This window comes from Pseudomonas sp. E315 (assembly GCF_055406205.1).
This window is the reverse complement of record NZ_JBUZPJ010000001.1, coordinates 112,916-574,288: the sequence shown is the minus strand read 5'-3', so window position 1 is coordinate 574,288 and position 461,373 is coordinate 112,916. Positions and strand designations below refer to the sequence as shown.

Sequence of the window (461,373 nt, the reverse complement as noted above, 5' to 3'; positions counted from 1 at the left end):
TCATCACGCCTGCGCCCGAAATAACGATGACAGGGGTTTGCGCAGAGCGCTGTGTAACCTGACGAATCAATTCCAGGCCACCCATTTGCGGCATGCGCAAATCGCAGATCACCAAATCTGGCCGTTCTTGCTCGAACACCTGAAGACCTTCCACGCCATTACTGGCCTGAAGGATGCTGAAGCCGCTGTCTTCTAAATAGGCCGCCAAGCTGGCGCGCACTACTTCGTCGTCATCAATGATCAGCAGCGTTGCACTGGTTTTTGGCATGTGGACAAACGGCGCCAGAATTAGGTTGGCGTAGGAGCACGAATTTAAAGCGCTCAACTACTGAATTTGCTTTTGAACATCCTTGATTCAAATCGACGTTCTTGCTCGATCCTACAAAGCTGCTCGTGTAAGGCGCAGACGGTACTCCCATCCGAGGGGGGTTTCAAGCTCAGGCCGATAGCGGCCTTGGGTGTTCGGTACGATAAATTCCTGCGGGTTATAAGAACCCGGCAAACCGCTACCAAAACCAAGGTTAAACAGCCTAAAAACCACCATAAAGCCTCACTCATGAATGCAAAAAACGGCCACAAGGGCCGTTTAGTAGTGACAAATCAAGCGACTTAAAAGTCGTCTTCAACCTGTCCATCCTTGACTTTGAATTCACGGTTTTGCAGGTACGCATTACGGATAAATACGTATTTGTCGCCAGTGATCATTTTCTCGGCAGAGAGCAAGCTCGCACGGGTGTCAATCACATCCAGGCCGATTGCCATGTTACGTGCCGGAATGTCGTTCATGTAACGGTACGGTTCGGCATAGGTGTCCGGATAAATAGCGACTGCATCACGCACAGTGCTAGGGCCCAGCAGTGGCAACACAACGTAAGGACCGCTCGGCAGCCCCCAACGGCCCAGTGTTTGACCGAAATCTTCATCATTGCGTTGCAGGCCCATTTTGGTACCCACATCAAAGAAACCGCCTACGCCAATAATGGTGTTCATCAGAACACGGGCCGTATCCACACCGGCTGCGTGAGGCTTGGCTTGCAACACATCGTTGGCCAAGTTACGCACATCACCGATATTGCGGTACATGTTGTGGATGCCATCTTCCAAAAACTGCGGGGTGATGAACTGATAACCCTGAGCAATTGGTTTAAGGGCATAGGTATCAATCGTGTCGTTGAATTTAAAAATGACACGGTTGACGCCTTCCCATGGGTCATCTTCAGTGGCCGCATTGGCAGCCAATGGCAGCATGGCCACACCCGCACAGACAAACAACTGAGCTAGACGATCGTTCCAGCGCATAGCAAAAACTCCTAGATAGCACTTACACTCGGGCGCTATGCCCTGGTTATGGCCGTTAGTATAACGAGAAATGTCAGCCAGACAGCCCCCAGAAATAAACATCCTGCGGACAAAGCATTGAAATCCATTCAGACACCGCCTATCCCTGTGATAGAGGTCATGCGCATTACGCTCGACTGGATTACTCTAAAGACCCACTTGATAGACCTTTTGTTCACTTCAAGGGTCTATTTCAGAGCCTATCAATAAAGGATGAATGCTATGCCTGCCCGCGACCTGCAACAACAACTCGACTCCCTGCGCGAGCAACTCGACAAAAACCCGCCACTTTCACTTGAGGAGCGAAATGACCTCAATAAGCTTGCGGAGCAAATTGATGCTCAAATCAAAGTAGAAAACGCCACTCAGGACACCAGCCTTGTCGACAACGTTAACTTGGCCGTAGAGCGCTTTGAAGTGGAACACCCTACTCTGGCTGGCACCCTGCGTAATATTGTCCAGACCTTGGGCAACATCGGAATCTAAACTTCCTGCATCGCCCCAGAAAAACAAAGCCCCGACTCACACTGAGCCGGGGCTTTGTTTTGCGGCCAGGCTATTACAGCCCTGACTGACCACTCAAGGCCAGATCCAACAGCTCACGGTTGGCAACCGCATACATCGCATAATCGTTACCCGTGGCGGCACGTAGATCCACCAGCATGGCGCGCCAGCGCTCGACCATCACTTGATTTTGCTCCAACCACAACGCCAGACGCGCTTCGATCTCGTCCGGCGCGTCGGCCATTTTCAGCACCGACACAGTGATTGCACGTTGCTGCCAGTCGATATCATCGCGGAAAGCTTCGCGAGCCAATGCTTGCCAGTTGTTCTCTACCGGCAAGTTGCTGATTTGCTGCAAGTACCACGTCAGGTCAAGCGCACTGCCCACGGCGAAGTAGGCCTTGGCCACGTCAGCAGCATTTTCACCGGTCACATCCGACGCTTCGATGATTGGCAGCAACGTGTACAGATGTGTAGTGCCCGCCACCATACGCGCCAACAACTCAGGCACCCCAGCTTCGACATAGGCCTGATAGCGTGTCTGCCATCCTTCGCGAGTCGGCCCTTCGAGCAACTCGTCCAGTTTGAGCCCCAGCGCTGCCAGGTGCGGGCCGAAATGCGCCACATCACGCGCGGCATCCAACTCATTACGACGGCTACGCAGGAACCAGCGCGTTGCACGGCGCCCCAGACGCATCAGTTCATCCATCAGCGCCAGTTGAATCTCAGCCGGGACTTGATAGTCCAGCGCTTCGATCTGACGGAACCAGTGCGGGAGATGGAAAATGTCACGCACGATCACATAAGCCCCTGCCACATTGGCGGCGCTCATGCCAGTGGACTCTTTAAGGCGCTCAACAAATGTGATGCCCATGTGGTTGACCAGATCGTTGGCAATCTGGGTGCTGACAATCTCACGCTTCAAACGGTGACGGCGCATGGCAGCGGCAAACTTACTAACCAGCATCGGGGGGAACGCTGTTTCCATATCGCGGGTCAGGTACTCGTCATCCGGCACCTGCGAGTTGAGCAACGCCTCCTTGAGGTCGATCTTGCTATACGAGATCAATACCGAGAGTTCGGCGCGGGTCAGACCGTGGCCTGCAGCGATACGCTCGTTCAATTGATCTTCAGTTGGCAGGAACTCAATGGCTCGATCCAGCTTGCCACGGGCTTCCAGATCGCTCATCAGGCGCTTGTATTCAGCAATCCGCTCGTAAGCACGACGCGCCGCCAACGAAATGGCCTGGGTCTGCTTGTAGTTATTGCCCAACACCAAGCTGCCGACTTCATCGGTCATGCTGCCCAGCAACTGATTGCGCTGTTTCTCTGTCATATCGCCAGCCTGCACCACTTCATTGAGCAGGATTTTGATATTCACTTCATGGTCAGAGCAGTCCACGCCGCCAGCGTTATCAATGAAGTCGGTGTTAGTGGCGCCACCATTGAGGCCGAACTCGACACGCCCCAACTGAGTCATGCCCAGGTTACCGCCCTCGCCCACTACCTTGCAGCGCAGCTCGTTACCGTTCACACGCAACGCATCGTTGGCCTTATCGCCCACATCGGCATGGCTCTCGCTGCTGGCCTTGACGTAAGTGCCGATGCCGCCATTCCACAACAGATCAACCGGCGCCTTGAGCAAGGCGTTAAGCAGTTCGGTTGGAGTCAGCTTGTCGGCGCTAATCGCAAACCGCTCTTTCATCTCAGGGGAGATGGCAATGCTTTTTGCACTACGGGAGAAAATTCCGCCACCTGCCGACATGATGCTGGTGTCGTAATCTGACCAAGCCGAACGCGGCAGGTCGAACAAACGCTGACGCTCAACAAAGCTATTAGCTGGCTCCGGGTTAGGGTCAATAAAGATGTGCAGGTGGTTAAACGCAGCAACTAATTGCAACTTGTCAGACATCAATAAACCGTTGCCGAACACGTCGCCAGCCATGTCGCCAACGCCCACGACGCTGATGCTGTCTTTCTGAACGTTAATCCCGCGCTCTTTGAAGTGACGCTGCACGCCCACCCACGCACCTTTGGCGGTGATGCCCATTTTTTTATGGTCATAACCGGCCGAACCACCCGAAGCGAACGCGTCACCCAGCCAGAAGCCGTAATCAATGGCGATACCGTTGGCAATATCGGAGAACGTGGCCGTGCCTTTATCGGCTGCTACCACCAAGTACGGGTCATCGTCGTCGTGACGCACCACGTTCAATGGCGGCACCAGCGCACCGTCTTTCAGGTTGTCCGTGATGTCCAGCAGGCCGGAAATAAAGATCCGGTAGCAGGCAATTGCCTCTGCCTGAACCTCATCGCGCCCGCCACCCAACGGCAAACGGCGCGGCACAAAACCGCCCTTGGCGCCCACCGGCACAATGACCGAGTTCTTCACTTGTTGCGCTTTTACCAAGCCCAACACTTCGGTACGGAAGTCTTCTTCACGGTCCGACCAACGCAAACCGCCTCGCGCCACGTTACCAAAGCGCAGGTGCACGCCTTCAACTCGCGGCGAATAGACGAAAATTTCAAACTTCGGTACGGGTTTTGGCAGCTCAGGAATCAAGTGCGGGTTGAACTTGAAGCTGAAGTACGAGCGGTTCTGCCCATTGGCATCGGGCTGGTAGAAGTTGGTGCGCAAAGTTGCTTTGATCAGGTCGAGATATCGACGCAAGATGCGGTCTTCGTTGAGCACTTGAACATCGTCCAGCGCCGACAAAATGGCTTGTTCCAAACGCTGCTGCTTGTCTTCCAAGTCTTCAGCCGTCAGTTTTCGCGCCAGATAAAAGCGTGTTTTGAACAGCCGGGTCAGCTCGCGAGCAATGTCTGTGTGGTTGTTCAACGTGCTGGCGATATAACCCAGATCGAAGCCCAGACGTATTTGCTTCAAGTAACGCGCATAAGCACGCAACAGCGCTACGTCACGCCACGGCACCCCTGCGGTCAGCACCAAGCGGTTGAAGGCATCGTTCTCGGCGTCGCCGCTGACGATATGCACGAAGGCATCTTGCAGCGTGTCGTTGAGCTGCTGAATATCCAGATTCAAGCCTTCGCCAGCGGTAAAGGCAAAATCATGGATCCAGAACTCACGGCCATTGGCGTGACGCAAGCGATACGGGAACTCACCCAACACGCGTAAGCCTAAGTTTTCCAAAATCGGCAAGACGTCTGACAACGCCAAAGGTGTATCAGCGTGATACAACTTGCAGTGCAGCTCCTGCCCTGCCGTCTGACCCAGCGGCTGGTAAAAACTCATCACTAACGGGTTTTTATCGCTCAAGCTCATCAAGTGCTGCATGTCGACCACAGCCGAATGCGCAGCAAAACGCTCGCGATAACCTGCCGGGAACCCTTTCGGGAAGTCGCTCAGCACTTTGGTGCCGTTGGCTTCACCAAAACTCTCGACCACAAGGCTGGCGTAATCGTCCTGCCAACTGCGGCAGGCTTGAATGACTTCTTTTTCCAGCAACAGCGGGTCGATATCAATGCGGTTTTTAGGGTCCACTCGCAGAATCAACTGCACGCGGGCCAGCACCGACTCAGAGAAGAACGTCCAGAACTCGCAGTCCGATGCTTGCAGGCGGTCCATCAGCACTTGCTGGATTTTCTGCCGCACCTCGGTTGAGTACACATCACGCGGTACATACGCCAGGCAGTAGCAAAAACGGCCATACGGGTCTTTGCGCAGGAACACGCGAATCTTGTTGCGCTCCTGAATCTGCACAATCGACATCACGGTGCTGAACAGCTCATCCACTGGCGTCTGGAACAAATCATCACGTGGCAGCACTTCCACCACTTGCGCCAGTTCTTTGCCCAAGTGTGCTTTAGGCTGGAAGCCCGAACGACGTTCAATTTCGGCAACCTTGCGCCGAATATACGGAATAACCCGCACGCTCTCGCCATACACCGAAGAGGTGTAAAGCCCCATAAAGCGGCATTCTTTGATGACGTTGCCGTCAGCATCGATTTGACGAATCGACACATAATCCGGGTAAGCCGGGCGATGTACGCGGCTAGGGTGGGCCGCCTTGGCAAACGACAACAACGTCGGTTCGCGCAAGTAACTGACAGCGTAATCCTCGATGCGCAGGTCTTCGGCTGTCAGGCCAGCGCGCAGCAATTTGGTCAGGCCAAGGAATGATTGCGGGTCATATTCAATATGGCCACCATCCGCCTCGTCACGTACCACAAATTCTTCATACCCCAAGAACGTGAAATGGTTGCCTACCAGCCATTCCAAGAAGCTCTTGATCTCGGCTTTCTCGTCAGCCGCCACGGCGTATTGACAGCTGTCAACGCTCGCCAACAGCTCCTGCACCTTGGCCTTCATTGGCTCAAAGTCAGCGACAGCTATGCGCACTTCACCCAGAACCTGTTCCAGCTCTTTGCTCAGCACATTCAATTCAGCAGCATTGGAGCAGCGATCAATCTCCAGATACATCAACGACTCTTGCGAAACACCCTCGCCCTGCGTGCCTTTTGGCAAAACTTCCAGTAATTCGCCTTTGCTGCCACGTCGAACGCTCAACACCGTGGTTTGCAAGGTGTGAATGCTGTAACCGCGGCGATTGAGTTCTGTACGTACCGAGTCCACCAAAAACGGCAGGTCGTGATGCAGCACTTCAACGGCCGTATGCGTGGACTGCCAGCCGTGGCGCTCGTAGTCAGGGTTATAAACCCGCACTTGCGGCTGAGCCGGATCAAAGCGTTCAAGCAAGCGCCATGCAGACAAGGTGCAGCCTGCAAGGTCGGACATTCGACGTTGCGTGAGTTCATCCAGAGAAATGATGCCGAAAAATTGCTCAGCAAACAGCGCTACTTGTGGCAATGCCTGTTCACTGATGTGCTGGGCCAGAGCGGCTTGCAGTTGATGCTGAAAGTCGGCCTTGCTGGCTGCGGTGAAGAACGCCATCTGTGGTACTCCGCTTGGGCTTGTTATTGAGAGAAGCGTCGCGTGTTATTCCCGCATGGGGAGCTGCCATGCCGTGCTGAATCAATGTAGAAATCAGCGCATGGCAGGTGGATGTAGCTGACCGCGACCCAGGGGTCACACTCACGTTCCAGGATGGGCATCTACAAAAACGACTGCCAAATACACAGGCTGTGTCTTTAGAGATAACAATCCGCGATGCAGCTTAACGACTCAATTGCTCGGCCTGCTTGCGATGCGGCGACATATTCAGTCATCAGGACGTAACCTTTGGGGCTGCTCGTGAATAACCCTAGCACTCACAAACGATAAAAATTCACAAAAAAGCCTATTTTTCCGTGTCACGTATCAAAAACGCTCACCAGATCATTTCCAAACATTCATCCCCAGTGCAGACACAAACCTGCATAAAAACTCACAGACTGGCAAAATCAGCGCCTTGATAGCTAAAACGCGCCTAAGCGCCAGGAATTCTCCATGCAAATGACGACCGCCTTACTGATGGCCAACCCGTGCGACGACGAAGAAGACAACATGGCCATGCTGTGCTGCCACAGCGAACAGGGTGAGATGTTTCTGATGAGCCGTTACCCAGACGAAGACGAGCTGGAAATCACCTTTGGCGACGTCGATGAACCGTCGGTACTTGAAGGCGTAAAAGCGACCTTAAGCCCGACCCGCCTATTGATTGAAGTCAGCCCAAATGATGCCGACGCGCTCAAGGGCGCCGATCATTTGGAGATATTCCACACTGCCGATGCAGACGAACTGGCTGAAATCGAACAAACCCTGCAAAACATCCTCAAAGGCACCGGCACCTACGTCAGCGAACTGGGCTAAGCGCCACGTAATACGGAGCAGGCGCTGGCTGCGATTTTTGGATGCGCCCACCATCAATCGATTGCAGCCTTTGACGGGCACCCGCCAGAGGCCTCACTCCAAAGGGTCTACCGCATGCACACAATTTTCGACGCGCACTGCCATATCATCGACAGCCGTTTCCCGCTGATTCCTAACAGCGGTTATGTGCCCGATTTTTTCAGTGTGGATCAATATCAAGCGCGTACCAGGGCGCTGGGTATCATTGGTGGCGCCGTGGTATCAGGCTCCTTTCAAGGGTTTGACCAACACTATTTGATCGCAGCATTAAAACGCCTTGGTCCCAGCTTTGTGGGCGTCACTCAATTGCCCGCCAGCGTAACGGACGATGAACTTCAAACACTGCATGGTCACGGCGTACGCGCTCTGCGCTTTAACCTCAAACGCGGGGGGTCAGAGCAACTTGACCAACTGGAATCACTGGCCAAGCGGGTGCATGACTGCGTGGGCTGGCATAGCGAGTTGTATATCGACTCCCGAGAACTGGCGCCCTTGCAAACCCGGCTGCTGCGCCTGCCAGCACTCAGCATTGATCATCTGGGGTTGAGCCTTGAAGGCCTGCCCAGTCTCTTGCGGTTGGCCGAACATGGCGTGCGCATCAAAGCCTGCGGCTTTGGCCGAGTCGACTTTGCTGTACCTGAGGCCTTGCAGCAGATTTACCGGGCCAACCCGCACGCACTGATGTTTGGCACCGATTTGCCATCCACCCGCGCACCCCGGGCATTTGAAGACAATGAGATCACCCTGCTCATGGATGCACTAGGAGAGGATGGCGCACATAAGGCCCTGTGGCGCAATGCACAAGACTTCTACGGCTTGAGTTAGAGACCTCCCCCAAACCCATACGCAGCTGCAGCCAAAAAACCACCTGCTTTGAGTGGTTTAACCTAGCCCACAGGCCGTGTTCAGCCCCCCTAGATACGCACCATTCTCAACAACCTGGCAGTTTTCAGCTTTTTACACAAAAAGCCCCACTGGCATTAGTCCCAACACCCTGCAATGGATTAAAGTAACGCCCCCAGCCCCGGCGTAATTCTTGCGCCGTCGGTGTCCTTTTCAGGAACAGTAATCGATGGAACATCGTGAAGCGCTGCTAGCGCTGCGAACCTTTCTTTCAACGCAGATTCTCGGTCAAGAAAAGCTCATTGACCGCCTGCTGATCGCGCTACTGGCTGACGGCCACATGCTGGTTGAGGGCGCGCCCGGTCTGGCCAAGACCAAAGCCATCAAAGAGCTGGCCGAAGGCATCGAAGCGCAATTCCATCGAATTCAGTTTACTCCCGACCTGCTCCCGGCCGACATCACCGGCACTGAGATTTATCGCCCCGAAACGGGCAGCTTCGTGTTCCAGCAAGGGCCAATTTTTCACAATTTGGTACTGGCCGACGAAATCAACCGCGCACCCGCCAAGGTTCAATCAGCGCTGCTTGAAGCAATGGCCGAGCGTCAGGTCAGTGTTGGGCGCAGCACTTACGAGCTGTCACCGTTGTTTTTGGTGATGGCCACGCAAAACCCGATTGAGCAGGAGGGCACCTATCCGCTGCCTGAGGCCCAACTTGACCGCTTTTTGATGCACGTCAAAATCGGCTTTCCGGATGCCGCAGTAGAACGGCGTATTCTGCAACAAGCCCGTGGCGAAGCCCTCAATGGCGAAACCAAGCCCGAGCGCCGGGTCAGCCAACAAGCCATTTTTGCTGCACGCAAAGAAATCCTCGGGCTGTACATGGCCGATGCAGTGGAGGAATACCTGGTGCAACTGATCATGGCGACCCGCACACCGGGCAAGTTCGACCCTGAAATGGCTGACTGGATCGCTTATGGCGCCAGCCCACGGGGCTCCATTGCACTGGATCGCTGCGCACGAGCCCATGCGTGGCTGGCCGGGCGCGACTTTGTGAGCCCCGAAGACATTCAAGCGGTGTTGTTTGACGTGTTGCGCCATCGCATCATTTTGTCATTTGAAGCCGAGGCGGCGGGTATCGACCAAGACCGCGTGGTGCAGCGCATCCTCGACGTCGTTGCTGTTGCCTAACCGATGAATAACCCCCTGCCCGCCGAACCCGGCATTCGCATCACCCTTGCGGAACTGATCGAGATGCGGCATCGGGTGCGCGAAGTTCAACTGTTCTCCTCCCCCAGCCAGCGCAGCCCGCTGGTGGGGTTGCATCACTCAAAACTGCGCGGGCGCGGGGTCGACTTCGATCAGGTGCGGGTGTATCAAGCTGGCGACGATGTGCGCACCATCGACTGGCGCGTCACAGCCCGCACCCAAGAGCCCCACACCAAAATGTTTCACGAGGAGCGCGAACGGCCAATTTTCATCTTGGCCGAGCAAAGCCGTCGACTGTTTTTTGGGTCGGGGCTGATGTTCAAGTCTGTGCTTGCCGCCCAAGCCGCGAGCTTGATTGGCTGGGCCGCGCTGGGCCATAACGACCGTGTGGGCGGGCTGGTTTTTGGTGACCATGAGCATTACGAAATCAAACCCCGACGCAGCAAGCAAAGCCTGCTGCAATTGCTGAACAGACTGGTGCGGGTCAATCAGTCACTGCACACCGAAGTGCAGTCTGACCGTGATGCGCTGGGCATGGCGCTGATTCGGGCTCGGGAGGTGTTGCGCCCCGGCAGCCTGGTGATTGTGATCTGTGATGAGCGCGCACTCACCGATGCCGCGGAGCAACAACTCAGCCTGCTGGCACGCCATTGCGACCTGATGTTGCTGCCGCTGTCCGACCCACTGGACCACGCCCTGCCTGCTGCCGGTTTGTTGCGTTTTGCCGAGCGTGGCGCCCAACTGGAACTCGACACCCTCAACTACGACTTGCGTCAGGCGTATCGCGCGCAAGCCGAAGCCCGCATTGCACGCTGGGAATTGCTCGCGCAAAAGCTACGCGTTGTGCTAATGCCGCTCAGCACTCAGAGCGAAATGATCGAACAACTGCGTGAGTACCTGAACGCCAAGCGTCCGGGTAAATCGATATGAAAGGCCTCGAACAACTGCACCCCTTGATGACCCCACCCGCAATGGGCTTCTGGCCACCTGCTGTGGGCTGGTGGCTGTTGTTAATTGCCATTCCAGCCCTGTGCTGGGGGCTGTGGTGGTTGAGGCGTTATCTGCCAGCCAAGCGCCAGTCCAGTCGAGCCGAGCAACCTCTTGACCCTGTACGACAAGCAGCCCTTGAGGAGCTTGCCAAGTTTCCCAAGCCCTACGACGGCGCACCCGCAGGTGCATGGCTGCAACAGCTCAATGGCCTGCTCAAGCGCCTGTGTCGAAACCATTACCCGTACAGCCAAAGCCATACGCTCAATGGTCGCAAATGGCTGGCCTTTCTCGACAACCGTTGCCCAGCTGCTGGGTTAACTCGCTGGATGGTCTTGGTTGAAGGGGCTTACAAACCAGAATGCAAGCTCGATGACAAAGCCATCGCCGGGCTCAATCAAGCGGTTGAAACCTGGATTCGCAAACATGTTTGAGTTCGCCTGGCCATGGATACTCCTGCTGCTGCCGCTACCTTGGCTCATGCGCAGCCTGCTGCCTGCTGCCGACAGCGGAGAAGCGGCGCTCAAGGTCAGTTTTCTGGGCGATCTAGAAGAGCTGGCCCGGCGTAAAGCTCGCGTCACAATGCCTTCATGGCGTCAGCAAACCCCTTACTTGCTGCTGTGGCTACTGCTTTTGACAGCGGCGGCCCGGCCACAATGGTTAGGCGAACCCCTGCCGATTGCGGCCAGCGGGCGAGACTTGCTGGTGGCCGTTGATGTCTCGGGCTCAATGGATTACCCCGACATGCAGTGGCAGAACGAAGACGTTACCCGACTGGATTTGGTAAAAAACTTGCTCGGCGATTTTCTGGAAAATCGTGAAGGCGACCGGGTAGGTCTGATCCTTTTCGGTAGTCAGGCTTATCTGCAAGCGCCGCTGACCTTCGACCGCCATACCGTGCGTACCTGGCTAGATGAAGCCCGTATCGGCATTGCTGGCAAAAACACGGCCATTGGCGATGCTATCGGCCTGGCGCTCAAGCGCCTGCGTCAGCGTCCGGCGCAAAGCCGCGTGCTGGTTCTGGTCACCGATGGGGCGAACAACGGCGGGCAAATCGACCCACTCACCGCCGCCCGACTGGCCGCTGAAGAGGGGGTAAAAATCTACCCGATCGGCATCGGAGCCGACCCCGAAAAAAGCAGCCTGCAAGGCCTGTTCGGCACCAACCCCGGTATCGATCTGGATGAGCCCGCACTTCAAGAAATCGCACAAATCACCGGCGGCCAGTACTTCCGCGCCCACGATGGCAAAGAGCTGTCCGACATCAAAGACAGCCTCGACCAACTCGAACCCGTGGCCCAACAACCCACTCAAGCGCGCCCTGCACAATCGCTTTATAAATGGCCCTTAGCAGGCGCTTTACTGCTGAGCGTATTGTTGGTGATTCGTGAACTGTGGCCCAACAACCCCGTGCAACGTTTACTGAGCAAGAAAATCTTTCTGCAACAGCACCCTGATTGGCGTCAAAGACTCAAGCGTCTGCGCCTGCGGAGGCGTCGATGAGCGCCCTTTGGCCCCACTGGTTTCGCCCTGAATGGCTGTTGGCGCTGCCCCTACTGGCGTGGCTGTTATGGAAACTCTGGCATCGACAAAAACGTGCCGGTCGCTGGCAGATGATCTTGCCCAAGGCGTTCCATCGTGTACTGCTCAGCGGCGGCAATGGTCGCGACAGCAAGTCGCCCTGGATCGTGCTCGGACTCGCGTGGTTGCTGGCCATGCTCGCCTTGCTGGGGCCCAGTTGGCAGCGAGTCGAGCAGTCCACTCAAAAACCTGCCGACCCGCTGGTCGTGATGCTCGAGCTCACTCCCAACATGCTCGCCACTGACAGCTCACCCAACCGACTGGAGCAAGCCAAGCGCAAGCTGTACGACCTGCTGCAAAGCCGCAGCGATGCGCAAACAGCCATCATTGTGTATGCCGGCAGCGCCCACACGCTGGTGCCCCTGTCCGACGATCTGGCCACCAGTCGCAACCTGCTCGAAGCGCTCAAACCGTCAATCATGCCGCAGCCGGGCAATCGCGCCGATCTGGCCGTCAGCAAAGCCTTGAAATTATTGGATCAGGGAGCCCTGGGCCAAGGCCGCTTACTGCTCATTACTTCTTCACTCAATGAGCAAGAACGTGCTGGCATCCGTCAGGCATTGGACGGTCACACCCCACAGTTGCTGATGCTCGGCATCGGCAGCCGTGACGGCTCGCCTGTGGTGCAGGAAAACGGCGAGCTGCTCAAAGATGCGCAAGGCGCCATCCTGATGCCACAGCTCGATAGCCCAAGCCTACGGGCCTTTGCACTGGACGTAGGGGGACGCTACCGACAAGCGCGGCTTGATGACAACGACCTGCGCGGGTTAGGCCTGCTTGATGGCCCCAAGCACTTGCGTGACGACGGCCAAACTCAGCGCCTCGATACGTGGGCCGACCAAGGGTACTGGCTGTTATTGCCACTGCTGCTGCTCGCCGCTTGCGCGGGCCGCCGTGGCTGGCTGTTCTGCTTGCCGCTGCTGTTTATGCTGCCGCAACCCAGCTATGCCTTCAGCTTCACCGACCTCTGGTTGCGGCCTGACCAACAAGGTCAACGCTTACTGGAGCAAAAAAAACCGCTGCAAGCGGTAGAGCACTTCCAAGACCCTATGTGGCAAGGCGTAGCCCTCTATCAGGCCGGTGACTATGCCGGTGCAGCCTTGCGTTTTGCTGAGGTTAACAGTGCCAGCGCCCACTATAATCGCGGCAATGCACTGGCCATGAGTGGCGAACTGGAGGCTGCCATCGACGCCTATGAGCAAGCCCTTGAGCTGCAACCTGAGCTGCAGGTAGCCGCCCAGAACAAAACCTTGATCGAACAACTGCTCGAACAAAAGAACCTCGACAGCAGCACGCCACCCAACACAACGCCTCAGAGCACGGCGCTTGACGAACCCCAACCTCCCGTCAGCGCCAGCCCTCCCAATGCGAGCGGGGACACAGCCCCCCATCAAGAAAACAGTGCAGCCACCGACCCGGACGCAGAGGCCAACAACGATGATTCACTGGAGCCGCCACCTGAACCCAGCTCGACACCGGAAAGTGAACCAAACGATGAAACAACCACACGCCCAGTGGCTGCGACGTCCAATCAGCTAGACGACGAACACCGCCAAGCGCTGGAACAGTGGCTCAGACAGATCCCCGACAACCCGAGCGAGCTCTTGCGACGCAAATTTTGGTATGAACAGCAGCAACATCAGGACACGCCTCAATGAACCGCTTCTGCGCTTTGCTTCTCATGTTGTGCTGCTGGGCCTTGCCAGCCTATGCAGTGGGTTTAGTCGCCAGCGTTGACCGCGATCAGCTCAACTCCGGCGAAACGGTCGAGCTGACCCTGCAAACCAATGACGCCACACTTTTCGGCAAACCTGACCTCGCCCCACTCGAAAACCTGTTCGAGGTGCGCGGCACACGTCAGGTCAACCACCTCACCACGCTGAATGACGGGAATGAACCCAGCACACGCTGGATCATCACGTTGCAGCCCAAACACACCGGCACAGTGGTTATTCCGTCGTTGCAAGTGGGCGACTACCACAGCCAGCCAATCCGCCTCAACGTGACACAAAGTATCGCCAGCGAAGCGCAACTGGCCCCGGTGTTCATTGAGGCCAGCCTTGACCAGCCCAGTGTTTATGTTCAGGCCCAAGCCATTCTGACCCTGCGTATTTACCACTCAGTGGCACTCTACGACGACAGCAGCCTCACGCCGCTGCACTTGAACGACGCCATCGTTGAGCAGTTGGGTGAGTCACGCACCTACGAAAAACTCATCAACGGCGTTCGCCACGGCGTCATCGAACTGCGTTATGGCATTTACCCGCAACACAGCGGCGAGTTGATCATCCCGGCGCAAACATTCAGCGCCACGCTGGTCGACAGTCAGCAAGCCCAAACACCAACACCACTAGACCCAAAACCTGGCAAGTTAACGCACGTCACTTCCACCGATATACCTCTGCAGGTCAAGCCCAAGCCTGAGGATTACCCCGCCAATGCGGCCTGGCTGCCCGCCCGTAGCCTGAGCATGAGTGAAACCTGGAGCCCCGAGCCCGATCACTGTCAGGTGGGCGACTCACTGACCCGCACCCTGACGCTGAAGGCCGAAGGCTTGTCCAGCGCCCAACTGCCCGCCTTGCCCGCCACCGATGTGAATGGTCTGCGCCGCTACCCCGACCTGGCGCAGTTGAGCAACCAAATCACTGAGAACGGCCTGATTGGCAGCCGCGAGGAACGTGAAGCACTGGTGCCAACCCGGGTGGGCCAAGTGGAACTGCCCGCTGTTGAAGTGGTGTGGTGGAACACCCACGAAGACCGTTTGGAGCGCAGTTATCTGCCTGCGCGCACCTTACAGGTGGCGGCTAACCCCAATCTGGCTGTCGACCCGGCGGGCAGCCCTCCCCCGACTAAATTGGCTGACGACTCAACGCTATGGTTGTGGCAACTCAGCACACTGATACTGGCCTGCACCACTGTGCTCGGTTTCGGCCTGTGGTGGCGTGCGCGTTGGCAGCCCGCCATTTTGCGCGCTGCGCAAACCGGGCCAAGCCCACGCACCTTGCTCGATGACCTCAAACGCGCAAGCCTGGCCAACGACCCGCACGCTACCCGCCAAGCGCTAGACGCATGGGCCAGGCAGCAGCCAGAAACACTGGCCGACATGGCCGCGCGTTTTGTACTGCTGTCTGACGCACTCGATGGCCTGAACGGCGCGCTTTACAGCGAAACTGGCCAACACTGGCAAGGCGAAGAGCTGTGGAAGGCCATTCGCAGTATTCCGGCCAATGAGCGCGTGCAAGACCTCGCCAGCGAGCCGAGCAGCTTACCGCCTCTGTACCCCAAATAATTTCAAGGCAACCCGGGGCCGCATGAGCGCCGGGGTTGCTGTTTCGCCCCTAGAGCGGGCGAAACCCATTTTTGACGGATGTTGTTATGCGCCTGTTTCACACTTCTGACTGGCACTTGGGGCAAAACCTCCACGGCCAGGATCGCGACTTCGAACACGCCTGTTTTCTAACCTGGCTACTGGCTCAGTTGGCCAGTGAGCAACCTGATGCCCTGCTGATTGCTGGTGACATTTTTGACACCGTCAACCCGCCGGTAAAAGCCCAAGAACGGCTCTACGACTTCATCGTCAGCGCCCATGAGCAACAGCCCACACTGACCATCGTGATGATTGCCGGCAACCACGACTCCGGCTCGCGCATCGAATTGCCTGCGCCGCTGATGCGCCGTTTGCGGGCTCATGCTCTGGGTCGGGTGCTTTGGCTCGATGATGGCCAACTGGATGCCGAGCGCCTGCTGATCCCACTGCCAGACGCCTCAGGCGAGATTGGCGCATGGTGCTTGGCGCTACCCTTTCTGCGCCCTGCCGAAGTCACAGGTGCGCACTTGGGTGATGACTACCTGCGCGGCATCGGTCAAGTTCACGAATGGCTGATTGAAGCCGCCAACGCCAAGCGCCAGCCGGGGCAAGCGCTGATCGCCATCAGCCACGCACACATGGCGGGCGGCTCGATCTCCGAAGACTCCGAGCGCAGCCTGATTATCGGCAACGCCGAAGCACTGCCCGCCAGCCTGTTCGGCCCCAGCATCAGCTACGTCGCACTGGGTCATTTGCACAAGCCGCAACGGGTGAACAGCGAAGACCGAATCCGCTACTGCGGCTCCCCTATTCCACTGTCATTCTCAGAAATCGGTTACCAACACCAAATCCTCGACGTGCAACTGCAAGGCGAAACATTAGTCAGCGTTGAGTCGCGGATCATCCCCCGTGCGGTGAACCTGCAACGCATTGGCCCAGCCCCCTTGGCCGACATTCTTAAACAGCTGGTTGAACTCCCCGATATCGACCTGCTGGCCGATACCCAGCGCCAGCCGTGGCTCGAAATTCGAGTCACGCTGGATGAGCCGCAACCCGACCTGCGACAGCAAATCGAAACCGCCTTGCAGGCCAAGTCTGTACGTTTAGTGCGTATCGCCGCCGAATATGCCGGCAACGGGGGGAGCACCGGGGAGCAAGACGCTTCGCGGCTGATTGAGCTTGACCAATTGACACCACAGGAGCTGTTCAGCCAAGCGTGGCAAGACAGCTATGGCAGCCAAGCGGATGAACAAACCCTCAAGGACTTTGCTGTGCTGCTGCAAGAAGTACAACTGGAGGGCGAGCAGCCATGAAAATTCTGGCCATTCGCTTAAAAAACCTCGCTTCACTGGCGGGGCCGTTCGAACTGGACTTCACTGCCGAACCATTGGCCAGCGCGGGTCTGTTTGCCATTACCGGCCCTACAGGCGCGGGCAAAAGCACCTTGCTTGACGCCTTGTGTCTGGCGTTGTTTGGCGCCGTACCGCGCCTGAACAACACCGGCCGCGACGCCAAAGTCCCGGATCTGGACGGTGAAATCGCCACCGGCGACCCGCGCACCCTCTTACGCCGCGGCACCGGTGAAGGTTATGCCGAAGTCGATTTTCTGGGCATTGATGGCCGTCGTTATCGCGCCCGCTGGGAAGCCAATCGCGCCCGAGAAAAGGCCACTGGCAAACTGCAAGCCAGTCGCCAAAGCCTGCGTGATTTGGACAGCGACCAACTGCTGGCCAGTCAGAAAGGTGATTACAAACTCCAGCTCGAAGCCCGGCTGGGGCTCAACTTTGAGCAGTTCACCCGCGCCGTTCTGCTCGCGCAAAGTGAGTTCAGCGCCTTCCTCAAGGCTGACGACAACGAACGCAGCGAACTGCTTGAAAAACTCACCGACACGGCGCTCTACACCCGCTTGGGCAAACGTGCGTTCGACAAAGCCAAAGAAGCTCGCGACGTTCACAAGCAGTTGCAGGATCAAGCCATCGGCGTCACCCCTCTTGAGCCCGAAGCGCGAACGCAGTTGGATCAGCGTTTCAATGAAGCGCAACAACAGCTCAAAACCCAGCAAAGCCAACTCAAACAGTTGGAGCAGCAACACTCTTGGCTCAAGGTGCTGCGCGAACTGCAAGAGCAACACAGCAACGCAACCGAACAGTTGCAACAGGCCCAAGCGCAATGGAGCGCGCAGGCACCACAGCGCCACACCCTTGAGCTGCTGGAGCAACTGGCCCCGCAACGCCATCAATTTGCACGAGTGGCTGAGCTGCAAGCGCAACTGAGCCCACTGGCCGCGCAGATCGACGCTCATCTTCAGCAGCAAACCGAACTCAGCCAGTGCCAAGTCCAGCTCAAGCAAACCCTGGACGCGGCACAACTGGCAGCCAGCCAAGCACAAACCGAGCAGCGTGAAAGTGCGCCGCGCATGCAACAAGCGCATTTGGAGCACGCTAACCTCAGCCGCTTGACTGACACACTCAACGCACAACATACCCTCAAGCAGCAAGCCGAGCAGGCCTGCGCCCAGGGTCAACAGGCGCTCAATGGCTTGCTGGAACGCCAACAACAAGGCACTGAGCGTCTTGCCCAAATTGCGACGCAGTTGGAGCTCAGCCGTGAGCTTGCGCCGCTGGCCAGTGCTTGGGACGCTTATCGTCCGCACTTACAGCAGTTGGTGCGCCTAAGTAACAACCTGAGCACGGGCAGCAAAGAGTTGGTCGCGCTTGAGCAGCGCGCCAACGACGCAGCACAGCAGTTGAACGAGCTGCGCAGCAGTCTGGAAATTCTATTTCAAGAAGCCGGGGCCGAACCCCATGCGGTCAATGAGCAAGTCCAGACGCTCAGCAGCTTGCTCAACGAAAGCCGCAAACAACAACGTGACTTCGAAGCCTTACAACGCCTGTGCAGCAGTCAGCTCGCGCTTGATGAGCGTTTACAGGCCGTGCAACTCAAGCTGCAAACCCTTCAGGGCGAACGCGAACACCTGATCGAGCAAGGCACCCACACAAAAAAACAGTTCGAGGCAGCCGAGCAAATCCTGCAGATCACTCAGCAGTTGCTTGAGCGCCAGCGCCTGGCGCGCAGTGCCAGCGTCGAAGAGCTGCGGGCGCACTTGCAGGACGACCAACCCTGCCCGGTGTGCGGCAGCCATGAGCACCCGTATCACCAGCCCGAAGCGCTGCTACAGAGTTTGTCTCGCCATGATGAGCAAGAAGAAACCAATGCCCGCAAAACCGTTGACGGGCTCAAAGAAACGCTGATTCAGTTGCGAGAAAAGGTCGGTGGCATCAATGCCCAGCACCGCGAATTTCTTGGTCAGCACCAGCACATCATCGAAGAGCAACAAACTCTGGCCCCCAGCCTTGAGGCCCATCCGCTGTACCCGCAATGGCAGGCACAACCCCCCGCCAAGCGTGAGCATTGGCTGACTCAACGCTTGGGCCAGTTACAGCACAGCATCCAGCAGGATGAACAACGGCAAAACACCTTGCTTGCCCTGCAAAAAGAAGCCGCCTTGTTGCAACAACAACTGCAGCGCAGCAGTGAGTTGAGCCAGACTGCCGCGCAGCAATTGACCGAACAACAGCTGGGGCTCAAGTCCGACACACAACGCCTTGAAGAAGAACTCGCAGACTTTGCCAACATATTGCCTGATGCGACCCTCACAGCCCTGCGCGATAACGCACCAGCCTGCTTTATGGCTCTTGATCAGCAAGTGGCTCAGCGGTTGGCCCATCTGGAGCAGCAGCGTGACGAACAGTCAGAACTGACTGAACGAGCGCAAAAAATCCTGCGCGAACACGATCAGCAAGCCAACAACACCAAAGCGCTGGACGCGTTGCAACATAGCGTTGCCGACCTCACCACGCAGCAACACTCAAGCCAGCAAGCACTCAAGAACTTACTGGGGGAACACGCCAGCGCCGAACATTGGCAGCACCAGCTAGAACACGCCGTTGAGCAAGCCCGTTTGGCCCACACTCAAGCCGATCAGGCGCTGCAAGCCACTGCCAGTCAGTTGATTCAATTGGCCGGCGAGCTCAAGGCGCAACAAGACCGACTGCTTGCCCTGCAACAGGAGCATCACACCTTAAGCACCCAAGTGGCCCAGTGGCGGGCGCAACACAGCGAGGTCGATGACCGTCATCTACAGCAATTGCTGGCGTATGACGAACCGCAAATACGCGAGTTACGCCAACAATTGCACACCCGCGAGAAGGCGGTCGAACAGGCCCATGTCTTGCTGCAAGAACGCGAGCAACGGCTGACCCAGCATCACGCTCATGCCAATGGCGCGCTCAGTGTTGAAGCGCTTGATGCAGCCTTGAATGAGCTACACACGCACATCACCCTCAGCGAGCAACAGGCGGCCGAGCTGCGCGCGCAACAAGCTGAAGACCAGCGGCGCCAAGAGGCTAATCAGGCGCTGGCACACCGTATCAGCCAAGCCTATGACGAGTGGCAACGCTGGGCCCGGCTCAGTGACTTGATCGGTTCTGGTACGGGTGACAAGTTCCGCAAAATCGCCCAAGCCTACAACCTCGACCTGTTGGTGCATCACGCCAATGCGCAACTGCGCCAACTGGTTCGCCGTTATCGCTTGAAACGCGGTGGCAGCATGTTGGGGTTGTTGGTGATGGACACCGAAATGGGCGATGAACTACGGTCTGTTCATTCGCTGTCAGGCGGCGAAACCTTTTTGGTGTCACTGGCATTGGCCCTGGGCCTTGCGTCGATGGCGTCCAGTACGTTGAAGATCGAATCATTGTTTATTGACGAAGGGTTCGGCAGCCTCGACCCCGAGTCGTTGCAATTGGCAATGGATGCGCTCGACGGTTTGCAAGCACAAGGCCGTAAGGTCGCGGTTATTTCCCACGTACAAGAGATGCACGAGCGTATTCCGGTACAGATTCAAGTACGTCGTCAGGGCAATGGCTTGAGCACGGTGGAGGTCAAATGACGCAGCACCTGTTGTATTCGTTCCGTCGCTGCCCTTACGCCATGCGAGCGCGCATGGCGCTGCGTTACTGCGGCGTGCCGCTGTCGATTGTGGAGGTCAGTCTCAAAGCCAAACCTGCTCCGATGCTGGCGATTTCACCCAAAGGCACAGTGCCCGTATTGGCCTGCGCCGATGGTCAAGTGATCGAGCAAAGCCTGGACATCATGCAGTGGGCGCTGGCCCAACATGACCCGCACAACTGGCTAAAACAGGGCAATCCTACGGCGCAGCACTTGATTGCTGAGCTGATCGAAGAAAACGACCTTCGATTCAAGGTGCAACTGGATCGTTACAAGTACGCCATCCGTTATCCCGAGCACTCAATGGAGCATTACCGGGCACAAGGCGAAGTGTTTTTAACGCGTCTGGAGGGGTTACTTGAGCAGTCCGATTGCTTGACTGGCCCTGACTTGAGCTTAGCCGATGTGGCGCTGGCGCCATTTGTGCGCCAGTTTGCTCATGTCGACCGTTTGTGGTTTGAGCAAGCGCCCTACCCACAGCTTAAAGACTGGCTAGAACGCTTTTTGACCTCAGCGTTGTTCACCTCGGTCATGCGCAAGGCCTGACACCCTGCCACTGCAGGAACGCGCTTGCTCGCGATGCGCCCACTAAACGAAGTGAAGCATTCGCGAGCAAGCTCGCTCCAGCATTGATTACGGCCGGCTGATGAACTTCACGTCAGACGGTGCGTCCATCGGCAGTTTTTGCAGGGTTTTACCCAGCTTGCCAGTAATGGGGTCGCGCTCAATGACCACGATGTCATTGCTCATCTGGTTGGCAATCAGCAAGAACTTGCCATTGGGGCTTAGGGTGAACTCTCGCGGGTGATCGCCCTCAACCGAGCGACGCTGAATTTCTGTCAGCTCACCATTGGCCGGGTTGATTGCAAATACCAGCATCTGGTTGGCTTTGCCGCGATTGCTCACGTACAAGAACTTACCGTCTGCTGAGGCGTGCAAACCACCTGCCGCACGATTTGCTGCAGGCATGCCGTGGGCCAGTTCCAACGCTTGACGCTGCTTGAGTTGACCGTTGTCGTAGTCAAATACAAATACCTGCGCACTCATTTCAGTGGTCAGGTAAGCGTGCTTGCCGTCCTTGGAGAACAACAAGTGCCGTGGCCCGCTGCCCGCCGGTAACTCAATGGCGGGAGGGGTGGCGGGCACCAATGGATGCTCGGGGTTGGCGGCCGGTGCGTAGTGGTAAACAAATACCTTGTCGGCACCCAAATCGCTGGCATACACGAAGTTGCCATCCGGGGACGACACCACCGAGTGCACGTGAGCCGAGGCCTGACGTTCAGGGTTAACACCGCTGGCCGGGTGACTGCTCATCTGAGTCACAGCCTGCAATTGGCCTTCGGCATTAAGCGGCACCACTGCCAAGCTGCCACCTGGGTCCGCATGCACCCCGTAGTTGGCTACAAACAGGTAGCGCTCATCCGCGCTGAGGCTGGAGTGCGTTGGCTCTTCACCAAGGGTTTTGACCTGATTGATCAAACGCAGCTCATTGGTTTTAGGGTCAATGGCGACGCTGCTGACGCGTCCGAACACATCCGCCTGACCCTGCCCGTTCTCATTGACCACAAACAAGCGGCGTTGATCTTTGGACAGGGTCAGCCAGGACGGGTTTACCGCCTTGAACACTTGCAACGGTTCGGGTGTGATACGTCCGTTTTCACTATCAAACTGCAAACGATAAATGCCTTGGCTCTTGCCTTGGGTGTAAGACCCAACCAACAGCTCAACATCAGTATCAGAAGCCGCTTGTGCAGACATCGCACCCACACTTGAGGCCATCAACAAGGGCAACCATTTAAGCTTCATCAGCCACCTCGGTGTCATCGTCGTCATTGCTTGCGCTCAACGCGCTGAGACAAACCAGACGGTGCTCACCCGAGTCACCCGTCAAGGTCCAGCTTTGCAAGGCAGGGTCAAAAACAGCCGCCTCCAATTGCGCGGCGCTCAAGTTCCAGCGCTTTTCGGCGCGTCCGTCCATGCACTTGATGAGCAACTGCACATCATCCAGAGAAAAATCCCAAGCATGAAGCCCATCGATTTCCAGCATATCGCTGGTTTCAAGGGCAACGCGCAAGGTCTGGTTTGAATCGCTCATTCATTTATCACCTGTAGGAAAGGCGTAATGATAGGTCAAACCCACGCCATAACCCATGTGACAGCCATAAAAAAAGCGCTAGTCGATCACTCGACTAGCGCCTTGTCACACCTGACCGTTACGCCAGGCTTTTACTGACCACTTCAAACACGTCACTGGACAGCTCACCCGAGCTGCGGATGCGCTCAAGTTCGGCTTTCATCAACGCTTGACGAGCGCTGTCATATTTACGCCAGCGAGTCAGTGGCGCCAGTTGGCGCGAAGCAATCTGCGGGTTAAAACCATTGAGCTCGATCACCAGATCCGCCAGAAAACGATAGCCAGAACCATCGGCGGCGTGGAAGTTGATCAGGTTTTGTCCGGCAAACGCGCCAACCAGTGCGCGCACTTTGTTCGGATTTTTGAGCGTAAACGCTGGGTGCGTCATCAACTGCTGAACACGCTGCAACCCACCCGGCAAGCTGCTGCCAGCCTGCACGCTGAACCACTGATCCATGACCAATGGATTGTCTTTGAAGTGCTCGGCAAAACTGGCCAGAGCAGCGGCCTTTTCAGCTTCGAACGGCGAGTTAACCAGTACCGCCAGTGCTGTCAGGCGCTCGGTCATGTTGTCGCTGTGCTCGAATTGCTCAAGCGCAGCCGCTAGCACTTCAGGCTTGGCGCTGAGCATTAAGTAAGACAGCGCGATGTTTTGCAGGCTGCGACGGGCAAAGTGCTCTGCTTCAGCCACATAAGGCGTGGCCTTCGAAACCTCGCGGTTTGCTTTATAGCGCGCCCACAACGCATCAAACAGGCTATCGGCCAATTGCTTGCGAGCGAACTCGCGGGCGATGTGAATCGCCTCGACATCAGCTATTTCGCTGATTTCCGTGAGGTAGGCCTCGCCGGGCAGCGAGAGCATTTCAGCCACCATCGCCTGATCCAACTGCTGATCGCTCATCACGCTGCGCAGGGCTTGAACCAAACGCTGATCCATGACCAGCGTTTCGCCCCGCTGGTGCTGTGCAATCAGCTCTTGCAGCACTTGAACCGACAATTGCTGGCCTGCATCCCAGCGATTAAAGCCATCAGTGTCGTGCTGCATCAGGAACATCAGTTGGTCGCGGCTGTAAGGGAAGCTCAGTTTGACCGGGGCCGAGAACCCGCGCAGCAGCGAAGGCAACGGCTTTTCAGTGATGCCCGTGAAAGTGAAGGTTTGTTGCGCCTCAGTCACTTCCAACACTCGACAGGTGCCCGCTGCGTCGGGCTCACCTGCCAACTGCAACGCACATTCAACCCCTTGTGCGTTCAACAGGCCCAGCTCAACCGGGATCACAAACGGAAGCTTTTCAACCTTGTCCGGGGTTGCTGGGCAACTTTGAGCGAAGGTCAGGCTGTAGGTTTTTTGCTCAACATCGTACTGCTCGCTGACCACAAGGCGCGGTGTGCCTGCCTGGCTGTACCAGCGCTTGAACTGAGTCAGATCAACGCCGTTGGCGTCTTCCATTGCCTTGATAAAGTCATCGCAGGTTACGGCCTGCCCGTCATGACGATCAAAGTACAGGTCGCTGCCCTTACGGAAGCCTTCAGCACCAAGCAAGGTGTGAATCATGCGTACTACTTCCGAACCCTTTTCATACACGGTCAGGGTGTAGAAGTTGGAAATTTCAATGAAGCTGTCCGGGCGAACGGCATGTGCCATTGGGCCTGCATCTTCAGCGAATTGGTGCGTGCGCAGGTAAGCCACGTCCTGAATACGCTTGACCGTGGGCGAGTTCATGTCTGCCGAGAATTGAGAATCACGGAATACCGTGAAGCCTTCCTTGAGCGACAACTGGAACCAGTCACGGCAGGTCACGCGGTTACCTGACCAGTTATGGAAATACTCGTGGGCAACAATGGCTTCAACCCGCTGGTGTGCAGCATCCGTCGCCGTTTCGGCGCGGGCCAGCACAGCGCTGGAGTTAAAAATATTGAGGCCCTTGTTTTCCATTGCGCCCATGTTGAAGTCGTTGACGGCCACGATCATGAAGATATCCAGATCGTATTCACGGCCGTAGGTTTCTTCGTCCCAGCGCATGGACTTCTTCAAGCTGTTCATGGCGTGCTGGCACTTGTCGATGTTTTCAGGCTCGACATAAATGCGCAGCGCCACGGTGCGGTCCGTCATGGTGGTGAAGGTGTCTTCAACACACCACAGGTCGCCGGCCACCAAAGCGAACAGGTACGCCGGCTTCATGAACGGGTCTTCCCAGGTTGCCCAGTGCCGACCATCTTCGTCGGGGCCGCTGGCAATCGGGTTGCCATTGGACAGCAGGATCGGATACCGGTGCTGCTCGGCCACCACAGTGGTGGTGAATGTGCTCATCACATCCGGGCGGTCGAGGTAATAGGTGATTTTGCGAAAGCCTTCAGCTTCGCATTGGGTGCAGAACATCGCGCCAGATTTGTACAGCCCCTCCAGCGCGGTATTGGATTCGGGGTGAATCTTGACGCTGGTATCGACCACAAAGTGCTCAGTGGTCGGGTGCAACGTCAGGTGGCTGTCTGTCAGTTGGTAGTCAGCCGGGGTGAGGTCGACATCATCGAGCTTGACCGATAGCAGCTCAAGTTGCTGCCCGTCGAGCATCAGTGCCGGGAAACCTGCGCCACGAGCCGGGTTGCGGCGCATGACCAGTTGCGCATGAACCAGCGTGTGGTCCTCGAACAACTCAAAGGTCAGGTGCGTTTCGTCGATCAGGTACTCGGGCGCCTGGTAGTCCTTCAGGTAGATCATTTGCGGTTGTTCGATGCGCATGCTGGAGTCCTTTTACTGATGCACGGCCAATTGATAGGCCGTGTACTTGCGAATATTGATAACGCCGGTGTCGAAGATCAGGTACTGCCCCTTGATCCCCATCAGCGTCCCTTCAACCACAGGGTCTTTATCCAGATTAAAGCTGACGATCTTGCTGGGGTAATGCTCGACCGGGTAATGAATCTCGATCGGCTCAACGTCATGCACCGGTTGGACCGCTTGCAGACCAAAACGCTCCTGCAAACTGTTCATGCCCTCGGCGCAGCTTTCAAACAGCTGATCGCGCACCGCCGCCAGATCAACTGGTTCGGCATCGCCCTTGAGCAACGCCCGCCAATTGGTGCGGTCGGCCACTTGCGAACGGAATAAGTCTTCAACAAACCCCGATTGCTGGCGCGTCGCCACGCGCACGATCGGTAACGCCTGACTGGCGCCTTGGTCAAGCCAGCGCGTGGGCAATTGCGTGGCACGGGTAATACCGACTTTGACCCCTGAGGAGTTGGCCAGATAAACCACGTGATCGGTCATGCAAAACTGCTCGCCCCAAGAGGGTTCACGGCACGTGCCGGCCTCGTAGTGGCAGCGTTCCGGGCTCATGATGCACACATCACATTGCGCAAGCTTGGTCATGCACGGGTAGCAATAACCCTGACTGAAACTTTTTTTGGTTTTGCGCCCACAGTGGGTGCAATGGATTGCCCCCAAGTATTCCAGACGCAGTTTAGTCCCGATCAAAGGGTTGACCGGCACCTCGGTATCGCCCAAACGAAACGCATACTGAACAGTCGGCGCGCCTAACGCTGCCGACATTTTGCTGATTGCACCGCGACCAATCTCAATCAATGGATAGCATCCGACTTGAACAGGATGTTAGGCACGGGCTCAGACTTGGAGCTGCACTCTTGCGGGCCCATGTAACCGGTACGCTCTTCTTCGGGCAGGTTTTGGATTTCCCAGGCGATCATGGCTTGCAGCGACAGCTCACGCTGTTCAGCGGTGAGCTTGTTGCCGTCGGCCCATTTACCGATTTCAACGGCCAGTTTCAAGCTCTGGTAGATATCGGGGGTGATGTTTTGAATCATTTCGTTGAAAGAGGACATGGTTCTTTTCCACTCTTTAAAATTTATGGGACCTGTAGCAGCCTTCGGTAACTGCAATCAATAGCTCATCAAACTGCGTGTTTACGTCGAGTCCAAAGCCCACCGAGCAAACCGGTCAGACAACCCATCAACAAACCGCCCACATGAGCGGCGTTGGCAATTTGGCCAAAACCAATCATCGATACCAAACCGGACATGCACAGCGCCAACCACACCAACATCATGACCAATACGCCGCGAGGCAGGCGATACATGGGATTGGGTGCCATCAGTTGGTAAATCCAGATGTGCCCCAACAAGCCATACAGTACGCCGGACAACCCGCCAAACAGGCTTGGGCCGCCAAACAGGTATTGCGCGCAGTTGGACACCAGACTAAACAGCAAACTCAGGCCTATCAGATTGATGCTGCCTTGCCGCATTTCAATGCGCCGCCCCAGCTCCCAGTACCACATGCCGTTCATGGCGATATGCAGGAAGCCGAAGTGGATCAACATGGGGGTGAACAATCTCCACCACTGGCCCGATGCCAGGGTATCGGACAACGGTATGAACTGGATGTACTGGCCGGTAATGCTGAAGTCCAAAAAGGTCAGCGCACGCAACATCGACAGGTTGTCACCCAGTTGAGTCACCGCCGCCACGATAATGCACAGCAACAAAATGACAGCCGTGGCCGGGCTGTCACGCAGTTGCTGAGCGACGCTTGGGCGAGCCATAGCAGGTGGGCGCTCGACAATCGGCAGCTCATGCTGCGGGTCGCCCTGCGGGAAGCGCTGATACAAGCTGCGCACATCCTCGGCAATGCTTTCAGGCGCCCACAACACTTGCTCACCCGCCTCCTCACTGACCCGATGCGGAACCTGCATGCGCTTGAGCAAGGTCACAAAACCACTGAGGTCAACCGATAGCGGAAAACGTAAAACAGCAACAGCACTCATTGAATAGCCTCCGGGCGCTCAACATCCACCCATACAAATTTGCGCGGATCAAGGCGAGGCTCTTGATCCAGACGGTAGGCCACCAACTTTCCATACAACACAGCACTGTAATCGAGGCAGGCTAGGTTAGGCCGTATCGGCGCGGGCTTGCCGCTGCGCCAGTAATGGCCGACAAACAACATGGGTTCTTCGATGCCGTAGCGCAGCAAAGCGCTCTTTTCAGTGGGCGACAGCGGCTTTTGTGCCACTCGCTCAGGCAGCGCATCGGGTTGAAACACGATGTCGCCGTAAGTTTTTGGGTCGTCTTCCCAGAATTTGGTACGGAAAAAAGCCCGGGTCAAACCATCGCCACCGGTCAAGGTCATGCCGTCTGGCAAGCGCATATCCGTGCCGCGCAACAACCGGTTAAAGCTCATGTTGGCGAAGCTTTCAGGCTCGGCGGCGGCCTGTAAAAAATGCTCATCAATGCAGCCATTCGGGAATTGCGCCCGCAGTGTTGCAATCACATCGGCATCCCAACAGGCGTGTACCACCCGGAAACGCCCGGCATCGACAAACAGCGGCATGTCATAAAACCATTGCACGAAGTCATGCCATTCGCCGGGATAGTGGGCAAATTGCTCAAGGGTTTCGTGAATCAAGCGGGTATGGCGCGGGTTGTGTTCACGCACATACTGTTTGCCGCTGCCCGCCGGAGCCGGCGTACACCAGCCCAGCGCGTTGAATTCATGGTTGCCCATCAGGCACAGCGCCTGACCTGCTTGCACCATGTCGTAAACAATATGCAGCGATTCGCGAATACGCGGGCCGCGATCAATGATGTCACCGAGAAACACCGCCATCCGTTGCGGGTGTCGCCAGATACCGGCGAGTTTGCGATAGCCCAGACGCTCCAGCAGGTGCTCAAGAGTATGAGCACAGCCATGCACGTCACCGATCAAATCGTAACTGCGCGCTGGATCGAGCATCAGTCGCTCCTACCGCCCAGTCGGCTACCCCAGCCGAGCTTGGTCCGACACACCTCGTAGTAGTTGTGGTCCAACGGGTGAATCAGGCGCAGCTTTTGCGCTTTTTTGCTCACGGTGATGGTGTCACCGGGCGCACAGGTAAAGTGATTTTGACCGTCACAGGACACTTGCGGGTAAATCTGCATGTCTTTGGCAACAACGATTTTCAGCTCGCTGTTGCCATCGACCACAATCGGACGGCTGCTCAGCGTGTGCGGGTACATGGGCACGATAACAATGGCATCCAGTTTAGGGTGCATGATCGGGCCACCTGCGGACATCGCATACGCCGTAGAGCCGGTGGGTGTTGCCACGATCAGGCCATCGGCCTTTTGGCTGCACACGAACTGACCATCAATGTGCAATTCAAACTCAATCATGCGGGTCGATTTGCCAGGGTGCAGCACCACGTCGTTCAGTGCATCGCCCTGACCAATAGCCTCGCCATGACGGCGAACCTCGGCTTGCAACAAAAAGCGGTTTTCAACCAGATAGTGACCGTCCAGCACCTCAGCAACTTTGACTTCCAGCTCATCCGGGCGGATGTCCGTCAAAAAGCCCAGGCTGCCACGGTTGATGCCTAGTACCGGCACATTGTGCCGAGCCAGCGCACGAGCCGCGCCCAGCAAGCTGCCATCACCGCCGACCACAATCACCATGTCGCAGACTTCGCCGAGCATTTTGCGCGATGAGGTTTGCAGGCCGTGACCGGGCAGCACTTCAGCAATGGTGTCTTCGAGGATCACGTGCATGTGCCGATCAAGCAGGAATTTTTTCAGTCGGCGAACCGTGTCGAGCACCTGAGAACTGCCCAGACGACCAATGATGCCGATATTACGAAATTGCTCCATGAGGCTCCTGCGGGGTTCAAGGCGTGCGAAAACAGCGATTATGGGCGAAAGACGACGATAGACAAAACCCTTTCAGCCCATGAGCAAACAGCTATGCTCGCAGGATGACCCTCTTCCCTGACTTGCTCAACCTGCCGCGCCTGTTACGTCACCCAGAGGTGCGTGATTTGGCGTGGGTGATTCTCGCCCCGCCCATGCTCAGCCAAACCCCGTGGTCACAACGCCACCCGTTGGCCGGAAGCGATTGGGTGCAAGCCCCCCATTTGCTTGAGCGGTGGTTGCGCCAACTGGATCAACACAGCGCTCCCCTGCAACAGTGGCTCGCCTTGGCCACCACCCGCCGACTGGGGCGTTATTACGAGCGGCTGTGGCAATTTGCAATTGAGCATGCTCCGGGCGTGGAGCTGGTGGCTGCCAACCTGCCGATTCGCGTGGGCGGGCACACGCTGGGTGAGCTGGACATGCTGTTGCGCGATAGGGACGGGACTCACCATCTTGAGTTGGCGATCAAGCTGTATCTGGGGCCGCAGCACGGTGACGCCTGCCTGCCGACCAACTGGCTGGGGCCAGGCAGTAACGACCGGCTTGATCGCAAGCTCAAGCATTTCAGTGAGCACCAGTTGCCTATTTCATCGCGCCCGGAAAGTCGCCAGGTGCTTGCTGAGCTTGATATTCAGACGTTTAGCGCACACATGTGGCTGGGTGGCTATTTGCTCTATCCGTGGCCCGGGCACGCTCAGCCCCCGGTTGGCGCCCACCCCCAGCACCTGCGCGGGCGCTGGCTGCACCAGCGTGACTGGCACGCGTTTATTCAGCAGAGTGATGCAGGTTGCTGGCAACCATTACCGCGACATGCCTGGCTCGCCCCTGCGCACTATGGCCGTGAAGGTTTGTGGACGGCACAACAACTGAGGGTTTGGCTTGAAGAACTGCACCCACAAGCCCCCGCCCAGTTATTAGTGCGGCTAACGGAAAACAGCGAGGGTGATTGGGAAGAAGCCGAGCGTCTTTTTTTAGTGTCCGACCTGTGGCCCAACGTGCCTGGCACGTTGTCTGAGTAAAAGTTGACGCATCACAGGCGCAGGATGATTAACACGTTTAAAGTAAACGCACTCCGCCACACAAGAACGGAGATTCAAGACCTAAACCGTGAGGAAAAAACATGTCCTGGAAAAGCTCAGTCGACAAATACAGTCGAATGTCCATTGCGCTGCATTGGCTAATGGTGCTGCTGTTTATCCTGATTTATGCCTCGATTGAGTTTCGTGGAATTTTCCCGAAAGACAGCGACGGCCGCACCCTGATGAAAGACGCGCACTTTATGCTTGGCCTGACCGTGTTTGCACTGGTCTGGTTGCGGTTACTGGCACGAAGCCTTGGCGTGACACCCAAAATCACACCGACGCCACCCGCTTGGCAAACTGCGCTGGCCACCCTCATGCACTGGGCGCTCTACGTGTTCATGATCGCGATGCCGGTGCTGGGCTATTTGATACTCAGCTACAACGACAAATCGGTGTTCTTTTACGGTTTCGACCTGCCAGCGCTGACGCTCAAGGACCCGGATTTCGCCAAACAAATCAAAAGCTGGCACGAACTGGGCGGCAGCATTGGCTATTGGCTGATTGGGTTGCACGCACTGGCGGGGCTGTTCCATCACTACCTGATCAAAGACAACACGCTGCTGCGCATGCTGCCTAAGCGCGGCTAAATCGGTGAAGCAAACCCCCGGCGGCCCTGCAGGCCGCCGGTATGCACAAACACTACGCGCATCCCGCGCTTGAAACGCCCTTGCTCAACCGCCTGTTTGAGCGACAGTAACGCCTTACCGGTGTACAGCGGCTCCAGCGGCAAATCACTGCTCGCTTCGCTTTGTTGAATAAACCCCAAGAGCGCCTCATCTACTTTGGCAAAACCACCACGACTGGCGTCAATCAACTCGAAACGGCGGCTAACACAGGCTGCGTGTTGCAAGATTGCCTCCACTTGCGGCGCCACCCCATGATCATTCGGCACGGCCAGCGCGCCATAAACAGGTCGTTCACCCTGCTCAGCCATGACCAAACCCGCTAACGTTGTGCCAGTGCCTGCAGCCAACCACCAACAGTCGTAATCGCGCCACCCCACATTCCCCAGCTGCTCACGCACCTGAGCCATCAACGTCATGCAGCCCAAAGCACCTGCCAGCCCTCCGCCCCCCTCAGGCACATTGTGCAACTGCGGATACTGCGCCTGCCAAGGCAGCCAAAAGCCTGGCTCATGACGCGCGCGATAACCGGCATAGCCCAACCAATGCAATTGCATGCCGTAGCGCTCAAGATCACTAACCGTGGGAGTGTGTTGCGCATGCCCGCGTAACAGACCCACTGTGGTAAAGCCGAAGCGTTTACCCGCAGCTGCCAGCGCGTGCAGATGGTTTGAATGAGCGCCCCCCAGACTGATCAGCCCGCGAGCACTTGCGGTGTGAGCCGCATGCAGATGGTGATTGAGTTTGAACCACTTGTTGCCGCTGATCAGCGGGTCAATCAAGTCCAGGCGCAATACCGACACCTCAACGCCGGCCTGCAACAGCCAGTCAAAGTGCAAGCGCTGCAAAGGAGCGCGGGGCTGCCAGTCGATCAGGGGAAACATCAAGAAGGGCTCCGCTCAAAATGAACGGAGTTTAAATCACTTACCCAGCCAGCGCGCTGAAGAGCGCGCATGTCTGTGAGGCCCTTACAGTTGGGCAGCTAAACGCGAACCTTGATTGATCGCTCGTTTTGCGTCCAATTCAGCCGCCACATCAGCGCCACCGATCAAGTGCACGCTCTGCCCTGCGGCCACCAAGCCATCGTGCAATTCGCGTAGCGGGTCTTGCCCGGCGCAAATCACAATATTGTCGACCGGCAATAACTGGGGCTCGCCCTCACCCACACGAATATGCAGACCATCATTGTCGATGCGCAGGTATTCCACGCTGTTGAGCATGTGTACCTGCTTGTTTTTCAACCCCGTGCGATGAATCCACCCCGTCGTTTTACCCAAGCCATCGCCAACCTTGGTTTTCTTACGTTGCAGCAAAAACACCTCACGCGCAGGCGCATGGCGTAAAGGTTTGATTCCGCTGACACCCCCTCGGGCCTCAAGCGTCGTGTCGATGCCCCACTCCTTCCAGAAAGCTTCTCGATCCAGGCTGGTGGACACACCCTGATGAACCAAAAATTCAGACACATCAAAACCGATCCCGCCCGCACCAATCACCGCCACCTTGGCGCCCACCGGCTTGCGTTCAAGAATCACGTCCAGATAACTCAACACCTTAGGGTTATCAATACCTTCAATCGCCGGGGTTCGCGGAGCGATACCGGTGGCCAAAATGATCTCGTCATACGTGCCAGCCAGCAATTGCTCAACACTCACTCGCGTGTTCAAGCACAGTTCAACACCAGTGCTTTTGAGCTTGCGATCGAAATAACGCAGGGTTTCAGAGAACTCCTCTTTGCCCGGTACACGCTTGGCAATATTGAACTGACCACCGATCTGGCTGGCCGAATCATAAAGCGTTACTTCATGGCCGCGCTCAGCTGCCACCGTGGCAGCTGAAAGCCCGGCCGGGCCTGCTCCGACCACCGCGATTTTTTTAACTTGAATCGTTGGCAGGTAATTAAGTTCCGTTTCGTGGCAGGCACGCGGGTTGACCAGGCAACTGGTCAGCTTGCCGCCAAAGGTGTGGTCCAGGCAGGCCTGATTGCAGCCAATACACGTATTGATCTCATCACTGCGCCCGGCAGCTGCTTTGTTGACGAACTCCGGGTCCGCCAGAAACGGACGCGCCATCGACACCATGTCGGCATCGCCGTCAGCCAAAATCTGCTCGGCCACCTCAGGCGTATTGATACGGTTAGTTGTGATCAGTGGCACGTTGACCGAGCCACGCAACTTGGCCGTGACCTTGCTGAACGCACCGCGAGGTACTTTGGTCGCAATGGTCGGGATGCGTGCCTCATGCCAGCCAATGCCGGTGTTAATCAAGGTGGCGCCGGCGCGTTCAACGGCCTGAGCCAACTGCACGATTTCAGGCCAAACGCTGCCACCCTCGACCAGATCAAGCATCGACAAACGATAAATAATGATGAAATTGGGGCCAACGGCTTCACGCACACGGCGTACGATTTCGACCGGCAGGCGCATACGATTTTCGTAGCTACCTCCCCAACGGTCAGTGCGCTGGTTGGTATGGGAAGCCAGAAACTGGTTAATGAAGTAGCCTTCAGAGCCCATGATTTCGACGCCGTCATAACCGGCGCTGTGGGCCAATTTAGCGCAGGTAACAAAGTCGCAAATCTGCTTCTCGATGCCCTCTTCATCCAGCTCTTTAGGCTTGAACGGGTTAATCGGCGCTTGAATGGCGCTTGGCGCTACTTGCTTGGGGCTGTAGGCATAACGCCCAGCGTGCAAGATCTGCAAACAGATTTTGCCACCCGCATCGTGAACAGCCTGCGTCACGACCAGATGCTTTTCAGCCTCCTCAGCCGTTGTCAACTTGGCTGCGCCGCTGTACACCCCGCCTTCTTCATTGGGAGCAATCCCCCCGGTCACAATCAGCCCAACCCCGCCTTTGGCGCGCTCAGAAAAATAGGCGGCCATACGCTCAAAGCCACCTGGCTTTTCTTCAAGGCCGGTGTGCATCGAGCCCATCAGGCTGCGGTTGCGCAACGTGGTAAAACCCAAATCCAGCGGGGCCATTAAGTGCGGGCAGTGAACGGCAGTCATCATCAAACTCCACAACAGGCTAAATCACGGAACGCGGGACGCTCTGTGGCTCCCGTCGTTGGATGCAGGCACATTAAAGACACAACTCTTAGCACTCAATGACCCAAAGTTACAAATTATTAACCCAAGTGCGCAGCCCCCCTTGGCAAGTCCCCACCAGCCACCTACCCTAGACACTGAATTCTCCCGATGGCCCCGTTGTATTTCTCATGCGCAAATTACTTGGCTGCACCACACTGATTGCACTTATCGCTGCTGCTGGCGGTTATGGGTATTGGACCGAGCAACGCGAAGTTGGCCATTACCTCTCAGACCTGCGCGTCGAACTGGTCGTCAACGATGGCGTGGCCAATGATCGTGGCAACCTGTTAGGCATCCAGCCGGAGCTTTCGCCACGCGACTATCAAAATCTGGGGTTGTTGCACCTCAAACTGGCGGCCTACCTGAATAAGGCCCGCGATGAGGGTTTGCTCAATCACAAAACTATTGTGGTATTGCCGGAACACATTGGTACTTGGCTGATGTTTCGCGGCGAAAAAAACGAGCTGTACCAAGCCGCCGACCTGAATGAGGCCATGCGTTGGCTGGCTATCAGCAATCCTCTTGCGTTCGCCAGCGCGTGGATTCGCGCTGACGGCGAAAGTCGCGTCAACGATGCTCATTTGCGCATGAAAGCTGACAGCATGGCCGCCGATTACCAGACACTGTTTGGCGGCTTGGCCAAAGAGTTTGACGTCACCCTGGTGGCGGGCAGCATTGCACTGCCAGACCCTCACATTGACAACGGCAAGCTGATACCCGGCTCAGGGCCGCTGTACAACAGCAGTGTCGTCTTTGGTCATGACGGCGTCCCGCTTGGCAAACCACAACGTCAACTGCTGCCAACCTACGAAGAACAAAGTTACATTCAGCCGAGCCCAGACGCTCAGTTGAACGTGATCAACACCCCGGCTGGCCGCTTGGGCATTCTGGTCGGCAGCGACAGCTGGTATCCCGAGAATTACAGAGCCCTCAACGAGCAACAGGCTCAATTTATTGCCGTGCCTGCGCTCATCCTTGGCAAGGACGCTTGGGACAAACCCTGGGGCGGCTATAAGAGCGTCTCCACCCCCAGCGAAATCAGCCTTAAACCCGGGGAAGTTACCGAAGGCGCTGCTTGGCATCGCCTGACGCTTATCAGCAGTGTGCCCAGCAGCACCGCCGAGGCCGGAATGACAGTGTTCTTGCGCGGCAAGTTCTGGGACAAGCACAGTGCAGGGCAAAGCTTTATCAGTCGCAACGGCCAGACCAGCCCAGATGTGCCGGGCACCGGCGCGCGATTGTTGAATCTCTGGCTGTAGCGCTATGAAACCGTTGCCGATGCGACTGGGAGACCTTTCTATCGGGTTTGTTCAGCAGCTTGCAGATGCTGTACGCAGTTGCGGCCACGACCCCGAGCCCCTGCTTGAACAATATGGGCTGGATGCTGCACGCCTCAGGCAACCTGCGGCTCGGCTGTCTATACCGCGTTATATGCGCCTTGGGCATGCCGCAATCACCTTGACCGGTGATGCGGCACTGGGATTGCGAATGGGCCAACTGAGCCGCCTCAGCCAGGCAGGACTGGCTGGCGTCACGGCCGCTCAAGCACCGAATGTGCGTGAAGCGGCCCGCACCTTGATCCGCTTTGAGCCGCTTTACGGCTCCAACTACCGCGGTCAATCGAGCCTGCACGAGGATGCCAAGGGGGCGTGGCTGAGGTTTTACTCCATCAGCCCGTACAACGCTTACAACCGCTTCGTGGTGGACTCCATCATCTGTGGCTGGCTGCAACAGCTGTCATCGGTGGCCGACCAACCTTTGCGCTGTGAGCAAATCGATATCGAATTCAGCGAACCCGATTACGCTGAGCGTTACAGTTTGCTAAGCCACAACCCGATCCATTTTCGCGCCGAAACCAACCAACTGCGCTTGAACCACGATGCGCTGGATCTGCGCAACCCGCAGCACTGCCCGAGCACATGGGCCTACCTGCTGCAATTGTGTGAACGCGAGCTTGAGCAATTGACTCGCACCCGAAGCCTACGTGAACGTATCACCCAACTGCTGGGGCCTTTACTCAATGGGGGCCGCGAGCCCGATCTGGAAGAAGTTGCGGCACGGCTGAAGCTGCCCACCTGGACTTTACGTCGCAAGCTGACTGAAGAAGGCACGCAGTTCCGGGCAATTCTCAACGATACCCGTCGTGACCTTGCCATGACCTACATCCGCGATACGGAGTTGGCCTTTGGTGAAATCGCGTATTTGCTGGGGTTCGCCTCAGCTGAGGCGTTTCAGCGGGCGTTCAAGCGCTGGAACGCAGAAACCCCCGGGGAATTCCGTCGCCGCCAACGTCAAACTGCTTGAGCCGGGCTAGATGCTCACAACTCAGTGGCATCGTCTGCGGGGTCTAGCGGGTCAAGCTCAGAAGCCTGATAGTCGAGCAGTTCTTCCTGATAGTCATCCATTGCGCAGTCCTTAAGCATCGGCAAGCCGTTTAATTGAGCCTGAGCATAAAGTGCCGTCATGACGGCTACATGACACTTTCGGAGACACTTTTTGCTCACACTATTAAACGTAGCAGAACGTTGCACATTTACTGCAACGCTTAAGGTGCCGGGGCTGGCTCAGGTGCGATAACTGGCGCCGTGGTTGGGGTTTCTGATGCTGGCACCGTCACTGGTGCTTGAGGCGATACATCAGACGCTGCGGGTTGAGCCGCGGGCTGAACGTCAACGGGCGTGATCGGCTGAGCCTCTGCCGGAGGCACGACAGGTTGCGACCCGACAGGCTCTATCATTTCTGGCTCACTGACAGGAGCCACAGCCGGTTCAGGCATGACGGGAACAGCCGTTGCAGGCGCTACAGGTGCCACGGGCGCAGCGTCGGTTGCAGCGTCGGTTGCAACAGCGGCCGCAGCGGGTACAACTTCAGGCACCCCCAAATCAGCCTTGGGCTTTTCCGGGATATGCGCCGCTTTTTTTACTTCTTTAGGCAGGAACACTTCAACCAAAGAGAAAAAGCGGTCGTAAAACTGCGCCGAAGACACCGTCTCGCTGGCAACTTTAACCATCGAATCATCAGTGGAACCAATCGGCATCGATACCGACCCGAGTACGCCCACACCAAGGCTGGCCGAGTTATTGACCTTTTTCAGTGCGTAGCGATCTTGAAGCGCGTTGGCAAACATGGTCGAGTGATGCGCCTCCCCACTATCATCAGCACACACCACGCTAAAGCTGATTTCCAGATGGCTCTCACCCGTCTGCTGGAAGCTCTTGTGACCACTGATCATTTTTGGGTCACTGCTGGTGATGATGTAGCCCTGACTGAGCAAAGCGCGGCGTGCGGCTTCGCAGGATGCTTTATCAGCCACGGGGTAATTGCGCGAGAACGTGCCCGAGTCATCAAAGTGTTCATGCTCGTAAATCGCTGTTTTTTGCGACGAGCAACCTGCGAGGCCGATCAGCACAAGGGCGATCGCTGCGGTACGCAAGGGGAATGGCATAAGCATTAAACATCCTGAAAAAACTAGGCGGGGCGTATTGTGCATCAGATCGCTATTTTCGGGCGCAGTTTGATCCGATGAAAAGCGGGTTACAAGGTTGAAAGCCAGTTTTTATAAACCCAGTCGAAGGCCAAATCAAAGGCATGCCTGCCAATTCCAGATATGGCTTTGGCGCGCGCGCGGGCTATTGGATACCGTGCGCTGTGCATGGGAAGAACGAAAAGTGGTAAGTGGAGTTACAGACTGACTCTCAGCCGGATAGCGCCGAATTCTCAATAGCCGGACTGAAGCCCTCTGCGGGAATTAACCAAGCCCACCATCCAAGTCAAACCGCTCTGGCGTTACCGCTCGCACCCCTCTAACTCCCGCCAACCTATTGAGAAACCGAGGGAGCTTTGACAACTGCAAATGGGGATTTTTACAAACTGGCGGCGCAGCTTCTTCTCGACCCCACTCAACCCCTCCAAGACAGGGAGAATATCGCGATCAAGAGAGTGCTTCGATTACCCAGAGCCGCCTTTTTGCCCAGCCGCCCGCCTCTTACTAAGAAACTCAGGCCAGCGGGCAGCACCACCTCGAACAAACCGCTCTCGCCAACGCCCTCTGATGCTGCTCCTGACGACACGGACGCGGCACTGCCACGACACTCACGCAACTGCTTTAGGCTGATCTAAGGGAGATGCGCATTTGCTTGCCATGCAAGCTGTGATTGGGACGAAAAGCGACAAACGAAGACCATCAACGAGCGAATAGTGCTTTCTGGAAGCCTTGTCATGACGAACGGGGGGGGATCGGCGAATGAATCTCCCATTGCTTGGCGCAACGAGATACCTCTTATGGAGAGGCACACCAACACACAATCCAGCATTTGCGATGTACTGCCCAGCGCACTAGAAATGCTTGACTGCTGAAGGAGACTGATAAAACGCTATAACGAAAAAAAGCGGCCAAAGGCCGCTTATTTCGTAGCTTTCACGCGCCCATCTGGACTTAGTGGAAGCAAATATGGCGCAGCGGACGGGACTCGAACCCGCGACCCCCGGCGTGACAGGCCGGTATTCTAACCGACTGAACTACCGCTGCGTATCGCTCGGACTTACGCCCGTTTGAAATCTTTAAATCTGTGACTGAAAGGCTTCGGTGCTTTTCAATCGCAAGCCAAGTGAACCTGACTTGTACAAATATGGCGCAGCGGACGGGACTCGAACCCGCGACCCCCGGCGTGACAGGCCGGTATTCTAACCGACTGAACTACCGCTGCGCGTCAGTTGGCTGCTCTTTTCAGAGCGACCTTCTCTTACGAGAACTCAAGAAGTGGTGGGTGATGACGGGATCGAACCGCCGACCCTCTGCTTGTAAGGCAGATGCTCTCCCAGCTGAGCTAATCACCCTTTGCTTCGTTGAGGCCGCGAAATTTACGCACCTATCGAAGCTAAGTCAAGGACAAGATTGAACTTTTTTAAAAAAAGGCTAAAACCGATAAACAAGCGCTATCGAACACAGGTTGCTGCAACACCGCCTATTCTCCGTACACCATTTTTTTGGTCATGCCGCCATCGACTACAAACTCTTGCCCCGTCACAAACCCGGCATTACGCGATAACAGCCAAGCAACCATTGAAGCAACGTCCTCCACAGCCCCTACCCGCCCCGCCGGGTGCTGAGCGTGATCCGCGTCGGTTAACGGCTGCGCACGCCTTATGGAAGGATCACGCGCGTCAATCCAGCCAGGGCTTACCGCATTGACTCTAACTTCCGGACCAAGGCTGTTGGCCAGCGCATGGGTCAGTGCCACCAAGCCTCCCTTGCTCGCCACATAAGCCTCGGTATCGGGCTCTGATTGACGGGCACGGGTGGAAGCCAGGTTAACAATCGATCCACAGTGCGCACGCAAGTAAGGTGCGCAGTGTTTGGCCAGCAACATTGGCCCAGTGAGATTGACTGCCAGCACGCGATTCCAGTGATCCAGATCGAGGCTTTCAAGGGTCATGTTGTGCGGATCAGCAACAGCTGCGTTGCATACCAAGGCATCCAACCGCCCAAACTGCCCCAGCACCTGCGCCACACACTGAATAACATCAGCTTCAACCGACACGTCCATAGCCACAAACCAGGCGCTTTCACCCAGCACCTTGACCACTTTGGAACCGCGCGCTCGATCAATGTCCGTCAGCACGACTTGCCAACCTTCACTGATCAACCAAGCAGCAATCCCAAGGCCAATGCCGCGCGCAGCGCCAGTAACTAACGCCACACGTCCATTGCCAGCCGTAGGCGTCTCAAGAACCAAGTCACTCACAATGCAGCCAAGCCCCGTGCAAGATCAGCTTGCAGGTCAGCAACGTCTTCCAGGCCAACCGCAATACGGATCAGGCTGTCACGAATACCCGCTGCCTCCCGCTCTTGAGGCGCCAAACGCCCGTGAGAGGTTGTGGCCGGGTGGGTAATCGTTGTTTTGCTGTCACCTAGGTTGGCCGTGATTGAGATCAATCGAGTGGCATCAATAAAGCGCCATGCACCCTCTTTACCGCCTTTGACTTCAAAACTCACCACAGCACCAAAGCCACGCTGTTGACGCTGCGCCAGTTCGTACTGCGGATGACTTTCAAGACCGGCATAGTGAACCTTCTCCACGCCCGCCTGCTGCTCCAGCCACTGCGCCAAGGCGAGCGCACTGGTGCAGTGAGCGCGCATCCGCAAGTTGAGGGTCTCCAGACCCTTGAGGAAAATCCACGCATTAAACGGGCTCAATGTTGGCCCGGCAGTGCGTAAGAAGCCCACAACCTCTTTCATCTGCTCACTGCGACCTGCAACCACCCCGCCCATGCAACGGCCTTGGCCGTCAATGAACTTGGTCGCCGAGTGCACAACAATGTCCGCCCCCAATTTCAACGGCTGCTGCAGCGCAGGCGTGCAGAAACAGTTATCGACCACCAGCATTGCACCTTTGGCGTGAGCGATCTCAGCCAAGGCAGCAATGTCGACCAGCTCAGCCAATGGGTTGGAAGGCGATTCAACGAACAACAACTTGGTGTTGGGCTTGATTGCAGCATCCCATCCAGACAATTGAGCCAAAGGCACGTAATCAACCTGCACACCAAAACGCTTGAAGTACTTTTCGAACAGGCTGATGGTTGAGCCAAATACGCTGCGCGACACCAGAATGTGGTCGCCCGCGCTGCACAGGCTCATCACCACAGACAAAATGGCCGCCATGCCCGTTGCCGTGGCCACGGCTTGTTCTGCGCCTTCCAGCGCGGCAATACGCTCTTCAAACGCACGCACGGTAGGGTTTGTATAACGCGAATAAACATTGCCTGCTGCCTCACCCGAGAACCGCGCTGCTGCATCGGCAGCTGTACGGAACACGTAGCTGGAGGTCAGGAACATGGCGTCACCGTGCTCGCCTTCTGGCGTACGGTGCTGACCAGCACGCACTGCCAAGGTGTCGAACGCTACGCCATCAAGGTCGCTATCCAAGCGACCGGCATCCCAATCCTGACTCATGCTGCCCACTCCTTGCCTTGTTTTGGTTGCTATGTATTGGATAAACGCAAACCGGCCCATTAGGGCCGGCTTGGTGAACACTTAATTGTTGTACAAGCCTATCGTCGCACCGACGCCTTGGGCAACGACCTTAGAAGCATCGTTGCGCGCGCGCTCGATGCGCTCAAGGTAGTTTTCATCCACATCACCCGTGACGTACTTGCCGTCAAACACTGCGCAGTCAAACTTGTCGATCTTGATCTTGCCACCACCGACCGCATCCAGCAGATCTGGCAGGTCCTGGTAGATCAACCAGTCAGCACCGATCAGCTCGGCCACTTCTTGAGTGGTGCGGTTGTGTGCGATCAACTCGTGAGCGCTTGGCATGTCGATGCCATACACATTCGGGTAGCGTACAGCCGGGGCCGCAGAGCAGAAGTAAACATTCTTGGCACCCGCTTCACGGGCCATCTGAATAATCTGCTTGCAGGTCGTACCACGCACGATCGAATCGTCGACCAGCATTACGTTCTTGCCACGGAACTCAAGCTCAATGGCGTTGAGCTTCTGGCGAACGGATTTTTTACGCGCTGCCTGACCCGGCATGATGAAGGTACGACCGATGTAACGGTTTTTAACGAAGCCTTCGCGAAATTTAACGCCCAAATGGTTCGCTAGCTCAAGAGCTGCGCAACGACTGGTGTCTGGAATCGGGATAACCACGTCGATGTCGTGCTCTGGGCGCTCACGCAGGATTTTCTCGGCGAGTTTTTCGCCCATCCGCAGGCGAGCCTTGTAGACCGAGATACCGTCAATGATCGAATCAGGACGGGCCAAGTAAACGTGTTCAAAGATGCACGGAGTCAGTTGCGGATTAACTGCACACTGACGGGTGTGCAGCTTGCCGTCATTGGTGATGTAAACCGCCTCACCCGGCGCCAAATCGCGAATTAGGGTAAAACCCAGTACGTCGAGCGACACGCTTTCGGAAGCGATCATGTACTCGACGCCCTCGTCAGTATGACGCTGGCCAAAAACGATAGGGCGAATGGCGTTCGGGTCGCGGAAACCGACGATACCGTAGCCCGTAATCATCGCCACCACTGCGTAACCACCACGGCAGCGGTTGTGCACGTCCGTGACTGCAGCGAACACATCTTCTTCGGTTGGCTGCAACTTGCCTCGCTGAGCCAGCTCGTGGGCGAAAACGTTGAGCAGCACTTCAGAATCAGAATTGGTGTTGACGTGACGCAGGTCAGATTCGTAAATCTCCTTGGCCAACTGCTCGACGTTCGTCAAGTTACCGTTATGCGCCAGAGTGATGCCGTACGGCGAGTTAACATAAAACGGTTGTGCTTCAGCTGAAGTCGAGCTGCCTGCCGTTGGATAGCGCACATGACCAATGCCCATATGCCCGACCAGACGCTGCATGTGGCGCTGATGAAATACATCACGCACCAGCCCGTTGTCCTTGCGCAAAAATAACCGGCCGTTATGACTGGTCACAATACCGGCAGCATCCTGGCCGCGGTGCTGGAGGACGGTTAGCGCGTCATACAGCGCCTGATTGACGTTCGACTTACCGACGATACCGACGATGCCACACATGCGACGCAACCCCTACTTTATAGATCGGAACTGAACACCACTCACTTGGGCTGGGTAGCCGGCAAGAGATGCTCCTTGAACGGAATATCAGCAGGTACGCTGATACCGCTGGCCAGCCACTGACTGCTCAACCCCAAAATGAGGTTTTTAGACCAGTCGGCAACCAATAGAAATTGTGGCAGGAGCCTTGACTCTTGCCACCATATGTCTTGCTGTACCGGCCCAAGGCTCAAGAGCCCGACGGCCACAACCACCAGCAATGCGCCACGCGCAGCACCGAAGGCCATGCCGAGAAAACGATCGGTCCCGGACAACCCGGTGACGCGAATCAGTTCGCCGATAAGAAAATTGATCATTGCGCCCACCAGCAAGGTGGCGACAAACATGATGGTGCACCCGACGATGACGCGGGCGGAAGGTGTTTCGATGTACCCGGCCAAGTATTGCGACAACGAACCGCCGAACATCCAGGCGACAACGCCAGCTATGATCCAGGTGCACAGCGACAGCGCTTCTTTAACGAAGCCGCGCTTCAAGCTGATCAAAGCGGATATGGCGATAGTTGCAACGATCGCCCAGTCAACCCAAGTAAATGGCACAGTACAGCCTACAGACAGTTAAGGCGGCGCATTTTAGCAGAGCGCCGCTTCACAGGTAAGGCGATTTATCGGCGCTTTGGCAATCATGTGTATCCTTTTTTGCAGCCTCAACCGCGCTCAGGCTGAAAGCGCACCACAAAACCCTTGAGATTCTGCTGCTTACCGAGCAAATCACGCAGACGGTCTGCCTCGGCACGCTCAAGCAACGGGCCGACAAAAACCCGATTCATACCGCCGGACGAACGCACGTAGGCGTTATAGCCTTGATTACGAAGAGTTTTTTGCAGATTGTCGGCGCTCGCACGATTAGACAAGCTGACCAACTGAACCGACCAACTGATGGGCAGCCCATTGGGGTCAACACGCTTTTGTGTCGTATCCAGTTTGGCAGGGGCCTGAGCAACGGTTTGCGCAGGCGTGACCACAGGCGGCTTAGGCGCCGGAACTGGCTTAGCCGCTACGGGCGCAACAGGCTCTGGAGTAGAAACCGGCACAGGAGCCTCGGAAACAGCCGGTTCAATGGGTGCATTCAGCTCTTCAGCAATGACCTGCGGCTGCGGGACAGCCACCGGCTCAACCTTCACCTCAGGCAACACTGGCATCTGCGGTGCTGCGGGCGCATCGACCTCGATTTGGCGCTGCTCATCCTGCCGCGAAAACAACATCGGCAGAAAAATAACGGCCAACGCCACCAACACAAGGGCGCCAACCATTCGCTGTTTGAATACCTTATCCAGCAAAGCCATTTTCCGCCTCCTGCGTGACGTGCCGCTCTAACCAATCGAGCGCTTCAGCGACACAATAAAAAGATCCGAACAATACAATTTCATCGCCCGACACTGCCTGCCCACTCTGCGCCTGCAAAGCTGCAGCAATACTGTCATAAACCGAAACCGATGCGCCGTGCTGCTCAAGCGTAGCTTGTAGTTGCGACGCTGGGCGAGTGCGAGCTGTGTTGAGTGGCGCCACCGCCCAATGCTCAATGTAGCCATCGAGTGCTGACACAACACCCTCGAGATCCTTATCTGCCAGCAAGCCGAACACAGCCAGACGCTTGCCTGATACCGGTCGCTGGCGCAGCCGTTGAACCAGATATTCAGCCGCATGAGGGTTGTGCCCCACATCCAGCAGCACATTCAAGGCTTTGCCCTGCCAACTGAATTGACGCCGATCCAACCGACCCGTTACGTGCGTACTCAATAACGCATCGGTAATGCGCTCTGGCTGCCAAGTCAATTGAGTCAATGCGTAGGCTTGCAAAGCAAGCGCTGCGTTTTCCATCGGCAGATCAAGTAACGGTAAATCACGCAACTCAAGCGCCTGCCCCTTCGCATCCAGGCCGCGCCAATGCCACGCGTGCTCAGTACAGGCCAAGTCAAAGTCGCGACCGCGAACCAATAGCGGACAACCCAAAGCATTAGCCTTATCAAGCAACGGCTGCGGCGGGTTCAAGTCCCCGCAAATGGCAGGCTTGCCAGACCGGAAAATGCCAGCCTTTTCATACGCCACAGACTCGCGGCTATTACCCAGATACTCAACGTGATCAACCCCAATACTGGTGACCAATGCCAGATCGGCATCTACCAGATTGACCGCATCCAATCGTCCACCCAGGCCCACTTCAAGCACTACGGCATCGAGTTGAGCGCGCTCGAACAACCAAAAAGCGGCCAGCGTGCCCATTTCAAAGTAAGTAAGCGATATATCGCCCCGCCCTGCTTCCAGCGCAGTAAACGCCTCACAAAGCTGCTCATCCGACACCTCAGCGCCGTCAATTTGCACACGCTCGTTGTAGCGCAACAAATGCGGAGAGCTGTAAACCCCAACCTTAAGCCCCTGCGCTCGCAACAATGACGCTATAAACGCACAGGTCGAGCCTTTGCCATTTGTGCCGGTGACTGTTATCACCCGAGGCGCGGGCTTTTGCAGCCCCATGCGGTTCGTTACCTCTCGCGAGCGATCCAACCCCATGTCAATGGCAGCAGGATGCAGCTGTTCAAGATAGGCGAGCCACTCGCCAAGGGTGCGCTGGGTCATAGGTTTGCAGGTGCCGGTGGGACAACAATGGTTTCAACAGGCGCAGGCACGAACACGGGGGTCGGCAGGCCCATCATTTGCGCCAGCAGGTTACCAAGGCGCGGACGCAGTTCTTGACGGGCAATGATCAAGTCGATTGCGCCGTGCTCCAGCAGGAACTCGCTACGCTGGAAGCCTTCAGGCAGTTTTTCACGTACGGTTTGCTCAATCACACGCGGGCCAGCAAAACCGATCAACGCCTTGGGCTCGGCCACAATTACATCACCCAGCATCGCCAGGCTGGCCGAAACACCGCCATAAACCGGATCGGTCAGCACCGAGATGAACGGAATACCTTCTTCGCGCAGGCGCGCCAACACCGCCGAGGTTTTGGCCATTTGCATCAGGGAGATCAGGGCTTCTTGCATCCGCGCACCACCAGAAGCGGCGAAACAGATCATTGGGCAACGATTTTCTAGCGCGTAGTTGGCGGCACGAACAAAGCGCTCACCCACAATGGCGCCCATCGAGCCACCCATGAAGGAGAACTCAAACGCGCAAACCACAACCGGCATGCCCAACAAGGTACCGCCCATGGAAATCAGCGCATCTTTTTCGCCCGTTTGTTTCTGTGCGCCCACCAAGCGGTCTTTGTACTTTTTGCTGTCGCGAAACTTCAGGCGATCTACCGGCTCCAGGTCTGCACCCAGTTCGGCGCGGCCTTCGGCGTCCAGAAAGATATCAATGCGTGCACGTGCGCCAATGCGCATGTGGTGATTGCACTTAGGGCAAACGTCCAGGGTCTTTTCCAGCTCTGGGCGATAAAGCACTGCGTCGCAGGACGGGCATTTGTGCCATAGGCCTTCAGGTACCGAGCTTTTTTTGACCTCGGAACGCATGATCGAAGGAATCAGCTTGTCTACCAACCAGTTGCTCATGCTTTCTTTCTCCAGTACCGGTGGCCAGAACGCTTGGGTTCAGGCCCCGTGTATGCCCTTGAGCTAAATTCATTAGGTGTGTGGCGATGGTGACAAGGTGCAGCGGTCAGCACATGGCAAACCAGCATAAACCCTGAACCCTCAGCCTTCCCGACAACACGCTCCAGAGCGGCCGCCACTTTAATTTCTGCCCGTCCAACTACCAGGCCCACTGCTTTTGGCAGCGGTAATGATGGACGGTGGCAGACTGCCAACCGTCACATCGAGCATCAATTTGTTGCGCGTACGGCCCGCATAAAGGCCCGAATCTTATCGTGATCCTTGATGCCTTTGCTCTTTTCTACGCCTCCACTGACATCTACAGCGTAAGGTCGCACCTGAGCGATGGCTTGAGCCACGTTATTGGCAGACAAACCTCCCGCCAAAATAATCGGTTTGCTGAGCCCCTGAGGAATCAAAGTCCAGTCAAAGACCTCACCCGTCCCCCCCGGCACACCTTCTACATAAGCATCGAGCAAAATACCACTGGCACTTTTATAAGCGGCACACGCGGCTTCGATGTCGTCACCCGCCTTGACTCTTAGCGCTTTGATGTAGGGGCGGTGAAAACCTTCGCATTGAGCGGGTGTTTCATCACCATGAAACTGCAGCAAGTCCAGTGCAACCGCGTCCAGGGTTTCGTTCAGCTCGCAGGAAGAAGCGTTAACAAACAGGCCTACCGTGGTCACAAATGGCGGTAACGCCGCGATGATTGCACGCGCCTGCACGACGCTTACCGCGCGCGGGCTTTTTGCGTAAAACACAAAGCCAATGGCATCAGCCCCGGCCGCAACAGCTGCCAAGGCGTCGTCTATGCAGGTAATACCGCAGATCTTGCTGCGAACGGCTGACATGTTGAAAACGCCCCAAGTCATATGCGTGAAAGTGCCGAATGGTAACAAATGCTCACACTAGCGTCAGCCGTCCAGCTCCGAAAAGCCAGTCAGAAAATGCGGGCCAATGTACCGCTGCGGCAGCTCAAACTCATCCTTGTATTCCACCTGCACCAGATACAAGCCATAAGGATGCGCCGTGACACCACCAGAGCGACGCTCTCGACTTTCCAGCACCTCTTTAATCCACTCAACAGGTCGCTCGCCTGCGCCGATGGTCATCAGCACGCCAGCAATGTTACGAACCATGTGGTGCAAAAACGCACTGGCTCGAATATCCAGCACGATCATTTGCCCATGGCGAGTGACGCGCAAGTGGTGCATTTCCTTGATCGGCGACTTGGCCTGACACTGCCCAGCACGAAAGGCGCTGAAGTCATGCACGCCCAGCAAATAACTAGCGGCTTCTGCCATGCGCTCAACATCCAGCGGACGATGGTTCCAGGTAACTTCTTGATTCAAATGTGCAGGCCGAATCTGATCGTTATAAATCACATAGCGATAGCGGCGAGCAATGGCTTTGAAGCGCGCATGAAAGTGCGAAGGCATAACCTTGGCCCAACTTACGCTGATGTCATGGGGCAAATTGATATTAGCCCCCATCACCCACGCTTTCAGCGAGCGCTCTGCCTGAGTATCAAAGTGGACGACTTGCCCGCAGGCATGTACGCCAGCGTCGGTGCGACCTGCACACAACAACGAAACAGGCGAGGCAGCCACTTTGGACAGCGCATTTTCCAGTGTTTCTTGAACCGTCAGCACGCCATTAGCCTGACGTTGCCAGCCGCAGTAACGCGAGCCTTTGTACTCCACACCCAAAGCGATTCGGGAAAAGCCTTCGGCGGCCATTTCGGCTGCCGGGTTATCTATATTTGCCAAGGACTTACAGCCTGCTCATAAACGCAAAGGCAGCCATTATAAGGCTCGACGCGCAACACGCCATGAAACAAATGCCAACAGCGAAGAAAGGCAGAGGCCTACAGCACCTGAAAACGACAACGGCAGCCATAAAGGCTGCCGCTGGGCGTACGCGTCAATCAGGTCAAGCCAAACGCGAGAGCATCTCTTGAGCTTCGGTTTTTTGCTCGGCATTACCCTCGCTCAAGACCTCACCCAAAATGTCACGAGCGCCCTCGTCGTCTCCCATATCGATATACGCCTGCGCCAGATCCAGCTTGGTGGCGGTTTCATCCGTACCCGAGAGGAAGTCAAACTCAGGCTCATCACCCTGCTCAACAGCGTCATCGGCATCGAACTTAGCGATATCGGCAAATGGCTCGGCAATCGGTGGCTGCTCAAAGCTTTGCGACAAACGCTCGAGCTCAGCATTGACCTCATCCAACTCAGCCGAAAAGCTGTCAGTCGCGGCCACGGGTGCCACATCTTCGTCAGCAAGAGACAAGTCAAAGTCTTCCGGCAAGTCCAAATCGTCAATGCCATTGATGTCAGACAGCGCAGACTCAGATACCGAGAAGTCCCTGAGTTGCTCTTCAAGCCCCAACAGGTCTTCGTCAGCCAAAGACGGTGCCGCCAACTCTTCGGCTGTCAGATCGAGATCAAAATCGGAGAGATCTTCGCTTGATGCCTGCGCCTCTGCCTGCTGTGCGAGCACCGACTCAAAGCTCAATGCTTCATCTACGGGCTCTGAGGATGCTTTATCCGCATCCAGTTCCGGCGACAATACCGAAGGCGAGGCAGCCTCCAGTTCATCCAGACTCAGGTCGAAGTCTTGATCAAATTCGTCGACAATCGGCTCAGCCACAGGCACCGACTCAACCTCTGGCTCGGCGTCAGCAACCGGCTCATCAAGTAACAGCTCTTTAACGAACTGCGCTTCGAGTTCTGCTGCAACCGCTGCCGTGGCAATACCCGCTGCCGTAGCAGCAACCATTGTCGGATAACGATTTTTCAGCTGTTCAACCTCTGCGTGATTTTTGCCGTTGGCAATCAGTTGACGCTCTTGAACCACAAACGCATCACGATCACCCAACTCGCCGTATACCTGCATCAGCTTCAGGCGCAGATCGCTACGCTGCGGCTCGCGGTCAATAGCCCCCGCCAACAGTTCAGCGGCTGGCTGCCACTGACGCTGAGCGATCAACTGTTCAGCCTGACCCAATACATCAGCAACAGGTTCAATTACCGGTTGCGGCACAACAATCGGAGCCACTACGGGTGCAGGTGCAGGTGCAGGTGCAGGTGCAGGTGCAGGTGCAGGTGCAGGTGCAGGTGCAGGTGCAGGGTCAAGCTTCACGTTTGGCGGCGGGATTTCAAGGCCTTCAAAGCTGCTTTCAGGCATTTCCAGATCAGCGGTGAAGTCCGACTCTTCCTCTAACGCCTTGGCCATACGCAGATGTTTTTCTGCCGCTTGCTGAGCCTTACGACGGCGAGCCAGCAGCAACATCAAAAGCAACAGTACTAGCACTGCCGCCCCACCTACCACGCCAAGTAACAGCGGATTGGCCAGCAGGTCTTGAATTTTTCGCTCTTCGCTTTTTGGTTCACCCGTCTCAGGCGCAGGAGGTACAGCCGTGGCGGGAACGCCCTCTGTCGCAGGCGCAATATCGGCCTCAGGCGCGTCGCCAGCTTGAGCCGCTAACTGAGCAGGTATCGCAGCTGACGCTTCGCCAGCGGCGTTATCGGCCTGCAGCTTGGCCAACTGGTCATTTTTCAGTTCGATCAAGCGCTGTAGCTTGTCTAACTGACTTTGCAGATCTTTCATTCGGCTCTGCAATTCGGCATTCTCGCGACGACTGGAGTCCAGCCCCTCCTGAGCCATCGCCAATTTGTCGTTCAACTGTTTTGCATCGCCCGCAGCCCCGTTGCGCGGGCCTTTGGCCGACTGCCCCGAAACCAGACTCAGCGTGTCAGAGGCCGATGCCTTGGCAGGCGCCGCTACAGCAGGCTTACGACCTGTTGCATCCAGTTGCCGAGTCAGCGGCACGGTACGACGCCCGCTGCGCCAATCGGCATTTTGTCTGGCGACTTCTGCAATGGCTTCGCCACGCGCCAGCGCTGAAGTTTGCGTGGCATCAGGCAGGCGCAATACTTGACCGGTTTTAAGGCGGTTGATGTTGCCGTAGATGAAGGCGTCCGGGTTGAGTGCCTGAATGGCCAGCATGGTTTGCTGAACAGATGCGCCGTTGCGCGCCTTCGCGGCAATCTCCCACAATGTGTCACGAGACGAAGTGGTGTATTGCGCAGGCGTGCTCCCCGACGCTGCCGCTGCGGCGGCAGCGGTTTGCGGCGAAAACTTGGCTGGATCAAGCAATACGCTGTAATCACGCAACAGTCGGCCACTCGGCCACATGACCTGCACCAAAAACTTCACAAACGGCTCTGACAGCGGCTGACTGGAGGTCACCCGCAGCACACTTTTACCCTCGGGATTGATCACTGGTGTAAAACGCAGATCATCAAGGAATGCGGGGCGCGGCACACCTTCTTTGGCAAAATCTTGTGCCGAGGCCAGGCTTGGCACTACCTCAGCAGCGTTTAAATCCTTGACGTCCAACAACTCGATTTCGGCCAGCAGCGGCTGGTTCTGAGTCGACTTCAGGGTCAGCTCTCCGAGCCCAAGCGCCTGTGCCATACCGGATGACAGCGCCGAAGCGGCGGCTATTGCTAACACTAATTTGCGAACTTGAACCATAGCCTCTTCCTTATTGGTACATGTCTCGTCCCGCGAGACCTGTATAGCTGCTGCCTGTAGGCATGGCCTGCAACTTTCGCGTGCAAACACATTGCCCCATCACCACCTGCAAGCCCTGACAGCAGCTTAAACTGCGACAACCCGCCGTCTGGATAGACCCATTGTGCAAATTGGCGCCAAGTATCTTTTACAGCAGGTCTTTAATCAACAACTCCGCCAGCTGTACGGCATTCAACGCAGCGCCTTTTCGTACGTTATCTGACGTCATCCACAGATTAAGTTCAGAAGTATCATCTACGCCGTGGCGGACACGCCCGACATACACCACATCCTGACCCACTGCATCACCTACCGCCGTTGGGTAATCGCCCGCATCAACCAGCTCGATACCGTCTGCGGCTTCAAGTGCCGCATTCACTGCATCGAGGTCAACCGGCTTTGCCAATTGCAATGACACACTAAAGCTATCGCCAAAAAACACCGGAGCTTGAACACAAGTGATCGAAACCTTTAACTCCGGCATATCCAGCACTTGGCGCAACTCTGTAACCAGACGCCTTTCTAGAGGCACATGGCCCTTGGTGTCTGGCTTTCCAACCTGAGCCAACACATTGAATGCCATTTGACGATCAAAAACAGAGGACTCCAACGGGTGCAAGTTCAGTAAAGCAGTGGTTTGTTTGGCTAGCTCAGCAATAGCCTCTCGCCCTTGGGTCGAGACCGCCAAACACGCAGTTACGTTAACCCGCTCAAGGTTCAGCAAATCACGCAACGGCGCAAGCAGCACCGCCAGGGCAATCGTTGAGGGGCTGGGGCTGCTGATTTGCACGGGCTTTGCCAATCCAGCCAGCACTGACGCATTGGCTTCGGGCACAATGTTCGGCGTCTGAGTGCCAGGCAAAGCGCCCGACAAATCAATAACCGCACAGCCTGCCGCTGTGGCTTTGGCGGCAAAACTCAAGGTGACTGCGGGGCCGGCAGCAAAAAACACCAACTGTACTTGGCTGAAATCAAACGCATCGACTTCACGCACGCGTACGTTTTTGCCTCGATACGGCACCGAACTGCCAGCCGACTCACTGCTGGCCAGTAAATGCAGGTTCGCAATAGAAAAATCGCGCTCCTCAAGGATTTGCACGATGGTTTCGCCGACAGTGCCGGTGGCGCCGACGACGGCGATATCAAAGGACTGGTTCATGTGTCTACCTCAGGCGAAACGTGGGGAGCGGCACTGTACCGGGAGCTATCCGCGTAGGCAACGCACAGCGCGCCATCCAGAGCCTTGATGCCAAACAAGAAAAAGGCCCGCGTCTCTTGCGAGAGGCGGGCCCGAGTACAGCCAGCGCGAATTAACGCTCCAGCAAAATCCGCAGCATACGACGCAATGGCTCAGCCGCGCCCCACAACAACTGGTCGCCTACCGTGAAGGCGCCAAGGAACTGCGAGCCCATGTTCAGCTTGCGCAGACGGCCAACTGGGACATTCAGAGTGCCCGTGACTTTGGTCGGACTCAGCTCCTGCATGCTGATATCACGCTGGTTCGGCACGAGCTTGACCCAAGGGTTGTGCTGACTGATCAGCCCCTCAATATCAGCAATCGGCACGTCTTTGTTCAGCTTGATAGTCAATGCCTGGCTGTGGCAGCGCATGGCGCCGATACGAACGCAAATGCCATCAACCGGGATCGGGTTTTTGAATCGACCCAGAATCTTGTTGGTTTCAGCCTGAGCTTTCCACTCTTCACGGCTTTGACCGTTGGGCAGTTCTTTGTCGATCCACGGGATCAAGCTGCCTGCCAACGGCACACCGAAATTCTCAGTCGGGTACGCATCACTGCGCATGGCCTCGGCAACACGACGGTCGATATCAAGAATGGCGCTGGCCGGATCAGCCAGTTGATCCGCCACTGCTGCGTGGGTCGCGCCCATTTGCTTGATCAGCTCGCGCATGTTTTGCGCGCCAGCACCGGAAGCCGCCTGATACGTCATGGCGCTCATCCACTCCACCAGCCCGGCTTCAAACAGACCACCCAAGCCCATCAGCATCAAGCTAACGGTGCAGTTACCGCCAATGTAATTCTTGGTGCCTGCATCCAACTGCTGGTCGATCACCTTGCGGTTGACCGGGTCCAGAATGATAACGGCGTCATCCTGCATACGCAGGCTGGATGCCGCATCGATCCAATAACCTTGCCAGCCTGCCTCACGCAGCTTTGGAAACACCTCAGTGGTGTAGTCGCCGCCCTGGCAGGTCAGGATCACATCGAGGGTTTTCAACTCTTCAATGTTGTAAGCATCCTTCAGCGGGGCAATATCTTTGCCCACAGACGGACCTTGTCCACCGACATTGGAGGTGGTGAAAAACACCGGCTCAATAAGATCGAAATCCTGCTCTTCCAGCATCCGCTGCATGAGCACGGAACCGACCATACCGCGCCAACCGACCAGACCTACACGTTTCATCGCAACTACACCTTTAACAAAAAGTGGGGTCGTTACTTCCACCAACAGGAAGTAACGGGCCCGAGAGATTACAGATTCTGTAGCGCCGCGACTACTGCGTCGCCCATTTCCTGTGTACCGACTTTGGTACAACCTGACGACCAGATGTCGCCTGTGCGCAACCCTTGATCCAGAACCAGGCTCACAGCCTGTTCAATCGCATCAGCCGCAGCCTGCTGATTGAAGCTGTAACGCAGCATCATCGAGACCGACAAAATAGTCGCCAACGGGTTGGCAATGCCCTGCCCTGCAATGTCCGGTGCCGAACCGTGGCAAGGCTCGTACATGCCTTTGTTGTTGGCATCCAGCGATGCCGACGGCAGCATGCCAATGGAACCCGTCAACATGGAGGCTTCGTCAGACAAAATGTCGCCAAACAGGTTATCAGTGACGATCACGTCGAATTGTTTCGGTGCACGCACCAGTTGCATGGCGGCGTTGTCCACGTACATGTGGCTCAGTTCAACGTCCGGGTAATCCTTGGCCACTTGCTCGACCACTTCACGCCACAGCTGGCTGGACGCCAATACGTTGGCCTTGTCAACTGAGCACAGTTTTTTGCCACGTACACGCGCCATATCGAAACCAACGCGCGCAATGCGGCGGATTTCACTTTCGCTGTACGGCAGGGTGTCGTAGGCCTGACGCTCGCCATTTTCCAGCTCGCGAGTGCCACGGGGTGCGCCAAAGTAGATGCCCCCGGTCAGCTCACGCACGATCAGAATATCCAGGCCGGCGACAATTTCAGGCTTGAGGCTCGACGCATCAGCCAACTGCGGGTAAAGAATCGCAGGGCGCAAGTTACCGAACAAACCCAGTTGCGCACGGATTTTAAGCAGACCGCGCTCAGGACGGATATCACGCTCGATGGTGTCCCACTTCGGGCCACCTACGGCGCCAAGCAACACCGCGTCGGCGGCGCGAGCGCGATCCAGTGTTTCGTCTGCCAAGGGTACGCCATGCTTGTCGATCGCTGCGCCGCCGATCACATCGTGGGTCAGTTCAAAGTCCAATTGGAACTTGTCGTTGGCCAACTCCAGCACTTTAACCGCTTGAGCCATGATTTCAGGGCCAATACCATCGCCAGGGAGAATCAGAATCTGCTTGCTCATGGGTTCCTCTTTCTTGTTTGTTGATGCCCCCCGTGGGCGCATCTGAAATTTTTTTTAGCGTTGCACGCTGCTATTTTTCACACCACAGCACCAGAACGTCAGTACTGAAGGAGCCGTCGGCTTCAATTTCAAAATACTCGCGAACCTCAACGCCCATCGATTGCTGCAACTCACGAATGGCCGCACTCATGGCCGGTGGCGTGCGCATACGCTCGATCCAGGAGCGGAACTCTAAACGCAAACGCTGCCGCTGTGTGCTGCGAGTGTGTAAACCCGCCTCACTGACCAAACGCAGCCACTCACCTGCCGAGTAATCACGCACGTGGCTGGTGTCACGCAAAACCTCAACCGTCTGCAAGTAAGTGTCGAGCAGCGGGCTACCCGGCGACAGCACATCAATAAACGCCGCCACGCCACCCGGCTTGAGCACCCGACGCACTTCACGCAGGGCCAATCCAACGTCACTCCAGTGGTGAGCCGAATAACGACTAAGTACGTAGTCAAACTCTGCATCGGCAAACGGTAAGCGCTCGGCAGCCCCGCACACCGTGCTGATATTGTTCAGCCCGCGCTCAATCGACGCGGCACTCACCACATCCAGCATTTGCTGGGACAGGTCGTAGGCCACCACGTCGTTGACCAGTGCTGCCACATTAAAACTGACATGACCCGCGCCACACCCCAAATCCAACACTCGCGCATCCGACTTGCCTGCCAGTTGTGCCTGCAGCAAACCGAACTCCGCGCCTTGCGCATGCACCGCACTGTTCAAATAAGCCGAAGCCTGTTCACCGAATTGTTTTTGTACAACCTGACTGTGCTGGGCGGTGCTGGTCATGCGGATGTCCTTTCTAAACCATCGATTACCCGTGGACGCTGCTGCAGGCTGCGATCTTTATCGATCAAAAGCTCGCAGCCCGCGCCAGCGACTACAAACGGGTTACGCGTCGCGAAACAACCAAGGTTGGCTCGCACGGTGCTTGCTTTCAAAGGCTGCAATTGCATCGCCGTCCTGCAACGTCAAGCCGATGTCATCCAAACCATTGAGCAGGCAATGCTTGCGAAACGCATCGATTTCAAAGCTCAACACCTTGCCATCCGGGCGAGTCACTGTTTGGGCCTCAAGGTCGATGCTGAGCTGGTAACCCGGCTCGGCTTCAACCTGAGCAAACAGCTCATCAACATCGGCATCGCTCAAAATGATCGGCAACAGGCCATTTTTGAAGCTGTTATTGAAGAAAATGTCGGCGTAACTCGGCGCAATGATGCTGCGAAAACCGTACTCTTCCAGCGCCCACGGCGCGTGTTCGCGGCTGGAACCGCAACCGAAGTTCTCACGGGCCAACAACACGCTCGCCCCTTGGTAGCGCTCAGCGTTGAGCACAAAGTCTTTGTTCAACGGGCGTTTGGAGTTGTCCTGGTACGGTTGCCCCACGTCCAGATAACGCCATTCATCAAACAAGTTAGGGCCGAAGCCTGTGCGTTTGATTGACTTCAAAAATTGTTTGGGAATGATCTGATCGGTATCAACGTTGGCGCGATCCAAAGGGGCAACAAGGCCAGTGTGCTGGGTAAAAGCTTTCATGCTGCGCTCCTTAAATCAATTCACGGACGTCGATAAAGCGGCCGTTCACAGCAGCGGCGGCGGCCATCGCCGGGCTCACCAAGTGAGTGCGACCACCTGCGCCCTGACGGCCTTCGAAATTGCGGTTGGAAGTCGATGCGCAATGCTCGCCCGACTCCAGACGGTCTGGGTTCATCGCCAAACACATTGAGCACCCCGGTTCGCGCCATTCAAAACCGGCTTCAAGAAAGATTTTGTCCAAACCTTCACGCTCAGCCTGTGCTTTAACCAAGCCCGAGCCCGGCACCACAATCGCCTGCTTAATGGTGGAGGCCACTTTACGACCCTTGGCAATCACGGCGGCAGCGCGCAAATCTTCAATTCGCGAGTTGGTGCAAGAGCCGATAAACACCCGATCCAACTGAATATCAGTGATCGCCTGATTGGCATTGAGGCCCATGTACTTCAAGGCACGCTCAATGGAGCCACGTTTAACCAAGTCCGCTTCCTGCGCAGGGTCTGGCACGTTCTGATCAACGGCCAAGACCATTTCTGGCGAGGTGCCCCAGCTCACTTGCGGCTTGATCTGTGCGGCATCCAGCTCGATCACTGTGTCAAATTGAGCATCGGCATCCGACACCAAGTCCTTCCAGGCTTGGACGGCCAAATCCCATTCGGCGCCCTTGGGTGCGAATGGGCGCCCTTTAACGTATTCAACCGTTTTTTGGTCCGCTGCGACCAAGCCTACTCGGGCGCCGGCTTCGATGGACATGTTGCAGATAGTCATCCGGCCTTCGACAGACAGGTCACGAATGGCGCTGCCCGCAAACTCAATGGCGTGGCCATTGCCGCCTGCAGTGCCGATTTTGCCGATCACTGCCAATACGATGTCTTTGGCGGTCACGCCGAACGGCAATTGACCTTCAACCGACACCAACATGTTCTTCATTTTTTTCGCCACCAGGCATTGCGTGGCGAGCACATGCTCAACCTCGGAAGTACCGATGCCGTGGGCCAATGCGCCAAAGGCGCCGTGGGTCGAGGTGTGCGAATCGCCACACACCACAGTCATGCCCGGCAACGTTGCGCCCTGCTCCGGGCCGATGACGTGAACGATGCCTTGACGCACGTCATTCATCTTGAATTCGGTGATGCCGTATTCGTCGCAGTTGTCATCCAGGGTTTGCACTTGCAAACGCGAAACCTGATCAGCAATCGCCTCAATCCCGCCTTTACGCTCTGGCGTGGTCGGTACGTTGTGGTCCGGGGTTGCGATGTTGGCATCAATACGCCAAGGCTTGCGCCCAGCCAGACGCAGGCCTTCGAAGGCTTGCGGCGAGGTCACTTCGTGGATGATGTGACGATCGATATAAATCAGCGCCGAGCCATCGTCGCGCTGCTTGACCAAATGCGAATCCCAGAGCTTGTCGTACAGCGTTTTGCCGGCCATCAGACGGTTCCTCATCAGCTACTTTCTGTGCCAATAACCACTTGGCTTGTGAGGTCGATCCTATGGCGTTACAGTCAATAACTCAAATTCATATTTTTCATGCTTTGGATAACTGCAAGGAATTCGAAAGATGGATCTCGCTAACCTCAATGCGTTCATCGCCATTGCTGAAACCGGCAGCTTCTCGGGCGCTGCTGAACGCTTATTTCTGACCCAGCCTGCGATCAGCAAACGCATTGCCAGCATTGAGCAGCAACTCAAGCTGCGCCTGTTTGATCGGCTGGGCCGCGAGGTGAGCCTGACTGAAGCTGGCCGCGCTTTGCTGCCACGGGCGTATCACATTCTCAACGTGCTGGACGACACCCGCCGAGCCCTTAATAACCTCAACGGAGAGGTCAGTGGCCGACTCACACTCGCCACCAGCCACCACATTGGCCTACACCGATTACCACCCTTACTGCGTGAGTTCACACGCACTTACCCCAAGGTAGCGCTCGATATTCAGTTCCTTGATTCGGAAGTTGCCTACGAAGAAATCCTCCATGGCCGCGCTGAACTGGCGGTTATTACGTTGGCTCCCGAACCTCACTCACTGATTCGAGCCGTGCCGGTATGGAACGACCCACTGGATTTTGTGGTTGCTCCGGAGCACTCCTTGACCCATCAGGGCCCCGTCAGCCTTGCTGACATTGCGCACCACCCGGCGGTGTTCCCCGGCGGCAACACCTTCACCCACCATATTGTTCAGCGACTGTTCGAAGCCCAAGGCCTGACACCTAATATCGCCATGAGCACCAACTACCTGGAAACCATCAAAATGATGGTTTCCATTGGTCTGGCCTGGAGCGTGTTGCCTCGCACTATGCTAGATGAACAAGTGGCGTCGATCGCCTTGCCGGGTATTCAACTGACACGCCAGCTAGGCTATATCCTGCATACCGAACGAACATTGTCGAACGCCGCACACGCTTTCATGACGCTACTGGATAGTCAGGTCGACACGCTACACACTGCTCAACGCTAGAAGCACCCAGCGTGTTCAGACATAGATTTCACAGCTCAAGGATCGCAGTCAATGCCAAACCCCGCTGACTTTGTGCCCCCCAAAGCCTACGTATCAGGCCTTGAACAGCAACCTCAGGAGCACCACTGGCACAACACTGCGCAATTGCTGGCTGCCTTGAATGCTGCACATTTGGGCGCATGGTGTTGGGACATCGAGAGTGGCGACATTAACTGGTCCCAAGGCACCCAAGCCTTGTTTGGTATTGATCCGCAACAGCCACTGCCGGCCAATGTGAAAACCTTAAATGCGTTGCCCTTCGAGGACTGGCCCAGAGCACAACGTGCCTTTCAGGCAGTGGTAGATGGCGTCTCTCTGGAGCCTGCGATCCATCACCGAGTTCGCTGGCCCGACGCCAGCCTGCACTGGCTGGAAATCCGTGGCAGCCTGGTTTCTGAACCGGGAGCAGCTCCCCGGATGATGGGTACAGTTCGTGACGTCACCCATCAACGCCAGCGCCAACAGGCGCTTAACAGTTCAGAGAAACGCTTCGCAACACTCTTCCACCTGTCCCCCAACTTGGTGCTCTTGGTACGCCTTGAAGATGGGCTCATCAGCGAAGCCAATCACTGCTTTGAGAGCCTGCTGGGCTGGCCGCTGAAGCACGCCATTGGTCGCACCACCCTGGAGCTGGGGCTTTGGCCCGATCCGCAACAACGCGCTCAATTTATTCAGGCCATTGGCAGCCGGAATGCTCCGGTCAATATGCAGATCCAACTGCAAGGCCGCGATGGTCAGCTGCACGATGGCATTCTCAGCGCACAACGCGTTGAGCTGGAAGGTGAGGCGTATCTGGTCAGCACCTTTCTGGACACCAGTGAACGCCAAGAAGCCGAGCAAGCCCTCAAAGACAGCCAAGAACGCCTTGACCTGGCACTTGATTCGGCCCAACTGGGCACTTGGGATTGGCACATCCCCAGCGGCAGGCTTTACGGCTCGGCTCGCGCAGCGCAACTGCATGGCCTTGAACCCGTGCCGTTCAACGAATCATTCGATGCTTTTTTTGAAGGGGTGCCCGAGCAAGAACGCCACAACATGCGTAACGCCTATCGCTCCTTGCGCGAAGGACCAGCCGGCAACTACCAACTGACCTACCGCGTGGCGTTAGAAAACGGCGAGTCTCGCTACCTTGAAAGCCGTGCCCGCCTTTATCGCGACGATAGCGGCCTGCCGCTGCGAATGGCCGGAACTCTGCTGGATATCACCGAGCAGGTGGAGCGCGAGCAACGCTTGAGCGCCTCTGAAGAGAAGTTTGCCAGTGTGTTCCAGACAAGCCCTGACCCCATTTGCGTGATGCAGGAAGACAGTGCGCAATTTATTGAAATCAACGCCAGCTTTACCCAAACCTTTGGCTGGAGCGTGAGCGACCTTCAAGACTGCCCTCTTGCCTCAACCACGCACACAGAGGCAGGAGCGCTTCATTTACGCCAGTTACAAAGCATCATTCGGGCACCTGCGAAAAACAACGCAACCATCGCCCTGCACCATAAAGATGGCGACCCGCTGACGTGCGTGATTTCCAGCCGCCACATAGAAGTGGACGGCCAACCTTGCACGGTCACGACCTTGCGTGACATTACCCAGCAACAACGTGCGCAAGCGGCACTGAAAACTAGCGAAGAAAAATTTGCCAAGGCATTTCACTCAAGCCCGGACGCCATCACCATCAGCGATTACGCCACTGGTCATTACGTAGAAGTAAACGACGGTTTCACCCGCCTGACCGGTTACAGCAGTGCCGAAGCAATTGGCCACAGCGCTTATGAACTGGGCATCTGGGGCGACAGCAACCAGCGTCAGGCCTTGCTCGATGAGTTGCAGGAAAAGGGCCGTATCAGCCACAGAGAAATGCAGGGGCGCTCCAAGCGCGGCAAGCTGCTGAACGTCGAAATCTCCATCGAACCTATTACCCTCAATGACAGAACCTGCCTGTTGTTCACCGCTCGCGACATCAGCCAGCTCAAAACCGCTCAGGCGCAGGTCAGGCATTTGGCTTATCACGACCCGTTGACTAACCTGCCCAATCGGGCGCTGTTAATGGATCGTTTAAGCCAACAAACCGCCCTGCTCCGACGTCATGACCTGCGCGGCGCATTGTTGTTTCTGGACCTTGACCACTTCAAACATATCAACGACTCGCTGGGGCATCCGGTAGGCGATTCGGTGCTAAAAGTCATCACGGCACGCCTTGAGGCCAGTGTGCGAACCGAGGACACCGTCGCGCGGCTAGGCGGCGATGAATTCGTCATTTTGCTCACCGGCCTTGAAGGTTCACTCGAAGAGGTCACCCACTCGGTGTGCGAACTGGCCAACACCTTACGCCAGCTGTTAGCCGAGCCGATGTTTCTGGACGGCCAGCGCCTGCAAGTCACTCCCAGTATTGGTATCGCACTGATCCCCGATCATGGCCGCACGCCCGCAGACCTTCTCAAACGTGCCGACATCGCGCTGTACCGGGCCAAAGACTGCGGGCGCAACACCACGCAGTTGTTTCACAGCGACATGCAAACGGCAGCCAGTGAGCGTCTGCGCATGGAAAGTGACTTGCGCACGGCACTGGCGCGCAACGAGTTCACTTTGCACTTCCAGCCTCAGGTCGATGCCCGAAACAACCGAGTGGTGGGGGCAGAAGCGCTGTTGCGCTGGCAGCACCCAGAGTTAGGCCCGCAATCGCCAGCTGACTTCATCAAAGTGCTGGAAGACAGCGGCCTGATTGTTGAGGTAGGCGCCTGGATTCTCAATCAGGCCTGCCAATCGTTTGCGCAGTTGTTGGCGCAAGGGTTGATTGATAGCGAACAGTTCAGTTTGTGCGTCAACATCAGCCCGAGACAGTTTCGCCAAAGCGATTTCGTCGAGCGGGTGCATCACTGCCTACACATCAACAATTTGCCTTGCTCAATGCTCAAGCTGGAAATTACCGAGGGCATCGTGATTCAAAATCTGGACGACACCATTGCCAAGATGCAAGAACTCAAAGCCTTAGGCGTCAGCTTTGCGATGGACGATTTTGGTACGGGCTACTCCTCACTCACGCACCTCAAGCGCTTGCCCATCGACACGATCAAAATTGATCAATCGTTTGTGCGCGACGCCATTCAGGACCCCAATGATGCTGAAATCATCCGAGCCATCATTGCAATGGCCCGCAGTTTGAAGCTTAAGGTTGTGGCCGAAGGTGTTGAACTCATTCAACAACTCAACTTTTTACAAAGCCTGGATTGCCATGTTTACCAAGGTTATTTACACAGTCGCCCGGTACCACTGGCTCAATTCAAAACGTTATTGACCTAGGGTTTTGTCATAACCTTGGCAACGCTGTCCAGAGGTTGCCACTGCTCGACTGATGACCTGCAAACGGACTACTCAGGTTGCCCTTTGCGCATGAAATAATTCGGCTCATTTCTGACTCACCAAAATAATAAGGACTCCCCATGCAAACCCCCGACATCTTTGTTCTGAGCGCTAACCGAACAGCCATCGGCACCTTCGGCGGCGCACTCAAAGACGTGCCGATGTGCGATCTAGCCACCACGGCAGTCAAGGCAGCCCTGCTCAACAGTCAGGTCGAGCCTGAACGCATTGGCCATGTTGTGATGGGTAACGTGATTCCCACCGAGCCGCAGGACGCTTATGTCTCGCGAGTGGCAGCCATTAACGCGGGCATCCCTAAAGAGACGCCGGCTTATAACGTCAACCGACTCTGCGGCTCGGGCCTGCAGGCCATTATTTCGGCAGCACACACCCTGATGCTCGGTGATGCGCAGTTCGCGATCGGTGCCGGAGTCGAGTCCATGAGTCGCGGCCCGTACTTGCTGCCTGCCGCTCGCTGGGGCGCACGCATGGGCCATGCACAGATTCAGGACTACATGCTGGGCATCCTGCACGATCCCTTTCACGGCATTCACATGGGCATTACTGCCGAAAACATTGCCGAGCAATACGCCATCAGCCGTGAGACCCAGGACGCGCTGGCATTAGCCGATCAACAGCGAGCAGCCCACGCCATTGCTCAAGGCTACTTCGACACCCAAATCGCACCCGTTGAGATTCAGAGCCGCAAAGGCAATAGCCTGTTCACTGTCGATGAACACCCACGTGCCACCACCCTTGAACAGCTTGCCCAGATGAGGCCCGCCTTCAAAAAAGATGGCAGCGTCACCGCAGGCAATGCTTCAGGCCTCAATGACGGCGCAGCGGCACTGGTACTCGCCAGTGGCGCTTCTGTCCTCAGCAGTAATCTCAAACCAATGGCCCGACTAGTGGCCTACGCCCATGCCGGAGTTGAGCCCGAACTGATGGGTCTGGGGCCTATTCCGGCCACGCGGCTGGCACTTAAGCGTGCAGGCTTGACCATCAACGATATGGATGTGATTGAAGCCAACATCGCCTTTGCCGCTCAGGCCTGCGCGGTGATGCAAGCGCTTGATATGGACCCGGCCAAGGTCAACCCCAACGGCTCAGGGATTGCGCTGGGGCACCCGGTTGGCGCCACGGGCGCGATCATCGCAACCAAAGCCATTCACCATTTGCAGCGCATTCAAGGCCGTTATGCCTTGGTGACCATGTGCATCGGTGGCGGCCAAGGCATTGCGGTCATTTTCGAGCGCGTGTAAGGCTTGCACCTCCCACAGCAGCCGCAGACCAATGCCTACGGCTGCAGCGACACAAATGCGTCCATGCCCATTTGACGAAAGCCTTGAAGTGCCCGAACCTGCCCGCCTGCTCAAACTCCGGAGTTTTTGATCACAATGCTTGCCTCGACCCACTATTGGCTCAAGCGTGCAGCGCTGATCGTCAGTGTCAGCGCCGTCACTTTGCTTGTCTGGCGTGTCTACGACACCGAACAAGGCCCGCCGCTGGCACTTTGGCACACGGTCGTTACCCACGAACTCAGTGAGCGGCAAATTGACAAAGCCGACTGGGCGCAATGGCTCGCAGCGGAGCAGCACGTGTTTGACGAAGTGCGTCGCGAGGTCAGCGACCAACTGCCGGCAAGTCAACCGCTGGGCATCAATCGCTACCAAATCAACAGCCGCGTTTACCCCGAACATTTCGCTCAGGACTGGAACCGTTCCTACGTACTGGAACCAGACGGCCCTGCCAAAGGGGCTGTGGTCTTGCTTCATGGCCTGACGGACTCACCCTACAGCCTCAGGCATATCGCTCAGCGTTACCGTGCCCTCGGATTTGTGGCCATCGGCATGCGCCTACCCGCCCACGGCACGGTGCCGGGCGCATTGACCCGCGTTGACTGGCAACAGTGGGCGGCCGCAACCCGCCTGGCGGTGCGCACGGCTCGACAAAAAGTGCCTGCACCTGCCCCGTTGCACATCGTCGGGTTCTCCAACGGAGGCGCATTGGCGGTTAAGTACGCATTGGACAGCCTCAGCGACCCGAAACAATCCAAGGCGGACCGACTGGTTCTGATTTCACCCATGATTGGCGTGACACGCTTTGCCCGCTACGCAGGGTTAGCGGGCGTGCCTGCGGTGCTTCCCGCGTTCAGCAAAGCGGCATGGCTTAGCCGACTGCCAGAATTCAATCCGTTTAAATACAATTCGTTCCCGGTAAACGCCGCCCGCCAATCATGGCTACTGACCGACGTGCTACAAACCCAACTGGCAGCCTTGGTCAAACAACCCGCATTGAGCGGCTTGCCCCCCATTCTCAGTTTCCAGTCACTGGTTGACTACACCGTCAGCACGCCCGCGGTGGTGAATAACTTGTACCGTTTACTACCTGCCAACGGCAGCGAACTGGTGCTGTTTGACCTCAATCGCGCCAGTGATTTCAGTGGGTTGCTCACCCCAAGCGCCAGCGCTCCAATTGAACAACTGCTGCCCGCCCCGCCGCGTAACTACCAAACCCGGTTGGTCACCAACCGCTCGCCACACAGCAGTGCAATGGTGGTGCGCAGCGTTGCCGCATTGTCGAGTGAGGTCACTGACACCGAGTTAGGGCTCGACTACCCACGGGACTTGTTTTCGCTATCTCATGTTGCGCTGCCCTTCCCCCAAAGCGATGCTCTGTATGGCCAGCAACCCACTGCGGATGAAGATTTTGGCGTGCATTTGGGCACCCTCGCCGCGCGCGGGGAACGCGGGGTGTTGCTGGTGCCGCTGGATACGCTGATGCGCGTCTCATCAAATCCGTTCTACCCGTATTTGATGCAACGCATTGAACAGGATATTGCGCAGGACACTGGCCCCTGAGCCCGACATGAAGCTGGCGCACAAGGCGCCAGCTTCATGCAGGTTACTTGCCTGCCGTTAAGGTGTTGTAACTGGTGATCAAGTTGCGATAGTCCGGAATGTGGTTGGAGAACAATGCGCCAAGGCCTTCAACGTCATTGCGCCAGTCACGATGCAGCTCGCAGGCCAGACCGAACCAAGTCATCAGTTGCGCGCCTGAGGCGGACATTCTGTCCCACGCTGAGTGGCGAGTGATTTCGTTGAATGTGCCCGAAGCATCAGTGACCACAAACACTTCGTAGCCCTCGGCCAGTGCCGACAGCGCCGGGAAGGCCACGCACACTTCTGTGACCACTCCCGCAATGATTAGCTGCTTTTTGCCAGTGGCTTTAATCGCCTGGACGAAGTCTTCGTTGTCCCAGGCATTGATCTGGCCCGGACGGGCAATGTAAGGCGCATCGGGGAACAGCGCCTTGAGTTCTGGCACCAGCGGGCCATTGGGGCCTGTCTCGAAACTGGTGGTCAGGATGGTCGGCAACTTGAAGTACTTGGCCAGATCAGCCAGTGCCAACACGTTATTTTTGAACTTGTCGGGGTCAATGTCGCGCACTAAAGACAGTAAACCGGCTTGATGATCCACCAACAAAACGGCGGCATTGTCCTTGTCCAAACGTTTGTAAGAAGTTGTCACGGGGTTTACCTCTCTAAGGTTGAAACATAGTGCTGCGGGCCATGACCCTTCATGGCCCGCAGGTGCTTACTCACGCCACATCAGCCAACCTTAGCCGGGCATCTGGCCAAAACGACCTGACTGAAAGTCCACAAACGCTTGATGAATCTCGGCCTCTGTGTTCATCACAAACGGGCCGTGACCCACAATCGGCTCGTCGATCGGCTCACCACTCAAAATCAGCAATACTGCGTCGTTGCTGGCTTCAAGTTGCATCTGTGTGCCTTGCCGATCGAACAACGCGAGCTGACCTTCACTGACCGTTTCTTTGCCATTGACCTCAACGACACCGTGCAGCACCACCAATGCGGTGTTACGGCCTTCGTGCAGATCGAGCGTAGTCGACTTACCTGCATTCAAGCGGATATCCCACACGTCTATTGGCGTAAACGTACGGGCTGGGCCGCGCTTGCCGTCGAACTCACCGGCAATTAGCCGCAAGCTACCGGCGTTGTTTTTAAGCGCCAGATTCGGGATATCCCGATCCAAAATGCCTTGGTAACCGGGCTCGGACATTTTGTCCTTGGCGGGCAAGTTGACCCACAACTGAACCATCTCAAGCGTGCCGCCACTACGGGCAAAGGCTTCAGAATGGAACTCTTCATGCAAGATCCCAGAAGCTGCGGTCATCCATTGCACATCGCCTGGCCCAATCACGCCGCCGTTGCCCGTTGAGTCGCGATGCTCGACTTCACCTTTGTAAACGATGGTTACGGTTTCAAAACCTCGATGCGGATGCTGGCCCACGCCACGGCGCTGAGTGGTAGGTGTGAACTCAGCCGGGCCTGCGTAATCGAGCAATAAAAATGGGCTGACGTGTTTACCCATGCTGTCGTAGGAAAACAACGTACGAACCGGAAAACCATCACCGACCCAATGCCCGCGAGGGGCGGTGTAGATACCAAGCATGTTTTTCATGTTGCACCTCCTGTCATTCATGGCAACAGCTTAGATTCGTCTCAGTTTGTCGACTAGACTGCGATTTCAGACCTTAACGTTCTATTTGGAGAACGATGGTGGAAGACCTCAACACGCTTTATTACTTCACCCAAGTGGTCGAACATCGTGGTTTTGCTGCGGCTGGCCGAGCGCTGGACATGCCAAAGTCCAAACTCAGCAGGCGCATTGCACAACTCGAAGAACGCCTTGGCGTGCGGCTGATTCAGCGTAGTAGCCGCCACTGTTCGCTGACGGAAATTGGTCAGGAGTATTACCAACGCTGTCGAGCCATGTGCATTGAAGCCCAGGCCGCAGCTGAGGTGATCGAACGCAATCGTTCGGAGCCACAAGGCGTCGTGCGCCTGAGTTGCCCTACGTCGCTGCTTAATTCGTGGGTCAGCGCCATGCTGGCGCGTTACATGCTCAAGTACCCGCTGGTGGAGCTGCATGTGGAAAGCACCAATCGGCGGGTGGATGTGATTGAAGAAGGGTTTGATATCGCCATTCGCGTACGATTCCCGCCGCTGGACAACAGCGAGCTGGTGATGAAAGTGCTGGGTAACAGCATGCAGTGTCTGGTGGCCAGCCCCTCGTACCTCAAGAACTTTTCAACCCCCCCGACACCCGCAGACCTGAGCGGCCTGCCCAGCCTGTATTGGGGCTCAGCTCATCGCGAATACCTGTGGGAGTTGTTCGGCCCCAATGGCGCCAGCGCCCTGATTCGCCATACCCCAAAACTGATCACCGACGACCTGCCCGCGCTGCGTCAGGCCGCTATTGCCGGGCTCGGCGTGGTGCATGTGCCGCGCGTGGTGGTACGTGACGAACTCGCTGCTGGCCTGTTGGTGAATGTGCTACCGGACTGGACGCCAAAAAGTGGCATCGTGCATGCGGTGTTCCCTTCGCGCCGCGGCCTGTTGCCATCGGTGCGCACGTTGATTGACTTTCTGGCACAGGAGTTCAGCCACAGCGATGTGACTTGATGTGCCTGACTGAGCCTGCACGCTAAATTTATCCCGTTGCCCCTCGTTCTCTCCTGATAGCAAAGGCCGTGCGCCGGCCCCTTGACGGCGGATTTCTACTGAGATGGCAATGACTAAACCACGTTCAAAAAAAGCCCTGCTTGTTGGGCTGCCTCTGGCTCTGGCCGCCGCCATCGGTGGTGGCTTTCTGGTCTGGGACACGTTTTACAAGGGCACCGCGGGCTATCCGCTGGCAATCATTAAACAGGCCGATGAGTTGCAAGAGCGCCTGTTGTCATTCGACAGCCATATCACGGTGCCACTTGAATTGGGGACTGCAGGCAATGAAGCCGACAAGGACGGCCCCGGTCAGTTTGACCTGGCCAAGGTGGCCAAGGGCCGTTTGTCTGGCGCAGCGTTGACGATTTTCGGCTGGCCCGAAATCTGGAACGGCCCCAATGCCCCGCACCGCCCAAGCGCGGGGTTTGTCGACGCGGCTCGCAACGAGCAGCAAGCGCGCTACCAAATCATTACCAGCATGGTGCGTGACTTCCCCAACCAAGTGGCAATTGCCTACACCCCTGATGACTTCCGGCGCCTGCACGGCGAAGGCAAGTTTGCGATTTTTATCAGCATGCTCAACGCCTACCCATTGGGCAACGACATCAATCAACTCGACCTATGGGCGGCACGCGGCATGCGCATGTTTGGTTTCAGCTATGTCGGCAACAACGACTGGGCGGACTCTTCACGCCCTCTGCCCTTTTTCAATGACACCCCCAACGCCCTCAATGGCCTGTCCGAAACAGGCAAACAAGCGGTGCATCGGCTGAATGATCTGGGAGTGATCATCGACGTGTCACAAATGTCGACCCAAGCACTGGAGCAAGTCAGCCAGCTCAGCCGCGCCCCGATGGTGGCTTCGCACTCCGCGCCCCGCGCCTTGGTGGACATCCCGCGTAACCTCAGCGACAAAGAAATGCAGCTGATTAAAGACAGCGACGGCGTGGTGCAAATTGTAGGGTTTCCAACCTATCTACGGCCCCTGAGCCAAGCCACTCAGGACAAACTCAACAGCCTACGCAAACAATTCGACTTGCCTGCCTTGCACTCACTGGAAATGGCCTTAATGCCCGGTGACGCAATCATCACTGTGTGGCCCGAGCAACGTTTCGGGGAGTACGCGGGTGGCCTGTACGGCATTGTCGAAGAAGAACCCAAAGCCACGCTAAAAGACTTTGGCGACGCGATTGACTATGCCGTTAAGAAAATAGGCATCGATCATGTGGGTATCAGTTCTGACTTCAACGATGGCGGCGGGCTGGATGGCTGGAAGGACGTCAGCGAAACCCGCAACGTCACCGCCGAGCTGTTGCAACGCGGCTACTCAGAAGCCGACATCGCCAAACTCTGGGGCGGCAATTTTTTGCGGGTTTGGGACGCCGTGCAAAAAGCCGCCCAGCCCACGACTTCTCATTAAGTGAATGTACTGACTATGCCTACCTTGAAACCGCTGTATTGCTTGTCTATCGCGGCCCTGTTTAGCGGCCTGGCATCAGCGTTGGCGCAGGCTGCCCCACCTGTGAGCGCAATGGCCAAACCGGGCACTGTGTTCAAAGACTGCAAAGACTGCCCGCAGATGGTGGTGTTGCCCACCGGCAGTTTCATGATGGGCACGCCCGACGATGAAGTCGGGCGTGAACCCGACGAAAGCCCACTGCATAAAGTGACCTTCAGCAAGCCCTTGGCTATCAGCCGCTTTCAGGTAACGGCGGGCGAGTTCGACGCTTACATCAAGCAAACCGGGGTCAAGATTGCCGATGGTGACGACCGCCCAGGCCGTGAGTGCATCGCCAGCAAACCGCGCTACCCCCAAGGCCCGCGCCAGCCAGCGGTGTGCATGGACTTTAACGACGTCAAAAACTACGTCAGCTGGATCGCCCACAAAACCGGCAAACCCTATCGCATGGTCAGCGAGGCCACCCGCGAATATGCTGCACGCGCGGGTTCCACGGGGCCTTTTCCGTTCCCGATGGATGAAGGCAAGGAATACAGCATCGCCAAACATGCCAACACCTATGGCCCTACCGACGGCTACAGCTTCACCTCGCCTGTAGGCAGCTACCCGCCCAATGCCTTTGGCGTGTATGACATGCACGGCAACGTGTACGAATGGCTGGCCGACTGCAAACACACTGATTACGTAGGCGCCCCGAGCGATGGCAGCGCATGGGTGGCCGACAGCAGCTGTGAACTGCGCCAGATTCGCGGCAACGATTGGGGTGAAGCCCCTGTGTTTTCGCGCTCTGGTAACCGTAACGACATCTACCCGCAAACCCGCGGCGACTGGGTTGGGTTCCGAGTTGAACGCGACCTGTAAAGCTTCAACACCCTCGTTATTCAAGCCAGAGCTTGCTGGCGCAAGGTTCACAGCCGTGTGCTTAAAACACATTGCGACCTGTGCGCGCGCAAGCTCGCAGCTACACCTGTGTCAGGGATCCACGCCTCGCGCTAAATCTCAAGCCCAATCACTCGTTCACAAGAGACTGTCCTTCCCTTGATCCAAGGAACTCTTGTTTATGAGCCAGCCCGCCACGCCCCGGACCTCGCCCGGGGTTCTTCGAGAACTGTTCAATCTGCTCAAACCGTTCCGGCTGATTGTCAGTCTGTCTGTCCTGCTGGGGATGATCGGCGGTTTAAGCGTCACGGTGCTGCTGGCAACCATTAACAGCGCTCTGCACGCCGAAAACGGTCTGACCAACCACGTCGTCGCGCTGTTCGCGGGTCTCTGTGTGCTGGCACTGATCAGCACTATTTGCTCGGACATCGGCAGCAACTACGTGGGGCAACACATCATCGCCAAGTTGCGCAAAGAACTGGGCGAAAAAGTGCTGTCAGCGCCCATCTCACAAATTGAGCGTTACCGCAGCCACCGGCTTATCCCGGTGCTGACCCACGACGTCGACACTATCAGCGATTTCGCATTTGCATTCGCCCCGCTGGCCATTTCGCTGACGGTCACCTTGGGCTGCATGGGGTACTTGGCGATGCTGTCCTGGCCCATGTTTTTGATGATGCTGGTGGCCATTGTGATCGGCACGATCATTCAGTACATCGCTCGCGGCTATGGCCTTAATGGTTTTTCTGAGGCCCGTGAAGCCGAAGACGAGCTGCAAAAGCACTACAACGCTATTGCCGAAGGTGCCAAGGAACTGCGCATCCATCGCCCACGCCGCCAGCGCATGTTTGCCTCCGGCATTACCCGTACCGCGCAAAAAATCTGCGACATTCAGGTGCGCTCGATCAACACCTTCGTCATTGCCAAAAGCCTGGGCTCGATGTTGTTTTTCGTGGTCATTGGCCTGGCGCTGGCCATGCAGTCGTTCTGGCCCAGCGCCACCCCCGGCGTGATCAGCGGCTTCGTGTTGGTGTTGCTGTACATGAAAGGCCCGCTGGAGCACTTGATCAGCACGTTGCCGATTATCAGCCGTGCGCAAATAGCTTTTCGCCGCATTGCAGACCTGTCCGAGCAATTCAACTCGCCAGAACCCCACCTGCTGCTTAGTGAGCAAGGCGCACAAGACAAAACGGTCAACAGCCTTGAGTTAGTCGATGTTGATTACAGCTTTGCGTCAGTGGATGGCAACGCGCCCTTTCGTCTGGGCCCCGTGAATCTGAAAATCAATCAAGGCGACATTGTGTTCATCGTCGGCGAAAACGGCTGCGGCAAAACCACCTTGATCAAGTTACTGCTGGGGTTGTACGCGCCACAACAAGGGCAAATCCGCCTGAATGGCCAACCCGTCAACGCCGAAAATCGCGATGACTATCGCCAACTGTTCACCACGATCTTTGCTGATTACTACCTGTTCGATGATGTAGTGCAAGGCGACATGGCCATCCCTCAAGACGCCGAGCAGTACCTCAAGCGTCTGGAAATCTCACACAAAGTCAGTATCAACGACGGCCAATTCAGCACCACCGACCTCTCCACGGGCCAGCGCAAGCGGCTGGCGTTGGTCAACGCATGGCTCGAAGAGCGCCCTGTGCTGGTCTTCGACGAATGGGCGGCCGATCAGGACCCTACCTTCCGACGGATTTTCTACACCGAGCTGCTACCCGACCTTAAACGTCTGGGAAAAACCATCATCGTGATCTCCCACGACGATCGTTATTTCGACGTCGCCGACCAATTGGTGCGCATGGACAGCGGCAAGGTCAGCACAGCTGCGGCATTCGCCTGAGTCAACACACAAGGTCTGTAGGAACAAGCCGCGCGTGATCAGAAACCTGACCTTTGGTTAATCGCGAGCAAGATCGCTCCTTCATAGGGTGTAGGACTGTAAGAAATTTATTTCACCTTTTTCAGGAACTTGTATCTGGTTTTAAGATCGTGCTGCGTCTAATAACTATTCCCATTAACAAACAATAATTTCTCCTCCGGAGCTTAGGCACGTAATGCAACGACCAAACTTGAGCCGAACCCCTCTTTCGATCGCAACCCAGCGCCAGACTGTACGACGCACCCTGTTGTCGAGCGCCTTTGTTGCCTCGGTGCTATTGGGCTGCTCTATCGCGCAGGCTGCACCGGTGGCCCTGAACATCCCGGCACAGTCATTGGCCAGCGCATTGAATGAGTTTGGCAAGCAGGCCAATCTGCAGGTGCTGTACAGCCCGGATCAGGTTCAAGGGATCAAATCGCATTCGGTGTCCGGCTCATTGGAACCGGTCAAGGCGCTTGAAGCCTTGCTACAAGGCAGCGGCATTTCGTATCAACTCAGCGGCGACACGGTGATTTTGAACGCTCCCCAAGGCAAAGGCCTTGAGCTGGGTGCAACCACTGTTTCCGGCCAAGGCATGGGCCAGTCGCTGACGACTGAAGACACCGGTTCGTACACCACAGGTGCAAGCAACAGCTCGACCAAGCTGGCCCTGTCGCTGCGCGAAACCCCACAGACCGTGACCGTGATCACCCGTCAATTGATGGACGATCAGGCTGTGCAGAGCATCGGCGACGTGCTGCGTAACGCTCCAGGTATTTCCACACAGGCTTACGACAGCGACCGCATGGAGTACTCGACACGCGGCTACGCCATCACTAACTTCCAGTACGACGGCGTTAACACCCAATATGACGGGGTTTTCGATGAAGGTGCGACCAAGGTCGACATGGCCTTGTATGACCGCGTTGACATCATCAAAGGCGCTACCGGCTTGCTGTCAGGCTCTGGCGAGCCTTCAGCCACGGTCAACCTGATCCGTAAAAAACCCACCCGCGAATTCAAGGCTTCGGTGACGGGCAGTGTGGGCTCGTGGGACAACTACCGCACCGAAGGGGATATTTCCGGCCCTTTGAATGAAGATGGCAGCATCCGTGGCCGGATGGTGGGGGTCTATCAGGATGCCGATTCGTACATCGATCATTACTCGAAAAAGAATGAGGTGTTCTACGGCATCATCGAAGCCGATCTCACACCTGATACCTTGTTCACCTTTGGCATGGACTACCAAAACATCAAGCCGCGTGGCTCCTCTTGGACGGGCAACCCGTATTACTTCTCCAACTACAGCAAGACCGACTTCAGCCGCTCGTTCAACCCGGCAACCGACTGGAGCCGTCGCGATGTGGTCGCCAAAAGTACGTTCGCCTCTTTGGAGCATCGCTTTGCCAACGACTGGAAAGTGAAAGGCACGCTCAACCAACAAACCAATGATCACGATACCCAACTGGGCTCGGCCAGCGGCGGTATGCCTGATCCGGTCACCGGCGAGGGCATGTTCTTCTACTGGGGCAAATGGGAAGGCCATCGCGTACAAAACACCTTCGACCTCAATGCCACCGGCCCCTTCAGCCTGTTTGGCCGCGAGCATGAGATGGTGGTGGGTGTGACGTCTCAGTCCTCCCGACAAACCGGCGCGACCTTTGACGCCACAGAGTTCGGCTTAGTGCCAGGCAGCATCTTTGACTGGAACGGCCATTATCCGCAGCCGAACTTCCCGAAAAACGGCAAGTACGAAACCAATAAAAACGAAAACAGTGCTTACCTCGCGGCGCGCTTTAAACCAACCGACGACCTGTCTGTGATTCTCGGTAGCCGTGTAAGCGACTACCAGTACAACGATACTCGCAAGTACTACACCCAAACTCCGACCTTCTCAGACAACAAAACCACGTCCAAACAACACGGCAAAGTCACACCGTACGCAGGCGCGGTGTATGACTTGAACGAGACCTACTCTGTGTATGCCAGCTACACCTCGATTTACAAACCGGTCACCGAAAAGAGCAAATCCGGGACGACCTTGGCGCCAACCGAAGGCAACAGCTACGAAATCGGCTTGAAGGGTGAATACTTCGACGGACGCTTAAATGCCAGCGCAGCACTCTTTCGCACCGAGCAAAAAAACTTGGCGGTCAATGCCGGTGTCAACGCCGCCAACGAAACTTACTATGAGTCGGTTGATGGCGCGGTCACCAAGGGTATCGAGCTTGAGCTGGCCGGTGAGCTGATGCCGGACTGGAACGTCATGGCGGGTTACACCTACGCCCAAACCAAAACCGACGATGGCGGCCGTCTGTATGGCTACCCACTGGAAACCACCAAGCCTGAAAACGTGGCGCGAGTATTCACCACCTATCGCCTGCCGGGCGTGCTGAACAAGGTCACCGTGGGCGGTGGTGTGAACTGGCAGAGCCCGTTCTACGGCAAGATCTGGAATGATGCCAAAGCCGATTACGACATCATCGAGCAAGGCAGCTACGCGCTGGTTAACCTGATGACCCGTTACGAGTACAACGAACACTTGGCCTTCAACCTCAACGCCAACAACGTATTCGACAAAAAGTACCTGTCGGGTCTGGGTAACTTCAGCACCACTTACTACGGCGAGCCACGCAGCCTGATGCTGACTACCAAGTACACCTTCTAAGCAATAACCTGCTCCAGCAAAGCCCCGGCCCTCATTAGTCGGGGCTTTTGCGTTTGGGGGTTAACACCCTTTTGCGCACAACTGCTGTTCCTCTTCAGGCTTTAAGCTTGTGCACAACGCTTCGTATAGTGGCCTCACCGTGCACCTGTAACGCCACCTATAAGAAGAGGTCTCAATGAATAGCCTGAATGCGCAGCTGCAAAACGTCGACGTGATGGATGCCGAGTTGGATGCTGAGTACTTTGAGTACAGCAAAGCGGCAAATCCGATCAGTGCCGGGTTGATTTCCCGCATCCCCTATCAAAACTTCCCTGCCTCTCTGTATGACTCTGGCCCCAGCCGCGTAGTACCGCTGGACTTGAGCGAAGCATTGAACTGCGAGGGGCCAGCGACCGGGCCGGGATTATTGGCCAGCTTTATTCGGCTTAATGCAGGTGACAGCCTGAAACTTGCACCAACGGCCACCTCGCAAGTGTTGTACGTGATCGCAGGCCGAGGGCAACTGACCCAAGGTAGCACCGAATTCGAATGGGAAAAGGGCTGCTTTATCGCCCTCCCGGGAATGGAAGCGGCGCAATTGACGGCTAGCGAAGATGCCCGCTTCTACTATGTGCACGACCAACCCCTACTGCGTTACTTGGGCGTAGCCCCGACTCAACAGCAGTTCAGCGCCACGCTATACCCTGCCCATAAAGCTAACGCCAAGTTGCGCGAAGCCGCTGATGACCCACGGGCGCAAGACCGCAGCCGTATCAGCATTTTGCTGGGTAACCGTCACTTCCCGCAGACTCGTACCGTGACCCATGTGCTGTGGGCCATGTACGGCATTTTGCCAGCAGGCTCGGTACAAAAGCCCCATCGCCATCAATCCATTGCGCTGGACTTCATCATTGATTGCCCGCCCGGCTGCTACACGCTGGTCGGCAGTGACATTGACGAAAACGGCCAGATCCGCAATCCGACGCGAGTGGACTGGACGCCCGGTCTCGCCTTCGTAACCCCGCCGGGCTATTGGCATGCCCACTTCAATGAGTCGAACAGTGAGGCGTTTTTAATCCCGATTCAGGATGCCGGGCTGCAAACCTATCTGCGTGCGCTGGATATTCGTTTCAGTTAAACCCACGGCTAATGCTGCCAATAAGCCGGGCTGCCCACATGCTCGACCATAAAGTCGATAAAACAGCGCACTTTCGATGAGACTGTGCGCTTGGGCGGGTACACCAGCCACAGCGACGCAGGCACCTGCGTCGCTTGTACGTGCCAGTCTGGCAACCAGTGCACCAGCTCCTGACGTTTGATTTTTTGTGCGACGAGCCAATCCGGTAACAACGCCACGCCCAGCCCCTGCTCAACCGCCAACAGCTGCGCGTCCAGATCGTTAATGCGCAGCGGCCCGGCCACTGTGACGCGCTTTATGGCTTGATCGATGCCCTCTTGTGGCATGAAAAACACCTCATCTGGCAAATTGCCATTGAGTAATACAGTACCTAAAGCTTGGGGCGTTTCAGGCGCAGCATGCTGCTGTGCATACGCCGAGCTTACGCACACAAGCGTGTGCTCTGACGCTAATTTGCGAGCTTTAAGTGTTGAGTCAGGCAACACGCCGATACGCAATGCCAGATCCACCCCGGCACTGATCAGGTTCACATGCTGCTCATCCAACGTCAGTTCCAGACGAACTTCTGGATGGCGGCGAGCGAAATCACCGAGTAAAGGGAGGATGTGATGGCGGGCAAACGCCGGCGGCACATTGAGTTTGAGCACACCCCGCGGATGCTGATTGAGTGAGGACGTTGCCTGTTTTGCCTGGTCGAGCTCATCCAGAACGCGCAAGGCATGCTGCAAAAAGGTCTCGCCCCCCTCGGTCAGCCGCAATGTGCGTGTCGAGCGATTAAACAAGGCGATGCCCAAGTCCTGCTCAAGGTCTTTGATGTAGCGCGAGACCGTCGAGGCTTTAATAGACAGTTTTTCCGCTGCGCGGGAGAAGTTATTGGCTTGGGCCGCTTCGACAAAGGCGTTCAGGGCCGCGAAATAGTCCATGACGAGTCCACTCAATAAGCAATCGCCAAAGGCTATCAGAAAAACTCGTACTAACCGGCCCGCATCCCCGTTGGAGCTGGCGAAGGCGACAATCCTTTAAGACCAAAAGATCGCTACCTCAGGCAACGCCAACGTTGAAAGCAGTGGTCAAGGGTTAATGAAGATAGGGAGCAGATCAGCCGCTCTGCCCCCTACTGCCCACGGTTTTAGTCGCCGCCGATGACTTTTGGCAGCGCTACCGGCTGCAAATCAAAGCGGTCTGCAAGAAACGGCGTAACGTCCAATGGCAACGGCTCGTTGCGCACCAACGCATCAAGCATCACCCCGGTTATCGCAGACGTCAGGATGCCGGTGCGGAAATGACCGCACGCGTTCAAATACCCCTCAATGCCTGCCATTGGCCCCAAAATCGGCAACTCGTCAGGTGAACCTGGGCGCAACCCGGCCCAAGTGCGTTTGAGGTTCACGTCCTTGAGGGCTGGGATACAACGCATCGCGCCCTGCACCAAACCACTGATTTCAGGGAAGGTGGTGGTGACGTCAAACCCTTTGTCTTCAGTGGTGCTGCCAATCAGGATCTCGCCGTTGTCTTTCTGCGCCAAATAGCAATCGCTGGTGGTCAAGCAGCCGTTGAGCATCTTGGGCATGCGCTCAGTCAGCACAATCTGGCCTTTGACTGGTGCAACGGGAATGCTCATGTCAGTGGCCATCATGCTCAGCTCTGCCGCCCAGGCTCCTGCCGCGTTAATCAGTGTGTCGCAGTGGAAAACACCTTGGTTATCCGTGCGAACCCCGTGCACTTTGGCGCCTTGGCGCAGCACACCCGTGACATTGGTGTTAAAGAACAGATCAACACCATTTTGTCGCGCACCTTCGGTGTAGGCATCGGTCAGCCGAAATGGACTGACCTGGTGATCGCACAGAAATTCCAGCGCACCCAAGGCATCATGGCTGACGCCCGGCTCGGACTCGCGCAAGGCGGCCTGATCGAGCCAACGCACCTCATCGGCCAAGTGCGGGATATGGGCCACGATGTGCTCGGCATACAAACGGTCTTCGTCGTCATAAATGACGTACTTGAGCCCCGTGCGTTCGAACTTGAAGTCCATGCCGTGTTTTTCCATCAACTCTTGATGTAAACCCGGGTACAGCGCGTTGGATTGCAGAGCAAAGTCGAAGAAACATTCAGGCAGGATATGCGGCGTGCTGGAATCGACGATCACTGCCGAGCCTTGAGCTTCACGCTTGCGCTCGGCCGACATCATGCGGAAAAAGATCACCCCGCAGCCCAAGCCCACAGATTCGCCGATGGCCCATAGCCCGCCGGCCGAAGCACGGCTGGCATTGCCAGGACGCTTGCAGTCAATCAGGGCGATTTTCAGGTCTTTACGGCGAGACAAATGGTAGGCACACGAAGCACCGATCACACCACCACCCGCGATTACAACGTCATAGTTTTTGATCATGTCAGGCATCCTTGCTGGCATTGATAAACGCCGAAAATGGCACGGGTTCAAGTGGGAAGCGCGGGCGCAACCAACCGACATCTTGACGCCCGGTGGCTTCACGCAAGCGATCGCTGCAATAACCGACACACATCCGGCCCTGGCAATCGCCCATGCTGACGCGGGTGCGCATTTTCAGACTGGCCATGTCTTGCACGCCCTGACTCAAGGCAAGGTCAATATCGGCGCGAGTCACGTGCTCACAGCGACACACCACGGTGTCTGCCTGCGGCAAGTCGATTTGGCGTGTACCGCGTTGTGTGTAGCGGTCGATCCCGCCTCGAAAACGCACGATGCTGTTAAGTTTCGACAAATAAGCGCGACGCAGCTCAAGCGCTTGTTGCTCGGTGAGTACACCGCGTTGCATCAACACCGACAGGGCTGCAATACGGCCTGTCAGCATGGCCGCCTCACCCCCGCGCATGCCAGTCACATCGCCAGCCAAATGTACATTGGGCACATTGCTTTGCTGCCAGCTATTGGCTTTTACCGCCAGATAACCATCCACGTTGTAAGCGTGCTCCAGCCCCATCTGCTGGCTGAGTTGGGTGCGTGGAATAAACCCATAACCCACCGCCAACGTACGGGCCATGACCATCTGCGCTTTGCTCAGGTCGGCCTGCCAACTGCTGGAATACGGCGCGACGACAACTTCAGTCAGCTCGCCTTCGCCACTGGCCTGCACCACGCCCCAGCCATAGCGCACCGTAATGCCGTGACGCTTGAGGTAAACCAGCATGCTCAGGCCATCGAGAAACAACTGCGGCTGGTTAAGCAGTGCCAGGCTTTCTTTGGCGATACGCCCCAGTTCGCAGGCTTCATACACCCCGGCAACCTCAACACCTGCGGCATGTAGCTGGCAGGCCACCAGCATCAACAACGGCCCAGTGCCTGCAATCAGAACCGGGCCTTTAGGTTTAACCACGCCACTTTTGATCTGCAATTGCAGGCCACCGAGCATGATCACCCCAGGAATCGTCCACCCTGCAAACGGCACGCTGCGCTCATGGCAGCCCGCTGACAGTACCAACTGCGGAAATTCTATTTCTTGTAATTGCTCGCTATCGTTCAGCACTTGCAGGCGATTTTCGCCCTGCCCTCCGACCACTCGGTGGTTTAGCCGTACATCCACCCGGTCAGAAATGGCAGCAAACTCACCGTGAAGCTTGTGCAATGCTTCTTTATAACGATCACCCAAATAGTCCAGCTCGACGCCTTCGCGTAGCGGGCCGCGATATACAACGCCGCCCAAACGCGATGCTTCTTCAAGCAAGGTGCTTGGTACCCCATGCCGAGCCAGTTCAATGGCAGCAGACATTCCGGCCGGGCCGCCACCAACGATCACAGGATCAAGGCTCATAGGGCTTTCTCCTGTTCGATAACACGGTTCAACCCTGTTTCTACTTGCATGCCTGGGCGTACCACGGTTTGACAGGCGCGGCGCTTGTGTCGCCCATCAATGTTCACCAAGCAGCAATAGCAAACCCCCATGCCACAGTAGGCCCCGCTAACTTGCCCATGATCGTTAGGTGACAGTTGCCGTACGCCTACTGAGTTCAACACGCTGAGGACGGTCTCTCCTTGTGCGGCATTCACAACCTGGCCATTGAGCACAATGGTCATGTCAGGCTGTATCAAGGGTTGAATGTCGTACTTGCGATTCAAATCGTCCATGTTCTAGCTGTCCTTTTTATGAGCCGTCGCGTAACCAACCTCGGGGTAGCACACTGTTTCATACGGGCTTCAGATACGTTGGAGCACCCAAAGGCCTGGCATCTGTTTGCCAAGGCTTGAGACGTTAGTTGATTACAGGAAATAAACATTGATTCACGCCAATGAAAGACCGGTCTTGTAAGTTTTTGACGCAATGCCATTACACTGACCACCCTTTGCACATTGGCGCGCCCATGGACCTTGATCTGGCTCGAACCTTCCTCGAAATCGTTCGCTACGGCAGCCTTGCAGGGGCCGCCGAAAAGCTACATGTCACCCAAACAGCCATTACCGCCCGGGTTCAAAAACTAGAGAGTCTGCTGAATGTGACGCTGTTTATCCGTAATCGTGCCGGGGCCAGACTCACACCGGACGGCGAGGCGTTCGTGGTGTATGCAAACCAGCTCGTACAAACATGGGAGGCCGCTCGTAGGGACTTGCCGCGCCCCGAAGGTTTACATGAGGTGCTGCATATCGCGGGTGAAGTCAGCCTGTGCAACCCCCTGATTTTGAGCTGGGCCACTCGACTGCGACGCAAGATACCTTCTCACGCGTTACGCGTTCAAATCGAAGAGGGTGAGCAATTATTACGAAAAATTGAGATGGGCCTGTTAGACGCTGCGCTGGTCTATCAGCCCGCTTACTGGCCCGGTGTTCAGGTTGAACAGCTATTGGAAGAAAAACTGATTTTGATCCGTCGCCCCACGCAGCCTGACCCTTATGTGTATGTCGATTGGGGCGAAGATTTTCGCCGTCAACATGACGCCGCCCTGCCTGATAAGGCGCGCGCAGCGATCAGTTTTAATCTGGGCCCGGTCGCGCTGCACTACATTTTGGACAATGGTGGTAGCGGTTACTTCCGCACCCGCGTGGTTCAAAGTTATCTGGACAGTGGCGCTCTGGAACGCGTACCCAAAGCCCCTGAGTTCAGCTATCCGACGTTTTTGGTGTATTCGCGTGAGCGTGACAGCGCGGCCTTGCAACACGCTATTGAGCTTCTGCGCGAAATCGTCAAGCAAGACAGCGATTGGTCGCAGCGTTGGGGCCCGGAGGTTTAGCCCTCAATTGCGCGAAGTAAGTATTTTCAGACAAATAATTTTCACTGAAAGCTTTCAGCCTCAAGAGCAAAGGGTTAGCGTGCAGAAGTCCGAAAAACCACGATGTCTTTTCAATCGCAAAGGTGGCCAATGACTGATCTCCCTCTGCCCAACGAGAGTTGGTTGCTATCCCCTACCCACTTGCTGTGGCTACACGAGCAAGGGCAGTCTTTAGTCAGCTTTGCCAAGGCATCTCATGTGGCTGATGGCTTTGCCGGTCTTGATCGATTGGGCACACTTGCAGCCAATGCACAGGCCCAGACCATCCATACCGCGCGCATGGTGCACAGCTTTTCCCTCGCCCATCTGCAGGGCATTGCGGGTTGCGCATCGCTGATTGATCACGGGTTGGCGGCATTGGCCGGGCCTTTGCGCGATGCCCAATACGGGGGCTGGTTTGCCAGCACTCCGCCTCACGATACCCAAGGCCGCAAAGAGGCCTATTTGCATGCTTTTGTGGCCTTGGCGGCCAGTTCTGCTGTGGTTGCCGGGCGCGTCGGGGCGGCCGAGTTACTGGCAGAGGCGGTGGGCGCAATTGAAGAGCATTTTTGGTCTGAAGACGAAGGCGCTTTGCTGGAATCTTTTGCTCAGGATTGGTCTGACTGCGAGGCGTATCGCGGGGCAAACAGCAATATGCACGGGGTTGAAGTGTTTTTGGCCTTGGCCGATGTGCTTGACGAAGACCTGTGGCTCGACCGCGCTTTGCGCATCGCCGAGCGGGTTATCCATCAGCATGCTGCTCAGTCTGGTTACTTGCCCATTGAACACTTTGATACGCATTGGCAGCCGTTGCCCGATTACAACCGCAGCAACCCCGCTGACGGATTTCGCCCATACGGTAAAACACCGGGGCATGCCTTTGAATGGGCTCGACTGCTGCTGCACCTTGAGGCTGCTCGCAAACAACGCGGTATGCCAACCCCGAACTGGTTGTTGGACGATGCCAGGCAACTGTTCAACAGTGCCTGCCAGAGTGGCTGGAATGTGGATGGCAATATCGGCATCGTCTACACCTTAGACTGGCAGCACCAGCCTGTGGTGCGCGAACGCTTGCATTGGACAGCCGCAGAAGCTTGCGCGGCAGCAGCGGCGTTACTGCAACGCACTGAAGACTATGCCTATGAGCAGTGGTATCAGACATTTTGGGACTACATAGACACCTGTCTGATTGACCCTATAAATGGCAGCTGGCACCACGAATTGGGGCCCGACAATCAGCCATCTGAACGTATTTGGCCTGGTAAGCCGGATCTTTACCATGCCTACCAAGCCACCTTGCTACCGCGTTTGCCGTTGGCCATCAGTTTGGCCAGTGCACTCAGGCTGCGACGTTAAACCTGTCGCCGCAGGCCATCACCAGTCGTACTTAACCTCCAGCGCCGCCGTGCGCTGTTGGCCGTAGTAGCAGCCAAAACTGTAGTTACACGACGACACGTACTCACGATCAAACAGGTTTTGTACGTTAAGGCTGGTCGCCACGCCTTTTAAACGAGGTTCTAGAGCGGCTAGGTCATAGCTGAGGGTGGCGTCGTAAACCACAAAGGACGGGGTTTTAAAGGTGTTGGCCGAGTCCCCGTAATTCTTGCCGGTATACCGCGCACCGCCGCCAAGGGTCACACCCTGCAAAGCTTGCCCAGTGAAGTGGTAATCGGCCCACACACTGGCGGCCCACGGTGATTGAGCCTCGCTGCGGTTGCCTTCGTTGCCGTAGTTGGACTTGCTGTAAAACACGTCCAGATACGACATCGACGCGATCAGATCGATAGTGCTGAAACTGCTTTTGCCTTCCAGTTCGATCCCCCGAGAACGTACCTCGCCTTCCTGAATCTGATACTCCAAATACTGCAAGTCGCCAGTCAGCACGTTTTTTTGCTTGATCTGAAAAGCCGATGCCGTGAGCAAGGTAGTGTCGTTAGGCTGGTACTTGACCCCCACTTCGTATTGCTGGCCCAACTCCGGGACAAATGCTTTGCCCCCACGCTTGGGCGCGGAGGTACCCACAGAGGGCAAAAACGACTCGGTATAGCTGATGTAGGGCGCCAGGCCAAAAGAGGTAACGTACGTGAGCCCGACACGGCCAGTGAACTTTTGGTCCCTTTGAGTGACCCGCGAATCGGCGAGCAGGTCATTGTTTTGCACTTCGGACCAATCCTGACGCCCACCGATGGTCAAAATGAAGTTGTCCAACTTGATCTGATCTTGCACATACAAACCGATTTGCTTGAGGCGGTTATCCCATTTGGTGGTCAAGGTGGGTACGCCCTTGGTGCTGTAATTGCTGGGGTTGTAGAGGTCAATGACTTCACTGCCTGACAAGTTGTAACCCTGATACTTGCGGGTGAAGGCGCGGTAATCGACGCCCACCAATAAAGTGTGTTGTATTGGCCCGGTGCTGAAGTCGCTCTGCAAGTGGTTATCGAAGGTGTACGAACTGTTTTGCTGACGCCAGTCAAGCTTAGTGCGCGTGGCGTGAGTGTCGTCAATGCCCGTAGGCGTCGACACAAAGCGGTTGAGGTAAAAACCTTTGTAGCGGTCATTTACGTCGATGTAATTCAGGCTTTGGCGAAAGGTCATGACCTCGTTGAACGCGTGGGAAAACTGGTAGCCGAGCACGTATTGTTCGCGCTTGTAGTCGTTCCACCGGGAGTCACCCAAGGACGCATCTCGGTCAATCTTGTTGCCCTGCGAGTTGCGATACAGGCTGCCCACTGCTGGCAAGGCCTGATAGTCAGCCAAGGCATCGTCACGCTGTAACTGAGCGGACAGCGTCAATTCGGTATTGTCATCCGGCGTCCAACTGAAACTGGGCGCCAGTAACTGGCGCGAATCTTCAGTGTGATCCACCTGCTCGCTACCGGTATTACCCACCCCTACCAGCCGGTAGCTAAGGGTTTTGGCGTCATCGAGCGGGCCAGTGAAGTCGAACGCCATGTTGTAACGATCAAAGCTGCCGGTGCCCACTTTTACCTGTTGCTTGGCCACTGTACTTGGGCGTTTTGACACCAAGTTGATCATGCCCCCCGGTTGGTTTTGCCCGTACAGCACCGATGACGGGCCTTTGAGCACTTCGATGCGCTCCAAGGTGTAGGGGTCAATTTGCGGAGTCCCGCCCAAGCTGCCTGCCGACGGCAAATAAGCGCCATCGAGGTAGAGCAAGGTCGGCGCGAACCCTCGGCTGGTGATTTCATCTGCGATGGTGTTGCGGTCGGTGTAGCCGTTGGTGCTCAAACCCGGCGTATAACGCAGTGCCTGAGTTAAATCGCGCGCGCCTTGCACCTCGACTTGATCAGCCGTCACCACGTTGATGGTCTGCGGAATTTCCAGAATCGGCGTGTCGGTTTTGGTTGCCGTCGCCGTGCGCGTCGCAACATAGCCATCGACCGCGCCACGGCCATCTTCCGCGAGCTGCGCAGACACCGTCGTCGCGCCCAGATTCAAGGTGCCTGCCTCGGCTAACGGGTAAACGCTCAACGCGCCGCTTCCGGTCACACTCAACCCCAGCCCACTCCCCACTAACGCACGCTCGGCTGCTTGTTGCGGGGTGTAGGTGCCCTTCACGGGCGCCGACGTTTTGCCCTGCAACAAGGCGGGCGATACAGACAGGGTTAATTGGCTGTCCCGCGCAATTCGGCTCAGGGTCTGCCCTAACGGCGCTGAGGGTAAATCGAAACTACGTGCGGCACTTTGTTGACTGGGCAAGGGCTCGGCCAACGCATTTAGCGGATGGCCGGCGATGCTCAGAGCAATGGTCAATGCCAACAGACAAGGTCTTAGCGGGGCGTACGACATGGGGCGTCCTTTCTCGTTGCAAGGTGGGCAGTTGTAACCTTGACCAACGAGGCGCGTTATCCCCTCACACTATTTGTAAATAATTCGCATTCGGTGAATATTTTTAACGGCGCACATCAATGACCGTCAATAAAGGGCCATAACGGGTGACTTTAATGGGCAACGTTTGCGCCAAAGCACTGAGCGTTTGCGGCGTGTCATCCAGCGCAAAAACCCCATACACCCGAACCTTTGCCGCCTCACGGCTAATGCGCAATAGGCCCGTCTGGTAAGGCCGCAACGCATCCACCAATGCCGACAACGGTTCATCGTGCAATTCAACTCGCCCGTCAATCCAATCAGCCTGGCTGCGTGCAGTCAGGGTTTGCGGGTCGATCTGGCTGGCAGTAAATGAAGCCGCGTGGCCGTTTTCTATTCGCAATTGCTGCCCGCCAAAGGTGTCGAGTTGCACGCTGTGTTGCTGCACGCTGGTCACACTTTCGTCAGCGCCCTGACGCACCATAAAACGCGTGCCCAATGCCCGTACTTGACCTTGTGCAGTGCTGACCACAAACGGACGTTTGGCATCGGCGACAACATCCACCTGCAACGCGCCTTCACGCAGATGAACCCGACGCTGCCCGGCGCTGAACTCAATATCCACTGCGCTACGGGCGTTGAGCGTCAGGCGACTGCCATCGGCCAGTTCAATGGTTTTTCGCTCACCGGTCGCGGTGTGCTGATCGGCCATTAACCCCATTAATGGCGTGGCCCTGTTGGCGAGACCCGCGGCCCCCAATCCCAGCAGCACGACCAATAGGCCACTTTTTATAACGCCTTTTCCCGTCACAGGCGGGCTGGCCAACAGCACCTCACGGGCCGCACGCAATTGCCCGGGGCTTCGACGCTCTACCGACTTCAAGTCAGCAACGGGCGTCTTTAATACACCCGCTACCCGTTGCCAAGCGGCCAAGTGCTCTGGGTTTTCGGCCAGCCAGGCTTTGAACACCTGACGCTGCGAAGGGCACGCATGGCCGGACTCAAGCCTTAACATCCAGTCAATGGCCATACGAGTAATGGGGTCAACACGGGCTCTGCTCATAAGGACTCCGCCGTTTGAGACAAGCAATGAATAAAGGCACGGCGCAAGTCACGCTCAACGGTGGCCAGCGACACGCCCAATTGAGTGGCGATGGTTTGTTGGGCCATGCCTTCCAGACGGTTCAGCAAAAAGGCACGACGCACCCGCCGCGGCAATCCTTCAAGCAATTGGTCAATGGCTTCGATGGCTTCGCGCACCAAGGCGATGTCTTCAGCTGAAGGTGCATAGCCCTGAGGCAGGTCAGCCAGTTGCTCCAGATACGATTGTTCAAGCTTGCGCCGCCGCCAAAGCGAACACAGTAAACGCCGAGCGACAGTGCTCAGATAAGCGCGGGGTTGCTGAATGTGGGCCAACTGCTGTGCATCAAATGCACGCAAGAACGTGTCTTGGGTCAGATCGGCCGCATCCTGAGGGCAGCGCACCTGCCGATACAGCCAGCCGCGCAACCACACATGATTGTCGTGGTAAAGACTCGCCAGCAGGGCTTTGGGATCCAGAGGAGTGGACACGATAGATAACCAGACTCAAATAGTAATAAGTCGCATTATCTGTTTATCGCCTGAAATTGCAATCAGGTTATGTGCAAGCCCCCCCTACCAGGTTTGCAGCAGATCGCTCAGAAGTTTAACTGCCGGCAGTCTAGGGCATCAGCGTCACGCCAAAAGGACTATTGCCCACCGGCTTTTTACCCGGCGTGGGCGAGGTGACGGTGATGATCGTTGCCTGATCCTGACGGCGCATGGGCATGACCACGCTGGTATCGGCATTCAAGTAACTGGCCATGGTCGCCAAGGCGATACCCACAAAGGGAGACGCCGAACCGGTGTCGCCCAAACGCTGTGTAAGGTTGTAACTTTCGCGGGAGTCGAGCAAGTCGAGAGAACTCTGGGCTGCGCGAAGCGCCGGGGACAGTTCGGTGATGGGCGCGCGGTTCAAGCCGCCGTCGTAAAACAGCCGGGAGGGTTGAGGCGTGAGAGTGTCCGTGGCCTTCTTCCAGCCCGCAGCCAATTGCGCTGTCAGGGCATCGTGTTTCAAGCGCTCGCCGTTGTCTGGGCGTTTAAGCGAGACGGTCACTGGGCGGTGAATTTTAGCCAAGACCTTCATCGCGTCCCATTGCTCAAACGCACGCTGCGTCCAGGGCTGCGGGATGAACTCGGATGGCTGGAACTCCACCGGCGGCTTGCGCCATCCCCAGCCTCTGAACTCGGGGTCGATTTTATTCTCGTTGACCTTGGCGTATTGAGCGTAATAGCGCAACCATTCAACACGTTCGGGGCGGCCAACGACTAGGGCGACCATTGCATCGGTTAATTTGTCAGGTTGACGCGGGCCTGCGACAGCACCGAGTGACGTCAAGGAGACATCCTTGCTCGATAGTGCTCCCGACATGTTGATGCCTTCAACACTATAAATCAGTACAGCTGGAAGATCTGGACTGCTTTCAAATAGTTGAAATATGCTTTCAACTAATATCTCAGGCGCGTCATTACAAATAATGCCGTCTTGCACGTTACGAATACGATGCCAGTGAAGACCAGCGTCTGTACGGAAGCTATCGACCATACCATTCAGCATTTTTCTAGTTCTATCAGGTGAAAAACGCAAATTCGGTGTTGCGGCACTCCAACTACGCACTACGGTAATAGTAGGAATCGGCCATTTTTCTACAAAATATCGAAGTCCCAACTCCAGTGCGTCTGCTTTTCGCTTGGAATAAGCAAAGTTTTTATCGTCAGCTGTAGTTGGGTATTTTTTTGGGTCAAAAGGAAGAATACTACCTACATGCAGAGAATCCTTCTGCCTAGCATTCTGCACTTGCAAGTTATCCCATATATCCCCCTGACGAAAAACATCCAAACTCACTCCGATGCCAAGCACATCCAAAGTTTCTAGGCGAGAGGAAGTAGTTGGAGCACGGTAACGTGCATCAGCAGGCATAGCAGGCCCATTATTGATGGATGTGTAGGCAGTTACCGCCGTAGCGGGACTAACAAAACAACGGCTTTCAACCGCCTGTACCCAAGAACTGGTGAACAGCAGACCGCTTATGGATAAACAGGCAACCCGTGCACGCATCAGGCATTACCTCCAAAGTTCACCTACAAGCCATCCAGTAAGTCGTCGCTGTCCTTCAAACTCAGCAAAAACTCTTCCAGCGCATAGTCGTCAGTTGGTTTGGAGAATGGCGGCATCGCTTGGGCGCGAGGTGTTAAGGCCGCTGCAACAGGTCGCTCAGGCGTGTCACTGCTGGCAGTCTGTGGCATTAGCGTGACGCCGAAGGGGCTGTTGCCTACCGGCTTTTTACCCGGCGTGGTCGAAGTCACGGCAATGATCGTTGCCTGATCCTGACGGCGCATGGGCATGACCACGCTGGTATCGGCATTCAAGTAACTGGCCATAGTCGCCAAGGCGATACCCACAAAGGGAGACGCCGAACCGGTGTCGCCCAAACGCTGGGTAAGGTTGTAACTCTCGCGGGAGTCGAGCAGATCGAGCGAACTCTGGGCGACACGCAGCGCCGGGGACAACTCGGTAATTGGCGCGCTGTTCAAACCGCCGTCGTAAAACAGCCGGGAGGGTTGAGGCGTGAGAGTGTCCGTGGCCTTCTTCCAGCCCGCAGCTAATTGCGCTGTCAGGGCATCGCGCTTCAAACGCTCGCCGTTGTCTGGTCGCTGGAGCGAGACGGTCACTGGGCGGTGAATTTTGGCCAAGACCGTCATCGCATCCCACTGCTCAAACGCACGCTTCGTCCAGGGCTGCGGGATGAACTCGGATGGCTGAAACTCAACAGGTGGTTTGCGCCATCCCCAGCCTCTGAACTCGGGGTCGATTTTATTATCGTTGACCTTGGCGTATTGGGCGTAATAACGCAGCCATTCAACGCGTTCGGGGCGGCCTACAACTAGGGCGACCATTGAGTCGGTGAGTTCACCGGGTTGTCGAGGGCCCGTTCCTAGACCTATGGGCTTATTACCCTTAGTGGTCAACGACAACGCCATATTAAACCCTTCATTCACATAAACTAGTAATGCAGGTAAATCCGGATTTCTTTCAAAAAGTTGGAATATATTTTCCACGACACCTTCAGGTGTATCGTTACAAACGACACCATTTTGAAAGTTACGTATACGGTGCCAGTGCAATCCTGCTGGGCTGCGCATATTGTTTACCATCACAGAAAGACTTTTTTTAGTTCTTTCAGGCGCAAATCGTAAGTTTGGTGTCTGAGGATTCCAGCCACGAACCACAGTAATAGTTGGAATAGGCCATTTTTCAAGAAAATTCTTTAGTCCCATTTCCAACGCATCCGTTTCACGCTTTTCGGATGCCATGTCCTTATCATCAGCAGTAATTGGATACTTCGTCGGGTCCATAGGCAAAATACTGCCCACATGCAAGGATTCAGGGTTTTTTATATTTTGCTCTTGCAGGGCCTGCCACGCCTGCCCTTGACGAAACACATCCAAACTCATACCAATACTAAGTACATCCAGCGTTTCTAAAGGAGGTGAAATCGTGGGTGCCTTGTAACGAAGATCAGAGGACATTTTAGAAGCCTTCTTAGAGGTGACATACGCCGCTAGCGGCGTAGCTGGGCTAGCGAAACAACGACTGATATTTAATGTATTTTCACCAGCACTGACCAATGGACTTAAAATTAAGAAACCAGCCATAAGCGGATATAAATAATTACGCATCATATACTCCCACCAAATGACATAGGCTTACCTAGTTGATGCCCTCCCCACGTTTGTGTGGCTACCAGAGTAGGCATTTGGGAGTTAGAAACGCTGTTAGGCATTACGCCGCTGAGACGATAGGTCGACGTAGAATCGATCAAATTACGATTTTTCGCGTCCTCTAACAGATAGATACTTTGTACGTCCGCATCAGGATACTCATCATCTGAATCGAGGCTGACTAGAGCCCTCCCCTTCGTTCGCGTGTCTTCCCAATCCAACCGCCAATCCGCCACCCGACACAAATACGCGTAGAACGTCACATCATCTACGCTCTGCCCGGCACCAATCGCCACGTCATACGCCAACACCCTACGACTGTGCTCCGGGTTATTCGGAATACTTGAGTGAAAAGAGTCAGCGGCCTGATGCGATGCCTGTAATCGCAACCGCGCTTCATAAGGTGTTTCGCCCCGTGTAATCAGTACCTGACCATTGCCCATGTCCCGAAATGTGAATACATGAGCCCGTTGAGCCGTGTCTTTATTTTCGTTCAGGGCTTGTTCCACGCTGCTGTTATCGCGCCCGAATTTGAACGCTTGGCTCGCGTCCAAAACTTCCTGCCGAGCACGATTCACGTCCTCAGGCTTCCATGCCGCCTTGATCCACAGAGACTTATCGTTACTGAGGCCAATGGCTGCATCAATGGGGTCAAGGTTGTCCTTAACTTGATAAAGACCACTGTCCGAATCTTCCCCAGGTGCAGTAACGGTGCCACCTACAAAAAAGTCTGCCGCCGTTGGAACCGGCAAAAGAGGCGCAGTCAGCATCACACTTTTACCGGGTTCCAGTTCGGCACGCCCACCAAGATCAACCCATCCGGTCAACCCGGTGTCCTCCCAATTCTTTTCCCCAGCAACCAGTAAGGGGTAAACATAAGGAGGTGTGTGAAAGCCAATTTTCTCTTTCTCACCGGCGCGTTTGCGCAAGGTAAAGACCCGTTGATGAAAACCTGGCATCAACACCTTGCGTGCGGCTTGCCCATTAATCTCCTCCCCCACGCCTTGCCAGCCAATGCCCTGGACGTTGGCCAGACCTACGGTCTGATCCTCAGGCGTGAAGTACAGGTAGGTGCTGCCCCGGTTATCCCGCTCGTTGAACGTGATTTTTTTGCCATCAATCGTCGCTTCACTCGGCCCGACGCCTGCCCACCCCACGCCACCAATGGCGCCATAGCTTTGGCAGTTTTTGAGCGCAACGCTTGATAACGCAGGCGTTGCACTAGGGCTGCTTGAGATGAATTTCAAAATGCCTTCGAGCGTGGCAATACGGGCGGCAGTGGTCTGTTGTTTCAGCCAACCCTGAACTTTTTCATTGCGGGGCTGATACAAGCTGTAGGGGGAATTGAGCATCACGAACCCATCTGCAGGGCGCTGACCTTCATCCTTGAGAAACGCGTGAGCCAGCAAAGCGATCAAGGTCCCCTGACTGTGACCGACCACATTGACCGTGTCATTGGGGTAACGCTTTCTGATGATTTTCATCAGCATCGCCAGACGCATGGCAGCCAATACCATGTAGCGCCGCCCTGATGCCGAAAACAATGGGTGAGTCAGGGTGCCAGCAATGGCATTGAGTGGAATGATGCCAAACGGGAATCCATTGAACCCCTCCCCCCACATATCCGGCAAGTTGGTGGTGGCGTTGGCGAACTGCCCGCCCTCCTTGGTTCCGGCTTTATCCAGGCGGTTGTTGTTGCGATCCAGCCACTCACCGTGGGGCGCGGTTTTGTTGATGTACGCCTCTTCTTCTCGAAAACCCCAATAGAACGGGATGACCACGCTGCGAGTAGAACTGCCATCGCTGGAGTCACTGAACTTGCGCCGGTAGTACATCGCATCGGGGTCAGTGGCCTTGCCAGAGTCATCCGAAGGCAAGCTGTAACCCGCCCCCTTCAAATAACCCGGATTACTCATCCCGCCGGGCAGGGTTTCAGGCATATCAAGGCGCTCGTTCAAGCCTTGGCACAGTCCACGCTCAATTCGCTCATAACAACCTGCAAGGTCGTTAACCCCATGCACCACGATGGTCACGCAGGGCTTTGGTGGTGGCGGGATCAAATGCACATCACCGCCGCCGGGCATGGTGATCGACTTGGCTGAAACGATGGTCCTCATCTGAGCAGCTTCACTCATGGGTGTCCTCCTTGTTTGTGATATTCCAAACGTCCGTTGTTTTTTTTCAGCACTCATGATGTCTCCTTGGGCTGCATCATCCCGCGTGTTGCCCAAACTACTGATCAATAACCCTCACGAATCACAACACGTACTGATGCCTGCGACACCTACAAACCATCCAGCAAGTCGTCGCTGTCCTTCAAACTCAGCAAAAACTCTTCCAGCGCATAGTCGTCAGTTGGTTTGGAGAATGGCGGCATCGCTTGGGCGCGAGGTGTTACGGCCGCTGCAACAGGTGGCTCAGGGGTGTCACTGCTAGCAGTCTGTGGCATTAGCGTGACGCCGAAGGGGCTGTTGCCTACCGGCTTTTTACCCGGCATGGTCGAAGTCACGGTAATGATCGTTGCCTGATCCTTACGGCGCATGGGCATGACCACGCTGGTATCGGCATTCAAGTAACTGGCCATGGTCGCCAAGGCAATACCCACAAAGGGAGACGCCGAACCGGTGTCGCCCAAACGCTGGGTAAGGTTGTAACTTTCGCGGGAGTCGAGCAGATCGAGCGAACTCTGGGCTGCGTGCAGCGCCGGGGACAACTCGGTAATCGGCGCGCTGTTCAAACCGCCGTCGTAAAACAACCGGGAGGGTTGAGGAGTGAGTGTGTCAGTGGCCTTCTTCCAGCCCGCGGCTAATTGCGCTGTCAGGGCATCGCGCTTCAAACGCTCGCCGTTGTCTGGTCGCTTAAGCGAGACGGTCACTGGGCGGTGAATTTTGGCCAAGACCGTCATCGCATCCCATTGCTCAAACGCACGCTTCGTCCAGGGCTGCGGGATGAACTCGGATGGCTGAAACTCAACAGGTGGTTTGCGCCATCCCCAGCCTCTGAACTCAGGATCGATTTTATTCTCGTTGACCTTGGCGTATTGGGCGTAATAACGCAGCCATTCAACACGTTCGGGGCGGCCAACGACTAGGGCGACCATTGAGTCGGTAAGTTCACCGGGTTTACGCGGCCCACCTCCCCCAATTAATGGATCACCTTTGGCGGAAAGGGAGAACGACACACTAAATCCTTCATTGCTGTACACCAGTACAGCAGGCAAATCAGGGTTATGTTCAAAAAGCTGAAACAACTTCTCAACCAAACCTTCCGGTGTGTCATTACAAACAATACCGTTTTCTAGATTACGAATGCGGTGCCAGTGCAATCCTGCCGGTGTTCGCATGTTGTTGACCATAACCGCCAAACTGCGTTCAGTTCTTGCAGGTGTAAAACGTAAACCCAACGCTGAAGAATCCCAACTACTAACAACCGTAATTGTCGGAATAGGCCATTTTTCAAGAAAATCCTTCAACCCCAACTCCAGTGCATCAGCTTCCCGCTTACTGTAGGCCATATCTTTGTCATCAGCAGTCACTGGATACTTCTTCGGATCCATCGGAAGAATACTGCCAACATGCAAAGCCTCCGGATGCTTTGCACTTTGATCTATCAAGGTTTGCCAAGCTTGTCCCTGACGAAAAACATCAAGACTCAGCCCAATACTAAGCACGTCCAGAGTTTGCAAACGAGGTGAAGTAGTTGGAGCACGGTAACGTGCATCAGCAGGCATAGCAGGCCCATTATTGATGGATGTGTAGGCAGTTACCGCCGTAGAGGGACTCACAAAACAACGGCTTTCAACCGCCTGTACCCAAGAACTGGTGAACAGCAGACCGCTTATGGATAAACAGGCAACCCATGCACGCATCAGGCATTACCTCCAAAGTTCACCTACAAGCCATCCAGCAAGTCGTCGCTGTCCTTCAAACTCAGCAAAAACTCTTCCAGCGCATAGTCGTCAGTTGGTTTGGAGAATGGCGGCATCGCTTGGGCGCGAGGTGTTACGGCCGCTGCAACAGCTGGCTCAGGGGTGTCACTGCTGGCAGTCTGCGGCATCAGCGTCACGCCAAAAGGACTATTGCCCACCGGCTTTTTACCCGGTGTGGGCGAGGTGACGGTGATGATCGTTGCCTGATCCTGACGGCGCATGGGCATGACCACGCTGGTATCGGCATTCAAGTAACTGGCCATGGTCGCCAAGGCGATACCCACAAAAGGAGACGCCGAACCGGTGTCGCCCAAACGCTGGGTAAGGTTGTAACTCTCACGGGAGTCGAGCAGATCAAGCGAACTCTGGGCTGCGTGCAGCGCCGGGGACAACTCGGTAATCGGCGCGCTGTTCAAACCGCCGTCGTAAAACAACCGGGAGGGTTGAAGAGTGAGAGTGTCCGTGGCCTTCTTCCAGCCCGCGGCTAATTGCGCTGTCAGGGCATCGCGCTTCAAACGCTCGCCGTTGTCTGGTCGCTGGAGCGAGACGGTCACTGGGCGGTGAATTTTGGCCAAGACTGTCATCGCATCCCACTGCTCAAACGCACGCTTCGTCCAGGGCTGCGGTATGAACTCGGATGGCTGAAACTCAACAGGTGGTTTGCGCCATCCCCAGCCTCTGAACTCGGGGTCGATTTTATTATCGTTGACCTTGGCGTATTGGGCGTAATAACGCAGCCATTCAACGCGTTCTGGGCGGCCTACGACAAGAGCGACCATTGCATCGGTTAATTTGTCAGGTTGACGCGGGCCTTCGATAGCCCCTAATGACTTTAAAGAAACATCTTTACTTGATAGTGCCCCCTGCATACTAATACCTTCGACGTTATAAACTAGGACTGCAGGAAGATCGGGATTCCTTTCGAACAGTTGAAATAGGTTTTCTATCAAACCCTCTGGTGTGTCATTGCAAACAACCCCATTTTGTAGGTTACGGATACGATGCCAATGCAAGCCTGCATCAGTACGATAACTATTAACCATGCTAGAAAGCATTTCACGGGTTCTTTCAGGCCTGAAACGCAAGTTCGGCTTTTCAGAGTTCCAGCCACGAATCACGGTAATAGTGGGTATTGGCCATTTTTCCAGAAAATACCGCAACCCCAGCTCCAAAGCGTCAGCTTTTCGCTTGTCATAAGCCATGTCCTTATCATCTGCGGTCTGTGGATACTTAGTCGGGTCTATAGGAAGAATACTGCCAACATGTAAGGCCTCAGGTTGTTTTCTACTCTGCTCATGCATAGCCTGCCAAGTTTGACCCTGACGAAAAACATCAAGACTCAGCCCAACACTAAGAACGTCCAGAGTTTCCAAACGAGGTGACGTAGTTGGAGCACGGTAACGAGGATCAGCAGACATATTAGAGGCCTTGATAGAGGACGGGTATGCAGTCACAGCTGTAGCTGGGCTCGCAAAGCAACGGGGCACAAGTGATCTTTCTATTGCATGAGCCAGCGGTGTACTCAGGAGTAGGCTAGTAATAGATAGACAAGCAACAAATGTACGCATTAAGTAGGGCCTCCAATAACGATCGACTTACCGGCATAACTCTCCGCCAAACTTTGCGACACAACCAAGGAAGGCATATTGGTTTTGCCCACGATAGTCGGCAGCACTCCGCTCTTGCGATACACCACTGAGGCGTCTATTAGCTTACGATTTTCACCATCCTCGAGAAGATAGAGTTCCTCCACATCCTCGTTTGGCAGGTCAGATTCGGCCAAACTCTGAGAAAACATACCTCCATCCGTCTTTTTCCAATCCAACCGCCAATCAGCCACCCGGCACAAATACGCGTAGAACGTCACATCATCCACGCTCTGCCCTGCCCCGATGGCCACGTCATACGCCAAAACTCTGCGGCTGTGTTCCGGGTTGTTCGGAATACTTGAGTGAAAAGAATCCGCTTCTTGGTGCGATTCCTGTAATCGCAACCGCGCTTCGTAAGGTGTTTCACCCCGTGTAATCAGTACCTGACCATTGCCCATGTCCCGGAATGTGAATACATGAGCCCGTTGAGCCGTGTCTTTATTTTCGTTCAGGGCTTGTTCCACGCTGCTGTTATCGCGCCCGAATTTGAACGCTTGGCTCGCGTCCAAAACTTCCTGCCGAGCACGATTCACGTCCTCAGGCTTCCATGCCGCCTTGATCCACAGAGACTTATCGTTACTGAGGCCAATGGCTGCATCAATGGGGTCAAGGTTGTCCTTAACTTGATAAAGACCACTGTCCGAATCTTCCCCAGGTGCAGTAACGGTGCCACCTACAAAAAAGTCTGCCACCGTTGGAACCGGCAAAAGAGGCGCAGTCAGCATCACACTTTTACCGGGTTCCAGTTCGGCACGCCCACCAAGATCAACCCATCCGGTCAACCCGGTGTCCTCCCAATTCTTTTCCCCGGCAACCAGTAAGGGGTAAACATAAGGAGGTGTGTGAAAGCCAATTTTCTCTTTCTCACCGGCGCGCTTGCGCAAGGTAAAGACCCGTTGATGAAAACCTGGCATCAACACCTTGCGTGCGGCTTGCCCATTAATCTCCTCCCCCACACCTTGCCAGCCAATGCCCTGGACGTTGGCCAGACCTACGGTCTGATCCTCAGGCGTGAAGTACAGGTAGGTGCTGCCCCGGTTATCCCGCTCGTTGAACGTGATTTTTTTGCCATCAATTGTCGCTTCACTCGGCCCGACGCCTGCCCACCCCACGCCACCAATGGCCCCATACCCTTTGCAGTTTTTGAGCGCAACGCTCGATAACGCAGGCGTTGCACTAGGGCTGCTTGAGATGAATTTCAAAATGCCTTCGAGCGTGGCAATACGGGCAGCTGTCGTCTGTTGTTTCAGCCAACCCTGAACTTTTTCATTGCGGGGCTGGTACAAGCTGTAGGGGGAATTGAGCATCACGAACCCATCTGCAGGGCGCTGACCTTCATCCTTGAGAAACGCGTGAGCCAGCAAAGCAATCAAGGTCCCCTGACTGTGACCGACCACATTGACCGTGTCATTGGGATAGCGCTTTCTGATGATTTTCATCAGCATTGCCAGACGCATGGCAGCCAATACCATGTAGCGACGCCCTGATGCCGAAAACAATGGGTGAGTCAGGGTGCCAGCAATCGCATTGAGCGGCAGGATGCCAAACGGGAATCCATTAAACCCATCCCCCCACATATCCGGCAAGTTGGTGGTGGCATTGGCGAACTGCCCACCTTCCTTGGTGCCGGCCTTGTCCAATCGGTTGTTGTTGCGATCTAGCCACTCACCGTGAGGCGCGGTCTTGTTGATGTGTTCCTCTTCCTCACGAAAACCCCAATAGAACGGAATGACCACACTGCGCGTCGCCCCGCCATCGCTGGAACCACTGAACTTGCGCCGGTAGTACATCGCATCGGGGTTGGTGGCTTTGCCAGAATCATCCGAAGGCAAGCTGTAACCCGCCGACTTCAAATAGCCCGGATTGCTCATGCCGCCGGGTAGGGTTTCTGGCAGATCAAGTCGCTCGTTCAGCCCCTTGCACAAACCGTTCTCGATCCGTGCATAGCATCCGGCAAGGTCGTTAACCCCATGCACCACGATGGTGACACAGGGTTTTGGTGGTGGCGGGATCAAATGCACATCGCCGCCACCGGGCATGGTGATCGACTTGGCTGAAACGATGGTCCTCATCTGAGCAGCTTCACTCATGGGTGTCCTCCTTGTGGGTGATGCTCCAAACGTCCGTTGTTTTTGTCTGCACTCATGATGCCTCCTTGGGCTGCATCATCCCGCGTGTTGCCCAAACTACTGATCAATAACCCTCACGAATCACAACACTTACTGATGCCTGCGACACCTACAAGCCATCCAGTAAGTCGTCGCCGTCCTTCAAACTCAGCAAAAACTCTTCCAGCGCATAGTCGTCAGTTGGTTTGGAGAATGGCGGCATCGCTTGGGCGCGAGGTGTTACGGCCGCTGCAACAGGTGGCTCAGGGGTGTCACTGCTAGCAGTCTGTGGCATTAGCGTGACGCCGAAGGGGCTGTTGCCTACCGGCTTTTTACCCGGCATGGTCGAAGTCACGGTAATGATCGTTGCCTGATCCTTACGGCGCATGGGCATGACCACGCTGGTATCGGCATTCAAATAACTGGCCATGGTCGCCAAGGCGATACCCACAAAGGGAGACGCCGAACCAGTGTCGCCCAAGCGCTGTGTAAGGTTGTAACTCTCGCGGGAGTCGAGCAGATCGAGCGAACTCTGGGCTGCGTGCAGCGCCGGGGACAACTCGGTAATTGGCGCGCTGTTCAAACCGCCGTCGTAAAACAGCCGGGAGGGTTGAGGCGTGAGAGTGTCCGTGGCCTTCTTCCAGCCTGCGGCTAATTGCGCTGTCAGGGCATCGCGCTTCAAACGCTCGCCGTTGTCTGGTCGCTGGAGCGAGACGGTCACTGGGCGATGGATTTTGGCCAAGACCTTCATCGCGTCCCATTGCTCAAACGCACGCTGCGTCCAGGGCTGCGGGATGAACTCGGATGGCTGAAACTCAACAGGTGGTTTGCGCCATCCCCAGCCTCTGAACTCAGGATCGATTTTATTCTCGTTGACCTTGGCGTATTGGGCGTAATAACGCAGCCATTCAACACGTTCTGGACGACCTACGACTAGGGCGACCATTGAGTCAGTGAGTTCGCCTTCTAGTCTGGGCCCTGTACCCACACCGACTGGTTTACTACCTTTAGTCGTCAAGGCTAGAGCCATGTTGAACCCTTCAACGTTGTAAACTAAAACTGCAGGTAGATCTGGATTGTGTTCGAATAACTGGAATATGTTTTCGATTAGCTCCTCAGGTGTGTCATTACAGACAAATCCGTTCTGCAAATTTGTAACCCTATGCCAATGTAAACCTGCCTTCGTCCGAAGACTGTTAACCATAGATGTCAACATCTCCATTGTTTCCGATGGAGTTAACCTAAGATTTGGGGTATTAGGACCCCAACCACGAACCACATTGATCGTAGGAATAGGCCATTTTTCCAAGAAATCTTTAAGACCTAACTCTATAGCATCCGATTTACGCTTTTCCCACGCCATATCTTTGTCATTTGCTGTTACCGGATATTTTTTCGGATCCATAGGCAAAATACTACCAACATGCAAAGCCTCTAGTTGTTTTCCACTTTGTTCTTGCAGAGCCTGCCAAGCCTCTCCCTGACGAAACACATCAAGGCTCAAGCCAATACTGAGCACATCTAAAGTTTCCAAGCGCATCGAGGAAGTAGGAGCACGGTAACGTGCGTCAGCAGTCATAGCAGAGGTCTTATTGGAGGATGTGTTGGCAGTCACGGCCGTAGCGGGACTAACAAAACAACGGCTTTCAACCGCCTGTACCCAAGAACTGGTGAACAGCAGACCACTTATGGATAAACAGGCAATCCGTGCACGCATCAGGCATTACCTCCAAAGTTCACCTACAAGCCATCCAGCAGGTCGTCGCTGTCCTTCAAACTCAGCAAAAACTCTTCCAGCGCATAGTCGTCAGTTGGTTTGGAGAATGGCGGCATCGCTTGAGCGCGAGGTGTTACGGCCGCTGCAACAGGTGGCTCAGGCGTGTCACTGCTGGCAGTCTGTGGCATTAGCGTGACGCCGAAGGGGCTGTTGCCTACCGGCTTTTTACCCGGCATGGTCGAAGTCACGGTAATGATCGTTGCCTGATCCTTACGGCGCATGGGCATGACCACGCTGGTATCGGCATTCAAATAACTGGCCATGGTCGCCAAGGCGATACCCACAAAGGGAGACGCCGAACCAGTGTCGCCCAAGCGCTGTGTAAGGTTGTAACTCTCGCGGGAGTCGAGCAGATCGAGCGAACTCTGGGCTGCGTGCAGCGCCGGGGACAACTCGGTAATTGGCGCGCTGTTCAAACCGCCGTCGTAAAACAGCCGGGAGGGTTGAGGCGTGAGAGTGTCCGTGGCCTTCTTCCAGCCCGCAGCTAATTGCACTGTCAGGGCATCGCGCTTCAAACGCTCGCCGTTGTCTGGTCGCTGGAGCGAGACGGTCACTGGCCGGTGAATTTTGGCCAAGACCGTCATCGCATCCCACTGCTCAAACGCACGCTTCGTCCAGGGCTGCGGGATGAACTCGGATGGCTGAAACTCAACCGGCGGCTTGCGCCATCCCCAGCCTCTGAACTCAGGATCGATTTTATTCTCGTTGACCTTGGCGTATTGAGCGTAATAGCGCAGCCATTCAACACGTTCTGGGCGACCTACGACTAGGGCGACCATTGCATCGGTTAATTTGTCAGGTTGACGCGGGCCTGCGACAGCACCCAATGATTTTAAGGAAATACTCTTGCTGGAGAGAGCACCTGCCATATTGATTCCTTCCACACTGTAAACCAGCACAGCAGGCAGATCAGGATTCAACTCGAATAGTTGAAATAAAGTTTCAACTAAACCTTCAGGGGTGTCGCTGCAGATAATTCCGTTTTTTATATTCCGAATACGGTGCCAATGTAATCCCGCATCTGTACGAAAACTATTTACCATACCGGAGAGCATTACGTTAATTTCTTCGGGGGTGAAGCGTAAGTTTGGTGCTTTGGAATTCCAGCCCCGGACTACAGTGATTGTAGGTATATGCCATTTTTCCAAAAAGTCTCGCAGGCCTAGCTCTAAAGCATCAGTTTTCCGCTTCTCATAAGCCATATTTTTATCATCGGCAGTAACTGGATACTTCTTCGGATCCATAGGCAGAATACTGCCAACATGCAGAGCTGCTAGCTGCTTTTCACTCTGCTCTTGCAGAGTCTGCCAAGTTTGTCCCTGACGAAAAACATCAAGGCTCAGTCCAATACTAAGGACATCCAGAGTGCCCAAGCGAGGCGAAGTAATAGGAGCACGATAACGAGCATCAGCAGGCATAGCAGGCCCATTATTGATGGATGTGTAGGCAGTTACCGCCGTAGCGGGACTAACAAAACAACGGCTTTCAACCGCCTGTACCCAAGAACTGGTGAACAGCAGACCGCTTATGGATAAACAGACAACCCGTGCATGCATCAGGCATTACCTCCAAGGTTCACCTACAAGCCATCCAGTAAGTCGTCGCTGTCCTTCAAACTCAGCAAAAACTCTTCCAGCGCATAGTCGTCAGTTGGTTTGGAGAATGGCGGCATCGCTTGGGCGCGAGGTGTTACGGCCGCTGCAACAGGTGGCTCAGGCGTGTCACTGCTGGCAGTCTGTGGCATTAGCGTGACACCGAAGGGGCTGTTGCCTACCGGCTTTTTACCCGGCGTGGTCGAAGTCACGGTAATGATGGTTGCCTGATCCTGACGGCGCATGGGCATGATCACGCTGGTGTCGGCATTCAAGTAACTGGCCATAGTTGCCAAGGCAATGCCGACAAAAGGTGACGCCGAGCCTGTGTCACCCAGCCGCTGGGTAAGGTTGTAACTCTCACGGGAGTCGAGCAAGTCGAGAGAACTCTGGGCTGCGCGAAGCGCCGGGGACAGTTCGGTGATGGGCGCGCGGTTCAAGCCGCCGTCGTAAAACAGCCGGGAGGGTTGAGGCGTGAGAGTGTCCGTGGCCTTCTTCCAGCCCGCAGCCAATTGCGCTGTCAGGGCATCGTGTTTCAAGCGCTCGCCGTTGTCTGGCCGCTTAAGCGAGACGGTCACTGGGCGGTGAATTTTAGCCAAGACCGTCATCGCATCCCATTGCTCAAACGCACGCTGCGTCCAGGGCTGCGGGATGAACTCGGATGGCTGAAACTCAACAGGTGGTTTGCGCCATCCCCAGCCTCTGAACTCAGGATCGATTTTATTATCGTTGACCTTGGCGTATTGGGCGTAATAACGCAGCCATTCAACGCGTTCGGGGCGGCCTACGACTAGGGCGACCATTGAGTCGGTGAGTTCGCCTGCTAATCGGGGCCCATTCCCCTGCCCTACTGGCCAAGTATTCTTATCCTTAGTTGCAAGGGCGAAGGCCATGTTATGACCTTCAACGCTGTAAACCAAGACAGCAGGCAAATCCGGATTTTTTTCAAACAGTTGAAAAATACTTTCAAGCACAATCTCTGGAGTATCATTACAAACAACCCCATTGGATAACTCTCGAATACGGTGCCAGTGCAAACCTGCATTAGGTCGAACATTGTTAACCATATTGGTCAACATCGTCTCTGTTCTTTCTGCAGAAAATCGTAAATTTGAGGTGCTTGGCTTCCAACCTCGGACAACCGTAATTGTGGGGATTGGCCATTTTTCTAAAAAGTCACGCAACCCCAACTCTAACGAATCAGACTTGCGCTTTGTATACGCCATATCTTTATCCGCTCCTGTTACGGGGTAAGTTTTCGTATCCGTAGGTAAGGAGCTACCCACATGTAAGGCTTCAGCTTGTTTGGCGTTTTGTTCTTGCAGAGCCTGCCATACTTGACCCTGACGGAAAATATCAAGGCTCACTCCGACACTAAGGACATCCAGTGTCTCCAATGCAGGGGAACTAGAGGGTGCGCGATAGCGAGCATTCGTAGGCATAGAGGCGATTTCCTTTGCTATATTTTCAGTAGTCACAACGTGGGGCAAGCTAGCAAAACAGCCGGCAGACATTAACTTCGACTCGCCCGCAAAAATAAATTTGCTCGTCAGAAGTAAAGCTGTTGCTAAAATTGATATCGACAGCATGTTAGACATCAGATCACCCCTCCAAACTTAATAATCTTGCCAAGTTTTTTCTCTCCCCAAGTCTGCGTCGCGACCAAACTTGGCATATACGTTTTAGTTACACTCTCAGGCAAGCAACCATTCTTTCGATACTCCACTGTAGCGTTTATAAGAGCGTAATTACTGGATTCTTCTGCCCTGTAGAATCTATCGACTGCCTCGTCTGAAAGAGCTAACTCCACACTTTTACTCTCATAACTACTATCGTCAGTGCCTTCCCAATCCAACCGCCAATCCGCCACCCGGCACAAGTACGCATAAAACGTCACATCATCTACGCTCTGCCCGGCACCAATCGCCACGTCATACGCCAACACCCTACGACTGTGCTCCGGGTTATTCGGAATACTTGAGTGAAAAGAGTCAGCGGCCTGATGCGATGCCTGTAATCGCAACCGCGCTTCGTAAGGTGTTTCGCCCCGTGTAATCAGTACCTGACCATTGCCCATGTCCCGGAATGTGAATACATGAGCCCGTTGAGCCGTGTCCTTATTTTCGTTCAGGGCTTGTTCGACGCTGCTGTTATCGCGTCCGAATTTGAATGCTTGGCTCGCGTCCATAATTTCCGGCCGGGCCCGGCTCGGGTCTTTAGGCTGCCATGCGGCCTTGATCCAAAAAGATTTATCGTTGCTAAGACCGATAGCGGCATCAACGGGGTCCAGGGTGTCCTTGACCTGATAAAGGCCGCTGTTTGAATCTTCCCCAGGCGCCGTAATAGTCCCGCTAATAAAAAAGTCTGCCTCCGCAGGAACCGGTAAAACCGGCGCAGTGAGCATCACGCTTTTACCAGGCTCTAGTTTGGCACGCCCCTCAAGATCAATCATTCCAGACAGGCCGGTGTCCTCCCAGCTGACCTCCCCGGCAACCAACAATGGATAAACATAAGGCGGTACGTGAGCACCGATTTTTTCTTTCTCACCGGCGCGTTTGCGCAAGGTAAAGACCCGTTGATGAAAACCTGGCATCAACACCTTGCGTGCGGCTTGCCCATTAATCTCCTCCCCCACGCCTTGCCAGCCAATGCCCTGGACGTTGGCCAGACCTACGGTCTGATCCTCAGGCGTGAAGTACAGGTAGGTGCTGCCCCGGTTATCCCGCTCGTTGAACGTGATTTTTTTACCATCAATCGTCGCTTCACTCGGCCCGACGCCTGCCCACCCCACGCCACCAATGGCGCCATAGCTTTGGCAGTTTTTGAGCGCAACGCTCGATAACGCAGGCGTTGCACTAGGGCTGCTTGAGATGAATTTCAAAATGCCTTCGAGCGTGGCAATACGGGCGGCAGTGGTCTGCTGTTTCAGCCAACCCTGAACTTTTTCATTGCGGGGCTGGTACAAGCTGTAGGGGGAATTGAGCATCACGAACCCATCTGCAGGGCGCTGACCTTCATCCTTGAGAAACGCGTGAGCCAGCAAAGCAATCAAGGTCCCCTGACTGTGACCGACCACATTGACCGTGTCATTGGGGTAACGCTTTCTGATGATTTTCATCAGCATCGCCAGACGCATGGCAGCCAATACCATGTAGCGCCGCCCGGTAGCTGAGAACAGTGGATGGGTCAACGTGCCTGCAATCGCATTGAGTGGAATGATGCCAAACGGGAATCCATTAAACCCATCCCCCCACATATCCGGCAAGTTGGTGGTGGCATTGGCGAACTGCCCGCCTTCCTTGGTGCCGGCCTTGTCCAATCGGTTGTTGTTGCGATCTAGCCACTCACCGTGAGGCGCGGTCTTGTTGATGTGTTCCTCTTCCTCACGAAAACCCCAATAAAACGGAATGACCACACTGCGCGTCGCCCCGCCATCGCTGGAACCACTGAACTTGCGCCGGTAGTACATCGCATCGGGGTTGGTGGCTTTGCCAGAATCATCCGAAGGCAAGCTGTAACCCGCCGACTTCAAATAGCCCGGATTGCTCATGCCGCCGGGTGGGGTTTCTGGCAGATCAAGTCGCTCGTTCAGCCCCTTGCACAAACCGTTCTCGATCCGTGCATAGCATCCGGCAAGGTCGTTAACCCCATGCACGACGATGGTGACACAGGGTTTGGGTGGTGGCGGGATCAGATGCACATCGCCGCCACCGGGCATGGTGATCGACTTGGCTGAGACGATGGTCCTCATCTGAGCAGCTTCACTCATGGTTTTGCTCCTTGTTGTTTCTCTGCGTTCCTTCGGGCGAGGCAGGCTTTTTTATCCTGAACCTCCCAAGCGCCAGCGTCCTCTATCAGGCAAAACTCCAAGAAAAGGCTCGACACAGTTTGCTTGTGCCAGCGGCTGCGCTCCTTGAACTCAATGAGCAAGTTATAACTGCCGCCTGGCTGCAAGGCCTCAGGGCTTAGCGTTTTTACGTTAGCGCCCGGATAGTCACCAAGCAGCTTCAATTGTGGCTGCTGCCAGCCCGATGGAAGATCGGCCTCCCAAACAGTTTCATAACAACGGCTGGCAGTACGGCGGCACAAAAAAACACGCGTGATCTCAGGGTCGTTAGCGTCCGTCAGCAACGGCTGCAAGTCAGCAACAAGTTGCCCGGCCTCGACCCGTATGGGGATGTCAGGCGGCATCTTGGACATGGCGACAGCAGGTGCCTGCATGAGCCACACAGCCAGTAACAGGATCAATCCTTGAATTTTCATGACTCAGTATCCCTCTGGAAAACTCCCCAAAACGAGCTTGAACGTGTGTATTTTTTGCGTATCCCCTAAGTCCAAAGCCCAGTAGTAGTCACGAACGATGTCACCCTGCTGTTCAATATTGAAATCCTTGAACACCTTTCCCGCAGCCAAGTGGTAATCATATTGATCACCTACCAAGAACTGCTTTGCCTGTTGATAGGCGCCCACGAGTAGCACATTGACACCGTGCTGGTGTTGCCAAACATGCGTCATTTCATGAATGAAAAGCCCCTGCATGTTTGAGTCTTCCAGGCTCCAGTCTGAAATACCGCGCAAGTTCTTGCCAAAATAGATATGCCCATTAGGCGCCATCACATAGTCCGCACCCTGCCAAGGCACATAGTCTTCATCACGCAGGCGTACCGCGTCGTAATCGATGGTGTCTGCGAAGACGGTTTTTGCAATAGCTATCTCGCCAACCGTAAGCGCCCGCCCCTTGTCAGCCGCTGGCTCTGCGAATGCCTTGGCCAGAATCGCAGCGCCTGTCGCGACGGCCGCTGCCGCCACAATCGGTGCTTTTGAATGTTTCATCTGCACATTGGCAATGTTCATCGCATCTTTTTGCAGCAGCCCTGTTGCCCCTGTTGCGTCGGTGATGCCTTCAACGATCTCGCCATTGCCCATGGTGATCTTGTACGGCACGTTGGCCATCGCCGTGGCGCCATCAATCTGTTTGAGCATGAACCGACGCTGGGTGTCACCAACCTTGAATGCTGGCAGTTCGGCTTCAAGGTTGGCGCCACCGATGTGGCTGTGCTGGGCCGCCTTGACCGTAAAGTTGCCCGGCATGCCCAGTTCGATATTCCCGCCTTTGAGGGTGATGTAGGCGCCCCCGCACATGAGCGTGATGTGTTCCTTGGCCGAGATCAGGACATGCTGATTGCTCGCCGTCACTTCAACGCTCTGGTCGGCCTCTAGCCGAATGTTGTTTTTCTGCGCCTGCAACAGTAGCAGCCCTTGGTGGGTGATGTGGCGCATCTCACCGCTTTGAGCAAATAACCCCAAGTCGGTTCCGGCATTGACGACGACCTTCTGGCCAGCGGTGAGTTGCTGGTTTTCCATGGCCACGCTGTCAATGTGCTCACCTGCAGCCAGCGTAAGGCTGTTGGGGGACGCAACGGCCACCCCGGCCTGTCCGCTCACGGCGATGGCAGGCTTACCGCCGTTGGTTTTGTCAGGCTCGTTGTTCGCCCCGTGGCCCAAATCACGTACGGCCTCACTGAGTGTTTTTTGCGGGTCTGTGTCGTGGTCAATGCCTTGGTTGTCGACCGCATAATCGCCCAAGCCCTTGGCCAGTTGCAGCGCCGCTTCCAGCACTTGCACCACGGAGCCACGGTCCAGGTGCCCTCCTCCAGCATCGAGTTGCGCCTCGGTGCTCAGTAACAACCCACGCGCTGCTCTCAACGCTCCTTTTTCATCGGTGCGCAGCTCAAACCCTTCACCGCGTGGCGCGCCGCCATCCGGTCGAGGATGGGTCAAATAACCCAAGTGCAAGGCGGTGCTGCCGTGGTCGCTCATCAACGCCGCACTGATTTCTTTTGTGGTGTCGTCAATGCGTAATTCGTTGGCACGGGAGCCTTTGTATTCCTTGCTTTTGATGGTGCTCAGAATCTTGTGGTTGGGCAGTTGGTACGGCGGCATGTGGGTTGCACGGTACGTACGGCCGGTGATGATGGGCTGGTCACAGTCGCCGTCTAGGTAGTCCACGATGACTTCCTGACCAATACGCGGAATCGCCATATGGCCCCATTCAGCACCCGCCCAGTTCTGCGCCACGCGAACCCAGCAGGAGCTGAATTCGTTTTTCTTGCCTTCGCGGTCCCAAGGAAACTGCACCTTCACCCGACCAAATTCATCGGTGTAGATTTCTTCGTCTTTCGGCCCCACGACGCTCGCTATTTGCGGGCCATCAATGCGGGGCTTGGGCAGCGGGGCTGCACGCCATTCGACTTGTTCGGGAATAATTTCAGCCGTGTAGTCGTAACTCACACCCATCTCGGCGCCAGCAGACTCTTCTTGCTGGCTGGCGTGCTGAATCCCTTTGTGGGTGATGCGCACGGAGCGCCACCAGCCGTTGAAGTCTTTTCGCGGATGCCCGCTGAGCTGAAACGAGAACCCCGGAATCAAACGCGGATCATCCCCTTCAACAATTGCAACCTGAGCGTCTCTGCGATGACCTCGCAGGCGATCGATGGTGAACGGTTTGCCAGGGGTGCTGGCCTTGTAACGTCCCGGATAGTCGTAGCGCTCATAGGGCAAGGACTTGCGCTGCATGTCTTCGCCAACGGTGTGCTGTTGCTGGTCAAACGAGGGACGCTTGAAGGTGTAGTCGCGCTGGGTTTGCTCAACGGTGCGCACGTTCTCCGTGTAGGTGAACGCATACATGACCGGCTGGTGCGCATCGGCTGCCGGTTGGCTGGTGTAGAGCACCGGCCCGCCTGAAATACGCTCTTGCACATACAGCTTGTCGCTTTGGATCAGGGTGTGGGTGTTTTCGTTGTGTTTGAAGAAGTAGAACAAACCCTCTTCAGCAGAAAGACGGTCAAACAAATAGAGATCGGTATCGCCCGCCTGAACGCAGTATTCACGGGGCACATGTTCGGTGTTGATGCGGGCTTCGTAATCCATAATGCCGTGTTCGGCCAATACGGACTTGAGGATGGCGGGTACGTTTTTCTGCTGAAAAATACGCCAGCCTGAACTCAGGCATAGCCGAGCCAGCTGAGGTTCGACCACAACACTGTAGCGTGTGCGGCGAAACCCGGTTGTGCCTTGGGTAAAACTGGACACCAGCCCGTGAACATGGCGCACTGCCGTGGAACCTTGCCAGATCGTGAGCAGCGCCGGCTTGTCCAGCACCTGAGCAAAATCAATCGTGGCGTTATCGCTGGCCAGTTCAAGGCTCAGCCGAAAAGGCTCGCAAATGGCTTCTTCCAGTGTGAACTCTACGACCTCAAACGCCAGCCGACTGTCCAGTACAGAGAAGGTGAACCTCAAATCCCTTTGACGCATTTAACTATTCCTTAGTCAAAAAGGTGAGTGTTGCGTGAGATATAAGACCGCACGTAACTGGCGTGGCGTAAACGCATCGACCCAATGCAGGGTCGATGCGCTAAACGACTAACTCGCGTTAGCCAGCCACCGGCACACGCCAGTCATCGGAACCCGAAGTACCGGACACTTCATGCGTCCAGGTGATTTTGCGGTAGGTGAATTCGACGTCTTCCAGGTGGGTGAAGTGGGCGTTGGAAGGGTCTTGGCAGTTGTGCATGTAATCCTTGATATCGACGATGATCGCGTCTTCAAGTTTGGTGGTGAAGTAGTGCTCTTGGGTGCCCGCCGCCGAAGTGCGGTACCACTCGATGGTGATTTCGGTCAGACGTTCGCCTGACGTCAGTGCTGCCAACAGCAGCGGCGACGACTTGTCGAACACCTTGGTGATTTTGACTGGTTTGTGAACGCGTTGACCGGTCGGCTGGCCCGACTGCGGGTCGCGAGGGATGATCACTTCGTGGCTAAAGCCCTGAACCATGACCTGGTCTTCATGACCTTCTTGATAGGTATTACCGACCGAATCGGCGGTGAAAGCACCGGCAGTAATCAGGCCCTGTTTAGTGCCCGTAATCGACATGTACGCTGGAGTAGCCATTGATGCGTTCCTTGCTTAAAAAGTGAAGCCCGACAGGCAAAATCGCCTGCCGGGTAGCAAGTTGGTAATCAATGTTTGTGCCAACTATTTCAGAACCCATGTATATCAATTAGTTAGCCCAATAACCTCACAATTAAGGCGAGGCAGAGGGTCGGAAACAGCAAAAAAGTGCGCAACTTCTTGCGCAGTGGTGTGCAAGAAGTTGCGCACTCGTCTGTACAGAACGTAAACCGTGACGTATAGCCATGTATCCACACGGTTATCCACATTTGAGTGCGCAAGAAGTTGCGCAGTTGCAAAAAACAGAGAACTTCAAAGTCGTGCTTTTTAAAAGTCAAGAAAATTTAAAAAGCACTTATTTTCAAATAAAAAAAGACTATAAAAACAGTCATAAAAACCATGCCGTTTATCGTAGCGTTTACCCATTTAAGCCAGGACAGACTCTTGACATAGAAGCGCAATAAATCTTCATCAAACACCCCCTCGCTGAAAGTCGAATTCAGGAACTTCGACCTAGAAGACAGTGGCGGCTTAACGCCCGCCACCCATGTCGACAAAGGTGCCAGTGGCATAGGACGCTTTGTCAGAAAGCAGCCACACAATGGCTTCGGCCACCTCTTCAGGGCGACCGCCGCGGCCCATCGGGATGATTGACTCAAGCTTGCTCACGCGCCCCGGATCGCCGCTCAAGGCATGAAAGTCGGTGAAGATATAACCCGGCCGTACCGCATTGACCCGAATCCCCTCGCCCGCCAGCTCCTTGGACAAGCCCAAAGTGAAGGTGTCCAGCGCGCCTTTGGAAGCGGCGTAATCCACATATTCGGCAGGCGACCCCAAGCGTGCTGCCACCGAAGAAACGTTAACAATGTTGCCGCCCTGACCACCGTAGCGCGGCGACATGCGCAGCACCGCATGCTTGGCACACAAGATTGGCCCCAGCACATTGGTTTTGAGGGTATGCATGATGCGAAACTCGGACATCTCGTCAACGCGGGATTTATGGCCCACGGTGCCGGCGTTATTGACCAACGCGGTCACTGGTCCCAACTCCATATCAACCCTGGCAAACAGGCTGATAACCTCGTCTTCGTCACTCACGTCCGCACGCACAGCAATGGCTTGAGCCCCCAGCGCACGAACCTGCTCCAGCACCGCATGGGCCGCAGCGTCATCGGCCAGATAATTGATGCAAATACGATAACCCTGCTGGGCAGCCAGCACGGCCGTCGCAGCGCCAATGCCGCGACTGCCACCGGTGATCACGATGACTTTATCCATAAATACGCGCTCCCCTTCAACGGTGTACACCTGCGCGCAAGAATAACCGCGTTGGGCAGGTCTTGTCAGTTGTCAGGCGGGCCGGGATGTATCGCTCAGCGCGTGCTGACCTTGATGAATCTTGTCCATAAATGGGCCCGCAGGTTGCGGGTGGCCCAGCAAATAACCTTGCAATGCGTCGCAGCCCAAGGTTGTTAAGAATCGTTGCTGGGTGTCGGTTTCAACGCCTTCCGCCACGATTCTCAACCCCAGCGCCTGCCCCAGCGCAACGATGGCCGACACAATCGCTGCATCGTCGCTGTCGTGCTCCAGATCACGCACAAAGCCACGGTCAATTTTCAGCTCATTGGCAGGCAAACGCTTGAGGTACATCAAACTGGAGTAACCGGTGCCAAAGTCATCAATGGACAAGTCCACGCCCATGTTTGACAGCCGTTGCAGCACGGTCATGCTTGCGTCGGCGTCACTCATGGCAGTGGTTTCCGTGATTTCCAGCGTCAAGCTATTGGCTGGCAATTGATGGCGGGCAAGCGCCGCTGCCACGTTGTCGACCAACCCCGCATGACAAAACTGCAACGCCGACAGGTTCACCGCCATGCGCCAGTGGTTGTAGCCCTGATCGAACCAGTCGCGCATCTGGCGACAGGCCTCGTTCAGCACCCAATTGCCAATCGGGATAATCAAGCCGGTTTTCTCTGCCAACTCGATAAAGGTGTCCGGTTGTAACAGCCCAAGGGTTGGATGTTCCCAGCGTAACAACGCCTCAGCCCCCATCGGTTGGCCGCTGCTGGCGTCGAATTTGGGCTGGTAATACAAGCAAAACTGTTGCTGCTCCAACGCCTGACGCAAGTCTTGCAGCAGTTGCAATTGCTTGCGCGCGTTGGTGTTCATCGAAGCATCAAAAAAGCTGTAGCCGTTTTTACCAGCACCCTTGGCGTGGTACATCGCGGCGTCTGCGTTCATTAGCAGCTCTTCGGCGGTCTGACCATTGCCCGGATACAACGTAATGCCAATGCTCGCGGAGATGTGAAGTTCGTGATCATCGATCCGAAACGATCTGGACAACAAACTCACCTGACGCGCAGCCACCTGCGGCGCGTCGTCTGGCTCGGCCAATCGCACCAACAACACAAACTCATCACCACCAATGCGCGCCAGCGTGTCCTGACTGCGCAGCTGCTCGCGCAAGCGCAGCGCGACGTCACGCAACAAACGGTCGCCTAAGTGATGGCCGAACGCATCGTTCACCGGTTTAAAACCATCCAGATCAATAAACATCAACGAGAAACACCCGCCTTGCTCTTGAACTTTGGCCATAGCCTGGCTAATACGATCAGCCAGCAAAATTCGATTGGGCAGCCCGGTCAAAGTGTCATGCAGTGCCAAGTGGGTGAGTTCTTCATTAGCCAACGTCAGTGACGCTGCCAGCGCTGCTGTTCGCGCCTCCAGTCGAGCATCAAAAATCGACGTCAGCAACGCGATGGTCAACACCGCAAGGCTGGACACCAACACGAGGTTGTCCAATCCTTTGCCACTCAAACCTTCCAGTGCGGCGCCACAAAAACTGCCCTCTGGAAAGTTGGCAGCCGCCATGCCGGTGTAGTGCATGCCAACAATGGCCAGCCCCATGATGATTGAAGCGGCGCCCCTTGCCAGACGCACATAGGGGGTTTGTTTACGCAGCCTGAACGCGATCGACAGCGCAGCAGCCGACGCCCCCACGGCAATAAACAAAGACAGGCCAAACAGCACGGGGTCGTACTCAATGCCCGGCTGCATGCGCAAGGCGGCCATGCCGCTGTAATGCATGGCGCTGATCCCGGCGCCCATGACTAATGCGCCAAAGAGCAACTGCAGCGCCGGTAGACGCGGCTGACTGACCAGCCACAGGGCAAACCCTGAAGATAAAACAGCCACCAGCAATGACCACGCAGTGAGCGCGACGTCATAACCCAGTTCAATTGGCAATGACAGGGCGAGCATCCCGATAAAGTGCATCGACCACACGCCAAAGCCCATTGCCAGTGCCCCGCCGCCCATCCATAGATAAACCGCCCGGCCACGCGCCGTAGCGATGCGGCCAGTCAGATCAAGGGCGGTATACGACGCCAAAATAGCGATGCAAAGAGACACTAAAACCAGCGTGAGGGAGTAACTGCCTGAAACCATGAGCCTTCTCTTGAGCGTTAGCCGAACGGCATCCATGCCCGGTGAAAAGTGCGCAATTGTACTGCTTCTTTGATCAAGCGCGCTGAACATCGGAGGTGATCATTGCCCCGTGTTAAGGCGCCAATCACGTTTGACTTGCTCAATGTAACGCGCCACCGCCGGTGATTTTTCAAATCGGCGATGAATCAGCGACAACCAGGACAGTGACTCACAGCCTTCAATCGGTCGATAGATCACATTGGGCAAGCTGATGTGCCCAACCACCGAAGCAGGCACCACTGCCACACCCTGACGCAGCGAAACCAGAGCGATAACCGCCACCAACCCACCGGGTTGCGCACCCAGTTTGGGTGCATATCCCCCTTGAGCGGCCACCTGCAAAGTGCCACTGATTTGCTCGGGCAGAATGAATGTCTCGTTTTGCAAATGCTCCGCAGTGATGTGTTTGAGCCGCGCTAGCCAAGCGTCATCCGCCAGCGCCAGGACAAAGCCCTCGCTATTGAGCCGAATCGCATCCAGACCTTCGGGCAAGGTCATGGGCGAGCGCACGTAACCCAGATCAAACCGACCTTCTGCCACCATCGTCGGCAAATTCGCCATAGGCGCTTCTCGCAGGTTCAAACTGACGTCGGCACATTCGCGTGCAAATGCTTGCACCTGACGTTGCAGCACACCCGAATACACCGCAGAAGCCACGTAGCCCAACTCGATATGACCCATCTCACCACGTCCGGCGCGCTGCGCATTACGCTGTGCAAACTCAAACTGGCGCACCGTGGCCTGCGCTTCGGGCAGTAAAGCCTGGCCCGCCTCAGTCAAACTGACTTGACGCTGCTGACGCACAAACAACCGCACACCCAGCGCGCTCTCAAGGTCCTGGATTTGCCGACTCAACGTGGGTGGCGCAATACCCAGCGTTTCTGCGGCACGGGTGAAGTTGCGCTGCTGGGCAACGGCCAGAAAATAGCGGAAATGACGTATATCCATAGCAGTATTAGCTCAAAGGTAATGAAGTGCAGGTATCCAGCTAACACACCTCGTGCAGCTCGGCGATACCCTGCGGCATACGCCACACTAGAGAGCCCTGCACATGCACGTCAAATCCCCTGTTTTATTGCCCATCGCCAATCCCAACCAATTACACATAACGGCAGGCGCATTCACCTGGCGAATTGCCTGTAAGGCAATCATCGACCTAAATACAGCGTTGGCGGTGCAGCCATGAAAACCATCAGCCCGCGCTTGACCTTGCTGACTGCCTCAGGGGTGTGCTCGCTCATCGTTCTGGACACCAACATCGTCGCGGTTACCTTGCCCAGTATTGCCCGCGATCTGGGGGCCAATTTCGTCGATATTGAATGGGTCGTCAGCGCCTACATGCTGGCTTTTGCCGCACTGTTGCTGCCAGCCGGCAGCATCGCCGATCGCTTCGGACGCAAAAAAACCCTGCTCTGGGGCCTAAGCATTTTCATCCTTGCCTCTATCGGCTGCGGGGCCGCGCCTAACAGCTTGATGCTGGAAATCGCTCGCGCCATCAAAGGCGTCGGGGCCGCGCTGTTGCTAACCTGCGCGCTGGCCTCCATTGGCCACGCGTTTCACGACGAAGTGGAACGTGCCAAGGCGTGGGCTTTTTGGGGTGCCTGCATGGGCGTAGCCATGACCGCAGCGCCCACCCTGGGCGGTTTGATTAGCCAGTACCTGGGTTGGCGCTGGATTTTCTACCTCAACTTACCCGTCGGCCTGTTGCTGATGGGATTGGTCAGCCATGCCATTGCCGAATCGCGTGACCCGCAGTCAGCCCGGCTTGACCCTTGGGGCAGCCTGGCCTTCAGCGCGAGTTTGTTGTGCTTGATGTGGGGGTTGATTGAGACCAACCGGATTGGCTGGGACAACCCGCTGACCTATTCCCGAATCTTCGCCGGGTTCCTGTTACTTGGGCTGTTTGTATTGATCGAATCAGTGCAACGCCGCCCGATGATTGATCTGCAACTGTTTCGCCATCCACGCTTTATCGGTGCCCTGCTCGGCATGTTTGCCTACGCGGGTTGCGCCCAAGTGATGATGACCTTGTTGCCTTTTTACCTGCAAAACGGTCTGGGGTTTAGCGCCATCGCATCAGGGCTGGGCATGTTGCCGTTTGCCCTGACCATGTTGATCTGCCCGCGCGTGGGTGCTCGTCTGGCTACGCGTTTTAGCCCTGCGAGCATGATGGCAGCCGGTTTGACCTTGGTGGGGTGTGGCAACCTGCTCAGTGCTTGGGCTGTGGAGCACGGGGGCTATTTGAGCTTCGCCCTGACCACCGCCGTGACAGGCGCCGGGGCCGGGTTGCTCAATGGTGACACCCAGAAGAACATCATGGCCTGCGTGCCCCGTGATCGCGTGGGCATGGCGTCGGGCATGAGCACCACCATGCGTTTCAGCGCCATCGTGTTGGCCATTGGCGTGTTTGGTGCTTTGCTCAACAGCCATACCGAACAAAACCTGCAACACAGCCTCGCTCAGGACGACGCTCAATGGTTGGCCCACAGCCACTTCATAGCTTCGCGCGTGGTTGCAGGCGACATGTCTGGCGCATTAAGTCAGTTACCCCAGGACGCACACACGCAGATCCAGCCCTTAGCTACTCAGGCATTTGTTGGCGGGTTCAGTGTTGTGTTGTGGGTCGCAGGGGTGCTTGCACTCTTGGGAGCCGTACTTGTAGGCACATTAATGCGCAAACCGATTCCGCAACTGGCCGTTGCCACGCCTCTTTCCTGACGCGGGGCTGAACATGAAATATTTTTAAGAAACGTTTCAGCTTTTTGCGGGCAAACTGTGTCTACTGCTCAGAAGGCTAATCAGGTGACGGTATGACCCGCATTTTGACCATTGAAGACGATGCCGTAACGGCGAAAGAAATCGTGGCTGAGTTAAGCAGCCACGGACTGGACGTAGATTGGGTCGACAATGGTCGCGAAGGCTTAGTACGTGCCGTGAGCGGCGATTACGACCTGATTACCCTTGACCGTATGCTGCCCGAGCTGGATGGCTTGGCCATTGTCACCACCCTGCGCACAATCGGCGTCAGCACCCCGATATTGATGATCAGTGCCCTGTCAGACGTCGACGAGCGCGTGCGCGGCCTTCGCGCCGGTGGTGATGATTACCTGACCAAACCCTTTGCCAGCGACGAAATGGCCGCTCGGGTCGAAGTGTTGCTGCGCCGTAAAAGCACTGTGCGCGAGTACGAAACGTCGTTACGAGTGGCCGACCTCGAACTGAACCTCATCCGTCGCGAAGCCAGCCGCGCCGAGCAACAGCTAAGCCTGCTGCCCACTGAGTACAAGTTGTTGGAATTTTTGATGCGCAACACCGGGCAAATTCTGTCGCGCATGATGATTTTCGAAGAAGTCTGGGGCTATCACTTCGACCCCGGCACCAACCTGATCGATGTCCACATTGGGCGCTTGCGCAAAAAAATTGACCCGCCGGGCCAGGTGCCCTTGATTCGCACGGTTCGAGGCTCGGGTTATGTCATTGCCGAACCCCTCTAAGGGCTGGCGTTCTTCCAGCAGCCGACTGTTGGCGTTGTACAGTTTTTTGTTCGTGGCCTGGAGCTGCATCCTGATGGGGGTGCTGTATTACGAGGTCTCGGACTATTTAGGCTCATTGGCCAAGCACTCGCTCATGCAGCGCCAGCACTTGTTTTCGCGCTTTCAGGGCGAACAACTGGATGAGGCGCTGGCCACCAGCATGAGCTTCGATAGACGGGCGGTGGATGCCTATGGCCTGTTCGACGCTCAGCACAATCCCTTACGCGGGCCGATCCAAAGTATCCCTGCGGGCTTGCCTCTGGATGGTCAGATCCATGAGCTGAGCACCTGCATCGCTTCTGATGACCCCAACCTGCCGCAAGACAGCTGCGACGCAGTGGCGACCCAAACCCTTGATGGCCGCTGGCTGGTGCTGGTGCGCGATAACGGTTCGCTATTTGCGGTAACGCGCATCATCCTGCATGCCCTGTTTTGGGGATTATCGTTGACCATCATCCCCGGCATTGCGGGTTGGCACTTGCTGCGCCGACGTCCACTGCGCCGCATTCGAGCCATTCAGGCCAGTGCCGAGGCCATTGTTGACGGGGATCTGACCCGCCGCTTGCCACTGTCCAACCGGCGAGACGAACTGGACATGCTCGCGGCGATCGTCAACGCCATGCTAGATCGCCTTGAACGCTTGATGAATGAAGTCAAAGGTGTGTGCGACAACATCGCCCACGACCTGCGCACCCCGCTAACCCGTTTGCGGGCCCAGTTGTATCGAATTCAGCAGCAGGCGGTTGAAGGCTCACCTCAAGCGTTGCAAATGGATCAAGTGATCAGTGAAACCGACACGTTGATGGCGCGCTTTCGTGGGCTGTTGCGTATTTCTGAACTGGAAGACCATCAACGACGCTCTGGCTTTTTACAACTTGATCCGCTGCCTTTGCTGCAAGAGCTGTACGACTTTTACCTGCCATTGGCCGAAGAAGGCCAGGTCATGCTGGTACTCGACGTCCCGCATGCTCTGCCCAGCCTCAATGGTGATCGGGCCTTGTTGTTTGAGGCACTGGCCAACTTGCTGAGCAACTCGATCAAGTTCACACCTCCTGAAGGTCAGGTGACCTTGCGGGCATTTGATGACGCGGGCAGTGCGTGTATTGAAGTGCTCGACACAGGGCCGGGCATCCCGATAGCTGAGCGCAAGGTGGTGTTTCAGCGCTTCTATCGCAGCGACGATAAACAGGGCGGTTTTGGCTTGGGCCTGTCGATTGTGGCGGCCATCGTTAACCTGCACGGCTTCTCCCTCGACGTGGGCAGCCATGAAGGCGGTGGCGCACGATTGACCCTGCTCTGTCGACAGCGAGTGATCGGTGCGCTCTAAACCTGTTATGCACTAAAGGAATATACAAATCGTTTTATATTCTTTTTTAAAGCCTAAATTTCCTGCAAAACTCTCGTCATAAGTCTTCCAACTCATGATGAGAACGAAATGAAGAAAATCACTGCCCTCACCGCTCTGACCTTGGCCGTACTGTCTGGCTTAGCCCATGCTGATCGTCTGGATGACATCAAAAAATCGGGTGTACTGCGTGTGGCGTCGTTCGACAGCAACCCGCCGTTCGGTTTTGTGGATGCCAAGAGCAAGCAAATTGAAGGTTTGGATGTGGATTACGCCAAGGCTATTGCTGAAAAGTTGGGCGTGAAGTTGCAATTACAGCCCACCAACCCGGCCAACCGTGTGCCGCTGCTGGTGGCTAACAAGGTGGATCTGGTACTGGCTAACTTCACCATCACCCCGGAGCGGGCCGAGCAGGTGAATTTCAGCATTCCGTACTTCGCGTCGGGCCAGCAATTTATTGTGAAAAAAGGCACCCTCACCTCGCCTGAAGAATTGAACAAATGGCGGGTCGGTGTAGATAAGGGCACGGTCAACGAAGGGGTACTGCGCGCCAAATACCCGGGGGCCAAAGTAGTGGCCTACGATGACACCCCATTCGCCTTTACCGCACTGCGCAACGGCAACGTGCAGGCCATCACTCAAGACGGCCCTAAGCTGATCGGCTTGCTGGCCAACGTGCCCGACAAAGACAAGTACGAAGTGCCGCCCTTCACCATTTCCAATGACCTGATTGGGGTGGGTATTCCCAAAGGCGAAACCGCACTGACTAACGTGGTCAACCAAACCCTCAGCGAGCTGGAAGCCAAAGGTCAGGCACAAACCATCTATGACACTTGGTTCGGCCCGAACACCAAGACGCCACTGACCCGCCTGTACAAGATCGGCGACAAAAGCTAACACCCCTTAGCAAGCCTCTATAACCCGTCACGGCCAACCGGACGGGTTTGTGTGTTTCTGGATGGACGCTGTTTTATGTTCGGTGAACTGCTTGCCCCGCACTACTTGCACTGGCTGCTCGATGGTTTTGTCCTCACGCTAATCCTCTCACTTCTAACCTGCGTAATCGCCACCGGGCTTGGGTTCTTCCTGTGTTTGGCGCGCATATCGCCTTCGCGGCTCTGGTCGTGGCCGGCCCGCGCTTATCTGGCTGTGTTTCGCAATACGCCGCTGCTGGTGCAGCTGTTTTTCTGGTACTTCGGCGTGACAGCAATGCTGCCCGAAGGCTGGGTGATGTGGCTCAATCAGCCGCGCAGCCTGTCGCTCGGGTTGTTTGATGTTGAATGGCCGTCCTTTGAGTTTATTGCCGGGTTCTGGGGCTTGATGCTCTACACCGCCGCATTTATCTGTGAAGAATTCAGGGCCGGCGTCAGCTCAGTTCGCCTTGAACAGCGAGCCGCCGGCTTGGCACTGGGGTTCACGCCCGCTCAGGTGTGGCGTTACATCGTGTTTCCACAAGCGGTGCGAACCGCGCTAGGGCCGCTATTGGGCCAATACATGAACGCCCTGAAAAACTCCTCACTGACAATGGCCATCGGTTTAGCCGAACTGTCATACGCCTCACGTCAGGTCGAAACCGAAACCTTCAAAACGTTTCAGGCCTTTGGTTTTGCAACGCTGTTGTATGTGGCGAGTATTGCGCTGATTGAAGTGATCGGCCAAATGGTTGCACGCAGCAAGTGGTATCGACAGGGAGTGATTTGATTCATGGACTTTTCAGTGATTAGCGACAACCTGTCGTATTTTTTGCTTGGGGCTTACCCCGACGGCCCACTGGGCGGCGCAGCGCTGACGCTATGGCTGAGCTTGCTGTCTGGTGTGACTTCGGCGCTTCTGGGGCTGATTCTTGGCATTGCTCTGGTGATGATTCGCGGCAAAATGCGTTGGCTTTTGCTGGGTGTATTAGGTTTTTTGCGGGCGATCCCCGTGGTGATGCTGATCTTCTGGAGCTACTTCTTACTGCCCATCGTGTTCAAGGTGGACGTGCCCGCACTGGCCACCGTGGTGTGCGCCCTGTCGTTAATCGGGGGCGCGTATCTGGCGCACTCGGTGTATGCCGGCATCAGCAGCTTGCCGCCGGGCCAGTGGGCGGCTGGCAAAGCGCTGGGGTTGAGCCGTTGGCAAGTGCTGCGCTTGATCATCTTGCCGCAAGCCCTGCCGATGATGCTGCCCTCCTTTCTCAACCAATGGATCTCGTTGATTAAAGACACTTCGCTGGCGTATGTCATCGGCGTGGGCGAGCTGTCATTTGTCGCCACTCAAGTCAGCAATCGGGTGATGGTGCACCCGACCGAGATCTTCCTGTTTGTGGCGTTGGTGTATTTCGTGTTTTGCACCAGCCTGGATCTGATCGCCAATCGCTGGGTCAAGCCCAAGGTTTCAGGCGCAGCAAGAATCCCGTAGTTTCTGCCGCAGGTTGGCGGCTAAATCACGGTTTCTATCACCGCCCACACAGGTGCAAAAAACAGGGCCAGCCACACCGCCAACCGTGGCCGGTAAGGCAGTAACATCAGCAGGGTAAAACCACTGAGCGACATCAGACCAAACCAGCCGACGGGCCCCATCGCCCAACCCCAGGCCTGACCACAGAAGTAAAAGCTCAGCCCAAGACTAAGCCAGCCCACGCCGCGCAATGTGCGGCGCAGGGCCAGTGACGGGGCTTTGTGCCAAACCTGTTTGTAATGCCGTTCGAGCCCCTGACACAGGGCGAGCATGCCGATGTAGGCGAACGCCAACGCTGCAAAAAAATGAGCCAGCATCTTAGTTCACCTCTGCCACAGCGACGGTCTTTTTGCGGGAAACTCGCTCAGCCACTGGCTGCGACACCTTCCAGCAAGCCCACAACAACAAGCCTCCCAGAGCAATCGCTGTCAGCTCCAGCCCCATACGCGATGGCAATGCCCAAGGGTGATCAAGGGTCAAGACGCTCAACAATGGCAGCGTCAGGCACATCACCCCGGCCAGTCCCAATTGCTCGCGCCAGGCCTGCATTCTTGGTCTGATCAAGGCATGCACCAGGCTCAAGGCCCACACGCAAAAGAACACGTTCAATTCAGCATCTGCACGTTCGCTCAAACGGGTAGGCAACAACCGATTGCCCCACAGCAAGCTGATGCAGGCCAGACTCAACCCCGCCATCACCGTCACGTTAATCGCCTCAACTAAGCGGTACAGCACTTGCCCAACTCGGCCTTCGCTGGCGTATTTGCGTCGGCGTTTGACGGTGAACAGCACCAGCCCGCTGCCGATCATGGCAGTGCTGATCAAGCCACACACAAAGTACAACCAACGCATCGGGTAGCCGCCAAATTGTGCGAAATGCAAGCCAGTAACCACCCGCTGGGTCAGCACGCTGGGGCGCATTTCGGTTGGCCCGGACAGTTGCTCACCCGTTACGCCGTTAAACCGCATGCCTTGACCTTTGGTCAGGGCAATTCGATTACCCAAAATCGGACGAACCATAATCTCAGCGGTGCTCAACCCGGGGTTAGTGATATTGACCCCACTCAGCGGCCCCATGACGTCACGGGCCTTGGCCAAAAGCGGCCCCAAGGCCACCAATTGCGCGGGTTCTGGCGCCTCACGCGGCTTAACTTCCATCGCTTGCGGCGCGTTGTCTTGAGCGTTGAAAAACGCTTCTCGGTTGCCGTCAAATAACGCATCCATTGCGGCTGGCATATAGATCACCATAAAAATCGCCAACCCGCTGTAGGTGATCATAAAGTGAAATGGCAACAACAGCACGGCGCTGGCGTTGTGGGCATCCAGCCAGGAGCGCTGGCCTTTGGCGGGCCGGAAGGTGAAGAATTCCTTGAAGAACTTTTTGTGAATCACGATGCCGCTGACCAGCGCCGCGAGCATGCCCATCGCCATCGCACCGACCAGATAAATCCCAATCATGCGCGGCATGTGCAAGGTGAAGTGAAAGAAGAAAAAGAACATCCCGCCTGCGGTTTCTCGTACCTGCAGTTCATCGCCAGTGTCGGGATCAAGTGTGACCGAAACACCGCCCCGGCGCCCACCCGTGGAGGCCTGCAAACCCGGTGACCGTTCACTGGGCAAGCTGATGCCCCACTGTTTTTCACTTGCTTTGTGTTCTGTCAGGTAGTCCAGCGCACGCTGCGCAGCCTGTTCGTCCGTGAGGTGATGCGCAGGCAGTTCAGGCTGCATCCAGTTGTCGATTTCTTGATCGAACACCGCCAGGCTGCCGGTCAAAAAAATCACGAACAGTAACCAGCCCACAATCAGGCCGCCCCACGTGTGCAACCACGCCATGGATTGAGTCAGGGTCTGTTTCATCCGAGACGCTCCCACAGCTGTGGCCAAAATCCGATCGCAGCTAACGGCACCGCCAGCCATGCGCCCATCCAGGCAGACCACTGATGCCGCGCAGCAAACGCCCATAAAATGGCGAAGGTGTAGATCACAAACGACAGCAAACTGGCGACGATCAGCGAGTCCACTTTATCCAGTGGCAATAGCCGGGCCAGCGCCGCAGTAAAAGCGTAGGTGAACAAGTAGCCGCCCACCCAGGCCGCCAATGTGCGAGACACAATCGGCACCCAGGCCGAGGTTACGAGTTTCATTGTTTAATCCTTCATCGACTGCTCTGCCCCAGTGCCAGCCACGGTTTTGCCAGCACCCGATGCGACAACGGCGCGACACCCTTTGCTCAAGGATGTCGCGCCTGTGTAAGCCTTAGCTGCCCAGCACGCTCAGTCATAAGGCCGATGGGCCATCAGAACGAAGTGGTCACCGATGCAAAGTAGGCTCGGCCTGCTTCGTTGTAAGTTTGAGCGCCCGCCTCGTCCGAGTTGCCCTTGCGGTACAAGCGTTTGTCGAACAGGTTGTTGACGCCTAAACGCACGCTGAAGTTTTTGTTGAACTCATACCCTCCGCTCAGGCCCACCAAGCCATAAGGGTCAACCGGTTGCTGAACGCTTTTATCCAGCGCTTCGTTGGCCCGCATGTTGCGCTTAGGCGCTTCTTGCTTGCCGTAATAGGTGCCGCTGACCTGAAGCGAGAGCTTCTCGGTGGCGTACCAGTCCAGCGTGGTGTTAAGCGTGTACTTGGGGATGATGCTCAACGGTTCGCCCGTTTCTTTGTCTTTACTCTCGATCATGTAGGTCAGGTTAGTGTTCCAGTCCAAATCCTTGTGCAGGTTAACAAACAGGTTGCCCTCGACCCCTTGCACAATGGCCTTGCCGGAGTTTTCCCATTGCAGCACGCGACGACCGTTTGGCAGGCGGAAGGAGGACTCGTTACTGGCATTGATCTTGTTCTGGTAATCGTTGCGAAAGTACGTACCGCTGGTGCGCCAAGTGCCTTTATCAAATGCCAGACCAATCTCTTTGTTGACGCTGATTTCGGGTTTCAAATCCGGGTTACCCATCAGGTAACAACCACCGATATTGACCTCTACCGAGCTGCAGCCCGCCCCACGGCTGTACAGCAAATAGTTGGGGTTGGACTGGTAGATGTTGGGCGTTTTGTACGCCCGTGCAATACCGCCTTTGATGCTCAGTTCATCAGTGATCTGGTGCGAGGCGTTCAGGCTCGGGCTCCAGTTGCCACCAAACTCGTTGTGATGATCAAAACGCACACCTGGCGTGACGATGGTTTTAGCGCCCGCTTCAATGTTGTCTTCAACGTAGAAGGCGTAGCTATTGGCCGTGCTTTTGGTCTGGGTGCGATCCTGACCGGGAATAGCCGGTGTGCCATCGGTGCCTGGGTCCCAGCTTTGTGGGCGCAACGAGCCCGGATCATTCAGCGACTCATACAAGTATTCACCGCCCAGCGTCAGCACCTGCTCGGCCCCCCAACTCAACGGCAGGTTGACCTCGCCCGTCGCGCGGGTATTGCGCAAACGCGATTCAAACGAACCGGCCGTTTCAGAAGGAGCCCCTTCGCCATAACCGGCCAGCCCTTCATTCAAACGCGCATTACGCGTCAGATCATGGGTCAGCGAAGCTTTGGTCGAGCCCCAGTCGAACGAACCATTGTGGGTCGCCGAGAAAGTACTGCGCTGCAGTACGCTGGTTTCTTTGCCGGTCAAGCTATTTACATAATCACCACCGCTGTTGAGCATGGTGTCGCCTGCAAAAATGTTGCCTTGGCGGCTGTAGCTGGCTTCCAGATCCAAGGACTGTTCTGGGGTGAACTGCCAGCTCAACAGGCCATTGATGTCTTTGTTGCGCACGCCTTCACGGCCAGCCACCACGCTGTCCGGGGAGGCTTGCTCAGCGGTGTTGATACCTGCATCGTCAGCGTCGGTTTTGTTCAGGCCGCCATACACGCGAAACACCAGATCGTCTGTGATCGGGCCACTGAGATTGAAGTTGGTGCGCTTGCTGACGCCTTCAGAATCATCTTCGGGCGTCATGTAGTACGCGGTCATCGAACCGCTCAGCTTGTCGCTCGGCCGCTTGGTGATGATGTTGACCACACCCCCCATCGCGCCTGAGCCGTAACGGGCCGCCGCCGGGCCACGCAAAATTTCGATGCGCTCGACTTCTTCGGCAGGCACCCAGTTGGTTTCACCACGGGTGTCCCGGTCGCCACTCCAACCATAACGTACTGCGTTACGTGAAGCCGATGGCTTGCCGTCGATAAGGATCAAGGTGTTTTCCGGGCCCATGCCCCGCAAGTCAATTTGGCGGTTATTGCCGCGACTGCCGCTCGAACTGTTGCCGGTGAGGTTAACCCCCGGCTCGCGACGAATAATGTCGGAGAGGTCATTGACCGGCGGACGTTTTTTGATGTCTTGCGCGGTAATGATCGAGACGCCGGGCGCCTGCTTGAGCTCTTGAGCGGCGGTGCCTAGCACGCGGGTTTCTTCGAGCTGTAACGCTTGCGGGGTGCCATCGACCGGCAAGTCCGTCGCCTCAACGGGGACTTCATCACGCTCACGCTCCAGCGCGTCGGCAAGTAAGGTAGGCGACGCTAGCGCAGCAACAAAAGCCAGCGAAAATTGACTGCGTTTAAATCGAGACGACATGTCCAGTTGATCCCTTAACAATGGAAAGTGCTCAGCAGGCGTAAGACTGGAATCGCTTGCGCACAGACCCAAAAAGGACCCGATGGTTTAGCTTTCCCCGGCACTGCCAGGGCGACAATAGTAACCATTCGCAAATGAGAGTAAAGCGCAAATGACAATATTGCGCATCTTTAAGTTCCACAACCTCCGCGTTTTAGAGCCTTTTCGTACATAAAAAAGATCAAATTCATTGCTAAATACTCGCCAACTTGAGAAAAACACCGCCCCAATTCATTGTTCCAACTTTCCCCTTTTAGAGCCCTCACCATGACAAACGAACTCCACATCACTGACCTTGTGCTGGGCGAAGGCAAAGCCGCCGTCAAAGGGGCTTTGATCACCACCCAGTACACTGGCTGGCTCGAAGACGGCACGGTATTCGACTCCTCCTTTGAGCGCGGCAAACCCTTCCAGTGCGTGATTGGCACAGGTCGTGTGATCAAGGGTTGGGACATGGGCTTGATGGGGATGAAGGTCGGTGGCAAACGCAAGCTGCAGGTTCCCGCACACTTGGCCTATGGTGAAAGAAGCATGGGGGCGCACATCACACCGAACTCAGACCTGACATTTGAGATCGAACTGCTGCAAGTGCTGACACGCGATGATTGATCGCGATACGCGTTGAGCTGTTTTTCTGGGAGTTAGGTGCACGTGAATCGATTCTTCATGCAGGTATTAACGCTCTGCCCGTTTGTGGTCATAGCGGGTTGTAGCAGTCAGAACACCCAGACGTTGCCCAACCTCACCCCCGAGCAGGCTCGAAGCCGGATCGTGCAGTTGATGCCCGCCAAAACACCGGATCGCCAAGGCTGGGCCACAGATATCTATGTCGCCTTTGCGGCCCAAGGGCTTGCTCCCAACGACGAGAACCTGTGTTCGGTGCTGGCCGTGACCGAGCAGGAATCCACCTTCCAGGCCGACCCGCCGGTTCCTGGGTTGGCTAAAATTGCCCGCACTGAAATCAACCAGCGCGCCAGCAAACTGCATATCCCTGAGTTTTTAGTGCGCAGCGCGTTGAATATCACTTCGCCTAACGGCAAAACCTACAACCAGCGCCTGGATGCTGCGCGCACAGAGGGCCAATTGAGCGCCATCTTTGATGACTTTATTGGCATGGTGCCGTTGGGCAAAAACCTGTTTGGCAGCTTGAACCCGGTGCATACCGGCGGCCCGATGCAGGTCAGCATCGCATTTGCTGAGCAACACGCTCACGACTATCCCTACCTGTAAGTGCTTGCAATCGGAAACGGCCATGCTTGCAATCAACGCACTTTCAGGCTCGGATTAATTGCGACTGAGGCCGCTGCCGTGCTCGCATTACCTGCGACTGTGCTTGCATTCAGCGCGGCGTGCTTGCAATCGATCTTCGCGTGCTCACTTTATATGCGACTGACGGAACGTCCATCAAACGTTGGTTTGGTGGACGTTAGCTTGGATGAACCCCATTCACCCGGAAAGCCGCATTGTTCACGTCCAATAACTCAGGTGCTACGAACGGTCTGGATTACTTTGGAAATCGGTGATGATGTGATGGCCCCATTTCGAGTAATAGTCCGATAAGGTTTTATTGTTATGTCTGAATACGTTGACGGATAAAAAACAACCATCCCCTCGTCGACACCGCTGCCAATGTAATAGTCCTGATCCGGCACTTTTTTCTGAATGTTTTTTATATGAACCTCGACAACAGAAGCCTCAGATGTAGCTTTAAATCGGTTGGTTAAATGACTTTTGGCATACACTTCGGCATCTTCGTACCGTTGAGAAATGTAGAACCCTTCTCCATGTTTCAACCTGACAAGGCTACTATTTTGACCTGCATAACCTTCTTTAGGCCCGAGTGCAATAAGTTGGCGTTCACCCGCAGATGTAGTGCCATGATAACCCACTTTAGACACTGCTCCTTCAGGTAATCTTGGCTTCGCTTTTTTCATCAAGCCTACCATGCGTAAAAGCGATTTTAATGGAGCCCATGTGTGCCCAGTAGAATCCTTTCGATTCAGAGGGTCGCCTCCGCAATATGCGTACGAATTTATCCCGCCCTTGTCAAAAGGACTTAACTTATCCGGGCTGTTAAAGCGCATTAGAACAGGATTAAATGCCCGATAACCCTGACCCAATAAATAATGCCCTGTTGCTGAGTCAGGCCGTTCGCCGTTAAATCCCAGTAAATTAAGTAACCCGTTCGTCGTTGGACGATACCCATAAGGGCCGTAGCTCTGTGGTTGGCTAAGTACAGGGCTAACGCCGTACAACACCGATCTTTGCTGATCCGTGGCCAGTAATGTGACAGCTTCTGCTGGGTGTAACTCAGCCAGAGGCATGCCCTCGTGTTCAAAAAAACAGGTTTTTCTATTGTTCTGAATCTCGGTCGCGATACGGGTGCCGTTATAAAAACGTTGGGCCGAATGAGCGCCTGTCAAACGGTCCAACGGGTCGTACAGATAGAGGTCAGTGATGGATTTACGTGGCGCGTTCATGTGCCTTGCTCAAAGGAAATAGTTATCGACACTTAAGAATCTGTTCATTAGCCAGATCTGTATAGCTAGCAGATCTATTAGGTGCTTGCATGGGCTGACGTCCACCAAACCAACGTTTGATGGACGTTCCGTCAGTCGCATATAAAGTGAGCACGCGAAGATCGATTGCAAGCACGCCGCGCTGAATGCAAGCACAGTCGCAGGTAATGCGAGCACGGCAGCGGCCACAGTCGCAATTAATTCGAGCCAGAAAGTGCGTTGATTGCAAGCATGGTCGTTTTCGATTGCAAGCACTTACAATTACCCTGCAAAGCCCAAAAATCACTCGCCCCCTGACGACCGCCTGGTTTGCTAAACGGGTCGATGAGCGTCGGCAGCGGTGCATGACCCGCGCCAAAACATTACCGACCACCTGATCGGCTGTACCTGCAACGCGGCGGGACTCACCCCATGAGCCCGCCCTAGGCTTACAAACCATCGTTGGGTTTGAGCGCATGCTCAGCAATTGCTTGTGCGCTTTTCCCTGCCAGACAGGCCAGTACTCCGCGCGTTTTTTTTCAACACTGCTTTAACGCGCTCGTACCAAGCCAATGATTTTGGCGAGTGGGTCACAAGGTCTGTGTCTTCGCCCATTCATTGAAGTCTTTGGGCTGCAAGGGGTGGCCGCGCCGGGCTCGTTGTTGATAGGCCAGAGCAAGAGGCGCGCCTTCCAAAGCGCTCCCCTTACAGGGTGTACTGCTTAAACAGCTCCTCTTTGATGATCAGCAACGCATCTTCGTAGTAGCGCTCACCCCGGGCTTCGCTCAGTAACACTGAACGCACACTGCCCTCGCCTTCGCAGGGTTTGTGCTCGCACGTCAGGTAGAACTCGGCACTGTCGGGTTTGAATTCCAGGTAGTAAAACAACTCTCGGCCTTCACGGTGCCAGTAGCCAATTTCTCTGCGCATGAATGGTTTGCCTTAAGTCAGGGAGTGGTTGCGTGGTCGAAATGACCCAGCGTATCAGCGATGCGCTGCAGTGCCACGCTCAAGGTTTGAGCGCTGTCGGCGGCCGTCAGGCTGATCCGCACGGCGTTGATGGTCGTGTTTTTGGTAGCAAAGACGTCAGCGGGAACCACATCAACACCGGCTGCTCGGCACTGCTGCACGAGCGTTATATTGCTGTGTGCAGCCGTCAGCCAGATATGCGGCGAAGGTATTTGAGTTTGATACATCCACGGGCCCAGCACTTTTTTGGCCAGCCGCCAGCGTTGCGTGACTTCACGTATTTGCCAGTCAGCACGGCGCCGCGCAGTGCCGTCACTGAGCCACCGACACCCAATCGCTGAGCACAAGGGCGAAACGGCCCAGTGCGCTGACTGTGCGTGAGGATCAATGCGCGACAGCAGCTCTGGACTGGCCGCAATCCAGCCCAAACGCAGGCCTGCGGCAACGGTTTTGGAAAGACTGGTGATCAGCACGCCGCAATCAGGCAGCAAATGGCACAGCGGCGCGCTGTCGGTGAGTGCGCCGTACACATCATCTTCAATCACCCGAACCCCATGACGCCGTGCGATCTGCGCAATTGCGTGCTTGCGCTCAAGGCTCATGACCGCCGAAGTCGGGTTTTGCAGGGTGGGCGTCAATACCGCAATCCGTGCGCCGGTGGCCCGGATCATTCGATCAAAAGCCTCTGGCACGATGCCTTGGCGATCTAGCGCGACACCGTGCATGGGTAAACGTAACTGGGCGCAAGCGGCTTTTATTCCCGGCGCAGTGAACGCCTCGACCAGCACCGGATCACCCGCCTGACACAGCGACAACAACACGGTAAACAACCCTTGTTGCGCCCCCGCACACAGCATGATGTGTTCCACCGGCAGCTCCAGCCCACGGCCCTTGAACCACGCAGCACCCTGCACTCTGGCGCGCAAAACGTCCGCTGCGCTCAGGTAGCCTTGCAAACGTGTCGCCTGCCGGGTTTCGACTAACCAGCTCAGTGCTTGCGCATCATCGTCTTGGGCGTGATCAACCGCAGGCACGTTGGTGCGCAGATCAATCACAAACGTGTGCTCATCGCGGTGTTTTAGCTGAAACAACGTGGCCTCTTTACTGCCCGCCAGCACATAAGTGCCGCGTCCCACTTCACCCGACACCAAATGCCTGCGGGCAGCTTCGCGATAGGCCTGCATGGCTGTGCTGGGGTTCCAGCCCAACGCCCAAGCCAAGCGTCGTTGCGGTGGCAATCGCTCGCCGGGTTGCAACTCGCCGCAAGCAATCGCGTGGGCAATCGCCTCGACCAGCGCCAGATAGCGGGGCTGGGAGGTATCACTGAGGGTGGGCATCCACATTTATTGTTGGCCATGCAATATAAGAGTCGGCCCATACAATGCGTCGCGCCTAGAATCGAGTCAAACCCCTTGACGACGGTGTGCCATGTTTGACCTGACTGCTCTTCGCCTCGCCGCTAAAACCGTTCACGCAACGATGGCACCCACACCACAACTGGCTTGGCCATTACTGGCCGAGCGGTTGGATTGCAGCGTGTGGGTCAAACATGAAAATCACACACCGACAGGGGCATTCAAGGTGCGCGGAGGGCTGACTTACGTGCAAAGTTTGCTGGCCCGCGCCCCTCAAACCACAGGTTTAATCACCGCCACCCGCGGTAATCACGGGCAAAGCTTGGCGCTAGCCGCTAAGCGCACGGGGCTGGCGCTGAGCATTGTCGTGCCCGAAGGCAATTCCCGGGAAAAGAACGCGGCTATGCGCGCACTGGGCGCTACGGTCATTGAATACGGCAAGGACTTCGACGAAGCTCGCGCCAAGGCAGCAGCGATGGCCCAAGCCCAGCAACTTCATCTGGTGCCCGCCTTCCATCCCGATTTGATTCGCGGGGTTGCCACATACGCGCTAGAGCTGTTTGAAGCGGTGAGTGATTTGGACACTGTGTATGTGCCCATCGGCATGGGTTCGGGGATTTGCGGCCTGATTCAGACCCGCGACCTGCTGGGCCTGAAAACCGAGATCGTGGGCGTGGTGTCCAGTCATGCCGATGCCTTTGCGCAAAGCATCGAGCAAGGCCAGGTGGTGTGCACTGAGAGCGCCAATACCTTCGCCGACGGCCTTGCATGTCGCCAACCCTTGCCCGAAGCGCTGGCAATGATCGCCCAAGGCGCTGCACGGGTCATTCGCGTGACTGACCGCCAAATCGCTCAAGCCATTGGCGTTTACCATGAAACCACTCATAACACGGCCGAAGGTGCTGGCGCTGCGGCATTGGCCGGGCTGATTAAAGAGCAGCCTGAGCAGCAAGGTCGGCGTGTGGCGGTCATTTTGAGCGGAGCTAATATTGATCGTCAGTTGTACGCTGAGATCTTGGCCCAAGGTGCAGCCCCTGATTCACACGCTCTAGCTCACTAATAAGGAGACCTCATGCTGTGTCAGATCCAACTAGCCATTCCAGCCGACGCCCACGCCATCAGTGAGGTCGTGATCGGCGCTTTGCGCGAATCCAATGCCCGCGACTACTCGCCTGAGGTTATCGCGCGGGTTGAGCAGAGTTTTTGCCCAACCTCAGTGCTCAAGTTAATGGGCCAGCGACGGATGTATGTGGCATTGATTGAGGGTCAGGTGGTGGGAACGGCCAGCCTGGATCAAGCGGTGGTGCGCACTGTGTTTGTCAGCCCGCACTATCAAGGTCAGGGCATTGGCCAGCAATTGATGGCGCATGTAAAAACAGTTGCGATACTAAATCAGGTCGACGCGCTGCTCGTACCCTCTTCGGTCACTGCACAATCGTTTTACGCCAAATTAGGGTTTTGCAAGGTGCGTGATGAGTGCCACGGCGACGAGCGCACCATCATCATGGCGCTGCGTTTGTAAGGGGTTAACAGCAAAAGCCGTTGGATGTGGCTATGCTCAGTCCAATGACTCCTTCCATGACCCTGCGCTCACCCTGCCCACCCGGCGCCTGCATTTGCGAGCGAGATCAGCTGTTGGCTTTGCCCAACCCTGATACGCGAATTCTCAGCCTCAATCGCAAGGCCGAAACGGTGCTGGTTGAGCGCTTGGAGAACATCCAAAGCCTCAGTGATCTTGAACATATGCAGCGCAAAATGTACGAACAACTGGGTATTCGGGTGCAGATTGTGCCCAGCTTCAATGAGGTCAGGAGTATGCGCGGGATCAATATTCGCATCGATGATCAACGTGGGTTATGCCGCAAAACGCGACAGGCAATCCCCGCAGCCATCCGTCGCGCGCTGGAAAAACGTCCCGAAATTGCTTACCGACTGCTGGATGGCCATGACTTGTTACGCGATACATAACCCAACCCGACACGTCTTACACGGCACCCAGAAAAGCCTTATTTTGCGACAGCTCAATGAATTCACTTGCCTAAGCCTTCTCCCTGACTTATAAGCGCGTTTTTAAATGACGTAGAGCATAAACATGAGCACCGGATTCACCGAGGACGAAATGCGCAAAGCGCTCGGCCTTGATACACCCGCACCAACGACACCGACTGCACCTGCCATCGCGCCCGAACAACCAGCCCCAGTCAAAACCATTGCGCCGCCTCCCAAGGCGGCTCCTCGTGCACCTGCAAAACGTAGAGGCCCAGTGCTGCGCGTGACGCTGCACGTGAGCAAAGTGTATGACGGCGAAGAAACCCTATTTGTGCATGACGCCAAAACCCTGAGCCGGTTCGATGCTGAACAAGAGGCGAAAAAAGCGTTGGCCAAAGCCGGATTTAAGTACTTTGTGGTCGACTCAATCGTTCAGGTGGACTGACTCGACAGGGGCAGACCGGTAATTGGCGCTGGATAAAAGTGGCCGTAAAAGGCATTCTCCGCAGCTTTTTAAAGCTCAGCTCTGCGTCTGTGCCGCGCGCGCCTCGCCAAGGAACCTGCCCATGCAAAATCAACCCCTGAACGCCGCCGACTTCGAGTTCATCGAAGACGCTCTGCTCAAATTCGGCGATGACCATAGCGTCCTCAACACCTGCGAGTTAGACGGTTACTTCACAGCCCTGGTGTCCAGCTCGGCACAAGTGGATATTGCTGAGTGGTTCCCAGCCATCTGGGGCGGCGAAAACCCTGCATGGGAAGCTCCTGAGCAAGCCAAGCGGTTCATCGAGCTGTGTGTGCGCCATATCAACACGCTGGCTCGTCAGTTGGCCGAAGACTCAAAAGCCTTTGCCCCCCGTTTTGAACAAACCGAACATTTGGGGCAACCCGTCACACTGGCTGAAGAGTGGTGCTTTGGCTACTTGCGTGGCGTGGCGATTGCCCAGTGGTCGCCACTGCCGGCCATTCAAGCTGACCTGCTCAACGCCATTGCTGAATGTGCCGAGCAGGACAACTTCGAATTGCCGCAAGATCTGAACGTGGCCGCTCACCAACAGCGGGTCGCTGAGCTACAACCCGCGGCCCTGGCGCTGCATAACTTCTGGTCAAGCCAGCGCTAATCGCCCCTCGGAGACACTTGATGACCATCCTCACGCATTTTGATACCCCGTGCTCCGAGCCGATCAACAGCCAGATCCTGCAAATTGTTGTCGACCATCTCACCGACATCAGCGCTATGGAGATTGCGCCCAGCAATTTGCTGTACAGCATTTATCAGTATGCGATTGGCTATGAAGTGCATTTGTACCTGCAAGCCTTAGACGGCAGTAAAGGCATTGCGGTTGAGCTGATTGTCGCCACCGCCCCTCAAGCCCCGGACACCGTGACCGGGTTTGTCGTCTACCTGCCGGTCAAGGATGATCCGCAGGCGTGTGGCATCGCTTACATGGCCGAACTCGCCAGCCACCGCCATGCGGGCGTGACCCGCGCAATGGTCGAGGAAGTCGTGCGCCGCTACCCTCACACAGAACTGACGTGCAGCGTGTCCAAGGTTGCGGCATTTGAAAGCTTGGGTTTTCAAGTCATCGGCAACCGTGGCCCGCAAATCCTGATGAACACCCGCGACCACAGCACAGACGGGTTGATGGGCGTACTTGATCTGGCACCGATCTATAGCTCTACCGAAGTACGGCAAATTCACACCTACCTGCTGCAACGCAATGGCAAAAAAGCCATGCTCGATGCCGAAAAAAAGCGCGATCGGCAAATTGATCAACTGACGGCCAAAGCCAAGGCGTTTGTGGCACACCTGAACAACTAAAAAGGCATGCCACTGCCCACCTGAATAACGCATCATGTGCGCATTCCGTTCAGAGGAAACGTTATGCGTACGCCATTCACCCTTACCCGTCTTCTCGCTTTAGCCGTGGGGCTGATGAGCGGCACCGCTGCTCTGGCCAGCGAAGAGTCGCAACTGATCAGCTCGATCAACGCCTATCGCAGCCAAATTCAGCTGTGCGCAGGCCAAGCCTCGCAAGAACTCCCGCCGCTGTCAGCGGACACACGCTTGATACTGCCCTCCAATGGTTTTGGTGATTTGCAGCAAGCGCTGGCGCGTGCCGCCTACCCAATGGTCAACGTGCAAGCCATCACACTGTCCGGCCCCCGCGATGCGCATGCGGCAATGAAAGCCGTGCAAGAAAGCTTTTGCCGCGTCGTGCTCGACCCGCAGTTTGTCGATATTGGCGTAAGCCGCGACCAACGCGAATGGCGCATCGTTTTAGCCCGCCCTCTGCTAACGGGTGGTTTGGGTGACTGGCAAGCCGAAGGGCAAAAACTGCTCGATTTGATCAACAGCGCTCGCACTCAGCCCCGCCAATGTGGCGCACAAGCCTTTAACCCCACCACTGCACTGACATGGAACGCCACGCTGGGGGATGCCGCCCACACGCACACTCGGGACATGGCCAACAACAATTACTTCGACCATAAAGACCGTACTGGCGGTACGCCGGGGGATCGCGCGGAGTTATCGGGGTATATCGCCCAGCAAATCGGCGAAAACATCGCAGCCGGCCTGGACACGCCACGCAAGGTGGTGGACGGTTGGCTCGCAAGCCCTGGGCACTGCGCCAATATCATGAACCCGGCGTTTCGCGAACTCGGCGCAGCCTATGCCGTAGACCCAAAAAGTGACGCGGGTATTTACTGGACAGCACTGTTCGGCACGCAGTAAGGCGCGAATGCAGGTTAGAGGAAAGTAGCGGGAGTCATACTCAAGCGCATTGCACGCACGTGTAGTGTGGCCATAAAGAAGCCTCACCCAACAACGTTGAGTGAGGCTTCTTTTTTACAGCTTTACAGCGCCATGTCGGCCGCTGGGTTGCTTGGCTGTGGCTTGGCCGCAGCGTCAGCAGGTGCTGCTGGCTGAGCCACAACGGCAGGGATAGACGGTGGCGCAGTCAGTTGCAGAACCTCGGCGGTGTACGCCCATTCCTGCGCAACACGCTCAGGCGAACCATTGAGCTTGGTGCCATAGCTCGGCACGATCTGGTGCAGTTTGGCTTGCCACTCAGGGGTCGCAACCTTGTCCTTGAACACGGTTTCAAGCACGGTCAGCATGATAGGTGCTGCGGTCGATGCACCTGGCGAAGCACCCAACAGACCGGCAATGCTGCCGTCTTTGGCGCTAACGATCTCAGTGCCCAACTTCAGCACGCCGCCCTTCTCTTCGTCACGTTTGATGATCTGAACGCGCTGGCCAGCTTGCCACAGACGCCAGTCTTGCGATTTGGCGTTCGGGAAGTACTCTTTCAAAGCGTTGAAACGGTCTTCGTCCGACAGCATCAACTGACCGGCCAAGTACTCAACCAGCGGGTATTGTTCGATACCGACTTTGGTCATTGGCCAGAAGTTATGGGTGGTGGTGCTGGTCAGCAGGTCGAAGTACGAGCCTTCTTTCAGGAACTTGGTCGAGAAGGTCGCGAACGGGCCAAACAGAATCACGCGCTTGCCATCCAGCACGCGGGTGTCCAGGTGAGGAACCGACATGGGCGGAGCGCCAACCGATGCCTTGCCGTAGGCCTTGGCCAAGTGCAGTTGAGCAACAGTCGGGTTTTCAGTCACCAGGAACGAGCCGCCAACCGGGAAGCCTGCGTATTCCTGAGCTTCAGGAATGCCGGACTTCTGCAGCAGGTGCAATGCACCGCCACCGGCGCCGATGAACACAAACTTGGCGTCGGTCTGGGTTTCAGTACCGTCTTTCAAGTTTTTGTAAACCACACGCCACGAACCGTCTTCGTTACGCGTGATGTCTTTAACTTCACTCGACAACTTGAGCGAGAAGTTAGGCAGGGTTTGCAGGTGAGCCGCAAACTGACGAGTGATCTCACCGAAGTTTACGTCAGTACCCAGCGGGGACCAGGTGGCCGCGATTTTCTGGTTCGGGTCACGCCCTTCCATCATCAGCGGTACCCACTTCTTGATCTGAGCGGGGTCTTCGGAGTACTGCATGCCGGCGAACAAAGGGCTCGCTTGCAGGGCTTCATAGCGCTTTTTCAAGAACTTGATGTTGTCATCGCCCCACACAAAGCTCATGTGCGGTGTGGAGTTGATGAACGAACGCGGATCTTTCAGAACGCCGTTTTTAACCTGCCACGACCAGAACTGACGAGAAACCTGAAAGGCTTCATTGATTTCAACGGCCTTGGGGATTTCAACGTTGCCGTTTTTGTCTTCAGGCGTGTAGTTCAATTCAGCCAGGGCCGAGTGACCTGTACCTGCGTTGTTCCAGCCGTTGGAGCTTTCAAGCGCCACACCATCGAGACGTTCAACCATCTCCATAGACATGCCAGGTTCGAGCTCATTAAGCCAGACGCCCAGTGTTGCACTCATGATCCCGCCGCCGATCAGTAGCACATCGACCTGCTTGGTTTCAGCAGCTTGCACGGACGTCAGGCCCATGGTCAGCGCAAGGCCCATTAGCCCCTTGTTCATTTTTTTAAACATGTTGTCGTACCTAAGATAAAACGCCATCTACCCGACACGTCGTTCAAAAGAAGCTTCAATTGGTCACAAACAGGTCGCTTGCAATCAATTCAGTTCTTTGGCCTCGAACGGGTAGATATATAAGGCCTATGCACACTATAGACCTCACTTTTATGTACCTTGGGCGCTGATCTCTTATTAGTTATTGGCTTCAGCTACTTGGGTGACATTTATGTTGTGTGTGTCAGCTAACGGCCGTGGCCTAAACAGATTAAATCCGCTCAGCTCCTTCACGCCCCTTAACCTGTTTGCGGCTTCTTGAACATCTGCCTCACTCGCAGTGCCCTACTGAGCACTTGCGCGAACAAAAATCCAAGGCGGTCAGCCGCAAAACCGCGACATTCTACCTCAGGTAGCCCTTTGGGCGAAAACGCATCTGCTTGGCGCACGTTTTGTTGGCTGAATCGATTTATTTCTACCCATAGCCAGACGTTAAACAGGCCAAAAGTTGTTAGGCAAAGCGCTCATAAAACCCCGTAAAATTCTGCCCGATCTCCTCTCGCTCAAAGGATTGAACAATGCGTTTAAAGCTCGCTATGGCTGCAATACCCCTATTAATCGCAGCCAGCGGTGCGTTCGCCGCGGAAAAGGACAGGATCTTCGTAGAGTCGCGCTGGTATGAGTTGGGCGACATCAAAGGGCTTATGAAGCATTACGACCCTAAAGAATTTAACTGGGTGTTCCCGTCTAACCGCCTCTATATCTTGGGCAATCAAAGCGCCCACACTTCAAAATTGCCGCCCGTCACATTAGATGAGCGCAACAAACGGATTGGCGTAATCAAAACGTATAGTCAAAAACCGGGCGATGGGAAAAACCTCAGTGCCGAACTTGATAAAAGCTGCCTTATGGCTTTCAAGGTCGCACTAGTGAACATCGGCGGCAGGAGTGCAGGCTTAGGCCCAGCAAAAAGTCAGCCTTATGAAGTCGTCGGCATTCAGAGCCAGGTGATGGCAAAAGCGCCCAGTGATATTTATCACAGCCAAAAACGAGAGATCATCACCCAGAAGCCGCCGACGTCTGATGCCCTGCTGTGTTCGGTTTATCGAACACCTAAAAAGGATGGCCGCATCGTTTACAACACCATGGTGGTGCTCACAGCAAAAGCCGCCTATGGCGCGGGCAAGTGGTAAAACCAAAGACCCGCCCACGGCAATAATGCTGCTTACTTAAACCCAGAAAATTATTGTAGGAGCGAGATTGCTCGCGCCTACAGTTGGCCCAAAGTGAACCCATTACACTCCTCGCAACGGCTTACATCAGGTTTCGGGTAAACCAATCAAGGGTTCGACTCCAAGCCAATTGTGCTGCGCCTTCATCGTAGCGAGGTGTGGAGTCGTTATGAAAACCATGATTTGCACCAGGGTAGATGTACGCCTGGTAATTTTTGCCTGCGGCTTGCAAAGCCTCCTCATAAGCGGGCCAACCTTCATTGATACCGGTGTCCAACTCGGCGTAATGGAGCAAAACGGGGGCCTGAATTTTGCTGACATCTCTGGTTGGCTGACGACCATAAAATGACACCGCAGCGCCCAATTGCGGGTTAGCAACAGCGGCAGCATTGGCCACACCACCGCCATAACAAAAACCGACGATGCCTACCTTCCCCGTGGTTTCATCGTGGTCTTGCAACCATTCAATCGCCGCAAAAAAATCGTTCATGAGCTTTTCAGGATCTACGGTGCTCTGTAACTCTCGCCCCTTATCATCATTGCCCGGGTAACCACCCACAGAGGTCAGGCCATCAGGGGCCAGCGCAATAAATCCGGCCTTGGCCAAACGTCTGGCAACGTCTTCGATGTAAGGGTTAAGCCCGCGATTTTCATGGACCACCACCACAGCAGGCACTTTGCCTGCAGGCTCCGCAGGGCGAACCATATACCCACGCACCTCCCCATTACCGTCCGGTGAGGGGTACACAACGTACTCGGCAATGATGTCCGGGTCGGTAAACACAACTTGCTCAGCAAGAGCGTAATCAGGGCTGAGCGCGGTCAACACCGACAGCGCCGACACCCCTAACGTGAATGCTGTCGCACGCTCCAGAAACTCGCGTCTGTTGATCTTGCCATGAGCGTAATAGTCATAAAGTTCGAGTAACTCAGGGGCAAAGTCTTTTGCAGTAAGACGCGGCATCTGTGCATTTCCTCTAGGGCAATTGAAGGCGTGTCCTTAACCATAGAGCAATATGCAGATCAATGAGTCGAGCGTGCTCAACGCTTCATAATCGTTTTGGCCAACAATCGAGAAACTTGCTCGGCTGAATAGGGCTTAGGCAAAAACTCAAACCCCTCATAGCCACTGCACGCAAGCTCTTCGCTGTAACCCGAGACCAGAATCACAGGCAAATCACTGCGCAGGCAACGCAGCGCCTTGGCCAAGGCAACGCCGCTCATGCCAGGCATCACAACATCGGAAAAAATGGCATCAAACGCCATTGCATCTGGCCCAACCATTTGCAGCGCCTGCTGCGCATTAGTCGCCCAAGCGCTTTCATAACCTAGATCGTTCAAAATTTGACTGGCAAAACGACCAATTTCAAGGTTGTCCTCAACCACCAACACTCGGTATTTAGATATCTCGGCTTGCAAACCGGGCATTTGCTCAGGCACAACGTGGCTCTCGCTAAACTCATGGGGCTCAACCTGCGGCAGGTATAACGTGAACACCGCGCCGCGCCCCTTATCACTCGCCACATCAACGTTGCCACCGGACTGTTTGGCAAAACCAAACACCTGAGACAACCCTAAACCTGTGCCCCTGCCCACCTCTTTGGTGGTGTAGAACGGCTCAAAGATGTGTTCCAGAACGTGCGCAGCAATGCCCGCGCCACTGTCCTCCAGCGAAACAGCAATAAATGATTGCGTTGACCCCGCATGCCCCCGGATTGGAGGCATGGGGCTACCACTGTGCAGCCTGAGCAACAACGTGCCCTGACCCTCCATCGCATCGCGCGCATTTAACGCCATGTTGATCAGAGCCGTTTCAAATTGGCTCGCGTCCGCCCGGATATAGCACGCCAGCTCTGGCAACTCGACGTGCACTTGAATACGCGCCCCGGTCAACGGATCAAGCATGTCAGCGATATTCAGGATGTGCTGCCCAACATTGAAGACTTGCGGATTGAGCGGCTGGCGTCGAGCAAAAGCAAGTAACTGGCTGGTCAGTTTGCTTGCGCGCTCTACCGTATCGGACACCGCACTCATGTAGCGGTCACGTCGCTCAGCCGACAGGTTGGGTGTACGTAAAAAGTCCACCGAAGCACGGATAATCGTCAGCAAGTTGTTGAAGTCATGAGCCACGCCACCTGTGAGCTGGCCAATGGCTTCAAGTTTTTGTGACTGCCGTAACGCCGCCTCAATTTGAAGCAGGCGCGCAGTTCGCTCTTCAACCCGCTCTTCCAGTGTGGTGTTCAACATCGCCAGGGCCGCCAGCCCTTCTCGCACAGCTGTATCAGCACGCACACGCTGGATGTGAGCCCAAGAGCGCTCCGTCACCTCTGCGAGCAATGCCTGTTCATGAGACGACCACACTCGGGGGGATTTGTCATGAATGGCCATTAATGCCGTTAGGCGCCCCGCCTTAACCAGTGGCAAACACATAGTGGCGGCAATGCCTAATTCACTGAAATGAGCAGCTTCAAGCGGCGCCAGATCAGCCAACGCGTCGTGGATCACCAGCGCTCGCCCCGAGCGAAGTCGCGTGACAGCCTGCTCACCGAAATCTTGAAGTCGGTACTGGCCAACAAGGCTCGACACGCCCGCTTCGACCCAACTGTCACGAATGAAAAAAGTGTCTTGATCAGCTTCCATGTCGGCATAAGCACAATGGCTGACCTTCATGTGTGCTGCCAACATGCGCATCGTTGTTGCCATGATTTCTTGCGGGTCAGTGGCATTGGCCACCGCACTGCCAATTACATCCAACACGGCCAGCCGCTGAGTCATGTACACCGTCGCCGTGGTTTCGGTAACGGTGTCGAGCATTCCCACCACATTGCCGTGCTGGTCGCGGATCGGGCTGTAACAAAACGTGAAATAGGCCAGTTCGGGCAACTGGCTGCGTTTGACCACCAACGCAAAGTTTTCGATATAGGTGGCTTTGCCCGCAAACGCAGCCTCAGCGATCTGACTAATCTCGCTCCAGGCTTCTTGCCAGATTTCACTGAAGGGACGCCCAAGCGCGTGAGGCTTATCCCCGAGAATCGGCAGGAATGCATCGTTATACAGGGTGATCAAATCCTCACCCCAAACGATCGATTGCGGAAAATGCGACGCAAGGCTGAGCGCTACTGTGGTTTTGAGCACATCCGGCCAGTGCGCGAGCGGCCCGAGCTTGGTACTGGCCCAGTCATGGCTTCTAATGCGTTCAGCCATTACACCGTCGTGCTGGAGCCAGTCTGTCATTACGCGGTTACCTTGATTACTGCCATTGATCGACCAATGAAACGTTGCTGATGATAAGTCAGGTAAAAATATTGTGCCCGCAGAAGCGCCCTACAAGGCTCTAACCCTTTGTCACACATTAAAGACAGTACCGGCGCTTCATTGGTTCTGTTGAAAAGGGTTGAGGGATAACATGCCGCGCAGTGCGCTGATGGCAATCAGTCGCGAGGGATCTGACCTAACACTCATTAACGAGAGGGATTGAACGGTGAAAATTGTAATTGCGCTGCTCCTGAGCACGCTTTCCATGCTGGCCCAAGCGGCCAACGTCGGTGACAGCCTGAAACCTTGGACCTTGTCCGACCAATACGATCAGCCCTACACCCTGAACGACAAAACCCAAATTCTGCTGGTAGCCCGCAACATGGACGGTGCCAAAGTAGTCAAGGAAGCGTTAAAAGACCAAGCAAAAGGCTACTTGGAAGCACGCAATGCTGTATTTGTCGCGGATATTCAAGGGATGCCGTCACTGATCGGCAAACTTTTCGCCATTCCAGCCATGCGTGACTACAGCTACAGCGTACTGCTTGATCGTGACGGCAGCGTCGCCGCGAATTACCCCGGCGCGCAAGACAAAGTGCTGTGGCTGCAACTGGACAATGGCAAGTTAGTGTCGCAGCAAGAATTTGCCAACGCTGACGCGTTGCGCCAAGCACTGGAAAAGGTCACTTCCCCGTAACCACCCAGGCGTAATCTGCTGTGGGAGCATGCTTGCTCAAATACGCGTGTATTGCGGTTCAAGGCGCTGGCTTTTAACGCTTCGCGAGCAAGCTCGCTCCCACCGATGCCTGCCAAAAACAGTATTTGCTTTGACCTGCAGGGCATCGCGGCGTTGTCTGACCTGCCAAACCGCAGGCAAAAAAAAGCCGCTATTGCTAGCGGCTTTTTCTTTATCTGGCTCCACGACCTGGACTCGAACCAGGGACCCAATGATTAACAGTCATTTGCTCTACCAACTGAGCTATCGCGGAATGGCGTCTATCTTACTGATCTAAAAAGAGAAGTCAACACTTTCGATGACTTCTCTTTGCATTTTTCAGATGACCTGAACAATGGCGTCAGTAACCACCTCAATGTTGTTCTGATTCAAAGAGGCAACGCAGATGCGGCCTGTGTCCAGCGCGTAAATACCGAACTCGCTGCGCAGGCGCGCAACCTGTTCAACGGTCAGCCCCGAGTACGAAAACATGCCGCGCTGACGCGCTACAAAGCTGAAATCGCGCGCAGGCGCTTTTTTCGCCAGCAGCTCGACCATTTGCAGACGCATGCCGCGAATACGCAGACGCATTTCTGCCAGTTCGGCTTCCCACATGGCGCGCAATTCAGGGTTGTTGAGCACAGCCGCCACGATGCTTGCACCGTGGGTAGGCGGGTTCGAGTAGTTGGTGCGGATCACGCGCTTGACCTGCGACAGCACGCGCGCGCTCTCTTCCTTGGACTCAGTGATGATCGACAGCGCGCCCACACGCTCGCCATACAACGAGAACGACTTGGAGAACGAGCTGGAAACAAAGAAGTTCAACCCTGATTCGGCAAACAGGCGTACAGCTGCCGCGTCTTCTTCGATGCCATCGCCAAAGCCTTGGTAGGCCATGTCGAGGAACGGAATCAGACCTTTGGCCTTGACCACGTCCAGCACGTTTTGCCAGTCGGCCGGGGTCAAGTCGACGCCGGTCGGGTTGTGGCAGCACGCGTGCAACACAACGATGGAGCCTGCTGGCAAGGCGTTAAGGTCTTCAAGCATGCCTGCACGGTTTACGTCATGGCTGGCTGCGTCGTAGTAACGGTAGTTCTGAACCGGAAAACCGGCAGCTTCAAACAGCGCACGGTGGTTTTCCCAGCTCGGATCGCTGATTGCGACTACAGCGTTAGGTTGCAGTTGCTTAAGGAAGTCAGCACCCGTCTTCAGCGCCCCAGTGCCACCTACTGCTTGAGTGGTAATGACACGGCCGGTGGCCAGCAGCGGCGACTCAGCGCCAAACAGCAGCTTTTGAACGGCTTGGTCGTAGGCGGCAATGCCATCAATTGGCAAGTAGCCACGGGAGGCATGCTGAGCAACCCGGATCGTTTCGGCTTCGACAACGGCACGCAAGAGTGGAATTCGTCCCTCCTCGTTGCAGTAAACACCGACCCCCAGATTCACTTTGTGGGTACGAGTATCGGCGTTAAATGCTTCGTTGAGGCCCAGGATAGGATCGCGTGGTGCCATTTCGACAGCGGAGAACAGGCTCATTATTACGGCAGCTCTGAATGGGGAATGGAGGGGGTACAACGCTCCAGCCGATTGCACTAGAGCGGTGCACAAACGGGGAGCTAGTATAGAGGCGATCACTGCTGCGGGCGACAGGCTATTCTCGGTTTTGAGCAACTATTTCAGTTTATTTTCAAGCCGGTGGTCTAATTGCAATCTTCGTTCAAACACCCTTGTCAGACCTGCGCCTTGAAACAGTCAGTAACGGCCACCATATTTAGCCGTATCCTGTTTTCCCCTGCGGCATGCGTCGCATGCAGTTTTTCTCGTTTCTGAAAGGTTTATGCCTTTTATAGAGGCGATTTCAGAGGTCAGTTATGTCCGATTTCCAACTCGTTACCCGCTTTAAGCCCGCAGGCGACCAACCCGAAGCCATTCGCCAAATGATCGAAGGTATCGAGGCAGGCCTGTCTCACCAGACCCTGCTCGGGGTAACAGGCTCGGGCAAGACGTTCAGCATTGCTAACGTCATTGCCCACGTAAACCGTCCAACCTTGGTGCTTGCGCCCAACAAAACCCTGGCTGCGCAGTTGTACGGCGAGTTCAAATCGTTTTTCCCGAATAACGCCGTGGAATACTTTGTCTCGTACTACGACTACTACCAGCCCGAAGCTTACGTCCCCTCCTCCGATACCTTTATCGAGAAAGACGCCTCGATCAACGACCATATCGAGCAGATGCGGCTGTCGGCAACCAAAGCGTTGCTGGAGCGCAAGGACGCGATCATCGTTACCACGGTGTCGTGCATTTATGGGTTGGGCAGCCCCGAAACCTACTTGAAAATGGTGCTGCACATTGATCGCGGCGACAAACTCGATCAGCGAGAGCTGCTGCGCCGTCTGGCAGACCTGCAATACACCCGCAACGACATGGACTTTGCCCGTTCAACCTTCCGTGTGCGTGGCGACGTCATTGACGTCTACCCGGCCGAATCTGACCTGGAAGCCATTCGCATCGAACTGTTCGACGATGAAGTCGAGAGCATCAGTGCCTTTGACCCTTTGACGGGCGAAGTCATTCGCAAAATGCCGCGGTTTACCTTCTACCCCAAGAGCCACTACGTAACGCCACGCGAAACCTTGCTCGACGCTGTCGAAGGCATCAAGGAGGAGCTCAAGGAGCGCCTTGATTACCTGCGTGCCAGCAACAAACTGGTAGAAGCCCAGCGATTGGAACAACGCACCCGCTTCGATCTGGAAATGATCATGGAGCTGGGGTACTGCAACGGCATCGAAAACTATTCGCGCTACCTCTCCGGGCGCGAATCCGGGGCGCCGCCGCCAACGTTGTTTGATTACCTGCCCGCTGACGCGTTGCTGGTGATCGACGAGTCCCACGTCAGCGTGCCGCAAGTCGGCGCTATGTATAAAGGCGACCGTTCACGCAAAGAAACACTGGTTGAATATGGCTTTCGTCTGCCTTCGGCACTCGACAACCGGCCCATGCGTTTCGATGAATGGGAGCGTATCAGCCCGCAAACCATCTTCGTTTCGGCCACCCCGGGCAATTACGAAGCCGAGCATGCGGGCCGCGTGGTCGAGCAGGTGGTGCGCCCTACCGGGCTGGTCGACCCACAAATCGAAATCCGCCCGGCGCTCACTCAGGTCGACGACTTGCTGTCTGAGATTGCCAAACGCGTGGCGCTAGAAGAACGGGTGCTGGTCACCACGCTCACCAAACGCATGTCTGAAGACCTCACCGACTACTTGGCCGATCACGGGGTACGCGTGCGTTATTTGCACTCGGACATCGACACCGTGGAGCGCGTCGAGATCATCCGCGACTTGCGCCTTGGGGTGTTTGACGTGCTGGTGGGCATCAACTTGCTGCGCGAGGGGCTGGACATGCCCGAGGTGTCGCTGGTGGCGATTCTGGATGCTGACAAGGAAGGCTTCCTACGCTCTGAGCGCTCATTGATCCAGACCATCGGCCGCGCCGCCCGAAACCTCAACGGGCGAGCCATTCTTTACGCTGACCGCATTACTGGCTCAATGGAACGGGCAATTGGCGAAACCGAACGTCGCCGTGAAAAACAGATCGCCTTCAACCTGGCCAACGGCATCACCCCCAAAGGCGTATTCAAAGACGTTGCTGACATTATGGAAGGCGCTGTCGTACCGGGCTCGCGCAGCAAAAAACGTAAAGGGATGGCCAAAGCCGCAGAAGAAAACGCCAAGTACGAGAACGAACTGCGTTCGCCGAGCGAAATCAGCAAGCGTATTCGTCAACTCGAAGAAAAAATGTACGCCTTGGCCCGGGATCTGGAGTTCGAAGCCGCCGCCCAAATGCGCGACGAAATTGGCAAACTCAGGGAGCGCTTGTTGCAGGTGTGAGCAACACTCGATCACGGCACAAGCACGCTTGCTCGCGATGCGCTTAACACTTGCGTCGTAAGGATGCTGCGCTGCATCGCGTCAACGCCCCCGCTTTTCAAGGAAGACCATGACTGCCATCAACACCCAAAAGCCCTGTGTTCCAGGGCGTCTTGAACAAATGTCGACGCGTATTGCCTTCTTTATTGCCGGTTTCGGTGTTGCTGCCTGGGCGCCCTTGGTGCCTTACGCCAAAGCCCGCGCCGGGCTGGACGAGGCCACGCTGGGCCTTTTGCTGTTGTGTCTGGGGGTTGGCTCGATTCTGGCGATGCCGATTGCAGGCATTCTGGCCTCTCGTTTCGGCTGTCGCCGGGTCTTGAGCGTTGGCACCCTTTTGATTTGCTTGGCTTTGCCGCTGTTGGCCACTGCCAGCTCAGTGCCTTTGCTGATCGCCGCTTTATTCATATTTGGTGCAGGCCTTGGGGCCGTTGACTCCACGGTTAACTTGCAAGCTGTCATCGTAGAGCGCGCCAGCGGGCGCAACATGATGTCCGGGTTTCACGGCTTATTCAGTGTCGGCGCACTGGTGGGGGCAGCAGGCGTCAGCGCCCTGCTAGCCTTGGGCATGTCACCGTTGTGGGCGATGTGTGTGGTGGTGGCTTTGATTCTGTTGGCTTTGGTAAAAGCGGCCCCGCACCTGCTGCCCTACGCCAGCGAAAGCGCTGGCCCCGCGTTTGCAATACCTCATGGCGTGGTGCTGTTTATCGGAGCGCTGTGCTTTATCGTGTTTCTCGCTGAAGGCGCGATGCTCGACTGGAGCGCTGTGTTTTTGACCACCGAAAAGCAGATAGGCGAGGCTTATGCCGGTCTGGGTTATGCCGCATTCGCGCTAACCATGACCGCTGGCAGACTGATGGGCGATACGGTCGTCAGCCGTTTGGGGGCACGCCGGGTAATTGTTTTAGGTGGATTGTTCGCCGCAGCCGGTTTGGCCCTGGCCACCTTCGGCCCCAACTGGGAAGTAGCACTCATTGGCTACGCGCTGGTGGGGGTTGGCTGCTCCAACATCGTGCCAGTGCTGTACACCGCAGTCGGCAAGCAAACCGTGATGCCAGAAAGCATTGCCGTGCCGGCCATCACCACGCTGGGTTACGCCGGAATTCTGGCTGGCCCCGCTGCCATAGGTTTTGTGGCCCACGCCAGCAGTTTGAGCCTGGCCTTCTTGTTGATCAGCGTGTTGTTGGTGAGCGTGGCCGTCAGCGGGCGAATTTTACGGGTTTAGATCACGCCCTGTAGGTGCGAGCTTGCTCGCGCCTACAGGTGGTTGATGGTAGCCGTGGTATTAAAACCCTACGCTGGCCTGCACAAAAAACGTACGCGGTTCACCCAGATAAATCCCTGAGTTGTTATCGCTGGAGCGGGTGAAGTATTGCTGGTTAAACAGGTTTTTGATTCCGCCACCCAACTTGAGGTTTGAGGCCTGCGGGCCAAAATCGTAGCCCACGCGTGTGCTCCAGCTCGCGTAACCCGGTATGTCACCATAACGGCCATCCGCTGTCGGATCGGTGATGTAAGTTCCGCCCGAGCCGGGTGCCCGTTGTTTGGACTGGGCAAACATGTCCACGTTGTAGGTCCAACGGTTGACGGCATAACGCACGCCAAGGTTGGCCACTTGGCGTGAGTACAGCGGCAGATCTCGACCCTTGAAGTTCTCGATGTCGCCCTCGGACGTAGCCTTGGTATAGGTGAGCCCCGCATTGACTGTCAGGCCTTCCAGGCGTGAGTCCAGCGCTGCCATGTCGTAATGCACTGATGTTTCCAACCCTTGGTGCTTGGTTGCTCCCAGATTAGTCCAGCCCACATCCTTACTGATGTATTGCAGCTCATCGGCAAAGTCGATGTAAAACAGCGTCACTTCCCCGCCCCATGAACCGTTGTCATAACGGGTACCCACTTCATAGGTTTTGGCTTTTTCAGGCTTCAACCCGGCTGCTGGCTCATTGCCGATGCCCCCTTGACCCAACTGGAAATACTGCAAGCTGCCAAATGAGGTTTCGTAGTTGGCGAACAGCTTCCACGCGTCCGATAGGTGGTACATCACGCTCAATGCCGGCAACGCTTCGTTGCTGTCAATGCTGCGACGTTTTTCTTCAACGGGCTTGCCGTTGAGCCCCACTACCGGGCGCTCATGCCAGTTGGTGCTAATGCGCTCAAAACGAATACCCGGTGTGACCGTCCAGTTGCCCACATCAATCTTGTCGTCGATGTAAAACGCGCTGGCTTCTGTCCCGCCGGTGCGGTCCTGATACACATGCCCGTCGCCTTTTGGGGTGCTCACCGGTCTGTTATCAACCAGCTCAAGCTGACTGGCCTGTTCGTGCATTGCCTCTTTTAAATAGCGATAACCCACCCCGACTTCCTGCGTGACAGGCCCAAGCGTGAACACATGGGACAACCGTGGTTCGATGCCGTACGTGTGGTAATTGCGCGGGTACGAAACCAGCACGTCCTGAGTGCGCGAGGCGATGTTGCTGCCACGAAAGCTGTCGGTGTAATAGGTCAAAACTTCAAATTGAGTCTGATCGTCGATCTGGCGTAGGTACTTGAACGACACATCCTTGCGCCGGCCACTGAAGTTGTCCCAGTCGCGGACGGATTGATAAGGGTCTGCGTCATATTGCGCTTGGGTCAGGCCGCCGGGCATGTCAGCCGTGGCGTCGTAATAATGGAAGTTAAGGCTGAAATCGTCCTGATCGGTGGGTGCCCAGTGGGTTTTGAGCAACACGTCATCAATGTCGTTGCCATTGTTGTTTGCACGATAGCCATTGCCATTAACGCCGGAATACAACAGCGCGGCGCCGATGCCATTCTCGGCCGTGCCGCCCAAAAAGGCCGATTCAATGTGCTTCCAGCCACCGCGCTCCGAGGTTTCTAATGTCGTACCAACTTCACCCTCAAAGGTTTCGGGAATGGCGCGAGTTACAAAGTTGATCACGCCCCCTACGTTTTGTGGCCCATAACGTACCGAGCCCGCCCCTCGCACCACGTCGATGCTGTCCAGGTTGCCGGACGAAATGGGCGCCATCGCCAATTGCGGCTGACCATAGGGCGCAAAGGCTGCCGGAATGCCGTCAATCAGTACCGTCGAACGGGGCGACAAACGCGAAGTGAGCCCCCGCACCCCAACGTTCAGCGAAATATCACTGCCGCCAGTGCCGTTTGGGGCTTGTACCTGTACACCCGGAATACGCTTGAGCACGTCACTGACGTTCATTGCGCCCTGTTCAACCATCGCTTCGCGACGCACCACCGTGCGCGCCCCGGGATGGTTTTGCACCACAGCTTCGTTAGCATCACCCAGCCAGTCGCCCACCACTTTGACATCCACCGGGCCAAGCTCCAGCGCGCCTGACGGTGCCGCCGCACTCAGCGGTGTTGCCTCAACCAAAGTCACAGCGTCGCCATTCATTTCGTAGTTCAAACCACTGCCTTGCAGCAACGCGCCCAATGCCTGTTCGGCAGTGAGGTTGCCTTCAACCGCAGGCGCTTGTTTACCGGCCACCATTTGCGGGCTGAAAAACATCTGCAATGACGCTTGCTGAGCCAATTGACTCAAGGCTGATCCTAAAGGTTGGGCCTGGATATGAATCGCGCTTGAGGCAAGGTCGCTAGCCAATGCGCATGGCATCGCGGCGCTAACCGCCAAGGCCAGCGCCAAAGGCAACCAACGTGCCCCACGAGGGTGGTTGTGAGTCGTTTTTATGGAGGTCTTGAGCCCAAAAGCCCGTGCGCCAGCCGTCTTGTTTTTCACGTCGAGTCTTGCCCTGTTGATCGCATGAGAGTGCGACTGTTAATGCAAACCAGTTGCAGTTGATCAAGAAGACGAAGAACTCAAAAAAAACCTGAATTTATCGTGAAATTATTTCTTGGCTACCATCGGCTCGGGTTTTGATCGCTACCGGCAAAATCTTCGGCAAAGCATTGAGCAAGGCGTCGGTGTCATTGGTTTTAAACACACTGGACAAACGCAACTGCGCCAGCGCAGGCGTGCTTACGTGCAGTGGCCGAGCGCGATAGCGCGACACTTCTTCAGCCACCTCACCCAAGGTTGCGTCGTTAAACACCAATTGCCCCTTACGCCACGCTGTGAGGGCTTGAGTGTTGACCGCATAGGCCGGCGCTACTTGCCCTTGCGCGCTCACCTGGGTGCCCAAGCCTGCTGTCAGCCTAACCAAGTCACGGGGATCTCGGCCTTCCACCTGCACATGGCCAGACTCCACGGCCACCCGCGCTTGCCCGCCATCACGGCGCACATCAAAGCGGGTGCCTGTCACCGTTACTTGCGCAGCCCCGGCTTGCACAACAAAGGGTCGGTTATTGTCGTGGGCCACACTGAACATGGCCTCGCCCTGCTCCAGCTCAACCTTGCGCAACTGACGCTCAAAGTGAACGCGCAAGTGAGTGCGGCCATTGAGTTCCAGGGTTGAACCATCGGGCAATTGAATGTCGCGCCGCTCACCTAATGCCGTCGTAAACTCGGCCTCGTAAACGGCGGGCTGCTGCAACCACAGTCCCGCGCCAGCGGCAACGATCAGCACACTCGCCGCGAGCCCATAACGCAGCAATGAACGTCGTTTTACAGGCGCCGCGGGTGATTGGCAGAGCGCTTGCCAGCGTGAGTCCGGCAGCGTATCGGCAGCTGACCACAGGCTGGCCAGCCACTGATATTCGGCTGCGTGAGAAGTGTGCTGGGTGCGCCACGCCTCAAATTCAGCCTGCTGCTGCGCATCCAGCGTTTGCGCTTGCACCCTCGCGAACCAAGTCGCCGCTGTGTCACGAACGCTTGCGCGATCACAGGTACAGTCTTGCGTTTCCATCATGGAATCCTTATGCCTGCCAACGCATCAATGGCCTGCAACGTCGTCAACATTACCTCTGGGGCTGTGCTCATCACGGGGCCTCCACACGTTCACGCAAGTGACGCAGGGTGCGGATCATATACTTTTCCACCATGTTCTTGGACAACCCCAACCGCTCGGCAATCTCGGCTTGGGTCAAGCCTTCGATCTTCTGCCAGACAAATACTTTGCGGCAGTTGAGAGGGAGTTCAAGCAAGGCTTTTTCGACTGCCTCGGCCAATTGAACAGCGCGCATGTACTGCTCCGGGTCGCCCGTCTCGGATGAACTTGGCGGCACGGCAGCCAGCTCCTTAGCGTCACGCCGCTCTTCACGGCGAAACCCGTCCACCGCGATATTGCGCGCAGTCTGATGCAAGTACGCACGCGGTTGCTCCACGGCATCCGAGTCGGATTCGAGCACGCGCACAAAGGTGTCGTGGGCCAGGTCCTGCGCCTGCTGACGATTGCGCAAGCGGCGGGTCCAAGTCCCGATCAACTCTTCGTAATGTTCAAAAAAGCCCGTTCTGCGAGGCGGTTTATGAGTCATTGCAATGGGCTATGAAGGCGGGGGCGCGAATAGTAATGCTTCCTATTAATGACGGCAATCAAGGCTTGACTGGCCGCCCCCGCAGATCAATGAATCAGATCCCAAAACAGGCCTTCTATATCGCTTTTAATCATGCTGATGGCTTCCGTCAGTGCGGGCGTCTCAAAACTGTATTGGTGCCCCTGAAACAACTGATCAGGTGCCGGAAAAGCCCCTCCGCCACCTGACTGATACATCGCACTGACTGATCGCTGCAACCTGATCAATTCAGACGCCACATGGCTTCGCTTGGCGGCGTTGTTAAACATCCCATCTGCGACCTCATGCTCAAACCAACAAACCGTGGTGGTTTGCGTCGCATGCTCTACCGGCACCCAGTACCAGTTAATGCTGCGTTCATGAGGCTCGCCGAAAACAATCGCCTCTCTGCGAAACGGCATCAGGTTGAAATACGAAAACTCCTTGGCTATACCGCCAAAGCTGGTGTTTACGATGTCCAGGTACAGAGCGGCCGCCCGGGCAAAATGGGCATCAAGATAAGTCTTCACGCGTTCTGGCTGCTCGAACATTGCCTCTTCGTCGCCCCACAAAGGCAGCCACCACCAATCCAGTTGCTGCCAGCCCGAGCGTTGCAGCAGTTCCAAATCGTCAATTAATGACCTGATGCTAAAGGCTGCTTGAGAGTGCCCGCGGGCAGGGACTGCTCTATCGAAAAACGGCCGCAGACACGCGAGGTTTTCAGACAGCGAGTGATCCGGCGTCACCCTCACAGCCTTGATCGAATCCAAGTACCTCAACCTCGACAGTGAGCGCTCATTCGCCAAAAGCGCACCGCCTCGTAAAGCTTGTTTGCGAACCAGGTCGTTAACTGCGCTTTTTACTGCTTGTGCGGCGGCATATTGGCCGCCATTGAGATTCAATCGTGTGCTTTTAAGGTCTAGGTGACGCACCCATGATTTATCAGCGGGCGGCTGTTGCACCACACGCGGCGCTTGAATACTTGAGGGGTTTAAACGGTACAAAAAACTCAAGGGCTGTGCAGGATTAATACCGCCTTGTATTGCCAGGTTTTCAACCGGCAACTCTGAGTAAACCAAGGCCTGCTTAAGTAACGCTTTAACACCCGGAAAATACCGGTTCAGCATGGCCTCAATGGTGTTTAACGTCCCACTCAAAAAAACGTGGCCGTTATCGTGTGCCGGGGCACCTGCGCCCTTGCACATACGCGCTATTTCTACATAGCGCCGTAACGGTAAGGCCTCAAGCTTTTGCCAAACCAACGCACACGCTTCAGGTGTCTGCGCCAGCAAAATCATCATCACGGGCAAGAGGGAGTCGGGCTGGATACTGACGGCACCAATAGCGCGCTGAACGTCTGAATCCGGTAAATCCATCAACGCTCGCGCATGCAGGTAGTCGGCCAAGGCATCGTGCACAAACCCTACGCTGGTGCCGCTGTACAACAGCGCTCCAGCGCTAACGAGTTTGTCAAAGATGCCTGCGTTTAAACCCGACGCCTCAATGGCGTTGAGTACTTGGTGAGCAGGCATTCGACGTTGCAAGCCCATGCTCGCAATCAAGCGCAACGCACTGTCGAAGTGAACGCTGTCCGTCGGGGTACTCACCACGGCGTCACGCAGTTGTAACAGCCAATGTTCAAACAATTCGTTCAGGCGGCTTGGGAACGTATTGTTCTCAACAAAAAAATCAATAATGAGCCGCAACAACAGCGGCACTTCACTGAGTTCAGTCAGAACGTACGGCATGCCCGTAAATGGGAACGCCTTGCCCATCACACTGATCGTCATCTCCCGCTGCTCAGTGTTGTTGAGCTTATCCAGCTTCAGGCATGGCAACCCCGAACGCAGCACAACCGATGAGCGTGAAAAGATAAATGCCTGGGCCTTTGGGTAATCGCGTCTAAACACACCTATCTGGGACTCAACGTTTTTACGAGCGTGTTCCGGCACATATTCAAAGCCGTCACACACCAAGGTAATGCCGTGCGCCTGTATGGACTGTTTTACCCCCGCCAGCGTTATCTCATGCTGATGAGCCTTGATGCGCTGATAAATGAAATCCAGTAAATCGCACCCCAGCGAAGAGAAATCAAACAACGGCACTTCAACGGCATTAATCGCCTGCGGGTTAGAACACCCGGTATTGAGGGCGTCCATGACCAGTTGTTTGGATAGCACTGTTTTGCCATATCCGGACGGCGCAACAATCAACGCACCTTGGTCATAAACCTCCAGTAGCGCGGTTGATAACACCTCACCGCCAAGCTCTGCCAACAACCGACGAGGCACAGCACGCTGCTGAAGCCGGGTTAATTCTGCGGACTTGTACTCGGTAAAATCAGCCGCCCCTGTTAGGGTCGTTTGCTTTAAACCTTGTACAAATTTCACTAACGCCTGCTTGCAAAGCAGGCGTTCAAGCGCTGGCCTGTGTTTAAGCAAGTCGGTTATTTTCGATTCAAAAATCAGCTCACTATCAGCCGCTTGCCAGGTTTGCCACACCTGTAACGAACACCCATTGGTGATCAGCAACACAGGCGCACGCAGACCAAACGCGTAGAACTCCGCTTGCTCTTTGGCGCCCTCAAGAGACGCCTTAAACGCTTTAACCTCCACGACCATCAGCGAGGTCGTGCGGTTATGTTCTGCCCCGGCGTAAGCCACAAAATCGGCCTGGTAGGGCCTGCCCGGCTTGGCACCCTGGTAGAACTTCACAGACACCTGCGATGCGATGTCGTGGGGTTCATAGCCCAATGCTTGCAACAAAGGGCAGACGAATAGGCGCTCGACTTCGGCCTCATTGTTAAAGGCCAACTGAGTTGCCAGAGCACTCCAGCGTTGGTCGCCGCTATTGGCTGTTGTTTCACCAAACATGAAAAAACCCGAAAAATAGCCGCTACACGTGCGCCTTGGCCAACAAGCGCTGCTCAACCTCATTGGCACGGCCAAAGCCGAACCAACGCGCAGTCAGCAAACCGACCACGCCCATCACCACGCAAAACACCACGCACACCCACGGGCTCCACGGCATCAATGCAATCAGCAACAACGGCGTAGTACTGGCCCACAAGGCATAGGCGATGTTGTAGGTGAACGAGATACCCGAAACCCGGATTGGCGCAGGGAATAATCCCACCATCACCGATGGCACCACCCCGACAATTCCGCAGGTCAAACCGGCAAACGCATAAGCCAGGCCGGGCAACGCCCACTGCCCGACCAGGCTTGCGTAAAGCAGGCCAATGCCCAGCGGCAACAGCACGCTGTACAGCACAATGCTGCGCCACACGCCAATACGATCGACAATCAGGCCAGCCAGCACGCAGCCAATATTCAAGAACACAATCCCAAGACTGCTGAGGGCAAAAGTGTGGCTGGCAGTCATGCCGAAGCGCTGTTGCATCACTGTCGGGGTGATGACCACAAACACCACCACCGCACTGGTCAGCACACACGTGAGCAGTGCCGCTGGCAGCAATGATGGACGATGATCACGCAGCACCGTGCGCAACGGAAACTCAGCCCGGCCTTCACGCTGGTCACGCAAGGCCAGAAACACGGGGGTTTCGCTCAACCAGCGACGCAACCACACACCAATCACACCAAATACGCCGCCCAATAAAAACGGGAAGCGCCACGCGTAATCGAGGATTTCGGCAGCCGTGAACAACTGCGCCAGCAAGGTGGCGGTGAGTGCGCCCAATAGATAGCCAAAGGTCAGCCCGGCCTGCAAAAAGCCCAACGCGTAACCTCTGCGCCCAGCCGGAGCATGCTCGGCAACAAACACCCACGCGCTGGGCACCTCGCCCCCGACAGCGGCGCCTTGCAGGATGCGCAATGCCAACAGGATCAGAGGAGCGAAATAACCGATGTCTTCGTAGGTTGGCATAACCCCGATCAGCAGACACGGGAGCGCCATCATCAAAATGCTGAGACTGAACACCCGTTTACGCCCCAGATGGTCAGCAAAGTGCGCCATCAGAATCCCGCCCAACGGCCGTGCCAGATAGCCGGTCACGAAAATCCCGAAACTTTGCAACAAGCGCAACCACTCGGGCATGTCCGGCGGGAAAAACAGCTGACTGAGGGTCAGGGCAAAGAACACGAAAATGATGAAATCGTAAATTTCCAGCGCCCCGCCCAAGGCTGCCAGCCCAAGGGTTCTGTAGTCGGAACGCGAAAAACGTACCGTTGTGTCACGGGTTTCAGCAGACATAAATACGCTCAATGTGAACTGGACACGCCTATCCTGGCGTTTACGGTCAAGGCGGCGAGCATAGCAAATCTGCTGTGAAGCTCACCCCTTTGTCACGTTGACGGGCAATGCTTGCCACCCACCTCCCAGCGCCGCATACAAATCAACCAGCGACAACGAGACCGCCGCCGTGCTGTCTACCAATGCCGCTTCGTTGGCCAGCAACGCATTTTGCACAGTCAGTACGTTGAGAAAATCCACTGTGCCTTGGGCATATTGCTGATGAACGCTGTCCAGCGCCCGCTGATTGTGCGCAACAGCCTGCGCAAGGCTGTCCCGCCGACGCTGGCTGGCCTGATACGCCACCATTGCATCGTCCACTTCATGCCAAGCCCGCAAGACGGTTTTTTGGTACCCGATAGCGGCTTCTTGCTGACGTCCTTCTTGCAGCTGCAATGCCCCCTGCAAGCGCCCACCCTCAAACAACGGCACGCTCAAACCTGGCCCAAACGCAAAATTGCGCGAGCCCCAACTGCCCAAGTCCGATAACTGCATGGCCTGAAACCCGAGATTGCCGGACAGCGTGATACGCGGATAAAAGTCCGCCTTGGCCACTCCAATTGAAGCGGTAGCCCCGTGCAGTTGTGCTTCGGCACGACGAATATCAGGGCGACGCTGGGCCAACTCACTGGGCAATCCAACCGGTACATTCGACGCGTAAGCGGGTACTGATGCTGGCAGGCTTAATTGCTGTTGCAACGCTCTGGGCTCTCGGGCCAGTAACAAGCTCAATGAGTTGATCAACTGCGCACTGCGCTGCTGCAAAGGCGCCATGCGCGCTTCAATTTCTGCGACTTGAGCACCGGCTTCTGATACTTCCAGATCCGTCGCCACCCCTTCCTGTAATTGCAACTGCGTGAGCTGCAGGCTGCGCTGGGCGATTTTCAGGTTTTGTTGCACCACCAACAGTGCTTGCTGAGTACCCCGCAGTTGAATGTAGTGCTGGGCCGTTTGCACAATCACCCACAGTTGTATGGCATGACGATCTTCTTGCGCCATTTGCACCGAAGCATCTGCGACCTCCACTGAGCGCTTCACCCGCCCCCAAAGATCAGCCTCCCAACTGATGCCAATCCCGCCATTCCACACATTGAACGCCTGCTTGCCATTGTGCCCCGACGGATCATTAAGACCTCGTTGGCTATTACGACTGCGGCTGTAATCTGCCGCTGCCCCCACTGAGGGCAGCGTATCGGCGGCAATTTGTCGGCGCAGGGCGAGGCTTTGCTCAAGCCGGCTGGCCGCCAATTGAAGGTCAAAGTTGCTCTGTTGGGCCTCAAGCACCAGCGCCGACAACTGTTTATCGCCAAAACTGTCCCACCATCGCGGGTCAACTGCCGACTCGACGGCACGGCTATGCCCCGCTTCGCTCTCGGTTTCAGCCCAACGGCCGGCCAATTGCGGCGTAGGGGGATGAAAATCCGGGCCCATGACGCAACCACTCAAGCTCAACGCGCTGTAACAGACCACAGCGCAGGTCAAAAAGGGGGACTTCATCGTGCGCTGACCTGCTGCTCTGATGTTGCGCTGGTATCGACCGAAGTTTGAACCGACATACCCAAGCGCAGTTGATTGGCCAAAACCTGGCCCTGATCGAGGACGATTTTGACGGGAATGCGTTGAACAACTTTGGTGAAGTTACCCGTCGCGTTGTCCGGGGCAATCGGTGAAAAGGTAACGCCGGTTGCCGGGGCAATGCTGTCGAGCGTGCCATGCAGGGTTTCGCCGGGGAAGGTATCCACCTCAATACTTACCCGCTGGCCCGGGGCCATATGCGTCAGTTGATGCTCCAGAAAGTTAGCCACCACATAAGCCTGAGCCAAAGGCACGACCGCCAGCACAGGGTCGCCGGGTTTCACATAAGCACCCAAACGAACACTGCGTCGCCCTACAACTCCGTCAAACGGAGCCAGCAATTGGGTGTGCGACAAATCCAGCTCGGCCCTCGCCAACAATGCCTGAGCATGTTGCACCGAAGCCTGGGCTGCACTGCTTTGTGCGGTCAGCACCTGAGTTTGCTGACGGGCCGCTTCAAGCGCTGCCTTGTGCTGCGCCAACTCGGCACGTGCGGTCTGTGAACGGTTCTTGGCTTGCTGTGAGTTTTGCAAAGTGCCCGCACCCTGCCCGGCCAAATGCTGATAGCGCTGCAACTCATGCTCAGCAAATTCGACCTGCGCATAATCCGCATCGACAGTGGCCTTGGCTTGTTCGATCAGCGAGCGCTGGCGCTCCAGCATCGCCCACGCATTGGCCTGTTGCGCCTGGGCCGTGGCCACGCCCGCCTTGGCGGCTTGCACATCGGCCTGATAGTCCTTTGGGTCTATGCGTGCCAGCAATTGACCCGCCTTGACCGACTGGTTGTCTTGCACCAACACCTCGTCGATAAAACCCGCCACTTTGGGCGCAATCAAGGTGTAGTCGGCGCTGACAAACGCATCATTGGTGCTCTGCACCGGCCCGGCACTGAAAACCACATGCCACAACCCGTACACCACAGCTGCCGCCAGCAAACCCGCACCCGCCATTACCAAAGGCTTGCGCCCGCTCGTCGTACTCATTTCACTGCTCCAACAGTGCCCGGCGGATAGATACGCGTCGGGCCAAAAGGAATAAACACCACCAACAACAGCGCCAACGCCGCCACAAACAGGTAAAGGTCGGACGAAGTCAGCACCATCGCCTGCTGGTGAACCCGGCGCGCCAAATCGGCTCCCGCGCTCACCAACGGCGAGTTACCCAAACGATCCACCAGCATCATTGAGTGAAAGTGCTCACGATTGACGGTTAGCACTTGCAGCAGGCTACTCGCCGCCACCGCTGAAAAGCCCTTCACGGTGTTGAACCATGCCGAAGCAAACGGCCCATCTGCCGGGTTCAATCCCCCCGTGGCGAGCATCAACAACGGGATCACCGCCATCGGCTGGGCGATGATCTGTATGCCTTGCAGCACGTAGAAATTTTCTCGGCTCCAGGTCGAGGTCACTTGTGAACCCAAGCCACAGGCCAAGGCCAACAGCCCTAACCCGATAGCCAGCACCCAGCGACAATCGACCCAACGCAGGTTGCACAACGCAACCACCAAGGGCAGTGCGATCAGTTGAGGCAGCGCCACCATCAGCATGACGGGCGCCGTTTCGAGCGGGCGATAACCTTGAATCTGTGCCAAATAGCTGGACGGAATCTTGATCACCGCCAGCAACACAAACAGCACCCCAGCAAGCGTGATAAGGGCATGGCTCAGGTTGCGGATTTTGAGTAACTGCAATTTGAAAAACGGCAGTGGGTGTGACCACTCATTGATGAAGAACAGCACCAGCAGGCCCAGTCCGCCGACGATGAAAATCCGGATCATTTGTGATTCAAACCAGTTTTGCCACTGGCCCAACTCCAACCCCAACACCAGCATGATCAAGCCCGGCAAACCCAACAGCAGGCCACGCCAGTCAAATTGCTTGAAGCGCTCCAGCCGCAACGGGTCTTGCGGCAAGCCCCAAGCCACACACACCATTGCCAGCAAACCCAGCGGGATGATTTGCCAAAACGCCCACTGCCAACCGGCGTACTCCACCCACCAAGCAGACAATGGCGTACCAAAGCTGGGGCCAAAGGTGGCGGTTAGCGCATAACCGCCCAAGCCATATAAACGAATGCTCGGCGGCAAAAAACGCAACGCTGCCGACATCAACATGGGCGGCAATGCCCCCCCTGCAAACCCTTGCAAGGTTCTGAGCAGCATCAGCACATGGGTATTGGGTGCAAGCGGGCAAAGGATGCCCAGCAGCAAAAAAGCGCCAATGGCAGACAGTGTGAAACGACGCAGCGATAAGGTCCCCGCAAACCAGGGGGCAAACGCCATCGCACTGATGGACGTGGCTGAATACACCGCCAGCAACCAAGCACTTTCGTCATAGCTGATGCCCATAGCGCCGCGAATATCTGGCATTGCCACTTTGGTGACGTTCTCGTTAAACCCCGACACCAGCACGGCCAGCAGCACCCCCACCAAACCGGTAAATATCCGCAGCCCTAACGCGGCGCTGTTCGCAGGGGCTGGCGCGGGCGTCGCCACCGACCCGGCAACCAATGACGTCATCGCCGGGCTCCCGTCGGTGATTGGTGCGCGCGTTTAAAACGCCAATACATGGCTAACTCCGTCGTCTAATCGATGACAGAAAGTTTAATCAGCCTTGATAGCTATAAAAATTGATAAATAGCTAACTGTGAAGTGCGTTTAACGCAATCCACAACGCATCAATATCTCGTTTGAGCTGTCGAGGGCAGTGACCTTTTGCTGTTTAAAAAGATCGCAGCCTTCGCCAGCGCAGAGGGGCAAGCCAATTGGACGTTAGAACACCGAGTGTTCACAGAAGGTCTTGAGGGTACGGCGCAGCCAGCGATGGGCGTGGTCATTATCCAGACGCGGGTGCCATGCTTGAACGATGTCTACGGGTTGCAGCGTGATAGGCAACTCAAATGCCCGTAACTTCAATCCCATAGGTTCCAGCGTGTTGAGTAACACCTGAGGCATAAGCGGCAAGATCAAATTGGCGCCTGCCAAAGCAAAAATGGCCGAGTAAAAGGTGGGCGTGGTGAAGGACACTCGACGCTCAAGGCCCTGCTGCGCCAACACCGTATCAATGGGCCCTCGGGCGTGCCCCCGGCGAGACACACTGATGTGGTCATATTCGACAAACCGCTGGGCGGTAATCGGCTGCTCAAATATTGGATGGTCTTCACGCGCCAGCCCCACAAAGGGACAACTGAACAACCTTTGCACTTTGATATCAGCGCTGAACTTGTTCGTGGCGCAGATCGCGAGGTCAATGCGCCCTTCGCTCAGCGCCTCATCATCAGTGAACCCTTCGGGCACGACTCGCAGAGTAGCTTTGGGCATTTCCAACGCCATTTTTTGGCGTAACGCCCCGCCATACACGCCAAAGAACACGTCATTGGCGCGAATACTGAAGGTTCGCTCCAACTGGCTTAAATCGCTGACCTGACTTTGTGTGAACACCCCGTGAGCCAGCTCAACCACGCCACGCACTTGCTCACGCAACTCAAGCGCTCTGGGCGTGGGCACCAACCCACGCCCTGAACGCACCAAAATGGGGTCATTGAGGGTTTCACGGATGCGGGTCAAGGTTCGGCTCATGGCGGGAGCACTGAGGTTCATACGCCGCGCCGCGCCCACCACTGAGCCTTCTTCAAGCAAGATGTTCAGGGCAACCAATAAGTTCAAGTCAGGTAATTGCATGGCGCAAAGGGTAGCGCCTCTGTCAGTGCGTGCCTAGGCTTAAGACATGTTAATGAGGCTGGGTGACGTGAATAACATCACCCCAGCAGCCAATAAATATAATCATGATGCCCAAGGAGAATATCGCCATTTTTATGCAATGTCATAGTCGAAGCACCTGACCACCTTGAATACTGTGTTTCAATGGTCTGGAGGCCGTTACTGGCGAACGAATCATCAAACTTCCCCGTCTGTAAGATCCGACCAGAGTACATCAGTAACTCACCCATGTTTATGGCACAGGTTATGAGCTGATATTTTTCATCTCGCCCCCGTGATGCACCATCCACCCATATTCCCCAACCAGGAGCCAAATCACGCTCAAGCGGTACGCCCTCATTAAAATCAATATCTATAGACCCATCTTGGTCATAGGCTTGAATAACCGATGTTGAATTGGGTGCTGTTTCACCCATGCCATGTCCCAGCACTTTTAACTGACCCGTCTCATCAACAACCAGTTTCCAAGGGAACTCAAAGTCATCGTACTTTATCCGTATCCCATTGTTTTTAGAGCTTAAACCTCCAAACGCATAATCCTGAGTACCATCATGGTTGAACCGCAAAACTAAATGATCACCTTGAGGTTGCGGCTCATGCAAGTTAGAGATTGGTTTTACCAGTACCAATATAGCTTTATGGCCACTGTTAACTTGGAGAGCCGCATCTTTCAACACACTGTAACCTTTATCTCCATCGGAGTGTTTAACCACAACATAGCCACTGCCGTTGAACGTAAGATCCAGTGCGCCTCGAACATCAAATCGGATTACCACCGGAGTGACATCATTGTCGCCACCCCACAAAAGGGATAACACGATATATATATGCTCATCATCCATAACGCTTAATACTTTACCCACCGGCTCAGGCAGCGCGTCATCACTTAAAGTCGAAGGCAATATTTTCGAGGTGTTTTCAAGTGTGCCCACCCCAATATATTTCCCGACCTGCCCCGACAGGGTAATGTTTAAATTTTCAACTGGAAACCTGACACGCCCTCCTTCACCATAGCTTGTATCCAACTCACCATCCGCCAGATACTTCGTAAAGACCAAAGTTGTGTCTACACCATCAACCACCAAAAACTCGCCATCATTTAGAACATGAAGATTACGACCGATTGAATCGTTGGAATGAAAAAACCCTTGATTTCCAAAGCGCTTATCAAGCTCACCTCTAAGAGTAAATTTTGTTAGCCAATAACCAAAAACACCAGGACTCGCCGAAAGTACCAACACCCCATCATCAGTGCTAGCAATCGCTCTTAACAAGGATTCCTGACCGGTGTGTTTTAAATTAACGCCCCCCTGATCGCCAAACCCAGGGTTCAAACCACCTGCGCGGATTAAATGGGTCATAGCTGCAACTCCCAATTCGTTATCTAGAAATCTCGCCCAAAATAAGTCACACCCACACCTATCGCAAAAAGCCCATAGCCATTCACTACAAACCGACAGTCAGGCATCACTTTTCAGAGACACCAGACTAATCCAGCAAAAGAGCACATGACACTATCAAATCTAACAGTATGACTAAGCGCACCCCATGACTAAATTTATAAAATACTCGAGCAAAATCAAAAGACTTACTTCATTAGCTGTTGCACTTTCATCAAAAAATCTAAATAGACCTGTTCGAAATAACCGATCCTGCTGTCATTAAAATAACAAAACGGCCTCCCCAGCCCCGGTTTTTCTGAGGATTTCCTACAGCTACAAGCCAAAAATGCACCATTATTGCGCATGAGGTAAAACTGTTTCGCACGTACTTAGCTAGCTAACTAAATGCCCTGTTGGTACATTCTCGTCCGTCAGGTTTGCCCTGACGCTCTCTTTGGTTGAGAACTTTGGCCATTACTGGATCCCCATGAAGGTAATGGCCTTTTTTACAGCTCAGGCTCCCCTCCCTCAACCCAGCTACCCAAGCCGCTCAAAAGCCACCTCAGATACCTACTTGTCGGCCAGTCCATCTTTGGTTTACACAAGTAATTATCGCCGCTGAAGGACTTACCTGCGCAGAATCAGACATTCAGGTCGCACAGTGGTGGACGCTCTCAGCCTGAACTAAGCTGGCAGCCCAATCCATTACAGCGGTTGGGACAGACATGCAGCTGGGAAAGAAAATCTCGTACCTGGAGCAGTTGGCCTGTCGGTACTACCGCTGGATTCATGCGATCCGGATCAGCTTGGCCTTTCTCATCACTTTCAGTGCCATTCGCTTTGTAAACAGCGCCGATGCGTCTTGGGCACTGATTACCATGTTGATTGTGATGGGGCCTCAGCCTTATTGGGGCAATGTGTTTTCACGGGCTGTGCAGCGAACGGGCGGCACCGTCATTGGCGCCCTGTCTGGGCTGGTTGCGCTGTATCTGGAGATTTATTCGTTCCCGCTTATGTTGTTGTGGTGTGCAGTTGTGATGTTGGTGTGTGGCTACCTGACACTCGGCAAACACCCCTATATGGCGCTGTTGATTGGCTCAACGCTCGCAGTGGTCAGTTGTTCCTCTCCACACGATATGGAAACCGCCGTATGGCGCAGTGTGTATGTGTTGGCAGGCTCCATTTTGGCAATGATCTATACCAGCATTTACCCTCAAAGAGCCTATACCGACCTGCGCATCAAGTTCAGCAATAGCTTGGGCACATTGAGCACTCTGTATGCCGCCTACTTTGCCAGCAACACCCGTGAGCGCCCGGTATTAGAAGAGCAGTTAAAAGACGAGCTGGACGCGATCGTCAAACTTCGCAACTACATAGCCCCTGCCAGTAACGAAAGCCATATCAAGCCTGAAGTATTTAATTCACTGCAAAATTTACACCGCAATGTGTTGGCCACTTTGAGTTTGATGATTGATGCTTACTGGTCGTCCCCCGAAAGCCACTTACTGATTGAAAACGAACCGGTTTTACGCCAGGCACATCGTTTAATTCCTCAAGCGATACAGTCACTGCAAGATAAGTTATGCAACGGCGACTCAAATAACGAAATCAGCAGCGCGCTGCGTGATGCAACTCATGATTTACATGATCTGGTTGTTAAAGGCATTGAAGGCAAACATGTTGAAACGCCCTTCTATGCTTATCTTTGGCTAAGCATGGACATGCTCAAGCAACTCACCAAATTAAATGACCAAGTGCATGATGCTCTCTACTCGCATCACGGCCACCAGCACCTGTTAAGAAAAACCTCAAAAAAAACCCATGAAGGCTGATGTAAAGGCCTGCTGCTTGAGCCCCCCCAAACAGAGGTTTGATCCAGAGAATTTTCAGAAATAAACCACTCATTTAGGTGATCTGAAGCACTTAAACGTAAGCATTTTCCGACTAAAAAAATGAATTTTTAGTCATTAACGAGCCATAAGTACTTAACGTCCTTACTCGAAAACAAACAACAAAACTGGCTATATCATTGATTAATCTAACAATTTTATAGCCACCACCCCACGCAACCTTTCGTCAACTCCCGTCTCTGGGTTGCACCCGGCACCAAGGCCGTCATTCGTAAGCTAAAAATTATGGTCTAGGCTCTGATCGCGCCCATCCAAGGGATATGAATGATCAACGCAATGAAATACCCAAACGCCTGCTCAATCACTCGCAAGGCGTCTGCACACCCACCGGGGAACTTGCCTTGCGCCTGTGAACCTGAGGCGCTATTGGGTGAGTGGGTAGTTCTTGGCAGCACTCTAAAACGTTAGTTTTTTACCGCATTGTTGATAGGAGGGCTTATGCAGCTCACCCCCAGAGAAGTCGAAAAACTGATGATTTACACGTTATCCGACGTGGCATTCAAACGTAAGGCTCGCGGCTTAAAGTTGAACTATCCAGAGGCCGTTTCAATCATCACAGTGACCGCTCTTGAAGGTGCCCGAGATGGCAAGTCGGTAGAAGACGTGATGACGGAGGCCAGCAAAGTGCTGACCAAAAATGATGTCATGGAAGGCGTCAGCGACCTTATTCCAAACGTACAAGTTGAAGCGATCTTCACCGATGGCAGCCGTCTGGTCACCGTACATGACCCGATCAAATAACGGCCTGCATTACATCCGGTTAACGCTAAACAGAACCGTTTTGAGGATCACGTCATGAGCACTAAAAAAACCACCAGCCCTCACCAAGATACTCACCCCGACCACCAAATCCCCCACGCCAAAAACCCTGGCGGCGTTCACAAGGGCGATGAAGCCAATGTGCCATTGGGCGGCTGCATCTATGCCAACACCCCGATCACCTTCAACGAAGACCGGCCCGTCACTAAAGTTAAAGTACGTAACACTGGCGACCGCCCCATTCAAATCGGCTCACATTTTCACTTTTTCGAAGTTAACCGTGCCCTGGAATTCGATCGAGCTGCCGCCTATGGCAAGCGCTTGAACATCTCGGCCACAACGGCTATCCGGTTCGAGCCGGGCGACGAAATTGAAGTGCCGCTGGTGCCTTTCGGGGGCAAGCAAACCCTGTACGGCTTCAACAATCTGGTCGATGGCTGGGCTCCAGACAAACTGACCAGCAACCATGAGCGCCCGGAAAAACTCCAGGCTATTCAGCGTGCAGTCGATCACGGCTTCAAGTTTTCCAAGCCCGCCCAGTAATCACCTCATTCTCATACTTTGCACTCGCGCCGCTGAGTCATTGACGCCCGCGCGATCTTAGAAAGGAGCCACCGATGCCAACTATTTCACGCAAAGAGTACGCAGGCCTGTTCGGCCCAACCACAGGTGACAAAATCCGTCTGGGCGACACCAACCTGTTTGTCGAAATTGAGAAGGACTTGCGCGGTTACGGCGACGAATCTGTGTATGGCGGCGGCAAGTCACTGCGCGACGGCATGGGGGCCGATAACACCCTGACCCGAGACAACGGCGTACTGGATCTGGTGATCACAAACGTCACCATCATCGACCCGATTCAAGGCGTGATCAAAGCCGACGTCGGTATCCGAGACGGCAAAATTGCCGGTATTGGCAAGAGCGGTAACCCAGGCACCATGAACGGTGTGACCCAAGGCTTGGTGGTGGGGGTAAGCACCGACGCCATCTCCGGTGAGCACTTGATCCTGACCGCTGCCGGGATCGACACTCACGTTCACTTGATCTCACCGCAACAGGCTTACCACGCACTGTCCAACGGTGTGACCACCTTTTTTGGTGGGGGTATCGGCCCAACTGATGGCACTAACGGTACAACCGTAACCCCCGGGCCGTGGAACATTCGCCAGATGCTGCGCTCACTGGAAGGGTTGCCGATTAACGTCGGCATGCTCGGCAAGGGCAACTCCTTTGGCCGCGACCCGCTGGTGGAGCAGGTCATTGCGGGTGTTGCCGGCTTTAAGGTTCACGAAGACTGGGGCGCAACCTCCAACGCACTGCGCCATGCGCTGCGTACTGCCGATGAATTTGACGTTCAGGTGTCGGTACACACCGACAGCTTGAACGAATGCGGCTATGTTGAAGACACCATCGATGCCTTCGAAGGCCGCACCATTCACACCTTCCACACTGAAGGCGCCGGTGGTGGTCACGCCCCTGACATCATCAAGGTGGCAAGCCAAAACAACGTACTGCCCAGCTCGACCAACCCGACCCTGCCCTACGGCATCAACAGCCAGGCCGAGTTGTTCGACATGATCATGGTGTGTCACAACCTCAACCCGAACGTGCCAGCCGACGTCTCGTTTGCTGAAAGCCGGGTTCGCCCCGAGACCATCGCCGCCGAAAACGTGTTGCAAGACATGGGCGTGATTTCGATGTTTTCCAGCGACTCTCAGGCAATGGGCCGTGTTGGCGAAAACTGGCTACGCGTGATGCAAACAGCCCACGCGATGAAAGCCTCGCGCGGAAAACTGCCTGAAGACAGCCCCGACAATGACAACTTCCGGGTACTTCGTTACGTGGCCAAAATCACCATCAACCCCGCCCTTGCCCAAGGCATCAGCCACGTACTGGGCTCGGTCGAAGTGGGCAAGATGGCCGACCTGGTGCTGTGGGACCCACGCTTCTTCGGAGCCAAGCCCAAAATGGTGATCAAGGGCGGCATGATCAATTGGGCCGCAATGGGTGACCCCAACGCCTCGCTGCCAACCCCGCAGCCGGTGTTCTACCGCCCAATGTTTGGAGCCTTCGGTAAAACCCTGCAAGACACCTGCGTGACCTTTGTGTCCCAAGCGGCCTTTGACGACGGGGTGAAAGAAAAAGCCGGGCTGGAACGTCAGGTCATGGCTGTTCGGGGCTGTCGCACCGTTTCCAAAAAGAACTTGGTGCGCAACGACCAAACACCGCACATCGAAGTCGATCCTGAGACGTTCGCCGTGAAAGTCGATGGCGTGCATGCCACCTGCAAACCCATTGATACCGCCGCCATGAACCAGCGCTATTTCTTTGGCTAAAGTCTGAACGGGCGCCTGCCGGGCAAGCATCTGCCTGAGCAGGCAGCCTTGGCAAATGAATCAAGGAAGGAGTTTGCGACGTGATTTTGATTGAACACATTCTGGGCAACGCCAAGAAAGACCCGGCATGGAAGCAAAAACTGGAAGGTGCAGCCATTGACCTGTTGATTCTGGATCAGCGTGAAGCGCAAAAAAGCCGCTGCCGCCGCACCAGTGTCGGCGGCCTTGACCTGGGGATTTCACTGGACCGCAACGTGGTGCTGGCAGACGGCGACGTGTTGTTGTGGGATGAAAAAAATCACAGTGCGGTGGTTGTGCAACTGAACCTGCGCGACGTGATGGTGATTGACCTCAAAGAGCTTAAAAAACAGCCCTTGGACGTGCTGATCAAAACCAGCTTTGAGTTGGGCCATGCCTTGGGCAACCAACACTGGAAGGCCGTGACAAAAAACAACGAGGTGTACATCCCGTTGACCGTCGAAACCAAAATGATGGACTCGGTAATGCGCACCCACGGCTTTCAGCACCTGCCGTATGCCTTTATTGGCGGCGCGCAAATCTTGCCTAACCTCACCAGTTCAGAAGCCCGATTGCTGTTTGGCGGCGCCGAAGAAACCGACACTCACGTTCATGTGGCCAGCCCCCAAGACAAACTCGATGCAGCCGCCTTGAAGATTCACGGCGTACACAGTCATGGAGACGGTATCAGCCATAGCCACAGTCATGACCACGGGCACACCCACCATGATCACGACCACAAGCATTAACCCGAGCTAGAAGGCGCAGTGATGAACGCATCAGATCTAATTCGCATCATGCAGTTTGGTGACTCGGTATTGCCGGTGGGTGCCTTCACGTTCTCCAACGGTGTGGAGTCGGCCGTTCACACCGGCATTGTTCATGATGTGGCGTCACTAAAGGGCTTTGTTCTGACTGCACTCAAACAGGCGGCCAGCTGCGACGGCATGGGCGTGGTCGCTGCCCATCGTGCGGCGATGGCCGACGACCGCGAAGGTATTCTGCGTGCTGACTGGGCGGTTCATAACCGCAAACTCAACGAAGAAAGCCGATTGATGGCTACCCGCATGGGCAAAAAGCTCGCTGAAATGTCGATTCATGTGGTTGAAACGCCACTGGTTCGCTGGTGGCTGGAGCAAATCAAATCTGGCAACGCTGCAGGCACCTACCCGGTCACACAAGCCGTAGTGATGGCCACCCAAGGCATTGGCGCGCGTGAAGTGGTGGTGATGCACCAATATGGTGTGGCGATGACCATTCTCAGTGCTGCCATGCGCCTGATGCGGGTCACTCACTTGGACACCCAACACATTCTGTTTGAGCTAAACCACGACATTGAAGCCTTTTGCGATATTGCTGAAATCGGTGACATCAACCAAATGTCTTCCTATGTCCCGATTGTCGATGTGCTCGCAGCAGTGCACGTAAAGGCGCACGTACGCTTGTTTATGAACTGATCACGATTTGCCGCATTGACCACTCTGCATGCTCAATTTGCTGCATGTTTGTTACGCACTTTTTAAGGAAGATCACGTGAAGAAAATTACCCGTATTGGCATTGGCGGCCCGGTCGGCTCAGGCAAAACGGCCATCATTGAAGTGATCACACCCATCCTGATCAATCGTGGTTACAAGCCGTTAATCATCACCAACGACATCGTGACTACCGAAGACGCCAAGCAGGTGAAACGGACGCTCAAGGGGATTTTGGACGAAGACAAGATCCTTGGCGTTGAGACCGGCGCTTGCCCGCACACCGCCGTGCGCGAAGACCCGAGCATGAATATTGCAGCCGTCGAGGAAATGGAAGAAAAATTCCCGGACAGCGACCTGATCATGATCGAAAGCGGCGGCGACAACTTGACCCTGACCTTCAGCCCGGCGCTGGCCGATTTTTACATCTATGTGATCGACGTGGCCGAAGGCGAGAAAATCCCGCGCAAAAATGGCCCGGGATTAGTGCAGGCAGACATTCTGGTGATCAACAAAATCGACTTGGCCCCTTACGTGGGCGCCAGCCTCGATGTGATGGAAAGCGACACCAAAGTGGTACGCGGCACTCGCCCTTATATCCTCACCAACTGCAAGACGGGTCAGGGTATTGAAGAGTTGGTGGACATGATTGAGCACATGTTCCTGTTCGCCCACAAAAAAACTGACGCTGAGGTTACTGCATGACCTCACAGAGCCTGAACATCGTGAACACCCCTTCACGGCTTCGCGCTCACGCATTAGGCAGTGATGCGCCGGAGCTGCTGGACTATCAGGATGAACCGCCGCAAATGCACAGCGGCGCCGTTGGCAAAAGTGGCTACCTCAGGCTTGGCTTTGAAAAGCGCGGCGATAAAAGTGTACTGGCCGACATGGAGCGGCGCGTGCCTTCGCTGGTGCAGCGGGCGTTGTATTGGGACGAAGAAATGCCCCAATTGCCTTGCGTCACCATGATCTCGACATCGGGGTGCGTGTTGCAGGGTGACCGACTGGCCACCGATGTGAGCGTTGGCGCGGGCGCATGCGGGCATGTCACGACTCAGTCAGCCACCAAAGTGCATTCGATGAATGCCAACTACGCCTCGCAGATTCAGACCTTGCGCATCGAAGAAGGTGGCTATCTGGAGTTTATGCCCGACCCGCTGATCCCTCATCGCAATGCGCGCTTTATCACTGAAACCAACATCAGCATCCACCCCACCGCCACGGCCATCTACTGCGAAATACTGATGTCGGGGCGCAAATACCATCACGCGGATGAGCGGTTTGGCTTTGACGTTTACTCATCAAAAGTCACCGCTCACAACCTTGAAGGGCGCGAGTTGTTTGTCGAGAAGTACATTCTGGAGCCGAAAAAGGAGAGCCTTGACGCCATTGGTGTCATGCAAACCTTCGACATCTTCGGCAACGTCGTGCTGCTCACGCCCAAAGCGCATCACGACCAGATTGTCGAACGCGTGCCTGCGCTGTTCGACATGAAGGCAGGACTGGCCAGTGGTGTGACTCGATTACCGAACAACTGTGGGCTGATTTTCAAAGTGCTGGGCAACGACAGTGGCGCAGTCAAAGCGCAAATCCGAGAGTTCTGGAAAGTCGCCCGAGAAGAAATTCTGGGCGTGACACTGCAACCGCAGTTTTTGTGGCGCTAAATCAATCCACCTCACCCATAGGCGCTGCCCAAGGCTGCGATCTTCTGATCCGTAAACGATCGCAGCCTTGGGTAACGCCTACGGGATTAAGGCTAGCGTTGGGGGAGTCAATATGGGTGCTGCATCCAAGTGGTCACAACTGACTGATGGCAACGTCTTCCTTGAGTTTATCGACGTCACCTTGCGCGGCTGCGCGCAGGTCATGTTTCAAAACAACCCGCTCACCGGCCTGCTATTTTTTGCCGCGATTTTTGTCGGCGCCTATGGCGAAGGCAACCCGGCTGTCGCCTATGGCGCGGTATTGGGCACTGGCGTAGCGACCTTTACCGGCTCGCACCTTAAAGACCGTACATCTTGGAAAGCCGGGTTATACGGCTATAACGGTTGCCTGGTCGGTGCTGCCCTGCCGACCTTTTTGGATGTCACGCCCATTGTGTGGCTGTGCATCATCCTGGGCAGCGTGGTTTCTGTGATCGTCATGATTTGCATCGCCGACATCCTTAAAACCTGGAAGGTAGCGGCCCTCACCGCGCCCTTCGTACTGGTGACCTGGACGATGCTTCTGGCCAGCTATGCCTTTGGCGGCCTGAGTACCAGCGCCCTGCCCGTGCCAAACCTGCCCCATGATCTGGTCGCGCTGAACAGTAATGTGTTCGACGGCATTGATTTTTTCAAAGGCACCTTTTACGGCATTTCTGAAGTGTTCCTGCTCAGCACAGTGATCGGTAGCGTGTTGCTGCTGGCGGGGCTGGCCGTGTCGTCGTTATGGGCGGCAGCCTTTGGTTTTTTGGGTTCTGTACTGGCGGTTCTAACCGCCACGGTGTTGCAAGCCGAGCACGCCAACATCAACAACGGGCTCTACGCGTTTAGCGCCGTATTGACGGCAATCGCCTTGGGTTCAACCTTCAACAAACCCAGTTGGCGTGTGCTGACCTATACCCTGATCGGCGTGGTCTTCACTGTATTTGTACAGGGCGCTTTAAATACGGTATTGGCGCCTGCGGGCATCCCGACCCTGACCATGCCTTTTGTGTTGGCTTCATGGCTATTTTTGGTACCCAACAAAGACGTGATGCCTGCTCATCGCCAATAGCCACTCAATACGTTTGCCGGAGCCTTAAATGACAGCAATTGCCCAACCCTTGGCAAAAGCCGAGCCGTCGAATACTGCACGTCGTGCTATCTACCTGTTGGCCGGGCTGATCGTGGCTAACCTGCTCGCTTGGGCATGGGCTTTTGCGGAATTTGGCAATAACCCGGTGTTAATGGGCACCGCCCTGCTGGCCTACAGTTTCGGCCTGCGGCACGCGGTAGATGCCGACCACATCGCGGCCATCGACAACGTGACCCGCAAGCTCATGCAGCAAGGCAAAAGGCCCATCGCGGTAGGCACCTACTTCTCACTGGGGCACTCCACCATTGTGGTGTTGGCATCGTTGGCAATTGCTGCCACAGCCATGGCGTTCAAAGACGATATGGAGTGGTTTCACGAAACCGGTGGCTTGATAGGGACCTTGGTCTCGTCCGTTTTTTTGCTGCTGTTCGGCTTGCTCAATCTGGCGATCCTGATCTCGGTGTACAAAAAATTCAAACAGGTCAAAGCAGGTAAAACCCTGCCCCCTGAAGAACTCGACCTGCTGGTCGCCAACAAGGGCGGTTTAATGGCCCGTCTGTTCGGCAGAATGTTCAACCTGGTCAACAAGAGCTGGCACATGTACCCGGTGGGTTTTCTGTTCGGGCTGGGCTTTGACACTGCGACCGAAATTGGCCTGTTGGGCATTAGCGCCAGCAGCGCCTCACATGGCATCAGCCTGTGGTCAATCATGGTGTTCCCAGTGCTGTTTGCGGTGGGCATGGCACTGATCGACTCTCTGGACAACTTTGTGATGATTGGCGCCTATGGCTGGGCCTTCTCAAAACCCATTCGCAAGCTGTACTACAACATCACTATCACTGCTGCCTCGGTGGTGGTTGCGCTGTTTATTGGCGGGATTGAAGCGCTCGGACTTATTGCCGATAAATTGCAACTAACCGGCGGCATTTGGACCCCCATCAATGCCATCAGCGAAAACTTCGGCGAAATTGGTTACTGGATCATCGGCATGTTTGTACTGTGCTGGCTGATCTCGGCGCTCAACTACTACCTTCGCGGTTACGACCAACTGGGAGCCAATGCGGCATGAAAAATGTTCTCACTTGCAGCCTGTTCAAGCAGCCTGAAAAACCCGACCTACACTCACTCAACCGCTCATCAGACATGTTGTGGGGACTATGAATCTATTACAGGACGTAAAAGCTCGATTATCGTTTGCCTATGGGGTCGCCTTCTTAGTGGCAGTCAATGGGTTCCTATTATCTATGCCGGTGCTGCAACGCGCAGTTGCACACGCCGATGCTGCTTCAGGCAGTTTTGACACTTGGAAAGAAGCCTTAAGCTTTTTAGCCTTGCTGGAAATTCCGGGCTTCGTGGTAGGCCTGGTGCTGGTGCTGATGTCGCTGGGGCTTTTAATAAAATCGCGCATCAGCTGGTTCTTCGCGCTGCTGCTACTGGTGGCGACAGTTTGCGTTGATTTCTTCATCCTGAAAAAAACCGGTTTCAGCACTTTTTTCTCACTCTTCACCGCGGCCGTGTTGGTGTTCTATTGGCGCCGGTTTGATCACTACAGCTTGGCCACTGGCAGTTTCTTTGCCGTGGTCAGCATCGCCTCGCTGATTGTTTACAGCATGTTGGGCACGCTCTACATGGGTGACCAGTTCGCGCCTGAGGTCACCGACCTGCCCACCGCGTTCTATTTCGCCATTGTGGTCATGTCCACTGTCGGCTTTGGCGACATTGTTCCGCACACCACCGACGCCCGGTTTTTTACCCTGACCGTCATCGTGCTGGGCATCACCATCTTCGCGATCTCGGTAGCCTCTATCGCTGGCCCGCTGATCAGCAACAACATCCAACGAATCGTTAAAGGCAGGATTACCCACATGTCCCGTAGAAATCATTACATCATTGTTGGCGTTGGCTCCTTGGCACAGAACGTCTACAAAGGCCTGAGCGAGCGCGGTGAGCATGTCACTGTGGTGTGCGCGCCCGGCAGCCAGCATGACCTGCCAGAAAAAGCCGACATCATCGAAGGCGACCCTTCCTCAGTTTCGACCCTTAAACTGGCGGGTGCCGAGTACGCCAGCAACATCGTGACACTGTGTGACAGCGATGCTGAAAACGTATTCACGATCCTGGCAGCCAAGGAAGTCGCTGGCGCTGAAACCAACATCATCGCGCTGGTCAACGAAACCCAGAACATGCCCAAGGTCAAACGCGTCAACCCGACCATGGTGCTGTCACTGCCATTGCTGGGCAGCGAACTGCTGGTACGCACGCTCAAGGGCGACCCGATCAACAACGACCTGATCACCGAGATGTTCTTCGGCAAACGGACATCGCTGGGCTAAGCGTCGTTGCTCACCAAAGCACAACTGTAGAAGCTGGCTTGCTCGTCCATCACTCTTCACGAGCAAGCCCGCTACAGTGGGTTGAGCGCAATCGGGTTTAATGGCTTGTGTTGGTAGACGGTTGCGCAGGCACTTTCGACCCGGCAAACAAGCCTAACTCCACGGCAGCAAACCCAACCACCAGGCTGGCAACCAGATAGCAGATCGAAACCAGTACACCCGATGGGTCCTTCATCATTTCAACCGCGCCAAAGACGAAACTGGAAAAGGTAGAAAGCCCCCCCATGATCCCGGTGCCGACCATGACATGAACGTATTGGTTGATTCGGTTGCTCTTAAACAACGATGTGGCCAGCCCTAACAAAAACGCGGCCACGATATTGGCGACAAAAATATCCATCGGAAAACCATCTGCCAGACGCGGCACTGACAGCATGACAAACTCTCGGCACATGGCGCCAAATGCACCACCGACAAACACCAGAACAATCAAATTCAGCATGGGTCTTGCTCCCTGTCAGCGCGCCAGCCAGGCGCCTAGTGCGGCGGCGGCCAAACCGATCAGCACCGAAATAATCAAATAACCGATGGCCAATGCTCGGTCCTTGGCGTTAGCCAACTTGGCCGCGTCAAGTTGCATGCTGCTAAACGTGGTGTAGCCGCCGAGAATACCGGTCAACACGGCGGCATTCATGACATCGCCATACCGATCGCGCCAGTCCACGCTAAACAAAATGCTCAGATAGCCGATGACAAAGGCCCCGCTGACGTTGATCAGAAATGTGCCTAGCGGGAACTTGCCTTTGTACCACTGCCCCACGCGAAGCCCGACCCACCAGCGCAGTAACGAACCTAGCCCGCCTCCTAGCCCTACCCAAAAAACATCCAGTGCAGTCATGAAAATCCCTCTCGTGTCTGTTGGTGAGTGGCGTGAACTTTAGTTCATAAAACAGAGAGGCACTGAGATGAGGAACGTGCTGGCAAATACACGGAATTTTGCTTTTGATCTACAGACCCTTGGCAAGGCCATGACCAATGGATATCTAAAGATCGCAGCCAGCGGCAGCTCCAACGCGGTTTAAATACGTCAAAGCTGCGGGCTGCGGTCTTCTGATCGGGTTTAAGCCTTACACCAACCGCTGGATCTGCTTGTGTCGCCACACCAGTCGGTAATACGCCGTTTGCAAGACGAGCATCGTCAGGTACGTCACCGGAAACGCCATCCAGACACCTTCCAAACCAAAGTGCGCATCCAGCGCATACGCCACTGGCAATTCAATACACAGCACACAAAAAACCGTAATTGCCATTGGCATCAGTACCACACCACTGGCGCGCATGATCCCGCCGACTACCGCCTGAAAACCAAACACCAAAATGCTCCACAACATGATGTGCAGCAGGTGCTCGGCCCTGACTCGCGCGTCTACGTCGGTAATAAACAACCCCAACAACCAATGCGACATGGCATAACCCAGCACAATCAAGGCCCCGGTCAAACACAGGTTAATCAGCAGCCCTGTGCGCAGGATCGGGCCAATGCGTTCGTTATGCCCGGCACCAATGGCTTGGGCGCCCAAGATTGAGGCCGTAATCGCAATCGACAACGCCGGGAACTGGACATAATTGACGATTTGCGTAACCGCGCCGTACGCCGCCGTGGCTTGCGAGCCGTGGCTGTTGACCAGCGCCAGAATCACCAGTTCCGATAAGGACAGCACCACCATCTGCAAACCAGTCGGTAAACCAATGCGCAGCACTTTGCCGAGGATCACCCGGTTCAGGCGCAACGCAGCCCACAGCTCTCGATCAGGTGCCATCACATGCTGTCGGTGGCGCAGGCGCAGCACTAAAAACAGCATCGCCAATGCGTTGCCCACAAGCCCCGCCAACGCAGCGCTTTGGATACCCATAGTTGGCAATCCAAACCAACCGAGAATCAGCGCTGGGGTTAGCAGCAGGCCCACTGCGGTCGATACCATCAGCGCCAGCAAAGGCGACACGGTATCGCTCACCCCGCGCAACAGCTGGGTAAACAAGATAAACACCAGCAACAACGGCATGATCAGCATCATGACTTGGGCATACGCGACCGCTTCCTCCAGCACATCAAGCGGCGTGCCTAACGCCAACATGGCGGGCCGGGCGAATACACTGCCGAGCACGGCCGCGATCAGGCCGATCACAGCACCCAAGGTCAGGGTTGAACCGGTAATGACCTTGACCAGCGCTGTTTCACCGGCCCCCCAGGCTTGGCCAATCAACACCGACGCCCCCGCCCCCAGCCCGATGACCAGTGCAATAAAAAAGAACACGATGGGAAACATCCCCGATACCGCTGCCAGTGCTTGGGTGCCCAATAACTGGCCAACATAAATACCGTTGAGGGTGCCGGAAAAGCTCTGAAGGAAGTTGGAAAGCACCATCGGCGCCAGAAAGATCAAGTAGATCTGCCACAGCGGCCGTTGTGAAGGGTTTGGCATTACGGGGTGTCCTCAAATCAAAACCGTGAGGCGTTATACCCCAAGTCTCGGTCACGAACACTCTGTAGGCACGAGCTTGCTCGCAATGGCTTCAGCTGAGTTCTTCAGAAAAAACCCAGTGCTACCTTCGCGAGCAAGCTCGGCCCAGCACAGATTGTTATGCCAGTTCGAACAACCCTGCGGCTCCCATGCCGCCGCCAATACACATGGCGACCACCACAAAACGTGCGCCGCGGCGGCGGCCTTCAAGCAAGCTGTGGCCCACCATTCGCGCACCCGACATACCGAACGGATGACCAATAGAAATAGCCCCGCCGTTAACGTTCAGCCGGTCGTTGGGGATCTCCAAAAAGTCACGGCAGTAGACCACTTGGCAGGCAAAGGCTTCGTTGATCTCCCACAGATCAATGTCTGACACCGTTAAACCAAAACGCTTGAGCAATTTTGGAATGGCAAACACCGGGCCAATGCCCATTTCTTCAGGCGCACAGCCGCTGACAGCGATGCCGCGATACACACCCAGCGCTTCAATGCCGCGTTGCTTGGCTTCGGCGCGACTCATCAACAACACCGCAGCGGCACCGTCGGAGAACTGCGAAGCGTTGCCCGCCGTAATGAACTCGCCTTGCTCCACCCATTTGCCGTCTTTCCACACCGGTTTAAGTGCTGCCAGGTCTTCGAGGGTGGTTGAAGGGCGATTGCACTCGTCGCGGTCAGCAATCACGTCTTGATGGCCGCTAGGTTTGCCTTCTTTGTCAAAGCACAACTTGCGTGCCGCCAATGGCACGATTTCATCGGCAAATAACCCGCTAGCCTGTGCCACTGCTGTACGTTGCTGGCTTTGCAGCGAATATTGATCCTGCACTTCACGGCTGATGCCGTAGCGACGCGAGACAATTTCTGCGGTTTCGAGCATTGGAATGTAGGCCGTCGGCATGCACGCCAACACAGCCTCGGACTGGGCGCGGTAGGTGTTTTTGTATTTGTTCTGGGTCAACGACAGCGACTCGACGCCACCCGCCACAGCAATCGACATTTCGCCAGTCATGATGCCCTTGGCTGCCACACCAATGCTCATCAAGCCCGAGGCGCACATGCGATCAATCGCCATGCCCGGCACGGTGTTGGGCAGTCCAGCGGTGTTGGCGCACAGGCGCCCAATGTTGTAGCCCTGCGTGCCCTGCTGCGCAGCGGCGCCCATGATCACGTCTTCCACCGAACCCGGTTCGATACCCGCACGTTCAACCACAGCGCGCACTACATGACCGCCAAGCACTGGGGCTTCGGTGTCGTTGAAGGAGCCACGAAAGGACTTGGTCAGCGCCGTTCGGGCGGTAGAGACAATCACAACGTCATTCAAATTCATGTTCAGGCTCACTCCGTCAGTGGGTTGAAGGTGTAACGGCTGATGGTGTCCACCACGCAACCCGGGCGTTCACTGCCCTCGATCTCGACACTTATTCGCACCACGGCCTCCACGGCCTGGCCCAATACCTGAACCCGTAAAATCTGGCCATGCCCACGCACCTTCGATCCGACTTTGACCGGCGCCGGGAAACGCAGGCGGTCGCTGCCGTAATTGACGCCCATGGCCAAATTGTCGAACTGCATCAACTGCGGCATGAATAAATTGGCCAGCGCCAGCGTCAGGTAGCCGTGGGCAATGCAGGCACCAAACGGGCCGTTTGCTGCCCGCTCAGGGTCAACATGAATCCACTGATGATCGCCCGTGGCTTCAGCAAACAGATTGATTCGCTCTTGGGTGAGAGGCAGCCAATCGGTGCGACCCAAGTCCATGTCTTGGGCTGCCAGCAACTGCTGGGCGCTGCTAAATAAGGTAGTCATGAGCTGTCCTCAGGCCTGCTGCGAGCTGACGGGCAGCACTTCGCCAACCATGTACGAGGCGTAATCGCTGGCCAAAAACACCATCACGTTGGCCACTTCCCACACTTCAGCGGCGCGGCCAAAGGCTTCACGGCTGGTCAACTGTTCCAGCAGTTCGCTGCTGGAGGCCTTTTTCAGAAAGTCGTGCAGGGCAATCGACGGCGCCACGGCATTGATCCGCACGCCGCTTTCGGCAGCCTCCAATGCACTGCATCGGGTCAGCGCCATCACACCCGCCTTGGCGGCGGCGTAGTGGGCTTGCTCTTTTTGCGCACGCCAGCCCAACACTGAGGCGTTGTTGACAATAGCCCCGGCACCGCGCCGTTCCATGTGCGGCAGCATGGCGCGGGTCATGCGCATGGTGCCGGTCAAGGTAATGTCGAGCACCGACGACCATTGCTGATCGGTCATGTCGGTGAGCCGTACTTGACCGCCCAAGCCTGCGTTGTTGATCAACACGTCCACACCGCCCAGTGCATCCTCGGCAGCCGCAACCAACGCCTGCACATCCGCTTCAACCGTGACGTTGCACAGCTGACCGTAGACCGCCTGCAACCCGGTTTCGGCCTTTAGCCGCTCCACGGCTTCTTCAAGGCGACGCGGGTGGATATCGGAAATCATCAGGGCACGGCAGCCCTCTTCAGCGCAGCGTTTAGCCGCTGCGTAACCGATACCGGCCCCGGCGGCAGCAGTGATCAAAATCGATTTACCCGCCAACAATTGGTGGCCCGGCACGTAAGGAGGAGCTTGTCTCATGATCGAATTCTCTATTCAAAACCAAACGCATGTCGGTAGCAGCTGACGCAGGCTGCGCCAGTTCCTACAGGGGTTTTATGCTGTTTTAAGTGCCCCACACCCGTTGCGGTTTCGGGGCTTCGGCGAGGATCTGGCTCATGGCGACGCCCACTTCTTCCGGCTGCCATTGCGCACCCTTGTCGCGTGTTACACCGGTACGCCAGCCATCGCCCAACGACAAGCGCCCACCTTGGCTCTCGATGATTTGCCCAGTGACATCCCGTGACAGGCTGCTGCCCAGCCATACCACCAATGGCGCAACGTTCTCCGGTGCCCATGCGTCAAAGCCACCGTCTTCAGGCTTTTTCACCACATCCGGCATTGCACTCTCGGTCATGGAGGTTCGAGCCGCCGGAGCCAAGGCGTTGACGGTCACGCCATAACGCGCAAGCTCAGCCGCTTGCACCAGCGTCAATGCGGCAATCCCGCCTTTGGCCGCGCTGTAGTTGGACTGCCCCACCGAACCCTGCAAGCCTGCGCCGGAGCTGGTGTTGATAATTCGCGCATCCACCGGCTGACCCGCTTTGGCCTGATCGCGCCAGCGCTTGCCGAGGAGGTTGGCCAAGCAAAAGTGGCCCTTGAGGTGGACTCGCATGACCGCGTCCCACTCTTCTTCGCTGAGGCTGATGAACATCCGGTCACGCAAAATGCCTGCGTTGTTGACCAGTACATGTACTTCACCAAATGCAGCCAACGCGGCATCAACAATGTGCTGCGCCGTGGCAACGGTGGTGATGTCATCGGCGTTGGCGATGGCTTGACCACCCGCCTCAAGAATTTCACCCACCACCTGTTCAGCCGCTTGGCGACGAATGTCGTTGACCACCACGTTGGCCCCTTGCTCGGCAAAGGCCAGCGCATACGCCCGGCCCAAACCGCCGCCTGCGCCGGTGATGATCACGGTGCGTCCTTCACAAATAGCCATGTGCTTGCTCCTGTTGGTTGGCGACTCAGAGGCGCTCAATAATGGTCACGTTGGCTTGCCCGCCGCCTTCGCACATGGTTTGCAAGCCATAACGGCCCCCCGTGTACTCAAGCTGATTGAGCAAGCTGGTCATCAAACGCGCGCCACTGGCACCCAGCGGGTGACCCAGTGCAATCGCACCGCCGTTGACGTTGGTTTTGGCAGGGTCGTAATCCAGCTCCTTGGCCCACGCCATGACCACCGAGGCAAAGGCTTCGTTGATCTCAACCAAATCAATGTCGTTGATCGTCATGCCGGCTTTTTTCAATGCCGCACGCGTCGCGGCAATGGGTGCCGTGAGGTGCCAGATGGGATCGTCGCCCAACACCGACAAGTGATGAATCCGCGCCCGTGGCGTGAGGCCGTAGCGTTTTAGAGCCGCCTCGGACACCACCAATAACGCAGCAGAGGCATCGCAGGTCTGGCTGGACACCGCAGCAGTGATCGAGGGGAATTCTGCCGACACTGGCTCCAACTCAGCCATTTTTGCGAGGCTGGTGTGACGCGGAGTTTCGTCGTCCCACACGCCTTCGCATGGCACGATTTCGTTTACAAAACGTCGTCCGGCAATCGCATCCAAGGCCCGGCGATGGCTTTCTAGCGCGTAGGCTTCCATCTGTTGGCGGCTGATGTGCCAATGATCGGCAATGCGCTGGGCGGCGTAGAACTGGTTGACCGGCTGATTACCAAATCGCGCTTGCCACCCTTTGCTGCCCGAAAACGGGTCACTAAAACCCAGCGGCTGCCCCGCCAGCATCGCGGATGAAATCGGGATTTGGGTCATGGTTTGCACCCCGCCCACCGCGATCACATCCTGGGTGCCACTCATCACCGCTTGTGCAGCAAAATGCAGCGCCTGCTGTGACGAACCACATTGGCGGTCAATGGTGGTGCCCGGCACGTTGAGCGGTAAACCGGCGGCCAGCCAACTGGTGCGAGCAATGTCCCCGGCTTGCGAACCAATGGTGTCCACGCAACCGAATATCACGTCGTCGTATTCATTGGCCGGGATCGGGTTGCGTTGCACCAACGCCTTGAGCACATGGGCGCCCAAATCAATGGCGTGAACATGGGCCAGCCCGCCCTTGCGCTTACCGGTCGGGCTGCGCAGTGCATCAACAATATAAGCTTGGGCCATCGATCAATCCTCGAACGTGTGGCCGGGGCCCAAGGGCACCGCGCCGCTCAATACATGTTCAGCCACACGGGTTTTGTGCAGCGCACGGTCGCCCCAAGCGTTGTCCAACGCCCAGGCGCGCTTCATAAACATTTGCAAGTCCACTTCCCAGGTGTAACCCATCGCCCCATGCACCTGAATGCCGTGCCGCGCAGCCAGCCAACTGGCGTCGCAACAGGCCAATCGCGCCTGGGACACCCACACTGAGGCATCTTTTTCGCTATGAGCCAGGGCGTAAGCGGCGCGATAGAGCACCGGTTTGGCGAACTCAAGTTGGGTGGCAACGTCTGCCAAGTGATGTTTGACGGCCTGAAAGCTGCCAATCGGCTTACCGAACTGTTTGCGCTGCGCCACGTAGTCCACGGACAAATCCAGCATGCGCTGGGCCAACCCGAGCAGTTGCCCGGCCACTGACAACGCACCACGGTTCAGCGCTTGTGCCCACAACTCGCGGCCCAACTCGCCTTCGGCCACACGAGTAGCAGCACTCGGCTGCCAACTGACGTGCCCCAGCCTGCGCGACGCATCAAGGCTGGTATGGGCTTGCACATCTACTTGAGCCCGGGGCACGGCGTGAACTTCATCGCCATGTGCCAACAGCAATAATTCGGCATGGGCGGCATCGGCCACCAGCGGGTTGGTGGGGTGCCCAATGGCCAATCGCAGGCTGCCATCGACGATGCGCGCCAACCACTCGGCGCGCTGGGCGGTGGCCGGTGGTAACCCCGTAATCAAAGCACTGGCCACATAAGCGGTGTCGGCGAGGGAGTCGGGGATGGCGTAATAACCCAGCTCTTGGGTCATCAGCGCCCACGCCACGTCATCCATGCCCAACCCGCCAAAATCCTCGGGCACTGACAGGGCCGTGAGCCCTTGTTCGGCAATTTTGTTGCGCAGGTCGGGTGAGCGGCCCACGTCGGTTTCCCAGATTTCACGGAGCATTTCCGGGGCGGCTTCGGTCATCAAAAAGCGGCTGATGGCCTCGCGGAACGTTTGCTGATCATCGCTAAAGGTAAAGTCCATACCCGCCCTCACTTCGGCAGGCCGAGCATGCGCTCGGCAATGATGTTGCGCTGAATCTCGTTGGTTCCGGCGTAGATCGGCCCCGCCTGAGCAAACAGGAAGCCTTCTAGCCAGTCGTGGCCGTCTGCGGCTGTGCCTGTCAGCTCACCACTGGCGCCGAGAATGCGCATGGCTGTGTCGTGCATGCGCAGATCCAGTTCAGACCAGATGATTTTATTGGTGCTCGACTCGGCCCCAATCTGTGCGCCCCGGCTTAAGCGGCCCACGGTGTGATAGGCAGACAAGGCATACGCTTGCGCGTCCATCCAGGCCTTGCACACGGCATCGCCCATGCTTGGGTCACGGTCTGCGCTGGCACGGTTGGCTTGGTACAACTCAACCAGCTTGCGGGCGGTGTACTGAAAGCGCGCGGGTGAGCGCAGCAGCAAACCTCGTTCAAAACCTGCGGTGGCCATCGCCACATGCCAGCCCTGCCCTTCATCGCCGATGCGGTTTTCAAGCGGGATGCGTACGTCATCAAAGAACACTTCGGCAAACGCATCCTTGCCGTTGAGCGCCTTGATCGGTCGCACAGTCACGCCCGGTGCGTTGAGCGGCACCATCACAAATGACAAACCGTGATGGCGGCTGGACGTCGGATCACTGCGGAACAAGCCAAACAACCAATCGGCATAAATTGCACGGGTCGACCAAGTCTTCTGGCCGTTGAGCACATAGCTGTCGCCATCGCGAGTGGCTTTGCTGGTGATGGCGGCCATATCAGAACCCGCATTGGGTTCAGACCAACCTTGAGCCCACATGTCAGCACTGGCGGCCATGCGCGGCAAAAAGCGTTCTTTCTGAGCTTGGGTGCCGAATTCCATCAACGTCGGCCCGAGCAACAACTGGCCATTTTGGTTGACCCGCATCGGCGCCCCAGCACCGTAATACTCTTCTTCAAAAATCAGCCACTCGATCAGGTCGCAGCCGCGCCCTCCCAGCTCGGTGGGCCACATGACCATCGACAAACGGCTTTCAAACAGCTTGGCTTCCCACTGCCGATGCTGCTCAAACCCTTCACGGGTGTCATAACTGGCCAGTGGTTTGGCCGGCAAGTTAGCCGCTAACCACTGTCGGACTTCCAAGCGAAAGGCCTTTTGTTTGGGGGAGTAAGTCAGATCCATCGTCAGCTCCTCAGAACGTAGCGTCGCGTTTTTCAACGAAGGCTCGACGGGTCTCGGCGGAGTCCGCGCTGTTGTAAGCCTGCAGCGTAAAACCCTGTTCCCAGCGGTACTTGTCTTCCAGATTGCCGTCTTCAATGCCGTTCAAGGCTTCTTTGGCGATGCGGATCATGGCCGGGCTTTTACGGGCAATTTTGTGAGCGATTTGCAGCGCGGTTTCGCGCAACTGTTCGCGCGGCACTACACGCTCGATAAAGCCGTATTGTTGGGCCTCGACAGCACCAATCTTGTCGCCGGTAAAAAATAGGTAACGCACCTTTTGCACCGGAAACAAACGCTGTAAATGCGCGCCACCCCCCATCGCGCCACGATCAACCTCAGGCAGAGCAAAAGTCGCGCAGTCGGATGCCACAACAATGTCGGCGGCCCCGGTGATGCCAATCCCGCCGCCAAGCACAAAACCATGCACAGCCACGATCACCGGCACCGGGTTGCGGTGCACCGCTTTAAAGGTGGCGTAGTTACCGGCGTTAACGGTCACGATGCGCTCGGGATGAGCGTCCAGTTCTTTGATATCTACCCCGGCACAAAAACCTCGGCCTTCGGCACGGATAACAATCACCCGCACCTCAGGGTTAAGGCCCAGCACTTCAATGGTGTGCGCCAGATCAAGCCATTCCTGACTGTCGAGGGCGTTGACGGGCGGGCGGTCGATCACCAGCTCCGCGACGCCTGCGTCGATGCTGGTGTGAAATGCGGTATGGGTTGCGCTGTTCACGTGTGCTCCTGGGTTGGCAATGGCTGGGGAGCAGTATGGGAAGCGCACGCAGGTTGATCATCGTCCGTTGAGACTAAACAAACAGCCCGCCAAGCGCCCGCATTCAGGGCTTCACGGGGTCGTGCAGCGCCCCGGCCGAGCACCCTGACGAGCACGCCCAAACGGACTAGTCCGGCTCAAGGTTTGCAGGCCGGTGACTGGATTTCATGCTCACGCCTTTATCCGTACGTTTACGACGAGGCGCTTTATGGAGCTTGCCCTGACTGAAGAGCAGCGAATGATTCAGCAGTCTGCCGAACGCTTTTTGGCGCAGACCGCCAGTTCCGGTGCCGTGCGCGCGGCGATGGCCAGTGAGCTGGGGCACAACCCCGATACGTGGGCGCGCATTGCCCGCGAACTGTATTGGCCCGCGCTGGCGATACCCGAGCAATACGGCGGGCTGGGCCTGGGCTTTGTCGAAGTGTGCTTGCTACAAGAGCAATTGGGCCGCTGCCTGCTACCTTCACCGTTCTACGCCACCTGTTGCGTCGCAACACCTGCACTGCTGCTGAGCCACAACCAAGCGCTCAAGGATCACTGGTTGCCATTGATTGCTGCGGGCGAAGTCAGCGCCAGTCTGGCCTACACCAGCGCCCAGCGCTGGGACGACAGTGGCGTTCAGGTTTACGCACAGAGCGACGCCAAGGGTTACCGGCTCAATGGTCAGTACCTGCATGTGATTGATGGTGCCGACTGCGACCTGCTGATCATCGCGGCACGCACGCCGGGCAGCGTGGGCGAAGCGGGTATTCGCTTGTTCGCCCTTCCCGCCGATACCCGCGGGGTCACGCGCCAACGCGTCCCGACACTGGACCAAACGCGACGACTGGCCACGATTGAGCTGACCAATGTTGAACTCAATGATGAGCACCTGCTCAGTGAGCCCGGTCTTGGCTGGCCAATGCTGCGTGACGTGCTCAACATCGCCTGCATTGGCCTCGCCGCCGAGCAAACCGGCGGCGCTCAACAAGCACTGGACATGACCCTTACCTACATCAGTGGTCGCGAGCAGTTTGGCCGCAGCATTGCTAGTTTTCAGGCCATCAAACACCGCTGTGCCGACCTGATGCTGGCGATCGAATGCGCCCGCTCCGCCAGTTATTACGCCGCCTGCATTGCCGATGAATGCCTGAATATCGACGGCGACCCAAGCGCTCAGCGGCAATTAATCGAGGCTGGGTCAACCGCAAAAATTCATGCCAGCGAAGGGTTCTTTCGCTGTGCAAGCGAGTCGATCCAGTTGCATGGCGGTGTCGGTTTTACGTGGGAGTACGACCCGCACCTGTATTTCAAACGGGCGCGGGCCAGCGAACAACTGCTCGGCAGCCCCACTTTTCACCGTGAGCAACTGGCTAAACAGATCTTCGGAGAGTGGTCATGAACATTGGCTTTAGCCCAGCAGATGAGCAGTTTCGCCAACACGTTGCGCAGTGGATGCAGCGCCACCTGTGCGGCGAATTCGCGGCCTTGCGTTTTCGTGGCGGCCCCGGCGATGAAGACTTTGCCCCTGCATTGCGTAAAGCGTGGGAGCAAGAGCTGGCCAAGGGCAATTGGATTGGTGCCGGTTGGGCCACTGAACATGGCGGCCGCGGGCTGAGCATCAACCAACAAGTGATTTTTTTTGAAGAGTACGCCCGCGCCGGAGGGCCGGGGCGAATGGGCCATATCGGCGAAGGTCTGGTGGGGCCCACACTGGCCGCCTTCGGTACACCGCAGCAACAGCAACGCTTCTTGCCCCCGATTTTGGCCGGACAGCATTTTTGGTGTCAGGGCTACTCCGAACCCAGCGCGGGCTCAGACCTGGCCAACATCAAAACGCGTGCACAACTGGACGCAGGCACTGGGCAATGGTTGATCAGCGGGCAAAAGATCTGGACATCCTTGGCCCACGAGTCGGACTGGTGCTTTGTACTCGCCCGCACGGAGCCAGGCAGTGTCGGTCATCGCGGCCTGTCATTTTTACTGGTGCCGATGGATCAGCCGGGTATTCGCGTGCAGCCCATTCAACAACTGACGGGCACCAGTGAATTCAACGAGGTGTTTTTCGACCAAGCACACACCTCGGCCGACAACCTGATTAGCCAACCTGGTGATGGCTGGAAGATTGCCATGGCCTTGCTGGGTTTTGAGCGTGGCGTTTCAACGCTGGGCCAGCAGATGCAGTTTCAAAACGAACTGGATGAAGTGGTGCGTATTGCCAAGGCCAATGGCGCGGCATATGACCCGCTCCTGCGCCAGCGCATTGCTCAGGCCTGGAGCGGGTTACGGGTGTTGCGCTACAACTCGTTGCGCATGTTGTCTGGTACCCAAGATGGCAGCCTGCGACCCGAGGCGACGATCTATAAGCTGGCGTGGTCGACCTGGCACCTTGAATTGGGCAAATTGGCGATGGATGTACTGGGGCCAGAGGCAGAGCTGTTGGCGGGAGCGCCCTATGAACTGACGCGCCTGCAAGCGTTGTTCTTGTTTACCCGCGCGGACACGCTTTACGGGGGGAGCAATGAGATTCAACGCAATATCATTGCCGAGCGAGCGTTGGGCATGCCGCGAGAACCTCGTTAAGTCTCTTTATGTTGTTGGATGTGCCGCCGCTCGGTCTCCACCTTTACGCCAGCCCATGTTTGATGAACGTATCGACCTGTGGGAGCTGCCGTAGGCTGCGATCTTTAGGTGGTTTTGGTTGGGTTTGGGGGCTTATCCAATGGGTGCACCACGGCGCTCTACGGGTTGCGCCCTTACGCCAGCCCATGTTTGATAAACGTATCGACCTGTGGGAGCTGCCGTAGGCTGCGATCTTTTGATGGTTTTGGTTTGGGTTTGGGTACATATCCATTGGGGGCGCCACGGCGCTCTACGGGTTGCGCCCTTACGCCAGCCCATGTTTGATAAACGTATCAACCCGTGGGAGCTGCCGTAGGCTGCGATCTTTCGATGGTTTGGGTTGGTTTGGGTGCATATCCAATCGGTGCGCCACGGCGCTCTACGGGTTGCGCCCTTACGGCGCGTCACTTTTGACAAACGCCTCAAAAGTAACCAAAAAGTCTTGCCCCTCCATTGGCCCTCGCTGCGCTCAGGTTCCCTCATTCCATCGCCGCTCCATGGGTCGCGCCGTACGGGCATCCATGCCCTATAGCGCTAACCCGGCTCCTGCCGGGTTACCCACTGCGCAACGATTCCATTCGGCCGGCTGGAAAGGGGCTTTTGAGTCGGCTGGAATATTGGGTGGCCGCAGTTAATTTTTTAAATCAAATGCACTTCTGCACTTCTGCACTTCTGCTCCTGCTTTTGCTTTTGCTTTTGCTTTTGTTTTTGATCTTCAGGCCCCTTCGGGAGGCCGAGCGTAGGTTCTGCGCAGTGGGTCTCCCGGCAGGAAGCCGGGAGAGCCGTGTTGGGCCAAGGATGGCCCGTCACGGCGTGCCCACGCAGCGGAACTGGAGCGAGGGAACCTGAGCGCAGCGAAGGCCGTACGCTGGGGCAAGGCCTTTTTGGTTCCTTTTGGGGCTGTTTGCCAAAAGGGACCCGCCGTAAGGGCGGAACCCGTAGAGCGCCGTGGCGCCCCCAATGGATATGTACCCAAACCAAAACCAAAACCATCTAAAGATCGCAGCCTACGGCAGCTCCCACGGGTTGATACGTTTATCAAACATAGGCTGCCGTGGCGCCCCTAATGGATAAGCCCCCAAACTCAACCCAAACCATCAAAAACTCGCAGCCCTCAGCAGCCCCCATGCTTTAACCGATCCCAACATCCAATCAAAACGTGTACTTGCCGTTAAACGACACATAATCGCGGTCAGCCATTGTCCGGCCCTCAGCAATGTTGGCCGAACTCAGGTAAGCAACGTAGGTAAGCCCCAACTGAAAGTTACCCAGATACTTGAAATCCCCGCCCAGCGTCAGGCGCTTCTCCGCACGGCCCAAGCCTGAATAAGCACTGCCATCGATGTTTTGTGTCCAGGTGGCTTTGGTGGTCAAGTCCCAGCCATCAAAGACGTTGGGATGGTCAAAGTAAGTGCCGATCCCCAACAGGCTAGAGCCTCGGGTCTGGCCGTCGTAGACAAATTTATTGAAGGTGCCATCCGTTCCGGCGCCCCCTCCGGTGATGGTCAGGTCATCCACCCCTTGAATCCGCTGATGAACCACTTCGGCCATCAGAGTGGTTTGTTGAGCCATGAATGTCGGCCCAATCATGTACACCGCATTCAGGTTGCCTTGCCACACTTGACCTCGGGCCGGAGCGCCATTGCTCAGGTATACGGCGGCACCATCGCGGTAGCTCAGGTCGCCAGCAAACTGCACCGAATCCCCCACTTTGGTGGTGAAACTCGCGCCCGTCAGTTTGATGTCATCGAAGTAACCCAGTTGGTAACTCGGGCCATTGCCGTGGCCGCCCACTTTGTTCAGCGAGGAGTAATGGGTTTGCCCGGTGAAGTCGAAGAACAACGCTGGCACCCGGTCGTGATAGCGATAGTGGAACAGACCAATTTCGGTGTTTTGGGTCAACCGATAACGGGTGCCAATGCCCCACTCTCCACTGTTGCCCGGCTTGACCGAACCACCATAGCCCACGGCGCGAAACTGGGGGTCGGGCAAGGTCTGGATGATGCCCGGCGCTAACCGGTAAAACTCAGCTCCGGGGCCAAAGGTGTCGCTGCCAAAGTAATCACCCACCGGGTTGAGCTGAGTTTCTTCCCATTTGTATTGGTAGAAGCCCAGTAAGGCCAAATCTTCGTTGATCGACCACGAGCCAGAAACCTGGCCCACGGGCAAGTAGGCGTCTTTGGCCTCTGTGCCGGGGACGTTGAATTTGGTCGAGTCAACCGGCGCCTGGCCTTGGCTGATGTTGGGCCAGAACAAGCTCTCGCCCCACGCCACCAAATGCCGTCCGGCTTTGAGCGACAGGTACTGGTCGTCGTTCACAGTGAAATCACCATAGACGTAGGCATCCAACAAGCGCGCCTTACTGCCGCTGAGTTTTCGCGTGTCTTGGCTGAAGTCGTTGTAACGCCCGGTTTTGTTGACGGTGTCGGGCGAGTCGTTGTCGTTGCGCTGGTGGTAGACCTCGTCGTAGAAGTGACTGCCGCGAAGGACAGCACCAAGGTTTTCGTGTTTGAGCATCAACTCGCCAAACACACTGACACGGTTATTGATCAACGCACCGCGCTTAAAGTTACGCGTGGCGTCGTCGTAGTTGATGTCATTGAGGTACTCATGGTCGGGCTTGGCCGTACGCATCGAAGCGGTGTAGTTGACCGTCAGTGATGAGTCCAGCGTGGTATTTTCACCCAGCTCAATGGTCGGCGCCGCTTGTACCCAGCCGCCACTGACACCTGCCAACAACCCGCAACCCACCACGTGCCAAGCGCCGCGCTTTACGCACCAATCGTGCTTAAACATGCCCTGCTCCTCTTGTTTTTGTTGTGCTCATGTCCAGCGTGCTTCAACCACCGCCCAGCCGACTGCGCGCAGGCAGGCCTGCGGCAGGTTCGACAGATGACGGTGTGAAGTCGTTACAGGTTTATTTGCCAGCCCGCCGCGCAGCTTCTGGGCCGAAGTCTCCCGGCGCAAAGCCGCTTTTGTTCAGGCTGTAGCCGTTGCGTTGCTCATTGATCAAGTTGAAGGCCAGGTAAGTGCCGGCGTTCAAGTCGTGATACAGGCCCACTCCGGCTTGCCACGATTGGGTTTCAGGGGCGTAGAAGTAGTTGACCATCGAGGTACGCCACAGCTCACCCCGGTTGTCGTAGTTGTCACCCATGATCGGAAACCAGCTGTCCTCATCGATGTACATCGTGCGCTTGGCATACAGGTGACGGTTGCCGGGCTTGAGCACGCCTTCAAGCACCCACACCCGGTGCAGTTCGTAACGCATGTTGTCGGGGTTGATGTGCCCCGGTGGCAGCAAATCGGCATATTTGAGGGTGTTGGCGTGCAAACGGGCCGTGTTGTAGGGGATGTACAGCTCTTTTTTGCCGACGATGTTCCAGTTATAACGCTGAGCCGAGCCGTTGAAGATGCGCACTTCATCGACGGTAATCGACCCACCAGAGCCCGGGAACGCCATGTCAAAACCGTAGCCTGGTGATTGTCTGACGCGACGGGTGCCAGGGTCATAGCGCCAGCTTTGGCGAGGCTCGGTCTTGTCGTTCCAGTATTCGGTACCGGTGTTGATTTCGCCCTTGTCACGCTGCGGCAGCAAGGTCTCGTTGAGGTAGAACGATGAGTTGCCTGTGGTATCGCCAATTTTCCCGGGTTCCAGGCCGGGTGCCAGGTTGCGCGAATGCACGCGGCCCCAGTTTATTTTTCCGTCCTTGAGCACGTAGGCGTTGTCTGAGGTGTACTCCTCAGTCCAGGCACGCACGGTAAACAGCGAAGCGTTTTTTAGCAGTTCGATACCATTTTGCGGGATCGGAAACGCCACACCGCCGGTGCGCGCAACCACGCCCTCGCCTTCGTCTACCAACTTGGCCACTGAGGCGTTTTCAAGCGTGGCCTTGCACACTGTGTCCGAGAATCGGAAGTCTCGGTGTGAGGTGTAAATCGGCATGCGAAAGCTTTGTGGATAGAGCTTGAACAACGCTTTTTGCCCTTCAGACAGATGCGCCGCGTACTGGTCAAGGTTTTGCGCAGTAATCACAAACAGTGGTTTTTCAGTCGGGTAAGGGTCAATCGGGTGCTTACCCGTGCCTTCAAACTTCATGCCCGGCGCCGCACCGAGCCACTGGCCGCCAAACGCTGGAATGGTGCCCTCGGCATTCCCCGCCTGTTGCGCGCCCACGCACGTCAAGTCCTTGCCCAGTCGGGCGATTTGGTCGGCGGGCGCCTGGGCTTGGGTCAGCCCGCTGTAACTGTGCAAAGCCAGAGCGACTGACAGCCAGCCGCCCATGTGAGTGATGCGTCGCATGGGGGGTTCTCCTTGTTGTTATTAATCCAGAATCGCGCAACTGCGCCGCTGAAGATGGCTTTGAACCGCGGCCGCAGGGGGGCGCGCCACAACCAATGGTTTGCCCTGGTTGAACCACGCCGCTAACGCGGGCAGCAAAAAGATCGCGCCGAGCACGTTGACCATAAACATGAACGCCAACAGCAAGCCCATGTCGGCCTGGAACTTGAGCGGCGCAAACACCCAGGTACACACACCCAGCGACATGGTGACGGCGGTAAACACTGCCGCTGTACCGCGCTGGCACATGGCGCGGTAGAACGCCTCTCGCAGGTTTTGCCCCTCGGCCATTTCGTGCTCGATGCGCTCGTACAGGTAGATCCCGTAATCCACGCCAACACCAACTCCCAGCGCCATCACGGGCAAGGTCGCCACTTTAAGGCCGATACCCAGCAGCGCCATCAGCGCGTTGCACAGCACCGCAACAATCGCCAGCGGCACCAGAATGCACAGCACTGCACGCAATGAGCGGAAGGTCAGCAAACAAAACAACGCCACCGACAAGAACAAAGCTGCCAGCATTACCACTTCAGCCTGCTTGACGGCCTCATTGGACGCCGCCATGACGCCAATATTGCCGCCCGCCAACTTGAACGAGACGCCGGGCACTTGAATATCGGCAATAATCCGCTTTGCCGCCTCCAGCGCCTGAGCGACGGTGCTGCCTTCATGGTCAGTCAAAAACACTAGGATTTGCATTTGCTGGCAGCCGTCGGTGACCAGCCCCGAGTCAGGCGAATAGGCATACGCACCTTGCTGCAAGCCTTGAGCTGACCCCGGAATCGCGGCCCAGCGCGGATTACCTTCGTTGTTGCCGGCAATCACCTGCTTGCTCATGCCCGCCACGCTCTGTACCGACTGCACGCCGGGGACTTCACGCATGTTGAAATCGAAGGTCTCAACAGCGCGCATCACGGCAGGGTCGAGACAGGCTTCGCTACGGTCAGCAACCGTCAGAAACACCGACAGCACGTCCAGCCCGATGGAGTAGCTGCTGATGATCTTTTGGTTGTCCTGGTTGTAGCGCGAGTCGGCTCGCAGCTCGGGGGCCCCAGTGCCAATGTCGCCGATTTGCAGTTGTCGGGCCTTGATCGCGCCGACACCCAGCAACAACAAACTGATTGCAAACACCCACAGCGCCGGGCCGGGTGTGGCCAATGCAGACAGGCGCCACCACAGCGGGTGGCGCTGATGGGGCAGTTGCGCACGTGCCGTGAGCGAGCGAGGCTCAAGGCTCAGGTGAGCAATGATCAACGGCAGCATCATTTTGTTGGTGATGATCATCAACATCACGCCGATGCACGCTGTTACGCCCAACTCATGAACGATGGGAATATCAATCAGCATGATCACGCCAAAGCCCAGCGCGTTCATCAGCAGGGCCAACGCACCGGGAATGAATATCTTGCTAAACGCTGTTTTAGCGGCATTGACTGAATTGCTGCCCGCCAACACTTCCTGCTTCCAGGCATTGGTCATTTGCACGGCGTGGGACACGCCAATCGAGAAGATCAAAAACGGCACCAAAATCGACATCGGGTCGATCCCCAAGCCGAGTAAGGGCAACAAACCCAACAGCCAAATCACGGGCAACAAGGCCACAAACAACGCCACCAGGGTCAAACGTAACGAGCGCGAATACACCCACAGCAGCAGGCCCGTGATCAGAAATGCGACGGCAAAAAAACCGATGACCGTGTTCAGCCCCTCAACCACATCACCCACCAACTTGGCAAAACCGACGATGTTGATGTCGATATCAGCGCTGCTGTATTTGGCGCGAATGTCTTCAAGGCTGCGGGCAACATCGACGTAAGACACGGGCTGCCCGGTTTTGGGATCAACGTCCTGCAAGTCGGCACGAACCATGGCGGATTTCAGGTCATTAGCGAGCAAGCGTCCGATTTGCCCTGAACGCGCGGCGTTACTGCGCACTTGCTGCAAGTCTTGTGCTGTCGCCGCGTATTGCGGCGGTACGACTAAATCACCGACATAACCGTCTTCGGTGATCTCGATATAGCGCACGTTGGGGGTAAACAAAGAGGTAACGCTGGGACGGCTGACGCCAGAGATGAAGAACACGTCGTCTGTAACGTGCTGCAAGGTTTCAAGGAACTGTGGGTTGTAAATATCACCCTCACCTTTCCAGTGCACGCTCACCAGTAGGCGGTTGGCGCCTGTGAAGATCCGACTAAATTCCAAAAAGTTAAGCATGTAGTCATGGCGCACCGGGATCTGCTTGTTAAAGCCCGGATCAAGCCGCACATGGGTCGCGCTGTAACCCAGCCCGAGGGTGATCAGCAGGAAGACGCCAAGCAACACTTTACGCTTGGCCATCAATTGGTCAGCGCAGCGGTCAACAAAACGCTGCATCAACGTAGGCGAGTGATCCATTACGACCTCACGCTGTCGATGACCCTGCACCCACACGCCGCTGTTGGAAAGCCGTTAGCGCCCATGTTTGCGATCCCTCGTATTTATTATTCTTTTTTCGGGCTCGGCCAGATCAGCCGTCCAGACCTTGAGTGGGATCGATAATCAAGGTCACCTGTGACGCAAACATCGTCCAAAAGGCCTAGGCCATTTGAGTGGCGCGCTGCAGCCAACAACGCACACAGGCCGTAAAGCCGAACGAGGCGATCAGCGAGAAGATGATAAAAACCGATGGGAGCGCTCAAGCGCCCGCAATCCTTAGGGCGGCTTGTAACTTAAGCGTGAGTGGCCGATTGCAGGCGTTCCAGTTCGCGGCGCACCATGTTGGCGTATTCGGCTGGCTGTAATCCATACAACTGTCCTGCAACCCAATTGAGCCAAGCTCCTTGCAAAACGGGCTTTTGGGCAAACAACTCAGCGGCCTTGGCATGGGCCTGCTCGTGGTGTTGCTGGTGAAACTCGCTGCGGCTCAGCGTCATTCTTTACTGGCCTTGAAAGTCAGCTCGCCCTTGCGCCACTTCGCAGCCTTGGTAGTCACTGCTTTCAGGGTTTTGCTCAGGCCGCCTTCAAGCTGTTCGTTGGCAGCGAAAACCAGCATCACGGTTTGACCTTCCTTGAACACGATCCCTTCACCTTGAGGGGATGAGACATAGGCATAGTCGCCAATCCCGTAGATGGTCATTTTGATTTCGCGAAACTTTATCTCGAACTTTCCACCTTCGCGACTGGGCAGTACCGCGGCACGAAAATGATCGCCAACCTTGAGTTCCAAACCCGGCTTGTCATCAACGACCAAGGCTGTATCGGTATCGATTTCAGCGATGTAGATACCTTCTGCATTCTGTTCCGTGACATAGACAAAACGCGATTGAAACAACTTCACCAAGCGTGCTCGTAAGTCACCTAACACGAACAACGCATGCATCTCCAGATTGCTGACTGCCAACGAAAATCCCTCGAACCTTGAAGTAGAACCGCCCCGAACAAACGCCAGGCAGCAGAAAAGGGGCTTGAGCCCACACTTGAAAAACTGAATACAGCGAACCCTTGGGCCGCTTGGGTCAAGTCGGCGCGGGCATCAAGATAATGGATCTACGCCTTTGATGCGCCGACGAACAATCGCCAGTCTTTGAAGGAAATTAACCATGACCGCAGAAGTGGAAACCAGCTTAAGCACTTGCAGCATAGACCTTCACGTAAAGACGAAACGACTGACGCTTTCTTTTTTAAAAAAACCTTACAACTAGTACCACTGCATCGGCGGGCAATTCTAATGCACACACCGCCCTTGGGGCCATTCAAAGAATGCGCCGATTATTCAACGTAAGGATAAAAAACATGGACACGCCAAACGCACTGCCAGCCCCTCGTTTTGAAGCTGCAAGCGTATACCAGCACACAACTCGGACGCCATTCTACCGGCTCAGGTCTGATGAAGGGTATACACCCTCACAGCGATACCAAGTGATTCCCGTCAGTGGTGGCTTTTTTCATATCCGCGAAGCAGGCACAGGCCAAGTCAAGGGCTTTCGTTGTACGCACAACACCGCCTGTGCATTGGCCAGGCAACTGGAAACAACCCAACAGTGAGCTTTTACAGCTTGGTTCACTTTGCGATTAACAGGGGTTTCGTCGCCTGAATGACTTAACTGCGCCACTGGAGCCCAACAACTGCCATACTTGCGCAAAAATCGGCCCGGCCCATGCCGCCGGATGCTCCAGTTCCATTACCTCCAAGGAAAAGTGACACGTGACGGAATTTGATATTGGCGAGTTTTTTATCCGCGGTGAACACCGAGAAATTGAGGGTGAGTTTCAAGCAGTGATTGTCATGCGGGCCAAGCCACCGCTTACCACTGTCACTTACCATCAAGTCGAAAAGGATCGCTGGTTCAAAACCGCCGATGTCGCAGAGGCGGCAGCCAAAGAATCTGCAAAAGCCTTGAAGCTCGCGGTCGACGAAGGCGCACTTAAGGTTTAAGCCCTTTGGGGCTAAGGCCTAAAGGATCAGCGCGGTAAGCCGATAGCCAGGTGAGTCCCCGTTTAAGAGCATCAATGATGATTCACTTAAATCTTGCCACTCGCCCAGCCTCACTCCCCGCGCTAATAACAGCTGAGGCCAAGCCTGTCGACGACACCATCTCTGTGCCATCCAGGTCACAGAGCGCGATTCAAAGTGCACTGGCCTCAGGCGACAACTCTGTTGAGGCCCTGCAAAAGCGCATCAAACAGCTGAAAAAAAGAATCGAAAAACTTCAACAGCAACTGCGCCAGGCAAACGCACGCATGGCGGCGGTTAAAGCCGCGCGCTATCGAAGTGAAGAAGCCAAAGTCTCTGCGGTAATGGCCGCCAAAGGTCAGGTGGTGGCCCTCACCAGTGCAGTCTCCATTGCCCTCAGCTCACTGTTTCAGGCCGAAAAGATGCTAATTGGCAGCATCAACCTCTCGGTCTGAATATCGGTCTACAGTGTTATCGCGTGGTATTTCGAACGTTTGACGTTCGCCGGCCTCATATAAGGTGACAAACAGGCTCGCTGAGCCTGGCCACCGATAACTGCCTACCTGCTGAAGGAGATGCACATGGACGAGACACCCAACACGCTGGAAACGCTATTTGAGCAACTTGGACTGTTGTCCGATCAAGCGTCTATTGAGGCCTTTATCGAGAAACACGCGTTGGCTGAAGATGTCAAATTAGCCGATGCGCCCTTCTGGTCTGCCGCACAAGCGCAGTTCCTCAAAGAAAAACTTCTAGCTGATGACAACTGGGCCATTGTTATCGATGAGCTCAACACTCGCCTGCATCAAGCTCGTTGAGCATGGAGGCGCGCTGCTGAAAGGTTGGCGCTTAACTGCGCCAGCCAGGCTGCACGACATTCCTCAGCCTCTAGACGGCTTGAAAAGGCCGTGCCCCGCTGTTCGCCATTAACCAATACGACCCAGCAAGCCTTTTGGCCAACAGCCCGTAAGTTTTTTGGCACGCCACTGCCGATCATAACGGCGACATCAACCTGATTAGGCATGATGGTTTCTCCTGCGACTTAGTTAGCAACCTAACAATGTCGGCCATCTTAGTGACTTAATGCCGCAGGAAAAAGCTATCTAGTGCATAGCTTAATTACATAGACCGCAACAATGGTGCCCACACGCCTACGCAAACACAGGCGCTTGCTGATCAAATACTGCGCGTCCGCCCTCTTGAGGGATGTTGAAAAAAGCCTTGTCCAGCATTCCCGTCCCCTTGCCAATGGCGGCATTCCAATTGGCAGACTGATGAACATATCGCTGACGCAACACAGCCTCTTCTTCATCTGTGAGCGATATGCAGCCCTCACGTACCTGCGTTTGAAGCTTGGCGGCAATGGGGGCCAAGTCGTCAGGGAGGCTCTGTTCCTCAAAAGACAATTGGCCCAACGGCACGCCATGCTCACACGCCAAGCGGTGCATCACGCCTAAGTACACCCGAGACAAATGACCATATATCCGCCGCTGCATAAACACCGCCGCTTGAACGCGCTTGGTAGGGTCTTGGCGATTGCCTTCATGGTGGGAGTCGGTGCGAATTTGCAGCCGGGCGCTTGGATCTTGTGGGTCAAGCAGATCCTTGGCCTGCCATGCCTCAAGCTGTGCGGCTGTGGTTTGCCAGGCCAGCGTCTGCTTGATGGGCGTGGATGCAGCCACTCGGTTAGTCAGCCAGCGGGTCAGAAATACCTGTTCTTGAACTTCAAGAGGGTAACCTCCACCCACGTCGGCGTGGGCGCCGGGCACAGCAACATCCATTGACCACTGCGGGGCAATACGATTCAACGAAAAATTACGACGCTGCTCATCGCGCGCACTCAGTTGCACCACCTGTTTGGCGCAGCCCGGTGCGAGATACAGATTAAGCCCAGAATTGACCAAATCGCTGATGTCTCCCAAATCATCCAGTCCACCCATGGCTGCCACAGTGTCGAACAAGCCAATAAATTCAAGTGAGCACTCAAAATCTGGCGCTAACTCAAACAGAGTTTTAAAGGGAGTGTCTGCAATTAAGTTTACAAAGTGTCGAGCGGCGGCTGCACCGCGACTAAAACCAAACACATCCAACTGCAATCGCCTCAAAGACCGATAGGGAATGGTTTGCATCAATGACTTTAGACATGCGGCCAACTGCGTTTGAGCGCTCTGAGCCTTGCTTAGCACACCTGTGCGGCCACGGCCGTAGGTCTGGCCCGGAAACCGGTTATCTGCTTGACCTGTGCGGGTGCCAATACCGCCCACGTACAGCGAGGTCACCGCAGGGTCGTGAGCATTAAAGGCCGCTTGTTGAGGATAGAGCTGATGCAGCTTGGCAATGTTGCTAGGCTCACCGCCGTAGCTGCTGTCAGGATCAAGCCACAGACCTTGCGCCTGACGCTCCTGCCCCAACTGACTGTTGAACTGATTGTTTGCAGTCCCATCAAAAAAAATACCCACACGCAACACTCGTCCCGTATTGCTTGAATTACTCATGAAGCTGCCCCCAACTTATCCGACCCACGTAAAAACGCCGGGCCAAATATAAGGAGGCTCAGACGAACGGGCTAGCTCAATGTGTGGAGGAAATTTTTAAAAGGCGGGAACAATTCAGATTTGGCTGGCAGACCGAATGGCTGCCGAGCCCGACTTGCTACCGGAGCCACCTGAGGTGGCCCCGGCAAGGTCAAGCGATCAGGCCTGACGCTGGTGCTTGTCGATTTGTTCGTGACGCTCTTGAGCCTCGATGCAGTACTTGGTGGTAGGACTGATCAGCAGACGCTTAAGGCCAATAGCCTCGCCACTGTCATCGCACCAGCCGAAGCTGTCATCTTTGATACGCTCCAGGGCCTGCTCCAATTGAGGCAGCATGCGCTGATCGCGGTCGATCGCGTTGACCAACCAGGTACGCTCTTCTTCGACCGAAGCAGCATCCGCAGGATCAGCTGGGGTGTCCAGGCTCTCGATTGCGATGCGGTTCTGCTCAATACGCTCGTGGGTTTCAACCTTCATGTTTTGCAACAGCTCAGTGAAAAAAGCCAGTTGCTCGGCATTCATGTAGTCATCCGCCGGCATGGCCAGCAACTTATCCTTTGTCATTGATTTCTCTATAAAAAATACGTGCATTAAGGCGAATTAGGGAGCGTCCTGACCGATCTTCATCCCAACCAGTTAGGTGCCATCTATTTCAAGCGCCACCCGGCACTCAATTTACGAGGGGCGGCAGTCTAAGGCCGACTTATCGACTCAGCAACTGAAATGACGCCTATTTGTCCAGCAAAACCTGAAAATCGATCAAAAACATGACTCGCGGGGGCTAATGGAGTGTGTTTGTCGCAAGAAATTCAATTGTGAGGCCGAAAATGCAAAATCAGTGCTTTCAGCGGTGGGCAGCGTTTGGCGTCCCTACGCAGGTGCCGCATAGACCTCAAGACTACCCAGGCCCGATCGTAATAAACGCGCAGCTATCAATACCACGGACGTTTTGATTGACCACGCAATGGCAATGCTTTTTAAGTTTGAAAGTCTGTCTCTGATAGCAATCATCGTCATTTAGAAATAAGGAACGTAACCATAATTGAATTCCTCAGCGCCGCTGTGGTTTGAAATAGCAACCTAACGATTATGTGCTTTAAATAGGCCCCTTGATCCCACCGTTAAACGGATGCCCCTGCGCCCTTTTTTTGCGAATTTTCGCTAGAACGGCTACTGGCTCATTTATAAATTTTTACGTAAGCAAGCCCCCCAAAGGCGTAAAAGGGATCAGTACTCGCCTACAGCCAAACGGGTGCAATTCACTAACAATTTGCAACGATTCGCACCCATTGCCTGCATCTCTAGCAGCAGTCCATGAGTAGGACTTCACCACAGCCTGGGTACGCAGCTTTAACCCAAACCTAGTGAGTTTTCAGACTCATACGTCCCGCCTAGTTTGTTGAACAATCCCACCTATTTCTCCGCAATTCTCGCGATCAACTACGCACAGCCTGACAAGACTGGCGAAGTTGCCCCCCTTACAATCGTTGGCATAGATCCTAAATTAGAGCCCGAGTAAATCCACCTTATGTCACAACTTGTATCTGACCCAGCACGCCAGCACTGCTCTGTTGCACTCCTGACGTCCACACGACTAACACCTCTCATGACGCTATCTGGAGCACAACACCATGAATCACTCCGCACTCGCACCCAATGAGTCTGCGCGCGTACCGGCCATGCCCGAACTCATCAAACTCATGAAGCTGCGAAATGCACTGGTCGCTTTAAAAGGGCCGCTGGCCCATACCCCAGGTTTTCATCACCTCGCCGAACAGCTGTTACAAAACAACGATTTTTATGAGCGGGTTTTGGGTAAGTTGACGTCTGACAAGGCCATTTAGATCAGTTTTTTTGAAGTTAACCAGCATTATTATGAATTTGCAGATTGTTAAGAGGCTGGGCACACTGGACGCGTTCCTCCCCCAAATGAAGGAACTTTTGCAAGGGCTTACGGGGTCACCCGCCGAGCCCTTTTTTTTATCTGCAATCGTCGATTAGCCCGGATTTTCATCATTATGCGTACACGCTGGATCAGCCGTCTTTTACCCGCTGCCATCAACACCCGCCCCACAGAATGGAGCCGCGCCGCTATCGGCGTATCCCTTGGCACTTTGTTCAGCGTTTGGCTGTGCAGCCTCGTCTTTGGGCTTCCTGTTGCCATGCACTTGATTGGCCCACTTGGGGCTTCGGCAATTTTGCTGTTTGCCGTGTCGTCCGGCGCTTTGGCGCAGCCTTGGTCGATTTTAGGGGGGTACTTTTGCGCGACCGTCGTGTCTCTGCTGGTCGTACACTTTTTAGGTCGCGACCTCACCAGCGCCTGTCTGGCTGTTGGCCTGGCCCTGATTGCGATGTGTTTGTTGCGTTGTCTGCACCCACCCGCAGGTGCTTTGGCTTTGTTGGTGGTGCTCGCCGATCCACAAAGTGCGCAGTTAGGTTGGGCCGTGCTCGAACCTGTGATGCTCAGCGCCGCGTGCATGTTGCTGGTGGCCCTGCTCTACAACAATCTGACACGGGTCCGTTACCCAAAAAACCATGTTGACGCTACTCCTGCCGTCATCACTCCCCATGTCATGGGAGACCCCAGCATTACCGCTGAAGATTTGCATAACGCTCTGGCTCAAATGGACGCGTTCATTGACGTGACCCCCGAAGACCTCGAAGAGCTGATTCGAGCCAGTGAGCAACATGCGCGGCGGCGCAGTGTGGGTGAAGTGTTCACCCAACCCAACTGAATAAAGGGCGCTGCAAGCGCTTGATTCTGATCTCTGGAACGATCCCCCTCGATAGCCCTCAAACTCCTGCTAGGGTTATCGGTGTCTCGTACGAGTGAGCATGGCTACGACGCATGTGACCACCCGCTTTCAGTGACTATTAGTGATCAAGGCACGCCATGCTCAAAACCCTCGAAAGTGAAGTGTCCAAACAGGCGGCTCCGCCTGCGCTACAAGCCGAGTTTGCTCAACATGACTTCGAAAAACTGCGTAATTTTTGCCGCATAACCTACTGCGTCAGCATTCTTATCTGGCTGCTGTTCGACCTCATCGTCAGCATCAAGGGCGGCCAGGGCTTCACGCTGTTATCGGTGGTGTTCATTGTTGCAATGGCCGTTATCACCATCGTTTTGGGGTTTGTACGCAAGGCCCAGCACTTCCAATACCTCAACGTGATATTTGTGTTGGTCATTTCGGTGGGTATTCGCTTGATCACGTTCGGGTTGCCAGTAGAAGCGCAACCTATATGGCTGGCTCTGGCCAGCTCAAGCATTCTGTACAGCGCCTCGGTTTTGCCCTTGAGCCGCGGCTCTTTTATCACTGGGATGCTCATCACCGGCGCTGTGCTCAACCCCTTTATGTGGACGGATCTCTCGCTATTTGACCTTCGCGGCAGCCTGATCCTCAGTTACTTCTGTTTTTTAGGCGGACTGACCCTCTACTGCTATTTCACATTGCGTCGGGTCAAACTTTACAACTACACCATGTCTAAGCTGCTGATCGGGCAAGCGTACATCGACGCGCTGACCGAAATCCCCAACAGGCGTTCGTTCATGACCCGGGCCGGGTTGACGCTCAATGCAACCCCGCGCAGCCCCGATCACTACTTGGCAATGATCGACATCGACAACTTTAAGAAGGTGAACGACCTGCACGGTCACGACATAGGCGACGAAGTGCTCAAACGCACGGCCGCCAACATCAAAGCGGTGATGGCAGATTACGAATACGCACGTTTGGGCGGGGAAGAATTTGCGGTGTACTTGTCGGCTGTACAGCGCGAAGACGTGCAAAAACTGATGGCCGGGCTGTGTCGCCGCGTGCGCGAGGACGCGCAAACACACCCGGTGACCATCAGCATCGGGATTACTCTGGTCAGGGAAGGTGAAACCTTGAATCAGGCGCTGGCTAAGGCTGATGTGGCGTTGTATGCGTCCAAGCACAACGGTAAGAATCAGTTCACCTTTTACTCGTGAAACTGATCCTCACCCGCTCTGTCAGCGGCTTGAGCCCTCGCCGCCCGCCTGTTCGTTAGCGCTCAGATCCGTATTGCCATCCCAGCCGCCACCCAACGCGGCAATTAACTGCACGCTGGCAATTAAACGACTTTGCAGCAAATTGAGCACACTGCGCTCAGTGCTCAGTGCAGTTGTTTGTACGCTGACCACATCCAGATAGGCAATTAACCCGGCTTTGTACTGGTTGCTGGTCAAGCGCAACGATTCGCGCGCCGATTCCAGCGCTTGCTCCTGGACTACCGACTCATCGCCCAAAACCTTCAACTGCACCAGGTAGTTTTCCACTTCACGGAAACCATCCAGCACGGTCTGTCGGTATTTAGCGACGGTTTGATCATAAATCGCCTCATTGCGGTCGACTTCCGCCGAACGCTGCCCCCCGTCGAACAAGGTCATGGCCAGTTTGGGGCCCACCGACCAAAAACGGTTGGGCACGCTGATCCAGTCTTCATAGGTACTGCTGCTGTACCCACCCGAGAGGCTCAGGCTCAAGTCCGGGTAGTAAGCGGCCTTAGCCACACCAATGTTGGCGTTGGCTGCGATGATCGAGCGTTCGGCAGAAGCGATGTCCGGGCGTCGTTCTAATAGTTGCGACGGCAAGCTCACCGGAATTTGCGGCAGTGTTGGAATCGCCTTGGTTTCAGCCAGGTTAAACCCTGCGGGGGCTTGCCCTGTGAGCACAGCAATGGCGTTTTCAAATTGTGCGCGCTGCCAGATCAGGTCAATCAGGCTGGCTTGTGTGTTGCGCAGTTGGGTTTGTGCCTGAGCGACAGCGTCCTTGCCGGAAATCCCGGCGCGGTACTGGTTTTCGCTCATTTTCAGTGACCGCTGATAAGCCTCGACGGTGGCCTCCAGCAAACGTTTTTGCTCATCTATCACCCGCAGTTGCAGATAGTTCTGCACCAGCTCTGACTGCTGACTAAGGCGCATGGCTGCCAGATCGGCCAAGCTGGCCTCGGCACTGGCTTCGTCAGCCTCCAGCCCACGGCGTAACTTGCCCCAGATATCAGCCTCCCAGCTCACGCCGAGTTGCGCGTTGTAAGTGTCGCGGATGCCACTGCTGGAACTGCTGAGGCTTGAGCTGCTGCTGCCGGTGCCTTGGCTGGAGCGGGTTTTACCCACATTCAAATCAACACTCGGGTAAAAATCGCCTCGCGCACTGCGCACCAACGCTTGTGCCTGACGGTATTGCGCCTCGGACTGAGCAATGCTCTGGTTGGCGCTGTTAAGTCGCTCAACCAACGCATTGAGCTGTTGATCACCGTACAACTCCCACCATGCACCACGCGCTAATGAGTCACTGGGGTTAGCCTGACTCCAGCCTGCGGCTTGTTTGTACTGCACTTGCGAGGCTGTTTCGGGCCGCTGATAGTCCGGCCCGATGGCACACGCGCTGAGCACCAAGCCTGAAAAAATCAGGCCCAGCAAGCGCGAGCCACGCGCCAGTGCCCAACGTTGGGACGACAGTGCCGGGGCGAGGTTAAGCAAACGAAGGGTCATAGCGGAGTTTCCAGAGCAGCATCAGTGCGTACGCCGCGCCATTTATTGAACCGATGGCGCGCACGATCGAGATAGAGGTAAACCACCGGGGTGGTGTAGAGGGTCAGGATTTGGCTGAAGATCAACCCGCCAATAATGGTCAGGCCCAATGGTTGACGCATTTCTGCGCCCTCGGCATTGCTCAGCATCAATGGCAAGGCCCCTAAAATGGCCGCCAGCGTGGTCATCAGAATCGGCCGCAAACGCTGCAAGCAGGCACTGCGAATCGACTCATCCGGGCTCATGCCCCCGTGTCGCTCGAGCTGCAAGGCAAGGTCGATCATCAAAATTGCGTTCTTTTTCACCACGCCAATCAACAAGAACAAGCCCAGCAGTGAAATCAGACTGAACTCACCCCCCGTCAGGTAAATGCTCAACAAGGCCCCTACACCCGCGGAAGGCAGGGTTGAAAGAATCGTCAGCGGATGAATGTAACTCTCGTAGAGAATCCCCAGCACCAAATACACCGCCACCAGCGCGCCCAAAATCATGAATGGCTGACTCTTTTGCGTTGCAGCAAAGGCGTCACCGGTGCCGGCCATTTTCGCGATGACCTCTTCGGGCAAGCCCAGCTTGGCAATGGCGCGCTCAATCGCAGCCGTACCCTGCTCCGCCGAAACCCCTGGGGCCATGTCGAACGAAATGGTTTCTGAAGCAAACTGACCTTCGTGCTCCACCCGGTCGTCTTGCAGACTGTTCTCATAGTGCGCAATGGACGACAACGGAATGCGCTGGCCGTCTGCTGTAATCACCTGCACCTGATTCAGGGTTTCAGGGTCTTGGGCGTACTTGGGATTGACCTCCATCACGACCTGATATTGGTTCAAGCTGTCGTAGATGGTTGAGATCTGACGCTGACTGTAGGCGTTATTGAGCACCGCTGTGACCATGTCCATATCCACGCCTAAACGCTTGGCCGCATCACGGTCAACCACCAGCGTGACCTGTTGCGCGCCGCGCCCTTCTCGGGCGTCAATGGCGGTCAGTTCAGGCAACGCCTTAAACGCTTCGACGACTTTGGGATACCAGGTGCGCAACTCATTAAGATCGCCACTTTGCAGAATGTACGAGTACTGGGAACTGGTTTGCTCGCGCCCGCCGCCAAACTGCAAATCCTGATCGGCCATCAACATCAGGCGCCCGCCTGGCACTTTTGGCATGTTTTCACGCAAGCGCTCAATGACTTTTTGCGCCGAAATTTTGCGTTCAGTGATGGGTTTGAGCCTTACGATCATCACTGCGTTGTTAGTGCCGCCATTGCCGCCAATAAACCCTGCAACGCTGTCCACTGCGGGGTCAGCCAGCACCGCTTTGCGAAAGATTTCCATCTTGGGCTGCATGACAGTGAACGACAGACCATCGTCGCCGCGCACAAAACCGATCAGTTGCCCGGTGTCCTGCTGCGGCATAAAGGTTTTGGGCACCACGATATACAACGCCACGTTGACCCCAATGGTCACCAACAGGCTGAGCAGCGTCAGGCGCTTGTGGCGTAACACCCAATCCAGACTGCGTGCATAGCCTTTGACCATGCGCTCGTTAAGGCGCTGGCTCCAGCGCTGCATGGCGTTTTCAGTGCCCGGCACATGCGGCTTAAGCCAACGGGCGCAGAGCATCGGGGTGAGCGTTAGCGACACCACCAACGACACCACGATTGAGCCCGCCAACGTAATCGAGAACTCACGAAACAGGCTTTCGATAATCCCGCCCATAAACAGGATCGACAAAAACACAGCTACCAACGAAACGTTCATCGAGAGCAAGGTAAAGCCGACTTCCTTGGCCCCCAGATACGCAGCTTTCATGGGCTCCATGCCATCGTCGATATGCCGTGAAATGTTCTCCAGCACCACGATGGCATCGTCCACCACCAGCCCGGTGGCCAAAATCAAGGCCATCAGCGACAGGTTGTTCAGCGAAAACCCATACAAGTACATGATGGCGAAGGTGCCCACCAACGACACCGGCACTGCGAGCGTGGGAATCAACGAGGCGCGAAAGTTACCCAAAAACAGAAACACCACCAAAATCACCAGTGCCACTGCTATCAGCAAGGTCATTTCTGCTTCGTGCAAGGTGGCCTTGATCACCGGCGAGCGATCCATCGCCAGGTTCAATTTGACGCTAGCGGGCAATACCGCCTGCAACGCCGGCAATTGAGCCTTGATCGCATTGACGGTCTCAATGATGTTGGCCCCGGCCTGGCGGTTGACCACCAGCAAGACCGCCGCATCGTTGTTGAAAAAACCACTGTTGTAGCGGTCTTCAACGCTGTCCTGAACCTTGGCCACATGGCTCAGGCGCAGCGCCGCACCATCCTGATAGCGAATGATCAGGGGCTCGTAATCCTTGGCTTTTTCCAACTGGTCATTGGCCTGAATCTGCCAGTTTCGATCGCCATCTGAAACAGCACCTTTAGGCCGACGCACATTGGCGCTGGCAATGGTGCTGCGTACATCATCCAACGCCACACCGTATTGGTTGAGCAACTGCGGCTCCAACTCAATACGCACCGCAGGCAGCGAACTGCCGCCAATCTGGACTTCACCCACCCCCGGCACCTGCGACAGGCTTTGCGAAAGGATGGTCGACGCCAAGTCATACAGCTCACCCTTGGCCAGCACATCAGAGGTCAGCGATAGCACCATGATCGGTGCTTGCGACGGGTTGACCTTTTTATAGGTCGGCATGCTGCGCATGCCGCTGGGCAGCAAGTTGCGCGAGGCATTGATCGCTGCTTGCACCTCACGGGCAGCGCCATTGATGTCGCGGTCTTGGTCAAATTGCAGGATCACTCGCGTCGAGCCCTGGCTCGACCGGCTGCTCATGGTGTTAACCCCGGCAATCGCACCGAACGAGCGCTCCAGCGGTGTGGCGACTGTGGAGGCCATCACCTCTGGGCTTGCGCCCGGCAAACTGGCCGAGACCACAATTACGGGGAAATCCATCTGTGGCAGAGGCGATACGGGCAATAACCCAAAACTCACTCCGCCCAGCAACATAATTGCCAGACTGAGCAACATGGTGGCTACCGGTCGCCGGATAAAGGGGCCGGACAAGTTCATACCGACGCCTGCTCGGCCTTGGCCGCATCACCACGCCAGCGGCGCCCCAAACGATCGAAGTACAGGTAAATCACCGGGGTGGTGAACAACGTCAGCACTTGGCTCACCAACAAACCACCCACCATCACCAAACCCAACGGCTGGCGCAGTTCCGCACCAGACCCCGTGGCCAGCATCAAAGGCACAGCACCGAACAACGCCGCCAAGGTGGTCATCAAAATGGGACGGAAGCGCAGCAGCGCCGCTTGGTAGATAGCTTGCTCCGGGGCCATGCCTTGGTTGCGCTCAGCATCAAGGGCAAAGTCGATCATCATGATGGCGTTCTTCTTCACGATGCCGATCAACAAGATGATGCCGATGATGGCAATCATGCCCAAGTCATTGCCGCTAAGAATCAACGCCAGCAATGCACCGACCGCCGCTGAGGGCAAGGTCGAGAGGATGGTAATGGGGTGGATGTAACTCTCGTACAGCACACCCAGCACGATGTACATGGTTACAACCGCCGCCAGAATCAGCAGCAAGGTGCTGGACAGCGACGCCTGAAACGCCTGCGCGGCGCCCTGGAACTCAGTGCGCACCCCCACCGGCATACCGATGTCTTTTTGCACTTGGTCAATCAACTCAACCGCTTCGCCCAGCGCCACACCGGGAGCCAGGTTGAACGAGACCATGACCGACGGAAACTGCCCAATGTGAGAAATCGACAACTGCGCCTGACGTTCTTCAACCTTGGCCAGGCTGGACAGGCGAACCTGACCGCCATCGGTGGTTTTGACGTGGATTTGATCCAGCGCTTGCGGGCCGATTTTTTCGCCATCCTTGGCCTGCAATACCACACGGTACTGGCTGGCCTGCGTGTAAATGGTCGAGATTTGGCGCTGACCAAAGGCGTCGTACAGCGCATCGGTAATGTTGGCCACTGACACCCCAAGCCGCGATGCCGCGTCGCGGTCAATCACCAGATACACCTGCAAACCCTTGTCTTGCAGGTCACTGGCTACGTCGGTCAACTCAGGCTGATTGGACAGTGCCGTCACCAGTTTTTGGCTCCAGGTGCTGAGCATCTCGGCGTCAGGTGACGACAAACTGAACTGGTACTGGGTGCGACTCACCCGATCCTCAATGGTCAAGTCCTGCACCGGCTGCATAAACAGACGAATACCCATCAACTGGTCAAGTTGCGGTTGCAGCCGTGCAATCACGTCGGTGGCACTGTCACTGCGTTCGCTATGGGGCTTGAGGTTGATCAGCATGCGTCCGCTGTTCAACGTCGCGTTATCACCGTCTACACCGATATAGGAAGACAGGCTCTCGACATCCGGGTCTTGCAGGATAATTTTGCCCAGCTCCTGCTGACGCTGGCTCATTGCACTGAATGAGATCGACTGCGGGGCCTCGGAAATCCCCTGAATGACCCCGGTGTCCTGCACCGGGAAGAACCCCTTGGGCACCACCATGTACAGAAACACCGTCAGCGCTAACGTGCCAATGGCCACCAACAAGGTCAGCGGCTGGTGCTTGAGCACCCACTGCAACATGCGAGCGTATTGGGCGATCATCCAGTCAATAAAGGCACCGCTGGCCCGGTAGAAACGCCCTTGCTCTGCCTCTTTGGGCTCTGGCTTGAGCAAACGGGCACACATCATTGGCGTCAGAGTCAGAGACACCACCAGCGAAATCAGAATGGCCACAGCCAACGTAATCGCAAACTCGCGGAACAGCCGCCCCACCACATCAGCCATAAACAGCAATGGAATCAGCACCGCAATCAGCGACAACGTCAGCGAAATCAAGGTAAAGCCTATCTGCTTGGCCCCCTTGAGCGCCGCTTGCATCGGGCTATCGCCTTCCTCGATATAACGCGAAATGTTTTCCAGCATCACGATGGCGTCATCGACCACAAAACCAGTGGCAATGGTCAACGCCATCAGCGTCAAGTTGTTGATCGAAAAACCGGCCAAGTACATCACACCAAACGTGCCCACCAGTGACAACGGTACGGCAATGGAGGGAATGAGGGTTGCACTGGCGCGGCGCAAAAACAGAAACGTGACCATGACCACCAAGGCAATGGCGATCAGCAATTCGTGCTGCACATCACGCACCGAAGCGCGGATGGTTTGAGTGCGGTCGGTCAGTACGGTGACATCAATCCCGGCGGGCAAATTGTCGGTAATGCTCGGCAATAGCGCCTTGATCCGGTCAACCACTTCAATCACGTTGGCACCGGGCTGTCGCTGAATGTTCAGCAGCACGGCCTGGTTTTCATTGGCCCAAGCCGCCAAACGCTCGTTCTCAGCGCCATCGACAATTTCAGCCACATCCTTGAGGCGCAACGGCGCGCCGTTGTTGTAGGCGAGAATCAGCTCGGCGTATTCCTGCGGTGTTTTTAGCTGATCGTTGGCGTCGAGCATCGACACTCGGGTCGGGCCGTCAAAGTTACCCTTGGGCTGATTGACGTTGGAGGCACCGATCAGGGTGCGAACATCCGCCAGATTCAGGCCGTTGGCGGCCAACGCCTCCGGGTTGACCTTGATGCGCACCGCCTGACGTTGCCCGCCTGCAATGCTGACCATGCCGACGCCGCTGATCTGGGCAATTTTTTGCGCCATGCGGGTGTCGACCAAATCATTGAGCTTGGGCAGCAGCAATGTCTTGGAGGTGATCGCCAATGTCAGTACAGGCGTGTCCGCCGGGTTGACCTTGTTGTACACCGGCGGCGCAGGCAAATCGTTGGGCAACAGGTTGCTGGCGGCATTGATCGCGGCCTGCACCTGCTGCTCGGCGACATCCATGTTGATGTCCAGGTTAAAGCGCAACGTCAGCACCGATGCCCCGCCTGAGCTGGTCGACGCCATTTGCGTCAGGCCGGGCATTTGCCCGAACTGGCGCTCAAGTGGCGCCGTCACTGCGCTGGTCATAACGTCCGGGCTTGCGCCGGGATACAGCGTCAGCACCCGTATGGTCGGGTAATCAACCTGAGGTAAAGCCGAAACCGGCAACATGCGATAAGCGATGACCCCGGACAACACGATGGCCAGCATGCACAGCGTGGTTGCCACCGGGCGCAGGATGAACAGCCGCGACAGATTCATTCGTGAGCCTTGGTCTTGCGATTAGCAGGAGCAGTTTCGGAAACTTCACCGCCTTGCAACTGCGTAGCCGGGGTTTGCGGTACCTCAACGCTGTCATTAACCACTTCAACTGCGCCGCCATCTCGCAGACGGTCAGTGCCTTCAAGCACCACGCGATCACCGGGCGTCAAACCCTCTTCGATCACACTCACATCACCGTCGGTGGCACCAACCTTGATGCTGCGAATTTTGACTTTGTTATCACCGTCCATTGCATACACGAACGAACCATTGGTACCGAACTGAATGGCCGCTGAAGGGGCAAGAATCACGTCTTTGAGGGTGTCCGCCAGCAAACGCACGTTCACAAACTGGTTGGGAAACAGGCTTTGATCGCGGTTCTCGAACAGCGCCTTGAATTTCAAGGTGCCGGTGGTGATGTCGATCTGGTTATCAATACTGCTTAGCACGCCGACTGCCAGCTCTTTGCGATCGCCACGGTCCCACGCCTGTACGGGCAGTTTCGCACCGCTTCGGTAGCGGGCAATCACCAACGGAAGGTCGTTTTCGGGCAGCGTGAAGCTGACCACAATCGGCTCAGTCTGGGTAATAACCACCAATGCGGTGGTGTCGTTAGCGGCCACAAGATTGCCCACGTCCAGTTGACGCAAGCCAACACGCCCACTGATCGGTGCGCGAATTTTGGTGAATTCAAGGTTCAACTTGGCGTCGTTAACTGCCGCCTGATTGGTTTTGACCGTGCCCTGATATTGGCTGACCAGCGCTTCGGCAGTGTCCAGCGTTTGCTTGGCAATACTGTCTTCGGCGTACAAACCGCGATAACGCTGCACATCAACCTGAGCGTTTTTCAGTTGGGCCTGATTCTGCAACAACGTGCCTTCTGCTTGCAGCAGCGCATTTTGATAGCTGCGCGGGTCGATCTCAGCCAGCAAGTCACCCGCTTTGACCATCTGCCCTTCCTTGAAGTAGACCTTGACCAACTCACCTGCGACTCGGCTGCGCACATTGATCGTATTGAGCGCTGTCACAGTGCCCAATGCTTTGTAATACACCGGAAAATCCCCGCGCGTCACGTCTGACACTCTAACCGGCACAGGCAGCGTGGAGCCGCCAAAGCCCGGGCGCATGGCGCCTGACTTGCTGGTATGCCCGGCAGGCTGGGTATCCGAGGCTTTTTTCGCACTGGACGGCCACAACCACCAGCACAGTGCCAGCACGATCAACAGAACCAATAGGCCAAACAGCCAGCGACGAGATTTGTGTGAAACAGAGGATTGCATGGAGTGATCAACCATTGGGCGCGAGCGCTTATTATCAGGAGGCTGAAAGATAAGCAGTGTCAGCCTGTAAGAAAAGGCTCTTTACTGGCAATTTACGTTAGCAAGCCGTCTAGAGCCTGCTTGATACCGAAAATCCGGTAAGCGATAACTTTTTGTCGCCGCATACAAAAACGGCCTGGACAAGGCCAGACCGTTTTTGAATGGCTGCGCGACTTACTTCAAAACAGCCAAGACTGCTTCGTAGTTAGGCTCTTCAGCGATTTCTTTAACCAGCTCGCTGTGCAGCACGTTGTCGTTTTCATCCAACACGACTACCGCACGCGCCGTCAGACCTGCCAGCGGACCATCCGCAATGGCAACGCCGTAGTTTTCGATGAACTCGCGGCCACGCAAAGTCGACAGGTTCTGAACGTTTTCCAGACCTTCTGCACCGCAGAAGCGAGCTTGAGCAAATGGCAGGTCAGCCGAGATGCACAGTACAACGGTGTTTTCGAGCTGGCTGGCCTGCTCGTTGAACTTACGCACAGAGGTCGCGCAGGTTGGCGTGTCAACGCTTGGGAAGATGTTCAACACTTTGCGCTTGCCGGCAAAGCTGGCCAGCGTTACATCGGACAAATTACCGGCTACCAGCGAAAACGCAGGTGCCTTGGCGCCTGTTTTTGGCAGTTCGCCATTGACTTGAACAGGGTTGCCTTTAAGCGTCACTTGAGCCATGAACAATGTCCTTCTTAACGGTTTTTGAAGAGGCCGAAGTTAAACACGAAACGAGCGGGCGACCTACGCCCCCGAGCCTAAATTCTCAGAGACTACGTAACAAATAGGCTATTCCCGGCAAATATCTAATGGCTGCTCACACACGTGGCAATTGCGCCTTCGGGACTCTGCTTTTACTGCGCGCTCCCTAGAGAGTGTGTGTCCCGAGCAAGCCTGAGATCACTAATGACCAGAAAATGCCGTTGCCGCCTCCCATTAGCGAGTAATGGGCGGCGCTGCAAACGCCCTATTTTTTGAGTTTCAGATACGACTGGTGCATGTCAGACGCCCAGCCATCAATCACATTCTTGACATCGTTTGCTGTCATCACTTGGCTGTCATTCTCCAGCGGCTTGCCAGTGCCTTTGCGCACAACCTGCGCCACCACGTCCTGGCTTTGCCCATCAATGAACACTGCTTCTGTCGCCAAGTCCGTTTCCTGATCGCGAATGCCAGTCGCCGTACTTACCGCTGCGGCCACCAGCGCCACCGGAATAATTTCATACGCCTTCAGGCCTTCGGTCTTGCTGCTGACCGCAGTGATAGCCGGGCGCACCACGATTACGCCAGGCCCTGGAGCACTGGCCAGTGGCAACGACTTACTGATCTCACGCTTAAGCGCTTGATCGTAATAGTGGGTGATGCCGTTCAAAGTGCTTTGCGGGATTTTCGCAGTCGGTTGTGGAGCGGGGTAAAACTGACTCGGCTCTATGTAAACACTGGTGTATTTGTTCACATTAAGTTTGGGATCAACCCAGCGCATAACTTCAGCGCCAGAAGGAGACTTGGCCTCTTTGAGGCGGCTGTAATCCTTCAAAAAACCCGAGTACTCATCCGGTTGCGTCACATTACTTGAACACCCCACCACCCCAAGTGAGGCGATACACAACGTACCAATCATTAAGCCAAGCTTCATTCTGTAACTCCTGTTGAAGGCGCAACCGTTAGTACACGGAATTTTAGGTATAGCTAACCCGTAGCAAAACGCAGCGCGGCAAGCATTTTTTAGATACCGATTGTGATCCGGTCGGCAAAGCGCTGAGTGGCAAAACGTAGCCTAATGAAAACAGCTCAGCACTATACAACTTCAGATTAATCATAAAAAAGCAGATCAGTTTTAACTAAAAAGCATTAATTAAGCACTTCTATCTGATCCGTCTAATTTCTGTTTTTCTGAATCTGTTTTGTTTAGCTCAAGCTTTCTACAGTTCAACCTGCGCCAGACCACGAGGCCTGGCAGGACTTTGAACCGTGGAAGACTTGAGCATGAGCACAGCACTAAACGGGCAGGCCTATAACTATAAGGTCGTCCGCCAATTTGCCATCATGACGGTGGTGTGGGGAGTGGTCGGCATGGCCATGGGCGTTTGGATCGCCTCACAGTTGGTGTGGCCAGAAATGAACCTCGACCTGCCGTGGACGACTTTCGGCCGCTTGCGACCGCTACACACCAGCCTGGTTATTTTCGGCTTTGCCGGCAGCGCACAATTTGCCGCCAGTTACTACGCCGTCCAGCGCACCTGCCAAGTGCGATTGTTCTCTGACAAGCTCGCCGCTTTTACCTTCTGGGGTTGGCAATCAGTGATTGTGATCATGCTGGTCACCCTGCCACTGGGCTACACCACCACCAAGGAGTACGCCGAAATTGAATTTACCGGCGCAGTCTGGCTAACGGTGGTTTGGGTGGCGTACGCCATCGTATTTTTCACCACCGTGGTAAAGCGCAAAACGGCTCATATCTACGTGGGCAACTGGTTTTTCGGCGCGTTTATTCTCGTGATCGCCATGCTGCACGTGGTCAACCACTTGGCGATTCCAGTGGACTGGTTCAAGTCTTACCCCGTGTACGCGGGAGCTACCGATGCAATGGTGCAATGGTGGTACGGGCATAACGCCGTAGGGTTTTTCCTGACGACGGGCTTCCTCGGGATGATGTACTACTTCGTGCCCAAACAAGTCGGCAAACCTATTTACTCTTATCGCCTGTCCATCGTGCATTTTTGGGCGCTGATCACCCTATACATCTGGGCCGGGCCGCACCACTTGCACTACACAGCTTTGCCGGACTGGGCACAGTCGCTGGGCATGGCAATGTCGATCATCCTGCTGGCGCCGAGCTGGGGCGGCATGATCAACGGCATGATGACCCTGTCGGGGGCGTGGCATAAATTACGCACTGACCCGATCCTGCGCTTTTTGGTGTTGTCGCTGGCGTTCTACGGCATGTCGACCTTTGAAGGCCCGATGATGGCAATCAAGACCGTCAACGCCCTCTCACACTACACCGACTGGACCATCGGCCACGTTCACGCGGGCGCATTGGGCTGGGTGGCAATGATCACCTTCGGGGCGCTGTATCACATGATCCCGAAAATCTTCGGCCGCGAGCAGATGTACAGCACCACGCTAATCAACCTGCACTTCTGGCTGGCAACCATCGGCACCGTGCTCTACATCGCCTCAATGTGGGTCAACGGTATTACCCAAGGCCTGATGTGGCGCGCAATCAACGATGACGGCACCTTGACCTACTCGTTTGTCGAGTCGCTACAAGCCAGCCATCCAGGGTTTGTTGTGCGCTTAGTAGGTGGCGTGTTCTTCCTCAGCGGCATGCTGCTGATGTCTTACAACGTATGGCGCACTGTCCGAGTGGCCGACCTCAAACAAGCCACACTCAGCGCGCAAATCGCCTGATCACAACCAAGCGCAAGCCTAAGGCTTGCGCTTGGGTCAGCAAGGAGCCCCTAAACATGTACGAAATAGCGCTAAACACGATCGCTGTTTTAAGCCTCTACTGTGCAATCAATGGATGCTTGAAGCATAAAACCGAAAACGACATTGACGAGGCCAGCTTGATTCCCTTCGCTGACGACCCAGAAGTGGCCCGCAGGGTCGAACAGGCAACCGGCAAAAAGATCAACGCCGTGCAGATGAGCGATACCCCAGTACGTAAGGCTAGGTGGGACACGCTGGATATCTGAGGCAAAACGCTCTGCGACAGTAAACGTGGCCCGTACCCGCACAGATTTAATCGCAGCATTAGTTGCACAATGAGCGTCTTGAGCGGCATGCTGCCAGACCTGACGTTCAGCGAACTTTTGCTCGACTACGCACTCAATCTGTACACGCCATTAATACCTTTCCGACAGAGCACGCTCATGACTTCCAAGCTGGAACAACTCAAGCAGTTCACCACCGTGGTTGCAGACACCGGCGACCTCGACGCGATTACCCGCCTCAAACCCGTTGATGCTACAACCAACCCGTCCCTGCTGCTCAAAGCAGCTGCAATGCCGGGTTACACCGAGTTGCTGAAAAACGCGATCAGCCACGCAAAAGGTGATGTTGGCCTGGCCTGCGATCACTTCGCGGTGTCTGTGGGTAGCGGTATCTTGAAGGTCATTCCGGGCCGAATTTCGACAGAAGTCGACGCTCGCTTGTCATTCGACGAACCTGCCCTGCTGCAAAAAGCCAATCAATTGATTGAGCTGTACGACAAAGCTGGCGTAGGCCGTGATCGAGTACTGATCAAACTCGCCTCCACTTGGGAAGGCATTCGCGCAGCTGAAAAGCTAGAGAAAGCCGGTATTCAAACCAACCTGACGTTGCTGTTCTCATTTGCACAAGCCGCAGCTTGCGCTGATGCCGGGGTGTTCTTGATTTCACCGTTCGTGGGCCGGATTTACGACTGGTACAAGAAGTCCACTGGCATTGACTACGTAGGCGCTGATGATCCGGGCGTGCAGTCCGTGACCCGCATCTACAACTACTACAAGACCAACGACTACAACACCGTGGTCATGGGCGCGAGTTTCCGTAACCTCAACCAAATCGAGCAACTGGCAGGCTGTGATCGCCTGACCATTAGCCCTGACCTGCTGGAAAAACTGGCGCAAGAACAGGGCCCGCTGGAACGCAAATTGAGCCCGGGCAACGGCGGCGAGCCACGCCTGATTCTTAATGAAGCGCAGTTCCGTTGGGCGTCCAATGAAGATGCGATGGCCACCGAAAAACTGGCCGAAGGCATTCGTCAATTTGCCCGCGACCAAGAGAAACTTGAGGCATTGTTGTCGGGCAAATAACCCGTAACCTGCTGTAGGAACGAGCTTGCTCGCGAAAGACTTCAACGATTAACGCGTGTTTACTGAACAAATACCGTGATCGTGAGCACTTCGTGAGCAAGCTCGCGCCTACAGCCTGGCCTTAAGTGAACAGCATGGGGCCTAGTGCCGGCCTTTGATCAACTCACTGCAATAGGCCTCAACCCCCGCTTCGAGCCCCAACATTGGCTCGCTATAACCGGCTTCGCGCAGCCGGGTCAAGTCGGCGCAGGTGTACACCTGATATTTGCCTTTGAGCGTCTCAGGGAAATCACAGTAACGCAGCACCCCTTCAATCATTGCCGCTTCCAACGTCAGCGGCGGTCGACGCTCGGCAACACGCAGGCTATTGATCACAGCCAGAGCCAGGTCATTAAACGACCGCGCCCGCCCCGTGCCCACGTTGAAAATGCCACCGGTCTGCGGATGATCCAGCCAGTGAAGATTGACCTTGACCACATCATCCACCGACACAAAATCACGAAGATGCCCGCCCGCCGGATAATCGCCGTACTCGCCATACAGCTCAACGTGACCATGCTCGTGGTATTGATTGAAACAGTGCCAGACCATCGACGCCATGCGCCCTTTGTGCTGCTCGCGTGGGCCGTACACATTGAAATAACGCAAGCCAACAACCTGACTACGCGCCTTGGGCAATAGCTGGCGAACACGCTGATCAAACAGGAACTTGGAGTACGCATACACATTCAGCGGCTGCTCGCATTCACGCGCTTCACGAAAGTCGCGATTGGCGCCGTATACCGCGGCCGAAGAGGCATAAATCAACGGGATCGATTGATCCTGACAGGCTTGCAACACATCGCAGCTGTAACGGTAGTTGTTCTGCATCATCAACCGACCGTCTTGCTCGACCGTGCTGGAACACGCACCCTGATGCAGCACAGCACGCACATCACCTAACTGGCGATTGGCAAAAAGCTGTACGAATTCGCGCTTATCTAGGTAATCCGCAATGTCGCAATCAGCCAGATTGCGGCACTTGTCACCTTCAGTCAGATCATCGACCGCAATGATGTTGCGCTCACCACGCAGGTTTAGCGCCCTCACCAGGTTGCTGCCAATAAACCCGGCAGCGCCCGTCACAATGATGTTCATTGCTGACCACCTCCCAAGACATGAACTAACCGTAGCCTATGCCTGTGCAGGTCATCAGTATTGATGCGGATCAACCACTCAAGCTGACGCTCCCCTCACCTGAACCACCGCAGGTTTGGCGAATAGATGTCACTTGGCTGTCGCCGCACAAACGGCGCCAGCCAGCCTTACATCAAGGGATCAGCGAGTAGACCAGTGACGAAATGGCCACCAGACCAATAACGGTGACAAAAGCGTTGGACAGATGACCCGAGTACTTGCGCATCGCCGGTACTCGACGAATCGCGTACATCGGCATCAGGAACAAAATTGCCGCAATCACGGGGCCGCCGAAGCTTTCGATCATTCTCAAAATGCTTGGATTGAGGGTTGCCACTGCCCAGCACACCAGCAACATGAAGGCTGCTGTCATGCGGTCCAGGGTTTTAGCCGCAGGGCGCTTACCGCTTTTGAGTACCAGCCCTTTAAGCCCTTCACTCGCACCGATGTAATGCCCCAAAAATGACTTGGCGATGGCGATAAACGCAATCAGTGGCGCCGCAAAAGCAATGGTCGGGTTACTGAAGTGGTTCGCCAGGTACGACAGGATCGACAGGTTTTGTGCCTTGGCTTCGGCCAGTTGCTCAGGCGACAGCGTGAGCACACAGCTAAAGACGAAGAACAGCACCATCACGACCATCAACAGATGCGCGCGGGACAGGATCTGCGAGCTGCGCACTTCGGCGTTATCGCCATAACGGCGCTTTTGATCAACTGCGAACGCCGAGATGATGGGCGAGTGGTTGAACGAAAAGACCATCACCGGGATCGCCAGCCATAAGGTATGCAACAAAGCCGAAGGCTCAGGCAAAGTAGTGGCCGTCGACAAGATGCCGCCATTCCAGTGCGGGATCAAAAACACGGCCAAAAACAGCAGCGCCACAATAAACGGGTAGACCATCATGCTCATGGCCTTGACGATCACCTGCTCGCCACAGCGCACCACAACCAGCAGGCCGAGGATCAACACCAGCGACAAAATAGCCCTGGGTGGGGGGGTGATACTGAGCTGATTCAACATAAAGCTGCCAACCGTGTTGGTCAGCGCAACGCTGTAAATCAGCAAAATCGGGAAAATCGCTAAGAAGTACAGCAGCGTAATCACGGAGCCCGCTTTAAGGCCGAAATGCTCTTCAACCACATCTGTGATGTCCGAACCTTCTCGCCCTGAGAGCACGAAACGGGTCAAACCACGGTGGGCATAAAACGTCATCGGGAACGCCAGCAGCGCCAAAATCAATAACGGCCAAAAGCCGCCAACCCCGGCGTTGATCGGTAAAAACAATGTACCTGCGCCAATGGCTGTGCCGAACAGGCCCAGCATCCAGGTGGTGTCATGACGGTCCCAGCGACTGAGGGTCGCGGGTGCCGCATCAAAGCGCTCGTCGACGCTATTAGCCTGGTCATTCATCCGGTCGAATCTCCGCTAGCCGGTCATTACCACGCGGCCGGGGCGGACAAAACACACCTTACAGACAACGCCCCAGCCATAAGAAGGGCGCGATTGTCCGGGATTAGACATAAGAAGCAAAGGTTTAGCTGAGCAACGGTGAAAATGATGGCACGTAACAAAGCAATAGTCCGACACCAGTTGATACACTCTTACAGCCCAAATCCCGCTCAAAAGGCCCGCCACCATGACCGTTTTACACCGCACTACCGCGTTGATTGGACTGGCTTTTGCCCTTGCCCTGCCCAGTGCATGGGCTGAACAGCTAATGATTACTTGGCCCGGCGGCTGGGACATTCAGGCAGTGCCGCCCGCTCCCGACAACAGTGGCTTGCGCCAGCGAGCGGTGAAAAACGACACCCACGGAGACCCGCTTATGGTGATGGAGCTGACTCAATCAACGCTCGCGCCTGAGCATCAGGTCAACATGGAAGCCGTGCTGCTGCAAATGCGCAAAATCTTGCAGCAAAATTTTGCCAAAGGTGGCTACCAGAGCGCATGCAATAAAGTTCATAACAGCACCTTGGGCGGGCTTAAAGCGCTGGAGACCACCTGCAAAGTCACCCAAAACGGCAACCATGTTATTACTCAAACGCTGGTGGCGGCGACACAACAAGGTAGCGCTTACGCCCTTTCCTACGCAGGCCCGGTTGAAGGCTACAAAAGTACCGAAGCCGAAGTGCAAGGCATACGCGCCAGCTTGCGTTTGGGCCAGTGAGCCAGGCATTGCAAAATGCACACTCACCCCAACCTGACAAAACTGTCATGTTGCCCTCAGTTGACTGACAGCGCCTGTCGGTCAGGCTGAAGCTTTAATTACGCCAGCCTTTGTGGCTTTCATTTTGAAGAGGAACACGATGAAAACTTCACTGCGCCTTGCCGCGCTTTCGGCCCTGCTGCTGAGTTCACTGGCTCAAGCCGCCGAACAACTGACCATTGATGTGCACCGCGACGCCAACTGCGGCTGCTGCAAAACTTGGATCTCGCACCTGCAAGCCAACGGTTTCAAAGTCAATGACCATGTTGAAGCGGACATGAGCAGCGTCAAGCAGCGCCTTGGTGTTCAGCCACGTCTAGCCTCGTGCCACACCGGCGTCATCAACGGCAAGTTTGTTGAAGGCCATGTGCCCGCCGATCAAGTGGTCGCCCTCACCCGCCGCAGCGACCTCAAGGGCATTGCCGTGCCCGGCATGCCTATCGGCTCACCGGGTATGGAAATGGGCGATCGCAAGGATGCCTACCAAGTCATCGGCTTGCGCAACGATGGCCGCGATGAAGTTGTGGCCGAGTACCCCGGTAACTGAACACCTGCACCCGTCTTAAGTGATACGCGCCCCCTTTCGGGGCGCTTCTGATCGTATGCGTCCTTTTGTCGCACCAAGCCTGTAACCTCGGGCTGGCACCGCGCCACCGTTTTACCGCCAGGCAAAGTCCTTCACTTGGTCGGTTCTTGTCCTACATTCAGCAGCATCTCTCCTACACTCCAAGCTGACGCATTTCGGCGTTCTGCCGTCGCGTTTAATAAACCGAACCTTCTATCGGCCTGACGGGTCAAGTTAGTAGGAGGTAGCTGTTTTGGGTGCATTCCTTGCAGTGCCCTTTTCACCTGCTAAGCCGCCACGCCATTGGTGACTGCGTTGAGTGAGTGGGGCAAGTGCGTGCGGGCCTAAAGGAAGCGGTTGTATCCCGGCCGGAGTGCCTGGGGCAGATCAATAAATACAACGGGAGAGAACCATGATCAGTGCAGCTGTGCCCCACCAAGAGGATCGTCTGAACCCGCAAGCCCCCGTGACGGCCATATCGCCTCATCACGTCACCGGCGGCAAACCTGCACTGCCGACCTTCAGCGTTAACCCCAATAAAAAGAAGGTGCTGTTTGTCACGTCCGAGCTGGCTGATCTGGTCAAGACGGGCGGGTTGGGCGATGTTTCTGCCGCTCTGCCCCGTGCCATGCGCCACCTGCACGATGTTCGGGTGCTGATTCCGGGCTATCCGCAAGTGCTGAACAGCGACAACCCGATCCATATTATTGGGGAGCTGGGCGGGCATGCCGCCTTGCCCGCGTGCAAAATCGGGCGCATGGACTTAAAAGACGGGTTGGTGATTTATGTGCTCATCTGCCCGGAACTTTATGAGCGCGAAGGCACACCTTACGGCGCTAACAACGGGCGCGACTGGCCAGACAATCACATCCGCTTTGCACGGCTGGGGCTGGCCGCAGCCGACATTGCGGCCAATTTGGCGCAAATTCATTGGCAGCCCGATCTGGTTCACGCTCACGACTGGCCCGCCGGGTTGGCCCCGGCCTATATGCACTGGCGCGGCCAACGCACACCCACCTTGTTCACCATTCACAACTTGGCTTATCAAGGCGTGGTCAGTTTGGCGTGCTGCCCCGAGCTGGGGATTCCGCCTCACGCCTTGCAACAAGAAGGCATGGAGTTTTACGGCAAATTATCGTTCCTCAAAGCCGGCATGGCCTACTCCAGCCATATCACTACCGTCAGCGCCACCTACGCGCAAGAAATCACCACCCCGGCGTTTGGCTGCGGCCTTGATGGTTTTCTTGCCAGCAAAACCCAACAAGGGCTGCTCAGCGGCATCCCTAATGGCATTGATGAAAGTTGGGAAGCTGCCACCGACCCGCATCTGGTCGCGCCGTTCAGCATCGGCAACTGGAAAGGCAAAGCGCTCAATACTGCGCATGTGCGCACTCTGTTTGGCCTTAAACCCTCCAAAGGCCCGCTATTTGCGGTGGTTTCGCGGCTGGTCTACCAAAAAGGTCTGGACCTGACCGAGGGCGTCGCGGCTTTTATCGTGGCTTCAGGTGGCCAAATAGCCATTATTGGACGCGGTGAACCAGAAGAAGAACAAGCCATGCGCGAGCTGGCGCTGCGGTTTCCGGGCCAGATTGGGGTTCGTATCGGCTTCAATGAAACCGATGCACGACGCATGTTCGCGGGCAGCGACTTTTTGCTGATGCCCTCACGCTATGAACCCTGCGGTTTGAGCCAAATGTATGCCCAGCGCTTTGGCTCCTTGCCTGTGGCGCGCAATACCGGCGGGTTGGCCGACACCATTGAAAACGGCCTGACCGGCTTTTTGTTTGATGAGTCCACAGTTGCCAGCTACGAAGGGGCGTTACGCCGGGCCTTCAAGGTGTTCACTTACCCGCGCCTGCTTAATGCCATGCGTTGCCGGGCAATGGCCGCGCCCTTCAATTGGTGCAAAGCCGTTGAACCTTACGCTGAACTGTATGAACAACTCGTAGCCAAATCACTGACAAGAGCGGGTAAACCCTAAACATATGTTGCATCGCAAACCTGTTGAAACTGGAGAGTGCCTATGAGTGAAGCGCAATTAGAAATACTCGCCAGTCGTGCAGGGCTCGCTGTGGATTGGGTCGATGCCAACGGCCAGCCGCAGCGGGTCAAGGCGCAAGTGCTGGAAGCTGTTTTGGCGGGGTTAGGGCTACCTGCCCATAGCGCCGAAGCGATTGAAACCAGCCTGTTGAACTTGCAATTGGAACAACAAAACAAGCGTCTGCCGCCCTTATTAACGGCCGATGCGGGCAGAGGCCTGGATTTGGCACGTTACTTTCAGGCCCATAGCCAATGCGTCGTTCACCTTGAAACCGGTGGCACGCTAGACATTCAACTGGACGCTGATGCAGTGCTGCCAGGCATGATCCCCATTGGTTATCATCGCGCCCAGATTGAAGAGCAACACTTCACGCTGGCCGTCGCCCCCGCGCAGTGTTTCAGCATTGCGGATGCTGCGCACACCGCGACGCCGCGCATTTGGGGGCTCAGCACGCAGGTGTACGCGCTCAAACGCAAAGGCGATGGCGGATTTGGCGATACTCAGGCCCTACAAACGTTCGCTCAAGCGGCCGGAGAACGGGGCGCCGACGCCCTTGCCATCAGCCCGTTGCATGCCATGTTCAGTAGCGACCCTCATCGCTACAGCCCGTATTCCCCCTCCAGCCGTCTGTTTCTCAACAGTTTGTACGCAGCTCCAGCCAGCGTGTTGGGCGAGATGGCTGTTCAACAAGCGATTGACGCCTGCGGCCTCAGAGATGAACTGCATCGTTTGGAGCAACTGCCGCTGATTGACTGGCCTGGCGCAACACTGGCCAAGCAAACCTTGATGCGCAGGCTCTACGAAGACTTCATGCAGGGCGAGCAGCCCTTGCGCACCGACTTTGAGATGTTTCGCGATCAAGGGGGCGAAGCCCTTGAAAACCATTGCCGCTTTGAGGCCTTGCAAGCCCATCGTGCCCACGAGCAACTCAGCATTGATTGGCGCCTGTGGCCCGAACAATGGCGCGATCCCAACAGCCCTGCATTAGTGGTGTTTGCTGAAGAACACAGCCACACCATCGGTTACTACGCCTTTTGTCAGTGGTTGATCGCTCGCTGCCTGGCCCAGACACATAAAGCCGCGCGTGATGGCGGGATGACCATCGGCTTGATCGCTGACCTTGCGGTGGGTGCCGATGGCGGCGGCAGTCAGGCTTGGTGTCGACAGGATGAGCTGCTGGCGCAACTGACCGTCGGGGCGCCGCCCGACCTGCTCAATCGGGTGGGCCAAGGGTGGGGCGTTTCGGCGTTTTCGCCTGATGGTCTCAAACGTAACGGTTTTCGCGCATTCATCGAGATGTTAAGGGCCAACTTTGCTCACGCCGGTGGCTTGCGCATTGATCATGTGATGGGCTTGCAGCGTTTGTGGGTGATCCCTTTGGGGGCAACGCCCGCTGAAGGTGCATATTTGTATTACCCGGTCGAAGACATGGTGCGCCTGTTGACCCTGGAGTCAGTGCGCCACAAAGCCATCGTGCTCGGCGAAGATCTGGGCACCGTGCCCGAAGGGCTGCGTGAACGCCTGATCGAACGTTCAATTCTGGGCATGCGTGTGCTGCTGTTCGAACACGATTACGGCGCGCACTTTCGGCCCATTCTGGATTGGCCCGACAACGCGTTGGCCACTACCAGCACCCATGATTTACCCACACTCAGTGGCTGGTGGCACGCACGGGACATTGACTGGAACGCCCGGCTAGGACTGATTGACCCAGTCAGTGAGGCGCACTGGCGAGAAAACCGTCTGCGTGAGCGCGAAGGGTTACACCGCGCACTCAGTCAAGACCCGCAAAACTTTCAGGAAGAATCCACTGGCAATGGCCAAGTGCTCAACGCCAGCGTGCGTTTTCTGGGCCATACCCGAGCGCCACTGGTGTTGCTGCCCATCGAAGACGCCTTGGGTGTAGAGGAGCAAGCCAACGTGCCCGGCACGGTCAGCGGCCATCCAAACTGGTGTCGACGCCTGCCCGGCGATGGCGCAAACCTGCTCGACAGCCCTGATGTTGCGCGGCGACTGGAGTTACTGGCCTGCGCACGCCTGCAAGCACAGCAACGCGATGGCTGAGCATGACCGTTCGACCGATATCACCCCACATTAAAGGGATTTTCTGACACCCACGCAGTCACTAAAAGGAAGACGTAAAAGGGTAAGTGACGCTCTGAACCCTTTCTCGGCAAAAACAGGTATCACTCACTGAGTTCAGGAGCTTTGCCATGAATAAAGACGATCAACGCATTCGTGAATTTGCTTACCAAATCTGGGAGTCCGAGGGGCAACCAGAGGGTCAGCAAGAACGCCATTGGGACATGGCCCACAAACTGGCTCAGGCCCAGGCATTGGCCCCCTCCAACCCCGAGCCGCGTAAAACCAAGGCCAAGGGTGTATCAGGGGCTGCGCCCAAGGCGTCTGAAAAACCGGCAGCCGCCAAAAAGCCTCGAGCCGCTCGCAAGCCCGCCGCCCCTTAACGCTTGCCTGCAAAGCGCCCAGAGCAATCTGCGCCCTTAATCGTGAATCAAAGCGCCCAACAGGCCCCTAAAGCCTGACGGACAAGGCTTGCCCAAAGAAACTGGAGCTACCATGACCCAACGCACGACGGCTGCCCCCGCAACCCCAGACGTTGAACCTTCGCGTATCCGTGAAGGGCTGCCCTTCCCTTTGGGCGCAACGTGGGATGGACTGGGCGTGAACTTTGCGTTGTTTTCCGCCAACGCCAGCAAAGTCGAACTGTGCTTGTTTGATGACAGCGGCGAAGTTGAACTCGAACGCATTGAGTTGCCCGAATACACCGACGAGACCTATCACGGCTATTTGCCAGATGCCCATCCCGGGCAAGTGTACGGATACCGCGTGTACGGGCCTTATGACCCTAAAAACGGTCACCGTTTCAACCACAACAAGCTGTTGATCGACCCCTACGCTAAACAATTGGTAGGCGAGCTGAAATGGTCTGAAGCCCTGTTTGGCTACACCATTGGCCACCCTGACGCCGACCTCAGCTTTGACGAGCGTGACAGCGCGCCCTTTGTGCCCAAATGTAAAGTGATAGACCCAGCCCATACGTGGGGTCATGACCACCGGCTGATCGTGCCTTGGGAGCGTACGATTTTTTACGAAACCCACGTGCGCGGTATCAGCATGCGCCATCCCGGCGTGCCCGAAGCCGTGCGCGGGACCTTTGCCGGCCTGATGAACGCTGAAGTCATCGATCACATCCGCAAACTCGGGGTGTCTAGCGTCGAACTGTTGCCTGTGCATGCCTTCGTCAACGACCAGCACCTGTTGCAAAAAGGCATGACCAACTACTGGGGTTACAACAGCATCGCTTTTTTTGCCCCCGACCCTCGCTATCTGGCCAGCGGCAAGATAGCCGAGTTCAAGGAAATGGTCGCGCACCTGCACGACGCCGGGCTGGAAGTGATTTTGGACGTGGTCTACAACCACACCGCTGAAGGCAACGAACAAGGCCCCACCCTGTCCATGCGTGGCATCGATAACGCCACGTATTACCGCCTGATGCCCGAGGACAAGCGCTATTACATCAACGACTCAGGCACCGGCAACACGCTGGACTTAAGCCACTCCTGTGTATTGCAGATGGTCACGGACTCCCTGCGTTACTGGGCTCATGAGATGCACGTCGACGGCTTCCGGTTTGACCTGGCAACCATCCTTGGCCGTTATGCCGATGGTTATAACGAGCGGCACAGCTTTTTGGTTGCCTGCCGCCAAGACCCGCTGCTGCGCCAGGTCAAAATGATCGCTGAGCCTTGGGACTGTGGCCCCGGCGGCTATCAGGTCGGGGGGTTTCCACCGGGCTGGGCCGAATGGAACGACCGCTTTCGCGACACCGCACGGGCGTTCTGGAAAGGCGATGACGGACAGGTCGCCGATTTTGCCAAACGCATGACCGCCTCAGGCGACCTGTTTAACCAGCGCGGACGCAGGCCCTACACCTCGGTCAATTTCATTACCGCCCATGACGGGTTTACCCTGCGCGATCTGGTGTCTTACAACGACAAGCACAACGAAGCCAACGACGAAAACAATCAGGATGGCAGCAACAACAACCTGTCATGGAACCACGGCGTCGAAGGCCCCACCAACGACCCGGATATCAACGCCCTGCGCCTGCGCCAAATGCGCAATTTATTTGCCACCCTGCTGCTGGCCCAAGGCACGCCGATGATTGTTGCGGGTGATGAATTTGCACGCACCCAACACGGCAACAACAACGCCTACTGCCAAGACAGCGAGATCGGCTGGATCAATTGGGAACTGGATGAAGACGGCAAATCATTGCTCAAGTTCGTCAAACGCCTGATCAAACTGCGCATGAGCTACCCAATTCTGCGTCGCGGGCGGTTCTTGGTCGGCCACTACAACGAGCAGTTGGGGGTCAAGGACGTCACCTGGCTGGCACCCGATGCCAGTGAAATGAGCATTGAGCAATGGGAAGACGCCCAAGGCCGTTGTCTGGGCATGCTGCTTGATGGTCGGGCGCAGGTTTCTGGGGTTCAGCGCGCAGGAGCTGACAGCACGTTGCTGATCGTGGCCAACGCGCAACATGACGAGGTCAACTTCAGCCTGCCTGAAGTGCCCGAAGGCAAAGGTTGGGTCTGCAAGCTGGACACCTTTGATCCGGCGATCAAGGACTCACCACCACAACCCTTTGGCAGCCTTTATCGCATCAACGGCCGCTCACTGGTGCTGTTTGAACTGGAGCGCGAACCTGCCTCTTGAAGTCCGATGCAGCGCCCCTATGTCAACGCCAAGCCTAGGGGCGACTACCTTGATCAAACCTGATCGTCATCAATGGGGATCAGGTCAATACGCTCTATAAAAAGACATGAACGCCCAGGGCTAGCCAGAGTCCAACCCTCGCGAGTCCATAGCACAGGAGTGATCATGACCTTCAACATTGGCGACAACTCAGCAGCGGCATTGGCTGACATCTCAGTGCCGCCGGTGCATCAAATCAAGGTGCTGACGGTCAACACCCACAAGGGGTTCACCCCGTTTAACCGGCGTTTTATCCTGCCAGAACTGCGTGAAGCCGTGCGCAGCACCTCGGCTGATCTGGTGTTTTTACAAGAAGTACTCGGCGAACACGAAAAACACGCATCGCGCTTCGAAGATTGGCCGCAGACCTCGCAATATGAGTTTTTGGCTGACAGCATGTGGAGCGACTTTGCCTATGGACGCAATGCGGTCTACCCCAATGGTCACCACGGCAATGCACTGTTGTCCAAGTACCCGATCAAGTCGTATCGCAACCTCGATATCTCAATTACCGGCCCCGAGCGCCGCGGGTTGCTGCATTGCGTGCTGGACGTGCCCGGCCACGCGCAAGTTCACGCCATTTGCGTACACCTGAGCTTGCTCGAAAGTCATCGCCAGCTACAAATCGTGCTGCTGAACCAGTTGCTCAAATCATTGCCACCAAGCGATCCGGTGATTATTGCGGGCGATTTTAACGACTGGAAGTTACAGGGCAATGCGGCGCTTGCCCAACGCGACGACCTGCACGAAGTGTTCGAGCGCCACCACGGCAAGCTGGCCAAAACTTATCCGGCGCGCTGGCCGCTGTTACGTCTTGACCGCATTTACCTGCGCAACGCCACAGGCCATAACCCCACTATTCTGGATAACAAACCCTGGACGCACTTGTCAGACCACTTGCCGCTGGCGGTAGAGGTGCGCCTGTAGGCGCGAGCGTGCTCGCGCCTACAGTTGCCCTATTGAACGGCATGACGCTTACCCCTCTTGCGGCCGCAATATAAGCACCGCCAACGGCGGTAAATTCAATGCCAACGACACTGTTTGCCCGTGACTGGCAACCTCGTCAGTCAGCACTGCGCCGCCGTTACCATAGTTGGAGCCCGCGTAGATCCCGGCGTCGCTATTAATCACCTCTTGCCACGCACCAGCAAACGGCACGCCGATGCGGTAGGCCTCGCGGGGCACCGGGGTAAAGTTGGCGACCACCAACACCGGTTTACCGGCCTTGCTCCAGCGCAGCCACGCGTAAACGCTGTTGGTGGCATCGTCACCAATCAACCACTGAAACCCCTGCGGCACATCGTCTTGCTCGTGCAGCGCCGGTTCTTCGCGATACAAATGGTTCAAGTCAGCCACTAGCTTTTGCACCCCACGGTGTTCAGGGTATTGCAGCAAGTACCAGTCCAGTTGCTGATCGTGGTTCCACTCGCGCCACTGGCCAAACTCACAGCCCATAAACAGCAGTTTCTTGCCAGGGTGAGCCCACATAAAACTCAAATAGGCACGCAAGTTGGCGAACTTTTGCCAGCGATCACCAGGCATTTTGTCGATCAGTGAGTGTTTGCCATGCACCACCTCGTCGTGGGAGATCGGCAAGATAAAGCGCTCATTCCACGCGTACACGAGGCCAAAACTCAGCTCGTTGTGATGATGAGCCCGGTACACCGGGTCTTGTTGAATGTAATGCAGCGAGTCGTGCATCCAGCCCATATTCCATTTGTAAGAAAACCCCAACCCCCCCTGCTCGGTGCTTTGGCTTACACCCGGCCAAGCGGTTGACTCTTCGGCAATCATCAACGCACCCGGCACTTCCTGAGCGATCACGTCGTTGAGGTGGCGGATGAAATCAATCGCTTCAAGGTTTTCTCGGCCACCATGACGGTTAGGCACCCACTCGCCCGGCTTGCGTGAGTAGTCGCGATACAGCATCGAGGCCACTGCATCCACCCGCAGGCCATCAATGTGAAAGTGTTTGAGCCAGTGCAACGCCGAGGCCAGCATAAAGCCGTGAACCTCGGTACGGCCCAAGTTGTAAATCAGCGTGTTCCAATCTTTGTGAAAACCTTCAAGCGGATTGGCATATTCATACAGTGCCGTGCCGTCAAACTGCGCCAAACCGTGGGTATCGTTGGGGAAATGCGCTGGCACCCAATCCAGAATCACTCCAATCCCGGCCAAGTGGCAGGCATTGACGAAAGCGGCGAAATCTTCTCGCGACCCAAAACGGGCAGTAGGCGCAAACTGCGACAACGGCTGATACCCCCACGACCCTCCAAATGGGTGCTCCATAATTGGCATCAACTCGATATGAGTGAAGCCCAGCTGTTGCACATAAGGGATCAGTCGCTCGGCCAGCTCATGCCAGTTGTATTGGCGCGACACCTCGCCTGCGTCATCAACCTCGCACTGCCATGACCCTACATGCAGTTCGTAGATAGACAGTGGCGCATCGTGACGTTGACGCTCGGCGCGCTGCTGCATCCACTGTGCGTCTTGCCAGTCAACATTGAGCGGTGCCGCCACGCGGGAGGCGGTGTCGGGAGGGAGTTGAGTGGCCAACGCCACGGGATCGGCCTTGAGCGGCAAAATGCCTTCAGCACCGAGAATTTCATACTTGTACGCCTCGCCTGCCTGTAGACGTGGGATAAACAATTCCCACACCCCACTCGGATGGCGCAGACGCATAGGGTGGCGTCTTCCGTCCCAGACGTTGAAGTCACCGACCACCGAAACCCGCCGGGCATTAGGCGCCCAAACGGCGAAACGCACCCCCGGGACACCCTCAACGCTCGTGACTTGAGCGCCCAGGCAACTGCTTAAATCGCGATGATTGCCTTCGGCAAACAAATACAAATCCATCTCGCCCAGCAGCGGGCCAAAGCTGTACGGGTCTTCAATGATTTGCTCACCCTGCGCCCAATCAATGCGTAGCGCGTAAGCCTGCGGTTGAGCGAACTGCCCCACGAACAAACCCGGCACGTCGGTACTGCTCAATGGCCCTAGTTCATGGCCCGTGTCACGCGCCAAAACCGTCACACCCAGCGCCTGTGGCACAAACACACGAATAACTTGGCCGCCCTGCCCATCCGCATGCGGCCCCAACACCGAAAACGGGTCGTGATGCTGTGCGTTGATCAAGGCTTCGATATCTGTATTTTCAGGCAATAACGCTACAGGGCCTTTGGCAAAATCCTTGCTCGAACTCATGAAAACTCCCCATCCGGTAAAGGTCCCGCCGCGTTTGGCCTGATCAAGCCTAGCTGCTGTATGGCGTTACGTATCAATCAAAAACGTTCAAATGTGCGCACATCAAAACTTAAGCTGATATTCATGACAGGCACACTGTTTGGGAGCCAGCCACCTTGGCAAAAGTTCATACATTTTTGCCCGCCCTCCGCTGGTCGCCAAAGGTGAGTCGAGTGGGCATTGGGGCGGTCAACGTTATGTAGTCTTTTTCTATGCAGCAATGAGGCCATGTCCATGAATATCCCCATTCCCGCCGAAACGCCTGATCCCAATATTGATGACCCAAGCTTGCCACCGCTCGATCCAGACCCCATTCCCGAGCAAGAGCCACCGGGTGCAGATCCTGATCCGATTGGCGACCCGCCCACTGAACACCCCCCCATCAAGATCCGAGGCAAACGCTTATGAGCATGCAAATCAACGATGATCAAACATGCACATTCACCACCGAACAGCACCAAGCGCATGGCCCCGTGGCCTCAGTGCGAATTACCACCAACGCACAAACGCACATGTCGCAGGCTGAACTCAATGGCCAACAATTTTGGATCACAGAAGAAAACGTCAATGCACTGCTGGCTTATGGTGCAACGGACGATAGAAACAATCTGTATGAAACTACTGCTGGTTCGCCCATTTGATTGACCCGGATCACAGTTCGCCTTGAGCACCTGGGTTAGGCGCGCTCAAGGCAAGCTGTGCGGGGTCTTGCACAGGGTGCAGCAAGTTGTCGCAGGGGCTTCAAAAACTCATCTGATCCGCTTTTTAATCAATTGACTGAGTCTGTTATGCAAACAGTTCGCTCGGCATAGTGCCCAGGCCTGATGGAGGCTGATGAGCGAAAGACCATGAGCGAACGAATTCCCGTCCAGATACTTGAATCATTTGAGGCTTCTCGACCTAGAGCCGCAAAACCTAAAAACAAGTCCAGCGACAACCTGATCCACACCCGCAGTTTCACTGGCCTGTTCCGCACACTTCGATTAGCGGGCGCAGGCTTCCTGTTTTTGTTGTTCTTCGGCACGGTTTGGCTGAACTGGGACGGCCGTCAGGCAGTTCTTTGGGACTTGTCCGAAAGTAAGTTCCATATCTTCGGAGCAACCTTCTGGCCACAGGATTTCATCCTGTTGTCAGCTTTGTTGATCATTGCAGCCTTTGGCCTTTTTGCGATCACCGTGTTCGCAGGCCGCGTGTGGTGTGGCTACACCTGCCCACAAAGCACGTGGACATGGCTATTTATGTGGTGTGAAAAGGTTACCGAAGGTGATCGAAACCAGCGCATAAAGCTGCAAGCCGCCCCGTGGCGCTTGAACAAAATTGTGCGTCGCACTGCAAAACACACGCTGTGGCTGGCCATTAGCGTGATAACTGCTCTGACCTTTGTGGGTTACTTCACACCCATTCGGCCACTGGCCACCGAATTGCTGACCCTGGAAATGGCCGGTGTCAGTTTGTTTTGGGTGCTGTTTTTCACCGGGGCGACCTACATCAATGCCGGCTGGCTACGTGAGGCGGTGTGCATGCACATGTGCCCATATGCACGTTTTCAGAGCGTTATGTTCGATAAAGACACCCTCGCGATCTCCTACGATGTGGCACGCGGTGAAACCCGTGGCCCGCGCAAACGAGGCGTAGACCCGGCACAGGCAGGTTTGGGTGATTGCATCGACTGCCATATGTGCGTGCAAGTGTGCCCGACCGGCATCGACATTCGCGACGGCTTACAAATGGAGTGCATTGGGTGTGCTGCTTGCATCGACGCCTGTGACTCTGTCATGGACAAAATGGGCTATGCCCGCGGGCTGGTTCGTTACACCTCCGAGCACGAGCTACAAGGCGGCAAGACACACCTGTTGCGTCCGCGCCTGATTGGTTACGCCGTGGTGCTAGTGGTGATGATTGGCGCCTTGGTGTTTGCCCTTAACCAACGTTCGATGGTGTCGTTGGACGTCATCAAGGACCGGGGCTTGTTCCGCGAAAATAGCCAGGGCCAGATCGAGAACATCTACAGCCTCAAAATCATCAACAAAACCCAGGAGCCACAGCACTATCGCGTCTCGTTGCAAGACAGTGACGGCTTCCAGTTACAAGGCAAAACAGAGCTGACCCTGGCCCCCGGCGAAATTACCGATGTGCCGGTGTCTGTCGCCTTGCTCGCCGACCGCCCAAGCAGCAGCTCACAAACCATCAAGTTTGTGGTGACGGACACCGACAATCCGTCTGTCAGCAGCGTCGCGAAAAGCCGTTTTGTTGCACCGCTCAATCGTTAAGCCACAAAAAACTGTAGGAGCGAGCTTGCTCGCGATAGCATCTGTGCGGGGCGTGTGAAGAAGCCCGCGCCACCTGCATCGCGAGCAAGCTCGCTCCTACAGGGTGAGGGGCACTTGTATGACATCTTTTGAATAACGCCGGACCGAGCCCTATCCCCATGAAACGCTATGAAAAATTCGCCGACGATATTGCTGAACTGATTCGCTCCGGGGTGCTCGGCCCTGGCCAGCGTGTACCGTCTGTGCGTTATGCCAGCCAGACCTATGGGGTAAGCCCCTCAACGGTGTTCCAGGCCTATTACCTGCTTGAGCGCCGAGGCCTGATCCGGGCCAAGCCGCGCTCGGGCTACTTCGTCAACGCCCACACACCGAGCCCGTTTTGCGAGCCGGTGTTCAGCAGCCATGTGACCGAATCCACCGAGGTCGATGTCAGCGCGCTGGTGTTTTCAGTTCTCGACTCAATCAAAGACCCGCACACCGTGCCCTTCGGCTCAGCCTTCCCCAGCCCTATGTTGTTTCCGTTGCAACGTCTGGCCCGCTCAATGGCCACCGCCAGCCGCGAAATGGACCCGCGCATGGTGGTCACCGATATGTCGCCGGGTAACCCACAACTGCGTCGGCAAATCGCCCTGCGGTACATGGTCGGTGGGCTGATGCTGCCAATGGAAGAGCTGCTGATCACCAACGGAGCGCTGGAAGCCCTGAACCTGTGCCTGCAAGCAGTGACCGAGCCGGGCGACTTGGTGGCGATTGAAGCACCGGCGTTTTACGCCTGCCTGCAAGTGCTGGAGCGGTTAAAGCTCAAAGCGGTTGAAATCCCTGTTCATCCACGTGACGGCATTGATTTGGGGGTGTTAGCGCAAACCCTGGAACGTCACCCGATCAAAGCCGTGTGGTGCATGACCAGCTTTCAAAACCCCATTGGCGCCACCATGCCCGAAACCAAGAAACAAGCCTTGGTTGAACTGTTGCGCAGTCATCAAGTGCCCTTGATTGAAGACGACGTGTACGCCGAACTGTATTACGGTCAGCACGCACCAAAACCCGCCAAGGCGTTCGACACCGAAGGTTTGGTGATGCATTGCGGCTCGTTTGCCAAAAGTCTCGCGCCGGGCTATCGGATTGGCTGGGTTGCCGCAGGCCGCTACGCGCAGAAAATCGAGCGCCTCAAACTGATGACTTCGTTGTGCGCCTCAATGCCTGCCCAAGCGGCCATTGCCGACTACCTGCAACATGGCGGCTACGATCGTCATTTGCGCAAGCTGCGTTATGCGCTGGAAGAACAGCAGAGTGCGATGCTGGCGGCCATCGCCCGTTACTTCCCGACGCAAACGCGCGTCAGCCAACCTTCAGGCGGGTATTTTTTGTGGCTCGAACTGCCGGAACAAATGGACTCACTCAAGCTGTTTCAAATGGCGCTGGCCCAAGGCATCAGCATCGCACCGGGGCCGATTTTTTCAGCGACCCAACGGTTTAGAAACTGCATCCGCTTGAACTACGGCAGCCCGTGGAACGAGGACAGCGAAAAAGCCATGGAAACCCTCGGTAAGATTGTCCGCTCGTTTTAGTCCCTGCCGCCCTGCGCACTCGGCGCTGACACGCCAATGCAGGGCTTTTGGCCGCAGCCTTGCGAGCAACGTTGACCCCGTCCTTTAACCAGTACGCGCATGCTTTAGCGCGTACCCCATGATTTAAAGAGGCTCCAGATAAATGCCTGCCAGCTCCATGTTTCGAATTTCTGCGTAATCCGACTCGATTTGAGCAAGGTCAGGGTGAACGAGATAAACCGTTCCTGGCTGGCTGAATACATCTTTAGTCATACCGATTTTCTGGCCATCTTCTACGTAAAAAACCGCCTCAAAAAAAGAGTTCAGCTTGGTCAGTTCGGCGAGGAATGCTCTTTTTCTGAAAACGCCTTCTACCGCGCTAATGAGGGACACATTGTAAGTCTGCTTAAACAGCGAGTAGTCCCTACCGGACGTTAATAAGCGTTCAAACTCAAGGGGGCGAGTAATCGACAACACAAACGCATCAATCTGGCCCAGTTGAGTCGTCTGAGCAGACACACTTGACCTGAGGATCCCATCTGTTCGTGCTGCTATCTCTACCAGCTTAGGGCCTGTAGCTGTGTACATGACCTCTGCATGACTCGGGCCGTTTTTAATGCCCAAACTTTTAACCACCCGACGGGTGTAAGCGACCAACTCGTCATACACAGGCGCTGTGGCATCAAGTAACTGATCAATGTCATAGACAACGTTGCCTGTTTCCAGGGTGCGCTTTGTATACCTGACCACTTCTGTTACCCATTGCCGCCCTCTTAAAGAAACCATATTGACCACATATTCAGTACCGGCCAAATACTCCTGAATCAATACATCTTCATTTTCGATATTCAGCTTGTTGCGCGTCCCCAATAGAGAATTAAATGCACGCTCACAAGCAGTAATGTCTTGGCAAATATGAACACCGTCAGCCCCTGCGCTTTCGAGCGGCTTTATAACTACCGGGTATTTATTGTGTGCCTCAATCCACTTTTTGCCCTCGCACCATGTACCGGCTGTACACTGTCTCGCCGCGAGTAGCCCGTCGTCAGCAACACGCTTGATCATTTCATATTTATTTCTTCGCGCATGGGTCAGAGAAAAATCATTAACATAATCCAGCGATAACACATCATTTAACTGATCCGCCAACAACACACCGCTCTCTGCACCGGCAATGATAATATCCGGCTCAAACCGGCGAACTTGCTCAAGCGTAGAGGCCCATTCAAGGTGAACAATAGTGCAATCATAAATATTCACATCGAACCCCCTGTAATAATACTCATCAAGGGTACTTCGGGAGGCCACGTGCAGTAATGAGCACCCCTCAATAAATAATTTTCTGGCTACTTCCTTACCGGATGAAAACCCGTCCACTACGACTACCTTCTTCATTTCAAGGCCCGTCCTGTATTCTGCGCATTAAAGGCCGCCAGTAACGCCAGCAGCACTACAATAATTAGAACAGCCACAACACTCTCTACAGACACCGTCACACGTGCATCCAAGTATTGCAAAAGCAAGGTAAACACCGGCAGCATCAACAACACGAAAGAGACATTCAAGGCACTAAGATGAAGAATGGTTTTTTGAATTAGAAATACCGGAACGATATGCCCCACAACAACTAATACAGCCATCGGCAACACCCACTCAGTCGCCAATCTAAGTGAAGTCCCGCTCAACAAAATAAATAAACTTGCCACTGCAATGATCAGCACATTCCTGACCGCCAAAATTTCGTAGGCCTTCCATCGAGCCCTATAAAGCCTCTTGGAGCAGAACGTATAAAATACCGTCCCTAACGCGCAGACCACCACGCTGATGATGCCCACTATTCTTTGTTCAAACGACGACGAAACACCGCTTACACCAAGGAATGACTGGAAGAGCATAACCCCAACGGACAACAATACCAGACATGCAATAACAGCCTCGACCCTGCGCACCTTACTGTCGGTTTTAATAAAAATCGCCACGACTAGCGTTAATGCAGGACCACAGGCAACAGATGCAACACCTACCACCGCCGGTTCCAAGTAGCGAAGCGCATAAAAAAGCCCGCCCCAGTTAAGTAGTACCGAGACATTGCTCAACACAACCCAAACACTGTCTTGTCGAACCTTAAGAGCAAGCGAATATCTGTTCTTCCAAATACCATAACCCAGAAACATTAGCGCAGACGAAACAAAGCAGTAAAAAATAACCACCCACGGGTTTAGCACCTGCGTTACAAAACCAACATACACATCAAACGCAGCACTTATAAAACAAAATAACAACCCCAGAAAAACGCCCATATTTTTTAGAGGCATACGCACAACCTTATTAGTATTGCAGGACAATCCTGATAAAACACTCGAAGACCTACAAAACCTACATTCGCCCATGCATTACCGCAAACGAAATATCAAAGAATATTCCCACATCACCTTACAAAAATAACTTTCAGACCCACCCAACCTACTGTTTTAGAGGAACATTCAAATGCAAAAACATCACTGATACACCGCCTACCGAAACAGATAGAAATAAATTCAACTTTATAAAAATACTAACAACCCCTATCTATCGACAGAACCTCACAGCTCGCAAGACCCAATAGAATCTTGAGTTAGTTTATATTCGAAAAAGCGATAATAAGAGAGAAACCAATAGCAAGCTCAAGCCTTAGAACATTTCAAGGCTTTGTGTACTGATGCCGCGATTACTCGACCTGTCACTTATGACAGGTTTCAAACGGCTGAGATGGGTTTATAACGTCACTCACGCCATAGAAAAAACCTACAGGAACTTCACACCTACGGCGTGATTGATGCCCAACAGGAACCTTATTTGGCCAACGCTGCTCTATGGGAGTGCCAAGTTATGCCTCAAATTCAATCTACAACTCGCAAAACACCCTCTCGTCGGATATCTCAATCCGCAGAACAAAACACTACAGGTGACGACCCCATCAAGCTGACGCCCAAAGAACAAGAGGTACTTGCTTGGGGAGCCTTGGGCAAGACATCGTGGGAGATTGCTACCATCATGAAGTGCACAGAGTCAGGCATTAATTTTCACTTCACCAATATTCGAATCAAATTCGGTGTCAACACACGTACAGCAGCACTGATTAAAGCCACCCTTCTGGGTTTGGTCAGGCCGCAGTAGGTTTTTCCAACACCCCTTCTCCCGGCTAGACCTGGCTTGAGTGAGCGCTGCAAATCCCCGACGAGCAGCCAAGCCGCCTGATTTTAGCCGCGTAAGACCCAGGTTCTGCTGGAAACTGCGCTTGGCGTAAAAAAATTTGCCCCAAGGATGTCGCAGTCTCCAACTTGCCACTACGCTTAGCTTAGGTTGCAGCGCAATCAACCCAACCTGTTAATTCTGCTTAGGTGACTGCTCAACCACGGTGGACTCAATATCGAGCTTGGACGCCAATTTGGCTTTCATTTCTTGAGCTTGTGCCTCGGTGGTGAATGGCCCGATCAGTACGCGCTGAACACCTTCGCTCACCACAATATAAGAGCTAAAACCATGCTCAAGCAGCCTGGCTGTGAGATCACTGAGAGCTGGCCTGTCGCCCCGCGTCACCTCTACAGACCACTGAGTAATAGGCGTTTGAACCGCGCTAGCATCAGAAGCTGCTTTAGCCGATTGGATTTTATCGTTAGAATCCTGACCGCAAGCCGTCAAGGCCAATATCGCTGTCATCATGATGACTTTACGCACTGCGTTTCCCCTATCTGTTTGAGTGGGTCGATTTTATCACTGGGGCAGCGGCCTTTGCTCTCCTTGAACAAATCCATTCCGCCCTTATTTAAGGCTCACACGCGAGAGTTCAGCTCCCCAGGGAATTAAACTTCTGGCGATGACGTCTGTAATGAGCGGGGCATTTCTATGCCCTTAGCAGTATTCTGTAACCAATGACCGAAGCCGCACCGTCTCAGAGACGTGCCTTACAAAGCCATCAAGGAGAAAAAAATGCTGATACTCACCCGTAAAGTTGGTGAAAGCATAAACATCGGTGACGATATTACGATCACTATTTTAGGCGTCAGCGGACAACAGGTCAGAATCGGTATCAACGCACCGAAAGACGTCGCTGTCCATCGTGAAGAAATTTATCAACGCATTCAGGCAGGTTTGACTGCTGCAGACAAATCTGATCAGTCGTAAGTCTGCGAGGTATCAGCCCTTGGAGTGAGCGCCAGGGCTGCCCCGTCAGCCCTTCTCTCATACAACGCCTTCGCATCGCCCCCTCGTTTTTTCTTGCGGCGCTTTTTGTGCGCTGTTGATTTCCCCTGCAAACTTGACCGCTTTGCACTTTGCGACCACGCTCAATGCGCGCAGAGACTCCTAGCATTTGACGCGCTACGAACCCGGGCGTGAGTCAAACTCACGCCTCGACAGACTCATCCTAATGTCAGCCCATTCCAAGGGCTGGACCTGTACCGTCAAGGAATGAAAGACATGTCCGATTTAATCGTAGTGGGATTTGCAGACACTGAAAAAGCGGACCGAGCGCTCACCAAGATGGTTTCGCTGAGTAAAGAACACTTGGTAGAGCTGGAAGACGCCGTCGTGGTCGTACGCAACGAAGAGGGCAAAATCCACATCAAGCAGAGCGTCAACTTGACCGCTGTCGGTGCCACCTCCGGCTTGGTAACTGGCGGGCTTTGGGGCGCACTGGTAGGCCTTTTGTTTCTTAACCCTTTGGCAGGGTTCGCCATCGGCGGCGCGCTGGGCGCAGGCACTGGGGCGCTTTCTGGATCGCTGAGTGATTACGGCATTGACGACGACTTCATCAAGAGCCTCAGTGAGACGATCCCAAACAACTCATCCGCGTTGTTTGTTTTGCTGCGTAAATTCCAACCCGAAAAAGTTCTAAAAGAACTCGAAGACTCGGACTTCAAAGGCAAAGTGCTGCGCACCTCTTTGTCGCCCGAGCAAGAGCAAAAACTGCAAGACGCACTGTCCAAAACCACGGCCACTGCGTCCGCAGTCACTACAGCTTAAGCCGTTCGTAAAGACTTGACCCTGGCCGTCTTTGTTAGACGGCCGACTACCTTTGACTCAATCGCCAACATCATTTGCGCTCATCAAACGCCCTGTTTGAACACCAAGGCCTTCAAGCCACACTCCGGATCAGCATCCGGAAACTCTGGCGGATTGGCCAGACGCTGCTCAAAACGCAGACTTGGGGCGTCACGCGTCACACCATCAATCAGGAAGTCCGAGCCCAGAGAAGGGTCATTCATGCACGCCAGTACCACGCCATTCTCAGTCAGCAACTCCGGCAAACGACGTACCACTCGCTGGTAGTCCTTAGTCAGCAAAAAGCTGCCTTTTTGGAATGACGGCGGATCAATGATCACCAGATCATAAGGACCGGTACTTTTTACCTTGCCCCATGACTTGAATAGCTCATGCCCCAGAAACGTCACTTTGGTTAAGTCATGCCCGTTTAGCCGGTGATTGTCCCGGCCACGACTCAGCGCTGCGCGCGACATATCCAGGTTGACCACATGCTGCGCGCCACCTTCAAGGGCCGCCACCGAGAACCCGCAGGTGTACGCAAACAGATTCAACACACGTTTGCCCTGCGCATTGGCCTGCACCCAGTCACGACCATAACGCATGTCCAAAAACAACCCGTTGTTCTGCTTGCGGCCAAGATCCACGCGATAGCGCAACCCACCTTCTGTCAGCGTCCACTCATCAATGGCCTCGCCCACCAACCATTCGGTATCGCTGTTCAAGGTGTAGCGATGCTGCATCACTAACGTATGAGCCTGCGACGCCTGCCACACCGAGGACTGCGAGAGTGCAATCAATAACTGTTTTAAAGCCTGTAGCTCATCGGTCGCAGGCTCCTTGAACAGCGACACCAGAACCACGCCCTGCAGCCAGTCCACTGTCAGTTGCTCCAAACCTGGCCAGCAACGTCCGCGCCCATGAAATAAACGACGGGTCTCGTTGGGGGCCGTCTCCAGCGCTTTGAGTAAGTGCAGATGCATGGTGCTTAAGGCTTCAGAGTTCATCGGGCGGGCCGGTCATTTTCAAGGGCGCGCATTTTACACAATTGAAGCCCTTGGCGACCAAGGGCTTATAAGGTCAGGCCTGAGCAGCCTTAACGCCGAGGCCTTTTACCTACATGTACCAGCGGTATTCGCGCGCACTGATTTCCTGCATAAACGCCAAATGGTCCTGACGTTTGTTCTCGCAATAAACATCGACGAATTCGCCCCCCAGGCCTTCACGAAGCTGGGGCTGGTGCTGCATGGCTCGCACGGCTTGGAGCATCTCTAGCGGAAAAGCGATCCCGCTGGTGCGATCTTCGTTAAGCGGTGCAATTGGCTCCTTACCTGTTTCCAATCCCCACTCCAGCCCGACCAAAATAGCCGCCAGCACCAGATACGGATTGGCATCGGCACCCGCAAGGCGATGCTCGATTCGCAGGTTTTTGGCATCAGATTCCGGAATACGTAAACACGCGTCCCGATCTTCAAAGCCCCAACTGGCCTGAGTCGCCACATTCACGGTGCCGCTCAACCGGCGCAAACTGTTGTGGTTTGGCGCAAAGATTGGCATGCAATGCGCCAAGACCTCCAGACAGCCCGCCACCGCATGGCGTAAGGGTTGCTGTTGATTGGCCGCCAGCAGGTTATTGCCCACTGCGTCATACAAGCTGACATGCACGTGCATGCCGCTGCCCGGGTGCTGAACATAAGGTTTGGCCATAAAACTGGCGCGGTAGCCGTGTTGAAGGGCTACACCTCGGGTGCTGCGGCAAAACAATGCAGCCCAATCAGCCGCTTTCAATCCGTCATCCAGGTGACCAAAGTTAATTTCAAACTGACCCGGGCCAAGCTCGGCGGTAATCACAGTGGTGTCGACGCCTTGTGCGCGTGCAGCTTCAACCATGTCATCAAGCACAGGAGCAAAACGCGACAGGCGTTCGATGTGCATGTTGGGTTGATCATCGGGATCGTCCGACAAGCCATCGCGCGCATATTGAGGCAAGCCTTCGCGCAACTGCTTATCAAACAGGTAAAACTCCAGCTCGAACGCCACCACCGGATGAATACCCTTACCCGCCAGTCGTTCAAGCACCTGCGCCAGCACTTGACGTGGTTCGAAAACAATTGGCTTTTCAGTACCGTGCGAAGTGATCAACATTTGGCCCAAGGGTTGCGCCTCCCAGCTCACTGGCTTGAGCGTGCCGGGCACCAGCCGGCGCACAGCATCGGGGTCGCCATCGTTAAAGCAGTAATCACCAATCTTGAATAACCCGCCTTGCACCCCCAGCAACACACAGTTTTGCGGGAGTTTGAGCGCACTGCCAGCAGCCACTTTTTCCAACATTTCGACCGGGTAACGCTTGCCGTAAAAATGCCCCGGAATATCCAGTGAAATCAGATCGACATAACGTACATCGGGGTAACGTTGGCGAAACGCGCGCACTTCAGCCAGCAAGTCAGAGCAGGCAACATCCATCATGGTGGTTCCTTTTTGTTATCAGGTGTAAACCCAAAGCACTCGCGTGAGATGCTCCGTCAGATTGGCGTAGCGACAGCGAGTGTGGCTGTCGAACTGAAAACTGTCCCCGGCCCGCAGAGTAGCGGGCTCACTGTCATCGCCCAGCCATAAGGTCAACTCGCCTTCGAGCACGTAGCCGCCCTGCTCCGAACTGTCGGTTAAGTGCCTGTCACCACTGCTGGCACCGGCTTGCAGGTGGCTTTCGAGCATCGAGAATGAAGCCCGCATTTTCGGCGAGACCAAAATGTCGGTAATGCCGTTGGCGTAATACAAGGTGCGACGCTCGTTCGGGCGAGTCACCCACGACAGCTCTTTGGGTTTGGGCAAGCTGTAGAAATAGGTCGTCGGCACACCGAGCGTCTCGCTAATCGCCGTCAAGTCCGCAACCGTCGGTCGGGACAATCCGCGTTCAACCTGCGACAGAAATCCTACCGAGCGGCCGATCTTGTCGGCCAATTCCTTCAGGGTGTACTTCTTGTGCTTGCGCAAATCATGAATAAGAATCGCCAACGCAGCGATCTCTTCTTGCTTGTTCATGGCCCACATCCGGGATAGCTGGTGACAGGCGCGATTATTTAGCGCTCATGAATTATGAAATTTCATCAATTAAATTTCATGAAAAAATACATCATGAATTTCATACATGCAAGATTAAATCTGGCATTCACGCGTTTTCAGCATCGCTATAGCGCTCAACCGCTACCCTCTGCTCACGCCGCAGGATTAACTGGAGCCCATTCCGTGTAGGTGGCGAAAACAATCGCTATCAAATAGAGAAGATTGATCATCAAAAAGCCTGCGAAATCAGGCTTTTCAGACGTTATTGATACATACTCAGCTAAATGTAACGTTATGTGTATAGCGACGTGACAGCCCCGTATCTCTCAACCCTTATTGAGCCATTCTGCGTGAAAATTCATCTTTCGATTTTGAGCCTATTCTTAGTTCTCACAGGCACCAGCGCTCCTTCAATCGCCGCAGCGAGTGAAACCATTTCTGCTCCACGGGACACCTCACAACTGCACATCGCCTCAGGCAGCGCGATGCTGATAGACCTTCAAACCAACAAAGTCATTTACTCCAGCAACCCGGACGTCATCGTGCCCATAGCTTCAGTGACCAAACTGATGACCGCAATGGTGGTACTGGATGCCAAGTTGCCAATGGATGAGTACATCTCGGTCAACATCAGCGACACCCCGGAAATGAAAGGTGTATTTTCACGGGTCAAGCTCAATAGTGAGCTGTCCCGCCGAGAGATGATGCTGATCACCCTTATGTCGTCGGAAAACCGTGCAGCAGCCAGTTTGGCGCACCATTATCCAGGTGGTTATGTGGCTTTTATCGCGGCCATGAACGCCAAGGCCAAGAGCCTGGGAATGATGAACACTCATTATGTCGAGCCGACTGGACTGTCGATTCATAACGTCTCAACTGCTCGCGACCTGAGCAAGCTGCTGGCAGCGGCTCGCAAGTACCCAACCCTGAGCCAACTGAGCACCACCAAGGAAAAAACCGTCGCGTTTCGCAAACCTAATTACACCTTGGGCTTTCATAACACCGACCATTTGGTGAACAAAGAGAAATGGAACATCAAGCTGACTAAAACTGGCTTCACCAATCAGGCCGGGCACTGTTTGGTGCTGGTCACCGAGATGGGCAACCGCCCTGTGTCACTGGTGATTCTCGATGCTTTCGGTAAATACACGCACTTCGCCGATGCCAGCCGAATTCGCAGTTGGATTGAAACAGGCAAAAGTGGCAGCGTGCCGGATGTAGCCTTGCGCTATAAGGCCGATAAAAACCTTAAAAGCCGCCAAGGCACAGCAGGCCAAGCCGCAAAGTAGGTTAGGACTGATGAGACAAAAATGCAGGCACTTGCCCCGGGGAGAGGATCGGAGACAAATGCCTGCGTACTGCTCTTTACGATTTTGGAGGGGCCTTTTGAGGCTTTTTGACCGTTTCTACAGTTGTTTCTCTCGGCCTGCGCTTAGCTTCTTCCAGAGGAATAAACAGACCGGTTACAGAGTCACGTGCTCGTTTGTTCTTCATCTACAGCTCCATTGATTAACGCCAAACACACTTGTGTTCAGGTGCGTTTCAGAAGCCTAGTTGAATCCAAATACACCTTCCCCCTTTAGAAACATGCACTTGCAGATCAATTTGCCGCGCCCCCACTCGAAACCCTACTTGCTAAAAAAGAACCCCGCCTTGAAGACGGGGTTCTTTTGTGGCACACGCTCAGATCAGTTTTGCAGAGCGCGCTGCTGATCCCCATTGATCGGGATACGTTTGGCTTTTGCCTCTTCCGGCACGACCCGTTCCAGGTCAATGCTCAGCAAGCCATTGCTCAAGCCTGCGCCTTTGATCTCGATGTGGTCATCAAGACGGAAGGACAATTTGAATGCCCGTTGCGCAATACCTTGATGCAAATAGGTCACGCCCTCTTCACTGGTGCTTTCGCGCTTGCTACCGCTTACGGTCAGCACGCCTTTCTCTACTTGCAGGTCCAGATCATCTTGCTGGAAGCCTGCTGCGGCTACCACGATGCGGTACTGATCTTCACCGCGCTTCTCAACGTTGTAAGGAGGGTAGCCACCGCTCGATTCATTGCGCAGAGCGGTTTCAAACAAATCACTAAAACGGTCAAAGCCGACAGAATTACGGAACAGTGGCGCCATAGAAAATGCGTTGCTCATAATTTAGCCTCCTGATTTCAGCGAGATTTTGTCTCCGCGACCCGCTTTCGGCATCGCGTACCCCTTAAATATGGATGGCCAATCTCATTTCAAGAGGTTTTTTTGAATTTTTTTCAGGCGCCTCAAACTGCGCTCATGGGCGGGCTATTCACCAGATGCCGAACCTTTTCACAGTCGGTCTCACGGCGCATGGCATTGAACAGCACCACCGCTTCGGGGTAGTTGCGCGTCAACATGGCCAACCATTGCTTAAGACGCCCCGGCGCAGAACGCGGCGTCAACTGAGCCTCGGCCTGAGCCCAGAAATCGCGGATCATGGGCTGTAAATCTGCCCACGTCATTTCAACTACTTCTTCACCTTTTCGCGCCGCTGCGATTTGACGGGCCAGGTCAGGACGCGACACCAGCCCGCGGCCGAGCATGATATCTTCAGCCCCACTGATTTCGCGGCAACGCCGCCAGTCTTCAACTGACCAGATATCACCATTGGCAAATACCGGCACCTTGACCACCTCTTGCACCTGAGCGATGTATTCCCAGTGCGCAGGCGGCTTGTAACCGTCCATTTTGGTCCGCGCGTGCACCACAATTTGGCTCGCACCGCCTTCAGCCAGTGCAATCGCGCACTCATTGGCGCTATCAGGGGTATCGAAGCCCAGTCGCATTTTTGCAGTCACCGGAATATGCGCCGGCACCGTGCGTCGAACTTGCAGCAAAATGGCGTGCAGCAACTCAGGCTCTTTAAGCAGCACTGCACCGCCACGGGATTTATTCACCGTTTTAGCCGGGCAACCAAAGTTGAGATCAATCACTTCAGAGCCCAACTGACAGGCCAACGCCGCGTTATCCGCCAAACAGGCAGGGTCAGACCCCAGCAATTGCACCCGCAGCGGCACGCCCGCACGGGTTTGCGCGCCGTGTTTGAGTTCGGGGGCAAACTTGTGGAAATACGCCTCCGGCAGCAAGCGCTCGGTGACCCGAATAAATTCGGTGACACACCAATCAATACCGCCGGTGCGGGTCAGAACATCACGCAGGATGTTGTCGACCAACCCCTCCATCGGCGCCAAAGCAATTTGCATGGGTGACTCTCATAAAAAACGTGCGGCAGTTTACGGGGTTCTGTGCTGAATCGGTATCAAGCTTCGGCCTTGTTCAACTCGTTACGACAGCCGGGCCATAGCCTTCAAGGAATTCAGGCGGTAAACGCTTGGCCTTCCCCGTGGACAGCTCAATGCAGACGAAAGTGGTTTGCGCCCTCAACAAGGTCACGCCATCGCTGGGGCGTATCAGTTGAAAGTGCCGAGTCATGCGCAAACGCTTGTCACAATCAACAATCCAGGTGGCCAATTGCAGCTCGTCACCTTCATAGGCGCTGGCCAGGTAATCGATTTCGTGGCGAGCCACGGCCATTGCGCGATCAAGACGACGGTATTCCGTCAGGTCTAGCCCAAGGCGCTGCGAGTGGCGCCACGCACAACGCTCAAGCCACACCACATAGGCGGCGTTGTTGGCGTGGCCAAACCCGTCAATGTCTTCGGCCTGCACCTGTAGATCAATGATGAACGGCGTTGCCAAATCCCAACTCATGCCCTGCCCTCTGCACACAAATAAAGCGCGCAGTGTAACGCACCCTGTCCGCACAAAGGCGTGGGTGGGTAGATGCGCAAGGAAAAGGTTGTAGCTGTGGCAAACGCCAGACAAACAAAAGGGCCATTCAATAATTGAATGACCCTTAAAAATCCCGCAAAGCGGGTAATCGTGGCGTCCCCTAGGGGACTCGAACCCCTGTTACCGCCGTGAAAGGGCGGTGTCCTAGGCCACTAGACGAAGGGGACACAAACCCTTCTAACAGTTGATCAAGCGTTGCTTGATCGATTCATCGCCAGTGTGGCCCGGCGCTGAACTGTAAATTGGTGGAGCTAAACGGGATCGAACCGTTGACCTCTTGCATGCCATGCAAGCGCTCTCCCAGCTGAGCTATAGCCCCAATTTTTCGCCTGGCGGCGGAGCAACATCGAAATGCTGCTTCTGTGAAACTGGCGTCCCCTAGGGGACTCGAACCCCTGTTACCGCCGTGAAAGGGCGGTGTCCTAGGCCACTAGACGAAGGGGACATAAACCTTCTGTACAACTGACCAGCGCTGAGTGCTGATCGATTCAATGCCAGTGTGGCCATGCATTGAACTGTAAATTTGGTGGAGCTAAACGGGATCGAACCGTTGACCTCTTGCATGCCATGCAAGCGCTCTCCCAGCTGAGCTATAGCCCCAAACAGTCAGTGTTGCGTGTTGCTGTGTGGACGGGGCGCATATTAAGACTGGTTCCGAAGGCTGTCAAACTTATTTTCAAAGTTTTTTAAAGAAATCTGCCGTCAGAACAATCACTTACCCTTCTACCCCCGAAAATACGGGCTTCTACCAATTCAAATCCCGTAGCAACTTGCGCCCGACTGCGAAGCGATCGTAATTACCAAACATGCGGTTTAACCGACAAGCCGATAAGTGTGGCATTACGACGACTCTTTCGCCGGGCGCAGCCTTCAGCAACTGCTACCACTATTCAGACGCTTATCAGGCGATCGCGTTGAACAGTTTTTCCCACTCTTTGTTTTCTTTTTTCGACACGCCGCCCAGCATCTCCAGCGCTTGACGCAGACGGAAACGGGTCAGGTCTGGGCCCAGTATTTCCATCGCATCCAGTACCGACACCGAACTGGCCTGCCCCGTGATCGAGGCAAACATCAGCGGCATGGCATCACGCAGCTTCAGCTCAAGGGCGTCCACCACTGTTTGAATGCAAGCGGTGATTGGGTCTTTCTCCCACTGGCGCAGGCTTTCAAGCTTCCACAAAATCAGCTGCATCAGTTGACGCACTTGATCACTGGACAGCTTCTTGTGCTCAAACAGCTTGGCATCCAGCTGCAAACCACCCGAAAAGAAGAACCCGGCCAACGGAGCGATCTGGCTGAAGGTTTCAACGCGGCCCTGCACCAGCGGCGCGATCTTCATCATGTACTCGGGGTTCAACGCCCACTCCTGAACACGGCTGGCGAACGCTTCCAGCGGCAGATCACGCAACCATTGGCCATTGAGCCAAGACAGTTTCTCGATATCAAAGATCGGCCCGCCCAGCGACACACGGGACAGATCGAAGTTGTCGACCATTTCTTGCAGCGAGAACTTCTCGCGCTCGTCCGGCATCGACCAACCCATGCGCCCCAAGTAGTTGAGCATCGCTTCAGGCATAAAACCCATGCGCTCGTAGAACGTCACCGAGGTCGGGTTTTTGCGCTTGGACAGCTTGCTCTTGTCAGGGTTACGCAGCAGTGGCATGTAGCACAGCTGGGGTTGTTCCCAACCAAAATACTCGTACAGCAAAATCAGTTTCGGCGCCGAGGGCAGCCATTCTTCGCCACGCAGTACGTGGGTGATACCCATCAGATGGTCATCGACCACGTTGGCCAAAAAGTACGTTGGCAGACCGTCGGTCTTCATCAGCACTTGCATGTCCATGCGATCCCACGGGATCTCGACATCACCGCGCAACAGGTCCGGCACCACGCACACGCCTTCAGTGGGCACTTTCATGCGGATAACGTGCGGCTCGCCCGCGGCCAGACGCTGGGCCACTTCTTCCTTGGACAGTAGCAAGGCACGGCCGTCGTAGCGCGGGGTTTCACCCTTGGCCATTTGCTCGGCGCGCATCTGGTCCAGCTCTTCGCTGGTGCAGAAGCATGGGAAGGCATGCCCCATGTCGACCAGTTGCTGGGTGTACTTTTTGTAGATGTCGCTACGTTCACTTTGACGGTACGGGCCATGTGGGCCGCCTACGTCCGGGCCTTCGCTCCAGGTGATACCCAGCCAGCGCAAGGCATCGTAGATCTGCTGCTCGGACTCGCGGGTTGAACGCAGTTGGTCAGTGTCTTCGATCCGCAGGATGAACTCGCCGCCATGCTGCTTGGCGAAGCAGTAGTTGAACAAAGCGATGTAAGCGGTGCCGACGTGGGGGTCGCCGGTAGGCGATGGCGCGATGCGCGTGCGAACGGTGGTCATGGGCGGTCTCGAAGTGGAGATAAAACAAAGGGCGAATGGTAACAGGCCGACACCGCTTGGCTCCAGCGCAGGACTGAGCCGAGATGCCACATGCCCTGCCACACAGCTAAAAAAAGGTTAAATAGAGCATTTGTATCGAATTGATACAGGGAAACCCACGCAGCTCAGGTGCTAATCTCGGCCCAGAGCGTTTACTGCTCCCCTGCCGATGCCTCTGGAGCCTGCGTTTGAAGTTCAACCTGCCAAAAATCGCCACCGCCCCCTTCTGCCCGCCTGAAGTCAGTGGCAGCGTGCCGGTGGATGCAAACGCACCGCTTTATAAACGCGCACTTCGTTTCGCGGGCCCGGGCCTGTTGATCAGCATCGGTTATATGGACCCCGGCAACTGGGCCACAGCCATCGAGGCCGGCTCACGTTACGGCTATAACTTGTTGTTTGTGGTGCTGCTGGCCAGCCTCGCGGGCATGGCGGTGCAATGTTTGTGTTCTCGGCTGGGTATCGCGACCGGGCGTGATCTGGCGCAACTGTGCCGCCAGCGTTACAGCAAACGCTCGGCCCGCGTGCAATGGTTGATGGCAGAAACCTCGATCATCGCCACCGACCTTGCCGAAGTGCTCGGCTGCGCGCTGGCCTTCCACTTGCTGTTGGGCTGCTCCATGACCTTCGGCATCGCCCTTACCGCGTTCGATACGCTACTCATTCTGGCGCTCCAAGACAGAGGGTTCCGTCGCCTTGAAGCCATCATGCTGGTGCTGGTGATGACCATCGCCGCTTGCTTCTTCGTCGAACTGGTGCTGATCAAGCCTTACTGGCCAGAAGTCTTCGCAGGCTTCAAACCCTCGTACTCAGCCATCAGCGAAGCCGCGCCGCTGTATTTGGCAATCGGCATTGTGGGCGCGACCGTCATGCCGCATAACCTGTATTTACACAGTTCAATCATCCAAACCCGGCGGGTCGGCAAGGACTATGCCAGCAAGCTCGACGCTGTGCGTTTAGCAAGGATCGATACCATCGGCTCACTGGCCTTGGCGCTGCTGGTCAACGCCGCGATTCTAATTCTGGCCGCTGCGGCCTTCCACACAACCGGTCACACCGAGGTAGTCGAGATTCAGGACGCCTATCGCTTGCTCGACCCGCTGGTGGGTGGCGCAATGGCCAGCATCCTGTTCGGTGTGGCGTTGCTGGCCTCCGGGCAAAGCTCAACCTTCACCGGCACCATCGCGGGCCAAGTGATCATGGAAGGCTACCTGGACCTCAGAATCCCGTGTTGGCAACGCCGCCTGATTACTCGCGGGTTGGCCTTGATTCCGGCATTTATCGGAGTCTGGCTGATGGGTGACAACGCTGTGGGCAAATTACTGATCCTCAGCCAAGTGGTGCTCAGCCTGCAATTGCCCTTTGCGCTGTACCCCCTGATTCGCCTGACCAGCGACAAAAAACTCATGGGCCCTTTCGCCAACCGCCTGCCGACCCGTCTGTTGGCGTGGTTTCTGTTTGCGGTGATCAGCAGCGCTAATGTGTGGCTGATCGCACAAATCAGCGTTGGCGATTAGAGCACCGAGCCGGTTTAACGACCCAACTGCTCATCCAGCCACTGTGCCGCCCGCGCCTGGAGCCCCGGCACCTGCTCCAGCAACCCGCTCATGCGCATAAAGTCGTGGGTCATGCCGGGCTCTTGCAGCAGCAACACTTCGTTACCGGCCTGTTTGAGTGCTTCGGCATAGGCCAGGCCTTCGTCATACAGCGGGTCATAGCCCGCCAGATACACCAACGCCGGGGCCAAAGCGCTGAGGTCCGGGGCCAATAACGGTGACATTCGCCAATCCTGCAAATCCGCGTCATTGCGCGTGTAGTGGCCGTAAAACCAGTCCATGGTATTGGCTTCCAGCAAGTAGCCTTCGGCATACCGCTGGTGAGAATCACGCTTGCAACTGCCGTCAGTCACCGGGTACAGCAACATTTGGGCTCGCGGCACAATGGCCACTTCCTGCGGGTCGCGTACGGCCAAAATTGACAACACGGTACTCAAGGTTCCGCCCGCGCTGTCACCCGCGAAGGCCACCCGCGTTGCATCCAGCCCATGCTTGAGGCCCTCACGCAGCAGCCAGTTCACCGCATCGCAAGCATCCTGTACGGCGGTGGGAAACACCCATTCCGGCGCTAGCCGATAATCCACCGCCAACACTGCGAAATGCCCTGCTGCGACCAATCGCCGACACAGCGCATCGTGACTGTCCAAGCTGCCGATCACATAACCGCCACCATGGAAATACACCACCACGGGCAGTGCCGCAGCCCCCAAATCCGGGCGGCGATACACCCGGGCCGGCAGGCTAAAACCATCCCGAGCAGTGAGGCGTAGGTCATAACTGTGGATGTCCAATAACGGCACATCGAACACTCCGGCGCTGGCCTCGAACTCAAGTCGGGCATTGGCCGGGGTCATGTCGTGCATGGCCTGACTCTTGCCAGTCATGCGACTGAATTCGGCCAATTCCAAAAACGCTTCCAGCTCAGGTACTACTGACATGTCAAATTCCTTGTCCTTAAAACGTGATCCGCGTGATGAGTTCAGAACACACCTGTGTAAGCGCCAGATTGCTCGCGATCCCCTTGTGGCAATGAATCGCCTGATCGCGAGCAAGCTTGCGCCCACTGTGACTTAGCTCACACGTTCGGGCTGACCCGCCAACAGTTCATCCAATTGCGCCAACAACGTGTTGTTACACAGCAACTCATAGTGACTGACGCCCAACACCCAATGGCTGGCACCAGCCCCCGTTTGTGCGGCATGCACACGGCGCTCATCTTCACGCCCGGCTACCCACCAGTGATGCGCCTGAACTCGGGTGTTGGGCAATGTTGCTTGCCCCAGCGCCAACTGCTTGAGGCGTTCGCCCACGGCAAAGATGTGGCTCAGTTCAGCCGCGCCCAACAAACCGTGTTCGCCCAAACTGCTGCGCGGCTCAGTCATCGCCGCTTCGATCACCTGCTCAGCACTCAGCGCGCTGTTTGCACTCAACGCCTGCGCTTCGCTTTCAGATGCCCCCAGCACAAAGCGTAAAAAGTCCTGCAAATCTTCGCGCCCATCACTCGCCTGCGCCGTGCCCGCCACATAACTGTCCACCAACCCGGCGAACGCAACCTGCTGCCCTTGTGCTTCCAGCGCCTGAGCCACCAGCAAGGTCAGCGCCCCACCCAGCGACCAGCCCAGCAAGTGATACGGACCGTCGGCCTGTTGTTGACGAATCCTCTGGGCATAGGCCTGCGCCATCGCCTGCAAGGAGGTGTCCTGCCACTGCGGGTCCAACAACATGCGGCATTGCATTCCATAGACGCTGCGCCGCCCATCCAATTTACGGGCCAGCGGTTCGTAGTCGAACACGGTGCCAAAACCTGCATGCAGGCAAAACAACGGCGGCACCGCGCTGACTCGGCTGTTGAGCGCCAACAATGGGTCGGATGCTTGCGCCACCGTGACCGGCTCAAAGCCACTCAGCTGAGCAATACAGGGCTTTTGCATCAAATCGCGCAACTTGAGGCTGAACCCAAGCTGTGGCTGGTTGCGCACCCGCGAAATCACCTTGAGCACTTGCAGCGAATCACCGCCCAACTCAAAGAAGTTATCGTCGATGCCCACCTGCTCCAACCCCAAGACGTCCTGCCAAATATCAGCTAATGCCTGCTCCAGCGCATTGCGCGGCGCACGGTAATGACCTTGAGCGAGTTGCGGCTCAGGCAGTGCCCGGCGATCCAGCTTGCCGTTGGCTGACAGCGGCAAGCTCGCCAACTGCACAATGTGCGTCGGCACCATGTAATCGGGCAGTTGCGCTTGCAAGTGCGCTTTGATTTCGCGCTCCAGTGTGGCGCTGGCAGCAGCCACCACATACCCCACCAGTTGCTTGCCCGTAACGCCTTCGATCACTTTGACCGCCGCATCCTGCACACCCTCGCATTGACGCAATCGGGCTTCGATTTCCCCTAATTCGATTCGGAAGCCGCGGATTTTTACCTGCTGATCCAAACGGCCCAGGTAATCGATCAAACCGCACTCGCGCTGGCGCACCAAGTCGCCCGTGCGGTACATGCGCCCGCCTGCGGCCTGAAACGGGTCGGGCACAAAACGCTCCGCACTCAAGCCCGGCTGATGGTGATAACCACGGGCCAAACAGTCGCCACCCAGATACAGCTCGCCACTCACCCCCACTGGCAATGGGTTCATGTCCGCGTCCAGCACGTACACCCCACGCCCGGCAACGCCACGACCAATCGGCGCATACGCCGCGTCACAACAGTCTGCGGCCTCGGCACGCCACAGCAACGGCGTGACCACGGTTTCTGTCGGGCCATAACCATTGACCAAACGTTGAGGTTGCAGCGCCCGCTTGACCAGCTCAAAGCTGGCATCCGGCACTGCATCGCCGCCAAAGCAGTAAGTGTGTACCGCTGGCGGCTTGCCTTGGGTCAAGGCCACTTCCGCCAGTTGTTGCAAATAGGCGGGCGGGAAGCACGCCACCGTCACCTGCTGTTGATGCAACACCTGCAACGTGTGTTCAGGCGTCCACACGTTGTCATCGCGAATCACCAAGCTGCCACCTGCCAGCAACACACTGAGCCAGCGCTCTTGCGCGCCGTCGAAAGCGAACGACATAAAGTGCAGTTCGCGGCTTTCAGGGCTCAACTCATAAAGCCCAATAATGCCTTGGCAATGCTGCGCAATCGGCTCACGGGCCACGGCCACCCCTTTGGGCTGCCCGGTAGAGCCTGAGGTGTAAATCAGATACGCCAAGTGCCCGCCCAATGACTCAACCGGGCACGGCATTACAGCTTCGTCGCTGAGTTGATCAAGCAACAGCCGTGGCGTCGCAGCACTCAACACCCCTCGCTGATCCACATCGCTGTTGCACAACAACAGGCTCGCTTGGGCGTCAGCCAACATAAACGCCAATCGTTCGGCCGGGTAATCCAGATCCAGCGGCAGATACGCAGCCCCCGCCTTGAGCACGGCCAAAAACGCCACCACCGTTTGTTCCGAGCGCGGTAAAGCAATCGCCACTAACATTTCCGGGCCGATGCCTTGGGCTTGTAAACGGGCCGCCAGCCCATCAGCTTGATCGTTCAGTTGGGCGTAACTCAGCTCACGGCCCTCACACGTCAACGCCCGAGCCTGGGGCTGACGCTGCACCTGCGCGATAAAACCTTGTAGCACATCGACTACGGGCACCGGCCCTTGCGCCCGCTCAATGCGTGCCTGCGCCAAGCCAATCTCACCGATCAGGCGCTGCGCATCCAACGGCAGTTGGACCAACAAACCTTCTAGCTGAGCCCGAATCCGCTCCACGTCCTGCGCCGAAAAACGCTCGCGCAGGTACAGATACTCCACCTCCAGCCCTTGATCGGTGGCACTGACCATCAAGTCCATCGGGAAGTTCGTCACCCCGCCGCTGCCCACCTCGGCAAAGGTCAACTCGCCGTCCTGTTCGCCGCGTAACGCGCGGTCCACCGGATGGTTTTCAAACACGATGATGCTGTCGAACAACCCTTGGCCGCCCTGTCCGGCCCAGCGCTGAATATCCGCCAGCGGCGTGTGTTCAAAGTCGCGGATTGCCAGGTTGTAGTCCTGCAACTGGCGCAACCAGTCGCCCAGTGCCTGTTGTGGGTCCAGGGTCTGGATCACCGGCAAGGTATTGATAAACAGCCCCAGCATGTCTTGGGCCCCGGCCAATTGTGTCGGTCGCCCTGCCACTGTGGCCCCGAACGCCACGCTGCGTTGTCCGGTATGACGCTGCAACAGCAACAGCCAAGCCGCTTGCACCACGGTGTTTAACGTGACCCGCTGAGCATTGGCGAAGGCATGCAAACGGCCAGTCGCCTCACTGTCCAAATAGCTATACAGCACGCCATGACCACTGCCATCGGTATTGCTGGCATTGGCCAACATCGTTGGCACTTGCAGCGTGCCCAACCGTTCACGCCAAAAACCCTCGGCGGTGGTTACATCCTGACGCGCCAGCCAATGAATGTAATCGGCATAACGCCCATTCAGGGCCGGCAATGCCTGCTTGGCATAAAGACGCAGCATCTCGCCCAGCAAGCGCGAAGCGCTCCAGCCGTCCAGCAGCAAGTGGTGGTAGGTCCAGATCATCTGGAACTGGTTTTCACCCAAACGCACCAGTGTGAAGCGCATCAGCGGCGGGCAGCTCAAATCAAAACCTCGGGCCTGATCGTCCGCTGCCAGCGTCAACAGCGCCTGCTCAGGGGCGGCATGTTCACGCCAGTCCAGTTCAACAATCGGCAACTCGGCGTGTTGATACACCGCTTGCAACGGGTCGGCTAAACCATCGCGCCACATAAACGCGGCGCGCAGCACTTCATGGCGTTCCAGCAAGGTCTGCCATGCGGCGCGAAAACGCGTCACCTGCAAACCCTGCACCGCCACGCTGAGCTGATTGACGTACAGGTTCAGTTCCGGCGATTCAATGCAGTGAAACAACATGCCTTGCTGCATTGGCGACAACGGGTACACGTCGTCCAGCACGCTGCGATCCACCTGCACCGCGCCCGGCACTTGGGCAAAAGGCAAGGTTTGAATTGCCGTCGGCACTTGCGGCTGGGCATTGATCGCCACTGCTGCCAGCGCCCGAATGGTTTGCGCTTCGAACAATTGCTTGGGCGTAAACGCCAGCCCTAATGCTCCCGCACGGCTGACCGCTTGCAGCGAAATAATCGAATCGCCACCCAGCTCAAAGAAGTTTTCAGTGACGCCAATGGCCTCCAGTCCCAGCAACTCTTGCCAAATATCGGCCAACAACGTTTCGGCGGGCGTGCTCGGCGCTATGCGATCAGCCACGTGCCGGCTGGCCTCGGGGGCAGGCAAGGCCTGACGATCCAGCTTGCCATTGGGGGTCAAGGGCAAGGCCGCCAAACACATCAGGTGTGCAGGCAGCATGTGCGCTGGCAAGCGGCTGCGCAGATGGCTCATCACGCTTTCACGTAACAGGCCTTCATCCGCCAACCGATCACGCGCCACCACATACCCCACCAACTGCCGACTGACCGGGCCTTCGCGGTCCACGACAAAGGCTTCGCGCACGGCTTGGTGTTCGAGCAGGCAGGCTTCGATCTCGCCCAGTTCAATACGGAACCCGCGAATTTTTACCTGCTGGTCGATGCGACCCAGGTACTCGACCACCCCATCGTCCCGTAAACGCGCCAAGTCACCGCTGCGATACAGCCGCGCCCCCGGCACAAAGGGGTCAGGCACAAAGCGTTCGGCGGTCAATGCCGGGCGCTGATGGTAACCACGGGCGATGCCTTCGCCGCCCAAATACAACTCACCGGCTACCCCCACTGGCAGCGGTTGCAGGGTGGCGTCCAGCACGTACGCGCTGCGCTCACCCACAGGTCGGCCGATGGGCAAGAAAGCCGAGTCAAATTGAGTGTCGGGGTACGCACACCAGATCAGCGGCGTAATCACAGTTTCCGTCGGGCCATATCCGTTGATGATGCGAGGGGGTTGCAACACACGCTGCACTTGATCAAACGCGTGCTTGGGCATGCCTTCGCCACCCACCGTGTAGGAGCGAATCGGCAATTTACGCCCTGCTTCGCCAATGTAATCGGCCATTTGCAGCAAGTAGCTGGGGGTGAAGCAAGCGATGGTGATGCCGTGACGCTGAATCTCTTCGCAGGTGCGTTGAGCACTCCACACCTCGTCGTCGCGCGGCATCAGCGCAGCACCAAACACCAGCGGGGTTAGCCAACGTTCGTGGGCGCCGTCAAAACTGATGGAGGCAAATTGCAGCTCTCGATCATCCGGGGTCATGCCATACAGCTCACCAATCGACTGACAGTGCATGGCCAGCGGGCCGTGAGCCACGCTGACCCCTTTGGGGCGCCCAGTGGAGCCCGAGGTGTAAATCAGGTACGCAAGGTTCTGCCCATGGGTCAGATTGATCAGGTTCTCACCCGGTAAATGGGCCAGTTCTTCGCAATCCAACTCCAACACCGGCAAGCCGTCGATCTGCGGCAAGTGGCTGCGCAACCATGATTGGCTGAGCAATAGCGCAATGCCGCTATCCTGCATCAAATAGCCCAAACGCTCTGCCGGGTAGGCCGGGTCAAGCGGCACGTAAGCCCCCCCGGCTTTAAGAATTGCCAGCAAGCCTATGATCATCTGCGCCGAGCGCTCCACCGCCAATCCAACCCGCACTTCCGGGCCAATACCCAGCTCACGCAGACGATAGGCCAAGCGGTTAGCCCGCTGATTGAGGTCGGCGTAGCTGAACTGCGAGTCGGCAAACATTAGCGCCGTGGCGTCAGGACGAATCGCTGCCTGCGCTTCAATCAACTGATGCACACAGCGCTCAGTTGGTAGGCCCGGCGCAGGGTTCCATTCGTGCAATTGCTGGTGTTGCTCGGCCTTGCTCAACAACGGCAATTGCCCCAAACAGGCCTGCGGCGCGGCAACCATCGCATGCAGCAGGCACGCCAGATGCTCACTCATGCGTGCAATGGCTGTCGGGTTGAAATGGCTGAGCAGGTAACTCCACGTCAGGCTCAATTGACCTTCGCTGACCGCCGCCAAGGTCAATGGGTAGTTAGTGCGCTCATGGTTGTCTGGCAGCGAAAAGCTCAAGCCGTCTGGCGCGCCTTGCTGCAACGCCTCGGCAATCGGGAAGTTCTCGAACACCAGCAAGCTGTCGAATAACGGCTCACCGGCGCGGCCCGCCCAACGCTGCACATCGTTCAACGCCGTGAACTCGTGCTCACGCAGCGCCAAGTTGTGCGCCTGCAAACGGCTCAGCCACTGGGCCACGCTTTCGGTGGCCTGAGGCTGGCTGATAACCGCCAGCGTATTGATAAACAGGCCGAGCTGGTCTTCAGCACCCGGCAGATCTACGGGGCGGCCCGACACTGTCGCGCCAAACGCGACCGTCTGCTGAGCGCTGTAACGCTGCAACAACACCGCCCATGCGCCCTGCACCAACGTGTTGAGGGTGATGCTGTGCTGGCGGGCGAATGCTGCAAACTCTGCGCTGCTGCGTGCATCAAACAGTTGCCGATGGTCTGCGTATTCGTGGGTGTCCTCCAAATCTGTATACACCACGCTTTGTGCGAGCAACGTCGGGTTTTCCAGCGTCTGCAGTTGCTCGCGCCAAAACACTTCGTCTGCCAGCGCATCCTGGGTTTGCAACCAGCCAATGTAGTGCGCAAAACGCCCCTGATGCGTCGCCACTTCCACCCCGGCATAGCGCTGCAACACCTCACCCAGCAGCAAGGCATTGCTCCAGCCATCGAGCAGCAAATGGTGATGGGTGTAAATAAGCTGCTGACGCTGGTCGTCGAGGCGCACCAGCGCCAAACGCAACAACGGCGGCTGGGCCGGATCGAATTGCAAACGTTCGCTGCGGGCCAACAAGGCAAGCTCTGCTGCTTGATCGGTACGGCCGCGCCAATCGAGCAACGTGAGTGGTAATTGCAGTGAGTGCTGCACGATTTGCACAGGCGCGGTCGCACCCTGCGGCCAGTAGAAACCACTGCGCAAAATCGGGTGTGCGTCCAAGGTGGCTTGCCATGCCTGAGCTAATCGCTCAGCGTCCAGCCCTTGGGTTTCAACGCTTAACTGATTGACGTAAGCCCCGGCCTGCGGCTCATACAGGCTGTGAAACAGCAAACCGCTTTGCATCGGCGACAGCGGATACAGGTCTTCGATCTGCCGCGCAGGCACGGCCAGTTGGTCGAGCTGTGCTTGAGTCAGATGAGCCAGTGGGAAATCCGCCGGAGTAACACCGCTGTTTAGCGGGTTAACGCAATGCTGCACCAGCGCCTGCAAGTGCGCTTCAAGGCCCGAAGCCAAGGTTTGAATATCCGCTTTGTCGAAGCATTCTTGGCTGAAACTTAGGTCCAGCTTCAGCTCGCCGCCAAACACCTGTCCGTCTATGGACAGCCAATTGGCCAATGGCGAATCCAGACTTTGCGCCGCGCCACTGGCCTCTTTGGCAGGCACAAAGAGCGCATCCTCGCCAAAGCTCTGATCAAACTGCCCCAGGTAATTGAACGTCACCCGCGCAGGCGCCAATGCCGCCAGGCTGGCTTGGGCGCCAGCGTCCCCTTGATAACGCAACAGACCAAAGCCCAAGCCTTTGCCCGGCACTTCGCGCAGTTGCTGTTTGATGGCTTTGATTGATGCGCCCATGTCAGGCGCCGGAGTCAATTTGACCGGAAACAGGCTGGTAAACCAGCCTACGGTGCGGGTCAGGTCGAGTTGCTCAAACAGGTCTTCGCGGCCGTGGCCTTCCAGTTGAATCAAGGCGGCCGATTCACCCGTCCAGTCACACATGGCGCGGGCCACAGCGGTGAGCAACAGGTCGTTGATCTGCGTGCGATACGCCGCCGGAGCATGTTGCAACAGCTGGCGCGTCTGCTCGCGATCCAGCCCCACGCTCACCACCTGACGATGGCGCAACGCTTGGCTGCCCTGGGCCCGGGCACCGGGCAACTGACCACTCACACCCTGCGCCTGTTGTTGCCACCACGCCAACTCGGCCGCCAAAACGTCGCTGTTGGCATAGGCACTCAACTGCGTGGCCCAGTCCTGCAGCGCGCTGGTTTTTTGCGCCAGCGCTTGCCCGGCGTAAGCTGCTTGCAGGTCTTCGAGCAGCACCCGCCACGACACGCCGTCCACCACCAAGTGGTGAATGACCAACAACAAGCGCTGAGCGCCCGCTTCGTGATCAATCAACACCGCCCGCATTAGCGGGCCATCGTGCAGTGACAGACTGCGCTGGGCTTCATCGCACAACCCTTGCAGCGCCTCGTCGCTTTGCACCTGCGCCGTCCACAACAAGTCGGTGGCCGCCGCGCTGTCCAGCGGCACGTAGCGTCCACTCCATTGCCCGTTCACCTGACGAAACTGCAAGCGCAACGCATCGTGCTGAGCCAACACCTGCTGCACAGCGTTTTGCAAACGCAAAAGGTCCAGCGGCTCGCGCACATGCAGCAGCACCGACTGGTTCCAGTGCTGAGTTTGAACGGTCTGGTTGTCAAAAAACCACTGTTGCACCGGGGTCAGGGTTTGCGTGCCGAGCACCGGCCCTTGGGCAATCTGCGGCGCCGCATGTTGACTGACGACGCCAGCCAGAGCCTGCAAAGTTGGCTGTTGAAACAAGTCCCGTGGCTGTAAACGCAAACCCGCGCGCCGCGCACGGCTGACCACTTGAATTGAGATGATCGAGTCGCCGCCCAGCTCAAAAAAGTTGTCCTGACGCCCGACTCGCTCAACCCCCAGCACCTGCTCCCAGATGGCCGCCAACTGGCGTTCGTTGTCGCTACGCGGGGCTTCAAAGGTGCGCTGGCTGACACTCACTTGTGGCGCGGGCAACAATTTGCGCTCCAGCTTGCCGTTAGGGCTCAACGGCATGCTGTCAATGAGCATCAAGTGCGTGGGCACCATGTAGTCCGGCAAACTCAGCAGCAAATGCGCCTTCAGGGCTTCACGCCACGGGGCTTGCGCATCCGGGAGATTGAGCAACTGCACATCGCTGGGCACCAGGTACGCCACCAACTGATTGTCCAGCGCCAGCACCACCGCTTCTTGCACCTGCGGATGTTCTTGCAGGCGCGCTTCGATTTCTCCCAGTTCAATGCGCAGCCCGCGAATTTTCACTTGATGGTCGATACGCCCGCAGTATTCGATGGCGCCGTCTGTGCGGTAACGCGCTAGGTCTCCGGTGCGATACAGGCGTTCGCCACTGCCAAAGGGGTCAACCACAAAACGCTCGGCGGTCAGCGCCGGGCGATCGTGATACCCCCGCGCCAACCCGACGCCTGCCAAATACAATTCACCAATCGCACCACTGGGCAACGCCCGTAATTGCGGGCTGAGGATGTAGGTGCGCAGGTTGGCGATGGGGCGCCCGATAGGCACGCTGTCGCGCCCTTCTTCAACGCACGTCCAATGGGTGACGTCGATGGCCGCTTCGGTGGGGCCATACAAGTTGTACAGCGCAGCCTTGGGCAGCGTGCGCAAGGTTTGCCGTTGCAATGCCATCGGCAAAGCTTCGCCGCTGCACACAATACGCCGCAAAGAGTCGCACTGCGCGGCCTCATCGGCGCCGATAAAGGCTTGCAGCATGGAGGGCACAAAGTGCAGCGTGGTAATCGCTTGCTCGACAATCAACGCCGCCAGTTGCTGCGGGTCGCGATGGGCTCCGGGCTCGGCCACCACCAGCGTTGCGCCGTGCATCAATGGCCAAAAAAACTCCCACACCGACACATCGAAGCTGAAGGGGGTTTTTTGTAGCACTCGATCCGCCGTGCTCAGGCCATAGGCCTCTTGCATCCAGGCCAAACGGTTGTACAACGCGCCATGACTGTTGCCCGCGCCTTTTGGACGGCCCGTTGAGCCCGAGGTGTAAATCACATACGCCAAATTGTGGGCGCTGGTGAGGTTGGGCAGGTTGTCGCTGCTGTGCTCTGCCCACGCCTCTTCGCTCGCCTCCAGACACACCACGGGCAAGCCTTCAGGCAGCTGCAAACTGGCCTGCACGGGAGCATGAGTCAGCAACAGGCTGATGCCGCTGTCTTCAAACATGTAAGCCAAACGTTCAGCCGGGTATTCAGGATCGAGCGGCACATAGGCGCCACCGGCCTTGAGAATGGCCAGCAGGCCGATCACCAGCTCCAGCGAACGCTCACAGGCCACGCCCACCCGCACTTCTGGGCCGACACCCAATTTACGCAAATGATGCGCCAAACGATTGGCCCGCTGGTTCAGCGCCTCATAGCTCAAGCGCTGATTAGCCAACACCAGCGCACAGGCCTGCGGGGTTGCCGCCGCTTGAGCTTCGATGTGCAGATGCACACATTCCGGGCCGGGATAGCGCTGCTGTGTGGCATTCAAACCGTACAACGTGGTTTCAACTTCGTGCGCGGCCAACATTGCCAGTTCACCCACTGCACACTCCGGGTTGGCCACAATCGCGGCCAACAGGTTGCGCCAGTGCCCAGCCAGACGCTCGATACGTTCAGCATCAAACAAATCTGTGGCGTAAGTCAGGCTGGCCATCAACTGCTCACCTTCCTCGTGGGTGTCCAGTTGCAGGTCAAATTGTGTGGTGCGGGCTTGCCACTCAAGACTTTCGACGTGCAGTCCGGCCAACATCGCACCCAGCGCGCCAGGCCGGCTTTGCTGGTGATTGAACATCACTTGGAACAACGGGCTGTGACTCAGGCTGCGCTCGCCTTGCAACGCCTGCACCAAACGCTCGAAGGGCAGGTCTTGGTAGCCTTGGGCATTCAGCGAACGGTCGCGGGTTTGCTCCAGCAACCGGGCGAATGGCAATTGCCCGTCCAGCTCGGCACGCAACACTTGGGTGTTAACGAAAAAACCAATCAAACCACGGGTTTCAGCGCGATTACGGTTGGCCACAGGCACGCCGACGCGAAGGTCCTTCTGGCCGCTGTAGCGGTACAACAAGGCCTGAAAACTGGCCAACAGCAACATGAAGGGCGTCACCCCGCACTGACGCGCCAACGCCATCAAACCCTTGGCCAACGCTGGATCCAGCGTGAAATCCAGGCGTGCGCCTTGTTGCGAAGATTGCGCGGGCCGTGAACGATCGCCCGGTAACTCCAGTACCGGCTGTTCGCTGCCCAATTGCTCGCGCCACCAGTCCAACTGGCGCTCCAGCTCACCGGCTTGCATCCAGCGTCGTTGCCACAACGCGTAATCCGCGTATTGAATCGGCAGCGGCGGCAGGTCAACAGTTTTACCTTGGGCGTGGGCCGCGTACAGCTGTGAAAACTCCTCAACCAGCACACCCATCGACCAGCCATCGGCAACGATGTGGTGTAGCGTCAGCACCAGCACATGATCGTCGTCATCGAGCTGGATCAGGCTCACGCGTAACAGCGGACCGTTTTGCAAATCGAAGGGTTGAGCGATGTCCTGTTCCAGCAGTGCCAAAGCGCCAGGCATGCGCTGCGCTGGCGGCATAGTTCGCAAATCATGACGGCTCAACGCTAATGGCGTAGGCACGGGCTCGTTCTTACACGCTTTTAGCTGTTGCAGTACCTGACCGTCTTTTTCGACAAACACGCTGCGCAAGCTGTGATGGCGTGTTAGCAAGGCATCAAAACTGTGTTGCAACGCGCCAACATTTAGAGCGCCGCGTAAACGCAGCGCCGCCGGGATGTGGTACGCCGCCCCTTGCGGGTCAAGCTGCCACAAAAACCACTGACGCTGCTGCGCATAAGACAACTCACAGAGTTCATCCGCCGTTGCAGTCACCGGGATCGGCAACTGGCCAAAGCTGACCCCTTGCTCCTGCATTTTTTGCAGAAATTCACGGCGCTGCTGCGGGGCAAGGCTGGCAAAGCGATTGGCAATACGCCAGGCGGTAGAGTTTTCCATCAGTTGATCTCCATCTCGTCGAGCAGCGACTCAAGCACGCTCAGACGACCATCGTTATCGGCAGGGGTTTGTGCCTGTGCCAGCTCGGCATAGGCTTGCAGGTCTGGAGCCTCAAACAGCGCACGCAGCGCCAGTTCAACGCCTAATTCCAGCTCGACCCGAGCATTGGCCTGTGCCGCGAGCAAGGAATGCCCGCCCAATTCAAAGAAGTTGTCATGCCGCCCTACCCGCTCAACCTCCAGCACGCTGGCCCAAATCGCTGCCAGCCGGGCTTCCAGTTCACCCACCGGCGCGCTGTAAGGTCGCTGCCAAGCTTGCACATCGGGGGGTGGCAAGGCCTTGCGGTCAAGTTTGCCGTTGCTGGTCAGCGGCAAGGCGTCGAGCAACAACCAATGGCTGGGCACCATGTAGTCAGGCAAGTCGACTGCAAGCGCGGCGCGTAAATGTTCGCGCCAGAGCAACGGGTCAGTTGGCGCTGGATTGGCGACCACGTAAGCGCAAAGCTGCGGGCCGTTGGCGCTTTGATGCACGCTCAACACGGCTTCAGCGACGCCAGTTTGCTGCTTGAGGCAGGCTTCGATTTCCCCCAGTTCAATGCGGAACCCGCGAATTTTTACTTGCTGGTCGATGCGCCCCAAGTAATCGATATTGCCGTCAGCCCGTTGGCGCGCCAGATCGCCACTGCGATACAACCGCTCACCGGCCGCAAACGGGCTGGGTACAAAGCGTTCGGCACTCAGTCCGGCGCGACCGTGATAACCACGGGCCAGCCCGGCCCCGGCGATGTACAACTCGCCGGCACACCCCGGCGCTACCGGTTGCAACTGACTGTCGAGCAAGTACCAGCTCAGGTCGCTGAGGGGTCGTCCGATCGGGCTTTGCACTTTGGCGTCCAAGTCCTGCGGGCTCAGTGCGCGGTAAGTGACGTGAACCGTGGTTTCGGTGATGCCGTACATATTCACCAGCGTGGTGTGCTGGTTGCCGAAGCGCTCGTACCACGGGCGCAGGCTTGGGACGTCCAGTGCCTCGCCGCCGAAAATCACCCAACGCAAAGCCAGTGCTTGCGGGCTGTCGCAGACAATGGGCATTAACTGCCGGAACGCGGTGGGTGTCTGGTTGAGCACCGTCACCTGCTCATCGCACAACAATTGATGGAACGCCTGCGGCTCGCGGCTAATAAAGTACGGCACGATCACCAGCCGTGCGCCCGTACACAGCGCGCCGAACAGCTCCCACACCGAAAAGTCGAAGGCGTATGAGTGGAACAACGTCCAGACATCATTCGGGCCAAAGTCAAAGGTGGACGCTGTTGCGCTGAGCAAACGGGTGACATTGCCGTGGGTCAACAGCGCGCCCTTGGGGCGACCAGTGGAACCGGAGGTGTAAATCACGTACGCCAGATTGTCGGCACAGGTGAGGGTTGTCAGGTTTTGCTCACTGAAGCCATCCAACGTCAGGTGGTCCAGACACAACGTTTGCACGCCCACCCGTGGCGGCAGGTTTTCCAGCAGGTGCTCTTGGGTCAGCAACAGCTGAACCCCGCTGTCTTCAATCATGTAGCTCAAGCGATCGGCGGGGTATTGCGGGTCCAACGGCACATAAGCACCACCCGCTTTGAGAATCGCCAATACCCCGATGACCAACGACATGTCGCGCTCTGTGGCAATCGCGACCCGCACTTCGGGGCCAACGCCCAGTTGGCGTAGTTTGTGCGCCAGACGGTTGGCCTGCGCATTAAGGTCGGCATAGCTCAGCCACTCATCACCACAGCGCAGCGCCACTGCCTGCGGCTGCACAACCACTTGGGCTTCGAACAACTGATGCAGGTTCGGCGCTACCGGCTCAATGCGTACCTGCGGGTTCCATTGTTCAAGCAGCGCCTGTTGTTCTGCGCCGTCGAGCAGCGCCAATTCAGCAATGCGCTGTTGCGGCTCACGCACCACGCTGCGCAGCAGGTTTTGCCAATGTTTGGCTAAACGCTCGATGGTTGCGCCGTCGTACACCTCGCTGGCGTAGGTCAGGCTGGCGTGCAACTGCTCGCCCTGTTCTTCGGTGTCCAGCGCCAGGTCAAACTGGGCGGTCTGTTGCTGCCAGTTCATGCGCTGCACGCTCAGGCCCGGCAGGCTGCGCTCAACACTCTGGCCAATCTGGCGCTGATGGTTGAACAGCACCTGAAACAGCGGGCTGTGACTCAGGCTGCGTTCAGGTTGCAGGGCTTCGACCAGTTGTTCAAACGGCAGATCCTGATGGGCTTGTGCCCACAAGGCAGTTTGCTTGACCTGCTGCAACAGGCTGGCGAATGTTTGCTGACCGTCGATCTCGGCACGCAGCACCTGGGTGTTGATGAAAAAGCCGATTAAACCTTCGGTTTCTATATGCCCGCGCCCTGCATTGGGCACGCCGACATTGATAGCCGACTGCCCGCTGTAACGGTGCAATACGCTTTGGAAGCTGGCCAGCAACAGCATGAACAACGTCACGTTGTGCTGTTGCGCCAACTGGCGCAAACCAACGGCCAATTGCGGCTCAATCGCCAGTTCAAGCCGCGCCCCACGCTCACTGCGTATCGCCGGACGGGTCAGCTCACTCGGTAATTCCAATGGCGCGTGGTGGGTGCCCAAGCGCGCACGCCAAGCGCTCAACTGCCGTTCACCTTCACCACCCTGCAACCCATCACGCTGCCAAGCCGCGTAATCGGCGTAACTCACCACCAAGTCGGGCAGGCTGGGAGCCTGGCCTTGCACATGGGCCGAATACAGCGCGTTGAAGTCATCGACCATCACCTGCATCGACCAGCCATCGGCGGCGATGTGATGCACCGTCAGCACCAACACGTGCTCATCGGGGGCGACCTTGAGCAGCAGCACCCGCAGTAGCGGCCCGTTGCGCAGGTCAAAGGGTTGGCGCATTTCTTCCGCCACCAGCGATTCAACGGTGGCCGGTGTTGGCGCAGTCAAGGACAGTTCACGCAGTGCCAGCGGCAAATCAGCGTGCAACACGCCACGGGCTTGCTCGCCGTCTTGAGTGAAGGTGGTGCGCAAGGTTTCGTGGCGCGCTTGCAGGTCATTAAAGCTGCGTAACAGCGCGTCACGATTAAGCGTGCCTGTAAGCCGCAAGGCTGCCGGAATGTTGTACGCGGCGCTGCTGGGGTCCAACTGCCAGACAATCCACTGCCGTTGTTGGGCGTAAGACAGCACTTTTGGCGCACCCTGCGTCTGCGGGCACAACGCGGGCAAGCTGACAGTGTGCGGCTGGGCTGCACAACGGGCGGCAAACTCACTGAGCACGCTGGTTTCAAACAGGCTGCTCAGCGCCAGCTCGATGTTCAACTGCTGACGAACACGCGATACCACTTGCGCCACCAGCAGCGAATGCCCGCCCAGCTCAAAGAAGTTGTCATCGCGGCCCACTGCATCGACTTTCAAGACCTGCTGCCAGATCGCGGCAATTCGGGCCTCAATACCGGCATGAGGTGCAATGACTTCACGCTGCCAATCCGCAGCCTGCGCCTGTGGCAGTGCCTTGCGGTCAACCTTGCCGTTGGCACTCAACGGCAAGTTGGGCAAAAGCAACCATTGCAGCGGCACCATGTATTCGGGCAATTGTGCTTTAAGGCCGGCTTTCAATTGCTCACGCAACGGAGCCCATGCTTGCGCTTGATCTTGGGCCACCACAAAGGCCACCAACGCCTTGCCGGTGGGGCCGTCTTGCACCACCACCGCAGCTTCACGCACGCCATCGAACTCACGCAAACGCGATTCAATTTCGCCCAGTTCGATACGAAAACCGCGCACTTTGACCTGTTGGTCGATGCGGCCCACATATTCCAACTGGCCGTCTACACGGCGGCGAGCCAAGTCCCCCGTGCGGTACAAACGCTCACCCGGTTGCTGTGCAAAGGGGTTGGGCATGAACACCGCGGCGCTGCGCTGCGGGTCGCCGAAATAGCCTCGCCCCACCCCCGTGCCCGCCACGTACAATTCGCCCACCACGCCGCTCGGCACGGGCTGCAACCCGCCGTCGAGCACATACAAACGGTTGTTGTCGGTGGCCAAGCCAATCGGTAGATACGCCCCTTCGGCAGAAGCGGCATCCACCCGAAACAACGCCACGTCATCGGAACATTCTGCTGGGCCATAGGCGTTAACCAGACCGATTTGCGGGTAACGCTGCAACCAGCGCCGTGCCAACTCTGGCGGCATGGCTTCGCCGGTGGGCAACATCCAGCGCAACTGCGCCAGGGAACCTTGCGGCTCATCGAGCAGGCTTTGAATCAGTGAAGGCACGCTCTCCAGCACGCTGATGCCGCGCGCGGCCACATGGTTCAACAAGGCTGCTGGATCATGGGCGATGGCGTTGGGCACGATGTCCACTTGGGCGCCAAACAGCGGCGCCGCCAAAAACTGCCACACCGAAATATCAAAGCTTTGGGAGGCGGTCTGCGCGATCACGTCAGCGCTGCCGAGGCCAAAATACGGTTGCTTGCTGAGCTGGTTGTTGAGCATCCCGGCCTGCTCAACCATCACACCTTTGGGCGTGCCGGTTGAACCTGAGGTGAAAATCACGTACGCCAAAGCGTTGGGCCCGGTGTAAATGCCCGGCGGTTCAGAGGTGTAGCCGGCGCTCTGTATGTGCTCCCAGACCAACAGCTGTGGGCGCTGCTCAACCGACAGTTGTGCCAATAAGCGCTCGGCCTGCTCACGGCAAGCGGCACTGGCCACCAGCGCAGGCACGCGGCCCAGTTGCAGTAAGTCGAGCAAACGCTGAGCCGGCAGTTGCGGGTCCAACGGCAAGTAAGCGGCCCCTGCTTTGAAGCTGCCCAACATCATGCCCAGTAGCTCCAAGCTGCGTTCGGCGAGCAAGGCCACGGGTTGGTCGACGCCCACACCTGCGGCGATCAATCCATGACCGAGACGGTTAGCGCGTGCATCCAGCTCGCTGTACGTCCAGCGTTGGTCGAGGCAGGTGGCCACCACCTGATCAGGTCGCGCCGCCCGTTGCGCCTCAAACAAACGCACGTAGCCATCAGCCAGCGGGTAATCGTGATCGGTTTGGTTGCCTGCTTGGAGCAAATGCTCGCGTTCAGCGGCATCCACCACGGGCAGGTCCGCGAAGTGGCCGTCGGCCTGTTCGCCAATGGCCAGCAGTAAACGCTTGAAGTCGGCCAACAAGCGCTCGACCGTGGTCTGGTCAAAAAAGCGTTTGTCGTAAGACAAGTGCAGGCCCAGCGCATCGCCGGGGTACACCACCACTGTCATCGGGTAGTTGGTGTGGGTACGGGCGCTGTCGGACTTGGCGCTGATTTGTTGCGCCCCACTGACCACTGCGCTTTCAACCGGGGCGTTTTCGTAAACAAACAGGCTGTCGAAAATCGACTGGCCCTTTTCAAGTGCGCTGCACGCCTGTATCTGCAACAGCGGCAAATGCTCGTGTTCACGCAGCGCCAAATTGTGCTCAAACACGTCTTGCAGCCACTGACGGACCGTCACGTTTTGCCCGGCCTGGGGCAAACGCATGCGCAGCGGGATGCTGTTAATGAACAGGCCCACAGTGTCCTGCATTTGCGGGCGGCTGATCGGACGACCCGCCACCGTGACGCCGAACAGCACTTCATCCAGACCGCTGTAACGCTGCAATACCAGCGCCCACGCGGCTTGGGTCAGGGTATTGACGGTCAGTTGAAAACGTTGAGCCAGTTCACGCAGGGCTCGCCCTTGGCTGACTTCAAGGTCGGCGTACACATCACCGATGTCCGACACGCCGCCTTGACGGCGCGAAGGCCGATCAAAGGGCAGCGGCGTGGGCTGCTCAAAACCTGCCAGCTCGATTGCCCATGCGTTCAGAGCTTCACGCTCGCCCTGCTCTTGCAGCCACTGGATAAAGTCGCGATACCGCGCGGCGGGTGGCAAGTTGCGCTGGCCGCTGTAGAGGGCGAAGAAGTCTTGCAGCAACAACGAGCGACACCACGCGTCGATCAAAATGTGGTGGTTGCTGAGGATGAACCAGTAATGCCCGGCACTGCGGCGGATCAGACGCAAACTCAACGGCGGGGTGTTGAGCAGATCAAACCCTTGGGCTCGATCTTCTGCCAGCAACAGTTGCAACGCGGCCTCGTGTTCGTCCTGCGCACGCTCCGACCAGTCGTGTACCTGCACGGTGGGCGCGGCGTCACGATGGATGATTTGCAGCATGTTCCCGTCGTCGTCCAGGCTGAACGACGCGCGCAAAGCGTCGTGACGCTGGGCCACGGCGTGCCAGGCCGACGTGAAGCGCGGCAGGTCAATTTCGCTGTCGATGATGTAGCGGTCTTGCATGAAGTAGATGCCTGAACCCGGTTCGAGCAAGGTGTGCACCAACAAACCCTGCTGCATGGGCGACAGCGGGTAAATGTCTTCGATGGCCTTGGCCGGTACGCTGAGGTTGTCCAGTTGCTGCTGGGTCAAACGGGCCAGCGGGAAGTCAGACGGGGTCATGCCGCCCGCCTCGCAGGTCACGCAGTGCTCAATCAGGCCCGTCAGCTCACGCTGATAATCGTCCACCAGCGCCTGAATGCTCGCCTGATCAAACATCTCGTGACTGTAGGTCCATTGCAGGTTCAACTCGCCGCCATACACTTGGCCTTCGATACTCAGCCAGTTGGCCAGCGGTGCGTGTTCGTCTTGCGCCAAACCGGCACTTTCGGCCGCTGGGGCGAACAGGGCCTGCTCGTCAAACTGGCGGTCGAACTGGCCCAAGTAGTTGAAGGTGATGCGCGGGGTGGCCAAATTCGCCAACTGTGCCCCCACTTGCTCTCCCACCAAATAACGCAACAGGCCATAGCCCACGCCTTTGTCCGGCACGCTGCGCAACTGCTCTTTAATGGACTTGATCGAGTCGTCCAACCCGCTGGCGGGCGTCAACTGCACAGGGAACAAACTGGTAAACCAGCCCACGGTGCGTGACAAATCCACGTCGGCAAACAACTCTTCGCGACCGTGGCCTTCGAGCTGGATCAAGCTGCTGGCCTGTCCGCTCCAGCGGCAGATCACCCGCGCCAGCGCGGTCAACAGCAAGTCATTGACCTGAGTGCGATAAGTGGCCGGCGCCACTTGCAGCAACTGGCGGGTCAGCTCAGCCTCAAGTTTGAGCTCCACTTTACGTGCATGGCGATTGCTCAGCCCCGCATTGGGCCGGTCACACGGCAGCTCGCTGGACGCACCGGCCAGTTGCGCCTGCCACAGCGCCAGTTCATCGACACGCGACTGTGCTTCGTGGTGCAGGCGCGCTGTCCAGGCTTGATAGCCGCTGGTTTTGGCCAACGGCGCTTGCTGCGGTGCGGTGTAAAACTGCTGTAAGTCTTCCAGCAACACCCGCCACGACACCCCGTCCACCACCAAGTGATGAACCACCAGCAACAAGCGCTGGCTGTGGTCAGGCAATTCGACCAACAACGCACGCAGCAGGGGGCCGTTTTGCAGGTCGAGGCTGCGTTGCGCCTGCTCGCACATCTCACTGAGTTCATCTGGCGACGCCGCCTGTTGATGCCACAACAGGTTGTCGGCTGGCAGCTCGGCATAGGCCTGCTGCCACTCGCCGTCGCGCTGCTCAAAACGCAAGCGCAAGGCGTCATGGTGGCTCAGCAGCTGGCGCAGCGCTTGCTCCAGAACTGGCGCTTGCAGCGCTTGGCGCGGATGCAGCAGCAACGACTGGTTCCAGTGGTGGCGGGCAATCATGGGCTGCTCAAAAAACCACTGTTGCACTGGGGCCAGCACCACTGCGCCGCTGGCCAAGCCTTGGTCAACCGTGGTCTGCGTGCTCAACTGCGCCACCCGGGCCAGACTGCGAATGGTTTGGTGCTGAAACAGGTCACGCGGGCTGAAGGCGATCCCGGCCTGACGCGCCCGGCTGACCACCTGAATTGAAATGATCGAGTCGCCGCCCAAGGCAAAAAAGTTGTCATCGACCCCGATCTGCGACACACCCAACACGCTCTGCCAAATATCGGCCAAGCACTGCTCCAGTACGTTGGTCGGCGCTGCATAGCCTTGTTGCACGGCAGACACATCAGGGCGCGGTAACGCCTTGCGCTCCAACTTGCCGTTAGGGGACAGCGGCAGTTGCTCAAGCCCCACCCAGTGGCTGGGCACCATGTATTCCGGCAGGCTGCGTTGCAGGTGGGCCGCCAGTGTGGCGTGCCAAGCGTCATCAGTGTTCGGGGCTTGCAGCACCACGTAGGCCACCAACTGCTTGGCATCGAGCACCAGCACCACGGCCTCACGCACGATGTCATGCTCGACCAGTCGCGCTTCGATTTCTCCCAGTTCAATGCGCAGCCCGCGCACTTTGACCTGATGGTCGAGCCGCCCCAGGTATTCGATGACGCCATTAACGCGCTGGCGCACCAAATCCCCCGTGCGATACAAACGTTCGCCCTCGTTGAACGGGCATGGCACAAAGCGCTCAGCGGTCAAGGCCGCTCGGCGATGATAACTACGGGCCAACCCCGCACCGCCCAAATACAACTCACCCGCAACGCCCAGTGCTGCAGGCGACAAATCGGCGTCCAGCACCACGGTGCGCAGGTTGGCAATGGGCAAGCCAATCGGCACGCTGGCCGCGCCCTCTTCAACGCAGGTCCAGTGCGTCACGTCGATGGCCGCTTCAGTCGGGCCATACAGGTTGTACAGCTCGGCAGTGGGCAATTTGGCAAAAACGTGTTGTTGCGCGTCCACTGGCAGCGCTTCACCGCTGCACAGAATTCGGCGCAGACAGGCACACTGTTCAACCCCTGTTTCATGGATAAACGCCTGCAACATCGACGGTACAAAATGCAGAGTGCTAATGCGGTGCGTGCGAATGGTTTCAATCAAGCGCAAAGGCTCGCGATGCTCACCGGGCTGCGCCACCACCAAACGGGCGCCGGTCAGCAACGGCCAAAAGAACTCCCACACCGACACGTCAAAGCTGAAAGGGGTTTTTTGCAGCACGGCGTCGTCAGCCGTCAGGCCATACGCTTGCTGCATCCAGCACAGGCGATTGACCAGCGCCGCATGGGTGTTGCCGGCCCCTTTGGGGCGCCCGGTTGAGCCAGAGGTGTAAATCACATACGCCAGATGCTGTGGGTCTTGTGCGATGTTCAGGTTGCTGGCGCTGTAGCCGTCGAGCCAGTCAGCGTCCTGATCCAGCACCAGCACGTTGATGCCCGCCACTGGCAACGTTTGCACCCACGCACGCTGGGTCAACAGCAGCGCAATGCCACTGTCTTGGATCATGTAGGCCAAACGCTCTTGCGGGTACTCAGGGTCCAATGGCACATACGCCCCCCCAGCCTTGAGAATCGCCAGCAAGCCGACCACCATTTCTACCGAACGCTCAACCGCAATGCCCACTAGCACATCCGGGGCTACCCCCTGCTCGCGCAGCCTGTTGGCCAGTTGATTGGCCCGGGCATTAAGTTGCGCGTAAGTCAGAGACTGTGCGCCCATGACTAAGGCAGGGGCGTTGGGCGTACGGGCCACCTGCGCCTCGATCAGCTGTTGCAGGCAAGTGTGGGTTGGGTAGGCCTGTTGGGTGCAGTTCCAGTCATGCACTTGAGTGTGCAGCTCGCTGGCATCAAGCATGGGCAACTCGCCAATCCGACGTTCGGTGTTATCAGCCAACGCACGCAGCAAGTTGCCCCAGTGCCGCGCCATGCGGCTGATGGTTGATTCATCAAACAGATCGTTGGCATAGGTGAGCGCGGCGTGCAGACGACCGCCTTTTTCCCACGTGTCCAGGCTTAGGTCGAACTGAGTGGTGCGCCCTTCCCACTCGATCAAGCCTAACGCCAGACCCGATGCTGTTTTCACCGCCTCAATGTCCGCCACCTGCGGTTGGTGGTTGTACATCACTTGAAACAGCGGGTTGTGGCTCAGGTTGCGCTCCAGCTTGAGCGCTTCAACCAGTTGCTCAAACGGCAGTTCTTGATGGGCCTGAGCCCCGAGCGCGGTCTCTTTGACTGCGTGGAGCAAGTCGGCCACCGAGGTTTGCGCGTTGAGTTGCGTGCGCAGCACTTGGGTGTTGACGAAAAACCCGATCAAGCCTTCGACTTCGCGGCGATTGCGGTTGGCGATAGGCACGCCAACCCGCAGGTCGGTTTGACCACTGTAGCGATGCAACAAGATATTGAACGCGCCCAGCAGCAACATAAACAGGGTGACGTTGTGGCGCTGCGCCACTGCCCGCAGTTGATCCACCAACGCGGGGTCAAGCGCAAACTCATGGCGAGTGCCGCGATAGCTTGGCATTGCCGGGCGCGGGTAGTCAGCGGGCAGCGCCAGCACTGGGTGCTCATCCCCAAGCTTGGCCTGCCAGTAATCAAGCTGACGCGCTTGTTCGCCCGCTTCCAGCCAACGGCGTTGCCACAGTGCGTAGTCGCTGTACTGAATCGGCAAGTCAGCCAGTTGTGGCAACTGGCCGCATTCAAAGGCGTCGTAGCAACGGATAAATTCGTCGATCAACACATTCATCGACCAGCCATCGGAAACGATGTGGTGCAAGGTCAGCAGCAACACATGCTCTTGCTCCGCCAGCTTGAGCAACTTGACCCGCAGTAAAGGGCCATTGGCCAAATCGAAAGGGTTGAGCGACTGTCGTTGAGCCTCGGCGGCGACGGCCTTTTCTCGCTCAATGGAAGGCAGCAGGGTCAAGTCCAGCCGCTCGACCTCCAGCGGCTCGGCCACTGCCACTTGCTCAAGGCTGTCGTCGGCCTTTTGGCGAAACACGGTACGCAGCGTTTCGTGGCGCTGCACCACGTGGACAAAAGCCTGCTCCAGCGCCGCAAGGTTTAGTGCGCCCGTTAGACGCACCGCACCCGGCAAGTTATAAGCACCGCTGTGAGGGTCCAACTGCCACAAAAACCACATGCGCCGCTGTGCATAAGATAACGCCTGCCGATCAGCCTGAGGCACATCCGCCGGGATCGGAAACTGTGAAAAATCGATCCCTTCTGCACGCAGACCATCAAGGAATAACTGGCGTTTTTGCAGCGGTAATTCGATGAATCGGCGGGCAAGTTTGAGGGACTTCTCAGCATTCATCTGGCGTCTTCCGTACGTATTTGGCTATCGAGCATTGGCTCGGCTATCCCTACGGAACGGATGAAGTCTTAGGAAAATTAATACAGCGTTGCAGGAGTTAACCGCCGCTAAATTAAGAGCGTTACAACACGTTACACAGGAGAACTCCTGCTTTTATCAAAGGTGCTGCTCATGTCTGTCGCCGCCACGCTGGTGCAAAAACTGCGCAAACGTCTTAGCAAACCCTCGGGGTATCAATTGTTCGATATCGCGCTCAAGCAGCGCATTGACTTAAGCCCCTCACTGACACGCTTTGTGTTCAGCGGCACCGACGTGGCGCTGATGCGCACACTGGCGCCCGATCAGCGGGTAAAGCTGTTTTTCCCGGCAGCCAATGGCGCAGCGCCCAACCTGCCTAAAGATGGCGACTGGCAAGCGCAGCGACGCAGCCTACCGCTCAATCAGACACCGCCGATGCGCACTTACACCATTCGCAGCCTGCGGCCCGAGGCGAGTGAGCTGGACATCGACTTTGTGCTGCATGGTGAAACCGGCCCGGCGTCGAGCTGGGCGGCGCATGCCAAGCCCGGCGATTGCCTGCAAATTGTCGCGCCTGATGCCGCCTACCACGCCGACCCCGGCGGTTACGAATGGCAGCCGCCAGCCGGTGTGCGCCAAATATTGCTGATGGGTGATGAAACGGCGCTGCCAGCGATTGCCGGTATTTTGGAACAACTGGCCGAACACCCGAACGCGCCGCAGGTTCAAGCCTTTATTGAAGTGCCAGGAGAGTCAGACTGTCAGCCCTTGCTCTGTGGGCTGAATGCCAAAGTACATTGGCTACCGCGCGCTAGCTTGGGCAAACAACATGGTCAAGGCATGATCTTGGCGGCCCGTGAATTGGCGAACCTGCCGCCGCTGCCCGTTAACGCTCACCATTCAACCCCTTTGCAAGCACTTGATTTAAATCACCAGCGACCTTGGGAACTGGCCAGTGCCAAGCACAGTGATTTTTATGCGTGGGTGGCGGGCGAGTCGGCAGCCGTCATGGCCATTCGCCGGTTTTTAATTAATGAACGCGGGCTGGATCGTAAAGTGCTGACGTTGATGGGGTATTGGAAACTGGGGCGATCATTGGAATGAGGCCTTGGCTTTTGCTTTACAGGCTTTTGCTTTTGCTTTTGCTCTACAGGCCCCTTCGGAAGGCCGAGTGTAGGTTCTGCGTAGTGGGCCTCCCGGCAGGAAGCCGGGAGAGCCGTGTTGGGCCAAGGATGGCCCGTCACGGCGTGCCCACGGAGCGGGGCCGTAGCGAGGGAACTTGAGCGCAGCGAAAGCCGTACGCTGGGGCAAGGCCTTTTTGCTTACTTTTGCGGCTGTTTGGCAAAAGTGAGCCGCCGTAGGGGCGGAACCCGTAGATCGCCGTTGCGCATTAAATAGATATGTATGCTGAGCTGTTACTGCGATACCGAGTACATATCCATTACTGACGCTTAATTGAAAAATGGGTTTCGCTCTTACAGCGAGTCCCTTTTGGCAAACAGCCCCAAAAGGAACCAAAAGGTCCTTGCCCCAGCGTACGGCCCTCGCTTCGCTCAGGTTCCTTCTCTCCGGCCCCGCTCCGTGGGCACGCCGTGACACGCCCAAACGTAAACACACCACGTCGGTTACCCTCGCAATTGCGGGGCTTGCCCCGGCGAAAAGGAGTACCCTGCCGTCCGGCATTAATTCCCCGCCCATGGAACCCCTATGTTTCCCAACGCTGAACGCTACAACCACTCCACCGAATACGCGAACAAACTGGTCGACCGTATCGGGCAAACCCCTGCCTGGATTGCTCAACGTATCGGTGTAACCGAAAAGCGCATGCGCTACATCCTCGCAGGCTCGCGCACGATCAAAGGCGACACCACAGAAATCATCATGACGTACGCCGAGCAGTTCTGCCTGGAGTGCCTGGCCGCCGAAGCAAAGGCCGCTAAAGACCGAGCACGCTCCAAGGCCGCCACGCCTGCCAGCGACGCTTAAAACAATCCGAGCTGCCCACCGACCAAAGCACTGAAGTCGTCGTCGACGAATACCAGAATCGCGTCCGCTACCGGTTGCAGCTGACGCGTCAGGTAATGCTCGTAATCCACCGGTGCGGTGCGGTTTTCCAGTGGTTGCGGGCCCGCCACTGTGATCACGTAACTAATGGTGCCGCCATTTTGATACTGTCGCGGGCGCCCGTGCTCGTCGTTGTATTCATCGGCCAGCCGCGCCGCACGCACATGGGGCGGCACGTTGCGTTCGTAGTCGCTTAGCTGGCGGCGCAGTCGCTTGCGGTAAATCAGCAGTTCGTCATGTTCACCCGCCAGGGTGCTGCGCACAAAGTCGCGCACGTAGTCTTGGTACGGTTGACGGTTAAAAATGCGCAGGTACAACGCTTGCTGAAACTGCTGGGCCAGTGGCGACCAATCGCTGCGCACCGTCTCAAGGCCCTTGTAGACCATCTCACGCTGACCATCAGGGCGCACCACTAAGCCGGCATACCGCTTTTTACTGCCCTCTTCAGCCCCACGAATGGTCGGCATCAGAAAGCGGTTGTAGTGGGTTTCAAACTGTAATTCCAGCGCGCTGGTTAACCCGTACTCATCACGCACGTGATCCTGCCACCACTGATTGACGTGTTGCACTAACGCACGCCCGATGCGGGCGGCATCTTCTTCGCTGTGTTCGCTACGCAACCAGACAAATGTGGAGTCGGTATCACCGTAAATCACGCTATAGCCTTGGGCTTCAATCAGTGCGCGGGTTTTGAGCATGATTTCGTGCCCGCGCAAGGTGATTGATGACGCCAGCCGGGTGTCGAAAAAACGACAACCACTGGAGCCCAACACGCCATAAAACGCATTCATGATGATTTTCAGGGCTTGGGACAATGGCGCATTTTTTTCGCGTTTGGCGACTTCGCGGCCATTGGCAACGCGCTCGATGATGGACGGCAAACAGTGCCGGGTTCGAGAAAAGCGCGCACCCCGAAAACCCGGCACTGAGTGTTCATCGTCAGGTTGGCGCAGGCCTTCAACCAGCCCCAGTGGGTCAATCAAAAAGGTGCGAATGATCGACGGATAAAGGCTTTTGTAATCGAGCACCAACACCGACTCGTACAAACCGGGCTGGGACTCCATGACAAAACCACCGGGGCTGGCTTGCGGTGGTTTGTCGCCCAAGTTGGGCGCAACAAAGCCCTGGCGGTGCATTAGCGGCATGTACAAGTGATAAAACGCAGCCACGGAGCCACCGCTACGGTCGGCGGGCAAGCCTGTGACCGAGGCGCGCTCCAGCAAAAAAGTCAGCAGCTCGGTTTTCTCGAAGATGCGCGTCACCAGCTCGCAGTCTTTTAGGTTGTAGCGGGCCAATGCGGGTTTGTCCTCAACAAACATGCGGTTGATTTCGTCCATGCGCTGGTACGGAGTGCTGATGTCCTTCCCTTCGCCAAGCAGGGTTTGCGCAACATTTTCCAAACTAAAAGACGAAAACGACCACGTGGCCGAACGCAGTGATTCAATGCCGTCGATGATCAAACGGCCTGCGGCGCTGGCGAAAAAGTGGTTTTTGCGTGTGCCGTGCTCTCGCCACTGCATTTCGCTACCAGCACGCCCCAGCAGCAACGGGATGCCCAGTCGGCGGGCGTGTTCGTGTAACACGCGTAAATCGAACTGAACTACGTTCCAGCCAATAATCGCGTCCGGGTCATGCTGGGCCAGCCACTGATTCAAACGTTCCAGCAACTGGCCACGGGTCGAGCAAAACTCAAGGTCAAAGTCGACCGGCGTATCGGCTTCGGTCGCTTTTCCCAACATGTAAACCTGGCGCTGCCCACAGCCTTGCAGCGCGATTGAGTACAGATCGCCCTGCGGGCTTGTTTCGATGTCCAGCGACACCAGTTTCAAACGTGGTCGATAGTCCGGGGCAGGTTTCATCTGTGCTTCAAGTAACAGGCCATCGTCCTGTGGCTGACCACTGAAACTGACCGACGCCGTAATAAAGCGCTCCATCAGGAAGCGCTCTGGCGGGCGAATGTCGGCCTCAAACACCTCAACACCTGCGCGGCGTAACCGCTGGGCAATGTCGATCAGTTGACCATGTTGCTGGCAGTAAAGGCCCATGACCGGCCGCGACTGGAAATCGCACAAAGCCAAATCACGTAGCTCGACGTTGCGTTCATCCACCAGCAACGCCTGCGTCTGCACGCGTTGCGCCGCCGGGATAAATGCGATGGAGGTCTGATATGGCAAACGCACTGGCTGCGGCCCTTGATCAGTGGCCAGCCAAAACTCGACGTGCGTACCGGATGGGGTGTCGCGCCAGTGCCGGGTCAGGACGAAACCTTGCCTTACATCCACCGCTGTGACCTCAAAAGCTGAACCGCTGGGTTACAGGCATGTCGCCAGCGCCGCCAAACGGCGCATCGCTACAGCGTCAGGCTGTGGCGCGTAGTAACTGGCGGAGGTGCCCGTGCCCTGCGTTTGCAGGTCGGTAAAGTAGTCGCCACCACGGGTGTAGACCGTCATCTTTCCAGCCTTGTCGGTCGTGATGTAACCACTGGCATCCACACCAAAAACGGTTTCGTCCTGCCACGAAAACTGAACGCACTCAGCAACCAACGGCATGGCTTTATCAGACGCCAAAACCCGCACCGGGCTTTTATTGCGGGCTTGATCCATCGCAGGTGAAGCACACCCGGCCAGCATGGCCACGCTCAACGCACCAATCAGCATTCGCATCAGATACCCCCTCGAAAAAGGTGCTCACGATAGCACGCCACTGCCTGCGGTTGAGCCCTCGTATGCCTGCTCGCTCATCAGTGATCTAAAGCACAGAACACACTGGTACTGGCTGGATCCGCGACGCTACGCCAGCACGCTGAGAATCAGAAACAATTGGATCCAATGTCAAATTTCAGGCAAAAAAAAGCCCAAGTAGCTGATGGAAACTTGGGGCTTAAAAATGCATAAACCGTGGTAGGTGAACGCGGGGCGATCTTATCGCGCCGCCATAACTTGTAACAAGTTATTTTTGAAATTTTTTCACACACATTAGTCTGCTAAGTCCTTCAATAACCACACTTTTTTCTTGGTATTTAAAATAAAGACGATCTTAAATCGCCATTATTTACTTAGTATTTAAAAGGTTATTAGCGCGTTATTGCATAATAAATACACGGTGTATTACCAGATATCACACCGTGAACACACCGGGAGAGTGCCTGTTTTTTGACGAATCTAGCCGTTTTCTGGCCTGCTGGGGCTGAACTCGAAAACACTCAGGTAGCCGGGTTCCAGAGAGAAGCGAGATCAACACTTGAAACGACTCTGAAACGCAGCCTGTGGGCAATCTCACTGCTGAGACTGCCCACCAAGGCGCTGTATTGTGAACGCTATAAAGCGGGTAGCCCTGCCACGTTGGCACGTGCTGTGTGCAGTTTTTTGTAGCTGTCGATCAGGCGCTGATGCCTGTCGAGACCTTCGAGCTTCATACTCGTGGGCGTTAAGCCGAAGAAGCGAACACTGCCTGCCACCGAGCCCAGCGCTGCATCCATGCGTTGATCACCAAACATCCGACGCAAGTTAGGTTCGTAATCCGCGAGATCCAGTTCATCGTCCAACTGCACTTCCAGCACCACATTCAAGGCTTGGTAAAACAATCCGCGCTCGACAGTGTTGTCGTTGTATTGCAGGAAGGCTTCTACCCGCTCTTTGGCTTCATCAAACTTCTTCAAAGCGAGATAAATCAACAGCTTCAACTCGAGAATCGTTAACTGCCCCCAAGCCGTATTGTCGTCAAACTCGATACCGATCAAGGTAGTGATGTCGGTGTAATCATCAAGCTCACTGTTCTCTAAACGCTTAACCAGCGCCCTAAGGCCAACATTTGTGAGTTGATGCAGGTTAAGAATATCGGCACGGAACAACAGCGCTTTGTTGGTGTTATCCCAGATCAGGTCATCTACCGGATAAATTTCCGAGTAATCCGGCACCAAAATGCGACAAGCCGGTGCGCCTAGATGCTCATACACCGCCATGTACACTTCTTTGCCCATGTCTTCGAGAATGCCAAACAACGCAGCGGCTTCTTCGGCATTGGAGTTTTCACCCTGCCCGGAGAAATCCCACTCCACAAAATCGAAATCAGATTTGGCACTGAAAAAGCGCCACGACACAACGCCGCTGGAATCAATAAAGTGCTCAACAAAGTTGTTCGGCTCAGTGACCGCGTGGCTCTCAAAAGTAGGCTGAGGTAAATCGTTCAGGCCTTCAAAACTGCGCCCCTGCAACAACTCCGTAAGGCTGCGTTCCAATGCCACTTCAAGACTTGGGTGCGCCCCAAAGGAGGCGAACACACCGCCGGTGCGCGGGTTCATCAGGGTGACGCACATCACGGGGAACTCACCGCCCAACGACGCATCCTTCACCAACACTGGAAAGCCCTGCGCTTCGAGGCCCTGAATGCCTGCCAGAATACCGGGGTATTTCGCCAACACTTCTTGAGGCACGTCAGGTAACGCCAGCTCGCCTTCAATAATTTCGCGTTTTACCGCACGTTCGAAGATTTCCGACAGGCACTGCACTTGCGCCTCGACCAGCGTGTTGCCTGCACTCATGCCATTACTGAGGTACAGATTTTCGATCAGGTTGGACGGGAAATAGACTTCTTGGCCGTCGGACTGACGCACGTACGGCAGCGAGCAGATGCCACGCTGTACATTGCCTGAGTTGGTGTCGTACAGGTGCGAGCCACGCAACTCGCCATCTGGGTTGTAAATTTGCAGGCAGTATTCGTCGAGAATTTCAGTCGGCAGCGCATCTTTAGGGCCCGGCTTGAACCAACGCTCGTTCGGGTAATGCACAAACGCCGCATTGGCGATGTCTTCGCCCCAAAACTGGTCGTTGTAGAAAAAATTGCAGTTCAGTCGCTCGATAAATTCACCCAGCGCCGACGCCAACGCGCCTTCTTTGGTGGCGCCTTTACCATTGGTAAAGCACATCGGGGAGTGCGCATCGCGGATATGCAGCGACCACACATTGGGAACAATATTGCGCCATGAAGCGATTTCGATCTTCATGCCCAAGCCCGCCAAAATGCTCGACATATTGGCGATGGTTTTCTCCAGCGGCAGATCTTTGCCCGCGATGAAGGTGCCAGCCTCTGAAGCAGGGTTGAGCATCAGTAGCGCCTGAGCATCGGCGTCCAGATTTTCGACCTCTTCAATCACAAACTCCGGGCCGGTTTGCACCACCTTTTTCACCGTGCAGCGGTCAATGGAGCGCAAAATCCCCTGGCGGTCTTTGGCAGAAATATCAGCAGGCAACTCGACCTGAATCTTGAAAATCTGGTTGTAGCGGTTCTCGGGATCAACAATGTTGTTCTGGGACAGACGGATGTTATCGGTAGGAATATTGCGGGTTTCGCAGTACAACTTCACGAAATAAGCCGCACACAACGCCGATGAAGCCAAAAAATAATCGAACGGGCCAGGTGCCGAACCATCACCTTTGTAGCGGATAGGTTGATCAGCCACCACCGTGAAGTCATCGAACTTGGCTTCTAGACGAAGGTTGTCGAGAAAGTTGACCTTGATTTCCATGGGGGTTTACCAGAATAACGGGTTAAATAATTTGGCCGCCATTATCCGGTTTTTCAGTCGCAAGTCTTGTATTTTTCAGCCGGGGCCGCTGGCCGGTTCGCAACGCCTCATTTGCAGTAGCTCGTAGATTCAAGCTAAATCCAGTTCATAAATAGGTATCCGATAATTAATCATATACGCCATACAAATCAGACTTCCACCCGTTGAGTCAGGCCGAATTGGGCTCACAGCTATCCTCTCGCGACAACCTGATGATTAATTTAAACACCTCGACATAGCCATATATTAAGACGTTATTTATTTATCACTTCAAACTCACCATTTACCTACACATACCACCGCCCGAACACTTTTATATTTAAGCTAATACTTTCACACCCCCTGAAAAAAATAAGCCTCTGAAACGAATCCACAATAAGCTGTTCATCTTAATAGTACTTACTGCATCGAGAGAACATAGGACTTCGTGAGCCTGCTAAAGAGCCTACCAATAAGCAACCCACTTTCAATGATATTCACGCGTTGGAGCATGCCGACGCGAAGATGACAAAACACTATCAGGATGGACACGTTGAGAAAGGTATCGAGTACCTTGAGGTGGGGGCTGATTTGGCGTTTTGAGGTGGGGGTTTTGCAAAAGTTTTGCAAATCGCAGACAACAAAAAAGGGCCCACCTTTCGGTGAGCCCTTCTAGACCGCCCAGCAGAGCGGATTTTGTTTGGTAGGCGCGATTGGACTCGAACCAACGACCCCCACCATGTCAAGGTGGTGCTCTAACCAACTGAGCTACGTGCCTGCTGTGGGGTCGCATTCTATAGATTTACGAAGGGCTGTCAACACCTTTTTGCAGCTAAGCCTATGAATAGTCGGATTATTTATTTGAACACCCAAAATACGTTGTCAGGGGTAGCTGGCAGGTAAATTTCAACTCAGGTAGCATCGCCGTCACTCGTAAAAAATATAAAACAGAGGTTGCAGAATGGCGAACACTCCTTATCCCCAGTCTTACTACGCGGCTTCCGCTAACCCTGTACCAGAGCGCCCCGCCCTGCAGGATGAAGTTGAAACGGACGTTTGTGTGATTGGCGCTGGTTACACGGGGCTATCGAGTGCGCTATTTCTGCTGGAGAACGGCTTTAAAGTCACAGTGCTTGAGGCTGCCAAAGTAGGTTTCGGTGCTTCGGGACGCAACGGCGGGCAAATCGTTAACAGTTATAGCCGCGATATTGACGTGATTGAACGCTCGGTCGGAGCCAAGCAGGCCCAACTGCTAGGCCAAATGGCGTTTGAGGGCGGCAAGATCATTCGCGAACGTGTGGCCAAGTATCAGATCCAGTGCGACTTGAAAGACGGCGGTGTGTTTGCAGCCATCACTCATAAACAGATGGGCCATCTGGAAGCACAGAAAAAACTGTGGGAGCGCTATGGCAATACTCAGCTTGAGTTGCTGGATCAGCGCAAGATCCGCGAAGTCGTCGCCTGCGATCACTATCAAGGTGGCCTGCTGGATATGAGTGGTGGCCATATTCACCCACTCAATCTGGCACTCGGTGAGGCCGCAGCTGTTGAGTCGTTGGGCGGCACTATTTACGAACAGTCGCCCGCGGTTCGCATTGAACGCGGCGCCAATCCTGTCGTACACACTCCACAGGGCAAGGTCAGGGCCAAGTTCATCATCGTTGCCGGCAATGCGTATTTGGGCAATTTGGTGCCTGAACTAGCAGCCAAATCCATGCCATGCGGCACACAAGTTATTACCACTGAGCCGTTGAGTGATGAACTGGCTAAATCGCTGTTACCGCAGGACTACTGCGTTGAGGACTGTAACTACTTGCTCGATTACTATCGTTTGTCGGGTGACAAACGCCTGATCTTTGGCGGCGGCGTTGTGTATGGCGCGCGTGACCCAGCCAATATCGAGGCGATTATTCGCCCTAAAATGCTCAAAGCCTTCCCACAGCTCAAAGATGTAAAAATCGACTACGCGTGGACGGGCAACTTCCTACTGACATTGTCACGCCTGCCACAAGTCGGCCGTATTGGCGACAACATCTATTACTCGCAAGGGTGCAGTGGTCACGGCGTGACTTACACCCATCTGGCAGGCAAAGTGCTGGCTGAAGCCCTGCGCGGTCAAGCGGAGCGTTTTGATGCCTTTGCTGACCTCCCACACTACCCGTTCCCAGGTGGGCAACTTTTACGCACTCCACTTACAGCCTTAGGCGCTTGGTACTACAGCCTGCGCGACAAGTTCGGCTTTTAATTGATAACCACAAAAAACGGCGCTCAACGCGCCGTTTTTATTTGCTGAATAGCTTGTCAATGAGCCTCCATTGTTTTGATTGCTATGGCTCCCGCCTGCTCCTGGCCTGCTTGAGACAGATCGTTGGCTGCTTTTAGCCAGCGGGATTTATCGACCTGCGCGGGTAACTGACCGGGGGACAAAATCAGTACCGCCCAACTGCCAGCATCTGCCCAAGCGGACTCGAATGCACTGAAGTCCATCAGCAATCGGCGTTCCATTCCTGCACGTAGCAACACCGTGTGTTTAGTCCGGTTGTAGCCCGCCAGCATGGCGTAACGCGGCTCAGACCAGACCCGGCCCTCAGTAAAGCGCACCATGACAGGATAACCAGCAGCTACTTGAGTCAGTAATGCCGGGAGGTTTTTATCCAATGGATACACGACCAGCCCATACTCACGGGCCAGTTGCTCCATGTTGCCCTGCATCGCGGTTTGCGCATCCGGCAATTTCAAAGGTTTGGTCAACAGGCCCGGCGTGGTTCGCACCCGTTGTTCGCTGAGCATGCTGGCAAGCACCTGCGGGCCACTCTGGTTGGCATTACCACGAAAGAATGGCACACCATTCAACTCGACCCTTTCAGGCAAATGGCGAATTTCAGGCCGCTCCACACTGGCACATCCCGCCATGACCAACGCGCACAAGGCAACCAGCCCCAATCGTATGGATTTCAATCCAATCACTCCCTGCTCCCTCGCCCTGAATCACGGCCAGACCTTCAGGCCTGACGCTAGATGATGGCCGATCATAGGGCGCTCGCGTGGTGAGGTATAGCCTTAAACCGCAGTTTCGGGCGCAAGTTAGAGCAAATCAGTTAGTCCATCACGACCTTTGGTCAATAGCCTGAAACACGCCAAAGACTAGACTGTCCATTACAAAGTGTGTGTGCCCGTTGTGGGCAAAGGAGGCACTGATGAGCCCAGCATTAACTATTTTCCTGCTGTTTGCCGGCTGGTTGACCGTCGCCGCAGCCATGTTGTGGGGAGTGATGCGTATCAGCCGCCGCCACCATCATCCCGTGCAACCCACGTTGCACGTCACGCCCGAAAAACCGATCGCAGGCACTGTAAACGCGCACTAACAAAAAACCGCCTACCCAGCGCTGGATAGACGGCTTTTAGACTACAGCCCGGGTTTATTTGGTCAGGGTCGCCTGACGTTTTTCTCTAACCCTTCGCGCCAGAATGTTCAGTGTTTCAACAGTCGCCGAAAAGGCCATCGCGGCATAGACGTAACCCTTCGGCACGTGGGCACCAAAACCTTCTGCAATCAAAGTCATCCCGATCATGATCAAGAAGGCCAACGCCAACATCACAACGGTCGGATTCTCGTTGATGAACTTGGCCAACGGCTCAGAAGCCAGCAGCATCACCAGCACCGCCACGACGACTGCAATCACCATGATCGGCAAGTGTTCTGTCATACCGACTGCGGTGATGATGCTATCGATAGAAAACACCAAATCCAGCATCAAAATCTGCCCAATCGCGGCGGCAAACCCCAAGGTCACCTTGGACGACACGCTGTCGGTTTTGCCCTCTGCTTCAGGGCTCATGCTGTGATGGATTTCGCTGGTGGCTTTCCACACCAAGAACAAACCACCCGCGATGAGGATCATGTCTTTCCACGAAAAGGCCTGCCCCAGCACCTCAAACACAGGGGTCGTCAATTGCACGATGTACGCGATGGTGCTGAGCAGTCCCAGTCGCAAAATCAATGCCATGCCAATCCCGATACGGCGAGCCTTGGTGCGATATTGCTCAGGTAACTTGTTAGTCAAGATCGAGATGAAAATCAGGTTGTCGATCCCGAGCACAATCTCCATCACGATCAATGTGGCCAGTGCGACCCAGGCTGTAGGGCTGGCCGCCAGTTCTAAAAGATATTCCATATATGTGTTCTGACTCTGCGGTAGGACAAATTAGATAGCGTGTGAAGACTCTTCACGCTCTTGAGCAGGCTCTTCTTGTTTAATCAACCCGCCAGTGGCCTCACTGAGTGCTTGCTCAGCCGCTTTGTGGGTGTCATCGATCGCCTGCTTGGCGCTTTCTGCCGTTTTACTCAACATGTGTTGCGCTGCTTTTTCAGCTTGATCGCAACCGCCCATCATCAGCATCGCCACTGCCAGCAACGCTACGGCACCTGTCTTCTTAATCGTCATCGTGATTTTCCTCTCTAATACGGCAGCCAACAGAGTGACTCGCGAATAACGCGGGATTTTAGACAAGCAAACACTTCAGTAAAATTCGTATTTTTAAGCGCTATACTTCGTTTTTTACGAAGTATTACTCAGCCGATGCTTAACTATCGACAACTCCATTACTTCTGGGTGGTTGCTAAAACCGGCAGCATCGTGCGCGCCTGCGAACAGCTCAACCTCACGCCGCAGACCATCAGCGGGCAAATCAGCTTGCTGGAGCAAACCTATGGGCTGCCATTGTTTAGGCGAGTCGGCCGACAGTTGGAACTGACTGAAACCGGGCGTCAGGTCTTGCCTTACGCCGAGCAAATATTTCAAGTCGGTAGCGAACTGGAAGGCATGTTGCGCATGTCGCCCAAAGAGCAGCAGGTTCTGTTCCGGGTGGGGGTGGCCGACGTGGTGCCCAAATCCATTGTTTACCGGCTGATAGCTCCGACAATGGCGCTTAGCGAGCCTATTCGCATCACTTGTCGCGAAGATAAGCTCGATCGGCTACTGGCAGATTTGGCGATTCAGCGGCTGGATCTGGTCATTTCTGACAGTCCGATGCCCTCTCACCTCGATATCAAGGGTTTGAGCCAGAAGCTCGGCGAGTGCGGCATCAGCTTTTTTGCGACCTCTGCTCTGGCCACACACTACGCCGAAAATTTTCCACACTGCTTACAGGGTGCACCGCTACTGATTCCTGGGCCAGAAACTGTGCTGCGCAGCCGTTTGCTGCGCTGGCTGGCAGAGCAACAAATTCAGCCTCGTATCGTCGGTGAGTTCGATGACAGTGCTTTGATGCAGGCCTTTGGTCAGTCCGGGATTGGGGTATTTATTGCGCCCAGCGTGATCGCCCAAGAGGTCATTCGCCAGTTCAACGTGGAACTGATTGGCCAAACTGAAGCAGTTACTGAATCCTTTTACGCCATTACCGTCGAGCGCAAGATCCGGCACCCCGGCATCGTTGCGATTACCGAAGGTGCCCGGCGCGAGCTGTTTACCGATTTGAGCAGTTAAGCGCAGACGGCTCGGGTTTTGGATGTCATCAGCAACAACGCGAGCAAAATCGACACCAAAATAAACCCGGCAGCGGCAAACCCAAGGTTACCTAAACCATAGCTATCAATGACCCGGCCGCCGACCATCGCCCCCAGACCAATGCCCAAGTTAGCCCCAGCGATGTTCAACGATGCGGCAAATGCTGGTGCATGCGGGGCAACCTTCATCAGCCTTACATGGCTGACCAAAAACAGCGCGGCCTGCGTCACACCCCAAACGCCCATCGCTGCCGCCAAGCCCAAGGTTGAATGAATGCTCGGTACCAGCGCCACCATGCCGCCAATCATAAAGGCACAAAACACCATCGACGCAATCAGCGGATGGCGATCTACCATGCGTCCACCCAGCGAATTACCTATCAGCCCCACGGCGCCAAACCCCATCAGGCACCAGCCCACCAAAGTGCCGTTGAAACCCGCCAAACGCTCAAGAATATCGGCCAAATAGGTATAGGCCGTAAACATGCCACTGAATACCAGTACCGAGAGCACGATATGCCCGATGATCAGCGGGCTGCGCAACATGCCAAATTGTGAGCGCAGGGTGACGGCCTCTTTGACCACACGAGTGACTGGCAAGTAGATCCACAACAACAAAGCTTTGGCCAGCGCGACCACTGCCAGAATCCCAAATGCACTGCGCCAGCCCCACGCATCAGAGATCAAAGTGCCCACCGGAATGCCAAACACCGTCGCACACACAATGCCAAAGCCAATTTTGGCAATCGCCCGCCCTGCGTAATCCGGCCCGACAATGTCCACCGCTGTTTCGCTGGCCAGCGCCCAAAAAACGGGCAGGCCTAACGCGGGTAACAGCCGCGCAAACGCCATCACCCAAATATTGGGCGCCAACGCCGCCACCGTGTTGGCGAAGGCGAACATCAGCAATATCCCGATAAACAGGCGCTTGCGTTCAAACCGCGCAAAGTAAGCCGTCAAAAAAGGGCCCAACGCTGCAACGGTGAACGCGAACAGCGTCACCAACAAACCCGCTTGAGGCACGCTCACATCAAGATCACGGGCGATTGAAGGCAACAAGCCCACAATGATGAATTCGGTGGTCAGAACAGTAAAACCGGCCGCAGACAGCAGCAGGATGGGTAACAGCATGAAAAACTCCAGAGACAGCGACGCCAGCGAAAGCCAAAAAGGCCCACTGACTTGAGGAAAAATGAGGATGCGCAATAGTAACAGAATGTTTAGCAGCCAGATTGCTTGCCTCACAAGAAACTCAACGCAAGCGCGACAGATTGCCCTGACTGACGAAAGTTCCTACATCCCTGTGATAAAGTCCGCCTCCCGCCAGGGGTTTAGCGCGACAGACGCACACTCTACGCATCACTAAACTGCACAGCTGCCTCTAATGAACATAACCGTCGACTGCTTTACGAACAGCCAGCCCTTTAGTGCTGCTCGCCAAAAGCCTTTTACGCATTCCCCACAACAACTAGAGACACCCTTATGACTGACGCTTCACCTTCCCTGCTGCACAGGCTAAAAAGCACCAGTCTGGTGACCCAGATTGTCGTTGGGCTCATTGCCGGGATCTTGTTGGCCTGGCTTGCGCCCGCGGCCGCTGTCTCGGTCGCCTTCATTGGCAAGGTGTTCGTCAGCGCCTTGAAAGCCGTTGCCCCGATTCTGGTGTTTGTGTTGGTAATGGCCTCTATTGCCAACCACAAACACGGCCAAGAAACCCACATCCGCCCGATCCTCGTGTTGTATTTGTTCGGCACCTTTGCAGCGGCCGTCGTCGCCGTTATTGCCAGCATGATGTTCCCGTCCAATCTGGTACTGGCCACCGAAGATATTGCCGTATCGGCCCCCGGCGGCATCAGCGAGGTGATGCAAAGTCTGCTGCTGAGCGTGGTCGACAACCCCGTCAGCGCGCTGATGAATGCCAACTTTATTGGCATTCTGGCCTGGGCCATTGGTATGGGGATCGCTATTCGCCATGCCGGTGACACGACCCGCACAGTGCTCAGCGATTTGTCGAATGGCGTCACCTTGATCGTGCGCGTGGTTATCCGCTTCGCACCGCTGGGGATTTTCGGTCTGGTCGCCTCCACTCTCGCCACTTCGGGTTTTAGCGCTCTACTGGGTTACCTGCACCTACTGGCGGTGCTGATTGGCTGCATGTTGTTTGTCGCACTTGTGATCAACCCGCTAATCGTGTTATGGAAGCTGCGTCGCAACCCATATCCGCTGGTATTTTTGTGCCTGCGTGAAAGCGGAATTACTGCCTTTTTCACGCGCAGCTCAGCGGCCAACATTCCCGTGAACATGGCATTGAGCGAGCGTTTGGGGCTGCATGAAGACACTTACTCAGTCTCGATCCCGCTGGGTGCCACCATCAACATGGCAGGCGCAGCAATCACTATTACGGTACTGAGTCTGGCGGCGGTGCATACGCTGGGAATTGAAGTCGACTTACCTACCGCTATCTTGCTCAGCGTTGTAGCAGCCATTTGCGCCTGTGGTGCATCAGGTGTGGCGGGAGGTTCGTTATTGTTGATTCCGCTGGCGTGCAGCCTGTTCGGCATCCCGAGCGAAATCGCGATGCAAGTAGTGGCGGTGGGTTTCATCATCGGCATCCTGCAAGACTCGGCCGAAACGGCACTTAACTCTTCAACCGACGTACTGTTTACTGCTGCGGCCTGCATGGCCAATGAAGACAAAGCCTCGCCACAAGGCTAAGTCAACGCCTATTCAGGGGCGCCGGATTGGCGGCTCCTGAATAGGCTACGTTGCGCTACTCCGCGCAGACGCTCAACTCAATCAGAACGCACCCATGTAATCGCGCTTACCGATTTCCACGCCGTTGTGGCGCAGGATCGCGTAGGTGGTGGTCACGTGGAAGAAGAACTGCGGCAAGCCATAAGTCAGTAGGTATGCCTGACCTGTGAAGCGTTTTTCTTTCGGCGTGCCTTGGCGAGTAATGATTTCGATGCCTTCCTTACCATCAATCTGCTCAGCTTTGATGGTGTCAACAAAAGCCAGCACCTTGGCGATCAGCGCTTGGAGATCGGCGAAAGTCGTTTCGTTATCATCGTATTTTGGCAGTTCGATTTCAGCCAATCGGCCTGAAACACCTTTGGCAAAATCCACTGCAATTTGTACTTGGCGCACCAGCGCGAACATGTCGGGTGCCAGACGCGCCTGCAAAAACACGTTCGGATCAATGTTCTTGGCGGTTGCGTGAGCCTCAGCCTTGGTCAACACACCGCTCATGGCATTGAGCATTTGCTTGAACACAGGAATGGATGCGGCGTACAGAGAGATAGTCATGAAGGTCTCGACAGTCGATGGGCGGGAGTTACAGTGCAGCGATTATAGACACCTGGCTCGGTTGAAGCGGCTTGTCTTTTATCGCGTAATAGCCATAGGCTCTGTGCGCAATGTCTCTATGCGGGGATGACGCATTGAAAACAGGCTCAGAATGCGCATTTGCAACACGTAAAGTCATGCACAACCTTGGCCGTTCTTCGCCTGTTTTGCCCTGGTTAACTTTCACACGACAACATTTCGTACAGACCATAGCGAGCCCACCATTCAACGCACAAGGAAAGCGTGATGAGCACTGAACACGATACGGACACCGAACCTCGGCTCAACAGCATTGAGATCCGCATCCTCGGTTCCTTGATCGAGAAGCAAGCCACTAACCCTGAAACCTACCCGCTGACGCTCAATGCACTGGTATTAGCTTGTAACCAGAAGACCAGCCGCGAGCCGGTCATGAGCCTGACACAGGGCCAAATTGGACAAAGCCTGCGTGCGCTTGAAGGCCGCGGCTTCACACGACTGGTGATGGGCAGTCGCGCTGATCGCTGGGAGCATAAGGTCGACAAGGCGCTGGAGTTGGTGCCGGCACAAGTCGTGTTGCTGGGCCTGTTGTTTTTGCGCGGCCCACAAACGCTGAACGAACTTTTGACCCGCAGTGGTCGCATGCACGACTTTGAAGACACTGAACAAGTGCAGCATCAGTTAGAGCGTCTGATTGCTCGGGACTTGGCGCTTCTGCTGCCGCGCCAATCGGGTCAACGTGAAGACCGCTACATGCATGCGCTGGGCGATCCGTCTGATATCGAAGCGATCATGGCCGCACGCCAGCAATCCACAGAGCGGAACACGAGTTCCGGCGTATCACTGGAGCGTTTTGAAGCCCTCGAAGCGCGAATCGCCGCACTCGAAGCACGCTTGGCTGAACTCGAATAACCCTGCCGGCCGGGCGAGGTCACTCGCTCGGCGCTGTCGTCAACTGCGCGCAAATGCGACCGCTGCCTGAAACTGCTCGGGTGTGGGACGAACCCCGGTGTACAACACAAACTGTTCTAGCGCCTGAATCGCAATGACTTCCAGCCCCGTAATCACCTGTTTGCCTTGAGCCCGCCCACGAGTGATCAACGGTGTTTCAACCGGAATCGCCACCACATCAAAGATGATCGCGGCCAGATCTACTGCATCGGCCTCAAACGCCAAGTCATCAGCCTCTGCCCCGCCAGCCATGCCTACCGGTGTTACGTTGATCAACATCTGTGGACGGTGAGCCCCCAGTTCCGGCAACCACTGATAACCACAGTTTTTCGCCAATGCGGTGCCCGTGATCTCATTGCGCGCAACGATGATGCCGTTTCGGTAACCGCCATCGCTCAGGGCGCTGGCCACGGCCTTGGCCATGCCACCACTGCCCCGTAGCGCAAAGCGGGTGTCCTTGGCAATCTGGTGGGTATTGAGCAACTGCTCAATCGCGATGTAGTCAGTGTTGTAGGCCTTGAGGTGGCCGTCGGTATTGACGATGGTGTTGATTGAATCGATGGCTTCAGCCGATGCGTCCAACTCATCTACCAGAGCGATACAGGCTTCCTTGAAGGGCATCGACACCCCGCAACCACGAATCCCTAACGCGCGGATCCCCGTTACAGCGCCAACTAAATCCTTGCTAGTGCACGCTTTGTAATAGAAATTCAGGCCCAACTGCTCGTAAAGATGATTATGAAAGCGCAGTCCGAAGTTCCCCGGTCGCCCTGACAGCGATATGCAGAGCCGGGTGTCTTTGTTCGGATTCATTTGCATGCTCATCTCCTTATCGAAGGCTTTCAGATAAACGGCGAGCGCCGCTTCGGGACTTTTGGTCAATCATGTACTTAATTTCTCGACTGAAACGTGTCAGCACACGCCAGACCTTACACAAAATTTACTGAAACACTTCGCAGTTTTTTTATAAAACGCTGTCTGAGTGTTATCCCCGCACTCTTTAACCACCTGTTACAGGTCAACATGCCGGGGCTGCAAACCGAGGAATACATCATGCGCAACATCCCCAAAGTCGCTCTGCTTATCGCCACCTTGGCGGCGGCAGGCCAAGCCAGCGCCCACGGCGGCTGGGGCCCAGGGCCCGCGATTTTCGGCGCAGTGGTTGGCGCCACTATTATTGGCTCGGTTATGGCGAATCAGGACCAACGCCCGGTTTATGTTCAACAACCGGTCTATGCTCAGCCCCAACCCGTGTATGTTCAGGCGCCGCCGGTCTATTACCAGCCGCAGCCTGTTTATGTTCCGGCTCCGCAGCCGGTCTACTACCAAACTGATTATGGCCGCCCGCATCCAGCGCCCTATGGGCCACCTCGAGGGTATTACGGCCCGCCCCGCTGGTAATGCAAATAGCCGGTAATCGATGATATGAATGTCGCAGGTGATACACAATTTGTAACGCATCTGCGGCATTATTGATGGGGCCGCGCCAGGCGCCTGAGCCGCCATCTGCTATCAACGTCTGCATGACTTATAAAAACAAGGACGACCCTATGCCAACACAAAACCCGCATCACACCGCTGGGCTCTGCACTTCCAGCAAGGTTTACAACGCACTGACCGAACTCAAGCAACTCGAAGGGCATCGCAGCGCCAAGCTTGTCTCACTGATGGCTCAGCACCTTGTAAACAAGGGCCTGCTTAGCGATCAGGAAGTGATGCACATGCTTGACCTGGTGGTTGATTAAAACAGGCCGCGAACTAACCTCATTCGTATCAATGGCGACTATCACCCGCAATGATTTTTTGCCCGGCGGCTCAGGCCCTAAGGTAACGCCATTGTTTGAGGAGGTACTTATGCCCAAAGTTCATGTCATGTCGGTTATTGGCAGCGCTGTTCCCGCCCCACTTCGTGCTCATGGTCTATTGGCATGTTGGTATGTCGTGATTGACGGCGTTCCTGTCAGCGGCCCATTTACCTCTCGTGCCGATGCACAAGTCAAAGCCACCAGCGAAACAGATAAAACAACGCCACACTTAACGCGACACTGAGCAAAACGTTGCGCGTCCAGAGCATCAGCCCTATGGCGCACAACCCGGCCAATAAATAAGGGTTGAACAGGCTCAGGTTAAGCGCGTGATCCTGGACGAAAATAATCGGCCCGCAAATAGCGGTTAGCATGCCCGGCACTGCAAAACTCAAAAAGTCCCTCACGCCCCGGTTCAAGCGGATGGGTAGCCGCGGTTCTAAAAACAGGTAGCGGTTAAAAAACAGAATCAGCGCCATGCCAACAATAATCACCCACATCATGCGAAGTACGCTCCCAGCCGCTTGCACAAATAACCCGCCGTCATGCCCGCCAACCCGGCCAGTACAATCGCAGATTCCCACTGCCAAAAACTGAACATCACCACACTCAAGAGTGAAACGGCCACACACACGACGGTCGCAACAGTGCGTACCACGGGTGTAATCAAGGCGATAAACGTCGCAGCGATCGAAAACTCCAGCCCCAGTTGATCCAGCCCTGGAATACTCTTGCCCAAAATCACCCCTAAAAAGGTGAACAGATTCCACCCCACATACATGCACAGCCCAACGCCCAGCGCGTACCAGCGATTGAACGTTTGTCGATCAAACGGGCTCACCAGCGCAAAGAACTCATCTGTCAGTAAAAAGCCAAGCCCAAAACGCCACCTCGGCGCCAGTGGCGACACAACCGCACGCAAGTGCATGGCGTACAACAAGTGTTGTGAGGTCAGCAATAAGGTCGTCACCAGAATGGACAGCACACTGGCCCCACCCTTGATCATGCCAATAGCCACCAGTTGAGCCGCGCCAGCAAATACCAGCACCGATAAGCCCTGGCTTTGCGCTGGGGTCAACTGCGCGTCGATTGCCGTCGAACCTGCCAACAAACCCCAAGGCGCGCATGCCAATGTCAAAGGAAGACAGGCAACCGCGCCACGCATAAATGCGACGCGAGCAAGTGTATTAGGCATCAAACATATCCCGGCCAAAGTCAGCGGCAAAGGGTCGCAGTTAAAGCAAAAAATGTCTTGAACGATCTTGCTCTTTAGCCAGTCGTAATTATCTGAGCCCCTCACTGAGGCGGCCCAGAGGGTTTGACGAAAGGCTGTTCGTGGTCTTTAGTCAGCCCGAATAATGATCCATTTTTCCCACCCACGCCTTCACGAGGAACCATCATGAAAGACCTGAAATCCGCCAAGGAAAGCAGAAAGGCCGATCTACGGACACCTTCGGCGTTGAGCGATGAAGCCTGTATCAACATTGCGGCCGAAGTGAATGCGCTGCTGGCAGACACCTTCGCCATCTACCTCAAGACCAAGAATTTTCACTGGCATATGTCTGGCCCGCATTTCCGCGATTTCCATCTGCTTCTGGACGAACAAGCCGATCAAATTTATGCCACCACCGACGCTATAGCTGAGCGCGTACGCAAGCTGGGGCGCACCACGATTCGCTCGATTGGTCACATCAAAAAACTCCAGCGCTTGTTGGACAACGACGCCGATTTCGTGACGCCGGGTGACATGCTGGCCGAATTGCGCGAAGACAATATCCAACTGGCCGCTTACATGCGGGCTACCCACGACATGTGCTCTGAACTGGGCGACGTGGCAACCACTAGCCTGCTGGAAAACTGGATTGACGAAGCCGAACGTCGCGTGTGGTTCCTGTTTGAGTCTTCACGTACCAAATAAGCAAAAACGCCGGGTTGACGCTGATCAATCCGGCGCTCCAGATGAATTTTGTTTCACATTGTCAGCCAGAAGTGCGTTGTATAGTGACTGCGCTCATTCAATGAACCCTTCGCCCGCACCCTCCCCCCCGCGGGCTTTTTTTTGTGTAGATTTCAGGCGGCTTCTGCGCAAGCGGCTCTGAGCCATCTCGACAGTCAAAGGGCGAGCGAGTCTTTGTTCAGTTCAAGCGCACCGCTGTGCCCGTAGCAAATACCACCAACATACCGCCACGTCCCGACGGCATGCTGATTTCAAAATCCAGGCCGACAATAGCGTCTGCGCGTAAATCACCTGCCCGGTCGCGGATTTCAGCAGTCACCTCAGCCCGCGCTTCTTTCAGCGCGCGCTCCAAGGTTTGTGAGCGCCCACCAAAAAAGTCCCGTACACCCGTAAAAAAATCGCGCACTACGTTGATCCCATGTACCGACTCGGCACTGACAACGCCTAAATAGTCAGTGATCTTTCGGCCATCAATGGTGTGTGTGGTGGTGACAATCATCTGAGTACCCTTTTCGCTGTTGGAGCTGAGACAGCCATCTCAATGTGGTCAGAAGATTACCTCAAAGTAACCATTGATTGCTGCGCCAGCGCCTCGGTGCAGCACAGCGCTGGTCTTATCTGTCTGCAATGTTAGTGTAGGAACTCGCTCTAGCATGAAGCACTCGCCACTTTCATGTGCCGAACCTGCGACTATTATGGTTAGAGCAAATAAATCTAAAGACGTAAGAGTTGGGACCTCTCGCTCGGCAGCTGCGGATTGCTGATATGAACTCAATGGCTACGCCAAGCAACTTTTCGACCCCGCTCACAGGAAGTCCACAATGGTCCAAAGACAAGTCATTAATGCCTCTGTAAGCCCTAAAGGCAGCCTGGAAACCCTCTCCCAACGTGAAGTGCAACAACTGAGTGAAGTAGGATCAGGCAGCAGCTACACCCTGTTTCGCCAATGCGTGCTCGCCATCCTTAATACGGGCGCTCACGTCGACAACGCTAAAACAATCCTTGAAGCCTACAAAGACTTCGAGGTGCGCATTCATCAGCAAGACCGCGGTGTAAAGCTTGAGTTGCTGAATGCGCCTGCCGACGCCTTCGTTGATGGTGAAATGATCGCCAGCACCCGTGAGATGTTGTTCAGCGCCCTGCGAGACATTGTTTACACGCAAAGTGGCCTGGACAGCCCACGTATCGACTTGAGTAACTCACAAGGGATTACTGACTACGTATTCCACCTATTACGTAATGCCCGCACGTTGCGTCCCGGTGTCGAGCCCAAGATTGTGGTGTGCTGGGGCGGGCACTCGATTAACACCGAAGAATACAAATACACCAAAAAAGTCGGCCACGAGCTAGGCCTGCGCAGCCTTGATATCTGTACGGGATGCGGCCCCGGCGTGATGAAAGGCCCTATGAAGGGCGCCACTATTTCCCACGCTAAACAGCGACTGACGGGCGGACGTTATCTGGGGCTTACCGAGCCGGGCATCATTGCCGCTGAAGCGCCAAACCCGATCGTCAACGAATTGGTGATCCTGCCCGATATCGAGAAGCGCCTGGAAGCTTTCGTTCGTGTCGGCCACGGCATCATCATCTTTCCCGGAGGTGCCGGCACAGCTGAGGAGTTCCTCTACCTGCTGGGTATCTTGATGCACCCGGACAACAGCGAAGTGCCGTTTCCGGTGATTCTAACGGGGCCTAAAGAAGCCGAACCTTACTTGCAACAGTTGCATGAGTTTGTGGGCGCTACGTTGGGTGACGCGGCGCAAAAGCATTATCAAATCATCATTGATAACCCCGCCGAAGTCGCGCGTCATATGACCCACGGGCTCAAGGCCGTTAAACAGTTCCGGCGCGAACGTAACGATGCGTTCCACTTCAACTGGCTGCTGAAAATTGATGAGGGGTTCCAGCGCCCGTTCGATCCCACCCACGCCAACATGGCCAGTTTGCAATTAAGGTGCGACCTGCCCCCCCATGAGCTGGCCATTAACTTGCGCCAGGCCTTCTCCGGGATTGTCTCGGGTAATGTCAAAGAGAAAGGCATTCATCTGATTGAGCAACATGGCCCTTATGAGATTCATGGCGACGCGGCAATCATGAAACCTTTGGACAAACTGCTGAACGCGTTCGTCGAACAGCACCGCATGAAGCTACCGGGTGGCGCAGCCTATGTGCCGTGCTATCGCGTGGTGAGCTAACCCCTGAGCCGGGTTCGCTGAGCGAAAACGCAATGTTGCAATGCGCATCGCTTGGCGAGCCATCGAGGGTTACTTCATGGGCGTGAACTTTTTTACAGCCTCAAGCCACGAGGGGTTCAGCCGAGTTTGCTCTGTGTCGATTTTCAGCGCTTGCAGACGGGACTTGTGCAAATCAATTTCATGCATCATTTGGCTAAGCGCGCTGGAGTTGGCGTCCAGCTGATACATCTGCGTGATACCCAGATGATAAAAACGCAGCAACTTCATCGCGGCCTCATCCCCTGCCATCACGCCTGCCGTGACGTAGTGCATCACGTTTGTGACCCGCATCAAGCTGCGTTTTAGCCTCCAGCCATAAGCCGCGGCGGCCATCCAAGGCTGTGACCAAAACACATAGCGCACCAACCCGATGGTCAGTAGTAACGCTGCAATCACGCCGGCCAGGTTCAGGCGAAAATTGTCACCCTGCGCAGCACCAAAAAACATCACTAACACGCCAGAGACCACGAGCGCCAACAAAGCGAAGGTCAAGGCTATATACAGCGTGCTACGGCGGGTTTGCTGGCGATAAACCTCAGGGCTCATCGGTTTTATTTCAAACATCACTGTGTCCAGGCTCCTGCAGGCGGGTTAAAAAAACAGGCCGCAGTATGAACTAATACTGGACCTGTTATTGAGATTAAGCGCCGACGTTACAGCACAGGAATGACGCGCAATGGCTTAACCGACTTGAACGAAAAGCTCGAATAGATCTCTTTGACTGCGGGCAATGTTTGTAAAACTTCCCGCGCAAACTCACCAAACGCATCAAGGTCTTTAGCCACCACTTCAAGCAAAAAATCATAACGCCCCGAAATGTTATGACAGGCGACGATTTCAGGGATTTCCAACAGGCGCTGTTCAAAGCGCCGGGCCGTTTCTCTGGAGTGAGATTCCATCATCACACTGACAAAAGCGGTGACACCAAACCCCAGTTCCTTGGGCGAGATAATCGCTTGATAGCCGCTAATCAAGCCACTTTCTTCCAGCATTTTCACTCGACGCCAGCAGGGAGAAGTGGTCAACGAGACCTTTTCTGCCAGCTCTGCAACAGTCAATCGTGCATTACCTTGCAGAGCGGCCAGCAAGGCCTTATCGGTTCGATCCAGGGCGATTAGCATGCTTTGCCTCTAAATTTCATCGTGGCTGTTTTTTGTTCTAACAAGGCTCAAATTGATCTGCCATTTTGGAATTTTTACTGTTGAATTTGAGCATAGCATCGTAGGAAATAACGGAGAGTCCATCATGAACGGCAAAAAAAGTGACCTCGGCTTTTCTACTCGTGCAATTCATCATGGCTACAACGCACTGGAAAATAAGGGCGCACTTATTCCGCCTATTTATTTAACGTCTACGTTTGCCTTTCCTACAGTTGAATATGGCGCTGGCTGTTTTGCCGGAGAAGAAAGCGGGCACTTTTACACCCGTATTTCTAATCCGACTCTGGCCCTGCTTGAATCCCGAATGGCCACACTGGAAAGTGGCGAAGCCGCGGTAGCCTTTGGCTCCGGCATGGGCGCGATTGCGGCGACGTTCTGGACGATGCTCAGGCCCGCAGATGAGATTATCGTCAACCGCACGTTGTACGGCTGCACCTTTGCTTTGTTGCACCACGGCATTGGTGAGTTCGGCATTAAAGTCCGTCATGTCGACATGTCAAATCTGGCCGACTTTGAAGCCGCAATATCTCCCGCCACGCGAATGATTTACTTCGAAACACCCGCCAACCCAAACATGCACCTGGTGGACATTCCTGCCATTTCAGCCATTGCACATAAGCACGGCAACATCACAGTGGTGATTGATAACACCTACTGCACCCCGTACTTACAGCGCCCGCTAGAAATGGGGGCTGATGTGGTGGTGCATTCCGCTACCAAATACCTCAGCGGTCACAGCGATATAACCGCCGGGATTGTTGTGGCAAGCCAAGCAGTAGCCGATAACATTCGCTTGCAAGGCCTCAAAGATCTAACGGGCGCTGTATTGTCGCCGCAAGATGCTTACTTACTGATGCGTGGCCTCAAAACCCTGGCCTTGCGCATGGACCGCCACTGCAGCAACGCGCAAGCGATCGCGCAATGTCTGGAGAACCATCCTGCTGTTGAGTCGGTGACATACCCCGGACTTCCTTCTTTCTCACAATACGCATTGGCAAAACGCCAAATGAAAATGCCGGGCGGCATGATTGCTTTCGAACTCAAAGGGGGGCTTGAAGCCGGTCGGCGCTTCATGAACGCACTCAACCTGTTCAGCCGCGCGGTGAGCTTGGGAGGTGCTGAATCTTTAGCGCAGCATCCTGCAAGCATGACCCACTCTACTTACACCCGCGAAGAACGAGCCCGTCACGATATTTCTGAGGGGCTGGTCAGACTGGCTGTGGGGCTAGAGGATCTGGACGACTTGTTGGCCGATATAAAACAGGCGCTCAAGTCAATAATGCCTACACGTTAAGTAACCTTGGGCCTTCAAATGAGCGGGTTGCTCGCACACCCGCAGCGCAAGCGTCTCGAGCACGCTCATTTGAATAACCAAACAGTACGAATTGAAGATGCCTTTTTAACCCGGCGGAATCGTGGCGAGAATGCCGATTCCAATGGTTAGCACCAGAAAGCCACCCAAAAACCATCCCATCTTAGCCATACGATCTCCTGCCCCATAAGTTCACGAAAAAACAGGCACTGACAATCAGCTCACACATGGCGAGGGCCATTGCGTCTTTCAGGTCTGCAGAGGTCGCTATTTTGAGCCCCCTTCTGCACCCATAACAGGTGCAGATAAAACACAAAAATACGTATCAGGGCAGAACAAAGTGCTCCGGCAATACGCTGCGGTGGTAGTCCGTCACCACTCTCTGGCTCAAGTTAACCACGGCTTCGTTCAATTCAAGGCCCGCCCCGACGCGCCAGCTGGCATACACCGGGAACTGCGGCGCAGTCATGATCGGTAACGCGACCAAGCTCGCGCTTTGCAGTTCTCGGCTGACCAGAACTGGCGGCAAGGCACCAATTCCAAAGCCATCGGTCACCAACTTGATGATGGCCGCCACTGAGTTAATACAACTGAGGCGAGGTGCAGCAATGCCTTGTTGGTGCAAAAAATTAAGTACGTCCTGATGAGGGCGTGACAACCGTGAAAAGGTCAGCAAGCGCTCTTGGCAAAGATCTGACAGGTCTTCGTAAGTGCGATCGAGCGCCCCACCTTTGGCTACGATCCAGCTCAAGGGGTAGCTGGCCAATTGCACATTTCGCACCCCATCGGCGCGTAACAGATCTGTCTGAAAAATGAGATCAAGCTGACCTTTAAGCAACTGCTCGCTCAGGTTCAAGGCCGTGTCTGCCGTCAACTCAACTTCAACTTGTGGGTAATCGCGACTCAAGGCGTTGATCAACTCACTCAGCCAACTGTGAATGACCGTGTCCATCACCCCAATGCGCAAGCGCCCCGCATAGCAGTCTGCTTGCCCCAGCGATTGCAACAAGCGTTGTTGAGTGGCCAGCATTTGCTCGGCGTAACCCAGCACTTTATGGCCCTCACGGGTCAGGTTTACGCCACGAGAGTCGCGCTGAAACAACTGCACACCAAGCTCAGTTTCGAGCACCGAAATACGACTGGAAATAGCCGCTTGAGTGCTTGAAAGCTTTTCAGCGGTCAGACGAAAACTTCCGAGCCGCGCCACCCAGACGAATGTCAGAAGAAATCGCATATTCATGGTGTTTTCCCGACGTTTCAAAACGAGCCGACACTGTAAACCCTTGCCACAACTTCAAGCCACCCTGCCTAAGTACGTGATTGACAAAACTTTTTTGTTCGGCGGTGACAACTTTTATTGACTGGACGCATCGCACAAAGGCACCAAAGATATCGGCCAATGACGTCGTCTATCGAGCGTCAACAATAAAAAAACACGCTGAGTTGGGCAGCGCGCCAATGGTATGAAAGTGAGCCCGACCGCTTTCAATTTGCTCACACCAGCCTGCCCTGGTGCTGCGGCATTCAGCTAAGGGATTATCCCCCCATGCAATCCGTCGTCAACTTGTGGCCTTTATTAGGCGTGTTCGTCATTGTCATCGGCTTTGTGCTGCGTTTTAACCCACTGCTCGTCGTGAGTTTCGCGGCGATCGTGACGGGCCTGGCGGCCAATTTCCCCCTTGAAAAAATCATCTCCAGCATGGGCGAAGGCTTCATTGAAACCCGCGCCTTGCAATTAATCTTGCTGCTGCCTTTGGCCGTGATCGGCCTGTTGGAGCGCCACGGTTTGCGCATACACGCGCAAAACTGGATTGCCCGCTTTCAGCGCGCCACTGTCGGGCGCTTGCTAATCATCTATCTGTTTGTGCGCGAAACCACAGCAGCTGTAGGGCTGACCAGCCTGGGCGGCCACCCGCAGATGGTTCGCCCGCTCTTGGCCCCAATGGCCGAAGGCGCCGCTGAGAACCGTTACGGCAAACTGCCGCCAGCGCTGCGCCACAAGGTGCTCGCCATGTGTGCGGCCACTGACAACGTTGGTTTGTTCTTTGGCGAAGACGTATTTGTAGCATTCGGCGCCATCGCATTGATGCACACTTTCTTGCTGGGTTCAGGGCTGGATGTCGAGCCATTGCATATCGCTTTCTGGGGAATCCCTACGGCGATTTGTGCGTTCATCGTTCACGCGTTACGCCTGTATCGCTTCGACTTGATGTTATCTCGCACGCTAAATGCAACTGAACACGCAGAGACATCAGTGGAGGCCGCACGGTGATTATTTCAATCGAGTACTTCTACTGGCTGGCGGGCGTGCTGTTATTGATTACGGCGGGCATGATCGTCTGTGATCGCACCCACCCCAAACGTTGGAGCAGCGGGCTATTCTGGGCCCTTTTCGCGCTGGTTTTTTTGGTGGGTGATCGTGTTGCGCCGTTTGCTGTTGGCCTCGGCGTATTGCTGATGGCCGTGATTGCGGGCATTGGCGGAGTTGGCCGTGGCTCCCACGCAGAGCTACACGTAAAAGCGGCACGCGCGAGCGCAGGTCGACTGGGTCACAAGCTGTTTATTCCTGCTTTGGCTATTCCGCTGGTCACCGTCATTGGCTCGATGCTGCTTAAGCACACGCAAATCGGCGGTGTGCCGCTGCTGGACCCGAAAAACACCACATTCGTGTCATTAGGCATGGGGTGTATCGTTGCCTTGATCATTGCCTGCGTACTGACCCGGGATACGCCGATGCAAGCCTTGCGCGAATCACGACGTCTGACTGAAGCCCTTGGCTGGACGATGGTGCTGCCACAAATGCTAGCCATGCTGGGCTTGCTGTTCAATGACGCAGGGGTTGGCAATGCGGTTGCCCACGTCACCACCGCTTACATCAACATGGACTACCGACTCGTGGCCGTGATGGTTTACGTGCTGGGCATGGCACTGTTTACCGTGATCATGGGCAATGGTTTTGCTGCATTCCCGGTTATGACGGGCGGCGTCGGCGTCCCCGTACTCGTGGGAATTTATGATGCCAACCCAGCCGTGATGGCTGCGATCGGGATGTTTTCCGGCTACTGCGGCACCCTCATGACGCCAATGGCGGCTAACTTCAATATCGTCCCGGTGGCGTTACTGGAGCTGCCGGACAAATACGCCGTCATCAAGGCTCAAATGCCTACCGCGTTGTTGATGCTAGTCGTCAACATCGTGCTGCTTTATTTACTGATGTGAGGCCATGATGCGCACCGTACTCCTGACAGGTTTCGAGCCATTCGACCAAGACACCCTCAACCCGTCGTGGGAGGCTGTGCGACATCTTGACGGGAGCTTGGCGGGCGACAACGTGCGCATTGTCGCCCGCCAGTTGCCCTGCGTGTTTGCTCAAGCCCCTACCCGACTGCTCCAGTTATTGGATGAACACCAGCCAGTATTAGTGATTGCTGTCGGGTTAGCACAAGGGCGCAGTGATCTATCGATTGAACGGGTGGCGATCAACCTCAACGATGCCCGCATTGCCGACAACCTGGGCGACCAACCCATAGATACGCCCGTCATTCCCGGCGCCCCCGCCGCTTACTTCAGCACATTGCCCATCAAAGCCGTCGTGCGGGCATTAAGAGACGCTGGCATTCCGGCGTCTGTCTCCCAAACTGCGGGCACCTTTGTGTGCAATCAGGTGTTTTATTACTTGCAGCACAGCTTGGCCGGCTCGTCAGTGCGCAGTGGTTTTATCCATATTCCCTTGCTGCCCGAACAGGCTGCGCACAATGCGCAAGGGCAGCCTTCTCTCGCGCTGGATCTGCTCGTTGAGGGGTTGCATATCGCGGTGATCGCAGCCCTGCACACTGAAGACGATGTGCAGGAAACAGGGGGGCAGGTGTGTTGATGAATCCTAACAATCTGAAGCGTTAACCTAGCTCAGGTTCTGCATGGAATGTATCTACGCTCAGCTAAGCCGCATAAAAACAAGGGGGCGAATATGGCAGGAAACAAGCACACCGATAACAGCAGCGAAGCTTTGCAACCTCATTCACAACGCTCACGTTTTCGACTGCTGGACAGGTGGCTCACTAAACGACAGCAGCAAAATGAACACAACCCTCTTATACACAAGCAACAAGCTGACTCACGCTTTACCCACCTGCTGAAAACAGCCAATGACATCGCCACTATCAACCCAAACGGGCTGATAGATCTGGTGCGAGCAATCCTGCGCCCTCTGCAATCTGACTACCTGCTGGGTATTGCTGAGCGCGGCCAAGATGCCTTGCCCCCTATCGTGTCTTACACGTTTTTTGGGAATGACGTACGCGATAGGTTGTTTAGCTCGGATGGAATTAATTGGCGAGGCAGCAAATTGGAGGCCCCCTATTACACGCTTCAGTTATCACGCGACATTGTGCTTCCTTGTGCTTGGAGTTACGCGGGTTACGTTAATGCACTGGCCACTATTGGATCGAACAAACAGCCAGAAACTACAGATCGCAGCTACCAAGGTGGCTGGCGCCAGGACCAGAACCATCGAGTGGACGTATGGCTACCGTGGGGAATAGGGTTCGTTAACGGAGGAAATCACTCAATAACGGCTGGCATTCTCGCGGGCGAAGGCGAAATCAAACCAGACACCATTTATGACATGGCCTTCTTGCTCGACGATCTGCAATGTGACGGCGTGAACTTCATCGATACACAGTCAGGCGCTAACTTGGGCCCGGTCTTAGATTGGCGCACGGCCGCCGTATTTGAGATTGGGCGGTTAATACGCTCGCATCTAATCGTCACCATAAAGTAGTTACGTCTGACTCCATTTCTTTAACGCGACAGAATCAAGGTGTTTCGACGTGACCAACGCGACATCCACACAAGCAATACCATCATGCCAGCCGGGCACACCGCAACAGCCAACAGGCCTATGTGGATGTCCGATTGTGCTGTAATGAGCCCCACAAGCCAGGGGACCAAACTACAACCAGCATTACCGAAGGCTGTAAGTACAGCGAACATAGTGGCTCCACCCTGAGGATAAGCATCAGCAGCAATAGCCAGCATCGTTGGCCACAGACAACTACCTGTGAATCCCGCAACGATAGCAGCAGCCAATCCTATTGCTGGGCTGGGGGGAAAGCTGACCACCATAAACAGCACTACGGTAACAGCACAACATCCCAGCATCAGGCTGATAGGTGGTATTCGTTCTTGCAACAACGCGGCCGCCATTCGCCCAAATACCATACCGACGGAAAAACCTGCTAGAGCAAAACCACCTACTTCTTTCGAGTAGCCTAACCCTTGTTCTGCATACGTTGGGAGCCATTGTGATAGCCCCATTTCTGTTGCGCCTCCTAGAAAAATAGCGATCAGGCAGGCTATGAAATAGGGCTGCCTAACAAGTTTGGGGATGGACTCACGCTGTCCCCCCTCTTGAATCAAGGGCGGTAGCGTTAATTTCAGAAACAACAGAAAAGTAACAAAGGGCGCAATCATGATTCCCAGCGCAACTATCCGCCACGAAATATCCCACTTCAGCGCCATACTAGCGATCAGCACAGCACCCACAGCACCCATGCAGAAGTACGAGTGTAACCAGTTCATGGCGACGCTACGACGATCAGGTTGCAGAGCAACAACCATTGGACTGAGGATCATATCCAGCACACCCGCACCAAACCCCATTATGGCTACGGCAAACAGTAGAAAAGTATAGGACGGTGCCAAAGCAACAAGGCCCAAGCCTATGAGGGTGACTATTAGGCCAAAGGTAATAATAAGCTTGGCATCACCGCGATCCGCCAAAGGCCCTGTGATCAAAATAGCAATAATGAAGCTGAGAAACATCACCGCCGGGATTCGCCCAAGTTGCTCGGCTGTCAGTCCCGACTGGCCACCAAAAGTATCGCCGAAAGTGGTCAGGTATACCGGGAGAAAATTGAGCGCCATAGCTAAACACATCATGGCTGCATAGCACACATAAAGTGCCTGCCGGTTTTTACTGGCTGAAAATATCATTAGTTATGAAAGCTCTAGACATTAAAAACGAGAAGCGGTGTGCTCTTTCCAGAGGCATTCCGTCCACTCAATCTCTGAAAAATGAGCGGCAAATGAAGAGTCCCCTGGGCTACTGGCAAAAAAACCGAACCGGACACTGCCTTGAGTATCAAACAAGTGAAACATACGCATCACATCAAAACTCACACCCTCCGTTGAGTGCTCAAGCAAAAAATCACTCCCTCTTCGACTTAACCGGTAATACATGGTTTGTGTAACCCGATCGAAATTAACCATGGACCAATCAGAAAAACCGTTATTTGTCACTACAGAAAAAAGCTGTTGGTAGCCATTACTTTGGTACTCAATACCACTTTTCATCCAATTATTTTCGTTCTGATAAATGAACAATCCACACTGATCAAAATAAACATCCGATTGGAAGCTCACCTTAGCCTTGAGCGTCCAAAACTGCTCCTCAGAGGCAAGAACAATAGCGGGCGCATTATTGTATTCAAGCCCGTAATAGGTTCCCCGCCAAAAATCCGTATCTGGCGAAGTATGAATTATAATTTCATGCTCGGTAACTAACGAGTGCTCAGGCGCATTAATCCAGCGCAAGTCAGATATATTAATTCTCTTCATGACTATTTATTTCTCAACAATCCATTTCAAAACTTCATCATGACCACGAACACGAACATCTGCCTTACTTAGGTCTTGCCGTCCTGAGCTCGCGTTAATCAGACCTATGCAGAACATAGTTGCAGCCTTGGCAGCAGTAACACCGTGACATGAATCCTCAATTACCAAGCATTCCTCTGGAAGTATACCGAGCTGCTTTGCAGCCAAAAGAAATATCTCGGGATTGGGTTTACTCAGCTTAACGTCATCACCACAAACAATATTATTAAAATAGGTTCGCAGCCCTGTTCTGTGCAAAATGATATTAACGAGTTCCCGAGGAGATGATGATGCTACTGCACAAGGCACCCCTGCTTTATTTAATACGTCGAGGAGTTTCTGCGAACCTGCCATTGGCGAAAGAGGAACAGAACTCATCATATGCACCAATTGCTGATGATGCTGCGTCATCAGTGAGTCGAGTGACTCAGTAAGTGCATATTCATTCTTTATGGCGCTCCACATATGATGCTGAGTCGTGCCCACGAAGCGTGATAATTGATTCTTGTTGAGGGTCACGCCGTGACGTGCAAATGAACGCCTTTCCTGCTCCATATACAAAGGTTCACTATCAATTAAAACCCCGTCCATATCAAAAATGACAGCACTCGCCTCTAACATCAATGTGCGCTCCGCGGGTCAGACTCGCGCTTGAAGTGCAGCAAATTGTAATTTGATCGAGCTTCAAACACATGCAGCTTGAATGACTTGGTCATTTCAATATCTCGGTAACCATCGCCATCAGATAGGGTGGCCGTATCTGCCCCCCCGATAATTATAGGCAACTGCATAAGAATAATTTCATCCACTAAATCGAGATTAAACACCTGCCAATTAAGCTGCCCACCGCCTTCAACCATGATGTGTTTTAACCCTCGCGCCTCCAGCTTCGAAAAAAGCAGTTCGAAGTCAACACGCTCTGCACCAGCAAAAAGTACTTCCTTACCCTGACCTCGTATCTGCTTAACCATTTTGTGATCGCGAAGTCGGTCTATCGTGACAATAATTGTCTCCCCTGGTGAACTAAAAACTTTGGCAGACAAATCGAAATCCAGTGAAGTCGTTGGCACGATACGGATCGGGTCACGCCCAGTTTCATAACGATTGGTCAATTGTGGGTCGTCGGTGGAAATGGTATTACGGCCGACCATGATCGCGTCCACCTCACCGCGAAATTTATGGATAAAACGCATATCTTCATCATTGAAACGCTCAAACAATGGTTTGCTCGAGGCTCCCTGCCCCAGGGTTAATTTTCCATCAATAGAAGTTTGACTAAATACGGTAACCTTCATAGCAGACCCACTTATAGTTATCACAGGCAGTTAATATTTATAGATATTTTGGATTAGGCGTAAAAACACTTTTGATGGAGGACACAGACGGATCATTCAAAATGCGATCAAATACTGTCTCATGTGATTCCAAGATGTAGTAGTGCGTCACCAGCTTCCCAAGATCGGGAAGTCTACGTGCTATTTTTAGCGCTCGAGGAAAGTGCTGATTATATTCCCCCGCCGCGATAACACTGATTGCACTAACAAGAAAATGCTTCACCGGCAAAGGATAGCTATAGTTTCCATCAAATCCAAAAAGAACAATTCTTCCGCCCCGTCGGACACATTGAACTGCCGTATTGATTTGATTGCCAACCGTATCTATTACCGCATCGAATTTCACCTGCTGTTTCATTCGAGACTCAAGTTCATCAGGATGGATAACATCTAAACCCAACGAGCGGCCAAAGTTTATGCGGTAGGTATTCAGATCTGTCGCCAGTGTATCGACACCCATTGCACGTAGCATTAACTGTGCGACTAAACTCATCGGCCCTGACCCGAGAAGTAACACACGCTCCCCAGCCTGAATCGAGGCTTGTTCAATATTGTTCAGAATACAAGCGACAGGCTCTGTCAGTACACCGACCTCCCAGCTCATATCATCTGGAAGACAGTGCACAAAACGCTCACGGGTAATAAAGCGTTCAGCAAATGTACCGTGCTTATTGATGCCTGCAATATCCAGCCCCGCCTCTAAACCACCATTACATAGATGAGTTTGAGCTGAGGAGCAGGCTTCACAAGTTCCGCAATACTCATTTGGATCCACAACCACCCGCATGCCTACCTGTAGACGCGTCACACCCTCCCCCACGTTTACAATTATGCCGACAGCTTCGTGGCCTCGGACAACACCTATGTGCCCCTCTTCACGCCCTGCCAATACAGCCAAGTCCGTTCCACAAATACCTGACAAGACAATATCAATTTCAATGCCATCAACGGGTAATACATCAGGATAATCGTGATTTACTACACCCATTCTCTGCTTATCAACTAGGCCAATCGCATTCATACAATATCAATCACTCCATTTTTTTGAACCAGCTTGCCAAGTAGAGTACATACTCTGACACCTTTACTGTAATCCGTAGAAATCAAAAAATATTGTTAACTTTAAACAACAACCAGAAAGGTCAAAGCGATGGCTATTGTGCAACACACCGCCACTCCAAAACCACCCATGAAATATATACAAATAAATTCATACCAATACAGCATACGCCAATGGCATTACATTGAAATTTAATGCAACACACATAGATACGCGTGCCAGACAGCACACAGACTGAACTTACCTTATTTTTTAGATTTAACTTATACAAAAACTTTCAAAACGAACTCCTCCCGCCCCAAAAAACACCACCCCTCACAGACTTATTGGCAACAACTTGACATGTACAAACGCTAGCCAAGTAATATCATTAACAATTTTTCGTACGCCCGTGAAGTAATAGTCTCACAGAGCAAGAGTTTATTTATTTGGATAACAACCCACCAACCGAATTCACGTTAACAATTCTGCAATCCAACGTGCTTGTTGGGCGATGCCTTGCACTTTCTGCTCAGGTACTGCCTGCCGTGCTCGGGAAACATTGCTCAAAATCTGCTGCTTATAGCGCAAAATGCGTTCCCATTTGAGCAAAAACGCCGGGCTGCGCACCTGCATTAGCAACGGGCCAAAGTACAGTTGCTCGGCCGTGTACATGATCGGCCCGGAGCGCTCGGCGACAATGATTTCGTAGTCGAAACAGTTTTCGCGCAGTAACTCCTCGCTAACGATCTGGTAGCCATTTTCCATCAACCATTGACGCAATGGCTGCTCACCGCCATTGGGCTGCAAGATCAGGCGTTCCATACCCGTTAAACGAGCCTTACCATTATTGAGAATATCGCGGATCGTCTCGCCACCCATGCCGCAGATGCTGATCGCCGTGACTCCATCTTGCGGTTCGATCGCCGCCAGTCCATTGGCCAGCCGCACGTTGATTTGCTGCTCAAGGTCGTTTTCGCGCACGGTACGTTCGGCCGACCGGAACGGCGTTAAAGCCACCTCGCCCGCTACCGCAGCAGTAATGGCACCACGGCGCATCAACGCCACTGGCAAGTAAGCGTGATCCGAGCCGATGTCGGCCAAGCGTGCATGCGCCGGTATATGCGCTGCCACACGTTCCAGACGCTCAGACAATGTGTGTTCGTTCATTCAGTTCCTTTCATTCCGTGTACTCGGCCGCTTTGGGATACGCAAAAGCGGCCTAAATGACTGCATCAGGCGCTCAAGCGTGCCGTCACTTCACTCAACTGTCCTGACAACCTATGCAGGTTATGGCTCGCGACTTCGGTGCGCTGCATGTTGTCCAGATTGGTACTGGCAATGGTAGTGATCTCGATGAGGTTTCGCGAGATGTCCTCAGCCACCGAAGTTTGTTCTTCAGCAGCGGTAGCAATTTGGCGATTCATGTCACGAATCGCTTCCACGGCCTGGGTGATGCGCTCCAGCATGGCGCCAGCCTGAGTCACTTGCTCAACACTTTCTTCACTGCGTGACTGGCCACTTTCGATAGCTTGAGCCGCGTCCACTGCGCCGGTTTGCACGGCTTGAATGATCTGGTTGATCTCAATGATCGACGCCGCCGTGCGCTGGGCCAGACTGCGGACTTCGTCAGCCACTACCGCAAAACCGCGCCCGGCTTCACCAGCGCGGGCGGCTTCGATCGCCGCGTTAAGCGCCAGCAGGTTGGTCTGTTCAGCAATACCGCGAATCACTTCCAGAACCTGGCCAATGCGTCCGCTGTCGGTTTCCAGACGGCGAATGACCGTGGCCGTGCTGGCAACTTCGCCGCGCATCCGGGTAATCGTGTGAATGGTGTCCTGCATGACTTTTTCACCCTGCTGGGCAGACTGGTCAGCGTCATCGGCAGCACGCGCGGCATCGGCGGCGTGACGCGCAACTTCTTGTGCCGTGGCAGACATTTCATTCATCGCCGTGGCGACCTGGTCGGTGCGACTGAACTGCTCGTTGGTTCCGAGGGCCATAAGACTGGCGATCGATTTCAACTCACCACTGGCACTGTCCAGATCCTTGGCGCTGACCTGCAAGTGGCTGAAGGTATCGGCGAGAAAGTTCCTAAGTGTATTGGCTGCAGCGGCTAATTTCCCCAGTTCATCCTGGCGCGTACTAACCACTCGTTCAGAGAAGCGCCCCTGGCTCAATTGCGCAACGTACTCGATCAGCTTGCTAATCGGCTCGACCAGGTTGCGGTTGACCAACCACAGGCTCAGCACACCGATCAGCAGCCCCGAAGCGAGCATCACGATAATCCCCAGCAACACCGTACGATCAGCGTCAGCGCTAATAAGGCTCGATTGCTCTAAGCCCTGTGTGCGCAACTCTGTCACCAACGCGCTCATCTGTTCGCTGCAAGCGCGATCTACGCCCTTGACTGCCACGTCACCCGCCGCTGCATCGGCACCTGCCGCCACATAAGCATCACGCCCCTTCTGATAGGCCACCCCCAACAGGCGATGCTCGTCACGCAAGCGCTCGATACGTGTTTTGAGTTGTGGCTCAATGCCATTCTGAGCAGCCAACTCCCCCAAAATGCCCTGCACCTCACGCTGGCGCTCCTCGAACTGGCTCCAATATTTGTTCAGCTCTGCAGGTTGTTTGCCCCGCAGCAAAACGTTCTTCCATTCCTGAACCTGGACTTTAAATTGCAGATTAGCTTCATCGATCAACTGGGAAGTGTGCAGCGGACCTTTAATCAAGTTCGCGTAGCTCTGAACACCGCTGGACAAAAAGTGAAAACACGCCAAGGCAATCAACAACATCGCGAACAAACTGCTGCTCAACAGAGTGAGAATTTGCGCTCTCAGGGACTTGGGCAAAAACATCAAAAAGTACTCATGGCAGGAATGAGGTACACCCGCTGAGGGTGTGGAAATTGTCCGAACATCCCTGTCCGCGACCTAGGCTAAATGACCGAGGCTGCGCAACTTAACCCAAGCGAGATCGGCTTGCTAGAGCGGTTAATGAGTGTAATCCGACCGCCGGCAACGTTTGAGCTCAATGTTTATTATTGTCATGAGAGTGTCATACAAACGTGCATTCGACTCTCGGTACTAGGAGCGGCACATCCTGCTTGGTATGAATGGAGTGATAAAGCACAAAATATTGAGCAAAACATATTCAACTTTCGCGCTTATGCCCTTACAACCGTTGAGTATTTCGCAGAGTCAGAAACCCAGTGCTCCCTCAACGACGGGGCTGAACGCTCACTGCAGGTGGCTATTGGTTAAAAAATCTGTGGGAGTAAATGTGGGAGTAATTTTTCAGACATGAAAAAGCCCAACGGATTAGGTTGGGCTAGGTCATTGAAAAATATGGTCGGGACGGAGTGATTCGAACACTCGACCCCTAGCACCCCATGCTAGTGCGCTACCGGACTGCGCTACGCCCCGACTAGGCGTTACTTTTTAATACCACTTACTAAAGCTGTCGAGAAATATACCTTAAGCTTTTGAAATACGAAAGTATTTTGAAGCTTGGAGCTATTTCTTGAGGACTTGCAAAACATCCTCCAGCTCGGAGATCGTTTGACGGATCAATTGCTTGTATTGCGTGGTGTCGTCTTTAGCTTCATCACCTGAGAGCCGTAATCGTGCGCCCCCAATAGTAAAACCTTGGTCATAAAGCAGAGCGCGTATCTGCCGGATCATCAGTACATCCTGTCGCTGATAATACCGGCGGTTTCCGCGACGTTTAACAGGATTAAGCTGAGGAAACTCTTGCTCCCAATAGCGCAGTACGTGCGGTTTAACCGCACATAGCTCGCTAACTTCGCCAATAGCGAAGTAGCGTTTGCCTGGGATAGGCGGGAGTTCGTCGTTATGACTTGGTTCCAGCATAAGCCTCTACTCGGGCCTTCAACTTCTGCCCTGGACGAAAGGTGACCACACGGCGAGCCGTGATCGGGATTTCCTCTCCCGTTTTCGGATTGCGGCCAGGCCGCTGTCGCTTGTCACGCAGATCAAAGTTGCCAAAACCTGACAGTTTGACTTGTTCGTTGTCTTCAAGAGCGTGCCTGATTTCTTCGAAAAACAGCTCAACCAGTTCTTTGGCCTCGCGTTTATTCAGGCCCAGCTCTTCATAAAGACGTTCTGCCATTTCAGCTTTCGTCAGAGCCCCCATACGTCACTTCCTTAACGTGGCGTTCAACCTTTTTTCGAGCGAGGTGAGGATGTTTTGTGTCGTGGTGCTCACCTCATCGTCATTAAGAGTGCGCGATGGATGCTGCCAGGTCAAGCCAACCGCAAGGCTTTTTCTATGCGGATCAATACCTTTACCCTGGTAAACGTCAAACAACCTTAGGTCTGTGAGCCATTCACCTGCGTTTTCACGAATCACATCCAGCACGTCACCGGCTGCTACGTCACGATCGGCCAACAGTGCCAAGTCACGACGTACCTCAGGAAAACGCGATAACTCGTGGAACTTAGGCATTTTACCCAACGCCACTTCTTCCAGTACCAGCTCGAAAACGAATACCGGTCGGTCCAAGCCCAACGTTTTTGAAAGTTCTGGGTGGATTGCGCCTACGTAGCCCACTTCACGACCATCACGTTCGATGCGTGCAGTTTGGCCTGGATGTAATGCCGGATGCTTACCAGACACAAAAGTGAACTGACCCAATGCACCGGAGAACCCCAACACGGCCTCCACGTCAGCCTTGACGTCAAAGAAGTCGACAACATCGCGATCTTGCGCCCACCCTTCAGGCAAACGAGTGCCGCAGATCACGCCAGCCAGCATAGGCTCTTGCTTCAATCCTTCCAGTTGACCGACAAAGCGCAGACCACTCTCAAACAAACGAACACGATCTTGCTGACGATTCAGGTTATGTAGCAAAGCTTTAACCAGACCCGGCCACAAGGAGGCGCGCATCGCAGCCATGTCGTTTGAAATTGGATTAGCCAACAACAGAGGATCTATGCCCGGACTAAACAATTCGAACTGTTTTGGGTCAATGAAGCTGTAGGTAATAGCCTCCTGATAACCACGTGCTACCAACAGACGACGCAACTCTGGTAGGTCGCTACGCGCTTCGGCCTTAGCCTGCGGCGCCAGTCGCGCTTGAGGATAACGTACCGGTAAGCGGTTATAGCCGTACAAACGCGCCAACTCTTCAATCAAATCTACTTCGAGACCGATGTCAAAGCGATGGCTAGGTACCTCTACACGCCACTGCCCTGCACCGTCAGAAGTGATAGCGAGACCTAAAGCACCGAGCAAGCGTTCAACTTCGACCGGATCCATTTCCATGCCGAGCATCTGGCTGATACGGGAAGCACGCAACGTGATCGGAGCCACCAATGGAAGGTACTCCTCGCTCACAGTTTCGATGATCGGGCCTGCTTCGCCGCCAGTGATTTCTAGCAGCAGGCCAGTGGCGCGCTCCATGGCTTCACGGGCCAGCTTCCAGTCCACACCACGCTCGTAACGGTGCGATGCGTCAGTGTGCAGGCCGTAGGAACGGGCCTTGCCAGCGACAGCGATCTGATCAAAGAAAGCGCTTTCAAGGAACACGTCGCGAGTCTTGTCAGTCACACCGCTGTGCTCGCCACCCATTACGCCAGCAATGGCCAAGGCGCGGGCATGGTCTGCAATCACCAGCGTGTCGCGGCGCAGGGTAACTTCCTGGCCGTCGAGCAGTACCAGCTTCTCGCCCTCTTCAGCCATGCGTACGCGAATGCCGCCATTAATTTCGGCAAGGTCAAACGCGTGCAATGGCTGACCCAGCTCCAGCATCACATAGTTCGTGATGTCGACAGCAGCGTCGATGCTGCGCACGTCGGCGCGACGCAGGCGCTCAACCATCCACAGCGGCGTGGGGCGGGATAGGTCAACATTGCGAATTACACGCCCCAGGTAACGCGGGCAAGCAGCAGGAGCCAGCACTTCAACAGAGCGGACCTCATCATGCACAGCCGGAACTACCGCCACTACAGGGCGGCTCACCGGCGCTGCGTACAACGCACCGACTTCGCGAGCCAGACCGGCCAGCGACAAGCAGTCGCCACGGTTCGGCGTCAGGTCGACTTCAATGCTGGCGTCTTCGAGATTCAGATAGACGCGAACATCTTCACCAACAGGTGCGTCACCCGGAAGCTCCATCAACCCATCATTGCCCTCACCAATTTGCAACTCTGCTTGCGAGCAGAGCATGCCATTGGACTCAACGCCACGCAGTTTGGCCTTCTTGATCTTGAAGTCACCAGGCAGCTGAGCACCAATCATGGCGAATGGAATCTTCAAGCCAGTACGCACGTTTGGCGCACCGCAAACTACCTGAAAAGTTTCCGCGCCATTGCTGACCTGGCAAACACGGAGTTTGTCAGCATCAGGGTGCTGCTCGGTGCTCAGCACTTCACCTACCACAACGCCACTGAAGACGCCGGCAACAGGTGCAACACTATCGACCTCAAGACCTGCCATCGACAGACGAGCAACCAGCTCATCGCGACTTACCTGCGGGTTAACCCAACCACGCAGCCATTGTTCACTGAATTTCATCCTGCTCTCCTAAGAATTCGTTACGACTAGCGAAATTGCGCAAGAAACCGCAAGTCGTTATCGAAGAACAGACGTAAGTCGTTCACGCCGTAACGCAGCATGGCTAAGCGCTCTACACCCATACCGAAGGCAAAACCTGAGAACTCTTCAGGATCGATCCCGGACATGCGCAACACATTCGGATGAACCATGCCGCAACCCATGACTTCCAACCAGCCAGTTTGCTTGCAGACACGGCAGCCCTTACCGCTGCACATTACGCATTCCATATCGACTTCAGCCGATGGCTCAGTAAACGGGAAGTAGGAAGGGCGGAAACGTACTGCCAGCTCTTTTTCAAAGAACACGCGCAGAAACTCTTCAATAGTCCCTTTCAGATCGGCGAAGTTAATATCGCGGTCGACTAACAGACCTTCAACCTGATGGAACATTGGCGAGTGAGTGATATCAGAGTCGCTACGGTACACACGACCCGGGCAGACAATACGAATCGGCGGTTGCTTGGACTCCATGGTGCGGACCTGTACCGGAGAGGTATGGGTGCGCAACAACATGTTTGCATTGAAGTAGAAGGTGTCATGCATCGAGCGGGCCGGGTGATGGCCTGGAATGTTGAGCGCCTCAAAATTGTGGTAGTCGTCTTCAACCTCAGGGCCTTCGGCAATGCCATAGCCAATATGAGTAAAGAACTGTTCAATTCGCTCCAGAGTGCGCGTAACCGGATGCAGACCACCAGAAGTCTGACCACGGCCAGGCAAGGTCACATCAATGGACTCGGCGGATAGTTTGGCAGCCAGTTCGGCCTCCTCAAACAATGCCTTGCGTGTATTGAGCACCTCTGTAACACGCTCCTTGGCAACGTTGATCAAAGCGCCGACTTGCGGGCGCTCTTCAGCTGGCAAACTTCCCAGGGTCTTCATCACCTGAGTCAGCTCACCTTTTTTACCAAGGTATTGAACCCGGATTTGCTCCAGGGCATTGATGTCATCGGCGCTTTGCACAGCCTCTAGTGCTTGAGAGACCAGCGCATCCAGGTTTTCCATGTACAGACTCCAGATACAAAATAGGGGAAGAGCTTGAAGGCTCTTCCCCTATTTAAGACGTTTAGCACTTGAACTCACATAGGTGAGCTCAAGTAACTGTCGGGGTACTTAAGCCAAGGTGGCTTTAGCTTTCTCGACAATCGCAGCAAACGCCGCTTTTTCGTTCACTGCCAGATCAGACAGAACCTTGCGGTCGATCTCGATGGAAGCTTTTTTCAGGCCAGCGATGAAACGGCTGTAAGACAGACCGTTAATACGAGCACCAGCGTTGATACGAGCGATCCACAGAGCGCGGAACTGACGTTTTTTCTGACGACGGTCACGGTAGGCGTATTGGCCTGCCTTGATTACCGCTTGCTTGGCAACACGGAATACGCGTGAGCGTGCGCCGTAGTAGCCTTTAGCTAGTTTCAGAATTTTTTTGTGACGTTTACGGGCGACAACGCCACGCTTTACACGAGCCATGAGTTACTTCCTCTAGTCTTAACCAAAAATTAACGAAGGCGCAGCATGCGCTCGACTTTTGCAACGTCAGACGGATGCAGCAAGCTGCTACCGCGCAATTGACGCTTACGCTTAGTCGACATTTTGGTCAGGATGTGGCTCTTGAAAGCGTGCTTGTGCTTGATGCCGTTAGCAGTTTTCAGAAACCGCTTAGCAGCACCACTTTTAGTTTTCATCTTTGGCATGTTCGGTACTCCGCATTCAGTTGATAAGCATAATCAAAAGGCCTGCCGTGCCCTAGAGATTACTTCTTCTTTTTCGGGGCGATGACCATAATCAGTTGGCGTCCTTCCATCTTAGGATGCTGTTCGACGGTCCCGTATTCAAGCAAGTCACCTTCAACCCGCTTTAACAGTTCCATACCCAGCTCCTGGTGGGCCATCTCACGACCACGGAATCTTAACGATACCTTGGCCCTGTCCCCATCACTCAGGAAACGTACCAGGTTGCGCAGTTTTACCTGGTAATCCCCTTCCTCCGTCCCTGGACGAAACTTGATTTCTTTAACCTGGATCTGTTTCTGGTTTTTCTTTGCAGCAGCAACCTGTTTCTTCTTTTCGAAGATAGATTTGCCGTAGTCCATCAGCTTACAAACTGGGGGTACTGCATCGGCGGAGATTTCCACCAAATCCAGTTTGGCCTCTTCAGCTTTAAGAAGCGCGTCTTCAATTGACACAATCCCAAGCTGCTCGCCTTCAGCCCCAATTAACCGAACCTCGCGTGCCGAGATATTCTCGTTGATCGGGGCCTTCGGTGCAGCTCGTTTATCTTGTCTCATTTCACGCTTAATAATAATTACTCCGAATCATGGCGACCACGCCGGGAAACCGCTTGTGCGAGGAATTCAGCGAATTGCGCGACGGGCATCGAGCCCAGGTCAGCACCTTCACGTGTACGCACAGCGACAGTCTGCATCTCGACTTCCCGATCTCCGATAACCAAGAGATAAGGAACCTTGAGCAAAGTATGCTCGCGGATTTTAAAGCCGATCTTTTCATTTCTCAAGTCAGACTTGGCACGAAATCCGCTCTGATTGAGAGTTTTTTCAACTTCAGCGGCAAAATCTGCCTGTTTATCAGTGATATTCATGATCACTGCCTGAGTTGGCGCCAGCCACGCAGGGAATGCACCTTCGTAATGCTCGATCAAAATACCGACAAAACGTTCGAACGATCCAAGGATCGCACGGTGCAGCATAACGGGGTGCTTGCGACTGTTGTCTTCGGACACATATTCTGCGCCCAGACGAATCGGCAGGTTGAAATCGAGCTGTAAGGTACCACACTGCCAGACACGACCCAGACAATCTTTCAGAGAAAATTCAATCTTGGGTCCATAAAAGGCGCCCTCACCCGGCTGCAAGTCATAGGTCAGGCCTGCACTATCAAGGGCCGAAGCCAAAGCGCTCTCTGCACGATCCCACAACTCATCAGAGCCAACGCGTTTTTCAGGACGAGTGGATAATTTAAGCTCAACGTCCTTGAAGCCGAAGTCCGCGTACACATCGAGAGTCAGCTTGATGAAGGCGGCCGATTCAGCTTGCATCTGCTCTTCAGTACAGAAAATGTGCGCATCGTCCTGCGTAAAGGCCCGTACGCGCATAATCCCATGCAATGCACCTGATGGCTCATTGCGATGGCATGCACCGAACTCTGCCAGACGCATAGGCAGCTCACGGTAGCTTTTAAGCCCCTGATTGAACACTTGGACGTGACAAGGGCAGTTCATCGGCTTGATCGCGTAATCGCGATTTTCCGACTCAGTGGTGAACATATTTTCTGCGTAGTTAGCCCAGTGACCGGACTTTTCCCACAAGCTACGATCAACAACCTGTGGAGTTTTAATCTCCAAATAGCCGTTATCGCGCTGCACTTTACGCATGTATTGCTCAAGCACCTGATAAAGCGTCCAGCCGTTCGGGTGCCAGAACACCATGCCCGGTGCTTCTTCTTGAGTGTGGAACAGCCCAAGGCGCTTGCCGATTTTACGGTGATCGCGCTTTTCAGCCTCTTCAATACGCTGAATGTAAGCCGCCAACTGCTTTTTATCAGCCCAAGCGGTGCCGTAGATACGCTGCAATTGCTCGTTCTTGGCATCGCCGCGCCAATAAGCGCCTGACAGCTTGGTCAGCTTGAAAGACTTCAAGAATCGCGTGTTTGGCACGTGCGGCCCGCGGCACATGTCGACATATTCTTCGTGGAAGTACAGGCCCATGGCCTGCTCCTCTGGCATGTCTTCGATCAGACGCAGCTTGTAGTCTTCGCCACGCTCAGAAAACAGCTCGATAACTTCTGCACGAGGCGTTACTTTTTTGATGACGTCATAGTCTTTTTCGATCAGCTGCTGCATACGCTGTTCGATGGCTGCCATGTCATCCGGAGTAAATGGCCGATCGTAAAAAATATCGTAGTAAAAGCCTTCCTGGATCACAGGCCCAATGACCATTTTAGCCGTGGGGTACAACTGCTTCACAGCATGGCCTACCAAGTGGGCGCAAGAGTGACGAATGATCTCCAGCCCCTCTTCATCCTTGGGCGTGATGATTTGCAGAGTGGCGTCATTTTCAATCAGATCACAGGCATCAACCAACTTGCCGTTGACCTTGCCGGCCACGGTAGCCTTTGCAAGGCCTGCGCCGATTGATGCGGCAACTTCGGCCACAGATACTGCATGGTCGAATGAACGCTGACTGCCGTCGGGAAGAGTAATAGTTGGCATGGCGCCTCCTCTCCTAGTGGTGACCCCTACCAAAGGTCACGTGGGTTGGGATGAGCCAGTACGCGATTCGGTGGTATGCCTGCCTCACAGTGGCAGGAGCCTTGCGGCGAACCGAAAACCGAACCAGAGTGACTGGAGTTCAAATCAAAAAAGGTTAATGGCTCTGAGTTCACGCGTTACAAAAAGCACCCGGAACAGCCAAGGGCCGCATGCTAACACAGATGCAGGCTTGATGCAGAACACACGCACAGGCTGCCTAAAATACTGCCTGTATTGCAAAATGGTGAACTTGAACTGCACTTAGCCCCTCAAATGCACCGTGAATCATATTTCGTATCAACGTCCTGTAAGGAGCATCACATGCGCATGACTCATTTATTTGCTTTGGCAGCCCCACTGGCACTGCTTCTCCCGCTTAGCGCTCATGCGGACAACTGGCCAGCAGGACTCAAACAAGACTATATGAAGGATTGCGTCGCAGCCGCCTCTCAAAGCGTCGATGCAAAAACAGCCCAGCAACATTGCGCATGTGGCGCCGACAAGCTGTCTGCAAAGTTCTCAACCAAAGAAATCAAACAGCTGATGGACAAGCGCGTGCAACCAAGTGCAGAACTGCGCACAAAAGCGCTCGATGCAATCCAGTCTTGTAGAGCAACCGCAGCGACACCAAAGAAATAATCAAAGCGTGAAATTGGGGGTATTGGCTACCTTCAGCAGCAGCAAAGCTACGAAAAAGCACCCTCCACGCAAAAAAAACGCCTCATCGGATGCTTTTTTTTTAAGTCGTTTTGACCGTCAAAGCCCCACAAATCGGGGGCTTCGAGCATTTAACACGGCACAAACAACCTCGTAACGCATCAAACTGTGACGTAGGGGGGCTCCCAAACCGCGCATTTCGACTATGATAGCTCGGTGTGCCCAGTTGGCCTGAGCAACACAGTACTACTGAAAATATAAGTTTCTTGGAGATACACCATGTCTAATCGCCAAACCGGCACCGTAAAATGGTTCAACGATGAAAAAGGCTTCGGCTTCATCACTCCTCAAGGTGGCGGTGACGACCTGTTCGTACACTTCAAAGCTATCGAAAGCGACGGTTTCAAAAGCCTGAAAGAAGGCCAAACCGTTTCCTTCGTGGCTGAGAAAGGCCAAAAGGGTATGCAAGCTGCACAGGTTCGTCCGGAGTAAATCTCCTTCGAACAAAAAAACCCCGTCCATGTGACGGGGTTTTTTGTGCCTGATTCAACGCAGCCCTGTGATCAGCCGCAATTAACCCGAGTAATAACTGCATTGTCGTCCGCATTCAGGTTCAAGCGATCAGAACGATACTCTAGCGTCATAACATCGTGTGGTAACAAGATGCGAGCATTCTGCGCCCCCGCCTTCACTCGCGCCTGCTCCAAAAGCTCAGGCGATGCTTTCTTGCCAATCACAAACGCAGCTGACTGAGCATCGCAACGGCTGTGCCCAGCCTGAACAACAGGTTCATTAACAGAGCCTGTGGTGCTGCAACCAGACAGCGTTATGACCGCCAACAACGAACCCAACGACACTAGCTTCCAAGACATGAAGCCTCCTTAAAATAATGAGTGAGAGCCTTTGCGACCGCTTTAGCGCTAGAAGGTTGCACAACACATGACAACACTCCTATTGGTCGTATCGCAGAACGCTTTATTCGCCCCCAACCTTACACGGTGATGCTTGACCGTGACATCACGCCCTACGCCATTCAGTAGACATCAATGTAATCAAAAGGGGGATTAGGCCAGTTTTCTTTCAACGCATTGTAGATCTGCATGACCCATACCTCATCACTCGCAGCAACCTTGCCCACATAGCCAGATCCCGCAGCCCACGTTTCCAGCCTAAACAATAACCCGTCAATATCTGACCCTGCGACCACACCAGCAGATATATAAGCAATGCCAGCCTTGGTTACCCGCAACTGAGTGTGAGTATCGTCGCTGGAGGACGCCAGCAATTGGCGTACAGCCTCGTTTGTTAACGCACTGGGATCATTTAAATCAATTTGCATTGAGCTGCCCCATCCTCAAAAAAAGCAAGTGTCTCACGCACCTGCAGCTTCATTTGCAGATAGTATTTTTTCATTGCCAGACAAAGACTTAACGCCCTCTTAAACCCGACACAGATACCTGAACACTCGTTACCCGAGTCAGCCTACTCCAAACACCCATCAAAAACGCCCTCACTCACTTTCCCAAATCACAAAAGCACGCAGAAATGGCGCCATAAAACCGACGAACGGACGAATCTCCGAACGAAAGAAGCCTATTTGTTCGGTAAATCGTCCTACAGCGATAGGTAAGCATTCTTCAAGCTGGAAATTTATTGATAAAAATCAAATAGTTACAAAACAATAAAAAATAAACTCCTGTTGGCATAAATACTGCTGGCCTATTGGCATCTCGCGGCCATGGGATGGCTCGAGACGTGCTAGGTGTATGTGCATCAGCACTCTCATCAAAAAGAGAGAACATAATGAAAACAGCTGTATTGAAAACTATTGTTCCGGGCGCCTTGGCCCTTTTACTGTCACTGCCGACTGTGCAAGCACAAGAAACTGTCGTTAAACCCAATGTCATCATTCTGGCCACTGGCGGCACCATTGCCGGCGCGGGCGCAAGCGCCGCCAACAGTGCAACCTACACCGCCGCCAAAGTAGGCATTGATCAACTGATCGCCGGCGTACCCGAACTGAGCCAACTGGCAAACGTGCGTGGCGAACAGGTCATGCAAATTGCTTCTGAAAGCATCACCAACGACAACTTGCTGCAACTGGGCCGTCGTGTTGCCGAACTGGCTGAAAGCAAAGATGTTGATGGCATCGTCATCACCCACGGCACCGACACGCTGGAAGAAACCGCCTACTTCCTCAATCTGGTCGAAAAAACTGACAAGCCTATCGTTGTAGTCGGCTCCATGCGTCCAGGCACTGCCATGTCAGCCGACGGCATGCTTAACCTGTACAACGCCGTTGCTGTAGCCGGTAGCAAAGAAGCTCGCGGTAAAGGCGTGCTGGTCACCATGAACGACGAGATCCAATCAGGCCGTGATGTCAGCAAAATGATGAACATCAAGACCGAGGCCTTCAAAAGCCCTTGGGGTCCGCTGGGCATGGTTGTTGAAGGCAAGTCCTACTGGTTCCGTTTGCCAGCCAAGCGCCACACTATGGATTCCGAATTCGACATCAAAAATATTAAAAGCCTGCCTAACGTAGGTATCGCCTATTCATATGGCAACGTTGACGACACGGCCTACAAAGCATTCGCTCAATCTGGCGCCAAAGCCATCATCCACGTCGGCACCGGTAACGGCTCCGTGTCTTCGCGCGTAGTCCCTACCCTGCAAGCCTTGCGTAAAGACGGCGTTCAAATCATCCGTTCTTCCCACGTAAATAACGGCGGCTTCGTACTGCGTAACGCTGAACAACCTGACGACAAAAATGATTGGGTTGTAGCCCACGACCTCAACCCTCAGAAAGCTCGCATTCTGGCAATGGTTGCTCTGACCAAGACCCAGGACAGCAAAGAACTGCAACGCATGTTCTGGGAGTACTAAGTCATAACAAAGTTATGACTTGGCGCTATCAAGGCCGCCTTCCTTTAGGAAGGCGGCCTTTTTATTTATGGCACAGAAACCCTCATACCTAACGCCGATGCACCAAACAGTTGCCAAATTGCGCGCAGTTAAATACTGTATGCGCATACAGCACATTAAGGATCGCATCATGGCTAAAAAAGCGGCGAAAGCGCCCACTCCTCCAAGTCCGTACGAAATTTTCGGCATGCGTATACAAAAACTCATCAGCTCGCCCAAGGCTCAAAAAGACAAAATGGCTGTGCTTCAGCCGCAAGAAGGTGACAACCCGGAATTCTGGGAGCGCTTGCTCGAAGAAATTGCAGAAAACGATAACGTTACAGTCGCCCATCGCGATGATGGTGGCGTCAACGTTTTCTGGACAGTGCCTGAGGAAGACTGAGTCAATGAGGGTTCATCTTCTGGCATTGGCCAGCCTCTTTACTGTCTTGAGCGTACAGGCGGCAGCTCCGCAAACTTTTAGTGAAGCCAAAAAAGTCGCCTGGAAGCTCTACGCTCCACAGTCCACCGAGTTCTACTGCGGCTGCAAATACACGGGCAACCGCGTCAACCTTGAAGCCTGCGGATACGTGCCACGCAAAAATGCAAATCGGGCAGCTCGGATTGAGTGGGAACACATTGTTCCTGCGTGGCAAATTGGCCATCAGCGTCAGTGCTGGCAAAACGGAGGGCGCAAAAACTGCACCCGCAATGACCCGGTTTACAAAGTCGCTGAAGCTGACCTGCATAATCTGGTGCCAAGCATTGGCGAGGTTAACGGGGATCGAAACAACTTCAGCTTTGGGTGGTTACCCACCCAACCGGGCCAATATGGCTCATGCCTGACGCAAGTGGACTTCAAAGCCAAAAAGGTCATGCCTCGGCCATCTATTCGCGGCATGATCGCTCGCACTTACTTCTACATGAGCAAGCGGTATAACTTGCGCCTGTCCAAGCAAGACCGGCAACTCTATGAGGCCTGGAACAAGACCTATCCGGTTCAGGATTGGGAACGTCAACGTAACCAAACCATTGGTTGTGTCATGGGCAGAGGTAACGATTTCGTAGGCCCGGTCAATCTGAAGGCGTGCGGTTAACTGCACAGCGCCATTAACTATGGCGCTGGCGAATCGATGCCAACGATGCCACTAAAAGAACACACCGCTCTCAGCCTTTTCCGACAGATGAAAAGCCATAAGCGCAAGCGAAACACCACAAAACCTTGCTCGCAACTCGACCAAAGAGTGTAAGTAAAAGTGTACAAATACACGGCAAAACGTTGGAAAATGCCTGAGCGACTGTTTTAATCTCAGACTTTAGCTGCCCTCGAGTGAGGCCAATACTAGGAAAACACCTACGTTTACCTAGCCACTCGCATCTATGCACGGGCAGCATTTTCTCTCGACTTGTGACGATACTCTTGAAACTCATCATTATTGCTGTCTATGTTTTTTCCATCGCGTATGTCCACCTTCGAGGCAAGGTTCGGCATAAGCTGGGGCGTCAGTTAAGCGACCACTCCACCTTTCTGGCACCCATCAACTGTTTCTTGTACATGTTCTCGAAAGTCCCGAGCCAGCCGTACTTAAAGCCGTCAGATTTTCCTGAACTGCAGCCTTTGCAAGACCACTGGCAAGAAATCCGCGAGGAAGCACGTAACCTGCTGCAGGCGGGCGAGATCAAACGCTCTGAACAGCCGAACGATGTCGGCTTCAACTCGTTTTTCAAAAGCGGCTGGAAACGTTTTTACCTGAAGTGGTACGGCGACAACCATCCCTCCGCCATCGAACTGTGCCCACGTACCACTGAACTGCTAAACGGCATTGGCACCATCAAAGCTGCGATGTTCGCCGAGTTACCACCCGGCTCAAAGCTGGTTCGCCATCGTGACCCCTATGCGGGTTCGCTGCGTTATCACTTGGGCCTGGACACACCCAATGACCCTGGCTGCTATATCAATGTCGATGGGCAAAGTTATTCGTGGCGGGACGGTGAAGGTGTGATGTTCGACGAGACCTTTATCCATTACGCCGAAAACACCACAGACAAAAACCGCATCATCCTGTTCTGCGATGTCGAACGCCCCATGCAATACCGTTGGGCAGCGGCCTTCAATCAGTGGTTTAGCCGCACGGTAATGGCATCAGCCAGCTCACCCAATGACGCCAACGATAAAGTCGGCGGCCTGAACCGCGCCTTTACCAAGTTGTACAAAATTCGCCTGCGGGGCAAAGAACTCAAAAAACGCAACCGCACACGTTACTACCTTGAGAAGTGGGCAATCTTCGGCGGGTTACTGGCTTTGTTCTTGTTGATCTAAGGCCACTAGGGAGCGACAGGGCAGCGACATTCCATAGCTGCCCTAGCCAGCCACTAATGGCGGTAAAGTCCCCAGCAGCGAAACGGCAGCAACAGCCGCCAAACCAAAGAGCCATTCAAGAGTGACACTGCTACGCAGAACCACGAAGCGGCCGGCATGACTCATCAGCAGATTAAATAGTGCCAACAGCAGCATCGCCCCCACCAGCATGGCTTTAATCAGCAATACCAGTGCAAAGCCTTCAAACAGGGGTGTAGGCCAGAGTGCACCAGTCAACACCCGCGTGTTGATAAGACCAGTAAGAATTATCCCGGCAACTAACACAAAGCCCATATTGCTGAAGCGCCTCAGAACCGGGCCTAAGGGTTGTTGTGCAGGTCGCAAAAGGATCAGTAGCAGCACCAACAAGCCACCGATCCACGCCCCTGCGCACGTCAAATGAATCACCTGATTCAACATCAGTAACTGCCCGCGCCAGCCGTCCAACATTGCGCCATGCCCAACAGGCGCAAGTGTGACCAACAGCAAAAAACTAAACAGCCATGAAGCATTAAAGCGTGCAGGTACATACAGCACGATAAGCAGCAAGCCGTTGAGCAGCAGGTGCCCTACCCACACTTGACCAAAAAAAGTGCTGCCCAATACCAACCATAGCGTTGTGGGGGTCAGCGTCTGCGTCCAACTGTCGACCATTGAATGGGTGGTTAACAGCAACCATCCCACGCCGCTGGCAAGCGCGAGCCATGCCAGCACTCGATTAACCTCACGTAAGCATCGCTCCAGCTTCTCGTCTGGCCAGACACTCAGCAGCAAAGGCCTGAACACACTGGCACCGAACATCAGTAGCACCACGCTGAAGTGCAAAAAACGGCAGGCTACCATCGCGCTAAACATCAGCTCAGTTGCTCACCGTGAAGCTGTATTGGCCATTGCTCTTGTGAGTGTCAACAGACACAACCTTCCAATTCACGCGGTACTGGCCCGCTGGCAGTGCTTGAGCCGGGGTCACAATCAGCACCTTCTTGTTGCCCGGTTCAGTCTTGATGCTGGTCACAGCAACTGAAGTGCCATCACGATTAATAGCCACTTGGGTAAATTTATCCTCAACTCCTTCGCTGAACACCAGACGCAATTCATTAGCGCTGCTGATGGTGCTGTCCGCTGCTGGCGTTGACTGTTCAAGGTGAGCGTGAGCAAACGCCGTGCTGGCTCCCGTCATCAGAGCCAGTAATGCAGCGGTGTTGAAGGCTTTTTTCAAGAAAACCGAAGACATGCCAAAGTACCTTGAGATAGGAATACTCGGCAATAATACTCGCCTAAGCTGGATTGAGGGCCGCTGCGCCTAAGCAATATTCGCCTTCGTGCGACACCTGTAACCGCAACACACTCTCGGAAAACCTCGACATGCCTATTCGACTCAGTTTCATTTGTCATGCCCGCACTGAAGCCCAGCGTCTGGGACGGTTTGGGCTGGATGAACCCGCCGAACCCAAAGGCCTGCTCAAGGCGGCCGAAATAATGACCGCATTAAAAAAACCCGTGCGCATCCTGTGCGCCCCCGAGACCCGCACCTTGCAGACAGCTCAGGCCTTTGGGGACGAGATTGAAATCGTGCCTGAACTTGAGGACTACGACATCGGCGACTGGAAAGGCCAACGCTTGTCAGATCTGCAAGAAAGCATTCCGCAGCAACTTGCTGACTGGGTCAGCAGCCCCTACGCTGCCCCCCACGGTGGTGAGTCCGTGCAAGACCTGTGTCTGCGAGTGGGCGCCTGGCTCGACACGTTTCGCGAAGAGGGTCACTTTGCCGTGGTAACACACCCCTTTGTGATTCGTGCCGCGATCTTGCATGCGCTTGCAGCCAGCACCTACTCGTTCAACTTTATTGATGTAGAGCCCTTATCGAGGGTTGAGCTGCGCTTCAATGAGCGCTGGCGACTGCGGGTTTGACTCGGTATCGAGACGTGCCCCCTACTCTTCCAGCGTTAACCCACCCGGCGGTAAGGGCAACGCGGTTTTGTACCTCACTTGTTTGAGTGCAAAGCTGGAGCGAATGTTTGCCACGCCGGGCACCTTAGTCAAAAAGTCCATCATGAAGCGCTCGAGCGCTTGAATGCTCGGCACCAGCACCCGAATCAAATAGTCCGGGTCGCCCGCCATCAAATAGCACTCCATGACTTCCGGCCGATCAGAAATCGCGGCCTCAAAATGTTGCAGCGCCTCTTCTACCTGTTTTTCCAGGCTGACATGGATGAAAACATTGACATGCAGCCCCAGCATGTCAGCGTCCAACAAGGTTACTTGCTCACGAATCAACCCACGCTCCTCCATCGCTTTTACCCGGTTGAAGCATGGGGTTGGCGATAGATTCACCGACCGCGCAAGGTCCGCATTGGTGATACGTGCATTCTGCTGGAGGCTGTTAAGAATTCCGATATCCGTTCGATCTAGCTTGCGCATGAGACAAAAACACCTGTTTTTTATGTTTATGCAGAATTCTTATCTGTAATCACTACAAAGCACAACGAACTACAGAGAAATATTCTTCACTGTCAGGAATATGATTGTTGTAGGACAAGATCTGAGCTTATCAACACTCAGAACTTCGACGATGTACCTAGCTCCCGCGCCCTAATAAACACGACAAGATCGAGCGTAGAGAAAGCCATGAATGAATATGCACCGCTGCGCCTGCACGTTCCTGAACCCTCCGGCCGCCCAGGCTGCAAGACTGACTTCAGCTACCTTCGCCTGACCGACGCCGGTCTGGTACGCAAACCCCCTATCGACGTAGAACCTGCCGACACAGCCGACTTGGCTAAAGGCTTGATTCGCGTGCTCGATGATCAAGGCCAAGCGCTTGGCCCGTGGGCTGAAGGGGTTTCGCCTGAGGTATTGCGTGCGGGCATGCGCGCCATGCTCAAAACGCGTATTTTCGACACCCGCATGGTGGTCGCCCAGCGTCAGAAAAAAATGTCGTTTTACATGCAGAGCTTGGGTGAGGAAGCCATCGGCAGCGCCCAAGCGCTGGCACTCAATATTGATGACATGTGTTTTCCGACCTATCGCCAACAAAGCATTTTGATGGCCCGCGACGTTCCCCTCGTTGATCTGATCTGCCAGTTGTTGTCTAACGAACGCGACCCGCTCAAAGGGCGCCAGCTGCCGATTATGTATTCGGTTCGCGATTATGGTTTTTTCAGCATCTCCGGCAACCTTGCGACCCAATTCGTGCAGGCCGTCGGTTGGGGCATGGCGTCCGCGATCAAGGGCGACACCAAAATCGCTTCAGCCTGGATTGGCGACGGCGCGACGGCGGAGTCCGACTTTCACACGGCTCTCACCTTTGCCCACGTATACCGCGCGCCAGTCATTCTTAATGTGGTGAATAACCAATGGGCAATTTCGACCTTTCAGGCAATTGCCGGGGGTGAATCCACCACCTTTGCCGGGCGCGGCGTAGGCTGCGGCATTGCCTCTCTGCGGGTTGACGGTAACGACTTCATCGCCGTGTATGCCGCATCGGTGTGGGCAACTGAACGCGCGCGGCGCAATCTGGGGCCAACATTGATTGAGTGGGTCACTTATCGTGCAGGCCCGCACTCCACTTCTGACGATCCGTCCAAATACCGTCCTGCCGACGACTGGAGCCACTTCCCGCTTGGCGATCCGATTCTTCGCCTTAAGCAGCACCTGATTGCCACCGGCCACTGGTCTGAAGAAGAACACGCCGCTGTCAGTGCCGACCTAGAAGCCGAAATCATTGGCGCACAAAAAGAGGCCGAGCGTTTCGGCACATTGGCTGGCGGGCAAATGCCTAGCGCCGCGACGATTTTTGAGGACGTGTACAAGGACATGCCCGACCACCTGCGTCGGCAACGTCAGCAATTGGGGTTATAACCAGATGAACGACAACAATAAAATTCAGATGGAGAACGCCGTGAGCACTAGCACCATGACGATGATCCAGGCCTTGCGCTCGGCCATGGACGTGATGCTGGAGCGCGACGATAACGTGGTGGTATTTGGTCAGGATGTGGGGTATTTCGGCGGCGTCTTTCGCTGCACTGAAGGTCTGCAAGCCAAATACGGCAGCTCACGGGTGTTCGACGCCCCTATCTCCGAAAGCGGGATTGTGGGAGCTGCCGTTGGCATGGGCGCTTATGGCCTGCGCCCGGTAGCCGAAATCCAGTTTGCTGACTACTTCTATCCCGCTTCCGACCAAATCGTTTCGGAAGCCGCACGCTTGCGTTATCGCTCAGCGGGCGAATTCATTGCCCCCATGACCCTGCGCATGCCCTGCGGCGGCGGTATTTATGGCGGCCAGACGCATAGCCAAAGCCCTGAAGCGATGTTCACCCAAGTGTGCGGCCTGCGCACCGTAATGCCCTCCAACCCGTACGACGCCAAAGGTCTGTTGATTGCCGCTATCGAAAATGATGACCCGGTGATCTTCCTTGAGCCAAAACGGCTGTACAACGGCCCTTTTGATGGTCACCACGAGCGCCCAGTCACACCGTGGTCAAAACACCCGGCCAGCGCTGTACCTGATGGTTACTACACAGTGCCGCTGGACTGCGCCGCGATCGTGCGCCCCGGCACCGAAGTCACCATCCTGACTTACGGCACCACTGTTTACGTGGCCCAAGTGGCGGCCGAAGAAACCGGTATCGACGCCGAAGTCATCGACCTGCGTAGCCTGTGGCCGCTGGATCTGGACGCCATTGTGACCTCCGTGAAAAAAACCCGCCGTTGTGTGGTCGTGCACGAAGCCACCCGCACCTGCGGTTTTGGCGCCGAGCTGATTGCGCTGGTGCAAGAGCATTGCTTCCACTATCTGGAAGCGCCGATTGAGCGCGTAACAGGCTGGGACACGCCTTATCCGCATGCTCAAGAATGGGCCTACTTCCCCGGCCCGGCGCGAGTGGGTGCGGCTTTGCAACGGGTTATGGAGGTTTAAATGGGTACTCACGTTATTAAGATGCCGGACATCGGCGAAGGCATTGCCCAAGTTGAGTTGGTTGAGTGGTTTGTCAAAGTCGGCGACATGGTCAGTGAAGACCAAGTGGTGGCCGATGTGATGACCGACAAAGCGACCGTGGACATCCCCTCCCCCGTGGCAGGCAAAGTACTGGCGTTGGGCGGGCAGCCTGGCGAAGTGATGGCGGTGGGCAGCGAATTGATTCGTATCGAAGTCGAAGGCGCTGGCAACTTGCGCGAAAGCGCGACAGTGGCCACAGCAGAACCAATACCAGTGGCCAAAGCCGCTCCACAAGCTCGCGTCGAAGTGGCTGCGGTGTCTGCGCCTGCAATCAAAACGCCCGCCTCTGCTCAGCCCCCTGCGCAACGTGCAGCACCTGTTACGCGTGAACCGAACGAGCGCCCACTGGCTTCGCCTGCGGTGCGCAAACGCGCTTGGGATTCGGGTATCGAGCTGCGTTTTGTACAAGGCAGCGGCCCTGCTGGCCGGGTGCTACATGACGACCTGGATACTTATCTGGCGCAAGACACCCACGCCAGCGCCGCACCTGCTACCGGTTATGCCAAGCGTAGCGACGAACATCAAATCCCGGTCATCGGCTTGCGTCGCAAAATTGCTCAGCGCATGCAAGATGCCAAACGCCGCGCGGCACACTTCAGTTATGTCGAAGAAGTCGACGTCACTGCACTTGAAGAGTTACGCGTGCAGCTCAACCAAAAATGGGGCGATAGCCGCGGCAAGCTGACCTTGCTGCCGTTTTTGATGCGCGCCATGGTTGTCGCCTTGCGCGACTTCCCGCAGATCAATGTGCGGTATGACGACGAAGCGCAAATCATCACCCGCTTTGGCGCCGTACACATTGGCGTTGCCACGCAAAGTGATGGCGGCTTGATGGTGCCTGTTGTGCGCCACGCCGAAACCCTGACCCTGTGGGGGGCCTCTGACGAGATCAGCCGACTGGCCAGCGCCGCTCGCACCGGCAAAGCCTCGCGCGAAGAGCTGTCTGGGTCGACCATCACCCTGACCAGCCTTGGCGCGCTGGGCGGGATCGTCAGCACCCCGGTGGTCAACCTGCCGGAAGTCGCAATCATCGGCGTCAATCGGATTGTCGAGCGGCCAGTGGTGATCAAGGGCCAAATAGTGGTTCGCAAAATGATGAACCTTTCCAGCTCCTTCGATCATCGCGTGGTCGACGGCATGGACGCGGCACAATTTATTCAGGCCATGCGTGGCTTGCTCGAACAACCTGCCACCCTGTTTCTGGAGTGAACATGCAGCCAACTCAACACACCACGCTGCTGATTATTGGCGCAGGCCCCGGCGGTTATGTGGCCGCCATTCGCGCAGGCCAGTTGGGCATCCCGACGGTCTTGATCGAAGGCCAGTCTTTGGGCGGTACGTGTCTGAATGTCGGATGCATTCCGTCAAAAGCAATGATTCACGTGGCCGAGCAGTTTCACACCACCCAACGCTATAGCACCCACCACTCGCCGCTGGGTATCAAAACCCAAGCACCGACGCTCGACATCACCCAAAGCGTGCAGTGGAAAAACACCATCGTTGATCGCCTGACCAGCGGCGTCGGCGCCCTGCTGAAAAAGAACGGGGTCAAAGTCATTCATGGCTGGGCCAAGATCCTTGATGGCAAGGCCGTTGAAGTCGACGGGCAGCGCATTGAGTGCGAGCACCTGTTGCTGGCCACCGGCTCGCAAACCGTAGACCTGCCGATCCTGCCGATTGGCGGGGCGATCATTTCGTCCACTGAGGCCTTGGCGCCTACCTCCATCCCCAAACGCTTGACGGTGGTGGGCGCAGGTTATATCGGCTTGGAACTGGGCATTGCTTATCGCAAGCTGGGGGCCGAAGTCACTGTGGTAGAGGCTCGCGAACGAATCTTGCCCACTTATGACATGGAGCTGACGCAACCGGTCGCCGAATCACTCAAAGCACTGGGCATTACTTTGTATCTGGAGCACAGCGTGGAGGGTTTTCAAGCCAGCACCAAAACCCTGTCGATGCGCAACCGGATGGGCGAAAGCCAAACCCTTGAAACCGATCAAGTGTTGGTGGCCGTCGGCCGTAAACCGCGCACCCAAGGCTTCAACCTTGAAACCCTTGCACTGACCATGAACGGGGCTGCGATTCGCGTCGATAACCGCTGCCAGACCAGCATGCGCAACGTCTGGGCGATTGGCGACTTGACCGGCGAGCCAATGTTGGCGCACAGGGCGATGGCCCAAGGCGAAATGGTCGCCGAGATCATTGCAGGCAAGCAGCGTGAGTTCAGCCCCACTGCAATAGCGGCCGTGTGCTTTACCGACCCGGAAATAGTCGTCGTCGGCAAAACCCCTGACGAGGCCCAAGCGGCGGGTTTGGAGTGTTTGAGCGCCAGCTTTCCCTTCGCCGCCAATGGCCGGGCCATGACATTGGAGTCCAAAGCCGGGTTCGTGCGAGTGGTGGCCCGCCGTGACAATCACTTGATTGTCGGCTGGCAAGCGGTCGGCGCCGGAGTGTCAGAGCTGTCGACTGCTTTCGGCCAGTCGTTGGAAATGGGCGCTTGCCTGGAAGACATCGCGGGGACCATTCACGCCCATCCCACCTTGGGTGAAGCAGTACAAGAAGCTGCCCTGCGGGCTTTAGGGCATGCGCTGCACGTGTAAACGCCTTACAAGATCCGAGCGGCTGAAGGCTGCGATTTTTCGCTTTAGATAATGAAGCGCTAAAGATCGCAGCCTGCGGCGGCTCCTACGAAAAGCGCGTCTTGTGTCGAGGCTACGTTCGGGGGCGTAGTCGCTGTGAAGTCTAGCAACGTGGGGCTCCAGGGGTACCGCGTGTTTCGGTCTACGATCGCTACGCAATCGATCGCAGCCCTCGGCAACGACTACACGGCTACGTTCCTGTAGCGGTCAAAACGCTATTACTGGGAGTCGTGATCACGAGCGTTTAAACAAACTCCACAAAAACGCCAGCAAGCCGCCCAACGTAGCGATCCCCGCCAACCAGCCAATGGCCGACAACCCTTGCCATACCGGCCCCGCTGCTGCGATCTGCGGGCCGAATGCAATCAGCAGCGCACTGATCAATAACGCCAGCGACAACCTTGTCGAAGCCAGTCGCAATGAGCGCTCCAATCTCTCCAGCCCCGGCATGTCTACTTTAAGATCAAGCACGCCATGCTTAAGCCGATGAATCATCAGCCGCGTAAGTTTGGGCAGGTCGTTCATGACACCCCGCCCCAGCTCCAAGCCGTCAATGCCTAAACGTTTAGCTGCTTTGAAGTTGAACTGCTCACGCAGCATTTTCTCGACGGCAGGCTTAGCCATTGCCACCAGATCCAGTTCAGGATCGAGACGAGTCAGCACCCCATCCGCAGTAATCAACGCCTTGAACAACACCAACAAATCGGGCGGGAGCACCAACTGATATTCGCGGATCAACCCCAGAAAGTCGGTAATCAGCGCACTCATTTTCAGCGCTCTACCCGTATGACGAGCCATAAACTCGTGAGCCGCCTGCTCGATGCGTGACACGTCTTTGACCCGTTCACCACTCCAGTCGATGAGTACCGCAATCAGGGTTTCAGGGCTGCCTTCGGTCAACGCCCGCATAAAGGTCATGACTTCTAGCCGGCGCCGCTCATCAAGGCGACCGACCATACCAAAGTCGATAAAACCCACGCGATTGTGGCTCATTGCTCGTAAATTACCGGGGTGCGGATCGCCATGAAACACGCCATCTTCGAGCAACATTTTGATAAAAGCCTGGGCCCCGCGCTGCGCTAATACGCGAGGTTCGAGCCCCTGCTCAAGCAACGCGTCGTGCTCCAAAGGCGTGAAGCTGGGTAAAAACGCCTGCACCAATAAACGCTGACTGCTCAAAGCCCAATAAATACGCGGAATCACGATGTTCGGAGTTTGCGAAAAATTGTGCGCAACACTGTCACAGTTCTGCCCTTCCTGAGTGAAGTCCAGCTCTTCCAGCATGGCCTTGGCCAACTGCCTGACCATCTGACGCGGCTGATAGGCCGCCAGGCTTTCATTCTGCTCAACCCACTGCGCCAGGCTTTCGAGCAACTGCAAATCAGCGGTCATTTTGCGCCGCAGGCCGGGCCGCTGTACTTTTACCACCACCGCTTCGCCAGTGTGCAAACGCGCCCGATAGACCTGAGCCATCGAGGCCGCAGCAAGGGGTTGAGTGTCGAACTCAGCAAATGCCTCACTCAGCTCACAACCCAAATCTTCCAACACTTGCGCCTCAAGTTCTGCCCACGGCAAGGTCGAAGCCTGGCTGTGTAACGCTTGCAGTTCATCCACCCAGTTGGGCGGCAAGATGTCACTGCGGCTGGCCAGAATCTGCCCGCATTTGATAAATGTCGGGCCCAATGCTTCCAGCGCCATACGCACACGCTGCGGGGTGCTGGCGGGTAACGATTCACCGGGCTCAGCATTGACCTCTGCCAACAAACGGCCCAACCCCAAACGCACAAGCACGTCTTGAGCGCCGAAGCGCACAAGGGTCACGACAATTTGATGGAGCCGGCGGTGATGCTTCAAGGCTGTCCAGGTGGGTTCGAGCATGGTTGCATGTCCCTCTTCAAGTGATGCCAATGAACCTGGCAGGGCTTTAACTGCGACCTCGGCCCGCCGCAAACATTCGAATAATTAAAGTTCGCTTAAGGCCCGCGTGAAAGCCCAAGCAAGCAAACACTGGGCGTGGTGGCTTAACACCAGTAGAATCGCGCTCTTTTTTCCAGGGCGCTCGCCATGACCTCTCTCAAAACGCCGCTTGAAGCCGAGTCCCAGACCAGCGAACTGGTCTTTGGTCTTGAAGACCGCCCTAAGCCGTGGATCGGCTTTCTGGCCGCACTGCAACACCTGTTGGCGATCATTGTGCCAATCGTGACGCCAGGCCTGCTGATTTGTCAGGCGCTTGGCGTGTCCAGCCGCGACACCAACCTGATTGTGTCCATGTCGTTGGTCATTTCGGGCATCGCCACCTTTGTGCAGTGCAAACGTTTTGGCCCCTTTGGCGCAGGCTTGCTGATTGTGCAAGGCACCAGCTTCAACTTTGTTGGCCCGCTGATCGCCGGCGGCGCGCTGATGGTCAAACAAGGCACCCCGGTTGAGGCAGTAATGGCCGCCATTTTTGGCGTGGTGATCGCAGGATCGTTCGTCGAAATGGGCATCTCGCGGATTTTGCCGTTTGTAAAACGCATGATTACCCCGTTGGTCACCGGCATTGTGGTGCTGATGATTGGCCTGACCCTGATTAAAGTCGGCCTGATCAGCATGGGTGGCGGCTTCACGGCCATGAGCAACGGCACCTTCGCCAATGGCGAAAACCTGATGTTGTCGGGCGTGGTGCTGGCGATCATCGTCATTCTCAACCGCATTCCACTGGTGTGGATGCGCAGCTGCGCCATTGTGATTGCCTTGGCCGTGGGTTACGCACTGGCCGGATATTTGGGCCGCCTGGACTTCACCGGCATGCATCAAGCCGAGTGGTTCCAGGTGCCAATGCCGCTGCACTTTGGCCTGGGGTTTTCATGGGCGTTGTTCATTCCGATGCTGGTGATCTATCTGGTGACTTCGCTCGAAGCCATTGGCGACGTGACTGCCACCAGTAAAGTGTCGCGTCAGCCCGTCGAAGGTCCGCTGTGGATGCAACGCATTAAGGGTGGCGTATTGGTCAACGGTGCCAACTCGCTGCTGGCCGGTATTTTCAACACCTTTCCTAGCTCGATTTTTGCCCAGAACAACGGCGTGATTCAGCTGACCGGCATTGCCAGTCGCCACATTGGCGTGTGGATTGCCGCAATGCTGGTGCTGTTGGGTTTGTTCCCAAGCGTAGCCGGTGCCATTCAGGCAGTCCCAGAGCCCGTGCTGGGCGGTGCGGCGATGGTGATGTTTGGCGCGGTTGCGGCCTCCGGGATCAACATTTTGGCCAGCATTACGCTGGATCGTCGCGCACTGCTGATTATTGCGGTATCGCTGGCCTTGGGCCTTGGTGTGTCGCAAGTGCCAGAGTTCCTCGCACACATGCCCGCCGCTTTGCGCAATGTGCTGGAGTCCGGGGTTGCCACGGGCGGTATTTGCGCCCTGCTGCTGAACTGGTTCCTGCCAGAAGCAGACAAAAATCAGGCTGAGTAATCAGTGATGTCGAGCAGGATTGCCACGCGGGGTCCTGCTCGATTTATGCCAAACGTCGCACGTTGTGCGAACACCGCAGACTTCAAATCTTTTCCTAGTTCAGCGTTTGAATTACTCTTTTTGCAAACCTTCATCTTGTTTGAGCGACAGCCATGAGCACGTATGGATCGCGTTTGAAGCAAGAGCGCCTGCGCTTGTGCCTGACGCAGAAACAATTGGCGTCAGCGGGTGGCGTTGGGCGCCATGCTCAAGGTTTTTATGAGCGCGATATTACCCAACCCCGCGCTGACTATCTGGCCGCCATCACCTTGGTCGGCATTGATGTGCTGTACATCATCACGGGGCACCACACCCAGAATCGCCCGCTCTGCGCGCCTACCTCGTGCGGTAATGGCCAGCTCACAGAAAACTGACTTGCCTCACGCATGCACCCAACGCCGGTGCAACGCCCTGGCGCACGCATCCAGGGCAAACCCCAGCACACCGATCAACACCACCATTGCCATCAGCTCTGAGTAGGCCAACCGATCTCGGGTATCGAGAATGAAATACCCTAGGCCCGCGCTCACCCCCAGCATTTCGCAGGGCACCAGCACAATCCACAGAATACCGATCGACAGCCGAACGCCTGTCAGCACATGCCCCAGCACCCCCGGGACGATCACCTTGCGCAGGGTTTCCCAGCGCGTGGCACTCAAACTGCGGCTCAATTGCAGCCAGCGCGGGTCAAGCTGACGGACACCCGCGATGGTATTGAGCAAAATCGGCCACACAGCCGCGAAAGTCAGCAAGAAGTAAATCGGTTGATCACCCACCCCCATCAGCATGACCACCACAGGCATCCACGACAGCGGCGAAATCATGCGCAAAAACTGAAAAGCGGGCGTGGTCGCCGCCTCAAGATTTCGCGAGCCGCCGATGAGCAGCCCCAGTGGCACACCCAGCAGCAAGGCCATCAGCAAGCTCACCAAAATACGCTTCAGACTGACCAACACGTTCTCATAAAGCTGCGCGCTGCCCAGCAACTCGATCAAGCTGACAAAGGTGGCCTGAGGTGAGAAGCGCGCCGACAGACCTTGCGCACTGCCGAACAGTTCAACGCCCAGCCACCACAGCAGCAACAGGCTCAGCAAACCTGAACTGCCGAGTAACCACTGACGTTTGATCGAAGGAGCCAACGCTTTCAAAAGCCAAACTCCTCAGTGCGCTCAAAGCTTTCGGGCAGACCGAAAGTCTTTAATCCCCCCACTGCCGCAATGCTGTTTTTGACAAAGCGATCATCGACTAAATCTTGCGCCACAAACGCAGGATCAAGGTTGGCCAGAAAACTGTTGTCGCCTTGAATCAATGTGTCTTTGAGGCGCGACACCAGCGCTTGGGTGTAACTGGGAAATGGATAAGGCTGAAAATCAATGCGCTGCTCATCCCAGTTGGCGTGCTCAATGGCACCACTGGCTTGATAGTGCTCGCGCTCACTGGCCGCGGGCGCCAACACCCGTTGCAACACCTGCGAGCTGTGCGGGGTGTAGCGATTGTTGCCATCTTTGGCCAGCAACTTTGCTGCTTCATCACGATTGTCGCGGGTCCAGACCTGCGCTTTAACAATGGCATTGACCACCTTTTGCGACCACTCAGGGCGGTTATTGAGGTCATGTTCGTGCATGAACACTACACAGCAAGCGTGGTTGCGCCATAAATCACCGGTAAAACGCTGCACGCGCCCGACCTTCAAGTCTTCGGCCAGCGCATTAAACGGCTCAGCCACGATGTACCCGGCAATGCGTTGGGTGGCTAACGCCGGCGGCATGTCAGAGGGTGGCATAACCACCAAGTTCACCTCGTTGTCGGCCAACGCGCTGCCCACTGGGCGCGTCACCGGCTGCAAACCGTTGTCACGAAACAACTGTTGCACCACCACGTTGTGAATCGAGTACCAAAACGGAATCGCAATGGACTGCCCGCCCAGTTGCTTGACCTGCGTAATGTTCGGGGAGACGGTCAACCCCGAGCCGCCAACATGATTCCAGGCCACGACTTTAGCGGGCACTTTGCTGCCATAGCGTGCCCATACCGTCATCGGTGACAGCAAGTGGATCACGTTGACCTGCCCCGAAATAAACGCTTCGATCACTTGCGCCCAACTGCGCAATAACACAGGGCGCTCAGCCTTGATGCCTTCCGCTTCGAACAGGCCATTGTTATGAGCCACCAACAAGGGTGTGGCGTCAGTGATTGGCAAATAACCGATGCGCACCGGCGCATCAGGCTCGGCCGCCGCTCGGGCCTGCAAGCTGGCCAGCATCGGCAGGGCACCTGCGGCGGTGAGCATGGCGCTCAGTTTTAAAATGTCACGCCGAGTGTGGGTGAAGTCGTCCAGGCACATGTTTACGCTCCAGCGAGTCAGGCAAGGGGTCAATAACAGAGTCAGTAGTGCGGCTCGCCCGCCGAAGGGTTTTTAGGATGTCGATACGCAACGCGCCCAGCTCATCGATCCGCTCTTCACGCGGCTGTGCTAAATCGATGCGCCACTCACCCACCGTGTGCGCTGGGCTGTGGCCCAGTAGCACGATTCGGTCACTGAGCAGCAAGGCTTCGTCAATGTCATGGGTAATCAGCAATGCTGCCGTGTTATGGCGCGCAATCACACGCAACAACAGTTGTTGCATGTCATGGCGGGTGACTTCGTCGAGTGCGCCAAATGGCTCATCAAGCAGCAACACTTGTGGCTGGCGCGCCAAACAGCGTGCCAGTGCAACCCGTTGTGCCATGCCGCCCGACAGCTGCGCCGGGTATTGGCCCCGCGCCTGTTGCAAGCCAACTTCTACAATCGCCTGATCAACCCGAGCCTTGCGCTCAGCGCTGGAGACATTGGGCTGACGCGCAAAATCCAGACCAAAAGCAACATTGCTTTCAAGGGTCAACCACGGCAGCAAGCTGGGGTCTTGAAAGGCGACGGCAACACGCGGATGCGGCGCTGTGACGGGTTGACCGAGCAAGCTCACGCTGCCTGCGTGGGCGGTCTGCAAACCTGCGAGCACCCGCAACAAACTGGACTTGCCCACCCCGCTTGGCCCGAGCACCGACACCACTTCGCCAGGCATCAATTGCAGGTCAAAGCCTTCAAGTACCGATTGCCAGCCGCCCTCACGGGGGTAACCCAAGGTGATCTGATGTGCCTCCAGCAAAACGCGGCTCATCAAGCGCTTACCTTGGCCTGACGCTGCAACTCGGCGCGCAGCTGCACCAAGCTTGGGGTCACGATGGGCACAAACGCTGACTCACGCCAGCGCCGGGCAAAGGCACTGCCATAAGCACTCAGATACGCTTTGCCGCCACTGGCTTGCAGTTCAAACTGCACCGCACTGGCGGTCGCTTCGGCCAACGCAATACGCAGCCTGAACAGTGCCGCCGGCTCTGCCAAAAAGCGCCCGTCGAGTAATCCGTCTTTAAGCGCTTGCACGTGGGTTTCGAGATCGGCCTGCTGTTCGTGCAGCACATCAAGCAGCGCTGAACGCAGGCCTTGCAGATGCGCTTCGGCCTCTTTCAATGAGCGCCGGGCCAGACCTATCGCCAGGCCGCATTGCAACCCCAAAAACGCGGGACGAACGGCCGGCAAAAAGACCCGTGCATCGTCGTGCAACAACCAGTCCTGACTGACCCGCACATCATTTAAATCCAAGGCTGCGGTGTTGCTTGACTGCAAGCCCATCAACACCAGATCGTCCGAACGCTGTAAGCCGGGGCGCGAGTCAGGAATGGCCAGCACAAATGGCGCTCCACCCTCCTCGCGTTCAATCGCTGCGGCAACCACAAACCCACTTTTTCGCAAGTTGGTCACCCAGTGCAGCCGACCATTGAGGCACCAGCCATTGGGCTCAGTGCGCGCACGCACTTGCAAGGCTTCAATCCCCGAAAGGAACTTCATGGCGTTGGACAGCCCGGTTGCCCCGGCCAGTTGGCCGCTTAACAGATCGGGCAACAGACGCTCACGCAAAGCGCTGTTGGGGCTTTGTAAGAGGTATTCGATAAAAGCGCGCTGGCCCCAAAACACAAACGCTGAGGCCAACGAATGGCTGGCAACGCTGGCCATGACCTCCAAAGTGTCTGCCAGTGTGCCGCCGCTGCCACCCAATTGCGGGCTAACCCCGACCCGCAACACATTGGCGCAGGCCAGTTGCGACAGCACATGCTGGGGATCGCTGTGCCCAAGGTCCAGCGCTTGCGCTTGGGCATCCAGCCACTGACTCAATACTGGGTCGAGCATATTGATTTCTCCTTTAAATCGCGGCCAGCCTGATTACTCAGGTTGAGTCCAGCTGTAACGTGCCAATTCAGGATTGAGCGGCGTACGGGCGAAAACGTTGGCAAAGTTGCACAGGGTTGCCAGGCTCACGCCAAGGATGACTTCCAATGCCTGACCTTCGGTGTACCCTGCTGCCTGGAACGCGGCATAGGTCTGATCGCTGACGTCACCGCGCTTGGCGATGACTTCACGGGTGAAGGCCGCCAAGGCTTCCAACCGCTCGATCGGTAACTGCGTTTGCCCACGTAATGCACTCACAACTTCGTCGGGCAGTTTGGCTTTGTTCTGCGCTACGGCGGTATGACCTGCGACACAAAAATCGCAACCATGACGAGTGGCTGCAATCAGTTGCACCACTTCCCTTTCCTGCAACGTGAGCTCGGCCTTGGCATTGAGCGTCGAAACCGTGACATAAGTCTCCAAAGCCGCCGGCGCATTGGCTAAAATCCCCAGCAGATTAGGGATAAAACCCGAGTTTTTCTGTGCAGTTTCCAAAAACGGCTTAGCGGCACTTGGGGCAGTTTCCAGGGTATGAAGGGTGACGCGAGACATGAAGTGACTCCTGTGTAAGGTGTCTAAGCAGTCTGTTGGTTATAAAAATTTGATTCCATATTCTAAAGTAGCGATTACTTGCTTCTGAGTGTTTCCATTAGATGATTTCGTCCAGCCCACTGATCGATTGGTTATTAGAGAGCCTTGAGCTTGACGCCAGCCTGTTTCACGTCGGCCGCTATTGCGGTGGCTGGCACAGCAGCACTGAAGGCTTGGCTCGTGCCAGTTTTCATGTGGTGGTGCAAGGCCATTGCTGGCTGCATGTCGAAGGCCATGCGGGGGGCGTGCAACTCAATACCGGTGATGCACTGTTTTTACTGCAAGACTTGAAGTACCGGCTGTCCAGCGCGCAAGCCCCTCAGTTGGCCTCGCAACTGCCCCGGCAAACCATGCAGCCCCTGGACGCCCAAGCAGAAGATGGCGTTGGGCTGGTGTGTGGGTTTTTCCATTTCCAGCCGGGGCTGTCATCGCTGATTATCGAGGCGCTGCCCAGCTGGATTATCTTGCGCGCTGACGACCCGTGTTCGCAGGCTGCTCGCTCACTGTTTCAGTTGATTCTGGAAGAATGCCAACGCACTCCCGCGCCCTCTTCGTCGCTGCTTGAGCGCTTGAGCCATCTGCTGTTTCTGTACGTGCTGCGCCAGCAAGTTGGAGACAACCCCAACCTCGGTGGGCTGGTGGCGCTGGCACGCCAGCCCGCGTTTTCGAGTTTGCTAGAGCAACTGATCGAACACCCTGAGCAGCCCTGGACTCTAGAAAACATGGCAGCCTGCACTGGCCTTTCACGCTCAGCATTTTTCAAACGCTTCAGCGAACAGGCCGGGCAGTCGCCGGGGCATGTGTTATTGGCTTTACGCATGCGCCACGCCTGCCAATTGCTGCAAACCGACCACACGGTTGAGCAAGCCTGTGCGGCAGTGGGTTATCAATCGATTGCCGCCTTTACCCGCGCGTTTACAAAAAACATTGGCGTACAACCCGGCGCATATCGCAAACAGCATGAGCGCCGTTAAACCTTTGGCCACGACCTTTCAAACTGGAGTCCTCATGACCGAACCCGGCCCCCACCATCAAAAAGCACTTGATCGTTTTCTCAGCGAACATCCGGAAATTGCCTACGAACTAGACCACTTAAACCCCTTGGCCGCCCAAGCGGTGAAGCAGTCTGCCAAACAATATCGTCAGGAACGTTTGAACGAGGCCTTTGAAGCTGAGGCCGAACGTTTGGGCTTTTTCGCATGGGAGTTAACACTGCAACTGACCTGCGCAACAGACGAAGAGTTTCAGGCTCAACGCCTTGAGGTACACCGTGAGGTTGCGCAAATGGCCGGCATGGACTGGGCCGAGTATTGCGAGCTAAACGGGCTTTAAAGCGCGCGCCGTCTATTCGACTTTCTTTGGTTTCCAGATGTTTGAGCAGACTTTCTCCAGCAGCGCCTTGTTGTGACTGAACACAATCAGCCCCAGCTCACGGCGTTCAACCTCTTCAAGCAGTACCTGCCACACCTGCGCTTGCAGGTGCGCATCCAACTGGGCCGTCACCTCATCTGCGATCAAGTAGCGTGTGCGTGGGTCGAGGGCTCTGAGCAAGGCGATACGGGCCAGCTCACCTCCCGACAGCTCATCAGGGCGGCGGCTCAACCACACTGGATTTACCATCAAGCGTTCAAGCCAACTGGCATCCGGCGACCAGGCATCACGCAGGCTTTGGCCCGTTGTGCGATAAGGATTAAACGTGAGCTCAGGATGCTGTGGCACCAGTTGAATCGGGCAGTAACCCTTTTTCGGTAATGGCTTGCCCCCGACTGTGATGCTGCCTGAAGTGGGCGTCTGCCATTGTGCCAGTACACGGCCCAACGTGGTTTTACCGAAGCCGCTGGGCGCAGAAATGCCCTGACGCTCACCCGAGCTGACTTGAAATGACACCGAATCCCAGAGCCGACGCCCATCTTGCACGATGGTGAGCTGGTGAACATCAAGCATAGGTTTGACGCCCAACGAAAGGCACACAACGTGCAAAAAACTGTTGCTCAGGTAACGCCGCCCACAGTGATTGCAACCACGGGCTGCCGCCGTTTTCGCGTAAGGCCTGCGCACTCAAGGTTTCGTGCAGTTCGCCTTGATGCAACACGGCGATTTTGTCTGCAAATCGTGATGCCAACGCCAAATCGTGGGTCACCCACAAGATCCCGCGCCCCTGCTCACAAAAACCCTTGAGGTGGGCCAACAATTGGCAGGCGTGCTCGTCATCAAGCCAGGACGTCACTTCATCGGCCAAGATGTAGCGTGCGTGAGTTAATGCCGCGCAACTGGCCAGTACCCGCTTAGCCATACCGCCCGATAACGTACGCGGAAACTCATCGACCAGGCCGGGCGACAAGTTGTAATGCTGAAGTTGCTCAGCCACCTCATTCAACCCCACGTTGACGCCACCCAGGTGCGCCGCACGCATCAGTTGCGGCCCCACTTTGATCAGTGGATTCAAGGCACTGACACCCTGAGGTACGTAACACACTGTTTTGCCACGCTGATCGACTTTACTGGCATCACCCAACACTTGGCCGTCGAGCACGATTTCACCACGACAACGCATAGTGTCTGGCAGCAGCCCCAAGGTGCTCTGCAACAACAAACTTTTACCTTCACCACTGGAGCCCACCAGTGCCACCAACTCGCCGGGATGCACTTCAAGAGAAATATTGCTCAACAGGGGGTGCCAGGTTTTGTGGCCCAGCCAGTGATAGTGAGCAATGTCGATCGCGAACTGGTTGAATTTGAGCATCAGCTGATCCTTATCCATAACTGCTGCAAAGCCCGTGCGAATTGATCAAAGACCAACACCAAACCCACCAGAATCAAACCCGGAAAAAACGCCAGCCACCACGCGCCGCTGCTCAAGTAACGTAGCGCATCCGCCAGCAATAGCCCCAACGATGGGTCATGGGGCGCCAGCCCGAAGCCCAAAAAACTCAGCGCCGCAGAGTGCAAGACAGCATGCGCAAACATCAACAGCGTGCCCACAATCCACTGCGGCAACAGCAACGGCAATAAATGATGGCGCCAACGATAAAAACTGCTGTTGCCCAAACGATGGGACAACATCACAAAATCGGTTTCGCGAATTCGCAAGATTTCAGAGCGCAAAATAAGCGCCAAACGCGGCCAGTGGGTCAGCGCGACAGCAAGAATCACCCCTTGTTTGCCGCCGCCCAGAGTGAAGCAAATCAGCACCAGCAAGAGTAAATGCGGCAAGGCCAACAGGCTGTCGATAAGCCCGCGTATCAGGTAGTCGAATGTCTTGCTCACAGTACACAGGCTGGCGGTAAGCAGTGCCAAAAAGCCACTGCAAAACGCCGCCGTCAGGCCGATTTGCAAACTGGTGGTCATGCCTTGAAAACAGCGTAGCCACAGGTCGCGCCCAAGGCTGTCGGTGCCGAACCAAAACTCAGCCGATGGCGCCTGACGCCGTGCCAACAAGTCCATCTCAATGTCTACACCCGACACCGAAATACCGTAACCAATCAATACCAGTAACAGCAGCAACGAGGCGCACAGTCTGAGTAATGCGCGATTGGGGTCGTAAGTCATGACTGGCGCACCGCCCCTCGGTTGAGATGCTGCAAGAGTGCGTTGGCAATGCTGTTGCCGGTAAACACCAGCACAGCGCAAAACATCACGATCCCCATCAGCAACGGAATATCACCGCGCAAACCAGCATCAATGGTGGCTTGACCCAGGCCGGGGTAAGCAAACACTTTTTCAGCCAGTAACGAGCCGCCCAGCAATTCCCCAACCGAAGCAAATTGCAGGCACAACGCAGGACTGATCGCGTGGCGCAAAATATGAAAGTTGATCAGCGGCCAGCCCTTATCCCCTTGCGCCTGTGCATAGCGAATGAACTCGCTGTTCATCACGTCTGCCACACGAGCACGCGTGTGCAAAGCAATATTGCCAACACCCAGCACACCCAACGCCAGCATCGGCAGGACCAAATGATGGAGCTTATCGCCCCAGGTTGCAGTTTGGGCATTACTGCCGGGGGGCCAGGCGCAACAAATAGGCGCCCAATTCAGGGTAACCGCAAACAGTGACAGCAACAGCAGCCCAATCCAGAACGTTGGCAGAGACGCCAACAAATAGGACACGCTGCAAATCAACCGATCCGGCCAGCGATTGAGGTATCGCCCGGCTGTCAGCCCCATTGCCAAACCGGCAATCCCGGAAAATAACCACGCCGAAAACAGCAACGCAAACGAAGTCGCGAACCGCTCACCTATCACCTGAGAAACTGGCGCGTTGTAGAGCATTGAATAGCCCAAATCGCCTTGCACCATTTGGCCGAACCAGTGCAAAAAACGCTCCCACAGCGGAAGGTCCAGCCCCCAGCGGGCAGCAATCAACGGGTATTGCTCAGGCGGCACATGCAGTAGGTCGTTACCGATGTAGGCGCGAATCGGGTCCACCGGAGAAAAGCTCAGCAACGTAAATGTGCCCGCAGCCGTCACCAGAAGCAGGCACACCAAACGCCCCACAAACAGCGAGAAGCCGCGTATCACTTGCAGGTCCACTTCCAACCATCAAGGCTGTTAAGGAGCGACCAAGAGCCATGAATTTCTGGCGCGCCTTTACCCAGATCAATGCACTGATCGGCCAGATAAGTGTGCTGCACGTTCAGCAGCCACGCCCAAGCCGCATCGCCTTTGACGCCCGCCCCCGTTTTGCCGTCCCACTCCACTTGCTGCCAGTGCGGTACCGCTTGCTGCCAGGTCGGAGCATCCAGCGCTTGCTGCAAATGCTGATCCACCACGGGGTTTTGGTAGTAACCGGGGTTGTAGTACTCCACCCCGGCGGCCTTGCTGCTGTAGTGGTGGTAAAGCTCCATCGGGTCAAGGCTGCCCCACCCAAATAATGTCGGGTTAGCGTGCATGTTACGTTCGACGGTTTCCCAACTGCCGGACTTCAAGTCCACGTCAATGCCAACAGGTTTAAGCATGGATCGCACGGCTTGTGCCAAGTCGCGTCGTGTTGCATCGCCACTGGCGTACCACAGGGTTACTTTGGCGGGCAGACCGTTTTTCTCGCGAATGCCGCTGGGCGTTTCAACCCAACCCCCTTCATCCAATAACTGTTTAGCCTTGGCTATGTCGCCATCCTTGAAAGCCGCGTCAGGATTATTCCAAGGCAACCCTTGAACCCCGGTGTAGGCAGGGATCGCATGACCTTCGAGAATCTGGTCAGCCAGTAATTGACGGTCAATAGCGTAGTTGATGGCCTTGCGAATCGCCACATCGGCGGTCACATCGTTACCTATCGGATAACCCTGTGCGTCTTTCTTGCCTGATGGCGTGGTCGGCAACACGATGCCGCGGTTTTCTACGCTAGGGCGCACCCACAACCGCATGCCATCAACTGGCCCCACGACCAATGAAGGGGCAATACGCACAATCCCCAATTGCTGGCTCTGGGCGCCCGCAAACGCGCTGTCTTCATCGAGAAAAACAAACACCAACTTGTCGAAGTCATTCTTTTGGCCCGCATAGTACGGGTTAGCTTCAACAATCAGTTGCTGGCCTGGCTGGTAACTGACCAGCCGGTAAGGCCCTGCGCCAATTGGCTTTTGGGCATACGTTTTGGCATCGTACTTGTCCGCCGAAACAATACCCAACGACCCCAGCACATTAACGAAGGTGCTTTGCGGCGCCTTGAGCTCAATACGCACAGTCAGCGGGTCAACCACCTCAGCCTTGAGGAAGTTGCCCATGTCGACCTTGCCGCCACTGGCCGCTGCGTTGTTGTAGGTGTAGGCCACATCCTTGGCCGTGAGCGGCTGGCCGTCAGAAAACTTCAGGTCGGGCTTGAGCTTCAGAATCCAGGTTTTACCATCATCACGGGTCTGGTAGTCGCTGAGCAGAAAGCTGCTCCAGGACAAGTCTTCATTTTGCTTAAGTAACGGACTGTGCAGCAGTAGGTAACTGCCGTGACTCCAACCCAGCATGGGATCAAAACCTTCAGTGGGCCCATCACCAATGGCCAACTTCAGCGTCCGGGGCTGTTGAGCGTAAGCATTCGCTGCGAGCACACTCAACAGCGCAGCGGCGACTAAGGTATTGCGCATCCATGCTGGCTTGGACATCAATCCTCCAAAAAGAAGTAGCATCGCCGAAGCGGGCTCAAAAAGACTGTGCGCCTGTTCGCGCGTTCAACAGTAATAGCAGTGTCGCTTTAAATAGCCAGTTATCCATCTGATTCTTTTAGTATTTTCGCTATTCAACGACTAGATGACCGTCAAGGAAAAGACCTGAGTATGCTCATTTCACAAGGCCAAAGGCTACCTCTGGCAACCCTCATTCAGGGGACGCAACTTACGCTGCGACTCAATATTGAAAGCCCCTTTAGCATCGACTACGTGTGCTTCGGCATTGATGCACAAGGGAAATTGTCTGATGACCGTTACATGATTTTCTTTAACCAGCCTGCATCACCTTGTAACAGTTTGACGTTATCCAACGGCAGCGAGTTCAGCATGGATCTGGCCCGCTTGCCGTCCACGATTGACCGGCTGGTGTTCACTGCTTCCATCGACGGCAATGGCACCATGCACAGCCTTCAAGACAGCAGTTTTGTGATACGCCACGGTGCTCAGGATGTTGCCAACTGCCCTTTTAACGGGGCGACCTTTGCCGAAGAAAAAGCCATCATGGTGGCTGACATCTACCGTAAACAGGGTGAATGGCGACTGGCGGCCAATCTCCAAGGCTTTAACGCTGGCTTGGCCGCACTGGTTAATCACTTCGGCGGGACAGTGAGCGAGGAGCCGACCACTCAGCCCGTACCCGCAAAAATATCATTGGAGAAAAAGCTCGCCGAAGCGGCTCCACAGTTGGTCAGCTTGGCTAAAAAAGCCCAAATCAGCTTGGAAAAAGCCAACTTGAGCGAGACCAAGGCCCGTGTTGGCCTTGTGCTTGATGCTTCTGGCTCCATGCACGGCCAGTATGCAAAGGGCCGCGTACAGGAAGTCATCAACCGCCTGCTGCCTTTAGCTGTACATTTTGACGACGACGGCGCACTCGACTGCTGGGCATTTGGGGCAAAAACCTGCCAACTGTCCCCTGTCACCCTGAAAAACTATCAGCACTATGTCGAACACGACCATGACGGCTGGCGCAAATGGAATGTAGGGCAGCGCATTAATGACGAGCCTAAAGCCATGCGCCAGGTCATTGACTATTACCAACAGTCTGGCGACCGCACCCCGGCTTACGTGTTGTTTATCAGCGATGGAGGGGTTAGCGAAAATCGTGCGATTACTCAACTCATGATCGAAGCCGCCAAATTACCCATCTTCTGGCAATTTGTGGGATTGGGTGGCCGGGGTTACGGCATTCTGGAAAAACTCGACGACTTGCCGGGACGAGTCGTCGACAACTGCAACTTCTTTGCCCTAGATGACCTAAACGACATCAGCGAAGATCAGCTATACGACCAACTGATGGACGAGTTTCCGGGCTGGCTCAAAGCGGCCAAATCAGCGGGCATTTTGACCTGAGTCACACCTGCTCAAGGGCGGGCTGAGCCCTTGAGCATCGCTGTGCTATACCAGTGAGTACGACTATTCAGTCACCGCTAACAGACTCACCTGACGGAGGTTCGTATGTTCAAAGGATTAGCCAGCCACCTAAAAGACAAAAACGTCCAATCCATCAACGCCCTGCCCGCCAACAATATTGAACTGTTTGACTGCTACACAGGGCTTATCCTTGGTCACCTGTACCGCAGCTTTCCATTACCTGTAACGGTCACAGCCGAGCGCTTCATCGACTACAAAACACTTGGGGCCAGTAATCGCGATGCGCTGGAAAAAGAAGAATCCCTGTTCATGGCCACCGTCAAATGGCTAGCGGATGTCGGCTACATCCATTTCGACGGCATGTCTGGTATTTCTTTTTTTGAAGTTGTTCTCACCAACAACGGCCTGCTCATCCTTCGCGCCTTTCCCGAGGGCTCGAACTCCGGCACAACCATTGGCGAACAACTCGCGCAGTGCATTCTTAACGAAGACGCAACGCAACTGACGGCCTTGGTAACCGAAGCACTTAACCTTGGAAGCCGAATAATCAGCCCAATGATTCGGTCGGGGATTTAAACCAATGGCACTGATTCAGGTGCCATTGCAACGCTTCGACACTGACCTTTGCGCCAGCCCGTGTTGGTGGGCGTAAGGGCGTGCCTTCGTATTGGGCGTAGTTACGGAAACGATGGGCTCTGCGTAGCGGTTTTTCCCAAACCCCAGAAACGACAAAGCCCGTCTAGGACGGGCTCTGTCGGTGTCGCAATATGGCGGAGGCGATGGGATTCGAACTCATGGACCTGTTACAGTCGACGGTTTTCAAGACCCTTATGTATATACATACAGCACATGGCCTGTAGCAAAATTATGGTGCCATTACTTTGAGAGTGCCAATTGGACGCAGGCCGCATTCTATAAGGGGTTGGATTTTGGTTCTGGCACCACGTCTGGGCCTTTCTTAGACATCAAAACCCAGTGGTAGTAAGTACGCTAATGTCTGATAGACGTCGGTGGAAGTTAAAGGCTTTTGGCGCTCAATCGGATCAACTTCGCCAGAGCCTTGCACTCAGGGTCAGTCTCCGCATCCACACAAGCGTCCTTCATGGCCAGCTTAGAAACACCGCCCCACTCCAGCACAAAACCTGCACGCCGCGCTAACGCATCCAGGTACTCGCGTTGTGTACGACCGTTACCTTCGCGGAAGGGATGAATATGGTTGATACGACCCAGTGCAACCCCAGCCTCGGCAGCGAAACATTTCAGATCTCCGTTCAAATCCGAAAAAAAATCACTTTGCTCGAGGCGTAACCACATGTTGTGGAAAGCCGCTTCAATTTTTTGGTGCGCGAGAAATATGGTGTCGTTCTTGGCGATATCAACTTTGCGGCACTCACCTGCCCAAGGGTAAATATCTTGGAACATGAACCGATGAATAGCCTGCAGGTGCTTTAGCGAAAAATCGCCTTCGATGGGCTCTTCCTGGAGCTGAATGATGCGAACCGACGCAAAGTCAGTCTCAGCCTCACCCAAGGTGGCGGTGTCTTGAATGTTCAGGAGGTTGATCAGAACGCCGTTGGGGTAGACGTAAGGATCGTCTTCGACTGAATAACCCGCGACGTAGTAGTGATCATCACCCTCATCGTGGGTGAAATCACTGGTCATTTGGAGGCGTAGCGGGCTTTGGTGGCAGCGAGCAGCTCTGCTGAAGATATCTTGCCTTCACGGTACTCGGCCATTTTACTCGCCACAAACGCGCTGGTGCGGGCACCTTCAAGGTTATTGGTGGCGACGACGTGGTCGACATTTGCGGTTCGGGCTGTGGATTGGCTGTTGAGCATGAAGCTACCCTCGGAGGATCTACGGCTCACTGTATAGAAGAACGGTATCGGGCTTCAAGGTAAAACCTTGTGAACTGGTGCCAACCGCCCGAAAAAATCAACCTCGCAGATACACCACGCCAACGTCTGCAAAGGATAGGGATTCGAACGTTTTCTGCGTGCATTCTGCGCCGCTACAGACCGTAAATGCGGGGTATCTGATGCGCTATCTCAAACCTTTACCGGCATGAGGAGGCCTCACATCTGCCCTAAGATTGCCCTAATTAACGTAAGCGCTCCATGAACCCCACATTTTAAAGGTGGGGATCATGGAGCGCTTCCAGATCACTACCGCCTAGGCTCTGTACAAAATGTACCTACTCTCGGTTATGCCGCGTTGAAAACAGGCTCAGAATGCTAATTTACAACACGTAAACACCGTTTCCTTGTCTGTTTTCGCCTTGCCCAACCTCCACTCGAAAACATTTCGTACAGATCCTAGCCATTAGATCCGCAAGATCATAAGTTAAATTCGTAACCACTTATTTAGTTGAAACTTCCTCTCGAGAAACAACCAACTTATCAAGCAAAACCAAAAATAGAATTCCAGATAAAAAAGCATGAAAAAGCACAGGCAATAGATGCCTAGGAACTTCCATAGCATCCGCATGATAGCCTATGAATGCAAAGGGGAAAAGAAACGAAAAATAAGTGATCCCAAAAAAGTAGTATTTAAAACCCGCACGATCTCTTCTTCGAACAAGCACAATACCAATAAAAAAAACTAAGGCAAGAATCGAATAGACCATACCATAAAAATTCTTTACGCCATAATCAACCCCTTTATAACCTTTCATGCCGTACTGACCTACAAAATCATTACCTCCAAAAAAAATAACATCCCTATTATTGATCAACGAGCTAATTGAATATACGGGATGGGTCAATAAAAACCTCATGTACTCCCCCTTACTGCTGGCCAGCAGCCAAATTCTAAAATCATGTAACCCTGGGTCATTATTATACCCAAAACCACTAACCCCCTTTCTCGATGCCCATACACCGGCCTTATCAAGCAAAGCCTCATTTAGCGGCATTCCTCGATCAGCGAAATAGTTTCTATACTCCTCACTTACAAGTATTCGCTTACCAAAATTATTAAGCATTGAAAAGCGCCACCTCATACCTTGATCAGCGCTCCAACTTGAAAAAATAAATATTGACAGCGCAACAACAAATGGCACGAGCAACATTTTCTGTCTGGTAAATATAAAAATTAGCGCAAATAAGACCCCATAAAGTGCTGCATAATAAGCACCTACATCACGCAGCAGTGACAGAAGAACAACTACAATAGTAGCCCCTACGGTATAAAAAACCCCTGGCCGGAAAATGATCCCCAAAAGAAATGACAAGGCCAAAACCATCAAGGAAAAAAAGACAGCTTCCGTTAACGCTCCACTTAACCAAATAGAGAAAGTAGAGTGCGTGAAAAACAGCACAGAGCAAATGCAAGCAAACAAAAATATCAGTTTGCTTCTGACCAACCTACTTAATACCCACCACAAAAACATCACAGAAGATGTATAAATTAGCATCTGTGCAAAAGGAAAGTTTGACGGATCCGCAAAAAGCCTGAACATCCACACACTAGCTACTGGTCGTATACTTAAAAACAACTCTTTGAAGCTATAACCTAATGGCAAATTTAGGTACGAATAACTATCACCATAGAGCTGAACTGTTGTATTGGATATCTGATAAAACAGAATCCAAAAAAGCATAAGGTATGAAAAAATCATGATTGAAAAATAAGAAATTTTAGTTTCAAACAAGCTTCTAAAGCTTTTAACCACACCCAAAAAACTCACGACTCACCTCTCCGCGCTTTACCTAAAGTCATCAACTCCACAGCACCAACTCCTACTGCAAACCAAAGTGTTGCAAGTCTAATTAATATAGTTGCTGCAATCGCATCTGCACTGAGCATACCTTTCCATACTAACAGACTAACCATTACAGCCTCTGCTCCACCCAGCCCTCCGGGCATAAAACTAAGCGCACCAGCCAACATTGAAAGTGCGTATACGAAAACAGCAAAAGCAAGCGGTATATCGGCCCCCATCCAATTCAAAACCCAGTAGAAAGCAATAGCTTCGGCACCCCATGCTAAAAGGCTCAACAAGGTTGAAGCAACGAGCATCCCCAATCGATGGCAACGCTGTGCTTCTAATAAAACTTGAATCAAATGATGCAACAGCCCCGTGAGCTTTCCGCTCTGCGCGGGCACCAGAGCAGCAATGCGCTCTATGAGTGAACGTTGAGAAAGCACTAAAAGACTTATGACCACAAGAGATACGCCAATCACAACAATTAAGCGGCCATCTGGGTATAACGTCAGCCCTAACAGGGCAAGCAACACGACCGCTAACAAATCAGACAGCCGTTCACTAAAAAAAGCAGCAAAACTCTGTGGGAATGGAACCCCCCAACGCTTAAGCAAAACACCTCGTAAAGCCTCGCCAGCCTTTCCTGGTGTTGTGGTGAGCGCAAAGCCTGCCAGATATATTCGCAAGCTAGGCCTCCAGGGCACAATATGGCCTAAAGCCTTGAGATAACCTTGCCAGCGCATAAAACGTAAGCCGTAGTTCAGTGTAGACATCAGCAGCGCTATGACAATTCCGGCTACTCCAACTTTAGCAACAGCACTGATTACCGCCTCCCATCCCCCCCATAAAGAGAAGCACAGATAACCTATAGCCGACAATACAACTGAAAGAATAACAACGCGATACTGCCAACCAGACAGCTTCATGGCGTCGCTCATAAATTCAACCTCTTGAATACGACCTGAGGAATACTCCGAATCACCAACATAATTAACGACCAGAAACCAGGCGCATAAAGAACATTTACTTTGTGTTCAACGCCCTTAACGATTCTATAGGCTACTTCTTCGGGCTCAGCGACTAGAGCCGCAGGAAGAGAAAGTCCTTGTGTCATTGGTGTGTTAACAAAGCCAGGTTTTATAGTCATCACATGCACGCCAACTTTGAATAGCCGAGCACGTAAGCCTTCACAAAATGTGGAAATGGCAGCCTTAGCGGATCCGTATAAGTAGTTTGAAGGACGCCCCCGATCCCCCGCTACAGAAGAAATGACTGCTAGGGTCCCGCAACGCTGAAGCTCGTACTGATTGGCTAGCCTAGTCAGAAGGGCAATGACAGAAGTTGCATTATTGGCAAATTCATCCAATGCAATACCGACGTCCTGCTGACAAACTGCCTGGTCTGGTAATGTACCATGAGCAATTAACGTTATATCTATCTGAAATAAGTTCTCTAAACATGCGTCCATCATCATTGAATGCGAAACGATATCTGTGGAGTCCATAACGTGTATCGCCACTTTCTTCGCACCCCTACTGCATAAATCAGAGCCCACTTGCTCCAACTTACTAATATTACGCCCTACCAAAAAAAACTCTGCCCCCTCCCCTGCCCAAAGACGAGCGCAAGCACTAGCAATCGCAGAGGTAGCTCCAATAATCAATATTTTTTTCATGCAATTACTCGTTTCCAAAAATGGGACATTAGGGAAGAATCACGTAGCGTTTCTAAGTGTTCCCAAGCAGGGTAGGCATTACGAAAATCACTGCCGCTCATATGAGCATCTTTTGCTGGATATAAACGCCCCTTCGCCTCTCGAACAATGGCATCAAGACGTTCAAATAGTGATGCCAGATCAAGCGTCTGAGGAAAGTCTAGAGCTAAAGATGTACCGGCCATGGGGAAAGACAACAATCCGGGCGAAGCTGTGTCACCGCAGCGTTTGAGTACGGCAAGGAAAGAACCTAGGCCTGACTTCCCAATAGTTGAAAGCAATTCAGACATCACCACTTCGGCAACAGTTTCTGGTATGACGCATTGGTACTGCTGGAACCCCTTACGCCCGTATATGCGGTTCCAATTTAATATTCGATCTAACGGATAAAAAAACGGCTCGAAATTTGTTATTTTACGTGTGCGCTTAGCTGTATGACTACGCCAGTAAGCTTCATTAAATGCTCGCAGTGACACATTATTAATTAGAGAAATAGAAGGCGTTATTGGCATGCGTAATTTCTGACGTTCATCGTACGCCAATGAACCGTAACGAGCATGATCTCCGACAATAAAAACGCCCCGCCCGAGTTGAGATCCTTTTGCTAGACAATCAATCCATGCAACACTGTATTCATGTTGATGATCCAGCTCAGCTGAAAGACTAAAAAATTCATGCAAATTATTAAATCGCATGACGGTGCTATCAATTTGACTTGTACGTATCGGAATCAACTGTATCTCCGCCCATACAATAACGCCTGTAAGACCTAAACCACCAATGGTTGCGGCAAATAGATTCTCACATTCGTGCGGAGAACAAGTTAATATGCCACTGCCTTCACGAGCGAGACCAAAGCGCAGAACGTGATTGCCAAACGTGCCTCTTAAATGATGGTTTTTACCATGAACATCGTTTCCAATAGCCCCCCCCAAGGTAGCAAACTGAGTCCCTGGAGTGACGGAAAGAAACCACCCGTGCGGGATGGATATTGACAATATTTCCGCCAGCGTGATCCCAGCCTCTGCACGAACGATACCCCGCTGCCAGTCAACTTCGATAAAACGATTCATTTGCCGCATAAGTAATACTTGATTACTAGAGGCTAAACAACTATCACCATAACTTCGACCATTACCAAACGGCAACGTACTACCATGCTCAGCAGATAAATGCCTGACCATATCTGAAACGTCTTCACTCCAACTACACGCATTGGCCTGCTGTGGTTTTTTAGGATATTGCCCCCATGAGTATAATGAGTGACTCATGCTGCCACCCAAAATACTAAACAGAACAGGAGTCCTACTACCTGACTTATTCGATCACGAATTGCAAACTCTACGGGATCATCATGCATCTGACCACGATGGGTTAGCAGCCAGACTCTAGTAATCCAAAACAAAAGCAATGGACAGGCCAACCATATGACCTGAGGCTTACTGTAGAGAGCGGTTGTTGCCTGATCGTGAATATAAAGAGCCAACACCATAACGGCTAGATACCCAGAGGCTGCCCCTAATGATGAAATCATTTCTAAGTCATCGGGATAGTATCCACGGCCGCGGGTCTTAGATGTGTTGCCCTGGCTACGCGCTTCTCGAAGCTCTGAATAGCGCTTAACCAATGCCAAGCTAAGAAAAATAAACATTGAAAATGTTAACATCCAAAAGGTCAACGCCAAGCCAAACGCTGCAGCCCCTGCAATGATACGAATCGTATACAAAAGAGCCAGCGCAATGACATCCACAGCCATCTGGCGCTTCAACCACAGAGAATACAGTAACGTCAATATATAATAAGCAAGTAAAACCCCGACAAACTCAACGGGAAGTAATACCGCGGCACCAATAAAGGAAAGCGAAAGCAATATAGGAAAAACAATCAAACCGGACTTGATTGATAAGCGCCCGGCGGCAAAAGGACGATGACACTTTGAGTGATGATGCCGATCATCGGCGAGGTCTAACAAATCATTTAGCACATACACGCTTGAAGCACACAACCCAAAAAAAACAAAAGCTAAAACACCATGCCGGAGCAACTCTAGGACTGCTAATTTATGGGCTGCTAATAAAGGTACAAATATCAGAATGTTTTTCAACCACTGGTGCAGGCGCAATGCTTTTAACCAGTCTCTTGCCCCTGCAGAGTTTGACTTAATTACCTGCTCAACATTTCCATGCTCACGGGCTCGGCGTTCAACTCCGGCATCTGGATTAACTACATATGCACGTTGTGCAACCGCCCAAACGGAAACATCGTCCTGAGAATTTCCGACATAATCAAAACCTTTTTCACCAAAGCACTCAACCAACACATCTCTTTTTTTGTGCGCAGACAAATTACATTTACCGTCAGATGCCAATACCTGATCGAATAACTGTAGATGTTCGGAAATTTTCTCTGCCAACGTGTAGTGACTGGCTGTCGCTAAAATAATTCTACGGCCAGTAAGTCGTTGACTTTCAATAAGCTCTATTACTTGGGCATTATAAGGTAAAACACTGACATCAATCTGCGTTGCCTCAGCCAACCCACCTTTCAGAGCAGCCTTGCCTTTTGATAGCCAAGCAAATGGTTTGAGCAACTGTAGTGGTTTTCCACGCGCATAAGCCATGCTGGTTTCGTACAGCAAATCCGAACGTAACAGAGTTCCATCTAAGTCGACAACAAGCGGAGATTGACAGGCAGTCACAAGAACTCTTCCTTGAATGGTTACCGCATACACCACCTTAGCTGACAAAAATGCAGTCTAGGTTTGCCGCATGCGAAATCGGTAATAGTACGCCTTCTAATAAAATTTTTCATCCGAGTTTATTGGATGTCACTGCCCCCCCCTGTCACCTACAGAAACCATAGGCGACGGCGACTTTTTCAACAGAATCTACCGTTTGCCGCCCTTCGTGAGAGGCCGCACACAGTCGATAGCTGACGATCGCATAGCCTAGGCTCTGTACGAAATATATCTGGTCGAGGCAAACACCTACGACTAACACCTTCCAAGCTCACCCCTAACCCGAACAGAAGTGAGCACTGCTCCATCTTGAAGCTTGTAACTCAGCGTGGCTACTTGTCATTCAGAAGCGACTTATCAAAGTTTTCTCTAAATGAGGAAAATATATATTCCCAACCAAAAAAAGTAGGGTGATTATCATCTTTAAATAACAACCTATCTTTGTTATTTACAACGAGCACGCCATCCTTATCAAAAAACAACTTATCATGAGCAAATATAGTGTAGCCTTTTTTATCCGCCAGCGATTCCAAGAAGTTATTCGTCGGACCATTATACTGTTCATGTTCATCAAATGACAGAACCTGATCAGCGCCACCAACATAGTCTTTGCCATTCACTTTTAGTATAGGGCCGCCTCTAAATATGAAGATATTATACTTATTATCTAGAGCCGAGGTAGTATCAATGAGTCCTCGCTTAAAATTCTCAAAAGACTTCTCACTACTCATCTCCGCGCAATCATCAAAGCACATAAAATGCGTAGCAGCTTGAAGCTTGCCGTTTTTTTGCCACCCGTGGTTATACAAACTCCAGCGCCCGACAAGAATTAGATTCTTAATATTTTTAGTGTTTTTGATTTTATCAAAAACTCTATCATTTATCTTATCATTACAAACAGTGGCATTACCAAGTCCATCCGACCTTCTGATCCTTTCTATCGGCGGACAACCGCTAGTTGAGTAAACAACAAAACTATAGCCCTGGGACCCTAAGTATCTACCCAACTCTATAGAATGGGAGTCACCCCATAGTATAAAATCCTTTTTACTTTCACTGCCGTAAGCGCTACAGAAACTTTCAAAACCCTCACAGTAACTAGAATTACTAACGGGCGACCGGTCTTCAACATAATCCCTTTTACTTAAGTGGCTACCTGATACAAAATACATCACCATAGAAATAAGCATTAAGCCCAAAACCAAAATAACTACAGAAGCGCCCGCCTTTTTGGACTCAACATATTTATAAGACACAAAACCCAACAGCACAGACAATAGAACGCCAGCTAGAGAATAGTAATCATTCACTTTCATCTTGTATGCAATCACAGCAAGCGGCCAATGCCACAAATAAATTGAGTAAGACCAAAGCCCAACTTTTTGGAAAATTACATTCCCCGTGATAACACTATTATTCTGTTGCGACTGTATTAATAAGAACGCGCCAGAAACAGGAATAATGGCCAAGAAACCAGGCCAGTAATTATCTTCTGAAATAAATAAATACGCCCCTACAATCAATAAAACCCCAAGAATTTCCAGAACTTTCCCAGTTCGTTTTTTTGTTGCTAGCGGATACAAATAAGCTACACCCCCAACCATCATCTCCCAAGCTCTAGTTGGTAGAAGATAATACGATGAAACAGGCCACTTGTAGGTAGCAATGACACAAAAGGCAAATCCCAAAGCAGTCCCCGCCAGAACCAACTTCTTCGCTACGTGGATAGACGATAACTTAGCCACAAAAACAAGAACAAGCGGGTATATTATATAAAATTGCCACTCTACCGACAAAGACCAAGTATGAAGCAACCACTTTTCATGCGAAACAGCATCGAAATAACCACTTTCTTTCCAATAAATAAAATTAGAGAGGAAAGACAAGCTACCTAAGATATGTTTACTGTTGGCATTTTGATCGTCCGACGAAAGAAACAAAACACTTACAACGAATAGAACAAAGCAGAGGACAGCTAGTGCCGGCACTATTCTGTTAGCGCGAGCAATATAAAATTTAATTATTGAGAAATCATTTTCCTCCATACCTCTGAATATTATGCGAGTCATCAAAAACCCAGAGATCACAAAAAAAACATCTACACCAGCAAATCCTCCAGGAATCCAAGACGAGTTAAAATGAAATAGCACGACGGCTATAACAGCAATAGCTCTTAGACCATTTATGTCTTTTCTAAACTTCAAAGGCTTTTACTCTATTAGTATAATTTTTATTGCCGCCGCCAGTAGTAAATCCGCCCAATACGAAAATATCGGCTCCCGGAGTAGACAGGACTTGATTCTTGGTCAGATTCATCTCGGTTACAGCCAACAAAGACCCGTCAAGGTCTTTAGTAGGCAGGAGCTTATGAGGTAAGACAAAAGCAGTAACAATGAATCTTCCCTAAGCGCTGGCCAGAAATTTTCTGCGCCCGCAAAGTGAATCCGGAAAAAACTGTCAGCATGAACAAATGGCATCAATATGCCAGCACATCTTTCATTTTTCCGAGAAAGTACCACATCTTTCAGCTATTTTGAAGGAAACCTACATTAGCGGCTGCCAATGCCCAAAGATGCATACAGTAATTCGTTCTTATTTCACCAGTCTCTCGGCTACAGCTCTTGGCCAGCGGCTCATTTCCAAGACCCTGAAACTTTTTTGGCATATACCTGACAAGCCTGCAGCGCGATCAATCCTTGATCGCCGTCGCCGGTGATTCCGATAATTCGTTGAGCATGCGCTCGGTCAAGTTGGGCTCGATGGGTTCCATGAACCATGCAGCCGGGGCAGGTGGTGGCTTGCATTCCGTCACTACCAGTTGTGGCGGCTGTGTCGAGTAGGACTGACAGCCGCAGGTCAGCAGTAGCAAGGCGATCACGCAGGCGGGTTTGATTGGTTTTGGCATCGGTCAGGGCTCGGTAATGGACTTGGTCGCTGGCTGCCAGCCATTGCTCCAGGGCGAAGCGCTTGCCCTGCTCGGCGAGGATGAGTGCTGAGTTGGCATTGGCCAGATGGGTCTGGGCTGTTTGATGGGCGGTTTCTTGCTTGGCCAGTTGTTTGCCGTAGGCGTTGTCCTGCCACGCCCATGCGGCCAACGCACTGCCCGCCATGAGGCTGAGCATCAACACCAATGCCCCGCCCCACTTCACCGCATCGAACTTCACGCCAACACCTTGAGCGCTCGGGCATACAGCATCTGGCGATCCGCCGCACCGTTCTGGCCGCCGTTGATGCGCCGGGTGATGGTGTCGAATTGGCCTGCATCGGCCAGGGTGTTGAGCCCCCGGCTCGCCCAGAACCACGCCGCTGACATGCAGGCGTGCTGGGGTTTTTCCAGCAGCTCGGGGTGGTTGACCAGATCAAGGGCCAACGCTTCGCCGCATGTGATGTAGTTGGAGCACCCGGTGATCTGGATCAGGCCGCGACCGCGATACTTCTGGCCGTCACCGTCCGCCTCGGGTGTGTTGCCCAAGCGCTTGGCCAGTGAGCCGGTGTCGTATTTGCTTAGGTACTGGTCATTGCCCAGTTCGCGCACGTAGCGAAACTGGCCGGACTCGTGGCCGATCTGGGCGATGAAGGCCGCCATGCGTTTCGTGCCGACGATCTGGAAGCGCACCATCGCGGTATTTAAGACAGCTACAAAAACGCCGGCTGATTGGCCGGCGTTGGGGAGGATCTGCTGGAGTTGTTGCTGGGTAATCGACATGGGCTCGTCCTTATGAAAAGTTACTCTGCTTGTAGTTGCACGACTTTCAGCGGTGCCTTGGGTTTCTTGCCTTTGGCCTTGGCTTTGCCTTTCTTGCCGCCATTGCATTCGACGGTGGTGCTCCAGCCGCCGGAGGTGAATACCTGCTCCACCGAGTCCACCAGGTACTCGCCATCGAGCCCGGGCTTGAAGCCTTGAGCGTTGATGGATCGCTCGGCAAAAAGGTCAGTACGCCCGGGCATTTCTAGACGCACCGCCGCCGTGGATCGGTTGAAGGCTGACAGCCGGGCCTTGGCTGCCTGTTCGGCAGAGGATTTGTTGGGGTAGATGTGCCGGTCGGTATGCACGGGCGGCAAGCCGTCTGGGGCTTCGTCGTTGTCCAGAGTGACAACCGTTAACTTGCCGGTCTTTTTGTCTTGATGCTTGGTGCTGACCGCTTTGTGGGTGCTGCGGTCATTGAGGCTGAATTGCCAACGGCTGACGTCGCTGCGTGTCAGGGTGATTACGCCCAAGGCTTTACCGCTCGCGCTTTGACCGCCTTGTCGTGGCATTACCAGCAGCTTGCCGTCCGCCACCTTGGCGGTGCAGTCAAATTGCTTGGACAGTCGGGTGATGAAATTAAAATCCGACTCGCCCAACTGGTCAGCCCGAGGCACTACGGTATCCACCGAGCACACCGGCTCCCAGCCATTACGCGCCGCCACGTCCTTGACGATGCTGGCCAAGCTGACACCTTCCCAACTGCCATTGCGGGTGGTCTTGCCACTGCCGCGCATATCGCTGGCCTTGCCCCGGATCACCAGCGTATCCGGTGGGCCGGACAGCTCGACCTCGTCCACGGTGTAACGCCCAAGACGGGTTAGAGCGGTGCCGCTGTAGCCGAGAAATACTTCAATGCTTGCCCCTCGGGTCGGCAGCGAAACCGCTCCGTCGCGGTCATCGATACGCAGCTCAAAGTCGTCAGACTCCATGCCGGGCTTATCCGTGGTGCGTAGCAGTAACAGGCGATCATTGATCAAAGCAGTGATGTCGGCACCGTCAGCGACGATGCGAAAAGTTGGGGTCATAGGTAAATTCCGGGTAAGAAAAAACCCGCACAGTGGCGGGTTGAAAGTTGCAGCGACTCAAGGCGAAGATGTGTCAAACACTACAAATACTTAGGCACCTAAACTGGCATAAAAAATCAACCACGACTTACATAAAGCGCAACCAAGCTAACTATCACGCACGCCATCATCCCAAACAAAGCAAATAGCTTAAGCTTAAGAGTCCGGGGCAAGCTTTTGAAATCTAATGCATCAATTGTGCCCCGCTTAATAAAAACAGAGCTAAAAGTCACTATTACTGATACGGCCACGATAAAAATCAGCTTTTCAAAATACCCCCCAGCATTAAGTTTTAACCTAATATTTATTGCCGAGCTATTTTTAAAGCTCGTAACGATCATACCCACCTGGGTTTTTCCTAGCCGTAGGCATAGCAGAATCCACACCGGTATCGCAACGCTTGTTAGCACAACTACTCCAAGTCGAACCCCGCTCATAGAAGACCAGTCAACGATCAATACAGCTGAGTAGAGAAATAGAGCCCATGTGAAATAGCCTCCGACTTTATAAAGATTAATCAGCTTTGCTTTTAGAGTCGTAGGGAAATTTGCAATATCATCAACACTAGCGCCTCCATCAGAAATATAAATCTCCGGTGTTCTGAGCACCCCTACAATTGCGCCTAATAAAAACAACCGACCCCACGGGCCTCCATTTTTAAAAGGCGCCTTAATTGTTACCGCTGGAGAGCTTTGTAAATAACCAAGAATCTCATCCAGCTCCGTATACGCTATGTATAAAATCACAACAAGAATGCTAATGCAGGCAATAAAAACAGAAAGCCCCACACCTAATATTAATGCATCACTTATGTTTAGGCTCACTGGGTAAACTCGTAAATAATCTCACCAACTTCCTCACCCGCCTTTCCGCCAACCAGCCCGGCGCCAAAAGACCCCACACCAACTACCACCGCCCCACACACTAGCGTACCGATGCCCGCAGTTGGCAGGCCTAAACCAAGACAGATAACCCCTGCAGTGGAGGCCGTCAAGATTGTCCCAACCACGGCACCGCCAACTACACCACCTGCAAAGCCACCCGCCTCCGTAAACTTAACTCTCTTACAGGCCTCGGCGTTGCCTGCCGTGCAGACGTCCTGAACCTTCATGTACGAAACCCCACCGCCAATACCAGTACCTATCCATCCACCGTACTTTAGGTATTTAGACGCCTTGGAAACGCCTTCAATATGCGTTGCATATCCAGGGATTTGATCCGCGCCGCCTGCCTGCGTCCAGCGATGCACCAGGCTCTTGTTGGAGATCCCTAGCGCGCTTTTTAGATTGGGGTGATCGGGGAAACCAATGCTCTTGCGGATCAAGGCGCCGAGGTGGGTATTGAGCTGTCTTAGCAAGCGCTTACGCTCTGCAAAAAATGCAGGTGAGTTCAGGTGCCCATCTGCCTGGAACGAGCGTACGTGCAACGCTTCGATCTCTTTAAACAGGTTCTTCACGTCATCCAGGTGCTTGGCAAACATCGCCTCGCCGACCCCGATGGCGGTTGATCCATGACCGAAAAAGGTTTCGATTTGGTCACGGTACTGAACCATGAAGTCAGCATCTTCGGGGCTGAGCGGCTCAAGGGCGTCATTGGTTTTGGCCGCGGCCGCCATCAATATGGCTTCTTCACGGGTGCATTGCAGGTTATTGGGATCGCTCAGCACGATCATGGTGCCCGCTTTGACGTCGCCCGTATTGGGATTGAGCGACTCAAATTTGCTCATGACAGCCGGGTTTTGTGCCGCAAACAACGCAGTCTTTAACTTCTCCCGGGTTGTGCTTTTGGGAACGATATAAAAGCCGGGTTCTTGTGGTTGCGGCCTAACAATCGGTTCAGCGTCAGGAAGGGGCGGCTTTTCAGGCTCTGCAGGTCGATGAAAAGCACCCGACCAGCCTCGACCCGTAATGTGCGAGTACTTGTTGAGCGTGTCATCGCTCAACGGGCTAAAAGGATCATCCTTAACCAGCAGCAGTTCACCTGCTTCAACCCCATCCACAATCTCTTTGTTGCTCAAAGGTCGGCCAAAGGATGTGATGTCAAAGGTACGGATACTGCCGTATGGCGATCTCAGATCCCGATCGACATCATGCTTTGCGAAAAATGGCGCTTCGATTTGTCTGAGGCTAATACCTAGACGTTCACGATCTTGTCGACGAATGAGGCGCATGACGTCTTTTCCTTAATGAAGAGAACCGATCCAGCAATGGTTCATGCAGGTCAATCCTTTGAGGTCGTGTGCGTAGACGCCCACTCTGGCGGCGGCAAACGCGCGGCGGACTCTAGCGACCAGCTCCAACAAGGGCCAATAAGACCTTTCCCAAAATTGAGTAGGTCATATCTTTCAATTCCAAAGCATCACCACCTCATCACTCGACGCAGGCAGATCAACAGCCCAGCCCGAAACGGGTGCACTTTATTGGGCTTGGCACCGAGCACGGTCTCTAGCGTGCCGTTGAGGTGACCGTAATAGTTGTGGCAGATCGTGCCGAGTACTACGCCGTTAGCGTTAAAGTCGTTATTGCTATAACCGGTGGCCAGACACAGCGGCTGGAGTGCGCAGCGATAATGCGCAAGACGGCCACTTATTTCGTTCCACTTGTGATGCAGTCGATTGCTGGGGCACATTCACCAGTGGGTCACTGAGATTGTTTATAGGCAGGTTGGAGAGCTGGTGAAGCGTGTTGTAGAAAGGGTATTTAAGATGCTGCTAACAAGCCTTTAAACCTGTGAAACAGGACATAAATACGAGGCAAGTTGCGGAAACGATGGGCTCTACGTAGCGGTTTTTCCCAAACCCCAGAAACGACAAAGCCCGTCTAGGACGGGCTCTGTCGGTGTAGCAATATGGCGGAGGCGATGGGATTCGAACTCATGCCTGAGCCCTGCACTCCTCTGCAGGCAACGAAAACCGGGGGCTGCGTGCATGCGTTTTTGTGTAAATCGTTCCCAGAGCGTTCCCATGATTTGAGGAGCAACCTGTAGATCTTGCCGCTGCAGGCTGTTTGGGATTTTTGAGGTGAGCCACCGGGGAAAGGTAATAAAGGTAACAGTGCATATGAAATCAGCTTAACCCTAGGTAAGCACAGGGCTACAGTCGATACGGGATAGGTAAGACTTGAGTATGGTTAAGTAATCTAATTACTATTAGATTAAGTAATATCCAGAGATAGCAAGCCATTACAAATCAATCACTTACAAGAAAATTACTTTCCATATCACTCAAAATAACCTCTCTCTGTAATACGTCAAAATCAACAAATACGGGCGACCCAGCGACCTACCTCCCCACTAGGCGGTTGAATTACCTTTTTCCGTCACCGCTCCTGGAAATCCGAGCTAAATACTCATGAAAACCTACAATTCCGCCCATCAGTCCCTGATGTGGAATGGATATGTCTATGGAACTGGGAAAGTCCAGCTTGATGAAGGCAATGTCTCCATAAAAAAGGTCGGTTTTGTGATGTCTCAGGGGCTGTAAACGGCGGTGACGTGTTCCGGGTCACTAGGATGCGACCCCAAGCATTTACTGTGCGATCAGTCAACCAACGAAATTCGCTGCTTTAAGACGATGGCCAAAGAGCTTTCTACACGCTCAGGGCAAAAAGCAGACTGATGCAGCCCCCTCAACCTGCCAACCATGACTCGCCAAACGGACAATATCGACGCAGATCGAGAATAGTGGCAATATGACTCTAGTTGCGTCACTTTTTTCTACAAAGAGATACTCCAATGTTGTTACTGTCGAAATTTGATATTTCAATAACTCTGTTAGTGTTAGTTTTATCTAGCCTAATTGTAGGAAACTCTATTAACCTAGGCTGGGGCCTGCCGTTGGGCACCACACTTACATGCTTTATCGCTGCTCTAGGTTTTGGAGTTGCAGTCTACCAGTCCTATGCAACGAGAAAGCACAACAGATTATTAGTCAAACCCCATCTAATATTCAATAGCCAGTTCAACAGCACAACTTTAGATGGTCATTATACCTATACTCTAAAAGTGAAAAATGTTGGTCTGGGACCATCTATCATAGACAGGTATCTAATAACCTTAGGTGACACAATCGAGCTTGACGGACACACCGTATTCGAAAGATTTGTAACCTTGGTAAATGAGCACTTTCACTCCAAAGGTTTAGCGCACTGCGTAGCAGGCTTCCTTCATGATGAGCATGCATTAGAAAAAGGGGAAGAAAAAATACTTCTTGAAGTTAGCTTTCCTAAGAACAATATTTCCTTTATCAAAGGAAGAGAAAAAGCCAAACTATTTACAAACTTAATCAACACAAAAATTCACTATCGTTGCCATTATGGGCAGAAATTAGAAACCTCTAAAAAGTTTACTTGAGATGTATTAGCGCCATGAAAAATCATCACTGACTTGACGCGAAAAACTCACGCACCAGATGGACTTTAATAATTATGATACTTCATGAGCTTCACCTGCCAACGCACGCCGTAGAGGTTTACAAGACTGTAAATTGCAACAAGTATCGCGTTCTAGTCGTGCGTATTGTATCTCCTTCACAGGTATTGGAGTCTGGCCCAGGATCAATCCATCAAGCGCTTAAAGATGAAGAATTGGATAAGTCAGTCGGCCTCTATTATTATCGCTTTCAAAATCTCACATCTTTAGCGGCTTTCAGTAAGATTGGCGAGGTATCAAGAGAAGGAGGTATCATTATTCGTAAGAAAAGAGGATGGCTTTCCCGACCTACTTACAGCGACTCGTACCTTAAACCTTCGTCCAACGGAAATCGCAAGATTATCTACGATGACGTTAGTGCTGCCAGCCTTGAAAATCCAATGTATTTCGTATACTACGAATTCGACGCTGAATCAGCATTTCCAAAAATCGATGAAATAGCAGCATTTGGAAAACATCTGGAACATTTTGGCTGCTCAACCAGAAATCGTGAGCCCGCGAATACTTTCTCAAGACTTGGTCGCAAACTTGTCTGGTACGAAAATTCATTCAACGAAGTGTTAAATTTACACTTCCCATCTACCATCAGCTATGAAGATGCAATTAAGTCGACGGAAGATATAGCCGCCACTAATTGTATAATTTAATATATTATCTGATAACTTATTCGAAGCCGGTTACAGATTGACTATAGGCTACAACATCCATTGTGCAGCTTTGAAATAGAATGTACGACGCCCGATTTTTGTAGTGAGCAATGTTCACCGTCTCATTGTTGGCCGATATCCCTAGCATGAGTACGCCCGTATTGCTAATTAGCGAACAGTTCGAAAGAAAACGAGTGACCCGTCGAGTATGATTTCGAACATTTACCTCAAACCCCCGACCTTTGCAGGGATCCGCAGGCTTTTTGTCTCGCAAAACTCTCTACCCAGCCCACAGCCCGTCCAGCTGTCAGCCGCCTCAGAACTGCGGAAAAAAGACTTATTTAGCCCGCAGGCGAGGTGGGGGGACGACGGCGCGCGCCGGGGCTGAAGCACGTCAACTCCCCTAAAGCTCACTCCGCGCTGAAATCCCCAGTTACCAAGTCAAATTGACCCATGCCGGTTTTGGGCGGCAACCTTCTCGGTTTATATGGACTCACACAGGGACTTCGCATGAAGAAGGACGATAAGGATGAGCCTTTTACAGACTCACTCTGGACTCAACATCGCCCAAACGGTGGAGCTTCATTCGCAGCTTGGACCAAGCCCTCTGTACCCGAGCCTGTGTACATTCCAAAAGATGAATGGCCATCCCCCAAGGAACGCGCAGACCTGGTCTTCGCCAAGTCCTGCGTCTCTGAAAACTGGTGCAGCACGGATGCAGGAACGGCCATCGAGCCCGCCTCCAACTTCGGCAACATCATGGTCGTTGCCTCCATGATTTTGCCTTCTGCGTCAGATGCAATTGCAATGGCCATCGGCGCTGATGCCGGACTAGCCCGTATTGCTGGCGGCGGCATCATGCAAAAGCGTATGACGTGGGCAATACGTGGCGCGGGAGGACCGGTTAGCGTTTTTATAATGGGCATGCTCCCCACCAAAATGGGCGACGGCACACTCCATACTGACGAACAACTGCGCCGCATGAGCAAGGCCACTACACGGGTGCGCTTTCAGTTCCGACGTGATGCCGAAGGCCTACTACAGATTTACGGTATTCACACCGGCACGTCAGGTGATGACTCAGTACGCATCGTGCAAGTGAAGTGGAACGCAACCAAGACTGCGATGGAGGCTGAGCTAAATGGGATCACCATCCTTTGGACGCCACCACACAGCTCTTCAGGCATGCCACCACTGACTTACCCCGACGAAAGCGGCAAGCAACTGGGCACTATCCTCGTACACCCGATCCCGGAGAATACGGACAGCCAGCTTGAAGGCCTTCCCGGCGATGACATTACAACCGACGACTGCATTCTGGTCTTCCCGGCAGAAACTGGCCTAAAGTCGCTGTATGTGGTGCATGCGAAGCCGCTTGGTGGCGACCACAGCTATCACCCGGCGCCAAAAGGGCTAACAGCTTTTCCAGATGCAAGGATTACCCCGCGTAAAACATCTATACAAGGCGGAGGGGGACTACGGAAAAGATGGAAAACAAGAGATGGCACTATTTTTGAATGGGATAGCCAACATGGTGCTGTTGAGAAATACAACAAGCGCGGAAAACATCTTGGGGAGTTTGATCACGAAACAGGTGAACAAACTAAAGATGCTGATAAAAACAGAGAGGTAGAACCATGAAATTTATCGTCGAAGCATTCGATAAAGAGAACGAATTTCTAGATTTTGAAGTTGCTCTACCAGATGGCTGCGAAGCCCAACTAGCCAAAATCATGAACTGGTCATCTCCACAGCGAGGTGATGAGGGCTACAACCTTAGCAGCTCCCAACTGTCTAGCATCGAGGCATTGGCAGGTAAGCGTTTCAACGATGATAAACACATATTTCAACTCACCTGTAACGTAACGTGAGCTGAAATACGGCCTCTGATGATTCACGTAGCGGGTACTGACTCATACCCGCGCCACCCTCACATCAAAACAACATCCCCAGCGCCTCCGGCGCCCAATTCATAATCACCAACTCCCCACTGACCTCTGCCTTCCCCTGCCGCTGATTCGCGGTGCTGTACCGAATATCTACAGTCTCAAAGTGAAAGCCTTCGAACACCCGGCGAATATCCGGATGGTCGTTAATGCTGACCATCACCTTGCCTTTGCAGCGGCGCATGAAGTCGGCCATCCGCTCATAGTTATCAAACGGGAAGTCCACTCCATAGCCAGCCGTCTGCCAATAAGGTGGGTCCATGTAATGGAAGGTATGTGGCCGGTCGTAGCGCTCAGCACATTCAAGCCAGGGCAGGTTTTCCACGTAGGTACCGGACATCCGCTGCCACGCTGCTGACAGGTTTTCTTCAATCCGCAGCAGGTTGATCGCTGGCCCGGTAGTGGCCGTGCCGAATGATTGCCCGCTGACCTTGCCGGCAAAGGCATGGTGCTGCAGGTAGAAGAACCGGGCCGCACGCTGGATATCGGTCAGGGTTTCAGGCCGTGTCATCTTCTGCCATTCAAACACCTGTCGTGAACTAAGCGCCCATTTGAATGAACGCACGAACTCTTCCAAGTGGTTCTGCACCACCCGGTACAGCGTCACCAGATCACCGTTAATGTCGTTGAGGACTTCAACCGGTGCAGCCTGGGGCCGCATGAAGTACAGCGCGGCTCCCCCGGCAAAGACTTCGACATAACATTCGTGCGGTGGGAACAGTGGAATCAGGCGATCTGCCAAGCGGCGCTTGCCGCCCATCCACGGGATTATTGGGGTGCTCATAAGTGATCCTTGTTTCGATAAGTGGATTCGCTTAGGCTTCGTACCCCCTGCGCAGTGGGGCGAGGCCTTGGTTGGAGCACTCGGCTAGATCGAGTGTTTCGGCGTCGAGCCCGGTGTTAGCGCACCGGATCGTCGCCTCGTTTACTGCGCGGGGGACTTTATTCGCCCCCGGCGATTTCATACGGTTTAAACCTCACGACCTCCTCCCCCAGCCAGTCATTCAACTGCGTCATGCGCGATTGAATCGGCTCCAGCTCGTTCGCCACGTAGATCTGCGCCGCCTCTCGAATCGACCCAAACCCTCCCGCGTTTTGCGGAACAATCCCCATCAACTGCGGCGGTATGCGCAGGCTGGCTAGCACGTCATCGCGGGTCTGATTTTTGATTGAGCTGAATTCGTCCTTGGCAGCGACCTCACTGACTGGGATCAGTTGAATGCCGTCCTTTTTACCGTTGGGCGAGTACACGAACAGGTTGCGAAAGTTGCCCGGCCCTTTGGACTCCTTGAGGGCTTTGCGCAGTGAATCGACGTCAGATTCGTTTTGCGCTGGGTCAGTCATGTAGAGGATGAAACCGGCATGGCTGCCGTTTTCGTAATACTTGCGGCGAAACAACGTAGCCGATTCATTGAGCAAAGCCGATTGCAGCGCACTGATCCATTCCGGTAGGCCGTACACCTCCTGGTGCAGATCGGCTTCGCGCAGGTGCAAGATGCTGCCCGCGTCGAATTCGTGTTCTTCCTTCCAGCCTTGAACCAGAAAATAACGCCCGTCCTGCCCTGCCCGCATGTACTTGGCCAACGCCGGTTTGAGTTGAAAGGTCGAGCCCAGCATTGAGCGGCGCGCTTCGATGTAACCATTGCCTAGACTGAGAAAATCCAGCGCAAACTGTTCAAACGCGGCCCGCGACAGTAGCCGGTGCGGGATAAAGGTTTTGCTAAGTAAGTTGCGTTTGAAGGTCAGGCCAGAATGCAGATGCACGCTAGAGCCGACCGAGCGCGACAGGCCATCCAGCGACAACGGCGGTTCGTACCAGCGCCCGTTAAACCAGCACTCCAGATAATCAAACACCGCCCGACCGCCCAGTACCGGAGTCGGGTCGCCAAAACTGAATGCCTGAATAGCCTGGTTCACTCTGCCGTCTGCCACTTGAGGCGTAGCGCCTGCCGGTTGATCGTTCATCCAAAAATCTCCATTCGCCCGGTGTTGGAGGCGGTTTGCCCCTCAAGCGGTTCGTTGTGCAATGCGTGAAAGAGCGCCCAAGCCAGGTCGGCGTGGCCGGTGGTGTCGTTGCGCCCTGCGGTGTAGGTGTATTGGCGACCGCCTGCAGTGACGGTTTTGCGGATGGCCATCAGTGACTGCGCCATATCGACCCAGCCCGCGTCGAACTCCAGCCGACCGCTGTGGATCACGTCATAGGCTTTGAGTACCAAGCGGGTTTTGACTTCGGGCGAGTAGCTGAAAGTGGTGACGTTGGGGAAGAACTGGCGCACCAGCTGTGCCACACCGCTGCCCAAGCCGGTGACATCGATGCCGATGTAGGTCACCCAGTAACGGTCGCAGACTTTTTTGATAAAGGCCGCCTGCGCCGCGAAATCCATGCCCCGGAACTGGTGACGTTCCAGTACACGGAATTTGCCGCCCGGCACCAGTGGCGGCGCGCATACCACCAAGCCCGAACAGTCGCCCGTCTCGGCGGGGTCATAGCCGATCCATACCTGTCGGTCGCCAAACGGGCGAGCAGCAAAAGGCTTGTAGTCCTCGGCCCACTCCACCCAGCTATCGACCATGCACGACTGCAACAGGGCCAGCGGAAAAATGCTGGCCCCGTCATCAACGAAATCGCACATCAGCAGGTTGGCGAACGCTTCCGGGCTGTACTCGCGGCGCAGCTCATCGATGTCGAACAGGTCACAGCCGCCCCGCTCCGCGTCCAAAATGGTGACAATCTGCCGCCATACCCGATCCTCACAGAACCGGCCTTGTTGCAGACTGCCGTGGGAAGTATCGACTTTGGTGTGTTGCGCGGCGGGCTTGCCCTTGTTGAAACGCTCCCCCGTCCAGAAGGTGTAGGCCTCGTGGGCCATGCTGGATGGCGTGGAAAAGTAGGTTTTGCGCCACTTCTTGTGCATCGCCATGCCCGAAGCGACCTTGTTCAGCTCTTCAAACTTGAACGTCCAGAAGAACTCATCGAAATAGAAATTGCCGTGATAGCCCTGTGCAGTCCGGGCGTTGGTACCAAGGAAAAACAGCTCGGCACCATTGGGCAGCACAATCGGATCACCCGTCAGCTCGACCCCACATGCCTCACGCACAAACGCCAGAATGTAGCCCCGGAACAAGTAGGCTTGATTCTTAGAGGCCGAGAGGAAAATCTGATTACGCCCGGTGTCCAGCGCGTCGATAAACGCCTCGCGGGCAAAGTAGTAAGTTGCACCAATCTGTCGGCTTTTGAGAATGACCCTGGTGCGCTGATTGCCCGCCCGGTACCAGTCTTTCTGGTAGTCGAAACAGCCATCAATGAACGCCTCACGTAACAGCTCGATCTGGTCTTCGCTGATCTCGTTTTTGACCGCTTTTTTCTTCGGCTCGCTATTACGCTTGGCGAGGTTCGGGTTGAGGTCGGTTTCGGTGCCGCCGCCCTGGTAACGCACGATCCGCGCTTGTCGTTCAAGCTGACGGTGCAGCAGATCAATCTCTTTAAAATCGCCGCTGCTCTTGCCCTCTTTGAGGATCAACTGCACCAAGCGTGCTTCCAGTGCGCCGCCGATACGCTCGACGTTATCCGCACGATCCCACTCGTCGCGGGTCTTCCAGCTGTGTAGCGTTTTCTCTTTTTCGCCCGTAGCCTCGGCGATCTCACAGATGCGCCAACCCATCCAATACAGAAATTTGGATTGGCGGCGCGCATCCATCGGTAACAAAGCGGTCGTAGTCATGGCCGCGATGCTGCCGTCCGCGCCCGCTACTCAATAGCAGCCCCCCTTGTAACCGCCAGCCCTACAAGGGTGACTCGTTGCCGCAACACGCGCGCGTCCCGACCATGCCCCTCATTGCAACGCGTCTTTTCCGAGAGGAACGCGCCCCACGCACTGAGGATCTACGGCATGAAAAAGTTTCGCAGCAAATGGTTCCGGGTCGCCGTTGAAGGCGCCACCACCGACGGGCGCCGCATCGAAGGTGACTGGATCAACCAGATGGCCGCCAGTTACGACCGCAGCAAATACGGCGCTCGGGTTTGGATGGAACACATTCGCGGCACCTTGCCGGACTCCCCTTTCCGCGCTTACGGCGACATCCTCGCGGTTAAAGCTGAAGACGTTGAAATCGACGGTAAAAAAGTCCGGGCGCTGTTCGCTCAGATCGAGCCGACCGACGACTTGGTCAGCATGGTCAATAAGCTCAAACAGAAGATTTTCACCAGCATCGAAGTCCGCGAGAAGTTCGCCGACACCGGCAAGGCTTATCTAATGGGCCTTGGTGTGACCGACACCCCGGCCAGCCTCGGCACTGAAATGCTCGCCTTCTCGGCACAACACCCGGATGCCAGCCCGCTTAAATCACGCAAGCAGTCGCCGGACAACCTGTTCACCGTGGCTGAAGAAACCGAGCTGGTTTTCGAGGAATACGAAGAAAAACCCAGCATCGGTGCCCAGCTTTTCAGCAAGGTTCAAGACCTGCTCAAGCGCAAAGAAGCCAAAGATGACAGCGAGTTCGGTGCAATGGGTCAAGCCGTCGAAGCTATTGCCGAGCACGGCAAAAGCCTCGAAGAACAATTTACCGCCGAGCAAACCCGCAACAGCGAGCTGCACAGCCAAGTGCAGCAGCTCAGCACGGACTTGAGCACGCTCAAAACCACCCTTGGCAACACTCAGGATCACACCCAACTCACTCGCCCCCCGGTGACCGGCGGCGGTAGCCAGGCACTGGCTGAATTCTGACCTGACGGCCCACACCCGCACGCCCACGACCGGAGACACCCATGCGTAACGACACACGAAAACTCTTTACTGGCTACCTAAACCAAGTGGCCAAACTCAACGGCGTCGAATCTGCCAATGCCACATTCAACGTCGACCCGAGCATCCAGCAAAAGCTGGAAACCAAGATTCAGGAGTCGAGCGAGTTCCTCGACAAAATCAACATCATCGGGGTAGATGAACAAGAAGGCGAAAAGGTCGGTTTGGGCGTGGGCAGCACCATTGCTGGACGTACCAACACCAATGTTAAAGCCCGTGAGCCACGCAGCATCGGCACCTTGTCGAGCGACAAGTACAAAGCCGAAAAAACCGACTTCGACACCTTTGTCACCTACCGCCAGCTTGATGCCTGGGCCAAGTTCCCCGACTTCCAGACACGTCTGTCGGGTGCCATTGCCCAGCGCCAAGCCTTGGATCGGATTCAGATCGGCTTCTATGGCGTCAAGGCCGCTGAGCAAACCGACCGCGTCGAAAACCCGCTGTTGGAAGACGTCAACATCGGTTGGCTTGAGCAGTACCGCGTGCATGCACCCGACCGCGTGCTCAAGGAAGGTGCCGAGAAAGGCAAAATCCGCATCGGCAAAACCGGCGACTTCAAGAACATCGACGCCTTGGTCTACGACGCAATTCAACTGCTCGACCCGTGGTATCGCCGCAATCCGGGCCTTGTAGTGCTGACCGGGCGCGAACTGGTACACGACAAGTTCCTGGCCTTGGTCAACAAAGACCAGGACGCCACTAACACGCTCGCCAGCGATCTGATCATCTCGCAACGCCGTGTCGGCGGGCTGCCGCTGTACGAAGTGCCTTACATGCCCGAAGGCGCGGTTCTAATCACCACCTTCGCCAACCTGTCGGTGTACTGGCAGCTCCAGGCACGTCGCCGCTACCTGAAAGAAGAGCCGGAGTGGAACCGCATCAGCAACTACGAATCGTCGAACGACGCTTATGTGGTTGAGGACTACGGCCTTGGTTGCCTGCTGGAAAACATCACACCCGTCGACGCCGTTCAACCTGATCCAGTCAGCGAGGGTTAACTCATGGCCCTCAGCCTTGCTCAAGCCCACCAACGCCGCGCCCGTGCCGCGATGGAGTCCGCTAAAACCGCGCCCATGCAGTCAATGGCGGGCGCGACCGCGTACGAGCATCAGCTCAACCAACTGCTTCAGGATCGGCTGCGCCTGAAGTCGATCCAGTCCAACGAAGGCAAGGCCGCGCTGAAGCTCCAACTGCTGCCCGAATACATCCCTTACGTCGAAGGCGTGCTTGAAGCCGGCAACGGCGCGCAAGACGAAGTCATGACCACCGTCATGGTGTGGCGCATCGATGCCGGCGACTACAAAGGCGCGCTGGATGTAGCGGCCTACGTGCTCAAGCACAAGTTGGTGATGCCGGATCGTTTTGAACGCACCACAGGCTGTCTAGTGGCCGAGGAAATCGCCTCAGCCGCACTCAAAGCGCAAAAGGCTGGCGACGACAGCTTCGACATTGGCGTGCTGTATCGCACCCTCGAAATGACCGAAGACCAGGACATGCCCGATCAAGCCCGCGCCAAGCTGTATCTGGCCGCAGGCCGCGCCACGTTGGTCGGCCTTAATGCTGAAACCCGAGGTCAGGCGGGTCAGTTAGAGGCGGGCATTGACCTGCTCAAACGGGCCATTGCGTTGCACGACGGATGCGGCGGCAAAAAGGATCTGGATAGCGCCGAGCGCCTTCTGAAAAAACACACCGCCGCAGCTGAATAGGCTGACGCGGTTAACCGAGCGTCCCCACGCACCCCGCCGGCTCGGGGCAGCACAGGCAATTTGATTATGTGTTGTCCTGTAACACCCCGACCACCGGCGACCTATTACAGGGCTTACGCATGAGCGGATTCGTAGCCAGCGGCAGCACGCCCAGCGGGCATATCAACACCGACCCTTTCTGGCCGTCCATCGACCTCGATGCGTTGCGCGAGACTTTGCGCATCGACGCCAGTGTCACCCCGGCCCGGTTGGAAACCGCGTGCATCACCGCCGCCATCAACCTCAACCGCGAGCTGAAAGACTGGCGTGTCACTCAACAAGCAGCCGGCTACCGCGAGCTGGCCCAAGTCCCTGCCGAGCAGGTGCAAGACGTTTCGGCGTTGGTCCACCTGTATCGCCGGGCGATTGAAGCCGGCACCGGTGCCGAAGTCTGCGAACGCTATCGCTCCTACGACAGCACCAACACCGGCAACAAAAACGCCGACGACCTCATCCCGAATATCGACGACTACCGCCGTGACCTGCGCTGGGCGGTGCGTGATTTTCTAGGCATCAACCGCACCACCGTGGAGCTGATCTGATGTTCACCTCGGTTCGCGCCCAGCAAAACGACACGGTCGATGCCCTGTGTTGGCGTCATTACGGACGTACCGCAGGTGTAACCGAGGCGGTGTTGGAAGCCAATCCCGGCCTGGCCGATCACGGCCCGTTTCTGCCCCACGGCACCCTCGTCAACCTACCCGATACCCAGCCCGCCGCGCCCCAGCGGCAAGTGGTGAACCTATGGGACTAAACCGCAGCAAGACCACTCGACCCTTGGACAAAGGAATAAATCACATGCCTGAACGTCCCGACACATGGGCCTGGCTCGCCACCTGGCTTGAACATAACTGGCCGACGCTTTATGCCGGACTTCTGGCCCTAGTCATCGCTGGCCTTCGGGTGATGTATGGCGGCGGCACGCTGCGCCGCGTGCTGATTGAAGCACCGTTGTGCGGAGCCTTGGCCCTCACTGCAAGCCACGGCCTGTCGCTGATCGGCGTGCCCATCACCACTGCGCCCTTTTTTGGTGGTGTGATCGGCTTGCTGGGCGTGGAAGGCACTCGCGCTGCAGCCAAAAAGTTTTTCATCCGTAAGGTAGAACAGTCATGACCACCCTGCGCCACGGCGACCGCTCGCAAGCGGTGCGTATCCTGCAAACCAACCTCAACAGCCACGGAGCCAAGCTCAACGCCGACGGCCATTACGGCGACCTGACCGAAGCCGCCGTGCGCGCTTATCAGTTGAAAGCTGGACTGGTGGCCGATGGCATCGCCGGCAGTAAAACCCTCGCCAGTCTGGCCGGTGGAGATTGCCAGCAACTGCTGAAAAACCAAGACCTAATCAACGCCGCCCACCGCCTCGACGTGCCATTAGCCAGCGTTTACGCGGTCAATGAAGTGGAGTCCAACGGCAAAGGCTTTCTCGACAACGGCAAGCCGGTGATTCTGTTTGAGCGGCACATCATGTACCGCCAGTTAGCCACCCCTCGTACCGATGGGGATAACGTGGTTCAACTCAAGCAACACGCGGCAGAACTGGCGGCCTTGAACCCGGCCATCGTCAACCCCAAGCCCGGTGGTTATGCCGGTGGCAGCGCTGAACACCAGCGTTTAAGCCATGCGCGCCTGATCGACGACAACGCCGCCCTTGAGTCCGCTTCTTGGGGCGCGTTTCAAATCATGGGCTTTCACTGGCAGCGCTTGGGCTATGCCAGCGTGCAAGCCTTTGTCGCTGCCATGAGTGCCAGCGAATCACAACAATTCGACGCGTTCGTGCGCTTTATCGAAACCGACCCGGCGCTGCACAAAGCCCTCAAAGCGCGTAAATGGGCTGAGTTCGCCAAGCTTTACAACGGCCCCGATTACCAGCGCAATTTGTACGACATCAAACTGCAGCGGGCCTTTGAGCGGCATGCGGACTGCGGTTGTGGTCAAGAGGTGGCGGCATGATCGACCTTGAAGAAGTCCGCGCCCTGCGTGTGCAAGACGGTGATTTGTTGGTGGTGCCCGAGGACACGGAAACCGAAGGCATGCAGCAATTGGTCACGGCGCTGCGCCATATTCAGCCCGATGCCAAAGTCATCGTCATTCGTGGCCCGGTCGAGCACCTGGACATCGCCACCATGAACCAGTTGGGCTGGTACCGCGCATGAGCACTTTGCGCCAGGCGCTGTATGGGCTTGCCCTGCTCGGTGCTTTGGCGCTGTTTGTCTGGGGTCAGCAACAGCGCATTGCCGCCGCCAACCAAGCCACGAAACTGGCGCAAGACGACGCGCAAACCGCCCGCGAAGACGCCGCCCGCAACCTCACCACCGCTAACGCCCTGCGCGACACCTTGGGGCAGGAGCGTCAAGCACAAAGCCAACTGCGCGGTCTGCACGACCAACTGCGCCAAGGCTTGGCCCTTCGCGAACAACAGATAGAGGGACTGAAACGTGAAAACGCTGCATTGCGTGATTGGGCTGCCCAGCCTTTGCCTGATGTTGCTCGCCGGCTGCGCGAGCGCCCCGCCCTTACCGGCGCCGACGCTTATCGTCAGTGGCTGTCCAGCCGTGGTGCCGTGCCAACTGCCAACGACCGGCCCACACAATAACGGCGACTTACTCACCGACCAAGAGCGCACCGAAGCCGCATGGGCTGAGTGCGCGGCGCAGGTCGATATGATCTTCAACCAGCAGCAGGCCACCCCATGAACAAGCCCGACAGCCTTCGCGCTCACCTGCTGAGCACCATCGCCGAACTCAAACACAACCCGGATCGACTGCTGATCTTCATCGACAACGGCAAAGTGCGCTGCACCGCTGCCGCCAGTCTGTCGTTTGAATACAGCTATGACCTGCAAATCATCCTCACCGACTACGCCGGCCACCCCGACAGTGTGATGCTGCCGCTACTGGGCTGGCTCAGCGTCAACCAATCCGAACTGCTGGAAAACCTCGACAAGTCGGCACAGGGGATCAAGTTTGAGGCGGACGTGCTGGATAACAGCAAGGTCGATCTGAGCATTCGCCTGCCGTTGACTGAGCGCGTAGTCGTGGGCCAAGACGCCGACGGCAACACCACCGTCAAACACCCCGGCGAACCTCAACGTGTCGCCAACTACCTCGACCCCGCATGGCGTCCCGGCAGCTTGGGCCTCGACGGTGAATGGATGATCCAAAATGGCCAATGACCTGGACGCACTGGAAGACTGGGCCGGTGTACTGCTCAGCAAACTGGAACCCGCCGCCCGGAGTAAATTGGCCCGCTCACTTGCCCAAAAACTGCGCCGTAGCCAGCAGCAGCGGGTTAAACAGCAGCGCAACCCGGACGGCAGTGCCTATGCGGCGCGCAAGCCACGGGAGTTGCGTGGCAAACAGGGACGGATAAAGCGTCAGGCGAAGATGTTTCAGAAACTGCCGAGAGCAAGCCATCTAAAAGCCAAGGGCGACGGCCAGTCGATCATTGTGGGATTCACCGGGCGAGTGGCGCGGATTGCGCGAGTGCATCAGTTCGGGCTGAAAGACCGTGCCGAGGCCAATGCCCCGGAGGTTCGATATCAGCAGAGAGATTTGTTGGGGTTTACAAATGCTGATGTGGAGTTGATTCGAGAAAGTTTACTAACTCAGCTAGCAATGTAAACCTCCTAAAAAAGTCGCTACCTATCAGTTTTAACAGTACCCCCCCCCGTTCAAACGAGTACAACATAGGACTATTAGTGACCAAAAGGTTTACGATCATGCCTACCTCCACGCAAAAACAATCTGTCCAGATTCATACAACACTGTTTGCAACAAATGGGAGCAACTCGGTGCTCGCAGAGTTGAACCAATCGGGCCTAAATCGCGCTTCTTATACGCCTTACGGTCACCACTCATCTGAGTTCAAATCCAGTTCGGACTTTGGTTTCAATGGAGAAATACGAGAGCCAATAACCAGTTGGTATACGCTAGGTAATGGGAACCGTGTCTACAACCCGGTGTTAATTCGTTTTCACAGCCCGGACAAGTTCAGCCCATTCGACGCCGGTGGATTAAACGCCTATATGTACTGCGTGGGAGACCCTATTAACCGAACGGACCCAACGGGTAATTTTCCAATTTGGAAAGGGATAACTGTTGGTCTTCTAGCTACTGGTGCAGTCGCGGGGATTGCCAGCACTGCTACAGACGGAAATACAAAAACAGCCTTAGCAGCGTTTTCACTCGCTGCAACAGCGGCAGGTATTGGTTACAGCAGATTCAACCTATATAGATCAAAAAACGTGAAAAACATTTTTAGCTCCATCTCCGGAGAAAGGAAACCTAGCTACAAACCTCTGTCTTCCAAACCGATGAATCCTACCACTTTACTAAAACCAACAACTGCACCACCGACTAAACCCGTAACAGCAATTTCCATAGCTCCAAGTGATACGCGAGCAGTACAAACACTAAACAGCACTCTCGGTACCGCTGCGGATCGACGTCCTAATTACTGGCCAAACCTCACAACTCCAGACGAAGCCTTTAGACTTCAAGTCCGAGAAGCTGGCATACAAAATCGTCTTGCAAATACGCCTGGTGCGCAGTTAGGCCTAGCAGCTCGTCGTGCCTTGAGAAGACAAGCGAATGCCCCTCTTGATGGTGTATCAGAAGCACAACGCATAAGAAGGGCGAATTTGCACTTGGAAATATGAGCCGTCTGTAAAACGCAGCTACACAGCACATCACAGATGCACTCCCATACTCATGACGTCACCATCAGCGTCATGAACAACCTCCCCGCACTCGCCCGCATGCTCGAAAACCTCATCCGCTTCGGCACCATCGCCGAAGTCCAGATGAAGCCACCCCGTGTACGCGTGAAAACCGGCGAACTGCTAACCGGTTGGCTACCGTGGATCGCATTGCGGGCCGGGGCAGATGTGGACTGGAACCCGCCCACTGTCGATGAACAGGTCATCATTTTCAGCCCGTCCGGCCAGCTCGCTAACGGCATCGCCCTGACTGGCATCTACAGCACCGCGAACCCGGCCAACGGCGAACGCGAAGGTTTACATCGCCGCACGTACCGTGACGGCACGGTGATCGAGTACGACAGCGTGGCGCACCATTTAAACGCGGTACTGGCTGACGGCGGTACGACCCATCTGGGCAGTTCGGGCGGGATCACCATCGTTGGCCCGATCACCCACCAGGGCGATTACACCCAAATCGGCAATCAGACAGTCACCGGCAAGGTCACTGTTTCTGAGGATGTGCTGGCCGCTGGCATCAGCCTGGTCAAGCACACCCACGGCGGCGTGATGCCCGGTGGTTCTGTAACGGGAGCGCCGCAATGAACCGTGAAACAGGGGCCGCGATCAGTACAGTCGAGCATATCGGCCAATCCATCAGCGACATTCTGACCACCCGCCTCGGCACTCGCGTGATGCGCCGCGAATACGGCAGTTTGTTGCCTGAGCTGGTGGATCATCCGTTCAATGACGCCACGCGTTTACGGGTCTATGCCGCCAGTGTGATGGCGATCATGCGTTGGGAGCCTCGCATCAGTATCAGCCGCGTGCAACTGCAAGGTACAACGCTGCAAGGCCAAGTGGTGATTGATATTGAAGGTCGCATCCTCGACCGTAATCAGGCGCTGAACATGAGCTTGCCCCTACAACTGGGAGGCGGCGCATGAACACCTTCGCCGCTATCGACCTCAGCCTGTTGCCCACGCCGCAGATCGTGCAGCAGATCGACTATGAGCAAATCCTTGCCGAGCGCAAAGCCCATGCCGTCAGCCTGTGGCCGGTTGAGCAGCAGGCCGAAATCACCGCACGCCTGAATCTGGAGTCGGAGCCGCTGACCAAGCTGCTGGAAGAAAACGCCTACCGCGAAACCCTCTGGCGGCAACGGGTGAATGAGGCGGCAGTGGCGAACATGTTGTCGCTGGCTACCGACTACGACCTGGACAACCTCGCAGCCAATTTCAACGTCAAGCGTTTGGTGATTCAGGAAGGCAAGCCAAACGCTAACCCGCCCGTTGCCCGTGTGATGGAAAGCAACGACAGCCTGCGCGAGCGGGCGCAAATGGCATGGGAAGGTTTGAGCACTGCCGGGCCGCGTAACAGTTACATCATTCACGCCCGCGCTGCCGATGGCCGCGTGGGTGATGCCACCGCCGAGAGCCCCAGCCCTGCGGTGGTGGTTGTGACGGTACAAGCCTTGCTCGGCGACGGCACGGCCAATGCCGCGTTGTTGGCGACCGTTCTGGCTTATCTCAGCGATGAAGACCGACGCCCCGTGGCGGATCGCCTCACGGTGCAACCCGCGCAGGTCATTCGTTACCAGGTCAAAGCCACCCTCTACCTGACCACCAGCGGCCCAGAGTCTGAGCCGATCCTTGCTGCCGCTGAAAAACGCCTGTTGGCTTTTGTGCATCAGCGCCGTCGCTTGGGCATGGAGGTATCTGAATCCGCTATCCACGCCGCGCTGCATGTGGAGGGCGTGCGCAAAGTCACGCTGTTGAACTGGCAAGACATTCGCGCCACGCCCTATCAAGCGCCCTTCTGCACATCCGTCACCTTGTCGTTGGGTGTTGAGGCGTGAGCGGACCATCGTTGTTGCCGCGCAATGCCAGCGATCTGGAACGCCAGGCGGCACAAGCGCTGGCACAGATTCAGCGGGTGCCCATTCCGCTGCGTCAGCTATGGAACCCCAACACCTGCCCCGCCGAACTGTTGCCGTATTTGGCTTGGTCGTTGTCGGTCGACCGCTGGGACAGCAAATGGCTGGAGAGCACTAAGCGCGCTGCAATCCGGGCGTCTTACGTCATCCACTCGCGTAAAGGCACCATCGGTGCGCTGCGCCGTGTGGTCGAGCCACTGGGTTATCTGATTGAGATTGTCGAGTGGTGGCAGACCGTACCCGAGGGTATTCCCGGCACTTTCGCACTCAAGGTTGGCGTGCTCGATACCGGCATCACCGAGGAGATGTATCAGGAACTCACTTTCCTGATCGATGACGCCAAACCCGTCAGCCGCCACTTGACCGGCTTGGCGATCAGCCTTGAAAGCACCGGCAACATCAACGTGTTTGCCGCGCTCTACGAGGGTGACGAAATCGACGTTTACCCACCGGCCCCGCGTGACATTGAGGTCACGGGCCTGCTTGGCCCTGTGGGCCGTGAACACCACATCGAAACTCTGGACGTTTACCTATGATTGATCAAAACAGCCAGTTCATGGCGATCCTGACTGCGGTCGGGAAAGCCAAACAAGCCAACGCCGACGCCCTTGGCATCCCTTGGACCTTCTCGAAAATGGGTGTGGGTGACGCCAATGGCACCGACCCAATCCCCAGCCGTACCCAGACCCAGTTGATCAACGAGCGCAACCGCGCCCCACTGAATCAGGTCAAGGTCGATCCGAAAAACACCAACGTGGTGATCGCCGAACAAGTGATCCCGGAAAACGTCGGCGGCTGGTGGATTCGTGAAATCGGACTGTACGACGCCGACGGTGATCTGGTGGCCGTAGCCAACTGCGCGCCGAGCTTCAAGCCGTTGTTGACACAGGGCAGCGGCAAGACTCAAGTAGTGCGGATGAACTTCATCGTCACCAGCGCGGCCAACGTCACGTTGAAGATCGATCCGAGCGTGGTACTGGCTACCCGTCAGTATGTAGATGACCGAATCATTGAAGTACTGCCGCCGACGCGTACGCCGGGGAGCTATACCAGGGTCGTAACAGATAAGCGTGGCGTGGTGATCGAGGGCAGCAACCCGGACACACTGGCCGAAATTGGTATCAAGGACGCCTATACCAAAGAGCAAATTGATGGAGCACTCAAGCTCAAGGCTCCGCTGGCCAACCCCTCATTTACCGGCAAGCCAATAGTCCCAACCCCAGCACTCAATTCGAACGATCTCCAAGCGGCCAATACGGAGTTTGTCCAGGCCGTTATTGCTGCGCTTGTTGGAGGAGCACCCGGTGCGCTGGATACACTGAAAGAGCTGGCGGCCGCCTTGGGGGGCGACCCAAATTTTGCCAATACCATCATTAATGCACTGGCATTGAAAGCGAACAAAGACGAAGCCATGCCTCTGGGTGAAGGCGGATGGGGCACTCGGATCGTTGCCGCGTACACCGATATGAAAGCCATTGATATGACGTGTTTCTCTTATCAAATCCCGACGGCTGGAACCCTTAATGGTTTTGGCAACGCGGCAGGAAGTGTGCTGACGGCCTATTCGCAAAATTCCGGCTGGCAAGCTTACATTCGAGACAACGTGTTCATGTTCCGTGGTCATACAGGTGGTGTATGGACAGAAGACTTTACTGTTTGGCACTCGGGAAACCTCGACCTTAATCAGGTGTTACCCGCGGGTACTTCAATTGACTATGCAGGCCCGGTGGCGCCGACAGGCTTTCTAAAAGAAAACGGAGCGGCCATATCGCGAGCTACTTATGCACGGTTGTTTGCCGCTATTGGCATCCGCTACGGCGCTGGTAACGGCTCGACCACTTTCAACCTGCCAGACAGTCGAGGTGAGGTCTTTCGTGGCTTGGATGAGGGCCGAGGTATTGACCGTGGCCGCACCTTAGGCAGCGTTCAGCTAGATCAAGTGCAGGGAATGAAATACCCAATGTCGTGGGGCCAAGGAGCAATTGTCACTGGTGGTGCTTACGCCGGTAACGATCTACGTCGATATTCTGTCGCAACAACACTTCCCCAGCTCTCCGCACCCATCTCGGACGGGGTCAACGGCACGCCGCGTATCGGCGCTGAAACCCGCATGCGCAACGTTGCGCGTCTCAAATGTATTAAGTACTGAGGCCTTTATGAGCGACGATCTTTTGGTGGTTTATCAATCGCACCCGCTGACGGGTGAGTTTATTGGCACCGCTTATGCCGACCCTGATCCCCTTGAACCAGGTAACTGGCTAATACCAGGACGAGCCGTGACCGAAGCACCGCCCGAAACCAAGCCCGGCTTTGCTGCGATTCATGTGCCGGGGGTTGAACCGGCATGGACGGTGATCGAGGACTTTCGCGGCGAGGTGTACGACACCGTTACCGGCGAGCCGCGTCAGTGGATCAACCTCGGGCCATTGCCGGACAGCTTGACCACACAACCCAAACCAAACCCGGATCATGTGTGGAACGGTCAGGCTTGGGTCATTGATCGCGAGGTCGAGCAGGCCAACCAGCGGACTCTGGAACGCCAATGGCGCGACGCCGAGATTGAGAACGTCCAATGGCTGCGCGAACGCCACCGTGACGAGTCTGATCTTGACCTGGCCCACACCCTGACGCCGGAGCAATTCAAGCAACTGCTGAGCTACCTGCAAGAGTTGCGCGATTGGCCGCAGTCGCCGGACTTTCCTGCACTGCAACAGCGCCCCGTTGCACCGGACTGGATTGCCAACCAAATCCAGTGATCCAACATCAGGGCGTCTACACCCCGACGCCCTGTAACCCCACACGCTACAAGCCCACCTCCTCGCCCATCCGCCACGCACGCGGCAGCCTGTGCAGTGTCATTCCACTGCGCAGGCATCACCCATGGCCGATTATCTCCACGGCGTGCGGGTTCTCGAACTCAACGACGGCACCCGCCCCATTCGCACTATCCCCACCGCAGTTATCGGCATGGTTTGCACAGCCGATGACGCGGACGCAGCGTTCTTTCCACTGGATACGCCAGTACTGATCACCAACGTACAAAGCGCTGTCGGCAAAGCTGGGGTCAAAGGCACCCTCGCCGCCAGCCTGCAAGCCATTGCTGACCAAACCAAGCCCTACACCATCGTGGTGCGGGTCAAGGAAGGCGCAGACGAAGCCGAAACCACCAGCGCGCTAATCGGCACCACCACCGCCGACGGCAAGTACACCGGCATGAAAGCCCTGCTCGCGGCCAAGGCTCGGCTGGGCATGGTGCCGCGCATTCTTGGCGTACCGGGGCTGGACAGCTTGCCGGTGGCCACCGCACTGGCGAGCGTCGCGCAGCAGTTGCGGGCCTTCGCCTACGTCAGTGCCTGGGACTGTAAAACCAAGGAAGAAGTGGTCGCTTACCGCGAAAACTTCGGTGCCCGTGAGGTCATGGTCATCTGGCCGGACTTCCTCAACTTCGACACCATCACCAGCCAAACCGCTGTCGCATCAGCAGTGGCCCGCGCCCTGGGCTTGCGCGCCAAGATCGATCAGGAGATTGGCTGGCACAAAACCCTGTCCAACGTCGCGGTCAATGGCGTCACCGGCATTAGCGCCGACGTGTTCTGGGATCTACAAAACCCGGCCACCGACGCCAACTACCTCAACAGCAACGAAGTCACCACGCTGATCAACGAAGGTGGCTATCGCTTCTGGGGCAGCCGCACGTGTTCCGACGACCCGCTGTTTGCCTTTGAGAACTACACCCGCACCGCGCAGATTCTCGCCGACACCATCGCCGAAGCGCACATGTGGGCGGTTGATAAACCGATGCACGCCTCGCTCGTGCGCGACATCGTCGAAGGGATCAACGCCAAGTTCCGCGAGCTGACCTCGCAGGGCTACTTGATCGGCGGCAGTTGCTGGTTCCCGGACGACATCAACGAAAAAGACACCCTCAAAGCCGGCAAGCTCTACCTCGACTACGACTACACCCCGGTGCCGCCGCTGGAAGACCTAACCCTGCGTCAGCGCATCACCGACCGCTACCTGATCGACTTCGCCAGCAAGATCAACCGTTAAACCGGGCCTCCCCGCAAGGGGAGGCACACCCTTATCCCGGAGATAACCTCATGGCCCTGCCACGCAAACTCAAAAACATGAACCTGTTCAACGACGGCAACAGCTACACAGGTGTCGCCAAGTCCGTCACCTTGCCTGCGTTGGGCCGCAAGATGGAAGCCTATCGCGGAGGCGGCATGAATGGCCCAGTCAAGGTCGATCTGGGCTTTTCCGACGATGGTATCCAGTTGGAATGGAAGACGGGTGGTCTCGATCTGATCTCCCTCAAACAGTTCGGCGCGGTCAATGCTTCGGGTGTTGCCCTGCGCTTTTCTGGCTGCTTCGAACAGGACGACACAGGCGAAGTCAGCACTGTGGAAATCGTCGTGCGCGGCCGCCACGAAACCATTGAGATGGGTGACGCGCAGCCAGGCGAAGACACCGAGCATTCCATGACCACCACCTGCACCTATTACAAGTTGACCGTCGACAACGAAGAAATTATCGAAATCGATCTGCTCAACTTCATCGAGAAAATCGGCGGGGTCGACATGCTAGAGAAACAGCGTTCAGCCATCGGCCTCTGATCACCCAACCTTAAACAATCACCACACGTATTCTTCCCAGGAGCTTTAGTCATGACCACCAAAGTAACCACCGACCAACCTGAAGTTCAGCCATTGACCGACGACAACACCGTCATCCTCGACACCCCAATCCGTCGTGGAACCACCACGCTTGACAGCATTACCTTGCGCAAACCCAATGCGGGCGAACTTCGCGGTATAAGCTTGGCTGATCTACTGCAAATGGACGTCAACAGCTTGATCAAGGTGTTACCGCGTATCAGCACGCCTACTCTCACCTCCGTTGAAATCAGCGCTATGGACCCTGCCGACTTGTTTGCCCTCAGCACCAAGGTGTCTGGTTTTTTGCTACAGAAGTCGCTGAAAACGGACGCATCCCTCGCTGCGTAGAAGACGCGATGGCTGACTTGGCAGTGGTTTTTCATTGGGCACCGACTGATATGGATCAGTTGAGCCTGCAAGAGCTGATGGGCTGGCGCGAGCGCGCAAGGGTGCGGAGTACCACCGATGGCAAATGATCTGCGGATTCAGGTATTGCTCAACACCATTGACCGGGTAACAGCACCGCTACGCAGTATTCAGCGCCAATCCAGCGTTGCTGGGCAGGCACTCAAAGTAGCTAGGGACAAGCTGAAAGCCCTCAATGACTCGCAGAAACAAATAAACGGTTTTCGCGGGCTCAAGCAAGGACTAAGTTCCACACGCTCCGAGCTACAAGCCGCTCAGCGGCGTGCTCAGGCACTGGGACGGGCCCTGTCTCAAACGCAAAATCCCACCCAAGCCATGACGCGAGAATTTGCACAGGCCAAGCGTGCAATGCAGCAGCTCAAGCGGCACGAAGCTGCCCAAACGCTGCAACTCCAACAGATGCGTCAACGGTTAAACGCGGCAGGAATATCAACACAAAACCTTGGTGAACATGAGCGCCGTTTGCGGCAGGACATCATCAATGCCAACCAGCAAATGGAACGTCAGCGTCGACGCCTTGAAGATCTCACCCGTCAACAACAACGGTTGACTCGCGCCAGGCAGACGTATCAACGCCAACAACAGGCTGTAGGCCAATTGGCTGGCAAAGGTACGGCTGCCGCATTTGGTGGTGGAGCGGCATTGTTTGCTACGGCACGGCTACTTAAACCGGGTGTAGAGTACGGTGCCCAAATGAGCGAATTACAGGCTGTGACTCGCCTGGATAAAGGCGATGAGCGTCTAAAAGCACTCAAGCAGCAGGCGCGTGATCTTGGAGCCTCTACCGCGTTTAGTGCCACACAGGTCGGTGCTGGCCAAACCTTTCTCGCACGTGCAGGCTTCACACCAGAAGCGATCAATTCCTCTATGCGAGATGTGCTCGATCTTGCCATTGCCAATGGTGTGGACTTAGCACGAGGAGCAGATATCGCTTCAAATATCAGCAGTGCCTTTAAGATCGATCCCGAAGTTGCGGGCAATATCACCCGTGTTACCGACGTACTCTCAGGGGTGTCAGCCCGCGCCAACGTCAACCTCGAAATGCTCGGCGACACCATGAAATACATGGGTTCAGCCGAAGGCCTCGGGCTAACGCTCGAGCAGGCAGCAAGCATGGCAGGCTTATTAGGAAACATCGGTATTCAGGGCAGCCAAGCTGGCACCACCATGCGCGCCATGCTAAACCGCCTGGCAGCCCCCCCAAAAGCAGCGGCAAACTCTATTGCCGAGCTTGGCCTGAAAGTCAGTGATGCAAACGGCAACCTTCGCGAGATGCCCGACATCCTTCAAGACATCTCCACCGCTACCGCAAAGATGGGCAACACCAAGCGCGCGGCACACTTTAAGAATATTTTTGGCGTGGAGGCGGGCTCAGGTATGGCTGAGCTGATTGATAAAAGGGGGACAGGAGCCCTGACAGCGCTGCTGAGCGAGTTGAAAAATGCCCAGGGTGAAAACGCTAAAATGGCACTTGTCCGCGCCGATAACATTGATGGTGATCTGAAGGGTCTGCGTAGCGCTTGGGAAGAAGTGGGTATCAGCATCACCGATGTAAACGACGGGCCAATCAGAGACGTAGTAAAAAGTATTACTGAGGTAATACGAAACATTGGTCAGTGGATCAAGGCTAATCCAAAACTCAGTGGCGTGCTGTTCAAAACAGGCGTCATTATTGCGGGCCTGATGGTAGCTATAGGCGGTTTGATGGTAGCGGTTGCAGGTGCCTTATTGCCATTTATTACCTTACGCCTGATGTTGGCTCAACTAGGTATTCGCATGCCAGGATTGATCGGCACGCTCATGAACTTGGGTAAAAATGTGCTGCCCTTTGTCGGTAAGGCGCTGCTTTGGCTCGGACGAGCACTGATGCTCAACCCCGTTGGGCTAGCAATTGCTGCCATCGCGGGAGCAGCCTACCTGATCTACGAAAATTGGGACGCGGTCAAAAGCTATTTCTCTAACTCCTGGAAGGAAATAAAAGCCGGTTTTGATGGCGGCGTAAGCGGCATTCTCACGGTACTGACCAATTTCAGCCCCATTGGTTTGGTCTATCAAGCCTTTGCGGCAGTGCTGAGCTATCTGGGAGTTGACCTGCCTAGTCGATTTACCGAGTTTGGTAGCATGATCGTTAATGGCCTGATCAGCGGACTTACTGCTGGCTTAAGCAGGGTCAAAACGGCCATTAACAATATCGGCGACTCGACCATTAGCTGGTTCAAGGAAAAGCTCGATATCCACAGTCCATCTCGAGTGTTCGCTGATTTGGGCGGATTCACCATAGCAGGCCTGACACAGGGACTAGAGGGTGGCAAGAAAGGCCCCCTAGACGCACTGACCAGCATGATCAAACAACTGACTGCGGCTGGCACCTTGGCCCTAGGCACAACCGTTATGCCTGCACTCGCTGTAGATGATCGCCCACCGATCAACGGCCTATCAACCGCAGCCGTGTACGACAGTCACGACACCTACGAATTCACTCTAACGGTGGCTCCTGGCATGGATCTGCAAAGCCTGGAAAAGAGCCTGCGCGCCATGCTAATCCGCATCGAGAACGAAAAAAAAGCCCGTCAGCGCAGTAAACTTTCTGACTTGGAGTAACCGCCGTGATGCTCGCCCTCGGTATGTTCGTATTTAGCCTATCCACCGCTGCCTATCAAGAACTGCAGCGCCAAACCGATTGGCGCCACGCGAGTAACAACCGTATCGGCGCAGCTCCTGCTAGGCAGTTCATGGGCCGTGGCGACGATACCGCCGCCCTCCCCGGGACAATCTTTCCGGAATTGGCCGGCAGTGCTCTGAGCCTCGACACCTTGCGATTAATGGCCAACACCGGCAAGGCTTGGCCCATGATCGAAGGCAGTGGCCGAATCTACGGGCTGTGGGTGATCGAAAGCATGAGCGAAACCAAGACCCTTTTTTTCCGGGACGGCACCCCTCGGCGAATTGAGTTCACCCTGAACCTTAAACGCATCGACGATGACCGAATCGACTTGTTCGACGCAAGCACAAGCATTGGGGCCAACATCTTGCGAGATTTGCTGTGACCGAGTCAGTGCTTTCCAAGGTTACCGGCTACCTCAACGATAACCCCGAGCGACTCATCCGCGACACTGCCTACACAACCCCGACCTTTCGGCTCAGTGTCGATGGCCTCGATATCGCGCAATTGATCAGCCCCCGGCTGATGAGTCTGGAATTGACCGATAACCGAGGCATCGAAGCGGATCAACTTACCATCATCCTCAGTGACCATGATGGTCTGTTAGCTATTCCGCCCAAAGGTGCAGTGCTCCGATTATGGCTGGGCTGGAGTGACACAGGCTTGGTGGACAAAGGCACCTACACCGTCGACGAAACCGAACACAGCGGCGCCCCAGACATGCTCAGCATCCGCGCTAGATCGGCTGACATGCGTAAGGGCCTCAAGACCAAACGCGAGCGCAGTTGGAGCAACACTACCCTCGGTGACGTGCTGACCGATATCGCCACCGGTAACAACCTGACAGCGACCATTGCCGACGCACTCAAGGCCTTACCCATACTGCAGCTTGATCAGGCCAACGAGTCCGACGCCAACTTGATTAGTCGACTGGGTGAAGAGTTCGACGCGGTGACCAGCGTCAAAGCGGGTTGTTTGCTGTGCCTACCAGCGGGCGGCGGTAAAACTGTCAGTGGCCTTGACCTGCCCCACATCACCCTCACTCGCGCCGACGGCGACCAACACCGCTACCTACAAGCCGACCGCGACAGCTACGACGGCGTGCGCGCCTATTTCTACGACGTCAACAGTGCCAAGAAACAGGAAGCCATTGCCGGCGGCGGCGACAACCTAAAAGATCTGCGGCACACCTACAGTGACCAACAGTCGGCGCTACGAGCCGCCCGTGCAGAATACAAGCGCCTGCAACGTGGCAACGCCACCCTTAGCTACAATCTGGCGATGGGCCGCCCTGACTTGATCCCGGAATTAACCTACACCCTTGAAGGTGTGAAAGCGGAAATCGACGAAATTATTTGGTACGGCGGCAACGTGCAGCACAGCCTTACCGCCGACGGCGGCTACACCGTGAGCCTAGAGTTGGAAAGCAAGTTGCCGGAGGATGGTGTAGAAGATCTTGTTGAAGAAAATCAGGGGGACTTCACCGGAGTCATTGCGCACTACCGTGATCAAAAAACGGGTAAGGAAAAGACGGTTACCGCAGGGGATCAGACCACACCGTGCCGACTAAAATTGCTTTACGCAAGCCAGCATTCGGCCAAACGGGCGGTAGATCGAGAGTGGGCGCGAATGAAAACCTGAACCGGCAGCCGTTTGCTCATAAAAGATTAATCACATAAGCTATCAAGCATGAATACACACACATCGGAGGTAGTCATGGCCACCCCCAAAAAAATCGACAAACCTCATAAAAAGGTCATCAGCCACGAGCTGACTTACCTTGACGTTCGTCAGGCTGCACGCGATGGGCAAAAAGCCTTCGAAGCGTTCGTCCTGACTGGCAAACAGCCTGCCTCTAAGTAGGTTCTAATGCCTGCTGTAAAAATTTCCGCCCTCTTTCAAGAAATTAGTAATTGGGGAAACTTCGCCGCACACTTTTATAACTATAAAGTGTGCGGCGATTTACCCAACATTTTCGGCAGAGACGAAAAACTTGATTTGGCGGGTATTTGGCACATCCATTTAGCCAATACATTGAACATACAAAACCTCTGGTCCAAACAGAAAAATCAGTTCTATCGCACTACTCGCCTCAACGACCCTGAAAATGACATTTGGCTGATTTATGCCTATGACGAATATCGTGATGAATACTTGCTACTGACTATTATTGGACCTGACGCTCATAACCGTCAGGACTGGGGCTCATATCTGCGAAATATCCATAGCCAAATCGTTGAACCCTGGATGTTAGGGTCAATCGTTTATCCTGACATTGATGATTGAATCGAGCAGCCTGCTTACCGGCCTATGTGATACCGCCCTAGGCCCTCTGGTATTTCAAGGCTGTGCAAGACGCAATTCGTAAGTGGCACTGATAAAGCGTCAGGCAGGTTGATCACTTTAGTTCAAAAAGCCCAGCATCAAGTCAGGCTATTTACAGTAGCCGAACTTCACTACTCCAAAATAATAACGTTCAAATCAGGATTATAGTGCGTGGTAGCCCAGTACCCTGGTGCTTGATGCCCCTCTAGGGCATATCCAATAAACGTTCGCTCGGTTTTTCTCTTCTCATCGGCCTTGATTATTTCTGCTACCGCCTTTAATTGTTCAAGTGAAAGTTTAGATACCAGTCTCACTTCAACTGTGCGTTTAATATTGCCCAGATACTCATCGGACTTAATGTTATACACATTGACTAGGTTATCCTTTGCAACTTGACCGCTGCCTTTTCCACTCTGTGCGTCACCACTATTACCGCATGCAGTAAGAAATATACAAACAAACCCAACGACACATAGCTTTATAAAGTTCATCAGCATCTTCCCATCAAAAAACAAGCATCACTTACTCAACCAACCCTTCCTCAATACAATGCTCGACCATCTCATACTCAGTGCCCCACTGACGCTCACATGAGCGACGTAGGGTTCCTGAATAATTACGTTCTATGTTTTCTTTGGACATCCTACGTTCTTTGGCACAGTGCTCTTGCATGTCAAGTTCTTTAGGCCACTCGCGGGCACAGCGTGTAGCTATCTCGTCTTGAGGGGCACGGGCAATAACACTTGCAGAAGATTGTTGCTCTTTAATACAGTGCAAAATCATTTCATAATCAGTACCCCAATCGGACTCACAGTGGGTGCGTATCGGACCTGAGTGCTTTGTAACACTACTAAGTGCCTTTCTCTGTTCTGCAACACAGTGGTCGTACATTTCACGATCATTGGGCCATTCATCACGACAATGATTAGCTATGGCTTGCTCATCAGCCCAAGCAATACCACTGAATGCAGTCAGACATAGAACAACATAAAAATTTCGTATCATAATTCTTCCCTCCCTTGTCCCTTCATATCGTCGATCTACTCAACGAGTCGCTATGACTATGGGAGCCCAAGCAAGTGCTCGGGCCGTAGACCTTACAAACGGTCAACCTGAGGTAGTTGAAATCACCTCAGCCACTCGACGAATGTATCGCCGGTCACGCTCAGACATTTCCCTATAAAGCGTAAGAAGTTTCCTTTCGTCTTTCTTTAACGAGATTTCGAAGGATTTACTCTTTTGCCCACCTTTAGCTCCGCTTTGGTTTGACATGCTCACTGCTCCGTGAATCGCATAGTCAAACGCACGTTAAAGGGGGCAAGTCGTAAGTTAAGCGCGGTAACAGCTCTATTTCCTGAAGGACTACTCCCTACCTTTCGTGGATATCTCCCACATAGCCCCCACAATTCTATCAACTGCTGCCTGATCAGCTTCAGGTAAGGCCCTGTATTGATTTACCAACTTGTCCTCTGCTTCAGTAAATCCTTCAACGACCCGTGGTGTTGCTACCCCAGTGACAACATAAAGGATGTCGACACCTTTCTCGGCCACTGCTGCAAGGTATGCCGCATCTGGACTCCGATCACCTTTTTCATAGTTGTACTGGCTGTTTTTCGATGCCCCAGCTAGAGCGGCAAATTCAGTTTGGTTGAACCCCAAACGCTCGCGTTCTTCTTTGAGGCGCTCGCCAAATCCCACAAATATCTCCATAAATTCTTTACATTCCAACATTTGTAGGAAGTAATTAGACTATCATCACACGAAATCACACGATCAGAGACTATGCCGAACGCATCCTACATAGAGCAAGCATGCCTAGAAGCCCGTGAACGCCTGGGACGACTCGGCATCACAACAAAAGAGTGGGCTGAGAAGCACGAATTCAATCCGTCTACCGTCTACGCAGTGCTCAATGGGCAGAAAAAATGTTTGCGTGGAGAAGCTCACCGCGCTGCCGTTTTACTCGGCATCAAAGACGGCGTGATTACAAACTAGGGCCTCTGACTCCAGGGAGAAACCAGAAGATGAAACGCCCAGTTCTAGGCACCCGAAAAGACGTGGTCAGTGCAGTGATTTGTAGTTATCCCGGTGGCCGAGCGTATGCCGCTGCCAACCTCGGCATGAATCTCAAAAAGTTTGATAACCAGGCTTACGAAAACGCCGGCAGCCGCCCGTTGACGGATGAGCACATTTTCAGGCTTGAGCAGCAAGCCGGTACGACCTTTCTGCCCAGCTACATAGCCACGATGTACGGCGGCATGTTTGTGCCGTTGGCTGCACCGGGCACGCTGGATAACGTCGATTTATTCAGCCGTTCAGTTAAAGCCGCCGCCAAGCGCGGTTGTGTCGATCAAATCATTGCGCAGGCGTTAGACGATGGCGTGATCGAGAAGCATGAAGCCGAAGCCATCATCAACGCCTTGAGCCTTTATATGTCAGCTCGCTACGCCGAAGTGCTCGCGACTATCCAGCTCTACAGCGCAGGAGCCGCGTCATGAGCACCTACAAGCTTGTATGCCCTCACTGCCTGTCCCGCATGCGAATCCGCACCAGCGAAGGCACGCACATTTTTCTGCGTGTCGCTTACCTGCAATGCACCAACGAAGCCTGCGGTTGGTCGGGGCGCGCTGAGTTTGAAATGACCCACGAGATGAGCCCGAGCGGTATGGCGAATCCCTCGGTCAAGCTGCCGATTGCCAATGTCGCTCTACGCCGTGCGGCGATGACGACCACCACCGATCACCCCGACCTGCTGGATCAACTGGAAATGGAGCGTGCGATATGAATACGGCAACTCACACCGAGCATCAGGAATATCAGACCAGCATGCAGTTGGCGGCGCTGTTCTTTTTGCAGCGTCATCAAGCTGAACACTTGGGCAATGATCAACTGCTGTTTAGCCGTGCGGTTCAGCATTTGTCAGGCAGCCTGGAAGTGCCGCAGCACACTGCTGAGAAGCTGGTAACCCGTGCCTATGGCGAGCTGAAGTGCAGCAGCAACAGGCACCAATTGGATGTGAACGCTAGTTCTACCTCTGTTGCTGTTGTGACAGACCCTTCCAGCGGCCTGACGTGGGCTGTTCCGGTCAATCTGATTTACGAGCGCATCATCAACGCAACGGACAATCGCCGACTGCGCCTCGTTACGCCCTAACTCTTAAACACTTTTCTCCAGACCTGTTTGCAATGGGTTTGGGTGAGCTACGCCCGAAATTTGAGGTGGACCATGAAACAGCCGGTCGAAATCAGCGCCGAACTGACCCAGCAAGAGGCTGAGCTGCTGCTTGCCGAACTGCGCGGGCGCTATAGCCAGGCACTCAACGAAGTCTGGTACGCCGACGAGTTCCGGCTGATCCCCGAAGGCTTGCGTCATGGCTCCATTCTCAATGCCATGCCGGTGATGGCAGCCCAAAAGCGCCTGCTGGGCGCGCTCACACACAGCCTCAGAGCAGTGAAGTAATCCCGATGAATATGGAACATGAACTGCGCGCCGAAGTGCTCAAGCGACTTGAGAGCGACTACGAGCTTAAACACCGCTCAGGCACCCACTTTATGCGTGGCGGTCGTTGCCCGGCATGCGGCAAAAAAGAGCTATACACCCACCACAAAAACCCGTGGCTGATCATTTGCGGCAGGGAAGGCAAATGCACACAGAGCTGGCACGTCAAAGAACTGTACGAGGACTTGTTTTACGACTGGACTAAACGTGCGCCTTCAACCGACCAGTATCCCAATGCGACCGCCCGCGCCTATCTGGAGTTTGCCCGCGGCTTTCGTTTTGAGTTGATTCAGGGCTGGTTTACCCAGGACTCCTTTTACTCGGCCCAACACAATGCTGGCAGCGCGACGGTGCGTTTCGCCCTTGAGAAAGGGGGTTACTGGGAACGACTGATCGACCGCCCTCACCGCTTCGGCAAACAGAAAGCACGTTTTAAACAAGGCGAAAGCTACAAGGGTGTCTGGTGGTGTCCGCCTTGTGTTGATCTGCTTGAAGTCAAAGAGCTGTGGATTGTCGAAGGCATTTTCGATGCCATTGCCCTGGTACACCACGACATCGCCGCTGTCTCGGCCATGTCATCCAACGCCTTTCCCGAAGAATCCCTGAAAGAGCTTTCGCGGCAGCGCGGCGGTAAGTTGCCCAAGCTTATTTGGGCACTGGACAACGAGCCCGGCGCGCACCGTTACACCAAGCGCTGGGTGCGAATGGCACGCGACCTCGGCTATGTCTGCGAGGCCGCGCAAATCCCGCAGCAGGACAACCGCAAGCACGACTGGAATGACCTGCACCAGCGCTGGGTCGTAATCGACGACCTTGATAAACGCGCAGACCGCATAGACCAAGACCTGAAAGCAGCCCGGTATCACGGTGCTCTGTTGATTGCGGAAAGCGCCGCTGAGAAAGGCGTGCTGATGTACGAATGGCGCGAACGGCACGAGTTCCACTTCGGATTCGACAGCCGCCTGTACTGGTTCAAGATGGATTTATTGAAGTTCGATAAGGCCATGCAAACCCTCGACTCTTCTGAGCGCCAAGAAGACCAGGTACTCACTGATAAACAGCGCCGCGACAAGGCCTTGCGCCAATGCGGCGGCGTGGTGGAAATCGCTAACTGCTACCCACAAGCGTTGTATTTCCAACGCAACGAAGTGACGGACGAGTCCTGGTACTACTTCCGCATCGACTTCCCCCATGACGGTGGCAGCGTCAAAAACACCTTCACCGGTGGTCAGGTAGCAGCAGCCAGCGAGTTTAAAAAGCGCCTGCTCGGGATGGCAGCCGGCGCAGTGTTTACCGGCAGCGGCCAACACCTCGACAAAATCATGAAAGACCAGCTGTTTGGCCTGAAAACTGTCGAAACCATCGACTTTATCGGTTACAGCAAACAGCACGGCAGCTATGTGTTCGGCGACATCGCCGTGCGCAACGGCGTGCTCAGCGAGGTCAACAAAGAGGACTACTTCGAGTTCGGCAAGCTGCGTTTGAAGACGCTGCAAAAATCCAACCCGATGCACATCCAGCGCGACGCTAAGGAGTACCGCGAAGACTGGCTACCCATGCTGTGGACGTGTTTCGGTGCCAACGGATTGGTCGCACTGACCTTCTGGTTTGGCTCGCTGTTCGCTGAGCAAATCCGGGCGCAGTACAAATCCTTCCCTTTTCTGGAAGCCACGGGTGAAGCCGGCGCGGGTAAAACCACGTTGCTGACCTTTCTGTGGAAACTGCTGGGACAGGAAAAGGAAGGTTTCGACCCGTCCAAATCAACCCGTGCAGGACGTCAACGGGCGATGGGCCAAGTGTCCAACATGCCGGTGGTTTTGATCGAAGGTGACCGCAACGAGCCCGACAAGTTGCACGCCAAGGGCTTTGATTGGGACGAGCTGAAAGAGTTTTTCGGCGGCGGCACCTTGGGCACTAAAGGCATGAAAACCAGCGGTAACGAGACCCACGAACCGCCGTTTCGCGCCACGATTGCCATCAGCCAAAACGCCGCTGTCAGCGCCTCCGAAGCGATACTGACCCGTATCGTCAAACTGCACTTCGCACGCCCTGCGGTGACGACAGAAAGCCGCATAGCCGCTGACAACTTGAACCAGATCCCGGTCGAGCGGCTGAGCCACTTTTTGCTGAAAGCCGTGCGTGCAGAGCCACAGGTGATGGTCAAGTTTGCCGAGCGCGTGATCGTCCACGAAGAACGCCTGCGCAAGCTCAAAGAAATCCGCGTCGAGCGAATCATCAAAAACCACAGCCAAATGCTGGCCCTGCTCGATTGCCTGCGCTTGATCTGCCCGCTGGATGAAAACCAGTTGGCTACCACTCAGCAGCAACTGGTGACGATGGCTCTTGAGCGCCAATCGGCGATCAGCGCCGATCACCCATCGGTGGCCGAGTTCTGGGAAGTTTACGACTACCTCGAAAGCCTGGGCGAAGGCCAGCAGGTCAACCACAGCAACGATACAAAGCTGATCGCCATCAACCTCAACGAATTCGCCGAAAAGGCCAGCGAGCATCGCCAGAACCTGACCGACCTCAAAACCTTACGCGCCCTGCTGGTCGACTGCCGCAGCCGCAAGCTGCTGGAAACCAACAAACCGACCTACAGCGTTATCCGTGCAGCGCAGTCGGCAGCAAATCCTTTGTTCGATAAACCCAAAACCGTGCGCTGCTGGATTTTCCAGAGCGCTTAAACCGCTGTACCTACAGGAGCAACACGATGCAAAACGAACTGAAACCGGCAATTCGCTTTGACGACTTTTATGCGCTTTTTGGTGACCGAGGGATTGTCGCAATGGCTTGGTGGCTCGGCGGGCAATTGGCTGAGCCCATCCGCGAAGAACAGTGGAGCTTCCCTTTTCTGCATATCTGCGGCGAAGCAGGAAGCGGCAAGACGTTTTTGCTGGAGTACTTGTCGAAACTGACTGGCCCGCAGTCGGTATCGCATCACGACCCAGTGCGAACTACACGCGCAGCACGCATCAGAACCATCACAAACCCAGCCAACCGAGTGGTTATCTATGAACCCACAGAGCCAACAGAAAGCGAGTTCGATTGGGATGAACTAAAGGCGCTTTACAACAACGCTACTTTTTCCATCCATTCAGGGGACACCGCTGAAAGTATTGAACACACATTCAAAGGCGCGCTGGTGATCTGCGCGAACCAACCCGCCGAGTACAGCGAGGCAGTGGAAAGCAGGCTTGCTCGCATCGTTTTGAATAAATCACATCACGCCAACCGCCAACAGGCTGAAAACCTGATTCAACTGAGCGCTGAAAAAGCAGGCATTTTCGGTCTGGCTATCACCCGTAACACAACCAAGTTTCTCAACGACATCAACAAGCTCGCCCCTACCTACACCGCCGCCTTGCTTAAGGAGCATGCAGATCAGTTGAGTGCGCGAGCTGCCAAAAACGGCGGGCAACTCATGGCTTTAATTGACGTACTCAACCTGATACTCGGCCTCAGCAACAAACAACAACTCGCCGCGTTGAGATCCGTGAAATACAGCGTATGTGCTGACTTTGTGCCGTATTGATCAATCACCTAAATAGGAGTTCTGACATGCCACAGCAGCTCTATGCCGAGATCCAGGGAGACAGCAAATACGCCTATCAAGCTGACTGGCAAGAATCGCCCTTTCCAATCCATATCGAACCCGATATCGGCGGCTATGTCGTTGTAGGGGGAGTCGGCGGGCGTTTTCGCTTAGAGGACGTGAATGTCTACGTGATCGAAGACAAGCAGAAAATATTGATCAAGTGATGCCGGAGCAATCCGAAAATTGAAAAGGGTGTCGAGGAGTTCGTACCTCCCCGACACCAACTACCACCAGGAGCCATACCATGAAAGCAGAACACCCGAGCAGCAGCATCGCAGAGGCTAGCACGAACGAATTCAACATCGGTGACAAGGTGTCGTATGTGGTGATGACAGGCACAGCCAATGGTTATCAGCTCAGCGCCCGCATGGGCGAAATCATCGTTATCAATGGGGAAGTAGCAACAGTCAAATCGCGCAATGGGCGCAGAAGCATGCAACCGCTAAGCAAGCTGACGCCTGAAGGCCAACCCAATGCGCTGACCAAGGCTTTGCTCGGAGATGCGCTGTGAGCCATGTGGAATTTTTGGAAGGTCGGCGCTATGCAATTGAAGTACTGGAATCAGCCAAATCTGGCAACAACAGGCGCTTTATCCAGAGCGACATAAATACAATTGCCAACAACCTTCAGCACACCGCTACGAAACACCCGGAAAGTTACGCGACTGGCATTCAGTCGATCGTTACTCAACTACGCGAGGCTAAATGTCATGGCTGAGAATGGCAGAGGTTTCCCTTGGAATATGGACTTGACCAGTGTCTGCGACCAATGCAGTAAGGTCCGCGCTCACGGCAACCACTCCTTATGTAGCAAACGGCGGCAGGCTTTGAATGCTCAGCGGCGCGCAAGAGCAGCAGTCATGCTCCTAGAACAGCCCCGTGAAGCGTCTGGTTAACTCATCACCCAGGTGATGCGATCTTAACCACATTACGCCCTGACTCAGCTACGGCAATGGAAAAGCCACCGAATCTGAGTCTGTGCATAGAGAAGCGCCTTAAGGCCCGAAAGCGGGCCTTTTTTGCGTCTAAAATTTAGCTACATCAAGTGAGCAAGCAGTTATGGCTGACGGCGTCGAAGTGCGTGGCACCAATGTCCGTGTGTATTTCAAATATAAAGGTGAGCTTTGTCGCGAAACAGTTCTTGGCAATGGCTCGCCTGCAGATATTGCCAACGCTGAGCGAATCGTTGGCATCATCAACCATGAAATAAAACTCGGGGTTTTCAATTATGCCCGCCACTTTCCTGATTCTCCCCGCGTGAAAACCAACACCTTCGGCCAATACATTGATCTGTGGCTGAACATCAAGGTCAATCAAATCTCACGGTCGGGGTACAAGGGCTACACCAGCCGAATCGAAAATCACATCCGCCCTAAATGGGGGAATTGCCAAGCAGACCAGATTGATCACTTGGACATTCAAGACTGGATACAGAGAGAACTGATGAGCACGCTACACAACAAAACGATCCGAGAAATCGTCAGCAATATGAGGCAAATTTTTCGCTTGTACCGAACCCGCAACAAAATTGCTCATGACCCAACCGATGGCATCGTGATTACCTTGCCTGACGCTGAAGACCCTGACCCGTTCACTCGCGACGAGATCAACAAAATCCTTACAACCGACTCGAACCGCCCGCAGGAGCCTAATCTTGCTGAGTTTATGATCTGGGCCGGCCCCAGGGTCAGCGAAGCTATTGCATTGGCCTGGGAGGACGTAGACCTGGTCGCCGGCACGGTGATGTTCAGACGAGCACGGGTAAAAAGTCAGTACAAGGTGACCAAGACTCGACGTTCGACCCGAAAGGTCGCCCTGCTCGCCCCTGCACTGCGTGCCCTACAAGCTCAAGCCAAATTTACACAGGGTTTGCCGCCCGTGGAAATCGAGGTCATCGACAGGGACAACAGGACGTTGCGCCAACAAAAAGTACGTTTTGTTTTTCACAATGGCTCCAGCGGCAAGGCTTATCCAACTTCGGACACCTTGTGTAAACACTGGTGGAAAGATCACTTAGCCAAAGCCGGGGTTAGGTGGCGCGGCCCAAATCAATGCCGGCACACTTTTGCCAGTCAAATGCTCAGCAGTGGCCTGGCAACACCTGAATGGATTGCGGACCAACTGGGACACACGTCAACTGCTATGATTTTTAAGCATTACGCCAAATTCATCCGCCAGGACGGCCCGGATGTGGTGGGAATTCTGAATAAGTCATTGGGACTGTAGAAACGACAAAGGGGAAGTCGCTTTTCAGTGACTTCCCCTTTGCTTTTGCCATTGAAAGTTCCCAAATTGTTCCCAAAACCGTATTAAGTTTCAGCGAACTGCTTTAGAAACAAGGGCTTGTATGGCGGAGGCGATGGGATTCGAACTCATGGACCTGTTACAGTCGACGGTTTTCAAGACCGTTGCCTTAAACCACTCGGCCACACCTCCTAACGTTGTTTCGGGCGCCATAATACCTGAACGAAACACGTTGTCAAACTCTCTTGATCGATTGTTACAGAGCCTCTGCTATGATCTTTGCTACTTAACATTTCAAAACACAGGAGTATCGCAATGCGCGAACAGGATTACGCGGTTCATAACAGCGTGCAGGCCGAGCAGCTAGAGGTTAGCCGTGTCCTGCGCAACACTTACGGTTTACTGGCACTGACTTTGGCTTTCAGCGGGGTGATGGCTTACATTTCCCAGCAGATGCGTGTCGGCTACCCTAATATTTTCGTTGTGCTCATCGGCTTTTACGGGCTGTTCTTTTTGACCAACAAACTGCGCAACTCTGCTTGGGGCCTTGTGTCTGCTTTTGCTCTAACCGGTTTCATGGGGTTCTTGCTGGGCCCGATCCTTAACCGGTACCTCGGTATGCAAGGCGGCGCCGAAGTAGTGAGCTCTGCATTCGCAATGACCGCGCTGGTGTTTGGTGGTCTGTCCGCCTATGTGTTGATCACTCGCAAGGACATGAGTTTTCTCGGCGGTTTCATTACTGCGGGTTTCTTTGTTCTGCTGGGCGCAACACTGGCTAGCTTCTTCTTTCAGGTAAGCGGCCTGCAACTGGCGATCAGCGCTGGTTTCGTGTTGTTTTCGTCGGTTTGCATCTTGTTCCAGACCAGCGCCATCATCCATGGCGGCGAGCGCAACTACATCATGGCTACCATCAGCCTGTATGTATCGATCTACAACCTGTTCATCAGCTTGCTGCAAATTTTCGGCATCATGAGCCGCGACGATTAATCAGTAATCGCAATACCTAAAAAGCCCGCTTCGGCAGGCTAATGAGAAGGTCACCCCACACCCTGCGAGGGCTACGCTTTCGCAGGGTGTTGTGTTTTTTGGAGGCCATCATCATGAGCGAGCCAACACTAATCGGGATCTCTCTGAGCAAGCATAGTTTTCATCTCCCCTTCCTTAAGGGTAACGAAAACGATTTCATTGATGCCGAAGCTATTTTATTACCTGTTGCAAGCTTCTTTGGGCATCTGGCTTTATCATTGCGGCAGATTTGCTGACAGAGCCCACCATGAAATTTGCCATTGCCCTTTATTCAGCAGCCCATGCGCCCTCCTCTCGCCGCGCCCTGCGCTTTGCCGAAGCTGCACTCGCGGGAGGTCATGAAATTGTGCGTCTGTTCTTTTACCAAGACGGTGTTCACAGCGCCTCTAGCAATATTGTGACGCCGCAGGATGAGCAAGACCTTGCGCAACAATGGGCAACGTTTGTCAGTCATAACCAGCTTGATGGCGTGGTGTGCATTGCTGCCGCCTTACGTCGGGGCGTACTAAATGAAGATGAAGCCTCACGCTATCAACGCCCGGCAGCCAATTTGAAAGCGCCGTGGGAGTTGTCAGGGCTTGGGCAATTGCACGACGCCATTCAGTCAGCAGATCGACTGATCTGCTTTGGAGGGCCTTGATATGCCTAAGTCGCTTCTGATTATCAGTCGTCAAGCACCCTGGTCCGGTCCCAGCGCTAAAGAAGCCTTGGACATCGCGTTGGCAGGTGGCGCTTTCGATTTGCCGATTGGTCTGATGTTTATGGATGACGGGGTGTTCCAGCTCATACCCAAACAAAGCGCCGCAGCGTTGCAGCAAAAAGACTTAAGCGCCAATTTACAAGCGCTCTCATTGTTTGGGGTAGAAGAGCTCTTTGTGTGCAGTGACAGCTTGGCAGAACGTGGCATATTTCCCGAAAACTTTATTGTGGATACCCTGCAGCCGTTGCTTGCCGAAGAAGTCGCCGCAATTATTGATCGCTATGACCAAGTGATAACTCTCTGATGTCGACCCTACATGTTCTAAGCCACTCACCTTTTTCAGACACTCGCCTGAGCAGTTGCTTACGTATTATTGGCAACCAGGATGCCCTGCTTTTGTGTGGTGATGCCGTTTATGCCTTACAGCCCGGCAGCCAACCGCTAAAAGCAATTGAGCAGAAGACAGAAACGCTCACGCTTTTTTTATTGGCTGAGGATCTGGCTGCACGCAATCTTGAGTGCCCTCGTTGGGCGACCAGCATTGACTACCCTGCTTTCGTCGAGCTGTCAGTGCGTTATGACAAGGTGAACAGCTGGTTATGACCGCACTTAATCTCAACGGCAAAAGTATAGAGCTGGATAAAGATGGCTATCTGCTTGACCTTAATGATTGGTCTTCCGAAGTCGCTCATGCTCTGGCCGCACAAGCAGGCCTTGAGCTAAGCCCCGAGCATTGGGAAATTATTGAGCTGTTACGCAGTTTTTACCAAGAGTTCCAACTCTCCCCTGCCACTCGCCCGCTGATCAAATACGCCGCACTCAAACTGGGCGCCGAAAAAGGCAATAGCATGCACCTCAATCGTTTGTTCAACGGCACTCCAGCCAAGCTCGCCGCTAAACTCGCGGGCCTGCCGAAGCCGACCAACTGCCTATGAACAGCCAAGTTCCGCTATTGCTTGAGACGCCCGCAGAACACCCTTTTGCAGCATTTGTGCGCATTTTGGGTAAAGGCAAACGTGGCGCACGTAACCTGACTCGCGAGGAGGCCCGCGAAGCGATGGGGATGCTCCTTGACGAAAAAGTCGAGGACACACAATTGGGCGCCTTCCTGATGCTGCTCCGGCATAAAGAGGAAAGCCCTGAAGAATTAGCAGGCTTTACCGAGGCCGTACGTGAACGTCTGACAGCTCTAGCTATTAAGGTCGATATCGACTGGCCGACTTACGCAGGCAAAAAACGTCACTTGCCTTGGTACTTGCTGGCAGCCAAATGCCTGGCGCAGAACGGTGTGCGGATATTAATGCATGGCGGCGGCGCTCATACAGCCGGGCGCCTTTACAGCGAGCAACTGCTCGATGACCTGGCTATCCCGTTGTGCCGGGATTGGGAAAACGTCGAATACTCGTTAGATCAAGGCAACTTGGCCTTTATCCCACTTCAGGATTGGGCCCCTCAATTGCAGCGGATGATCGACCTGCGCAATATTTTGGGCCTGCGCTCTCCGATACATTCATTAGCACGCCTCTTGAACCCGCTAAATGCCCGTTGCGCACTACAAAGCATCTTCCATCCCGGTTATCAAAGTGTCCACCGTGAGGCCAGCCGTTTACTGGGTGATAGCAGCATCGTAATCAAAGGTGATGGCGGTGAAATCGAAATCAATCCCGACACCGCCAGCCATCTTTATGGGACTGCTGCGGGGGTTAATTGGGACGAAGAATGGCCCGCTTTATCTGCACAGCGCCACGTCAAGCCGTCATCATTGGAGCCCGATCACCTCAAAGCACTGTGGCGAGGAGAGGTCGAAGACAGCTACCCGCAACTGGCTCTGCTCTCGACGATGGCACTGGCCTTGCGCGGCTTAGGACACCCTCGAGAACAGGCATTCGAACTGGCCCAACGCTATTGGGATAACCGCAACAAATCGATTTAACTGATCGTTTACGCCCACCTTTTGCACTATTCGTTCGAACTTAGCCCATTAGACTGGGTTCCAACGCAAAACTGCCGAGGAGCATCACATGGGCCTATTGATTGATGGACGCTGGAATGACCAGTGGTACGCGAGCACCAAAGATGGCGCGTTCCAGCGCGAGCAGGCACAACGTCGCAACTGGGTCACAGTCGATGGCGCTCCAGGCCCAACAGGCTCCGGCGGCTTCATGGCCGAGGCAGGCCGTTATCACTTATATGTATCCCTTGCCTGCCCTTGGGCCCATCGCACGCTTATTACTCGACAACTCAAAGACCTTGAATCACTCATCGACGTGTCAGTGGTCAGTTGGTTGATGCTGGAAAACGGCTGGACTTTCGATTCAGCTTTTGGGTCGACAGGTGATCGCTTGGACGGGCTGGACTTCCTGCACCAACGCTACACGCGAGACGCGGCCGACTACACAGGCCGCGTCACAGTGCCTGTCCTCTGGGATAAGCATCTGCAACGGATTGTCAGCAACGAATCGGCTGACATCATTCGTATGTTTAATACGGCCTTTAACGATTTAACAGGTAATACGCTGAACCTGTACCCATTGCCGCTGGCGACTCAAATCGATAGTTGGAATGAAAGGATTTACCCGGCAGTCAACAATGGTGTCTATCGTGCCGGCTTCGCTACATCGCAATCGGCTTACGAACTGGCATTCAATGATGTTTTTCGAGAGTTGGACCAGTTGGAAACACATCTGAATCAGCACCGTTTTCTGGCAGGTGAATACCTGACTGAAGCCGACGTCCGATTGTTCACAACCCTGATTCGCTTCGACGCGGTGTACTACAGCCACTTCAAATGCAATGAACGGCGTATTGCGGACTATTCAAATTTGTCTAACTGGCTACGCGAACTGTTCCAATGGCCTGGCATTGCGCAGACCGTGGACTTTACCCACATCAAAGGGCACTACTACGCAAGCCATCGAACGATTAACCCCACAGGGATCATTCCCAAAGGCCCGGCACTGGATTTCACACGTGCGCATGACCGCACGCACCTGACCAGTAATGGCATTTGGCAAAATTAAACAGTGCCTAATTAACAGATTGCGCCAAGGCTAGCCGCCAAGGCCTCAGGCCAGTAGCATCGTCAGCACTGTTTACGAGAGCGTCCCATGCTTATTCCTTACGACCAGCTAGAACCTGACACCCTCACACGGCTCATTGAAGACTTCGTCAGCCGTGATGGCACCGACAATGGTGATGAGACCCCACAAGAGACACGCGTCTTACGAGTGCGACACGCCTTGAGCAAAGGTCAGGCGGTGATATTTTTTGATCTTGAGAGCCAGCAATGTCAGTTGATGCCCAAGCATGCCGTGCCAAAAGAGTTCTTTGATTAAGGCTTGATCGCCGCTGCTTTGGGCAAGCAGCTTTGTTCCTGTTTTTGTATGCGTTCATAGATTTCTGATCGATGAACGCTTACAGACCTGGGGGCCTCAACCCCTATGCGAACATGATTACCGTTGACGCTAATTATTCGAATATTGATCTCGTGATCAATCGAGAAAAACTCGCCTACGACACGACTGAAAATCAGCATGGCTTTTAATCCTGAGGGGTTCTAAGCCACCAAGACTGCACCGTGCTATGAGGGGCTTCAATGCCCACAGAGCGAATAAGCTGTGCCCTACTCAATGAACAGAAAGCACCTACAAATACCGCTCTAAATTCCCATCAAACGCTGCTGCGATTACTGACAAGCACCTAGGGCGTAGAAAAGCGCGGACCTAATAAAATAACTGTCGCCCCGATTACGCATAGGCCGACACCTAACCAGTCAGACCCAAGCGGACGGATGCGCTCAACAATTGCCAGCCAAGCTATCGACGTAATGATGTAAATCCCGCCATAAGCGGCGTAAGCACGCCCTGCATACGTGGCCTCGACTTTAGTGAGCAGCAAGGCAAACAACATCAAGCTCAACAGTGCCGGCACGGCCCACCACGCACTTTTCCCTTGGCGTAACCACATCCAAAATCCATAACAGCCCGCAATTTCAAACACTGCGGCCAAAAAAAACCAAACGTAATTAAGCATGTGATGCCTCAATCAATATGCAAGCGCGCCACCCTACCCGCGCGCCCGTCATCAGGCAAGATTCGGTTATTTCCACTCGCGCTCACATAAAAGTTGAATCTTTCTCGCACTAAGCAAGTCGGACTTTATAAGGACCCTTGGCAGTTGCTGCTCTAGCCGCTTCCTAATCTCGTCCGCCGCCTGAAAACATCAATAAGGAAATACCCATGACCACCATTTTGCTCATCGTCCTGATCTTGCTTTTAGTCGGCGGCCTACCTGTCTTTCCACACTCTAAGAGTTGGGGATACGGGCCATCTGGCATTATTGGCACTGTCTTGGTTGTGTTATTAATTTTGCTCCTGCTGGGCAAAATCTAGCCCCAATGTTAATCCAATAAAAAAGAGGCCCTAGGGCCTCTTTTTTATTGCGTGCTCACCTTACTTGGGGTCTTCAACACCCGCGGTGTTATCCAACAAACTCTTGGTCGCTGTCTGCAGGAAGGACTCAAGTTTCTGTTTCAACTCAGCCTCAACGGCCGAATCGGTGACCACCTTAGCCTCAGGGTTGGCGCCCAAGTGATACTGCCAAACCTTGGCAGGCATATCTTTGGGTTGTACCAACAAATGGTCGCCACTGATGATCGCCACTGTCTGATCACTGCCCGAAGGCTTAATCACACCTGACCCTTTGTCGCCTTCAGGCAAGGTCAGCAAATCACGCCCCCAGCATTGCTGACGGAACTCGCCACCCAAGCGCCCCATGATGGTCGGCACGATATCGACCTGAGTCCCTACCGTGTCGCTACGTGGGCCGAACTTCTCTTGGATACCTGGGCCGATGAACAACAATGGAACGTTAAAGCGACCCAAATCCATCTCGGAAATCTGCTGTTCGTTACCAAAACCATGGTCACCGACCACGACGAACAGCGTTTCGTTGAAATAAGGCTCTTTACGTGCCTTTTCGAAGAACTGCCCCAAAGCCCAGTCCGAATAACGCATTGCCGTCAAATGCTCGTTCAGTGATCCACGATCAGTAACCGGTTCGACGGGCAACGGTGTTGGCAGCGCGTAAGGGGTGTGATTCGACAGTGTTTGTAGCAAGGCATAAAACGGCTCTTTGCCTTCGCGCTTTTTCAGCTCCTCCAGGCCACGGTTAAACATGTCTTGATCGGACACGCCCCACGTAGGATCTGAGAACACGGGGTCGACGAAATCATTACGACCAACAAAGGTTGTCATACCTTGGTTACTAAAGAAGCCTGACTGGTTGTCCCATGCAAAATCGCCGTTATAGACATACACGTCGTCAAATTTGCGGGCACTTAACAGCTCTGGCAGACCCGACAGCTTGTGGCTGCCTTCCGGGGTTTGCATCAGGTACTCAAAGCCCGGCAGGTTTGGAAAGCAGGCCATGGTGGCGAACATACCTTGGTGGGTATGAGTGCCATTTGAGAAGAAACGCTCAAACAGCAAACCTTGTTTTGCCAAATTGTCGAAGTACGGCGTGATGTTCCCGGGGCGGCCCAACGCACCCACCGAGTGGCCGGCGAAGCTTTCCATCAAAATCACAACAACGTTTTTGATCGGCAGCGTTCTCTCGGCAGGTGGTGTGGTATCACGACGCACCGGGGCTGTGTCTGGATCAACGAGCTTGTCGTGATCGGTCAACAACATGTCGCGAACCGTTTGTACCGCCACAGGCTCTTCAAGCGTGGCCTTCCAGACGTTGGAACGATCGTCAGAGAAACGGCTTTTTGCGGCAGTAATCAACGACAGAGAGCCATTGAGCCCTAATTGGTTAGCGAAGTTGGAGTCTGTGGTGTAAGCATCGCCCCAACGCAGAGGAGGCCCTTGGCGCAAGGTGCCACGAGCGGCCACAACACACACCAACAAAACCACAACAAACACTGCAATACGCGAAAACAAAGGGGCGGTAGCCGCCTCAGCGCCAGCGCTGACGGACGTGCGTGAACGAGTCACGCGGTCTGCGCCTTTGAACGCGAAGTACAACACCGCAGTGCCCACAGCCCACGCCAGCAAATAGCGCACCACGGGAAATCCGTACCAGAGCATGCTCATCACGGTTTTCGGGTCTTCCTTCACATACTGGAAGACCAAACCGTTAAGACGCTGGTGGAACTCACGATAGAAGTCCATCTCCATCAGGCCCAAAAAAAGCGCCAGACTGGATGCAGCGGTCAGCCAAAAACGCAGGACACCGCGCGACTTCATGGCCTTCACGCTGAGTACGGCCAGCAGCAAGGGGATACTGAGGTAAACCACAATGCGCAGGTCAAAGCGCAAGCCGTTGACGAAGGCTTCAAGAAAGGTCGACGCCGGGGTGTCGAGGATCATTTCGCGGTTATAAACCAGCAATGCCACCCGTAGCAGGGTGAACATCAGCATCATGATCAAGGCACAGAGCAGCGTAAAAGCCAGATGCGATTTGACAGTCGGTTGCAACACCCGCTTGGCAGCAGGCTGTTGTTTTAGGGCGTCCGGGTTTGCCATGTCGTTTTAGGACCCATTGGTTCGAGTGGTAGTGGCTTTGTGTGCATGATCACCGGTGGTTTCCCACTGATGCTGCGCGGGTTTTGCTGGGGTTGGCTCGGCATTGCACTGAAAACATTCGATAGACGTCTTGTGGCAAGCCGCCGAACTGAAATTTTGCGCGCAAATTGTCTTAAACAGCACGTGAAAATTTTGTGCAAAGCATCGTTTGAAACACAAGAAAGGGCCTTTCGGCCCTTTCTAGTTGTAACAAAATCTTAATCGTTGCTGGGTTTGTTTACAGCCTGCAATACATATTGCGGCAGCGCAAAAGCGCCTATGTGCACTTCAGGATTGTAGTAACGAGTCACAATGCCGCTGCCCGCATAACGCTGGCGCAACGTTTCCAGTGGCAACTTGCGGTAGTCGGTATTAGTAGAACCCCAGGCAAACGTCATCGCCCCACCGATATAAGTCGGCACAGCGGCCTGATAAAAGTGCCAATCGGCAAATAGGCTGCGCATGCGGCCTGCCGTGGTCTGCACTTCGCTCAGTTGCATGAATGGCGTGCCGTTTTGTGTCACCAACACACCGCCTTCATTCAGGCAGCGATGGCAAGCCTGATAGAAGTTCTCAGAAAACAGCACCTCACCCGGCCCGATAGGGTCGGTGGAATCCGAAATGATGACGTCGAATTTCTCTTCGGTCGTCGCTACAAAGCGCATACCGTCGTCAATCACCAGATTCAAACGAGGATCGTCGTACGCACCTTTGGAGTGGTTGGGTAAAAACTCTTTGCACATGTCGACCACAGTGCCATCAATCTCCACCATGGTGATGTGTTCAATGCCACGGTGTTTAGTGACTTCACGCAACATACCGCCATCGCCGCCGCCAATGATCAACACGCGCTTGACTGTGCCGTGGGCCAGAATTGGCACGTGGGTCAGCATCTCGTGATAGATGAACTCGTCAGCCTCGGTGGTCTGAATAACGCCATCCAGCGCCATAACACGACCCATCACAGGGTTTTCGAAGATCACCAGATGCTGATGATCGGTTCGCACTTCATGGAGCAACTTGTCCATGCGAAAACGCTGGCCGTAGCCTTCGTACAGGGTTTCGAGATAGTCGGTTTTAAGCACTTCGGTCATGGGAAGTCCCCTTGAATGCTGGTGGCAACGGACGGTCACCCGCCCATGATCGACAGTTGAAACGTATACCGCATAGCCGGTTACGCATTCAAATGCCCAAGAAAGGCGCGCATTCTACGTCGAGGAACATGACAGGTCGAACCTTGACGCTGACAATCTCAGCCAGGCGCGCGCGCAAACACACGCGACTCGCTGATCTGCGGTTTAAATTCGCACATTGCCCCGTGGCCCAGCGATGGCCCAGATCACCAGACCCAGTACCGGCAGGAAGATAATCAACAGCACCCAAACTATTTTCATCCCGGTTTGTGCGCTGCTTTTGAGCACATTGATGATGGCCCAAATATCCAGCGCCAAAATGATCAGACCAATCAGGCCGTTAAATGTGGAACCCATGATGTTGCTCCTGAGTGAAGGCGTGTTCACTTAGGATAGTCACCTGTGGTCAGGGTTCCGTTATTTATTACTGCCTGACAGCCCTTAAACGTGAATAGCCACTTTCAAGGCTTCCAATGATGGCTGCGCCGCAATGCCTACTTCAGCGCACAGTTCGAGCACTCGAGGTACGTCGTTGCCGTAAACCAGCACCACTTGAATCTCGTCATCCAGTGGCTGGCTTAAGTTCACTAACACATAACCCCCCTTTTCCGGGCTCATGCTGCCCATCTGGATTTGAATCCGATTGAGTGCGGTCAGCGCCTCAGTTTTAGCCAGTTGCTTGGGCTTGATGTTGAATGCTACATCCGGGCCAAAGGATGCAACGATCTGAGCGAACAGGTCCATGTAAGTGTCAGCTTGAAACAATACAGTCTCTGGGAGGCTGCCGATCACCACCCATTCGCCTAACGGGATGGGAAAGGTGTCGTCAAAGTTGATGTCCGGGTTCGCGGCCAAAAAGCCCGCTTGATCGGCGTAAGCCTGTGCAGCTTCATCGGCGATGTTTACGATTTCGTCGTCGCCCATACACCCAGAGCTGATTTTGCTGATGAGTTCAACGAGAGTGTTTTTCATGGGCGAGGCCTGTCACAAGGAAATTTGAGGGCGCGCAGGATATAACAATTGCGCGCCTCAAGGGCACGCGATCAACCCAGCAGTTGTTCCAGCTTGGCTACGCTGTCGGTGGCACCCATCGTTTTGGCAGCGTCCAGCGCTGTAATGCCGTTGGCATCCTTGGCTTTTGGGTCTGCACCTTGGCTGATCAGGTAATCAATGATTTCAACGCGATTAAACATGGCCGCCATCATTAGCGCAGTACGACCATCAAACGATGCCCCTTCAACCTGAGCACCGCCCTCGACCAGTGTTTGGACCGTTGCCAAGTCCCCCTTAAAAGCCGCGCCTGCAATTGGGCTTTGGCCATTGTCGTTACGAATTTCAGGGTCTGCATTGTGCTCAAGCAGTACCTTCACCGCGTCAACATGACCGTGATAACTGGCCAGCATCAGCAAGGTGTCGCCCTTGTGATTGCGCAAATTAGGCGGCAGGCCTTTGCTCAGCAACGCCGCCAGCATCGCGGCATCGCCCTCGCGCGCTTTGTTAAAAACCTGTTCGGCAAAATCAGCCGCTTCTTCTGGGGTCATCTGTCGAGGTTGGTCTGCTGGCTTGTCATCTGACATTTGAGGCTCCATGTCTGCTGCAAAAAAACGTAGTGTCCAGAGACTGACAACCCGTGTCATCCATTTTTTGTGCAAGACGCTCATAGCCATTATTCATCAGCCGCAACACAGCCGCTGAAGTGGGCAAAATGCAGGATGCACGATGGCCATTCATGCAAAATGCACGAGATGTGATTTTTTGATTATTTTCAAGTTATTGATTTATAAGGACTTTTTAATATTTAAATAGTGGCACAATCTCTGCACTACCTACTCCATATAGCACTTCATGAGCTAATGGAGCTGAACCACATGAGCATGATCCAAGAAAAATTCGCATCGCTGTTCTCCAACTACACCGTCACCACCAAAGCCCGCCCTGATGGTGGCGTGTTGCTGACGCTGTGCGACAGTGACGGCAAACAGAGCCAACGCTCAATTTCTTACGCTCAGTTGCACACAGCAGAACAACTGACATGGGTAATCAGCGCGATTCGCCGCGATTTGGCAGGCCAAGCCAGTGAGCTTCCAGCGATTTCAATGCTGCAAAGCCAAAACCGCTTTGCCCTGCCGACGTATCACAACGCGTAATACCCGAATCAAAAACAAAAAAGCCAACGACTGTTGGCTTTTTGCTGTGTTGCTAAAGGGCAAGCCGCTTAAACAGCCGTTGGCTCGATCTTGGCAAACGTGCTCACTGTTTTGTGGCCTGATAACTCACCGCCCTCTCGCGCCAAACCGCAGGTTTTCATACCTGCCTCTTGCGCCGCGTCCAACTCCTCGACGATGTCGGACAGAAACAAGATCTTGCCAGCCGGGCAGCCAATCGCCTCGGTGATGTGCCGATAGGATTGCGCCTCACGCTTGGGGCCTGAAGTGGTGTCGAAATACCCCTTGAACAACGGTGTCAGGTCGCCCGCCTCAGAACAACCAAAGATCAACTGTTGCGCCTGAATTGAGCCCGACGAATACACGTACAGCTCATACCCCTCCTCATGCCAAGCCTTGAGCGCCTGCACCGCGTCGGGGTAAACATGCCCCTTCAACTCACCCGCCTCATACCCCTGCTTCCAGATCATGCCTTGCAGCGCTTTGAGTGGCGTGGCCTTGCGATCTTCAGCGATCCACTGCTGGAGGATTTGAATCACTCGCTCAACATCCGCCTCAGGCTCGCCACTGTCCAGACGCACGGCCCCTAACTGTATGGCGACTTCAGGGTCTTCAGCATGCTCACGGATAAAATCTGGCAGGTGCTTGGCTGCAAACGGAAACAACACGTCAAACACGAAACTGACAGCGCTGGTTGTGCCTTCAATGTCAGTGAGAATGGCTTTTATCGGCATACAGATTCCTTAGTCGTCCAAGCGAGGAAAGTGACTGGCAATGTCATCGCCCGTGAAATTAGCCACCCAACCTTGGGGGTTGTTAAACAGGCGAATTGCAACAAAGTGCGGGTGCTCACCCATATCAAACCAATGCGGGGTGCCGGCAGGGACTGAGATCAAGTCGTTTTTTTCGCACAAAACGGCGTACACGTACTCACCGATATGCAGGGTAAATAGCCCACGGCCTGCGACGAAGAAACGTACTTCGTCTTCCGCGTGACGATGCTCGTCCAAAAACTTGGCTCGCAATTCGGCTTTTTGCGGATGATCACTGTTAAGGCTGATCACATCGACTGTTATGTAGCCACGCTCAGTCATCAGTTGATCAATCTGGTCGCGATAGGCGCTGATCACTTCATCCTGACTGGCGCCGGGCTGAATCGGCGTGCTGGCTTGCCAGCGATCAAAGCACACGCCCTGCTCGGCCAACGTGGAGGCGATGTCATCAAAATGGGTCAACACTTTGTTGGGGAGGTCGGGGGTCGAGATGTGGTAAACGGACAAGCTGCTCATGGGTCGTAATTCCTCGGCTTCGGCAAGTACTTCCGGCTTTTACAGGCCGTTCAGGGGTGCCGTTTAAATCAGGCTATGGGCTTCTTCGCAGTGAAGTCAGCGTTAACGGTTGAGCACAGCGCGAGTTTTGAGTTCACATTCAAACAAAAACTCAAACGCTTCGATCTGACGCAACGCATCGCTCATTCGCGCGCCCCAGGTATACAGGCCATGACCACGAATCAGGTAGCCCACACATTCAGGGTGAGCCTGCAACCACGGCTGAACCTTGGCTGCCAGTCGCTCGATGTTTTGGTCGTTATCAAAAATCGGGACTTGCACCTTTGACACATGGGTCGCAACGCCACTAAAGGCCTTTTGCAGTTCGTAATCTTCAAACTCGATGCTGTCGCCGGGCGTCAGACGCGAAAGCACAGTGGCATTCACCGAATGCGTGTGCAACACCGCACCAATCTCTGGGCGCCAGCTGTACAGCTGGGTGTGTAGCAAGGTTTCGGCAGAAGGCTTTTTACCCACTTCCAGGCTGTTGCCGGACAAGTCAGTGGCCAGCACATCATCAAGCCCCAGTTGCCCTTTATGTTTGCCCGACACTGTCAGCAGTGCTTGGGTGGCCGACAGTCGGGTCGAATAGTTGCTGCTGGTGGCGGGCGACCAGCCACGACCATACAAAAAGCGGCCAGCTTCAATGATTTCTTGAGTCAGGTGTTCACGGGTAAGGCTCATGGCCTGTCCTCTTGCAGTCGAGTGGCAATGATAACGGCTGCGGCCAACGCTGCGACGCTCGCCATACTAAAGGTGATAGTGGGGCCCAACATATTCCAGCTGTATCCGGAATACAGTGCGCCGCACGCGCCCCCTACTCCGGCCAGGGTGGCGTACAACGCTTGGCCCTGCCCTTGCTGGCCCGGGCCAAAACTGCGTTGCACAAAGGTCATGGCCGAAGCATGAAAACTGCCGAAGGTCGCGGCGTGCAGCACTTGAGCCAGCAACAAGACCCACAGATGCTCGGCAAAAGCTCCCAACAACAGCCAACGCAATGCCGCCAACAAAAAACTGATCATCAGTACGCGTCGTACTGAAAACGTCAAAAGGATACGGCGCATGGCTAGAAACATCAGCACTTCGGCAACCACTCCCAACGCCCACAGCAATCCGATAACACCGCGGCTGTAGCCAAGGTTTTCCAGATGCAGGGTCAGAAAGGTGTAATACGGCCCGTGGCTCATTTGCATCAGTGCAACACACGCATAAAACGCCAGCACGCCGGGGCTGAATAATTGCTTTAAAAAGCCACCGGCCAGCGACATGCGCCCTTCACTGGATGGCTGGGCGTTGGGCACCCACAAGCTGCACAACACGATCCCGGCCATAATCACCACCAGCGCCACCGGGTAAATATCCAGGCTCAACCACTCAAACAAGCGGCCCAGAATCACCACCGTGAGGATGAACCCAATCGACCCCCACAAACGCACTTGGCTATAACGCTCGGGTTGCTCCCGCAAATGAGCGAAAGTGATGACTTCAAATTGCGGCAGCACGGCATGCCAAAAAAACGCATGCAACGCCATCACCAGCGCCAGCCAGACATAGCTCTTGCTGAAAAAGATCAGACTAAAACTCAGCAGCGTACAGAGCGCACCTAACCTGACAATCAACAGGCGCTGGCCCGTGTAGTCGCCTAGCCAGCCCCACAAATTGGGGGCCACGCATCGCATTAGCATCGGGATGGCGACCAACTCGCCTATTCGCGCGCTGGAAAACCCAAGATGGTTGAAATACAGCGCCAGAAAAGGCGCTGTGGCACCCAGCAAGGCGAAATAGAAAAGATAGAAACCTGATAGTCGCCAGTAAGGAAGTGTCGCCACCGTCGTCAGACCGTGGCGCTCAACAACCTTTGCATTACAACTGGCCCAGCACAGGTGTGCTGACACGCACATCGGCATTTTGCCCACGATGGCGCAACAAGTGATCCATCAGCACAATGGCCATCATTGCTTCGGCAATCGGCGTGGCACGAATGCCCACACAAGGGTCATGGCGACCTTTGGTGATGACGTCCACCGGGTTGCCATGTACATCAATCGAACGGCCCGGCGTGGTGATGCTCGACGTTGGCTTAAGTGCCAAGTGCGCAACAATCGGCTGCCCCGATGAAATGCCGCCCAAGATGCCGCCCGCGTTGTTGCTGAGAAAGCCCTGCGGGGTCATCTCGTCGCGGTGTTCAGTGCCACGCTGAGCGACGCTGGCAAAACCGGCACCAATCTCAATGCCTTTAACCGCGTTGATGCTCATCAGCGCATGCGCCAGCTCAGCATCCAGGCGATCAAAAATAGGCTCACCCAAACCCGGAACCACGCCTTCAGCCACTACCGTGATTTTGGCGCCAACCGAATCTTGATCTCGGCGCAGTTGATCCATGTAGGCCTCAAGCTCGGGCACTTTGTCCGGGTCTGGGCTAAAGAAGGCGTTTTCTTCGACCGAAGCCCAGGTTTTGAACGGAATTTCAATCGGGCCCAGTTGGCTCATGTAGCCACGAATCACAATGCCTTGGGTGGCCAGGTACTTTTTAGCAATGGCACCTGCCGCCACACGCATGGCGGTTTCACGGGCAGAACTGCGACCACCGCCGCGATAATCGCGTTCGCCATATTTGTGATGGTAGGTGTAGTCAGCATGCGCCGGGCGAAACAGGTCTTTGATCGCCGAATAGTCCTTGGACTTCTGATCCGTGTTGCGGATCAACAGGCCGATGGCGCAACCGGTGGTACGCCCTTCAAATACGCCGGAGAGGATTTCGACTTCATCGGCCTCCTGGCGCTGAGTCGTATGGCGACTGGTGCCGGGCTTACGGCGATCCAAATCGCGTTGCAAGTCGTCAAGGGACAGCTCAAGCCCGGGCGGGCAGCCATCAACAATGGCGACCAACGCCGGGCCATGGCTTTCGCCAGCGGTGGTGACAGTGAACAGCTTGCCGTAGGTATTGCCGGACATGCAGGGCGCTCCGCGAAAATCAGCCGATAGGACTCAGCCTGGATAACTAAGCGGGCCAGTATACGCAGGCTGCCCTTGTAGTTCATCCTCGAACCTTATTCATCCGGGTTTGTCCAACCGGCACTCAGACAATGATGGCGTGATAATGCTGCGGATTCTTTTTTTAGCCTTGACCCTGTTCGCCTCCTTGGCCCAAGCGGCCTCCCCCAGCGTATTACTGCGCCCCATCGAATTGGCCACCAGCTCCGGCACACTGTATGGCTCGTTGCTGCTGCCCAAAAGCAACAAGCCTGTGCCCGTCGTACTCATTATTGCGGGCTCCGGCCCTACCGATCGCAATGGCAACAACAGCTTCGGCGGGAGCAACGATAGCCTGAAAAAGTTGGCGTGGCGTTTGGCGCAAAACAATATCGCCAGCGTGCGTTTCGACAAGCGAGGAGTGGCCCAAAGCCTTCCTGCGGCCCCTGATGAACGCATGCTCAACCTCGACCAATACGTCTCTGATGCCGTGGCATGGGGCCAATTGCTCAAAAGTGACCCGCGCTTTGGGGAGCTGTTTGTTCTCGGGCACAGCGAAGGCGCACTCATCGCCAGTCTGGCCGCACCTCGCATGGGCGCCAGCGGCGTAGTTTCGATAGCAGGTACGGCACGTCCGGTCGGCCAAGTACTACGTGAGCAATTGCAGCGCAATAATTTGCCGCCTACGTTGTTGCAGCGCAGTTTTGAATTGATCCACAGCCTTGAGAATGGGCGTACCGACAGCAATGTGCCTGCCGATCTTGAAGTCGTGTTCCGGCCCAGCGTGCAACCGTACTTGATCAGTTTGTTGCGCTATGACCCAGCTGCGGCTTTCGCGGCCCTGAAAATGCCCGCACTGATTGTTCAAGGCACCCACGACATTCAAGTGGATGTTAACGATGCGCGCCTGCTTAAAGCTGCAAAACCAGACGCCGAGCTGCAACTGGTTGACGGCATGAACCATGTCATGCGCATTGTGCCGATGGACATCAAACGCCAAATCCAGTCCTACAACGACCCTAATCAGCCCTTATCCAGAGAGTTGGAAAGTGCAATTGTGCGGTTCATCACTAAAGTGAACGAACGCTAAACGATCAGCCCTCCAGTCCTGCCCGCTGCGGCCGATAAGCCTTTGTCGGCCACCTTTGCTTTGCCGGCACACCGGGCTTGCACAGGATTTTGCCGTTATGACCGACACCCACTCAAAGATCGCCGAGACTGACGCCTCGCCAACCCCTGAAGCACCTCCCGAGGCGCCGCCGCTGCCGTGGGCTGACGTTCACCCTGAGCACTTCAAAATGCTGCGCCTTTCGCCCCTGCAGACCGACCGCAATACGGGCGCACGCCCCTTGCGCTTCGTGCAGTTCGGGTATGCCGAACGTAACAATAAAGATCACAGCTTGCTGCGCTTAAGCATCTTGCTACCCGGCCAGCGGGTGCGCAAAGAGCAAAACAGCCTCGATGTGTGGGTTGATCACGACACTCATTGCGTCAGCATCCAACCCGAGACCGGGTTGCAAGTCGAACCCTTAAACCGAGGGATTGGCCGCTTCCTGCTCGCCCAAGGCATTCTATGGGCTCAAAAAAAGTGGTCACACTATCGCGTTGAAGGCATGGATCTGGCCAGCAAAGACGGGCTCAACGAAGACACCCGCCTGCGCCGCGACCACGTTTTACGTCAGCACGGTTTTGACGTGGTGTATGCCGATGCTCAGCATCTGAAAGCACGCACTGAAGACGTGCAAGTCGGCGAACTGCAAAACAACTGGAACACCGAAAAACTCCAGTTCGTGGAGATTCTCGAAGCCGCGCAAATGCTTCAGCAGGCTGAGCAAACCCTGCAAGAACAAGAAGTCAAACTGCGGGAAAAAGAAGAGAAAGTCAGCAAATACAAACGCGAGGACACCGGCCTGCGGTTCACGATTACCTGTCTGGTAGCCTTCTCAGTGTTTCAGGCAGGGCTGCTGATCTGGATTGCGACCCACCGCTAACCCTTCAAGCCCCTACAACACGCTGCGCACGAAGGGCTTGGGCCCTTCTCGCAGCGTGGTTGCTACCCCTCGCTAAACCTCACACCTTTGAAGCAAACAGCGCCTGATGATCGCGACACTGCTCTGCGGTGAGCATAAAGACGCCATGACCGCCACGCTCAAAGTCCAGCCAAGCGAAATCCACCTCTGGGTACAGCGATTCAACGTGAACCTGGCTGTTACCCACCTCAACGATCAACAGGCCTTTCTCGGTCAAATGATCAGCCGCCTCGGCCAGCATACGACGCACCAGATTCAAGCCATCATCGCCACACGCCAGACCCAGCTCTGGTTCATGCTGGTATTCCGCCGGCATGTCTGCAAAATCTTCAGCATCAACATACGGCGGGTTGGACACGATCAAGTCAAAGCGCTGGCCCGGTAAGCCGTCAAAGCCATCGCCTTGAACCGTGTACACACGCTCATCAACGCCATGACGCTCGATGTTCTGATTGGCCACTTCAAGGGCTTCAAATGACAAATCGGCCAACACCACTTCGGCGTTCTGGAACTCATAGGCACATGCAATGCCAATGCAGCCCGAGCCGGTACACAGATCAAGGATGCGTGCAGGTTCATCTCCCAACCAAGGCTCAAAGCGCTTTTCGATCAGCTCACCAATCGGCGAACGTGGAATCAATACGCGCTCGTCAACGATAAACGACATCCCGCAAAACCAGGCTTCGCCCAACAGATAAGCGGTCGGAACGCGCTCTTCAATACGGCGCTTGAGCAAGTGCTGCAAGTTGACCAACTCATCGTCTTCAAGTCGGCAGTCAAGGTAGCTGTCTGCGATTTCCCACGGCAGGTTCAGAGCGCCCAGCACCAACTGACGTGCCTCATCCCAAGCGTTGTCAGTGCCATGACCGAAGAACAGATCTTCCCCATGAAAGTGGCTAACGGCCCAACGAATATGGTCGCGCAGGGTGCGCAAACGGGAAGTGATCAACGGTCTTACTCCTCAAAATCGACCGACGATTCTAACAGCCAAAACCTGACATGGCTCAAGTTGTGCCCAACGGTTATGCGCGAGAGTAATCCCGCCCCCCGTTTTGACGGCTGGCAAAGCTGTAAATGCTCCCGATTTGAACATTTTTGACCCATTCCTATGAGCCTTGACATCGCTGTAGCCCAACAACGGCGCTGCTTACAAGAGAGGCCATTCACATAAGCGCTCGGCCAGTGGAGAATGTCGCAAAAGCCCCACTCAAAGGAGCCCCCGAATGCCCGCTTTAAAAACGATGTTTCAACTCACTGGACGCGGCTACGCAGCGGCCAATCTGAGTAATGCCAGCTTGCTGATCATCGATGCACAAAATGAATACCTGAGCGGCCCTTTGGCCTTGTCAGGGATGGAGGCTGCAACAGCCAACATCGCCCTTCTGCTTGAGGCTGCCCGCAAGGCCAAACGCCCGGTGGTTCATATCCGTCATTTGGGTACAGTGGGCGGCATGTTCGACCCGCAGGGAGAACGTGGCGAATTCATCAAGGGCCTTGAGCCCAAGGCTGACGAGGTGATTATTGAAAAGCGCCTGCCTAACGCCTTCAATAACACCGGCCTGAAAGAAGCACTTGAAAATCTGGGCTCTCTGGATGTGATCGTCTGCGGCTTTATGAGCCACTCCAGTGTCAGCACCACCGTGCGCGCAGCCAAAGATTACGGCTTTCGTTGCACCTTGGTTGAAGACGCCTGCGCAACCCGTGACCTGCCGACCCCCAACGGCATTATCAGCGCAGCCGATGTGCAAAGAACCGAGATGGCAATCATGAATGACAACTTCGCCAGCCTGACCCGGACTCAAAACCTGATTTGTAGAAGTTCAGACTTGATCTGACGTATTTCTGGTAGGCGGTGTTCACGAACCGCCTATCTGCAACTCCCTTCTCCTACACACAAAAAAGCTATTTCAGCGCACCCAAGGAACAACCTCCCGATGTTCCTGTCGAAGGGCCGATACCCTTAAGGAAAAGTCGGAATGAAGATCTCCGATGGTTTTGATGCTCGACGTTTGCGTCCCAAAGACCCCAGCAACTGGCGCTCGCGTTTGGTGCTGACATTGGCCGCCTTGCTGGCTCTGTTTGGTGTGTTGTTGATACTGGCAGGCGCTACCAGCCTGATTGGTCGGCCAACGGCCCTTGGCGAACTCAATGCCAGCCCGGCCGGTGCGGCATTGGTGCTGATCACGGGGCTGTTCATCAGCTGGCTAGGCATCTGGCTGTGGCGCCGACGTCGTCGTCAAATGCGTCAGCCGCTTGGCCTGAACATGGCACCGCACTTAATGAAAAAGCATGACTGAAGCACATCTGCCGCACGATCGTCGTCGACTTGGGTAAACTAGCCGCCCTTCGCGGAGGCTGACATGCAAGACGACGACTTTTCCCTGTTCAAAAACGAAATTCGCGGTGTTAAACCGATCAAACATGATCGGGCAGACACCGGCAAACCCAAAACCGATCGGGCGCAACTGGCCAAACTGCGTCAGTCTGCGACTGTGCGCTCCAACACGACCATCGTTGACGGTTTGTCAGACCAGTTCGTGATTGATGTCGGCCCAGAAGACCAACTGCACTGGGCGCGAGACGGCGTGCAAGAAAGCCAGATGCGCAAGCTCAAGCTCGGTCAAATCAGCTTTGAAGGCAGCCTTGACCTGCACGGCATGACCGTAGAAAAAGCCCGCGAAACGCTGTGGGAATTTCTGGGCGAAGCCACCAAGCTCGAAGTGCGCTGTGTGCGCGTCACCCACGGCAAAGCCGTGCGTCTGGACGGCAAGCGCCCAATGATCAAAAGTCACGTCAATACATGGCTGCGCCAGCACTCACAGGTGCTGGGCTTCTGCTCTTGTCAGGCTAAACATGGCGGGGCCGGCGCGGTGTACGTGATGCTCAAACGCACCATGATGGAAGGTCGCGACGAATAACCCGGCAACAGGCGTCTTGCTCTGGGCGCCGACTCTCCTTTGGGCTGACGTCGACCAGCCTGAGCGCCATCAAAATAGACACGACAGTCTGTTTGACCCCTCCCCCCAAAAAAACGAGAAGAATCTCGCCACCTGGCAAGATCATTCGAATAGTCGAATTGAGAGCGAGTGCTTAGTCTTGGTGAGTGCCACTCCAAGTCACTCTCATAGTGCGAAGAGTACTTGTCGCTGTATCGGGATGATGAGTGAGCAATGAGGGTGGAACCTTGTTTCGATACCCCAATCGCCAGGAAAAACAGTGAAGCGTATTTTTTCATTAATGCTAATGGCGCTCAGCCTGAGCCTGTCTAACGTCTCTACTGTGCAAGCCAGTAATCCTGACAAGTGTTACTGGGTCGGTATTGGTGGGGTACATCTGGAGACAACATTACCCGTACCTCCCGTGATAGAGCTTAAGCTGGCCGGCATCGGTAAAGTGATGGCGAGCTCGCGTCAATCTGCAGCACCTTCACAGCTCATAAGTGGGTCGATTAAATGCCCAAACCCACCCATTACCCGAATCACGCAGGCTTATGATTTGAAGTTCGACGGCCCGCTACAACTAGAAGATGGTTACTCAGACGTTTACAAAACCGGGGTAAAAGGTGTTGGCCTCAGGTTGACATCTTCACAACAGGCAATCCCTCGCGAGTTAACCAGCAATAACGGAAACGTGACATCAATTATCTTTGACTCAATCATCACATATGAATTTGTGAGAACCCACTTTATTGTGGGCACCGGCAGAATAAATCTAAACTTTAAAATCACGTTGCGAGTCAACGGCTGGCTTGCGGGAACACTTAACGCTAACAACATTACAGTGCTCGAAAACAAAGGCTACTTCGACGGTTGTGCCGGGGTAAGAAAGGATATCAAGGTGCCTATGGGAAAAGTATGGGCAGGTGAAATTAGGGCTAATAGTGCACCCACCAAAAGTTTCACTCTGGATGTACGCTGCACCGGCCTGCCGGCTGGAAGCAAACTGCCCGTCAAAACCTACTTTGAGGGCGACTCACTTGGCGCGGGACGTTTGAACATACTCGAAGGCGGCGCCTCTGGGGTCGAGATTTCACTGCTCGCAGGCCAAGGCACAGGCATAAAACTGCCATTTTCTCGAGGGCAAGCCATAGACATGACATGGCAAAGAAGCGACGCCGAAGGGGAAATTTACACACTGCCCATCAACGCTCGCTATGTCCAAAAGGACAGTCTCAAGGTTGAACCGGGAAAGGCTGACGCCGTACTCAATTACATTATTGAGTACAACTAAGTCACACTCTAAGTTTCGCATCAAAAAAATTGAAATATGGACAAAACACACAAGCATTGCATTAACCAAAACAAAAACTTATTAGCCCACCCATACAACCATCACTCCAAAAAAGAACAACCACTCACACTCAAGCACCTACAAGCAGATATAAACTGCCGAATAAAACGTTCACAAACACCATCAACGCAAACCGTACTCATGTAGCCGCTCAATGTATCACGATGACATTTAACACTTATAACGATCACTCTTTCCCAACGACAGAGAGTCAACGTTTAAACATTTTTAGCCTTGAGCGCATCAACGCGATTCACGGCAATGGCGCCCCATGCCGAAGCGATCGCCACACACGTACGCTCAAGCGAGCATCGACTGAAAATCGCACATCAGTGCACGCCGCTAATACACCTGCGGGCACACCTACGCTACCATGTGCCCCTTGGCAGGCATGAACCCTGCGTTTATCACCAATCAGCCTGGCCACAGCGTGCAGATGTTGCTATCGACTGACGCTTAATGCCGCAATTCCAGTACGCACTGGAGCGAGCTCGGGAAACTCGAAAACCGCATGATTGGTACAACATTGGTACGACCCGACGAAGTACCACTATGAAACCCGCACGGAATATAGCCCTGTGACTTTGGAACAAAACTACACCGCCATCCTTGGCCAGCTCGGCGAAGACGTCTCCCGCGAAGGCTTGCTGGACACGCCAAAGCGTGCCGCCAAAGCCATGCAGTACCTTTGCCGCGGTTACGAGCAAACACTGGAGGAGGTCACCAACGGTGCCTTGTTCAGCTCAGATAACAGCGAAATGGTGCTGGTCAAGGACATCGAGCTGTACTCGCTGTGCGAACACCACCTGTTGCCCTTCATCGGCAAGGCCCATGTAGCCTACATTCCGAGCGGTAAAGTGCTGGGGCTGTCAAAAGTGGCGCGTATCGTCGACATGTACGCCCGCCGCCTGCAAATCCAGGAAAACCTCAGCCGCCAAATCGCCGACGCCGTGATGCAAGTCACTGGCGCGCTGGGCGTAGCGGTCGTGATCGAAGCCAAGCACATGTGCATGATGATGCGCGGTGTAGAGAAGCAAAATTCGTCGATGATCACTTCCGTCATGCTGGGTGAGTTCCGCGACAACGCCGCCACGCGCAGCGAGTTCCTTAGCCTGATCAAGTAACTGGCCTGGCTAATTCGAACTGAAAAAAACCGGCATTCATCGCCGGTTTTTTTTCGTCCTGCAATTTCAGGTAAGCTGCTGCCCTTCTTTCTCGCCCATGAGGCTTTTTACTGTGTTTATCAAAGCGCTTCGCGTAGGTCTGGGTCAGCTGATCATCGCTGGCGATTTCATCACCCGTCCCAGCAAAAAACAGCGCCCCGCCGAGGCTCAGGCACAGGTTGATCAAGCGGCCAAAAGCCTGACCCTGTACCAGTTTCATGCTTGCCCGTTCTGCGTAAAAACCCGCCGCAACCTGCGTCGTTTGAACGTCCCGGTAGCTCTGCGCGACGCGAAAAATAACGAAGTAGATCGCCAGACACTGCTGGAACAAGGCGGCAAGATCAAAGTGCCTTGCCTGCGCATCGAAGAAGACGGCAAGACCACTTGGATGTACGAGTCCAAAGTGATCATCGACTACCTGAACCGACGGTTTTCCGGGGTTTAAAAAGCCGCCCTCCCTCTTAGTACGTTGGAGCTGCCGAAGGCTACGATTTTTTGATCTACATCCCAGATAGATCACAAAATGCCGCAGCCTCAGGATTAGGCGTCAACGCACACAAAAAAACCGGCACATGGCCGGTTTTTGGGTATTCAGCATCAATTCAACCAAGCATCGCAACATGGCGAGGATGGCTGGCCACACGCTGTAACCAGCTGCGAATGGCCGGGTAGCCGCTCAAGTCAAAGCCACCCTGATGGACAACGTGGGTGTAGGCATAAAGCGTCACGTCAGCAATCGAGTAGTGATCCCCTACCAGATAGGGTGTACGAGCGAGCTGCTGCTCCATCACATCCAAGGCCTTGTAACCGCGCTTTTGCAAGGCGCGGTACTCCTCAAGACGCTCTTCAGGCAAACCCAGATAAAACTGGATGAAGCGTGCCACCGCAATGTAAGGCTCATGGCTGTACTGCTCGAAAAACTGCCATTGCAGCACTTGCGTACGCAAGCGCGGCTCGGTTGGCAAAAACTCGCTGCCGTCGGCCAAGTAGTTAAGAATCGCGTTGGACTCCCACAAACAAGTGCCGTCTTCAAGCTCCAGCACTGGTACTTTGCCGTTCGGGTTTTTCGCCAGAAACGCTGGGGTTTCGGTCTCCCCGCTCAGAATGTCTACTGCCTGCCACTGGTACTCAAGGCCCAGCAAATGCAGCATCAGCTTGACCTTGTAGCAGTTGCCCGAGTTGTAATCGCCATAAACCTTGAGCATCGCGAATCCTTTAGGCCGCCTGTGCGGCCTGTGCTTGACGAATAACGTTAGCCAGACGCTTAAGGCCCTCGTCCAAACGCTCTGGGTCGATATGGCTGAAGTTCAGGCGCAAGCTACCGATGTTTTGATCAGGCTCCGCAAAAAAAGGTTCGCCCGGCATAAAGGCCACGTTTTGATCCAGCGCAGGCTTGAGCAACGTGCGCGTGTCCAGTGGCTGCTTAAGGGTCAGCCAGAAGAACAAACCGCCTTGCGGCACGTGCCAGTCGGCCAGATCAGAAAAGTGCTCTTCAAGCGCCAGCTGGAAGCCATCACGACGCACACGATAAAAGTCGCGCAGCTCGGCCAGGTGATTGCGCATTTTTTCGGTGCCAATCCACTGCAACGCCTGCCATTGGCCGACACGGTTGGTGTGCAAGTCGGCTGATTGTTTCAGACGCAGCAAGTGCGGATACAGGTCAGGGCTGGCAATCAAAAAGCCAACGCGAAGGCCCGGCAACAAGGTTTTTGACACTGTACCGGTGTAAATCCAGCTGGCTTTTTTCAGGCGACTGACAATAGGTGTGGCGCTGCCACCATCAAAGTTCAACTCCCGATAAGGCTCGTCTTCAATCAACGTTACGCCGAACTCATCAAGCAAGGCTGCAACCGCATCACGCTTGGCTTCGCTGTAACGCACAGCAGACGGGTTCTGGAAGGTAGGAATCAAGTAAATGAAGGCAGGGGTGTGTTTTTGCAGCTCAACGCGCAAGGCAGCCAGATCCGGGCCATCGGCTTGCAACGGGAATGTCAGGCATTCGGCGCCGAACAGTTGAAAAATTTGCAGCGCCGCCAGATAGGTCGGCGCTTCGAGCATGATTTCTGTGCCCTTGTCGATGTACAACTTGGCCGCCAGGTCGAGCGCTTGTTGCGAGCCACTCAACACCATCACTTGGCTGGCGTCGCAATCAACCCCCAAGGCGCGGGCTTCTGCGGCCAGTACTTCACGCAGTGCCGGCTCGCCTTCGCTCATGCCGTATTGGCCCATCGAAGCAGGCATATCAGCCCACTCGACTTTAGGCAGCATCGCCTCCGCTGGAAGACCGCCAGCGAACGACATGACTTCCGGACGTTGGGCCGCAGCCAGAATTTCGCGAATCAAAGAGCTTTTCAGGCGGGAAACACGTTCGGAGAAGGCCATACAGATCACCGGTAGCAGAAGTAATTGGAAATAAGTCAAACTGGTTGACCGAAATTACGCCGCGCAGCCTAGATACGTCAATATGCTTGACCTTAAAAATCCAACCACTCAGCGTGCAGCTATGGAAGCCTTCTTCTTTGGCTATCAAGCATTTACCGCCAAAGCGGACGAAATGCTGGCCCGACGCGGGCTGAGTCGTGTGCATCAGCGCATCGTGTTTTTTATCGCCCACCACCCCGGTGTTAGCGTCAAAGAACTGCTGACATTGCTCGGCGTGAGCAAACAAGCCCTCAATACGCCCTTGCGCCAGTTGATCGAGATGAATCTGGTGCGCAGCGTTGCCCCCGACACCGACAAGCGCAAGCGTTTGCTGGAGTTGACGGCAGACGGCATCAAGTTCGAACAAAATCTGCGTCGAGAGCAGGTCAAATTGCTGCAACGGGTCTTCGATCAAGCCGGCGAAGAGGCCGTCAATGGCTGGCTCACCATCAATCAAGCATTAGGACAAAGCCGCCCATCCTAGGCGCTCGTTCGCAGCGCCTCACCCCTTAACTGAAAACAATATTTGCTTTATTTGTATACAAAAGCATAATTCAACCACTCTGCCCGACCCACCCTGCCCGCACGCTTAAACACTAAAACTGAGGAGCCGCGCCTTGGACAGCCATAAGCCGCAATCCGCCATCAGCGCGTATGTGCATCTGCGTTTGAGCCGTATACCTGCGCGAATACGCTACGCAATCGGCGCGGGCTTGGGCGTGTGTCTGGGTTTCATTGGTTTGAACGCTGCGGGCATCGTCGTTGACAACCCGCGCGGCCTGATCAAGCTCGGCTCATTACGTGAGCCCGCGCCACTGTTGGCAGCTTTAGGTTTTTTGCTGGTCGCCATTCTCAGTTATCACCGGATTTTCGGCGCGCTTGCGATCAGCGTCTGCGTCATCTCATTGATGAGCTGGGGGGTGGAATTGGTTCACGACAACACCACCCTCGCCGCCACGCTAACAGGCATGATCCCGGCTTGCGCCATTGCCGGTGCGCTGTTGTATGTGGCCATGCTGCTGCTCAGCGGCAGCGGGCAACGTCGCGAAATATCCTGGAGCCTGTGCCTGCTCTGCACCATTTTCATTGCCCGGTTTATGTCTGTGTAAACAGGGCAATATCATCGACCCCATCTACCAAATGGGGCGTTTGTGTTTGGGAGGAAGTAATGAGTCTGGAAACCTGGCTGCTGTTCAGCAGCGCGGCACTGGTGGTCATCTTGATTCCGGGACCGTTGTCGTTATTGATGATCAGCAACAGCTTGAACTACGGCCTGCGCCGTTCGTACCCTGCTTTTCTGGGCGGCGTGATTGCCTCGATTTGCTTACTGAGCGCCTCGGCGCTGGGCTTGGGTGCGCTGCTGCTGGCTTCGGAACAACTGTTTAGCGCACTCAAGATCGTCGGCGCGCTGTATTTGTTTTATCTGGCCTGGCAGAGCTGGAAGCAATCTCGGCAACCGGCCACCGCTGCCGATGTGCCCGAGGCCGCACCTAAACCGCGCTTTAGTGCACTGTTTGGGCGCGCGTTTGTATTGGGTGCCAGCAACCCCAAAGACATTCTGTTTTTTGCCGCGTTCTTGCCGCAGTTTCTCAACCCGGACCAGCCTTTTCTTAATCAATTGTTGGTGATGATCGCTACCTGGACCGTGCTGGACTTGCTCTGCAAGCTGGCTTACGGGCTGGGTGCTCATGGGGCCGCAGGTTATCTGCGAAGCGGTAAAGGCCAGAGCTGGTTCAACCGGATCAGTGCCGGGTTGTTTAGCGTGGCAGGGACAGCATCATTGTTAAGCAGGTAACACGCTGTGCCGTTGGCAAAGGCTGACTTGTAGCCTTCGCCAGCGATGCCAGCAGTGTGTACACATCAAAAAAACCCGGACGAAAAAAAGCCCGCAGTGTGAGCGGGCAAAAAACCACATGCGCAGATACATTTGGTGCAAAACCTAGCTACCGCGGTACGTCGAATAGCTGTAGGGCGAGATCAGCAAGGGGACGTGGTAGTGGTCTTGCTCGGCGCTGATACCAAAACGCAACACCACCACATCCAGAAATGCCGGCTCCGGCAACGTCACACCTCGGGCGCGGTAGTAATCGCCCGCACTGAACTGCAACTGATAAACACCCGAACGATAATCGGCGCCCTCCAGCAAGGGTGCATCGCAACGGCCGTCGCTGTTGGTCAGCGCAGTTGCCACCCGCTCCAGCTGAGAACCCTCAACCCGATACAATTCGACCTTGATTGAGCTGCCTGGGCAACCGTGTGCGGCATCTAAAACGTGTGTCGTTAAACGTCCCATTGATTCTGCGTGCCTGGCCAACAATCGCCTGCCAAGGCCTCGCGCCTCCCGGAGTCAATTAATAGATAGGGGCCGCCGCACCTTTGCGGATAACGGCGAAGTCACGATTAAGACATTTATCAAAAAAATTGTACACAATTAAAATCGCAATTTTGCGTAGCCCTTGAACCACGCGGGCTGACGAGCATTAGCGGTCTAAACCGAAGCCCTACAAGACTTTGTATTCACGACATGACCAATCAGGCAGGTTTCTTGCAGGTACACATCCAACACAAACCATGATAAAAATGCAAAAAATCAGGCTTACAAAGTGTTAATAAAGTTGTATACAATCAGTCCATCGCAGTGACGCCAGGTTTGGCCAATCGACTGTCAACACCAACAATAAGGAAGACTGAGTGAGCGCTGACTACCCACGCGACCTGATTGGTTACGGTCCCAACCCTGTACACCCGCATTGGCCAGACAACGCCCGTATCGCTCTGTCGTTTGTTCTCAACTACGAAGAAGGCGGCGAGCGCAACATTTTGCATGGCGACAAAGAGTCAGAAGCCTTCCTTTCGGAAATGGTCTCGGCGCAGCCACTGCAAGGCGAGCGCAACATGAGCATGGAGTCGCTGTACGAATATGGCAGCCGTGCTGGCGTGTGGCGGATCCTCAAGCTGTTTCGCGAGTTCGATATCCCGCTCACTATCTTTGCCGTGGCAATGGCCGCCCAGCGTCACCCGGATGTGATCCGAGCCATGGTTGCTGCCGGACACGAGATTTGCAGCCACGGGTACCGCTGGATCGACTATCAGTACATGGACGAGACCCAAGAGCGTGAACACATGCTCGAAGCAATCCGCATCCTTACTGAAATCAGCGGCGAACGCCCACTGGGTTGGTACACCGGCCGCACTGGCCCCAACACCCGTCGCTTGGTGATGGAGGAAGGCGGCTTCTTGTACGACTCCGACACCTACGACGATGACCTGCCCTATTGGGAACCGAACAACCCCACTGGCAAGCCGCACTTGGTGATCCCCTACACGCTGGACACCAATGACATGCGCTTCACCCAAGTACAGGGTTTCAACACTGGGGAGCAGTTTTTCCAATACCTCAAAGACGCCTTCGATGTGCTGTACGCCGAAGGCGCCACGTCGCCAAAAATGCTGTCAATCGGCCTGCATTGTCGCCTGATTGGTCGCCCGGCCCGTCTGGCTGCGCTCAAGCGCTTCCTTGAGTACGCCAAAGGCCACGACCAAGTCTGGTTCGCCCGCCGTGTCGACATCGCCCGCCACTGGCACGCCACTCACCCTTTTGCCGCAGAGACCGCCCAATGAGCACCTTCAAAACCCTCAAGCCTTCAACCCTGAGTCGTGAAGCGTTCGTGGCAGCTTTTGCGGATATTTATGAGCACTCGCCCTGGGTTGCCGAAAAGGCTTATGACTTGGGCCTGGATGCCAGCGTCGATCACATCGAAACCTTGCATCAGCGCATGAGTGACATTTTGTTGAGCGCAGATCACGCCAGCCAGCTGGCACTGATCAACGCTCACCCGGACCTGGCGGGCAAAGCTGCCGTTCAGGGCCAACTGACCGAAGCCAGCACCCATGAACAAGCTGGCGCCGGTATTCACCAATGCACGGCCGAAGAGTTTCAACGCTTCACCGAGCTGAACGAAGCCTACAAAGCCAAGTTCAAGTTTCCCTTCATCATGGCGGTAAAAGGCAGCGACCGGCATCAGATCCTCGCCGCGTTCGAGACGCGCATCCATAACCCGGCAGACGCCGAGTTCAAATGCGCGTTGGCAGAAATCAACAAAATAGCCCTGTTCCGATTACTCCAGCTCTAAGCCGAGCCGGCACCTGCCGGTCAGGCATCTCCAGCCACTTATTCAAAGGCAGACCAGAAGAATGAAAGCTTACGCCGTACCGTTCGAGAAGTTCGTCAACTTGGCCGACGCCCGCCTGGGCACCAAAATCATCTCCGTGACCGATGATTGGTTCGCCGACGCCAACCGCCTGTTTCAGCCGACCCCGGCCGTATGGAAGGAGGGCGTTTTCGATGACAACGGCAAGTGGATGGACGGCTGGGAGTCCCGCCGTAAGCGCTTTGAAGGCTATGACAGTGCTGTCATCCGCCTTGGCGTGCCAGGCTCGATCAAAGGCGTAGACATCGACACTTCATTCTTCACCGGCAACTTCCCGCCATCGGCTTCCCTTGAAGCGTGCTTCCTGGCCGAAGGCGAGCCTACTGCAGACACCCAGTGGACTGAAGTGTTGTCAGCCGTTGAGCTGCAAGGTAACAGCCATCACTACCACGAGATCAACAACGATCAGGCCTTCAGCCACCTGCGCTTCAACATCTACCCGGACGGCGGTGTCGCACGTCTTCGCGTCTACGGCATCCCTTTCCGCGACTGGTCGGCCATTGGTGACAACGAACAGGTTGACTTGGCATCGGCCCTGAACGGTGGACGCGCCCTCGCCTGCTCCGACGAGCACTTCGGCCGCATGGGCAACATCCTGAACCCTGGCCGCGGCATCAACATGGGCGATGGCTGGGAAACCGCACGTCGCCGTACGCCGGGCAATGACTGGGTAATCGTAGCTCTGGGCCATGCGGGCGAGATCGAAAAAATCATCATCGACACCCTGCACTTCAAGGGCAACTACCCGGACAGCTGCTCGATTCAAGGCGCATTCGTCAAAGGCGGCACCGACAACCAGATCGAAACCCAGAGCCTGTTCTGGCGTGAGCTGCTGCCGAGCCAAAAAATGGAAATGCACGCTGAGCACACCTACAGCGAGCAACTGAAAAACCTCGGCCCGATCACCCACATTCGCCTCAACTTGTTCCCGGACGGTGGCGTCAGCCGCCTGCGCGTTTTGGGCAAAGTCGCGAAGTAATGCTGAGCCTGTAGTTGCTGGCGCAGCCTGCGAGCTTTTGATCTTAAAAGATCGCAGCCTGTGCCAGCTTCTGCGGGTTTACGCGGCTGATAACAACAGAACAGACACCACAGAATTCGAATAAGAAGGCAGACCATGCGCACATTAACGATTGAACCTTTGACCAAAGAAGCCTTCGCCCCCTTCGGTGACGTAATTGAAACCGACGGCAGCGATCACTTCATGATCAACAACGGTTCGACCATGCGCTTTCATCGTCTGGCCGAAGTCGAAACAGCACATCCAGAAGACAAAGCGATCATCAGTATCTTCCGCGCTGACGCGCAGGACATGCCGTTGACGGTTCGCATGCTGGAGCGCCATCCGTTGGGCAGCCAGGCTTTTATTCCGCTGCTCGGCCACCCCTTTCTGATCGTGGTCGCGCCCGTTGGCGATGAACCTGTATCAGGCTTGGTCCGCGCCTTTGTCAGTAATGGCAGGCAGGGCATTAATTACCATCGCGGCGTCTGGCACCACCCGGTGCTGACGATCGAAAAGCGGGATGACTTCCTGGTGGTTGATCGCAGTGGCACAGGCAATAACTGCGATGAGCATTTCTTTAAAGAGGATGAGCTGCTGATCCTCGCCCCCCACCAATAAGAGAAGGTCCGATGACCCACGCAAGGGTCACGGGCAAGAGGTAGAGACTGTGGAAGCACATTTAATGGAATGGCTGAATCTGAGCGTGCGCTGGATTCATATGATTACTGGCGTGGCCTGGATCGGTGCGTCGTTTTACTTCGTCTGGCTAGAGAACAACCTCAACCGGGCCAACCCCAAAGACGGCCTTTCAGGCGATTTATGGGCCATCCACGGCGGCGGTATCTACCACCTCGAAAAATACAAACTGGCTCCCCCGACCATGCCGGAAAACCTGCACTGGTTTAAATGGGAAGCCTATTTCACCTGGATGTCGGGCATCGCCCTGCTGTGCTTGGTGTTCTACTTCAACCCGGCGCTGTATCTGATTGCTCCGGGCAGCACCCTGAGCGGCCCTGAAGCCGTGGCCATCGGCATCGGTTCGTTGGTCGCTGGCTGGTTTGTTTATGACTTTTTGTGCGACTCCGCATTGGGCAAACGCCCGGCGTTGCTTGGTTTGATCCTGTTTGTGCTGTTGGTGGCCGCAGCGTTTGGCCTGAGCAAAGTGTTCAGCGGACGCGGCGCGTATCTGCACGTGGGCGCCATTATCGGCACCATCATGGTCGGTAACGTGTTCCGCATCATCATGCCTGCCCAGCGCGCGCTGGTGGCTGCGATCAAAGAAGGCCGCTCCCCCGACCCGGCACTGCCAGCCAAAGGCTTGCTGCGTTCGCGTCACAACAACTACTTCACCTTGCCGGTGCTGTTCATCATGATCAGCAACCACTTCCCGAGCACCTATGGCAGCCAATACAACTGGCTGATTCTGGCCGGGATCGCGGTACTGGCGGTGCTGGTTCGTCACTACTTCAACACCCGTCACGACAGCCATAAGTTTGCCTGGACCTTACCCGTCGCAGCACTCGGGATGATCTGCCTGGCTTACGTCACTGGCCCCAAGCCTGCACCGACAGCCCCTGAAACAGCCAAAGTCATCAAGTACCAGCCGATCCCGGAAACAGCCGTCAGCGGGGCCAAGCCAGACTCCACGCCGGCTCCGGCCGCTGCACCGGCCGCTACGCCAGCAGCCCCTGTGGCCACGGTTGATTTCGAAAAGGTTCATGTGGTGATTCAAGAACGCTGCGCTGTGTGCCATTCCGCTAAACCCACCAGCCCGCTGTTTAGCGCGGCACCGGGCGGGGTGATGTTTGATACCGCGCAACAGATCAAGCTGATGGCACCTCGCATTCAAGCTCAAGCCGTCGCCAGCCAGATCATGCCACTGGGCAACATTACCCAAATGACCCAACAAGAACGTGACCTCATCGGTGCCTGGATCAACACAGGAGCCCAAACCAACTGATAGCACTCTGAGTGTGTGGCCGCCGCCGTTGGGCGGCCACTGAACCACACCACTAGCTCACAACAATAAAAAAGACCGAGGTGTTGCATGTCCGATTTAACCGAACCGCGCATAGCCGCCGTAACCGCTGCTCCACCCATACAGCGGTTGCCACTGTTGCAACTGATTCTGGTCGGTTTGCAACATGTACTGCTGATGTATGGCGGTGCGGTTGCCGTGCCGTTGATCATCGGACAAGCCGCTGGCCTGAGTCGTGAAGAAATCGCCTTTTTGATCAACGCCGACCTGTTGGTGGCGGGAGTCGCAACCATTGTGCAATCGCTGGGTATCGGCCCGATGGGCATTCGCATGCCGGTGATGATGGGCGCCAGTTTTGCCGCTGTCGGCAGTATGGTGGCAATGGCCGGTATGCCGGGCATCGGCATGACAGGCATTTTCGGGGCAACCATTGCGGCAGGCTTTTTCGGGATGATCATTGCGCCCTTCATGTCCAAGGTGGTGCGTTTCTTCCCACCGCTGGTGACCGGCACCGTGATTACATCCATCGGTTTATCGCTGTTCCCCGTGGCCGTGAACTGGGCCGGTGGCGGCAGTGCCGCCGCGCAATTTGGCTCACCGATTTTTCTGTGCATCGCGGCGCTGGTATTGGGCACCATCTTGTTGATCAACCGCTTCATGCGCGGGTTCTGGGTCAACATTTCGGTGCTGATCGGTATGGCCGTGGGCTATGTGCTGTCTGGCGCGCTGGGCATGGTTGACCTTAACGGCATCGGCCTGGCCCCTTGGTTTCAGATCGTCACCCCTCTGCATTTCGGCATGCCTGAATTCCACTTGGCGCCGATCCTTTCCATGTGCCTGGTGGTGGTCATCATTTTTGTAGAGTCCACCGGGATGTTTCTGGCGCTGGGCAAAATCACCGGCCAGGAAGTCACCCCTCGCATGTTGCGTCGTGGCTTGCTGTGTGATGCTGGCGCGTCATTTATGGCGGGCTTTTTCAACACCTTCACTCACTCTTCTTTCGCTCAGAACATCGGCTTGGTGCAGATGACTGGCGTGCGTTGCCGCTCAGTGACCATCATGGCGGGCATCTTCCTGATTACCTTGAGCCTGCTGCCAAAAGCCGCCTTCCTCGTGGCCTCCATCCCCCCGGCCGTGCTGGGCGGTGCCGCTATTGCCATGTTCGGCATGGTCGCCGCGACAGGGATCAAAATCCTGCAAGAAGCCGACATTGCCGACCGTCGCAATCAATTGCTGGTGGCTGTCAGCATCGGCATGGGCCTGATTCCAGTGGTACGTCCCGAGTTCTTCGCTTACTTGCCGCAATGGATGGGCCCTATCACCCACAGCGGCATTGCGATGGCTGCGGTCAGCGCGGTATGCCTGAACCTGCTGTTCAACGTGCTGGGCGGCGCCGAGCGCGCAGCCATGAGCGGCCACGTTCACCCTCTGTAAAGGCTACCCCGCAGGCTGCGATCTTTTGATCTGATCAGATCGCCAGCCTGCGGGACTCCCGTAGGGAGCATGCCGACGCATCGCGGTAAAACAATAATAAAAAGGAGTGACTCATGAACTGCAAACACTGGGGCGCCATGCTCGCGGGTGGGGTTTTGGCTGCCAATCAGGCAATGGCAGGCGATTTGTTTCTGTGGCAAACCAACAGCCTGACATACCTGTACGGCAAGAACTTCGCGATCAACCCTTCGATCCAGCAAACCATCACCTTCGAGCACGCCGATAAATGGAAGTACGGCGACAACTTTCTGTTTGTCGATCGTATTTTCTACAACGGTAAACCCGACCGTAACAAAGGCCCTAACACCTATTACGGCGAGTTCAGCCCACGCTTGTCATTCGGCAAAATCCTCGACCAAAAACTCGAATTCGGCCCTATCAAAGACGTGTTGCTGGCCATGACTTACGAATACGGCGAAGGTGACAGCGAAGCCTATTTGATCGGCCCGGGCTTTGACTTGGCAGTGCCTGGCTTTAACTATTTCACGCTTAACTTTTATCGCCGCCACACCGAAGGCCCGCGTCCCGGCACGGGCGTCTGGCAGATCACTCCGTCGTTTTCCTACAGCATTCCGATGGGCCGCTCCAACCTGCTGATCGACGGTTACATAGACTGGGTGGTCGACAACGACCAGAACTCACGCGGCACCTATCACGCCAACCTGCACTTCAATCCGCAGATCAAGTACGACTTGGGCAAAGCGCTGAATCTGGGCGAAAAACAGCTGTATGTCGGTATCGAGTACAGCTACTGGAAGGACAAATACGGCATTGAAAGCAGTGGCCGTTTGGACACCAACCAGAACACCGCCAGCGCCTTGGTTAAAGTGCACTTCTGAGTGACATGCCGTGCGCGCCCTGTGATTGCCCGCGCTGAGCAATCACAGGGCACTTGAGTGCAGCCGCAAGAGCCAGTATTCTCCGCGGCCGCTCATGGTGAGCGGTGTTTAAAGCTGACTTTAAAGCCAACTTAATACGTTTAAATCAAGCGCTGCGACTTGTTCGCCTCTTGCCAGACTCAACTGTCTTACGACAGCCGAGCGGCTTTTTTTGGTCGTTTTTCAGACTTGGCTCAGCACTTGCTTTAAATATTAAAGTTGACCGTAAAGGCAAGTTTTAAAACAGGAACCAAGACGCCGTAACAGAGCGCCACGTTCCCATTAATGCAGAACACTTTAATTTTGGAGCAACCGAATGAAGCGCACTCTTACCAGCCTGATGCTAGCGGGGAGCTTGTTGGGCGGGGCTCCGGCAGTCGCCGGGGACCTGTTGCAATGGCAAACCAATAGCCTTACTTATTTGTGGGGTAAGAACTTCCAGGTGAATCCATCGATTCAACAAACCCTGACGTTCGAACACGCAGACAGCTGGAAGTACGGCGATAACTTCTTCTTCCTCGACCGTATTTTTTACAACGGCAAAGAAGACGGTAATGTCGGCCCCAACACTTACTACGGGGAATTCACCCCCCGTTTATCGTTTGGCAAAATCTTCGACCAGAAGTTGGAGTTTGGCCCAATCAAAGACGTGCTGCTGGCCATGACGTATGAGTTTGGCGAGGGCGATACCGAAGCCTATCTGATCGGCCCGGGTTTTGACCTGAATGTGCCGGGCTTTGATTACTTCCAGTTGAACTTCTACCAGCGCTTCCCTGAAGGTAATCGCCCAGGTAAAGGCGTATGGCAAATCACTCCGGTGTGGTCTTACACCCTGGCGCTGGGTAACTCGGATGTGTTGATCGACGGTTACATGGATTGGGTGGTCGACAACGACAAAAACGCGCGCGGCACCTACCACGCCAACCTGCACTTCAACCCGCAGATCAAATATGACTTGGGCAAAGCGCTGAGCTGGGGCGCCAAGCAGTTGTACGTCGGCGTCGAGTACGACTACTGGAAAAACAAATACGGCATCGAAGACAGCGGTTCATTCAAAACCACTCAGGACACCGCAAGCCTGTTGGTCAAGTACCACTTCTGATGCTCAGGCCTGCGCTGGCTTAATGCGGCGCAGGCACTTGCAACAAACCCCGCAGCATCAGGTCAAGGCTGTCCAGTGCGGCCGCCAGACGCTGCGGGGGGTTGTCGGCCCCGGCAATCCAGAACGAAGCATCCATCAACCCGCCTTGGATCAATCGCGCCAATGCCTCAGGGTCTGTGTGTTGAATCACCTGCGTCGCCATCAAACCTTCAAGCATGGCCGCCATCGACCCGCAGCACTGCGACTGGCTGCTCTGCAAATACTCAGAGCCCAGCACTGAAGGTGCATCGCGCAGCATGATTCGCTGCACTTCAACTTGCAGCGCCATTTCCAGAAACACCCGGCAACGCCCCTTAAAGCCCTCCCACGGGCTGGCTGCGCGCTCAAAGACGTGCGCCAACTGCGCGTCCAGCTCGCCATCAACCTGCTGCACCACTGCCTGCAATAACCCCTTCTTGTCACCAAAATGGTGATACAGCGCACCGCGGGTCAGGCCAACCGAAGCGGTTAATTCATCCATTGAGGTATTGGCATAACCTGCCGAACCAAATGCCTGACGCGCAGCCTCCAGCAACTTGGCACGGGTTTGTTCAATCATTTGGGTACGCGCTTTGGGCGCCATAGCTGCCACCTATTTTGGGATACGCGCCGTATGTTAATTGACATACGCTACGTATGCGTATATTTCTGCATACGCCGCGTATGTCAGAACTCACCAGCGACTGCATTTGAAACGCGGCCCCCTTTATTGTTGCGGAGCTTGTATGGCTAACCCTTATCGCGAGATTTTCAGCGCCCCCGGCACCAAGGCTTTTTGTGCCGCCGGCCTGATCGCACGCATGCCGATTTCCATGACCGGAATCGGCATCATCACCTTGCTGGCGCAGTTACGCGGCTCGTATTGGCTGGCCGGCGCCGTGGCTGCGACCTTTGCCTTGTCGATGGCGTTGCTCGCGCCGCAAATCTCGCGCTGGGTTGATCGTTACGGCCAAGGCCGCGTTTTACCCGGGGTCACCGCTGTGGGCGTGTGCGCGCTGCTCGCACTGCTGCTGTGCAGCCACTTGGGCACCCCTGATTGGACGCTGTTTGTATGCGCAGCCTTTGCTGGCTGTATTCCCAGCATGCCGGCGATGGTGCGGGCTCGCTGGACTGAGCTGTACCGCGGCTCTCCTAAATTGCACACCGCTTTCTCGTTTGAATCGGTGCTCGATGAAGTGAGCTTCATCATCGGCCCGCCCATCTCGGTCGGCTTGAGTGTGGCGGTTTTCCCACAGGCTGGCCCCTTGCTCGCAGCTATTTTGCTGGCGGTCGGCGTAACTGCATTTGTGCTCCAACGCCAAACAGAACCGCCGGTGCATGCACGCAGCACTGAGCACACTGGCACCGTTTTACGTCAGGGCGCAGTGGTGATTTTGCTCATGGTGCTGCTGGGCATGGGCACCATTGTCGGCACGGTCGATGTGGTCAGTGTCGCCTTCGCTCAGCAGCAAGGTCAGCCCGCCGCTGCCAGCATTGTGTTGTCGGTCTATGCGCTAGGCTCGTGCGCTGTCGGCCTGGTATTCGGCACGTTAAAACTGAACATGCCGTTGCCCAAGCTGTTTTTGCTCGGTGCTTTGGCCACCGCCATTACGGTCGTGCCGCTGATGTGGGTCAGCAGCATTGCCACCTTGGCTGCTGCCATGTTTGTGGCGGGCTTGTTCTTCGCCCCAACCCTGATTACCGCCATGGGACTGGTCGAAAACATCGTACCGCCCGCCAAGCTGACCGAAGGCCTGACGTGGATGATCACAGGCCTGGGCATGGGGGTCGCACTGGGCGCAGTGATCGGTGGCTGGGTCATCGACGCTTTTGGCGCTCAAGCTGGGTTTGGCGTATCACTGGCGGCGGGCGGCGGGGTGTTGTTGTTTGCCGTGCTGGGCTACCGCCTTTTGCAAAAAAGCACACACCCAAGCGCCGCTGTCTGTGCCTGAACACCCGTTGTGTGCTCGCGGTGACAGGGGCATTTTTCCGGCCAATAGCATTATTTTTCGTATGGCTATTATTTTTCCCCCGATGCGGCCGATAAAAAGAGAGTTACCTTTCATCAAGACGCTCTGTCTCAAGCCCTCGGGAGTACAACCGGATGTTCAACAGCCGATGGCGCCAACGCTGCGCCAATCTTGAAACGCAGGTAAATGCGTTAGAGCAGGAGAAACAGGCCCTTGAACAGGATGTTCAAGCCCTGCGTGCACAGGTCCTTCAAGACCGCGATCAACAAGAAGTGCTTAACCACTACGAACGCTACCAACAAGACTTGCACAGCAAGCTGGAGCGTTTTGACGAGTCGCTGCAAAAAACCCGTGACGGCGTGGTTGCTCAGGCCGAAAGCCTGCAAGGCGAAGTCGTGCATTTGCGCGAGAACAGTAATGTGTTCGCCCAAACCTCGGAATTGCTGGGCGGGTTCTCTTGCTCACTGGAGCACATGGCCGGTCAGGGCATCAACAGCGTGCAAAGTGTGGGGGTTCTGCGCCAGCGTGTCGGGGAGATCAGCCGTATTGTCGAGCTGATTAAAGCGGTGTCTGAACAAACCAATCTGCTGGCCCTTAACGCTGCCATCGAAGCCGCCCGTGCAGGTGAACAAGGCCGCGGCTTTGCTGTGGTTGCTGATGAGGTTCGGGCACTGGCGCAACGAACCAATGGTGCCACTCAAGAAATCAGCCTGCTGGTGACCAGCATCAACCAGGAAACCGCAGCCGCCAGCGATTGCATCGAAATTCTGTCCACTGAAGCCTCACGCTTGTCTGGCGACGTGTCGCGCTCAGCGCAAACCCTGGACGAGATGATGACCCTGGGCGAGCACATGGGCCAACTGATCGAAGGCATTGCTCTGCGCTCATTTTGCGAATCAGTGAAGCTCGATCACCTGCTGTTCAAGCTGATGGTTTATCAGCGCCTGTTCAAACAGGACGACAACGTGCAGCTCTCAACCCACACCACCTGCCGGCTGGGCAAATGGTATCTGACACCTGAAACGCAAGCGTTGTATGCCAATGACCGTAACTTCCAGCAGCTCAACGAGCCGCACCGGATTGTGCATGAAACCGCGCACAACGCACTGCACGCAGCCCAGGAACAAAACTGGAGCAAAGTGCTGCTGGAAATCAACGACATGGAGAACGCCAGCCTTAGCGTCAGCACCTTGCTCGATAGTTTGAGCCATTAACCCTTAGGCTTAAGCGCCCGCCAGACCTTGCTCACAATGGCCACACCGGCTAACACCACAGCACCCGCAATGATGCCCGCCACGGCGTTGAGCAAGGTCGGCACTACCATAGACGCAGCGCCCAACCACTGGGCGCTGCTTTGCGCGACACCTTCAACCCAGTGATGCAACACAGGCACGCCGTGGGTCAAGATCCCGCCGCCGACCATAAACATCGCAGCCGTACCAATCACCGACAAGCTTTTCATCATGTAAGGCGCCGCGCTCAGCACGCCCCGACCGAAACTGCGTTGTGCCCGCGGCCACACACCGTCGCCGGTCTTCTGGCTCAAGTACAAGCCGCCGTCATCAAGCTTGACGATGCCACCCACCAGCCCGTAAACACCCACTGTCATCACAACCGCAATCCCGGACAACACGATGACCTGCTGCACCAAAGGTGCCTGAGCCACAATCCCCAAACTGATAGCGATAATCTCGGCAGACAAAATAAAGTCCGTGCGGATCGCCCCTTTGATTTTGCTTTTTTCAAAAGCCTCCAGATCAACCGTCGGGTCAGCCAGCGCCTCATGCACCGCTTGTTGCGAACCATGCTCCTGCGTTTTACGGTGCATGAACGTGTGCGCCAGCTTTTCAAAACCCTCAAAACACAAGTACGCACCGCCCACCATCAATAACGGCGTGACTGCCCACGGCACAAACGCACTGATGGCTAAGGCGGCGGGCACCAAAATCAACTTATTACGAAACGAGCCTTTAGCGACCGCCCAAACCACGGGCAACTCGCGTTCGGCGCGCACCCCAGACACTTGTTGCGCATTGAGCGCCAAGTCGTCACCCAGCACGCCGGTGGTCTTTTTGGCGGCCATTTTGGTCATGAGCGCGACGTCGTCGAGTACGGCGGCAATATCGTCAAGCAATAACAGCAAGCTACTGCCAGCCATAGGTCAGCATCCCTTTAAGATTGAATGGCGTACAGCATAGCGTGCGCCCGCAGCAAAGCGGCAATCTTGAGCGGCTTACAGGCCCGGTGCTACCATGCCCGACCGCCCGAGCAGGCAAGGAAATACCCGGTCTATGAGCAGTATCCGCGAGCGTAATAAAGAACTGATTTTGCGTGCCGCCAGCGAAGAGTTTGCCGACAAGGGCTTTGCTGCCAGCAAAACCAGTGACATCGCGGCCAAGGCTGGGGTGCCAAAGCCCAATGTTTACTACTACTTCAAGTCCAAGGAGAACCTCTATCGCGAGGTGCTCGAAAGCATTATCGACCCGATTTTGCGTGCTTCGACCCCGTTTAACGCCGACGGCGAGCCTAATGAAGTACTGAGCAATTACATCCGCTCAAAAATTCTCATCTCCCGTGACTTACCCTTTGCCTCAAAAGTGTTCGCCAGCGAAATCATGCACGGCGCCCCCCACTTGAGTGCGCAGCAGGTCGAACTGCTCAATGCTCAGGCCAAACACAACATCGACTGCATCCAGAGCTGGATTGATCGCGGCCAAATTGCCCCCATCGACCCGCACCACTTGATGTTCAGCATCTGGGCGGCAACCCAGACCTACGCAGACTTCGACTGGCAAATTTCGGCCATCACCGGCAAAGCCAAGCTGGACGACAGCGACTACGAAGCGGCCACCCAGACCATTATTCGGTTGGTCTTGAAAGGCTGCACCCCGGACTAAACATCGCAGCCTGCAGCCGCTCAAACGAAGCGTGCTGTTAAACCACTACTCCCGCATCGGCCCGCAGGCCTTGGGCTTCAATGGCACTGATTGCGCATTGTTCATCAATGTCCGAGGTGTCGCCGCTGATACCAATGGCGCCAATCACTTGGCCCTGATCATCACGAATCAGCACGCCTCCCGGCGCCGGCACCACGTCGCTCTGCCCCATACCATTGAGCGCCGCAAAAAACGCCGGGCGCTGCTGGGCATCCAAAGCCAATAAACGCGAGCCCTTGCCCAGTGCAATCGCACCCCAGGCTTTACCAATCGCAATATTGGGGCGCAATAAACTGGCGCCGTCTTCACGCTGCAATGCCATCAAATGCCCACCCCCATCAAGCACCGCCACCGTTAACGGTGCGGCGTTGATTTGTCTGGCGGCGCTGAGGGCCTGAGCGGTCAGGCTTAAAGCGACTTTCAAGGTTAAAGCACTCATGGTTGCCGTCCTTATATTGTTATCGGAAAGTCTTTTTTGCGTCATGAATGACACTCTCAATAAGACCAATAGAACACAATATAAAATCACTTTGTATACAATTTTTAATGATATAGAGAAGATATTTCATGCAGACCGCCTAAAACAGGGACTCTAAAGCAATCACCTTCGTTTTCATAAAACCCATTGACCTGCACAGCAGAGGGTGAATACACTCGCCTCACAGCCACTTGTATACAATTACAAAACGTAAGAGGCACAAAGCAATGAGCAAAATGAGAGCAATCGAAGCCGCCGTTTTGGTGATGCGTCGCGAAGGTGTCGATACCGCATTTGGTATCCCGGGCGCCGCCATCAACCCGCTGTACTCAGCCCTGCAAAAAGTGGGCGGTATCGATCACGTCCTTGCTCGCCACGTCGAAGGCGCCTCGCACATGGCCGAGGGCTACACCCGCACCAAGGCGGGCAACATCGGTGTGTGCATCGGCACTTCAGGCCCGGCAGGTACCGACATGGTGACGGGCCTCTACAGTGCCTCGGCCGACTCGATCCCGATTCTGTGCATCACCGGTCAAGCACCGCGAGCCCGCATGCACAAAGAAGACTTTCAGGCTGTGGACATCACCAGCATCGTTAAGCCCGTCACCAAATGGGCGACCACTGTGCTGGAGCCGGGTCAAGTGCCTTACGCGTTCCAAAAAGCCTTTTACGAAATGCGCTCCGGGCGCCCCGGCCCCGTGCTGATTGACCTGCCGTTTGATGTGCAAATGGCCGAAATTGAATTCGACATCGACGCCTACCAGCCCCTGCCACTGGCCAAGCCTTTTGCCAATCGGGTTCAAGTCGAAAAAGCCCTGACCATGCTCGACCAGGCCGAGCGCCCGCTGCTGGTGTGCGGCGGCGGCGTGATCAATGCTGATGCCTGCGAACTGTTCGTGGAGTTCGCCGAGTTGACGGGCATTCCTGTCATCCCAACCCTGATGGGCTGGGGCACGATTGCCGACGATCACCCGCTGATGGTGGGCATGGTCGGCCTGCAAACCTCGCACCGCTATGGCAACGCCACCTTGCTCAAGTCTGACGTAGTGCTGGGCATCGGCAACCGCTGGGCCAACCGCCACACCGGTTCGGTGGAGGTCTACACCGAGGGCCGCAAGTTCATTCACGTAGACATAGAGCCGACGCAAATTGGCCGCGTGTTTAACCCAGATTTGGGCATCGTTTCTGATGCAGGTGCTGCACTCAAGGTATTCCTTGAAGTAGCGCGTGAATGGAAAGCCGCTGGCAAGCTGAAAAACCGCAGCGCATGGCTGCAAGACTGCCAACAGCGCAAAGCTACCCTGCATCGCAAAACTCACTTCGACAACGTACCCGTCAAGCCGCAACGCGTGTACGAAGAGATGAACCAAGTGTTCGGCAAAGACACTTGCTACGTCAGCACCATCGGTTTGTCGCAAATTGCCGGCGCGCAATTTCTACACGTTTATAAGCCTCGGCACTGGATCAACTGCGGTCAGGCCGGCCCGTTGGGTTGGACCATTCCTGCCGCACTGGGCGTGGTCAAGGCCGACCCCAATCGCAACGTCGTGGCATTGTCGGGCGATTATGACTTCCAGTTCATGATCGAAGAACTGGCGGTGGGTGCGCAGTTCAACCTGCCGTACATCCACGTTGTGGTGAACAACTCCTACTTGGGCCTAATCCGTCAGGCTCAGCGTGGTTTCGAAATGGACTACTGCGTGCAACTGTCGTTCGACAACCTCAACGCCCCCGAACTCAATGGCTATGGCGTGGATCACGTCGCTGTAGCTCAGGGTCTGGGCTGTAAAGCGCTGCGCGTGTTTGAGCCGGATCAAATCCAGCCAGCCCTGCGCAAAGCTCAAGCGCTGATCAAAGAATTCCGCGTGCCGGTAGTAGTCGAGATTATTCTGGAGCGCGTGACCAATATTTCGATGGGCACCGAGATCAACGCTGTCAATGAGTTTGAAGACTTGGCCTTGGTGGGTAACGATGCACCGACCGCCATCTCGATGCTCGACTAACCAGACCCTCGCCCTCCCCCAAAAGGTTGAGGGCGATTAAACATTGCAGGAGTTCACCATGCCGCGTTTTGCCGCCAACCTGTCCATGCTGTTCACCGAACAGGATTTCCTTGTCCGTTTTCAAGCGGCTGCCAACGCTGGTTTCCACGGCGTTGAATACCTGTTTCCTTACGACTACAACTCCGCCGACATCAAGGCTCAGCTTGAGGCCAACGGCCTGACCCAAGTGCTGTTCAACCTGCCCGCGGGCGACTGGGCCAAAGGCGAGCGCGGCATTGCGTGCCTGCCGGATCGGGTTGAAGAGTTCCGCGCGGGCGTCGATCTGGCCATTGCTTATGCGCAAGTGCTGGGCAATACCCAAATCAACTGCCTGGCCGGAATTCGTCCACAAGGGGTCGACGACGCTACGGTTGAAAAAACCTTCATCGCCAACCTCAAATACGCGGCCGACAAGCTGCAAGCGGTCGGCATCAAATTGGTGATGGAAGCCATCAACACCCGTGACATTCCGGGCTTCTACCTCAACAACACGCGTCAGGCGCTGGCGATTAAGGACAAGGTCGGTAGCGCCAACCTGTTTCTGCAATACGACATCTACCACATGCAAATCATGGAAGGTGATCTGGCCCGCACGATGCAAACGCACCTGCCGCAGATCAACCACATCCAACTGGCCGACAACCCCGGTCGCAACGAGCCGGGCACTGGTGAGATCAACTACCACTTTTTGTTCGCACACCTTGACCGCATTGGCTACGAGGGCTGGGTGGGCTGCGAATACAAACCGTTGACCAGCACAGAAGCAGGCCTTGGCTGGCTGAAAACCTATAACGCGGTTTAAACACACGGCACACCCTGTAGTCGCTGCCGCAGGCTGCGATGGACTGCAAGACAGTCGCAATTCCAAAGGTCCTTTGGGGCCTTATCGCAGCCTTCGGCAGCAACTACAGAAATCCAAACAGCTCCAATAAAAACAAGAGGATTTGTCATGGCTAAAATCGGATTTATCGGCACCGGCATCATGGGTTCGCCTATGGCCAGCAACCTGCAAAAAGCGGGGCACAGCTTATTTCTGTCAACTCACCGCGGCGCAGCCCCGGCTGAGCTGGTGGCTGCGGGCGCCGTGGCGTTGGCCAACCCGAAAGAAGTCGCCCAAGAAGCTGAATTCATCATCGTGATGGTGCCCGACACCCCGCAGGTTGAAGACGTGCTGTTTCGTGAAGACGGCATAAGCGCGGGCTTGAGCCCGAACAAAGTGGTGATCGACATGAGTTCGATCTCCCCCACGGCCACCAAAGCTTTCGCTGAAAAAATCAAGGCCCTGGGCGCGCAATACCTTGACGCCCCCGTATCGGGTGGCGAAGTGGGTGCCAAGGCTGGCACCTTGAGCATCATGGTGGGTGGCGAACAAACGACCTTCGACCGCGCCCTGCCCTTGCTGCAAAGCATGGGTAAAAACATCACGTTGGTCGGTGCCAATGGCGACGGCCAAACCGCTAAGGTCGCGAACCAGATCATCGTCGCCCTCAATATTCAGGCCGTGGCCGAAGCGCTGGTATTTGCGGCCAAAAACGGCGCTGACCCGGCCAAGGTGCGTGAAGCGCTAATGGGCGGTTTTGCCTCATCCAAAATCCTCGAAGTTCACGGCGAACGCATGATCAAAGGCACCTTTGATCCGGGCTTCCGTATCAGCCTGCATCAAAAGGATCTCAACTTGGCACTGGCGGGCGCGCGCGAGCTGGGGATCAACCTGCCAAACACTGCCAACGCGCAACAAGTGTTCAGCACCTGCGCTGCCATTGGCGGCAGCAACTGGGACCACTCTGCGCTGATCAAGGGCCTGGAACACATGGCCAACTTCTCGATTCGCGACAAGTAACCCTAAACGCTGACTGAAGCTCACCGTTGGCGCTGCCCAAGGCTGCAACTTTTAACGCCTTTGGCAGCACCTGCGGGATCTGTTCGCCTGTAAAAAACAAAGCTGGCTGCGCCATGAGTTCACATTCTCTGAGTCCCACCTGCCCCGATTGGGCCACGGCCCTGTGCAATGGTTTCAGCCAAATCTTCCTGCAACGACACCCCTTGTGCGGAGTGTTGTGCTTATTGGCGATTGTTATTGCTGCACCCACATTACTCGGTGGGGCACTGCTCGGCGGGGTCACGGGGCTCTTAACTGCGCAGCGTCGTGGCTATGCCAAAGCGGAGCGTCAGGCCGGACTCTACAGTTACAACGGCATATTGCTGGGGCTTTTGTTGAGCCATCAACTGCCGTGGTCAGCCATGCTGCCACTGCTGATCATCGCCAGCTCAGGCCTGAGCACAATGCTCATCCACCAGTGGCTTAAACGCGCCACACACACCCAAAGTTTATTGGCCTACACAGCGCCTTTTGTGGGGCTCGGCTGGATTTTACTGAGCTTAAACACCTCAGCGCCCGGCTCAGTAACCGCTGTTCAGCCCGTCAATGCGATAACCCTGATCAAGGCTTTGTTCAGTGGTATCGGCCAAGTCATGCTGCTGCAACCCCCCATCGCCGGGTTATTGATCGTCATCGGCCTCGGGCTCAGTCAATGGCGAGCGGCGGCATGGGCGCTGGCGGGATCATTCGCAGGGCTGGTCTTCAGTCTGTATCAACAAGACACGGCAGCGGCGTTAAGCGGCCTGGCAGGTTATAACTCGGCGCTGGTGGCACTGGCCTTGAGCCAACAACGGCGCCAGCCCTGGTTACCGCTGATTGGCATCGGCGCCACCTTGTTGCTCACTCCCGGCTTTCATGCCGTGGGCCTGCCCCCATTAACCGCTCCGTTTATCCTCAGTTGCTGGCTGGTACACGCCAGCGTGCGAGTGCTCAAACCCACGCTAAATCGTCGGGCAGAGGAATCCGGGTTGCGCATTGAGCGCTAATCCCCGAATCTTCTGATCTTTGGGCATTGAGCAACCTACATGGATAACAAGGATTGGCGCCAGCGCTTATACGTGATGGTCTTTCAGGTCGACACACCTGCGGGGCGCCGTTTCGACACCACGCTGCTGCTGATCATTCTGTGCAGCCTGATCGTCGTGGTACTCGACAGTATCGACAGCATCCACCGCGATTACGCCAACCTGCTGGCGTATATCGAATGGGGCTTCACGTTCATATTTGCCATTGAATACGGCCTACGCCTTTATTGCTCCCCCAAGCCGTTACGCTATGCCTTTAGCTTTTATGGCTTGGTGGATTTACTGGCCATTGTGCCGGGCATTTTGGCCATTTATTACAGCGACGCGCAGTACCTGTTAATCATCCGCATCATCCGCATGTTGCGGATTTTCCGCGTGCTCAAGCTGGCTCAGTACTTGAAGCAAGCCAATTACTTGCTGTCAGCTCTGCGCGGCAGTAAACAAAAAATCATCGTGTTCTTGGTCAGCGTGTCGACCTTGGTCACGGTGTTCGGCACCTTGATGTACGTGGTCGAAGGCCCGGAGAACGGCTTCACCAGCATTCCCGTCAGCATTTACTGGGCCATCGTGACCCTGACCACCGTGGGCTTTGGTGACATCGTGCCAAAAACCCCGCTTGGGCAAATCATCTCGGCCATGGTCATGATCACGGGCTACTCGATCATCGCTGTGCCCACCGGGATATTCACTGCCGAACTGGCCAACGCCATGCGGGGTGAGCAACTCAAACACAACTGCCCCACCTGCAAAAAGGAACGCCACGAGCAAGCTGCCGCTTTTTGTTCGCGGTGCGGCAATGCGCTTTTTACTAAAAACGTATAACCAAAGCACTTTTTAATCTTTAAAGGACTATGCGGCACCCGCTATAGTCGCTGGCAAATTGCCCTAATTGCTCCCCATAACAAGGAATGCGCAGTGAAAAAACTTTTTAGCGCCTCACTCTTGGCCGCAGGCCTGGCCCTCAGCAGCTTCGCTCATGCGGACACCACCTTGCTGAACGTGTCTTACGACGTGATGCGAGATTTCTACAAGGACTACAACACTGCGTTCAAAAAACACTGGGAAGCGCAGCCTGAGCACAAAGACGACAAGCTCAACGTGCAAATGTCCTTTGGTGGCTCCAGCAAGCAAGCGCGCTCGGTCATCGACGGCCTTAAGGCTGACGTGATCACCATGAACATGGCCACCGACATCAACGCCCTTGCCGACAATGGCAAATTAGTCCCAGAGAATTGGGTTACACGCCTGCCAGACAACAGCGCCCCGTTCACCTCTGCCACCGTTTTCATCGTGCGCAAAGGTAACCCCAAAGCCCTGAAAGACTGGCCCGATCTGCTCAAAGATGGCGTGCAAGTGATCGTACCCAACCCCAAAACCTCGGGTAATGGCCGCTACACCTTCCTGTCAGCCTGGGGCTATGTTCTGAAAAATAGCGGCGACGAAGCCAAGGCCAAAGATTTCGTGGGCAAACTGTTCAAACAAGCACCTGTGCTCGATACCGGCGGTCGTGCTGCCACCACCACCTTCATGACCAACCAGATCGGCGACGTGTTGGTGACCTTTGAAAACGAGGCAGAAATGATCGCGCGTGAATTTGGTCGCGACCAATTCGAAGTGATCTACCCAAGCGTGTCTGCCGAAGCAGAGCCACCCGTGAGCGTGGTCGATAAAGTGGTCGACAAAAAAGGCACCCGTGCTGCAGCTGATGAGTACTTGAAGTACCTGTGGTCGCCTGAAGGCCAGGAAATCGCAGCCAAAAACTACCTGCGCCCACGAGACGCAGCAGTGCTGGCCAAGTACAACGACCTCTTCCCGAAAGTTGACTTCCTGTCAGTTGAAAAAACCTTCGGCGACTGGCGTGACGTGCAAAAAACCTACTTCAACGATGGCGGCATCTTCGACCAGATCTACAATCAGTAACAACCGCGTAATCACACTCCATAGCAGCTGCCGCTGGCTGCGTTCGGCGTAGCAAGCCATAAATCGCGACAAGTCTGCACAACCGCAGATCCCGCGTTTAAGCTGCCCTCGCAATCGAACGCACCTCGCGGCGGCGGCTACGCAATCAGCGTGCCGCCTAACACCTGTACATCAATACAGTAAAAACAGTTGCCCTCTGACCAATACCTGCTCATGCTGTGCACCTTCTGCGCAGCATGAACGAGTAGAGCGATGCGGCTGTTTCTGTGTGAAAAACCCTCCCAAGCCAAAGATATAGCGGCCGTGCTCGGTGCCAGCCGACGCGGTGATGGCTGCTGGGTTGGCCCTAATGCCACCGTCACCTGGTGCATCGGCCACTTGCTCGAAACGGCTCCGCCAGACGCTTACGATGAGCGCTACAAGCGTTGGGTACTGGCCGATCTGCCGATCATTCCTGACAAATGGAAGATGCGAGTCAAACCAAAAACAGCCAGCCAGTTCAAAGCCGTTAAACGCTTGTTGGGAGAAGCGAGTGAATTGGTCATTGCTACCGACGCCGACCGCGAAGGCGAAATGATCGCTCGCGAACTGGTCGAACATTGCCGTTATCGCGGCCCTATCCAGCGTTTGTGGCTTTCTGCACTGGACGACGCCTCCATTCGCAAAGCACTGGCTGCTCTCAAACCCGGCGCAGATACCTTCAACCTGTATCACTCAGCCTTAGGACGCTCACGGGCCGACTGGCTCATCGGGATGAACATGAGCCGTCTGTTCACCCTGCTGGGCCGTCAATCTGGCTACCAAGGCGTACTGCCGGTTGGCCGGGTACAAACTCCAACGCTGCGGCTGGTAGTGGATCGCGATCGCAGCATCAGCGACTTTGTGCCCATCGCCTATTGGGCCATAGACGTGCAACTCCAACACAACGCACAGGTATTCACCGCCCAATGGCGGGCCAACCCTGACACCTGCGACGAACACGATCGCTGCCTCAATCAAGCCCATGCACAGCAAGCCGCAGCCGCGATGAGCAACGCCAGCAGCGCACGGGTCAGCAAACTGCGTACCGAACGGGTGCGCGAAGTCGCCCCACTGCCATTCGATCTCGGCACACTGCAAGAGGTGTGTTCAAAAAAGCTCGGTCTCGGCGCGCAAGAAACCCTCGACATTGCCCAATCGCTGTACGAAACCTACAAAGTCATTACCTACCCGCGCAGCGATTGTGGCTACTTGCCCCAAAGCCAGCACAGCGAGGCGGCGTCTATTCTTGGCGCCTTGCAACACGCAGACCCCGCTCTTGACGCCCTAACCGACCACCTCGACCCACAACGCCGCTCACGCGCCTGGAACGACGCAAAAGTCAGCGCCCACCACGGCATCATCCCCACCGCTGCCGCAAAAAACCTTGAACGTTTGAGCGGCAAACCCCGTGCGGTGTACACCCTGATTCGCGCGCGTTATCTGGCGCAATTTCTGCCCAACCACGAATACGACCGCACCCAAGCCGACTTCGACTGTGCAGGTCAAGCCCTACGCGCCGTGGGTAAACAAATCGTCGAGCCCGGCTGGAAGCGCGCCCTGCCCGAAGCCCTCGCGCCCGCCAAAGGACGCGAAGCCCCCACACCACAACCCTTGCCGATATTGCACGAAGGCCTGAACTGCGCGATTGCCAACGTGCAACTCAAAGACCTGTGGACACAGCCACCCAAACCCTTCACTGAGGGCGACTTGATCAAAGCCATGAAAAACGTCGCCAAGCTGGTGCAAGACCCACTGCTCAAACAAAAGCTTAAAGACACCACCGGGATCGGCACCGAAGCCACCCGCGCCGGGATCATCCAAGGCCTGCTTGATCGCGGCTACTTAATCAAAAACGGCAAGGCACTGGCCGCCACCTCACCCGCCTTCAGCCTGATTGACGCGGTGCCCCGCGCCATCGCCGACCCGGGCACCACCGCCATTTGGGAACAAGCCTTGGACATGGTGCAAAACGGCGAAATGACACTCGAAACCTTTGTTGCCAAACAAGCCGCATGGATGAGCAAACACATCGAGCGTTGCAGCGGCATGCGCATGACCATCAGCGGCCCAGCCAGCCCGGCAGGCGTTGCACCCGCCTGGAAGAAAAAGCGTAAAACACCGACGAGTAAGCCTAAGCCCAAGCGAGCCGTTAAGGCAAAAGGCGGGTGAATCAGTGGCGGTTTCTGACAGATACCCATCAAAGCACTAAAGACCCAAACATAAATATTACAGCCGAACCATCGCCCCAGTTTTACGCACTGATCAGGTCGATAGCCCGGCTGTAAATATCCACGCGATTAGATTCGAATCGTAGTATTAAGAGCTCTCTGTTATCAGCTGAAAATCCTGCCTGGCAATCTGCAGCGTATGTAAGCTTTGATTAAATTGAATCGTTATTTACCTTCCATAAAACTCAGGTACCTACTCAATAAAGCAGCCGTTGTCGGTGTGTACTGAGGCCCACCCGCTTCAGTCAAAATCATTTGCGTTTTTTGGGCATCATATCGAGGGATATTCTGAAAAACCTCCCACAAAGTGAGCCCCTCATAAACCACTTCAGACAGCATCGGAAGTAGTGGCATAAGTGGATTATCATCCAAGGCTGGGTCTTCGTAGAGCCTCTGCAACCACTGTTTATAGGGCAAAGGTTGTAAAGAATACCCACACTGATCAAAGAGCTCGAAAAACTCAATAAAGCTAATCGACTCTTCATCACTGGGAGGAATAAGGTGATATGTATTATTTAACCTTTTATTATCACTGGCCAAATTAATCATTGCAGCACTGGCATAATCAACAGGAATAAGCTCTTTACGATCCCCATGTAAAAGAGGAAACGCCCCTGTGGCAATACACCCTTTAATAATACGCCACATAAAGTCTTCAGCGTTTCCTGCACCGCTCAGGCTGTCCGTCATCATGAACCCCGGACGGTAAACCGAAAGAGGAATGCCCCGCTCTCTTGCCTGACTCAACAACCGCTCAGCGACCCATTTACTCTGTATATAGCCTAATGTGTATTTCAATCCATCCAAATAGGGCAATAAATCGTCATCTTCATAAAAGCGCTCAACTGGAAATAACAGCCCGGCTGGCCCCATAGTCGCTATTGTTGAAACGTAATGAAGTGGCTTGGCTTTAGCATCAACGGCCAGTCGCAATATATTTATCAAACCGACGATATTAACATTGCGATGATTCTCATACGGCTCGATAAAACTAATATGGGCAGCCGCATGAAAAATAACATCACACTTATTCGCTAGGTATTGATAGTTGCTGGCATCCAACCCAAACTGTGGTCGCGAAATATCCCCTGCCAGTACGAGCAGACGTTGAGCAAATTCAGAGTGCCATAGACCATATTGCTCAAGATTTTCAATAACTCTCTGGTGAGCAAGCTCATCCGTTTTAGCACGAACAACACATACTACTTGACGAACATTCGGATGCTTTAACAAGTCACGCAGGCAATAGCCCCCCATAAAACCTGTTGCACCGAATAGCAATGCTCGGCCAGCAGAAGGTGCCAGCCAGGGATCAGGAGAATCTACAAGCGGCTGTATATCATCAGGAAGGTGACTGTCGACGAGTAATGTATTACAAATATCGTGTTTAACTTCTTGTTTAGGATGCTTAAGTAAATTGAGTAAACCGCAAGGTGTCTGTGCATCGTATACGTCTTGAATAAGCAAGCGCTGACCAAAGCGGCGCTTAATTTCAAGTATGAGCCTCGCCGCTTGTAATGAAGTCCCGCCCAAGAGAAAAAATTCATCATCCATAGTTGGTTTCGGTACATCAAGCACCTCTTGCCAAATCGCCAGAATGTCAGAGGCATCATCCCCTGCGCCAATCTTTAGCTCTGATGAAGTCTGCAATTTTTCTGCTGTGGCGAGCAGTGTAGATCGGTCTGCCTTGCCATTTTCATTAAGAGGGACTTGGTCAATAACTTGTATACGCGGAACCATGTAAAGTGGCAAATGTTGGTTCATCCATCCATGCAGGCTAATGCTATTGAAGCTATCAGGGTTCTTGGGCACAACGAATGCTAATAAGTAGCTTTCGCCCAACGCTTTTTTAATAAGGCACACGACAGCCGCTTGCAACAAACCACTCCCGAGAAGATGTTGCTCAACCTCTTCTACTTCAATGCGATACCCCTGAATTTTAATTTGATTATCGATACGACCAAGGTACATAACTGCACCATCCGAGCGCTGCCTGCCCAAATCTCCAGTGCTGTATAAGTATATGGCAGGGCCGTGGCTATACACATCAACTAATTTAAACTTCTCATCGGTCAACGCTGGCTGGTTTATATACCCCCTGGCCAAACCCTCACCCCCAATGTAAATCTGTCCTGTATCCCCTACCGGAACCGGCATTAACTGCTCATCAAGTATAAAAATTTGAGTTTTATCGATTGGTTTACCAATCGGTAAAGCGTCTGCGCTTAGGTCAGATGCAATAATAGAATGATACAAAGTTACGGTTGTGCCTTCTGTAGGACCATAACAATTCAGGATGTTTTTTGGCCAGGCATCAGGTTCAAGTGACTTTAAGGCATGCACATTAAAAGCTTCTCCACCAATTAACAAAGTGTTGAGTGATCGAAAAGCACGTGGGCATTGTGGCGCTATAAAATTAAACAGGGACGTGGTCATGAATAGATAAGTGATCGCCTGCTCTTGCAATACTTGTTCAAACTGGGTCGGGTTTAACAGCGTTTCTTTGGGAATAATTACTAACGTCGCCCCATTTAACAGCCCTGCCCAAACCTCCAAAAAAGAACCATCAAAGGCCGGGTTAGCATGACACGCAATACGGTCAGTGTAATCAACCTGGAGATACGTTGCGTCCACAAACATTCGAATGATGCCACGCGCTTCGATTTCAACCCCTTTGGGTCGCCCTGTTGTGCCTGACGTGAATAATATATGGCTTCGGTGAGACAAACCTATATTATTATCCAGCCATTTGAGGCGGGTATTTGCCGCGATTAAAGTTGAATCATACACAATAAATTGAGTATTCAACGATCGCTCAGTTGATGAAGCAGTCGTTACAGTTAACCGAGCCTGAGTCTCATCAAGCATCATATTAATACGCGCATCGGGAAGCTCGGGACTCAAGGGCAAGCATGTCCCGCCTGCTAACAATACTGCCAATTGGCAAACAATGTGCTCAACTCCAGATCCAAACAAAATGCCCACAGGCTCTTCAGGCTGGACACCTAATTTATACAAATGAGAGGCCAATGTTTGAGCGTTCAAAATGAGCTGGGAGTAAGACATTACTCCCTCAGGATATATAATTGCCGCTCGATTTGGATGTTGCTCAGCCTGACTCAGAACATGCGCTGTCAGCGATGATACAGCCAACCTGTTTTGAGAAAGCTCATTCATATAAGACCCTGTCCTTGATCCCATCATGTTCCACACTCCTTGGACGCCATATAAAATCAGATATTAATACTTCCGGAAATGTTCAAACTTTCAATAAACGTTTATGCCTGTACCGCTCCATCAGTGCGGCACGGTCAGCTTTCCCGTTTTTATTCAATAGAATTTCAGAAACAACCTCTATCCGAGGCAACATATAAGCAGGCACAACATGACTGAGCAAGCCAAGCAATGTTCTTGCACAGAACTCCACACCTATCACTGGCACCACAAATGCGATTAAGTAACCTTCATCTCCGACCTGCTTAACAGAGCATACAATAGCCTCCTGCAACAACTCCGTATTCAGTAACTGCACCTCAATTTCTTCTGGTTCAATCCGATAGCCTTGCAATTTTATTTGATTATCAACACGCCCCGCATACATAAAGTTTCCATCTGCACGCTTACGACCTAGATCGCCGGTCTTATACAATCTTCTCATCTTGCTCTCACCAGAAAATTGCGTCGTGATAAATTTTTCAGCCGTTAAATCCTGCCTATTCAGATATCCTCGCGCCACGCCTTCGCCCCCTACATAGAGCTCGCCTAAAGCGTCAATAGCGACTGGCTGCAAACATTCATCAAGTACAAAAACATCCGTCTTATCTATCGGCTTACCCAAAGGAATATTGTCAGCCTCTAAGTCTTTTTCTTCTATAGGGTAGTAAAGCGAGTACACCGTATTTTCTGTTGGCCCATAAATATTATAAATATTTAAGGGCCACTCTGTGAGTGGAAGAGACCTAAGCGCCTGAAGGTTAAAAGCCTCACCGCCAATCATAAGGTGACTGAGTGTACGAAAAGCACCGGGGCACACACCAATAATGAAACTAAACAAAGAGGGGGTCACCAATATGGAACCCACGCTATACCTGACAAACGCCAGTTTTAATTTTTCCGGACTCAGTAATGTTTCTTTTTTGATAATAACAACTGTCGCCCCGTTCAATAACGCACCCCATACTTCAAACAGGATAGCGTCAAAATCTGGCCCTGAAATACTCCCTAAACGGTAGTCCGTAGAAATGGGGAGGTAGCAGGCATTAATAACCAGACGCCTGATACCTCGGAGCTCAACCTGGACAGCCTTCGGCGTCCCTGTTGTGCCTGACGTAAACATAATATATCCACGATGCGTATCCCCTGCCCTCATGCCGGGGAAGTCAGCATTTTCAACCGTATGAATTTGAACGTCGTTCAACACAATAAACTGCGTATCTAGCACCCGATCCAAATAACTATTATTTGTGATGGTGAAACGTGCCTGCGCTGCTTCCAGCATGAAATTTAAACGTCCATCAGGAGAGTTAACATTAAGCGGAACACAACTCCCACCGGCTAAAATAATAGCCACCTGACACACGACATGCTCAATACCTGATTCCAAAAGCACACCAACGGGCTCTTCACTCAGCAACCCTTTCTCACACAGCTCTACTGCGAGTAATTGAGCTCGCTTGGCAAGCTCGGCATAGCTAATGTTGCCATCTTCGGTTATGACAGCCCATTGTTCGGGAGAACGACTGACGTGATCAAAGAAAAGCGTGAGAAATGATGGATTTGTTATTTCTCTGGGCACATTTGATGCTGAAGATATAAAAACCTGATCCATTTTAATTTATCCTCCGTATTTTTAAACAGGCACCCACAAAACAACCTTCAGCCTCATGCAGACGCCAACTTACCACTCAACCACAAGAATAGTTATATTAAGACTTAACTAGCCCCAACCAAGCTATTTATATCCACTCCAACTCTTTGATCTATCCTAGATTCTAAGAGGCAGTCAACATCCAACAACCACCACTCCTTTATCTTTAGTTCATAAAAACGGCGACAGGGGTCATCAGTAAAGTCAGTTAACGGCGGCATTGATTTACGACGGAGCGCCTCATCTGGAAAATTATTAACCGCAAAATAATTATAATATTTTTCTAACTCTTCTCTGGGTATTTCCCGCCCCTTCCCCGTAAACTGGGCACCATCCAAACCAAGGACTGACGGGGCTTTTATATCTGTCATAAATACAGAGCCACTCACCTGCGGACACATTTCAATATTTTCTGAGTGTCTGGCTGTACCCAGCGAACACCACACTAAACACAGGGGTGAAAATGCCGGAACAAAATTTACTGTAGACGCCCACACCTCTCCATCATGTGAGCGGCTGGCCAGTGTGAAAAATCGCGCATTTTTTAACAAAAACAAACTTCGTTCGACACGAGACATACCTCACCCTCCTTGGGAAAAATTAATACTTAGCCCTTTATCGCCTCAATAATTCCGGCATGCGGCGTTTGCAAATAATGATTAAGGAGATCACGGTTAACCGAGGACTCCGCGGGGCGATTAAACTTTTCCCAAACGATAGAATTAAAACCCTCTTGCTTTAAAACTTCCTCCAAGGTTTCTTTCGACCAATAAAAAGCCTTAATATCAGCCGTCCTTCGAGGATGGCAAATTTTGAAATCTACATGTGCGCCATCGACGCGCGGTGTTTCTACACACAGTGTGAACCAGTGCTCTTTATAGTATTGCGGATCAGCACTGACATCAGGGCTCAAGGGTAAGGTAATGAGTCGACCTCCGGGCTTTAGGGCTCTTGCCATGTCCCGAGCCATACTTATCAACGTTTTTTTATCAAGCGCATAAGGAAATACATAGACCGCCAATACGATATCAAATGCATTGTCTTCAAATGTATTCTCAGGAGATGAGTACGAGATACCAAGGGGCGTTTTAACTTCATGCTCTCGAGCGTAATCAAGCATCCCTTCAGAAACATCATACCCCGTTACTTCACCCGCCCCGTGATTACGGAGCCACCGGCATAGATGCCCAGTACCACACCCATAATCGAGAACATTTAATCCCGTAATATCTCCGAGCAACCGGCTTAACGTCGGCATTTCCAGTTCACTTCGATAGGGTGTTGCAAACATTATTTCGTAGAGTTCTGCATGCGCATCAAACGTAGTGTTATCAAACTTATTGAACGGCTCTCCCCCACCCTGCGAGCGTGGCTCTGTTGCATCAAATGTAATGCTCATGCGTCTCTCATCTCCCAAGACTGCTCCAACACGAACAGATCTGTTTTCAATGAATAGGAATACATCCATTAGGTTTTTCAGGTACTCAGCGCACTCACCCCGGCAGTTCAGGTGATTATCAAACAACTTATTCCGGGCACTTTATATACTCATAAACTCTTCCTGATTTGATTAGAAACATAGTGATCTTGTAGATTAGACGCACTTTCGATTTCAACACCTGTCATAAATAACAGTCCCGATAAACGGTACATGTACATATGTTTAAACGCTTCAACGCGCCGACCGTTGTACCTGAGAATCAAAACGGTAGGATTGGCGCTTAGCTGAACGACGTGATGGACGGATAACGAACTCAAACCCAACAATAGCGCGGGCGAGTTTGCGCAACCCGGGAACAGCTGGCACGCCGTAAAGAAGGCCGAGTTGTAATGATTCATGCAAAAAAAACGACGACCCTGAGGTCGCCGTTTTTCACTACTTGAACTGCCGACTCAAACCCGGCGGTACGCCACTGATGTCTGTGTCTTCCCACGGGCCATTAGGGCTGATTGACCGGCTCCAGCCGTTGCTCCACCTATAGTAGGCGCGCTGGCGGTAGAAGATGTTGGTTTGGTCATCTAGCACATAAACCCCCATGCGCGCGTCCCAATGGCTTGGGCCACCGGGTGGGGGCGCAAAGGTGGCCGAGGTGCGTGGCAATGGCTTGGGCGGCTTGGGGATAGGCATGTCGGGTAGCGGCTTGCCAGACGGTTTTGGTGCAGGTTGTGGCATCGGTGTCGAAGGCACCGTCGGCTCGGAAGGCTGATGAACCGCACAGGCGCTCAGGCCTAAAACCAGACTGAGTAACGTGGTACGTGCAAGTAGATTCATGAAGGCTTCTCTTGAAGTTGACAGCCTCTGTAGGAGCGTTCCTGCTCGCGATATGCACGACGCGGTTTGTCGAAATAACCGCATGGATACCATCGCGAGCAAGCTCGCTCCTACAAAGGTCGGTGTCGACCGCTTATTTATCTGGGCTGTCGATGGTCAGTTGTTGCAGCTCTTGAGTGCTGCTAGACAGCGGTTTGCTGCGCCCCGCCCACTCGCCAGCAGTCGGCTGGCCAGCACGGGAAACGCGTGCAACCAGTTGGACTTCAGGGAAGTTCGACAGTTTCAATTGCGGCATCATTGCGTCCACGTCACCCAGCTCCACCGTAATGGGCAAGTCCGCGACAGTCACACGCTTGACCGCCAATGGCGCCGGTGGGCCAGACACGGCACGAGCGAAAATAAACACACTGTCGCCCGGCAAAACTTTGGTCTTGAGCGCGTCTGCCAGATCAACACTGACCTTGATCGAGGCTTGGGCCTTGCTCACTGGCGCCGCTTCAACCTTGCCGCCGCCAGCCAGCAACTGCTCACGAGCTTTTTCAATGCCGCCTTCGAGCGCTGCACGGGACTGATCGCCTTCAGGCAGCTCATTCATCAAGCGCTCCCAGTAACCAATAGCTTCCTGATACCGCTTGGCTTCAAACGCTGCGATCCCCAACAACCCCAAACTGGTGACTTCTTTTGGGTCAGCCTTCAGGGCTTCGTCGGTCAACGCCTGAGTCTTGTCGCTCCATTTTTTGTCATCGGCAAAATACTGAGCTTGCGCCCACTGCCCCAACAGTTCAGGTTGTCGGCCCGCCAACGCAACGGTGCGTTCGAAGACTTTGGAAGCCTCTGCCGGGCGATTTTGAGCCATGTAGGCGCGCCCCAAGAAGTACAAGCCCTCAGCAGAATCAGGCTGCGCTGCGGCTGCGCGCTCAAGGCGGGTGACCATTTCTTCAAGCGACTGCGGCGGCTGAGAAAACTCCTGCGTCAGTTGCACCTTGTCGCTGGCGCCATAGTGCAAGTACAACCCCAAGCCGAGCACTGGAACCATCATTGCCGCCAGTATGGGCAGCGTTTTACCGAGTGTAGAAACCGGTGACGGTGCAGCGCCTTCGGTGTCAGCCAAGAGTTCACGCGCAGCCTCCGCTCGGCCAGCCTCCAACTGTTCGACCGTCAAAACGCCCTCTTCGTGCTGCGCCTGCAATTCGGCTACACGCTCTTGATACAACGCCACGTTTAACGCTGTGCGGTCTTCTTCACGCTGAGCACGACGAGCACGCAACACGGGAATCAATATAAAACTGAGGGCAATCAGTAGCAGTAAGCCCGCTGCGAGCCAGAAATCAATCATCTTGAGTCTTATCCAGCAAAGTGCCGAGACGCTGACGCTCCTCGGCAGAAAGTGTGTCCGCGCTCTCGGCGCGCTGTGTACGACGACGCCCTACAATCACGCCAATAACCACAAAGCCGCCGACCAGCAGGCCCAATGGGCCAAACCAGAGAATGGCCGTTTTGGCCGTCAGCGCAGGTTTGTAACGCACAAAGTCACCGTAGCGGTCGACCATAAAGTCGATGATTTGCTGGTTGTCCTTACCCTCGCCCAGCATGCGGAAAATCTCGCGACGCAGGTCGGTGGCAATCGGTGCATTGGAGTCGGCAATGTCCTGATTCTGGCACTTGGGGCAACGCAGCTCTTTGGTCAACTCGCGAAAACGGTCACGCTCTGCGTCGTTGCTAAATTCGTAAGTGTCGATCGCCGCATGGGCGACGCCCGTCAGCGTCAGACCAAACGCCACAGCTACTAACCAGCGCTTCATGGTTTGGCCTCATCGACCAGCGCCTGATACTTGCCGGCCAGTTGTTCGCGCCACACCGTTTCGTCGATCACACCCACAAACTTGTGCCGAATGATGCCCTTGCTGTCGATCAAAAAGGTTTCCGGAGCGCCATAAACGCCAAGGTTCAGCCCCAACGAGCCTGCTTCATCGTTGATGTCGAGCTGGTACGGGTTGTGGAAGTCCTTAAGCCACTTTTTGGCATCTTCATTGACGTCTTTGTAATTCACGCCATAGATCACCACACCCTGCTCGGCCAGCTTGGTCAACACCGGGTGTTCGACCCGGCACGAAATGCACCAGGTGGCCCACACGTTGACCAGTGCCGGTTTACCAACTAAGTCAGCTTGGGTCAGGGTTTTGTCGCCCTCAACCGACGGCAGGCTGAACGCAGGGAACGGCTTGCCAATCATGGTCGACGGCAGTTCGGTCGGATCCATGTACAAGCCTTTGTACAAGAACACCGCCATCATCAAAAACAGGCCCAACGGGACCAGCATTAACCAACGTCTCATGCGGTGGCTCCTGTCATGCCCAGCGCGTCGCGCACGCGGCTTTTAACCTTGACTCGGTAACGACGATCCAGCGCCGCCAACAGGCCACCAAAACCGGTCAGCAAACCACCAAACCAAATCCAGCGTACAAACGGCTTGACGTGTACCCGTACTGCCCAGGCGCCATCACCCAGAGGTTCGCCCAATGCGACGTACAAATCACGCGTGAAACCTGCGTCGATGCCCGCTTCGGTCATCATCGAGCTTTGCACGGTGTACAACCGCTTCTCAGGGTGCAGAACGCTGACTTCTTTGCCGTTGCGAATCACGCGCACGGTGCCTTTGTCCGAGGTGAAGTTAGGGCCCTGGTAATGCTTGGCCCCTTCAAAGACGAAGTGATAACCGCCCAACTCCATAGACTCACCGGGTGCCAGACGTAAATCCCGCTCAGCACTGTTCTGACTCGACAGCACCACGCCGATAGCGCAAACCGCAATGCCCAAGTGAGCAATTTGCATGCCCCAATAGCTACGGGTCAGGCTGCGCATGCCTTTGATCAGGCCCTTGTGGCGGGTTTTATCGCCAATATCACGCACACCTGCAAGCAACACCCAAGCGGCCAGCATGAAAGTGGTTAGCACTGCCCAGTTGAAATCGCCATAGGCAACACCGGCAATGGCTGACAACGCCGCGCTGCCCAGCAAAACCGGGGTCAACATACCCAACAGCCATTTGACCGGGGTGTCTTTCCAGCGCACCAGCACACCGACAGCCATCACCACCATCAGCAAGGCCATCAACGGAATAAACAATGCGTTGAAGTACGGCGGGCCCACGGACATTTTGGCGCCACTGATGGCGTCCAGAATCAGCGGATACAAGGTGCCGAGCAAGATCATTGAGGCCGCAACCACCAAAATCAGGTTGTTGCCCAGCAGCAAGGTCTCGCGTGACCACAGGTTGAAGCCCACATGGCTTTTAACCACAGGTGCGCGCAACGCAAACAGGGTCAGAGAGCCACCGACCACAAACAGCAGGAAAATCAGGATAAATACGCCACGCTCAGGGTCTGACGCGAAGGCGTGCACTGAAGTCAGCACACCCGAACGCACCAGAAAGGTGCCGAGCAAGCTCAACGAAAACGCAGCGATGGCCAGCAACACGGTCCAGCTTTTAAACACACCACGTTTTTCAGTCACTGCCAGCGAGTGAATCAGGGCAGTACCGACCAACCAAGGCATGAACGACGCGTTTTCAACCGGGTCCCAGAACCACCAGCCGCCCCAACCCAGTTCGTAGTACGCCCACCACGAGCCCAGCGTGATGCCGATCCCCAGAAAAGCCCAGGCCACGATGGTCCACGGACGTGACCAACGTGCCCACGCGGCATCCAGTCGGCCACCCAGTAACGCTGCAATTGCGAAAGCAAAGGCCACCGAAAAACCCACATACCCCATGTACAGCATGGGTGGGTGAACGATCAGGCCGATGTCTTGCAGTAACGGGTTGAGGTCATTGCCGT

409 protein-coding genes, 11 tRNA genes and 8 pseudogenes (2 of these 428 only partly in view) are annotated in these 461,373 nt (G+C 55.1%); 205 read left to right on the top strand and 223 right to left on the bottom strand.

Going from position 1 to position 461,373, the window contains the following annotated elements:
- On the bottom strand, positions 1–268 hold the start of the coding sequence (rssB, locus tag ACZRJQ_RS02715) for a two-component system response regulator RssB (protein ID WP_463976859.1). 917 nt of this gene lie to the left of the window's left edge; the window shows 268 of its 1,185 coding nt (coding positions 1–268); its start codon is at positions 266–268; the stop codon falls past the left edge of the window.
- A 341-nt stretch (positions 269–609) separates the two neighbouring features.
- Complete coding sequence (locus tag ACZRJQ_RS02710) at positions 610–1,299, bottom strand: MlaA family lipoprotein (RefSeq protein ID WP_463976858.1); 690 nt, start codon at positions 1,297–1,299, stop codon at positions 610–612.
- Positions 1,300–1,560: 261 nt separating this feature from the next.
- Here ACZRJQ_RS02710 and ACZRJQ_RS02705 point away from each other — a divergent pair, with 261 nt between their 5' ends.
- On the top strand, positions 1,561–1,824 hold the full coding sequence (locus ACZRJQ_RS02705; RefSeq protein WP_463976857.1) for a DUF4404 family protein: 264 nt from the start codon (positions 1,561–1,563) through the stop codon (positions 1,822–1,824).
- A 73-nt stretch (positions 1,825–1,897) separates the two neighbouring features.
- Here the strand turns inward: ACZRJQ_RS02705 and ACZRJQ_RS02700 are convergent, their stop codons facing one another.
- Positions 1,898–6,754 carry an NAD-glutamate dehydrogenase gene (locus tag ACZRJQ_RS02700; RefSeq protein ID WP_463976856.1) on the bottom strand — a complete coding sequence of 1,619 codons (4,857 nt, stop codon included), beginning with the start codon at positions 6,752–6,754 and terminating at the stop codon, positions 1,898–1,900.
- 495 nt (positions 6,755–7,249) lie between these two features.
- Here ACZRJQ_RS02700 and ACZRJQ_RS02695 point away from each other — a divergent pair, with 495 nt between their 5' ends.
- From ACZRJQ_RS02695 to ACZRJQ_RS02645, 11 genes are all read left to right on the top strand, one after another.
- Positions 7,250–7,612 (top strand): hypothetical protein, encoded by a 363-nt coding sequence (locus tag ACZRJQ_RS02695; RefSeq protein WP_463976855.1) that lies wholly within the window; start codon positions 7,250–7,252, stop codon positions 7,610–7,612.
- A 114-nt stretch (positions 7,613–7,726) separates the two neighbouring features.
- Positions 7,727–8,476 (top strand): amidohydrolase family protein, encoded by a 750-nt coding sequence (locus ACZRJQ_RS02690; RefSeq protein ID WP_463976854.1) that lies wholly within the window; start codon positions 7,727–7,729, stop codon positions 8,474–8,476.
- 247 nt (positions 8,477–8,723) lie between these two features.
- Positions 8,724–9,683, top strand: a complete 960-nt coding sequence (locus ACZRJQ_RS02685) for an AAA family ATPase (RefSeq protein ID WP_048364979.1) — start codon at positions 8,724–8,726, stop codon at positions 9,681–9,683.
- A gap of 3 nt (positions 9,684–9,686) precedes the next feature.
- Positions 9,687–10,631: a DUF58 domain-containing protein gene (locus ACZRJQ_RS02680; RefSeq protein WP_463976853.1), complete on the top strand. Its 945-nt coding sequence runs from the start codon at positions 9,687–9,689 to the stop codon at positions 10,629–10,631.
- Positions 10,628–11,122: a DUF4381 domain-containing protein gene (locus ACZRJQ_RS02675; RefSeq protein WP_463976852.1), complete on the top strand. Its 495-nt coding sequence runs from the start codon at positions 10,628–10,630 to the stop codon at positions 11,120–11,122. Before ACZRJQ_RS02680 ends, ACZRJQ_RS02675 begins: the two co-directional genes overlap by 4 nt.
- Entirely contained in the window at positions 11,115–12,191 is a 1,077-nt protein-coding gene (locus tag ACZRJQ_RS02670) for a vWA domain-containing protein (protein ID WP_463976851.1), read from the top strand. The genes ACZRJQ_RS02675 and ACZRJQ_RS02670 overlap by 8 nt, the downstream gene beginning before the upstream one ends.
- On the top strand, positions 12,188–13,927 hold the full coding sequence (locus tag ACZRJQ_RS02665; protein ID WP_463976850.1) for a VWA domain-containing protein: 1,740 nt from the start codon (positions 12,188–12,190) through the stop codon (positions 13,925–13,927). The genes ACZRJQ_RS02670 and ACZRJQ_RS02665 overlap by 4 nt, the downstream gene beginning before the upstream one ends.
- Positions 13,924–15,558: a BatD family protein gene (locus ACZRJQ_RS02660; protein WP_463976849.1), complete on the top strand. Its 1,635-nt coding sequence runs from the start codon at positions 13,924–13,926 to the stop codon at positions 15,556–15,558. Before ACZRJQ_RS02665 ends, ACZRJQ_RS02660 begins: the two co-directional genes overlap by 4 nt.
- Before the next feature lie 86 nt (positions 15,559–15,644).
- Positions 15,645–16,889 (top strand): exonuclease SbcCD subunit D C-terminal domain-containing protein, encoded by a 1,245-nt coding sequence (locus ACZRJQ_RS02655; protein WP_463976848.1) that lies wholly within the window; start codon positions 15,645–15,647, stop codon positions 16,887–16,889.
- Positions 16,886–20,527, top strand: a complete 3,642-nt coding sequence (locus tag ACZRJQ_RS02650) for an AAA family ATPase (RefSeq protein WP_463976847.1) — start codon at positions 16,886–16,888, stop codon at positions 20,525–20,527. The genes ACZRJQ_RS02655 and ACZRJQ_RS02650 overlap by 4 nt, the downstream gene beginning before the upstream one ends.
- Complete coding sequence (locus tag ACZRJQ_RS02645; RefSeq protein WP_463976846.1) at positions 20,524–21,132, top strand: glutathione S-transferase; 609 nt, start codon at positions 20,524–20,526, stop codon at positions 21,130–21,132. The genes ACZRJQ_RS02650 and ACZRJQ_RS02645 overlap by 4 nt, the downstream gene beginning before the upstream one ends.
- A gap of 87 nt (positions 21,133–21,219) precedes the next feature.
- Here ACZRJQ_RS02645 and ACZRJQ_RS02640 read toward each other — a convergent pair whose 3' ends face one another.
- From ACZRJQ_RS02640 to ACZRJQ_RS02605, 8 genes are all read right to left on the bottom strand, one after another.
- Positions 21,220–22,392: a lactonase family protein gene (locus tag ACZRJQ_RS02640; protein WP_463976845.1), complete on the bottom strand. Its 1,173-nt coding sequence runs from the start codon at positions 22,390–22,392 to the stop codon at positions 21,220–21,222.
- Positions 22,382–22,681 carry a DUF5629 family protein gene (locus tag ACZRJQ_RS02635; RefSeq protein ID WP_463976844.1) on the bottom strand — a complete coding sequence of 100 codons (300 nt, stop codon included), beginning with the start codon at positions 22,679–22,681 and terminating at the stop codon, positions 22,382–22,384. Before ACZRJQ_RS02635 ends, ACZRJQ_RS02640 begins: the two co-directional genes overlap by 11 nt.
- Before the next feature lie 118 nt (positions 22,682–22,799).
- A complete protein-coding gene (gene pepN, locus ACZRJQ_RS02630; RefSeq protein WP_463976843.1) occupies positions 22,800–25,457 on the bottom strand; it encodes an aminopeptidase N in 2,658 nt (885 codons plus the stop codon).
- A gap of 12 nt (positions 25,458–25,469) precedes the next feature.
- On the bottom strand, positions 25,470–26,300 hold the full coding sequence (locus tag ACZRJQ_RS02625) for a DUF2797 domain-containing protein (protein WP_463976842.1): 831 nt from the start codon (positions 26,298–26,300) through the stop codon (positions 25,470–25,472).
- The gene (locus ACZRJQ_RS02620; protein ID WP_463976841.1) at positions 26,297–26,557 is read right to left on the bottom strand and encodes a YeaC family protein; all 261 of its coding nucleotides are present in this window, start codon (positions 26,555–26,557) and stop codon (positions 26,297–26,299) included. Before ACZRJQ_RS02620 ends, ACZRJQ_RS02625 begins: the two co-directional genes overlap by 4 nt.
- Before the next feature lie 68 nt (positions 26,558–26,625).
- Positions 26,626–27,498 carry a rhomboid family intramembrane serine protease gene (locus tag ACZRJQ_RS02615; protein ID WP_463976840.1) on the bottom strand — a complete coding sequence of 291 codons (873 nt, stop codon included), beginning with the start codon at positions 27,496–27,498 and terminating at the stop codon, positions 26,626–26,628.
- Positions 27,495–28,466: a metallophosphoesterase gene (locus tag ACZRJQ_RS02610; RefSeq protein ID WP_463976839.1), complete on the bottom strand. Its 972-nt coding sequence runs from the start codon at positions 28,464–28,466 to the stop codon at positions 27,495–27,497. Before ACZRJQ_RS02610 ends, ACZRJQ_RS02615 begins: the two co-directional genes overlap by 4 nt.
- On the bottom strand, positions 28,466–29,356 hold the full coding sequence (locus tag ACZRJQ_RS02605) for an NAD(+) kinase (RefSeq protein WP_463976838.1): 891 nt from the start codon (positions 29,354–29,356) through the stop codon (positions 28,466–28,468). Before ACZRJQ_RS02605 ends, ACZRJQ_RS02610 begins: the two co-directional genes overlap by 1 nt.
- A 104-nt stretch (positions 29,357–29,460) precedes the next feature.
- Between ACZRJQ_RS02605 and ACZRJQ_RS02600 the strand changes: the two genes are divergently transcribed.
- Both ACZRJQ_RS02600 and ACZRJQ_RS02595 read left to right on the top strand, forming a co-directional pair.
- The gene (locus ACZRJQ_RS02600) at positions 29,461–30,417 is read left to right on the top strand and encodes a DUF1853 family protein (protein ID WP_463976837.1); all 957 of its coding nucleotides are present in this window, start codon (positions 29,461–29,463) and stop codon (positions 30,415–30,417) included.
- 101 nt (positions 30,418–30,518) lie between these two features.
- Positions 30,519–31,067 carry a cytochrome b gene (locus tag ACZRJQ_RS02595; RefSeq protein WP_463976836.1) on the top strand — a complete coding sequence of 183 codons (549 nt, stop codon included), beginning with the start codon at positions 30,519–30,521 and terminating at the stop codon, positions 31,065–31,067.
- On the opposite strand, the gene ACZRJQ_RS02590 is transcribed toward ACZRJQ_RS02595, so the two are convergent.
- Entirely contained in the window at positions 31,064–31,990 is a 927-nt protein-coding gene (locus ACZRJQ_RS02590) for a 1-aminocyclopropane-1-carboxylate deaminase/D-cysteine desulfhydrase (RefSeq protein ID WP_463976835.1), read from the bottom strand. The two genes, ACZRJQ_RS02595 and ACZRJQ_RS02590, sit on opposite strands and share 4 nt — an antisense overlap.
- A gap of 81 nt (positions 31,991–32,071) precedes the next feature.
- The gene (locus ACZRJQ_RS02585; RefSeq protein WP_463976834.1) at positions 32,072–34,111 is read right to left on the bottom strand and encodes a 2,4-dienoyl-CoA reductase FMN-binding domain-containing protein; all 2,040 of its coding nucleotides are present in this window, start codon (positions 34,109–34,111) and stop codon (positions 32,072–32,074) included.
- Positions 34,112–34,317: 206 nt separating this feature from the next.
- Between ACZRJQ_RS02585 and ACZRJQ_RS02580 the strand changes: the two genes are divergently transcribed.
- Together ACZRJQ_RS02580 and ACZRJQ_RS02575 are read left to right on the top strand one after the other, a co-directional pair.
- Positions 34,318–35,448: a nitrilase-related carbon-nitrogen hydrolase gene (locus tag ACZRJQ_RS02580; RefSeq protein ID WP_463976833.1), complete on the top strand. Its 1,131-nt coding sequence runs from the start codon at positions 34,318–34,320 to the stop codon at positions 35,446–35,448.
- Positions 35,449–35,452: 4 nt separating this feature from the next.
- Positions 35,453–36,493 carry an AraC family transcriptional regulator gene (locus ACZRJQ_RS02575; protein WP_463976832.1) on the top strand — a complete coding sequence of 347 codons (1,041 nt, stop codon included), beginning with the start codon at positions 35,453–35,455 and terminating at the stop codon, positions 36,491–36,493.
- Between the two features lie 14 nt (positions 36,494–36,507).
- On the opposite strand, the gene ACZRJQ_RS02570 is transcribed toward ACZRJQ_RS02575, so the two are convergent.
- The 21 genes from ACZRJQ_RS02570 to leuC all read right to left on the bottom strand — a co-directional run bounded on the left by ACZRJQ_RS02570 (position 36,508) and on the right by leuC (position 57,492).
- Positions 36,508–36,654 (bottom strand): hypothetical protein, encoded by a 147-nt coding sequence (locus ACZRJQ_RS02570; RefSeq protein WP_463976831.1) that lies wholly within the window; start codon positions 36,652–36,654, stop codon positions 36,508–36,510.
- Between the two features lie 80 nt (positions 36,655–36,734).
- On the bottom strand, positions 36,735–37,640 hold the full coding sequence (locus tag ACZRJQ_RS02565; RefSeq protein WP_463976830.1) for a DUF2242 domain-containing protein: 906 nt from the start codon (positions 37,638–37,640) through the stop codon (positions 36,735–36,737).
- A 1,000-nt stretch (positions 37,641–38,640) separates the two neighbouring features.
- A tRNA-Asp gene (locus ACZRJQ_RS02560) sits at positions 38,641–38,717 on the bottom strand.
- A 101-nt stretch (positions 38,718–38,818) separates the two neighbouring features.
- Positions 38,819–38,895 (bottom strand) — tRNA-Asp (locus ACZRJQ_RS02555).
- A gap of 54 nt (positions 38,896–38,949) precedes the next feature.
- A tRNA-Val gene (locus ACZRJQ_RS02550) sits at positions 38,950–39,025 on the bottom strand.
- Positions 39,026–39,153: 128 nt separating this feature from the next.
- A complete protein-coding gene (locus tag ACZRJQ_RS02545; protein ID WP_463976829.1) occupies positions 39,154–39,933 on the bottom strand; it encodes an SDR family oxidoreductase in 780 nt (259 codons plus the stop codon).
- Positions 39,930–41,141, bottom strand: a complete 1,212-nt coding sequence (locus ACZRJQ_RS02540) for an O-succinylhomoserine sulfhydrylase (RefSeq protein WP_463976828.1) — start codon at positions 41,139–41,141, stop codon at positions 39,930–39,932. The genes ACZRJQ_RS02545 and ACZRJQ_RS02540 overlap by 4 nt, the downstream gene beginning before the upstream one ends.
- An 81-nt stretch (positions 41,142–41,222) precedes the next feature.
- Positions 41,223–42,728, bottom strand: a complete 1,506-nt coding sequence (gene purF, locus ACZRJQ_RS02535; protein WP_463976827.1) for an amidophosphoribosyltransferase — start codon at positions 42,726–42,728, stop codon at positions 41,223–41,225.
- A gap of 41 nt (positions 42,729–42,769) precedes the next feature.
- Positions 42,770–43,327 carry a CvpA family protein gene (locus tag ACZRJQ_RS02530; protein WP_463976826.1) on the bottom strand — a complete coding sequence of 186 codons (558 nt, stop codon included), beginning with the start codon at positions 43,325–43,327 and terminating at the stop codon, positions 42,770–42,772.
- A 107-nt stretch (positions 43,328–43,434) separates the two neighbouring features.
- Positions 43,435–44,073: an SPOR domain-containing protein gene (locus ACZRJQ_RS02525; protein WP_463976825.1), complete on the bottom strand. Its 639-nt coding sequence runs from the start codon at positions 44,071–44,073 to the stop codon at positions 43,435–43,437.
- Positions 44,057–45,364 carry a bifunctional tetrahydrofolate synthase/dihydrofolate synthase gene (folC, locus tag ACZRJQ_RS02520; RefSeq protein WP_463976824.1) on the bottom strand — a complete coding sequence of 436 codons (1,308 nt, stop codon included), beginning with the start codon at positions 45,362–45,364 and terminating at the stop codon, positions 44,057–44,059. Before folC ends, ACZRJQ_RS02525 begins: the two co-directional genes overlap by 17 nt.
- The gene (accD, locus tag ACZRJQ_RS02515; RefSeq protein ID WP_463976823.1) at positions 45,361–46,281 is read right to left on the bottom strand and encodes an acetyl-CoA carboxylase, carboxyltransferase subunit beta; all 921 of its coding nucleotides are present in this window, start codon (positions 46,279–46,281) and stop codon (positions 45,361–45,363) included. Before accD ends, folC begins: the two co-directional genes overlap by 4 nt.
- A gap of 269 nt (positions 46,282–46,550) precedes the next feature.
- A complete protein-coding gene (locus tag ACZRJQ_RS02510; protein ID WP_463976822.1) occupies positions 46,551–47,174 on the bottom strand; it encodes a phosphoribosylanthranilate isomerase in 624 nt (207 codons plus the stop codon).
- Between the two features lie 63 nt (positions 47,175–47,237).
- Positions 47,238–48,062, bottom strand: a complete 825-nt coding sequence (truA, locus tag ACZRJQ_RS02505) for a tRNA pseudouridine(38-40) synthase TruA (protein ID WP_463976988.1) — start codon at positions 48,060–48,062, stop codon at positions 47,238–47,240.
- A 193-nt stretch (positions 48,063–48,255) separates the two neighbouring features.
- On the bottom strand, positions 48,256–50,865 hold the full coding sequence (locus tag ACZRJQ_RS02500; protein ID WP_463976821.1) for a FimV/HubP family polar landmark protein: 2,610 nt from the start codon (positions 50,863–50,865) through the stop codon (positions 48,256–48,258).
- Between the two features lie 187 nt (positions 50,866–51,052).
- The gene (locus ACZRJQ_RS02495) at positions 51,053–52,063 is read right to left on the bottom strand and encodes an aspartate-semialdehyde dehydrogenase (protein WP_463976820.1); all 1,011 of its coding nucleotides are present in this window, start codon (positions 52,061–52,063) and stop codon (positions 51,053–51,055) included.
- A gap of 151 nt (positions 52,064–52,214) precedes the next feature.
- A complete protein-coding gene (asd, locus tag ACZRJQ_RS02490) occupies positions 52,215–53,327 on the bottom strand; it encodes an aspartate-semialdehyde dehydrogenase (protein WP_463976819.1) in 1,113 nt (370 codons plus the stop codon).
- 68 nt (positions 53,328–53,395) lie between these two features.
- Entirely contained in the window at positions 53,396–54,478 is a 1,083-nt protein-coding gene (gene leuB, locus ACZRJQ_RS02485) for a 3-isopropylmalate dehydrogenase (RefSeq protein ID WP_463976818.1), read from the bottom strand.
- Between the two features lie 70 nt (positions 54,479–54,548).
- Positions 54,549–55,316: a class I SAM-dependent methyltransferase gene (locus ACZRJQ_RS02480; protein ID WP_463976817.1), complete on the bottom strand. Its 768-nt coding sequence runs from the start codon at positions 55,314–55,316 to the stop codon at positions 54,549–54,551.
- 102 nt (positions 55,317–55,418) lie between these two features.
- Positions 55,419–56,063 carry a 3-isopropylmalate dehydratase small subunit gene (gene leuD / locus ACZRJQ_RS02475; RefSeq protein WP_019408137.1) on the bottom strand — a complete coding sequence of 215 codons (645 nt, stop codon included), beginning with the start codon at positions 56,061–56,063 and terminating at the stop codon, positions 55,419–55,421.
- 10 nt (positions 56,064–56,073) lie between these two features.
- Positions 56,074–57,492, bottom strand: coding sequence for a 3-isopropylmalate dehydratase large subunit (gene leuC / locus ACZRJQ_RS02470; protein ID WP_463976816.1), 1,419 nt, complete (start codon positions 57,490–57,492; stop codon positions 56,074–56,076).
- A 130-nt stretch (positions 57,493–57,622) separates the two neighbouring features.
- Here leuC and ACZRJQ_RS02465 point away from each other — a divergent pair, with 130 nt between their 5' ends.
- The 4 genes and pseudogenes from ACZRJQ_RS02465 to ACZRJQ_RS02450 all read left to right on the top strand — a co-directional run bounded on the left by ACZRJQ_RS02465 (position 57,623) and on the right by ACZRJQ_RS02450 (position 64,767).
- Positions 57,623–58,516 carry a LysR family transcriptional regulator gene (locus ACZRJQ_RS02465; RefSeq protein ID WP_463976815.1) on the top strand — a complete coding sequence of 298 codons (894 nt, stop codon included), beginning with the start codon at positions 57,623–57,625 and terminating at the stop codon, positions 58,514–58,516.
- Positions 58,517–58,651: 135 nt separating this feature from the next.
- Positions 58,652–61,846 (top strand): annotated as a pseudogene (locus ACZRJQ_RS02460) (EAL domain-containing protein); the annotation flags it as partial.
- Between the two features lie 140 nt (positions 61,847–61,986).
- Positions 61,987–63,168, top strand: coding sequence for an acetyl-CoA C-acyltransferase family protein (locus ACZRJQ_RS02455; RefSeq protein ID WP_463976814.1), 1,182 nt, complete (start codon positions 61,987–61,989; stop codon positions 63,166–63,168).
- Positions 63,169–63,303: 135 nt separating this feature from the next.
- Entirely contained in the window at positions 63,304–64,767 is a 1,464-nt protein-coding gene (locus tag ACZRJQ_RS02450) for an alpha/beta hydrolase (RefSeq protein WP_463976813.1), read from the top strand.
- Between the two features lie 43 nt (positions 64,768–64,810).
- Here ACZRJQ_RS02450 and ycaC read toward each other — a convergent pair whose 3' ends face one another.
- Together ycaC and ACZRJQ_RS02440 are read right to left on the bottom strand one after the other, a co-directional pair.
- Positions 64,811–65,437, bottom strand: coding sequence for an isochorismate family cysteine hydrolase YcaC (ycaC, locus tag ACZRJQ_RS02445; RefSeq protein WP_463976812.1), 627 nt, complete (start codon positions 65,435–65,437; stop codon positions 64,811–64,813).
- A 90-nt stretch (positions 65,438–65,527) separates the two neighbouring features.
- Positions 65,528–66,394 carry a pirin family protein gene (locus ACZRJQ_RS02440; RefSeq protein WP_463976811.1) on the bottom strand — a complete coding sequence of 289 codons (867 nt, stop codon included), beginning with the start codon at positions 66,392–66,394 and terminating at the stop codon, positions 65,528–65,530.
- A 95-nt stretch (positions 66,395–66,489) separates the two neighbouring features.
- Here ACZRJQ_RS02440 and ACZRJQ_RS02435 point away from each other — a divergent pair, with 95 nt between their 5' ends.
- From ACZRJQ_RS02435 to ACZRJQ_RS02410, 6 genes are all read left to right on the top strand, one after another.
- On the top strand, positions 66,490–67,398 hold the full coding sequence (locus tag ACZRJQ_RS02435) for a LysR family transcriptional regulator (protein WP_463976810.1): 909 nt from the start codon (positions 66,490–66,492) through the stop codon (positions 67,396–67,398).
- A 109-nt stretch (positions 67,399–67,507) separates the two neighbouring features.
- Positions 67,508–68,857 carry a pyoverdine-tailoring dipeptidase-like protein PvdM gene (gene pvdM / locus ACZRJQ_RS02430; protein WP_463976809.1) on the top strand — a complete coding sequence of 450 codons (1,350 nt, stop codon included), beginning with the start codon at positions 67,508–67,510 and terminating at the stop codon, positions 68,855–68,857.
- Between the two features lie 15 nt (positions 68,858–68,872).
- Entirely contained in the window at positions 68,873–69,757 is an 885-nt protein-coding gene (gene pvdO, locus ACZRJQ_RS02425) for a dihydropyoverdine dehydrogenase (protein WP_463976808.1), read from the top strand.
- Between the two features lie 199 nt (positions 69,758–69,956).
- Positions 69,957–71,621: a cyclic peptide export ABC transporter gene (locus ACZRJQ_RS02420; protein ID WP_463976807.1), complete on the top strand. Its 1,665-nt coding sequence runs from the start codon at positions 69,957–69,959 to the stop codon at positions 71,619–71,621.
- Between the two features lie 214 nt (positions 71,622–71,835).
- On the top strand, positions 71,836–74,307 hold the full coding sequence (locus ACZRJQ_RS02415) for a TonB-dependent siderophore receptor (RefSeq protein ID WP_463976806.1): 2,472 nt from the start codon (positions 71,836–71,838) through the stop codon (positions 74,305–74,307).
- Positions 74,308–74,482: 175 nt separating this feature from the next.
- A complete protein-coding gene (locus ACZRJQ_RS02410; RefSeq protein WP_463976805.1) occupies positions 74,483–75,424 on the top strand; it encodes a cupin in 942 nt (313 codons plus the stop codon).
- Between the two features lie 8 nt (positions 75,425–75,432).
- On the opposite strand, the gene ACZRJQ_RS02405 is transcribed toward ACZRJQ_RS02410, so the two are convergent.
- From ACZRJQ_RS02405 to hcnA, 4 genes are all read right to left on the bottom strand, one after another.
- A complete protein-coding gene (locus ACZRJQ_RS02405) occupies positions 75,433–76,347 on the bottom strand; it encodes a LysR family transcriptional regulator (RefSeq protein WP_463976804.1) in 915 nt (304 codons plus the stop codon).
- Positions 76,348–76,553: 206 nt separating this feature from the next.
- Positions 76,554–77,813: a cyanide-forming glycine dehydrogenase subunit HcnC gene (hcnC, locus tag ACZRJQ_RS02400; RefSeq protein ID WP_463976803.1), complete on the bottom strand. Its 1,260-nt coding sequence runs from the start codon at positions 77,811–77,813 to the stop codon at positions 76,554–76,556.
- Position 77,814: 1 nt separating this feature from the next.
- Positions 77,815–79,212: a cyanide-forming glycine dehydrogenase subunit HcnB gene (gene hcnB, locus ACZRJQ_RS02395; RefSeq protein ID WP_463976802.1), complete on the bottom strand. Its 1,398-nt coding sequence runs from the start codon at positions 79,210–79,212 to the stop codon at positions 77,815–77,817.
- On the bottom strand, positions 79,209–79,526 hold the full coding sequence (hcnA, locus tag ACZRJQ_RS02390; protein ID WP_463976801.1) for a cyanide-forming glycine dehydrogenase subunit HcnA: 318 nt from the start codon (positions 79,524–79,526) through the stop codon (positions 79,209–79,211). The genes hcnB and hcnA overlap by 4 nt, the downstream gene beginning before the upstream one ends.
- Before the next feature lie 233 nt (positions 79,527–79,759).
- On the opposite strand from hcnA, the gene ACZRJQ_RS02385 reads away from it, so the two are divergent.
- Together ACZRJQ_RS02385 and ACZRJQ_RS02380 are read left to right on the top strand one after the other, a co-directional pair.
- Positions 79,760–80,623, top strand: coding sequence for a LysR family transcriptional regulator (locus ACZRJQ_RS02385; RefSeq protein ID WP_463976800.1), 864 nt, complete (start codon positions 79,760–79,762; stop codon positions 80,621–80,623).
- A gap of 129 nt (positions 80,624–80,752) precedes the next feature.
- Complete coding sequence (locus ACZRJQ_RS02380; protein ID WP_463976799.1) at positions 80,753–81,997, top strand: D-mannose isomerase; 1,245 nt, start codon at positions 80,753–80,755, stop codon at positions 81,995–81,997.
- Between the two features lie 18 nt (positions 81,998–82,015).
- Here the strand turns inward: ACZRJQ_RS02380 and ACZRJQ_RS02375 are convergent, their stop codons facing one another.
- The 16 genes and pseudogenes from ACZRJQ_RS02375 to ACZRJQ_RS02300 form a co-directional block, all read right to left on the bottom strand.
- Complete coding sequence (locus ACZRJQ_RS02375; RefSeq protein WP_463976798.1) at positions 82,016–84,451, bottom strand: TonB-dependent siderophore receptor; 2,436 nt, start codon at positions 84,449–84,451, stop codon at positions 82,016–82,018.
- Between the two features lie 103 nt (positions 84,452–84,554).
- Positions 84,555–85,532: a FecR family protein gene (locus ACZRJQ_RS02370; RefSeq protein ID WP_463976797.1), complete on the bottom strand. Its 978-nt coding sequence runs from the start codon at positions 85,530–85,532 to the stop codon at positions 84,555–84,557.
- Positions 85,529–86,041 (bottom strand): sigma-70 family RNA polymerase sigma factor, encoded by a 513-nt coding sequence (locus tag ACZRJQ_RS02365; protein ID WP_463976796.1) that lies wholly within the window; start codon positions 86,039–86,041, stop codon positions 85,529–85,531. Before ACZRJQ_RS02365 ends, ACZRJQ_RS02370 begins: the two co-directional genes overlap by 4 nt.
- Positions 86,042–86,174: 133 nt before the next feature.
- Positions 86,175–87,608, bottom strand: a pseudogene (locus ACZRJQ_RS02360) (type VI lipase adapter Tla3 domain-containing protein); the annotation flags it as partial.
- 23 nt (positions 87,609–87,631) lie between these two features.
- Positions 87,632–89,230 carry a type VI lipase adapter Tla3 domain-containing protein gene (locus tag ACZRJQ_RS02355; protein WP_463976987.1) on the bottom strand — a complete coding sequence of 533 codons (1,599 nt, stop codon included), beginning with the start codon at positions 89,228–89,230 and terminating at the stop codon, positions 87,632–87,634.
- Complete coding sequence (locus ACZRJQ_RS02350) at positions 89,230–91,407, bottom strand: T6SS effector phospholipase Tle3 domain-containing protein (RefSeq protein WP_463976795.1); 2,178 nt, start codon at positions 91,405–91,407, stop codon at positions 89,230–89,232. Before ACZRJQ_RS02350 ends, ACZRJQ_RS02355 begins: the two co-directional genes overlap by 1 nt.
- Before the next feature lie 149 nt (positions 91,408–91,556).
- A complete protein-coding gene (locus ACZRJQ_RS02345; RefSeq protein WP_463976794.1) occupies positions 91,557–93,140 on the bottom strand; it encodes a type VI lipase adapter Tla3 domain-containing protein in 1,584 nt (527 codons plus the stop codon).
- Between the two features lie 23 nt (positions 93,141–93,163).
- Positions 93,164–94,768, bottom strand: coding sequence for a type VI lipase adapter Tla3 domain-containing protein (locus ACZRJQ_RS02340; RefSeq protein ID WP_463976793.1), 1,605 nt, complete (start codon positions 94,766–94,768; stop codon positions 93,164–93,166).
- Positions 94,768–96,939, bottom strand: coding sequence for a T6SS effector phospholipase Tle3 domain-containing protein (locus ACZRJQ_RS02335; protein WP_463976792.1), 2,172 nt, complete (start codon positions 96,937–96,939; stop codon positions 94,768–94,770). The genes ACZRJQ_RS02340 and ACZRJQ_RS02335 overlap by 1 nt, the downstream gene beginning before the upstream one ends.
- Before the next feature lie 148 nt (positions 96,940–97,087).
- Positions 97,088–98,674 carry a type VI lipase adapter Tla3 domain-containing protein gene (locus ACZRJQ_RS02330; RefSeq protein ID WP_463976791.1) on the bottom strand — a complete coding sequence of 529 codons (1,587 nt, stop codon included), beginning with the start codon at positions 98,672–98,674 and terminating at the stop codon, positions 97,088–97,090.
- Positions 98,675–98,697: 23 nt separating this feature from the next.
- On the bottom strand, positions 98,698–100,290 hold the full coding sequence (locus ACZRJQ_RS02325) for a type VI lipase adapter Tla3 domain-containing protein (protein ID WP_463976790.1): 1,593 nt from the start codon (positions 100,288–100,290) through the stop codon (positions 98,698–98,700).
- A 23-nt stretch (positions 100,291–100,313) separates the two neighbouring features.
- Positions 100,314–101,915, bottom strand: coding sequence for a type VI lipase adapter Tla3 domain-containing protein (locus ACZRJQ_RS02320; RefSeq protein WP_463976986.1), 1,602 nt, complete (start codon positions 101,913–101,915; stop codon positions 100,314–100,316).
- Positions 101,916–101,923: 8 nt separating this feature from the next.
- Entirely contained in the window at positions 101,924–104,095 is a 2,172-nt protein-coding gene (locus ACZRJQ_RS02315; RefSeq protein ID WP_463976789.1) for a T6SS effector phospholipase Tle3 domain-containing protein, read from the bottom strand.
- Complete coding sequence (locus tag ACZRJQ_RS02310; protein ID WP_463976788.1) at positions 104,092–104,589, bottom strand: hypothetical protein; 498 nt, start codon at positions 104,587–104,589, stop codon at positions 104,092–104,094. Before ACZRJQ_RS02310 ends, ACZRJQ_RS02315 begins: the two co-directional genes overlap by 4 nt.
- A 3-nt stretch (positions 104,590–104,592) precedes the next feature.
- Complete coding sequence (locus tag ACZRJQ_RS02305; protein WP_463976787.1) at positions 104,593–107,640, bottom strand: type VI secretion system Vgr family protein; 3,048 nt, start codon at positions 107,638–107,640, stop codon at positions 104,593–104,595.
- 118 nt (positions 107,641–107,758) lie between these two features.
- Positions 107,759–108,277: an Hcp family type VI secretion system effector gene (locus ACZRJQ_RS02300; RefSeq protein WP_371057446.1), complete on the bottom strand. Its 519-nt coding sequence runs from the start codon at positions 108,275–108,277 to the stop codon at positions 107,759–107,761.
- A 269-nt stretch (positions 108,278–108,546) separates the two neighbouring features.
- Here ACZRJQ_RS02300 and ACZRJQ_RS02295 point away from each other — a divergent pair, with 269 nt between their 5' ends.
- Positions 108,547–108,741 (top strand): hypothetical protein, encoded by a 195-nt coding sequence (locus ACZRJQ_RS02295; RefSeq protein ID WP_463976786.1) that lies wholly within the window; start codon positions 108,547–108,549, stop codon positions 108,739–108,741.
- A gap of 67 nt (positions 108,742–108,808) precedes the next feature.
- On the opposite strand, the gene ACZRJQ_RS02290 is transcribed toward ACZRJQ_RS02295, so the two are convergent.
- The 3 genes from ACZRJQ_RS02290 to ACZRJQ_RS02280 all read right to left on the bottom strand — a co-directional run bounded on the left by ACZRJQ_RS02290 (position 108,809) and on the right by ACZRJQ_RS02280 (position 112,711).
- On the bottom strand, positions 108,809–109,555 hold the full coding sequence (locus ACZRJQ_RS02290; protein WP_463976785.1) for an SDR family oxidoreductase: 747 nt from the start codon (positions 109,553–109,555) through the stop codon (positions 108,809–108,811).
- Between the two features lie 72 nt (positions 109,556–109,627).
- Positions 109,628–111,724, bottom strand: coding sequence for a putative bifunctional diguanylate cyclase/phosphodiesterase (locus tag ACZRJQ_RS02285; protein WP_463976784.1), 2,097 nt, complete (start codon positions 111,722–111,724; stop codon positions 109,628–109,630).
- 99 nt (positions 111,725–111,823) lie between these two features.
- Positions 111,824–112,711 (bottom strand): LysR family transcriptional regulator, encoded by an 888-nt coding sequence (locus ACZRJQ_RS02280; RefSeq protein WP_463976783.1) that lies wholly within the window; start codon positions 112,709–112,711, stop codon positions 111,824–111,826.
- Between the two features lie 234 nt (positions 112,712–112,945).
- On the opposite strand from ACZRJQ_RS02280, the gene ACZRJQ_RS02275 reads away from it, so the two are divergent.
- The 6 genes from ACZRJQ_RS02275 to ACZRJQ_RS02250 all read left to right on the top strand — a co-directional run bounded on the left by ACZRJQ_RS02275 (position 112,946) and on the right by ACZRJQ_RS02250 (position 119,041).
- Complete coding sequence (locus tag ACZRJQ_RS02275; RefSeq protein ID WP_463976782.1) at positions 112,946–114,481, top strand: MFS transporter; 1,536 nt, start codon at positions 112,946–112,948, stop codon at positions 114,479–114,481.
- A 92-nt stretch (positions 114,482–114,573) separates the two neighbouring features.
- Positions 114,574–115,257, top strand: coding sequence for a response regulator transcription factor (locus ACZRJQ_RS02270; RefSeq protein ID WP_463976781.1), 684 nt, complete (start codon positions 114,574–114,576; stop codon positions 115,255–115,257).
- Positions 115,235–116,623, top strand: a complete 1,389-nt coding sequence (locus tag ACZRJQ_RS02265) for a sensor histidine kinase (RefSeq protein WP_463976780.1) — start codon at positions 115,235–115,237, stop codon at positions 116,621–116,623. Before ACZRJQ_RS02270 ends, ACZRJQ_RS02265 begins: the two co-directional genes overlap by 23 nt.
- 108 nt (positions 116,624–116,731) lie before the next feature.
- Positions 116,732–117,538: an ABC transporter substrate-binding protein gene (locus ACZRJQ_RS02260; protein WP_463976779.1), complete on the top strand. Its 807-nt coding sequence runs from the start codon at positions 116,732–116,734 to the stop codon at positions 117,536–117,538.
- A gap of 75 nt (positions 117,539–117,613) precedes the next feature.
- Positions 117,614–118,342: an amino acid ABC transporter permease gene (locus ACZRJQ_RS02255; protein WP_463976778.1), complete on the top strand. Its 729-nt coding sequence runs from the start codon at positions 117,614–117,616 to the stop codon at positions 118,340–118,342.
- Between the two features lie 3 nt (positions 118,343–118,345).
- Positions 118,346–119,041: an amino acid ABC transporter permease gene (locus tag ACZRJQ_RS02250; protein WP_463976777.1), complete on the top strand. Its 696-nt coding sequence runs from the start codon at positions 118,346–118,348 to the stop codon at positions 119,039–119,041.
- A 20-nt stretch (positions 119,042–119,061) separates the two neighbouring features.
- Here ACZRJQ_RS02250 and ACZRJQ_RS02245 read toward each other — a convergent pair whose 3' ends face one another.
- The 4 genes from ACZRJQ_RS02245 to ACZRJQ_RS02230 form a co-directional block, all read right to left on the bottom strand.
- A complete protein-coding gene (locus tag ACZRJQ_RS02245) occupies positions 119,062–119,397 on the bottom strand; it encodes a DUF3325 domain-containing protein (protein WP_463976776.1) in 336 nt (111 codons plus the stop codon).
- A 1-nt stretch (position 119,398) separates the two neighbouring features.
- The gene (locus tag ACZRJQ_RS02240) at positions 119,399–120,937 is read right to left on the bottom strand and encodes a PepSY-associated TM helix domain-containing protein (RefSeq protein WP_463976775.1); all 1,539 of its coding nucleotides are present in this window, start codon (positions 120,935–120,937) and stop codon (positions 119,399–119,401) included.
- Entirely contained in the window at positions 120,934–121,224 is a 291-nt protein-coding gene (locus ACZRJQ_RS02235) for an iron transporter (RefSeq protein WP_463976774.1), read from the bottom strand. Before ACZRJQ_RS02235 ends, ACZRJQ_RS02240 begins: the two co-directional genes overlap by 4 nt.
- A 152-nt stretch (positions 121,225–121,376) precedes the next feature.
- On the bottom strand, positions 121,377–123,635 hold the full coding sequence (locus ACZRJQ_RS02230; protein ID WP_463976773.1) for a FepA family TonB-dependent siderophore receptor: 2,259 nt from the start codon (positions 123,633–123,635) through the stop codon (positions 121,377–121,379).
- A 306-nt stretch (positions 123,636–123,941) separates the two neighbouring features.
- Between ACZRJQ_RS02230 and ACZRJQ_RS02225 the strand changes: the two genes are divergently transcribed.
- Positions 123,942–124,283 (top strand): FKBP-type peptidyl-prolyl cis-trans isomerase, encoded by a 342-nt coding sequence (locus ACZRJQ_RS02225; protein ID WP_463976772.1) that lies wholly within the window; start codon positions 123,942–123,944, stop codon positions 124,281–124,283.
- A 57-nt stretch (positions 124,284–124,340) separates the two neighbouring features.
- Positions 124,341–124,898: pseudogene (locus ACZRJQ_RS02220) on the top strand (DUF1615 family protein); the annotation flags it as partial.
- Between the two features lie 257 nt (positions 124,899–125,155).
- Here ACZRJQ_RS02220 and ACZRJQ_RS02215 read toward each other — a convergent pair.
- Complete coding sequence (locus ACZRJQ_RS02215) at positions 125,156–126,154, bottom strand: RHS repeat-associated core domain-containing protein (protein WP_463976771.1); 999 nt, start codon at positions 126,152–126,154, stop codon at positions 125,156–125,158.
- Positions 126,155–126,453: 299 nt separating this feature from the next.
- Here ACZRJQ_RS02215 and ACZRJQ_RS02210 point away from each other — a divergent pair.
- Positions 126,454–126,570, top strand: a pseudogene (locus ACZRJQ_RS02210) (DUF1615 family protein); the annotation flags it as partial.
- Positions 126,571–126,877: 307 nt separating this feature from the next.
- Here ACZRJQ_RS02210 and ACZRJQ_RS02205 read toward each other — a convergent pair.
- Together ACZRJQ_RS02205 and ACZRJQ_RS02200 are read right to left on the bottom strand one after the other, a co-directional pair.
- On the bottom strand, positions 126,878–127,102 hold the full coding sequence (locus tag ACZRJQ_RS02205) for a hypothetical protein (protein WP_463976770.1): 225 nt from the start codon (positions 127,100–127,102) through the stop codon (positions 126,878–126,880).
- A gap of 17 nt (positions 127,103–127,119) precedes the next feature.
- Complete coding sequence (locus ACZRJQ_RS02200) at positions 127,120–128,484, bottom strand: aminotransferase-like domain-containing protein (RefSeq protein WP_463976769.1); 1,365 nt, start codon at positions 128,482–128,484, stop codon at positions 127,120–127,122.
- 85 nt (positions 128,485–128,569) lie between these two features.
- On the opposite strand from ACZRJQ_RS02200, the gene ACZRJQ_RS02195 reads away from it, so the two are divergent.
- The 7 genes from ACZRJQ_RS02195 to ACZRJQ_RS02165 all read left to right on the top strand — a co-directional run bounded on the left by ACZRJQ_RS02195 (position 128,570) and on the right by ACZRJQ_RS02165 (position 133,222).
- The gene (locus ACZRJQ_RS02195; RefSeq protein ID WP_463976768.1) at positions 128,570–129,556 is read left to right on the top strand and encodes a threonine dehydratase; all 987 of its coding nucleotides are present in this window, start codon (positions 128,570–128,572) and stop codon (positions 129,554–129,556) included.
- A gap of 12 nt (positions 129,557–129,568) precedes the next feature.
- Positions 129,569–130,018: a GNAT family N-acetyltransferase gene (locus tag ACZRJQ_RS02190; protein ID WP_463976767.1), complete on the top strand. Its 450-nt coding sequence runs from the start codon at positions 129,569–129,571 to the stop codon at positions 130,016–130,018.
- A gap of 44 nt (positions 130,019–130,062) precedes the next feature.
- Positions 130,063–130,464, top strand: coding sequence for a hypothetical protein (locus ACZRJQ_RS02185; RefSeq protein WP_463976985.1), 402 nt, complete (start codon positions 130,063–130,065; stop codon positions 130,462–130,464).
- 124 nt (positions 130,465–130,588) lie between these two features.
- Entirely contained in the window at positions 130,589–130,930 is a 342-nt protein-coding gene (locus ACZRJQ_RS02180; protein WP_463976766.1) for a hypothetical protein, read from the top strand.
- Between the two features lie 121 nt (positions 130,931–131,051).
- Positions 131,052–131,606: a UPF0149 family protein gene (locus ACZRJQ_RS02175; protein ID WP_463976765.1), complete on the top strand. Its 555-nt coding sequence runs from the start codon at positions 131,052–131,054 to the stop codon at positions 131,604–131,606.
- A 20-nt stretch (positions 131,607–131,626) separates the two neighbouring features.
- The gene (locus tag ACZRJQ_RS02170) at positions 131,627–132,307 is read left to right on the top strand and encodes an N-acetyltransferase (RefSeq protein WP_463976764.1); all 681 of its coding nucleotides are present in this window, start codon (positions 131,627–131,629) and stop codon (positions 132,305–132,307) included.
- Between the two features lie 63 nt (positions 132,308–132,370).
- Positions 132,371–133,222 carry a CAP domain-containing protein gene (locus ACZRJQ_RS02165; protein ID WP_463976763.1) on the top strand — a complete coding sequence of 284 codons (852 nt, stop codon included), beginning with the start codon at positions 132,371–132,373 and terminating at the stop codon, positions 133,220–133,222.
- Between the two features lie 122 nt (positions 133,223–133,344).
- Here the strand turns inward: ACZRJQ_RS02165 and mqo are convergent, their stop codons facing one another.
- Positions 133,345–134,994, bottom strand: a complete 1,650-nt coding sequence (gene mqo, locus ACZRJQ_RS02160; RefSeq protein ID WP_463976762.1) for a malate dehydrogenase (quinone) — start codon at positions 134,992–134,994, stop codon at positions 133,345–133,347.
- Positions 134,995–135,551: 557 nt separating this feature from the next.
- Between mqo and ACZRJQ_RS02155 the strand changes: the two genes are divergently transcribed.
- A complete protein-coding gene (locus ACZRJQ_RS02155) occupies positions 135,552–136,166 on the top strand; it encodes a hypothetical protein (RefSeq protein ID WP_463976761.1) in 615 nt (204 codons plus the stop codon).
- Positions 136,167–136,287: 121 nt separating this feature from the next.
- Here the strand turns inward: ACZRJQ_RS02155 and yghX are convergent, their stop codons facing one another.
- The gene (gene yghX, locus ACZRJQ_RS02150) at positions 136,288–137,169 is read right to left on the bottom strand and encodes a YghX family hydrolase (RefSeq protein WP_463976760.1); all 882 of its coding nucleotides are present in this window, start codon (positions 137,167–137,169) and stop codon (positions 136,288–136,290) included.
- 77 nt (positions 137,170–137,246) lie between these two features.
- The gene (locus ACZRJQ_RS02145; protein ID WP_463976759.1) at positions 137,247–139,439 is read right to left on the bottom strand and encodes a GAF domain-containing hybrid sensor histidine kinase/response regulator; all 2,193 of its coding nucleotides are present in this window, start codon (positions 139,437–139,439) and stop codon (positions 137,247–137,249) included.
- A gap of 247 nt (positions 139,440–139,686) precedes the next feature.
- Between ACZRJQ_RS02145 and ACZRJQ_RS02140 the strand changes: the two genes are divergently transcribed.
- Positions 139,687–140,157, top strand: a complete 471-nt coding sequence (locus tag ACZRJQ_RS02140) for an FAD/FMN-containing dehydrogenase (RefSeq protein ID WP_463976758.1) — start codon at positions 139,687–139,689, stop codon at positions 140,155–140,157.
- Between the two features lie 216 nt (positions 140,158–140,373).
- On the opposite strand, the gene ACZRJQ_RS02135 is transcribed toward ACZRJQ_RS02140, so the two are convergent.
- Together ACZRJQ_RS02135 and ACZRJQ_RS02130 are read right to left on the bottom strand one after the other, a co-directional pair.
- Positions 140,374–140,449: transfer RNA gene (locus ACZRJQ_RS02135), tRNA-Asn, on the bottom strand.
- A 65-nt stretch (positions 140,450–140,514) separates the two neighbouring features.
- Entirely contained in the window at positions 140,515–141,711 is a 1,197-nt protein-coding gene (locus ACZRJQ_RS02130) for an amino acid aminotransferase (RefSeq protein ID WP_463976757.1), read from the bottom strand.
- Between the two features lie 335 nt (positions 141,712–142,046).
- Between ACZRJQ_RS02130 and uvrB the strand changes: the two genes are divergently transcribed.
- Together uvrB and ACZRJQ_RS02120 are read left to right on the top strand one after the other, a co-directional pair.
- Positions 142,047–144,062, top strand: coding sequence for an excinuclease ABC subunit UvrB (gene uvrB / locus ACZRJQ_RS02125; RefSeq protein ID WP_463976756.1), 2,016 nt, complete (start codon positions 142,047–142,049; stop codon positions 144,060–144,062).
- Positions 144,063–144,171: 109 nt separating this feature from the next.
- Positions 144,172–145,323 (top strand): MFS transporter, encoded by a 1,152-nt coding sequence (locus tag ACZRJQ_RS02120; protein ID WP_463976755.1) that lies wholly within the window; start codon positions 144,172–144,174, stop codon positions 145,321–145,323.
- Between the two features lie 60 nt (positions 145,324–145,383).
- Here the strand turns inward: ACZRJQ_RS02120 and ACZRJQ_RS02115 are convergent, their stop codons facing one another.
- The 10 genes from ACZRJQ_RS02115 to ACZRJQ_RS02070 form a co-directional block, all read right to left on the bottom strand.
- The gene (locus ACZRJQ_RS02115) at positions 145,384–147,804 is read right to left on the bottom strand and encodes a TonB-dependent siderophore receptor (protein WP_463976984.1); all 2,421 of its coding nucleotides are present in this window, start codon (positions 147,802–147,804) and stop codon (positions 145,384–145,386) included.
- A gap of 145 nt (positions 147,805–147,949) precedes the next feature.
- The gene (locus ACZRJQ_RS02110; RefSeq protein ID WP_463976754.1) at positions 147,950–148,918 is read right to left on the bottom strand and encodes a FecR family protein; all 969 of its coding nucleotides are present in this window, start codon (positions 148,916–148,918) and stop codon (positions 147,950–147,952) included.
- A 73-nt stretch (positions 148,919–148,991) separates the two neighbouring features.
- Positions 148,992–149,486 (bottom strand): sigma-70 family RNA polymerase sigma factor, encoded by a 495-nt coding sequence (locus tag ACZRJQ_RS02105; RefSeq protein WP_463976753.1) that lies wholly within the window; start codon positions 149,484–149,486, stop codon positions 148,992–148,994.
- A gap of 86 nt (positions 149,487–149,572) precedes the next feature.
- The gene (locus ACZRJQ_RS02100) at positions 149,573–152,377 is read right to left on the bottom strand and encodes a type I restriction enzyme HsdR N-terminal domain-containing protein (protein WP_463976752.1); all 2,805 of its coding nucleotides are present in this window, start codon (positions 152,375–152,377) and stop codon (positions 149,573–149,575) included.
- A 22-nt stretch (positions 152,378–152,399) separates the two neighbouring features.
- A complete protein-coding gene (locus ACZRJQ_RS02095) occupies positions 152,400–153,719 on the bottom strand; it encodes an MFS transporter (RefSeq protein ID WP_463976751.1) in 1,320 nt (439 codons plus the stop codon).
- 81 nt (positions 153,720–153,800) lie between these two features.
- The gene (locus ACZRJQ_RS02090; RefSeq protein WP_463976750.1) at positions 153,801–155,255 is read right to left on the bottom strand and encodes an efflux transporter outer membrane subunit; all 1,455 of its coding nucleotides are present in this window, start codon (positions 155,253–155,255) and stop codon (positions 153,801–153,803) included.
- Positions 155,252–156,316, bottom strand: coding sequence for an HlyD family secretion protein (locus tag ACZRJQ_RS02085; RefSeq protein ID WP_463976749.1), 1,065 nt, complete (start codon positions 156,314–156,316; stop codon positions 155,252–155,254). The genes ACZRJQ_RS02090 and ACZRJQ_RS02085 overlap by 4 nt, the downstream gene beginning before the upstream one ends.
- Complete coding sequence (locus tag ACZRJQ_RS02080; RefSeq protein WP_463976748.1) at positions 156,313–157,851, bottom strand: MFS transporter; 1,539 nt, start codon at positions 157,849–157,851, stop codon at positions 156,313–156,315. The genes ACZRJQ_RS02085 and ACZRJQ_RS02080 overlap by 4 nt, the downstream gene beginning before the upstream one ends.
- A 252-nt stretch (positions 157,852–158,103) precedes the next feature.
- The gene (locus tag ACZRJQ_RS02075) at positions 158,104–159,012 is read right to left on the bottom strand and encodes a LysR family transcriptional regulator (RefSeq protein WP_463976747.1); all 909 of its coding nucleotides are present in this window, start codon (positions 159,010–159,012) and stop codon (positions 158,104–158,106) included.
- Between the two features lie 77 nt (positions 159,013–159,089).
- Complete coding sequence (locus ACZRJQ_RS02070) at positions 159,090–160,412, bottom strand: hypothetical protein (protein ID WP_463976746.1); 1,323 nt, start codon at positions 160,410–160,412, stop codon at positions 159,090–159,092.
- 746 nt (positions 160,413–161,158) lie between these two features.
- On the opposite strand from ACZRJQ_RS02070, the gene ACZRJQ_RS02065 reads away from it, so the two are divergent.
- The 11 genes and pseudogenes from ACZRJQ_RS02065 to kch all read left to right on the top strand — a co-directional run bounded on the left by ACZRJQ_RS02065 (position 161,159) and on the right by kch (position 172,043).
- The gene (locus tag ACZRJQ_RS02065; RefSeq protein ID WP_463976745.1) at positions 161,159–162,265 is read left to right on the top strand and encodes an FUSC family protein; all 1,107 of its coding nucleotides are present in this window, start codon (positions 161,159–161,161) and stop codon (positions 162,263–162,265) included.
- A 516-nt stretch (positions 162,266–162,781) separates the two neighbouring features.
- Complete coding sequence (locus tag ACZRJQ_RS02060) at positions 162,782–163,084, top strand: urease subunit gamma (protein ID WP_463976744.1); 303 nt, start codon at positions 162,782–162,784, stop codon at positions 163,082–163,084.
- 54 nt (positions 163,085–163,138) lie between these two features.
- Positions 163,139–163,540 (top strand): annotated as a pseudogene (locus ACZRJQ_RS02055) (urease subunit beta); the annotation flags it as partial.
- A gap of 179 nt (positions 163,541–163,719) precedes the next feature.
- Positions 163,720–165,438, top strand: coding sequence for an urease subunit alpha (locus ACZRJQ_RS02050; RefSeq protein WP_463976743.1), 1,719 nt, complete (start codon positions 163,720–163,722; stop codon positions 165,436–165,438).
- 80 nt (positions 165,439–165,518) lie between these two features.
- Positions 165,519–166,205, top strand: coding sequence for an urease accessory protein UreE (locus tag ACZRJQ_RS02045; protein ID WP_463976742.1), 687 nt, complete (start codon positions 165,519–165,521; stop codon positions 166,203–166,205).
- A gap of 21 nt (positions 166,206–166,226) precedes the next feature.
- The gene (locus tag ACZRJQ_RS02040; protein WP_463976741.1) at positions 166,227–166,913 is read left to right on the top strand and encodes an urease accessory protein UreF; all 687 of its coding nucleotides are present in this window, start codon (positions 166,227–166,229) and stop codon (positions 166,911–166,913) included.
- Positions 166,914–166,989: 76 nt separating this feature from the next.
- On the top strand, positions 166,990–167,634 hold the full coding sequence (gene ureG, locus ACZRJQ_RS02035) for an urease accessory protein UreG (protein ID WP_463976740.1): 645 nt from the start codon (positions 166,990–166,992) through the stop codon (positions 167,632–167,634).
- The gene (locus ACZRJQ_RS02030) at positions 167,631–168,596 is read left to right on the top strand and encodes an urease accessory protein UreD (RefSeq protein ID WP_463976739.1); all 966 of its coding nucleotides are present in this window, start codon (positions 167,631–167,633) and stop codon (positions 168,594–168,596) included. Before ureG ends, ACZRJQ_RS02030 begins: the two co-directional genes overlap by 4 nt.
- Positions 168,597–168,708: 112 nt before the next feature.
- On the top strand, positions 168,709–169,689 hold the full coding sequence (gene yut, locus ACZRJQ_RS02025; RefSeq protein ID WP_463976738.1) for an urea transporter: 981 nt from the start codon (positions 168,709–168,711) through the stop codon (positions 169,687–169,689).
- A gap of 28 nt (positions 169,690–169,717) precedes the next feature.
- On the top strand, positions 169,718–170,779 hold the full coding sequence (locus tag ACZRJQ_RS02020; RefSeq protein WP_463976737.1) for a HoxN/HupN/NixA family nickel/cobalt transporter: 1,062 nt from the start codon (positions 169,718–169,720) through the stop codon (positions 170,777–170,779).
- 88 nt (positions 170,780–170,867) lie between these two features.
- On the top strand, positions 170,868–172,043 hold the full coding sequence (gene kch / locus ACZRJQ_RS02015) for a voltage-gated potassium channel protein (protein WP_463976736.1): 1,176 nt from the start codon (positions 170,868–170,870) through the stop codon (positions 172,041–172,043).
- Between the two features lie 97 nt (positions 172,044–172,140).
- On the opposite strand, the gene crcB (ACZRJQ_RS02010) is transcribed toward kch, so the two are convergent.
- The 11 genes from crcB (ACZRJQ_RS02010) to ACZRJQ_RS01960 all read right to left on the bottom strand — a co-directional run bounded on the left by crcB (ACZRJQ_RS02010) (position 172,141) and on the right by ACZRJQ_RS01960 (position 182,307).
- Positions 172,141–172,545, bottom strand: coding sequence for a fluoride efflux transporter CrcB (gene crcB / locus ACZRJQ_RS02010; protein ID WP_463976735.1), 405 nt, complete (start codon positions 172,543–172,545; stop codon positions 172,141–172,143).
- Positions 172,546–172,560: 15 nt separating this feature from the next.
- A complete protein-coding gene (gene crcB / locus ACZRJQ_RS02005) occupies positions 172,561–172,941 on the bottom strand; it encodes a fluoride efflux transporter CrcB (RefSeq protein WP_463976734.1) in 381 nt (126 codons plus the stop codon).
- Positions 172,942–173,170: 229 nt separating this feature from the next.
- The gene (locus ACZRJQ_RS02000) at positions 173,171–174,526 is read right to left on the bottom strand and encodes an MATE family efflux transporter (RefSeq protein ID WP_463976733.1); all 1,356 of its coding nucleotides are present in this window, start codon (positions 174,524–174,526) and stop codon (positions 173,171–173,173) included.
- A gap of 157 nt (positions 174,527–174,683) precedes the next feature.
- Positions 174,684–175,892 carry an acetyl-CoA C-acyltransferase gene (locus ACZRJQ_RS01995; RefSeq protein WP_463976732.1) on the bottom strand — a complete coding sequence of 403 codons (1,209 nt, stop codon included), beginning with the start codon at positions 175,890–175,892 and terminating at the stop codon, positions 174,684–174,686.
- A gap of 8 nt (positions 175,893–175,900) precedes the next feature.
- Complete coding sequence (locus tag ACZRJQ_RS01990; RefSeq protein ID WP_463976731.1) at positions 175,901–176,371, bottom strand: MaoC family dehydratase; 471 nt, start codon at positions 176,369–176,371, stop codon at positions 175,901–175,903.
- Between the two features lie 9 nt (positions 176,372–176,380).
- Positions 176,381–177,166: an SDR family oxidoreductase gene (locus tag ACZRJQ_RS01985; protein WP_463976730.1), complete on the bottom strand. Its 786-nt coding sequence runs from the start codon at positions 177,164–177,166 to the stop codon at positions 176,381–176,383.
- 85 nt (positions 177,167–177,251) lie between these two features.
- Positions 177,252–178,130, bottom strand: a complete 879-nt coding sequence (locus ACZRJQ_RS01980) for an SDR family oxidoreductase (RefSeq protein ID WP_463976729.1) — start codon at positions 178,128–178,130, stop codon at positions 177,252–177,254.
- A gap of 25 nt (positions 178,131–178,155) precedes the next feature.
- Complete coding sequence (locus ACZRJQ_RS01975; protein ID WP_463976728.1) at positions 178,156–179,307, bottom strand: acetyl-CoA C-acetyltransferase; 1,152 nt, start codon at positions 179,305–179,307, stop codon at positions 178,156–178,158.
- A gap of 3 nt (positions 179,308–179,310) precedes the next feature.
- Positions 179,311–180,369 (bottom strand): acyl-CoA dehydrogenase family protein, encoded by a 1,059-nt coding sequence (locus ACZRJQ_RS01970; protein ID WP_463976727.1) that lies wholly within the window; start codon positions 180,367–180,369, stop codon positions 179,311–179,313.
- An 8-nt stretch (positions 180,370–180,377) separates the two neighbouring features.
- Positions 180,378–181,532: an acyl-CoA dehydrogenase family protein gene (locus ACZRJQ_RS01965; protein WP_463976726.1), complete on the bottom strand. Its 1,155-nt coding sequence runs from the start codon at positions 181,530–181,532 to the stop codon at positions 180,378–180,380.
- Positions 181,533–181,542: 10 nt separating this feature from the next.
- Complete coding sequence (locus tag ACZRJQ_RS01960; protein ID WP_463976725.1) at positions 181,543–182,307, bottom strand: enoyl-CoA hydratase family protein; 765 nt, start codon at positions 182,305–182,307, stop codon at positions 181,543–181,545.
- A gap of 247 nt (positions 182,308–182,554) precedes the next feature.
- Between ACZRJQ_RS01960 and ACZRJQ_RS01955 the strand changes: the two genes are divergently transcribed.
- Both ACZRJQ_RS01955 and ACZRJQ_RS01950 read left to right on the top strand, forming a co-directional pair.
- Positions 182,555–183,727 carry an acyl-CoA dehydrogenase family protein gene (locus tag ACZRJQ_RS01955; protein WP_463976724.1) on the top strand — a complete coding sequence of 391 codons (1,173 nt, stop codon included), beginning with the start codon at positions 182,555–182,557 and terminating at the stop codon, positions 183,725–183,727.
- On the top strand, positions 183,724–184,908 hold the full coding sequence (locus ACZRJQ_RS01950; RefSeq protein ID WP_463976723.1) for an acyl-CoA dehydrogenase family protein: 1,185 nt from the start codon (positions 183,724–183,726) through the stop codon (positions 184,906–184,908). Before ACZRJQ_RS01955 ends, ACZRJQ_RS01950 begins: the two co-directional genes overlap by 4 nt.
- Before the next feature lie 1,191 nt (positions 184,909–186,099).
- On the opposite strand, the gene ACZRJQ_RS01945 is transcribed toward ACZRJQ_RS01950, so the two are convergent.
- The 5 genes from ACZRJQ_RS01945 to ACZRJQ_RS01925 form a co-directional block, all read right to left on the bottom strand.
- Entirely contained in the window at positions 186,100–187,743 is a 1,644-nt protein-coding gene (locus ACZRJQ_RS01945; RefSeq protein ID WP_463976722.1) for a DUF1302 domain-containing protein, read from the bottom strand.
- A 121-nt stretch (positions 187,744–187,864) separates the two neighbouring features.
- On the bottom strand, positions 187,865–189,247 hold the full coding sequence (locus tag ACZRJQ_RS01940) for a DUF1329 domain-containing protein (protein ID WP_463976721.1): 1,383 nt from the start codon (positions 189,245–189,247) through the stop codon (positions 187,865–187,867).
- Between the two features lie 21 nt (positions 189,248–189,268).
- On the bottom strand, positions 189,269–191,659 hold the full coding sequence (locus ACZRJQ_RS01935; RefSeq protein WP_463976983.1) for an efflux RND transporter permease subunit: 2,391 nt from the start codon (positions 191,657–191,659) through the stop codon (positions 189,269–189,271).
- Positions 191,660–191,994: 335 nt separating this feature from the next.
- Positions 191,995–192,198: a hypothetical protein gene (locus ACZRJQ_RS01930; protein WP_463976720.1), complete on the bottom strand. Its 204-nt coding sequence runs from the start codon at positions 192,196–192,198 to the stop codon at positions 191,995–191,997.
- Positions 192,195–192,665, bottom strand: a complete 471-nt coding sequence (locus ACZRJQ_RS01925) for a hypothetical protein (protein WP_463976719.1) — start codon at positions 192,663–192,665, stop codon at positions 192,195–192,197. Before ACZRJQ_RS01925 ends, ACZRJQ_RS01930 begins: the two co-directional genes overlap by 4 nt.
- A gap of 804 nt (positions 192,666–193,469) precedes the next feature.
- Between ACZRJQ_RS01925 and ACZRJQ_RS01920 the strand changes: the two genes are divergently transcribed.
- From ACZRJQ_RS01920 to ACZRJQ_RS01910, 3 genes are all read left to right on the top strand, one after another.
- Complete coding sequence (locus ACZRJQ_RS01920; protein WP_463976718.1) at positions 193,470–193,700, top strand: hypothetical protein; 231 nt, start codon at positions 193,470–193,472, stop codon at positions 193,698–193,700.
- Between the two features lie 74 nt (positions 193,701–193,774).
- Positions 193,775–194,173, top strand: coding sequence for a hypothetical protein (locus tag ACZRJQ_RS01915; RefSeq protein ID WP_463976717.1), 399 nt, complete (start codon positions 193,775–193,777; stop codon positions 194,171–194,173).
- Between the two features lie 126 nt (positions 194,174–194,299).
- Positions 194,300–194,536 carry a DUF2789 domain-containing protein gene (locus ACZRJQ_RS01910; protein WP_463976716.1) on the top strand — a complete coding sequence of 79 codons (237 nt, stop codon included), beginning with the start codon at positions 194,300–194,302 and terminating at the stop codon, positions 194,534–194,536.
- On the opposite strand, the gene ACZRJQ_RS01905 is transcribed toward ACZRJQ_RS01910, so the two are convergent.
- The 3 genes from ACZRJQ_RS01905 to ACZRJQ_RS01895 all read right to left on the bottom strand — a co-directional run bounded on the left by ACZRJQ_RS01905 (position 194,524) and on the right by ACZRJQ_RS01895 (position 196,816).
- On the bottom strand, positions 194,524–194,742 hold the full coding sequence (locus ACZRJQ_RS01905; protein WP_463976715.1) for a hypothetical protein: 219 nt from the start codon (positions 194,740–194,742) through the stop codon (positions 194,524–194,526). The genes ACZRJQ_RS01910 and ACZRJQ_RS01905 overlap by 13 nt on opposite strands.
- 127 nt (positions 194,743–194,869) lie before the next feature.
- Positions 194,870–196,213 carry a phospholipase effector Tle1 domain-containing protein gene (locus tag ACZRJQ_RS01900; RefSeq protein WP_463976714.1) on the bottom strand — a complete coding sequence of 448 codons (1,344 nt, stop codon included), beginning with the start codon at positions 196,211–196,213 and terminating at the stop codon, positions 194,870–194,872.
- 198 nt (positions 196,214–196,411) lie between these two features.
- The gene (locus tag ACZRJQ_RS01895) at positions 196,412–196,816 is read right to left on the bottom strand and encodes a TraR/DksA family transcriptional regulator (RefSeq protein WP_463976713.1); all 405 of its coding nucleotides are present in this window, start codon (positions 196,814–196,816) and stop codon (positions 196,412–196,414) included.
- 1,067 nt (positions 196,817–197,883) lie between these two features.
- On the opposite strand from ACZRJQ_RS01895, the gene ACZRJQ_RS01890 reads away from it, so the two are divergent.
- From ACZRJQ_RS01890 to ACZRJQ_RS01880, 3 genes are all read left to right on the top strand, one after another.
- Entirely contained in the window at positions 197,884–198,096 is a 213-nt protein-coding gene (locus tag ACZRJQ_RS01890; protein WP_463976712.1) for a type VI secretion system contractile sheath small subunit, read from the top strand.
- Between the two features lie 174 nt (positions 198,097–198,270).
- Positions 198,271–198,987, top strand: coding sequence for an HPP family protein (locus tag ACZRJQ_RS01885; protein ID WP_463976711.1), 717 nt, complete (start codon positions 198,271–198,273; stop codon positions 198,985–198,987).
- Positions 198,988–199,145: 158 nt separating this feature from the next.
- Positions 199,146–200,222: a GGDEF domain-containing protein gene (locus ACZRJQ_RS01880; protein ID WP_463976710.1), complete on the top strand. Its 1,077-nt coding sequence runs from the start codon at positions 199,146–199,148 to the stop codon at positions 200,220–200,222.
- 21 nt (positions 200,223–200,243) lie between these two features.
- Here ACZRJQ_RS01880 and ACZRJQ_RS01875 read toward each other — a convergent pair whose 3' ends face one another.
- The 6 genes from ACZRJQ_RS01875 to ACZRJQ_RS01850 form a co-directional block, all read right to left on the bottom strand.
- Positions 200,244–201,764 carry an efflux transporter outer membrane subunit gene (locus ACZRJQ_RS01875; protein ID WP_463976709.1) on the bottom strand — a complete coding sequence of 507 codons (1,521 nt, stop codon included), beginning with the start codon at positions 201,762–201,764 and terminating at the stop codon, positions 200,244–200,246.
- Complete coding sequence (locus ACZRJQ_RS01870; protein WP_463976708.1) at positions 201,761–204,868, bottom strand: efflux RND transporter permease subunit; 3,108 nt, start codon at positions 204,866–204,868, stop codon at positions 201,761–201,763. Before ACZRJQ_RS01870 ends, ACZRJQ_RS01875 begins: the two co-directional genes overlap by 4 nt.
- On the bottom strand, positions 204,865–207,966 hold the full coding sequence (locus ACZRJQ_RS01865) for an MdtB/MuxB family multidrug efflux RND transporter permease subunit (protein WP_463976707.1): 3,102 nt from the start codon (positions 207,964–207,966) through the stop codon (positions 204,865–204,867). Before ACZRJQ_RS01865 ends, ACZRJQ_RS01870 begins: the two co-directional genes overlap by 4 nt.
- Positions 207,963–209,261 carry an MdtA/MuxA family multidrug efflux RND transporter periplasmic adaptor subunit gene (locus ACZRJQ_RS01860; protein WP_463976706.1) on the bottom strand — a complete coding sequence of 433 codons (1,299 nt, stop codon included), beginning with the start codon at positions 209,259–209,261 and terminating at the stop codon, positions 207,963–207,965. Before ACZRJQ_RS01860 ends, ACZRJQ_RS01865 begins: the two co-directional genes overlap by 4 nt.
- A gap of 198 nt (positions 209,262–209,459) precedes the next feature.
- Positions 209,460–209,960, bottom strand: a complete 501-nt coding sequence (tpx, locus tag ACZRJQ_RS01855; protein ID WP_463976705.1) for a thiol peroxidase — start codon at positions 209,958–209,960, stop codon at positions 209,460–209,462.
- A 286-nt stretch (positions 209,961–210,246) separates the two neighbouring features.
- A complete protein-coding gene (locus ACZRJQ_RS01850) occupies positions 210,247–210,915 on the bottom strand; it encodes a DUF3313 domain-containing protein (RefSeq protein WP_463976704.1) in 669 nt (222 codons plus the stop codon).
- 350 nt (positions 210,916–211,265) lie between these two features.
- On the opposite strand from ACZRJQ_RS01850, the gene ccoN reads away from it, so the two are divergent.
- From ccoN to tal, 3 genes are all read left to right on the top strand, one after another.
- A complete protein-coding gene (ccoN, locus tag ACZRJQ_RS01845) occupies positions 211,266–212,693 on the top strand; it encodes a cytochrome-c oxidase, cbb3-type subunit I (protein ID WP_463976703.1) in 1,428 nt (475 codons plus the stop codon).
- 56 nt (positions 212,694–212,749) lie between these two features.
- The gene (locus tag ACZRJQ_RS01840; RefSeq protein WP_463976702.1) at positions 212,750–212,980 is read left to right on the top strand and encodes a hypothetical protein; all 231 of its coding nucleotides are present in this window, start codon (positions 212,750–212,752) and stop codon (positions 212,978–212,980) included.
- Between the two features lie 177 nt (positions 212,981–213,157).
- Positions 213,158–214,081 (top strand): transaldolase, encoded by a 924-nt coding sequence (gene tal / locus ACZRJQ_RS01835; protein WP_463976982.1) that lies wholly within the window; start codon positions 213,158–213,160, stop codon positions 214,079–214,081.
- Positions 214,082–214,222: 141 nt separating this feature from the next.
- Here the strand turns inward: tal and rfaD are convergent, their stop codons facing one another.
- Positions 214,223–215,218: an ADP-glyceromanno-heptose 6-epimerase gene (gene rfaD, locus ACZRJQ_RS01830; RefSeq protein WP_463976701.1), complete on the bottom strand. Its 996-nt coding sequence runs from the start codon at positions 215,216–215,218 to the stop codon at positions 214,223–214,225.
- Between the two features lie 172 nt (positions 215,219–215,390).
- Positions 215,391–216,668 carry a serine/threonine transporter gene (locus ACZRJQ_RS01825; protein WP_463976700.1) on the bottom strand — a complete coding sequence of 426 codons (1,278 nt, stop codon included), beginning with the start codon at positions 216,666–216,668 and terminating at the stop codon, positions 215,391–215,393.
- 226 nt (positions 216,669–216,894) lie between these two features.
- Here ACZRJQ_RS01825 and ACZRJQ_RS01820 point away from each other — a divergent pair, with 226 nt between their 5' ends.
- The 7 genes from ACZRJQ_RS01820 (at position 216,895) to ACZRJQ_RS01790 (ending at position 225,776) form a co-directional block, all read left to right on the top strand.
- Positions 216,895–217,425, top strand: coding sequence for a DUF4946 domain-containing protein (locus ACZRJQ_RS01820; RefSeq protein WP_463976699.1), 531 nt, complete (start codon positions 216,895–216,897; stop codon positions 217,423–217,425).
- Positions 217,426–217,564: 139 nt separating this feature from the next.
- A complete protein-coding gene (locus tag ACZRJQ_RS01815) occupies positions 217,565–218,011 on the top strand; it encodes a DUF411 domain-containing protein (protein WP_463976698.1) in 447 nt (148 codons plus the stop codon).
- A gap of 430 nt (positions 218,012–218,441) precedes the next feature.
- Positions 218,442–220,010: a glycogen synthase GlgA gene (glgA, locus tag ACZRJQ_RS01810; RefSeq protein WP_463976697.1), complete on the top strand. Its 1,569-nt coding sequence runs from the start codon at positions 218,442–218,444 to the stop codon at positions 220,008–220,010.
- Between the two features lie 42 nt (positions 220,011–220,052).
- Complete coding sequence (gene malQ, locus ACZRJQ_RS01805) at positions 220,053–222,134, top strand: 4-alpha-glucanotransferase (RefSeq protein ID WP_463976696.1); 2,082 nt, start codon at positions 220,053–220,055, stop codon at positions 222,132–222,134.
- 149 nt (positions 222,135–222,283) lie between these two features.
- Entirely contained in the window at positions 222,284–222,535 is a 252-nt protein-coding gene (locus ACZRJQ_RS01800) for a DUF2934 domain-containing protein (protein WP_463976695.1), read from the top strand.
- Between the two features lie 112 nt (positions 222,536–222,647).
- Positions 222,648–224,810: a glycogen debranching protein GlgX gene (glgX, locus tag ACZRJQ_RS01795; protein ID WP_463976694.1), complete on the top strand. Its 2,163-nt coding sequence runs from the start codon at positions 222,648–222,650 to the stop codon at positions 224,808–224,810.
- A gap of 165 nt (positions 224,811–224,975) precedes the next feature.
- On the top strand, positions 224,976–225,776 hold the full coding sequence (locus ACZRJQ_RS01790) for an endonuclease/exonuclease/phosphatase family protein (protein WP_463976693.1): 801 nt from the start codon (positions 224,976–224,978) through the stop codon (positions 225,774–225,776).
- Positions 225,777–225,824: 48 nt separating this feature from the next.
- Here ACZRJQ_RS01790 and glgB read toward each other — a convergent pair whose 3' ends face one another.
- On the bottom strand, positions 225,825–228,056 hold the full coding sequence (glgB, locus tag ACZRJQ_RS01785; RefSeq protein ID WP_463976692.1) for a 1,4-alpha-glucan branching protein GlgB: 2,232 nt from the start codon (positions 228,054–228,056) through the stop codon (positions 225,825–225,827).
- Positions 228,057–228,329: 273 nt separating this feature from the next.
- Here glgB and ACZRJQ_RS01780 point away from each other — a divergent pair, with 273 nt between their 5' ends.
- From ACZRJQ_RS01780 to mapR, 4 genes are all read left to right on the top strand, one after another.
- A complete protein-coding gene (locus ACZRJQ_RS01780; RefSeq protein WP_463976691.1) occupies positions 228,330–228,503 on the top strand; it encodes a hypothetical protein in 174 nt (57 codons plus the stop codon).
- Complete coding sequence (locus tag ACZRJQ_RS01775; RefSeq protein ID WP_463976690.1) at positions 228,500–228,736, top strand: DUF3203 family protein; 237 nt, start codon at positions 228,500–228,502, stop codon at positions 228,734–228,736. Before ACZRJQ_RS01780 ends, ACZRJQ_RS01775 begins: the two co-directional genes overlap by 4 nt.
- Before the next feature lie 207 nt (positions 228,737–228,943).
- A complete protein-coding gene (gene ccoG / locus ACZRJQ_RS01770; RefSeq protein WP_463976689.1) occupies positions 228,944–230,365 on the top strand; it encodes a cytochrome c oxidase accessory protein CcoG in 1,422 nt (473 codons plus the stop codon).
- Positions 230,366–230,523: 158 nt separating this feature from the next.
- Positions 230,524–231,933 carry a GntR family transcriptional regulator MpaR gene (gene mapR / locus ACZRJQ_RS01765; RefSeq protein WP_463976688.1) on the top strand — a complete coding sequence of 470 codons (1,410 nt, stop codon included), beginning with the start codon at positions 230,524–230,526 and terminating at the stop codon, positions 231,931–231,933.
- Positions 231,934–232,056: 123 nt separating this feature from the next.
- Here the strand turns inward: mapR and ACZRJQ_RS01760 are convergent, their stop codons facing one another.
- Complete coding sequence (locus tag ACZRJQ_RS01760) at positions 232,057–233,307, bottom strand: ATP-grasp domain-containing protein (protein ID WP_463976687.1); 1,251 nt, start codon at positions 233,305–233,307, stop codon at positions 232,057–232,059.
- On the bottom strand, positions 233,304–234,227 hold the full coding sequence (locus ACZRJQ_RS01755) for a DMT family transporter (protein WP_463976686.1): 924 nt from the start codon (positions 234,225–234,227) through the stop codon (positions 233,304–233,306). The genes ACZRJQ_RS01760 and ACZRJQ_RS01755 overlap by 4 nt, the downstream gene beginning before the upstream one ends.
- A 553-nt stretch (positions 234,228–234,780) precedes the next feature.
- Between ACZRJQ_RS01755 and ACZRJQ_RS01750 the strand changes: the two genes are divergently transcribed.
- Positions 234,781–235,068, top strand: a complete 288-nt coding sequence (locus ACZRJQ_RS01750; RefSeq protein WP_463976685.1) for a helix-turn-helix transcriptional regulator — start codon at positions 234,781–234,783, stop codon at positions 235,066–235,068.
- Between the two features lie 210 nt (positions 235,069–235,278).
- Here the strand turns inward: ACZRJQ_RS01750 and ACZRJQ_RS01745 are convergent, their stop codons facing one another.
- Positions 235,279–235,629, bottom strand: a complete 351-nt coding sequence (locus ACZRJQ_RS01745) for an SPOR domain-containing protein (RefSeq protein WP_463976684.1) — start codon at positions 235,627–235,629, stop codon at positions 235,279–235,281.
- A 252-nt stretch (positions 235,630–235,881) separates the two neighbouring features.
- Here ACZRJQ_RS01745 and csrA (ACZRJQ_RS01740) point away from each other — a divergent pair, with 252 nt between their 5' ends.
- Positions 235,882–236,076, top strand: coding sequence for a carbon storage regulator CsrA (gene csrA, locus ACZRJQ_RS01740; protein ID WP_463976683.1), 195 nt, complete (start codon positions 235,882–235,884; stop codon positions 236,074–236,076).
- Between the two features lie 294 nt (positions 236,077–236,370).
- The gene (locus tag ACZRJQ_RS01735; protein WP_463976682.1) at positions 236,371–236,916 is read left to right on the top strand and encodes a DUF1269 domain-containing protein; all 546 of its coding nucleotides are present in this window, start codon (positions 236,371–236,373) and stop codon (positions 236,914–236,916) included.
- 83 nt (positions 236,917–236,999) lie between these two features.
- Here the strand turns inward: ACZRJQ_RS01735 and ACZRJQ_RS01730 are convergent, their stop codons facing one another.
- The 3 genes from ACZRJQ_RS01730 to ACZRJQ_RS01720 form a co-directional block, all read right to left on the bottom strand.
- Positions 237,000–237,941, bottom strand: a complete 942-nt coding sequence (locus ACZRJQ_RS01730; protein WP_463976681.1) for a class I SAM-dependent methyltransferase — start codon at positions 237,939–237,941, stop codon at positions 237,000–237,002.
- Between the two features lie 109 nt (positions 237,942–238,050).
- A complete protein-coding gene (locus ACZRJQ_RS01725) occupies positions 238,051–239,397 on the bottom strand; it encodes a glutamine synthetase family protein (protein WP_463976981.1) in 1,347 nt (448 codons plus the stop codon).
- A gap of 21 nt (positions 239,398–239,418) precedes the next feature.
- Positions 239,419–239,976: a helix-turn-helix domain-containing protein gene (locus ACZRJQ_RS01720; RefSeq protein ID WP_463976680.1), complete on the bottom strand. Its 558-nt coding sequence runs from the start codon at positions 239,974–239,976 to the stop codon at positions 239,419–239,421.
- A 371-nt stretch (positions 239,977–240,347) separates the two neighbouring features.
- Between ACZRJQ_RS01720 and pbpG the strand changes: the two genes are divergently transcribed.
- On the top strand, positions 240,348–241,286 hold the full coding sequence (gene pbpG / locus ACZRJQ_RS01715) for a D-alanyl-D-alanine endopeptidase (protein ID WP_463976679.1): 939 nt from the start codon (positions 240,348–240,350) through the stop codon (positions 241,284–241,286).
- A gap of 399 nt (positions 241,287–241,685) precedes the next feature.
- On the opposite strand, the gene ACZRJQ_RS01710 is transcribed toward pbpG, so the two are convergent.
- The 8 genes from ACZRJQ_RS01710 to gltX form a co-directional block, all read right to left on the bottom strand.
- On the bottom strand, positions 241,686–242,138 hold the full coding sequence (locus ACZRJQ_RS01710; RefSeq protein WP_463976678.1) for an Hsp20 family protein: 453 nt from the start codon (positions 242,136–242,138) through the stop codon (positions 241,686–241,688).
- Positions 242,139–242,260: 122 nt separating this feature from the next.
- Positions 242,261–243,220, bottom strand: a complete 960-nt coding sequence (locus tag ACZRJQ_RS01705) for a tRNA dihydrouridine synthase (RefSeq protein WP_463976677.1) — start codon at positions 243,218–243,220, stop codon at positions 242,261–242,263.
- A gap of 73 nt (positions 243,221–243,293) precedes the next feature.
- Positions 243,294–243,728, bottom strand: a complete 435-nt coding sequence (locus ACZRJQ_RS01700) for an acyl-CoA thioesterase (protein WP_463976676.1) — start codon at positions 243,726–243,728, stop codon at positions 243,294–243,296.
- Positions 243,729–243,900: 172 nt separating this feature from the next.
- A tRNA-Glu gene (locus ACZRJQ_RS01695) sits at positions 243,901–243,976 on the bottom strand.
- Positions 243,977–244,052: 76 nt separating this feature from the next.
- Positions 244,053–244,128 (bottom strand) — tRNA-Ala (locus tag ACZRJQ_RS01690).
- Between the two features lie 50 nt (positions 244,129–244,178).
- Positions 244,179–244,254: transfer RNA gene (locus ACZRJQ_RS01685), tRNA-Glu, on the bottom strand.
- A 79-nt stretch (positions 244,255–244,333) separates the two neighbouring features.
- A tRNA-Ala gene (locus tag ACZRJQ_RS01680) sits at positions 244,334–244,409 on the bottom strand.
- A 301-nt stretch (positions 244,410–244,710) separates the two neighbouring features.
- Positions 244,711–246,192, bottom strand: coding sequence for a glutamate--tRNA ligase (gltX, locus tag ACZRJQ_RS01675; RefSeq protein ID WP_463976675.1), 1,482 nt, complete (start codon positions 246,190–246,192; stop codon positions 244,711–244,713).
- Positions 246,193–246,419: 227 nt separating this feature from the next.
- On the opposite strand from gltX, the gene ACZRJQ_RS01670 reads away from it, so the two are divergent.
- Positions 246,420–247,745 carry an Nramp family divalent metal transporter gene (locus ACZRJQ_RS01670; RefSeq protein WP_463976674.1) on the top strand — a complete coding sequence of 442 codons (1,326 nt, stop codon included), beginning with the start codon at positions 246,420–246,422 and terminating at the stop codon, positions 247,743–247,745.
- A 14-nt stretch (positions 247,746–247,759) separates the two neighbouring features.
- Here the strand turns inward: ACZRJQ_RS01670 and ACZRJQ_RS01665 are convergent, their stop codons facing one another.
- From ACZRJQ_RS01665 to ACZRJQ_RS01655, 3 genes are all read right to left on the bottom strand, one after another.
- The gene (locus ACZRJQ_RS01665) at positions 247,760–248,722 is read right to left on the bottom strand and encodes an alpha/beta hydrolase (protein WP_463976673.1); all 963 of its coding nucleotides are present in this window, start codon (positions 248,720–248,722) and stop codon (positions 247,760–247,762) included.
- A 132-nt stretch (positions 248,723–248,854) separates the two neighbouring features.
- On the bottom strand, positions 248,855–260,608 hold the full coding sequence (locus tag ACZRJQ_RS01660; protein ID WP_463976672.1) for an amino acid adenylation domain-containing protein: 11,754 nt from the start codon (positions 260,606–260,608) through the stop codon (positions 248,855–248,857).
- Complete coding sequence (locus ACZRJQ_RS01655) at positions 260,608–271,665, bottom strand: non-ribosomal peptide synthase/polyketide synthase (RefSeq protein ID WP_463976671.1); 11,058 nt, start codon at positions 271,663–271,665, stop codon at positions 260,608–260,610. Before ACZRJQ_RS01655 ends, ACZRJQ_RS01660 begins: the two co-directional genes overlap by 1 nt.
- 171 nt (positions 271,666–271,836) lie before the next feature.
- On the opposite strand from ACZRJQ_RS01655, the gene ACZRJQ_RS01650 reads away from it, so the two are divergent.
- Both ACZRJQ_RS01650 and ACZRJQ_RS01645 read left to right on the top strand, forming a co-directional pair.
- Positions 271,837–272,787 carry a siderophore-interacting protein gene (locus tag ACZRJQ_RS01650; RefSeq protein WP_463976670.1) on the top strand — a complete coding sequence of 317 codons (951 nt, stop codon included), beginning with the start codon at positions 271,837–271,839 and terminating at the stop codon, positions 272,785–272,787.
- A 603-nt stretch (positions 272,788–273,390) separates the two neighbouring features.
- Positions 273,391–273,669 (top strand): hypothetical protein, encoded by a 279-nt coding sequence (locus ACZRJQ_RS01645; RefSeq protein WP_463976669.1) that lies wholly within the window; start codon positions 273,391–273,393, stop codon positions 273,667–273,669.
- Here the strand turns inward: ACZRJQ_RS01645 and ACZRJQ_RS01640 are convergent.
- The 4 genes from ACZRJQ_RS01640 to ACZRJQ_RS01625 all read right to left on the bottom strand — a co-directional run bounded on the left by ACZRJQ_RS01640 (position 273,666) and on the right by ACZRJQ_RS01625 (position 280,067).
- Positions 273,666–276,029 (bottom strand): DNA polymerase II, encoded by a 2,364-nt coding sequence (locus ACZRJQ_RS01640; protein WP_463976668.1) that lies wholly within the window; start codon positions 276,027–276,029, stop codon positions 273,666–273,668. The two genes, ACZRJQ_RS01645 and ACZRJQ_RS01640, sit on opposite strands and share 4 nt — an antisense overlap.
- Before the next feature lie 30 nt (positions 276,030–276,059).
- Positions 276,060–276,410 (bottom strand): hypothetical protein, encoded by a 351-nt coding sequence (locus ACZRJQ_RS01635; protein ID WP_463976667.1) that lies wholly within the window; start codon positions 276,408–276,410, stop codon positions 276,060–276,062.
- Positions 276,411–277,063: 653 nt separating this feature from the next.
- Positions 277,064–279,271, bottom strand: coding sequence for an OsmC domain/YcaO domain-containing protein (locus ACZRJQ_RS01630; RefSeq protein WP_463976666.1), 2,208 nt, complete (start codon positions 279,269–279,271; stop codon positions 277,064–277,066).
- A gap of 719 nt (positions 279,272–279,990) precedes the next feature.
- Positions 279,991–280,067: transfer RNA gene (locus ACZRJQ_RS01625), tRNA-Val, on the bottom strand.
- 183 nt (positions 280,068–280,250) lie between these two features.
- Between ACZRJQ_RS01625 and ACZRJQ_RS01620 the strand changes: the two genes are divergently transcribed.
- Positions 280,251–281,534: an NAD(P)/FAD-dependent oxidoreductase gene (locus tag ACZRJQ_RS01620; RefSeq protein WP_463976665.1), complete on the top strand. Its 1,284-nt coding sequence runs from the start codon at positions 280,251–280,253 to the stop codon at positions 281,532–281,534.
- A 56-nt stretch (positions 281,535–281,590) separates the two neighbouring features.
- Here the strand turns inward: ACZRJQ_RS01620 and ACZRJQ_RS01615 are convergent, their stop codons facing one another.
- Complete coding sequence (locus ACZRJQ_RS01615; protein ID WP_463976980.1) at positions 281,591–282,202, bottom strand: peptidase C39 family protein; 612 nt, start codon at positions 282,200–282,202, stop codon at positions 281,591–281,593.
- 284 nt (positions 282,203–282,486) lie between these two features.
- On the opposite strand from ACZRJQ_RS01615, the gene ACZRJQ_RS01610 reads away from it, so the two are divergent.
- Positions 282,487–282,654 carry a hypothetical protein gene (locus ACZRJQ_RS01610; protein WP_463976664.1) on the top strand — a complete coding sequence of 56 codons (168 nt, stop codon included), beginning with the start codon at positions 282,487–282,489 and terminating at the stop codon, positions 282,652–282,654.
- Positions 282,655–282,708: 54 nt separating this feature from the next.
- On the opposite strand, the gene ACZRJQ_RS01605 is transcribed toward ACZRJQ_RS01610, so the two are convergent.
- Together ACZRJQ_RS01605 and ACZRJQ_RS01600 are read right to left on the bottom strand one after the other, a co-directional pair.
- Positions 282,709–283,464: a TerC family protein gene (locus ACZRJQ_RS01605; protein WP_463976663.1), complete on the bottom strand. Its 756-nt coding sequence runs from the start codon at positions 283,462–283,464 to the stop codon at positions 282,709–282,711.
- Between the two features lie 30 nt (positions 283,465–283,494).
- Positions 283,495–283,734, bottom strand: coding sequence for a hypothetical protein (locus ACZRJQ_RS01600; RefSeq protein WP_463976662.1), 240 nt, complete (start codon positions 283,732–283,734; stop codon positions 283,495–283,497).
- 135 nt (positions 283,735–283,869) lie between these two features.
- Here ACZRJQ_RS01600 and nhaR point away from each other — a divergent pair, with 135 nt between their 5' ends.
- A complete protein-coding gene (nhaR, locus tag ACZRJQ_RS01595; protein WP_463976661.1) occupies positions 283,870–284,775 on the top strand; it encodes a transcriptional activator NhaR in 906 nt (301 codons plus the stop codon).
- On the opposite strand, the gene ACZRJQ_RS01590 is transcribed toward nhaR, so the two are convergent.
- Positions 284,772–285,926: an MFS transporter gene (locus ACZRJQ_RS01590; protein ID WP_463976660.1), complete on the bottom strand. Its 1,155-nt coding sequence runs from the start codon at positions 285,924–285,926 to the stop codon at positions 284,772–284,774. The genes nhaR and ACZRJQ_RS01590 overlap by 4 nt on opposite strands.
- A gap of 351 nt (positions 285,927–286,277) precedes the next feature.
- Here ACZRJQ_RS01590 and sstT point away from each other — a divergent pair, with 351 nt between their 5' ends.
- The gene (gene sstT / locus ACZRJQ_RS01585; RefSeq protein WP_463976659.1) at positions 286,278–287,510 is read left to right on the top strand and encodes a serine/threonine transporter SstT; all 1,233 of its coding nucleotides are present in this window, start codon (positions 286,278–286,280) and stop codon (positions 287,508–287,510) included.
- Between the two features lie 81 nt (positions 287,511–287,591).
- Here sstT and ACZRJQ_RS01580 read toward each other — a convergent pair whose 3' ends face one another.
- The gene (locus ACZRJQ_RS01580) at positions 287,592–288,101 is read right to left on the bottom strand and encodes a DUF1993 domain-containing protein (protein ID WP_463976658.1); all 510 of its coding nucleotides are present in this window, start codon (positions 288,099–288,101) and stop codon (positions 287,592–287,594) included.
- A gap of 285 nt (positions 288,102–288,386) precedes the next feature.
- On the opposite strand from ACZRJQ_RS01580, the gene ACZRJQ_RS01575 reads away from it, so the two are divergent.
- Complete coding sequence (locus tag ACZRJQ_RS01575; protein ID WP_463976657.1) at positions 288,387–289,031, top strand: YceH family protein; 645 nt, start codon at positions 288,387–288,389, stop codon at positions 289,029–289,031.
- A 39-nt stretch (positions 289,032–289,070) separates the two neighbouring features.
- On the opposite strand, the gene ACZRJQ_RS01570 is transcribed toward ACZRJQ_RS01575, so the two are convergent.
- Positions 289,071–289,889 carry a shikimate 5-dehydrogenase gene (locus ACZRJQ_RS01570; protein ID WP_463976656.1) on the bottom strand — a complete coding sequence of 273 codons (819 nt, stop codon included), beginning with the start codon at positions 289,887–289,889 and terminating at the stop codon, positions 289,071–289,073.
- Between the two features lie 231 nt (positions 289,890–290,120).
- Here ACZRJQ_RS01570 and ACZRJQ_RS01565 point away from each other — a divergent pair, with 231 nt between their 5' ends.
- From ACZRJQ_RS01565 to ACZRJQ_RS01555, 3 genes are all read left to right on the top strand, one after another.
- Positions 290,121–290,471 carry a hypothetical protein gene (locus ACZRJQ_RS01565; RefSeq protein ID WP_463976979.1) on the top strand — a complete coding sequence of 117 codons (351 nt, stop codon included), beginning with the start codon at positions 290,121–290,123 and terminating at the stop codon, positions 290,469–290,471.
- A 149-nt stretch (positions 290,472–290,620) separates the two neighbouring features.
- Positions 290,621–290,815: a hypothetical protein gene (locus ACZRJQ_RS01560; protein ID WP_463976655.1), complete on the top strand. Its 195-nt coding sequence runs from the start codon at positions 290,621–290,623 to the stop codon at positions 290,813–290,815.
- Positions 290,816–290,924: 109 nt separating this feature from the next.
- On the top strand, positions 290,925–291,119 hold the full coding sequence (locus ACZRJQ_RS01555; RefSeq protein WP_463976978.1) for a hypothetical protein: 195 nt from the start codon (positions 290,925–290,927) through the stop codon (positions 291,117–291,119).
- Here the strand turns inward: ACZRJQ_RS01555 and ACZRJQ_RS01550 are convergent.
- Both ACZRJQ_RS01550 and ACZRJQ_RS01545 read right to left on the bottom strand, forming a co-directional pair.
- Positions 291,067–291,378, bottom strand: a complete 312-nt coding sequence (locus tag ACZRJQ_RS01550; protein ID WP_463976654.1) for an AzlD domain-containing protein — start codon at positions 291,376–291,378, stop codon at positions 291,067–291,069. The genes ACZRJQ_RS01555 and ACZRJQ_RS01550 overlap by 53 nt on opposite strands.
- Positions 291,375–292,070 (bottom strand): AzlC family ABC transporter permease, encoded by a 696-nt coding sequence (locus ACZRJQ_RS01545; RefSeq protein ID WP_463976653.1) that lies wholly within the window; start codon positions 292,068–292,070, stop codon positions 291,375–291,377. Before ACZRJQ_RS01545 ends, ACZRJQ_RS01550 begins: the two co-directional genes overlap by 4 nt.
- A gap of 204 nt (positions 292,071–292,274) precedes the next feature.
- Between ACZRJQ_RS01545 and ACZRJQ_RS01540 the strand changes: the two genes are divergently transcribed.
- On the top strand, positions 292,275–292,793 hold the full coding sequence (locus ACZRJQ_RS01540; protein WP_463976652.1) for a Dps family protein: 519 nt from the start codon (positions 292,275–292,277) through the stop codon (positions 292,791–292,793).
- 217 nt (positions 292,794–293,010) lie between these two features.
- On the opposite strand, the gene ACZRJQ_RS01535 is transcribed toward ACZRJQ_RS01540, so the two are convergent.
- Positions 293,011–293,331 carry a YbjQ family protein gene (locus ACZRJQ_RS01535; protein ID WP_463976651.1) on the bottom strand — a complete coding sequence of 107 codons (321 nt, stop codon included), beginning with the start codon at positions 293,329–293,331 and terminating at the stop codon, positions 293,011–293,013.
- 322 nt (positions 293,332–293,653) lie between these two features.
- On the opposite strand from ACZRJQ_RS01535, the gene ppnN reads away from it, so the two are divergent.
- The gene (gene ppnN / locus ACZRJQ_RS01530) at positions 293,654–295,027 is read left to right on the top strand and encodes a nucleotide 5'-monophosphate nucleosidase PpnN (protein ID WP_463976650.1); all 1,374 of its coding nucleotides are present in this window, start codon (positions 293,654–293,656) and stop codon (positions 295,025–295,027) included.
- Positions 295,028–295,096: 69 nt separating this feature from the next.
- Here the strand turns inward: ppnN and ACZRJQ_RS01525 are convergent, their stop codons facing one another.
- Complete coding sequence (locus tag ACZRJQ_RS01525) at positions 295,097–295,630, bottom strand: DUF3087 family protein (protein WP_463976649.1); 534 nt, start codon at positions 295,628–295,630, stop codon at positions 295,097–295,099.
- Between the two features lie 89 nt (positions 295,631–295,719).
- Complete coding sequence (locus ACZRJQ_RS01520) at positions 295,720–296,187, bottom strand: Lrp/AsnC family transcriptional regulator (protein WP_463976648.1); 468 nt, start codon at positions 296,185–296,187, stop codon at positions 295,720–295,722.
- Between the two features lie 124 nt (positions 296,188–296,311).
- Here ACZRJQ_RS01520 and ACZRJQ_RS01515 point away from each other — a divergent pair, with 124 nt between their 5' ends.
- Positions 296,312–297,520: a methionine gamma-lyase gene (locus ACZRJQ_RS01515; protein WP_463976647.1), complete on the top strand. Its 1,209-nt coding sequence runs from the start codon at positions 296,312–296,314 to the stop codon at positions 297,518–297,520.
- A gap of 343 nt (positions 297,521–297,863) precedes the next feature.
- Here the strand turns inward: ACZRJQ_RS01515 and ACZRJQ_RS01510 are convergent, their stop codons facing one another.
- Complete coding sequence (locus tag ACZRJQ_RS01510; RefSeq protein WP_463976646.1) at positions 297,864–298,778, bottom strand: LysR family transcriptional regulator; 915 nt, start codon at positions 298,776–298,778, stop codon at positions 297,864–297,866.
- 306 nt (positions 298,779–299,084) lie between these two features.
- On the opposite strand from ACZRJQ_RS01510, the gene ACZRJQ_RS01505 reads away from it, so the two are divergent.
- From ACZRJQ_RS01505 to ACZRJQ_RS01490, 4 genes are all read left to right on the top strand, one after another.
- Entirely contained in the window at positions 299,085–299,810 is a 726-nt protein-coding gene (locus ACZRJQ_RS01505; RefSeq protein ID WP_463976645.1) for a DUF969 domain-containing protein, read from the top strand.
- Positions 299,807–300,757 carry a DUF979 domain-containing protein gene (locus ACZRJQ_RS01500; protein WP_463976644.1) on the top strand — a complete coding sequence of 317 codons (951 nt, stop codon included), beginning with the start codon at positions 299,807–299,809 and terminating at the stop codon, positions 300,755–300,757. The genes ACZRJQ_RS01505 and ACZRJQ_RS01500 overlap by 4 nt, the downstream gene beginning before the upstream one ends.
- A gap of 7 nt (positions 300,758–300,764) precedes the next feature.
- Complete coding sequence (gene pcp, locus ACZRJQ_RS01495; protein WP_463976977.1) at positions 300,765–301,412, top strand: pyroglutamyl-peptidase I; 648 nt, start codon at positions 300,765–300,767, stop codon at positions 301,410–301,412.
- 93 nt (positions 301,413–301,505) lie between these two features.
- Positions 301,506–302,318 carry a DUF6710 family protein gene (locus ACZRJQ_RS01490; protein WP_463976643.1) on the top strand — a complete coding sequence of 271 codons (813 nt, stop codon included), beginning with the start codon at positions 301,506–301,508 and terminating at the stop codon, positions 302,316–302,318.
- Positions 302,319–302,338: 20 nt separating this feature from the next.
- On the opposite strand, the gene ACZRJQ_RS01485 is transcribed toward ACZRJQ_RS01490, so the two are convergent.
- From ACZRJQ_RS01485 to thrS, 16 genes are all read right to left on the bottom strand, one after another.
- Positions 302,339–303,475: an MFS transporter gene (locus tag ACZRJQ_RS01485; protein ID WP_463976976.1), complete on the bottom strand. Its 1,137-nt coding sequence runs from the start codon at positions 303,473–303,475 to the stop codon at positions 302,339–302,341.
- 78 nt (positions 303,476–303,553) lie between these two features.
- Entirely contained in the window at positions 303,554–304,156 is a 603-nt protein-coding gene (locus ACZRJQ_RS01480; RefSeq protein ID WP_463976642.1) for a DUF1349 domain-containing protein, read from the bottom strand.
- Positions 304,157–304,162: 6 nt separating this feature from the next.
- Positions 304,163–304,816, bottom strand: a complete 654-nt coding sequence (locus ACZRJQ_RS01475; RefSeq protein WP_463976641.1) for an HAD family hydrolase — start codon at positions 304,814–304,816, stop codon at positions 304,163–304,165.
- Positions 304,816–305,490: a dihydrofolate reductase family protein gene (locus tag ACZRJQ_RS01470; RefSeq protein ID WP_463976640.1), complete on the bottom strand. Its 675-nt coding sequence runs from the start codon at positions 305,488–305,490 to the stop codon at positions 304,816–304,818. The genes ACZRJQ_RS01475 and ACZRJQ_RS01470 overlap by 1 nt, the downstream gene beginning before the upstream one ends.
- Positions 305,491–305,527: 37 nt before the next feature.
- A complete protein-coding gene (locus ACZRJQ_RS01465) occupies positions 305,528–306,550 on the bottom strand; it encodes a zinc-dependent alcohol dehydrogenase (RefSeq protein ID WP_463976639.1) in 1,023 nt (340 codons plus the stop codon).
- Between the two features lie 492 nt (positions 306,551–307,042).
- Positions 307,043–307,738 carry a tRNA (adenine(22)-N(1))-methyltransferase gene (locus ACZRJQ_RS01460; protein WP_463976638.1) on the bottom strand — a complete coding sequence of 232 codons (696 nt, stop codon included), beginning with the start codon at positions 307,736–307,738 and terminating at the stop codon, positions 307,043–307,045.
- Between the two features lie 65 nt (positions 307,739–307,803).
- Entirely contained in the window at positions 307,804–309,429 is a 1,626-nt protein-coding gene (locus ACZRJQ_RS01455) for a methyl-accepting chemotaxis protein (protein WP_463976637.1), read from the bottom strand.
- Positions 309,430–309,919: 490 nt separating this feature from the next.
- A tRNA-Pro gene (locus ACZRJQ_RS01450) sits at positions 309,920–309,996 on the bottom strand.
- 90 nt (positions 309,997–310,086) lie between these two features.
- Positions 310,087–310,443: a MerR family transcriptional regulator gene (locus ACZRJQ_RS01445; RefSeq protein WP_463976636.1), complete on the bottom strand. Its 357-nt coding sequence runs from the start codon at positions 310,441–310,443 to the stop codon at positions 310,087–310,089.
- Positions 310,424–310,726 carry an integration host factor subunit alpha gene (ihfA, locus tag ACZRJQ_RS01440; RefSeq protein WP_002553164.1) on the bottom strand — a complete coding sequence of 101 codons (303 nt, stop codon included), beginning with the start codon at positions 310,724–310,726 and terminating at the stop codon, positions 310,424–310,426. Before ihfA ends, ACZRJQ_RS01445 begins: the two co-directional genes overlap by 20 nt.
- 3 nt (positions 310,727–310,729) lie before the next feature.
- Positions 310,730–313,108, bottom strand: coding sequence for a phenylalanine--tRNA ligase subunit beta (gene pheT, locus ACZRJQ_RS01435; protein ID WP_463976635.1), 2,379 nt, complete (start codon positions 313,106–313,108; stop codon positions 310,730–310,732).
- 26 nt (positions 313,109–313,134) lie between these two features.
- Positions 313,135–314,151 (bottom strand): phenylalanine--tRNA ligase subunit alpha, encoded by a 1,017-nt coding sequence (gene pheS / locus ACZRJQ_RS01430; protein WP_463976634.1) that lies wholly within the window; start codon positions 314,149–314,151, stop codon positions 313,135–313,137.
- A 108-nt stretch (positions 314,152–314,259) separates the two neighbouring features.
- Positions 314,260–314,616: a 50S ribosomal protein L20 gene (gene rplT / locus ACZRJQ_RS01425; RefSeq protein ID WP_003442184.1), complete on the bottom strand. Its 357-nt coding sequence runs from the start codon at positions 314,614–314,616 to the stop codon at positions 314,260–314,262.
- A 29-nt stretch (positions 314,617–314,645) separates the two neighbouring features.
- Positions 314,646–314,840 carry a 50S ribosomal protein L35 gene (gene rpmI / locus ACZRJQ_RS01420; protein WP_002553160.1) on the bottom strand — a complete coding sequence of 65 codons (195 nt, stop codon included), beginning with the start codon at positions 314,838–314,840 and terminating at the stop codon, positions 314,646–314,648.
- Between the two features lie 59 nt (positions 314,841–314,899).
- Entirely contained in the window at positions 314,900–315,451 is a 552-nt protein-coding gene (gene infC, locus ACZRJQ_RS01415) for a translation initiation factor IF-3 (protein WP_171970586.1), read from the bottom strand.
- Complete coding sequence (gene thrS, locus ACZRJQ_RS01410) at positions 315,451–317,373, bottom strand: threonine--tRNA ligase (protein ID WP_463976633.1); 1,923 nt, start codon at positions 317,371–317,373, stop codon at positions 315,451–315,453. Before thrS ends, infC begins: the two co-directional genes overlap by 1 nt.
- Positions 317,374–317,733: 360 nt before the next feature.
- Here thrS and ACZRJQ_RS01405 point away from each other — a divergent pair, with 360 nt between their 5' ends.
- Positions 317,734–318,051 (top strand): hypothetical protein, encoded by a 318-nt coding sequence (locus tag ACZRJQ_RS01405; protein ID WP_463976632.1) that lies wholly within the window; start codon positions 317,734–317,736, stop codon positions 318,049–318,051.
- Positions 318,052–318,348: 297 nt separating this feature from the next.
- A complete protein-coding gene (locus ACZRJQ_RS01400; RefSeq protein WP_003179963.1) occupies positions 318,349–318,561 on the top strand; it encodes a cold-shock protein in 213 nt (70 codons plus the stop codon).
- A gap of 71 nt (positions 318,562–318,632) precedes the next feature.
- Here the strand turns inward: ACZRJQ_RS01400 and ACZRJQ_RS01395 are convergent, their stop codons facing one another.
- The gene (locus ACZRJQ_RS01395) at positions 318,633–318,941 is read right to left on the bottom strand and encodes an I78 family peptidase inhibitor (protein WP_463976631.1); all 309 of its coding nucleotides are present in this window, start codon (positions 318,939–318,941) and stop codon (positions 318,633–318,635) included.
- A gap of 161 nt (positions 318,942–319,102) precedes the next feature.
- A complete protein-coding gene (locus ACZRJQ_RS01390) occupies positions 319,103–319,408 on the bottom strand; it encodes a hypothetical protein (protein WP_463976630.1) in 306 nt (101 codons plus the stop codon).
- A gap of 464 nt (positions 319,409–319,872) precedes the next feature.
- Between ACZRJQ_RS01390 and ACZRJQ_RS01385 the strand changes: the two genes are divergently transcribed.
- From ACZRJQ_RS01385 to lpxO, 4 genes are all read left to right on the top strand, one after another.
- Complete coding sequence (locus ACZRJQ_RS01385) at positions 319,873–320,952, top strand: asparaginase (RefSeq protein ID WP_463976629.1); 1,080 nt, start codon at positions 319,873–319,875, stop codon at positions 320,950–320,952.
- A gap of 169 nt (positions 320,953–321,121) precedes the next feature.
- On the top strand, positions 321,122–321,373 hold the full coding sequence (locus ACZRJQ_RS01380; RefSeq protein WP_463976628.1) for a DUF1654 domain-containing protein: 252 nt from the start codon (positions 321,122–321,124) through the stop codon (positions 321,371–321,373).
- A gap of 4 nt (positions 321,374–321,377) precedes the next feature.
- Complete coding sequence (locus ACZRJQ_RS01375) at positions 321,378–322,067, top strand: endonuclease (protein ID WP_463976627.1); 690 nt, start codon at positions 321,378–321,380, stop codon at positions 322,065–322,067.
- Positions 322,068–322,390: 323 nt separating this feature from the next.
- Positions 322,391–323,290, top strand: coding sequence for a lipid A hydroxylase LpxO (gene lpxO / locus ACZRJQ_RS01370; protein ID WP_463976626.1), 900 nt, complete (start codon positions 322,391–322,393; stop codon positions 323,288–323,290).
- Positions 323,291–323,332: 42 nt separating this feature from the next.
- Here the strand turns inward: lpxO and copD are convergent, their stop codons facing one another.
- Together copD and copC are read right to left on the bottom strand one after the other, a co-directional pair.
- Positions 323,333–324,184: a copper homeostasis membrane protein CopD gene (gene copD / locus ACZRJQ_RS01365; protein WP_463976625.1), complete on the bottom strand. Its 852-nt coding sequence runs from the start codon at positions 324,182–324,184 to the stop codon at positions 323,333–323,335.
- A gap of 4 nt (positions 324,185–324,188) precedes the next feature.
- Positions 324,189–324,563 (bottom strand): copper homeostasis periplasmic binding protein CopC, encoded by a 375-nt coding sequence (copC, locus tag ACZRJQ_RS01360; protein ID WP_463976624.1) that lies wholly within the window; start codon positions 324,561–324,563, stop codon positions 324,189–324,191.
- A gap of 131 nt (positions 324,564–324,694) precedes the next feature.
- Here copC and ACZRJQ_RS01355 point away from each other — a divergent pair, with 131 nt between their 5' ends.
- Positions 324,695–325,240 (top strand): histidine phosphatase family protein, encoded by a 546-nt coding sequence (locus ACZRJQ_RS01355; protein ID WP_463976623.1) that lies wholly within the window; start codon positions 324,695–324,697, stop codon positions 325,238–325,240.
- Between the two features lie 21 nt (positions 325,241–325,261).
- On the opposite strand, the gene bkdR is transcribed toward ACZRJQ_RS01355, so the two are convergent.
- Positions 325,262–325,750: a Bkd operon transcriptional regulator BkdR gene (gene bkdR / locus ACZRJQ_RS01350; protein ID WP_463976622.1), complete on the bottom strand. Its 489-nt coding sequence runs from the start codon at positions 325,748–325,750 to the stop codon at positions 325,262–325,264.
- Between the two features lie 207 nt (positions 325,751–325,957).
- Between bkdR and ACZRJQ_RS01345 the strand changes: the two genes are divergently transcribed.
- Genes ACZRJQ_RS01345 through lpdA form a run of 4 tightly spaced genes read left to right on the top strand, consistent with a single transcriptional unit; the run spans position 325,958 to position 330,931 of the window.
- Positions 325,958–327,190, top strand: a complete 1,233-nt coding sequence (locus ACZRJQ_RS01345; RefSeq protein WP_463976621.1) for a thiamine pyrophosphate-dependent enzyme — start codon at positions 325,958–325,960, stop codon at positions 327,188–327,190.
- A gap of 4 nt (positions 327,191–327,194) precedes the next feature.
- Entirely contained in the window at positions 327,195–328,250 is a 1,056-nt protein-coding gene (locus ACZRJQ_RS01340) for an alpha-ketoacid dehydrogenase subunit beta (RefSeq protein WP_402864051.1), read from the top strand.
- Positions 328,251–329,540 (top strand): dihydrolipoamide acetyltransferase family protein, encoded by a 1,290-nt coding sequence (locus tag ACZRJQ_RS01335; RefSeq protein WP_463976620.1) that lies wholly within the window; start codon positions 328,251–328,253, stop codon positions 329,538–329,540. It begins immediately after the preceding gene.
- Between the two features lie 2 nt (positions 329,541–329,542).
- The gene (gene lpdA / locus ACZRJQ_RS01330) at positions 329,543–330,931 is read left to right on the top strand and encodes a dihydrolipoyl dehydrogenase (RefSeq protein ID WP_463976619.1); all 1,389 of its coding nucleotides are present in this window, start codon (positions 329,543–329,545) and stop codon (positions 330,929–330,931) included.
- Positions 330,932–331,204: 273 nt separating this feature from the next.
- Here the strand turns inward: lpdA and ACZRJQ_RS01325 are convergent, their stop codons facing one another.
- Positions 331,205–332,848: an ABC1 kinase family protein gene (locus ACZRJQ_RS01325; protein WP_463976618.1), complete on the bottom strand. Its 1,644-nt coding sequence runs from the start codon at positions 332,846–332,848 to the stop codon at positions 331,205–331,207.
- A 186-nt stretch (positions 332,849–333,034) separates the two neighbouring features.
- Between ACZRJQ_RS01325 and ACZRJQ_RS01320 the strand changes: the two genes are divergently transcribed.
- Positions 333,035–334,420: a nucleobase:cation symporter-2 family protein gene (locus tag ACZRJQ_RS01320; protein WP_463976617.1), complete on the top strand. Its 1,386-nt coding sequence runs from the start codon at positions 333,035–333,037 to the stop codon at positions 334,418–334,420.
- Positions 334,421–334,572: 152 nt separating this feature from the next.
- Complete coding sequence (locus ACZRJQ_RS01315) at positions 334,573–334,833, top strand: helix-turn-helix domain-containing protein (protein WP_463976616.1); 261 nt, start codon at positions 334,573–334,575, stop codon at positions 334,831–334,833.
- 6 nt (positions 334,834–334,839) lie between these two features.
- Here the strand turns inward: ACZRJQ_RS01315 and ACZRJQ_RS01310 are convergent, their stop codons facing one another.
- The 5 genes from ACZRJQ_RS01310 to ACZRJQ_RS01290 are packed head-to-tail and all read right to left on the bottom strand — an operon-like array spanning position 334,840 to position 339,275.
- Positions 334,840–335,586, bottom strand: coding sequence for an ABC transporter permease (locus ACZRJQ_RS01310; RefSeq protein WP_463976975.1), 747 nt, complete (start codon positions 335,584–335,586; stop codon positions 334,840–334,842).
- A gap of 17 nt (positions 335,587–335,603) precedes the next feature.
- Positions 335,604–336,803 (bottom strand): ABC transporter substrate-binding protein, encoded by a 1,200-nt coding sequence (locus ACZRJQ_RS01305; RefSeq protein ID WP_463976615.1) that lies wholly within the window; start codon positions 336,801–336,803, stop codon positions 335,604–335,606.
- Positions 336,769–337,617 carry an ABC transporter ATP-binding protein gene (locus ACZRJQ_RS01300; protein ID WP_463976614.1) on the bottom strand — a complete coding sequence of 283 codons (849 nt, stop codon included), beginning with the start codon at positions 337,615–337,617 and terminating at the stop codon, positions 336,769–336,771. The genes ACZRJQ_RS01305 and ACZRJQ_RS01300 overlap by 35 nt, the downstream gene beginning before the upstream one ends.
- Entirely contained in the window at positions 337,617–338,684 is a 1,068-nt protein-coding gene (locus ACZRJQ_RS01295) for an acyl-CoA dehydrogenase family protein (RefSeq protein ID WP_463976613.1), read from the bottom strand. The genes ACZRJQ_RS01300 and ACZRJQ_RS01295 overlap by 1 nt, the downstream gene beginning before the upstream one ends.
- 33 nt (positions 338,685–338,717) lie before the next feature.
- Positions 338,718–339,275, bottom strand: coding sequence for a carboxymuconolactone decarboxylase family protein (locus ACZRJQ_RS01290; RefSeq protein ID WP_463976612.1), 558 nt, complete (start codon positions 339,273–339,275; stop codon positions 338,718–338,720).
- 101 nt (positions 339,276–339,376) lie between these two features.
- Between ACZRJQ_RS01290 and ACZRJQ_RS01285 the strand changes: the two genes are divergently transcribed.
- The gene (locus ACZRJQ_RS01285) at positions 339,377–340,288 is read left to right on the top strand and encodes a cupin domain-containing protein (protein ID WP_463976611.1); all 912 of its coding nucleotides are present in this window, start codon (positions 339,377–339,379) and stop codon (positions 340,286–340,288) included.
- A gap of 34 nt (positions 340,289–340,322) precedes the next feature.
- Positions 340,323–340,646 carry a DUF6388 family protein gene (locus ACZRJQ_RS01280; RefSeq protein WP_463976610.1) on the top strand — a complete coding sequence of 108 codons (324 nt, stop codon included), beginning with the start codon at positions 340,323–340,325 and terminating at the stop codon, positions 340,644–340,646.
- Between the two features lie 12 nt (positions 340,647–340,658).
- On the opposite strand, the gene ACZRJQ_RS01275 is transcribed toward ACZRJQ_RS01280, so the two are convergent.
- From ACZRJQ_RS01275 to ACZRJQ_RS01255, 5 genes are read right to left on the bottom strand one after another with little or no spacing between them, the layout of a single operon-like run.
- Positions 340,659–341,258: an ATP-binding cassette domain-containing protein gene (locus ACZRJQ_RS01275; RefSeq protein WP_463976609.1), complete on the bottom strand. Its 600-nt coding sequence runs from the start codon at positions 341,256–341,258 to the stop codon at positions 340,659–340,661.
- Positions 341,251–342,057, bottom strand: a complete 807-nt coding sequence (locus ACZRJQ_RS01270) for an ATP-binding cassette domain-containing protein (protein ID WP_463976608.1) — start codon at positions 342,055–342,057, stop codon at positions 341,251–341,253. The genes ACZRJQ_RS01275 and ACZRJQ_RS01270 overlap by 8 nt, the downstream gene beginning before the upstream one ends.
- On the bottom strand, positions 342,057–342,863 hold the full coding sequence (locus ACZRJQ_RS01265; protein WP_463976607.1) for an ABC transporter permease: 807 nt from the start codon (positions 342,861–342,863) through the stop codon (positions 342,057–342,059). The genes ACZRJQ_RS01270 and ACZRJQ_RS01265 overlap by 1 nt, the downstream gene beginning before the upstream one ends.
- A complete protein-coding gene (locus ACZRJQ_RS01260) occupies positions 342,860–343,843 on the bottom strand; it encodes an ABC transporter permease (protein ID WP_463976606.1) in 984 nt (327 codons plus the stop codon). Before ACZRJQ_RS01260 ends, ACZRJQ_RS01265 begins: the two co-directional genes overlap by 4 nt.
- On the bottom strand, positions 343,828–345,408 hold the full coding sequence (locus tag ACZRJQ_RS01255) for an ABC transporter substrate-binding protein (protein ID WP_463976605.1): 1,581 nt from the start codon (positions 345,406–345,408) through the stop codon (positions 343,828–343,830). The genes ACZRJQ_RS01260 and ACZRJQ_RS01255 overlap by 16 nt, the downstream gene beginning before the upstream one ends.
- Positions 345,409–345,579: 171 nt before the next feature.
- Between ACZRJQ_RS01255 and ACZRJQ_RS01250 the strand changes: the two genes are divergently transcribed.
- Both ACZRJQ_RS01250 and ACZRJQ_RS01245 read left to right on the top strand, forming a co-directional pair.
- Positions 345,580–346,821, top strand: coding sequence for a VWA domain-containing protein (locus tag ACZRJQ_RS01250; protein WP_463976604.1), 1,242 nt, complete (start codon positions 345,580–345,582; stop codon positions 346,819–346,821).
- 105 nt (positions 346,822–346,926) lie between these two features.
- Positions 346,927–347,418, top strand: a complete 492-nt coding sequence (locus tag ACZRJQ_RS01245) for a hypothetical protein (RefSeq protein ID WP_463976603.1) — start codon at positions 346,927–346,929, stop codon at positions 347,416–347,418.
- A gap of 441 nt (positions 347,419–347,859) precedes the next feature.
- Here the strand turns inward: ACZRJQ_RS01245 and ACZRJQ_RS01240 are convergent, their stop codons facing one another.
- The 14 genes from ACZRJQ_RS01240 to ACZRJQ_RS01175 all read right to left on the bottom strand — a co-directional run bounded on the left by ACZRJQ_RS01240 (position 347,860) and on the right by ACZRJQ_RS01175 (position 362,439).
- Entirely contained in the window at positions 347,860–348,504 is a 645-nt protein-coding gene (locus tag ACZRJQ_RS01240) for a Fic/DOC family protein (RefSeq protein ID WP_463976602.1), read from the bottom strand.
- Positions 348,501–348,680 (bottom strand): antitoxin VbhA family protein, encoded by a 180-nt coding sequence (locus ACZRJQ_RS01235; RefSeq protein ID WP_139145719.1) that lies wholly within the window; start codon positions 348,678–348,680, stop codon positions 348,501–348,503. Before ACZRJQ_RS01235 ends, ACZRJQ_RS01240 begins: the two co-directional genes overlap by 4 nt.
- A 521-nt stretch (positions 348,681–349,201) precedes the next feature.
- A complete protein-coding gene (locus ACZRJQ_RS01230; RefSeq protein ID WP_463976601.1) occupies positions 349,202–350,530 on the bottom strand; it encodes a hypothetical protein in 1,329 nt (442 codons plus the stop codon).
- Positions 350,527–351,486, bottom strand: a complete 960-nt coding sequence (locus ACZRJQ_RS01225; protein WP_463976600.1) for a lysylphosphatidylglycerol synthase transmembrane domain-containing protein — start codon at positions 351,484–351,486, stop codon at positions 350,527–350,529. The genes ACZRJQ_RS01230 and ACZRJQ_RS01225 overlap by 4 nt, the downstream gene beginning before the upstream one ends.
- Positions 351,483–352,223 (bottom strand): SDR family oxidoreductase, encoded by a 741-nt coding sequence (locus ACZRJQ_RS01220; RefSeq protein ID WP_463976599.1) that lies wholly within the window; start codon positions 352,221–352,223, stop codon positions 351,483–351,485. Before ACZRJQ_RS01220 ends, ACZRJQ_RS01225 begins: the two co-directional genes overlap by 4 nt.
- Entirely contained in the window at positions 352,220–353,533 is a 1,314-nt protein-coding gene (locus tag ACZRJQ_RS01215; protein ID WP_463976598.1) for an FAD-binding oxidoreductase, read from the bottom strand. Before ACZRJQ_RS01215 ends, ACZRJQ_RS01220 begins: the two co-directional genes overlap by 4 nt.
- Positions 353,530–354,960 (bottom strand): UbiA family prenyltransferase, encoded by a 1,431-nt coding sequence (locus ACZRJQ_RS01210; protein WP_463976597.1) that lies wholly within the window; start codon positions 354,958–354,960, stop codon positions 353,530–353,532. Before ACZRJQ_RS01210 ends, ACZRJQ_RS01215 begins: the two co-directional genes overlap by 4 nt.
- 371 nt (positions 354,961–355,331) lie before the next feature.
- Positions 355,332–357,203: an acyltransferase family protein gene (locus ACZRJQ_RS01205; protein ID WP_463976596.1), complete on the bottom strand. Its 1,872-nt coding sequence runs from the start codon at positions 357,201–357,203 to the stop codon at positions 355,332–355,334.
- Between the two features lie 429 nt (positions 357,204–357,632).
- Positions 357,633–358,163: a lysis system spanin subunit gene (locus ACZRJQ_RS01200; protein WP_463976595.1), complete on the bottom strand. Its 531-nt coding sequence runs from the start codon at positions 358,161–358,163 to the stop codon at positions 357,633–357,635.
- The gene (locus tag ACZRJQ_RS01195; protein WP_463976594.1) at positions 358,160–358,705 is read right to left on the bottom strand and encodes a glycoside hydrolase family 19 protein; all 546 of its coding nucleotides are present in this window, start codon (positions 358,703–358,705) and stop codon (positions 358,160–358,162) included. Before ACZRJQ_RS01195 ends, ACZRJQ_RS01200 begins: the two co-directional genes overlap by 4 nt.
- A 20-nt stretch (positions 358,706–358,725) precedes the next feature.
- A complete protein-coding gene (locus tag ACZRJQ_RS01190) occupies positions 358,726–359,772 on the bottom strand; it encodes a phage late control D family protein (protein WP_463976593.1) in 1,047 nt (348 codons plus the stop codon).
- A 116-nt stretch (positions 359,773–359,888) separates the two neighbouring features.
- Complete coding sequence (locus tag ACZRJQ_RS01185; protein WP_463976592.1) at positions 359,889–360,635, bottom strand: hypothetical protein; 747 nt, start codon at positions 360,633–360,635, stop codon at positions 359,889–359,891.
- Positions 360,632–361,981, bottom strand: coding sequence for a hypothetical protein (locus tag ACZRJQ_RS01180; protein WP_463976591.1), 1,350 nt, complete (start codon positions 361,979–361,981; stop codon positions 360,632–360,634). Before ACZRJQ_RS01180 ends, ACZRJQ_RS01185 begins: the two co-directional genes overlap by 4 nt.
- A gap of 188 nt (positions 361,982–362,169) precedes the next feature.
- Positions 362,170–362,439 (bottom strand): hypothetical protein, encoded by a 270-nt coding sequence (locus tag ACZRJQ_RS01175; protein ID WP_463976590.1) that lies wholly within the window; start codon positions 362,437–362,439, stop codon positions 362,170–362,172.
- 1,104 nt (positions 362,440–363,543) lie between these two features.
- On the opposite strand from ACZRJQ_RS01175, the gene ACZRJQ_RS01170 reads away from it, so the two are divergent.
- From ACZRJQ_RS01170 to ACZRJQ_RS01155, 4 genes are all read left to right on the top strand, one after another.
- Positions 363,544–364,161 carry a hypothetical protein gene (locus tag ACZRJQ_RS01170; protein WP_463976589.1) on the top strand — a complete coding sequence of 206 codons (618 nt, stop codon included), beginning with the start codon at positions 363,544–363,546 and terminating at the stop codon, positions 364,159–364,161.
- Positions 364,162–364,319: 158 nt separating this feature from the next.
- Positions 364,320–364,886 carry a hypothetical protein gene (locus ACZRJQ_RS01165; protein ID WP_463976588.1) on the top strand — a complete coding sequence of 189 codons (567 nt, stop codon included), beginning with the start codon at positions 364,320–364,322 and terminating at the stop codon, positions 364,884–364,886.
- A 510-nt stretch (positions 364,887–365,396) separates the two neighbouring features.
- Positions 365,397–366,527, top strand: coding sequence for a colicin E3/pyocin S6 family cytotoxin (locus ACZRJQ_RS01160; RefSeq protein WP_463976587.1), 1,131 nt, complete (start codon positions 365,397–365,399; stop codon positions 366,525–366,527).
- Positions 366,524–366,757 carry a DUF7683 domain-containing protein gene (locus ACZRJQ_RS01155; RefSeq protein WP_463976586.1) on the top strand — a complete coding sequence of 78 codons (234 nt, stop codon included), beginning with the start codon at positions 366,524–366,526 and terminating at the stop codon, positions 366,755–366,757. The genes ACZRJQ_RS01160 and ACZRJQ_RS01155 overlap by 4 nt, the downstream gene beginning before the upstream one ends.
- Positions 366,758–366,821: 64 nt before the next feature.
- Here ACZRJQ_RS01155 and ACZRJQ_RS01150 read toward each other — a convergent pair whose 3' ends face one another.
- The 3 genes from ACZRJQ_RS01150 to ACZRJQ_RS01140 all read right to left on the bottom strand — a co-directional run bounded on the left by ACZRJQ_RS01150 (position 366,822) and on the right by ACZRJQ_RS01140 (position 370,554).
- Complete coding sequence (locus ACZRJQ_RS01150) at positions 366,822–367,616, bottom strand: DNA adenine methylase (protein WP_463976585.1); 795 nt, start codon at positions 367,614–367,616, stop codon at positions 366,822–366,824.
- 158 nt (positions 367,617–367,774) lie between these two features.
- A complete protein-coding gene (locus ACZRJQ_RS01145; protein ID WP_463976584.1) occupies positions 367,775–368,797 on the bottom strand; it encodes a phage portal protein in 1,023 nt (340 codons plus the stop codon).
- A complete protein-coding gene (locus tag ACZRJQ_RS01140) occupies positions 368,794–370,554 on the bottom strand; it encodes a terminase ATPase subunit family protein (RefSeq protein ID WP_463976583.1) in 1,761 nt (586 codons plus the stop codon). The genes ACZRJQ_RS01145 and ACZRJQ_RS01140 overlap by 4 nt, the downstream gene beginning before the upstream one ends.
- A 168-nt stretch (positions 370,555–370,722) precedes the next feature.
- Between ACZRJQ_RS01140 and ACZRJQ_RS01135 the strand changes: the two genes are divergently transcribed.
- The 28 genes and pseudogenes from ACZRJQ_RS01135 to ACZRJQ_RS01000 all read left to right on the top strand — a co-directional run bounded on the left by ACZRJQ_RS01135 (position 370,723) and on the right by ACZRJQ_RS01000 (position 390,045).
- Positions 370,723–371,556, top strand: coding sequence for a GPO family capsid scaffolding protein (locus tag ACZRJQ_RS01135; RefSeq protein WP_463976582.1), 834 nt, complete (start codon positions 370,723–370,725; stop codon positions 371,554–371,556).
- 41 nt (positions 371,557–371,597) lie between these two features.
- Positions 371,598–372,632 carry a phage major capsid protein, P2 family gene (locus ACZRJQ_RS01130; RefSeq protein WP_463976581.1) on the top strand — a complete coding sequence of 345 codons (1,035 nt, stop codon included), beginning with the start codon at positions 371,598–371,600 and terminating at the stop codon, positions 372,630–372,632.
- A 3-nt stretch (positions 372,633–372,635) separates the two neighbouring features.
- Complete coding sequence (gene gpM / locus ACZRJQ_RS01125) at positions 372,636–373,340, top strand: phage terminase small subunit (RefSeq protein WP_463976580.1); 705 nt, start codon at positions 372,636–372,638, stop codon at positions 373,338–373,340.
- A 119-nt stretch (positions 373,341–373,459) separates the two neighbouring features.
- On the top strand, positions 373,460–373,921 hold the full coding sequence (locus ACZRJQ_RS01120) for a head completion/stabilization protein (protein ID WP_463976579.1): 462 nt from the start codon (positions 373,460–373,462) through the stop codon (positions 373,919–373,921).
- Positions 373,921–374,133, top strand: a complete 213-nt coding sequence (locus tag ACZRJQ_RS01115) for a tail protein X (RefSeq protein ID WP_463976578.1) — start codon at positions 373,921–373,923, stop codon at positions 374,131–374,133. Before ACZRJQ_RS01120 ends, ACZRJQ_RS01115 begins: the two co-directional genes overlap by 1 nt.
- Before the next feature lie 44 nt (positions 374,134–374,177).
- Entirely contained in the window at positions 374,178–374,492 is a 315-nt protein-coding gene (locus ACZRJQ_RS01110; protein ID WP_463976577.1) for a phage holin, lambda family, read from the top strand.
- Entirely contained in the window at positions 374,489–375,331 is an 843-nt protein-coding gene (locus ACZRJQ_RS01105) for an N-acetylmuramidase domain-containing protein (protein WP_463976576.1), read from the top strand. Before ACZRJQ_RS01110 ends, ACZRJQ_RS01105 begins: the two co-directional genes overlap by 4 nt.
- The gene (locus tag ACZRJQ_RS01100; RefSeq protein WP_463976575.1) at positions 375,328–375,534 is read left to right on the top strand and encodes a hypothetical protein; all 207 of its coding nucleotides are present in this window, start codon (positions 375,328–375,330) and stop codon (positions 375,532–375,534) included. The genes ACZRJQ_RS01105 and ACZRJQ_RS01100 overlap by 4 nt, the downstream gene beginning before the upstream one ends.
- Positions 375,531–375,974: an Rz-like lysis system protein LysB gene (lysB, locus tag ACZRJQ_RS01095; RefSeq protein WP_463976574.1), complete on the top strand. Its 444-nt coding sequence runs from the start codon at positions 375,531–375,533 to the stop codon at positions 375,972–375,974. Before ACZRJQ_RS01100 ends, lysB begins: the two co-directional genes overlap by 4 nt.
- A pseudogene (gene lysC, locus ACZRJQ_RS01090) lies at positions 375,892–376,074 on the top strand (Rz1-like lysis system protein LysC); the annotation flags it as partial. The gene lysB and the pseudogene lysC, both read left to right, overlap by 83 nt.
- Positions 376,071–376,553, top strand: coding sequence for a phage tail protein (locus ACZRJQ_RS01085; protein WP_463976573.1), 483 nt, complete (start codon positions 376,071–376,073; stop codon positions 376,551–376,553). The pseudogene lysC and the gene ACZRJQ_RS01085, both read left to right, overlap by 4 nt.
- Entirely contained in the window at positions 376,543–377,001 is a 459-nt protein-coding gene (locus ACZRJQ_RS01080; protein ID WP_463976572.1) for a phage virion morphogenesis protein, read from the top strand. Before ACZRJQ_RS01085 ends, ACZRJQ_RS01080 begins: the two co-directional genes overlap by 11 nt.
- A gap of 98 nt (positions 377,002–377,099) precedes the next feature.
- Positions 377,100–378,038, top strand: a complete 939-nt coding sequence (locus tag ACZRJQ_RS01075; protein WP_463976571.1) for an RHS repeat-associated core domain-containing protein — start codon at positions 377,100–377,102, stop codon at positions 378,036–378,038.
- A 72-nt stretch (positions 378,039–378,110) separates the two neighbouring features.
- Positions 378,111–378,683 carry a phage baseplate assembly protein V gene (locus tag ACZRJQ_RS01070; RefSeq protein ID WP_463976974.1) on the top strand — a complete coding sequence of 191 codons (573 nt, stop codon included), beginning with the start codon at positions 378,111–378,113 and terminating at the stop codon, positions 378,681–378,683.
- On the top strand, positions 378,680–379,024 hold the full coding sequence (locus ACZRJQ_RS01065) for a GPW/gp25 family protein (protein ID WP_463976570.1): 345 nt from the start codon (positions 378,680–378,682) through the stop codon (positions 379,022–379,024). Before ACZRJQ_RS01070 ends, ACZRJQ_RS01065 begins: the two co-directional genes overlap by 4 nt.
- Entirely contained in the window at positions 379,021–379,935 is a 915-nt protein-coding gene (locus ACZRJQ_RS01060) for a baseplate J/gp47 family protein (RefSeq protein WP_463976569.1), read from the top strand. The genes ACZRJQ_RS01065 and ACZRJQ_RS01060 overlap by 4 nt, the downstream gene beginning before the upstream one ends.
- On the top strand, positions 379,932–380,549 hold the full coding sequence (locus ACZRJQ_RS01055; protein ID WP_463976568.1) for a phage tail protein I: 618 nt from the start codon (positions 379,932–379,934) through the stop codon (positions 380,547–380,549). Before ACZRJQ_RS01060 ends, ACZRJQ_RS01055 begins: the two co-directional genes overlap by 4 nt.
- Positions 380,546–382,162: a phage tail-collar fiber domain-containing protein gene (locus ACZRJQ_RS01050; protein WP_463976567.1), complete on the top strand. Its 1,617-nt coding sequence runs from the start codon at positions 380,546–380,548 to the stop codon at positions 382,160–382,162. The genes ACZRJQ_RS01055 and ACZRJQ_RS01050 overlap by 4 nt, the downstream gene beginning before the upstream one ends.
- Before the next feature lie 7 nt (positions 382,163–382,169).
- Positions 382,170–382,769 carry a tail fiber assembly protein gene (locus ACZRJQ_RS01045; protein WP_463976566.1) on the top strand — a complete coding sequence of 200 codons (600 nt, stop codon included), beginning with the start codon at positions 382,170–382,172 and terminating at the stop codon, positions 382,767–382,769.
- Between the two features lie 124 nt (positions 382,770–382,893).
- Positions 382,894–384,063 (top strand): phage tail sheath protein, encoded by a 1,170-nt coding sequence (locus tag ACZRJQ_RS01040; RefSeq protein WP_463976565.1) that lies wholly within the window; start codon positions 382,894–382,896, stop codon positions 384,061–384,063.
- Positions 384,064–384,113: 50 nt separating this feature from the next.
- On the top strand, positions 384,114–384,629 hold the full coding sequence (locus ACZRJQ_RS01035) for a phage major tail tube protein (RefSeq protein ID WP_463976564.1): 516 nt from the start codon (positions 384,114–384,116) through the stop codon (positions 384,627–384,629).
- A gap of 51 nt (positions 384,630–384,680) precedes the next feature.
- Positions 384,681–385,019 carry a phage tail assembly protein gene (locus ACZRJQ_RS01030; protein ID WP_463976563.1) on the top strand — a complete coding sequence of 113 codons (339 nt, stop codon included), beginning with the start codon at positions 384,681–384,683 and terminating at the stop codon, positions 385,017–385,019.
- 8 nt (positions 385,020–385,027) lie between these two features.
- Positions 385,028–385,147 (top strand): GpE family phage tail protein, encoded by a 120-nt coding sequence (locus ACZRJQ_RS01025; protein ID WP_463976562.1) that lies wholly within the window; start codon positions 385,028–385,030, stop codon positions 385,145–385,147.
- Between the two features lie 298 nt (positions 385,148–385,445).
- Positions 385,446–387,698, top strand: a complete 2,253-nt coding sequence (locus ACZRJQ_RS01020) for a phage tail tape measure protein (protein ID WP_463976561.1) — start codon at positions 385,446–385,448, stop codon at positions 387,696–387,698.
- Between the two features lie 5 nt (positions 387,699–387,703).
- Positions 387,704–388,144, top strand: a complete 441-nt coding sequence (locus ACZRJQ_RS01015; RefSeq protein WP_463976560.1) for a phage tail protein — start codon at positions 387,704–387,706, stop codon at positions 388,142–388,144.
- Complete coding sequence (locus ACZRJQ_RS01010; RefSeq protein ID WP_463976559.1) at positions 388,141–389,400, top strand: phage late control D family protein; 1,260 nt, start codon at positions 388,141–388,143, stop codon at positions 389,398–389,400. The genes ACZRJQ_RS01015 and ACZRJQ_RS01010 overlap by 4 nt, the downstream gene beginning before the upstream one ends.
- A gap of 75 nt (positions 389,401–389,475) precedes the next feature.
- The gene (locus ACZRJQ_RS01005; RefSeq protein ID WP_463976558.1) at positions 389,476–389,622 is read left to right on the top strand and encodes a hypothetical protein; all 147 of its coding nucleotides are present in this window, start codon (positions 389,476–389,478) and stop codon (positions 389,620–389,622) included.
- A 6-nt stretch (positions 389,623–389,628) separates the two neighbouring features.
- On the top strand, positions 389,629–390,045 hold the full coding sequence (locus ACZRJQ_RS01000) for a type II toxin-antitoxin system YafO family toxin (protein WP_463976557.1): 417 nt from the start codon (positions 389,629–389,631) through the stop codon (positions 390,043–390,045).
- 170 nt (positions 390,046–390,215) lie between these two features.
- On the opposite strand, the gene ACZRJQ_RS00995 is transcribed toward ACZRJQ_RS01000, so the two are convergent.
- The 3 genes from ACZRJQ_RS00995 to ACZRJQ_RS00985 all read right to left on the bottom strand — a co-directional run bounded on the left by ACZRJQ_RS00995 (position 390,216) and on the right by ACZRJQ_RS00985 (position 391,782).
- A complete protein-coding gene (locus ACZRJQ_RS00995) occupies positions 390,216–390,575 on the bottom strand; it encodes a hypothetical protein (RefSeq protein ID WP_463976556.1) in 360 nt (119 codons plus the stop codon).
- A gap of 31 nt (positions 390,576–390,606) precedes the next feature.
- Positions 390,607–391,089 carry a hypothetical protein gene (locus ACZRJQ_RS00990; protein ID WP_463976555.1) on the bottom strand — a complete coding sequence of 161 codons (483 nt, stop codon included), beginning with the start codon at positions 391,087–391,089 and terminating at the stop codon, positions 390,607–390,609.
- Positions 391,090–391,446: 357 nt separating this feature from the next.
- Complete coding sequence (locus tag ACZRJQ_RS00985) at positions 391,447–391,782, bottom strand: helix-turn-helix domain-containing protein (RefSeq protein WP_463976554.1); 336 nt, start codon at positions 391,780–391,782, stop codon at positions 391,447–391,449.
- Positions 391,783–391,866: 84 nt separating this feature from the next.
- On the opposite strand from ACZRJQ_RS00985, the gene ACZRJQ_RS00980 reads away from it, so the two are divergent.
- From ACZRJQ_RS00980 to ACZRJQ_RS00935, 10 genes are all read left to right on the top strand, one after another.
- Positions 391,867–392,079 (top strand): DNA-binding protein, encoded by a 213-nt coding sequence (locus ACZRJQ_RS00980; protein WP_463976553.1) that lies wholly within the window; start codon positions 391,867–391,869, stop codon positions 392,077–392,079.
- Between the two features lie 29 nt (positions 392,080–392,108).
- On the top strand, positions 392,109–392,582 hold the full coding sequence (locus ACZRJQ_RS00975) for a YmfL family putative regulatory protein (protein ID WP_463976552.1): 474 nt from the start codon (positions 392,109–392,111) through the stop codon (positions 392,580–392,582).
- Complete coding sequence (locus ACZRJQ_RS00970) at positions 392,579–392,869, top strand: Ogr/Delta-like zinc finger protein (protein WP_463976551.1); 291 nt, start codon at positions 392,579–392,581, stop codon at positions 392,867–392,869. Before ACZRJQ_RS00975 ends, ACZRJQ_RS00970 begins: the two co-directional genes overlap by 4 nt.
- Entirely contained in the window at positions 392,866–393,237 is a 372-nt protein-coding gene (locus ACZRJQ_RS00965; RefSeq protein ID WP_463976550.1) for a hypothetical protein, read from the top strand. Before ACZRJQ_RS00970 ends, ACZRJQ_RS00965 begins: the two co-directional genes overlap by 4 nt.
- Positions 393,238–393,309: 72 nt before the next feature.
- Positions 393,310–393,543 carry a hypothetical protein gene (locus tag ACZRJQ_RS00960; protein WP_463976549.1) on the top strand — a complete coding sequence of 78 codons (234 nt, stop codon included), beginning with the start codon at positions 393,310–393,312 and terminating at the stop codon, positions 393,541–393,543.
- Between the two features lie 5 nt (positions 393,544–393,548).
- Positions 393,549–396,269 carry a toprim domain-containing protein gene (locus tag ACZRJQ_RS00955; RefSeq protein WP_463976548.1) on the top strand — a complete coding sequence of 907 codons (2,721 nt, stop codon included), beginning with the start codon at positions 393,549–393,551 and terminating at the stop codon, positions 396,267–396,269.
- Between the two features lie 26 nt (positions 396,270–396,295).
- On the top strand, positions 396,296–397,117 hold the full coding sequence (locus ACZRJQ_RS00950) for a hypothetical protein (RefSeq protein ID WP_463976547.1): 822 nt from the start codon (positions 396,296–396,298) through the stop codon (positions 397,115–397,117).
- Between the two features lie 26 nt (positions 397,118–397,143).
- Positions 397,144–397,344, top strand: coding sequence for a hypothetical protein (locus ACZRJQ_RS00945; RefSeq protein ID WP_169863002.1), 201 nt, complete (start codon positions 397,144–397,146; stop codon positions 397,342–397,344).
- 80 nt (positions 397,345–397,424) lie between these two features.
- Positions 397,425–397,691 (top strand): hypothetical protein, encoded by a 267-nt coding sequence (locus tag ACZRJQ_RS00940; RefSeq protein ID WP_463976546.1) that lies wholly within the window; start codon positions 397,425–397,427, stop codon positions 397,689–397,691.
- A 547-nt stretch (positions 397,692–398,238) separates the two neighbouring features.
- Positions 398,239–399,405 (top strand): tyrosine-type recombinase/integrase, encoded by a 1,167-nt coding sequence (locus tag ACZRJQ_RS00935; protein WP_463976545.1) that lies wholly within the window; start codon positions 398,239–398,241, stop codon positions 399,403–399,405.
- A gap of 122 nt (positions 399,406–399,527) precedes the next feature.
- Here the strand turns inward: ACZRJQ_RS00935 and ACZRJQ_RS00930 are convergent.
- Positions 399,528–399,615, bottom strand: a tRNA-Ser gene (locus ACZRJQ_RS00930).
- 123 nt (positions 399,616–399,738) lie between these two features.
- Between ACZRJQ_RS00930 and ACZRJQ_RS00925 the strand changes: the two genes are divergently transcribed.
- The 9 genes from ACZRJQ_RS00925 to ACZRJQ_RS00885 all read left to right on the top strand — a co-directional run bounded on the left by ACZRJQ_RS00925 (position 399,739) and on the right by ACZRJQ_RS00885 (position 404,484).
- Positions 399,739–400,410: a Bax inhibitor-1/YccA family protein gene (locus ACZRJQ_RS00925; protein ID WP_463976544.1), complete on the top strand. Its 672-nt coding sequence runs from the start codon at positions 399,739–399,741 to the stop codon at positions 400,408–400,410.
- A 113-nt stretch (positions 400,411–400,523) separates the two neighbouring features.
- Complete coding sequence (locus ACZRJQ_RS00920; protein ID WP_463976543.1) at positions 400,524–400,685, top strand: hypothetical protein; 162 nt, start codon at positions 400,524–400,526, stop codon at positions 400,683–400,685.
- An 11-nt stretch (positions 400,686–400,696) separates the two neighbouring features.
- Positions 400,697–401,089: a sulfurtransferase complex subunit TusD gene (gene tusD, locus ACZRJQ_RS00915; RefSeq protein WP_463976542.1), complete on the top strand. Its 393-nt coding sequence runs from the start codon at positions 400,697–400,699 to the stop codon at positions 401,087–401,089.
- A gap of 1 nt (position 401,090) precedes the next feature.
- Positions 401,091–401,453, top strand: a complete 363-nt coding sequence (tusC, locus tag ACZRJQ_RS00910; protein ID WP_463976541.1) for a sulfurtransferase complex subunit TusC — start codon at positions 401,091–401,093, stop codon at positions 401,451–401,453.
- A complete protein-coding gene (gene tusB / locus ACZRJQ_RS00905; protein ID WP_463976540.1) occupies positions 401,453–401,752 on the top strand; it encodes a sulfurtransferase complex subunit TusB in 300 nt (99 codons plus the stop codon). The genes tusC and tusB overlap by 1 nt, the downstream gene beginning before the upstream one ends.
- On the top strand, positions 401,749–402,084 hold the full coding sequence (locus ACZRJQ_RS00900; RefSeq protein ID WP_463976539.1) for a TusE/DsrC/DsvC family sulfur relay protein: 336 nt from the start codon (positions 401,749–401,751) through the stop codon (positions 402,082–402,084). The genes tusB and ACZRJQ_RS00900 overlap by 4 nt, the downstream gene beginning before the upstream one ends.
- Positions 402,081–403,082 (top strand): glycosyl transferase family protein, encoded by a 1,002-nt coding sequence (locus ACZRJQ_RS00895; protein ID WP_463976538.1) that lies wholly within the window; start codon positions 402,081–402,083, stop codon positions 403,080–403,082. Before ACZRJQ_RS00900 ends, ACZRJQ_RS00895 begins: the two co-directional genes overlap by 4 nt.
- 88 nt (positions 403,083–403,170) lie before the next feature.
- Positions 403,171–404,169 carry a glutathione S-transferase family protein gene (locus ACZRJQ_RS00890; RefSeq protein ID WP_463976537.1) on the top strand — a complete coding sequence of 333 codons (999 nt, stop codon included), beginning with the start codon at positions 403,171–403,173 and terminating at the stop codon, positions 404,167–404,169.
- Between the two features lie 87 nt (positions 404,170–404,256).
- Positions 404,257–404,484 carry a YheU family protein gene (locus ACZRJQ_RS00885; RefSeq protein ID WP_463976536.1) on the top strand — a complete coding sequence of 76 codons (228 nt, stop codon included), beginning with the start codon at positions 404,257–404,259 and terminating at the stop codon, positions 404,482–404,484.
- Here the strand turns inward: ACZRJQ_RS00885 and csrA (ACZRJQ_RS00880) are convergent.
- Both csrA (ACZRJQ_RS00880) and ACZRJQ_RS00875 read right to left on the bottom strand, forming a co-directional pair.
- Positions 404,481–404,684, bottom strand: a complete 204-nt coding sequence (gene csrA, locus ACZRJQ_RS00880) for a carbon storage regulator CsrA (protein WP_463976535.1) — start codon at positions 404,682–404,684, stop codon at positions 404,481–404,483. The two genes, ACZRJQ_RS00885 and csrA (ACZRJQ_RS00880), sit on opposite strands and share 4 nt — an antisense overlap.
- 164 nt (positions 404,685–404,848) lie before the next feature.
- Positions 404,849–405,181, bottom strand: coding sequence for a YnfA family protein (locus ACZRJQ_RS00875; protein WP_463976534.1), 333 nt, complete (start codon positions 405,179–405,181; stop codon positions 404,849–404,851).
- A gap of 200 nt (positions 405,182–405,381) precedes the next feature.
- On the opposite strand from ACZRJQ_RS00875, the gene ACZRJQ_RS00870 reads away from it, so the two are divergent.
- Positions 405,382–405,540 carry a DUF3309 family protein gene (locus ACZRJQ_RS00870; protein ID WP_463976973.1) on the top strand — a complete coding sequence of 53 codons (159 nt, stop codon included), beginning with the start codon at positions 405,382–405,384 and terminating at the stop codon, positions 405,538–405,540.
- Positions 405,541–405,600: 60 nt separating this feature from the next.
- Here the strand turns inward: ACZRJQ_RS00870 and ACZRJQ_RS00865 are convergent, their stop codons facing one another.
- The 5 genes from ACZRJQ_RS00865 to ACZRJQ_RS00845 form a co-directional block, all read right to left on the bottom strand.
- Entirely contained in the window at positions 405,601–407,676 is a 2,076-nt protein-coding gene (locus tag ACZRJQ_RS00865; RefSeq protein ID WP_463976533.1) for an LTA synthase family protein, read from the bottom strand.
- A gap of 257 nt (positions 407,677–407,933) precedes the next feature.
- Entirely contained in the window at positions 407,934–408,809 is an 876-nt protein-coding gene (gene speE / locus ACZRJQ_RS00860) for a polyamine aminopropyltransferase (RefSeq protein WP_463976532.1), read from the bottom strand.
- Between the two features lie 204 nt (positions 408,810–409,013).
- Positions 409,014–409,205 carry a PLDc N-terminal domain-containing protein gene (locus ACZRJQ_RS00855; protein WP_463976531.1) on the bottom strand — a complete coding sequence of 64 codons (192 nt, stop codon included), beginning with the start codon at positions 409,203–409,205 and terminating at the stop codon, positions 409,014–409,016.
- 84 nt (positions 409,206–409,289) lie between these two features.
- Positions 409,290–409,820 (bottom strand): hypothetical protein, encoded by a 531-nt coding sequence (locus tag ACZRJQ_RS00850; protein ID WP_463976530.1) that lies wholly within the window; start codon positions 409,818–409,820, stop codon positions 409,290–409,292.
- Between the two features lie 71 nt (positions 409,821–409,891).
- Positions 409,892–410,425: an ankyrin repeat domain-containing protein gene (locus tag ACZRJQ_RS00845; RefSeq protein WP_463976529.1), complete on the bottom strand. Its 534-nt coding sequence runs from the start codon at positions 410,423–410,425 to the stop codon at positions 409,892–409,894.
- A 291-nt stretch (positions 410,426–410,716) separates the two neighbouring features.
- On the opposite strand from ACZRJQ_RS00845, the gene ACZRJQ_RS00840 reads away from it, so the two are divergent.
- Positions 410,717–410,995: a DUF3509 domain-containing protein gene (locus tag ACZRJQ_RS00840; RefSeq protein ID WP_463976528.1), complete on the top strand. Its 279-nt coding sequence runs from the start codon at positions 410,717–410,719 to the stop codon at positions 410,993–410,995.
- Positions 410,996–411,063: 68 nt separating this feature from the next.
- Here the strand turns inward: ACZRJQ_RS00840 and mtnC are convergent, their stop codons facing one another.
- From mtnC to aroC, 5 genes are all read right to left on the bottom strand, one after another.
- Complete coding sequence (gene mtnC / locus ACZRJQ_RS00835) at positions 411,064–411,747, bottom strand: acireductone synthase (RefSeq protein WP_463976527.1); 684 nt, start codon at positions 411,745–411,747, stop codon at positions 411,064–411,066.
- Positions 411,748–411,756: 9 nt separating this feature from the next.
- The gene (locus ACZRJQ_RS00830; RefSeq protein WP_463976526.1) at positions 411,757–412,302 is read right to left on the bottom strand and encodes a 1,2-dihydroxy-3-keto-5-methylthiopentene dioxygenase; all 546 of its coding nucleotides are present in this window, start codon (positions 412,300–412,302) and stop codon (positions 411,757–411,759) included.
- Between the two features lie 102 nt (positions 412,303–412,404).
- Positions 412,405–413,025 carry a methylthioribulose 1-phosphate dehydratase gene (locus ACZRJQ_RS00825; RefSeq protein WP_463976525.1) on the bottom strand — a complete coding sequence of 207 codons (621 nt, stop codon included), beginning with the start codon at positions 413,023–413,025 and terminating at the stop codon, positions 412,405–412,407.
- A complete protein-coding gene (locus tag ACZRJQ_RS00820) occupies positions 413,022–414,170 on the bottom strand; it encodes an MFS transporter (protein WP_463976524.1) in 1,149 nt (382 codons plus the stop codon). Before ACZRJQ_RS00820 ends, ACZRJQ_RS00825 begins: the two co-directional genes overlap by 4 nt.
- 34 nt (positions 414,171–414,204) lie before the next feature.
- The gene (gene aroC, locus ACZRJQ_RS00815; protein ID WP_463976523.1) at positions 414,205–415,296 is read right to left on the bottom strand and encodes a chorismate synthase; all 1,092 of its coding nucleotides are present in this window, start codon (positions 415,294–415,296) and stop codon (positions 414,205–414,207) included.
- Between the two features lie 145 nt (positions 415,297–415,441).
- On the opposite strand from aroC, the gene ACZRJQ_RS00810 reads away from it, so the two are divergent.
- Both ACZRJQ_RS00810 and ACZRJQ_RS00805 read left to right on the top strand, forming a co-directional pair.
- Positions 415,442–416,404, top strand: a complete 963-nt coding sequence (locus tag ACZRJQ_RS00810; protein WP_463976522.1) for an alpha/beta hydrolase — start codon at positions 415,442–415,444, stop codon at positions 416,402–416,404.
- A 97-nt stretch (positions 416,405–416,501) separates the two neighbouring features.
- A complete protein-coding gene (locus tag ACZRJQ_RS00805) occupies positions 416,502–417,305 on the top strand; it encodes a hypothetical protein (RefSeq protein ID WP_463976521.1) in 804 nt (267 codons plus the stop codon).
- Between the two features lie 79 nt (positions 417,306–417,384).
- Here ACZRJQ_RS00805 and prmB read toward each other — a convergent pair whose 3' ends face one another.
- Entirely contained in the window at positions 417,385–418,293 is a 909-nt protein-coding gene (gene prmB, locus ACZRJQ_RS00800; RefSeq protein ID WP_463976520.1) for a 50S ribosomal protein L3 N(5)-glutamine methyltransferase, read from the bottom strand.
- A gap of 274 nt (positions 418,294–418,567) precedes the next feature.
- Between prmB and ACZRJQ_RS00795 the strand changes: the two genes are divergently transcribed.
- The 7 genes and pseudogenes from ACZRJQ_RS00795 to ACZRJQ_RS00765 all read left to right on the top strand — a co-directional run bounded on the left by ACZRJQ_RS00795 (position 418,568) and on the right by ACZRJQ_RS00765 (position 423,242).
- The gene (locus ACZRJQ_RS00795) at positions 418,568–419,179 is read left to right on the top strand and encodes a cysteine hydrolase family protein (protein WP_463976519.1); all 612 of its coding nucleotides are present in this window, start codon (positions 418,568–418,570) and stop codon (positions 419,177–419,179) included.
- 141 nt (positions 419,180–419,320) lie between these two features.
- Positions 419,321–419,641, top strand: a complete 321-nt coding sequence (locus ACZRJQ_RS00790) for a hypothetical protein (protein ID WP_463976518.1) — start codon at positions 419,321–419,323, stop codon at positions 419,639–419,641.
- A 63-nt stretch (positions 419,642–419,704) separates the two neighbouring features.
- On the top strand, positions 419,705–420,262 hold the full coding sequence (locus ACZRJQ_RS00785; protein WP_463976517.1) for a Smr/MutS family protein: 558 nt from the start codon (positions 419,705–419,707) through the stop codon (positions 420,260–420,262).
- A 298-nt stretch (positions 420,263–420,560) separates the two neighbouring features.
- Positions 420,561–421,574: a fimbrial protein gene (locus ACZRJQ_RS00780; protein ID WP_463976516.1), complete on the top strand. Its 1,014-nt coding sequence runs from the start codon at positions 420,561–420,563 to the stop codon at positions 421,572–421,574.
- A 406-nt stretch (positions 421,575–421,980) separates the two neighbouring features.
- Positions 421,981–422,190 (top strand): annotated as a pseudogene (locus ACZRJQ_RS00775) (site-specific integrase); the annotation flags it as partial.
- 22 nt (positions 422,191–422,212) lie between these two features.
- A complete protein-coding gene (folE, locus tag ACZRJQ_RS00770; protein WP_048366310.1) occupies positions 422,213–422,758 on the top strand; it encodes a GTP cyclohydrolase I FolE in 546 nt (181 codons plus the stop codon).
- A gap of 112 nt (positions 422,759–422,870) precedes the next feature.
- Positions 422,871–423,242 carry a glutathione S-transferase N-terminal domain-containing protein gene (locus ACZRJQ_RS00765; protein WP_463976515.1) on the top strand — a complete coding sequence of 124 codons (372 nt, stop codon included), beginning with the start codon at positions 422,871–422,873 and terminating at the stop codon, positions 423,240–423,242.
- 157 nt (positions 423,243–423,399) lie between these two features.
- On the opposite strand, the gene ACZRJQ_RS00760 is transcribed toward ACZRJQ_RS00765, so the two are convergent.
- Both ACZRJQ_RS00760 and ACZRJQ_RS00755 read right to left on the bottom strand, forming a co-directional pair.
- Entirely contained in the window at positions 423,400–424,002 is a 603-nt protein-coding gene (locus tag ACZRJQ_RS00760; protein ID WP_463976514.1) for a glutathione S-transferase family protein, read from the bottom strand.
- 10 nt (positions 424,003–424,012) lie between these two features.
- On the bottom strand, positions 424,013–425,179 hold the full coding sequence (locus ACZRJQ_RS00755; RefSeq protein WP_463976513.1) for an aminotransferase-like domain-containing protein: 1,167 nt from the start codon (positions 425,177–425,179) through the stop codon (positions 424,013–424,015).
- A gap of 82 nt (positions 425,180–425,261) precedes the next feature.
- On the opposite strand from ACZRJQ_RS00755, the gene ACZRJQ_RS00750 reads away from it, so the two are divergent.
- From ACZRJQ_RS00750 to ACZRJQ_RS00740, 3 genes are all read left to right on the top strand, one after another.
- Positions 425,262–425,702: a MarR family winged helix-turn-helix transcriptional regulator gene (locus ACZRJQ_RS00750; protein ID WP_463976512.1), complete on the top strand. Its 441-nt coding sequence runs from the start codon at positions 425,262–425,264 to the stop codon at positions 425,700–425,702.
- A 133-nt stretch (positions 425,703–425,835) separates the two neighbouring features.
- A complete protein-coding gene (locus tag ACZRJQ_RS00745) occupies positions 425,836–426,327 on the top strand; it encodes a hypothetical protein (RefSeq protein ID WP_463976511.1) in 492 nt (163 codons plus the stop codon).
- A 59-nt stretch (positions 426,328–426,386) separates the two neighbouring features.
- Positions 426,387–427,013 carry a LysE family translocator gene (locus ACZRJQ_RS00740; protein WP_463976510.1) on the top strand — a complete coding sequence of 209 codons (627 nt, stop codon included), beginning with the start codon at positions 426,387–426,389 and terminating at the stop codon, positions 427,011–427,013.
- A gap of 144 nt (positions 427,014–427,157) precedes the next feature.
- Here ACZRJQ_RS00740 and uraH read toward each other — a convergent pair whose 3' ends face one another.
- Positions 427,158–427,511 (bottom strand): hydroxyisourate hydrolase, encoded by a 354-nt coding sequence (gene uraH / locus ACZRJQ_RS00735; protein ID WP_463976509.1) that lies wholly within the window; start codon positions 427,509–427,511, stop codon positions 427,158–427,160.
- A 398-nt stretch (positions 427,512–427,909) separates the two neighbouring features.
- Between uraH and puuE the strand changes: the two genes are divergently transcribed.
- The 8 genes from puuE to ACZRJQ_RS00695 all read left to right on the top strand — a co-directional run bounded on the left by puuE (position 427,910) and on the right by ACZRJQ_RS00695 (position 435,881).
- Positions 427,910–428,839: an allantoinase PuuE gene (puuE, locus tag ACZRJQ_RS00730; RefSeq protein ID WP_463976508.1), complete on the top strand. Its 930-nt coding sequence runs from the start codon at positions 427,910–427,912 to the stop codon at positions 428,837–428,839.
- Positions 428,836–429,351 carry a 2-oxo-4-hydroxy-4-carboxy-5-ureidoimidazoline decarboxylase gene (gene uraD / locus ACZRJQ_RS00725; protein WP_463976507.1) on the top strand — a complete coding sequence of 172 codons (516 nt, stop codon included), beginning with the start codon at positions 428,836–428,838 and terminating at the stop codon, positions 429,349–429,351. Before puuE ends, uraD begins: the two co-directional genes overlap by 4 nt.
- 61 nt (positions 429,352–429,412) lie before the next feature.
- Entirely contained in the window at positions 429,413–430,408 is a 996-nt protein-coding gene (alc, locus tag ACZRJQ_RS00720) for an allantoicase (protein WP_463976506.1), read from the top strand.
- Positions 430,409–430,543: 135 nt separating this feature from the next.
- Entirely contained in the window at positions 430,544–431,047 is a 504-nt protein-coding gene (locus ACZRJQ_RS00715; RefSeq protein WP_463976505.1) for an ureidoglycolate lyase, read from the top strand.
- A gap of 49 nt (positions 431,048–431,096) precedes the next feature.
- Positions 431,097–432,389, top strand: a complete 1,293-nt coding sequence (locus ACZRJQ_RS00710; RefSeq protein ID WP_463976504.1) for a urate hydroxylase PuuD — start codon at positions 431,097–431,099, stop codon at positions 432,387–432,389.
- A gap of 87 nt (positions 432,390–432,476) precedes the next feature.
- Positions 432,477–433,841, top strand: a complete 1,365-nt coding sequence (locus tag ACZRJQ_RS00705; RefSeq protein WP_463976503.1) for a nucleobase:cation symporter-2 family protein — start codon at positions 432,477–432,479, stop codon at positions 433,839–433,841.
- A gap of 113 nt (positions 433,842–433,954) precedes the next feature.
- The gene (locus ACZRJQ_RS00700; protein WP_463976502.1) at positions 433,955–434,740 is read left to right on the top strand and encodes an outer membrane protein OmpK; all 786 of its coding nucleotides are present in this window, start codon (positions 433,955–433,957) and stop codon (positions 434,738–434,740) included.
- A gap of 355 nt (positions 434,741–435,095) precedes the next feature.
- The gene (locus ACZRJQ_RS00695) at positions 435,096–435,881 is read left to right on the top strand and encodes an outer membrane protein OmpK (RefSeq protein WP_463976501.1); all 786 of its coding nucleotides are present in this window, start codon (positions 435,096–435,098) and stop codon (positions 435,879–435,881) included.
- Positions 435,882–435,900: 19 nt separating this feature from the next.
- Here the strand turns inward: ACZRJQ_RS00695 and ACZRJQ_RS00690 are convergent, their stop codons facing one another.
- Positions 435,901–436,503 (bottom strand): TetR/AcrR family transcriptional regulator, encoded by a 603-nt coding sequence (locus ACZRJQ_RS00690; RefSeq protein WP_463976500.1) that lies wholly within the window; start codon positions 436,501–436,503, stop codon positions 435,901–435,903.
- A gap of 142 nt (positions 436,504–436,645) precedes the next feature.
- Between ACZRJQ_RS00690 and ACZRJQ_RS00685 the strand changes: the two genes are divergently transcribed.
- From ACZRJQ_RS00685 to ACZRJQ_RS00675, 3 genes and pseudogenes are all read left to right on the top strand, one after another.
- Complete coding sequence (locus tag ACZRJQ_RS00685; protein ID WP_463976499.1) at positions 436,646–437,851, top strand: MFS transporter; 1,206 nt, start codon at positions 436,646–436,648, stop codon at positions 437,849–437,851.
- Positions 437,852–438,420: 569 nt separating this feature from the next.
- Positions 438,421–438,690 (top strand): annotated as a pseudogene (locus ACZRJQ_RS00680) (methyl-accepting chemotaxis protein); the annotation flags it as partial.
- Between the two features lie 9 nt (positions 438,691–438,699).
- Complete coding sequence (locus ACZRJQ_RS00675; protein ID WP_463976972.1) at positions 438,700–439,083, top strand: CZB domain-containing protein; 384 nt, start codon at positions 438,700–438,702, stop codon at positions 439,081–439,083.
- Here ACZRJQ_RS00675 and ACZRJQ_RS00670 read toward each other — a convergent pair.
- Positions 439,080–440,027: a DUF808 domain-containing protein gene (locus ACZRJQ_RS00670; RefSeq protein WP_463976498.1), complete on the bottom strand. Its 948-nt coding sequence runs from the start codon at positions 440,025–440,027 to the stop codon at positions 439,080–439,082. The two genes, ACZRJQ_RS00675 and ACZRJQ_RS00670, sit on opposite strands and share 4 nt — an antisense overlap.
- Positions 440,028–440,160: 133 nt before the next feature.
- On the opposite strand from ACZRJQ_RS00670, the gene ACZRJQ_RS00665 reads away from it, so the two are divergent.
- Complete coding sequence (locus ACZRJQ_RS00665) at positions 440,161–440,766, top strand: TetR/AcrR family transcriptional regulator (protein WP_463976497.1); 606 nt, start codon at positions 440,161–440,163, stop codon at positions 440,764–440,766.
- Between the two features lie 37 nt (positions 440,767–440,803).
- On the opposite strand, the gene ACZRJQ_RS00660 is transcribed toward ACZRJQ_RS00665, so the two are convergent.
- Positions 440,804–441,244: a GlcG/HbpS family heme-binding protein gene (locus ACZRJQ_RS00660; RefSeq protein WP_463976496.1), complete on the bottom strand. Its 441-nt coding sequence runs from the start codon at positions 441,242–441,244 to the stop codon at positions 440,804–440,806.
- A gap of 266 nt (positions 441,245–441,510) precedes the next feature.
- Here ACZRJQ_RS00660 and gcl point away from each other — a divergent pair, with 266 nt between their 5' ends.
- The 7 genes from gcl (at position 441,511) to ACZRJQ_RS00625 (ending at position 450,339) form a co-directional block, all read left to right on the top strand.
- Positions 441,511–443,286: a glyoxylate carboligase gene (gene gcl, locus ACZRJQ_RS00655; protein ID WP_463976495.1), complete on the top strand. Its 1,776-nt coding sequence runs from the start codon at positions 441,511–441,513 to the stop codon at positions 443,284–443,286.
- A gap of 58 nt (positions 443,287–443,344) precedes the next feature.
- Entirely contained in the window at positions 443,345–444,127 is a 783-nt protein-coding gene (gene hyi / locus ACZRJQ_RS00650; RefSeq protein ID WP_463976494.1) for a hydroxypyruvate isomerase, read from the top strand.
- A gap of 147 nt (positions 444,128–444,274) precedes the next feature.
- Positions 444,275–445,165 carry a 2-hydroxy-3-oxopropionate reductase gene (locus tag ACZRJQ_RS00645; protein ID WP_463976493.1) on the top strand — a complete coding sequence of 297 codons (891 nt, stop codon included), beginning with the start codon at positions 444,275–444,277 and terminating at the stop codon, positions 445,163–445,165.
- 113 nt (positions 445,166–445,278) lie between these two features.
- A complete protein-coding gene (locus tag ACZRJQ_RS00640; protein ID WP_463976492.1) occupies positions 445,279–446,190 on the top strand; it encodes an urea transporter in 912 nt (303 codons plus the stop codon).
- A gap of 39 nt (positions 446,191–446,229) precedes the next feature.
- Entirely contained in the window at positions 446,230–447,051 is an 822-nt protein-coding gene (locus tag ACZRJQ_RS00635; protein WP_463976491.1) for an ion transporter, read from the top strand.
- 93 nt (positions 447,052–447,144) lie between these two features.
- Positions 447,145–448,149, top strand: a complete 1,005-nt coding sequence (locus ACZRJQ_RS00630) for a sulfate ABC transporter substrate-binding protein (RefSeq protein WP_463976490.1) — start codon at positions 447,145–447,147, stop codon at positions 448,147–448,149.
- A 252-nt stretch (positions 448,150–448,401) separates the two neighbouring features.
- Positions 448,402–450,339, top strand: a complete 1,938-nt coding sequence (locus ACZRJQ_RS00625) for a DNA topoisomerase III (protein WP_463976489.1) — start codon at positions 448,402–448,404, stop codon at positions 450,337–450,339.
- Between the two features lie 224 nt (positions 450,340–450,563).
- Here ACZRJQ_RS00625 and ACZRJQ_RS00620 read toward each other — a convergent pair whose 3' ends face one another.
- The 9 genes from ACZRJQ_RS00620 to ACZRJQ_RS00580 all read right to left on the bottom strand — a co-directional run.
- The gene (locus ACZRJQ_RS00620) at positions 450,564–453,575 is read right to left on the bottom strand and encodes a non-ribosomal peptide synthetase (RefSeq protein WP_463976488.1); all 3,012 of its coding nucleotides are present in this window, start codon (positions 453,573–453,575) and stop codon (positions 450,564–450,566) included.
- An 82-nt stretch (positions 453,576–453,657) separates the two neighbouring features.
- The gene (locus ACZRJQ_RS00615; RefSeq protein ID WP_463976487.1) at positions 453,658–455,226 is read right to left on the bottom strand and encodes an amino acid adenylation domain-containing protein; all 1,569 of its coding nucleotides are present in this window, start codon (positions 455,224–455,226) and stop codon (positions 453,658–453,660) included.
- Between the two features lie 104 nt (positions 455,227–455,330).
- A complete protein-coding gene (locus ACZRJQ_RS00610) occupies positions 455,331–455,843 on the bottom strand; it encodes a hypothetical protein (RefSeq protein ID WP_463976486.1) in 513 nt (170 codons plus the stop codon).
- A 29-nt stretch (positions 455,844–455,872) separates the two neighbouring features.
- The gene (locus ACZRJQ_RS00605; protein ID WP_463976485.1) at positions 455,873–456,664 is read right to left on the bottom strand and encodes a class I SAM-dependent methyltransferase; all 792 of its coding nucleotides are present in this window, start codon (positions 456,662–456,664) and stop codon (positions 455,873–455,875) included.
- A 477-nt stretch (positions 456,665–457,141) separates the two neighbouring features.
- On the bottom strand, positions 457,142–457,537 hold the full coding sequence (locus ACZRJQ_RS00600; protein WP_463976484.1) for a hypothetical protein: 396 nt from the start codon (positions 457,535–457,537) through the stop codon (positions 457,142–457,144).
- A gap of 133 nt (positions 457,538–457,670) precedes the next feature.
- Positions 457,671–458,873, bottom strand: coding sequence for a c-type cytochrome biogenesis protein CcmI (ccmI, locus tag ACZRJQ_RS00595; RefSeq protein ID WP_463976483.1), 1,203 nt, complete (start codon positions 458,871–458,873; stop codon positions 457,671–457,673).
- Positions 458,866–459,339: a cytochrome c-type biogenesis protein gene (locus tag ACZRJQ_RS00590; protein WP_463976482.1), complete on the bottom strand. Its 474-nt coding sequence runs from the start codon at positions 459,337–459,339 to the stop codon at positions 458,866–458,868. The genes ccmI and ACZRJQ_RS00590 overlap by 8 nt, the downstream gene beginning before the upstream one ends.
- Positions 459,336–459,872: a DsbE family thiol:disulfide interchange protein gene (locus ACZRJQ_RS00585; RefSeq protein ID WP_463976481.1), complete on the bottom strand. Its 537-nt coding sequence runs from the start codon at positions 459,870–459,872 to the stop codon at positions 459,336–459,338. The genes ACZRJQ_RS00590 and ACZRJQ_RS00585 overlap by 4 nt, the downstream gene beginning before the upstream one ends.
- Positions 459,869–461,373, bottom strand: the 3' portion of a protein-coding gene (locus tag ACZRJQ_RS00580; protein WP_463976971.1) for a heme lyase CcmF/NrfE family subunit. The gene runs 484 nt beyond the window's last position; the window shows 1,505 of its 1,989 coding nt (coding positions 485–1,989); the start codon falls outside the window, past its right edge; its stop codon occupies positions 459,869–459,871. The genes ACZRJQ_RS00585 and ACZRJQ_RS00580 overlap by 4 nt, the downstream gene beginning before the upstream one ends.

Excerpts from the sequence above, each read along its gene's own strand:
- ACZRJQ_RS02385 (WP_463976800.1), top strand. The coding sequence starts at position 79,760 with ATGGACCTTGATCTGGCTCGAACCTTCCTCGAAATCGTTCGCTACGGC.
- ACZRJQ_RS01235 (WP_139145719.1), bottom strand. The coding sequence starts at position 348,680 with ATGCTCAACAGCCAATCCACAGCCCGAACCGCAAATGTCGACCACGTC.
- ACZRJQ_RS01720 (WP_463976680.1), bottom strand. The coding sequence starts at position 239,976 with ATGAACAAGCAAGAAGAGATCGCTGCGTTGGCGATTCTTATTCATGAT.
- ACZRJQ_RS02585 (WP_463976834.1), bottom strand. The coding sequence starts at position 34,111 with ATGATGACTGCCGTTCACTGCCCGCACTTAATGGCCCCGCTGGATTTG.
- asd (WP_463976819.1), bottom strand. The coding sequence starts at position 53,327 with ATGAAACGTGTAGGTCTGGTCGGTTGGCGCGGTATGGTCGGTTCCGTG.
- ACZRJQ_RS00955 (WP_463976548.1), top strand. The coding sequence starts at position 393,549 with ATGAATATGGAACATGAACTGCGCGCCGAAGTGCTCAAGCGACTTGAG.
- ACZRJQ_RS01550 (WP_463976654.1), bottom strand. The coding sequence starts at position 291,378 with ATGATGTGGGTGATTATTGTTGGCATGGCGCTGATTCTGTTTTTTAAC.
- ACZRJQ_RS01895 (WP_463976713.1), bottom strand. The coding sequence starts at position 196,816 with ATGACAAAGGATAAGTTGCTGGCCATGCCGGCGGATGACTACATGAAT.
- hcnB (WP_463976802.1), bottom strand. The coding sequence starts at position 79,212 with ATGAGCCTTGATCCTGTGATCGTTGGTGGCGGCCCGGCCGGAATGTCT.
- ACZRJQ_RS02265 (WP_463976780.1), top strand. The coding sequence starts at position 115,235 with ATGTCATTGCCGAACCCCTCTAAGGGCTGGCGTTCTTCCAGCAGCCGA.
- ACZRJQ_RS01880 (WP_463976710.1), top strand. The coding sequence starts at position 199,146 with ATGCTCAAAACCCTCGAAAGTGAAGTGTCCAAACAGGCGGCTCCGCCT.
- ACZRJQ_RS00805 (WP_463976521.1), top strand. The coding sequence starts at position 416,502 with ATGACCGACACCCACTCAAAGATCGCCGAGACTGACGCCTCGCCAACC.
- ACZRJQ_RS02580 (WP_463976833.1), top strand. The coding sequence starts at position 34,318 with ATGCGCAAATTACTTGGCTGCACCACACTGATTGCACTTATCGCTGCT.
- ACZRJQ_RS01570 (WP_463976656.1), bottom strand. The coding sequence starts at position 289,889 with ATGCAAATGAATCCGAACAAAGACACCCGGCTCTGCATATCGCTGTCA.
- ACZRJQ_RS02660 (WP_463976849.1), top strand. The coding sequence starts at position 13,924 with ATGAACCGCTTCTGCGCTTTGCTTCTCATGTTGTGCTGCTGGGCCTTG.
- ACZRJQ_RS01180 (WP_463976591.1), bottom strand. The coding sequence starts at position 361,981 with ATGCGCCTCATTCGTCGACAAGATCGTGAACGTCTAGGTATTAGCCTC.
- ACZRJQ_RS01045 (WP_463976566.1), top strand. The coding sequence starts at position 382,170 with ATGAGCGACGATCTTTTGGTGGTTTATCAATCGCACCCGCTGACGGGT.
- ACZRJQ_RS01790 (WP_463976693.1), top strand. The coding sequence starts at position 224,976 with ATGACCTTCAACATTGGCGACAACTCAGCAGCGGCATTGGCTGACATC.
- ACZRJQ_RS00940 (WP_463976546.1), top strand. The coding sequence starts at position 397,425 with ATGAAAGCAGAACACCCGAGCAGCAGCATCGCAGAGGCTAGCACGAAC.
- sstT (WP_463976659.1), top strand. The coding sequence starts at position 286,278 with ATGACTGACGCTTCACCTTCCCTGCTGCACAGGCTAAAAAGCACCAGT.
- ACZRJQ_RS02215 (WP_463976771.1), bottom strand. The coding sequence starts at position 126,154 with ATGAACGCGCCACGTAAATCCATCACTGACCTCTATCTGTACGACCCG.
- ACZRJQ_RS02655 (WP_463976848.1), top strand. The coding sequence starts at position 15,645 with ATGCGCCTGTTTCACACTTCTGACTGGCACTTGGGGCAAAACCTCCAC.
- ACZRJQ_RS01135 (WP_463976582.1), top strand. The coding sequence starts at position 370,723 with ATGAAAAAGTTTCGCAGCAAATGGTTCCGGGTCGCCGTTGAAGGCGCC.
- ACZRJQ_RS01275 (WP_463976609.1), bottom strand. The coding sequence starts at position 341,258 with ATGCTTGATGTTCACCAGCTCACCATCGTGCAAGATGGGCGTCGGCTC.
- ACZRJQ_RS01270 (WP_463976608.1), bottom strand. The coding sequence starts at position 342,057 with ATGCTCAAATTCAACCAGTTCGCGATCGACATTGCTCACTATCACTGG.
- ACZRJQ_RS02235 (WP_463976774.1), bottom strand. The coding sequence starts at position 121,224 with ATGAAACTCGTAACCTCGGCCTGGGTGCCGATTGTGTCTCGCACATTG.
- ACZRJQ_RS01110 (WP_463976577.1), top strand. The coding sequence starts at position 374,178 with ATGCCTGAACGTCCCGACACATGGGCCTGGCTCGCCACCTGGCTTGAA.
- ACZRJQ_RS01995 (WP_463976732.1), bottom strand. The coding sequence starts at position 175,892 with ATGAATTTGAATGACGTTGTGATTGTCTCTACCGCCCGAACGGCGCTG.
- ACZRJQ_RS00850 (WP_463976530.1), bottom strand. The coding sequence starts at position 409,820 with ATGAAAAACACTCTCGTTGAACTCATCAGCAAAATCAGCTCTGGGTGT.
- csrA (WP_463976683.1), top strand. The coding sequence starts at position 235,882 with ATGCTGATACTCACCCGTAAAGTTGGTGAAAGCATAAACATCGGTGAC.
- ACZRJQ_RS01445 (WP_463976636.1), bottom strand. The coding sequence starts at position 310,443 with ATGCTGGAACCAAGTCATAACGACGAACTCCCGCCTATCCCAGGCAAA.
- tusB (WP_463976540.1), top strand. The coding sequence starts at position 401,453 with ATGTCGACCCTACATGTTCTAAGCCACTCACCTTTTTCAGACACTCGC.
- ACZRJQ_RS01265 (WP_463976607.1), bottom strand. The coding sequence starts at position 342,863 with ATGACTTACGACCCCAATCGCGCATTACTCAGACTGTGCGCCTCGTTG.
- ACZRJQ_RS01660 (WP_463976672.1), bottom strand. The coding sequence starts at position 260,608 with ATGGAAAACTCTACCGCCTGGCGTATTGCCAATCGCTTTGCCAGCCTT.
- ACZRJQ_RS01825 (WP_463976700.1), bottom strand. The coding sequence starts at position 216,668 with ATGAATGACCAGGCTAATAGCGTCGACGAGCGCTTTGATGCGGCACCC.
- ACZRJQ_RS01140 (WP_463976583.1), bottom strand. The coding sequence starts at position 370,554 with ATGACTACGACCGCTTTGTTACCGATGGATGCGCGCCGCCAATCCAAA.
- ACZRJQ_RS02405 (WP_463976804.1), bottom strand. The coding sequence starts at position 76,347 with ATGGACTATTTCGCGGCCCTGAACGCCTTTGTCGAAGCGGCCCAAGCC.
- ACZRJQ_RS02410 (WP_463976805.1), top strand. The coding sequence starts at position 74,483 with ATGAATAGCCTGAATGCGCAGCTGCAAAACGTCGACGTGATGGATGCC.
- ACZRJQ_RS02435 (WP_463976810.1), top strand. The coding sequence starts at position 66,490 with ATGGTGGAAGACCTCAACACGCTTTATTACTTCACCCAAGTGGTCGAA.
- ACZRJQ_RS01590 (WP_463976660.1), bottom strand. The coding sequence starts at position 285,926 with ATGCTGTTACCCATCCTGCTGCTGTCTGCGGCCGGTTTTACTGTTCTG.
- ACZRJQ_RS02595 (WP_463976836.1), top strand. The coding sequence starts at position 30,519 with ATGTCCTGGAAAAGCTCAGTCGACAAATACAGTCGAATGTCCATTGCG.
- ACZRJQ_RS01615 (WP_463976980.1), bottom strand. The coding sequence starts at position 282,202 with ATGGCGGGATGTGCCAGTGTGGAGCGGCCTGAAATTCGCCATTTGCCT.
- ACZRJQ_RS02380 (WP_463976799.1), top strand. The coding sequence starts at position 80,753 with ATGACTGATCTCCCTCTGCCCAACGAGAGTTGGTTGCTATCCCCTACC.
- ACZRJQ_RS01760 (WP_463976687.1), bottom strand. The coding sequence starts at position 233,307 with ATGAAGAAGGTAGTCGTAGTGGACGGGTTTTCATCCGGTAAGGAAGTA.
- ACZRJQ_RS01000 (WP_463976557.1), top strand. The coding sequence starts at position 389,629 with ATGCCTGCTGTAAAAATTTCCGCCCTCTTTCAAGAAATTAGTAATTGG.
- glgX (WP_463976694.1), top strand. The coding sequence starts at position 222,648 with ATGACCCAACGCACGACGGCTGCCCCCGCAACCCCAGACGTTGAACCT.
- ACZRJQ_RS02030 (WP_463976739.1), top strand. The coding sequence starts at position 167,631 with ATGACCTCACAGAGCCTGAACATCGTGAACACCCCTTCACGGCTTCGC.
- ACZRJQ_RS01295 (WP_463976613.1), bottom strand. The coding sequence starts at position 338,684 with ATGCTCGACCCAGTATTGAGTCAGTGGCTGGATGCCCAAGCGCAAGCG.
- ACZRJQ_RS01400 (WP_003179963.1), top strand. The coding sequence starts at position 318,349 with ATGTCTAATCGCCAAACCGGCACCGTAAAATGGTTCAACGATGAAAAA.
- ACZRJQ_RS00660 (WP_463976496.1), bottom strand. The coding sequence starts at position 441,244 with ATGAGTGCTTTAACCTTGAAAGTCGCTTTAAGCCTGACCGCTCAGGCC.
- ihfA (WP_002553164.1), bottom strand. The coding sequence starts at position 310,726 with ATGGGGGCTCTGACGAAAGCTGAAATGGCAGAACGTCTTTATGAAGAG.
- ACZRJQ_RS00875 (WP_463976534.1), bottom strand. The coding sequence starts at position 405,181 with ATGCTTAATTACGTTTGGTTTTTTTTGGCCGCAGTGTTTGAAATTGCG.
- ACZRJQ_RS01220 (WP_463976599.1), bottom strand. The coding sequence starts at position 352,223 with ATGAAAAAAATATTGATTATTGGAGCTACCTCTGCGATTGCTAGTGCT.
- ACZRJQ_RS02690 (WP_463976854.1), top strand. The coding sequence starts at position 7,727 with ATGCACACAATTTTCGACGCGCACTGCCATATCATCGACAGCCGTTTC.
- gcl (WP_463976495.1), top strand. The coding sequence starts at position 441,511 with ATGAGCAAAATGAGAGCAATCGAAGCCGCCGTTTTGGTGATGCGTCGC.
- ACZRJQ_RS00890 (WP_463976537.1), top strand. The coding sequence starts at position 403,171 with ATGGGCCTATTGATTGATGGACGCTGGAATGACCAGTGGTACGCGAGC.
- ACZRJQ_RS02700 (WP_463976856.1), bottom strand. The coding sequence starts at position 6,754 with ATGGCGTTCTTCACCGCAGCCAGCAAGGCCGACTTTCAGCATCAACTG.
- thrS (WP_463976633.1), bottom strand. The coding sequence starts at position 317,373 with ATGCCAACTATTACTCTTCCCGACGGCAGTCAGCGTTCATTCGACCAT.
- ACZRJQ_RS01040 (WP_463976565.1), top strand. The coding sequence starts at position 382,894 with ATGGCCGATTATCTCCACGGCGTGCGGGTTCTCGAACTCAACGACGGC.
- uvrB (WP_463976756.1), top strand. The coding sequence starts at position 142,047 with ATGTCCGATTTCCAACTCGTTACCCGCTTTAAGCCCGCAGGCGACCAA.
- ACZRJQ_RS01335 (WP_463976620.1), top strand. The coding sequence starts at position 328,251 with ATGGGTACTCACGTTATTAAGATGCCGGACATCGGCGAAGGCATTGCC.
- ACZRJQ_RS01875 (WP_463976709.1), bottom strand. The coding sequence starts at position 201,764 with ATGACCCTTCGTTTGCTTAACCTCGCCCCGGCACTGTCGTCCCAACGT.
- ACZRJQ_RS02375 (WP_463976798.1), bottom strand. The coding sequence starts at position 84,451 with ATGTCGTACGCCCCGCTAAGACCTTGTCTGTTGGCATTGACCATTGCT.
- ACZRJQ_RS01750 (WP_463976685.1), top strand. The coding sequence starts at position 234,781 with ATGCCTCAAATTCAATCTACAACTCGCAAAACACCCTCTCGTCGGATA.
- ACZRJQ_RS01900 (WP_463976714.1), bottom strand. The coding sequence starts at position 196,213 with ATGAGTAATTCAAGCAATACGGGACGAGTGTTGCGTGTGGGTATTTTT.
- ACZRJQ_RS01975 (WP_463976728.1), bottom strand. The coding sequence starts at position 179,307 with ATGGCCCAAGCTTATATTGTTGATGCACTGCGCAGCCCGACCGGTAAG.
- ACZRJQ_RS02695 (WP_463976855.1), top strand. The coding sequence starts at position 7,250 with ATGCAAATGACGACCGCCTTACTGATGGCCAACCCGTGCGACGACGAA.
- ACZRJQ_RS01005 (WP_463976558.1), top strand. The coding sequence starts at position 389,476 with ATGGCCACCCCCAAAAAAATCGACAAACCTCATAAAAAGGTCATCAGC.
- ACZRJQ_RS00795 (WP_463976519.1), top strand. The coding sequence starts at position 418,568 with ATGCCCGCTTTAAAAACGATGTTTCAACTCACTGGACGCGGCTACGCA.
- ACZRJQ_RS02620 (WP_463976841.1), bottom strand. The coding sequence starts at position 26,557 with ATGTCCTCTTTCAACGAAATGATTCAAAACATCACCCCCGATATCTAC.
- ACZRJQ_RS01280 (WP_463976610.1), top strand. The coding sequence starts at position 340,323 with ATGACCGAACCCGGCCCCCACCATCAAAAAGCACTTGATCGTTTTCTC.
- ACZRJQ_RS01910 (WP_463976716.1), top strand. The coding sequence starts at position 194,300 with ATGGACGAGACACCCAACACGCTGGAAACGCTATTTGAGCAACTTGGA.
- ACZRJQ_RS02525 (WP_463976825.1), bottom strand. The coding sequence starts at position 44,073 with ATGGCTTTGCTGGATAAGGTATTCAAACAGCGAATGGTTGGCGCCCTT.
- ACZRJQ_RS02205 (WP_463976770.1), bottom strand. The coding sequence starts at position 127,102 with ATGCGCAGAGAAATTGGCTACTGGCACCGTGAAGGCCGAGAGTTGTTT.
- ACZRJQ_RS01035 (WP_463976564.1), top strand. The coding sequence starts at position 384,114 with ATGGCCCTGCCACGCAAACTCAAAAACATGAACCTGTTCAACGACGGC.
- ACZRJQ_RS01710 (WP_463976678.1), bottom strand. The coding sequence starts at position 242,138 with ATGAGCAACGCATTTTCTATGGCGCCACTGTTCCGTAATTCTGTCGGC.
- ACZRJQ_RS01195 (WP_463976594.1), bottom strand. The coding sequence starts at position 358,705 with ATGTCGATTACCCAGCAACAACTCCAGCAGATCCTCCCCAACGCCGGC.
- ACZRJQ_RS00600 (WP_463976484.1), bottom strand. The coding sequence starts at position 457,537 with ATGAATCTACTTGCACGTACCACGTTACTCAGTCTGGTTTTAGGCCTG.
- ACZRJQ_RS01635 (WP_463976667.1), bottom strand. The coding sequence starts at position 276,410 with ATGCGAATGCTGATTGGTGCGTTGAGCGTGGCCATGCTGGCCGGGTGT.
- ACZRJQ_RS01130 (WP_463976581.1), top strand. The coding sequence starts at position 371,598 with ATGCGTAACGACACACGAAAACTCTTTACTGGCTACCTAAACCAAGTG.
- nhaR (WP_463976661.1), top strand. The coding sequence starts at position 283,870 with ATGCTTAACTATCGACAACTCCATTACTTCTGGGTGGTTGCTAAAACC.
- ACZRJQ_RS01950 (WP_463976723.1), top strand. The coding sequence starts at position 183,724 with ATGAACATTGGCTTTAGCCCAGCAGATGAGCAGTTTCGCCAACACGTT.
- ACZRJQ_RS01605 (WP_463976663.1), bottom strand. The coding sequence starts at position 283,464 with ATGGAATATCTTTTAGAACTGGCGGCCAGCCCTACAGCCTGGGTCGCA.
- ccoN (WP_463976703.1), top strand. The coding sequence starts at position 211,266 with ATGAGCACAGCACTAAACGGGCAGGCCTATAACTATAAGGTCGTCCGC.
- ACZRJQ_RS02105 (WP_463976753.1), bottom strand. The coding sequence starts at position 149,486 with ATGACTCATAAACCGCCTCGCAGAACGGGCTTTTTTGAACATTACGAA.
- ACZRJQ_RS02050 (WP_463976743.1), top strand. The coding sequence starts at position 163,720 with ATGCCAACTATTTCACGCAAAGAGTACGCAGGCCTGTTCGGCCCAACC.
- ACZRJQ_RS02225 (WP_463976772.1), top strand. The coding sequence starts at position 123,942 with ATGACAAACGAACTCCACATCACTGACCTTGTGCTGGGCGAAGGCAAA.
- ACZRJQ_RS00685 (WP_463976499.1), top strand. The coding sequence starts at position 436,646 with ATGGCTAACCCTTATCGCGAGATTTTCAGCGCCCCCGGCACCAAGGCT.
- leuC (WP_463976816.1), bottom strand. The coding sequence starts at position 57,492 with ATGGCCGGCAAAACGCTGTACGACAAGCTCTGGGATTCGCATTTGGTC.
- ACZRJQ_RS01065 (WP_463976570.1), top strand. The coding sequence starts at position 378,680 with ATGAACCGTGAAACAGGGGCCGCGATCAGTACAGTCGAGCATATCGGC.
- ACZRJQ_RS01285 (WP_463976611.1), top strand. The coding sequence starts at position 339,377 with ATGATTTCGTCCAGCCCACTGATCGATTGGTTATTAGAGAGCCTTGAG.
- ACZRJQ_RS02455 (WP_463976814.1), top strand. The coding sequence starts at position 61,987 with ATGCAAACCCCCGACATCTTTGTTCTGAGCGCTAACCGAACAGCCATC.
- ACZRJQ_RS00645 (WP_463976493.1), top strand. The coding sequence starts at position 444,275 with ATGGCTAAAATCGGATTTATCGGCACCGGCATCATGGGTTCGCCTATG.
- ACZRJQ_RS02330 (WP_463976791.1), bottom strand. The coding sequence starts at position 98,674 with ATGCGTGCACGGATTGCCTGTTTATCCATAAGTGGTCTGCTGTTCACC.
- ACZRJQ_RS01250 (WP_463976604.1), top strand. The coding sequence starts at position 345,580 with ATGCTCATTTCACAAGGCCAAAGGCTACCTCTGGCAACCCTCATTCAG.
- ACZRJQ_RS02165 (WP_463976763.1), top strand. The coding sequence starts at position 132,371 with ATGCGTACGCCATTCACCCTTACCCGTCTTCTCGCTTTAGCCGTGGGG.
- mtnC (WP_463976527.1), bottom strand. The coding sequence starts at position 411,747 with ATGCCGATAAAAGCCATTCTCACTGACATTGAAGGCACAACCAGCGCT.
- hcnA (WP_463976801.1), bottom strand. The coding sequence starts at position 79,526 with ATGGACGATTTGAATCGCAAGTACGACATTCAACCCTTGATACAGCCT.
- ACZRJQ_RS01890 (WP_463976712.1), top strand. The coding sequence starts at position 197,884 with ATGAATCACTCCGCACTCGCACCCAATGAGTCTGCGCGCGTACCGGCC.
- ACZRJQ_RS00620 (WP_463976488.1), bottom strand. The coding sequence starts at position 453,575 with ATGAATGAGCTTTCTCAAAACAGGTTGGCTGTATCATCGCTGACAGCG.
- ACZRJQ_RS02145 (WP_463976759.1), bottom strand. The coding sequence starts at position 139,439 with ATGACAGACTGGCTCCAGCACGACGGTGTAATGGCTGAACGCATTAGA.
- ACZRJQ_RS01120 (WP_463976579.1), top strand. The coding sequence starts at position 373,460 with ATGAGCGGATTCGTAGCCAGCGGCAGCACGCCCAGCGGGCATATCAAC.
- ACZRJQ_RS01885 (WP_463976711.1), top strand. The coding sequence starts at position 198,271 with ATGCGTACACGCTGGATCAGCCGTCTTTTACCCGCTGCCATCAACACC.
- ACZRJQ_RS02250 (WP_463976777.1), top strand. The coding sequence starts at position 118,346 with ATGGACTTTTCAGTGATTAGCGACAACCTGTCGTATTTTTTGCTTGGG.
- alc (WP_463976506.1), top strand. The coding sequence starts at position 429,413 with ATGAAAGCTTACGCCGTACCGTTCGAGAAGTTCGTCAACTTGGCCGAC.
- ACZRJQ_RS01655 (WP_463976671.1), bottom strand. The coding sequence starts at position 271,665 with ATGAATGCTGAGAAGTCCCTCAAACTTGCCCGCCGATTCATCGAATTA.
- ACZRJQ_RS01255 (WP_463976605.1), bottom strand. The coding sequence starts at position 345,408 with ATGTCCAAGCCAGCATGGATGCGCAATACCTTAGTCGCCGCTGCGCTG.
- tusD (WP_463976542.1), top strand. The coding sequence starts at position 400,697 with ATGAAATTTGCCATTGCCCTTTATTCAGCAGCCCATGCGCCCTCCTCT.
- ACZRJQ_RS00695 (WP_463976501.1), top strand. The coding sequence starts at position 435,096 with ATGAAGCGCACTCTTACCAGCCTGATGCTAGCGGGGAGCTTGTTGGGC.
- ACZRJQ_RS02085 (WP_463976749.1), bottom strand. The coding sequence starts at position 156,316 with ATGAGTACGACGAGCGGGCGCAAGCCTTTGGTAATGGCGGGTGCGGGT.
- ACZRJQ_RS00700 (WP_463976502.1), top strand. The coding sequence starts at position 433,955 with ATGAACTGCAAACACTGGGGCGCCATGCTCGCGGGTGGGGTTTTGGCT.
- ACZRJQ_RS00825 (WP_463976525.1), bottom strand. The coding sequence starts at position 413,025 with ATGAGCCTTACCCGTGAACACCTGACTCAAGAAATCATTGAAGCTGGC.
- ACZRJQ_RS00935 (WP_463976545.1), top strand. The coding sequence starts at position 398,239 with ATGGCTGACGGCGTCGAAGTGCGTGGCACCAATGTCCGTGTGTATTTC.
- ACZRJQ_RS02615 (WP_463976840.1), bottom strand. The coding sequence starts at position 27,498 with ATGAGTGCTGTTGCTGTTTTACGTTTTCCGCTATCGGTTGACCTCAGT.
- ACZRJQ_RS00830 (WP_463976526.1), bottom strand. The coding sequence starts at position 412,302 with ATGAGCAGCTTGTCCGTTTACCACATCTCGACCCCCGACCTCCCCAAC.
- ACZRJQ_RS01735 (WP_463976682.1), top strand. The coding sequence starts at position 236,371 with ATGTCCGATTTAATCGTAGTGGGATTTGCAGACACTGAAAAAGCGGAC.
- ACZRJQ_RS01815 (WP_463976698.1), top strand. The coding sequence starts at position 217,565 with ATGAAAACTTCACTGCGCCTTGCCGCGCTTTCGGCCCTGCTGCTGAGT.
- ACZRJQ_RS01380 (WP_463976628.1), top strand. The coding sequence starts at position 321,122 with ATGGCTAAAAAAGCGGCGAAAGCGCCCACTCCTCCAAGTCCGTACGAA.
- ACZRJQ_RS02190 (WP_463976767.1), top strand. The coding sequence starts at position 129,569 with ATGCTGTGTCAGATCCAACTAGCCATTCCAGCCGACGCCCACGCCATC.
- ACZRJQ_RS02570 (WP_463976831.1), bottom strand. The coding sequence starts at position 36,654 with ATGACGGCACTTTATGCTCAGGCTCAATTAAACGGCTTGCCGATGCTT.
- ACZRJQ_RS00675 (WP_463976972.1), top strand. The coding sequence starts at position 438,700 with ATGATGACCCTGGGCGAGCACATGGGCCAACTGATCGAAGGCATTGCT.
- leuB (WP_463976818.1), bottom strand. The coding sequence starts at position 54,478 with ATGAGCAAGCAGATTCTGATTCTCCCTGGCGATGGTATTGGCCCTGAA.
- gpM (WP_463976580.1), top strand. The coding sequence starts at position 372,636 with ATGGCCCTCAGCCTTGCTCAAGCCCACCAACGCCGCGCCCGTGCCGCG.
- bkdR (WP_463976622.1), bottom strand. The coding sequence starts at position 325,750 with ATGCGCAAGCTAGATCGAACGGATATCGGAATTCTTAACAGCCTCCAG.
- ACZRJQ_RS01145 (WP_463976584.1), bottom strand. The coding sequence starts at position 368,797 with ATGAACGATCAACCGGCAGGCGCTACGCCTCAAGTGGCAGACGGCAGA.
- ACZRJQ_RS02440 (WP_463976811.1), bottom strand. The coding sequence starts at position 66,394 with ATGAAAAACATGCTTGGTATCTACACCGCCCCTCGCGGGCATTGGGTC.
- ACZRJQ_RS00945 (WP_169863002.1), top strand. The coding sequence starts at position 397,144 with ATGCCACAGCAGCTCTATGCCGAGATCCAGGGAGACAGCAAATACGCC.
- ACZRJQ_RS02480 (WP_463976817.1), bottom strand. The coding sequence starts at position 55,316 with ATGACCAGCACCGCCCAGCACAGTCAGGTTGTACAAAAACAATTCGGT.
- tpx (WP_463976705.1), bottom strand. The coding sequence starts at position 209,960 with ATGGCTCAAGTGACGCTTAAAGGCAACCCTGTTCAAGTCAATGGCGAA.
- ACZRJQ_RS00950 (WP_463976547.1), top strand. The coding sequence starts at position 396,296 with ATGCAAAACGAACTGAAACCGGCAATTCGCTTTGACGACTTTTATGCG.
- ACZRJQ_RS02685 (WP_048364979.1), top strand. The coding sequence starts at position 8,724 with ATGGAACATCGTGAAGCGCTGCTAGCGCTGCGAACCTTTCTTTCAACG.
- ACZRJQ_RS01290 (WP_463976612.1), bottom strand. The coding sequence starts at position 339,275 with ATGTCTCGCGTCACCCTTCATACCCTGGAAACTGCCCCAAGTGCCGCT.
- ACZRJQ_RS01620 (WP_463976665.1), top strand. The coding sequence starts at position 280,251 with ATGGCGAACACTCCTTATCCCCAGTCTTACTACGCGGCTTCCGCTAAC.
- ACZRJQ_RS00845 (WP_463976529.1), bottom strand. The coding sequence starts at position 410,425 with ATGTCAGATGACAAGCCAGCAGACCAACCTCGACAGATGACCCCAGAA.
- gltX (WP_463976675.1), bottom strand. The coding sequence starts at position 246,192 with ATGACCACCGTTCGCACGCGCATCGCGCCATCGCCTACCGGCGACCCC.
- ACZRJQ_RS01730 (WP_463976681.1), bottom strand. The coding sequence starts at position 237,941 with ATGAACTCTGAAGCCTTAAGCACCATGCATCTGCACTTACTCAAAGCG.
- ACZRJQ_RS02060 (WP_463976744.1), top strand. The coding sequence starts at position 162,782 with ATGCAGCTCACCCCCAGAGAAGTCGAAAAACTGATGATTTACACGTTA.
- ACZRJQ_RS02495 (WP_463976820.1), bottom strand. The coding sequence starts at position 52,063 with ATGAACCAGTCCTTTGATATCGCCGTCGTCGGCGCCACCGGCACTGTC.
- ACZRJQ_RS02075 (WP_463976747.1), bottom strand. The coding sequence starts at position 159,012 with ATGCAATTACCTGACTTGAACTTATTGGTTGCCCTGAACATCTTGCTT.
- ACZRJQ_RS00810 (WP_463976522.1), top strand. The coding sequence starts at position 415,442 with ATGCTGCGGATTCTTTTTTTAGCCTTGACCCTGTTCGCCTCCTTGGCC.
- ACZRJQ_RS00715 (WP_463976505.1), top strand. The coding sequence starts at position 430,544 with ATGCGCACATTAACGATTGAACCTTTGACCAAAGAAGCCTTCGCCCCC.
- ACZRJQ_RS00895 (WP_463976538.1), top strand. The coding sequence starts at position 402,081 with ATGAACAGCCAAGTTCCGCTATTGCTTGAGACGCCCGCAGAACACCCT.
- kch (WP_463976736.1), top strand. The coding sequence starts at position 170,868 with ATGAATCTATTACAGGACGTAAAAGCTCGATTATCGTTTGCCTATGGG.
- ACZRJQ_RS02175 (WP_463976765.1), top strand. The coding sequence starts at position 131,052 with ATGCAAAATCAACCCCTGAACGCCGCCGACTTCGAGTTCATCGAAGAC.
- pheS (WP_463976634.1), bottom strand. The coding sequence starts at position 314,151 with ATGGAAAACCTGGATGCGCTGGTCTCTCAAGCACTAGAGGCTGTGCAA.
- ACZRJQ_RS02155 (WP_463976761.1), top strand. The coding sequence starts at position 135,552 with ATGCGTTTAAAGCTCGCTATGGCTGCAATACCCCTATTAATCGCAGCC.
- lpdA (WP_463976619.1), top strand. The coding sequence starts at position 329,543 with ATGCAGCCAACTCAACACACCACGCTGCTGATTATTGGCGCAGGCCCC.
- ACZRJQ_RS02065 (WP_463976745.1), top strand. The coding sequence starts at position 161,159 with ATGCAGCTGGGAAAGAAAATCTCGTACCTGGAGCAGTTGGCCTGTCGG.
- ACZRJQ_RS02290 (WP_463976785.1), bottom strand. The coding sequence starts at position 109,555 with ATGGATAAAGTCATCGTGATCACCGGTGGCAGTCGCGGCATTGGCGCT.
- ACZRJQ_RS01985 (WP_463976730.1), bottom strand. The coding sequence starts at position 177,166 with ATGAGACAAGCTCCTCCTTACGTGCCGGGCCACCAATTGTTGGCGGGT.
- ACZRJQ_RS02325 (WP_463976790.1), bottom strand. The coding sequence starts at position 100,290 with ATGCATGCACGGGTTGTCTGTTTATCCATAAGCGGTCTGCTGTTCACC.
- ACZRJQ_RS02275 (WP_463976782.1), top strand. The coding sequence starts at position 112,946 with ATGAAAACCATCAGCCCGCGCTTGACCTTGCTGACTGCCTCAGGGGTG.
- ACZRJQ_RS00615 (WP_463976487.1), bottom strand. The coding sequence starts at position 455,226 with ATGGATCAGGTTTTTATATCTTCAGCATCAAATGTGCCCAGAGAAATA.
- ACZRJQ_RS02540 (WP_463976828.1), bottom strand. The coding sequence starts at position 41,141 with ATGAGTCAGGATTGGGATGCCGGTCGCTTGGATAGCGACCTTGATGGC.
- ACZRJQ_RS02080 (WP_463976748.1), bottom strand. The coding sequence starts at position 157,851 with ATGACGTCATTGGTTGCCGGGTCGGTGGCGACGCCCGCGCCAGCCCCT.
- ACZRJQ_RS02345 (WP_463976794.1), bottom strand. The coding sequence starts at position 93,140 with ATGCGTGCATGGGTTGCCTGTTTATCCATAAGCGGTCTGCTGTTCACC.
- ACZRJQ_RS00965 (WP_463976550.1), top strand. The coding sequence starts at position 392,866 with ATGAATACGGCAACTCACACCGAGCATCAGGAATATCAGACCAGCATG.
- ACZRJQ_RS00590 (WP_463976482.1), bottom strand. The coding sequence starts at position 459,339 with ATGAAGCGCTGGTTAGTAGCTGTGGCGTTTGGTCTGACGCTGACGGGC.
- speE (WP_463976532.1), bottom strand. The coding sequence starts at position 408,809 with ATGACCGAAGTGCTTAAAACCGACTATCTCGAAACCCTGTACGAAGGC.
- ACZRJQ_RS01225 (WP_463976600.1), bottom strand. The coding sequence starts at position 351,486 with ATGAGCGACGCCATGAAGCTGTCTGGTTGGCAGTATCGCGTTGTTATT.
- ACZRJQ_RS01485 (WP_463976976.1), bottom strand. The coding sequence starts at position 303,475 with ATGTGTTTAGCTATGGCGCTCAATTTTCTCCCGGTATACCTGACCACT.
- ACZRJQ_RS02450 (WP_463976813.1), top strand. The coding sequence starts at position 63,304 with ATGCTTGCCTCGACCCACTATTGGCTCAAGCGTGCAGCGCTGATCGTC.
- ACZRJQ_RS00990 (WP_463976555.1), bottom strand. The coding sequence starts at position 391,089 with ATGATACGAAATTTTTATGTTGTTCTATGTCTGACTGCATTCAGTGGT.
- ACZRJQ_RS02605 (WP_463976838.1), bottom strand. The coding sequence starts at position 29,356 with ATGGAGCAATTTCGTAATATCGGCATCATTGGTCGTCTGGGCAGTTCT.
- ACZRJQ_RS01520 (WP_463976648.1), bottom strand. The coding sequence starts at position 296,187 with ATGCTAATCGCCCTGGATCGAACCGATAAGGCCTTGCTGGCCGCTCTG.
- ACZRJQ_RS01470 (WP_463976640.1), bottom strand. The coding sequence starts at position 305,490 with ATGAAGGTTACCGTATTTAGTCAAACTTCTATTGATGGAAAATTAACC.
- ACZRJQ_RS02640 (WP_463976845.1), bottom strand. The coding sequence starts at position 22,392 with ATGAAGCTTAAATGGTTGCCCTTGTTGATGGCCTCAAGTGTGGGTGCG.
- ACZRJQ_RS01510 (WP_463976646.1), bottom strand. The coding sequence starts at position 298,778 with ATGAATATGCGATTTCTTCTGACATTCGTCTGGGTGGCGCGGCTCGGA.
- glgA (WP_463976697.1), top strand. The coding sequence starts at position 218,442 with ATGATCAGTGCAGCTGTGCCCCACCAAGAGGATCGTCTGAACCCGCAA.
- ACZRJQ_RS00785 (WP_463976517.1), top strand. The coding sequence starts at position 419,705 with ATGCAAGACGACGACTTTTCCCTGTTCAAAAACGAAATTCGCGGTGTT.
- ACZRJQ_RS00635 (WP_463976491.1), top strand. The coding sequence starts at position 446,230 with ATGGATAACAAGGATTGGCGCCAGCGCTTATACGTGATGGTCTTTCAG.
- rfaD (WP_463976701.1), bottom strand. The coding sequence starts at position 215,218 with ATGAACATCATTGTGACGGGCGCTGCCGGGTTTATTGGCAGCAACCTG.
- ACZRJQ_RS01940 (WP_463976721.1), bottom strand. The coding sequence starts at position 189,247 with ATGCGACGCATCACTCACATGGGCGGCTGGCTGTCAGTCGCTCTGGCT.
- ACZRJQ_RS01800 (WP_463976695.1), top strand. The coding sequence starts at position 222,284 with ATGAATAAAGACGATCAACGCATTCGTGAATTTGCTTACCAAATCTGG.
- pheT (WP_463976635.1), bottom strand. The coding sequence starts at position 313,108 with ATGAAATTCAGTGAACAATGGCTGCGTGGTTGGGTTAACCCGCAGGTA.
- ACZRJQ_RS00610 (WP_463976486.1), bottom strand. The coding sequence starts at position 455,843 with ATGTCTCGTGTCGAACGAAGTTTGTTTTTGTTAAAAAATGCGCGATTT.
- ACZRJQ_RS01700 (WP_463976676.1), bottom strand. The coding sequence starts at position 243,728 with ATGAGTTGGGATTTGGCAACGCCGTTCATCATTGATCTACAGGTGCAG.
- ACZRJQ_RS01650 (WP_463976670.1), top strand. The coding sequence starts at position 271,837 with ATGTCTGTCGCCGCCACGCTGGTGCAAAAACTGCGCAAACGTCTTAGC.
- ACZRJQ_RS01300 (WP_463976614.1), bottom strand. The coding sequence starts at position 337,617 with ATGAGCCGCGTTTTGCTGGAGGCACATCAGATCACCTTGGGTTACCCC.
- ACZRJQ_RS01505 (WP_463976645.1), top strand. The coding sequence starts at position 299,085 with ATGCAATCCGTCGTCAACTTGTGGCCTTTATTAGGCGTGTTCGTCATT.
- ACZRJQ_RS01175 (WP_463976590.1), bottom strand. The coding sequence starts at position 362,439 with ATGTGCCCCAGCAATCGACTGCATCACAAGTGGAACGAAATAAGTGGC.
- crcB (WP_463976735.1), bottom strand. The coding sequence starts at position 172,545 with ATGCTGAATTTGATTGTTCTGGTGTTTGTCGGTGGTGCATTTGGCGCC.
- yghX (WP_463976760.1), bottom strand. The coding sequence starts at position 137,169 with ATGCCGCGTCTTACTGCAAAAGACTTTGCCCCTGAGTTACTCGAACTT.
- ACZRJQ_RS02675 (WP_463976852.1), top strand. The coding sequence starts at position 10,628 with ATGAAAGGCCTCGAACAACTGCACCCCTTGATGACCCCACCCGCAATG.
- ACZRJQ_RS01610 (WP_463976664.1), top strand. The coding sequence starts at position 282,487 with ATGAGCCCAGCATTAACTATTTTCCTGCTGTTTGCCGGCTGGTTGACC.
- ACZRJQ_RS00665 (WP_463976497.1), top strand. The coding sequence starts at position 440,161 with ATGAGCAGTATCCGCGAGCGTAATAAAGAACTGATTTTGCGTGCCGCC.
- ACZRJQ_RS01465 (WP_463976639.1), bottom strand. The coding sequence starts at position 306,550 with ATGAATGCGATTGGCCTAGTTGATAAGCAGAGAATGGGTGTAGTAAAT.
- ACZRJQ_RS01930 (WP_463976720.1), bottom strand. The coding sequence starts at position 192,198 with ATGACGCTGAGCCGCAGCGAGTTTCACCAGCAACACCACGAGCAGGCC.
- ACZRJQ_RS02420 (WP_463976807.1), top strand. The coding sequence starts at position 69,957 with ATGAGCCAGCCCGCCACGCCCCGGACCTCGCCCGGGGTTCTTCGAGAA.
- ACZRJQ_RS02095 (WP_463976751.1), bottom strand. The coding sequence starts at position 153,719 with ATGTCTGCTGAAACCCGTGACACAACGGTACGTTTTTCGCGTTCCGAC.
- ACZRJQ_RS02120 (WP_463976755.1), top strand. The coding sequence starts at position 144,172 with ATGACTGCCATCAACACCCAAAAGCCCTGTGTTCCAGGGCGTCTTGAA.
- ACZRJQ_RS00690 (WP_463976500.1), bottom strand. The coding sequence starts at position 436,503 with ATGGCGCCCAAAGCGCGTACCCAAATGATTGAACAAACCCGTGCCAAG.
- ACZRJQ_RS01075 (WP_463976571.1), top strand. The coding sequence starts at position 377,100 with ATGCCTACCTCCACGCAAAAACAATCTGTCCAGATTCATACAACACTG.
- ACZRJQ_RS02665 (WP_463976850.1), top strand. The coding sequence starts at position 12,188 with ATGAGCGCCCTTTGGCCCCACTGGTTTCGCCCTGAATGGCTGTTGGCG.
- ACZRJQ_RS00840 (WP_463976528.1), top strand. The coding sequence starts at position 410,717 with ATGAGCATGATCCAAGAAAAATTCGCATCGCTGTTCTCCAACTACACC.
- ppnN (WP_463976650.1), top strand. The coding sequence starts at position 293,654 with ATGGTCCAAAGACAAGTCATTAATGCCTCTGTAAGCCCTAAAGGCAGC.
- ACZRJQ_RS02335 (WP_463976792.1), bottom strand. The coding sequence starts at position 96,939 with ATGAGTGAAGCTGCTCAGATGAGGACCATCGTTTCAGCCAAGTCGATC.
- ACZRJQ_RS01385 (WP_463976629.1), top strand. The coding sequence starts at position 319,873 with ATGAAAACAGCTGTATTGAAAACTATTGTTCCGGGCGCCTTGGCCCTT.
- ACZRJQ_RS01725 (WP_463976981.1), bottom strand. The coding sequence starts at position 239,397 with ATGGATGTTGCCTGCTCTGACTTGCTGGCTGAAGTGCGCGCGTTTCGC.
- ACZRJQ_RS01395 (WP_463976631.1), bottom strand. The coding sequence starts at position 318,941 with ATGTCTTGGAAGCTAGTGTCGTTGGGTTCGTTGTTGGCGGTCATAACG.
- ACZRJQ_RS01025 (WP_463976562.1), top strand. The coding sequence starts at position 385,028 with ATGGCTGACTTGGCAGTGGTTTTTCATTGGGCACCGACTGATATGGAT.
- aroC (WP_463976523.1), bottom strand. The coding sequence starts at position 415,296 with ATGTCCGGCAATACCTACGGCAAGCTGTTCACTGTCACCACCGCTGGC.
- ACZRJQ_RS01490 (WP_463976643.1), top strand. The coding sequence starts at position 301,506 with ATGGCAGGAAACAAGCACACCGATAACAGCAGCGAAGCTTTGCAACCT.
- ACZRJQ_RS00885 (WP_463976536.1), top strand. The coding sequence starts at position 404,257 with ATGCTTATTCCTTACGACCAGCTAGAACCTGACACCCTCACACGGCTC.
- ACZRJQ_RS01345 (WP_463976621.1), top strand. The coding sequence starts at position 325,958 with ATGAATGAATATGCACCGCTGCGCCTGCACGTTCCTGAACCCTCCGGC.
- ACZRJQ_RS01860 (WP_463976706.1), bottom strand. The coding sequence starts at position 209,261 with ATGGTTGATCACTCCATGCAATCCTCTGTTTCACACAAATCTCGTCGC.
- ACZRJQ_RS01190 (WP_463976593.1), bottom strand. The coding sequence starts at position 359,772 with ATGACCCCAACTTTTCGCATCGTCGCTGACGGTGCCGACATCACTGCT.
- ACZRJQ_RS00740 (WP_463976510.1), top strand. The coding sequence starts at position 426,387 with ATGAGTCTGGAAACCTGGCTGCTGTTCAGCAGCGCGGCACTGGTGGTC.
- ACZRJQ_RS01870 (WP_463976708.1), bottom strand. The coding sequence starts at position 204,868 with ATGAACTTGTCCGGCCCCTTTATCCGGCGACCGGTAGCCACCATGTTG.
- ACZRJQ_RS02280 (WP_463976783.1), bottom strand. The coding sequence starts at position 112,711 with ATGGATATACGTCATTTCCGCTATTTTCTGGCCGTTGCCCAGCAGCGC.
- ACZRJQ_RS02230 (WP_463976773.1), bottom strand. The coding sequence starts at position 123,635 with ATGTCGTCTCGATTTAAACGCAGTCAATTTTCGCTGGCTTTTGTTGCT.
- ACZRJQ_RS02130 (WP_463976757.1), bottom strand. The coding sequence starts at position 141,711 with ATGAGCCTGTTCTCCGCTGTCGAAATGGCACCACGCGATCCTATCCTG.
- ACZRJQ_RS02100 (WP_463976752.1), bottom strand. The coding sequence starts at position 152,377 with ATGTTTGGTGAAACAACAGCCAATAGCGGCGACCAACGCTGGAGTGCT.
- ACZRJQ_RS00670 (WP_463976498.1), bottom strand. The coding sequence starts at position 440,027 with ATGGCTGGCAGTAGCTTGCTGTTATTGCTTGACGATATTGCCGCCGTA.
- rpmI (WP_002553160.1), bottom strand. The coding sequence starts at position 314,840 with ATGCCAAAGATGAAAACTAAAAGTGGTGCTGCTAAGCGGTTTCTGAAA.
- ACZRJQ_RS02020 (WP_463976737.1), top strand. The coding sequence starts at position 169,718 with ATGACAGCAATTGCCCAACCCTTGGCAAAAGCCGAGCCGTCGAATACT.
- lysB (WP_463976574.1), top strand. The coding sequence starts at position 375,531 with ATGAGCACTTTGCGCCAGGCGCTGTATGGGCTTGCCCTGCTCGGTGCT.
- pvdM (WP_463976809.1), top strand. The coding sequence starts at position 67,508 with ATGACTAAACCACGTTCAAAAAAAGCCCTGCTTGTTGGGCTGCCTCTG.
- ACZRJQ_RS00970 (WP_463976551.1), top strand. The coding sequence starts at position 392,579 with ATGAGCACCTACAAGCTTGTATGCCCTCACTGCCTGTCCCGCATGCGA.
- ACZRJQ_RS01575 (WP_463976657.1), top strand. The coding sequence starts at position 288,387 with ATGAGCACTGAACACGATACGGACACCGAACCTCGGCTCAACAGCATT.
- yut (WP_463976738.1), top strand. The coding sequence starts at position 168,709 with ATGGGTGCTGCATCCAAGTGGTCACAACTGACTGATGGCAACGTCTTC.
- ACZRJQ_RS01155 (WP_463976586.1), top strand. The coding sequence starts at position 366,524 with ATGAAATTTATCGTCGAAGCATTCGATAAAGAGAACGAATTTCTAGAT.
- ACZRJQ_RS02600 (WP_463976837.1), top strand. The coding sequence starts at position 29,461 with ATGACCCTCTTCCCTGACTTGCTCAACCTGCCGCGCCTGTTACGTCAC.
- pcp (WP_463976977.1), top strand. The coding sequence starts at position 300,765 with ATGCGCACCGTACTCCTGACAGGTTTCGAGCCATTCGACCAAGACACC.
- ACZRJQ_RS00605 (WP_463976485.1), bottom strand. The coding sequence starts at position 456,664 with ATGAGCATTACATTTGATGCAACAGAGCCACGCTCGCAGGGTGGGGGA.
- ACZRJQ_RS00855 (WP_463976531.1), bottom strand. The coding sequence starts at position 409,205 with ATGGGTTCCACATTTAACGGCCTGATTGGTCTGATCATTTTGGCGCTG.
- ACZRJQ_RS01240 (WP_463976602.1), bottom strand. The coding sequence starts at position 348,504 with ATGACCAGTGATTTCACCCACGATGAGGGTGATGATCACTACTACGTC.
- ACZRJQ_RS02200 (WP_463976769.1), bottom strand. The coding sequence starts at position 128,484 with ATGTGGATGCCCACCCTCAGTGATACCTCCCAGCCCCGCTATCTGGCG.
- ACZRJQ_RS01480 (WP_463976642.1), bottom strand. The coding sequence starts at position 304,156 with ATGAAGAGAATTAATATATCTGACTTGCGCTGGATTAATGCGCCTGAG.
- ACZRJQ_RS02350 (WP_463976795.1), bottom strand. The coding sequence starts at position 91,407 with ATGAGTGAAGCTGCTCAGATGAGGACCATCGTTTCAGCCAAGTCGATC.
- ACZRJQ_RS02310 (WP_463976788.1), bottom strand. The coding sequence starts at position 104,589 with ATGAAAATTCAAGGATTGATCCTGTTACTGGCTGTGTGGCTCATGCAG.
- folC (WP_463976824.1), bottom strand. The coding sequence starts at position 45,364 with ATGACCCAGCGCACCCTTGGCGAGTGGCTCGCCTATCTTGAACAGCTG.
- ACZRJQ_RS02670 (WP_463976851.1), top strand. The coding sequence starts at position 11,115 with ATGTTTGAGTTCGCCTGGCCATGGATACTCCTGCTGCTGCCGCTACCT.
- ACZRJQ_RS00865 (WP_463976533.1), bottom strand. The coding sequence starts at position 407,676 with ATGGCAAACCCGGACGCCCTAAAACAACAGCCTGCTGCCAAGCGGGTG.
- ACZRJQ_RS02340 (WP_463976793.1), bottom strand. The coding sequence starts at position 94,768 with ATGCGTACATTTGTTGCTTGTCTATCTATTACTAGCCTACTCCTGAGT.
- purF (WP_463976827.1), bottom strand. The coding sequence starts at position 42,728 with ATGTGTGGCATCGTCGGTATCGTCGGTAAGTCGAACGTCAATCAGGCG.
- ACZRJQ_RS01580 (WP_463976658.1), bottom strand. The coding sequence starts at position 288,101 with ATGACTATCTCTCTGTACGCCGCATCCATTCCTGTGTTCAAGCAAATG.
- ACZRJQ_RS01915 (WP_463976717.1), top strand. The coding sequence starts at position 193,775 with ATGATGATTCACTTAAATCTTGCCACTCGCCCAGCCTCACTCCCCGCG.
- ACZRJQ_RS01555 (WP_463976978.1), top strand. The coding sequence starts at position 290,925 with ATGCCCAAAGTTCATGTCATGTCGGTTATTGGCAGCGCTGTTCCCGCC.
- ACZRJQ_RS02500 (WP_463976821.1), bottom strand. The coding sequence starts at position 50,865 with ATGGTTCAAGTTCGCAAATTAGTGTTAGCAATAGCCGCCGCTTCGGCG.
- ACZRJQ_RS01775 (WP_463976690.1), top strand. The coding sequence starts at position 228,500 with ATGAGCATGCAAATCAACGATGATCAAACATGCACATTCACCACCGAA.
- ACZRJQ_RS01820 (WP_463976699.1), top strand. The coding sequence starts at position 216,895 with ATGACCGTTTTACACCGCACTACCGCGTTGATTGGACTGGCTTTTGCC.
- ACZRJQ_RS02635 (WP_463976844.1), bottom strand. The coding sequence starts at position 22,681 with ATGAGCGATTCAAACCAGACCTTGCGCGTTGCCCTTGAAACCAGCGAT.
- ACZRJQ_RS01340 (WP_402864051.1), top strand. The coding sequence starts at position 327,195 with ATGAACGACAACAATAAAATTCAGATGGAGAACGCCGTGAGCACTAGC.
- ACZRJQ_RS02315 (WP_463976789.1), bottom strand. The coding sequence starts at position 104,095 with ATGAGTGAAGCTGCTCAGATGAGGACCATCGTCTCAGCCAAGTCGATC.
- ACZRJQ_RS00925 (WP_463976544.1), top strand. The coding sequence starts at position 399,739 with ATGCGCGAACAGGATTACGCGGTTCATAACAGCGTGCAGGCCGAGCAG.
- ACZRJQ_RS01020 (WP_463976561.1), top strand. The coding sequence starts at position 385,446 with ATGCAGCAGCTCAAGCGGCACGAAGCTGCCCAAACGCTGCAACTCCAA.
- ACZRJQ_RS02705 (WP_463976857.1), top strand. The coding sequence starts at position 1,561 with ATGCCTGCCCGCGACCTGCAACAACAACTCGACTCCCTGCGCGAGCAA.
- ACZRJQ_RS01560 (WP_463976655.1), top strand. The coding sequence starts at position 290,621 with ATGCCAACACAAAACCCGCATCACACCGCTGGGCTCTGCACTTCCAGC.
- ACZRJQ_RS02185 (WP_463976985.1), top strand. The coding sequence starts at position 130,063 with ATGACTCCTTCCATGACCCTGCGCTCACCCTGCCCACCCGGCGCCTGC.
- ACZRJQ_RS01455 (WP_463976637.1), bottom strand. The coding sequence starts at position 309,429 with ATGTTTTTGCCCAAGTCCCTGAGAGCGCAAATTCTCACTCTGTTGAGC.
- copC (WP_463976624.1), bottom strand. The coding sequence starts at position 324,563 with ATGTCTTCGGTTTTCTTGAAAAAAGCCTTCAACACCGCTGCATTACTG.
- ACZRJQ_RS02180 (WP_463976766.1), top strand. The coding sequence starts at position 130,589 with ATGAGCACCGGATTCACCGAGGACGAAATGCGCAAAGCGCTCGGCCTT.
- ACZRJQ_RS01705 (WP_463976677.1), bottom strand. The coding sequence starts at position 243,220 with ATGCAAATTGCTTTGGCGCCGATGGAGGGGTTGGTCGACAACATCCTG.
- ACZRJQ_RS00960 (WP_463976549.1), top strand. The coding sequence starts at position 393,310 with ATGAAACAGCCGGTCGAAATCAGCGCCGAACTGACCCAGCAAGAGGCT.
- ACZRJQ_RS01060 (WP_463976569.1), top strand. The coding sequence starts at position 379,021 with ATGAACACCTTCGCCGCTATCGACCTCAGCCTGTTGCCCACGCCGCAG.
- ACZRJQ_RS00625 (WP_463976489.1), top strand. The coding sequence starts at position 448,402 with ATGCGGCTGTTTCTGTGTGAAAAACCCTCCCAAGCCAAAGATATAGCG.
- truA (WP_463976988.1), bottom strand. The coding sequence starts at position 48,062 with ATGGCCGCCGAAGGCTTTTCCCGAATCGCTTTGGGTGTGGAGTACAAA.
- ccoG (WP_463976689.1), top strand. The coding sequence starts at position 228,944 with ATGAGCGAACGAATTCCCGTCCAGATACTTGAATCATTTGAGGCTTCT.
- ACZRJQ_RS01840 (WP_463976702.1), top strand. The coding sequence starts at position 212,750 with ATGTACGAAATAGCGCTAAACACGATCGCTGTTTTAAGCCTCTACTGT.
- rplT (WP_003442184.1), bottom strand. The coding sequence starts at position 314,616 with ATGGCTCGTGTAAAGCGTGGCGTTGTCGCCCGTAAACGTCACAAAAAA.
- ACZRJQ_RS01970 (WP_463976727.1), bottom strand. The coding sequence starts at position 180,369 with ATGGACTTTACCTTTAGCGATGATCAGCAAACGTTCCGCGAGGCCATC.
- ACZRJQ_RS02610 (WP_463976839.1), bottom strand. The coding sequence starts at position 28,466 with ATGCTCGATCCAGCGCGCAGTTACGATTTGATCGGTGACGTGCATGGC.
- ACZRJQ_RS01085 (WP_463976573.1), top strand. The coding sequence starts at position 376,071 with ATGAACAAGCCCGACAGCCTTCGCGCTCACCTGCTGAGCACCATCGCC.
- ACZRJQ_RS01780 (WP_463976691.1), top strand. The coding sequence starts at position 228,330 with ATGAATATCCCCATTCCCGCCGAAACGCCTGATCCCAATATTGATGAC.
- ACZRJQ_RS00790 (WP_463976518.1), top strand. The coding sequence starts at position 419,321 with ATGAAGATCTCCGATGGTTTTGATGCTCGACGTTTGCGTCCCAAAGAC.
- ACZRJQ_RS02320 (WP_463976986.1), bottom strand. The coding sequence starts at position 101,915 with ATGCTGTCGATATCAATTTTAGCAACAGCTTTACTTCTGACGAGCAAA.
- ACZRJQ_RS01525 (WP_463976649.1), bottom strand. The coding sequence starts at position 295,630 with ATGTTTGAAATAAAACCGATGAGCCCTGAGGTTTATCGCCAGCAAACC.
- ACZRJQ_RS01980 (WP_463976729.1), bottom strand. The coding sequence starts at position 178,130 with ATGGCTATTTGTGAAGGACGCACCGTGATCATCACCGGCGCAGGCGGC.
- ACZRJQ_RS01850 (WP_463976704.1), bottom strand. The coding sequence starts at position 210,915 with ATGAAGCTTGGCTTAATGATTGGTACGTTGTGTATCGCCTCACTTGGG.
- ACZRJQ_RS01375 (WP_463976627.1), top strand. The coding sequence starts at position 321,378 with ATGAGGGTTCATCTTCTGGCATTGGCCAGCCTCTTTACTGTCTTGAGC.
- ccmI (WP_463976483.1), bottom strand. The coding sequence starts at position 458,873 with ATGATTGATTTCTGGCTCGCAGCGGGCTTACTGCTACTGATTGCCCTC.
- ACZRJQ_RS01355 (WP_463976623.1), top strand. The coding sequence starts at position 324,695 with ATGCCTATTCGACTCAGTTTCATTTGTCATGCCCGCACTGAAGCCCAG.
- ACZRJQ_RS00755 (WP_463976513.1), bottom strand. The coding sequence starts at position 425,179 with ATGGCCTTCTCCGAACGTGTTTCCCGCCTGAAAAGCTCTTTGATTCGC.
- ACZRJQ_RS02370 (WP_463976797.1), bottom strand. The coding sequence starts at position 85,532 with ATGAGCAGAGCCCGTGTTGACCCCATTACTCGTATGGCCATTGACTGG.
- ACZRJQ_RS02710 (WP_463976858.1), bottom strand. The coding sequence starts at position 1,299 with ATGCGCTGGAACGATCGTCTAGCTCAGTTGTTTGTCTGTGCGGGTGTG.
- ACZRJQ_RS01865 (WP_463976707.1), bottom strand. The coding sequence starts at position 207,966 with ATGAATCTGTCGCGGCTGTTCATCCTGCGCCCGGTGGCAACCACGCTG.
- ACZRJQ_RS02170 (WP_463976764.1), top strand. The coding sequence starts at position 131,627 with ATGACCATCCTCACGCATTTTGATACCCCGTGCTCCGAGCCGATCAAC.
- ACZRJQ_RS01030 (WP_463976563.1), top strand. The coding sequence starts at position 384,681 with ATGACCACCAAAGTAACCACCGACCAACCTGAAGTTCAGCCATTGACC.
- ACZRJQ_RS01105 (WP_463976576.1), top strand. The coding sequence starts at position 374,489 with ATGACCACCCTGCGCCACGGCGACCGCTCGCAAGCGGTGCGTATCCTG.
- ACZRJQ_RS01905 (WP_463976715.1), bottom strand. The coding sequence starts at position 194,742 with ATGCCTAATCAGGTTGATGTCGCCGTTATGATCGGCAGTGGCGTGCCA.
- ACZRJQ_RS01935 (WP_463976983.1), bottom strand. The coding sequence starts at position 191,659 with ATGCAGCGTTTTGTTGACCGCTGCGCTGACCAATTGATGGCCAAGCGT.
- ACZRJQ_RS01170 (WP_463976589.1), top strand. The coding sequence starts at position 363,544 with ATGTTGTTACTGTCGAAATTTGATATTTCAATAACTCTGTTAGTGTTA.
- ACZRJQ_RS00900 (WP_463976539.1), top strand. The coding sequence starts at position 401,749 with ATGACCGCACTTAATCTCAACGGCAAAAGTATAGAGCTGGATAAAGAT.
- ACZRJQ_RS01100 (WP_463976575.1), top strand. The coding sequence starts at position 375,328 with ATGATCGACCTTGAAGAAGTCCGCGCCCTGCGTGTGCAAGACGGTGAT.
- ACZRJQ_RS01115 (WP_463976578.1), top strand. The coding sequence starts at position 373,921 with ATGTTCACCTCGGTTCGCGCCCAGCAAAACGACACGGTCGATGCCCTG.
- pvdO (WP_463976808.1), top strand. The coding sequence starts at position 68,873 with ATGCCTACCTTGAAACCGCTGTATTGCTTGTCTATCGCGGCCCTGTTT.
- ACZRJQ_RS02355 (WP_463976987.1), bottom strand. The coding sequence starts at position 89,230 with ATGCGTAATTATTTATATCCGCTTATGGCTGGTTTCTTAATTTTAAGT.
- ACZRJQ_RS02510 (WP_463976822.1), bottom strand. The coding sequence starts at position 47,174 with ATGTCAGCCGTTCGCAGCAAGATCTGCGGTATTACCTGCATAGACGAC.
- pepN (WP_463976843.1), bottom strand. The coding sequence starts at position 25,457 with ATGCGCATCGAACAACCGCAAATGATCTACCTGAAGGACTACCAGGCG.
- ACZRJQ_RS01160 (WP_463976587.1), top strand. The coding sequence starts at position 365,397 with ATGAAGAAGGACGATAAGGATGAGCCTTTTACAGACTCACTCTGGACT.
- ACZRJQ_RS01535 (WP_463976651.1), bottom strand. The coding sequence starts at position 293,331 with ATGATTGTCACCACCACACACACCATTGATGGCCGAAAGATCACTGAC.
- copD (WP_463976625.1), bottom strand. The coding sequence starts at position 324,184 with ATGTTTAGCGCGATGGTAGCCTGCCGTTTTTTGCACTTCAGCGTGGTG.
- mqo (WP_463976762.1), bottom strand. The coding sequence starts at position 134,994 with ATGTTTAAAAAAATGAACAAGGGGCTAATGGGCCTTGCGCTGACCATG.
- ACZRJQ_RS02090 (WP_463976750.1), bottom strand. The coding sequence starts at position 155,255 with ATGAAGTCCCCCTTTTTGACCTGCGCTGTGGTCTGTTACAGCGCGTTG.
- ACZRJQ_RS00975 (WP_463976552.1), top strand. The coding sequence starts at position 392,109 with ATGAAACGCCCAGTTCTAGGCACCCGAAAAGACGTGGTCAGTGCAGTG.
- ACZRJQ_RS00980 (WP_463976553.1), top strand. The coding sequence starts at position 391,867 with ATGCCGAACGCATCCTACATAGAGCAAGCATGCCTAGAAGCCCGTGAA.
- ACZRJQ_RS01955 (WP_463976724.1), top strand. The coding sequence starts at position 182,555 with ATGGAGCTTGCCCTGACTGAAGAGCAGCGAATGATTCAGCAGTCTGCC.
- ACZRJQ_RS01460 (WP_463976638.1), bottom strand. The coding sequence starts at position 307,738 with ATGAACGAACACACATTGTCTGAGCGTCTGGAACGTGTGGCAGCGCAT.
- ACZRJQ_RS02300 (WP_371057446.1), bottom strand. The coding sequence starts at position 108,277 with ATGGCTACTCCAGCGTACATGTCGATTACGGGCACTAAACAGGGCCTG.
- ACZRJQ_RS02195 (WP_463976768.1), top strand. The coding sequence starts at position 128,570 with ATGTTTGACCTGACTGCTCTTCGCCTCGCCGCTAAAACCGTTCACGCA.
- ACZRJQ_RS00705 (WP_463976503.1), top strand. The coding sequence starts at position 432,477 with ATGTCCGATTTAACCGAACCGCGCATAGCCGCCGTAACCGCTGCTCCA.
- hcnC (WP_463976803.1), bottom strand. The coding sequence starts at position 77,813 with ATGATCAAAAACTATGACGTTGTAATCGCGGGTGGTGGTGTGATCGGT.
- ACZRJQ_RS02110 (WP_463976754.1), bottom strand. The coding sequence starts at position 148,918 with ATGGAAACGCAAGACTGTACCTGTGATCGCGCAAGCGTTCGTGACACA.
- ACZRJQ_RS02245 (WP_463976776.1), bottom strand. The coding sequence starts at position 119,397 with ATGCTGGCTCATTTTTTTGCAGCGTTGGCGTTCGCCTACATCGGCATG.
- ACZRJQ_RS01405 (WP_463976632.1), top strand. The coding sequence starts at position 317,734 with ATGCGCATGACTCATTTATTTGCTTTGGCAGCCCCACTGGCACTGCTT.
- ACZRJQ_RS01755 (WP_463976686.1), bottom strand. The coding sequence starts at position 234,227 with ATGCCTCTAAAAAATATGGGCGTTTTTCTGGGGTTGTTATTTTGTTTT.
- ACZRJQ_RS02070 (WP_463976746.1), bottom strand. The coding sequence starts at position 160,412 with ATGACCCATTTAATCCGCGCAGGTGGTTTGAACCCTGGGTTTGGCGAT.
- ACZRJQ_RS01305 (WP_463976615.1), bottom strand. The coding sequence starts at position 336,803 with ATGTGCCTGGACGACTTCACCCACACTCGGCGTGACATTTTAAAACTG.
- leuD (WP_019408137.1), bottom strand. The coding sequence starts at position 56,063 with ATGAAAGCTTTTACCCAGCACACTGGCCTTGTTGCCCCTTTGGATCGC.
- ACZRJQ_RS02270 (WP_463976781.1), top strand. The coding sequence starts at position 114,574 with ATGACCCGCATTTTGACCATTGAAGACGATGCCGTAACGGCGAAAGAA.
- tal (WP_463976982.1), top strand. The coding sequence starts at position 213,158 with ATGACTTCCAAGCTGGAACAACTCAAGCAGTTCACCACCGTGGTTGCA.
- ACZRJQ_RS01945 (WP_463976722.1), bottom strand. The coding sequence starts at position 187,743 with ATGTTTAAGCACGATTGGTGCGTAAAGCGCGGCGCTTGGCACGTGGTG.
- ACZRJQ_RS02260 (WP_463976779.1), top strand. The coding sequence starts at position 116,732 with ATGAAGAAAATCACTGCCCTCACCGCTCTGACCTTGGCCGTACTGTCT.
- glgB (WP_463976692.1), bottom strand. The coding sequence starts at position 228,056 with ATGAGTTCGAGCAAGGATTTTGCCAAAGGCCCTGTAGCGTTATTGCCT.
- ACZRJQ_RS01965 (WP_463976726.1), bottom strand. The coding sequence starts at position 181,532 with ATGGATCTGACTTACTCCCCCAAACAAAAGGCCTTTCGCTTGGAAGTC.
- ACZRJQ_RS01325 (WP_463976618.1), bottom strand. The coding sequence starts at position 332,848 with ATGCTCGAACCCACCTGGACAGCCTTGAAGCATCACCGCCGGCTCCAT.
- ACZRJQ_RS01050 (WP_463976567.1), top strand. The coding sequence starts at position 380,546 with ATGATTGATCAAAACAGCCAGTTCATGGCGATCCTGACTGCGGTCGGG.
- ACZRJQ_RS01320 (WP_463976617.1), top strand. The coding sequence starts at position 333,035 with ATGACCTCTCTCAAAACGCCGCTTGAAGCCGAGTCCCAGACCAGCGAA.
- ACZRJQ_RS01645 (WP_463976669.1), top strand. The coding sequence starts at position 273,391 with ATGTTTCCCAACGCTGAACGCTACAACCACTCCACCGAATACGCGAAC.
- ACZRJQ_RS01665 (WP_463976673.1), bottom strand. The coding sequence starts at position 248,722 with ATGTCAGTAGTACCTGAGCTGGAAGCGTTTTTGGAATTGGCCGAATTC.
- hyi (WP_463976494.1), top strand. The coding sequence starts at position 443,345 with ATGCCGCGTTTTGCCGCCAACCTGTCCATGCTGTTCACCGAACAGGAT.
- crcB (WP_463976734.1), bottom strand. The coding sequence starts at position 172,941 with ATGACTGCACTGGATGTTTTTTGGGTAGGGCTAGGAGGCGGGCTAGGT.
- ACZRJQ_RS00920 (WP_463976543.1), top strand. The coding sequence starts at position 400,524 with ATGAGCGAGCCAACACTAATCGGGATCTCTCTGAGCAAGCATAGTTTT.
- ACZRJQ_RS00750 (WP_463976512.1), top strand. The coding sequence starts at position 425,262 with ATGCTTGACCTTAAAAATCCAACCACTCAGCGTGCAGCTATGGAAGCC.
- ACZRJQ_RS02575 (WP_463976832.1), top strand. The coding sequence starts at position 35,453 with ATGAAACCGTTGCCGATGCGACTGGGAGACCTTTCTATCGGGTTTGTT.
- ACZRJQ_RS01990 (WP_463976731.1), bottom strand. The coding sequence starts at position 176,371 with ATGACTACCTTATTTAGCAGCGCCCAGCAGTTGCTGGCAGCCCAAGAC.
- ACZRJQ_RS01475 (WP_463976641.1), bottom strand. The coding sequence starts at position 304,816 with ATGTTAGAGGCGAGTGCTGTCATTTTTGATATGGACGGGGTTTTAATT.
- ACZRJQ_RS01315 (WP_463976616.1), top strand. The coding sequence starts at position 334,573 with ATGAGCACGTATGGATCGCGTTTGAAGCAAGAGCGCCTGCGCTTGTGC.
- uraD (WP_463976507.1), top strand. The coding sequence starts at position 428,836 with ATGAGCACCTTCAAAACCCTCAAGCCTTCAACCCTGAGTCGTGAAGCG.
- ACZRJQ_RS01150 (WP_463976585.1), bottom strand. The coding sequence starts at position 367,616 with ATGAGCACCCCAATAATCCCGTGGATGGGCGGCAAGCGCCGCTTGGCA.
- mapR (WP_463976688.1), top strand. The coding sequence starts at position 230,524 with ATGAAACGCTATGAAAAATTCGCCGACGATATTGCTGAACTGATTCGC.
- ACZRJQ_RS00640 (WP_463976492.1), top strand. The coding sequence starts at position 445,279 with ATGAGTTCACATTCTCTGAGTCCCACCTGCCCCGATTGGGCCACGGCC.
- ACZRJQ_RS01390 (WP_463976630.1), bottom strand. The coding sequence starts at position 319,408 with ATGCAAATTGATTTAAATGATCCCAGTGCGTTAACAAACGAGGCTGTA.
- ACZRJQ_RS01515 (WP_463976647.1), top strand. The coding sequence starts at position 296,312 with ATGAACGGCAAAAAAAGTGACCTCGGCTTTTCTACTCGTGCAATTCAT.
- ACZRJQ_RS01245 (WP_463976603.1), top strand. The coding sequence starts at position 346,927 with ATGTTCAAAGGATTAGCCAGCCACCTAAAAGACAAAAACGTCCAATCC.
- ACZRJQ_RS01215 (WP_463976598.1), bottom strand. The coding sequence starts at position 353,533 with ATGAGTCACTCATTATACTCATGGGGGCAATATCCTAAAAAACCACAG.
- ACZRJQ_RS02305 (WP_463976787.1), bottom strand. The coding sequence starts at position 107,640 with ATGCGTCAAAGGGATTTGAGGTTCACCTTCTCTGTACTGGACAGTCGG.
- ACZRJQ_RS01080 (WP_463976572.1), top strand. The coding sequence starts at position 376,543 with ATGGCCAATGACCTGGACGCACTGGAAGACTGGGCCGGTGTACTGCTC.
- accD (WP_463976823.1), bottom strand. The coding sequence starts at position 46,281 with ATGAGCAACTGGTTGGTAGACAAGCTGATTCCTTCGATCATGCGTTCC.
- ACZRJQ_RS01540 (WP_463976652.1), top strand. The coding sequence starts at position 292,275 with ATGAAAGACCTGAAATCCGCCAAGGAAAGCAGAAAGGCCGATCTACGG.
- malQ (WP_463976696.1), top strand. The coding sequence starts at position 220,053 with ATGAGTGAAGCGCAATTAGAAATACTCGCCAGTCGTGCAGGGCTCGCT.
- ACZRJQ_RS00995 (WP_463976556.1), bottom strand. The coding sequence starts at position 390,575 with ATGAACTTTATAAAGCTATGTGTCGTTGGGTTTGTTTGTATATTTCTT.
- ACZRJQ_RS02415 (WP_463976806.1), top strand. The coding sequence starts at position 71,836 with ATGCAACGACCAAACTTGAGCCGAACCCCTCTTTCGATCGCAACCCAG.
- ACZRJQ_RS02285 (WP_463976784.1), bottom strand. The coding sequence starts at position 111,724 with ATGGTTTCAGGCAGTTACTCCCTCACGCTGGTTTTAGTGTCTCTTTGC.
- uraH (WP_463976509.1), bottom strand. The coding sequence starts at position 427,511 with ATGGGACGTTTAACGACACACGTTTTAGATGCCGCACACGGTTGCCCA.
- ACZRJQ_RS02650 (WP_463976847.1), top strand. The coding sequence starts at position 16,886 with ATGAAAATTCTGGCCATTCGCTTAAAAAACCTCGCTTCACTGGCGGGG.
- ACZRJQ_RS01070 (WP_463976974.1), top strand. The coding sequence starts at position 378,111 with ATGAACAACCTCCCCGCACTCGCCCGCATGCTCGAAAACCTCATCCGC.
- ACZRJQ_RS02645 (WP_463976846.1), top strand. The coding sequence starts at position 20,524 with ATGACGCAGCACCTGTTGTATTCGTTCCGTCGCTGCCCTTACGCCATG.
- tusC (WP_463976541.1), top strand. The coding sequence starts at position 401,091 with ATGCCTAAGTCGCTTCTGATTATCAGTCGTCAAGCACCCTGGTCCGGT.
- ACZRJQ_RS02465 (WP_463976815.1), top strand. The coding sequence starts at position 57,623 with ATGGATCTCGCTAACCTCAATGCGTTCATCGCCATTGCTGAAACCGGC.
- ACZRJQ_RS01545 (WP_463976653.1), bottom strand. The coding sequence starts at position 292,070 with ATGCCTAATACACTTGCTCGCGTCGCATTTATGCGTGGCGCGGTTGCC.
- ACZRJQ_RS02255 (WP_463976778.1), top strand. The coding sequence starts at position 117,614 with ATGTTCGGTGAACTGCTTGCCCCGCACTACTTGCACTGGCTGCTCGAT.
- ACZRJQ_RS02680 (WP_463976853.1), top strand. The coding sequence starts at position 9,687 with ATGAATAACCCCCTGCCCGCCGAACCCGGCATTCGCATCACCCTTGCG.
- ACZRJQ_RS00585 (WP_463976481.1), bottom strand. The coding sequence starts at position 459,872 with ATGAGACGTTGGTTAATGCTGGTCCCGTTGGGCCTGTTTTTGATGATG.
- ACZRJQ_RS01630 (WP_463976666.1), bottom strand. The coding sequence starts at position 279,271 with ATGGAAATCAAGGTCAACTTTCTCGACAACCTTCGTCTAGAAGCCAAG.
- csrA (WP_463976535.1), bottom strand. The coding sequence starts at position 404,684 with ATGCTGATTTTCAGTCGTGTCGTAGGCGAGTTTTTCTCGATTGATCAC.
- ACZRJQ_RS02565 (WP_463976830.1), bottom strand. The coding sequence starts at position 37,640 with ATGCTTATGCCATTCCCCTTGCGTACCGCAGCGATCGCCCTTGTGCTG.
- ACZRJQ_RS01600 (WP_463976662.1), bottom strand. The coding sequence starts at position 283,734 with ATGACGATTAAGAAGACAGGTGCCGTAGCGTTGCTGGCAGTGGCGATG.
- ACZRJQ_RS02040 (WP_463976741.1), top strand. The coding sequence starts at position 166,227 with ATGAACGCATCAGATCTAATTCGCATCATGCAGTTTGGTGACTCGGTA.
- ACZRJQ_RS02240 (WP_463976775.1), bottom strand. The coding sequence starts at position 120,937 with ATGAAACAGACCCTGACTCAATCCATGGCGTGGTTGCACACGTGGGGC.
- ACZRJQ_RS00760 (WP_463976514.1), bottom strand. The coding sequence starts at position 424,002 with ATGCTCAAGGTTTATGGCGATTACAACTCGGGCAACTGCTACAAGGTC.
- ACZRJQ_RS02000 (WP_463976733.1), bottom strand. The coding sequence starts at position 174,526 with ATGCCAAACCCTTCACAACGGCCGCTGTGGCAGATCTACTTGATCTTT.